Here is a 439,876-nt window from a genome sequence, read left to right on the forward strand (position 1 = left end):
CTATTATCCTGAGGTGAAAAATAAAAATTTTCAGAAGAAAACTCTGCAATATCACTTCCCTTGATAATGGTAATAGAATTGTTTTTTTCAATGGGTAATTGAAGATTAAATTCTGTCAGATTAAACTTCGACTGAGGAACAGGGCTATAGCTCTGCTGAGCAGATAATGGTTTTGAGAACAAAATAAATAACCCTGTTTTAAATAGAATTTTAAAATGAAATTTCATAACGGATCTATTACAGTTGATTGATTACTGCGAAATTATGCTATTTTGTTGTTACAATTTTTCTCGCCTCCGGATATTAATTTTTTTTTAATCACAGCCAAAAGATCATGACTCGATCATGTGGATAATAGCAATGTCAACCCATACATTATATGGATTGACACTTAGCTATCGCTATGTTTTATTAACCCGCGTACTTAGAAGCCCATTTTGCTTTATAGTCTGCACGGGCATTAATAAAGTCAATGTCTGTTCCCTGAGCAATGGCATCAAGGGGAAAGCGTAACGGACGTGAACCCTTCTCCATTTCTATCAATTCTAAAATACCATCTGCGATGGTTTGTGGATTCATATTGAACTCCTGCATTTTACCAAACAGGCCTGCTCCGATAGCATTGAACATTTCGCTTGCTACAGGATTATATTCTTCTGCAATTTCGGTACGGTCTGCATTATTGCCTTGTTTCACTCCAGAATTCATTTCAGTAGGATATACTCCCGGCTGGATAGTTACATTTTCGATGTTGAACTGTTTCAACTCATCCTGTAATGATTCTGTAATAGCCTCTACACTGAACTTGGAAGCAAGATAAGGTCCCATAAAAGGTAAGGAATGGGCGCTTGCTCCGGATGTCAGATTGATTATTAACCCGTTTTTAGCTAGTCGCATTGAAGGTAGAACAGCCTGATAGGTACGGATGACACCAAAAAAATTAACTTCAAAGAATTTTTTTATCTGATCTATTGAGTAGGCTTCTACCAAACCAAATCCTGCTAAGCCGGCATTATTTATCAAGACATCAATTTTTCCATATTTATTCAATGTATTTTTGAAGGCATGTTGAACAGAGGCATCATGGGTAACGTCTATATCTACCACTTCTACATTGGGAAGAGCAGAGAGTTCTTTTGCTGCAATATCATTTTTTCCATTGATTTCACGCATTCCGGCAATAACGGTATAGCCTGCTTTTGCAAGAGTAATTGTGGTTAGTTTTCCAAATCCAGTACTTGTTCCTGTGATGAATATTGTCTTTGTCATTGTTGTAAAATTTTAATTTATTTAACAAGACAAAGATGGAAGATTATCCTTTTATTTTTCATTGATATATGCTTGAAAAAAAAGCAGACAAATGTCAATGAAATTCTCAATAATTATTTTTTTAGATTATTTTTTCTTATTCTGGTAAGGGTTTCAGGAGTTACCCCAATATAAGAGGCAATCATATGCTGCGGAATCCTATTGACCAGCATAGGATACATCTGTAAAAAGTTCTGATACTTTTCTTCAGCCGAGAAACTGATATTGGCATGAATTCTATTCTGAGAAATCACGAAACTTTTTTGTAAAATTTTATTAACCAGATCATTTAATGCTGGAATTTCCCTGCAGAGCATATTAAAATCTTCCTGTTTTATCAAAATGATTTCTGAATCTTCAATAGCATCTATATTATATTTAGAGGGAGTTCCACCAAGTAAACTTTCACGGTCGCCAGTCCAGTAGTTCTCTGGAGAAAAATTCATAATATGTTCTTTACCATTCGTGTCAATAGAGAATGTTTTCAAAAATCCACGGCATACAAAGGCATTATATTTCCATATTTCTCCTTCGTGAAGTATATATTGTCTCTTTTTCAATTTTTTAAGGATACATACAGATTCAATAAGCATTAATTCTTCGTGGGATAAATGTATTTTGTCTGTAAGATAACTTTTGAATATCTCGAACATTCATAGTAATTTACTACAAATATATGAAAGGGTACTTATTAAATTTGAACCATTATGCATAAATTGATAAGAGCTCCTTTTTTGGAGCTCTTATGTTTTTAAATTTTATTCTTCAACATTTTTTAAGGACATTAAAAGATTGTATGCTCCTTTTGTAACAAGCTTTTTATTTGCAAGATCATTCTGTAAAATTTCTATAAATCCGTTTTCTGAATTTCCTACTTTAACTTCTTTCATCTCGAAAATATTTTTTCCTTTCATTTCAAAAATATAATTTTTGTTCTCAAATCTGACAACGGCATCATTAGGTAATACTGAACCATTGCTTGTATGTGCTTCTACGTCAGCATTCATATACATGCCTGGAATAAGCTCCTTGTCATAATGATCAAAATGGCAATGTACTTCAATGGTATTATCTGCAGAAATATTCTTGCTGATCAATATAATACTGGCGCTGTATTTCTTATCAGGAGCTGTATTGGTATATGTAATTACTTTCTGTCCAACTGATAGCTGGTCTATATCCTTTTCATAGACGTTCAAAGCTAAATGAATATCGGTAGGATTCACCAGTTCAAAAAGGACTTCAGTAGGGTTGACATACTTCCCAATATTGACATTAACAACGGATACAAAACCATTTATCGGAGAATAAATATTAATCGTTTTAGAAATGTTGTTGGGCGTTAAGGTGGAAGGATTGATGCCAATTAATCTAAGCTTTTGCTCCAAAGATTTTACCAATACATTTTGTGTTTGGTAATTGGATTTAGTTTGTTCATACACTTTATCACTGGTAGCTTTGCTTACATTCAGTTGTTTCTGTCTGTTATATTCGCTGTTGTTGTATGCATATTGTGCTTTGGCTACAAGGTAATCCTGTTGAATCTGGATGTATTGAGGATCTTCAATAACAGCAATTACCTGACCTTTTGAAACCTGCATCCCGGGAAGAAGTCTGGTATATTTTAGATATCCTCCTAAAGGAACACTTACTGAGATCTTATTTTGTGGGGGAACATCAATTTTCCCGTTAACTTTCAGTTTTGATGAAATATTTTGATTTCCAACACTGCCAACTTCAATCCCTGCATTTTTGTACTGTGCATCAGTGAGGGTAACCCTATTGTTTTCTGTTTTCGCCTTTCCTTCTTCTTTTTGTCCTTCTTCCTTCTTTCCTTTGCAAGAACTGAGGAGAAGAGCTGTACATATAATGAGAATTAATCTGTTCATAATTAATTATTTGATTTTGAATTAAATGTAAATGATGGCTTCAAAGCCAGAAAAGTATCTGCTAACTTCTGAACAAATGTTCTTTGGTCTTTAGTTTCCATTGGTATTGAATTTTGGATCGAACGAATTAATCTCAATAAGGCTATTATTTCTGTTCTTTAATGCTTCTATATATTGATTCTGAATATCGATAGCCTGATTGGTTAAGATTACCCATTGAAGATAATCGATATCTCCTCCTAAAAACTGTTTCTTAGCAGTGGAATTGATCGTTTGTACATGCTTCATCCCTGTATTTTGGTAATACTCAACGGCTTCATTGTATTTCTGAAATTCAATCAGAGCAGACTGATAATTGACCTCAAAATTTTTCAGATTATATTCATATTCAGCGGTAGCAACGGCCTGATTGGCTTCAGATGCTTTTATCTTAGCTTTCTGACCACTATTAAAAATAGGAATCCCAACTCCAACAATAACAGACTGAAAGCGTGGTGTGCTGTTGTATTCCTTATTATCAGCTCCCGTTCCTTTCATTCCCATAATGTTATAGCCCAAAGAAAGACTTGGAAGTAGTTTGCTCTTTTCAACCTCGGTTTCAGCAATAGAAATATCTTTTCTCTGCTTTAAATATTGAAGATAAGGATGTTCGTTAACGGGAACTCCGTTTAACGAGGTTTGCTGAAGCAAATTATTATCTTCAACATTTGCAGTATAAGCTGTTTCAGTATTCAACAATAATTGGAACTGAAGTTGAGAAATTTCTAAATCTCTTTCCAGCTGATTTAACTGAATAGCAATTTGTCCACGCTGATTTTCTGCAGTGGTTTTTTCTAAAATATTACTTTCCCCAACCTTAAAACGAAGATGAGCCTTATTAAGAAATTCTGCGTATAATGCATCATTTTCCTGAAGCAGGCTTTTCTTCTGTTGAAGATAGACCAGATTATAATATACCTGGGCAACACTCTTACGAAGTTGTGCCTCTTTAACATCAACATTTAGTAAACTGTTTTTCCAAACTTCAGTCAAAAGATTTTTATGAGCTGAATAAACTTTCGGAAAATCTACTGATTGAGAAATCCCGGCTCTTATATCTGTGTAGAAACTGTTGATTTGTCCAACTTCTGCAGTAAGATTGGTTGCTGGAATAAGCGCATTCGATTTGATAAGAATTTTATTATAATCAGCTCTCAATTTTTCGTTTTTCATGGACAAATTGTTTTCAAGCGCAATATCTGTTGCTTCTTTTAAAGATATGATTGATTGTGCTTTTGCATTAAAAAGTCCTAGAAATAGACATACAGCAATGATTTCTTTACCCGGCTTTCTTTTGAAGGTAAATTTTCTTTTTTCCACCATTATATAGAGAATTGGTAATACAAAAAGAGTAAGGAACGTCGCCACGATGAGTCCTCCAATAACTACTGTGGCCAAAGGTTTTTGTACTTCAGCACCCTCTCCGGTACTTAAAGCCATAGGTAAGAAACCTAACGATGCTACAAAAGCAGTCATCAAAACAGGTCTTAGACGGACTTTCGTTCCTTCAAGAACGACATCACGTAAATTGGTTATTCCTTCTTTTTTGAGTCGGTTAAATTCCGATATCAAAACGATTCCGTTTAATACTGCAACTCCAAATAATGCAATGAATCCAATTCCTGCAGAGATACTGAAAGGCATTCCTCTTAGAGCAAGCGCAAAAACTCCACCGATAGCCGAAAGTGGGATTGCTGTGTAGATTAAAAAGGCCTGTTTCATAGAGTTAAAAGCAAAATATAATAGAATAAGAATTAGAGTTAAAGCAACCGGAACGGCAATAAATAATCTTGATTTTGCTTCCTGTAGATTTTCAAAAGCACCACCATATGTCACATAATAGCCAGGAGGAAGTTTCATCTGTGTTTCAACTTTATTCTGTAGTTCCTGAACCATAGTCTGTACATCTCTTCCTCTGACATTGAACCCAACGATAATTCTGCGCTGTGAATCTTCTCTTTGGATTTGATTAGGTCCTTCAATGATATTGACATCTGCAATTGAACTCAAAGGAATCTGCTGCCCATTAGGTGCTGATACCAATAAATTCTGAACATCCTCAAGATTTTGTCTTTTATCTCCCGATAATCTAACAACGAGATCAAAGCGTTTCTCACCTTCGTAAACAGTTCCGCCAACAGCTCCTGCAAAGGCAGAATTCACGATATTATTTACCGTTTTAATATTCAGACCATATTGAGCAATCGTTGCTCTGTTAAATTTAATGACGATCTGAGGCATTCCGGTAACTGCTTCCACATAAACACCGCTGCTTCCTTGAACTGAACCTACAATTTTCCCTAATTGGGCTGCATATTTTGCCAATGTATCCAAATCTTCTCCGAAAATTTTGCAGACAACATCTTGCCTTGCTCCCGAAATAAGTTCGTTAAAACGCATAGCAACGGGATACTGAAAACTAAATGTCACCCCTGGAACAGCTTCTAATTCCTTTGCCATTTTTTCTTCTAATTCTTCATAAGTATTTGCAGATTTCCATTCTTTTCTGTCTTTAAGAATAATCATCATATCTGTAGCATCAATGGGCATAGGATCGGTAGGAACTTCACTGCTTCCTGTTTTTCCCACGACTTTTTCAACTTCAGGAAATTTCTCCAGTATAATTTTGGAACCTTTTGAAACGGCATCAATAGATGTATTCACATTGCTTCCGGGTAAAACACGGGTTTCCACTGCAAAATCACCTTCCGGTAAAGAAGGAATAAATACACCTCCTAATGTTGACAAAATGAAAATAGCGACAACAAACATGGTAACAACTGAAGTAAGAATAACTTTTGGAATTCCAAGAACTTTCTCCAAGAGATCTTTGTAGGACTTTTCCAACCTTGCCATAATCCTGTCAGAGAAATTTTCCTTTACCTGAACTTTTTTACTTAAAAATAAAGCAGTCATCATAGGAACATAGGTTAATGATAAAACAAATGCACCTGCCAATGCAAAAGCCACCGTTTGAGCCATTGGAGTAAACATTTTCCCTTCAATCCCTTTTAAAGCAAAAATCGGGAGATAAACAATTAAGATAATGGCTTCACCGAATATGGCTGCGTTTCTCATTCTTGCTGATGTACCCAGCACTTCATCATCCATCTGTTTTTGAGATAGAATATTGATACCCGAATACACTTTTGAATGTCGTATCCTGTGCATAACGGCTTCCACAATAATGACAGCTCCATCGACAATTAATCCAAAGTCTAAGGCTCCCAAGCTCATAAGGTTTCCGCTGACCCCAAATGTATTCATCAAAATCACTGCAATCAGCATTGATAATGGAATAACAGAAGCTACAATAAGTCCTGCCCGCATACTTCCTAAGAAGAATACCAGTACAAATACTACAATTAATGCACCTTCAATAAGATTTTTAGTAACTGTACTGATGGAATTATCTACCATTTTGGTACGGTCCAAAAATGCATCTATGACAACACCTTCAGGAAGGTTTTTTTGAATTTGATCAATTTTTTCCTTAATATTTTTGATAACTTCGTTGCTGTTGGCTCCTTTCAGCATCATTACAACTGCACCGGAAACCTGCTGTTCTCCATTGTAGGTCATCGCTCCATATCGGGTAGCACTTCCCACTCTTACCTGAGCAATGTCACGAATAAGCAAGGGAATACCATTGTCAAGATTTTTAACGACAATATTCTGTATATCTTCCTGAGTTCCCACAAGACCTTCACTCCGAATAAACAAAGCGGTTGGTCCTTTCTCGATATAAGCACCTCCTGTATTCTGGTTATTATTTTCTATAGCAGTAAATACATCACTGATAGAGATATTATTAGCTTTCAATCTTGCCGGATCAACAGCAATCTCGTATTGTTTCAAAAGACCTCCGAAACTGCTTACTTCAGCAACGCCCTTAACGCCAATAAGCTGACGGCGTACAATCCAGTCCTGAATCGTACGGAGTTCCATCGCATTATATTTGCCTTCGTATCCTTTCTTAGGACGAACAGTATACTGATAGATCTCTCCCAAGCCTGTAGTAACTGGAGCTAAAGTTGGCGTACCAAATTCTTTGGGTATTTGGTTTTGTACCTGCTGTAGTCTTTCAGAAACCTGTTGTCTTGCCCAGTAGATGTCTGTATTATCATCAAAAACTATTGTTACTACTGATAATCCGAATCTGGAAAAACTTCGAAGTGATTTTAATCCGGGAATATTATTATTGACCTGTTCAATGGGAAATGTAATTAATCGCTCTACATCCGGAGCTCCAAGAGAAGGTGCAACAGTAATTATCTGCACCTGATTATCTGTAATATCGGGAACTGCATCTATGGGGAGTTTTTTCACTTCATACACCCCATAACCTATTAAGGCTATGATAAAAAGCCCGATAATGAGTTTGTTCTTAATAGAAAACTCAATTATTTTATTAAGCATATTTTATTTGTTAAGCATTAAACATCCGTATCGACATAAGCCGAACGTGTAATGGCTCAAAAGAAAACTTCTTCTGAGAATGTAAAATGATTAACAAGAACGTGGGGGTTGCCAAATGCCTTTGAGGTGGGCAGAAGGTATAAAAGAATTTGTATAATATAGAGGTTTCTCTTTAATCTCAGCAATAGTCTTTAAAAAAGAAAATGTATTGATTTGAAAATTGAACACAGCAATATGAGGAGCATGAGCATCAATACTTTTAAAAGGTAGATTCTTATGATTGTGTTTTGCTGAGTTGTAATGAGAGTTGTTATAAGAATAATGTTCTTTCAAAAATCCGATAAAAGAGCTGGCTTCATCATCATGTTCTTCCTGATGCAATAAAAAATGTTCTATAAGTTCCGGGAGCTTCAAGAGTTGTTCACCTATGCTACTGGTAGATAGGAAAATGATAAGAAAGAATATGGATAAAGCTCTTTTCACTTACACAAAGTTAAGAAAAGAAATAAACTTGATGAATTTTTTATGAAAGTTCATAATTAATTTTTTTTAATAAGAAACTTGAAGAAACTTATCAGTAAGCGATGAACAAAGATTTTAAAGATTCCTAAAATAAATATTATCCGATTACAAACGACTACAAATGGATTTAAATAGTTTATAACCGACTGTGTATAGGAATCATCGCAATCTTTGCAACAGAGATTTGAGAAAGCAGTGAACGTCTCTTATCTGAATTTATTAATCTTTAAAATATAAAAGTTATGTCACTAAGAAACAAAGTAACATTAATTGGTTACACAGGAAAAGAAGTTGAAATGGTAAACTTCGACAACGGAAACGTAAAAGCAAGTGTATCCTTAGCCACCAGTGATCATTACACGAATGCTAAAGGAGAAAAGGTAGAAGAAACACAATGGCACAATTTGATTGCCTTTGGGAAAACAGCAGAAATCTTTGAAAAGTATGTTACCAAAGGAAAAGAAATCGCTGTTGAAGGAAAGCTTACCTACAGATCTTATGATGATAAGGATGGGGTGAAGCGGTATATCACGGAAATTCGTGTAGATGAAATCCTGTTGCTGGGAGGAAAATAATTCTAAAAAACACAAATGATGAAAGTAAAAGTTTTTAAAATCAGGCTGCCTGAAGAATTTCTCTACAAAGACCAGAAAATGCTGGATGATTTTCTGGAAGGTAATGAGATTATGAAAGTAGAAACAGCCTTTGTGAGTGAAGAAAAATACTGGTCTGTAATATTGTATTTTGAAGATTTAAAACTGACAAAAAATACAGTAAAAGAACCAAAGGCAGTAAAATATTCTGCAGAAAATGATCTTTTGAATACAGATGAAGAAAAAATTCTGGATGCTCTGAAACTCTGGAGATCAGAAAAAGCCAGAGAACAAAATCTACCCACATATTTCATCGCGAGTAATAAAGAACTGATATCTGTTGCTAAGTATAAACCTGCTAAGAAAGAAGAGTTGCTTGAAATCAAAGGGTTCGGAAAGCATAAGATTGAAAATTATGGTGAAGAGATCCTTGAAATCCTGGAAAGCGTATGATTTTTTGGAATAATTGATAGTATTAAAGGAAAAGCTGAGGGAAGTCTTTCTTCAGCTTTTTTATACTATGTAAAATTCCTTTCAATTCCTTACTTTTGCATTTATCAAAATGACATACAACAAATGAAGCCAAGTTTAGCAAAAGGGACGAGAGATTTTACGGCACAGGAAGTTTCAAGAAGAAAATATATCATCAATATTTTACAGAATAATTTTGAATTATTCGGTTTTCAGCCTTTGGAAACACCAAGTTTTGAAAATCTTTCTACATTGACAGGAAAATACGGAGAAGAAGGTGACCGCTTGATTTTTAAAATTTTAAATTCAAGTATCAATGAGGCAAAAGAAGAGAAAAAGAATCAGATGCTTCATGACTTTCAAAAAGCATTAGAAAAGCCATTCAGTGCAGAAAGTCTTACCGATAAGGCCCTTCGTTATGACCTTACTGTACCTTTTGCAAGATTTGTAGCGATGAATCATGGTAAACTGACGTTTCCGTTCAAACGTTCTCAGATCCAGCCGGTTTGGAGAGCAGACAGACCTCAGAAAGGAAGATTCAGAGAATTTTATCAGTGTGATGCTGATGTGGTAGGAAGTGAAAGCTTATTACAGGAAGTGGAGCTGGTTCAGCTGTATCTGAAGTCTTTTGCTGATCTGCGAGTTCCTGTAACCATTCATATGAACAACAGAAAGATTCTTTCCGGATTGGCAGAATATGCAGGAATCACAGATAAACTGATTGATTTTACTGTAGCATTGGATAAACTGGATAAAATTGGGAAAGAGGGAGTTGTAAAAGAACTCTTGGAAAGAGAAATTTCTCAGGAATCTATCGATAAACTGGATTTCTTATTCAGCCAGTCAGACGATGCGCTGGAAAATCTTCTTCAGCTGAAAGAAAAATTTGCAGGAAATGAAATCGGTCTGAAAGGAGTAGAAGAACTTGAATTTGTTCTTACACAATCCCTGAACCTGGGTGTGGATATTCAAAACCTTGTCTTCAATATTACTTTGGCAAGAGGTCTGGACTATTACACCGGTGCGATCTTCGAAGTGAAAGCAGATGAAGTTGCTATGGGATCCATCGGAGGAGGAGGTAGATATGATAACCTGACTGAAGTTTTTGGAGTGAAAAACATTCCGGGAATCGGAATTTCATTCGGATTAGACAGAATTTATCTGGTCATGGAAGAATTGAATCTTTTCCCTGAAGAAGCATCCGCCAAAATTGAATATCTCTTTGCCAACTTTGGAGGTGAAGGAATCACTGATGCCTTGAAGCTGATTATGAAGCTAAGATCCAAAGGAATTTCAGCTGAATTATATCCTGAAAATGCAAAGATCAACAAGCAGTTTACCTACGCTGAAAAGAAAGGTATAAAGAATCTTGTTTTCCTGGGTGAAGAAGAAATTAAAAATAATACCGTTACTTTTAAAGATCTTGAAGCTGGAGAACAAAAAACTGTTTCTTTAGAGGAGTTTTTAGGAGAATAATTTTTAATATTTAAAAAACAGAACAACTGCAAAATTACTTTTGTGGTTGTTTTTTTTTGATGGATGTTGAGAATTTAAATACTTTTGAATAAAAAAGGAATGACTAATAATTGTGCATTGTGTAATACAGAACTAACATCCATGGATACTCTTCTGGGAGCGAATACGCTTTCGGATGGTAATGTTTTATGCAATAAATGTTTGAATAAAGTGAGCGATATCAATGAAGAATTGCTTTACAATCTTAATAAATTCAGCATTAAGGATATCAATAAAATGATGAGTGCAGAAAAAGCTGAAGAAATTCAGGCAGTTACAGTGGCAGCACAGAACCTTCCTGCAGCCATAAATTCCGGATCTCATCAAATCTCAAAAGAGGTTTATAAGCGAAGACATCAGAAAATAAAGAATGAGCTGGAAATGCTTCATGCTAATCTGTCCATGTTTACCAAAGGAGAAATCAAAGAGCTTCCTTATCTGATTTCAGAAGATGAACAGATCACAGCAATTACCGATGCTCAGTTTGTCAATACATTGGATGCCGGAGTGTTGGTGGCAACACCCAAAAGGATGATTTCTGTATCAAAAGGAATGTTTGGTGCCGCAAAGATTAATATTTACCCTAATGAAAACATACAGTCGGTGAGCTTTGTAACCCATCCGAGATCTCCTATTATTAAACTGCATCTGGAAGAAAGAATAGTGGAGTTTGAATGCTATATGGATAAGGAAGACGCAGAGAAGTTCTATGGTACCATAAAAAATATTTACAACAATTCTCGGGAAGAGTTTCCAAAACAAATCGGTACAGCAGGTAAAAGTACTTCGGTTTCATCAGAAGAAGTTTTTAATCAGCTTGAAAAATTAGGAAAGCTGAGAGAGAACGGAATTTTAACCGATGCGGAATTTGCAGAGCAAAAAAAGAAATTATTGGAGCAATTAAAATAAAACCTTTAACACCAAATTATGAAGGATAAAGTATCTTCAAAAATTGTAGAAAGCTGGCTGAAAGGATGGTGCCTGTCAAGAGAAGTGCCTTTTCCTGTACCCTATAAATCCGGATTTCATGTGATTGTAGGAGATGAAAAACAGAAAGAACGTTTTGTATTTCCTGAGCTTAATGATAATTTTTTCCAGCTTGCCGAATCCATTGATGAACCGTGGATTTATCTGAAAGTATCCACTTATCCCGACCAGTTTATAGAGAAAATTCCTGAAAGATGGCAACTGCAGTCACAGGGATATATGATGACCTGCTTTCATCCTATGAAATTTCCGGAAACCAGCCTTTCAGAAGGGTATCATCTTGAGTTTTCTGAATATAATACAACCTTTGTGATCAGAATTGTAGCTGAAAATGGCGAACAGGCTTCCATAGGCAGGGTCTCGCTTATAGATGACTGTGCTATTTATGACAGGATCATTACCGAAAAAAATCATCAAAGGAAAGGACTTGCCCGTTTTTTATTGAAGGAATTGGAGAAAATCGCTTTGTCCAAAGGATTTTCAAATAATCTCTTAGTAGCCACGGAAGAAGGAAAACTATTGTATGAAACCTTAGGCTGGAAGTTGTACAGTCTGCATACTTCCATTGTGATACCCTCAGAAGACTAAATGTTTTTATTGAATTACATTTTTTTGTTAATAAACAGTAAATTAGACCTATAACCTAATGCTATGAGTGAAAAATCAAGACTTAACGAAATAAGAGAAGAACTTAAAAATCTCGATATCAGTCCTACCATATTTGCCCGGAAAGAAATTCATGAATTGCCGGATATTCTTTCACCAGAGGAAAGAATTGTCTATCTCGTAGAAGGTAGAAACAAACTGAACAACCATCATATTATTTTAGTAGCTACCGACAGACGGTTGATTTTTGTAGATAAGGAATTCATGTACGGATTGAAAGTAGAAGACTTTTCTTATAGTAAAATAAGCTCCATCCAATATGAAAAGGAATTCTTACTCGCCTCTATAGATATTCAGGTTAGTGATGATGTTGTAGAGATTGATGGAGTAGGAAAGTATCATGCTGAGCTGTTTTGTGAAAAAGTAAGAGATTTCATGTCACATCCGGAAACACATTTTGAGAGCAAAGCTGAACCTAGTGTTTTAGATCAGCTGGAACAATTGGGAAGATTAAAAGAAGCAGGGGTTTTAAGCGAAGAAGAATTTCTTGAACAAAAGAAAAAATTGATGGAAAAACTGCAATAAAAATGTGGAAAGTTTTTAATAATAATTGGTATAACTCTGTATTGGTTTCGGCTCTTGTAGCTTTCTTCTGCTTTTTTGGACTTTCTCTATTTAATAGGTATACATTGTATATCTGCTGTTTTCTTCCTTTTATTTTTTTTCTGATAACTTTGGTTCAGGGGATTATCAGGATTGTAAAGAAAGATTATTTGAAAGGAATTTTGCAGATTGTTTCTACAGGAGCATTGGCAGCAGTTACTTTTAGTTACTTCACCTTTGCATTGACGTTTTATCCTTATGATTTTTTTGCGGAAGGATTAAAAATTCCGGAAAATATTAAATTTGAAAAACCCTTGAAACTTAATGATGAAAAAGACAAGATAAGTACTTATCAGAAGGACTTTATTCTTTACGACTATTTTCAGCCGGGGATGTATAAATATGATCTGTTTCTACATAAGATTGAAAAAGGGAAGGTATATCTGAAAATATTTGAAATTACTAAAAATCAGATCCTTTCTGAGGGGAACATAAAAAAGAATAGCCAGATTGAAGTAGAAAATAAAACAGGTGAATTAAAAAGATTTGAATTAAAAGATCACTTTACAATTTACGAAGGCGACTGGGGACAGTTTTATGGAGGTAGAATTGAGGTGTGGTTTAAGCCGGATAATAAACCTGAAAGAAAATTAATCACAAAAAACTATATTATTCAGGGCTGGATGAGATAGATGATTTAAAGAATTAAACAATGGAAAATTACTTAGAAATTAATAAAAAATCATGGAACGCTAAAGTAGAACCTCATCTGAAATCGGATTTCTACTTTGTAGATGAATTTTTAAAGGGAAGAACTTCCCTGAACTCAATAGAATTGGATCTTCTTGGAGATATAAAAGGAAAAACCATTCTGCATTTGCAGTGTCATTTCGGACAGGATTCTATCTCCCTGTCCAGAATGGGAGCTGAGGTTACGGGAATAGACCTTTCCGACAAAGCGATTGATGCAGCCAGAGAGCTTGCAAAGCAATGTGGTATGGATACAAAGTTTATCTGTTCAGATGTATATGACTTGCCAAATGTTCTTGATCAGAAATTTGATATCGTTTATACAAGTTACGGTACTATTGGTTGGCTTCCAGATCTTGAAAAATGGGCTGGAATTATCAATCATTTTTTAAAACCGGAAGGGCAATTCATTATGGCAGAATTTCATCCTGTTGTCTGGATGTTTGATGATGACTTTACAAATGTAGCTTACAATTATTTCAATGAGAAGCCGATTGTAGAAACTTATGAAGGTACTTATGCAGATCAGTCTGCTCCCATTATACAGGAATATGTGATGTGGAATCACTCGTTAGCAGAAGTTCTTGATAATTTGATACAAAAAAATTTACAACTGAATGTTTTCCGGGAGTTTAACTGGTCGCCATATCCTTGTTTCAGACACGTAGAAGAATTTGAAAGAGGAAAATGGAGAATTCCACAGTTTGGAAATAAAATACCTCTGGTATTTGCACTGGCAGCACAGAAAAGATAAAAGAATCAAAGACTACTCAGATTGATAAGTCTATTCTGTATCATTTCAATTTATAAACGGTTATATAAAATAAAAAGTCATCGCAATTACTATTACGATGACTTTTTCCTATATATGAATGTTAAAAAAAACTGCTCTGTGTCGGTTAGCTTAGGGAATCCTCAGCTTTTGTTTTTACTTCGTCCACTTTATTCTGAACCTGGGAAGCAACATCATTCGCTTTGCTTTTAAGGTCATTTCCCCACTTATTAAGATTGTCTTTTGCAGTATTGATTTTATCTTTTACAGCTTGTTGATCTTCAGGGCTAGAATTCTTATATTTCCAATAAGCTAATGCACCTAATCCTAGTAAAGCTAATAAACCTTTTGTCTTGTTTCCCATGATTTCTATTTTTTTATGTATTAATATTAAAATTTGTTGTTATGAATAATGTAAAATACGTGCCAAAAAAATAACTGGACTTATAAAAAAATGTTAAATTTAAGAAAAGACTTCAATTTTTTCACCATCAAAACTGGCAAAAACCATAGTGGGATACGAGTCCTGATGATAGATATTTCCCTCTTTATCAATAGCAATGGCACCTGCAAACCCATCGATGGTTTTAAGTTCATCAAACGTTTTGGTAAAGGCCTGTTCAAGGCTCATACCATCACTAACTCTGGTTACAATTTTTGCAGCAGTAGCATTGCTTACAATGTCTTCACCTACACCGGTACAGCTTACTGCACAAAAAGCATTGGCATAATTTCCGGCCACAGTGGCAGAGTCTGAAATTCTTCCGGGAATTTCAAAACCTTTCCCTCCGGTAGACGTGGCAACAGCCAGTTTTCCTTCGTGATCTATCGCTACACATCCTACAGTTCCTTTCCCTCCATTGGCTAGTTTGGCTTCATATTCTTTTCTTCTTTGAGGAATTTCTGTAGAAAAATTTTCAAAACCATTTTCCGTAGCATAGAGTTTAGCGCCATTTCCTCCTAAAACTCTGTCATCTTCATTGATGAGGTCTTTAGCAACAAAAATAGGGTTCTGCACATTTTGAATATTAATCACACCGCTTAGTCTCTGAGTATTTCCATTCATAATGGCAGCACTCATACGGATAACACCATCGCTCTGGATTTGAGAACCGATTCCTGCATTGTATAGCGGATCATCTTCTAATAAAGAAACGGCATAGGCAACGGTATCAAAAGCCGAGTGAGTTTTAAGGTAGTCGAATGCCTTTTGAACAATTGCTTTTAAAGAATTCTGTTTTGCTGTTTTTACTTCGTGGCTTTGGTCGCTTTCCGAGAAAAAGCCTCCGTGGATGATGATTTTCATAGAATAAGAGTTGATGAATATTTTTACGAAGGTAATTTATTAATAAAAGATAAAAGATAAAAGATAAAAGATAAAAGATAAAAGATAAAAGATAAAAGATAAAAGATAAAAGATAAAAGATAAAAGATAAAGTTGGTAAACAACTATTATAAATCTGGATATCAACATCAATAGAGGTGGGCTTTAGCCCGCCTTACAATAAACAGATTAAATCCATTGGCTTTAGCCAAACTTAAAATATGAATATTAAATAAAAAACGGAACCGAGGTCCCGTTTGTATAGCTGTATTTATTGTTTTATTTATCCTGTGGTATCGGATTAAATTGAGAGTTTTCAATAGTCAATTTCTTTGTTGTAAGATCATAGTGATCGTTCATAGACATCACATGTACCGTTAAGTTATCAATAGAGATCGGTTCTCCCAGATTGATATTCGTAAGATTGGTGTCTTTGATAAATCTTCCGTCTACCAGAATTACAAGACCTGAACCTACAGCAGTCATCACGTCATTATGAATAAAAAGTCCTGTATCTTCACCCAATCCGATTCCCAGGGTTCTTGGATTGTTGACCACCGCCTGGAAGAGACGCCCGATTCTTCCCCGCTGTACAAAATGCGTATCAATTATGACATTATCAATCAGTCCCAGCCCTTGAGTGGTTTTGATTTCGCCTTTCAATAAAGCTTCAGAGCTGCTTCCCTGATAGATCATATTTTCAGAAGCTGCAGCGGCACCTGCAGAAGTTCCTGAATAGATAAAATCCTGTTCCTGATATTTTAATAAAACCGTATCATGAAATCTTGTTCCTCCAAGAATAGAGGTCAGTCTCAGCTGATCTCCTCCGGTGAACATCATTACATCGGCGGCGTTTGCCCTTGCTACCATAGCATCAGAATTGGCTTCCTCACGGTTGTGGATATCCAGAACATTCACATTTTTTGCTCCCAGGAATTCAAATGCTTTTTTATATTCAAAACCAACGATCTGGGGAATTTGAGAAGCAGTGGTAACGATTTCAATGACAGAATTTTCCTTTAGTTTTGATTCGTTGATGATCTTTCGTAAGATCCCACGTTCAAAAAAATTAAGATTCTTTTCGATATTCTGATCATAATCGGTTTCAGCAAAACTTCCTTTGTTTACAGCGCCTCCGATAACTATTAATTTTCCAACAGGTTTCATCATGGTACAAAATTAAAAAATAATTCACATTCTTTGGCTAATTTCATGCCATCTTTACTTGATTTTTAATGTTTTAGGAATGTTAATTAAAATTAATTTTTTTTTGACGAATCTTTAAATGTGGTATAGTTTCGTTTAGGGTTTTACATTATCTTTGGTTTTGAAAGGAGTTATTGTTAACTGTTAAAATGCCAATAGACTATGAAAATCGAAAAGATTCAGGCACTAAGAGGTCCTAACATCTGGAGTATCAGAAGAAAGAAGCTGATACAGATGAGGTTAGACTTAGAAGAAATGGAGAATTATCCTACCAATAAAATTGAAGGATTCCGGGAAAGGATTGAAAAATTACTTCCCTCATTAATTACACACCGATGCTCGGAAGGAGTGGAAGGAGGCTTTTTCCATAGAGTGGAAACGGGAACCTGGATGGGACACGTCATTGAGCATATTGCTTTGGAAATACAAACCCTGGCAGGAATGGATGTAGGGTTTGGAAGAACCCGTGAAACAAAAACTCCTGGAGTATATAACGTAGTATTTAATTATATTGAAGAAAATGCAGGAATTTATGCTGCAGAAGAATCTGTAAAAATCGCAGCGGCTCTGGTTGAAGGCAGAGAATATGATTTGCATGCATGTATTCATAAATTAAAAGAAATCAGGGAGCGTGTCCGTCTTGGGCCTTCTACCGGAAGTATTGTGGAAGAAGCTGCTTCCAGAAGGATCCCATGGATAAGGTTGGGAACCAACTCATTGGTACAGCTTGGCTATGGTGTGAACCAACAAAGATTTCAGGCTACCATCACCGGAAAAACAAGTTCTATTGCTGTAGATATTGCCTGTAATAAAGAACTGACGAAAAGAATGCTTCACGATGCAGCGATTCCGGTACCGATTGGAGATCTGACAGTTGATGAAGAAGGATTAAATGCCGTGATCAGAAAAATCGGGTATCCTATTGTTATCAAACCTTTGGATGGAAACCATGGAAAAGGTTCTTCTATTAATGTCAACGATTGGGATGCGGCTAAGATCGGCCTCGAGCATGCTCAGAAATATTCAAGAAAAGTAATTGTTGAGAAATACATCACGGGATATGATTTCCGTATCCTGGTGATCAACAATAAAATGGTGGCTGCTGCCAGAAGAGTTCCTGCTCATGTTGTAGGAGATGGAGAAATGAACCTTCAGCAGCTTATAGAGAAAGAAAATAAAGACCCAAGAAGAGGCTATGGCCATGAAAATGTGCTTACCGAAATTGAAGTAGATAAAGACACTTTAGAATTACTTGATAAACTTCAATATACTTTGGAGACGATTCCTCAAAGAGGAGAAGTGGTTTATCTGAAATCAACAGCCAATCTTTCTACCGGTGGGACTTCCATTGATGTAACAGATATGGTACATCCGGAAAATATCACAATGGCAGAAAGAATTTCCAAAATTATCGGATTGGATGTCTGCGGGATTGATGTGATGGCAGAAAACCTTACACAGCCTTTAAAGGAAAGTGGAGGAGCTATTATTGAAGTCAACGCTGCGCCTGGATTCAGAATGCATCTTGCACCAAGTGAAGGACTGCCAAGAAACGTAGCAGCGCCGGTAGTTGATATGCTGTATCCACCGGGAAAGCCTTTTACCATTCCGATTATTGCAGTAACAGGAACCAATGGAAAAACAACCACAACAAGACTTATTTCTCATATTGTAAAAAGTAATGGTTACCGGGTAGGATTTACGACATCAGATGGAATTTATATTCAAAATACCATGCTGTCAAAAGGAGATACAACCGGACCACTTTCCGCAGAGTTTATCTTAAAAGATCCTACCGTAGAATTTGCAGTTCTGGAAACAGCAAGAGGTGGAATTTTACGTTCCGGACTTGGTTTTTCACAATGTGATATCGGAGTTTTAACCAATATTGAGGAAGATCACCTGGGAATGAATGACATTCACAGTTTAAAGGATCTTACCAAAGTAAAACGTGTGGTACTGGATAGTGTGAAAAAGAGCGGCTGGAGTGTTTTGAATGCCGACAATGATTATTCCATGAAGATTGTGAGTGATCTCGATTCTAATGTGGCTATTTTCAGTATGGATGAAAACAATCCTCATATCGTAAAATTTGCCAAAGAAGGAAAAATCACCTGCGTGTATGAAGAAGGTTTTGTCACCATCAAAAAAGGAGACTGGAAAATCAGAATAGGAAAAGCCAAAGACTTCCCGATTACGATGGAAGGAAAGGCCAGATTTATGATCGAAAACGTGCTGGCAGCCAGCTTGGCAAGTTATCTTTACGGATTTGGAATCGAGGATATTTCGAACTCTTTGAGAACCTTTATTCCAAGTGCTCAGCTGACACCGGGAAGACTGAATGTTTTTAAATTCAAAAACTTTAAGGTGTTGATTGACTTTGCTCACAACCCTTCCGGATACGAAGCGATTGAAGATTATCTGAAAAATGTAGAATCTACCAAGAAAATCGGTATTATTTCCGGTGTCGGAGACCGAAGGGATAATGATATCAGAGAGTGCGGAAAAATTGCCGGAAGAATGTTCGATTATATTATTATCCGAAATGAAAAGCATCTTCGCGGAAGAACGGAAGAGGAAATCAACGGATTGATTATTGACGGCATTAATTCTGCTGGCAGAGACGTAAGCTATGAGATCATTCCTAAAGAAATTGAAGCATTGAAACATGCTATCGGAATGGCAGAAGAAGGAACATTTATCACAGCTTTAAGTGATGTTATTTCCAATGCCATCGATCTGGTTCAGGAATACCAGGCCAAGGAATTGCTGGAAGACGATAAAAACTTATAAATACATCCTTATAAAACTTATAAAAATTGCAATACGGAATAAAAAACGTATTGCAATTTTTATTTTTGCTGTGCTGTATCTGTTTTATCTCAGGAAATACGCACAATTAAATTCTTTTATTACGGTTTCCCGTAGGGTTACCAATATATTCTGTCCTTATATTTACGGAGTTTGTATAAACTAAAAGTACAAGAAGTTTTTTTAATGCCTTCCCTTTTGGGAAGGTTTTTGTTTTTTTATGACTGTAGTCGTATTTCCGAATTGTAGTGCATATTATATTTGAATGCTTGAAAATTTCACATGAAAAAAAAGCCACACATTTCCTCCCGGTGATCCGGGAGGTTTTTCTTTGTATTCGCTGCAGACAAAGTATGGCGGCTTATTTTGGCAGAGTGATTCGGGTAGTGTTTAAAGGTTTAAGATAAGCGATCTTTTTCTCAGCTACCATTTTTTCGAACAGTTTGTTTCTTTCAGGAATGGATAAATTAATTATTTTATCCAGTTCATTGATATCTGAACCGTTCCAACCTCCATTCTTCTTATGATCTTCCCTTATTTTCTCTATTATTTTAGCTTCTATTTCTTCCATGTTTTCCATGGTTCAAATATACTACTTAATAAACATTTGATAAACTAAAACAATCCATCCGAGTCCACATGTCCAGGTAATAAATCCAATCAGCTTCAATTGCCAGTCCGGGCTTTGAAATAGCAGGCAATCTTTAATAAAATCTTTCATCTTTCTAAGATACTTTGATTGAACGTTTTTTGTTTACGGAAATCCGTAACGATTATTTTTTTATGTTAAATCTCTTATTGGAGAATAATATTTATATTTGGTTTCTAACTAAAATCAAAACCATGAAAAATTTAAAAAAAATCTCCAAGGAGAAATTAAGAAGTATTACAGGAAATGGAGGGTGTCCTCCAGGCTGGCATGATTGCCCGCTTCCATGGAATGAAAAAGTGTGCATTCCACATGATAATGAAATGGCATGTCCCGATTTATAAAATGGTCCCTCGCTAAGAGGGATTTTTTGTTCTTATATTTTAAAGTTTAGACATCGTCGCCCAGAATCTATAGACTTCTTGCAGAAATCTACTGTTTTCTAAATAATTTTTATCAGCTTTCCCCGGTTTTCAGGCGTCCTGCTGCTCAATTTAAAATAGGGTGTTTTTCCCTCACTATTTTGGGAGTTACAGGTTTAATTTTGTTCAAAATAAATAAAATGAAATCCATGAGAACAATCAATTACATCGTTATACATTGTACAGCAACACAGTCAGATGTTAAAATAGAAAGCATTAAAAGGTATTGGAAGGAAAGCCTGAAATGGAAAAATCCAGGGTATCACTATATGATAAAAGCGGATGGAGAAATAGTGAACACTTTGCCCATCGGTCAGGTATCCAATGGAGTTGCAGGCTGGAATTCTCAAATTATCAATATATCATACATTGGAGGTATTGATAAAAGCGGTAATCCAGAAGATACAAGAACGGAAGAGCAAAAAAAATCTATTATCAAACTGTTAAGAGAATTAAAATCAACATTTCCTAAAGCTAAAATTCAAGGACATAAAGATTTTCCCAATGTTCATAAAGCTTGTCCTAGTTTTGATGCTAAGAAAGAGTATTCAGGGTTATCATAAGCCGAAGTACTGTAAGGCGAATTTTAAATAGCATTACGGGAAACTTAATGTACAAACAATTAAAAACCAGTCCTTACGGTTTCCCGTAGTGTATCCCTGCACCATATCCGTATATTTACCATGTTTGTGAAAACACAGCGTACATGTCAATTTTTTTATCCTCCTTCTTGGGGGATTTTTTTATGATGGGAGAGGTCTTCAGGAATAAAAAATAAAACCTCCGGAATTTCGGAGGTTTGTTTCTATAAGTTTTCCCAGGTTTTCTTTATACTCTGCATTTTTTTAAGATAAAAATACAAAGGAATAAGTTCTAATCTGAGGGTAAAGCTAATTGATGGGTACATAAACGGAATAATGGCCATCATAATAAGGCAAACAGCAATCCCGATAATGGCATCTGCTATGGCAGCCTGTGGTGCCCATTTTTGTTCAAACCAAAGTCCGTAGGCTACAATCCCTTTAAATAAAAACAAGACACAGATCAAAAGTCCGGTCATTGAATAGGGATGATTGGCATTCATTCCGTATAATGATAAAGAGACATGAGTCATCAGAGAGCCTGCCATCAAAAAAATAGCAGCCAGTGCGCCTCCGATTAAAAAGATCCACAAGAAAACTTTAATCCAGGTGGGTAATAAATTTCTTCTTCGTGTTAAAGTGTGGTTTTCAAATTCTGCAAAAGCGGTTTGCTTTTCTTCCATGGAGTATTAGTTTTATAAGGTTTTTATCCGAAAAAAGCATTGGAACTACCGATCCAGATGGCATCTTTTTTATTGAAATCTACATTTACCATGGCGGCTTTTGTCATTCTTCCAAGATTTTCCAATAGGATAGGACGTTCGTCATTTTCCCGCCAAATATACAACAAACGGATCTCTGCTTTTGAAAAATCTCCGTTGATATCTTCAAAAATGGGTTCATAGTACACTTTTCTCTGCAAAATATAATTTTCCTTATCCTGAATAGCCTCTGTAATTTCCTTTGTAGGGTTTAAATTAACACCGCTTCCCGCGAATGAAAATAAAGGCTTTAATACAAAATCATCCAGGTTTTCATGTTCCGGGAATTCGTGCAGGAAATAACTCGTTGGAACAAACTGATGCTTCAGTAAAGGCAAAAGGAACTTTGATATTTTAAAGAACCAATTCGGGTGAGTGATCCATTTGACATCCACTTCCTCGCGGAAATCAAATTCTGTAGTAAGATCAGGAATATTATCCAGTTCGTCAAATATCACACGGTTGTAGATTCTTTTGATTTCAGTTAGCTTACCATTATTTTCATAGTATAGCTTTCGTCCTTCTTTCTTTACTTTCGTCAGACATACGGTCTTGATGCCTATTAATTTTTCTGTCAGAGCAAAATCAATAGCCGTTTTCTGTCTTTCCGGAAAAATTTCGAGCAAGATGACATTTTCAGGATTTTCATCTCCTACAATCAGTTCTTTTAAATAGTTTTTAAAAGTTTCATGCGGCATAGGATTTCTGATCTCTGCAAGAAAAGGATAAACTTCACAATAGGTTTCCTCATATACTTTCTGAAAAGCATACAAAGAAGGAAATGCCTGAAGTTCTATCAGCTGAGGTTCTATTACTCCGTCTTTACTTTTACAGACTCCAAAATCTATGGTAAAAAAATGGGGTTGATTGGTATCATTGGGAACTCTACAGTTTTCAGGAATGGCTTTTTGAAGAAGTTCTGCCGGCATTGCCTTAATCTGGCTGATGATACTCTCGCTGGCGTCTATAAGCTTATTCTCAAATTCTTTAGTCAAAAAAATAGGACTTTCTGAAACTCTGAACGTAGGTTCTGTTCCTCCTTTTTCTGCCAGGATACTTTTGAGCTGATTGTATTTTTCCTCCGAAAACTCCTGATTGTACTGTTTTCTGTATTTTGGAATCATATTTTTTTTCTTTTGTGGTGTTAAAAAAACCGGACGTTTATGCCCGATTTGATTTTACCACAAAAGGCACAAAAGTTTTAGAATATAAAAGTTTACAATACACTTTTATAAAATACCTATTTAATTGGAAAATCTTTGATTTTCAAGAAAGCATACGTGTTCTTCTCAACAGCTTTTATGATTGTAATACCCAAATTCCTTTTGTGTCTTTTGTGACTTTTGTGGTTTGTATTGATTAAGCCAAAGATTCAGCTTTTTTCAAAATGTTTTTTTTTGCAAACTGAAGGAATCGCGGAAGAATCTGATGTCTGGTCAGAATGATTTTATCTTCATCGTCTATTCTGTCCATGGTTTCAAGATATTTTTCCATTCCGAAGCTTTCAATCATGGCTTCTTTGTTCTTTTCATCCTTTAAGTTTTCGATCAGAGATTCAGGATTGGCTTCCGGGTGAAACTGTGTCCCGAATATTTCCTCCGAAAAACGAACAGCCATTACCGCTCTTTCAAGATTGATATGAGGTCGGAATTTTTCAATCGCCATAATCGTCATTCCCAGTTCTTCGAAACGAGCATGATCCGGTTCAATAAACTGGTAGGCTCTGGAATCTACCGCATAAAAAGGATCCTGAAGATTTTTGAACAAGAATTCTTCTTTACCTTCCTCTGTTTTATGAACAGGCATTACTCCAAAAGAATAAGACTTTCTTTTGCAGATATTTCCCAGATTCCAGTGAATACTTGCCAGTTGGAATGAATGACAGATCAGGAAAAGGTACTTTTTATCTTCATGGTGTTTATTATGCTCAAAAACAGAGTCCAAAAAATTTGCAAACCGGTCTTCCCAGGCAAAACCTTCACGATGTGGGTTTCCCGGACCGCCTGAAGAAATGAAAATATCAAAATCTCCGATCTCCGGCATTTCATCTTTAAACCTCACGTCAAATGTCCTGATCACCACATTTTCTTCAGAGTTCTGCTGAAATGAATCAGAAATTTCTTTAATGTTTCTGAAACCTTGATTTACATGATTGTTGTTCATGTCCAGCAGAGCAATTCGAATATCTTTCATTACATCATATTTTTTGCAAAGTTACCAAAATATTATGAAGCAGGTTCACCATGGGTGATGCCATATTCCGTTTCAGAGATCATATAATCAACCACTTTCGTCAGATCGCCTGTTTCCTTAAAGATCTGAAGCTGCCGGTCTGCGCCGGTTCCGTTTTCAAGAATTTTCCAGGCATATTCCACTTCGTGGCGGCATCCCAGATCGTCTACCACATCATCAATAAACTCTAAAAGTTCTTTCAATAAATGAGGATAAGGAACGGATTCCTCTTTCCCAAAATCGATGAGGTGGGCTTCTATACCGCTTTTGGAGGCCCGCCATTTATTTTCGTTCAGCAATAGTCTTCTGTAGCTTCTGAAACTCAGGTTTTGCTGGTGAAGTTTATAGATTTTGGCAACGAGACTCTGCATGATGGCAGCAAGACATACCGTTTCATCAATTCTTAACGGCATGTCACAGATTCTGAATTCGATTGTTGGATAAAACGGATGTACCCTTAAATCCCACCAGATTTTCTTGGCATTGTCGATGGTTCCTGTTTTTACCAGAAGATCGACATAGCTGTCGAATTCCGCCAGAGAGTTAAAGTAACTCGGAATACCGGTTCTTGGGAATTTTACGAAAATTTCCTGTCTGTACGATTTAAAACCTGTATATCTTCCGATCCAGAAAGGTGAATTGGTAGAAAGGGCATACACGTGAGGCAGGAAATACCTCATTACATTCTGAATTCTTACACCTTCTTCACGGTTGGGAATTCCAATATGAACATGCAGTCCGAAAATAAGATTTTCACGGGCTACATCTCCCATATCATCAATGATTTTAATATATCTTTCTCCCTGAGTGATATTGTTGTCAGACCAATGAGAGAATGGGTGAGTGCCACCTCCGGAAACACGAAGTCCCTGTTCATGGGCGATATTGATGAGGTGACGCCTCAAATTCGTTAATTCTGTTCTGGCTTCCTGGATATTCTGGCAGATTCCTGTTTCCATTTCAATCATGGATTCGTGCATTTCGTGCTTTAAGTTCTCACTTAAAACCGCTTTGCCGCCTTCAATGATTTTTGAAACGTGAGAAACCAGATCTCTGCTTTCAACATCAATGATCTGATATTCTTCTTCAATTCCAATAGTAAACTGATGATGCATTTATTTTGTGTTTTTTAATTCTTTTTCAATGTTATTTTATGGAATCTTTCACAAATGTTCCCCAGGCAATGTTAGGTTTCCCCGGAACATATTCTTTAGCTTTTTCAATAGCCAGTTTGGCAGCGTGCTCTATAATCCATGCAAAGTTTTCTTCTCCTACAGAATTGCGGTCTGCGTCAGGAGCAGGATTACAGAAGTCGATAGCATAAGGAATACCGTCTCTTACTGCAAATTCCACGGTGTTGAAATCATATCCCAACGCTTGATTCATTTTAATGGTATAATCATGAATGGTTTTCAATAGCTTTTCAAGTTCTTCACCTTGTGTCTGATGAGTGGTGGCATATCTCAGATGAGGTGCATTTCTAGGCTCATAAGGCATAATGTGGACATATTTTTGGCCCAGACAATACACTCTGTAATAATCATCAAAGATAATTTCCTCCTGTACCATCATCACGAGCTGTTCCGTTTCACCCAGTTTGTTCCAGAGATCATCCGGATTTTCTACTCTGTACACGTTTTTCCAGCCGCCACCGTCGTGAGGTTTCATGTATGCCGGAAACCCTACATAATTGAAGATATATTCCCAGTCATGAGGGAATTTCAGGTTTCTGAATGAAGTTTCTGAAGTATTATCCGGCCTTTCGTGCGATGGAAGCAAAACTGTTTTAGGAAGTGGAATTCCCAGTTTAGACATCAGTGCATTGTTGAAAAACTTCTCATCAGCACTCCACCAGAACGGATTATTGATTACATAAGTACCGTTAAGGGCTGCATTTTTTAAATAAGCTCTGTAAAAGGGAACGTCCTGTGAAATTCTGTCGATAATCACCGCATAACCATAATCTGCACCCTGTTCCAATTTATCAATCGTAACGGGTTCAGCGATGATATCTCCACCTCCCATTTCATTTACTTTGTCTATAAATGCCCAGGGAAATGTGTCTTCCATACCGAAAAGAATTCCTACTTTTTTTGTCATAATTTTTGTTTTTAAGGTGGGTGTATATTTTTTCTATTTGTCTTTTTATTGCTTTAAGAGAAAAAGGCTCCTATAAAAGTTGGGAAGACCATTCTCCACAACGGCCAGTCGTGGCCAATCCATTTTCTTTCATCATACCAGAAGTCTATCCCTTTTATTCTCAGTATTTCAGCCATTTCAATATTTTTATCCTTGCAGATATCCTGATCGGAAGTACTGAGGACAATATGCATATGTTTGTATTTCCAGGCTTCATCATTTCTTACAAATTCTCTTGGACAGTTAAAGTATACCAGATCATCAGAATAGCCATCCATAAAATTCCTTATGCTGAAAGCTCCCGAAAGACAAAACAGGTGAGAAACCACATCCGGAAATCTGAAAGCGAAATTAGCAGCATGATATCCTCCGAAACTAGCACCTGCCACAGCAACACGATGGGTCTTGTGAAGTTTTTGAATATAAGGAACAAATTCCTTGATCAGAAACTGTACATACCGTTCGTAGTTTCTTATTCTTTGCTGAGGAGATATGTTGTCATCGTAAAAACTCCAGCTGTCGATGGTCTGTACATTGTAAAGTTTTACTTTTCCCTGTTCTATAAACCAGTTGATACTTCCGTTGAGATGAAAATCATGATTCTGGGTATATTGTCCCTGGGAAGTTGGAAACATGATGATAGGGTGGCCGTAATGTCCGGTCACTTCTACCTTGAGGCTTGTTCCCAAAATATTTGAATAATACTCTGTATGTTCTATATGAGGCATTTTTCCTTATTTGGTTTTATCTTTTCTAAATTACATTTTAGTAGGGAATCTTGGTACAGATTGTATATTATGAATTCAATAACATTTTGAATATCAATGTCTCGGTTCATTGTTAAGAACTTAATTTATTGCTTTTCGGTGGCAGAATGTTCAGCATATCCGCATGAATCATTTCAGCAGCAGAATCCAGTCTGTCCTGTACAACGGAGGCGTCTCCGGATCTATATACAATTCCTACATGATAATCTATGGGAAGAAATTTGACAACTTCTTCGCATTCAAAATTGGTGTAGTTGGGTTCTTTATCTTTAATCAGTGCCACAATTAAGCCTGAATAATAGCCTGTAGGAGGAGAAACACTGTAATCGTGCCCTCTCAGAAGAGCATCTTCAATTTTCGCCCATTCTCTCCAGATATTGATCCCGCTTGAGGCTTCAACCAGGTCCGGAATATGAGCCCCGCCAACTCTTGATGAAGTTTCAAGGAAATACCATTTTCCATCTTCTTTTCCACGGATAAATTCTGTGTGGGTGGCTCCGTTGATCAGTCCGAAATTGGATAATACTTTCGCATTTATTTCCTCCAGTGCTTTGAATTCTTCAGAATATCTTCCTAAAGTTTTGGACCGGAATACTCCACCCTCATGCGAAACCTGCATAGGAGGAGCAAGGTATTTTGAAGCAGAAGTGAATACTATTTTTTTGTTGAAAGTAAGGCTGTCTACATGGTAAACGTCTCCTGGTTTAAAGCTTTCCAGTAAAAAAAGATGACGTTCTTCTCCCAGAGTATCCAGTGCTTCAAGAAGCTGTTCTTTGGAGGTTATTTTCTTGATTCCTGATGCTGATGCTTCTGAACGTGGTTTTAGTACCCATGGAGCAGAAACGCGGTCTGTAAATTCATCCACTTCATGATCATTGAAAACAGCGGTGAATTCAGGGACGCTGATTCCGGAATCTTTTGCTTTTTGGCGCATCGCCAGTTTATCTCTGAAATAGCGGTGGGTAGTCTGTCCCATTCCGGGAATCCGGAAGGTCTCTCTGATTAATGCTGCCTTTTCAACATCATAATCATCCAAAGCCACTACAGCATCTACTTTTCTGGTTTTCATCAGGTGGGAAAATCCCTGAATCAAATGTTCCAGATTCCATACGGAAGGCTTTACCTCAGGCATATAGAATGCCTCATCAATAGCATGCCAGGGCCAGTTTTTTTCTTTGAGGTTTTCGGAGGTTACCAGGATGATTTTATTGCCGATCTTCTTCATTTCGTCCATAAAATCGTAGCCTTTGTAATAGCACGAAATACACACAATAGTTTTCTTCTCCATATAATGTTTTTTAAGATTTAGTGGATTTTCAAAAATAAAAGCATTTATTTATTATTTTATTAATAGTAAAAAATGAAATATCATGAGTTTTTGAAAATCCACTAATCAATTATACAGAGTTTTTTTGTAAAAAACTAATTTTTAGTGATAATTTTCAATTAAATTCACCAGGAGTTGAACCCCAAAACCGGTAGCTGCTTTTTCTTTAGCATAGCCTACACTTCCAAAGGCTACTCCGGCAATGTCCAGATGAGCCCATTTAGGGTGATTTTCAATGAATTGTTCCAGGAATTTAGCCGCAATAATACAGTCTCCTACAGGTTTCAGAGAGATGTTTTTCATATCGGCTACATCAGACTTAATATCGTCTTTCCAGACATCCCATAGAGGCAGATTCCATACCCTCTGATTGGTCTGATCTCCCGTTTTGATCAGATTATTTTTCAGTTCTTCATTATTGGAGAACATGGCAGCACAGGTGTCACCGAACATTCTTACCGAGCTTCCCGTTAACGTCGCCAGGTCAATCAGGAAATCTGTTTTATAGTTCCTGGAAAGATAAGATAAACCGTCTGCAAGAATCAGTCTGCCTTCCGCATCCGTGTCAAGAACTTCAATGGTTTTTCCGTTGTAAGCAGTGATCACATCACTTGGAAGGAGAGCCTTTTCTGAAACAGCATTATCAGTAATAGGAAGAACAGCAACAATGTTTACCGGAAGCTGCATTTCAGCGGCATAGATCAACGTTCCCAAAACAGCGGTCGCTCCACCCATATCAGATTTCATATAATGCAGGTTTGCAGAGCTTTTTATTGATATTCCTCCGGTGTCAAATAAAATACATTTTCCTACCAGTCCGAAAGTTTTGGCGTTTTTAACGGTAGTTTTATATTCTAAAATAGTGAAAGCAGCATCGTAAGCACTTCCTTGGTTCACAGAAAGATAAGCGCCCAATCCAAGTTCTTCACATTTTTTTCTGTTGAAAGCAGTGTATTTTAAGTCATATTTTTTAGCCAGATTTTTAAGGTAGGCACTTAAGATATCCGGTTTTTTCAGATTGGCTGGTTTGTTAAGCCAGTCCTGGCAGGCAGTCTGTCCGTTGACCAAAGCTTCAGCTTTCTGACTGATATGGTCTAGTTTTTTCTGGCTTAAATTTTCAAAATGCAACTCAAATTTTGCATTCCAGAACACATGTTTTTTATCAAAAGGATAGTTATACGTTCCCATCAAAAGTCCTTTTACAAATTCTTCGAACTGTTTTTCGTTCATGAAATCGGCAAGAGCCAACGTAGGAACTGCCTGCAGTTTTTCTTTCTGTGTCTGTGAAAACTTAGCTGCTACCTGCTGAATTTCGAAATTTTGTAAAGTAGATTTCCCTAATCCAATGAAATAAGTAATTCCTTCTTCATGAGCATTGACAAAAACTTCATGTTTCTTTCCTGTAAAAAAAGTGGAAATGTTTTTATTGAAATTTTTACTGGTTTTTGTCCATTCTTCCTCGGTAAACAGGTGGAGAACCTGAGTGTAATTTTTGTTTTTTTTATTGATTAGTTTCATAAATAGAGGTTATATTTTCTAAATTCATAAAGATTGCTGTCTTCATTGGGTTCTGTCTGAAATTTTCTACAGCCATTTTAGATTTAGTTTTTTATGCTTTGTTGTTGTGGTTTTACTTCAACCGGATTTTCTGTATTATCATAGAAGAGCCATTCTATAGCCCTTGGAAACTCCTGTGACCAGTAAAATTCATTGTGAGTGCCTTCAGGATTGATATTGGTTTTAAATTCAAAATCAAAAAGTTTTTTCTCTTCCCATCGCTTCAGATATTCTTCAAAAATATGAATTCTTTTGACCATTTTAGAGCCTTCCTGACCTCCGCCGTAGAGATAAATTTTGGTTTTAAACGGAACTCTGAAATTCATCATCGGAAAGTTATTATTCGGTTCTACCCAAAGAGAAGGTGAGAAAATCAATAGTTTGGAATACACTTCAGGATAAAGAAATCCACTGTATATGCTAATAAGTGCGCCCAATGAACTGCCCCCGATTCCGGTATTGTCACGGTCTTTTTTGGTTCTGTAATTTTCGTCCACAAAAGGTTTTAAAGTGTCTGCAATGAAGCGGATGTATTTTTTTCCTTCAGAACCGTTCGCTACATGATCATTATCAAAAATATATTCTTTGATTCTTTCCTCACTGCCATGTTCTATCGCAATGATGATAAGATCACCACGTCCGTATTCTGCAAGAATAGACAGTTTTTTATCAATCTCCCAGTTTCCGAAGCCGCTTCCTTCATTGAATAAGTTTTGTGCATCCTGAAGATATAAAACAGGATACCGTTTATCTGTGTTGTGATAGTCGTAGGGAAGCAGTGCCCAAACCTTACGGTAACGGTCAAGCTGCGGAATGTAAAAATTTTCGGAAATAACTTCTGCTATAGGATAATATTCTTCTTTGAACGGTCCCCAGTTCAATCTCCATTTTTCTACAGAATCTGAAGTTTTACCAGCATTCTTTTTGATTTTCCGGTTGGGCGTGATATTTCCATACTGATCCAGTTCTACATTCTCCCATCCGCCTTTTGTAAATTTATATTCAATATCCTCAGGAAGTACCTGATCTTCGATTTCTATACAATAATTGGAAGCATCAAGTTGTTGAAGCTGGAAATTATAATCTTTAGGGTTCCATGTATTGAAATTTCCGGTAATAAATACCGGTCTGTCGTCTTTTTCTTCTGTATAAAGTTCAAACCTCATCGTTGTGTTTAATAAAATATTGATGTTAAATGTATAAAAAAAGATTGTTTTGAAATCATAAAAATGTGCGGTAAAAAATGATATATTTGATAGATAGACAAAACACGGAATGATGTTGACAATTATTTGATGAATAATTCATCGCTATTGTCAGTATTTTTCGTAGTTTCAGGGAAAATATAAATATAAACTGATCTTGATGAATTCTGTTAAGACCTACACGCTTTTCACCGATCATGATGTGTACCTTTTCAAAGAAGGCAGACATTATAAGCTGTATGGTAAATTTGGAGCACATTCTGCAGAAAAAGAGGGCGTAAAGGGCGTATATTTTTCCGTTTGGGCACCCAATGCAAGGAAAGTTTCCGTGATCGGAAATTTTAACAACTGGAATCACAAAGATCATATTTTGTTTCCGAGATGGGATGAATCAGGAATTTGGGAAGGGTTTATTGAAGGATTAACCTGGGGAACACTATACAAATATGCTATTGAAACCCAAGGGGGCGAAATTCTGGAAAAAAGTGATCCTTATGCGGTAAGCTGGGAACAGAATATTCAGGCCGCTTCTCTGGTTTCCACCACCTGGTACGAATGGAATGATCAGAAGTGGATGGATAGCCGCTGGGAAAAAAACAGACTGGAAGCTCCGCTATCGGTATATGAACTGCATTTGGGTTCCTGGGTAAGAGAAGAAGATCAGCCCCAACGTTTTTTAAACTACAGAGATATTGCTAAAAAACTGGTCCCTTATATCAAAGAAATGGGGTTTACCCATGTGGAATTCATGCCCGTGATGGAATATCCTTACGAACCGAGCTGGGGATATCAGATTACCGGTTTTTATGCAGCAACTTCACGCTTTGGTTCACCACAGGATCTAATGTTTCTTATTGATGAACTTCACAATAATGACATAGGCGTTATTCTGGATTGGGTTCCGTCCCATTTTCCGGGAGATGCCAATGGGCTTCACCGTTTTGATGGATCCTATCTGTATGAGCACGAAGATCCGAGAAAAGGCTTTCATCCGGATTGGAAATCGCATATTTTCAATTACGGAAGAAATGAAGTGAAGTCCTTTCTGATCTCAAATGCCATGTTCTGGCTGGATCGTTATCATGCAGACGGATTGCGTGTGGATGCGGTCACCTCAATGCTTCATCTTGATTATTCACGAAACGAAGGCGAGTGGGAACCTAATATCTACGGTGATAATGTAAATCTGGAAGCGAAAGCCTTTCTGCAGGAATTCAATACGGCTGTTTATAAAGAATTTGGGAATACTATCATGACCATAGCAGAAGAAAGTTCAGATTTTCCTATGCTTACAAAGCCTGTACATGACGGTGGTGTTGGATTTGGAATGAAGTGGATGATGGGATGGATGCATGATACGCTGGATTACTTCAAAGAAGATTTTGTTAACCGCAAATTCCATCATCATAAACTGACCTTTGCTTCCATGTATATGTATAATGAAAATTATATGATGCCTTTGTCACATGATGAAGTGGTACACGGAAAAGCAAGCCTTATTTATAAAATGAAAGGAGACGAATGGCAGAAATTTGCCAATCTCCGTACCTTATATGTATATATGTATACCCATCCAGGAGCCAAACTGCTTTTTATGGGTGATGAATTCGGGCAGACCAGTGAATGGAATTTTACCCGAAGTCTCGACTGGCATTTGCTGAAATATCCTGTTCACAAAGGAATGCAGGAGATGGTAAAAGAACTGAATCACCTCTATAGATCGGAAACCGCTTTTTACGAAAATCAGTTTGACAAACATGGTTTTGAGTGGGTAGAAGCGGATGATCTTGAAAACTCAGTATATGTATATCTCAGAAAAGGAAAAAGAAAAGATGATGTCCTGATGGTGGTTTTAAACCTCGCACCAAAAGTATTGGATTATAAAATCGGGATTTCTGCAGGAACCCATTGGGAAGTTGTTTTAAATTCTGATGATGAAAAATACAGTGGAAGTGGAGTAGAACCCGAAATTCTGGAAGAGAAGTATGAAGAATGGAGAAATTATCCAAAAACAATGACCGTGAAATTGCCGCCATTGGCTGGAATTGTTTTACGTCAGAAGAAAGATAAAAAATATAAATTACATAGAATTAAACACAAGAGATAAAGAATGGTTGTTTATCATTTAAGTACAGAATGTTATCCTGTCGCAAAAGTAGGGGGCCTGGCAGATGTGGTGGGAGCATTACCAAAGTATCAGAATAAAATAAAAGGAATAGAAGCTAAGGTCGTGATGCCATGGTACAATAAACCCTTTATTCACGATCACGAATTTGAAATTGTTTTTGATGGATTTATTCATCAGGGAACGAATATGCTGCAGGTTCAGGTGTTGAAAGAAAAGAGCAATGTGTTGGGATTTGAACTGTATATGGTAAGGATTCCGGGATTATTGGACAGGGAAAACCCTTATGGATACCAGGATGAAAACTTCCAGTTTCTGGCATTCCAGCATGGCGTTTTGCATTGGCTTTCTGCGATGAAAATCCGCCCTGATGTACTTCATTGTCATGATTATCACACCGGATTGGTTCCTTTTATGATAGAAAACTGCCATGAATTTGAATTCTTAAAAGGAGTAAAAACAATAGGAACGATTCATAATGGCGAATATCAGGGCATGATGAGCTGGACAATGGCACAATATATGCCTTCTTTTGACCATTACAAATGGGGACTGATGGATTGGAACGGATTCATGAATCCTCTGGCGAGTATGATTAAATGTGCCGATGCTTTTACTACTGTTTCCGAAGGTTATCTTGAAGAACTTTTCATCAGCTTCCGCGGACTGGAAAGTCTGGTTCGTCAGGAATTCGGAAAAGCATACGGAATTATCAATGGTATTGATACTGAAGTCTGGAATCCTGAAACTGATCCGATGCTGGATTTTAATTTTAACAGCAAAAATGCAGTAGCTCAAAAGAAGAAAAATAAAGAAAAGCTTTGCAAAGAATATGGATTAAAACCTGAGCTTCCTTTATTTGCTTTTATCGGAAGATTTGCTACGGAAAAAGGTGCAGACCTGCTGCCTGATGTGGTGTGGCGAAGCATTAAGCAGAGCTATGGTGCTTTAAATATTATGATTCTTGGATCAGGAAATACCTATATTGAAAATAAACTGAAAGAGTACGACTATACCTACACCAATTTCGCATTGGATCTTGGATATAAAGAACATCTTTCCCATAAGATCTATGCTTCAGCAGATTTTCTTTTGATGCCTTCAAGGGTAGAGCCCTGCGGATTGAATCAGATGTATTCCATGAGATACGGAACCGTTCCTGTGGTAAGATATACCGGAGGTCTCAGGGATACCGTAGAAGATATTTCAACAGGGGGAGCAGGACTTAATTTTACGTATCCCGGTGTAGATGATGTTGTACATGCGATGAACAGGGCGATGGCGATTTATAATCAAAAAGGCGTCATGGATGATCTTATTCATGCCAACATGAATTTTGACTTTGCATGGGAGAAATCTGCAGAAAAATACATAGCTTTATATAATAGCTGATTGAATGTAATATGAAAACAAAGAATGCTTTAATGTAGCAGTAAACACTAAGAACAGAACAGTAAACTTAATAAAATAAAACGCAAGATATTTATGAATCGAAATGTAATCTCTATTGTTTTAGGAGGAGGCAGAGGAACAAGATTATTCCCGTTAACGTATACCAGATCAAAACCGGCTGTTCCTATTGCAGGAAAATACAGGCTGGTAGATATTCCTATCTCAAACTGTCTGAACTCAGGATTGAATAAAATCCTGGTGTTAACGCAGTTTAATTCTGCTTCCCTCAATTCACATATTAAAAATTCTTATCACTTTGACATCTTCAGCAAAGGCTTTGTTGATATTCTGGCAGCCGAGCAGAATGTGGAAAATGACAGCTGGTATCAGGGAACAGCAGATGCCGTACGCCAGTCGATGAAACATCTTGAAAAATATGATTATGATTATATCCTTATTCTTTCAGGCGATCAGCTCTATCAGATGGATTTCAGGGAAATGCTGGATTTCCATATTGAAAACGGGGGAGACCTTACCATTGCTACCATTCCTGTCAATGCAAAAGATGCCACAGGTTTCGGGATCTTAAAATCTGATGATGAAGGAAATATCACTTCTTTCTATGAAAAACCGGATTTTGATACGCTGTCAGGCCTGAAGTCTGAAGTTTCAGAAGAAAATAAACACACCGGAAAAGAGTTTCTGGCTTCCATGGGAATTTATATTTTCACCAAGAACATCCTTAAAAAGATGTTTGATGAAGGCGCAGGAGATGATTTCGGAAAAGATATCATTCCGAGTTCTATCGGAAAGTACAAGACACTAAGCTATCAGTATGAAGGCTATTGGACGGATATCGGAACCATAGAATCTTTCTACGAAGCAAATCTCGACCTTTGTCTGGATCTGCCACAGTTTAACCTTTTCTCTTCCTCACCGATCTATACCAGAGCCAGAATGCTTCCGCCTTCAAAAATCAACGGTTCCTATGTAAGTAAAGCTGTTTTTGGAGATGGATGCATCATTATGGCAGATAAAATTGAAAATTCCGTGATCGGAAACAGGACCAGAATTGATAAAGGAAGTACCATTGTGAATTCCTACGTCATGGGAGCTGATTTCTACCAAAATACTACTGAAATTGTCATCAATGACAGAGGTGGACGTCCTAATATGGGAATCGGAAAATACTGCTACATAGAAAAAGCAATTCTTGATAAAAACTGTTACATTGGTGACAATGTGAAAATCATCGGCGGAAAACATATTCCGGATGGTGATTATGGAACCTATTCTGTTCAGGATGGGATTGTGGTAGTGAAGAAAGGAGCGGTGATTGCTCCGGGAACACATATTGGGTAAGAATTCTTAATATGAAAATACAGGTATAAATTTGTCTTATAAAATCATACACCTTATAATAAAGTATATGGAAAAAAGAAACCTAACCAGGTTTCTTTTTTTTGTTTATCATGATTTTATTTAGAAAATAAGGTCAATGAATATTCCAGGTCTGGATCTTTGTGTTCTTTTAATGATTGTAAGAAAAATTGGGTGTTCACCGTATGATCAGGAATTACCCCCTTACAGTTAGCAACATTCTCCTTATCATCACTGTTGAAGAATATTTCCGTTCTGGGAATAGAAATAGTGGATTTGGTATGAGGAAGTCTGTACGTAAGAAACCATGCTGCAGTCGTAAAATTGCTGCAGGAACCCGTTTCCTTTCCTACAATTGCGCCTCTTTTTTCACTTTGAAATAGAGAAGCAAAATAGGTGGCTGCAGAAAAAGTACGGTTATTGATCAATAAAACAATTTTTCCGTCAAAAAATGCGCCGTCTCTGGGATAGCTTTTTATATACGTATTATCCAGTCTTGAGTTTCCAAAATAATAATCTCCTTTTTCTGCTTTATCGAACCGCTGTCTCATGAAATTATTCTGGTCGGCAATATCCTTATCAGAATAATAACGGTTGGTCTGGGGATCTACCAGATGATCGTTGTAATTGATGTCAACAACTTTAGTTCCGTATTTGTATTCATTATTGAATGTTTTATCATTAGCAATGAAAGAATACAGTAAGGGAACATTACTGATGGCTCCTCCCGGGTTGTTGCGGATATCCAGAATAAGGTTTTTAATTTTCAGATCTTTTATTTCCTGGAAATATTTCTTTAACCTTTCATAAAAAAAACTTTCATCATAAGAAAATGATTTCACAGATAAATAGTAAGTGTCAGAATCAATTGTATAACCATAAATTCCAGCGTTTTCTGAAATCAGATCAACAGGCAATACAGAATGCCTGCTTTCATAATAGAATCTGGGATATTTAATACCTTTCACTTTCATGGTTTTCTGTTCCCCACTAGATGTTTTGTATCGTAATGAGAAATCATTCGTACGATTTTTTAAAATAAAAGGAATATAAAAAGACACATCTATATCTTCCACTTTGATATTTCCGTCTGCGGCTTTAGGAACGGCCTGTAAAAGTTCTTTAGAGCTTATACCATTAATCTCCATAATCTCACTGCCTACTTCAATAGCGTAAGGATTGGATCCGTTTACAAATAGCTGCCCATTCTGTACATAAATCTGCAAAGGAAAAAAATGTAGGGAGCTTAAAATATTTTCAAAATAATTGGAATCTGCACTGAAGGAACTGTGTCCGTCCCCAATGATTCTAGTAGGATTGTTCATAAGCAGGCTGATATAGCTTGGATCTTTTTTAACAATATTACGGAGAGAATCTATTTTTTTTGCAATGATTTCCTTGCTGTGGAATCTGTAAGGATTGGGATGCTGTTTCTGAATGATATCAACTGCAATATCGAAGTCTTTCAGGTATCCATCCTGTGGGATTTCAGAAATTGAGTATTGGGAAAATACAATTGATGATAACAAAACCAATGGAAATGTACATAACTTCTTCATAAAAATAAAATTAAGTTGTTCCAAAAAACAATATGCATACCATATATACCACAGATTATTTGATATTAATCATTAAATCAATATTTTTTAATGCATTATTTTTTTTTCAAAACAATCTGTATATTGTTCACTCTTTTTATTTGTATTATTTTTGTGCGATGCGTATTTTTAAAATCTTAGCGGTAATCATTATTCTTTTGGGGGGAGCTTATGCTGCGTCCATGTATTATTTTGTGGATGAAAGTAAAAACTTTACGATTGAAAAAGAGATCGATTATCCCGTGGATAAGGTTTTTTCCCAGTTTAATAATCTTCAGAATTTTACGAGATGGAATAACTTTTTTACCAGCTCACCATCCATAGATATTGATTATTATACACCGTATGAAGGACAGGGAAGTGCCATTAGCTATGTAGATCCTAAAAATGATACCGATGGAGAAATGTTCATCAGGTATGAAAACCTCAATAAAACATTGAAATATCAGCTTTTTGAGGATGAAAATGAAAATCCGACATTGGTTGACGTTAAATTCAAACCGGTTTCCGCTGAAAAAACAAAGATTACCTGGTATGTTCATACCCCGAAGCTGTCTGTCTGGAAAAGAGTGGAAAACTTCTGGACTGAAGACCGTTTTGCGGAAAATATCAATAAAAGTATGGTAAATCTTAAAAACTCTTTAGGAAATAAAGTGGAAAAAGATAACCAGATGGCAGCCATCAAATATGACAGTTTAATGGTGGAGAATGAAGAAGATAAACTGTTATTGGGAATCAATGTAAGTACCTCAAACAAAAAAGATGCGCTGTACAAAAATATCGTGATGAATTATAACAAAGTCTATAATTTCGTAACGATGGACCTTGGGAAAAGAGATGATGAATTCGGATATCCGGTCTTGATTACGGACGCCGATAATTACAAAGACAAGGAGGTTTCTTATTTCCTCGGAATTCCACTTTCTAAAAAGATTGGAGTTTCTGACAATAATTTCAATTTTAGGTCTGTAAATCCGTCTCAAAATTACGTAATGTACTACAAAGGGAACTACGAGGGACGAATTCGGGCAATTCAGCAGCTTATTCAGAAAGCCAAAAAAGACGAGATGCGCTTCGGAGATATCCGTCAGACCTTTATTGAACGTCCGATGGAAGGTCAGGAGGTGAACGTTAAGCTCTCATTATCAGTATATAAGTAATTTTTTTTTATTTTATTTTTTCTTAAGTTTTTTTAACGGTTTCAGACTGTTCTAACTCGGTTTTTTTTATTAAATTTGAAGATTAATTCTACAAATAAATTTTAATAAATAGATAAACTGTAATAATGGACAGATTTTCATTCCTAAACGCAGCTCATTCTCAGTTAATTGAGGATTTATACCAACAGTACTTAAAATTCCCGGACTCTTTAGAACCATCATGGAAAGCTTTCTTTCAAGGCTTCGATTTTGCTTTGGAGAACTACGGAGATGACGATAACACCCAGTTTATTCAGGCTTCAGCCAACGCTGCCCCGGCAGTTCAACAACAGATTTCTCAGGCAGTATCCAACGGAGAAGTTCCTGAGCATATCAAGAAAGAATTTAAAGTAGTAAACCTTATCGAGGCTTACAGAACAAGAGGACACCTTTTTACAAAGACTAACCCGGTTAGAGAAAGAAGACATTATACCCCTACTTTAGACATCGAAAATTTCGGTCTTTCTAAAGAAGATTTAAATACAAAATTCAACTGTGCTGTTGAAACAGGAATGAAAGAACCTGCTACTTTGGCAGATTTGATCAAGCACCTTGAAAGCATCTACTGTGATTCTATCGGAGTAGAATATATGCACATCAACAATGTTGAAGAAAAAGATTTCATCAAAAGATGGCTTCAGGTAAACGAAAACCACCCAAGTCTTTCTGCGAACGAAAAAACAGAAATCTTATTAAAATTAAACCAGGCGGTTGCTTTTGAAAACTACCTTCACACAAAATTTGTAGGACAAAAAAGATTCTCATTAGAAGGTGGTGAAACATTAATCCCTGCTTTGGATCAATTGATCTCAAGATCTTCTCAGCTAGGAGTAGATGAAGTAGTACTAGGGATGGCTCACAGAGGTAGACTGAATGTTTTGACTAACATTTTCGGAAAATCTTACAAGCAGATCTTCTCAGAATTTGAAGGAAAAGAATTTGAAGAAGATGTATTCTCTGGTGACGTTAAATATCACTTAGGATCTTCTAAAAAGATCAAAACAGCTTCCGGAGAAGAAGTTTGTATCAACCTTACACCAAACCCGTCTCACCTTGAAACGGTTGCTGCTTTGGTAGAAGGTATCTGCCGTGCAAAAGTAGACGACAAATACAAAGATTATTCTAAAGTATTGCCAATCATCATCCACGGTGACGGTGCTATTGCCGGACAGGGTATCGCTTATGAAGTGGCTCAGATGATGACTCTGGAAGGATACAGAACAGGAGGTACAGTTCATATCGTTGTGAATAACCAGGTTTCGTTTACAACGAACTATATGGATGCAAGATCTTCAACATACTGTACAGACATTGCTAAAGTTACAGAATCTCCTGTAATGCACGTCAATGCTGACGATGCTGAAGCAGTTGTTCACGCTATCCACTTTGCGGCTGACTTCAGAGCAAAATTCGGAAAAGACGTTTATATCGACCTTTTAGGTTACAGAAAATATGGTCACAACGAAGGGGATGAGCCAAGATTCACCCAGCCTAACCTTTATAAGACTATTTCAAAACACCCGAACCCAAGAGAAATTTATAAAGATAAATTGCTTAAAGACAGCGTTACTTCAAACGACGTAATTGCTAAAATGGAAACAGAATTCAAAGCTCTTCTGGATAAAGATTTTGATGCTTCTAAAGAGATTGAGAAAAACGTAATGGATGTGTTCATGGCTGAAGATTGGGTAAACTATCCAATTGGTAAGAGAGGAGCAGTTCAGTTACCGGTAGATACAAAATATGACCTGGCGAAGCTGAAAGAATTGGCGCTTAAGATGTCAACACTTCCGGCAGACAAAAAGTTCATCAATAAAATTACAAGACTTTTCGATAACCGTATCAAAGCGATTGAAGGAAACTCATTAGACTGGGCACTAGGAGAGTGGTTAGCTTATGCAACGCTTCTTGTGGAAGGTCATAATGTAAGAATTTCCGGAGAAGATGTGGAAAGAGGAACATTCTCTCACAGACATGCTGTGGTAAAAACTGAAGATACAGAAGAAGAATACATCCCGTTAAGACATGTTTCTGAAAACAGATTTGATGTATTCAACTCTCACCTTTCAGAATATGGTGTTCTAGGTTTCGATTACGGATATGCAATGGCGTCTCCAAATACATTAACCATCTGGGAAGCTCAGTTCGGAGATTTCGTGAACGGTGCTCAGATTATTGTTGACCAGTATTTAGCTGCTGCAGAAGAAAAATGGAAAATTCAGGACGGATTGGTAATGTTATTGCCTCACGGTTCGGAAGGACAAGGAGCAGAGCACTCTTCAGCAAGATTGGAGAGATTCCTTACTCTTTGTGCTAACGAAAACATGGTAGTAGCCAATATTACTTCTCCTGCCAACTACTTCCACTTATTGAGAAGACAGTTGAAATGGGCGTTCAGAAAGCCATTGATCGTAATGAGCCCTAAATCTTTATTGAGACACCCTAAAGTGGTTTCTCCGCTTGAAGATTTCGCAACAGGTTCATTCCAGCCAATCTTGGACGATCCTACAGCAGATCCTAAAAAAGTAGAAAAAGTAGTTCTTTGTTCAGGTAAACTGTACTTTGAATTACTGGCGAAGAAAGAAGAACTGAACTGTGAAAACATTGCTTTAGTAAGATTTGAGCAGTTATATCCGCTTCAGACAGATGCTATCGAAGCCATCTTCAACAAATATGAAAACAGAAAACAACTCGTGTGGGCTCAGGAAGAACCTGAAAATATGGGGGCTTGGTCTTATATCCTGAGAAACTTCAGAGATACAGGAATCCAGGTAGTAGCTCCGGTACCAAGCGGTGCACCAGCTCCAGGTAGCCACAAAATGTTTGAGAAAAACCAAAATGCAGTGATCAACAGAGTTTTCGACAGAGATGATGCTCCTGCAAAAAGACCCGTTACAGCTTAATTTAAATAATAATCAATTAAAAAATAAAAAATACTCGATATGTCAGTTTTAGAAATGAAAGTTCCTTCACCGGGCGAATCAATTACAGAAGTTGAAATTGCAACTTGGCTTGTAAAAGATGGTGATTATGTAGAAAAAGATCAACCTATCGCCGAAGTGGATTCAGATAAAGCAACTCTTGAATTGCCTGCAGAACAAAGTGGTGTGATCACTTTGAAGGCAGAAGAAGGTGATGTAGTACAAGTAGGTCAGGTAGTTTGTTTAATTGATATGGATGCTGCAAGACCAGAAGGTGCTGCACCTGCTGCTGAAGCTCCAAAACAGGAAGAAGCTCCGAAAGCTACTGAGCCTGCTAAACAAGAAGCTCCAAAACCAGCTGCTCCGGTAGCTGCTCCACAAACTTATGCAACAGGAGCTCCATCTCCGGCTGCTAAGAAAATCCTTGACGAGAAAGGAATGGATGCTGCTCAGGTTTCAGGAACAGGAAGAGATGGAAGAATCACTAAAACTGATGCTGAATTAGCGGCAGTTCCTGCATTAGGAGGAAGCCCTATGACTGCTACAGGTGCAAGAACTACCACTACCACTAAACTTTCAGTTTTAAGAAGAAAAATCGCTCAGAGATTGGTTTCTGTGAAGAACGAAACAGCAATGCTGACGACTTTCAACGAAGTGGATATGTCTGAAATCTTCAGATTAAGAAAGCAATATAAAGAAGAATTTGCTCAAAAACACGGAGTAGGACTTGGTTTCATGTCTTTCTTTACAAAAGCAGTAACAAGAGCACTACAAATGTATCCGGATGTAAACGCATCTATCGACGGAGACTTCAAAGTAAACTATGATTTCTGCGATATTTCAATTGCCGTTTCAGGTCCTAAAGGATTAATGGTTCCGGTATTGAGAAATGCTGAAAATATGTCTTTTGCAGGTGTTGAAGCCAACATTAAAGATCTTGCTACTAAAGTAAGAGACGGTAAAATTACGGTTGACGAAATGACTGGTGGTACTTTCACCATTACAAACGGAGGTACTTTCGGATCTATGATGTCTACACCAATCATCAACCCTCCACAATCTGCAATCTTGGGAATGCACAACATTATCCAGAGACCAGTAGCGGTGGACGGACAGGTAGTAATCAGACCAATGATGTACGTTGCCATGTCTTATGACCACAGAATTATCGACGGTAAAGAGTCTGTAGGATTCCTTGTAGCGGTAAAAGAAGGTATCGACAATCCTGTTGAAATTCTAATGGGAGGTGACGAAAGAAAAGGCCTTGGATTATAGTTTTTGATAAAATTATAACATAATATATGATCTCGCCTTAAAAAAGGCGAGATTTTTGTATTTATTAAGAAAATACTACAATGATGTTTTCAAAAATGACTTCTAATATCAAAGTTTCAGTAATACCTGAATATGATAGTAAAAACAGTTATCCTTCCGAAAACCGTTACGTTTTTAAATACAATATCACGATAGAAAATGACGGAAGCTTTCCTATCAAAGTATTGAAAAGAAAATGGTTGATCTTCGATGTCGGATTCGGATACACAGAAATTATAGGCGACGGAGTGATTGGATTGACTCCCGAGATAGGAACCAATGAAAATTTTGCTTATTTTTCCAATGTAATGCTTCGTTCCGGAGTAGGAAATATGAGCGGAAAATACCTGGTTAAAAACATGGAGACACAGGAAACTTTTGAGATTGATATTCCAAAATTCAATCTGTTGTCTGAAGTGTTGAGTAATTAATAACAGATGTTCTGTACCAAGTACAGGTTTTTACAAAGGAACCCGGGTTCTGTTTGTTTGTAAGATGACTAAAGCTTTTTAATTTTTGCTTTCATATACTCATTTACTTCATCATTACTGGTGAGGAAGAGCTTTTCAAATGCCAGTAAAGATATTTTAGCACAAACTTCTGCATCAGCTCCTGCTCTGTGATGGGTAAAATCAATTTGATGATATTCTGCTAATGGCTTAAGCCCGTATTTCGGAAGGTAGTTCCATGATTTCTTGGCAAGCTGAATACTGCACAGATAGTTCAATTTTGGGGTAAACATTCCGTAGTGCTCCAGACATCCTCTTAAAACAGAAGCATCAAATCCCGCATTGTGAGCAATCATAAGACTGCCATACATCATATCCTGAGCTTCATACCATATTTCATCGAAGGTAGGGGCATCTTTTACATCTTCCGGCTGAATTCCGTGTACAGCAATATTGAATTTACTGAAATAAGGAAAACTCGGAGGTTTGATCAGCCAGGTCTTTGTTTCTACAATTTTAGAATCCTGTACCACACAAATTCCCATCTCACAAGCGGAACTTTTCTCATGAGTGGCCGTTTCAAAATCTATTGCACAGAAATCCATTGTTTTTTATTATAAGTTGTTGGTTGTTATTCAGTTGCTGGTTCTATAGTTTAGAGTTTAATGTTCAGGGTTTAAAGTTTAAGGTTTAAGGTTTTGAATTTAAGATTAATTGAAGTTATAAATTTTTACCCTAATGAATCCTTAGTTCATGATAAGTAAAGAAAGTTGTAGTTTTCCGTAATCCCTATTACCTGCAACATATTACCTTTCATCTGCCACCCAAAAAATGTTTAAAAATCAGCCATTTCGATTGGTAAAACTGACTCTTCTGATGTTTCTGGCGAAGTTTCCATGTTCCGGGAAGCTGGGCATAAAATCCAAAATGGGCTCTTACTACAGCCCACAGATGGGGGAAACCTTGCTTTAAACCGAAATAAATTCCGGCAATTCCATCCAGACATAATCTGAAAAATATCAGGAAGATCAAGCGGGGGAAAGGAAGATTTTTAAACATCATAGAAAGATTATTTCTGATGTTTAAATACGTTTTCTGTGCACTCTGCTTGTTGAGCGTTCCACCTCCTACATGATAAACTTTGGATTTCCCGGTGTAATAAATCTTTTTTCCTGAATTGATAAGCCTCCAGCAAAGGTCAATCTCCTCCTGGTGAGCAAAAAATCTTGCATCAAAACCATTCTGTTCCCAGAAATCTTTTGAACGGATGAAAAAGCAGCATCCTGATGCCCAGAAAATCTCCGTTTCGTCATTATATTGGCCTTTATCTTCTTCCAGATCATCAAAAACCCTTCCCCTGCAATAAGGATATCCAAGATTATCTATCAAGCCCCCGGCAGCACCTGCAAACTCGAAATAACTTTTTTTATGATAAGATAAAATTTTAGGCTGTACCGCTGAAATAGAAGGATTTTTTTCCAACAGTTCCAATACAGGTTCTGTCCAGTTCTCAGTAACTTCTACATCGGAGTTCAGAAGACAGTAATATTCATTGGGAATGGATTTCAATCCTTCATTATACCCCCCTGCAAACCCATAGTTCTGATCATTTTGAATAATATGTACGGTGGGAAAATTCCTTTGTAAAAACGCAATGGAATCATCCGTAGAAAGATTGTCTATCACATAGATATCCGCACTCTGAGAAAATTGTACCACACCCGGAAGAAATTTCTCAAGCCAATTTCTGCCATTCCAGTTTAAGATGGCAATTGCCAGTTTTTTCTGCATGTCAATCTATTTTTTTTCAGAATCAAAATTCTTAATGGAATCCTGATATTTCCATTTTCTGTGTGACCAAAGATAGTTGTCAGGATATTTGTGCAAAGTGTTTTCCAATAATTTATGAAATTTTCTCACAACTTCATTTTCTGTAAACTTTTCACCATCCGGATATATTCTGTGATAATTAACCTGATAATAACCGCGTTTTACCTTTTTCATTTCACAATAGATGAAAACAAGATCCATCCTTGTGGCAAGCCTGTCATAGCCTATAAAAGCTGGAGTACGCTGGTTCAAAAATTCCAGTCCGTAAGTGACATGAGCGTGGTGAGGCGTTTGATCAGCTACAAACATATACGCTGAATCTCCGTTATTTTTAGATCTGAAAATATTCAGAATAACTTCATTGGCTTCCAGTGCTTCATTTCCAAATTTGTTTCGGACTTTCTTCATCTGATTCTCCCAAAAATCACTGTTTACCTTTCTGTAAACGGGATGGCAGTGCGCCTGAGGAATAATTCTTGCCAGTGCATTGATCCATTCCCAATTGAAAACGTGCCCTGCCAGAAGAATAATATTTTTACCTTCTTCTTTAGCTTCGTGAAATAAATGCTGATTGATATGCTGCATCCTCACCCGGGATTCTGTTTCCGAAATGCTGAAAGATTTGATGGTTTCTACCAGATAATCTGAAAAATTAAGGTAGAATTTTTTTCTGATGTCTTTAATCTCTTCCTCAGATTTATCAGGGAAAGAGTTTTTAAGGTTTTGCGTAATAACCTCTTTTCTGTATCCTACAATATAATAATTCAGGAAGAAGATGACGTCCGAAAAAACATATAATATTTTCAGCGGAAGCTTGGAGATCAGATATAATATTTTGATTAGAAAATTCATAAAACACGCAAATTTAGTGATAATAAAATTATGGTTCTATTTTTGCAGAAGGATATATATTATTTTTTTTACTTTTATATTATGAAGAAATTGATAATATTCGCTTTCCTGGGTTTAAGTACTTTTGCTTTTTCGCAGGATGTAAAGAATTCGACTGATAAAGGAAAACAAAAAGCAGCTCTTATAGTTCCTGCAGAGCAGGCTAAATTAGAGGCTCAGAAAAAGGCAGCTGAAGAAAAGGCTAAGCTTCCTAAACCTTATGATCCAAAAGCTGATGCTCAGGCAGATATTAATAAATTAGTAGCCCAGGCTAAGAAAGAAGGCAAAAATATAATGATCCAGGCGGGTGGAAACTGGTGTATCTGGTGTCTTCGTTTTAATAATTTCGTACAAACTACTCCTGAACTGAAGGAATTAGCAGATAAAAACTATGTATATTACCATCTGAACTATTCTCCTGACAATAAGAATGAAAAAGTTTTTGCTCAATATATCAATATTAAGGAACAACAGTTTTATCCTTTCTTTATCATATTAGATAAGGACGGCAAAAAGCTTCATGTTCAGCAAAGTGAAGTTTTAGAATCAGGAAAAGGCTATAGCAGAGAAAAAGTAAAAGAATTCCTGGAAAAAGGAAAGATTCTTTAAAAAGAAACCCGTTCGTCAGGAACGGGTTTTTGTTTTTTTTATATTAAGAAGCAGCACAGAATTCCATGCGTATTGCACCTCTTCCATTAGCATCATAGCAAGCTGCGGCGCCTGAATACTGAATACACGAAGTACAAGAACTGATATATACCATACTTCCATCCGAGCAAGATGAAGCACATGATACTCCTCCTGTTAGTTTACTTAATTTCTCTCTTGATAATTTTTTCAAATTTTTCATGGTTATTGATTTTAGTTTTAGGCCGTAAATATATTGTTTTTTTAATTAAAATCCCTTTTCAGGGAGAAATTATAATAATTTTTTAATCCAGTTCAACTTTTTCTCAGAATAGGGAGGATATTTGATATTCGGTTCACCCCATGTTGCTTTTTCAAGAACTGCTTTTTGGTGAGAGAAGGTTTCAAAACCATACTTTCCGTGATAATTTCCTATTCCTGAGTTTCCAACACCTCCAAACGGAAGATTATCATTGCTTAAATGCATCACGGTATCATTGATACATCCTCCTCCAAAAGAAAGCTTTCGGGTAAATTGATCTTTCTCTTCAGCATTTTGGGTGAAAAGATAGGCGGCCAGAGGTTTTTCGAGTTCTACAATGGAGTTGAGTGCTGCATTGTAATTTTGAAAACTGATAACCGGCAGGAGAGGTCCAAAAATTTCCTCCTGCATGATGTCGTCATTCCAGTCTATATGATTCAGAATTGTGGGCTCGATATAGCGTTTTTCTTCATCACAATAACCTCCGGAATAGACTTTTTCTTTATCAATAAGACGTACCAGGCGTTGAAAATTCCTTAGATTAATAATTTTTGTATACTGTTCAGAATCCTGACCATATTTGAATTCTTTAATATATTTCCTGAGCATTTCCAGAAACTGTTCCTGAATGGTTTCTTCCACCAGGAGATAATCGGGAGCTACACAAGTTTGCCCTGCATTGAGGAATTTCCCCCAGACAATTCTTTTAGCTGCCATTTCGAGATGGGCATTTTTCGTGACAATAGCCGGAGATTTCCCGCCGAGTTCAAGGGTTACCGGAGTAAGGTGCTCTGCAGCTGCTTTGTACACAATCTTTCCGACTTTTGTACTTCCGGTAAAGAATATTTTATCAAACCTTAGTTTTAAAAGCGCGGTTGTCTCCTCAATACCTCCTTCATACACATACAGATATTCAGGCGGAAAGTTTTCATTGATGATGGCTGACATTGCTTTCATGGTATTTTCCGCAATTTCACTGGGCTTCAGAATGCAGCAGTTTCCGGCAGCTATTGCCGCAATAATGGGAGAAAGTGATAGTTGATAAGGATAATTCCAGGCTCCGATCACCAGAATACAGCCCAATGGCTCTGAGTAAATTCTGCTGTTTCCCAGCTGATTAACAAGGTTGGTACTTACTTTTTTAGGCCTGGACAGAGATTTTAGGTTCTTGAGATAATAATTAATATCATTCAGAATAAAAGATAATTCCGTAGTGAAAGTATCAAATTTTGATTTTCCAAAATCCTTGTTAATAGCTTCATACAGCATATTTTCATTGGAAATAATAAGGTTTTTAAGCTTTTCAAGATACATTTTCCGAAAAGCAATGCTTTTGGTTTGCTGTGTTTTGAAAAAATCTCTTTGCTTCAGTAGAATGCTCTCAACTTCCATTGGTGACTTTTATAATATTAAACGTTCTTATTTTCAGGATCGCATGGATGGGAAATTTATTAATAATAATTAAATATTGATTTAAATAAAATCATTTTATATTATTTTTTAATTAATTTAATCATAAATATTGTGAAATTCATTGTTTGGTGATAAAAATGTTGTAGTTTTATTTGTATAAATTTTGCGGATGAGAAAATTGTTCTATTTATTTCCCTTATTCTTTTGTTATTTCAGTTACGCACAATGTACAAGCTGCGGCGTTCAAAACCCTACAGATCCCAACTATCATTTTCCGGATAATACTACGGTTTGTTTTACTTCGGATATGACATTTAATAATCCGACATTCGGAACAAACGCTAAAATCTGCATTGCTTCCGGTGTTACCCTGCAGTTTCAGAATAATATCAGTGGAGTAATTAATGCTCCGTTGAGTTTTGAAGTGCATGGAACGCTTAATTTTAATCAGACATTGACAGCTGTTGCCGATCTTGATGTACACGTTTATAATACCGGAAATATAACGGTTGGAGGAGGCAATGGTAACCTTACGATGGACGGGCAGGTGAATAACATTATTAATGAAGGACTTATTGAACTTGGCGTTTTACAGTTAGGTGATAACACCAATAATACTATTGATAATTATGGGAATCTGAATATCAACGGAAACCTTAATATGAGCAGTTCTGCAACTACTTTGTTCAGAAATGAAGGAGGCGGACTGATATTGCTCAGTGGAAATTATGGAAATAGTGAACAGAGTGTCTATGTGAATTGTGGAACTATTATTTCTCAGAGCGGATTTAATATTAATGGCGGTAAAATTATTAACACAGGATTTTTTACCGTTGGGGGAGATATTAATTTGTCCGGAAGCAGCAGCGAAATTTACAATTTTGGACTTTTTACCTCCACGGGAAATATGAGTAATGCCCCTGCTGATGCTGTTATTTATAATGAAGGCGAAATGGCGCTGAACCAATATCAAGGGGGGAATGCTGCCATTCAGGGACCTGCTTCCTCTACAAAAAAAGGATATATCGTTTTGCAAAATCCTATTCAGGTGGGAAATGTCGTGATTGGTCCTAATCTCGATTTCCGAAGAACTACTGGCGTATCTGATCCGGGCACGGTTTTCATGAACAGTAATCCAAGTTTTCTGACGAATGTTACCTATGATTGTGCTTCTACCAACAGCTGTAGTGCACCTTTAATCATTAATCCCGGATTTTGTCCTGCCATTAATGGAGATTTGCCCCCAATGGCGGTAGATGACACCTATACTATTGTTGCAGGAGGATCTTCTGCAGGAATCGTTCTGGATAACGACTTTGAAACCTACGGCGGAGCACAGGCAACCCTGTCCAATGTTGTTTTATCTCAGATATCAACATCAAATCCCAATATTTCATTGAATACAAATGACGGACATATTCTGGCAGCTCCGGGAACTCCTCCAGGAACATATACTTTAGTCTATCAGATCTGCCAGACCGCTTCTCCGTCAAATTGTGATACGGCAACGGTAACTGTTACGATTCAGGGGAATGTACCTTGTTATAAACCTGCAGTGACAGCAGGAACCGTACTTGCTCCGGATTTTGGAATTACTTCATTAAGCAGAGCAGATAAAGGAGGAAGTAACTGGCCGGGAGTAAGAACAGGAGCGTGGGCTGTACTGGAATCAAAGAATAAAGGTTTTGTTCTTAACAGGCTTACCGATGCTCAGGTTGCAGCCATCCCACAGGCAGACCTTAAAGAAGGAATGATCGTTTACAATACGACACAAAATTGTCTGCAGGTTAATATTGACGGAACTGCCACAGGCTGGAAATGTTTCAATACCCAAACCTGCCCGGATTAACAAAAAACTGAATCGTTATGAAAAAAATAGCCTTAATCATTATAATAACAGCTTCCGGAATCTTTAATGCCCAGGTTGCTTTAGGAAAAACGACATTAGAATCAGCTTCATCATCTGTTGAGTTTGGAAATGAAAACCGCGGTATTGTTCTTCCTTGGGTAATAGATACTTCCGGTATTCAAAATGTGGTGAATGGCACATTAATATTTGATACTTCAGATATGAAAGTGAAAGTCTATCAGAATAATGTTTGGAAAGACCTTTCCGTGGATGCTGCAGGCGTTGCTGATACGAGTCTGCAGGATAGTCTGGCAGATCAGCCTGATGCAAAGGTTTCTATAGGAACACCATCATCTGTTTCCGGAATTCTGGTGCTCGAAGACAATAATAAAGCTATGATTTTACCGAAAGTAGCTTCTCCCCATCTCAATATTATTTCTCCTGCCGCGGGTATGATGGTTTATGATACCCAGAAAAAGCAATTGGCAGTTTTCAACGGAACAGTCTGGTCTTTTTGGGGAGAATAATTCTACATGATATTTCTTACCGCAATTTTTACAGGATGATACAACAGCAATCCAATTGCCGTAACAAGTGCCAGCCAGAATAATCCCGTGAAAATTTCCATATTGGAAAGGAGGATAGACTGAGCGTTTATTTTAGCTTTAAAAGCACCTGCTGTCATGGATAAAGAATCATTCACTGACAGTTTCGAAATATTAGCTCCGAAAATTTGACTCCATTGATTGTAAAAAACAGGATTGGTATCTGTAAAATTAGCACTGAGGGTATCAGCATGTTTTAATGTTAAAAAAAGCATCAGGTTTTGCATCAATGCATATCCGATAGCGGTTGTCCAGAAACGGGTTGTCGTTCCTAACGCTGTAGCATTGGATACATATTCTTCCGGAGTTCCTGAAATCAGAAAGAAAACAAGGGGGGTAAATAATAATCCCTGTGCAACTCCCTGCAGAAATAATGGCGGACAGATGGTAGAAAGGGTAGTATCGGGATAAAAAGTATACGTAAACCATGCACAGTCAATGGCCAGTAAAAGAAATCCTGTAAAGAAAACAATCCTTGAGGAAATTCCGCGAACCAGGCAGATTCCTGATAATAGTATTCCCAAAAGAGTTCCTGCCACATTCCAGTACTGAATGTTCACAATATAATCCCAGGGCCATTTCCACACGGTAGCCATGATGCTGTAGACATTATTCAACCCGGAACGGATCAGATAAAAAATAAAAAACAGAATCATTCCTGCAATCACATTTTTGGAGCTGAAGACTTCAAAATGGAACAACGGTCTCTTGGAATTTCTTTGTTTCAACATAAATAATCCTCCTGAAAGAAGAAATATAAACAGGCACATAATAATGGTATCAGACTCAAACCACATGAGTCTTTTGCCATAAATAATAGCATAACCGCCAGCCTGGAGACATACCCAAAGCAAAAACCAGCTGGTAATATCCAATTGGTACAAAGGTTTTTTAGGAAAGAATCTGTTTCTGTTGAATAAAGCAATACCAATAATCAGGACAAATACATGGAAGTACACCATCATCAGAATCATATGCTGAAAATCGTAATCTTCAATACTTGATTTCAACAGGGAAGTGGTAATCGTTCCTCCGGTCAGCATGATCGTATACATGAAGAGATATGCTAAAACTTTGGCATGTTTTGTTTTTAATTCAGCAATAATTAAAGGCAGAAAAATAGCGCCTTCCAGCAACCCGAAAATTCCTTCTAAAAACCTGATCACCAATATGACATGATAATCATGGGTGACTGATAAAACGTAAAGAATGATTACGGAAATGGAAGCCATCAGCAGTACATAATATTTGACGCTGAAATAGGCCATAAACCGCTGTAAAACTAAAAGGGTAACCACAAATGTCCCGTACATCAAAATCATTAAATACTGGATGTCATCTGAATCTACATCCATAAAAGAAGATGTGAAGGCGCTGTTCGAATGTAAAAGCGACAACAACATCAGGTGGGGAAACAATGCCAGTATAAGAAGAGGCAGTTTCAGCCATTGTGGTACCCATTTATGATAAACTGTATTGTGTTGCATAATTTGTAAGCATTAAGCTTAGAAAAGGATATGGTAAATGAACAAATCGTCATTGAACCGGATTTAAAAATGCGAAAAGACAAAGAGCAAAGGTGTAAATAAGTAAAAGGTAAAATGGCAAATATGCATAAGAAAAAATTGGCAGATTCGCTATTTTGCAGTTTGCCTTTTCGCTAAAAAAATAATTTAATTGTAAAATCTGAGATAAGTTGATCGGAAGTTAATTTTGCACTCTAAAACTCTAAAACTCTAAAACTCTAAAACTCTAAAACTCTAAAACTCTAAAACTCTAAAACCCTCCCACACTCAAACTCATATCTTCTTCGCACTCACCAGAACATTCATTCCGGAAAGCAGTTTTTCGTTGTCTTTATTGTTTTCCAGAATAATTTTCACAGGAAATCTCTGTTCAATTTTCACAAAATTTCCCGTTGCATTATCAGGTTTTACCAGGGAAAACTGAGAACCTGACGCTGGAGAAACGGAAAGAATTTTTCCTTTAAACTCAACATCGGGATAAGCATCTGCCGTAATGATTACTTCTTTGCTCTGATCAATCTGTCCAAGCTGTGTTTCTTTATAATTGGCAATGATCCATTTTTCTTTGCTCACGATTTGTACCAAAGCCTGTCCTTCTTTAATCAACTGTCCTTCCTGAATGGTTTTTTTTCCAACCCACCCGTCATAAGGAGCTGTAATTACAGTATAAGAAAGGTACAGTTTAGCATTATTAAGACTTGCAGAACTCTGCTGGATCTGGCTTTTTACCGGAGCAACTTTGGTTTGTTGTTCGTTCGCTCCGGCTTTTACTGCGTTTTTCTGCTGTTCCAATGCTAAAAGATTGGCTTTTGATTGTTCATAAGAAGCTTTTACATTTTCAAATTCCTGCTCTGTAGCTGCATCTTCTGACAACAGGTTTTTATATCTTTTAAAATCCTGTTCCGTTCTCCAGATATCAATTTTTGCAGAAGCAATTTTAGCATCAATGATCTTGGTGTCGCTTTCTTTGGTACTCACCCCGCTTTCAATGGTACTGATGGTTGCCGTATTGGCATGAAGATTCGCTTCAGCCATGTGTACCTGGTTCACAAACTCTCTGTTGTCGATGACAATTAAAGTGTCGCCTTTATGTACAAACTGATTTTCGTTAAACCGTATCGTTTTGATGAAACCCGATACCTTACTGGATACAGGCGTGATATATTGCTCGATCTGCGCATCATTCGTCGTCACATTTTTTCTCGAAAAAAGATAAAAGCTTACCATTCCCGTGATTCCGCTGATGATCAGGATCCAGGCCAGTAAAGTAATGGACTTGTTGATTCTTTTTTCCTTTTGTGTCAATTGTTTCTGTGCCATAGTTTTTATAAGTTCCCAATAGTATATTGGAGTTGGTAGTATTTAAGTTGTCGGTTGATTTTTACGGAAATAAGATTAGATTCAGCTTCCAGATACGTGTTGTCTGCATCTATCAGTTCAGTGATAAGACTTAGTTTATTGGCATATTTAGTTCTTACAATACGGTAATTTTCCTTAGCCTGATTAATCGCTTCTTCAGCAATTTTTACCTTCTGGTCTGTCTCTTCAAACTTTTTATAGGCTTCGTAAACATTGTGTCTTACATTTTCCTCGTTTTCTTCAATCTGCAGTTTGGCAAGATCAATATTTTCCCTTGCTTCCTGCATTCTGTACTTATTTTTGTACAGATTCTCGATAGGATAGGTAAGGTTTACCCCCACCATTCCCAGGCGATATGCATAGGGTTCAGGAGGAAAGAACATCATATTCGGATATTTTAAAAAATATTCTCCTCCAGCTGTAATTTTGGGTAAATAATTCGCTTTGGTAATCTTTTGATCCAGTTCTTTCAGAGAAAGATTCTTATGGGTGATTTCAACAGACTCATTTTTGCTTAAAGCTGTTTCTGTCAGTTCATCAACATAAGGAATGGCAGCATTATCCGAAATAAGATCTTCTGTATTGACATGCATTTCCTGACTTTCAGGAAGAGAAAGGATAGTCTTCAGTTTGTGTTCAGCAATCTGAATATCATTATCCAGTTCCGTCCAGCTCATTTTATGGTTTGACAGCTGTAGTGAGGTTCTTAAGACTTCATTGACCGTTACAACGCCATTAGCTTTCAACGCTTTTACCTGTTTGATGTTGACAGAATCTTCCTTCATTTTATCATTAATAAGACTCTGTTGCTCTTTTAAATGATGAATCTGTAGAAAAGCAGTAATGATGGCCATTTTAAGCTGTCTTTCGTCCAGATGGGTTTTTAAAGCTGAAATTTCAGTATCTATCGCCGCTTTTTTCTCTGTATTTTTAATTTTTCCTCCCATGTATACCGGAATGGAAGCGGATAATGTAAAATCATACATTCCATTAATCACATCGTACTTGGTCGCTTTATTAAATACGCCATTCTGATGCTGAAACAGGTTGGTGACCTGATTGTAGCTTGTATGAAATTCAATGTCCGGAAGTTTTTCCATTTTGAGATCTTTCTCTTTGGTAACGGACATTTCCTGTTTCAGATGACTGATCTGTATGTTTTTATTGTTTTTCAGACCAATTTCTACAGCTTGTTGTAAGCCGAGATGCTGGTAATCGATCATCTGTGAATGTAAAAAGTTGCTCAATAATAAGCACAACGCAATGCACATATACCGGCATGCGTTCAATATGATATTCATAAATTAATTAAAGGATTTTTGCTAAAATGATTTTGATGCAGCAAAGTTACGATGAGAAGCTACAGACCCTATTTGTGAAAACAGAAAAAGATTTGCTCATTTACGCCAATTTAGAAATTCTTCTTACCTTTATGGGATGAACAACAGCCATTTTAAAGAAGTAGAAGAAGATGATACCGAATTTTACATTTATCACGTCCTTACCGGAAATGTAACCACAGAGATTCATTATCACAGTTCTGCACAGTTAGTCTATGCAGAAGGCGGTATTGTACATGTTTTTACAGATCAGAAACACTGGTATCTTCCTGCCAGATGTTTTATGTGGATTCCGGCCGGAACTCCTCACTATATTTTTTCTACCAGTCCGAAGGTTGATTTATATAACTTTTATTTTAAGAAAGAAGAGAATGAAAGTGGCTTTTTTGATGAAATCAACATTTATTCCGTTAATAATTTACTGCGGGAGATGATTTTGTATACTAAAGAATGGGATGGGAAAATCACAAAAAATGATACCTCTAAATACTTTTTCCTCAAAGCACTTAAAGGCGTTTTGCAGGAGAAAAAACACAAACACCTTGCCTTTCCCATACAGCATCCGTTTCCCAAAGATGAAACTTTACTGAAGATTGCAAGATATATCCATGCTAACCTTGAGAAGCCTCTTACAATCGAATCTACGGCAAAAGAATTCGGAATGAGTACAAGAACCCTTTCCAGGAAATTTAAAGAGATTCTGGGCATGAATTACATTCGTTTTCTACGGGCGTTGAGAATTACCCGCTCGCTTGAGCTGATGCTGGAAGGAAAATATAATATGTACGAAATTGCCATGATGGTAGGATACAACAGCTTGTCGTCTTTCAGTAATATTTTCAAAAAGGTAATTGGTATTGCCCCTACGGAGTATCAGCATAAACTGAGAGGGGATAAGTAGTGAGTGGGAGGGTTTGAGTGTTTGAGATTTGGGTTACGGGGTGCGTGTTACGAGGTAACGGGGTTTATAGTGCGGGATAAACTTTCTTGCCTGTTCCTACGTATAAGGTTGTTAAAAAGCTAATTTAACGAGTAATAGCAGTTAAGCTTTCCTATATTCCCCTTCCCTGAAGGGGTGGATTTTTGCAAAGCAAAAAGACGGGGTAGTTCATACCAATCTTACTTCAACGTCACCCTATACAAAAGAAAAACCACTTCAATAAATTGAAGTGGTCTGTATTTTGAGAAATTCTCAGTGGCTTATTAAGCTTCTTCAGTTTTAGCTTCTTCTTTTTTAGGAGCTGCTTCCACTGGAGCATCAGATACGATATCAAACTCGTAGTTGTACTCAACATTTCTGTGAAGTCTGATAAGAGCTGCGAATTTACCAGTTCTTTTGATCGTGTTACCAGGAATCTTGATGTATTTTTTCTCTACAGAAACACCAGCTTTTTCTAAAGCAGCAGATAGGTCAGCATTGTTGATAGATCCGAATAATTTGTCACCAGCACCTACTTTTGCAGGGATCGTGATAGAAGTTTTCTTCAATTGCTCAACTACAGCGTTAGCAGCAGCGATTAATTTAGCTTCTTCTTCTTTTCTAGCTTCTAATGTAGCTTCTAAAGCAGCTTTGTTTTTAGGTGTAGCTAAAAGAGCAATTCCTTGAGGAATTAAGAAGTTTCTAGCATAACCTGGCTTAACGTTTACTGTATCAAACTCAAGTCCTAAGTTTTCTACGTCTTTTTTTAGGATAATTTCCATTGTTGTTGTCCTTTTTAAGATTTTAGTTTATATCTAAAATCAAGTTAGAATTAATGATGTATTCAGCAACAAAAGAAGAGGAATACCTCTTCTTTTATTTATTTTTTGTCTTATTTCAATAAGTCAGCTACGTATGGTAGTAAAGCAAGGTGTCTTGCTCTTTTGATAGCAGCAGAAACTTTTCTTTGGTATTTTAAAGAAGTTCCAGTGTATCTTCTTGGTAAAATTTTACCTTGCTCGTTTACAAATTGTAATAAGAAATCAGCATCTTTGTAATCAACGTGCTTAATTCCGTATTTTTTGAATCTACAATATTTCTTTTCAGATTTTGTATTGATATCAAGTGGAGTAAGGAATTTTACTTCTGATTCTCCTCCTGCTGAGGCTTGTTTAGCCATTTCATCTATTGCCATGTCTTGTCTTTTTTAAAAAATAGGGTTAATAATTAAGCTTTAGCTGCTTTTACTTTAGCTCTTCTTGTTACAGCGTACTCTACAGCGTGCTTGTCAAGTTTTGTAGTAAGGTAACGGATTACTCTTTCGTCACGCTTAAATGCTAATTCTAAATCAGCAACTACAGTACCTTCTCCTTTAAATTCGATTAAAGTATAGAACCCATTCTTTTTCAATTGAATTGGGTAAGCTAATTTTTTTAATCCCCAGTTTTCTTTAGCAACGATTTCGCAGTTCTTTTCTTTGATTAGATCTACATACTTGTTCACTGCTTCCTCTACCTGTGCCTCAGATAGAACGGGAGTTAAAATGAAAACAGTTTCGTAATTGTTCATAATGTTAAAAAATTTGTTAATTATTTCGAGGTGCAAAAGTAGAAAATATATTTCTTATATGCAAGAGGATTGGTGAAATAGTTAGCGTTTCCTGAGAATGTCTATTCATCTTTTTATAGATTTCTGGATTCGGTTTCATCTTTGGATCTGATCTCCGTCAGAAAATTCACCTTCAAAACATCATACAAAGAATGTCTGCTTACAAGGATAGAGGCAATAGAAGAGACCATTCCGGCAAGCATCAGATGGAATATCAGGGAGTGTCTGTCCGTCATTTCCAGTACAATAATGGCGGAAGTAAACGGAGCTCTCGTAATGCCGGTAAGAAAAGCTACCATTCCGCCCAGAATTACCACATTGGTTTCGTTGGGTGTTAAATGAATAGCTCCAGAAATAACAGAGCCTATACTTGCTCCCGCAGTAAGAGCCGGAGCAAAAATTCCGCCGGCACCTCCTGAAGTAAAGGAAAGCGCAGGGCCCAGCATTCTGAGAATGGGAACATACCAGTCTTCATGTTTATCTTTAGTAAAAAGAACACGCTCCATAATTTCTTTTCCCGATCCCAGAACTTCTCTGTTGATGAAATAAGCGATGGAAGCAATAATTAAAGCACAAATGATCAGAAAGATTACATTGGCTTTATCTGTCTTCAGTTTTTTCTTCTTCCAGCTATTGATTGTAAGCATGATAACGGATAACTGACTCGCCAGAATGCCGGCAGTAGCTGCAACCAGTACAATCGGAAACATAACCATTAAAGAAACATCATTGGTTTTCGGATATCCCAGATATAAATAAGATCCTGCCAATGTTTGAGCGGTAAGGCCTGCAATAATTACTGCCGTAAACAAAGCCGTTTTAAAGTAATTGATATGGGTTTTTGACAACTCTTCAACCGCAAAAACAATTCCTCCAAGCGGAGTGTTGAATGCTGCTGCCAGTCCGGCTGCCGCTCCTGTCATAATCATGTTTTTCTTTGAAATTTTCGGCCACCATTCGGGAAGGTATTCATTCACTTTTCTGAAAACGGAACCCGCAATCTGAATAGTAGGACCTTCACGTCCTACCGCACCTCCTCCGATTACGAGGATCACGGAAGAAAGTATTTTGAAAAAAATAATTTTAATACTTAACAGATTTCGAATCTTTCTATGTTCTTTTGGGTTGGCCAGTTCTACAGCTGCCATCACCTGTGGAATACCACTTCCTTTGGCATTGGGCGCAAATTCTTTCACCAACCACCATGATAATACAAATCCTATAGGAGCAATAATGAAAATCATCCATGCATGCCAGTCGAAAATAAAATTCATGAGATGTTCACCCCATGCAAATACCTGTGCATACATCACAGCGAAAAACCCTGTAATTACAGATCCAATCCAAAAAGGAATAGCCTGAAGCAGATTGTGTTTCAGTTGTTCATTCCGTATATTATCGAAGGAATTTTTGAGAGATCTTTTTATGAGGGCGAAAATTTTCAGCATCTGCAGATTTTGAGGGATGAAATTACGGTAAAATCTGGAAATTATATTTCATTTAAAAACTTTGAGATGATTTCGGCACTTTCAACCGTAAGAATATCAGGAATACCAAAGCTTAAAATACTGTTTCTCACTTCAAGTTTAAAATTTTCATTGGGAAAACTTTTGATAATTTCTTTTCTCTTTTGAGTTAAAAAATTCATGGTTTTATATTGATCATTTCCTACTACATAAAAATCTTTAAACTCACGGTCTTTAAAATTAATATTGAAACTGCTGAAAATTCCTGCAACCTTATCCATTAATTTCTTTTTATTGAGGGAAATATATCCAAAGTTTTCATCTAATTCTTTTAATCCCCAAAGTTGAATGGTATCATATTTACGTCCTAAACGTGCACCTCGGGAAGTCATGCCAACTTTACTGACAATAAAAAGATAGAAAGTACTTTTTTGGTTTTTGTCTTTTACTAAATAACAGATTTGCGGGATAAATAACGGATACATATCATGAGAGCTGAATCGTTCATAAGGAGATTCTTTATTATCAATCACTGAAATATCATATGACTCAGAAAGGAGATCAAAAACCTCAGTAATTAATTTTTCATCTTCCTCTGTGAAATCAAAAAATCGTGTAATGTCATATTTTCTGTAATCCGGATCCATTTTCGCAAATAATATTTGTTTAAAAATAATGCTAATCAATCTAATTTCCAAAAAAGTTAGCACAGTATATAAATATTTTAAATAATTATTGATTTGATTTTTAATTGTTGTTTTTGTTGAATATTTGATATTTATTTAATAGGATAATTAGTCTTTTGGAGTATTGTTAAGCTTGGTAATGAAAAAACAAAAAAAGCCCCCGATTTAATCGAAGGCTTTCATTTTATATGATCAACAATAAGCAAAATTACTTATTACTGATTATTTATTACTTATATTTCTGTGTTCAGATCCCAGTTTTCAAGGTAGTCGTGAACGTGCTTCAGCATCATTCCTCCTAGGGAACCGTCTACCACTCTGTGATCATAAGAGTGAGACATGAACATTAAGTTTCTGATCGCGATTACATCTCCATCAGCGGTTTCAAGAACTGCAGGCTTCTTAACGATCGCTCCGATGGCTAAAATAGCTACCTGAGGCTGAGGAATGATAGGTGTTCCCATAAGGTTTCCGAAACTTCCTACGTTAGAAATTGTATACGTTGCCCCTTGAGTATCTTCTGGTCTCAATTTCTTGTTTCTTGCTCTGTAAGCCAGGTCATTGATTGCCTTTGCAAGACCTGAAAGAGATAACTGATCAGCATTTTTGATCACAGGAACAATAAGGTTTCCGTCCGGAAGGGCAGTAGCCATACCGATGTTGATATTTTTCTTTTTGATGATGTTTTCACCATTTACAGAAACATTGATCATTGGGAAATCCTGGATGGCTTTCACTACCGCTTTTACGAAAATAGGCATGAAAGTCAGTTTTTCACCTTCACGTTTTTCGAATACAGCTTTGTTTTTATTTCTCCATTTTACAACGTTGGTAACGTCTGTTTCAATGAAAGAAGTAACGTGTGGAGCAATTTGCTTTGCTTTTACCATGTTTTCAGCGATGATCTTTCTCATTCTGTCCATTGGAATGATCTCATCACCTGCACTTACCGGAATGGTAGCTGCAGGAGCAGATACTGCCGGCTGTGGAGTAGATGCTGCTGGTGCCGGAGCCGCCTGCTGAGCTGGCTTGCTTCCTCTGTTAGCAACATACGCTAATATATCTTCTTTGGTAATTCTTCCTTCTAAACCGCTTCCTTTGATAGTTTTCAGTTCAGTTTCAGAAATGTTTTCCTGTTGTGCGATAGATTTTACGAGTGGAGACAGATAAAGATCTCCTGAGAATTCTACGTTTGAAGCAGCCACTGTTTGTAAAGGCTCTTCAATCGCTTTTAAAGTTTCAGCATCCGGAGTAGCCGCCGGAGTTTCAGTTTTTACTTCTTCTGAAGCTGTGCCTTCTCCTTCAATTTCTAAAATAGCAATGGCTTCACCTACTTTTGCAACTTCATCTTTTTGCTTTAAAATTTTTACAATTTTCCCCGAAACTGGTGTCGGTACGTCTGAATCTACTTTATCTGTTGCAATTTCTACTACGGAGTCATCCTCCTTTACATTATCACCTTCATTGAATAACCAAGTGATAATTGTCGCTTCCATAACCCCTTCTCCCATGGATGGAAGCAATAATTTGTATTCTGCCATTTTTGATTTTTAGATTTTGACAAATATATAAAAAAAATCGGTTTTTTTAAGAAATATATAATCTTAGCTAAATTCGATATAAATATTTTCGCCTACATTCAGTCCAAACAGGCTTTTAGCACCGTTTTTCTTGCTTCCTTTGTAGATGGTAAGCTCCAATAACTGACTATCATTGAAGATAGCAGCAGACTGCCCGTGGAATTCGGTCTCCCTTTTCCAGTCTGAAACCACCTCTGTGTGACTTGAAAATATTCGTGAAAGGCTTAAATTTCTGAATTTTATCGTAAAACTGCTATAGCCTTTACTGATGTTTTCAAAAAAATCTTTATTGATATTTGATATTATATTTCCGAAATTGTCAATATAAGTCACTTCACCAATAATCATTCCTTCCGATTCATTATAAACCGCTCGTGGAAACATGAGTTGTTTTGCAGTGTTTATTTTTCTTCCTATAACTTCAGGAAGTCCGCCATTGGCAAGATGCACTGCTGCAGGAACAAAAATGTCTGTAGAAGTGAAGTTGATAACGTCATCAAAACGATTGTTGAGCGTAAGCTCGTAGATCGCTTCCGGTTTAATATCAAAAAATATGAGGCTTAAAAGGCCGTTATCTGCCGCCAGGAAGTAAGATCCGTCAGCTTTATAAATAAGATTCTTTCTCGATTTGTTGTAAAAACTGTCTACGGAAAGAATGTGGATGCTTCCTTTGGGAAAATATTTATAAGCATTTCTTACAATATACGATGTTTGTATAAGGTTGAATGCCTGGATTTCGTGGGTGATATCAATAATATTAACCTCAGGGTTTAGAGACAGAATTTTGCCTTTCACAGCGGCAACTCTGTAATCTAAATTTCCGAAATCCGAAGTAAGGGTAATAATTGACATGAGCAATTTATAGAATAGTGTAGTATTGCAAAGTTATTTAAAATAAAAAGAAAGCCCGAAAGATTGTTGAAAAGAATTTGATATAAATTTGAAAAAAAGCTTTAATTTTAAAATCTAAAAATAAAAATACTGCATGTTTGAATTAACATATGATTTGGAAGATATCGATGCGAAAATCTTCTATGGAGTTAATAACCAATATTTCAACTTAATAAAATCAAGCTTTCCAACCATTAAAATTACAGGAAGAGATCATTTTATCTTTGCCATGGGAAATCAGGAAGCTTTAGACATACTGAAACAAAAACTGGACGATATTGTCAGTTTTATCTCCAAAAACAATTCAATAGGGCTGAAAGATGTTGAAAATATATTGAATATTAAAGACGAAAATGAGAAGCAACTGGTATTCGATCAGGATATCATTGTAAAAGGAGTTAACGGAAAAGTAATTAAAGCTAAGACGACCAATCTTAAAAAGCTGGTCAAAGAGACGGAGAAAAAGGACATGGTTTTTGCCATTGGGCCTGCAGGTACCGGAAAAACTTATACCAGCGTTGCATTGGCGGCAAGAGCTTTGAGAGATAAAGAGGTGAAAAGAATTATCCTTACAAGACCGGCTGTAGAAGCAGGAGAAAGTCTTGGATTCCTTCCTGGTGACCTTAAAGAAAAGCTGGATCCGTATTTACAGCCTTTATACGATGCGCTTCGTGATATGATTCCGCATGAGAAACTGGAAGGTTTCATGGAGAAGAAAGTGATTGAAGTAGCACCATTGGCTTTCATGAGAGGACGTACTTTGGATGATGCTTTTGTGATTCTGGATGAAGCACAGAATACCACTCATGCACAGATGAAAATGTTCCTTACCAGAATGGGGATGAATGCTAAGTTCATTATCACAGGAGATCCGAGTCAGATTGACCTTCCTAAGAACCAACAATCCGGACTGAAAGAGGCTATGAGAATTTTAAATGGAGTAAAAGAAATCGGATTTGTACATCTTACAGAAGAAGACGTAGTAAGGCACCCGGTTGTAAGAAAGATTATCCTTGCCTATAACGACGAAGAGAAAAGACTAAGAAACGATTAGTGAAAATGAGTAAAAGTTTCTGTTAACCTTTTATTAACTTTAAAATAGTTAGTTAAAATTTGTTAATTTGAAAAAAATAGTTAGTTTTGCAGACCTTAAATGTAAAAACTAACTAAACATGAAAAAACTTTTACTTGTTGCAGCAGTCGCTGCTATGGGAATTTGTGCCAACGCACAGGAATTTCGATTTGGTCCAAAAGCTGGTTTCGCAATGTCTACTATTAAACTAGACGATAAGCAAGATGATCTTGACGGAAGAAAAATGTCTCCTAAATATACCTTCTATATTGGTGGAATGGCTGAGTATAAATTCAATGATAACTTTGCTGTTCAGGGAGAGGTTTTGTATTCACCACTTGGAGCCAAGGAGAAAATTGATGGAGTAAACGCCGGAGGAATGTATTTTGGTGAATCAACTAAAGTAACTTTTGGAACTCTTTTGGTTCCTGTTTCTGCGAAATACTTTATTACAGAAGGTTTCTCTGTAGCTGCAGGTCTTAACGTTGGAATTATCCTTACTGCCAAACAAAAGACTGTAATTGGTTCAGATTTCCTTGATGTAGAAATGGAAGGAGATACCGGTGATGTAGATATTAAAAAAGATATCAAGTCTTTAAATCTTGCCCCTTTCTTAGGTGTTGAATATATGCTGGAAAACGGACTTTTCTTTGATGCAAGATACAGCTTGGGAGTATCCAACCTATCCAATGACAACAGCGGAGGTACTGTAAAGAATAGCTTTGCTCAGGTAGGTGTAGGCTTTAAATTCGGAGGAAACTAATTCTGAAAAATTTACTTTCAAATGATAATAAAAGCAGGACAAAATTTGTCCTGCTTTTCTGTTATAAGGCAATTTTATTCTAATGATGAAAATAATTAGTATTTTTGCAGGGTAAAATTTAAACTTAAAAAAATGAAAAAACTACTATTACTAGGTGCTTTTGCACTTTTAGGAGGTGCTGCTCAGGCACAGGAAGGTTTTAAATTGGGTGGACATATTGGTGTTCCTGTATCTGACGCAAGTGATGTATCTTCGTTTACATTAGGAGTGGATGCAGCTTATATGTGGAATATTGCTAAAGGTTTCGACCTTGGGGTAACAACAGGATATTCTCATTTCTTTGGAAAAGATAACTTTGATGATTTCGGATTTGTTCCTGTAGCTGTTTCCGGGAAATATAAATTTAAAGGCGCTCCAGTTTTTGTAGGATTAGACCTTGGATATGGTATTTCTACAAAGGATGGGGTAGATGGAGGTTTCTATGCACAGCCTAAATTTGGATATCAGATGTCTAAAGGAGAGTTGTATATCGGATATCAGTCTATCAGTAACAGACGTGATTATGGTTGGTACAAACATAATTGGAACGTAGGAGCTGTAAACTTAGGATTTAATTTCTTTTTGAAATAAGAAAAAGCAATCGCATATGAGAACTCCGGCCGAAGGCCGGAGTTTTTTCATTACTTATATATAAATGTACAGAGTGTTGATCATAAATTTTTAATGGAGTGGATCTATAACGATCAGAAATACGTGAAAATAGTCTTAAATAATAAACAATTGTTTAAATTTTAAGAGTTAATAACTTTAAAATTAGTAATTTAGGTTAATTAATTTTAGCATTTTTCCAGAATTGATGGAGTTTTACAAAAAATGGTAAAATTTAAAAAGTTAAATATATTTGTGTCTTGTTGAAAAAAAGTGATTTTTTTATTCATAATATTGTGAAAAACTTAATAAGTCCTCTTAACTAGGATTTATTTTTATAAAACTCCAAATTTTAACAATGATATTAATCACATTAACAAATTTTAATATTAGTGGGGACCACTGTAAATTTGCCCTCAGAAAGTATTAAAATTTTTTACAATGAAAAAAATATTATTAGCGGGTGCTGTTGCACTTTTCGGTTTATCAAACGCTCAGATTGCTAAAGGAACTACATATTTATCAGGATCTGTTGGTTATTCTCAAGTAGAAACAAACAACGGTAACCTTAAAACTGAAAACTTCAACGTATTACCTACAGTTGGATATTTCGTTAACACTAACTTAGCAATCGGATTAGGTGTAGGATACCAAACTGAAAAAACTACAGCTACTACGACTACTACAATCGGAAACGCTACAACTGTAAGCGAAAATGTAGTTAAGCAACCAGCTTTCGTTGTTGCTCCATTCGTAAGAAAATACTGGACTTTGTCTGACAAGTTGTATATCTTCGGACAATTAGCAGTTCCAATGCAGTTCGGAAAAACTGAAACTGAAACTAGCTCTGTAACTACAGCTGGAAATACTACAATTTCTAACTCTACTTCTACTGAAGCTAAATACACTCAAATCGGTGTTACTGTTAAGCCAGGTTTAGATTATTTCTTAAACAAAAACTGGTCTATCGAAGCTACTATCGGTGAATTCGGTTATAACAACTACAAGCCAAAAGATGGTGATGCTACAAACAACTACAACTTCGGATTGAATTTATCTTCTGTAACTTTCGGAGTTAAATATGTATTTGCAAAATAATAAACAAAGCATATAGCAAGAAAGCCCTGAGAAACCCTTAGGGCTTTTTTTCTATACAAAACTAATATAATAATCATGAAAAAAATCGTATTGATGGGCGCTGTGGCGCTTTTTGGTTTATCAAATGCACAGATTGCAAAAGGAACTTCTTACCTTTCAGGTCAGGTAGGATATTATCACAGTGAAAAGGACGAATTCAATACTAAAAGAAAGGATGACGTGATCAGAATCCTTCCTACGGCAGGGTATTTCGTTACTACTAACCTGGCTGTGGGACTTGGCGTAGGCTATAAAAGCGCTGTTACAAAATATAAATTGGGCAACCCTGCCATAAGTAATGTATTTGAAGTTAAATATACAGATAATGCTTTTGTGGTAGCACCATTCGTGAGAAAATACTGGACTTTATCTGATAAATTATACATCTTCGGGCAGTTACAGGTTCCATTGGAGTTTGGTAAGGAAAAAATGAATGCAAACAGTAATATTAACGATGTGGACCCTTTGCTTACAGCTGCCTTGAACAGAGAAAATAACTATACCAATATTGGAGTGAATATCAAGCCGGGTCTGGATTATTTCGTGACTAAAAACTGGTCAATTGAAGCTACAATTGGAGAATTCGGATACAATACTTACAAAAGAGATATTGACGGGGCAAAAAGAACGGATGATTACAAATTTGGGATCAGTTTAAGTTCCGTGACTTTTGGAGTTAAATATGTATTTGCAAAATAAAAAATAAAATAGATATATTAGTCCTAAGATAGCTATCTTAGGGCTTCTTTATTTTAAAACTATTTTAATCATGAAAAAAATCTTATTAGCATCTGCAATTGCTTTATTTGCAGGATTGAATGCGCAAACTACATTCGGAATAAAGGCAGGTTATGCCTTATCAACATTAAATTCTGATGCGAACAGTGTCGATTTTGGCGGGATTGGAGCAAGTCTTGAATCTAAATCCGGTTTTTATATCGGTGGTTTGGTTGAGCATAAATTGAACAGTAAATTTGCGTTACAGGGAGAAGTGGAATACGCTAACCTTGGAGGTAAAGCAGTGGTAAAGGTTTCCGGAGTTACTGTAACGGAAAAACTGCATTTTAACAGAATTGTTATTCCTGTATCCGTAAGATATTATGCAACTCCCGAACTGGGGCTTTATGCCGGCCCATATGTAAGTTTCAGAACCAATACAAAAGCTAAAATTGAAGTGAGCGGAGCTCAGTCGAATCCAGCTGCTATCAACGAAGGTGAAAAATATCTTGAAAACTATTTTGATAATGGACTGAAATCGACAGAATTCGGTTTGTTCCTTGGTGCTGATTATAATGTATATAAAGGACTATTTGTAGATGCCCGTTACAGTTTTGGTCTTACCAATATGATCAAAAATCCTGTAGATGGAGAAAAACTAAAGATGAATTTCTTCCAGTTAGGAGTAGGATACAAGTTTAAATAAACAGATTGTAGTACAAAAACAAAAAACTCTCAGAATTTCTGAGAGTTTTTTTATAAATGATTTTGTCTTTCTTATTTTCCAAACATTCCACCCATTCCAGGCATGTTTGGCATTTTGCTCATCATCTGCATCATTTGCTTTCCTTGAGGTCCCTGCATCATCTTCATCATTTTACCCATCTGATCGAACTGTTTCATCAATTGATTCACGTCTTCGATTTTTCTTCCGGCACCTTTAGCAATTCTACCTTTTCTCTGTGTATTGATAATAGAAGGTCTTCTTCTTTCTTCAGGAGTCATAGAGTAAATAATAGCTTCAATATGCTTAAACGCATCATCACTGATTTCTACGTCTTTAATCGCTTTTCCAACTCCAGGAATCATTCCCATCAAATCCTTCATGTTACCCATCTTCTTGATTTGATTGATCTGCTTAAGGAAATCATCAAAACCAAACTCGTTTTTAGCAATTTTTTTGTGAAGTTTTTTAGCTTCCTCTTCGTCAAACTGCTCCTGAGCTCTTTCTACTAAGGAAACAACGTCTCCCATTCCCAGGATTCTGTCTGCCATCCTTTCCGGGTAGAAAAGATCTAAAGCTTCCATTTTTTCTCCTGTAGAGATAAATTTGATTGGTTTTTCAACAACAGAACGGATCGTCAGTGCAGCACCCCCTCTTGTATCACCATCCAATTTCGTTAAAACAACCCCGTCAAAGTTCAAAGCATCATTGAATGCTTTTGCTGTATTCACAGCATCCTGACCTGTCATTGAGTCAACAACAAATAGGGTTTCATTTGGTTTAATGAAATAATGTACGGATTTGATCTCGTTCATCATCTGCTCATCAATCGCTAAACGACCAGCTGTATCCACGATTACTACATCATGGTTGTTGGCCTTTGCAAAATTGATCGCGTTTTCAGCAATGGTAGACGGATTAGTAGCACCTTCTTCAGTGTAAACAGGAACATTAATTTGTCCTCCCAATACTTTCAGCTGGTCAATCGCTGCAGGACGGTAAACGTCACACGCTACCAATAAAGGTTTTTTATTTCTTTTTGTCTGTAAATAATTAGCAAGTTTTCCTGAGAAAGTAGTCTTACCAGATCCCTGAAGACCTGCAATAAGAATTACAGAGGGTTTTCCTGAAAGATTAATTCCTTCCTGAGAACCTCCCATAAGGTCTACCAATTCATCATGAACAATTTTCGTCATCAACTGTCCCGGAGTAAGGGAAGTAAGAACGTTTTCTCCTAATGCTTTATCCTGAACTCTCTTTGTAAGATCTTTCGCAACTTTATAGTTAACGTCGGCATCCACCAATGCTCTACGGATCTCCTTTACGGTTTCCGCCACATTGATTTCAGTAATTTTTCCTCTTCCGGAAATATTGTGTAATGCCTTGTCTAATTTATCCTGTAAACTATTAAACATATTTATTGTAAATTATAGGTTTGCAAAAATAAGGAATTTTTAGCATATCCAAAGTGTTTGATCACGTAATATTATATATATACGTAATATTATTATAGACAAGAAAAATGATAAATATCAAATCATAGTATAATCCGATAGAAAAAGTCTATTTTTGCGATCAATTAAAATATAGAATGAAAATCAATCCCAATATTCTTGTTGTCATTTTATTCTTTCTGACTTTCCTGGTGCATTTTTCCCTTTGGAAATTTGTTTTTCACCTGGATGAAATTATGATCATTAAATTTTACCTTTTTCTAAGCGTCATGTTTATGATGATGATCACCCTTATTATCTTAATCAATAGAGTAGCGCCGGAATTTTTAGGATTGTCTGTTATTGGTTTGATCCTTTTAAAATTCGGTTTGATGTACTTAATCAGAAAAAAACTGAACTTTGAAGTGATTCCCGGCTATAAATTTCATTTTATTATGCCCTATTTTGTCCTGACAGCCCTGCTTACATACTATGCCATCAAGCTGATTAATCATGATAAAAAACAGTAAAATAATTTATTGAAACTAGAAAAAATATCATATTTTTGCACAACGAAAAAAACCTATCAATGTTTAAGAAATTCGCAGTTTTATTCTACAGTATTTTTGTATTAAACTTAGTGTCTGCACAGCACGGTGAGGCTACTGCTGGCGCAGCTCCTGCTCAAGAGCTTTCAGAGAAAGACAAAGTAAGCAAAGAAAACAAAGAGTTCATCGATCATCACTTATTAGATGCACATGATTTCACATTGATGGTTGATAAAGATGGTCACCACATCGGTTTCCCTCTTCCTGTTATTATCTATGATAACGGTTTCCACTCTTTCATGAGTAACAAAGAAGGGTTCATGCATGGAGAGCCTACTGAAGTAGACGGTTCTTTTTATGTATTGCACCATGAAAAAATCTACAAGACTGATGCAGCTGGAACTTTAACACTTGGTGAAGACGGTCATCCAACTAACGTGAAGCCTCTAGATCTTTCTATTACAAAAAGTGTATTGATTATTTTATTAGTGTCAATCTTTATGTTTGTATTATTTGTTGGAATGGCTAAATCTTATAAGAAGTCAGCGATCCCAACAGGTGCAGCAAGATTCTTAGAGCCACTGATCATCTTTGTAAGAGACGAAGTTGCTATTCCTAACATCGGACATAAGTATAAGAGATTCATGGGGTATTTATTAACAGTATTCTTCTTTATCCTTTTCCTTAACGTTCTTGGATTAATGCCTTTCGGAATTAATGTTACAGGTAATATCACTATGACATTCTTCCTGGCTATCCTTACGTATTTGATTACAACATTCTCAGCGAACAAAGATTACTGGAAACACATCTTCTGGATGCCAGGAGTACCGGTTCCAATGAAACTGATCATGCTTCCTATCGAATTATTAGGAACAATCACTAAACCATTCGCATTGATGATCCGACTTTTTGCCAACATGACTGCAGGACACATCGTAGTAATGAGTTTGATCGGATTGATCTATGTATTCAAGAATTTCATCGCAGGTGTTGCATTCCCATTCTTAACATTAGTAATTTATTTACTGGAAGTATTGGTAGCATTCCTACAGGCTTATATCTTTACAATGTTATCAGCACTGTTTATTGGAATGGCAGTAGAAGAGCACGAGCACGAACATCATGCAGCTCACTAATTGAAATTATAAATTAAAGTAAAACAAATTTTTTAAAATTATATATTATGGAAATCCCTAAAATTGTAGGTGCTGGTATCGTAGTACTAGGTGTAGGTATCGGTCTTGGTAAAATCGGAGCTGCTGCTCTTGAAGCTATCGCTAGACAACCTGAGCAATCTGGAAAAATCCAAACAGCTATGCTTATCGCAGCTGCACTTGTAGAAGGTGTTGCGTTTGCTGCTCTATTCGCAGTAAACTAATTAAACTCAAACCATTATCTGTGACGGTTGGTTACAGGTAATGGTTCTTTAAAAAAAGTAATAATTATTTATACATTTATATAATGGAATTAATTCATCAGTTTTCATCAGGGTTATTTATTATCCAGTCTGTAATTTTTCTAGCATTATTATTTTTGTTAGGTAAATTCGCTTGGAAACCTATTTTAACGTCTATCAATGACAGAGAAACATCTATTGTTGACGCTCTTAATCAAGCTAAATTAGCTAGAAAAGAAATGGAAACTTTAAAAGAGGATAACGAAAGAATCATTCGTGAAGCTAAAATCGAAAGAGATGCGATCCTTAAAGAAGCCAGAGAAATTAAAGACAGAATCGTAGGAGAAGCTAAGGATGCTGCTAAAGCTGAAGGAGACAAAATGATCGAAGCTGCTAAACAGACTATCAACGCTGAGAAAAATGCTGCAATGGCAGACATCAAAACTCAGATTGGTACTTTATCTGTAAACATTGCTGAGTCTATCTTGAAGCAAAAGCTGGACAACAGCGAAGCTCAAAACGAATTAGTTCAAAATTATTTAAACAAATCAAACCTTAACTAAGAATGCTTACATCTAAAGTAGCTAAAAGATACGCACAAGGTTTACTTGACTTCACCAACGAAGCAGGGCAAACGGCTACTGTATTTTCTGAAATGAAAGATGTAGTAAAGGTAATGACTGAATCTAAAGATTTAAACAAGTTTTTCCTTACTCCTTACATCGATTCTAAAAAGAAAATAGAAGTAGCAAACGAAATTTTCAAAGGTTTATCTGTTTCTTCTCAAAACCTGATCAGATTGGTTATTAAGCACGGACGTGAAAACCAATTGAAAAATATCGCTCAGGAATTCATCAATAAAGTTGAAGACCTTAGCGGTGTACAGAGAGTAACACTTACAACAGCAACTCCGCTTTCAAAAGAAAACCTTGACCAGATTTTAAGATCTACCAATCTTGTAAATGCTGATTCAAACTTTGATCTGAAAGTAAATGTGAAGCCTGAAATTCTTGGAGGATATGTTCTGAGAGTAGGTGACCAGCAGGTAGATGCGTCTGTGAAGACAAAATTGAACCAAGTTAAAAAAGATTTCCAATTAAATTAAGAAAAACAACCATACAATGGCAGAAATAAATCCGGCAGAAGTATCTGCGATCTTAAAACAGCAATTGGCCAACTTCGATACTCAATCAAACGTTGAGGAAGTAGGTACAGTTTTAACCATCGGTGATGGTATTGCTCGTGTATACGGGTTAGAAAACGTACAATACGGAGAGTTGGTGAAATTTTCTAGTGATGTAGAAGGTATTGTACTTAACCTTGAAGAAGACAACGTGGGTGTTGCTCTACTTGGTGAAAGTAAATTAGTAAAAGAAGGTGATACAGTAAGAAGAACAAACAGAATCTCTTCTATCAAAGTAGGAGAAGGTATGTTAGGAAGAGTAGTAGATACTCTTGGTAACCCAATCGATGGTAAAGGTCCTATTACTGGGGATTTATATGAAATGCCATTGGAAAGAAAGGCTCCTGGAGTTATCTTCAGACAGCCGGTAACTGAGCCTTTACAGTCTGGTATCGTGGCAATTGATGCGATGATCCCTGTAGGAAGAGGTCAGAGAGAGCTTATCATTGGTGACAGACAAACAGGTAAAACTACTGTTGCTATCGATACGATCATCAACCAAAAAGAATTCTTTGATGCTGGTAAACCAGTATATTGTATATATGTTGCTATTGGTCAGAAAGCTTCTACTGTAGCACAAATCGTTAAAACGCTTTCTGATAAAGGAGCTTTAGCTTATACGGTAATCGTTGCAGCTAACGCATCAGATCCGGTTCCAATGCAGGTATATTCTGCAATGGCAGGAGCTTCTATCGGTGAGTTCTTCAGAGACACTGGTAGACCAGCGCTTATCGTTTATGATGATTTATCTAAACAAGCTGTTGCTTACCGTGAGCTTTCTCTACTATTGAGAAGACCACCGGGCCGTGAAGCTTATCCTGGAGACGTTTTCTACCTTCACTCAAGACTATTGGAAAGAGCTGCAAAAGTAATCGCTGATGACGAAATTGCTAAGCAAATGAACGATTTGCCAGAGTCTCTTAAGCCAATCGTAAAAGGTGGTGGTTCATTAACAGCCCTTCCGATTATCGAAACTCAGGCTGGTGACGTTTCTGCATATATCCCTACAAACGTAATCTCTATTACTGACGGACAGATCTTCCTGGAGTCTGATCTATTCAACTCAGGGGTTCGTCCTGCAATCAACGTAGGTATCTCTGTATCAAGGGTAGGAGGTAACGCTCAGATCAAATCAATGAAAAAAGTATCTGGTACATTGAAGCTTGACCAGGCTCAATATAAAGAATTGGAAGCGTTTGCTAAATTCGGTTCTGACCTTGATGCTTCTACTTTAGCAGTTATCTCTAAAGGAGAAAGAAACGTAGAAATCCTTAAGCAGCCGGTAAATGCACCACTTCCTGTAGAAAGTCAGGTAGCGATCGTATACGCTGGAACAGAAAACTTAATGAGAAACGTTCCATTGAACAAGATTAAAGAATTCCAACACGAATATATCGAGTTCCTTAAGTCTAAGCACCCTGATACAATGGCTGCTATTAAGTCTGGAAAAATCGATAACGATATTACAGGTGTTCTTAAGCAGGCAGCTAACGATTTAGCTTCTAAATACAACTAAAAAATTCAATGTTTAAGGTTTGAAATATAGTGTTTTAAACCTTAAACTTTAGACCTTAAACTTTGAACCCAAATTAATGGCAAACTTAAAAGAAATACGAGGCAGAATTACGTCAATTTCATCTACGATGCAGATTACACGTGCTATGAAGATGGTTTCCGCAGCGAAACTTAAAAAAGCACAGGACGCAATCGTAATGTTAAGACCTTATTCTGAAAAATTACAGGAGCTTATCCAGAATGTGAATTCTAGCTCTGATCCTGATCAGATTTCTGTATATGCTCAGAAAAGAGAGGTTAAAAGAGTATTATTCATCGCTGTTACTTCAAACAGAGGTCTTGCGGGAGCTTTTAACTCTTCTATCGTAAAAGAGCTTAACCTTCAGTTTCAGAACAACGCCCAGTACGAGGTTGAAGTTCTTCCTGTAGGTAAAAAAGTATATGATGCTGTAAGAAAAAGCCGTACGGTATATACTAACGGAAGTACTGTATATGATAATCTGAACTTTGATGCTGTTGCTCATATCACTGAAGGAGTAATGACAAGCTTCAAAGAAGGTAAATTTGACGAAGTTTATGTTATCTATAACAAATTCGTGAATGCTGCTACTCAGGAAGTAACTACAGAACAGCTTCTTCCAATCTCAATGCCAGAAAATACTGAGCCACAGGTTGAAACAGATTATATCTTTGAACCTAACAGAGCTGAAATCCTGGATAACTTGATTCCAAAGTCTATCAAAACTCAGGTTTTCAAAGCTATCTTAGATTCAGTAGCATCTGAGCACGGAGCGAGAATGACTGCAATGCACAAAGCAACAGACAACGCTCAGGCTTTAAAGAATGATCTTGTGATCTTCTATAACAAAGCAAGACAGGCTGCAATTACCAACGAAATCCTGGAAATTGTTTCCGGAGCAGAAGCTTTGAAAAATTCATAAAGAATTATTTTATTATACAAATAAAAGCACCGAAATTTTCGGTGCTTTTTTGTTTTTATAAGGTTAAAACTACTGTTTAGTGCTCAAAAATCTTTGTTTTTATAAAAAATGAACACGTAGCAAGATTATTTTTTTTATTTAAAATTAGCCCTATTATATCAAGCCTTATTTTTGTAAGAAAATTTCTTCATCGAAATAATCAATCCCGGATTCAGGCAGGTTATTTTTATTTTACATATCTTTGTACTTAATAAAATTTATACAACCTCTAAATGGACTCGGACATAGTCAGGCTTTTGCTGGCCTTATTTCTTGTTTTACTAAATGGCTTCTTCGTAGCCGCAGAATTTTCAATTGTTAAAGTTCGTTATTCACAAATTCAGTTAAAAGCTGCAGAAGGAAACTCTATGGCTAAACAGGCAGAGCATATCATCAAACATCTTGATGAATATCTTTCCGCTACACAATTAGGAATTACATTGGCATCCCTTGCCCTTGGTTGGGTAGGAGAAAGCGCCCTGCATCATATTGTTGAAAATATTTTCACGTCTTTGAGTATTAATTTGACTCAGACAACCATTACCACTATTTCGGTAGTGACAAGTTTTGTATTGATTACCATCATGCACATTGTATTTGGTGAGCTTATTCCAAAATCAATCGCCATCAGAAAATCTGAATCAACGACAATGGCAACAGCAGTTCCGTTGAGAGTTTTCTATACGATTTTTAAACCGTTTATCTGGTTGATGAACTCCATGTCAAATGGTTTCTTAAGACTGGTAAAAATTCACCCTGCTTCTGAGCAGGAAATTCACTCTACCGAAGAACTTCAGCTTTTGGTAAAACAAAGTGCAGACAGTGGTGAGATTGAAGAAGAAAACTACGAGATCATTAAAAATGCATTTGATTTTACAGATCACTCTGCCAAGCAGATCATGGTTCCAAGACAGAATATTACATCCATAGATTTTGAAGAAGATATTAATGATATTATCAACAAAATAATGGATAGCGGTTACTCGCGTATTCCTGTTTATATTGATTCTATTGATAATGTGATCGGTATTTTCTACACAAAGGAAATCATAAGAGAATTTGTGAAGAGAAAAGGAGATCTGGATCATGAAGATCTTAAAGACTTAATGCGTGATGCCTTCTTCGTGGTGGAAAGCAAAAAAGTTTCAGACTTACTGAAGACTTTCCAGCTTAAAAAACAACATATCGCCATTGTTATTGACGAATTTGGAGGAACTGAAGGTATTATTACATTAGAAGATATTCTTGAAGAACTTGTAGGAGAAATTCAGGATGAAGAAGATGATGAAGAAAAAATCGTTGATAAAATAGCGGAGAATACCTATTGGGTACAGGCTACACAGCCTTTGGACGAAATCAACGAATTCCTTCCTAAAAAACTTCCTCTTTCCGAAGAAAGTGAGTACAACTCACTCGCAGGATTCATTCTTTATGAGCTGGAAGAAATCCCTGAAGAAAACCAGGAGTTTGATCTTGAAGATTATCACTTCAAAATTCTTAAAATGAATAACAAAAGTGTAGAACTTGTGGAACTGGTTTATCAGGAACCTAATGCTATAGATAATCTGGCAGACAAAATAGGTGAAGTTTAAAAGAATGAAAATGAATTTTTATAACAGCATAAAAGATTACGAAAATCCGAAACGTCAGTACGAAGAAGAAGTTCTCGTTTTAGATGATACGGATGAAGTGTATAAACTGGTACTGCATAACGATGATATTCATACTTTTGATTATGTCATAGACTGTCTGATCGAAATATGCAAGCATACCCTGGAACAGGCTGAGCAATGTACCATTCTGGTTCATTACAAAGGCAAATGTACCGTAAAAACCGGCTCAATGGATGTTTTGAAGCCTATGCATGAAAAACTTATTTCGCGTGAATTAACAAGCGAAATCGTATAAAATAAAATCCGGCAAATGAATTGTCGGATTTTTTTATTAAATCAAGAGAGTACATTTGAGTAATAACAATAAATCATAAAGACTGACAGCTTTCCTGAAAATATTTTGATATTTAAATGCTTTAATCTTTTAATTTCTCAATACACTTACATTGTCATATTTTATCTAAAATAGTATATTTGTACCAACTATAAAGAAACAAAAAAACAATGCTTGTAATAGGAATTGCCGGTGGTACAGGATCCGGCAAAACTACAGTTGTTGATAAGATACTTCAGCAGCTTGATATTGAGGGAATGAATATCCTCTCTCAGGATAATTATTATCACGACAACCAGGGTCTTACATTGACGGAAAGAGAAGCCCTGAACTATGACCATCCGAAATCTATAGACTTTGACTTACTGATAAAACATGTAAAAGCTTTAAAAAATAATGAGTCTATTGAACAGCCGATTTATAGCTTTGTCACGCATTCCCGAACAGGAGATCATGTCACTGTAGAACCTAAAAACGTATTGGTAGTAGAAGGAATTCTTGTTTTAACCAACAAAGAATTGCTGAAAGAATTTGATCTGAAAGTATTTGTTCATGCAGATTCTGACGAAAGACTGATCAGGAGGATCAGAAGAGATACTCAGGAAAGAGGAAGAGATCTGAGCGAGGTATTACACCGTTATCAGACCACATTGAAACCAATGCACCAGGAATTCATCGAGCCTTCTAAAAATGATGCGGATCTTATTATCCCCAATATGAAGCAGAATTCCGTAGCGATTGATTTTTTAACTACCGTTATTAAAAATTCGTTGAAAAAACATTAAAAAAATGGAAGAAAACAACCTTATCAAAGACATTCAGCCGAAATCTGAAACATTTAAACTTATACAGAAATATGTTTTGAATAAGTATACCATTACGATCTGTCTGTTTTTGGTATGGATGATTTTTTTCGATAAAACCTCATTTCTTGTTATTAATGAACTGAATGGTGAGATTCATAAATATGAAGATCAGCTGGATTATTATAAAAAAGAATACGAGAAAAATGATGCTTTTTATAAAAAACTGATGAATAACAAGTCAGAAAAAGAAAAGTACGCAAGAGAAAATTATTTTATGAAAAAACCGAATGAAGAGATCTTTATTCTGGTAGTAGACAGCACAAAAGTGGCTAAAAAGTAATAAAAGTTGAATAGAATGACGTTAATGATGAAATGAATTTTTAACATTAAAAATTCACTTGCGAAGCAGAATTCACCATTGACCATTCACAAATAAAAAAACTAATGTCAAATACAGATATACTTTCAAACTGGGAAAATCTAGTCAAAAAACAGCTTAAAACAGAGGATATCTACCCTGTTTTAGAGAAACAGAATCTGGAAGGAATAGAGGTGAAGCCTTTTTATACAGAGGTTCAGAAACCTTTGGTCAACCTGCCAAGAGTTGAAGAAAGCACCCATCTGGTAGCTAGATACCATGAAAGTCTGGAAGAAGAAGTATTTGCATTCATCCTTGATCAGAATGTAGAAAATCTTGATCAGAAAACTCTTTTTGTGAATAATAAAGATCTTGCAGGGCATATCAGTCCTAAAGAAGAAGATCAGTATTTTTCATTGATTGATGTCTTTAATGAAAAAGAAGGAAGTATTGATGATCAGCTGGTAAAAGAATTGCTGTCAAAAGATTTTAAAAGAAATATTTGTGTAGATATCTCACTCCATCAGAATGCCGGAGCTGCTATTTACCAACAGCTTGGAATTGCCCTTGCAAAAGCTAAGGAATTGGTGGAAGCTTATGGCGCTGAAATTTTAAACAAACTGATCTTCAGAATTGCAGTAGGAGGAAGTTATTTCTTTGAAATGGCCAAATTGAGAGCTTTTAAAATCGTTTTTAACCAACTTTCCAAAGAATACGGACTGGACGAAGTTCCTTACATCTTTGCCGAGACTTCACTGCGAAATAAAGCGATTGCTGACAACGAAAATAACCTGATCCGTTCTACACTGGAGCTTGCTTCTGCCATGATTGGTGGGGCAGATGCTGTTTTCTCCAACAATTATCTTGTTGACAGAATTACCGATAACTCAGAAGAGATCTCTTTCAAACAACAGATTGTGCTGGCTTACGAAAGTATCATCAACGTATTTGAAGATGCTTCTAACGGAAGTTATTATGTTGAAGATATCACCCGTCAGTTTGCAGAAAAAGTATGGGCTTTATTTGTTGAAATAGAAGAAGCAGGAGGATATCTTGAGCTGTTGAAGCAGGGAGTTATTCAGAAAAAAATCTGTGATCATGCTATAGAAGAACAGCAATGGATTGAAGAAGGGAAAATAAAGCTTATCGGAGTGAATTTGTACCCTAAATTAGACATTAAAAAGTCTATTGCAGATCTTTACAACGAAAAAGAAATAAAAGCCGTCCGTTGGGCGGAAATGTTTGAATAATATTTTTAACCACAGATTATACAGATTTTCACAGATGATTATTCATAATATTCTGTGAATTTTTTTTATCAAAAGTTTAAATATGAACAATTATATTAAGATTAAAACCAGTTAAGGTTGAAATATAATTTCTATTTGAATTTTGGTTAAATTAAGAAACTATAGTGCTATCTCACTAATATTGTACTTTTGATACAAATACAATGTAATGAAAGAAAGTGAGATAAGTTTTTACATCAGAAAATCTATATTTTCTGTTTACAACGAACTAGGTCCAGGTCTTTTGGAGAAAGCTTATGAAAAAGTCTTAGCTTATGAACTGGAAAATAATGGTTTAAGAGTACAGACCCAAGTTTCAATGAATATTAAATTTAAAGATGTATTTATTGATTCAAGTTTTATAGCAGATATAATTGTTGAAGACAAAGTAATCATAGAAGTTAAGGCAGTTACTGAAATATTAAATATCCACCATCAGCAATTATTAACATATTTAAAACTAACAAATTTGAAATTAGGGATTTTAGTTAACTTTAATACCGACTATATTGATAAAAGCATTTTTAGAAAGATAAATGGAAAGTTAGACTAAAAAATAAAGAATAATCATCTTCGAAAGTTTATGAAAACTGTAGGATACTTTAATTTAACCACAGATTACATGGATTTCCTCAGATGATTGTACATAATTTATTTGGAATCCTTTAAAATATATAACATAATCATCTGTGTAAATCTGCGAAAATCTGTGGTTAAATTACTAAACAAAGAAGTTCAAAACTATATCAATGCAAATCTGAATACAGATTTACATACATTACTGCTTAAAAAATCTCCGTTTCCGGAGGTTTCTATGCATGAAATTGTACAACAGATCAAAGGAAAACAGGTAGCAGAAAGAAAATTTCCGTTTCTCTTAAAAGAAGGTATTCTTTTCCCGCCTCAGCTTAATCTTGAACAGTCTTCATCTGAAAAAACGGCGCTATATAAATCAGGATTTCTAAAGGGAAATAAATTCATTGATCTGACAAGCGGTTTTGGTATTGATGCCTTTTATCTGTCTCAAAATTTTGATAATATCACTTTAATAGAGCAGAATACTGAGCTTTTAAATATTGTTGAAAATAACTGGGGGATTTTAGGTCGCAAAGCGAAATTTATCAATCTTAAGCTTGAAGATTTTCTGAATGAAAATACCGAACACTTTGATGTCATTTATCTTGATCCGGCCAGAAGGGATGAGCAAAAAAATAAAGTTTTTCTTCTGGAAGATCTGTCTCCTGATATTCTTGAGATTCAGGAAAAATTATGTTCTATATCCGATCTTGTGGTGATAAAGCTTTCTCCGCTTATTGATCTTAAGTATCTTGTTTCGGTATTGCCGGGTATTTCAAGGATTGATATTATCGCTCTGAAAAATGATGTGAAAGAAGTTGTCGTATTTCTTTCCAACGAAAATACGGATAAGATCATCTGTAATTGTGTGAACCTTGAAAGCAATGAATCTGTCTTTAGCTTTACATTTGGGGAAGAAGAAACTGCGCAATCCGAATATTCGGAACCTGAAAGATACATTTACATTCCCAATCATTCTATTTTGAAGGCTGGAGTCTTTAATCTGATCTCTCAGAAATTCGGATTAAAAAAACTTCATCCCAACAGCCATCTTTACACTTCCAGCGAAAGAATTGGAAGCTTCCCCGGAAGAATTTTAGAAATGGAATCTGTTGATTCTAAAAGTATTAAAAAGAAAGGACAGTTCAATATTATTACAAAAAATTATCCTCTGAAACCTGAAGAAATCAAAAAGAAATATGGTTTAAAAGACGGAGGAGACCAGTATCTTATTTTTACCCAATCCAAAAAAGGGAAAATAATATTAAAATCAGTATAAAAATGTTGCCGAAAAAAGCAGGATTTCTTACTTTTGGGCAATCAAAAATTGAAGCATGAAATCGTTTGCTGTTTGGAGATCAAATAAGTTAAAATAGTGCGGTTTCATTTTACCTTTTAAAAAAAATAATTTTACATATGAAAAAATTAGTTATATGTTTAGCGATTGCAACGGTAGCGGTAAGCTGTAAGAAAGTTCCACAAGGAGGAAACAGAGGTACTTTGAAACTTGAAGAAGGAGTAGAAAGATATTCTGACGACCCTCAGGGAGAAGCTCACGGACATGAAGCGGGAGCTGCAGAACATAAAGAAGAGGCTCATGCAAAACCAGAAGAAGCTGCTGCTCCAAAAGCAGACAGTACTGCGGCTGCAAAACCTGCTGAAGCTGATAAAGCACCAAAAGCTGAACACTAATTAGAAGTACAAAATATATAAGTGCCCTGTTTCTGCAGGGCATTTTTTTATTAAAAAAGAGGGCTATAAGGTTCATTAGCATAAGGTTGGGAAAATCCTTCCTTTTTGTTTGTCCCTGCCGGGCATTTTTTTTAATTTTAACAAAATAAATTTTTACAATGCAAGAGACATTAAATTACATTAACGAAAACAAACAGCGTTTCGTGGATGAATTATTTGAGTTATTGAGAATTCCTTCTATTTCTGCAGATCCGGCGTATAAAGATGACGTTTTGAAATGTGCAGATGTAGTGGCGGCACACCTTAAAAATGCAGGCGCTGATAATGTGGAAGTTTGCAGCACAAAAGGATATCCAATTGTTTTCGGGGAGAAAATTTTAGATAAAAGCTTACCTACAGTTTTGGTATACGGACACTATGATGTTCAACCGGCAGATCCGTTGGAATTATGGACGAAGCCACCTTTTGAGCCTTATATTGAAAAAACTGAATTACATCCTGAAGGAGCTATCTTCGCAAGAGGTTCTGCTGATGATAAAGGACAGTTCTTTATGCATTTGAAAGCTTTTGAAGCAATGATGAAAACCAATGCTCTTCCTTGCAATGTTAAATTTATCTTAGAAGGAGAAGAAGAGGTAGGATCTGTAAGCTTAGGAGACTGGGTAAACGAGAATAAGGAGAAATTAGCCTGCGATTGTATCTTAATTTCTGATACACATATCTACAGCAACGAACAACCTACTGTAACAACTGGTTTAAGAGGTTTAAGCTATGTAGAAGTAGAAGTGGAAGGTCCAAACAGAGACCTGCATTCAGGGCTTTATGGTGGAGCGGTTCCGAACCCTATTCACGTACTTTCAAGAATGATCGCTAATCTGATTGATGAAAACGGTCATATCACCATTGATGGATTCTACGACAATGTTGAAACTGTTTCAGATGCTGAAAGAGCTGATATGAACAAATTGAAAGACAACCCGGAAGAATTCAAGAAATCAATCGGATTAGGTAATATCGAAGGTGAAAAGGGATATACAACTTTAGAAAGAACTTCTATCCGTCCTACTTTAGACTGCAACGGAATCTGGGGTGGTTATACGGGAGAAGGAGCAAAAACAGTAATTCCTTCAAAAGCTTTTGCTAAAATTTCAATGCGTCTGGTTCCTTATCAGACTCCTCAGGAAATTACAGAGAAGTTCACGAAATATTTCGAAAAGATTGCTCCGGATACGGTAAAAGTTAAAGTTACTCCTCACCACGGAGGTATGCCTTATGTTTTACCAACGGATACCAAAGAATTTGCAGCCGCAAAACAAGCGATGGAATCAGCATTCGGAAAAGAAGTTCTTCCATACAGAGGAGGAGGAAGTATTCCGATTACAGCCATGTTTGAGCAGGTTTTAGGAGCTAAGTCTGTATTGATGGGCTTCGGATTGGATTCTGATGCGATCCACTCTCCAAACGAGCATTATGGATTATTCAATTTCTATAAAGGGATTGAAAGTATTCCGTTATTCTTTGAGAATTATTCAAAATAATTGATCAATATTACGATATCATAAGGTATTTCTGGAAAGAAATACCTTATTTTTTTGCTTTATATTATTCTGTTATCAACTGCCGGCAAAGCCTTTTTAAGAATTTTAAAAATTAAATTCACTGAAAATAAAAGGGTTAATTTTTATTTGCAATAAGTTATTTCACTATTCATTGAAAGTTTATATTTTTAATACAAAACTTGATTTACTATGAAAAAATACTACTCAATTGCATTTTTACTATCGTCACTAAGTATTTTCGCCCAACAGGCCATATCTTTTGAGCCTATTGAAGGGTTCAACGTTGGAGATATCAATGGACAGGCAGGCTGGATCAGTACTCCCACAGGAGGTGTACCGGAAAATGTTACCCATCAAAGCATCAGTTCAGATAAAGCCAGTGATGGCAGCCGTTCCCTGAGAATTGTTAAAGAAAGTACGTATGGAACGCAGGCAGAGCCAATCATCGGAGGTTTTTATAATCTGTCCGTTCCCCTTGCGTATAATAATTTTTCTGTATCATTCGATATCAATATGTCACAGCTCAACGGTTCTGATTTTGGTTTTCAGGCTGTAAACAATATGGATGATCAGTTTGTCGTAAGACTGGATTTCGGAAAAACCGGGTCGGTAAAGATCCTGGATCTCTTGTCCGGCCTACAAAATCTTATTTCCGCACCCTCAGCCTGGTTGCCGAATACCTGGTATCGGTTAAAAGTCGTAGGAAGTGCCACAGATGTCAGATACTACCTTAATGATGTACTGATCTATACGGGTACAGCAGCAAGTTCCTTGAATATAAACCAGCTTCGTTTTGTTCATAATAATTCGCTGGGATCAGCTTATATTGATCATATTAAAATTAATAGCGAGCTGGGAACAATGGGTGTTCAGGATTCCAGTGCAAATGCTGCAAAAATATCTCTTTATCCTAATCCTGCAACTGATTTTATCCATATTAATGCTGCTGCCAAAGTAAAAAGTATAGAACTTTATGACGAAACAGGTAAGCTGATAAAGACTGAAATAAATCATAATACAATAGAGGTAAAAGGCTTAGCCACAGGAGTGTATATGGTTAATATAAAAACTGAAGAAAGAAATTTTACTGAAAAAGTACTCATTAAATAAATATTTTCCTGTCAGTGGAAACATATGCTCTTTTAGGTGCTTTAATGTATTTATGGATGATTTTTCGGAATTGTTATTTATTCTTAGATTTAATATCTTTATTAATTTTGATTAAAAATATTATGTTAATTTGTTAATATGTGTAAAATATTCATATGTTTTGCTTTTTAGATTTAAAACGTATATATTTGCTTGGAACTAAAAAAATATCATGAAGAAACTTTACATTTTCGCAATTTCGTTGATCTCAATCTCATCTTTTGCTCAACAAACTATTTCTTTTGAAGCCAGTGAAGGATATACTGCAGGAAACATTAACGGGCAGCAGGGCTGGGTTACTACCAATGATGGAGGATTACCACCGGTATACCTGACAAGCCAACTGGTATCAGCTGAAATGGCAAGCCAGGGGTCAAACAGTTTTAAAATAACTACAGACGCACCTTACGGGCCACAGCAGAGCCCTGTAATGGGAGGTTTCTATACCTTCACTACACCATTAACATACAATAGCTTTACCCAATCATTTGATGTAAGACTTACCCAGAAAAGCACATCAAGCTCAGATTTCGTTTTTAGAACAGTAAATACCGTAGGAACAGGAGGAATTGTTACTTATATTGATTTTTCTTATGATGGAAGCATTCTGATTGCAACAGCAGGTTCAAATAATTTAGTCAATACCAATCAAACATGGAATGCCAATACATGGTACAGGGTAAAAATAGTTTCTACGGCTACAGGAATCCAATATTACCTGAATGATGCTCTGATCTACACAGGACAGCCGTTCAGTAATAATAATATTAACAGAATGGATTTTGTACACGATAACTATGGAGGTTCTGCCTATATCGATAATATCAAAATCAATAATGAAGGAGCCTTGTCTACCAAAGACGCCGTTAAAAATGACGTAAAACTATCTATTTATCCAAATCCGGCTACTGATGTGATAAAAATCACAACGCCTAACAAAATCAAACATGTTGAAGCATATGATATGTCCGGAAAGAAAGTGGATGTAACGTTAAACGGAGATCAGGTAAATGTTAGAAACCTGTCTTCCGGAGCTTATTTACTGAATATAGAAACAGAAGGAAGAAACTTCACAGAGAAGTTCATCAAAAAATAATTACTGATAAATCTTAGGATCAGCAAAACGCTCCAATTGGAGCGTTTTTGTTATTTTAGAGAATTAAAAATTTTAATCATATGTCAGATAATAAAACAGCTTATATAACAGGAGGAACCAAAGGAATAGGTTTCGGGATTGCGAAAATTTTACTTGAAAATGGCATTTCTGTAGCATTTTCAGGAAGAAAAAGAGAAGATGTAATGAAGGCGGAAGAAGAACTTAAGCAATATTCAGAAAATGTTTTGGGGATTGTTTCTGATGTAAGAAGCCTGGAAAGCGAGCAGGAAGCTGTAAAATATACCGTTGAAAAATTCGGAAGACTGGATTATATCATTGCGAATGCTGGATTGGGCATTTTTAAGCCTGTAGATGAGTTGACGGCAGAGGAGTGGAACGATATGATAGAAACGAATCTTACGGGCGTTTTTTATACCTTAAAAGCCTCTGTGGAAGAACTCAAAAAGACAGAAGGGTACTATATTACCATTTCCAGTCTCGCAGGAGCAAATTTCTTTGAAAATGGTACAGGATACAACGCTTCAAAATTCGGAGTGGTAGGTTTCACACAGGCCGCCATGATTGATTTAAGAAAATACAACATTAAATCTACGGTGATTATGCCGGGATCTGTAGCCACTCATTTTAACGGAAATATTCCGTCTGAAAAGGACAGTTGGAAGATCCAGCCTGAAGATATGGGGAATCTTATATTGGATATTTTAAAGATGAATCCAAGAGTTTTGCCAAGTAAAATAGAGTTTAGGGCAACAAAACCAGCTAAGTAACTACATCTAATGTATTGAATAATAATTTAATAAGTATTATGCATGCATAATATATTTTTTATTTATATTAGCAAAAATTAATTCAAACAAAATCTCTGCATAAACTGTCATGATTTTATGCGTCAAAAGGGAAAAAATAAAATAAACACATGAAACCTTAAGGTTACATATGACCAATAAAAAATTAAGAACAACATATGAAAATATTAGTTTGTATTAGTAGTGTTCCGGATACTACTTCCAAAATTAACTTTACAGCAGACAAATCTGCTTTCGACAAAAACGGAATTCAGTGGGTAATTAATCCTCTAGACGAATTTGCGTTGACAAAAGCGGTTAAACTTCAGGAATCTCAGGGAGCAACAGTAACAGTAATCAACGTAGGGGATGCTGCTACAGAACCTGTAATCAGAAAAGCTTTGGCAATTGGTGCTAACGATGCAGTAAGAGTAAATCTTGATCCAAAAGACAGCTATTCTACAGCAAAAGAAATTGCAGCTGTAGCTCAAAACGGAGGATATGATCTTATCCTTTGCGGAAAAGAATCTATCGATTATAACGGAGGTTCTGTTCCTGGAATGGTCGCTCAGTTATTAAATCAACCTTTCGTAAATGCTTCAGTAGGATTAGACGTTAACGGAAGCGAAGCTACTGCAGTAAGAGAAATTGAAGGAGGAAAAGAAACTATTTCTGTAAAATTACCGGCAATTATTGCAGGTCAGAAAGGATTGGTAGATGAGAAAGATCTTATCATCCCGAATATGAGAGGAATTATGTCTGCAAGAACAAAACCTTTGCAGGTGGTAGAACCTTCTTCTTCAGAAGTAAAAGTTCAGGGAGTATCTTATGACAGCGTTCCGCCAAGAGCTGCTGTGAAAATGGTTTCTCCTGATAATCTTGATGAATTGGTAAGATTACTTCACGAAGAAGCTAAAGTAATTTAATAAGAATCAAGTAAAAAGTAAAAAGATTCAGGATAAAATTGATGTTACCAGACATAATCTGAATTTCATCACTATTCAGAATTGGATAACCTTGAATCCTGGACGTTAAACCTTAAACAAATTAGAAATGGCAGTATTCGTATACGCAGAAAATATAAACGGAGTTTACAAAAAAGCAGCTTTTGAAGCAGTTTCTTATGCTAAAGCTATCGCTGATAAAGCAGGAGATACCGTTACCGCAATCTCTGTAAACCCAACAGATTCTTCAGATTTATTATACAAATATGGAGCATCAAATGTAATCAATATCAAAGACGAAGGTCTTAAAAATTTCTCAGCAAAAGCATTTGCTCAGGCTGTAAGTGAAGTAGCAGACGGAAATATCATCGTTTTCCCTCACACTACTGATGCTTCTTCTATTGCTCCTATGCTTGCGGTAATGAAGAACTATTCTTTAATTACTAATGCATTGGAAGCACCTGAAAGCCTTTCTCCTTTCCAGGTAAAAAGAAGAGCATTCTCCGGAAAAGGTTTCATGCATGCAAAAGCAGAAGGAAACGGAGTAATTGTTACTGTTTCTCAAAACGCTTTCGGTGTTAAAGAAAACGCAGTATCAGGTTCAGAAGAAGTGAAAAACTTATCTGTTGCCAATGAAGATACTAAGGTGATTTCTCACGAGCAGAGTTCAGGTAAATTAGACCTTAAAGAAGCTGAAGTTGTTGTTTCTGCTGGTAGAGGGATGAAAGGACCTGAAAACTGGGGAATGATCGAAGATCTGGCAAACGTTTTAGGAGCAGCTACAGCATGTTCTAAACCAGTTTCTGATATCGGATGGAGACCTCACACAGAACACGTAGGACAAACAGGTAAAGCAATTTCTCCGAATCTTTACATTGCTGTAGGGATTTCAGGAGCTATTCAGCACCTTGCCGGAGTTAACTCTTCAAAAACTATCGTAGTAATCAACAGTGATCCTGAAGCACCGTTCTTCAAGTCTGCTGACTACGGAGTAGTAGGAGATGCTTTCCAGATTATTCCTGCACTAACAGAGAAAATTAAAGCAATTAAAGGATAAGAAAGTGAATTGTGAATAGTCAATTCGCTTCGCTCGTCAATTTTTTAATTAAATAATTCACTTGCGTAGCAAAATTTACTATTGACGTTTGACAATCACCAACAATACAGATAAAAGCTCGGCTTTCCGGGCTTTTATTTTTGCGTAAAAAAGTGAAAACACAATAAAAAATTAATCTATATTTGTGCTATGGATTATAAGCAGCTAATTATTCGCGGAATATCGTACAGCCAGACCCAGTCGGGGGCGTACGCATTGTTACTGGAACATGAAGAAACACACATAAAATTACCTGTTGTTATAGGAAATTTCGAAGCCCAGTCTATCTCTCTTGGACTGGAAAAAGATATTCATCCACCGCGTCCTCTTACTCATGATTTATTTACAAAATTTATAGTTTCTGCCAATTATGAGCTGATTTCTGTCATCATCTATCAGATTGTAGACGGAGTTTTCTTCTCCAATATCAACTTTAAAAATAAAGTAACAGAAGAAGAACTGATCCTTGATGCCAGAACTTCCGATGCTGTTGCCATGGCCGTAAGATTTGACGCGCCTATATTTACAACACAGCAGGTTTTAAATGAAGCCGGAATTTTACTGGAACTGGAAGATGTTTCAAAAGAAGATCAATCTTTCTCAGAAACTGTACAGACAGAAGATAACTTAAAATCTCTTTCTATGGAAGAGCTTCAGAAATTATTAGATGAAGCCGTTAAAGAAGAAGACTATGATACCGCCCTTGAAATCCAGGAAGAAATCAAGAGGAGGAAAAAGAAAATTGACTAAAGAGATACTTTTTATATAAACTATGAATTTAAAATTACGACTGACCATCCTCAGTTTTCTCCAGTTTTTCGTTTGGGGAGCCTGGCTGATTACGATGGCAAACTTCTGGTTTGGTACAAAACATTGGGAAGGAACTCAGTTTGGAGCTGTGTTCGGAACAATGGGAATTGCTTCCATCTTTATGCCAACCATTACTGGAATTATCGCTGACCGCTGGGTAAATGCGGAGCGCATATTTTCAGTATTACATATTCTTTATGGGGTTATTCTTTTTATACTGCCTCATTCTGCAGATCCGAATTCCTTCTTTTCGGTAATGCTCGTGGCCATGTGTTTCTACATGCCTACCATCGCATTGGCCAATTCAATTTCTTATACAATCCTGAAAAATAATAATCTGGATGTGGTGAAAGACTTCCCACCCATTCGTGTATGGGGAACTATTGGTTTTATTGTAGCCATGTGGATTACCAATCTTAGTGGAAATAAAGCAACAGAAGGTCAGTTCTATATTGGAGGTGTTGTAGCAATTTTCTTAGGAATTTATGCCCTTACACTTCCAAAATGCCCCCCACAAAAACTTATTGACAAAAATTCGCCGTTATCCGAGCAATTAGGCTTAAATGCATTTAAGCTTTTTGGAAACTATAAAATGGCATTATTCTTTATGTTTTCAATGCTTTTGGGAGCTGCACTTCAACTTACCAATGCCTATGGTGACGTATTTTTAAGTGAATTTGCCAATTTCCCTAAATATGCAGACTCATTCGTGGTACAGAGATCTACCATCATTATGTCAATTTCCCAGGTTTCAGAAACCCTCTTTATTTTGGCAATTCCTTTTTTCCTGAAGAAATTCGGAATTAAAAAAGTAATGCTGATGTCTATGCTGGCTTGGGTTTTAAGATTCGGATTCTTTGCGTATGGAGTGCCGGACGGATTCGGACTTTCGTTAATCATTCTTTCATGTATCGTGTATGGTATGGCTTTCGATTTCTTTAATATCTCAGGATCGCTTTTCGTAGAAACAACTACCGACAAAAAAATACGTTCTTCAGCTCAGGGATTATTCATGATGATGACGAACGGTTTTGGAGCAGTTTTCGGAAGTTATGCCGCAGGATGGGCTATTGATAAGTTCTTTACTCATAAGTTTTCAACAGCTTCAGATTTGTCTGCTTATCTGGAAACAACACCTGATAATCCTACTTTCCTGAGCATTTTAAAGAACAGCTTCAACGCAGCTGTTAATACAGATGGAACACTTTCCTCTGTCGTAATGGTAAAAGACTGGCAGCAGATATGGCTTTCTTTCGCAATCTATGCATTAATACTGGCAGTTTTCTTTGCTTTACTATTTAAGCATAAACATAACCCGGAAGATGTATCCTCAGTGAAACATTAATTGAAACTTATTTTTATTAAGATATTAAATTGCATTTTTGAAAAAAGATGCAATTTTTTTATATTCAAATATACTTTTATCAAATATTGCTTCGCTGAATAAAAATATAGACTTCAGATCGATTATAAATACGGAATGTTGATTTTTAATTTGACAACAAATTTTACTTTTATTTAAATAATAATTAAAAATACCGACTCTTTTTTATGTCTAACAAGTGTTCGGGTACGGAATTTCTATTTTTAAAACACACTCTTTAAAAGTGTGTTTTTTTTTGTATTTTGGCACTTTAGTAAATATGAAAAATATTCAGTTATTAGGATTACTATTAGTAATTGTAGGCAGCTTTTTACCCTTGGTACACGTGCCTGTCATCGGGAACTGGAACTATTGGAAGCTTGATCATTATCTGGCTATTGCATGCTGGATCTTTTCCGCTTGTGCCGTTTTTGGAATTGTAAATAACAGTGCTAAAATCGTTAGATTTTTTGGCATTCTGCTTATTCTATTATTCGGATTTACCTTAGTGGCTGTAAAAATGCAATCGCTTCAATACTTTAGCTTTTTACCATTCAAATCCTGGCAGGAAACTTTTGCAGGAATCGTTAAGCTGAAATGGGGTTGGGCGGTTGAGTTTTTAGGTGCTTTTCTCATGGTTTTTGCCGGAGGAAATAAAAAAGTTAACAACAGAACACAAATATAGATATGAACTTCTTAAAAATATTTTCAGCAGGTATTTTGTTGACCGCAGCAACACAGATTCACGCTCAGACAACAGAACAGAAAAAACCGGATAATCCGCCTAAATGTGCGAATATAAAAGAAGGGAAGTTTACAAGACCCAATTACCCTGAAGCAATATGGTATATGACCATTAAAGATAATATTCAAACTGAATATTTCAATAATGGAAAAGACTATATCAAATCGACATTGGTTTTTGTGGACGACTGCAATTATAAGGCAATCGTGATGGAGAAATCCGATAAAAATGATCCCGCACAGATAGGAGATGTCTTCAATAATAAAATAGTAGCCACTCAGGATAATCTTCTGAAAGTGAATACCAAAATTGAAGGGACTCAGTTTGATCTGGTATACGTAAAAGTAAAATAAATTCTAACTATAAAAATGGAATCTTTATTCCGTTTCAGCTAAATAAAAATTATATACATGAAAGAAGTATTCATTGTTTCCGCAGTAAGAACACCTATGGGGAGTTTTATGGGAAGCTTATCAACAGTTCCGGCTACAAAACTGGGAGCAACTGCCGTAAAAGGAGCATTAGATAAAATTGGTTTAGATCCTAATCATGTTCAGGAAATCTATATGGGAAATGTTCTTCAGGCAGGAGAAGGCCAGGCGCCGGCTCGTCAGGTTGCTTTAGGAGCAGGTCTTTCAATCAATACACCTTCTACTACAGTAAATAAAGTTTGTGCTTCAGGAATGAAGGCTGTAACAATGGCAGCTCAGGCGATCAAAGCTGGTGATGCTGACGTAATTGTTGCCGGAGGTATGGAGAATATGTCTTTAGTTCCTCATTATTACAATGCAAGAGTGGCTACAAAATTAGGCGATATCAAAATGCTTGACGGAATGGTACTTGACGGTCTTACAGACGTATACAACAAAGTACATATGGGAGTATGCGCAGAAAAATGTGCGGTAGACTATAATATTACAAGAGAAGATCAGGATAACTTCGCTGTAGAATCTTACAAAAGGTCTGCAAAAGCCTGGAGCGAAGGTAAATTCAACGAAGAAATTGTACCGGTTTCTATTCCTCAGAGAAAAGGTGAACCTGTCATCTTTGCTGAAGATGAAGAATACAAAGCAGTAAACTTTGACAGAATTTCAACACTTCCAACGGTATTCAAAAAAGAAGAAGGAACAGTAACTGCAGCAAACGCATCTACTTTGAATGACGGTGCTTCTGCATTAATCCTTGTTTCCAAAGAAAAAATGGAAGAGCTTGGACTGAAACCTCTTGCAAAAATCGTTTCTTACGCTGATGCAGCACACGAGCCTGAAAACTTTACAACAGCTCCGGCAAAAGCGTTACCAATCGCTCTTAAAAAAGCAGAATTAGAAGTTTCAGATATCGATTTCTTCGAATTCAATGAAGCGTTTTCAGTAGTAGGATTAGCTAACAACAAAATCTTAGGATTAGATGCTGCGAAAGTAAACGTAAACGGAGGTGCTGTAGCATTAGGACACCCACTGGGAAGTTCAGGTTCAAGAATCATCGTTACATTAATCAACGTATTGAAGCAAAATAATGCGAAATACGGAGCTGCTGCGATCTGTAATGGTGGTGGTGGTGCTTCTGCAATTGTAATTGAAAACTTATAATTGACACATACAAACACATGTTGTGTTTAGGATATAAAAATCGGGGTCTTTGTACCCCGATTTTTTTGTTACAGAATAGAATGATACTACCTTTCAATCATCATTCAGACTCATCAATACATCATTTACCAATATAGACGGAGGTGTTTCAGACCTTATAAAGTATACAGTAAGATTAAAACTTTGCTGAATGATTTCAATGCCTTACAATTATTATTTTCAAAATAATAGTAAAAACCGTAGAATATTCCGTAGTTTTTCTATTTTTGTGCTACTAATATATATTTGAAATGTCTGAAACTGAGAATCGACAGCCTAAAAACATAAAGAATAATCCGAAAATTATGAAAGCCTGGGCTGTATATGACTGGGCAAATTCTGTTTATTCCCTGGTGATTACCTCTACCATTTTTCCCATTTATTACTCTATCCTTACTACCGCTTATGAGAAAAAAGAATATGTGGCGGAAACAAAAACATGGATTGATGTTCCGGTAAGGCATATGATCAAAATTTTCGGCGAAGAATATCAGCCGGATGCTGTATACGGATATTCCCTTACCATATCATTCTTTGTTGTGGTATTACTGTCCCCATTTTTGTCTTCATTAGCGGATACCATTGGAAACAAAAAATCTTTCCTGCAGTTTTTCTGTTATCTTGGTGCAACATCCTGTATGGGATTGGCCATGTTTACAGGAATGCATAACGTATTTTTAGGACTTTTATTCAGTATTACAGCCAGTGTAGGTTTCTGGGGAAGTTTAGTTTTTTATAACTCTTTCCTTCCGGATATTGCCACACCAGACAGGCAGGATGCACTTTCTGCAAGAGGATATGTATATGGATATATTGGTTCTGTAGTTTTAGTGGTCATCTGTTTGGTATTGATTCAGGTTTTTGCCAAAGGAGCAGCCCAGCAGCTATTGTTCACAAGAATCAGTTTCCTTTTAACAGGAGCATGGTGGTTCGGGTTTTCTCAATATACCTTCAAACATCTTCCACAATTTGGGGATGTGAAAGATAAACTTCCTAAAGATTTAGTACTCCTGAACTATAAGAATATCTTCAAAAAACATGAGGAGCAGGGTGGCTTCTTTGAAGTATTTAAAGATAATCTGAGCTTCTATAAAGATATTGCAAAAGAAAGTTTTCACGAACTGTTTAAAGTGGGAGGCGAGCTTTTCAAAGATAGAAATCTGAAATTCTTCCTTTCAAGTTTCTTCTTCTACAGTGTAGGGATGCAGACGATTTTCCTGATGGCTACATTATTTGGAAAAAGTGAAATTAATCTTGCTCAGGATAAGCTGATCGGAACTCTTTTGGTGATTCAGATTGAAGCGATTATCGGAGCCGTTATTTTCTCAAGATTATCCAAAAGAATCGGTAACAAAAATGTTATTTCAATTGCGATCATCCTATGGATTGTAGCTTGTCTTTGGGCTTATTTCCTGAATAAAGAAAATCCTACAGTAGAATACCAGTTTTATGGAGTTGCTGCAGTAGTAGGGTTGGTAATGGGTGGTCTTCAGGCGATGTCGAGATCCACCTACTCAAAACTTCTTCCTGAGAACTCAATGGAGAATACAACCTATTTCAGCTTCTATGATGTGTTGGAGAAAATTGCTATTATCATCGGAACATTTATCTTTGCAACATTGATTGAACATTTCAATAATATGCGTATTGCAGCATTGTCCATGACTATATTCTTCGCTGCAGGATTGGTTTTAATCAGATTCCTGAAGGTTAAAATGAGAAAAGACAGAGAAACATTATAAAATTAAAAGACGTTATTTTTAACGTCTTTTTTTATTATGGTAATTCATTGAATTTTATCTATGAAATTATATTTATTTACCATATTTTTTTCGTATTTTTAATAGAAGAACTGAAGAAAGTAAAATAGAAGACAATTCGGCCTGAGTTTTGCTTATATTCAGCGGAATAATTTTTAACTTTGCAAAAAGATTTATTGTCAATATGACCAACCCTTTATTTTATGCAAAAATAATCCTGTTTGGAGAATATGGAATGATTGAAGATTCCCAGGGGCTTGTAGTACCTTACAGCTTCTATAAAGGAACTTTGAAATTTTCTGATCTGAGTTCTGAATTTGAACTAAATTCCAACAGACATCTGCAGAAATATTCTGAATTTCTTACAGCACTTGACCTTTCCGACGACTTTAAGTTGGATATCGAGAGCTTCAAAAATGATATTTCAAACGGACTTTTCTTTGATTCCAATATTCCTCAGGGATATGGAGTAGGAAGTTCCGGGGCTTTGGTAGCTGCTATTTTTGAAAAATATTCAGTCAGCAAACTAAATCCTGAAAACATTTCAAAAGATAATCTTAAAAAATTAAAAGCTGTTTTCGGTGAAATGGAAAGCTATTTCCATGGAAAAAGTTCAGGAATGGATCCACTGATCTGTTATATGAATCTGCCCATTCTTATCGAAAATAAAGAAAATTTAGACAGGGTAGCTATTCCGGAAGGTGAAGAAGGAAAAGGAGCTATTTTCCTGATAGATTCCGGAATGACTGGTGAAACAGGACCTATGATCCAGATTTTCTTCGAAAAAATGAAAACAGAAGGTTTCCGAAAAACCCTGAAAGAAGAGTTCATCCGTTATAACAACGCATGTATCGAATCTTTCCTTAAAAAAGACATGAATCCATTCTTCAGAAATCTTAAAAAGCTTTCTCACTGGGCTTATGAACATTTCCGTCCTATGATTCCTGAAAGTATTTTTAACATCTGGAAAAAAGGTCTGGATTCTAACGCTTATTATCTGAAACTGTGCGGTAGCGGTGGAGGCGGCTATATCTTAGGATTTACCAAAGACTATGCAAAAGCAGAAAAAATGCTTGATGGCTTCCAAAAAGAAGTGATTTACAGATTTTAAACAGATTGGAATGAATTCTGAAAAAGAACCTTTCCAATCTAAAAATTATCTCTCAAAATCTCTATTCTACAGATTTTCACAATTTGTGGGCTTTCTTCTCGGAGCACGCTTTTTTGTAGCCGCTCTGTTAACGTTTGCTCTCTATGTTTCTACTTTTTTCCTGTTCAATCAGGATGAATCTTTCAGAAAATTTGTCTTTGATTTTAAAGTTCACGGTATTATTTTTTGTACAGTCCTTACGATTCTGGCAGGTGGTATCATCAACCAATTCTACGATCTGGAGAAAGATCATGTAGTAAAACCCTTCAGAACACGAGTTCAGAGCTTCATCAAACAGAAATATTTTCTCTATGCCTATCTGGCGCTCAGTGCTATTTCTTTAGGGGTAGCCTGGATGATTTCTCACAATGTATTTGTATTTTTTGTGGTCTATCAGTTCTTTATGTGGTTTTACAGCCATAAGCTGAGCAGAATACTGATCCTGAACAATCTTACTTTTGTCAGTCTCACTTTATATCCGTTCTTTGGAATGATGGTATATTACGAAACCTTTTCCAAAAAGGTTTTCCTGATGGCTGTCTTTCTGTTTCTTATCCTGCTCTGTATTGATATTGTGAAAGATACTCTTACCAGAAGTGTAGATAAAGCATTTGGATACACCACGATTCCCAATTATTTTAAAAGCAGAAATACAAAAATTATTCTGACTTCTTTACTGATCGTTACCATGGCAGTTTCAATGAATATTATTACAAAAACCGGCATCACCGGATTCATGGCTTATTATTTTGCCGGAGGGCTTTTTGTTATGATCATATGCATTTATCTCCTTTTAAACGCTTCCCGAAGAAGTAACTTCTTTACATTGAATATATTACGATTCTGGGTTTTCGTTGGAATCATCGCAATGCTTTTAAATGGAATAGAGCATAAATTGTAAAAAAATTCTTTAAATAAACTGAGGTTATTATTACCTTTGCATAACTAAATTTAATAAATAGGAATGCCCATTTTTAATGATACTAAAATTGCATTTGCAGACAAGTCTGATGCACAATTGAGAAAGGCTTACTGGATGTTTAAAATGATTGAACAGCCCGCTCTTACAAGCCTTGGAACATCTGTTCTGAATTTCACAGTACACAACAACTTCCCTTTCGTAACCGGAATTGTAAAAAATACTTTATTTGCGCAGTTCTGTGGTGGTGAAACCCGTGAAGAAAGTATGAAAGTAGTGAAACAGCTGTTCAAAAGAGGAGTTGGAAGTATTTTCGATTACTCCATTGAAGGGAAAGAAGATGAGGAAACCTTTGACGCCGTTTGCAAAGAAATTAAGGATATTGTAAGATTTTCAGTAGGAAATCCGGCGATTCCTTTTATTGTATTTAAACCTACTGCTTTCGGAAGAATTGATCTGTATGAAGCTGTTGGAAAAGGAGCAGAGCTTACTACCAGCCAGAAAGAAGAATGGGAAAGAGTCGTAAAAAGATTTGATGAAGTATGCAGTCTTTGCCATGAACATGATAAAAAAGTAATGGTAGATGCTGAAGAAACCTGGATGCAGGATGCAGCAGACCATCTTTGCGAAGAGATGATGGAGAAATATAACCAGCAGAAACCTATCGTTTGGAATACCATCCAGATGTACAGAACCGGAAGACTGGAGTATATGGAAGCTAATCTTCAGAGAGCAAGAGAGAAAAATTACTTCATTGGCTACAAGATCGTACGTGGCGCGTATATGGAAAAAGAAAGAGCCAGAGCAGCAGAAAAAGGGTATGCAGATCCGATTCAGCCAACCAAAGAAGCTTCAGATAAAAACTATAATGCAGGAATAGACTTCGTGATGGATCATCTGGATAAGGTTTCAGCATTCTTTGGAACCCATAATGAAATCTCTTCTGAGCTGATTATGGATAAAATGAAAGCAAAATCTCTGGAAAACGGCAATCCGCACGTCTATTTTGGGCAGCTTTACGGGATGAGTGATAATATCACCTTCTATTTGTCTGATAAAGGCTATAATGTGGCTAAATATCTTCCATACGGACCTGTAAAGGATGTTGTGCCTTATCTGACGAGAAGAGCCCAGGAAAATACCTCTGTAGCCGGACAAACCGGAAGAGAACTTGGACTGATTAAAAAAGAATTGGAAAGAAGAAAGAAATAAAAATATTGTCCACAATATATATCGGGCCTGCAGTTTTGCAGGTCTTTTTTATTGGAATTAAAAGGCGCAGATGAAACAGTAAATTAATGATAATGAATACAATAATAAGATGTATTGGTTATAGTGTAAAATAATTCGATTTTTATTGCTGATTTGATTTAAAATAGTTATATTTGATAAAGCCATAAAAAAACATAAAACAATATCTCATTTACCAGTACACTTCTGTCCTATGACAGTAACTCTCCAATACACTAATCACTCTTATTAAAACTAAAATTATAAAAATATAATAGGGGTCAGCCGATCATAAAAGATAAAAATCCTGCCAGCTGATATCCGTTAAAATTTTTTACAATAAAATAAAGCAATAGCTTTAGTTTTCTTCTTCAAATATTTTTTAACCTGATCATTTTCTTGATCAGGTTTTTTTAAGGTTCAAAACTTTCGAATTTTCCGTTTTCGTAGAACAGAACAATACGTTTTATCTTACTTTGTTGATTACCAAATAGTTGACCTAAAATATGATCGCCCGAATTTTCTAATCGCTGAGAATCCGATATTTTTTCCGGAGCTTTATCGTGGGACGGTATAAACGATTCTCCAGGACTTGATATTGGAGCTTCCGCTTCCGTTTCATTACTTCCAAATTCATCATCATCATTCATCATGGTGAAAAGATCGGGTAGTGGAGTTGTCTTTATTTTTTCCTCTTCGGTATGCTCTTCGTTAATTTCTGATTCCGGCAGTTGAGATTTCAGCATCTCACCTTCACCGGTTACCAGCCAGTCCCAAAGAAGTTCCGGGAAACGGGATTTTATTTTTATGATAAATTCAAGAGACGGTTTGTTTCTTCCTGATGTGATATGAGAAATAGACGAACGCTGTACATCAATCTCATCTGCAAACTCAGAAGGAGTAAGACGAGAATACTCTATAATTTTGGAAATTCTTTCATTTAAACTCATAAAAATAAGTCATTAATTATTTTACAAATGTAATATATATAATTTACAAATGCAAAATACAAATGTAAATAATTTGAAATTTCTTTTGTATACATTTGTAACAAGGTTTTAATTGTTTTAAAATCAAATCATTATATATAAATTACAATTGTATTTACTTATCATATGAATTTACCATTGGCGCTATAGACAGATAGTTTCGATCTGGTAAAAGACTAGTATTCTTAAAAAAAAACTGGTTTAAAAATGTAAATTAAGCCCATCGATCGAGCTATTTTGTTCATTAAATATCTTTAAAAACAGAATATACATTATTAAACCACTTAAATCGTTTCCGGAAATAAAATTATCAATAAATACCTTATAGAACGCATATAAAAGCACTTTTTAAAGAGTTACATTGGTAAATTACTGATGTAAATACACCATTTTAAGCCCATATCTGGCCAAATTGAAGGGAAAATACTGCTCCTGTTAAACAGCTCATTCTATCAAAGATTAAAACTCCTGATAAAAAGTATTATTTAAGTAATTTTCAGAGATCCATTAGATTTTTCTTTGATTTTACATATGTATACACCCCTCAACAACCTGGTTTTCCACAATTTCTATGTTTAGTAAAATAACCCTCAAATAGCAAAAACACCCTATTTTTACACTTAAAGTACTGTTATAAATATAATTGAATTAAACCTCATAAAGTACTGACTTTTAATATTTTAAATATTTGCTATTAAATTATTCGCAATCCACAATTTTATCCACAGACAAATTGTCCTGCAGTGTTGTTTAATAATGTTACAAGTGTTAACTTGTTTTTATAACTCTCAATTTGGATAATTTAAACCTTGTAAACAATTTTTAAAACAGATGTCAAATGTAAATTTGTTGATTTTACAGATATTTACAAATGTTAACTTAAGATTTTGGCTAAAAATGGCTAAATTTGATTCTTGTAAACTATTCCTACAATGAATTTTGAACAGATCTATTCTCAAAACCCCGATTTCTCAAATCGCTATATTTCCCCTGAAAAATTATTTTCTTATCTACAGGCCAATCTCAGCGATTATATTCAGGAGATCGGAACATCCTATTTAGATAAACCTATTTATCAGTTAAGCATCGGAACCGGAAACATTCAGGTATTGGCCTGGTCGCAAATGCACGGAAATGAATCCAATGCGACCCATGCTATGCTTGACCTGTTGGTAAGTCTTGATAAAGCTCCCGAAATGAAAAAAGATTTATTCAGTAAGATAAAGCTTGATTTTATATTCATGCTGAATCCGGACGGATCTGAACGATGGACCAGATTAAATGCAGCCGATATTGACCTGAACAGAGATTTTCATAACGAAGCAAGTAAAGAGATTAAATTCCTGAAGAAAGCAGCTGCTTCCAAAAAATACGATTATGCTTTAAACCTTCATGAGCAGAGAACCATTTTTACTACCGATGGAATTCATCCTGCTACGCTTTCCTTTTTGGCACCTTCTGAAAATGTAGAACGGACGGTTACCGAAAACAGAAAAAAATGTATGGCAGTCATTGGAAGTGTATACAACCATTTAAAAGAAATGATTCCCAACCAGATCGGAAGATATTCTGATGAATTTTATCCGACTTCTACCGGAGATAACTTTATCAAAGCAGGGATGCCAACCATCTTATTTGAAGGCGGACACTTTGTAGAAGATTATACCCGGAAAGGAACCAGAAAATACTATACAATTGCTCTTTATTATGCATTAAAAGCAATCAGTGAACTGAACTCTGATACTACAGGCTGGGAAACTTATCTTGAAATTCCCGAGAACCAGGAAACGCATTATGATGTTATTTACAGAAATGTAAAGCTGAATACAGAACACGAATGTATACTGGATATTGCCGTTCAGTACAGAGAGTTTAAAGAAGGAGGGAAAAATGAAATCTCATTTATTCCTTTTGTAATGGAAGTAGGCGATGTGAAACAAAAGAAAGGCTGGCTGGAAATAGACTGTACCGGAAAGAAATTTATTTCTGCAACTAAATATCCGAAACTGGATGCTGTGGTAGAATTTAAAATTGAAGATTAAAACAATGATATAAAGATAATCTCTATTACTAATTAATTTATAAGGATTATTATGATGAAAAATTTTCTGACCTTAATTTTATGGATAAGTATGGGATTGCCTTTGATGGCACAAAATCAATCTGCCATTCCCTATAAAGCAAATGATAGTGTAATGGTGACCGTAGTCCTCCGCCACATGCAGGAAAATCCTGTGGACTCAATCCAGGCAAGAGTGATGAAGCAAAAATTTTATCAGAAGCTCAGTAAAAGTCACACCCGTATTGTATCCTGGAATGTTGTGATGGGAATAGGGCAGATTATTACTTTAAGATTTAAACCTGAATACACAAGAGAAGTGAATCAGGTTTTTGAAAGCGGAGCTTGGGGGGGATTCAAGACAGAGTTTTATCCATCGTATGATTTTCTACCTGTTTATCCGGTAATGTTAGAAAAAGAAAAGAAACTGAGTAAATAACAGGATCAGTTAATATCATCTATAAAAAATTCGGCAGGCCTTTAGGCCTGCAGAATCTGTATTTTATATCTGATTTCAGAATTTGAGCTAGTAAAATAAAATTCATATTCAATAGAAATGGGCTTTAGCCCATTGAATGTCAAACAATATTCATCTGGCTTTAGCCAAAACCTAATTTTATAAATTTTATTCAATAATTAAAGTTTACTTAACCACTTTAATTCCATTCGCTACAAATCTGATCTCTTCTTTAGGTTCAGTAATAGCATCAATTTCAGATTGCGGCTGTTTAGCGTCTTCTGCATAATGTTTCTGCTCATTTACAGAAATTACTTTTCTTTCTGCATTGCCATCCAATACTACATTTTTTCCTTTTAATGCTGTAGGTACGAAGAAAGCGTAGTCTTTCATTTTTACAAAAAACTTAGAATTATCTTCTGTCTGGATCGTAAGCCAGCAACCTTTTTTGTCACATACATCGGTTACTTTTCCTTTAATGGATACATTCTCAATTTTTTTGTTGTCTTTTTTAAGTTGCTTATTCAATTTATCTACAGTGATCGCTTTGGATTCAGCAGATGAAGTTACCTGACTTCCATACGTATCTCCTACCAAAGCTTTCCCTTCCGGCGGTCCTGATTGAGCAAATGCTAATGAAGAACCCGCTAAAGCGGCAGCAAATAATAAAACTTTAAATTTCATGTTTAATATTTTTCTCAAAAATACTAATTAAAATTGAATCATAAAGGAATAAAAAATGACAAAAAACAAGTCTTTTGGTGAATTTTCAACAAAATTGAAAATCAAAGACAGATTTGATTATATTTGACCCCTATACTTGACTATGCAAAAAAAACTGAAACTATGGGATGCCATCATGCTTGTGATGGGATCTATGATCGGAAGCGGGATCTTTATTGTAAGTGCTGACATGATGCGAAACCTGGGGTCAGGATACTGGCTCATTGTGGTGTGGGTGATCACAGGAATAATGACAGTAGCCGCAGCGATAAGCTATGGAGAACTGTCCGCACTGTTTCCGAAAGCCGGAGGACAATATACTTATCTGAAAGAGATCTTTGGTAAAAGAATGGGTTTCCTTTACGGATGGGGATTGTTTACCGTAATACAAACCGGAACAATTGCTGCCGTGGCCATGGCGTTTGGGAAATTTACAGCGTATCTGATTCCTTCATTAAACGATGCTGCCCCTATTTTCCAGAGTGGAGAATTTAAAATTACATGGATACAGATTCTAGCCATTGCTGTCATTATTTTACTTACCTATATCAATACCAGAGGAGTGGAAAGCGGTAAAATTCTTCAGAATATCTTTACCGGGTCCAAAATTATTGCATTATTAGGGTTGATTGCTGCCGGTTTTATATTGGTAGACATTTCTCATTTAGCAGAAAACTTCAGCTGGGGAACAGATTCTTTCAATAATCTTAAAAAAGATCTGAGTGGTAATTTCCTTAAAGAAGGTTGGGAACCCATCGGAGGAATGACTCTTTTAGGTGGAATTGCTGCTGCAATGGTAGGTTCTGTCTTCAGTTCCGTTGCGTGGGAAAGTGTAACATTTGTTTCCGGGGAGATTGAAAATCCTAAAAAAAATGTAGTAAAATCAATGATTTACGGTACTTCTGCTGTAATGATCCTTTATATCGCGGTGAACTATGTCTACTTAAATGCATTGGACAGAGACGGGATTGCATTTGCAGCCAACGACAGGGTAGCGGTAGCCGCATCCCAGAATATTTTCGGAAGTGCGGGAACGATCATCATTGCTTTATTGGTTATGATTTCAACGTTCGGTTGTAATAACGGATTGATTCTGGCCGGAGCAAGAGTTTTCCAGACGATGGCAAAAGACGGAATGTTCTTTAAATCGGCAGAAAAAAATAATAAAAATGAAGTTCCTGAAAATGCCTTATGGATGCAGGGAATCTGGGCATCAATTCTATGCCTGAGCGGGCAGTACGGAAATTTATTGGATATGATCTCTTTCGTGATCGTTCTGTTTTATATGATTACGGTTTTTGGGGTTATTTATTTAAGAATGAAACAGCCGGAACTGGAAAGACCATATAAGACATGGCTTTATCCCATAACCCCTGTTATTTACCTTGTTATCGGAACTTGTTTCTGTATCCTGTTGCTTATTTACAAACAGCAGTATACATGGCCTGGTTTTGTTCTGGTATTGCTGGGACTTCCTGTGTACTATTTTATCAACAGAAAAAAAGCAAATGCTTAAAATAAAACAAAAATATAATAGATTAAAGGGCTTTCAATTCAGTTTGAAGGCCTTTATTTTTGAATAAAATTTGAAGTATAGTCATCATTATTTGTCGAAAATGTGTAATTTGGTATTTCGTTTTTAAAACAGGACCATGAAGTAAAAACAATAAGCTATGGATACACCAAATTACAGAATGCCTTTCGTACCGTCTACTTTAATGACCGAAGGCGGAAGTATCGATACCTGCGATATGGGCGAAAGTATTGCCCACAATATTATGCTGCTGATCACCACAAAAAAAGGGGAGAACAGATATGATGAAAACTATGGAAACGATGTCTGGAACCTTGAATTCGATAATGGAGTTACAAGTGCCATCTGGGAAAGCGTTTTTATCAAAAGCTTAAGAAGACAGATTCAGGAATATGAACCAAGAATCGTAAACCCGCAGATTGACGCTCACATACAATTCGTAGAGCACAGTTACGATACTAAAGAACACACCGAAATTAAAAAGAAAGTAAGAATTGCCATCAATGCAAAAATGGAAGAAACAGGAGAACGTTTTAGTTTTTCCACAGAATTGTTTCTAAGCCCGATGTCTATTGATTAATATTTTTAACAGCGAAAGAAAATTATGAATTTAGATCAGAATATTTATTCCAAAGAATCTGTAAAAGCAAGAATGCTGCAGAATGCAACAAAGGTTTGGGGATTGAGAAGTCCACAGTCTTTAGATCCTTTTGTAAAACTGTTGATAGATGCATTCAGTACAGAAGTTTTCAAAGCGAATAATGAAATACAGACGGTCAATGCCCGTATATTGGAAAAACTGGCAAAGCTTCTTACACCGTCCATCTATACCCATCCTATTCCGGCTCATTCCGTAGCTTTTACACAGCCTTATGAGTCTTCAGAGATTTTATTGGAGCACACGGAATTTTTCTTCCGTAAACAGATGACTTCCACGGTAAAATCAGAATCAGATAAGCAGCTGAACATTCCTTTTACTCCGGTGGGAAATGTAAGAATCAATAAAGTTCACACTTCCATCATGTTTGTAGGAAATACCTGCTACAGTATTGATGACCGATTTAATAAAATTCCTATTGCAAGATTTCAGGGAAAACCTGAAGATTACAGAAAAATCACAATAGGCGTAGATGTAAGCAAATATGTAAGTGAAAACTTTCCGAAATATCTAAGCATATTCTGCTCTAATCCTGCTTTTGAGCATCTGGATTTCGTTTACAAATTATTGCCTTATATCACAGTATCAAGTAATGGAAATCCTCTGTTTGTAAGAGAAGGATTAAGCTATCTTACAGAAAGTCAGAATGATGGTTATGAGCAGATGTTCAAAGAACAATCCATCAGAAATAAGGTGATTGAGGATATTAAAAGTATCTACCGCCATAAATTTATTGAAGTAACAGGAATTGCTCAAAGTCTTTTCTCAGAACCTGGACAGCTTCCGCAGAACCTTGATTTCCTGACTGGAAAAGAAGAAATCTCCAAATTCCTGGATAATAAAAGTTATCTGTGGCTTACGTTTGAGTTTCCACCACAGTTTTCAGCAGAAATTTTAGATAATTTCTCATTTGTACTGAATGCTTTTCCTATCTACAACAGAGGTTGGAAAAAAACAGAATACAGCCTTGATATCATGGGAAATAATATTCCTTTGGTAACCGACGAAGGCGAACATTTCCTTTATGTAGATGAGGTACAGGATGGTGACGGAAGAAAATATACAGAAATTCCTTTCACCCCTGCTGATGATCTTAAAAAAGGGTTGTATACTGTAAGAAAAGGAGGAATGGAACGATTCACCAGCAGAAATGCAGTCGATATGATTGCCAATGTTCTGGAACTGACCAGAGACGAAATTGCTGCATTTTCCCTTTTGAACAGAGATAATGTAAAAGGTGTCTTAAGTGAAATGTCTGACAAAATGAAATCCATGGTGCAGAAAGTAAACAATGCCAAAAGGAATATCAGACAGGAACTGAATTATGTGATCATGGAACCGGTAGAAAAAACAGATCATACTTACGCTTCTTTCTGGGTGACGCATTGTACGCTTGCCAATCATATGCGTCCGGGAACAGAACTTTCCAATCAGTTGAAATCTCAGACTGTGGTATTGCTTACCGAAACATTAGGCGGAGCTGAAGAACAAAAAGGGACAGACAGTATTCAGGCTTATAAATATGCACTGACGACCAGAGATAAAATTATTTCTTTGGAAGACGTTAAAAACTATTGCCGCATGATTCTGAAAGATGAGGTAAGAGAAGTAAGGGTAAGAAGAGGAACGATGATCAGCAACAAACCTAAAGAAGGATTTGTAAGAACTGTTGAAGTAGAAATTGTTCCACAGAACTATTCTTTCTACGGAAGGGCCTATTGGGAAAATATGGCCAATATTATCAGAAACCAGATCATCGCTAAGGCCATCGACGGAATTGAATATATTGTAAGAATTACCAATGAAGATGTTGACTTCCAGGATATGTAATTCTTAAAAAATAAATCAGTTTAAAATATAAAATGCCGTATCAATTGCGGCATTTTTGAATGATATCAATCGGAACGGGCTATTATCCTGAGCGTAGTCGAGGGAGCCCGTTTTTTTATTAATGAGCTTTTCCATTGGCTTCAGCCAAAACTTATAAAATCTATCCGGAAAAATTCAATAACATCGGGTTTAGTACATTAACAAAACCTAAGAATTTTTTATGAAACTTTTATCCCTTTTATATTCAAAAAAAGTCTATAAAATTTCGTATTTTTGCACGTTGTGATTTTCAGGCAAAGTCACTCCAAATTATGAGTAAATCAACAGAATATATAGAAGTTTACGGAGCACGTGAACACAACTTAAAAAATATTAATGTAAAAATTCCACGTAATGAATTGGTCGTGATTACCGGCCTTTCGGGAAGTGGAAAATCGTCGTTGGCTTTTGATACTATTTTTGCAGAAGGCCAGCGTCGTTATATCGAAACATTCTCTGCCTATGCACGCCAATTTCTGGGCGGATTGGAGCGTCCTGACGTAGATAAAATTGAAGGACTTTCTCCGGTTATTGCTATCGAGCAGAAAACAACCAATAAAAATCCGCGTTCTACGGTAGGAACAGTTACTGAGCTGTATGATTTCCTGCGTCTTTTGTATGCAAGAGTTTCGGATGCTTACTCTTTGTCCACAGGGCAGAAATTGGTGAGCTATACCGAAGATCAGATCCTTGAAACCATCAAAGAAAATTATAAAAAAGAGAAAATCATGCTTTTGGCGCCAGTGGTGCGTTCCAGAAAAGGACATTATCATGAGCTCTTTGTTCAGATGGCTAAAAAAGGCTACGGACAGGCAAGAATTGATGGTGAGCTGCAGGATATTGAGTATGATTTAAAACTTGACCGTTATAAAACCCACGACATCGATATCGTTATCGACCGTTGGATTATCGGGGAGAATGCTTCAGAAGGAAGAATGGAGAAATCATTGCGTACAGCAATGGAAATGGGAGAAGGCATTATCGGAATTCAGAAACTGGGAAGTACGGATATCGAATACTTTTCCAAAAACCTGATGGATGCGGAAACCGGACATTCTCTGGCACTGCCGGAACCGAATACTTTCTCATTCAACTCTCCAAAAGGAAGCTGCCCGAATTGTAAAGGTCTGGGAACCATTAAAAAGATCAATACTGATTACTTTATAGATAATCCTAAACTGTCAATCAATCAGGGAGGATTATTGCCATTGGAAGATATTAAATCGAACAAATGGATTCTGTCACAGATTAAAAATATCCTTGAAATCTTCGGATTGGGATTAACAACACCTTTGCAGGATATTCCTGAAGAGGCATTGGATTATATCTATAACGGATGTCACAAAGAATTCAATAAAGACCTGAAATACGCAGGGATTACCAAGAAAATAAAAATTGGTTTCGATGGTTTGATTGCTTTCATGGAAGAAATTATCGATGAAAGAGAATCTTATGAAGCCATTTTACTGGAAAGACATTTCACCACAGAAGAAACCTGCCCGGAATGTCATGGAACCCGTCTTCAGCCTTCAAGTTTAAGTTTTAAAATTGATGGAAAAAATATCGCTGAGGTTAATGGTTTAAGCTTAGCAGATTTAAAAGACTGGTTAGTTGACGTTAAAGATAAATTTTCAGAAAAAAATAAAATCATTGCTCACGAGATCTTAAAAGAAATTGAAACCAGACTTCAGTTCCTGCTGGATGTAGGGTTGGATTATTTAAGTCTGAGCAGGAGTTCAAAAACCCTTTCTGGAGGAGAATCACAGAGAATTCGTCTGGCAACACAGATCGGTTCTCAACTGGTCAATGTATTGTATATCCTCGATGAGCCAAGTATCGGGCTTCACCAGAGAGATAACGAAAGACTGATCCATTCCCTGAAAAACCTGAGAGACATCGGAAATTCTGTATTGGTGGTAGAACACGATAAAGACATGATTCTTGAAGCCGATGAGGTGCTGGATATTGGTCCGAGAGCAGGAAAATTCGGTGGAGAAATTCTTTGGCAGGGGAAACCAAAAGATTTATTGAAAGCCGATACCATCACTGCTCAATACATCAATGGAAAAAGAAAAATTGCAATTCCTGAAGAAAGAAGAGCAGGAAGCGGTAAAAATATTGTTTTAAAAGGAGCTACAGGGAACAATCTTAAAAATGTAACCCTGGATATTCCTCTTGGAAAACTGGTTGTAGTAACCGGAATTTCAGGAAGTGGAAAATCTTCGTTGATTAACGGAACATTGTATCCGATCCTTAACAAGCATTTCTACAGAGCGGTTCAGGAACCGTTACCCTACAAAAAGATTGAAGGGTTAGAAAATATTGATAAAATTGTAGACGTAGATCAGACTCCAATCGGAAGAACGCCACGTTCGAATCCTGCAACGTATACCGGAATGTTTACTGATATCAGAAACCTTTTTGCAGAGCTGCCGGAAAGTAAAATCCGTGGGTACAAGCCTGGAAGATTCTCTTTCAACGTAAAAGGCGGAAGATGCGAAACCTGTCAGGGCGGAGGATTGAAAGTGATCGAAATGAACTTCCTTCCGGATGTATACGTGCACTGTGAAACCTGTAATGGAAAACGTTTCAACAGAGAAACCCTGGAAGTTCGTTACAAAGGAAAATCAATCTCTGACGTATTGGACATGACAATTGATGAAGCGGTAGATTTCTTCCAGCCAATTCCTAAGATTTTTGCGAAAGTGAAAACATTACAGGATGTAGGTTTGGGATATATTACCCTTGGACAGCAATCAACGACCCTTTCTGGAGGTGAGGCGCAACGTATCAAGTTAGCTACTGAATTGGCGAAAAGACAAACCGGAAACACCCTTTATATCCTTGATGAACCAACAACAGGACTTCATTTTGAAGATGTGAAAATCCTTATGGATGCCATCAACCAACTGGTAGAACTTGGAAACTCATTCATCATCATCGAACATAATATGGATGTCATCAAATTAGCAGACCATATTATTGACGTTGGACCGGAAGGAGGAAAGCATGGCGGACAGATCGTAGCACAGGGAACTCCTGAGGAAATTGTGAAGTCCAAGAAGAGCTTGACAGGGAAGTTTTTGAAGAGGGAATTAGAATAGAATTATAGAAATATATTACGGAAAACCACAATGAAAATTGTGGTTTTTTTATTTACTTTTGGGAAAAACGATAATACATGAGCTTTAAACTTTTAGCGATTAGGCCATTAGATGGTTATAATTCTCATTTTATTAAGAATTTAATTCCAAATCAAATTTATAAATTTTATAATGATTATAAATTTAAAACAGATGTTGATAAAAATGTAATAGAAATTACATATACTCCCACTGTCCCTCAAAATTTATATAATAAAAATAACTTACAAATCAATATTTCTGCTATCGTAGGAAAAAATGGTAGTGGAAAAAGTGCCTTAATGGAACTTATATATGTTGCTTTTTATAAGATTGGAAGGTTAATTAAAATTCTTGATGCAAAAGAAACAGAAAATGTAAAAACAATCCAGGAAGATTTACAAAATTTTGATAATTATTGTAGTAGTATTAAACATTCTATACAATATAAAGATGATATAACATTAAAGAACACTCTGATAAATTTTAATAAATTAATAAATAATTCTATTGATAAGCCTAAAATTAAAAATTATGATCTACATACGGACGATTTAGGAATTGAAATGTATTTCATTGTAGATGAAGAAATCTTCAGATTGACAATTAAGGCAAAAAAAATAGAATTATTTTCTTTTTCCCAAGGTAACATCAAGATTAGTAGCAAAAATACTTTCAAAGAAAACTCTAAAAGCATTTTTTATAATCTTGTTATTAATTTTTCTATTTATGGATTAAATTCTGAAGATTGTGGAAATTGGATTGAAAAGATATTTCATAAAAATGATTCTTATCAAACACCTATTGTTCTTAATCCTTATAGAGCAAAAGGAATAATCGATATTAATTCAGAAAATTATTTAGTTAAGCAAAGGTTATTATCAACAATGTTTAGTAAAGATATTACTGAACGAAACACGATAAATGGTAAGAAAATAAGGAAGATTAAAATAGCATATTTTAATAAGTATGAAGATAATATGTACAATGAAAATGTTTTTAAGCATTTATATAAAAAATTTTTTGCAAATGATAAAGATATAAAAGATATAAAAATTAAAAAAGGAGCTTTATATCAACAAACAGTAAATTATATTATCAATAAATTATGTTCTATAATTGAAAAATACCAAACCTATGAAGGATTTGCTAATTTAGATTTTTATAATAATAGACAGCTAAGTAGGTTTGTTAATTTACTTTATAACGATAGAAGCCATATAACTTTAAAAATAAGACAAGCATTAAATTTTTATAATTACCAGAATTATATAGATGAAAATTCAGAGGATTTAAGTGATTTAGAAGTTGAATATGATTTTGAAACAATTTTTACTAAAATAAATTCACAAAAAAAACTTCAAAAAAATGAATTTATAGATATAATTGAATTTCTGCCTCCTTCATTTTTTAATTTAGAAATTTATTTTGACGATGAAAATGAAAATAATAATTTCAGTAATTTAAGTTCTGGAGAAAAACAGAAAATCTATAGTTTAAATTCTATACTTTATCATCTAAGAAATTTGTTATCAGTAAACTTTAATTTTAAAAGTAATAAACTAATTAAATATCATAATTTTAATATTATTTTAGATGAAATAGAACTTTACTATCATCCGGAACAACAAAAATCGTACATTAAAGATTTACTAGAATATATTAATAGAATTGATTTTAAAAATATTTATAAAGATTGTATTCCTAAAATTAATATATTATTTATAACCCATTCTCCTTTTATTCTATCAGATATCCCTAAACAAAATGTTCTATTTTTAGATAATGGCCAACCCCAAAATTATAAAAGTGACAATACATTTGCTGAAAATATTCATGAGATGCTAACCGATGGATTTTTTATGGGCAATACCAAAGGAGAATTTGCAATTTCTAAAATAAATGAATTTTTAGCTGATTATAACAGTTATTTATATTCTACAGAAAGTAGCTTTGAAAAAGTAAGAGAAAAATTTATTGAAAATAAAGATAACTATATATTGTTAATCAAGATGATTGGAGAAGAATATATTAGAAAAATTTTAGAAAACCAATTAGAGGAACTAAATATCTATTTCAAAATTTCTCCATCAAAAAATGATTTAAAAAATCAAGAAATTTTGTTATTAGAACAACTGAACTTAATAAGAAAACAAATAAATGAATAAGATAAATTATTTGTACAATAATGATAAAGATAAAATAAAATTTTGTAATGATTTTTACAATATAATTCTGAATGAAACAAAATTTGACGTAGATGTTCTGAATGAAGAAATAAAGAAAATAGATAATGCATGGGATTATAAAAAACTTCTTACTTCTGGATTCTCAGATTTAGTAGATTTTGCAAAGAAAACTGAATCACAAAATATAGACATGCTAAATGCAAATTTTAGATCGAAAAATTCAAAGGGTAAATATCATTATTTCTACACAAATGTACAGAGAAGTATTGCTGACTTTTTGATTAGCTATAAATTACCTATAAGAACTTGTCCATATTGTAATATTGATTTTATTAACCCCTTTAATGTTTTTGTTGAGTACAAAAATGTTGAGGAGTTTATTGAAAATGCAACTTGTGAGGAATGGCAGGAATTATTATCGGAGTCTAAAGGAGAATTAGTTTATAATGAAATAAAAAAAGAGAAGTTTAGCTCACTAAAAGAAATAAATGGAATTTCAGGAATCGGTATGAAGACTTTGACAAAAATTAACATTTTGAATATTAATAATGTAAAAATGTTTAGAGATCATTTTACTTTAGATCATTTTATTCCAAAAGGTAAGTTCCCATTTTTATCAGTTTCAATATATAATCTTATTCCTTCTTGCTATTCTTGTAATTCAAAATTTAAAGGACAAAAAAACTTTGAATTATCAGATTTTATGAAATCCATTGCTCCTTCTTCTGAGACTTTTTGTATAAATGATTATCTACGTTTTCAACTAAACTTTGATACTAAGAGTGATAGATTCAAGGAAAAGTTAAAAAATATAGAACAGATTGAAGATTTGGAAGTTAAACTTAGAAATTTAAAATCGAACAAAGATATTGATAAGTATTTAGATATGTTCAAGTTGAAAGGTAGATATGATTTTCATAAAAGTATTGCTTATGATTTGATTGACAAAAGGAAAAGATATCCTGAAAAACAAATAGAAGGAATTATAAAATTATTTAGAGATAATAAAATAATCGTACATAAAAATGATATCAAAAAAGACATTTTTGGTATAGAAATTTTTGAGTCTACAAATGCTCCGTTTGAAAAATATAAAAAGGACATTGCATCACAAATTGGAATAATTTAATTCCAATATTAAATTTTTAATTATTTTTAAAATTTATTACCCTGATAATCAAATAATTAAATTTTAATGTTAACTCAATGTTAACCTAATGTAAAATTAATATGAATTATTTTTAATAACTTTGGTTAAGAGATACAAAAATAGGTTAGTATAATATTTAAAACCAGTTAGTTATGAAAAATAGAATTCAAATAGTAATGGCTTCACTTTTCGTTTGCGGATTTGCTGCTGTTTTGAACAGTGCTAAAGCTCAAACTACAGATCATAATACCATTCAGGAAATTCAACTGAGCAGAAGTGAAACATTTAACGATATCAGAAATAAATTAGAAGCCAATTTTGACCTTACCAACCCTGATTACAAGCAGGGAACCGTAAACTCAGTGGTGAAATTTGATATTGCCAAAAACGGGAAAATTGTAAATGTTCACTCCAGTGGAGACTGTAAAACCGTAAGCAAAGAAATTGAAACCGTATTAAGTGATCTTGATTACAAGGTAGACCGCAAAAAACTAACTGATAATATGGTTGCCTATACTTACGTAATGCCTGTGACAGTAGAGATCCACAGCAGATAGTATTCATAGCATATTATTCAATCATGTGTGAATAATGAAAACTTATCAGATTAAATTGTAATAAACAATAAACCGTAAAGTTTTAGTTTTGGGCTACCATAAAATTAAAACGATATGAAAAATTTAAAAAAGCTGACAAAATCAGATTTGAAGTCAGTGTACGGAGGAGCACCTGTAAAATACTGTACATTTTGCGAATGGGCAAATAAAGTAATTTGCAGTGATATTCCAATTGTTCAGTGTCCGTAAAAAAAACAAGCCGCTTTTGTAAGCGGCTTTCTGTTATTTTGTACTTTCAACAAATTCTGTTAATCTTGCTTTAAGATCTTTAGAATTCCCTATTTTATCAAAAGTAACATTATCTATTCTCCATCCTTTATCTGTATGGTTCAGATGTACTGTATCCATCCAGGTTTCTTTAGGTGAACCCATATCATATTCAAAGGATACCAATGCTTCAGCAGTTTTATCCTTTATCTTGACAGATTTAATTGTATAACTTGTGAACCCTTCATACAAACTGGAGAAAATAGCTCCTTCAAAAATTAATGGCTTTTCATCAGGATGATCACTCTTTTTTACCCTTTCAATATCTGCTTTTGAGGTATTTATAGCATTGTCTAAAACTTTTTTTAAATCCTGGGAAAACAAACTGTCCGGAATCGGTTCGTTGTAAATTGCTTCATTAGATTTGCCGTATTGCGTGTACAGTTCATTTACTTTTTCAGTAATGGCTGACTCTGGAGACATGGCAGGCTGAGGTTTGTCTTTTTTGCAGGATACAAAAAACAGGAATATTCCTAAACAGAGAAGTAATTTTTTCATTGGTTTTATTTTGTGGTATGTATCAGAATTCCAGGCTCAAAATGTATACCAAAATCTGTCCATAAAATATTTTTTACGAATCGCAAAAATCGATACATTTGAGTAGATAAAAAAAATTGTGGATCCTATTCTTAACGTTGCTGTCCGTTCCCTCTGCGTTTACCTTTTCATGGTAATTGCCATCCGTTTATTTGGTAAAAACCAGCTTTCTCAGCTCAATGCAGGGGATGTCGTATTACTATTACTCATTTCAAATGCTGTACAGAATGCAATGGTAGGCCCCGATACCTCTCTCCAGGGCGGAATTATTGCGGCATTGGTTTTGTTTGTTGCTAATTTTATTTTGAAAAGAATTATGTTTTCCAGCCGTTCCTTTCAGACTTTTATGGAAGATGAACCGGTTATTCTGATCAGAGATGGAGTAGCAGATCAGGCCGCTTTAAACCGGGTAAAGATCACAGAAAGCGAATTGGAAGAAGCGATAAGAGAACATGGAATTGAAAATATAGATAATGTAAAACTTTCTGTGTTGGAAGTGGATGGAAATATCAGTGTGGTTTCTCAGGACGAGAAGAGTAAACAGACCCATTATTCAAGAATTAAAAGAAAAATTAAAAGAAAATACCATTAAATACGATGAATTACGAATTAAGAGAAATGCTTCCCAGCGACGAAGCCAGGGTCCTTGAAATTTTCCGCCAGGGAATAGACGGTGGGATTTCCACTTTTGAAACAGAAGTTCCCACTGCTGAAGCCTGGAGCATGGGCTATTTTAACGACTGCCGCTGGGTGCTGGAAAATGAAAAAAATGAAGTAGTAGGATGGTGTGCCTTAAAACCGGTCAGCAAAAGAGAATGCTATAAAGGAGTTGCAGAGGTAAGCATTTATTTTGATAACGAATATCAGGGAAAGGGTTTGGGTTCCGTATTGCTTAAAAAACTGATTTTGGATAGTGAGGATCACGGATTCTGGACATTACAGACCAATATCTTCTCCGAAAATGAAACGTCTATCAAATTTCATCAGAAAAACGGTTTCAGAATCGTAGGTATCCGTAAAAAAATCGGAAAACTCAATGATGAGTGGAAAGACGTCGTTCTGATGGAAAAAAGAAGTGAAGCCATGTAAAGAATTATAAATGATGAATGATGAATGATGAATGATGAATGATGAATTTGTTTGATAGGCACATTAATCTCCAACACAAAATTCACTATTGACTTGCGAAGCAAAATTGACCATTGGCAATAAAAGTCAATATATTCCAACCTTAAACTTTAAACCTTAAACCTTAAACCTTGAACCTTGAACTTTGAACTATTTTGGCATTCCCCTTGTTATATTAATAAGTGAAAAAGTAGAAATAATGAAAAATTTGATTAAAGTTACAGGAGTCCTTGTTGTACTGTTTATGCTGTCATCATGCGTAGTTCATGACAATGGAGCCCGAGGAAATACAATCCCTCCGGGACAGGCTAAGAAAGTGTTTGGAGGAAGTGCAAAAGACTATGCCCCGGGACAGGTGAAAAAGAGAAGTGGCTACTAATAAACATATAAAATAAAAATATGAGCCGTAAGTTTTAACATACATTAGCTTAATTTTAATTTCTTTTGGCATTAACATTGATATATTTCGCTATCGAAATTGAAAAAGTGAAAATAATGAAAAGTATGTTGAAAATTGCTGGGGTAGCAGTAGTCGTATTAATGCTGTCTTCTTGTGTGGTACATGAGCATCATGGAAGAAGAATGCCACCCGGGCATGCTAAAAAGTATTATGGCGGAAGTGCAAGGTACTATGCACCCGGCCAGGTAAAGAAAGTGTATATTTATGACGATCGTGGTCATCATCACAAAGGCCGCGGTCATGGACATCACAGATAAAAAAAGAAAAGCACTGAATTTTTCAGTGCTTTTTTTATGACTCATTATAATCTCGATTTTTTCGGATTAAGGAAAGTATTAAAGACCATCACTTCCTGTCCGAACTTTTTCTCAATTCTTTCCGAAATATTTAAAAGCTCACTTTTAATGAAATCTTCACGTAATTCTTCATTATCAAAAATTAACAGGAGATTATAATTTTTACCTTCCTCGATAAAGTCACTGTGTACCTCAGAAAGAATATATTTGTTGACATCCATCAGGTTTTCAGTCATTAAAACCAGTGTTTCATCAATATAATTTTCCCATTCTTCCAGGTTATCTTTCGTACAGTGGAAAGTTATACTTAATACGCTCATATTTTTATGAATTTTTAAGATTTTTTTGGATAAATTCTGCTGCAAAAATCGGCATTTTTTTCGTAAATTAGCCCGTTAATAAAAATTGGAAATAAATAATTTTCAGACTTACAGCTAAGAGTTTGAATATCATTACAATAAAATTTGTTTATGCAAAAAGAAGGAGAAAGACTGATTCCTATCAACATTGTTGATGAAATGAAGTCGTCTTATATCGATTATTCGATGTCCGTTATCGTTTCAAGAGCGCTGCCGGATGTAAGAGACGGCTTGAAACCCGTTCATAGAAGAGTACTTTATGGTATGTATGGATTAGGGGTTTTTTCTAATAGAAAATATTTAAAATCTGCGAGAATTGTTGGGGACGTTTTGGGTAAATATCACCCGCACGGTGACTCTTCTGTATATGATGCGATGGTGAGAATGGCTCAGGAATGGAGCTTGCGTTATCCTCAGGTAGACGGGCAGGGTAACTTCGGTTCCATGGATGGCGACCCGCCGGCAGCAATGCGTTATACCGAAGCAAGATTGAAAAAAATCTCTGATGAGGTTCTTTCTGACCTTGACAAAGAAACCGTTGATTTCCAGAATAACTTCGACGACAGTTTGCAGGAACCCACCGTAATGCCTACCAAAATCCCGAATCTTTTGGTCAACGGAGCTTCAGGTATTGCTGTAGGTATGGCAACCAATATGGCGCCACACAACCTTTCTGAATCTGTAGATGCTATCTGTGCTTATATCGATAATAAAGAAATTACGATTGATGAGCTGATGCAGCATATTATTGCGCCGGATTTCCCTACAGGTGGTATCATCTATGGATATGACGGAGTAAGGGATGCTTTCCATACAGGTAGAGGTAGAGTTGTTTTAAGAGCTAAAGTGAACTTTGATGAAATCGGAAACAGAAACGCGATTATCGTTACTGAAATCCCTTATCAGGTAAACAAAGCGGAAATGATTGCCAGAACCGCAGAGCTTGTTAAAGACGAAAAAATACCTGGTATCCACGAGATCAGAGACGAATCGGATAGAAAAGGACTTCGTGTTGTATATGAATTGAAAAACGATGCAATTCCGAATGTAGTTCTAAACCTATTATATAAATATACAGCACTTCAGACTTCTTTCAGTGTAAACAATATTGCATTGGTACACGGAAGACCGGAGCAGCTGAACCTTAAAGATATCATTCATCACTTTGTAGAGCACAGACATGAGGTCATCGTAAGAAGAACTCAGTATGAGCTTAAAAAAGCAAAGGAAAGAGCACACATCCTTGAAGGATTCATGAAAGTGATTGGAACTCAGGATGCATTAGACAGAGCGATTTCTATTATCCGTCACAGTGCCAACCCTCAGGCGGCGAAAGAAGGCTTGATCGAGGCTTTTGAGCTTTCAGACATTCAGGCTCAGGCAATTCTTGATCTTAGATTAGCTCGTCTGACAGGAATGGAGCTTGATAAGATCCGTGATGAATACGATGCAATCATGAAAGAAATTGCAAATTTGGAAGACATCTTAGCTAACGAGCCGAGAAGATTCCAGATCATCAAGGAAGAATTAATCGAAATCAAAGAAAAATACGGAGACGAAAGAAGAACTGAAATTGATTATTCAGGAGGAGAAATGTCTATTGAAGATATTATCCCTAATGAATCTGTAGTTCTTACGATCTCTCACGCAGGATACATCAAGAGAACTTCGCTTTCAGAATATAAAATTCAAAGTAGAGGTGGTGTAGGAAACAAAGCAGCAACAACCAGGGATTCCGACTTCCTTGAATATATCGTTTCTGCAACCAACCACCAGTACATGTTGTTCTTTACGGAAAAAGGAAGATGTTACTGGCTGAGAGTATTTGAAATTCCTGAAGGCTCTAAAACAGCAAAAGGAAGAGCAGTACAAAACCTTATCAACATTGAACCGGATGATAAGATTAAAGCTTATATCAGAACGAACAACCTTAAGGATTCTGAATATGTAAATCAGATGAGTGTTGTGATGGTAACTAAAAACGGGACCATCAAGAAAACATCATTGGAAGCGTATTCAAGACCAAGAGTAAATGGGGTAAATGCTATCGAAATTAGAGATAATGACCAGTTATTAGGAGCTTACCTTACCAACGGAGAATCTCAGATCATGATCGCTACTAAAAATGGTAAATGTATTCGTTTCCCTGAAGAGAAAGTAAGAGAAGTAGGTAGAGGATCTATCGGGGTAAGAGGGATCTTGCTTGAAGATGGTGACGAAGCTATTGGTATGATTGTTGTGAACGATGTAGAGAACGAAACAGTACTTGTGGTATCTGAAAAAGGATACGGAAAGAGAACTGCAGTAGAAGACTACCGAATTACCAACAGAGGAGGAAAAGGAGTTATCACCCTGAATATCACTGAAAAAACAGGAAATCTTATCGCTATTCAGAATGTAACAGACGAAGACGGATTGATGATTATCAACAAATCTGGTGTTGCGATCAGAATGGGAATGGATGAAATGAGAGTTATGGGTAGAAATACGCAGGGAGTGAAACTGATCAACCTTAAGAAAAATGACGAAATTGCAGCCATTGCAAAAGTAGAAATGGATAAAGATGTAGAAGAAGATGCTGAAGAACTTGAAGAAACAGAAGAAGGAGTGGTAGGATCACTATTTGATAACCAGGAAAATGACAATGTAACACCTCAGGCTGAAAATGAAAACTCAGCAGAGGAAAATGAGAATTCTGATTCTGAAGAATAAATTGTACAATATAAATATAAAATAGTTATTATGAAGAAACTAATTTTAGGAATGGCTATCGTAGCGTCTGCTTTTGCTTTTGGGCAGAAAAAAGATGCCGCTGCTTTAAATGCTCAGCTTCAGGAAGCAAATAAGGTTGCTATGGATGCATATAATGGAAAAAATTATGCTGCAGCAGCACCAAAGTTTATAGAAGTTTATGATCTATTGAAGGCTAACGGACAGGATAATAAAATATATATGTATTATGCCGGATTGAGTCATGCATTAGCTAACAACAGTGATCAGTCCATCAAAATATTTACAGATCTTATAAATTCCGGATTTACAGGAGTAGAAACTACTTATACTGCCAAAGAAAAAAAATCAGGACAGGTGGTTAATCTTGATAAAGCGACTTGGGAGCTTATGAAAAAGAACTCAGATTATACTGATTTTAAAACAGAACAGACAAAAAGTATAGAATCTGATTTATATGAAACTCTTGCTTCCTTACTTCTGAATGCAAAAAGCGCTGAGGCTCTTCCTGTTATTGAGAAAGGATTAGCAAAGTTTCCTAATAATGCTAAGCTGAAAGAAGCTCAAACTACCGCATATCTTCAGTCAGGAAACACAGATAAATTCGTTTCCGGATTGAAAGAGCAGTTGGCTAAAAATCCTAATGATGCCACAAACTGGTATAACCTTGGAGTAATGCAGGCTAAAAATCCAGCTACTGTTAATGATGCTCTGGAAGCTTTCAAAAAAGCAATTGAGCTGAAGCCGGATTTCTCTGATGCCTACCAGAACCTTGTGTATACAACCATCGGGGATGATGCTAAAGTAGTTACGGATATCAATGCTTTAAGAAAAGATAAGCCGGATGAAGCATCTAAATTGATTGATGCGAGAAGAGAGAGATTCAACAAGGCATTGCCGTTTGCAGAAGGATGGTATAAAGCTAGTCCAAAAAGCCTTGATGCAGTTACTACGTTAAAAGAAATTTACATTGTAACTAAAAACATGGATAAAGTTAAAGAAATGAAAGCTAAAGAAGCTGAACTTACAGCTGCTGGAGCAAAATAATCATTTTTTACAATAACAGATATGAAAACCGGAACAGAAATGTTCCGGTTTTTTTATTGTAAACAAAAAGTGCTGACGAGCCTCTTATCCGGATTTTATCTTTTATGTAAGAGTTTTTTTTGGGGGGGATTTTGAGTGAAATTCTATAAACCTAACAGGTTTTAAAAACCTGTTAGGTTTAATTTGTTACCGGTCCTCCTATGCAGTTTCTGTCGAAAATTCTTCATACCGGATTCATGCATTCAGAATTTCTGTTTTTTATAGAGATGAACCTTAAATTTCAACCTGAGAATTTCTCTGTAATTCCGTATCTTTGAGAAAAATTTTTCTAAGATGATCGAGTGGAAAACCGCCAAGGAATACGAAGATATTACCTATAAAAAATCTAACGGAGTAGCAAGAATTGCTTTCAACAGACCTGAGGTGCGTAATGCTTTCAGACCTAAAACAACTTCAGAATTATACGATGCTTTTTATGATGCCTATGAAGATCCTTCAATAGGGGTTGTATTACTTTCAGGAGAAGGGCCAAGTCCTAAAGACGGTGGCTGGGCATTCTGCAGCGGAGGGGATCAAAAAGCCAGAGGACACCAGGGGTATGTAGGAGAAGATGGAAGACACCGTTTGAACATCCTTGAAGTTCAGCGTCTGATCCGTTTCATGCCGAAAGTAGTAATCGCCGTGGTTCCGGGATGGGCAGTTGGTGGAGGACACTCACTTCACGTAGTATGTGACCTTACTTTGGCAAGTGAAGAACATGCTATTTTCAAGCAGACAGATGCTGATGTTACCAGTTTTGATGGTGGTTATGGTTCGGCTTACCTTGCTAAAATGGTAGGACAGAAAAAAGCCCGTGAAATTTTCTTTTTAGGAAGAAATTATTCTGCTCAGGAAGCTTTCGAAATGGGAATGGTCAATAAAGTAGTTCCTCATGCAGAATTAGAAGACACTGCTTACGAATGGGCACAGGAAATATTAGCCAAATCTCCAACTTCTATCAGAATGCTGAAATTTGCCATGAACCTTACAGACGACGGTATGGTAGGACAGCAGGTTTTTGCGGGAGAAGCTACCCGTCTTGCTTATATGACAGAAGAGGCTCAGGAAGGAAGAAATGCCTTTCTTGAAAAAAGAAAGCCCAACTTCGGAGAAGATCAATGGATATCATAACATGAGTGATGAGTAATAAGTAATGAGCAATATTTTTCATTACTTATTACCCATTACCTATTACTTATAAATTTATGACACATTGGATAAAAGCCGCAAGGCTAAGAACTTTACCGCTTTCCCTAAGCGGAATAATTATGGGGGCTTTCATTGCAAAATGGAGACTTTACGGAGAGGGAGGAATCTGGGACTGGAAAATCCTTGCGCTCGCTCTTTTGGTTACGCTTTTATACCAGATTTTATCAAATTATGCGAATGATTATGGGGATGGAGTAAAAGGAACCGATGCCAAAAGAATCAATGAAGCAGAAGCAAGAGCTGTAGCATCAGGCAAAATTACTGCAAAACAAATGAAGAATGCAGTAATCCTTTTCGCAGCATTATCTTTCATTGCTACCATTGCTTTGCTATATGTAGCCTTCATTCCAAATTATATGAATGAATTCTATATCTTCATAGGATTGGGAGTAGCATGCATTCTTGCTGCAATTGGATATACAGTAGGAAAAAAACCTTACGGATACATGGGATTGGGAGATATTTTCGTGTTTATCTTCTTTGGACTGGTTTCTGTATGTGGAAGCTATTTCTTATTCACAAAAACTTTCAGCTGGGATATATTGTTACCCGGAACTGCAGTTGGAATGATGAGTATGGCTGTTCTTAACCTGAACAATATGAGAGATATCGAAAGTGATAGACTATCTGGGAAAAACAGCTTTGCACTGAGAATCGGATTCAAAAATGCGATGATCTATGAAATGGTTCTGTTGCAGCTGCCATTATTGCTTATTCTTGTATTTTTAGGAATGAATGGATTTATGCAACAGCAAAACTATTATGTCTTCATCGTAATGATTCTGTTGTTTCCACTATCAAAACTAAGAAGAAAGATATTATCTGTAAAAGAACCGAAAGAATTAGATCAATATTTGAAGCAGGTAGGGATCATGACTTTTGTAATGGCGATTCTTACAGCTGCCGGACTTAATTTATTTAACTAATCCAAAATAGTATATCATGAGTTCTAATGTCTATGTTGAAGCTCAAATGCTTATCAGAAAACCGGTTGAAGATGTTTTTGAAGCATTCATCAATCCTGAAAAAACTACGAATTTCTGGTTTACCAAATCCACCGGAAAATTGGAAGAAGGTAAGACCGTTACCTGGGAATGGGAAATGTACGGAGTAAAAAACGTAGTGAAAGTTCACGAGATCATTCCCAATCAGCTGATCAGAACAGAGTGGGGAGAGCCTTCAACCAACGTAGACTATGAATTCAAAACCATGGAAAAAGGAACTCTTGTTATCATTAAAAGCTATGGATTCAGCCAAACGGGTGAAGATCTGCTTAAAGTAATTAATGACAATACAGGAGGTTTTACCACAGTTTTAGATGGATGTAAAGCTTATCTGGAACATGGGATTAATTTAAGATTGATTGAGGATAAATTCCCATCGAAATAACAAATTAAAGAAAACACAGATGGCACGAATACTTTCACAAACGTCACTAATCTCATGTGCTCTTTGTGAAATTATTTGAGTCATTTGTGTTTAATAATAATTGAAATTAAATTTAAAATGAAAATACAATTCCTAGGGCAAAATTGTTTCCTGTTCACGTACAAGGACAAAACAATTCTGAGCGACCCTTTTTACAACTACAAAAAAGCAGAATCAGGTTTTGATATCGCTGCTCAAAAAATCGACTACATTCTGTTGACTCATGCACATGGTGATCATATCGCCGATGTAGCAGAAGTATTACAGCATCATCCGGATGCTACCATCATTGGAGTTCCTGAAGTATGCGGTTATTTCCAGCAGGCTAAAAATAAAGACGATGTGAACTTAGGAGGATCGGCAAAAATCGACGATCTTAAAATTTCTATGGTTCCGGCTCACCACACAAGTTCTTTCCCGGATGGAAGCTATGGAGGCGTTCCTGTAGGGTATATCTTCAGACTTCCTGAAGGTAAGAACATCTATTTGGCAGGTGATACAGGAGTAATGGCTGATATGGAGCTGTTCCCGAGACTATACGGAAACATCGATCTTTCTATTCTTCCCATCGGAAGCCACTACACCATGTGTCCTAGAAAAGCTTCTTTTGCAGCAGCAGAGCTATTAAAAACACCGAAAGTAATCGGATGCCACTTTGATACTTTCCCTGCAATCGAAATCAATCATGAAAGTGCACTACAACATTTTGCTGATAAAAATGTAGAACTTATTTTACCAAAATTAGGAGAGACGTTCGAATTTTAATCAATAACTGAACCGGAGGTAATCTGAAAATTAGAAAAATGAAAATGATGCGTAAGGTATTAAAAACAAAAAAAGATAATTATCAAATTACCTCTCTTCTTACTTTAAAACAAAAAAAAATGGCAAGCTACCTAAATCACACCGCTACGACCGATTACCTTTGCTGCGTTCCCACCCTGGAGGATTCTCAGGAGCTGGTTGTTTAGGACTTGCCGTTGCAAAGGTAGGAATATTTTATAAACTTCAAAACTTTATCAAAGAAAATTAGTTGAAAAAATGCAGTGGTAAAGCTAAACGCCTGACATTTAGAGGGAAAAATTTTCAACTTTTTTTTAAAAATTTAAATATGACGAAAAGTCCATCAACACTAGGAATTATACTTTTTATCGCTACAATGATTGTTTTCTTTGTAGTATATACTTTTTTCTCAGGAATCAATTATTTTGATATCTCTTTGAAAGCCAATGCTTTTGTTTTACCTCTTTTATATGCCGGAGCTGCATTCTGGTCTGTAAAATCGTTTTGGAACAACCATAGAGTCGTAAAATTCAAAGAAGCTTTTAAAAGAGCGTTCGTTCCGATGTTCATCGGAGGAATTCTTTCCATCTTCAGTATTTATGCATTTTTAACCTTCGTTGATCCTGCCGCAAAAAGCCTTTTGAACTATCAATATGTTCAGAGACAAAAATCAGAACTGGATACAGAATACACTTCTGCAAGAAAAATTCTCAAGCATCAGAAGGATATTGATGAGCTGGATCAGAAATACAAAGAAAGATTGCAAAGCTTCACTCCTGAAGCGGTTAAAGGAAAAGATATGCTTACGGCAAGTCATTTTTCAGGATATTTTGCAGCAATTCTTATATTTTACGTAGTTTTGTCGGTGTTTTTCGGAGCGTTTTTCAGAACAAGAACGATACATCAACCCGAAGAAACCAATCAAGCCTAATTTTTATTAAAATTAAATGAATTTATCTATAGTTATTCCGTTACTGAACGAAGAAGATTCTCTGGAAGAGCTTTTTTCAAGAATCGATAAAGTATGCACAACCAGCAATTTATCTTATGAGATCTGGTTCGTAGACGATGGAAGTACGGATTTGTCGTGGAGTATTATTGAGAATATGAAAGTTCAGTATCCTCAGATCCACGCTATTAAATTTTCCAGAAATTATGGAAAATCACAGGCGCTTCATGCCGCTTTTGAAAGAACAAACGGAGATGTCGTCATCACAATGGATGCCGATTTACAGGATTTCCCGGAAGAAATTCCGGAATTGTATAATATGGTGATTCATGATAATTATGATATCGTTTCCGGTTGGAAAAAGAAGCGTTTTGATAATGTGATGACGAAAAATATTCCGTCAAAATTATTCAATGCAGCGGCCAGAAAAGTTTCAGGAGTTTATCTTCATGATTTCAACTGTGGCTTGAAAGCCTACAAAAAACAGGTGGTAAAATCGGTTGATGTGTATGGAGATATGCACCGTTATATTCCGGTATTGGCTGCCAATGCTGGATTCAGAAGAATTACTGAAAAAGAAGTACAGCACCAGGCAAGACCTTACGGAACTTCAAAATTCGGAACTGAGAGATTTATCAGAGGATTTCTGGATTTGATAACGCTTTGGTTTGTAAGTCGTTTCGGAGGAAGACCAATGCATTTCTTCGGAGCTGTGGGTACTTTAATGTTTATTGTTGGTTTTCTTTCAGCACTTTGGTTAGGAATTTCTAAACTGATTGATGTAGCAAGAGGAATCTACGGACATTTGATTACTAATAATCCATGGTTCTTTATCGCATTAACCATGATGATTATGGGAAGCTTGCTGTTTGTGGCAGGATTCTTAGGAGAAATGATCATAAGAACCAACCGTGAGCATAAGAATTATAATATTGATGAAGTGATATAATGGAAGAAAAGCTGCCGAAAATTTATTCTAAGAAAGCCATTTTAGGATTTTCTATTTTTCTTTCCGCACTTTTCGGAGGTGTTTTGTTATACCAGAATTTAATAGAGGTCAACAAAAAGAAAGAAGCATACACCGTACTGTTAATTTCGGTTCTTTTAACAATTATCACAGGAGTTATTGTCAATATTCCGGAAGAGCCTAAAAGTTCACTTGCTTATATTTGCGGCCTTGGAGGGGGAAGTTTGCTCTCCTATTATTTTATGCCGAAATATTTTCCAGATGAAGAAAAGTATCCGAAAAAAGCAATATGGAAACCCTTAATTATTGGGGCCGCGATTGTTGCAATTCTTTTGACTTTAATCATTTATGGTGCTTCAGTTGAAAATAGTTAAACATAGAAAAGCTGTAATAGGTCATCAATTCTTACAGATTTAAGAATAAATATAACGAAAAGCACTCTGTCAGCAGGGTGCTTTTTGTAATTTTATAAAAACTTTTAATCTCAATGTTTCAATTCAAATCGATCCTTTTTTATTTTCTTTTATTCCTGATAATTTCCTGTTCATCCAACAAACTCTCTGGTTCGTGGGAGTTTATCGATATTTATGATGGTGAAATCAGTCAGACAGATACACTGAAAACCAAAACAAATAATTCCAGATACGGAACAGGAATTCTGACCTTTTATCAGGATAAAACTTTCAATTCAATGGGGAACAATGGAACTTACCAGATAGAAAATAAACTGTTGAAAATGAAGTATAATGACGATGAAAATATAACCCCGATGAAAATTTCCAATGTAAGTAAAAATTATCTTCTTTTATTTTCAATGGCGGGAAGTCCTAAAACATGGTTTTATAAAAAAGTAAAAGAAATTGATAATAAGAAATAGCCTCTCCTGAAAAGTAAAAAATTGAAAATTATCAGGTATTTTATTGTCAAAAGACAAAGATTTTTAGAAATTTTAATCCTATTTTTGTTCAAAATAATATTGAAAGTCCTGTGAGAGACCTGAAAAGAGCTTTCAGAGATTTTCAGTAAAGATCGTCACGATTATAATATAGAATATTTAAAATTAAATATGAAAAAAGTTGTATACACATTGATGCTGGTGGCAGTCGTTTCCTGTGGAAAAGTTTCTCCAAAAGGGAATATTGAAAAGAAAGATGTGGATGTTTCGGAATTCGTTAACCTTGATCTGGAAGGTAAATTCCGTGTATTTTATGCCAGAGGTCCGAAAAATTTTGTAGAAATAGAAACCTATCCGAATGTAGCGAGCAATCTGGATGTGGATGTAAAAGATAAAACCCTTTTTATTAAAGAAAAAAGAGGGACAAAAGGGGTAGATTTTTACAATGTAACGATTTATTCCAAATATAATCTGGAAAAAGTTGCTGTTTCTGATTCTGTGGAAGTGAATATCTCAAGTGAAATCAAAACAGACAATTTCAGGCTTACTATGAAAAATAATGCAAGCTTCATGGGATCTGTGAATACCAGAAGAGCAGAAGTGGAAATGCATAACAGAAGCCGTGCTAATTTTCTTGGATTGTCAAAAGAAGCTGTTATAAAAATCTCAGATACAGCAAGTTTAATTGCGCCTTACTGGAAAATTACCAATCTGAATATTGATTCTAAAAACGGAAATTACGCAGAAGTAAATGTAAAAGATTCTTTAAAAGGGCATATTCAGAATACTGCAAAATTTATTTATTACAACGATCCGATCAGAGCGTTCAAAATTGATAAAACGACGAAAGTCGAAAACAAAAAGCTGGATTAAAAAACAGCATAATTTAAACTAGAAACTAGGAACTTTACAAACTATAAAAGAACAACATATAAATATGAATACACTAGAAAAAGCGAAACTTTGGTTAAGTGATACCTTCGATAAGGAAACGAGAGATGCTGTACAATTACTGATTGACAGCAATTCCCCTGATCTGGAAGATTCTTTCTACAGAGAACTGGAATTCGGTACAGGAGGTATGCGTGGAATAATGGGAGTAGGAACCAACCGCTTGAATAAATATACATTAGGGCAGGCTACTCAGGGATTGGCCAATTATATGCTTCAGCAGTTCAAAGGAGAAGAGATTAAAGTGGCTATCGCTTATGATGTTCGTAACAACTCAAAAGAATTCGGGAAACTGGTAGCAGATGTTTTGACAGCTAACGGAATTAAAGTTTTACTTTTCAAAGATCACAGACCGACTCCGGAATTGTCATTCACGGTACGTGATAAAAAATGTAACGGAGGAATTGTTTTAACAGCTTCTCACAACCCGCCGGAATACAACGGTTATAAAGTTTACTGGAATGACGGTGCACAGATTGTTCCACCTAATGATGAAGCGATTATCAATGAAGTGTATTCTGTGAAATTTGAAGAAATTAAATTCAACGGAAATGATGATCTGATCGAATGGATCGGAGAGGAGCAGGACGATGTGTATATCGATGCCTGTATTGAAAACTCTACGTATCAGAATGTTGGAAAAGAAAATTTAAATATTGTTTTCACCTCTATCCACGGAACAACGTATACTACAATCCCGAAAGCTTTAGAAAAAGCAGGATTCAAAAAAGTAGATCTTGTAAGAGAACAGATGATCCCAAGCGGAAATTTCCCTACCGTAGATTCTCCAAACCCGGAGGAACCTGCAGCTTTGGAAATGGCAATGGATCTGGCAAGAATTACCAATGCAGACATCGTGATCGGAACAGATCCGGATGGAGACAGACTAGGAATTGCAGTAAGAAACCTTGATGGTGAAATGCAATTATTGAACGGTAACCAAACCAATACAATTCTTACGTATTACATTCTGAATGAGTGGAGAAAACAAGGGAAAATTACCGGAAAAGAGTTCATAGGTTCTACCATCGTAACTTCAGATATCTTCTTTGATATTGCACAGAAATTCGGAGTAGAATGTAAAGTAGGTCTTACCGGATTCAAATGGATCGGAAAAATGATCCGTGAAGCAGAAGGAACACAGAAATTTGTGTGTGGTGGTGAGGAGAGTTTCGGATTCATGACCGGAGATTTTGTACGTGATAAAGACTCTTGCGGAAGTATCCTTGTAGCTTGTGAAATTGCTGCATGGTGTAAAGCCAACGGAAAAACTATGTACCAATACATGATTGAAATCTACGAAGATCTTGGAATGTATTATGAAGGATTGATCAATATCGTTAGAAAAGGAAAAGAAGGCGCTGAAGAAATTCAGAATATGATGAAAGATTTCCGTGAAAATCCTCCAAAGGAACTGGCTGGTTCATTAGTAGAAGAAGTGAAAGACTTTAAGGAACAGACAAGTCTTACCATTTCTACCAATGAGAAAAAAGTAATGAATGATATTCCGAAGTCTAACGTTTTGATCTATTACACACAGGATGGAACAAAAGTATGCGTAAGACCTTCAGGAACAGAACCTAAAATCAAGTTCTATGTTTCAGTGAAGGATTCCATTACTTCAGAAGCTGATTTCAGAGACAAATTAAAATCATTGGAAGCTAAAATTGGAGCCGTTAAAACAGATTTGAAACTGGATTAATGCGCTGAAATACAGCAGATGATAAAAAGAATTATAGCAATATGCATACTCTCTGCAGCTGTAGTTTCCTGTAAAAAGGAAACTGCAGTTTCAGAAGTAAAACCGGTAAACGATTCGATTGCCAAAACTGAATCCAAAGAAGATCAGTACAAACCCATAGACACCGCCTGTTCATCCGCTAACAAAACGGAGGATTATATCACGTCTCTTCAATGGTATCGTACCAAAATCGAAAAAGAGATGGCAGCTAACAGTCCGGAACAGAATGACAGAGTATACGAAGATTATTTAAAAATAAGAGGGAAGTATACAGGATGTCTGATGAATCTTCATACTGATGTTTTGGATAAATATGTAAATTATTATAATTCCGAGAAGGATCAGTACAATTTTCCGGATAACGTTAAAAAAATAGCCTCAGAACTGAAAAAAGCTGGTCTTGAATTCAGAGAAGTAGGAGAAGGAATGACTGAAATATGGACCATTCCGGGATATTATTCCTCTCTTTTTAAGAATAAAGTGACTCCGGATTATGAAGCTTATATTTCACAAACGGATAAAGAGAGTGAAACCAATTATGCAGCAGATGCAGGATTGATAATCAGCTGGGAACAATTAGGAAACAGATTGATTTTCTGGGAGAATTTCATGAATAAATATCCTGAAAGCAAGCTGATAAAGACTGTAAAACAAGACTATAACTACTATTTGTCCGATTATCTTTTAGGAATGGATAATACACCCACCTATGAAAGAGAACAGGACAAAGGAACCGGAAAACTAAACGATGAAAACAGAGCGGAATTCAACAGGATGATTAAAAAATATCCGAATTCCAATACGGCAAAAAAAGCAAAAGAAGTAATGATCCTTTTTGATGCACAAACACCCGTAGATCAAATAGATGAGAGAATCAATGGAGAACGATAATATAAATTTAAAATAAGAAAAAGTGAAAGTTTCAAAATTAGCAGCGAACCTGATCGGTTCTGAAATTGTAAAAATTGGTAACGAAGTAAATGATTTAAAAGCAAAAGGAGCGGAAATTGCCAATCTTACTATTGGTGATCTGAATTCTAATATCTATCCTATTCCGGCATTGCTGAAGGAAGAGATTCAGAAAGCATATCAGAATAATCTGACGAACTATCCGCCTGCCAACGGACTTTTATCTTTAAGAAAAGAAGTTTCAAAAGACCTTAAAAAAAGATGGAATCTTGACTATTCTCCTGAGGATATCCTGATTACTGCAGGATCAAGACCTTTGATCTATGCCGTATACAAAACCATCGTAGATGAAGGAGATAAAGTAGTGTATCCTACACCATCTTGGAACAACAATCACTATGCTTACCTTACTTCAGCCAACGCCGTAGAAGTGAAAACAAAACCTGAAACCAATTTCCTTCCGACTGCTGATGATTTAAGACCTCATTTGGATGGAGCGGTGTTATTAGCTTTGTGTTCTCCATTGAACCCTACGGGAACCATGTTTACAAAAGAACAGCTTTCAGAAATCTGTGAACTGGTCATTGCTGAAAACAAAAAAAGAGGAGCAGACGAAAAACCGTTATACTTAATGTATGACCAGATCTACTCTTGCCTTACATTCGGTGCTGAGCACGTAGATCCGGTTTCTCTTTTCCCTGAAATGAAAGACTACACCATCTATATCGACGGTATTTCAAAATGCCTTGCAGCAACAGGAGTACGTGTTGGATGGGGATTCGGACCAGCTCATATCCTTGATAAAATGAAGGCACTTCTTACTCACGTTGGAGCATGGGCACCAAAACCAGAGCAGGAAGCAACGGCTAAATTCTATGAAAATTCAGAGAATGTAGATACTTTCGTGAATGATTTTAAAGCTAAACTTGAAAACAGCTTAAAAGTACTTCATAACGGAGTTCAGGAGTTAAAAGGAAAAGGACTTTCTGTTGACAGTATTGAACCAATGGGAGCTCTTTATCTTACTATTAAATTAGATTATATCGGGAAAACAAAACCAGACGGAACTGTACTTGAAAACTCTTCAGACCTGGTATTCTACTTAATCAATGAAGCAGGAGTGGCTTTAGTACCATTCTCAGCTTTCGGAGAAGAAAAATCTGAACCGTGGTTCCGTGCTTCTGTAGGAGGATTGGCTGTAGACGAGATCAAAGTAATGCTTCCAAAACTGGAAAGTGCTTTGAACAAATTAAAGTAATCTTTACATAAAATATAAATGCTTCGGCTCTGCCCGGCATGACATCGTTAAAATATATCTTTTAGTATTAGCAATGTCACGCTGAGCGGAGTCGAAGCGTTTTACACACCCTATAAAACCATGAAACTTCCTTGGAAATCCTTTTTTGAAACAAAATACGTGTTTTTTCAACACGGATGATGTTAAAAAGTTTTGGGTTCGGACTTTTCTATTCTTTTCTTTATATTTCCTGGATGTATTGAATTATTTTTCTGATCAAATATTTGCATTGAAACTGCGTTTATTAATCAAAAAATTAAATAAATATTAAAAGTTAAATAATCTCTTTGTACGACACATAACAAGGAATTATCTTTGAGACTTTTACACACCTGAATATAATAAAGTCGAAAATTACACGATGAAAAAACTGAGATTTCTACTCTTACCAGTTTCAATACTGGTATGCTCACAAGAGGTTGATACCTTGAAGGTAAATGAGCTTCCCAAGGAACTTGAATTACCAAAAGTACAAACCTACACCTTAAAAGACGGATCTGTCCGCACCTATCCCAAACCTAAATTATTGGATTTTGTAACCAAATTACCCCGAAACTTTATCAACACCAATAAAGATTTCGTAGCCAAAGATCATGCTTATTATCTGGGAGGTGCTGTTGCCGCTACGCTGATTCTTCTGCCATTTGATCAGAAACTGATTGACAACTCAAGAGAGCTTGCAGAACAATGGGGAATGGATAAGGACAATAACTACCACAAAGTAGGAGGCGTTTTTAAAATCCCTAAAGATGTAGGATCTGCACTGTACCTGATAGGAAATGGTTCCACATTAGTATTGCTAGGAATTGGTTTCGGTACCTATGGATTGATTAAAAATGATTACAGAGCACAGGCTACAGCGAGCGGTTTGATGGAAAGTTTAATTCTTTCCGGAGTTTTCACCCAGACCCTTAAGAGAATTACCGGAAGAGAAAGCCCGTTTATTGCCGAAGAATACGGACACAAAGGAGGCGCATGGAATCCGTTTCCAAGTTTCTCCGCATTCAGTAAGAACACCTCAAATTACGATGCCATGCCGTCGGGGCATTTAACTACGTTCATGGCTGGAATCACAGTCATTGCAGATAACTATCCGGATGCCAAATGGATCAAGCCTGTAGGATATACACTGGCAGGAGCATTATGCTTTCAAATGATGCAGAGTAAAGTTCACTGGGCTTCAGACTACCCGCTAGCCCTATTAATGGGATATTTTATAGGAAAAACCATCTCAAAAAGCAGATATACTTCATCAGAAGGAACTATAGGGAAGACAAAATATAATCTCAACTTCACGGCATCCCGCCAATGGGAATACAATATGGTAGGCGTAAAACTCTCTTTTTAAACTCTGAAATCTCTGTTTTGTAGATGAAATAAGATACTTTTCACTACATTTGATCTCAGGATAAAAGGTTGATCCGGACTTTTATGAATGCCGGAATGAAACCTCCTGATTTAAAAAGAATTACTTAATATTGTATTGAATGAAAATAATCGCTGTCATCCCTGCCCGTTATGAAGCAAGCCGTTTTCCAGGGAAACTAATGCAGATTTTAGGAGAAAAAACCGTGATTACTACAACCTATCAGAATGTAGTGGAAACCGGACTGTTTGATGAAGTATTTGTCGCCACAGACTCTGAAATTATTCTTGATGAAATCGTAAAAAACGGAGGAAAAGCCGTAATGACAGGACAACACGAGACCGGAAGCGACCGTATTGCTGAAGCAGTACAGAATATAGACTGTGATATCGTCATTAATGTTCAGGGCGATGAACCTTTCCTTAAGTTAGAACCTTTACGTCAGCTGATTGAAGTTTTTAAACATGACGACCAGCAGGAAATATCTTTAGCTTCCTTGAAAATACAACTGAATGAAAAAGAAGAAATTGAAAATCCGAATAACGTAAAAGTGATTACTGATAACAATGGTTTTGCCTTGTATTTCAGCCGTTCTGTAATTCCTTTTCACAGAGAAGTTTCTTATGATGTAAGTTATTTTAAACATATTGGCGTTTATGCCTTCAGAAAAGAAGCGCTGTTGCAGTTTTCAAAGCTGGCTATGAAACCATTGGAAATATCAGAAAAGATTGAATGTATCCGCTATCTTGAATATGGAATGAAAATCAAAATGATAGAAACCAATTTCGTGGGAGTAGGCATTGATACTCCGGAAGATCTTGAAAAAGCACGAAAGTTAATTTAAAATCAGAAGAACCGGCAAAACAAATTGGCCTTTTAGATTTGTCGTGTTTTTGCAATTTTACATAAATCCCCCTATATTTGAATTTATAAATAAAATTAATGAAGAAGTTATTATTAGTATTTGGACTGATATTTTCGCATGTGATATTCGGACAGACTGCAAAGGAAATTATTGACAAAAACATTGAATTATCCGGAGGGTTAACCAATTGGAAATTATTAAACTCAGTATTGCTTCAGGGAAAAGTAATTCTGGGAATTAAAGATGAATATCCGATAAGAATTTTTCAACAGCGTCCAAATCTTACTAAAACATTGATTACGACAGGAGGAAAAGAAAGTGCTATTGAAGGTTTTGACGGTTCCAAAGGGTATGCAATGAATTATGCGGCCAACAAGCTTCAGGAATACCCTGAATATGTGCCGGAAAGCTTTGATAATGACTTCATTGATTGGGAAAATAAAGGTTTTGATGCCAAATACCTTGGAAAAGAAAAAGTAGGAGAGATCTACTGCCATAAGGTAGAGCTTACCAAAAATGTCAATAAGAATATGTATTATTTTGATACAAAAACGTATATGCTGATCAAAGAAGTGAAAAAAGATGAAACGCTGATCTATTCTGATTTTAAAAAAGTTGGAAACCTGATCATGCCTTTCAGAATTGAATCTTCAAGTGCTAAAAAAGACGGAGATTATGTGATGTTATTAAACAAGGTAGACATCAATAAAGTTTTCCCGGCTAATATTTTTAAATTTTAATTCAATGGCAGTTCGCTGCACAAAATTATAAGAAATGAAAAAGATTTTTTTACTGCTGCTTTCTTTCATGGCATTTCTGCAAAGCTGCACCAACCAGAAAAGTGAAATTTCTAAAGCTAAAACCACAGAACTTATGGGAAAAACAATATATGACTTCAAAGTAGAAAGTCTTGATGGCAAAGAAATCAATTTTGCAGATTTTAAAGGAAAGAAAATCCTGATTGTCAATACCGCTTCAGAATGTGGATTTACCCCACAATACGCGGATCTCGAAAAGGTATACGAACAATATAAAGATAAATTGGTAGTGGTAGGTTTCCCTGCAAACAACTTCGGTGGACAGGAACCTGGAACCAATACTGAAATTGGTGCTTTCTGCCAGAAAAATTATGGGGTAACATTCCCGATGGCAGCTAAAGTTTCTGTAAAAGGTGATGATACAGCTCCTATCTTTAAATACCTAACTGAACAGGAATTGAACGGAGTAAAGAATACAAGCATCCTTTGGAACTTCACCAAATTCCTGGTAGACGAAAACGGAAAACTGATCGACTCTTTCGTAAGTACTACAAAGCCTACTGATCAGGCGATCACAAAGTATCTGAAATAAAGATAAAAAACTATATTTTTACAAGTGGGTGTTTTACATCCACTTTTTTATTTTAAAATTGGTAATTATATACAATTTTACATTAATCCTACTATCTTATTTATGATGACTCTGTCATTCTGAATGTAACGCAGTGAAATGAAGAATCCAGACTTTCCATAAGATTCTTCCTTCGTCAGAATGGCAATGGCATAAAATTGCATATAGTCCTTTTAAATTGCAATATATTTTATGAAAAAAGTAATTTTTACCCTTTGTATCCTGGCTTCTTTTATGTTAGGCTTCGCTTTTAAGGCTGTTACAGAAAACAAACCCGAAGAAATGAAAAGAGTTACCGGTATTGGTGGAATTTTTTTTAAATGTAAAGACCCCAAGAAAATGAGAGAATGGTATGAAAATCATCTAGGGCTCAATACCAATGAATATGGAGCTGTATTTGAGTGGTTCCAAGGTGCTGATAACTCTAAAAAAGGATTCAGCCAGTGGAGTCCTTTCGGTGAAAAAACGAAGTATTTCCTACCGTCCGAGAAAGACTTCATGATCAATTACAGAGTTGATAATCTTGAAAAACTGGTGGAACAACTAAAGAAGGAAAATGTAACCATTGTAGATAAGATTGAGACTTATGAATATGGAAAATTTGTCCACATCATGGATATTGAAGGCAATAAAATAGAGCTTTGGGAGCCTAATGACATTGAATATGAAAAATTAGGACAGAAAATGGGCAGCAAAACAACAAAATAGGTAATAGATGATAGGTAATAGGTAGCAGCGCTTTGGGCTTGGGGTTTTAATGAAATTAATAAGGAAGTTTCACCCTTTAACACGAAACATATTACCCCGCATCTTGCATCCCGAACCCGTATCTCAATCAATCATTCATTAGTCTTCTCCGCAAAACAGAAAATATTCCCCAGTTTGATACTGGAGTAGCCATTACTTTTTATTTTTGAAGAATTAATCATCGCCTTTGCTAAAATATCTGTTGGCAGAGGTTTTTGACTTTCTAACAGCCCAAGTTTATTGGCAAATTTAATAATGCGGCTTCCCAATACTTCTCCGGTTCTCTCAGAATCTTTTCGCTCAAGCATTCCCGGTTTAAAAATAGTGATTTTATTGAAATGCAGTTGTTTTACAGCTTCTTCCAGTTCCCCCTTCATTTTGGAATAGAAAATTTTAGACTGTGGATTGGCTCCGTATGCTGATACCAGAATATAATCTTCCACCTCATTTTCTTTTGCGGCTTTTGCAAATTCATACTGATAATCAAAATCGACTTTCTTCTGGGCTTCTTTGCTTCCGGCATCTTTTAAAGTAGTTCCCAGACACGAAAATGCCACATCCCCTTTCACCATCTCTTTCCATTCCTCCGGTTTTTCAAAATTCACCACATGAACTTTCAGCTTATCATTCTGGATATCGACAGGTTTTCTGACAAAAATATCCACTTCATCAAACTCTTTGTCATTCAATAACTGATTGACAAGATCTTTTCCTGTGGCACCTGTAGCACCTATTACCAGAGCTTTCATAATAATTGCGATTTTGTGAGATTATTTCTTTCTTAAATTTACTAAATTTGATTCAAAGATTAAAGAATTAATTTAATCATTACCCCATTACTCATCACTCATTACTCATATTGAATATGGATGCCAACGATATTTTAGACTATTGCCTTGCCAAAAAAGGAGTTACGGAAAGTTTTCCGTTTGATAATGAAACACTTGTACTAAAAGTAGATACCAAAATGTTTTTACTGATGGGACTTGAAAGACAGCCATTAGCAATTAATGTAAAAACCGATCCTGAATGGAGTGCAGAACTTCGTGAGCAATATCCTCAGATCACGGGCGCTTATCATATGAACAAAACCCACTGGAATTCCGTAGCAGTAGATGGCCTGAAAAGAGATCTGATTTTTAAGCTTATTGACCAATCCTATGACCTGGTTTTTAAATCTCTGACAAAAAAAGCTCAGAATGAAGTCAATTCTTTATAGTAAATAAAATAAATTTGAGGTACGGAATTTGTTATCTATTACCGGTGAAATAACATATTTAACGTTAATAAAATAAATAACAAATGAGAAATAACCTTTTATTATTCGCTGCAGCTGGAACATTGATGCTGTCAGGCTGCACCAAGCCGGTAAATAAGAACACTACCGAAAAAAGCACTTCTGCTGTATCAGCCTCTGAAAAATCTCCCGAAACTCTTAAATTAGAATTTTCAGGAACAGACGCATTTACCATTAAAAATGCCCGACTGAAAGTGAGTTTATATGGAATGGACGAAAAACTGGCTGATGCTCCAGCTACTTTAATTACAGAACAGGAATATGAACAGAAATCAATACCTTTCACCATCAATCTGCCAATACCTGAAGATGCTGAAAGCAAGATCAATCCAAAACCCGCAGGTCCTGCAAAATACTATGTAACGATAAGCTGGGATTCGGATGGAAATGGAAAAGCGGATGAAAAAGGAGACATCTTCATTGATTATGACAAGCAGTTCCCGAATGTGAAACTGAACAATGAAACCCAGAAAATCTACTTAAAAGTATTGAAATAATCATAAAGGCTATTCGGTGAGAATAGCCTTGCTTTTTAATAAATCTTTATATTCTAATGCTTTCTTTTCAATCAGATGCCAGGAAGCATATCCAAACAGAATAGATAGCGGTAATGAAAGTATAAATAACATCGCTGTATCCAGTTTAAAGAAATACATCAGCGTCTGCTGTATAGGGAAAGAATAAATATAAATACCGTAAGAAGTATCTCCAATAGTTTCTCCAACTTTATTAAGATATCGGGTAGAGCTTTTCCCAAGAAGAATAACCAACAGAGGTAGGGTAATGTAGCAGGTATACTGATTAATATTTAAATAAACACTGGCAATAAGAACAGCGAAAGACAGTATAATAAGAATGTTTTCTGTTCTTTTATTGGTATTCAGATAAGTCATGATCATTCCTCCAACGAAAAAGCACATCAGATTATAAAAGTGATTACTTCCCAGTTCCATTTTCATGAATAGTCCATGAAGGAAATAGGGATGAAAAAGACTTAAGAGATAACTTGATATAAATAGAAGAATGATGACCGTTTTCACAAATGTCTTTTTCCTGATAAAGAAAAGTAGTGAAACCATGACATACATACTGAATTCATAACATATAGTCCACAAACTTCCATTGATACTATGTTTATAAGGATTGCTTTCGAAAACACCGTCGATACCTTTCTGACGGAAAAATAAAGTAATATTTTGAGGAATATATGTGTATACAGATTTGTTCTGTAAATAAGGAACAGAACTTTCATAGACTGCAGGTGCTAATAAAACAGTAAGAAAAAGTACCACTAAGAGTGCCGGAAAAAGTCGTAAAAGTCTTTTCCAGTAAAAATCGGGAAGACTTTTGCAACGAAGCAGACTTTTAAAAATCAGATATCCGGAGATAATAAAAAAACCATGAACTCCCAGATAAGAAAATTCCATCTGGCCGCTGGTAAGCTGTGACAGTAGATCACCATGAGCAGCTCCTGAAAGAGCATAGGAATGGGAAATGACAACAAAGCTTGCAAAAACAAGCCTTAGAAAGTCAAAATTATTACTCCTTGAATTCATATATTTGTGTTAATCTTTTATCCTCATCCAGTCTTTCAATCAACTTGTCAAGACCTTCAAATTTGATTTCATCATGAAGAAAATCCCTGAAACTTACCGTAATCTTTTCTTCATAAATATCATCATCAAAATCAAGGATATAAACTTCCACAGTTAGTTTTTCACCGTTTACCGTAGGATTGGTTCCCACGCTCAGCATTCCTTTATACTGGTTGCCTTTTACAAATACTTCTACAATATAAGCTCCTTTTTTAGGTAAAAGCTTGATAGATTCCGTATCAATATTAGCTGTTGGATATCCGATAGTTCTTCCAATCTTTTTTCCATGAACTACAGTTCCTGAAACAGAGTAGAAGTATCCCAGCATTTCGTTGGCCTCTTTAACATTTCCTGCTAAAAGCGCATTACGCACTTTCGTGGAACTGATATTATTTTCATGAATATTAATCGCTTCCATCTGTTCTACCTCAAAATCAAGTTCTTTTGATAATTTCTGAAGAAGCTCAAAATTTCCGCTTTTATTTTTTCCGAAAGAATGATCGTATCCTATAATAAGATATTTTACATTCAGTTTATCAACTAAAATCTGACGTACGAATTCTTCTCCGGTCAGATTTCTGAATTCTTCATCAAACTCTTTCAGGAACAAATTATCAATGCCATATTTCTCCACCAGCTGTTTCTTTTCTTCCAGTGTATTCAGGAGTTTTAAATCTTCATTAGGATTAAAAACAAATCTTGGATGCGGCCAGAAAGTAAGGATTGCTGTTTCCAGATTATTTTCTGTACCTATTTTAGTCAGTTCATCGATAATACTCTTGTGCCCTAGATGTACCCCGTCAAACATTCCTAAAGACAATGCTAATGGCTTCTGTGAGGAGTAATCTGTAAAATTCTTGAAAACTTTCAAAACGGAAAAATTTTGATTGCAAATATAAAACCTTTATTTTTAATGTAGCGGAGGGAACCTGAAAATTTGAAAATGAAAAATTTTGAAAATATTCTGCAATATTTAATACTATAATAACAAGAAATTGATGAATTGCAAATTTGCTGTTAAATATAATGATAAATATTGAATTTTACCTAGTAAATGACAAACTCATTCATCTCTTCAAAAGCATGATAAAAATCTTTTTTTTACCAATTGCGGGTTTATGAAGAATCACTATATTTGCACCAAGAAAAAATTTAGCAATGGCAAACCAAATTAAAGGTAAAATTTCTCAAATTATTGGTCCGGTAATCGACGTTGTCTTCACAGATGTGGAAGCTGTTCCAGCAATCTATGACGCGTTAGAAATTACAAAAGAAAACGGTGAAAAAGTAGTTTTAGAGGTAGAACAACATATTGGCGAAGATACAGTAAGATGTATCGCAATGGACGCTACTGACGGTCTTAAAAGAGGGCAGGACGTAATTGGATACGGAAATCCTATTATGATGCCTATCGGAGAGGCGGTAAACGGAAGACTATTCAACGTTGTTGGTGATGCTATCGATGGACTTCAAGATATTTCTAAGGATGGTGGTCTTCCAATTCACAGACCAGCTCCAAAATTTGATCAATTATCAACTTCAGCAGAAGTTTTATTTACAGGTATTAAAGTAATCGACCTAGTTGAGCCTTACGCAAAAGGAGGTAAAATTGGATTGTTCGGTGGAGCCGGTGTAGGTAAAACAGTATTGATCCAGGAGTTGATTAACAATATTGCAAAAGGACACGGAGGTCTTTCTGTATTCGCCGGAGTAGGTGAAAGAACGAGAGAAGGAAATGACCTTTTGAGAGAGATGTTGGAATCAGGTATTATCAAGTATGGTGATGATTTCATGCACTCTATGGAAAACGGAGGTTGGGATCTTTCTAAAGTAGACTTAGAAGCTATGAAAGATTCAAAAGCTGCATTCGTTTTCGGACAGATGAACGAGCCGCCAGGTGCAAGAGCGAGAGTAGCACTTTCTGGTCTTACATTGGCTGAGTACTACAGAGACGGTGGAGAAAGCGGACAAGGTAGAGATGTACTTTTCTTCGTGGACAACATCTTCCGTTTTACACAGGCTGGTTCTGAGGTATCTGCACTTCTTGGTCGTATGCCATCAGCAGTAGGTTACCAACCAACGCTAGCTTCTGAAATGGGTGCGATGCAGGAAAGAATTACTTCAACTAAAAATGGTTCAATTACTTCAGTACAGGCGGTATACGTACCTGCGGATGACTTAACTGACCCGGCTCCTGCAACTACGTTTGCTCACTTGGATGCAACTACAGTACTTGACAGAAAGATTGCTTCATTAGGTATCTATCCAGCGGTAGATCCACTAGCGTCTACTTCAAGAATCCTTGCTCCGGAAGTTATCGGTCACGATCACTACAACTGTGCTCAAAGAGTAAAAGAAATTCTTCAAAGATATAAAGCACTTCAGGATATCATTGCAATCCTTGGTATGGAAGAACTTTCTGAAGAAGATAAAGCTGTTGTATACCGTGCAAGAAAAGTTCAGAGATTCTTATCTCAGCCTTTCCACGTAGCAGAGCAGTTTACGGGTATCCCAGGATCATTGGTAGACATCAAAGATACAATCAAAGGATTCAACATGATTATGGATGGTGAATTAGATCACTTACCAGAAGCAGCTTTCAACTTGAAAGGAACCATCGAAGAAGCTATCGAAGCAGGACAAAAAATGTTAGCTGAAAACGCATAAATTATTAACAATTTGAGATTTGAAATTTGAAATTCGATGAGTAATTTCAAATTTCAAACATCAAATTTCAAATTTGTTTCTATGAATATAAAAATTTTAACACCAGAATACGTAGTTTTTGAAGGAGAAGTAGACTCAGTATTATTGCCTGGAAAAAATGGTGAATTTCACATCATGAAAAACCACGCAGGAATTGTTTCTTCTTTAATCGGTGGTGATGTAAAGCTTTTTGCTAATTCTATTGATGAGGCTTATGCTAAAAACTTCACTAAAGAAACTGGAAAAGACTCTGTTTTTGCTTATGCTATCAAAAGCGGTGTTGTAGAATTTAATCATAATAAAGGAATTATCCTTTGTGAATAATTAAATGAAAAGCTAAATATATTTTCAAGAAAGTGTAACTTTGTGTTACACTTTTTTTTATTGATGTAAAAGTCTGATGGTATGAAGAAAGGCATAATCATATTCTTTACAGTTCTGGGTGTTTTCCTCCATGCCCAGAATATTAAAACCAAGAGAGGAATTATTAATCTTGACGGTATTCCGGTAGCTAAGCTCTCCAACAAATCCAGCGAATATACTTTTATGGATTTAAAAGAGACTCCGCTCTATACGATAAAATTTATTGATAAAAGCATCGTTGATTCCGTTCGTGACAGCTATATCAGTGTCAACAGAGTCTACAACAGGGATAAAACTATCGAAATTGATTATTCATCACCTTCTGCATTTTCCGGAGAAGAAAAATCGGCTGTCTTTACTTCAGTTAAAGATCTTAAAATCATTGATAACAAAGGAATCAATGTCAAAAATCTCGATGAGCTTTTCTCCAATGTACCCAAGAGAAAACTGGATACCAAGACGAAAGATGCATATGCCATCCGAAAGAAAATTGATAAAATGAATATTGAGGTCAATAAAGTAGGAGAGATCCTTAGTAATGGCGTTCCTGTAGGGTATTTTACCAATCTGCCGGTAAGTTTTGGTTCGGAAGATACCATTATGGACAAAACACCTATTGATATTGAAATCTATGATGCTAAAAGTAAACTTATCGGAAGATATATCACCACAACAAAACAGCTGAAAACAGCGGGTGGAAAGTCTTTTACAATCTATAGGGAAATGTCGGGCAGAGCTTCTATCCTGAAGTTTCCGACTTACAAAGCACTTGCAGAACGCATGGCCATTATGGATCCCAATTTTATCAAAATACAGGAAAAAGTAAACGTAGGTACTGTTTCAAAAGAGACCCCTAATTAATGTAATACAGATTTTATCAATAGGAACGGGCTTTAGCCCGTTTTTTTATTATGGATCAAATTCATCCGGCTTTAGCCAAAACTCTAAACCACCCCGTCAAAAATTCTTTGAATGTTTTGCCACCCCTCCGGAGGAGGGGAATATTTTGCCGGTTTATATATGGCAGTTAGAGATTTGGATTTGATTCCTTCGGTATGAAAAATAGAAGATTTTATTCTCTTAAATCAAAATCTGCGTAATCTGCAAAATCAGCGAGAGGTTATCATTCAATCGAAACAGGTTTTATTCATACAGAAAATTAACAATTCATAGAAAATTGTGTCTTTTTAAAAAATCCCTGAGAAAAAAGTGAAAATTTTTATAAACTTAAAATCACCCCATTTTCCTTCAATTGCTGTATCGGTTTTGAGAACCAGAATAACTCAAAATCATCGAAATTTTCTTCAAATTGATTCTTAAGTTGTTGAACTGTAGGTTTTTTAGAATTTTCAATAGCATTTTCTTCCAATACATTCATTAGCCATTTTGCCTTTTCCTGTTCCAGCTCCACCTTCACAATATTGGTTTTTAAGTGGAATGTAAGCAACGTATACGTACCAGAATATTTCTTTTTATTTTTTACGCGATTCTCAGCGATTACATTTTTGGTTAAAAAGACAACTTTTGAATTTGCTTTCATACTGAACTGTTCATCTTCCAAAAGGCAGTCATGAATATAATCCGGGTGAATGGTAGTTCTTGGAATTTTAAAATCAAACCATTCCTGAAGCGGCAGTTCGAAATTGACACCATGCATATAATTAAACAGAGATTTTTTTAATCCGAAGCTGAACTTATTGTGATCGATTCCGGTTTTATCTTTAAAGTCAATATCATTATTGGCAAACAAAATTTCCTGCTTTATCGGAACCACTCCAAAATCTTCAGGGTTGATTCCTACAGGTGAATGGGCTGTCATGGCAAACTGATGCCAGAAACCACTTTGAAGAATTCCCATCTCAAACATCTGCCGAATCATTTCCAGAGAATCTACTGTTTCCTGAACGGTTTGGGTAGGGTAGCCATACATCAGATAAGCATGAACCATAATTCCGGCTTCTGTAAAGTTTCTTGTTACATTCGCTACCTGATCTACAGAAACTCCTTTATCAATTAATTTCAGCAATCGGTCACTGGCCACTTCCAGGCCACCGGAAACGGCAACACATCCCGAAAGTTTCAGAAGATAGCAGAGATCACGGGTGAAGCTTTTTTCAAAACGGATATTGGTCCACCATGTAACCACAAGATTTCTTCTGAGAATTTCCAGAGCAACCTCCCTCATTAAGGCAGGTGGTGCTGCTTCATCTACAAAATGGAATCCTGTTTCGCCGGTTGTACGGATTAATTCTTCAATACGGTCTACCAGAATTTTAGCAGAAATAGGTTCGTAGATTTTAATATAGTCTAAAGAAATATCACAGAATGTACATTTTCCCCAGTAGCATCCGTGTGCCATCGTCAGTTTGTTCCATCGTCCATCACTCCATAAACTGTGCATCGGATTGGCAATTTCGATAACGGAAATATACTGATCAAGTTTTAAATCTGTATAATCAGGAGTTCCTATTTCAGACTGTTTGAAGTCGTGTCTTTTAGAATTGTTCTTGTAGACAACTTCTTTATTTTCGAGAAGAAAAGTTCTTTTAAACTCTCCGTCTTCAGATACAGTTTCTAAATTCTGGTAAAGAAGTTCCAGAGGAAGTTCACCATCATCTAAAGTAATAAAATCAAAAAACTCGAATACCCTCTGATCTTTGACTTCCCTTAATTCCGTATTGGGAAATCCTCCTCCCATAGCAATTTTAATGTGAGGATAATGCTTTTTGATCCATTGGGCACATTTGAATCCGGAATATAGATTACCAGGAAACGGGATGGAAAAACAAACAAGCTTTGGCTGAACAGTTTCAATTTTTTCCTGAAGAATTTTTAAAGTGAACTCATCTATAAATGTAGGTTCACCAGATAGTTTAGAATATAATTCATCGAAAGAATTAGCACTTTTTCCAAGGCGTTCCGCATATCTGCTGAAGCCAAAATCAGCATCAATATTTTCTACAATATAGTCGGAAATATCTTCCAGGTACAAAGTTGCCAGATGTTTGGCTTTATCCTGAAGTCCCATATTTCCAAAAGCAAATTCCATATCATCCAGCTGGTTGAAACGGGAAGCTTCGGGAAGAAAGTTCATGCTGCAGATCTGCCTTGCCAATGTAGGAGTTTTATCCTGTAAAAAAGTAATGACCTGATCTATCGTTTTTAAATATTCTTCTCTTAAGGCATAAATTCTCTGGGAATTTTCAGAGGTATCCTGAAGGTCAATTTCTTTACTGAAAATCTTCTGAATTCCATCCTTTGAAAATAATTCCAAAATAACATCGATCCCCAAATCTACCTGATAGCTTGAAATATTCTTGGTATTTAAAAACCCTTTTATATAAGCTGTTGCAGGATAAGGAGTATTAAGTTGGGTAAAAGGCGGAGTAATAAGAAGCAGGTCTTTCAACAGAAATTTTTTGCAAAGTTATTCTAAAGTTTTTTTAGAAAAAAATTTTTTCTCCTGATTATAAACAGTGAAGAAAAGTCTTTAGAGATATTGCATTTTATTACTATTCGATTTTCTTGATTCTTCTTATTGCCAATTCATAAAAACAATAAATTATTTTAGAACAAATTAGAAGGTTTATTAAACAAAGCATCCGGCGAATAGCTGTCAATAAATGTCAAAAAAGCATCTTCTTCAAAATATCCGTCTTCATCCAGAATTTCAGCTTTCAGCAATCCGATTTCACCTGGTTTTTCAAGGCTTATATTTTCGATAAACTTTCCGGTTTTCCCTGTTATTTCATTATGAAAACTGATTAAGTATCTGGAATAAATATTTCCTTCAGCTACAGTGTAATGTCCGTTTTCTGCAATAAGAGAAGTCATAATGCTTCCTCCGATATAGGTTTCATTATCATTCCCCGAAGCCCCAAACAATACTTTTGAGGTAACATTTCCGGAGCAATATAATGACCCGTTGACGATAATATTTTCAGCTTGTATATTACCTGTAACAATGAGAACAATATAATCTTCCACAAACAGTTTTTTGGATAGCTGAAGATCACCTTCTATAAGAATTATTTTGTATCCTTCATCTTCAGTGGTAATTAATTCAAGAGAAATGCTGTCTTCATTTTCTATAAGAACAATTTCAGGGGCATTATCCTCATTGTTGATATACAGAGAAGCATCTTTGATCTTTTCTGCTGTTTCATCATCCAGCATTTCGAGAAATTCAGCCAGGCTTTCCTCGTCTAAATAGCTTTCATTGAAAAAATTGTTTTCCAGGGCTTCATGAACAATGCTATATAGATCTTCTGATTTTTCTTTGAGCTGTTTGTATAATTGGTCTTTGGTAAGTTTTTGCAATTCTTTCATCGGTTTTTAAAAGTATATACATGGATCTATTCAGTGGGGGAAACACCTGTTAATAGACCAATGCAATATAATCAGATAAATTTGGTTATGCCATAAAGTGATGTATTTATTTTTTCAAATATTTTTCTTATAGATGATTTCTTAAGTTCAGAAATTATATTCCTTTCACTGCAAATCTGTTTTTTTGAGACTTCCTTTACGATAAATGAATGCTGATATAAAAGAGATCAGGTGGAATTAATTATATGATGATACTTTATATCGGCATATTAATCTGTTTTAAATATGTCCTATTTTCTTTTGATCTCCGATTACATTAAGAGTAACTCCGAAAAGAATTAAAGTAATCCCGATGAGCAGATTGGGTGTAAATTTTTCGTGAAACATCAAAACACTGATCAATACAGCAACTACAGGTTCCAAAGCTCCTAAAATGGCAACAGGAGTAGATCCGATATATTTGATAGCAAATACAAGACATAAGCTGGAAATAACTGTAGTCAGAAATGCGAAAATAAGGAAGTTAATAAAAACTGCTGTTGAAGGAATAGCAAAAGATTCATTGGCCATCAAAGCTTTGGTCATAAAGAACATGGAGGTGAAAAGCATAGAATAAAACGTAAGCTTAAATCCTGAAACCTTTATATTTGATTTGTTGACGATCACCATATATAAAGCATAGAATAGTGAGCTGAGCATTACGATTCCCAATCCTGCAAAATTGATTTCCAGTCCATTTCCCTTCAAACACAAAACGATTACTCCAGCGAAAGCAAGAAGTAAAGATGCTCCTGATAGCCTGGTCAATCTCTCTTTGTAAAAGAAAAGCATGATGAGTGCTACAATAATCGGGTAAATAAATAAAACGGTAGAGGCAATTCCCGGCGTGAGGAAATCATAGCCTAAAAACAGAAACTCTGAAGAAAGAGCATAGCAAATTCCAAGGATGGCCAGAATTAAGGCCTCTTTTTTATTGATTTTAAAACTCTCTTTGGAATACAGCAGATATCCTCCCACCATTAAAGCTGAAAAGAAAAATCTGTAAAACAGCGTAATATCCATTGAAAAGTGCGCCCGCTTCACAGGCAGAATAAAAATAGGAATCAGACCATAGGAAACGGCTGATAAAATTCCCAGTGTGTAACCTCTAAGTTTCATGTGCTTTATAGTTATTAAACAAAAAAACCACTGAATCAATCAGTGGCTTTCTTTTATTTTTAAGATATTAAATCGGTTTAAAACTTAATCCTTGTTCCTGCAGTAATTTTTGTTCCTGCTCTTTGTAGTAGCCACCTACTAATTTATCATGAATTGCTTCAAACGCTGCCAGAGTTTCATTGATCTCTGCATCGGTATGAGAAGCGGTAGGAATAAGCCTTAAAAGAATCATTCCCTTCGGAATGACCGGATATACCACCACAGAGGTGAAGATACCGTAATTTTCTCTTAAATCTTTTACCAATAGAGTAGCCTCTACAGGAGTTCCCTGCATCATTACCGGAGTTACACAAGTATTGGTGTCTCCAATATTGAATCCTCTTTCGGTAAGACCATTCTGTAATTTGTAAACATTCTCCCAAAGTTTAGCTTTGATCTCAGGTCTTGATCTCAATAGCTCCAGTCTTTTTAATCCTCCGATTACCATTGGCATCGTAAGAGATTTTGCAAAGATTTGTGATCTTAAGTTGAATTTCAGATATCTGATTATTTCTTTGTCACCCGCAAGGAATGCTCCGAAACCTGCCATAGATTTAGCAAAAGTAGAGAAGTATACATCAATCTGATCGTTACAGTCCTGCTCTTCACCTACACCTGCCCCTGTTGTTCCAAGTGTTCCGAAACCATGAGCATCATCTACTAAAAGTCTGAACTGGTATTTAGATTTAAGATCGCAGATCTCTTTAATTTTTCCCTGTTGTCCTCTCATCCCGAAAACACCTTCCGTAATCACAAGAATACCTCCTCCTGTTTCTTCAGCTACCTTGGTTGCTCTCTGAAGGTTTTTCTCAAGACTTGCCATATCATTGTGCTTGTAGGTAAATCTTTTACCGGAATGAAGTCTTACTCCATCCACGATGCAGGCATGAGAATCCATATCATAAACAATAACATCATTTCTGCTTACCAAAGCATCAATGGTAGAAACCATTCCCTGATAACCGAAATTCAATAGATAAGCTGATTCTTTTTTTACGAAGTCCGCCAATTCTCTTTCCAGCTGAAGGTGCTGATCTGTTTCTCCAGACATTGCTCTTGCTCCCATTGGATAGAACATTCCGTATTCTGCAGCCGCTTTTGCATCCGCTTCTATTACTTCAGGATGATTACACAATCCTAAATAATCATTGGCACTCCAGAAAATTACTTCTCTCCCCTGAAACTGCATTCTAGGGCCGATAGGTCCCTCTAATCTCGGGAAAATAAAATAGCCTTCACCATAATCTGCAAATTGTCCAAGTGGTCCTGGATTTTCTTTTATTCTTTCAAAAATATCCAACATTGTATCGTAATTTTTAAGTAAAAAAGCCTTTTTTGTCTGAACACGCAAAAGGCTTTATTTGTATCGTGATTTTATTCGTTCTTATTTGATAAACTCCGTTTTGAAAACTTCGTCGTAATTGTGAACACAGTTGTTGACAAATCCCTGTTCGGCCATCCATTTATCACTATATACTTTTGTGATATATCGGGAACCGTGGTCAGGATATATTAAAACAACTATATCATTTTCTGTAAGCTCATGAGACTGGGCATACTGCATCAATCCCTGGGTTACAGCTCCGGTAGTATAACCTCCCATAATAGCTTCTTTCAAAGCGATTTCACGGGTTCTGTACGCGGACATTTCATCATTTACTCTTACAAACTCATCTACTTTGTCAAAAAGCAGGGCAGAAGGGATCAGGTTTTTACCCATTCCTTCAATCTGATAAGGATGTACATCTTCTTTGTGGATTTCTCCTGTCTCGTGATAACTTTTCAGGATAGAACCATCTGCGTCTACTCCGATAATCTTGATATCCGGATTTTTTTCTTTCAGAAACTTCGCAGAACCCGACAGCGTGCCACCCGTTCCGGTGCAGGCAAAAAGGTGAGTAATCTTACCTTCTGTCTGTTCCCAGATCTCGGGACCTGTTGTCTGATAATGTGCATCAATATTAAGCTCATTAAAATATTGATTGATGTAAATAGAATTAGGAGTTTCCTGAGCGATTCTTTTAGCTACTTCATAATATGATCTCGGATCATCTGCCGGTACATTGGCCGGGCATATATACACCGTGGCTCCCAATGCTTTCAGATAAGCAATTTTTTCAGGTTTTGTTTTATCACTTACTGCAAGAATACATTTATATCCCTTAATGATACACACCATCGCAATAGAAAACCCGGTATTACCGGAAGTAGTTTCTACAACTACAGAATCTTCCTTTAAAAGGCCTTTTTTCTCTGCGTTTTCTATAATATGAAGTGCGATTCGGTCTTTGGTGGAATGTCCAGGATTATATGATTCTAACTTGGCGTAAACGGTTGCTGGAATATCTTTTGTAACAGTATTTAGCTTCACCATCGGAGTGTGTCCTATCAGGCCAAGAATATTATCGTAAACATTACTCATTATTTGTTATTTTCAATAAAAATCTGACTGCAAAAATACAAAAAAATAAATAATTACTAAACTTTTGTTTGATTTCTAGGGCATAGTTTGTAAAAAAATATTTTAGTATTTTCAGTTTTGACACGAGTATAATCGCAAATACTACGCCAAAATTTTTAAATTTTGTTAAAACCCGCATAAAATAAGATAAAAGCCTTATTTTCGCATAATTGATTTAATACTATGAAAAATTGGACTTTTAGGCAATGGAACACCGTTTCAGGATGGGTGATTTTCGTTATTGCTTTCTTCACGTACTTGTCCACCATAGAACCCAATTTCAGTTTCTGGGATTGTGGCGAGTACATTTCTTCTGCAGTAAAACTTGAAGTAACGCATGCTCCCGGAGCTGCTTTATTCCAGATAGTGGGTGCCGTGGCAGCCATTTTTGCATTAGGGAAAGGCGAAAACTATTCTATCGTGATCAACGCGATGTCTGCATTGTTCAGTGCGCTGACTATTTTATTTTTGTTTTGGACGATCACCCATTTTGTGAGAAGACTTTTAAACAAAGATTTTGAAGAAATTACAAAACATCAGGAAATTTCTATTTTATTTGCAGGAGCAGTAGGAGCACTTTGCTTTACGTTCTCAGATACATTCTGGTTTTCGGCAGTAGAAGGAGAGGTTTACTCTATGGCTTCAATGTTTATCGCGCTTTTGGTCTGGTTAATCACCAAATGGGAGAATGAATATCAGGCGGGAGACAGTGAAAGATGGATTATTCTTATTTTCTTCGTTTTAGGACTTTCTGTGGGAGTACACATGATGTGTATGCTTGCAATTCCTGCAGTATGTCTGGTATACTATGCAAGAAATTACAAGTTTACCTGGAAAAACTTTATCTGGGCAAACCTTATTACATTAGGGATTTTGATTATTGTTTTCAAAATTATCTTCCCTTTAATTATGACCATGTTCGGAAGACTTGAGATTTTCTTCGTGAATGGTCTTGGACTTCCTTTCCACTCCGGAACCATTGCAGCGTTTATTTTAATGGTAGCGATTTGCTATTTCTTAATCAAATATGCAAGAAAAGCAAAAAGAAACATTTATCAGACAGCTGCATTATCTGTAGTTTTCATGATGATCGGATTCTCCTGCTGGATGGTTATTCCTATAAGAGCGAATGCTAATCCGCCGATGAACCTTAATGATCCGGATACAGCAATTGGTATGCTGGATTATTATAACAGAGAGCAGTATGGTGACTGGCCAACGATTTACGGACAAAACTACACGGCTTTCCTTGATGCTAACGGAATTGAGAAAAACGAAGACGGAAGTTTTAAGACACAGAAAACCGGAGAAATTTACGAAAAAGACGAAAAAACCGGAACTTACAGAAAAACCGGAGACCGTTTCAATTATGTATTCAACAAGTCTCAGGTAAGCTTAATGCCAAGAATGTTTAATGAGGACAAGGATGTAATGGCGAACTATATTTCTATGTATGGTGCTCCTGATTTTACATTCAACTATGCGAATGAAGATGTGGCAGACAATCCGCAGGCTAAGCAGATTTTTGATGAACTGAGAGCTAAATATGAAGACAAATCCATTACTGCTTCAGATTATCTGAAAGTAAAACCTTATAACCTGATCAATGTTCAGAAGCCTTCATTCCTTCAGAATATGGATTATTTTATCACTTTCCAGAACGGATATTACTTTGTAAGATACCTGATGTGGAACTTCGTAGGAAGACAGAATGATCTTGAAGGAAACATGGAAAGCACAAAAGGAAACTGGATTTCCGGTATTCCTTTTATTGATAATGCTACGGTGGGAAATCAGGATAAAATGCCTGCTAAATTCAAGAATGAAAGTACGGTAAAATTCTTCTTTCTTCCATTAATTTTAGGTTTAATCGGATTCTTTTTCCAATTGAACAGAGACTTCGGAAGATTCTATGCCCTGTTATCTTTATTTATTCTAACAAGTGTAGGGATTATCTTCTACACTGGCGTAAAACCTTTTGAACCGAGAGAAAGAGATTATGCAATGGTAGGTTCATTCTATGCATTTGCGATCTGGATCGGATTGGGGGCAGGAGCCATCCTATGGTTCTTACAGTCTAAAATAAAATCAAACGGAGCTAACATTGCTTTAGGAGTGGTTTTATTAGGAGTACCTTTCATGATGGGCTTCCAGAACTATAATGTTCATGACAGAAGCAACAGATATACAGCATATGATTATGCGTATTCAGTGTTAAAATCATTACCGAAAAACGATATCCTTTTCGTGTACGGAGATAATGATACTTACCCGGTTTGGGCGATCCAGGAGACAGAGCAGTTCAGAGATGATGTGAAGGTAGTGAACTTTACTCTTGCTTCAACTCCATGGAATCTGGATCAGGTAAAAAGAAGAACGTATAATGCGATGGGAATCCCTAGCCAATTGACACACGAAGATTACAGAGATGGGGTAAATGATCAGATCTATATGATGAAGAAGGAAGATTGGGAAGGTGTTTTCTCTATGCTGAAAGAGCAGGGAGCTCCGGAAACAGAATTCCAGTCGTTCAGAAAATATCTTACTCAGGATTCTTTAACGTTGAAACAAGCAATTGAATTCATTAAGTTCAAATCTCCTGAAAAAGATGAGTTATTAAAAATGTATTTTGGAGAAGAGAAATTTGAAAAATACAATATCCTTCCGGTAAACAAATTTATCCTTCCTGTGAATAAAGAAAATGCTTTAAAAGCAGGAATCATCAACAAAGAAGATCTTCCAAACGTAGCCAATCAGATCATGATTACTTACAAAGGAAACACGCTTTATAAGAACAACCTGATTTTGATGGATCTTTTAGCGAACTTCGACTGGAAGCGTCCGATCAACTTCTCATCAGGAGGTATTTACGACAGTGAGAATATTTTCTATCTTAACGATTATCTTCAGTTTGATGGATTCAGTTACAGATTAATTCCTATCCAGACACCTCCGAGCGCTGATGGAGATATGGGAAGAGTGGATGCCAATTCTCTTTATAATGTAGTGAAAAACTTCAGATGGGGGAACTTTAAGAATTTAAATGCTCACTTTGATGAAACAGCTACTTCCAATATCATCAGCTACAGAATGTCAGCAAGCAGAGCGGCTTCAGCCCTGGCATTAAGTGGACAGAAAGCTAAAGCATTAGAAATTCTGGATCTTGCAGCGAAAGAAATTCCGGCAGAGAAATATAATGATCCTCGTTCTTTAAGTTCAATTGTTTCAGGATATATTATCGCTGGTCAGGAGCAGAAAGGTCTTCAGATTGCTGAGGTACTTAAGAAAGGAATCTTCGAAGAGTATGATTATTATTTAAGTCTTTCCAAAGCGGATCAAAGCTACCTGAGAAGACAAATGAGAACAAAACCTATGGAATACTCTCTTGTGGTTTCTGCAGTAACAGATGCTTACACCAAGATTGGACAGAAAGAAAAAGCATATGCTTATCTGGTAAAATCCATAGAGCCGATTGACAAGAAGTTCAATGTATTTATCAAAGATCTTCAGGAAATGGGAAGAGATAAGGCGATGAAAGAGTCTGAAAATGTTCAGCAGATCACGCCATTCTATCAGTACTTATTTGATGTCATGGAACCTTATGATTCTACGTATTCAAAAGAAAAGGAAAGTCAGATTACCAACGCGATTATTAAAGCGACAAAATAAAAATACTTTAAAACGGAACTTCGGTTCCGTTTTTTTATTATTGGCAATCCTGAATATTAAGGTTATATTTGTGAAAGTAAAAATACATAATGTCCGAAACACAAAATAGCAAATTCCCAATCTATGCCGTCATTGCTACGGTTCTTTTTAAGCTTCTATTTTTATTAACGCACTACATTCAGGAAGATGCATTTATCACCTGGAGGGTTGCCCAGAATCTGTTGGATTATGGAGTCATTGGCTTCAATGGAGACACCAAGATTTCTGCCTCCACCACACATCTGTATGTATTTGTATCCTATATTTTCAATCTAGTTTTTGGAAAAGAAAACTTTATTGAACCTCTTTTGATTTTTAATTCTCTACTGTTTACCATAGGAACGTTATGGCTGTCTCATCTGGTTTTAAAAAATCCATGGCATAAAGCCATCTTTATATTTCTGATCGGGATTTTGCCGCCCTCCATTAAAATTTCAATCCTTGGAATGGAATACGGAATATTGTTTTTTCTGGAGATGGCATTGCTGTATTACGGTTTCCATAAAGGGAAAAAATGGGTTGTAACACTCCTTCCTGTATTAATTATGTTTACGAGAATTGATACAGTAATCTTCCTCGGAATTGTATTTCTTGTAGATCTATTCTGGAACAGAAAAATCAGATGGAATTATATTTTTGGCGGAGCGCTGGGAGTCTTAGCTACGGTGGCTTTCAACTGGTTCTACTTTGGCGAACTGGTGAACAATACCATTACTGCAAAAAAACTGCTGTACAGTGAAAATTTTACCATCCAGCAGCATATTGGGTATTTCTTTAAAAGTTTCGGAAACTTCTGGGGAATGCTGAAAGTTCCGGGAGATTTCAATCCTATGACGATTGTAGTATTGATTTTTGAATTGCTTTGCTTTATTTATCTGATCAGACAAAGGGAAAAAAGAAACTACTTTTTGTGGATGATTTTTCTTTTCGGATGGGCAAAACAAATCATTTTCATTTCTCAGAAAAGTTTATTCGACTGGTATTACTGGGTGCCGCAACTTTTACTTTTTGTTCCTGTTCTTATTTTTGTACTGGAACAGAAAGAGAAGAGAAACCTATGGTTGTCATTGCTTGTGATATTCTATATCTTCCCAATGCTTGTCTTCCAGACAGTTCACTGTATTGCAACAGGAAACGGAGAATGGAACTACCGCAGAACAATTGGTACCTTTTTAAATCAATATGAAAAAGACAAAAACCAGTGGATCTTATTGGAACCTGCAGGTTATGTTCCTTATTTTTCAGGATTAAAAACAATCGATGAGGTTGGATTGGTTGATAAACAGATTCAGGAAGAAATTAAAAAAGACAAGGTGAATTACTGGATCAACACGGTAAAAAACAGAAAACCGAAATATCTTCTTTCTTATCAGAATTTATACGAAGAAAAGAATGCCAATTCAGAATACTATAAAACTCATTATAGACTTTTAAAAGAGTTCAGAGTTAAAGATCATCTGAAAAGTGACAACAAAATTTTAGAAAAAATTTACCACCTGAAACCTTCCGGTACAGACTATAATTTGTACATTAGGGTTGATTAAAAGATTGAAATATTAGAGTGAAACAGTTTAAAATAACTCTTTCACTCTAGTACTCTCAAACCCTCAAACTCAAAACAAACCTAATACCTGAAAAAAATGAAATACTGTGCTTTTCTCCGTGGCGTCAACGTAAAAGGAACCAATATGAAAATGGCGGATGTATGCCAGGTTTTTAAAGATGCAGGGATGAAAGAAGTGAGTTCAATACTGGCTTCCGGAAATATTGTTTTTTCTTCAGATAAAAATGCGACAGAATTAAAAACCATTCTGGAAAAAGCGATGTCGGAACATTTTTCTTATGAAGCCTTTTTGTTTGTAAAATCTCAGGAAGAAACAGAAGTTTTCTGGAACAGTATTCCTTTTGAAAAAAAAGACGAACTTCATATTTATGGTTTTGTCGGAATTCCGGGAGTGGAAAAGGTTTTAATGGAAGAGTTTCAGAAAGCAGGTCAGGTCGAAAATGAAAAGGCTGCAATCGTTAATGATATATTTTACTGGCAGGTTCCGAAAGGAAATACCTTAGATTCAACTTTCGGAAAAGTGCTGGGTAAAAAAAGACTAAAAGATCAGTTTACCAGCAGAAATGTGAATACGTTTGAGAAGATTCTGAAGAAATTCTAAATATATTATTGCAGATGCTTCGACAGGCTCAGCATGACACCGTTATAAATTAACTTTTACTGTAGCATTAACCCGATGCTTTTTGGATAATTGGATAAATCATTAGCTATTATATTTTTCATGTTAATATAACAGATAGTATTAGAGCTGTCATGCTGAGCCTGTCGAAGCATCTATCACTTTAATAATTTTAGATTCAATAGGAACGGGCTTTAGCCCGTTTGTCAATAAAAGCAAAAGTCATTGGCTTCAGCCAAAACCTATCTTTGTAGCTATGTAAAGTTTCCCACAGATTTCTCAGATTTACACAGATTTTATCTTTGGAAAAGTGCAGGGGAGGAAAAGTCTAAAAGATCAGTTTACCAGCAGAAATGTGAATACGTTTGAGAAGATTCTGAAAAAGATGAATTGAAATACACGAATCACCTTCGAATATAGTTTGTCCAATTATATCATAACATTTATTGGAAATTCAATAGGAACGGGCTTTAGCCCGTTTGTCAATAAAAGCAAAAGTCATTGGCTTCAGCCAAAACCTATCTTTGTATCTATGTAAAGTTTCCCACAGATTTCTCAGATTTACACAGATTTTATCTTTGGAAAAGTGCTGAAAAAAAAAGTCTAAAGATCAGTTTACCAGCAGGAATGTGAATACGTTTGAGAAGGTTTTGAAAAAGATGAATTGAAATACACGAATCACCTTCGAATATAGTTTGCCCAATTATATCATAACATTTATTGGAAATTCAATAGGAACGGGCTTTAGCCCGTTTGTCAATAAAAGCAAAAGTCATTGGCTTCAGCCAAAACCTATCTTTGTAGCTATGTAAAGTTTCCCACAGATTTCTCAGATTTACACAGATTTTATCTTTGGAAAAGTGCTGAAAAAAAAAGTCTAAAGATCAGTTTACCAGCAGGAGTGTGAATATGTTTGAGAAGGTTTTGAAGAAACTCTAATATATTATTGCAGATGCTTCGACAGGCTCAGCATGACACCGTTATACATTAACTTTTAATGTGACATAAACCCGATGTTTTTTGGATAAATCATCAGCTATTATATTTTTCATGTTAATATAAAACATAGTATTAGAGCTCTCATGCTGAGCTTGTCGAAGCATCTACCACTTTAAGAATCATAGATTCAGAAGTCTTTTGATTACTAAACTGATTATTATAATTTTCACGTCAATATAACAGCTAGTATTAGCGTTGTCTTGCTGAGCCAGTCGAAGCATCTATCAATAAATAATCGGAAATCCAAAAGCCAAAAACTATTGCAGCCATAGCCTGTTAAAGCCTTCAAATAATTTCCATTTATGAAACTTTCTCAGTATTTTTACTGAACTTTTTAATTACAACAAAAATGATTCAGTATTTAGATAATATTTCGCACAAAGATTCAAAAAACTTTTTCCTTATTGCCGGACCTTGTATTATTGAAGGGGAAGATATGGCATTAAGAATCGCTGAAAAAGTAATCAGCATTACCGATAAATACAATATTCCTTATATTTTCAAAGGAAGCTTCAAAAAGGCTAACAGAAGCCGTGTAGATTCTTTCACAACCATTGGTGAAGAGAAATCTCTTGAAATCCTTAGAAAAGTAGGAGAGACCTTCAATATTCCTACCACAACCGATATTCATGAAAATGAGCATGCGGCATTAGCAGCACAATATGTAGATGTTTTACAGATTCCTGCATTCCTTGTACGTCAGACCGATCTACTGGTGGCTGCAGCCCAAACAGGAAAATGTGTGACTTTGAAAAAAGGGCAGTTCCTTTCTCCGGAAGCGATGAAGTTTGCCGTTCAGAAAATTACAGATTCCAATAACGAGAAAGTAGCGATTATTGAAAGAGGAAATTCTTTCGGATATACAGATCTGATCGTAGATTACAGAGGAATTCCTACCATGAGAGAATACGCTCCAGTGATTTTGGATGTTACACACTCTTTACAACAGCCTAACCAAAGTTCAGGCGTTACAGGAGGAAGACCAGATCTTATTGAAACCGTTGCCAAAGCAGGAATTGCCGTAGGAGCAGACGGAATTTTCATCGAAACGCATCCTACACCGGAAACGGCATTATCTGATGGTGCCAACATGTTAAGATTAGATTTATTAGAAGATTTGTTACAAAAATTGACAAGAATTAGAGAATCGATTTTGTAATTGTTAAAAAAACATTAATTTTAGAAATTCTAAAACATTTCTTTTGAAAAAACTAGTTTTACCGCTAAGCCTTATGGTCCCTGTACTGTTTTTCTCCCAACAAAGGAAAAAAGATACAGCGACTACTAAAGTAACCGATATAGAGGAAGTTGTCTTCCAGAAAAAAGCAACAGGAAGAACCAATGACCTTACCAACGTAAGAATTTCAGCGAAGGAAGCGAAATCAGTAGCTTCTATTAATGGAGGAATTGAAGGATTGCTTAAAACACTACCTTCTGTAAACTCCAACACCGAGCTGTCTTCACAATATATGGTTCGTGGTGGAAACTATGATGAAAACCTGATTTACATTAATGATATTGAGATTTACAGACCTTTCCTGATCAGAAACTCTCAACAGGAAGGGATGAGTATCATTAACCCGGATATGGTTTCCGCAGTGAATTTCTCTGCAGGAGGATTTGAAGCCAAATATGGTGATAAAATGTCTTCTGCTTTAAATATTTATTACCGTGAGCCTGAAAAATTTGAAGTTTCAGGGGAGGCAAGTTTAATCGGAGGCAGGCTTACAACAGGTCTGGCTTCCAAAAATAAAAAATTTACAGCCTTATTTTCAGGAAGATACAGGAATACCAATCTTGTTCTTAATACCTTAAAAGAGGATACGGATTTTAACCCGACGTATTGGGATTTTCAGTCTTATCTGAACTATCATGTCAGTGATAAATTCACGATGTCATTCATCGGATATTATTCCAAGAATGATTATGAAATGATCCCAAGGGCAAAAAGTGTTACATTCGGAAGCCTTCAGCAGCCTATCACAGTAAATATTGGCTATGGAGGACAGGAAAATGACCAGTATAAAAACATGATGGGTACATTTTCCATGAATTATAAGCCTGCAGACAAATGGAAGCTTACCCTGGATGCCTTTGCTTATCAGAACAGAGAAAGAGAGTATTATACCATACAGTCAGCCTACGAGCTTCAGACTTTTGATCCTGTTACGCAGCAACCTGTAACGTCTTTCGATGTTGGAGGGCAGATAGAACATGCCAGAAATGACTTGTTTGTAAGAACATATGGGACGCAGTTCAGAGCAAAATTCTCACCCAATGTTAATACAGACTTTGAGGTTGGATTTAAATATGAAAAAGAAAATCTGAAAGATCTTACCAACGAATGGAAACTGGTTGATTCTGCAGGATACAGCCTTCCAAGACCGGAAATTATTGATCCGAGAACCGGAACTACAGGAGATCTTAAGCTTGCTTATTATATTGCCGGGCAAAATAATATCGAACCAACAAGACTTTCAGCATACGCACAATATTCACAGAAGTTTTATTGGGGAGCCAGTAAAGTATTCGTGAATGCGGGAGTACGTGTAGCGAACTGGAGTTTTAATAAAGAAACAATATTTTCTCCAAGAGCACAGTTTGCGATCAAACCGGATTGGGACAGCGATATGTTGTTCAAAATTTCAGGGGGAATCTACTATCAGGCTCCTTTCTATAAAGAAATCAAGGATTTGGATGGTAATTTTAACTCTAATATAAAATCGCAGCGCTCTATCCAGGTCATTCTTGCCAATGATTATGAGTTCCAGATGTACGACAGACCATTCAAGCTTACTACGGAACTTTATTATAAAAAGTTGGATAACCTGATCCCGTATTATATGGATAATGTAAGAATCCGTTACTCAGGGCAGAATAATTCCAAAGGATATGCGTATGGTATTGATACCAGATTATTCGGGGAATTTGTTCCAGGTGTAGATTCTTGGCTATCTGCGAGTTATGCCAGAGTGTATGAAAATATTGATGGCAGAGGAGATATTCCAAGACCTACAGATCAGAGGTTGAGGTTTGCCATGTTCTATCAGGATTATATGCCAAGCTTTCCGAGTATGCGTGTGAACCTTACCTTAGTGTATGCTATGGGATTGCCTACGGGAGCTCCTGTAATGTTTAACAGCAACGGACAACCAGATTTTGGTTCAGCTTATAATTATCAGCAGACGCTGCCTTCTTATAAAAGAGTAGACTTAGGATTAACAAAGGTCTTTATTGATCCGAAAGAAAAAAATAAGAGATCCGGTTTCTGGGGTAATTTTGAGGAACTGACGTTAGGTGTTCAGGTTTTCAATGCATTTAATATCAATAATACGGTTGCCAACCAATGGATCACAGACTATAACAGCAATTATATGTATCCTGTTCCGGTACGTCTTACAGGACGTTTCTTTAATGTGAAACTGGAATTCAAACTATAGTTATAATTAAAAATAAAATAGCAGAAAGCTTCCGAGAATCCGGAGGCTTTTTGTTTACCCGAATTTTATAACAACATTACCAAATTCTATAACAACGGTTTCAGATATATTTTTAACTTTGTCTTACCAATGAAAAAGATTCTTGCCATAGTGTTTTCTATTTTCTACTTCGGGTTTTCTTCCGGAGCAGCTTTTAGCATTCATTATTGTATGAAAGAATTTGTTTCTGTAAGCCAGAAAGCGGATGATATCTGTGCTAAATGCGGTGTTAAGGAAAAAAAAGGATGCTGCAAAACGGAGATCAAAATCGTAAAAGTAGACGATTCACAGAAATCAGATTATCTGAATGTGGATTTCTTAAATGCAGTTTCAGAAATTCCGGTGAAACATCAGTTCACTGTTATTGACAAATCGTTTTCTGCAACCAAATTTACTCAAATTCAGATTAATGCGCCGCCTGAATTCCGGCCGGTGCCGATCTACATCAATCATTGTAATTTTAGAATTTAGAATCTGTCAGTCGTTTCCGGTATAAACATGTACTGGTATGGAACGACATGTTCTGACGCATTTACCGATGCGTGATCCATTATTCTTTATTAAAAATTAATTCTAAAATTTAAAACAATGAAAAAATATATCATCACAGCAGCCCTATCTTTATTCTCAATCGTGTCATTATCTGCACAATCTAAAAAGGATGCGCAGGTTTCTAAACTGTATCAGAATTATATTGCTATCAAGTCAGCATTAGCTTCGGATGATGCGGATAAAACTTCAAAAGCCGCAACAGAATTTATCAAGACAGCTTCAGCCATTGATTATAAAGTAGTTTCTGAGGGAAATCTTAATGTTTTAAGAAAAGACGCTTCTGTAATTTCTGATTCCCGAACTATTGCAGCACAAAGGGAAACTTTTTTCAATCTTTCGGATAATATGATCGCCTTGACCAAACAATTCAAACTTTCTGAAAAACCAGTCTACGTTCAATATTGCCCAATGGCAGACGGAAGCTGGCTAAGCGATGAAAAACAAATCGCTAACCCATACTATGGGAAGTCTATGCTTTCTTGCGGAAGTGTAAAGTCAGAAATTAAATAATTGCTGTATTATCCTTTAAAACAATAAGTTGTATGGTTTTAGGTTATCTTTAACTTTAAGCTGTACAACTTGTAAAAAGTTCGAAATATTATGAAAAAGCTTGTAATGTTTCTGATGCTGTTATTCTCTGTTTTTACTTTTGCACAAACTACAAAAACGTATTATACTTGTCCGATGCATCCGGAAGTAGTGTCTTCAAAACCTGGAGACTGTCCCAAATGCGGAATGACCCTGGTAAAAAAGACCGTTATCATAAAACCCAAAGTAGTTGCAAAACCGGAAACGAAACCTGTCCCTAAAACAGAGTCGAAAACAAAACCCACAGAAACTAAAATAAATAAAGTTAGTAAAGCAAAAGTTGCTGAGAAAACTAAGATTATAAAATCTTCTGTTAAGCCAGAGATAAAAAAGGTATTGCCGGTAAAAAATAAGGCTTTAACTCAAGCTCAAACTACCTATACCTGCACTATGCATCCGGAAATAGTTTCGGACAAGCCGGGAAAATGTCCTAAATGTGGAATGGAGCTGGTAGAAAAAGAAGCTCAGTCCCATACACAGGCTGAAAATCCTAAAGAAGAAAAATCTATTTTAAAACGTAATTCAGAAAATGGAAAGATTACTTTTGGAGGAAAAACGGTTCGTTATGATCTCTATGTAAAAGATACTATCGTCAATTTTACAGGAAAAAACAGAAGAGCAATTGCAATCAATGGTAAACTTCAGGCTCCGACTTTATATTTTACTGAAGGAGATACTGCAGAGATCTACCTGCACAATATGCTTAAAGAAAATACGGGGCTGCACTGGCACGGAGTGATCCTTCCCAATGAGCATGACGGTGTTCCTTATCTTACGACCAAGCCTGTAAAACCGGGCGAGACGCATTTATATAAATTCAGAATCTCGCAAAATGGAACGTACTGGTACCATTCTCATGAAGCCCTTCAGGAACAGATTGGGATGAACGGTATTCTGGTTTTCAAAAAAAGAGAAGGTGAGCCGAAAACAACATACAATGCCGAAATTCCGGTATTACTTGGAGATTGGAGTGATGATGATCCGATGCAGATTGCAAGAAGACTTCATATGGCCAATACAGACTGGTATGCGGTAAAGAAAAATGCAGTACAAAGTTACTGGGAAGCCATTAAGTCCGGGAATTTAGGAACAAAAGCCCTGAATGAATGGAAAAGAATGGAAGCCATGGATGTAAGTGATGTTTATTACGATAAATTCTTAATCAATGGTACACCAAGTTCAGATTATTCTAATGTAAAAGCTGGTGATAAAGTAAGACTAAGAGTTGCCAATGGAGGTTCATCTACCTATTTCTGGCTGAATTATGGCGGAGGAAAGATAAAAGTAGTGGGAAATGACGGGAATGATGTTGTACCGATAGAAGTTGATCGTTTAATTGTCGGGGTGTCGGAAACCTATGACATTGAAGTGACCATTCCCGAGAATAAAAGCTTTGAGTTCAGGGCGACTTCTGAAGACAGGATAGGGCACGCTTCTCTCTGGCTGGGTTCAGGTGAAAAGGTTGAAGCGCCCAATCTTCCAAGATTAATGCTTTTTGAAGGAATGAAAATGATGAATGGTATGATGGAAATGAGCGGAAATATGAAGCCGATGAATATGACGATGGGAAATCAAATGATGGATATGAATGAAGTGATGTATCCGGAATTGTCTGAAAATCAAAGGAAAACTACAGCGAAGCATATCAATGAAATGATGGGTGTGAAGACGAAAGATGATAAGAAAGAAGATCATTCTCAACACTCAGGAATGGAGATGAAAGAAGAGAAAACAATCAAAAGACTGTCTTACAATATTTTGAAATCTCCTGAGAAAACCATTCTTCCCACAGACAGTATTCGTGAAATGAAATTTACGCTTGAGGGGAATATGAATCATTATCTGTGGACACTGGATAATAAAACGGTTACAGAAACAGATAAAATTCTGATCAAAAAAGGAGAGGTACTTAGAATCAAGATGTATAATAATTCTATGATGCGTCACCCGATGCACCTTCATGGTCACGATTTCAGATTAATTAATTCAAAAGGAGAGTATTCTCCATTGAAAAACGTTGTGGATATCATGCCGATGGAAACCGTAACGATAGAATTTGCTGCGAATCAGGATGGCGACTGGTTTTTCCACTGTCATATTCTATATCATATGATGGCTGGAATGGGAAGAATCTTCAGTTATGAAAACTCAAAACCCAATCCTCAGCTTCCGAACAGAAAACTGGCCTGGAAAAACTTTATACAGGATAATAAAATGACCAGTTCCATGGCAATGCTGGATGTTGCAAGTAATAAGATCCACGCAGAAACAATGACGATGTTCGGACCAAGATGGGCCAATCTGAATGAGTTTCATTCCAATTGGAATTTTGATCATTTTGAAGGAAGTGCAAAAGTAGGTCGTTTCTTAGGGAAATTTCAATGGGCATTACCTTATGCAGGAATCAGGGTTCAGAAAAATCATGAGATCATGGAAAGACAGATGGCAGAAGATCTGGGAATAGAATTTCATGGGAAAAAGACCTGGTTCGGACAGCAGAAGGCTTCGAAAAATAGATTTGCATTCATTGTTGGTATGCAGTATGTATTGCCAATGCTGATTACTGCTGACGCAAGTGTTGATCAAAACGGAAAAGTGTTATTGGAACTTAGCCGAGAAGATATACCGCTTTCCAGAAGGCTGAGAGGAAATTTCAGTGTCAATTCAGATGGTGAGTTCTCAACAGGATTGAGATATATCGTTCAGAAATGGCTGTCTCTTTCAGGAAATTATGATAATGAAATGGGCTGGGGTGCAGGTGTTACTTTAACTTATTAAATACAACTAAATTATATTCAAAAAAGCTGTCTCATTGAGGCAGCTTTTTTTGATCAGATACATGTCATAGGGAAACTTTTTATGGACGCAAAGAATAGAGTATTCTAATGCATAGTTTTAGGAGGCAAAGAGCTGCGACTTTGTCGCTGATGAAGCTATAAGTTATACATTTGCTTAGAAAGAATCAATGAAATTGATTCTGGCTTTGCTCTCTTAAAATACTACAGATTAAAAATGAAACCTTTGCGTTTTAAATACTACCCTGCAAAGTGTCTTTACTTCTACTTACTTATTACTTTTACATTTATTTATAAGTAATGATCAATAATTACTTTACAGGCTTTGGAAACTTCTTTGTCAAAGTAAGCTTTGCCATCTTCCAAGTCATAATTTTGATATGTACATTTAGATGCAAACTCCTTTGCTAAAGTTATTTTCCTTAGGAAACTTACTGGATTCACCAATCTATTATTCTTTTTAGTAAGTCTTTTAAGAGTAATAAAATAAATTGAGTTAATTGGTTTTTAACTAGCTTTTCAATTTTTTCTTTTTCTTTTACATTCATAATAGTAATTTTTATTATTAATTATTCAAATGTAAGTTGTTGCTATTATGGTGTTGTTAAGTATAAATTTTTTACAATTTAAAAGGTTCAACACCATTTGATAGGTGATTACAAATATTATGAGTTTATGTAAAAAACAAAAGCCACCTCATTTTCACGAGATGGCTTTATGTAATTGATGCCAATGCTTTTATTTAGAAGCTCCTGCTGCTTTTTCAGTCTTTGCTGGTGTATAAGTAACTTTTGAAATATCAACCGTCATTTCCTTCAGACGTTTTGCCACATTTTCAGGCATTTCTTTCTGATATCTTCCTCCGATTACTTCAGCAAGGAATTTTTCGATTTCAGCATACATCGCCATATTATTCACAGGTTTACGGAATCCATGGCCCTCATCATCAGCAAGAATGTAGTTTACCTTTTTTCCTTTATCACGAAGAGCGATGACAATCTGATCTGCTTCAGCCTGCTTTACTCTTGGATCATTAGCTCCCTGAACAATCAGTAAAGGTTTGTTGATTTTATCTACACTGAATAGGGGACTTGCATCATGCATACGTTTTTTACCTTCTTCCGTTTTTGGATCACCTACCATCCCATAAAGGAAAGCACGGGCAGCTTCCCAGTAAGCAGGAACTGAATCCAGTAACGTAAATAAGTTACTTGGTCCTACGATATCTACTCCTGCAGCATATACATCCGGAGTGAAAGCCAGACCTGCCAGTGTTGCATAGCCACCGTAACTTCCTCCCATGATGACTACTTTATTTTTATCTGCAATTCCCTGATCGATCAGATATTTTACGCCCCAGGTAATATCATCCTGCATCAGTTTTCCCCACTGAAGATCTCCACCATTCTGAAACTTTTTACCATAACCGCCACTTGCTCTGAAGTTAGGCTGAAGCACGGCATACCCTCTGTTAGCTAAAAACTGTACGGTAGAGTTATATCCCCAATAATCTCTTGGACCTTTCGGGCCTCCATGAACCAAAACAACAACAGGAACATTCTTGCCAGATGAACCTACAGGTAAAGTCAGGTAAGCCGGAATTTCAAGTCCGTCACTGCTTTTATAGCTGATAGGAGTCATTGCTGCCAGATATTTTTCAACTTTTTTCAGTTCTGTTCTTGGCGTATACTGGAATATCAGCTGTTTTGTCTTTGCATCGAAGAAATAGGCTTCTGAAGCATATTTATCACCTCCTACAGAAACCAGAAACTTAGAGTAATCATTGGTAGAACTTGCAAAACCAACCTCTCTTCCAGGGAATTTACTTTGCAGGAATTTGTAGTTAGCTTCCCAGGCTTTATCTTTCCAGTAATATTCTGTTTTATCTCCGGTATAAGAAGTGTAGATCATTTTTCTTGTATTTCTGTCTAGGAACAGTCCTCCAAAATCTACTTTATCTTTAGGATCACTTTCTATTTTTGTAATCTGTTTTGTTTTCGGATCCATCAGGAATAGTGCAGATTTATCAAGATCTCCTTTATTGGTTACCAGATAAAACTTAGAATTGTCTTCGTTCCAGTTGGAGATATAAGCACTTTCTGTAACCAGTGTTTCGTAAATAGGAGTCAGTTTATCACCTTCTTTATAAAAAAACTGTGTCGTTCCCTTATCATCCGTTTTTGAAAGAACTCTTAATTTTTCATCCCAGTCAAAGTCGTAGCTTGTGATACGGTCTGTATTTTCGTAAATCTTTTTCAGTTCTCCTGTAGAAATTTTCACCGAATACAGATCGTGCCATGCTTTATCGCGGTTATTCAATCCAATCATCAGCAAATCAGGATCTTTTCTGCTTGCCATGTAGATACTGGCAGTTACGTCTTTAAGCGGTGTAATATTCCTTGATTCCGGAACTCCTTTTGTTACTTTTGCCATAGGATCTACTGCAAAAATATTCATGTTTTCATCACCGTTATTATCTTTTACATACAGAATATATTTTCCGTCTTCTGTCCAGAAATATCCATTCAACGGGCGTTTGCTGTTTGTTAAAGGACGTGCTTTTTCAAAAGGTTCATCAATTTTTTTTACCCAGATATTCATAATCCCTTCATATTCTTTTGTAAAGGAAATCCATTTCCCATCGGGACTCAGCTGTCCTCCCGCAATTTCCGGGTTACCAAAGAATAAAGCTCTGTCCAGTACCGGGACTTCCTGTGCTCGTGCTGTATGTACTCCTATGAGCAAGAGCAATACATAAAAGATTTTTTTCATGTTTTTAAGTTTTAGTTGTTATTAATTAATTGTTGATGATTTTTAAATTTTTATCAATTCTTATAATAATGAACTACATTTCCAGTTCAATGATTTTTTTTGCCATTTTCTGATTCATACTTTCCGGTAGTAAACCCATCAGAAAATTCCGGAGTGAATTTCCTTTTTCCCATTGAGAAACCTTTCCGATGGTACGGCTTGTATTAACTATATAATCAACCTTTTTCCTTCTGGTACTTTGAAACTTTTTGAAAATAGTATTGAAATCCTGATGACTTTCCAGCAATTTCCCAATGATATAAGCGTCTTCAATGGCCTGGCAGGCACCTTGTCCCATATTGGGAGTTGTGGCGTGAGCAGCATCACCAATCAGGCATAGATTTTCAGAATACCATTTGGGAATAGGAGCGAGGTCGGAAATTGTATTACAAATAATATCTTCGTTTGCTGTAGCTTCAATAAGTTGTAAGACCAAAGGATCAAAATCATTAAAAATCTCTGCAATTTCAAGATATCTCCCGAAGCTTTTTTCATTGATACAGGCATACCAGTATACTTTTCTATCAGAAATTTTTACAAAACCGAAACGTTTTCCTTTGCCCCACATTTCAAAAGCTTCCTGATGATGTTTTTCCGGAAGATCAAAATCTACCAGTCCACGCCAGCATTTCTGCCCGGAGTTTCTTATGATACCCATTTTCAGGATCTGATTACGGATAGGAGATTTTATGCCATCTGCTCCAAAAACGATGGCACTTTCAATCTGGTGTCCATTGTCAAAATCTAGAATATAATTTTCTTCTTTTCTTATTTTTTGTAAAGAATGGTCGAGCTGTATTGAATCTGGGTTTAAATTTTCTGCCAGAATTTTCTGCAGTTCAGCCCGGTGAATGGCAACATTACAGGAATTATACTGCTTTTCCAATTCCAGAATTTCTGTTTTGGAGATGGTCTGCAAAGACTCATTGGCGATAACGATTCTATGGATCTTATTACCTGCATTTTCAATCTTTTCTTTTAATCCCAAACGGTCAAAAACCTGCATGGCATTGACGGCCATCATAATTCCGGCTCCTACGGGTTTTATTTCGGGAGCAGATTCATAGATCGTAAAATCATACTGATGCTGTTTCAGTACATTTCCGAGGGTAAGTCCTCCGATTCCGGCTCCGATGATTGAAATAGTGTTCATGGATATTGTTTTTTGCAGATTATCACAACGTTGCGAAAGATTCTGTTTGATTACTCTATAACGTTAAAATATAACTCTCCGATACTTTTTTAAAACCATATTTACTGAAAAAATTGTGAGCGCCATGGTTGTTGACTCCGCTTTCCAATAAAATAAAACTGATATTCCAGTTTTTAGATTCATGAATGGCTTTCTCCAAAAGGGTACTTCCCAGGGACTGACCTCTTACAGATTGATCCAGGAGCATATCCTCCAGAATGGCGTATTTTTTAAAAGGACTGTTGATGACGTTGAAAACCATCATACCGACAATTTCACCACCTTCATTTTCTGCGATCAGAATATTCAGTTTGGAATTCCCGTCAGAATTAAAATCGGTGATCAGCTGTTCTGTCAGGATCAGTTCAAGATCAGGATTCCAATGGTGAGAGTCTATGGCTCTGCCGGACATCATTTCGCCATGAGAAATATAAGAATCTGTTTTATGGGTAATAAAAAAGTCTACGAGGTCTTTTACTCGGCTTTTATCGGTAAGCCATTGGGTAGTATATTTCATGAAGTGTGATGGTTTTTATTTTAAATTTTTCAGTTCTTGCAGCAATGTATTCTGCTTGTTGATAAATTGATTGAGACTATCTGTTTTCAGAGGGTGAGCCTTTTGATATTTTTCAATTTCAGGAAGTGTTTTTCTGATTTTGAATACAAGGTATTGATCATGAAGTGTGGTCCTGTTTGCTTTTATTTTGGCAATGAGGTCTTTGATCATCTGTGTTTTTATATTATATTTTTCAGCGCTTGCTTTTATCTCTTTTTCAATTTACTTCTTTGTAACAGAATCGGTTACCGAATTTGATAGTGCCGTTGCATCATTATAATATGTTTCCGATTTACCGATAATATCATCATATTCCGAAATGGAGGTTTCAGCTTCCTTTTGAATATTGTCTATTCTCGTATCAAGATCCTGTAAAGCTTTGTCATTTTTTATCAGTTCCTGATAGATTTCATGAACAAGGTTTCCCTCACGTGAGGAGTATCTGGTGTTTTTCTTAATAGCTCCTGAAACTGAAGATTCAGCATTGTCAACTGCATTTTCTACTACAGGTGCCTGCTTCGATTTGTTTTCGCTGCAGGAAATTAGAGATAAAGCCAGAATAGAAGCGAAAAGTATTTTTTTCATAGTATGTTTTGTTTTGGTTGAAAATCAACTTCATATCCAAAGCAACTAAAATTAATCATTTCAATGCTAATACAGGTGATCAAAGGATATGATTTTAATTAGTTGAACAAACCTTGAAAAATGTTACATGAATAAAAAAACGGAGCCTGAAACCAGACTCCGCCTATAAAATTTTTTACGCTAAAATTATTTACCCAGGTAAGATTTAAGGATCTTGCTTCTGGTATTGTGTTTTAGTCTCTTAATTGCTTTTTCTTTGATCTGACGAACTCTCTCTCTTGTAAGATCGAAAGTTTCACCAATTTCCTCTAAAGTCATTGGGTGTTTTCCGTTCAGTCCGAAGTACAATCTTACCAGATCAGCCTCTCTTGGCGTCAAAGTATTCAATGCTCTTTCAATCTCAATTTGTAGAGATTCCAGCATCAGATCTTTATCAGGACTTGGAGATTCTCCTGAACGTAATACATCATAAAGATTAGAATCTTCACCTTCTACCAAAGGCGCATCCATAGACAGGTGTCTTCCGGAGTTTTTCATAGATTCTTTGATATCTTCCTCGCTCATGTCAAGAACTTCAGCCAATTCTTCCGGAGAAGGTGGTCTTTCATTTTCCTGCTCAAGGTGAGCGTATGCTTTATTGATTTTGTTGATCGATCCAATTTTGTTCAACGGTAATCTTACAATTCTTGACTGTTCAGCCAATGCCTGTAAGATTGATTGACGGATCCACCATACTGCATAAGAGATAAATTTGAAACCTCTAGTTTCATCGTACCTTTTTGCCGCTTTCATTAATCCTAAGTTACCTTCATTGATCAAATCGGGTAAAGAAAGACCTTGATTTTGGTATTGTTTAGATACGGATACTACGAAACGAAGGTTGGCTTTGATTAATTTCTCAAGTGCGGCTCTGTCGCCTGCACGTATTCTTTGTGCCAATTCTACTTCCTCGTCCGCAGTGATCAGTTCCACTTTACCAATTTCCTGCAAATACTTGTCTAATGAAGCAGTTTCCCTGTTGGTAACCTGCTTAGTGATTTTTAATTGTCTCATTTATTTTATCCTCAAAAAAGAGTTACTATAATATATACGTATGAAAAGGTAAAAAGGTTACACAAGGTGTAATATTTTTTGTACAATGCATAGTGCAGAAGGTATTAGTGTCATTTTAAATAAATTTAATTATCTGATAATGAGTAGTTTGTTATTTTTCTTGATGGCGGGATAAAATTTAAATTAATAATGAAGACACCACTTAGAATCCTGTAATTTCCTTAAACCTTAAACCTTAAACCTTAAACCTTAAACCTTAAACTTTAAACAAAAAAAACGAAACCGAAGTCCCGTCTTTATATCTAAGATTACTATTGTAGGCTATTATAGTTAATGAACCCGCAACTCGCAACTCGTAACTAGAAAAGCTCGTTTAATACTTTTGCCAGTCTCAATCCACCGTATAGAAGCTGTCTTTCCATTGTTTCATTAAACTTGTACTGATAGTCGTAAGCTAATTTAGAATCGTTTGGAGTCTGTGCATAGATTTTGTTGGCGATTTTATGAGAATCATACAACCAGTCTTCCAGGGTTCCGGATTGGATCTGTGCCACTTCTTCTTTAGATTTGATATCCAGAAGTTTAGAATATTCAGTGTAGCTGTATTTTTGAGAATCTACTAATTTTCCATCCCAAACAGAGTGTAAATTGGTTTTTTCCCCGAAATAGGTAACATTGATTTTGTTTCCACCTAAGTCTTCAGCTCTTCCTACGTGTAGAGGCTGAGCAAGATCTCCCATAATGTGGATAAGGAAGATTAAAGCAATTTTTCTGTCTTTTTCGGAAGTGTTTTTGTCTTTGATCTGACTTGACAATGTGTTTACCTGAGTATAAAGGCTTGGTCCTGCCTGTGCTTTTAAATTTTGTTCAAATGCTTTAAAATCAGTCATCGGATCAATGTTTACATAATGCCATGATGAAGCCTGCTTCCATGCACCTGTGGTATCCGATTTGATAAAATCCGGCCAGTTTGCCCAGTAAGCGAGACGTTCTTTTCCCATGATCTTTTTAATCTCTCTTCTTGCTTTGCGGGAAAGGTGGTTTTGTGCAATGTCTGCAATCACTCTGTGTCCCGTTAATCCCCACGCATAAGAATAAAGTGAAGAGGCCATGAATGCTAAAATCAGAATTTTAGAATAAATACTTTTCATTTTAAATAACAATTTTCAGTCTGCAAAGATACGGCCCGCTTTCGGAATGAGCATGCTTTATCCTGAATTTATTCCATATCATGATGTTAATAAAATTTAATTTAAATAAAAGAAGCAATTACAGTAGGTTTGACGGCTTGAATTTTTCCGGTAACAAAGGGACAAGAGAGAACAGTACGGATTACAATTTAAAATCTGAATCACAACTTTAAACCTTAAACTTTAAACTATAAATGAAAACCCTTTAATCGATTGATTCTGAATAGTTAATTTTAAATTTAAAAAAGCAAATAAACAGGCTATTTACCGTATTTTCACGGAATTTGTAGAAAAATATTCCTATTAGTGTCAATAAATTACTACTTTTAGGATAAAATTGTTGTAAAAATATTTTTTCAAACTTATGAGATATATTATCTTTACAAGTCATAATCAGAGGAAACACTATGTATGAGAATAATATTGTAGATATGCATTACAATAAGCTGCAGACAGACTTTAAGGCTGAAGCTGTGGCTGTAAACCTCTTGAAATACCATCGTGCGGTAAGCAATATATTCATTGAGCGTGTAGGCGTGAACGACAGGGCTTACCTGAAGGATATAAAAAGTATTTCAAGCAGTTATTTAGGATTTGACGAGGAAGTTTTTACTATAGAGAGTTACAGAGAAGGTATTTACGACTATCTTCCGGAAGGATTATTTCATCCGCCGTCTCTGGGAGCTTCCAGAAAGAATGTTGATACTGTGGTAAGGGAAATCCGTAAACAGAAAAGGGTAGAGGATGATGCCCGTAAGTTTTTCCGACCTTTTGAGCTGGAAGTATTTTTTACGGAAATCAGTGCTTTGCTTAAAGAATCAGAATTTGATATCACCAGCAGTACAGATTCTTTGCTGGAAACAGTAAGTGAGCTTTGGCCCATGATCAAAATGCTGGACAAGCAGAGTGCCTATATTTTTATGCATATTTTACCATTTTTCCACCAGATCAGAGGAGACAAAAGATGGTTTGAAAGATGTATGACTGCTTTTCTGCAGGTACCGGTACAAGTAAGTTTTTCACCTAATATTATTGACGGAATTGAGAAAAATGATGATTCCATGTTATTGGGAAATTCAAGATTGGGAGTCACCTATATTCCAAGCGGACCTCATATGGACGGGCAGCGAAACTGGGTGGTGAACATTGGCCCTATTCCTTATGGGGATATGAAGAAGTATATTCCGGGAAGTCCGTTCAGAAATGTGCTTCAGTCACTGTATGACTATTTTCTTCCTGTAACAGTGGATGTGGAAGAGAATTTTGTCACAGAAAAAGAGGAATATTCATTCAGTCTTGAAGACGATGGAAGAAATGCCAGCCGCCTTGGATACTCTACATTCCTCTAAATTATTTTATTATATTTACAACTACCAACAAAGTATAAATTCGAAAAGAAACAAATGGAAATTTCTTCAGTAAAAGGTATTTTTTTAAGGTATATCTTAATGCCTTTAATCGCAATTATTATGATGGTTATACTCGGTGTAATCAGGAGAAATAAACCTGCGATCAAAATTAAAGTTATTATTATATATGTACTCCTTTGCAGCTTATGTCTGGCTATCCCGGGCGTTTTTGGATTTGCAGGAAATCTTTTTAATCCGTACTGGTATCTTATTGCACAGGTGATCTACCTTATTTTGGGGATTATTCATGTGAATCTGCTGCATAAATATTTCAAAAAGCATATTGATTCTCTGGCAATGAGTATTTTGTTTGAATCTATCCTTTCATTGACGTGTATTGCTTTGGGCGGATATCTTTTCACCCTGATCTTCAACTGGATGAGCAAAGGCACAGGATACGCTGTGATGGCGGCAACAAGTATGGTGATCTTTGTGGTTCCGATGGTATTTTATTACTGCTATATCCAGTTTATCAGCATTCCTTTTGATATTTATAAAACATGGAGATATTCACCAGAGCAGAAGCTGCCAGATTTTGAAGGGGCAGATTTTGACAGATTAATGGTCCTGAATGTTGAACTGAGCAAAAAATTAGAGGATACCAACCGTTTCAGAATTAAAGCGAAAACGCTTCCTACAGGGATTACTTTCGGAGATTGGTTCTATAGAGTAGTAGATGATTACAACCACAAAAATCCAGGTTCCATTATTCATCTTTCTGACGAAGGAAATGAACCTTACTACTGGATCTTCTACACTAAAAAATCGTTTTTCAGCTTTAGAAAATATATAGATTTCGACCACGACATTACGACAAACAACATTTCTGAAAATGAAGTGGTAATTTGTAAGAGAGTTATTCAGCATGAAGAGGAGGGAGTCACAAGAAAATCATAAACACAAAAAATTAAAAAGTATTAAACATGATACAGCCTATTAAACATTTTGCCATCAATTGGGTGGATGGGATGAAAGTTTCCCAGAGACACCTTAATGATCAGGATAATTTCTTAATTGATACCATCAGAGATTCCAATTCCCTTGGAATTACTACATATAACTACGGGCTTCTACCTATTTCCAATGAGTTTACAGACCGTACCATTTTTGATGTTCACAACACGGCAACCAATGATGTACAGTTGGTCATCAAGCGTTGCAGCGCTGTGACAATGGCAGGATACCGTATTGAACTGACAGACCGAAGAATCAGCGTGAAATCATTGGCGAAATCAATGAACGAAGAGCAGGCAGATGGTGAATATTATATTCTGATCTCTGTAAATCCTTTTGATAAAGTTCCTTTTGGAGATATTGATCCTGAGGAAATTCCGCCACGCCACCCGAGTGCACAGCCGAATCACCATATTGAACTGCTTCCTGTAACGTCTTTAAACAGCAGCTATTCCGGAGGAAATTATCTTATCATCGGTAAGGTAGATTTAAAAGGAAATATTGCTCAGGTGGACTCCAACTTTATTCCACCTTGTACTTCTGTACAGAGTCATCCGGCTTTGGTAGACTATTACAGCAGCTATGCGAAATCTATCGGAAATCTTCAGCAGTATGCTTTTAAAATCATTCAGAAAGCATCCCATAAAAATCAGAATACCGCATTGGCACAAAACGTTAAGTTCTTGTGTACTACCATGGTGAATACTTTTGGAGATATGTATTTCCAGTTCAGAAATATTACACCTTGGCAGCCGCCTGTATTTTTAATTGAGTCTTTTGCAAGACTGGCGCTTCATTTATACAATTCAACCCAGCTGCTTGTTCCTGCAGAATTGGAGGAAATGCTGAACTACAGTTTGGAATGGAGTGAAATTGCCCCTCATACTTTACTAAACCAGCTTTCTATTGTAGCAGAAACCAATTACGACCACCATAATTGCGGTGAACCATTGCTTTATATTCAACAGATGTTGAGAAGCCTTGAAATTATCTTCTCTAAACTGAGCGAGCTGGATTATATCGGTCAGAGAAAAGAAAATATTATCGTTAATGAGCAGGAAGTTTCCACAAACACAAACCCAAAAAGAGGTTGGAGTGTTTTAGATTAAAATCATTGAGTAAAAATAGAGTCCCGGATGAAAATTCGGGATTTTTTATAGGTCTATTTAGCAAAAATTAAAAGTACATTTGTTGTAAGGATTGATAAAATGAATTTAGAGGTTATAAGACAGGAAACTCCGGGATGTTCGGATAAGATATTTTTAAACAGTGCAGGGGCTTCATTAATGCCTAAATCGGTTGTGGAGACTACCATTAAGTTTTTATATGAAGAACAGGAATTGGGAGGATATGCAGCGGCGGTGCAAAACCCTGATATCATCAATCAGTTTTATGAAGAGACGGCAAAATTGATTAATACAAAACCTTCCCATATTGCATTTGTAAGCAGTTCTACAGATGGATATGCAAAAGCTTTATCCAGTATTGATTTTAAAGAAGGAGATTGTATCATTACCACCAATGATGATTATATCTCTAATCAGATTGCGTTTATTTCGTTGCAGAAAAGATATCGTATTGAAATCATCAGAGTGGCCAATCTTCCTGACCATGAATTGGATCTTGAAGATTTTGAAAATCTGATCAAAAAACATAACCCTAAATTAATTGCTGTTACTCACATTCCTACCAATTCCGGTTTAATTCAGAATGTAGAAGGAGTGGGGAAGTTATGTAAACAGTATGATGTTCTGTATCTTGTAGATGCCTGTCAGTCAGTAGGGCAGATCGTGGTGGATGTAAAAAAAATCCATTGTGATTTTCTGACGGCAACCGGTAGGAAATTTATGCGAGGGCCCAGAGGAACCGGATTTTTATACGTTTCAGATAAAGTATTAAACCAGAAAATGTATCCTCTGTTTTTAGATAGCTGTGGTGCTCAATGGACATCATTTGATGATTTTCAGCTCAATGATACTGCTAAAAGATTTGAACTTTTTGAAAGACCTTATGCTGCTTTAGCTGGATTTGCAGAGGCTTTACGCTATGCCAATGCGATTGGAATGGATCAAATAGAGAATTACAACCGGAAATTGACCGATACTTTAAGAATTAATCTGCAGAATAATGGTTTCAGAATTCTGGATAAAGGAAACAGATTAAGCAGTATTGTGACTTTTTGCCAGGCAGATGGAAAGGTTGAAAAGATTCATAAAGCTTTGAGTGATCATAACGTGTTTTTTAAGGAAAACCGCAGACAGGATGCCTTAATAGATTTTACCTCTAAAAATGTAGATCATGCAATCCGTTTGTCCCCTCATTACTTCAATACAATGGAAGAAATTGAAAAAATATCACAACTTTTAGAAAATATACAACATTAAAATGATGGTTTTAAATTTGAAGAGCCCTGGCATTCGCCAGGGCTCTTCAAATTTATTTTTTATTCAGAAGATCAAGGGTGTGTTCTACGTGTCCGCCTCCTTTCCATTCATCGTGTCCGGGAATGATCAAGGTCGCTTGTGAATATTTGTTTTTAAGTTTTGTCATGGTTTGTGGCCATTGGGCAACGTTGGCTTCTCCCGTGTAGCCAAGATCAACGGCTGCTTTGCTCTTGACAAGACATCCTCCGTCAAGTATTTTATATTTCGGAAACCAAACCACTACATTATCAGCAGTATGTCCTTCCCCAAGAAAGTCAACTATAAATTCCTCTCCACCAATACGATATGGCTTTCCTGTTTTAATAAGCTCAGTAGAAGTTGCTTTTCCATCTTTCTTCAAAAGCTCGTTGGTTTTCGCTGTAGCGTAGGTTTTGATCCCTTTCTTATTATAAAAGCTTAAATCTCCGGCTCTGTCTTCATGCGAATGAGTGGCAAATACGGCAATAACTGGAAGATTATGTCTTTTCTGAATAGTATCTAAAAGGCTTTGATACTGTGTTTTCTGCCACGGAACATCGAATAAGACAACTCCTTTTTTGGTCACCAGATAAACGGCATTGGTAGAATATTCTTTCCCTCCGAATACTCCGAAAGTTTTATAAATATAAAAATTGGGTTGAATCTGTGGTTCAATAACAAAATCTCTTACCTGAGTGGTTTGAGCCGTTGCCAATGGACTTAGCAACATCGAAATAATAAAAAACGGAATGCTTTTTTTCATAATTTTTAAGTAATAATTATAGGTTGGGTATTTGTCGGAAAGACAAAGCCTGTAGAAAGTTTTGCAAACCTAGGTAAAAATAAATTTTCGGCTCTTTTAAAAATAGAGTTTAACCGTTTTTTAACGATTTCAGGTAAAATTACTTCCGCATATTATAATGTTATAGCAACATATTAATTGGAATTTCAAGTCCTGATTTTACTGTATTCATGGAGACTAATGTTCTGAAATGTTTGATATTATCATTCCCATAAAATATTCTGCGGGTAAGCTGTTCATAATCTTTCATAGAAGAAACAACAATGATCAGTACAAAATCCGATTCTCCCGTTACGTAGTAACATTGCTGAACTTCCGGAGCAGAAGTAAATAGTCTTTGTGCTTGATCTATCAGGTCAATTTTATCTCTTTCAAGAAAAACTTCTACAATAAGAGTAACAGAATGTTTTACTTTCTCCGTATCAATCACAGAAACATCTGCTTTGACGATTCCCGTTTCCCGCATTCTTTTGATTCGTCTCTGTACTGCAGCAGCAGATAGCCCTATATGTTCTCCAATATCTCTTTGTGGAGTAAGATTATTCTTTTGCAGGATTTCAAGGATTTGCAGGTCAAATTGATCAAGTTCATTCATTTTTTCAAAATTAAAGAGTTTTATGAAACAAAATTGCAAATTTATACTCAAATTTCGTGAAAAATCAAGTCATATTTGATGCAATTTTGCATTTCAAATAGAATTTATCATTATGAATGTACTAAAAGGTTTTTGTTTGGCAGTACTAGCTGCTTTATTTTGGGGTGTTTCCGGGACATTTGCACAATTTCTTTTTCAACAGCGGGGTATTAATATTGAATGGCTTATTACCATACGTTTACTCATTTCGGGGATATGCCTTTTGCTGTATGCAAAACTTGCAGATAAAACAGAGCTTTTTGAGATCTGGAAAAATAAAAAAGACGCTATACAACTTGTTGTTTTCAGCATTACAGGAATGCTGGCAGTTCAATATACTTACTTTGCAGCTATAAAATATTCTAATGCTGCTACTGCAACTGTTCTGCAGTATGCAGGACCTGTTATCATTGCTGTATATCTTGCTTTTAAAAATAAAAGAGTTCCTGTTCTGGTTGAAATAGCAGCGATTGTTTTAGCGGTTTTAGGAACTTTTCTACTGGTAACTCATGGAGATACATCCAGTCTTTCTGTCTCGGGAATAGCTTTGTTCTTTGGTCTGGCTTCAGCTGTTGCATTGGCTGTTTATACATTACAGCCGGTGAAACTTTTATCAAAATACAAATCTTCTCTCATCATTGGATGGGGAATGTTTTGTGCGGGCATCGTATTCAGTTTTGTAAAAGCTCCATGGGATATTCAGGGAGTATGGGACATGCAGACATTTGGGTATACGGCATTTATTGTACTATTCGGGACATTGATCGCTTTTTATTTTTATTTGTCGGCTGTTCAGATAATTGGAGGTCAGAAAACAAGTCTTCTTGCGTCTATGGAACCTCTTTCTGCCACAATTTTAGCGGTGCTTTGGCTTAAAGTTTCTTACTCTTTAATCGATTGGATTGGAAGTATATTTATTATTTCAACTATTTTTCTGTTGAGCATAAAACCTAAGAAAGTCAAAATAATACAGGAAAGAGCAGACTGATTTAAATTATTTTAAATTGAAAAATATTAGCTTTGAGTTTTTATAGTGCTTTTGGTAAAATGACAAACCTAACAGGTTTTTAAAACCTGTTAGGTTTAGCATAAGTAAAGTTTCGCTGTAAGCTGAAAATCAGAATGATTCATCTTAACTATACTTTTCGCCTTAAATTTCTTAATGGTTGAAATTCTTGAAAAGTCTGAATTTTTTAATGAAAGCCTGTAAGGTTTATTTTTTCAGTTGTAATGGTTTATTTCTTAACGAGTATTTTCTCAGCAGCCTTTTTGCTTAAAATTTCTGTTTTTCCCTCAATCTCTATCGTCATGGATTTATCAAAACTTTCTATTTTTACAATTTTTACCTTGGTGTTGAGCAGCAATTTCCTGTCATTCAGATAGGTAAGGAAAGCATCGTCGGAAAGGGTAACAGAGGCAAAGGTGACAGTCTCTCCCGGTTCACAACTGCTTAATTTTTGCAGATCCTGAGCGATAATATTACCATCTTTATCAGGGATAGGTTCTCCATGAGGATCGAATTTAGGATGATCCAGAATTTCGTCCATTTTATCAAAGAAGATTTGAGAATGCACATGCTCAAGCTGTTCTGCAATCTCATGAACGTTTTCCCAGCCAAAATTCATTTTCTTAACCAGGAACATCTCGGTAAGCCGGTGTTTGCGAACAACAAGGGCAGCTTCACGTCTTCCGCTTTCTGTAACGATTAAGGGTTTGTAGGTTTCATAAATGACCCACTTTTTTTCCGCAAATTTCTTCATCATGTTATTGACACTCGGCATTTTTACATTTAAAAATTTGCTGAGCTCATTAATCGTAACCTTTCCTTCATTGTCAACTAAATGAAACAAAGCTTTCAGGTAATTCTCTTCTGTTAGGGTTGTTTTCAAAATGTTAGATGATTTTCAGTACAAATCTAACAAAATAAAATGAAAAGTTGACTCTTGGTATTTTAACTTTTTTTACTTTTACTCTATGAAATTTTCATTCAAAAACGATTATTCTGAAGGCTGTCATCCTAATATTTTACAGGCACTTTCACAGCATAATCTTGTACAGCAGGCTGGCTATGGAGAAGATGAGTATTCATTAAAAGCGAAAGCATTAATTAAAGAAAAAATCAACAACCCGGATTCGGAAGTCTTTTTGGTTTCAGGTGGAACCCAGGCTAACTTAATTGTTATTTCTGCAATTCTAAAACCTTATCAGTGTGTTATTTCTGCTGCTCCCGGGCATATCCTGAATAATGAAACGGGAGCTATTGAAGCTACAGGCCATAAAATATTGAGCATTGAAACGGCAGATGGAAAAATAAAGGCTTCGGATATTGTTCCAATTTTAGAGGGACACAGTAATGTGCCACATCAGGTAATGCCCAAATTGGTTTATATTTCCAATTCTACAGAGCTGGGAACAATCTACCAGGCAAAAGAACTAGAAGAACTTTCCGCATTTTGTAAGGAAAATAAATTATACCTCTTTATGGATGGGGCAAGACTTGGGCATGGGCTGACAGCGGAGATCAGTGATTTGACCCTGGAAAAAGTAGCTGCTCTTACCGATATTTTCTATCTTGGAGGAACTAAAAACGGAGCTTTGATAGGAGAAGCAATCGTAATAAATAATCCTGTGCTACAGGAAGATTTTGCTTTTAATATCAAACAAAAAGGAGCGTTACTGGCAAAAGGAAGACTGTTGGGAATTCAGTTTATGGAATTGATGAAAGACAATCTGTATTTTGATCTGGCACAACATGCCAATCAGCAGGCGATGAAAATTAAAAAGGCTTTGCAGGAAAAAGGAACTGTTTTTCTTTCCGATACCTATACCAACCAGATTTTTCCTATTCTAAGCAATGATCTTATTGAGGTATTGTCTGAAAATTTTGAATTCTATGTCTGGAAAAAATTAGATGAAAATTTTTCAGCCATTCGTCTTATTACTTCATGGAGTACAGGAGATGAAGCTGTGAACCGTTTTATTGAAATGATTGAACAGAATTAGCATAAAATGAAAGCTGTCTCAAAAGTGTCATTCTGAACGAAATAAAATGTAGTGAAGAATCTCATGTAGTTGTTTGTCATAGAGATTCTTCCTTCGTCAGAATGACAAAAATCCACTAGTGGACTTTTGAGACAGCTTTTTTGTTTTATAACAAATTATTTTTTCAAAGCTTCACTTACGATCTTACAGTCTGCAGGAGTTAGCTTCTGCCCGTCTTTATAGCTGATTTTTTTCTCGTCGGCATATTTGGTTTGTCCGTCTTCTTCTTTATGATCACCGATACCTTCCGTTAAAACATTATCCTTTTGAAGGAAGTAGATGTCTCTTTTGCTCTTTTTACCTTCAGAGCTGAATTCATAAGTTAGTTTCAGGGTATCTCCGGATTTGAAACCCGTTATATCTCCTTTTGAACTGTCTTTTTCGCTGTTTTTATAAGATAATTTTCCGGTGATTGTTCCTAAATTGTCATCAATAGAAGCAAAAACACTGTCTTTCCCTGTAGTCCCGATATAACAGAACGATTTTGGCCCAAGAGTATCTATTACAGGTTCTTCCACAGCAATGGTATCTGCTTCCACTTTGGGAGCCGGTGCTTCAGTTTTCTTATTACAATTGATTAAAAAAGCTGATACAGCGCCCAATAAGATTAATTTTTTCATATCCTTAATTGTTAAAAATCAAATTTCTATTCTGCTAAAATAATAATAGTATTTGTATATTAAAAATAGGATATGAAGAGATAATGATTTTTTGGTGAAAATTAATATTTCATAAAATGGATTTAAGGAAAAATATTAATTAAAGAAATACATTGGAATTACCAATACTTACCGTACGAATTAACAGGTCGCTCCTCCGGAGCTATAATTTTAAAACAAATCCGTCCTATTAACAGTTAGCTCCTATTGGAGCTGAATTGTTCCCATTGGGATATACTATTAATAGAAAAAGTGAAGTTTCCGTAATAATAAAGCTCCAGAGGAGCGATCTGTTAATTATACTTTATCTAATTGGACAACAATGTTTAAAATATTGCTCATAATGAAATACTATTTTAATGCTCTTAAAAATATCTAAAGTTTTTAGGCACGAAAAATGATTTACTTTTTAAAATTTATTGTAATGAAAAAGATTGCTCAGGTGCTGAGTTTAGGATTATTTATTTTAGGTATATATTTTGTACCGGGACAGGCTCCTCAGAATTATATTTATACATCCTCAGGAGATCTGCATGGAATTGAAAAGATGATAACCCGCAAAGATATTGGCGGAGTACAGATTGTTTATAACTGGAAGGCTTTGGAAATATCAAAAGATGTATATGATTTTTCTGTTATTGAGAAAGATCTGACTTATCTGACGAGCCTTAACAAAAAACTATTTATTCAGCTTCAGGACAGATTTTTTGAACCACAGGCAAAATATATTCCTGAGTATGTGTTGAAAGATCAGGAATATACAGGAGGATTGGTTCCTCAGTATGATAACCCGGGCGAAAATAAACCTGTTGGAAATGGTTGGGCTACCCAGCAATGGAATCCTGCGGTCCGAATGAGATTTCAGAAACTGATAGGAGAGCTGGCAAAGCAATTTGACGGAAAAATCCAGGGTATTAATCTTCCGGAAACAGCAATAGATATTGATATGAAAAAAGACAAAACAGGCTTTAGCTGCGACCGTTATTTTCAGGCTGAATTGGAAAATTTACAATTTGCAAGATCTGCTTTCCACCAGTCTTACGTATTGCAATATGTCAATTTCTTTCCGTGTGAATGGGAAAATGATCACCAATATATGTCCAGACTCTTCGATTTTGCTTATAAAAATAAGATCGGATTGGGTGGACCTGATATTGTTCCGGATAAAAAGGCACAAATGAAAAATTCTTACCCTTTTTTTAATCAGTACAAAGGAAAGCTTTCTCTGGTTGCCATGGCCGTTCAGGAGCCGACGCTGACTTATAAAAACCCGAAAACGAAGAAACCTTTTACCAAAGAAGAATTTACAGCATATGCTGAAAACTATCTTGGCGTTAACATTATTTTCTGGAGTGTGGAATCTCCCTGGTTGAGAGATCCCAACTAATAATTCACCTTTATACTTTTAATAAACCTCTAAAGCCTCTTGCGGCGTAATAAGAATCTGCACCGTTGTGATATGTAAATACGGTATTGTATCGTCTGTCACAGAAAATTGCGCCTCCCAGTTCACGGATCTGTGGTGGTGTTTTGATCCAGCTTGAAGTCTTCTGGTCAAATTTTCCCAATTCCTGAAGTTGGCGATATTCTTCCTCTGTCAAAAGTTCAATGCCCATTTCAGAAGCGGTATCAATGACATTGCTTTCCGGTTTGTTGGCTTTTCTGGCCTCCCAGGCAGGATAATCATAGCATAAGCTTCGGCGTTTTGGACTTTCGGAGGAGCAGTCAACAAAAGAATATTCGTCTGTTTTTTTATTATAATCTACCACGTCAGGTTCACCTTCTGTAGTTTCCATTTCGTATAAAGACCGGATCTTTTCGGGATGGGCTTCCAGTTTTTGCTGGATTTTTTCCCATTTCAGATCTTTATGACGGTTCATGTTTTTTTCAAAACGGGCTTTTAGTGTTTTCAAAAGCTCGTTGATTTGTTCCTGGGTTAGTTTATTTTTCATGTCAAATTTTGTTTTGTTGTATTGTTGGATATCGCAAAGGCGCAGGTTTTGTTAATAAGGGAGTGTTTAAGACGCAAAGATTTTATCTTCGATAAAATTTTTACTTTTAAGCTTACAGCGAAGCTCACCTTAATATTCTTAACAACTTAATACAATCTTAATGTTTCAAAAATAAAGGTTTTAAAGACTTTTGATATTAAAATTATTAATCAGTAATCGAAATTTTTCTTTCTGCAGGTCTGAAATACCAGGAAATAAGAACCAGTACCAATAATAATACTGCCGGAAAAGTTCGTCCTGCTGTGTCACCAACGATAAGATGGGAAATTACAGCGCCTGACATGACAAAGAAAAATCCTGCATAGGCCCATTCCTTTAAAAGCAGACGCTTAGGAATTAAGATGGCAATAACGCCCAGAATTTTCCATACTCCTATGATGGTCATCAGATAAGAAGGATAGCCGAGATTGGTAAAATTGGCCAGTTCATCTTTGTTTTTCATCAGTTGGACAATGGCCGTTGAAACCATTCCCAAAGCCATCCAAAGGGTGAATATCCAATAGATGATTTTTGTTCTTTTTTGTGATGGTTGTGGTGTGTTCATGATTGTTTTTTTATATGATTAGTCGTTTAATCCTATTCCGTCCATGATTTGTGGAATGCATTTTTCAATGCGCGCTTCACGGGTTTTGGACTGTTTGGCAGAAGAAAAGTGGAGTAGATAAGCTCTTTGCCTTCCGGGAGTTAATGCTTTAAAGGCTTCCTGTAATGCAGGATCTTGATTCAGCTTCTCCTGAAACTCTTCAGCCATTTCAAACTCTTTTGTTTTCTTCATTTCCACTTTAGCACCTGATTCTTCTATTTCAACGGCTTGAAACATATAAGAACGAAGAACTTCTTCCAGATCATTAATCTGCGCTACTTCGGTAAAACGAATCTGTCTTGCTGCCTGTACATTTTTAGACTGCTGAATAAGGATATTGTCAGGATCTTTCATCAAAGCTCCCTTAAAGAAGAGAAGCGCACAATATTCTTTAAAACCATGGATCAGGAAAATATTTTTCCCTTCATAGGTATAACAGGGACAGCCCCATTTTAAATCTTCTACAAGCTCAGTGCTAAGGGCAATAGCTCTTAATTTTTCAAATTCTTCCTGCCATTGTCCGGCATTTTCGAAGAAAAAATTAACTTTTGGATTCATTGTGTGGTATGTTTGAGGGTTATTTAGGTCAGAGGGTTTGAGAGTATTAGAGTGTGAGAGTTTTGGGTTTCGGGATGCGAGGTTATTTATGTCGGAGGGTTTGAGCGTATTAGAGTGGGAGAGTTTCGGGTTACGGGATGCGAGTTATTCAGGGTAGTTTATAAACCTCGCACCCCGCACCTCGAAACCCGTACCCCGTATTTTTGATTTAAATATTTCCTATAACCTATTATCTGCTACCTGCTACCTAATATCTCCTGCAAACGATTATGCGCCATATTAATACCCTGTGCAAAAGGCATTTTCAGGTGCTGATCTCTGAAGTCTACAGATTTATAAATGGTTTGGATCGTGATTTTGCTGGTGGTATCCGTTAATTTTTCAAATTCTAAAAATTCCATCTGAGCCGGAAAAGGAGTGTTTTCCATCTGGAAAGTTCTTATAATTTTCTCATTCTGAACAATGTCATGAATCGTTCCATTGGCACTGAAAACCACATCGCCCTGAGGATTTGAGGTTTCAAAGCGGTAACTTCCATGTTGTTTGTTTTCGAATTGGGTTACTTTCGTTCCCATCCATTGTTCAAACAGTTCAGCTTCTGTATACGCTTTGAAAAGAAGTTCTACAGGAAGATCAAATTCTCTGATGATGAAGATTTCCTGTTTTCCGTCTTCTGCCTGGATTTTTGTTTTTAGTTCCATATTTTGGGTTTTTCTTGAGTTTGAGGGTTTGAGGGTTGGAGAGTTTGAGGGTTCGGGATGCGAGATCCGGATTATTTTGTGTTAAAGTAGGAGAGTTCAAGGTTTAAGGCTTAAAGTTTAATGCTGTTATCCTTTCACTGCTCATTGACGATTCACTTGCAAAGCAAAATTCACTATTGATATTGATGTTCACAATTTAAACTTTGACATCCATTGTCTCTCATCTATTCGTCTTTCATCTTTTATCTCATATTATTTCTTACTCATGTTTTGGAAGGCCTTCATCACACTTTCCAGCTTGTTGAATTTCTCGTCCCACATGTTGCGGAAGGGATCTATAAAATCGGCTATTTCTTTCATTTTATTGGGATTTAGGTGATAGATAATTTCTCTGCCGTTTTGTTCAGATCGCAGCAGTTCACATTCTGTAAGGATCTGGAGATGTTTTGAAACAGTGGGTCTTGCCGTATCAAAATTGGAGGCAATGGCTCCTGCTGTCATCGACTGTGTCGCTACCAATATCAATATAGATCGTCTTGTAGGATCTGCTATCGCCTGAAATACATCTCTTCTTAAGTTCATTGTGTAGTTATTTGACTACAAATATATGTGTAGTTATTTAGCTACGCAAATATTTTGTAATAAATTTTTGATTATAATGAAAAAAGCTCAACAATATAAGGAAATACATTGTTGAGCTTTGAATTTTTATAGGAGAATGGGGAAGTATGCTTAAGATCTTACTTCCAGGTCTTCAACGATATTTATGGCTTCCTGCAGATAGAGGTCTTTTTGCAGATTTTTAATCCATACCTCCGATTTAATTTTGAAGGCGGCATCATTTTTCTCTCTTTCAATATCCTTTGGATACATGGTAAATGTAAGACCGCTTTCTAATGTTTTTAATCCTTTGAATTTATCATCCTGAGCTTTTCTCTGCTTCATCAGGTCGCTGTATTTTTGAATGCTCAAAGGCACTGTTTTTTCCTTACCCAGATTTTCTTTCCATTGGGCGTATTCAAGTAAGAGTTTATAATTATCGTTTTTAGCAATTCTCTCTGCACTTACTTTCTGTACAGCCTGAATATTGAAAGAGTTTTGTCTGTTGAAGCTTGTTCCCGGTATTTTATCCCAGGCTAATGCATAGTCATCATATTTTTCACCAATGTCTGCGTAAGAGAAGATATCTTTCATCTGAATATCTGAGCTTACTCCTTTTCTCTGGGTAGACTCTCCGGTGATTCTGTAATATTTCTGAATGGTTAGTTTTATGGAACCAAAATCTTCCTCAGTACTTAAAAACCTGTTCAAATCTACAAATACCTGTACCGTTCCTTTTCCATACGAAACAGGAGAGCCCATGATAACTGCTCTTCCGTAATCCTGCATCACACCAGCTAAGATTTCTGCCGCAGAAGCAGACAATTCATTCTGCAGAATCACCAGTGGACCGTTCCAGATGGGAGCTTCATTTTTATTTTTTAAAGTGGTAATCTTTCCGTTTCCGTCTTTCACCTGCACATAAGGGCCAGCCTCCATGAAAAGCCCCATAATATCACCAACTTCCGTTAAAGAACCTCCAGAGTTGCCTCTAAGATCCAACACAATTCCCTGGATATTTTGTTCTTTAAGTTTGATGATTTCTTTTTTAATATCGTCAGAAGCATTTCTCCCGTCTTTATCTTCAAAATCAGCATTGAACTTAGGTAAATTAATAAGTCCGTATTTTTTATCAGATGTGTTGATAATAATACTTTTAGCAAAGGTATCTTCAATCGATATTTCTTCACGGATGATGGTGACATCCTGAATCGTTCCGTCTTTTTTCTGTACGGTTAAAGTGATTGGAGTTCCTTTTTCACCTCTGATTAATTTGATGGCTTCGCTGGAAAGCATATCCACAACGTTTACAGGATCAGTATCGGGAGTAGATTTTATTTTTAAGACCTTATCACCTTCAGTCAGCTGCTTGGTCTTCCATGCCGGAGCTCCAATGGATAATGTACCGATATAGAGGTTTCCTTTCTTCTCCTGGATCACGGCGCCTATCCCAATGATCTTTCCTTTGAAATCCATATCAAAATCTTTCTTTCCCTGCGGCGAATAATAATTGGTATGCGGATCGAAAATATGAGTATACGCATTGATGTATACGGTAAACCAATCCATTTTTTGCCTTTTCCTGAATCTGATAAATTTTTCTTCCAGAAGATCTTTAACATTTTCTGTCGCTTTTTTTATCTTTTCATCCTGGCTCAGCACTTCAGGCTTACTGTTGTTTTCTTTATTGTTAGAATCTTCTTTCTTCTTTTCTTCGCTTTTCCTGTTTATTGATTCTATCTCCTGCAGAATATTGTATTTCACATATTTCCTCCATTCGTTGTACTGCTGCTGTTTATTGACAGGTGCATTTTTCAGTTTAGGCTCCAAAGTCAGTATTTCATCCTCTTCCAGATTGATAGGTTTACTGAAGATATCCTTCGTCATTTTATCAATTTCATCAATCCTTTGATACAATTTATCGACTGTCAGTTTATAAAAAGTTAAATCTCCGGTGTTCAGATAATCATCCAGTTTGGTTTCATATTTACGAAACTCATCCATATCAGATTGCAGGAAATAGGTTTTTGTAGGATCTATTGATTCAAAATACTGCTTATACACTTCCTTTGAATATGCATCATTAATAGGTTTGGGGCTGTAATGCAGATAAGACAAAATATTCTTTGTATTGACCATAATGATCTGCATCTTTTCTTCTTCATTAAGGGGAGGACGGAAACCGAACACGAAAAATGTAAGCGGAAGAAGAAGTAATAAACGAACGGATCTAAAATTTTTCAACATATCTCTGATTGTGCTTTTAATTGAAAACTATGCTTGTTTTATTGCTTTTAATTGATGTATTTTCAATTTAATGATTGAAAATAGTATCAAATAAGAGTTTTCAATATGCTTTTATAAAATCATGTGAATGTATGAAAAATATTGATAATAAGTAGTTGTGGAGTGGGATTTTAAGATAAGTTTAAGGTTTGAATTTTAAGGAGGCTAAGGATGGACAAGTGAACTTGCCTGACGAAGCGGATGATAGTTTCTCGCAGATTTTGGAGATTACGCAGATCTTTTTAGAATTATAATCTGCGATATCTGCTTGATCTGCGGGAGATTATTTTTTTGAACCATTAAGGAGGACTTAAGGCTTTAAGTAAAGTTAAGATTCAAATAAATTTGAATGAAGGATTGTATTTCAAGAATGTCTTTAAATATTCTCTTAATATTCTTAATTACTTATCTATTCTTAATGGTTCAAGTTCTTTATTTTAATTTTGATTTTTTAACGCAAAGTTTTCAAATAAAGGCTTTTATACTTTAAGGTGGCTAAGGATGGGCAAGTGAACTTGCCTGACGAAGCGGATGATAGTTTCTCGCAGATTTTGGAGATTACGCAGATCTTTTTTAGAATTATAATCTGCGATATCTGCTTGATCTGCGGGAGATTATTTTTTTGAACCATTAAGGAGGACTTAAGGCTTTAAGTAAAGTTAAGCTTCAAATAAATTTGAATGAAGCGTTGTGCTTTAGAATATCTTTAGATATTCCCTTAATATTCTTAATTACTTATCTATTTTTAATGGTTCAAATAAAAGATTTTATACTTTAAGGTGACGAAGGATGACAGTTTCTCGCTGATTTTGGAGATTACGCAGATCTTTTTTAGAGTTATAATCTGTGAGATCTGTTTGATCTGCGGGAGATTTTAAATTGTTTATTTTATAAAAATACCAATATATTTTCCATTGTATTCTACAACAGAAGTGTTAATGTTTTTTTTGATACAAAAATCCTGATAAGCAGAATTGTCACCAATATCATCACTAATAAAGACTGCACCAGGCTTCAGTCTTTTGTAAATCTGATGGTAAGCCCACATTCTTCCGTGGTAACTTTTATCAGAATCATAGTGGAAAACATCAAAAGAGGAAACTTTTTTAAAAATTTTAGGTAATGATTCTCTGTCCGCAAAACGGAATAGCTGCCAATACTTTTTAAGGTTTTCAGGAATAACATATCCCACATACTGATCTCCATCCTGAGCAAGATAAGGCATATCTGAGCTATAGAGTGTACCATTTCTTTGTTGAAGCGAAAGTAATATGGCCAGAGAAGACCATCCATAAGCCACACCTGTTTCCAGAACGTTTTGTGCTTTGGTAAATTCGCAGGCGTAATAAATGAGCTCCAGAGCGCCAGGTCCACCCATTGTAATAGGACATTCTTTTTCTTTTAAGCTGGCCTTTTCCAGGATATCAGCATAGGTAGATCTGAAATGATCTGTATTCATCGAGAAAAGTCTGGAAACGGCTTCTTCTTGGGAAACTGCTATGGAGGCAGCCCAGGCATTTGTTTTTGCTTTTCCTTTGAACGGACTTCTTCTGCTTACCGTATTTTTAATGATTTTTCTGCCCAGTTCAGGATAAAGAGCAGGTCTTTTAAGATAAGCTACAAATGTTTTGAGAACTGTTGACATTTCATTGATTGTATTAAAGTTACAAGACAAATGTATCCTATTCAAAACCATATTGCATTGAGGCAATATTAATTTTAAGACTAAATCTGTTTACGATTTTTTAATACACAGATTCCGGTAATCAATCAGTGAAATATCTTACTTTGATGTAAGGATTATGTTTTAAAGCATTCATTTGCTTTGTTTTAAAGCTAATGATAGTTAGTGAACCTGCCGGGAGAGTCGCTTGCAGATTTTGATGATTAAGCAGATGTTTATACGATAACTTGGGGGATCTGTTTGATTTGCAGAAGAAAATATTGTTTGATTTTCGCCTGTTTAAAGGAGAAAACGTTTCTTTAAATTGGAGGAAGAGTTTTTGTTTTTTGCTTTACAAAAATGTCTATCCAAAAATATATGGAGTACAGTCATAAAAACGGTAATTCTATTCTGCTTTTTCACTGGGGTAGGTACTTTGTTTTTTTGTTAACACACTAAAAAGTGTGTTGTTTGATGGTTGCAAATGTATAAAATAATTGTATAAACAGAAAGAAAAATGAGATGAAATTATTCTGCTCATTTTTAGTGTTCTATGGCTGTGGAAAGCTATACTCAGGAAATTGCCTTATCTTTGAGGTTTCTATGCCTTCCGGTATTAATCAATAGTATTCGAAAATGAAATTTTTATTAGACCTTTTATTCCGTGTTGTTCAGCTTTTTACAGAACCTTATTTCTTAGTATTTCTTGCAGTAGTTATCATTGCTCTGCTCAAAAGAAAAAACAAACGCAAAAATCTGAGAATAGGGATTGGCTTTTTTGCCGTGTTAATGATCATTTTTATAGGAAATGGCTTTCTGGGAAAACTGACTTCCGGGTATCTGCAGAAAAATTATGTGAGTACAATGGTGAGTAAAAATAAAGCTCCTCAAAATCCCGTTATTGTTGTATTGGGTGGTGGCGTTGTAGATTTTGAACACACAGAAAAGCTGCATACCCTGTCTTATTCCAGAATGGTAACGGCTTATCAGCTGTATCATGAATATAAGACCAATAATCTGCCTTGTAAAATCCTGATTTCCGGAAAAGGTAGAGGCCACAAAAGTGAAGCAGAATTATTCAGTGAAAATTTTAGAAAGATGGGAGTATCAGATGCTGATATCATTAAAGAAGATAAAAGCATGAATACCTATGAAAATGCAAAATACTCCAGCAAGATCTTACAGCAGATGGCTCCGTCTGATGTATACCTGGTTACTTCCGGTTTTCATATGAAAAGGTCTATGGATTTGTTTCAGACATTTGGATTAAACCCAGTTCCACAAGCTTCAGATATTATAGATACTGAAATTACTGTATTTCCTAACAGTTATAATGCAGCATTTACTTTTGTGATGCTCAAAGAAGTGTTGGGAATATGGCAGGTGCAGCTGTATAATAGTTTAGGATTGAATGGATAGTTATTTAAAACTATGATATACAAACCGGACACTTAAGTTAGTTTAAGTGTCTGGTTTTGGTTTAAATAGCTTTGTTTTTTATTTTGTTTTCTTAATAGAAATTACCGTCTGCAAAACCACAGAAGCAATAATAAACACCAATCCTATATAAAACGAAAGATTCACTTCTTTGCTTTCTCCGAAAAATAAGAACGCCATAATAATAGCATAAACGGGTTCCAGATTGTATGTTAAGTTGACGGTAAATGCCGGAATTTTCTTCAAAACCTCTGCAAACATCACATATAAGCCAACGGTACAAAAAAGTGATAAAACGCCCAAATAGACCGTGTTTTTTAAGTCAGGAACTATGCTATCTGACTGAAAATAGAGGAGATATACGGGCAAAAACGCTCCCCAGCATAAAGTACCGGCAATCATCTGATAATAGTTGATAACCTTGGTATCAAAATGACTCACCAGCCGTTTGTTATAAATTGTATACAAAGCCCCGAATGCCGATGAAAAGACACCTAATATAATCCCAAGCTGATAGGAAGTATCAAAATGAAATATTAAGCTGATTCCTACAATGGTCAGCGTACTCAGAAGTAATTCAGAAAGCTTGAATTTCTCTTTATCAAGAACAGGTTTGAATACGGCTGTGAAAAAACTTGTCAGGCAGTAGCATACCACACCAATGGATATATTGGCATATTTTATACTGGCATAAAAAAGAAGCCAGTGTAACGTAAGCAGTAAGCCGGCTTTTGAAATCTGAATTTTTCCCCGGAAAGGAATATCCGTTGGGATTTTCAAGAGCCTTACAATAAAGAACAAAATAATAGAGGAGAAGAGGAGTCTGTACCAGACCAGCAAACCTTCGTTAAGAGTGATCAATTTCCCGAATACACCTGTAAATCCGGCCAGAATTACGGCCAGATGTAATAATAAATATGATTTTTTCATTAGAGAATGAACTGTAAAATTGGAATTAATATTTTTGTTAGAATGTGAAGCACGAAAAACCCGGTCGTTAATACGTTAACGACATGAGTACGCTTCAAATTAAATTGAAAATATTAAGGTGCCGGAGGAGGCAGACAGTTCGAGCGGTTCATATTGATCTGTTGAATGTCAAATATAGGGAAAAATATTTTGAGAGTCTACATAAAAAATACATTGAACTTGTGTCCATCCGGATCTGCAAATACAAAACCGTAGTAGTTTTCTCCAAAGCTCTCAGGTTCTGAAACAATGGTTCCTCCGGCATTTTTTACTTCTTCAGCCCATTCATCGACCTGGTTTTTACTTTCTGCAGAAAGGGTGAATATAATTTCGTTGGAACTTTGCGGATCTCCAAATTTCATGCTTTTAAGGTTGTTTTCTATGACATTTTTTAAGAAAAAGTGAACAATCAATTCATTTCCAGCCAGAAAAAAACTTACCAGCTCATTGGAACTGTGTGGATTATTGGGTCTGAATCCCAGCTCAGTATAGAATTTCTGTGTACGTTCAAGGTCGGTTACGGCCAGATTGGCCCAGATCATTTTAGGTTTCATATTATTTTATTTTTTGGTCAGGATAAAGGTATTCTGTTTTTAGAGAAGAAAAACTGCCATGTGACAAGATTTTGTATTTCCTTTGATTAATTTAACATAATATAAAGGGGCAAATTATGATTAAAGATCGAGAGGCCGCAAGAGACCCTTGTCAAGGTTCTGAACCTTGACAAGGGTTAAGAAGAAACATCTTTTTTCTGACCATGAATTGCCGTACGGTCAATATTTTTTCAAAGATTGGGCCTTCACGCGTTTAAAGAAAACTCAGAGGATTATGAAGAACTGGATGGACTTGTAGAGGAATATGAAGTAAAAAAAAATCGTACAAGGCAAAGAGATGGATTTTATCTGTATATTTTATTCTTATGGATATCCTGATCATTTTGGATCGTTTTATGACCCAGGAATATTTCTTAGAAACTGTTACAGAGTAATTGGCCGGGAAAATTGCAGAATAAGAGATTCTCAGGCGGTTAATGACTCTATTTCTGGATTATAATAAAAGTCCTATAATTTATATTATGTTAAATTGTATATTGTTTGAGTTTCAAAAATTCACAGAACATGTTAGATTTCATTATTTTACACTTTTGATTATTACATCAGATTTTCAAGTATAATAAACTCTATCTCAGGTTTTAATCTCTTCTGCAATTGCTTTTCCTAAATCCGGAAGTTTGTTAATGCCACAATTGATCTCTTACTCTTACAGTCTACAAAATAAAATGCCGGATTAAGGAATCTTTACATTAAGCCTTAATCCGACATTTTTGAAAGCTGTTGTAAGCAGCTTTTTTATTTATTTAATTTTTCTAATTCGGGTAACTCTCTTTTATATTTTTCAGCGTCCCAAACTAAATCCCAATTTTTAACATAATCAGAGATTGGACCTAAGCCAACTTCTGTTCTTCTTTTATCTACATTGTCAGGATCAGTTAAAGGTAAAACATAGTAAGTATTATTGCTTTGATTGATTCCTATCTGACTGCCGTAGATTTGTTTTCTGCCTTCCCGGATTTCTATTCTGTCAATTAACAAAGCTAAAGAACCCGGACTTGCATTTCCTTTTGTTACCGCTTCTTTCATCATCGGCAGATATTTTTTCTGCGTTTCAAGATCTGAATGCTGAATGACAAGAAATAATGCGCTATTGGCTTGTGCACCAACTTTGTCTTTACCCACCCAGCCTTTTTCATCTAATATTTTTTTTATTTTTAGTAAGTTAATGGAGTCTTTCTGATTGGTGATTTTCCAAAGTTCATTCATTTCTTTAGAATTTGGACCGAATTTTTTCTGAGTGTCATTCATTTGCATTCTGTATTTTTGGTCTTCCTCAAGAATTGCCAATAATTCAGCCTGCAGGGGTTTGTCATAATTTGCTTCTATGGCCGCTATTTTTTTCTCTAACTTTTCAACGGTTTTCCCCCACTCTTTTTTTGGATGTAAATTTTCGAGATCAGTGTCAGATTTTAGGTGCTTCAGATTGGTCCAGCCTTTTTCTATGGATAAGTTCAGCCATTTAAATGCTTGATTTGTATTTCCTGCCAAGGATGATGAGCATGCGCCATTATATAAGTGACTTGGATTTTCGCTTTCGATTTTAAAAGCCTTATTATATAAATCTGCAGACATTTTATAATCTTTTGTTTCATATAATTTATTTGCTTCACTTATTAATTTTGAATATTCCTGAGCATTAATGCTTGTGAATAAAAATAATAACAACAAAGCATAAATAGTGTTTCTCATTTTTTCTGTATTTAATTCTTAAATTTTTGATGGTTACGTTTTGTTTTCAGGCTCAGCTTAATTGATATAATTTTTACAAAGCCATTTATGCTACGAATATAAAGTTTATTTTGATGACTGGATTGTTAAGAGATCATAAAAAAAATTCATCCTAAGTTTTGGATGAATTGATGAATCTTTTTTTTAGATAAAATTTTAGCATGTTTTAAATTGAAACGTGATCTTAAAAAATGCTTTTACATAAATCTCTTACCTGTTAAACGGATATTCATTAATCCAATGAAAACTCCTCTTGTTTAATGGATAATCTTCCTTTTTCTTTCTTATTGCTTTTATCTTTAAAGAATCACGACCCTTATTTCCTGTAAAAATGATACTATCTTTTTGAATATTGTAATGAAGATAAGCATACAGGTCTTGTTGATCCACTTTGCGAAGCATAAGTGTCTTATTTTCAGTATCTACAATGCTCTTAAACGCTTTAGTACTGTCATTGTTCAATATTACTTTTGTCCGGCTTGGAGAATTTATCAATATTTTTTTCCAGCCAATGGAATCGTTGCATGGTATTTCCTGGTTGTTTATGATAAATTGATCCACAATATACGCGCCCTCCATCGGAGCGGCCGGAGGTGTATAGAATAGTGCTGATGAAGAGCTCAATATGAAAAAAGCTATTACAAGCCATTTGAATCCAATAACTGTAATACTCTTCCACTTTTTGTTGAATGTTCTTCTTTGAAGACGTAATTGCGATGGCTGATGCAAGATAAAAAAACGATATAAAGCCATTGCATCACCGCTTACAATGAAGAGACAAAGTAATACAATATGACTGGAAAATATTTTAACCGGCACATCATAAAAAAAATTCAACAGAGCAACATTAATCATCACTGTCATGGAAAAAAGCGCACCAAAAGTTTTGGTTCTCCTGAAAAGAAGCAAAAGTCCACCCATAACTTCCAACAATCCGGAAACAAATGTATACCCATCGGAAGATCCCATCATAGTCCATACCATACCCATTGGCGACATATCTCCCACTTTTTCTTCCAGTCTGCCAATTGAGTTAGGAGGAAACTGTCCATCATGTAGTTTTGCAAAACCGTACGAAAGCATTATCATAGCTACATAGTAACGTGTTACTACTACTGTAAACCAATGAAGATCTTTAAATGTCCGCTGTTTTTTATCTGCGAGAAGTATACCGAATGCAGCCACTACTGCTAAGCCAATATTGACAAGCACTACCCAATAATCTAATGTAGTATCGCCGCTGCCAGTCATTGTAATATATTCTACCTGCGTTTGCTGAAAAATATTTTTACACAACCACAAGACTCCACTCTTATGTATTCCTTCTAAAGGTGAAAACTGAGAAGTAAAGATAAAAAGATACCCATAAGAAATAACAAACAAATGCAGGAAACGTAGTACAGCATTATATTTTCTTTGATTGGGAGAACTAATCGGTTTTGTATCCATATTAACAATTTTTATTTAAGATAAGAAAGACAGCATTTGATCGTATACATTATGGGATCGTTTTTGGTATATTTTGGATGAAATTTAAAAGCTCTATTATTTATTCTCTGTATCAAAGCCAAGCTTCTTTCTAAATTCAAGCATTAGTTTGTAACTTTCTTCAATTGGAACTTCCTTCTTTGATATTTTATTAATATCCATACCTTGTTCCGTCCATAAGTAAGGGAAAAAGCTAAATACTTGGTCACCTTTAAGTTTTAATACATCTTTTTTCCAATTTTCCCATCTGTATTCTTTATAAAATTCATCCAGATTTTTATTAAAGCAAAAATTCAGAAATTCGGTGTAAGTAAGGTCAAGAGGTTCATATTTCAAATTATCGGGTGCCAAATAATACACTTTTCCTAAATCGTTTCCAAGTCCACCACCATTAAGCATGAAAATACCACCTATTACATCGTCAGCAATTAATAGATATGGAATTGGCTGTCCATAATCCTCAAATGTTTTTCCTCTATTCCATTCCGGCAATGATCTGCTTACCTTATCACTGCCTGAGCCAAGAATTCTTATCCAGCCATTATCAATCAAAAGTCCTCCTGTCATGTATACAATTGAACCCATTGGAGATCTGGTTGTAACTTGGGTTTTATATAAGGCATCTTTTGCTTTGTTGCTATCCACGGGTAATATTTCCACTTTATTTTTTGCGGTGTCTATCCATTCTTTTACAAGAATCCAACCTGGATCTTTATCGTTTATTAATTCATCAATAGAGCGCATTTTTGTTTGTCCGTAAGTTGTTAATGAGAATAAGGCTGATATAATAATTGTCAAACATCTTATCATGCTGTATAGTTTTGTAAAATGATAATTGATTGTATACATTTTTCTGTCATTATTTTACCTCAATTTTATGATAAGCAATCCATCGCTTGAGATTCCCCACCATTCTTTTTAAATGATCTTCATTCAGGAAAATATTGGTCCAATATTCAAATCTGTCGCACTGAACACTTATATAATAGTTCATAATGGCCAGACATGCGTAAGGTAAAAACTGTTTCTCTTCATGACTAATTTTAGTGACAGTTTCATAGCCTCTTATGAAATGATCTGCTTTTGCCTCATACTCTTCTTGGTGCAAATGGGTTGTAAATAACTGAAATAGAAAGTAAGAGATATCAAAACATAAATAACCGTTTCCGCAAAAATCAAAGTCAAAGAATGTGATTTCTTCTTCGTTATCAATATGTAAATTATCAAACCAGACGTCTAAATGAACTGTTCCATATCTCATTTTCTGTTGGTCTACATTGTCCAATTTTATCGTTAAAAAATCGGAAAGGTTTTCTAAAAATTCAATTTCGGTCGTGTTTTTACTATAGAATTTTTTTGTCTTTGCAACAGGGTTCTTGAGCAGGTTTTGAGCATTGTAAGACATTCTCTTCAGTTCGACATTTTCTGTTGATTGTTGAACTTTAGCTAATGCTTTTCCAATCAGAAAGCTTGTTTCGGGTGAAAATTTTGCTGTCTTTATACCTTTAGCATATGAAAATAAAACACCAAATCTTATTCCTTCCGGAGCTTCAATTTCCTGGATAAACTTGTTTGATTGATCTGCTATGGGAAAAGCAACTTGTCGGTCTGCCACTTTCAGATGAGTAAGAAGTCTTAATTCTTCGTGAATTTCTAATTCAGTTCGCCAGTGATGGGTATACACTCTAAAAACGTATTTGTTTTCGCCATCATGAACGATGTATAAATGGTTCATTGCAAGCCGAAAGATGCTGCATTCCGTTTTGTCGGTGAGTCCATATTTTTCTTGAATAAGTAGACCAAGTCTATCAGGTGAAAGCGTGCTGTTGATTGTCGGAAACTTCTCTGTCATTTAATTCTCGTTCGTAGCTGGTTATATAGTTTGTGCAATTTCGTTAACATTTTTCGATTTTACAAGTAAAAAGCTCCAAAGTACAATGACTTTGGAGCTAAATTTAAATAGCTAACCTTTCGGCTGTTCTACTATTGCTTGGTGATTTTATGGAAAAAAGTATCACCTTTAAAGATATAGTCTCCTGAAGGATATTCAGTAAGATCGATGGTATTTTTCCCTTTTCTAAACAATATATTTTTAATGAGGTTACCGTTATTATCATATAAATAAACATTTTCGTCTACTGAGGATTCCACGTTGATCACTCCTGTCGTTGGATTAGGATACGCGGAAGTTTTCGTTTTTGGAGAAACTTCTCTTGTTGACAGAAAACAGCCGGAAATATAGGAATCTCCAATAATATTAAACCCTTTGTTGATCAGTTGGGCTCTCGCCAGCATCGCTTGCGGAGTAGAATAAACCAAACCTGTTGCATCTATAGTTCCGGACGTTATTGTGGAGTTCGCCCAGGTCGGATTATTATTCAGAGCGATGAGAAAATTGCTGTAATTCGTACATGATAAGCCGACATTTTTTAATCCAAAATAGATTGAATTCCCGCTGAAGTTCTGAAGCTTCATATTCCATGAAGAAATATCCTGGTCAAAATGTGAAGTACCTGCAAACATATTAAATCCGGCGAAATAATCAATCTTACTTACATCCCAGTTTCCAATGGGCTGATTGAATGATACTGCATTTTCAAACATGTGCTCAAAATCTGTCACTTTACCTGTATTCCAGTTATCAAGTGGCTGATTAAATGTTGCTGCGTTATAGAATGTATAGCGGAAATTAGTCGCATTTTCTGTATTCCATGAATTTAACGGCTGGTTGAAAGCTGTGGCATCTGCAAACATAGAGGAGAAATCAGTTCCGGACATCGTATTCCAGGCAGAAATATCCTGATTGAAAGAAGTGGCAGAGGAAAACATGCTGCTGAAATTGGTTACTTTTGAGGTATCCCAGTTTCCGATATTCTGATTAAACAGCGTTGCCCCGCTGAACATACCGCTCATGTCCGTAATATGGAATGGATTCCAGTAAGAAAATGAAGTATGGCCTGTTAAAGATGAACAGTTAAGGAACATTTGTGATAAACTGGTTACCTGTGTTAAATCAGGAGTATCTGCAGCTGTTATGTTAAGATTGGGACAGTTGGCGAATGCTCTGTCGAATTGCTGAAGCCATGTCGTATTTCCCCACTGGCTGAGTTCTATGAGTTCCTGATTTCCACCCGTAGGCATGATTTCGGTATTGGCCCTGAACCCATAAAATGATCCGTTACCGCTGAATACTTTTAATTCGTAAGTGGCCTGCAGAGGATCCGGATGGAATGATGGCCCAAAATAGATGAGTAGAGGTTCATTGCTGCTAGAGGTTACATAATCAAACATCCCGTTATGCTCAGGATATCCTACTTCTTCCCAGTGAATGGTGTAATCGGTTCCTGTGCCGCCGAACCTTATAGAATGATCGATAATGCCGTTTGCATTGGGTTTCCAGATGGTCGTAAATTCATTCTGCGCATAGGAAATGCAAAATAAAAGGAGAAAAATGATTATTAGTTGTTTTTTACACATAATTTAAAAAGGTATTTTAAGGTTAAAATTGGGTTGGCTAAGACAATTAATTTCCCGGGATTCTTTATCTTATCTCTAATGCAAAGGTACTGGCGCACAGCGACAAAACTCGTCGTATTAAAATTTTTTCCTTCTTTTTCCTTCTTTTTTTTTAATTTTTTCTGATTGATTTTTTATATGAATACACCGGATAAAAGCGAACAGAAATAGTTTGCATTCGACGGCTGATTTTGTATAAATAATCCCCCCAAAAAAAATCTGCAGCTATTAATTAATAATAACTGCAGACATGTGATTGATTTATATTGTTTTTTCCACGCCGGCGAAAATACTAATGCCGGAAAGCGAATGATAAATTGTAACCGAGGATTCTATAGGATATTAATTTCATATCGAATTGATCCCTTTATTTTTCATTATTTTTCAGACATTTTAAGTTGATCAGCTTCTTCTTTCCATTTTTTTGCCTGAACGTCATCTCCAACTTTTTGATACAAACGGGCCAGAGTATCGACATTATAATAGTTTTTATTTTTCCTTACAGATTCTTGTGCCCATACAATCGCTTTTTCCAAAGAAGATTTTGTATTTACATTTTCAGAAAAATACCATGCTGCTTTGGAAAGGTCTTCATCGCTGACTGTAGAATATTCTTTATAAGCTTCAAGCATTAATGCTTCGAAAGTCGCAATATCTTTTTGTGACAGAGCGTTATAAGCCTTACATTTCAATAATTCCTTTTGCGCTTCTTCTTTACTTAAAAACTTGCTGGCTTCAGCCAGAGAGCTATCATCAGTAAATTTATTTGGATCATGTTGAAAACGATAGAAAAGAGTGTTTGTTTTAATTTTTTTATCTATAGTATTATACTCTTCTTCCGAAATAGCTTTTAGGATAATTGATTTTTTTTCCTGGAAAAAATTATACAGTTGAGATGCTGTACCAATGATATTTGATGTTAATAATTGAACATCAGCTTTATCTATCTGAGTTTTAGAATTGAAATACCTTTCAAAAACCTTAACTGCAAAATCTTGATCCGACCTAACAGTTAAATTTATCAGATTTTTCAAAAAGTCCGGGTTATTTTCTCCTTTCTCAAATTTCTCTTTGAGTGTCGAAAGATTTTTATTAGGATCCTGTGCATTCTTTCCGACTTGAATAAAACTATTTTCATCGTGTGAGCCTGAATCTCTGTATATTTCTTTACCTGTACTATCAATAAACAGGTATGTTGGATAAGAACCGATCTTATATTTTTTTGCCAGTTCAATTCCCTCTCCTTTTTCCATATCAATTTTTACATTAATAAAATTATCATTATAATAATTTCCTACATTGGAAGATGGAAAAACATTTTTTGCCATTAATTTACATGGTGCACACCATGAAGTGTAGGCATCAATAAAGATAAGTTTATTTTCTTTCTTAGCTTTAGCTTTAGCCAAAGAAAGGCTGGTTTCTTCAAATTTAATTCCCTGAGCATAAAAACATGCTCCAAAAATGATTAACGATAAGATGATTAACTTTTTCATACTTTTTTTATTTAGAATTTTTATTTTTTTTGTAATAATTCACTCCGCATTCCAGGAATTTTTTGAAATCCTCTTTAGACATATATCCTGAAACAGGAGCGTTGATGACTTTTCCGTCCGGAGTGATTAAAGCATAGTGAGGTTGAGAGTTATTATTGAAGTTCACCTGCTGGAATAAACTCCATCTGTCTCCAATTGTATTTACTTTTTTGATTTGTCCGTCTCCAAGGTCGATTTTGGTTTTCTGATCCTCAGGAAGTTCTTCTTTGTCGTCTACATAGAGAGAAGCCAGTACTACATCGTTCTGAAGAATCGATAAGATATCCGGATCGCTCCATACAAATTCCTCCATTTTTCTACAGTTTTCACACCCGTATCCAGTGAAGTCGACCAGGATGGGTTTGTCTTCTTTTTTGGCCCTTTCTACTGCTTTGAAGTAGTCGTGTTCCGGATGCATTCCTAAAATCCCGTCTTTTTCATTATGGAAATAGCTTACGTTCATTGGAGGTAAAATTCCACTTAATAACTGAAGTTTCGGACGGTCAGATGGGATTAACCCCTGAACCAGATAGATCACGAAACCAATTCCCAATACCCCTAATATTTTTCTGGTGACAGAGATTTTAGGCTTTTCATCATCATGAGGGAATCTGATCAATCCTAATAAATAGATGGCTAATCCTAAGGCGATAATAATCCAGATCGCAATGAAAAGTTCTCTTTTTAAGAAGAATGTTTTGGATACAAGGTCTGCTTTAGACAAGAATTTCAATGCTAATGCCAGTTCTACAAACCCTAAAACAACTTTTACCGTATTCATCCATCCTCCTGATTTCGGAAGACTTTGTAATGCCTGCGGGAATAAGGCCAGCAATCCAAAAATAATCGCCCACGCCATTCCGAACCCTGCCAATGCAAAAGTCAACAGCATCGGAACATTGGATGAACCTGTTACCGCACTTCCCAGTAAACTTCCTAAAATAGGTCCTGTACATGAGAAAGAAACAATCACCAGGGTCAATGCCATGAAGAAAATACCGATAATTCCTCCTGCCTCTTCTGCTTTGGAAGATTTGTTGGCGATAGAACTTGGTAAAGTAATATCATAGTACCCGAAGAAACTTCCGGCAAAGAAGACGAATATGATAAAGAACGCAATGTTCAGCCATACACTGGTAGAAATCTGGTTGAAGATATTTCCGGCAATTCCATCAATAATATGGAAAGGAATACTTAGTAAAACAAAGATCAGAAGAATGAAAAACCCATAAATAAGAGCATTTCTTTTCCCTTTGCCTTTGTCTTTACTTCCTTTGGTAAAGAATGAAACGGTAAGTGGAATCATCGGGAAAACGCAAGGTGTAAGCAAAGCAATTAATCCTCCGATAAATCCTAAGAATAGATACGTCCAGTAGTTTTCATCTACTTTGGCAGAGGCAGTACCACAATCTGTCAATGGTTTTTTGATATCAATGCTTTCAATTTTCAGCTGCTTAGGATCCAGTTTTGACGTTTTCGTGATCGAAGTTTCTGTTTTTGCAGGCCTTTTAGTAATGATCTCCGTTGTTTTTACAGAATCTTTTACAGGGCCAGTTTTTTGCTCCGTTACAGTATTTTCTGTTGCTCCCTTTGGTGTAACTTTTTGATTGAATTCCAAAGTATTGGGAGCCAGACAAACTTTGTCGTCACAGGTCTGATACTTAATCTCAGAAGTGACGTCTGCGGGTTTTGTCGGATCTTTTAATTTAAATTTCTGCTTAAATCCGACAGAATTGGAGTAATAAAGGATTTTTCCCCCAAACGCTTCAGAAAACTCTTCATGCTTTTTACCTACTTCGGTAAATTTTCCGATCAACTCAATATTCTTTCCTGTTACTTTATAATCCGTTGGAATTCCGGTATCTTTCGGTAGATCTTTAGAGTAAATGTGCCATCCGTCATCCATGGTAGCATTCAACACTGCTTCGTATTGATTATTCCCCAGGTCATTGATGGTGAATTTAAACTTTACAGGATTTTTTATCTGTGCATTAATTCCTATTGTTAAAAATAGCAGAATTAATAAAAAACAATTTCTAAATTTCATTTCAAGACTTATTTTTGATTAATTACAATACAAACTTAAATACACTTTATCAGTAAAATTGTTAATCGATATTTAACTAGTGTTAACTAGTGTTAACCACTGTAAATCAAAGGGCAAATAAATTGTACATTTGTGATACAAAAACATGTTGACAAACTTTCTTACTCTAACCTTAATTGCAGAATAAAAAGTGAAAAAAAAATTTAGAAAAGTATTTTTAATTGTTTCAATTACAGCCACCTCTATTTTGGTTTTCCAACTATACTGGGTCTATAATTCATATAAAACAACAGAAGAAAATGTAAAAAACAATATTGAGAATATATTGAAGAAAAGTATTGACATTTATGAATTAAAGCAATTTGATACATTGCCGGTAATAAAAGATGATGATTCTTTTCTATATTATGTTACGAAAAAATATCCTGTTCGGGGAAGTAAGAAGAATTTTTCAATTATGCAGGATATACAAATACCCGAAAATCAATTAGATAATGTGAAGAAAATTTTGTCTCAACTTATTTCATCAAATAAATCAATTGATTTAAAGGATTTAAAAAAGATATTGAAACAAGAGTTGGCTAAAAACAATATTCCTCTCGATTTTGATCTTACTTTTAGCAATAATCAAACACCCCTGAAAGAAACTTACTATGTACCCGTTCCATTTTCCAAAAAAGATTTGTTTATTAAAATTCGAGTTAAAAATTTAGATGGGTATCTGTTTAAACACAACTTAATTCCTTTATTAATTTCAATGGCTCTTATTGTTTTATCTGGGGGAAGCCTTTATTTTATGGCTCTTACTATAAAAAGACAATCTAAACTGGATGATGTTAAAAACGACTTTATCAACAATATGACCCATGAGCTCCGGACTCCGATATGCGTACTAAAATCATCAAATGAGGCCTTGTTAAACTTTAATGCAATTAATGATGTGGACAAGGCAAAAAAATACCTTACTCTCAATAATGATATTCTGAACAAGCTTGATCAAAATGTAGACAGGATACTGGATATTGTGAAATACAGTGATCGTTCAAGTTCTGCCAACCTTGTTGAAGTTCACTTAAATGATTTAATTCTAACCATTGTCAATAGATTTACTATTAACGAAGACATCAAAATAAAATATATCAATACACTAAAAGAGGACAGTTTTTACACTGATCCCTATATTATCCATACGGTACTTTCTAATTTGTTGGATAACGCGGTAAAATATGCAGGTACTACGGAAGATATTCTTTTGGAAGTTTCTCCAGATAAAAATGGAATTCAATTTTTAGTTGAGGATTACGGTAAAGGTATTAATTCCGAATACCTTCCTTATATATTTGATAAATTTTTCAGGGTTCCTACAGGAGATCTTCATGATGTAAAAGGTTATGGATTGGGTTTGAATTTTGTAAAGGAGCTTGTGAATACATTAAATGGAGAAATTACCGTTAAAAGCAAATTAAATTTGGGAACCACTTTTATTATAAAATTTCCACATATATGAATACAATAAAAGTTTTATTAGTAGAAGACGAAGCTATGTTAGCAATGATCATCAAAGAAACTTTAGAAATGAATGGTTTCGAAATAGACATTGCAGGCGACGGTGTAGAAGGCTGGACAAAATTTAAAAATAGACAGCCCGATATTTGTGTAGTGGATGTTATGATGCCCCGAAAGGATGGTTATTCTTTGGTTGAAGATATCAGGAAAATAGATGATCTGGTTCCTATTATTTTTTTAACAGCTAAATCACAAACTGCTGATGTTATAAAGGGATTGGAAATTGGGGCAGATGATTATATGAAAAAACCCTTTGGGATGGAAGAGCTTATGTTAAGAATAAAAAAATTAATAAGAAGATGTTCGGTAAATCAAGGGGAAACTAATACAGCCAACTTAGTGGATAACACAATTGGTAAGTTTCATTTTGATTTTAAAAAACTTGAAATTGTCCTGGGAAACATTACAATTGATTTATCCCAGAGAGAAGCCGAATTATTACATCTGCTGCTTATTAACAAAAATCAGGTACTGGAACGTAAAACAGCCTTGCTTAAACTATGGGGTGATGATAATATTTTTGCGGCACGAAGCATGGATGTCTATATAACACGACTGCGTAAATACCTGGCTCTTGATCCGACAGTAGAAATATTAAATATCAGAGGGGTTGGCTTCAAGTTAATTGACTGATACGATTTTCAAACTATTGGTCTCATTTTGCCTGAGCAATAATTGAGCTGTTCGCCAAAAAAATAAAGGGCGACCTTTCATATGCATATCTCTTGATGATCTTAAAAATAAAAACCGCCCTGAAAAGAGCGGTCTGTTTTTTACATGTAATGCTTGCTGACTAGCAAGTTGATCCGCACTCAAGTAATTTGATGTGGATTACCCCATTCACAACACATTGTGTCTGGCATAAAGCGTTAGTTACAACAGTGCTTACACCGCCAACTACTCCACCTACTGTAGATCCTACGCCAGTAACTACACCACCAACGATAGTACCTACACCGCCTACTACTCCACCTACTACGCCTCCTAGTCCACCTAGAAGACCACCGATTGGATCTAGTAATCCGTTACCTGAAATAGCTTTTAATTCGTTTCTGTCCAATTTTTTTAAGTTTTTCATAACTATAATTTTATATGATTATTACATCACGAATATATGAATAATAAGTTCATTATTACAAATTATTTTCAATAAATTAATTATATGTTTTTATTATTTAATATTTCATTAATATGATTGTGTTTTAATAAAAATATTGTTTTCACTTATATGTGATTGATTTTCTAAAAGTTAAAAATAATAACTCAATTTGTGGAATTTAGAGTTATTATTTTTGCATTAAATACTCTTTATTGATGTTTATTTTTCAATATTAATAGAAGCTGTGTCATTGAACCTGTAAATAAGCTTTTGGTAAGGAAAAACTGATCATTTGAAACACTCCCGTGGAGTCATTTTCAGGAAAATGGAAAAAAGAAAGCTAAAATTTGTGTTCTTCCGGTAGTAAAAATCTTTCTGTTTATTGATAACGGGATCAAATTTTGTATTTTTGCTGACATACTTATATCAATGTCAGTTTTTTCAAATAATATACGCTTTTTAAGAGCCAGGAGAAAGCTCTCCCAACAGAATGTAGCCGATGAACTCATGATTTCAAGAGTCCGGTACTCAAAATATGAAAACGGAATTTCTGAACCACCAATCGAGCTGCTGGTGAAAATTTCAAAATATTTCCACGTAAGTATTGACCTTATGCTGTCTGTAGATATTGAGAAGCACCCGATAGATGAAATGCTAAAGCTTCCCGATAACAGAATTGTTCTTCCGGTTGCGGTGGATAATCATGGAAATGATACGATAGAAATTATTCCTCAGAAAGCTTCAATGGGGTATCTGGAAGGTTATAGTGATATAGACTATATCGAAAGTCTTCAGCGTATTGCTCTTCCTTTTCTTACCAATGGAAAATACAGAGCGTTTCCTGCAGATGGAGATTCTATGCCTCCGTTCAGGAACGGATCGTATATTGTTGGAAAATATGTAGAAGGAATCAATGAACTGAAGCAAGGTAAAACCTATGTTTTTGTGACCTTAAATGATGGAATTACCTACAAGCGTTTTAAAGAAAGAAAAGAAAATGCCATCTGTGTAAGTGCTGACAATTCATTTTATGAGCCTTATGATATTCCTTTTGAAGAAGTAGTGGAAATCTGGCAGTATGCTTCAGGAATTTTCCCAGAAGATTTTGAACCAGGCGATTATGAAAGCTACAATTTTAAAGAGATGTTCCGTGAACTGAGACAGGATATCCGGGATCTTGATAAAAAGGTTTCAGGCCGACGCCGTAAACAATCTTAATATTTACAATAGTTATTAATATACTCCCGGTTTTTACTCCGGGAGTTTATTATAGATGAACTTCTCTTATTATAAATGATCCGATAGCTCAACCCACACGGGAGCATGATCACTACTTTTTTCCCAACTCCGTACATGACTGTCTACTCCACCGGAAGCCAGTCTAGGCTGAAGATATGGGCTTAATAGAATATGATCTAATCTCATTCCTGCATTGCGGTCGTACGCTTTATACAAATAATCCCAGAAGGTATAGACTTTTTCGTCCGGATAGAGACTTCGTATAGAATCAAGCCATCCTTTTTTCTGAAGATCTTTAAATGCTTTTCTCACTTCCGTTCTGTATAGTGCATCATTTTCCCAACGTTCAGGTTTATATACATCCATAGGTTCGGGAATGATATTAAAATCACCGATAATGATGGCAGGGAGTTCCATTTTGATGAGCTGGTTGGTTCGTCTCTTAAAACGTTTAATCCAGGATAATTTATAATCAAATTTAGGTCCGGGATAAGGATTTCCATTGGGAAGATACAGGCAGCAGATGACCATTTGATCAATAATAGCCTCTATATAACGGCTTTGAACATCGTCTGTGTCACCCGGTAAAGCTCTTTGCACCTCGGTGATTTCTCTGTTTTTTGCCAGTATAGCTACTCCGTTCCAGCTTTTCTGCCCTTTCCATATCGCCTGATATCCAGCTTTATTGATTTCCTGTACAGGGAAACGTTCCTGTGGAGCCTTTAGCTCCTGAAGGCAGACGATGTCTGGTGAAGCTTCCTTCAGCCATTTGAGTAAAACAGGAAGCCTGCCGTTGATTCCGTTCACGTTATACGTTGCTATTTTCATGATGAAGCTTTTTAAAAAATCAATTCTTTTTAATTACGACAATAATTATTCCATCATAAATATCTATTATCTGATGTTTTGTGGAATAATAATCTTAAAAAAATAAGTTTTGATGAATAATCTCTGGGTTGAGAGATAAAAGTTCAATATATTTGTGATAAAGATGTAGCTCATTAATAATAAACCTCGATGAAAAGATATCAGACCTTTTTATTAGCATTACTTTTTCCCGTTACCCTATATAGCCAACAGAGTCTTACTGCTGATGAACTATTTGCTAAAGCCCGTACCACTGCTTTCGAACAGAAAGATTATGTTACATCTATTGCTCTGGCAAAAGAAGCATTGGAAAAAGCTCCCAATTATACTGATATTTCTGTTTTTTTGGGAAGATTATATACCTGGAACAAAGATCTGGCTGCAGCAAGAGCTGTGTTTGAAGATCTCGGAAAAAGAGAGGTTCAGGATGAAGATTATTTCCTGGCGTATGCTTCCTTGGAATACTGGAATGATCAGAATATCAAGGCTATCGAAATTATAGATAAGGGACTTTCTTATCATTCTAAATCTGAACCATTATTACTCCTGAAAGCAAAAGTATATTTTGGAATGGACAATTATGAGGAAGCTGATAAAGCGGTAACTACTCTATTAAGTATTAATCCAAAAAATACAGAAGCAAGGGCTCTTGCAGTAAGAATCAAGGATCTGTCTTCTAAAAATGCTATTGGAATTATTTACAACTATTCCCATTTTGACAAGCAGTTTGATGATGACTGGCATATTGTAGGGGTAAGTTATAAGAGAATTACGCCTATTGGTTCTGTGATTCTTCGTGGTAACTATGCGAACAAATTTGCACAAGGCGGTACACAAATTGAGTTGGAAGCATATCCAAGACTTTCCAAAATGTTCTACCTTTATGTAGGCGGAGGATATTCTGATGATGTAGGTCTGTTTCCGAAATACCGTACCGGAGTTTCCCTGAATGCCAATCTTCCTCATAGTTTTGAGGCAGAACTGGGATACCGTCAGCTTTATTTCAGCAACAACATCTGGATGTATACTGCAGCTGTAGGAAAATACTACAAAAATTTCTGGTTCAATCTCCGTACTTACATAACGCCTGACAGCAAAAACATCTCCCATTCTTATACAGGAACGGTGCGTTATTATACTAAAGGAGCTCAGGACTATTTTGCTTTTCAGATCGGAACCGGGATAAGCCCGGAAGAATACCGAAATAACCTTCTGGAAAATGAGACCTTTAAGCTTAAAACCTTTAAAGTAGGTGCTGAGTATAATTTCTCTTACCGCTCCGTCAATCTTTTTTCTGTAGGAACCATGTATTACAACCAGGAATTCCGTCCGGGGGAGAAAGGAAATCAGTTTGATATTACTTTAAGCTATACCCGAAAGTTTTAAAACTTTGATTTTGTTTTTTTCTTAAAGTTGACCATGACCGAATCCGGCATTAGTTTTTTCGTGGAATAAAACTGAGCATTCATGCTTTTATACTGATTGAACCTTCCGTTGATTTTACTCATGGCCGCGGCATCATTGGAACTATCTTCCTCCATGTCTTTAAGGGTGAAAAGCTGTCCGTCGTGAATGTAATACTTCTCAGATACAAAATCTATAAGCTGGTTTTTACTCTGCATCATCGGAATTCCGGCCTTGCTGACTTCAGAATCTGCGGAGAAGCCTCTTCCCACCCACGTTACTGTAGATGGGGTAGTGATTTTATAATTATTTCTGTAGTAGGCTAAAATAGAAGGTGCAATATCAAAATGACTTACTGTTTTATGAAAACGTTTTGATTCTTTTAATAAGGGTGAATAGATCAATAAGGGCACGTGGAATCTGTCAATTTTAGATTCTAAAGTAATTTCAGGCATACTGTGATCTCCTGTAATGACAAAAATAGTGTTTTTGAAATCCGGGCGTTTGCTGTAATTTTCAAAGAAACCTTTCATGGCATCATCAGCGTTCAATACGGAGATGAGCTGATTTTTGTGCGCGGCTGCCCATTTTTTCTGTTCTTTGGTTAAAATCCCTGAGTTAAGCCTTTGGTTGTACAACTTTTCATAATAATCCTTATTGTTGATTAAAAAAGGATTATGGGTTGAAAGTGTAAGTATCATATTGAAATAGGGTTGATTCTGTGGTTTCTGCTGCTGCTGCATTTTACTTAAAACAGCCTGATCTTCATAACCCCAGCTCTCCCCGTTGTTGGCAGGAAGCTTACGGTAAGGACTGCTGAATGAGGCTTCGTCTACGATATGATCTACCCCGCTATATTCCAGGAATTCGCGGTAGCGGTCAAATGATACATGACCTCCGTAATAAAATCCTGTTTCAAATCCGTTTGCTTTAAGGATATTATAAAGATTGAAATTCTCCGGTGTTTTTTCTATTTCAAGGAAGCCGTTTTTTCCGAAAGGAAGAGACCCCGTCAATGATGGTAATGCTCCGAATGTTCTTCCTGCTGAGCTTAAACTGTTTTCCCAATACAACCCTTTACTGGATAAGGAATCAAGATAAGGGGTGAAGTTGCCGATATATCCTTTCGGGGATGTATACGCATGTCCGAAGCCTTCCATAACAAGAAAAACAAGATTGGGGACTTTCTCAGACCTGTTGAAGTAAGATCCCAGAAAGTCTGGTGTGTTTTCTTTTCTCCAGAACGGAAAGTTTTTATCGATCATTTCCGCATTGGTAGTAAAATTTTCATTATTACTCAGCAATTCAGTAAGTTCCGGATGGTCGCTGATGAAATTTTCTTCGTTGGATTTAAAGAAATATGCCCATTTACTTTTTGCCGCATTTTGATTAAACTCACTTTCGGAATTCAAAACCTTTGCTCCTACTAAACTGGAAGGAATAAAGAATGCTGCTAACCCGAAAATCAATAGTATCATTCCTGGATAGATTGATTTTAACGCTGTTTTACCGGCAATCCATAAAGGAACAAGAGAAGCCGCTATTAAAATTCCCAGTAATGCAAAGTTTTTGAAGTTGAGCATTCCGCTTGCCTGCAAAATCTGTTTCATCTCTTCTTTGCTGTAGTATAAAAGATCTGCCCCCAATACGTTACGGCTTTCAGAAAAATACAGGAATAAGATATACTGTGTAACGGCTACAACAACCAGGGTTAGCACTCCAAGGATTCTTGCCCAGCCTTCTTTGATAAAATTAATAATCAGATATAGAATTCCGACACAGAAAGTCAGCTGCAGTGCAAATAAGATATTTTCAAAGAAAAGACGGCCAATAATGGCTGATGTTTCAAATTTTGGAAAGGTATATTTGTACCATAGAGATTCTGCGGTTACTCCTATTAAAAATAATGCAAAGAAAACCAACGCCAGCATTCCCCATTTTTTGAGTCCTGCCTGAAGAATAGCATATATTCTTTCTTTCAGCGGTAAATGCTGTGTGCTTTGGTTGAAACCTTGTCTTGTCATTTCGCCCCAGCCATGAGATTTTTTGAAATAATCTATAAATCCGTTAACGCCTGCTTTTACCACTATGGGATGAAAATAAAAAGGTTCGGAAAAAGCCGTGAAAATCAATCTAAAGAAGTCTTTTCTTTTGGTATAAACCTGATGGCTTACGAGATCCACCAGTATCGCATAGATGGAATATAAAAATCCCATTGAAATCACAAGGGCGAACAGAACGATAAAGAACGGCCAGTTGATAATTCCGAGCAATAAAAAGATGATAAAGATAATGTATCCAGAAAATTCGATGAGCGGACCGAGAAATTCAAAGAAGAACCAATAAGGAAGACTTACCATCCCTAGTTTTTTATACTTCGGATTGAACATCATTTTTCTGTGTTTCCAAAGGGTTTCCATGGTGCCGCGCATCCATCTGTTTCGCTGTTTTCTAAGAATATCTTTGGATTCGGGAACTTCTGTCCAGCATAGAGGATCCGGAATAGTAAGTACTTCGTAAGGCTCATTTTTTTCCTCCATGTACTTTCTCATTCTTACCACCAGCTCCATGTCCTCTCCCACTGTGTTTTTATCATAACCGCCGCAGGCCAGTACAATTTTCCGGTCAAAGACTCCAAAAGCACCGGAGATCAAAATCAGTCCTGATGCTCTGGACCATGCCATACGTCCAAGTACAAAAGCCCGGATATATTCCAATGCCTGTGTTCTTCCCAGCAGGGTTTTCGGCATATTGACACTTACCACTTTTCCGTTTTCAATGACGCAATTGTTGGCCAGACGAATCACTCCACCGCAGGCAATGAACTTTTTGTCGGTCTGTTCCAGCATTGGTTTTGCGAGTTTTAAAATCGAATCCTGCTCGAGAATACAGTCAACATCAATGCAGACCAGGTATTCACCGGAAGAAATATTAACGCCGACATTTAAAGCATCGGCTTTTCCTCCGTTTTCTTTATCAACTACAATCAGTTTTTTGAAGGCCGGATTTTTACTTTTATACACTCCTCTTACCGCATTGGTTTCTATTTTTCCCTGAATAAAATAAGCTACAGACTCAAGTTCGTAAGCTTCGATCAGCTTTTGAATGGAATCATCCTTACTTCCGTCATTTACAATAATAATTTCAAGATTATGATAGTAAAGAGATAACAGGGAACGTACATTTTCCACAATGGTCATTCCTTCATTATACGCCGGAGCAATAACACTGAATACCGGAGCATTGGGGTTGGCCGCAATGATGCTGTAGTCTGTAAATGTATTTTCTTTTTTATAACGCAATACAGCGCCAAGCGCATAGATTCCTATCCAGCCATAGATAAGGGTTACTGCTGTTCCGTAAACCAAAAACAGCCAAATAACAACTTCATAGATGATGTGTGAGAATTCTAACATACTTTTTCCTGTAATGCGTATTTAATAATTTGAATGAGTTCTTCTGAGGAGGTTTCTTTTTGAGATATTTCTGCCAGGTATTCCTGTTGCTCCAAAGCGCACAAAGCTTCTGCGGCATTCACCTTTATCCCTGAATCAATATTGTTCAATAATTGATTTTTCAGAAAATCTGTACTGTATTGGTCTTTCGATTTTTTCATGACTTTCAGAATCTCTTTCTGTATTTCAACCGGCTGATCGGAATATGTTTCCATAAGATGAGCAATGGTGGAAGAATTTTCCAGTGATAATAAAGTTTGTACTGCCTGTATTCTTACATCAACAGATGGATGATCCAGTAGGCCGGTTACTGTAGGATAGAGTGATAATATCTGAAATTTTCTTAAAAGTTTAAGGGTAAAAATAACTACGGACTCATTAGGACTTTCCATCCAGCTTTTAATACTTTCATCAGAATTCTCGGGAATATGCGTTATCGAAATAAGCAGGCGGAGCTGCTGCCATTCTGATATTTTGGAGGAAATGCTGTTCAGGAAATGAAGACCTTCGAATCCTTTAAAGTTAACCATTGCATATTGCGCCTCCTGATACACCTGAGCTGAAGGATGGCTTAAAAATGTAGAAATCTTTGGCAATGCTTCTTCCACGTGCATCGCAGTAAGTTCCTGTATTCCTCCTGCAATGATATGTTCTTTTTTTTGATTGAGTTTTTTCAGTGCTTCTTCCTGAAGACCATATTCCCGGAATAAGTCTTTAAGTTTATTTTGCGCTGCTCCGGAAAATTTTTTCTCGGATTCTGCCAGTTTCTGAAGGAATAAATTTCTGAATGAAGGACTACCGGAAGATGCTGAAAAGTTAGTGTCTGCAGGCATTTCCTCTTCACCATATACAATCACTTCTGAGATTTTTTTATTGATCACTTCAGACCATCTGAAGGCCTGAACCGATTCTCTGTACTGATAAAAGCTGTAAATCAGTACAACGATGATCAGTAAGAGTACTAAGGATAGCATTCCCAGAAAAACAAGAAAAAGAAAATGCACAGAAGTGGTGAGAAACATGGTTGCAGTTTATTTTGAAGAAAATCTTTTTATTCTTAATATCAATTCGTTGGGACTGAATGGTTTCACAATAAAATCGGCAGCTCCGAGGTCAAAAGCATTCAGTACTACTTCTTCCTGCCCCATACTGGAAAGCATGATCACCGGTGTCTGCTTGCCCATGGTTTTAATGGCTGAAAGTATTTCAATTCCGGAGGCAAACGGCATCATAATATCTGTGATCGCCAGATCTACATCTCTGGTTTTAAGAGTTTCGATAGCGTCTTTTCCGTTTCGGGTAAGGATCACTTCATGTCCTTCTTTTAATAATTTGTGTTCAATCGTTTTTAGAATCAGTTCGTCGTCTTCGGCGATTAGAATCAGCATAATTTTAGTTTTTTTATTGTATTAGATTTTTAATTAATTGTAATCCTGTTGTTATCTCTCGGATAATTTCTTCTTCCATGGAGATAAAATCCATGTCAGGATCTGCTTTATTTTCCCAGTTGGCAGTACGTTCAGTAAGTCTTACCAATCCTGCTGTTCCTGCAGTTCCTTTAAGCTTGTGAAGAATGAGTTTCAGATTGGCACTGTCTTTTTCTGCTGTGCTTTTTTTGATATTCTCTTCAGCCTGAGTAAGCTGATCTACTACAAGATTTAGGAATATTTTTCTGAAATCCTCATCATCATCGCCTATCTGTTCATTCAGGATATTTATATCGAGGTAATTTTCCTGATGGGAAGAATCTTCAGCAGGGCTATTATTTTCGTTAATGATATACTTTTTAAGCATTTCCAGCAGATCTGCCTGTCTTAAAGGTTTGGGCAGGAAATCATTCATCCCGGAATCCAGGCACTTTTCTTTCTCTCCCAGCACATTACCTGCCGTTACCCCGATAATCGGGACATTGGAATATTCCGGGAGTGAGCGGATTTGTTTGGTTGCTTCAATACCATCCATTACCGGCATCTGAACATCCATTAAAATGATATTGAACATTTTTTCTTTACACTGCAAAACCGCCTGAAGTCCATCCGTAGCTTCTGTAAGCTCTGCATCCGGAACCAATGAACGCATCATTTTATGGTTTAGAACCATATTGACCGGGTTGTCATCTACCAGTAAAACCTGCGGAGCATGCATCAGTATGGAGCTTTCTGTCTCCGGTTGTGAAATGCTGATGATCTCTTTCTCCGTATTTTTTACCGCTCGTCTCAATGTTTTATAGAGTTCTTCAGACTTGATAGGCTTCAGCAGGAAGAATGAATTGTTTTCCTGACGGAAAGAATTGATCACATCATGTTCCTCGGAAGACGTGTGGAGAATAATCAAAGGAGAGGATTCATTTTGTTTGCTGAACAATTCCTTGATTTTTTCTATCGTTTCCAGCCCGGAAATAATAGGCATATGGTAGTCCATCAGAATGACATCAAAACGCTCTCCTGCAAGCAATATCTGAAGAGCTTCCATTCCATTGGCTGCAAGCTTTGAATCTATATTTTTATAAGCAAGCATATGCTGAATAATAATCCTGTTGGCTTCATTATCATCAACAATAAGGACCTTGTTTATTTTCAGATCTTCGTCTTCATGACGATCAGATAGTTCATAAGGAACTTCGATATCAAAATAGAAAACAGATCCTTTTTGAAGTTCGCTTACTAACGAGAGGCTGCTTCCCATATATTTCAGAATATTATTGGAAATGGTTAATCCCAGACCTGTTCCACCATATTTTTTGCTGATGGAACTGTTTTCCTGGGTAAAGGCATTGAAAATATGCTGTTGTTTTTCTTTAGGGATACCAATTCCGGTATCTCTTACCGAAAATCTCAATTTGATATTCTTGCTGTCCAGATTCAGCTTTTCTACTTTAAGTTCTATTTCTCCCTGTTCTGTAAATTTCACAGCATTTCCAAGGAGGTTGACCAAAATCTGTTTCAATCTTGATTCATCCAGCCAGATGGTTTCCGGAAGTCCCTGTTCTATATTCAACAGTAATTCGATATTTTTTTTCTGCGACTGGTAAAGGATTACATTGATCACCTGGCTTACCATGTCATAAATATTAGACTTCTCAATGATAAGGTCCATTTTTCCGGATTCTACCTTCGAGAAATCAAGAATATCGTTGATGATATTCAATAGATTCTCTCCTGATTCATTGATATAATGGAGGTATTGAGTCTGTATATCATTCAATGGCGTTTTTAAAAGAAGGTCGGAGAAACCGATAACGCCATTCAGCGGAGTCCGGATTTCATGGCTCATGTTGGCTAAGAATTCAGACTTTGCTTTGCTGGCAATATCTGCCATTTTTTTTGCATTTTTCAGTTCTCTATTGATTTTTACGGAGGGTGTAATATTCTGCGCAGAAACAATAATTCCTCCTATAACATTATTGGAAAGATACCATGGTGTCACCTCTACGCTGTAATGCTGAATGATTCCCTTACCCGGCACTTCTATGGCCATGTCTTCGTTTTTATAGGCCTTTCCTGCCAGTGCATCCTGATAGATTTTTAATCTCTCATCCGGTACATTGGGCGATATTTTAAACATGTTCTCTCCAATAAGTCTGATGTCATTCATCTGAAACTCATCTTTCCAGCTTCTGCTTACGGAAACATAATTGAGATCTTTATCAAACATGGCTACTGTAGAAGGGACGTATTTTACAAAAGACTGCAGCATAGCTTCTTTTCTGGCCAGTTCAAGGTAGATATTTTTGAAGGTATCAATATTCTGAATGATTCCGTAGACTCTGGTACATACTCCGTCTTCAAATTCCGGTATACCTTTTACCCTTACCCAGATCATCACCCCGTCATTTTGTATAAGTTGTAATTCTTCATCGTAGGGAACGCCTTCTTTTATAGCCTTTTCGAATAAGGATTCCAGCTTTTCACGGCTTTTTTCACTGTAAAAACCCAGTGCATTTTCAAAATCAGGCTGGAAATTTTTATCTATTTTATGGATTTCCCGGGTAGACTGCGACCAAAAAACCGTGTTGTTTTTCAGGTTAACCTCCCATCCTCCTACCTGAGCAACGGCACTTGTCTGCTCCAGCATTTTTTTGGTATGAACAAGATCTTTTTCCAAACTTACTCTTTCCGTAACATTCAGTGCTGTACTCACCACATAGGGTTTTCCTTCTTTATTGATCTCCACAAGATTGTGGTACATCCAGATCATTTCTTCACCTCCTTTTGCTTTCAGGATCATAGTCCCGAAATCTTCATGGTTTTTATTAATTCTTTCGAGATATTGCTCGAGAAGAGGCCAGTTCTTTTTAGGAACAAGATCTTTTAAATTCAACCGTTCTACCTCTTCAGCAGAATATTGAAGGGTTTCTCTTCCTTTTTCGTTGACCGCAATGATATTTCCTTCCATATCATGCATGCTCATCAAGCCTATAGCGTTTTCAAAGAAGCTTCTGAAGCGGCGTTCAGAGCTTTCCAGTTTAAGCTTTTCTTCAATACGTTGGGTGATATTAATTCCAAAACAAAAAATCTCTGAGTGATTCTGATTGAGCTTTAAATACCATTCAATAATGATCGTTTGGCTATCCTCTATTTTTGTTGAAGTCGTAAATGTAACTTCTTCATCTGTATTGGGAAGGTTTTTGGAAAGTAACTTGAGTTGAGAATTATGATTCCCTATCAGATCCAGGAAATTCTTGCCAAGAATCTGACCTTTATCCATTTGAAAGGTGTTTTCAAAAGCCGGATTACTCTCTTTCAGTAAAAAGTCTTTATCCAGAACACAGATCAGGTTATTGGAAATGGTAAAAGTTTGTTGAAAATACTCAGCCTGGATATTTTTCCTTTTGCCCGTCAGAATTTTTGTGATCGCGTCTCCTATTTTTTTCAGAGCAGATATCTGGTCTTTTGTGATGGTTTTAGGTTTATAATCGATAACACAAATGGTTCCTAATGCGAATCCTTCATCATCAATCAAAGGTACTCCTGCATAAAACCGGATTCCACCAGCAAGAATAAGTGGATTATCAGAAGATCTTTCATCTGATAAAGTATCATTAATGACTACAACGTCCCCACTTGCAATAGAATACTGGCATAAAGTACTTTTCCTGTCTACAAAATCCAGGGCCATCCCCACGCAACTCTGAATGGTTTGGGTTTCGCTTTCCATCATGGCAATAAGCGCTGCAGGGCAGTCTGTCACCAGACATGCTGTTTCTGCAAAAATGTCTAACTGGGGATCTTTTTCAAGGTTTAAAAGATCAAAATACTCCAGTTTCTTCATTCTCCCTTCTTCATTCGCAGGAATTGGATACTTCTTCATATACTATATCAACAATTAGAGACTTTTCTTTTTTGATTATTAAAAAATGATAATCAAGGCATTAAAGTTTATATTTTAAATATTTTTAAGTGCTTTAAATTATTATTTTAATAAGTAAACCAAATTACGAAATTATTTCGTATTCCGTTACAGGAAATTTGATAATAAAGCTATATGTGTGTTTATTTAAAATTAACGGGAAAAAGTTTTAAATAAAAAAAGAAGTAATATCTATTATGAAGATAAAAATACCTTGTCTGATAATAAGATGCTTAGTGAATGAAATCTGCTGTATAATACATCTTAAATATGAATATTTTTAAAGGCTGATGATTAAGTATTAAAAAAAGTCCATTCCCGGAAAATTCGGAAATGGACTCACCACTTATCATCATCCAAATCACAACTAAACTATGAACAGGGAAGCAATAGCCTGTGCATCGCTGCCACTTAAAATTTCATCATACGCTGCAGAACCTGCCGCAGCACCAAATAAAGTTGCTGTGTTGTAGCCTGCCTGATTGGTATTGTCTTCTCCGGCATACACAGGATTGGTGGCTGAAGGCATACTTCCGCCGTTCGCAAGCTCAATCCACCCTTTGTTGGCTCTCATTCTTCTTACCTGTGACGCATGTCTTGCTTCAACGGAATGAATCTGTAATGCTGCCTGAAGCACCACTTTATTGGACATCACATTTCCTGCCTGTCCTTTATAAGCCCTTACTCCGGTATCTTCAAAGGCCTGAGCAAGGATAAGAAACTGGTTATAATCTGTAAAAGGCATGAAATTTCCTCCGGCTGTAAAATCAAACGTAGGCTTATTTCCGGGAGTTGTTCCTAAAGAAGTCAGCGTGCTTTTCAGGAAACTTACGTGGGCGGATTCATGTTTTGAAATCTGCATGAAAACGGTTCTGTCTGCATTAGGGATTAATCCTGGTGTGGACAATCCTATGCTGTAATACTCATTTTCCAGGTATTCCAGTACCAATGCCAGTTGTAAAGCATCTGTTAGTGTACTTTTTAAAGCCATACCTGTTAATGCCGTTTTGGGAGCTTCTGCTTTGGCTGGAGTAGCCATCATTGCTCCTAATCCAAGAGGTACAGCTGCTGTAGCTGCTTTTTTTCCGAATAAAGAAATATTCGTCATGGTTTCCAGTCTTGAAGCTTCTGAAGTGAAAAATTTATCATCAGAAAGCTTGTCCAGTAATCTAAGAATATTCATAATGTGAGTTTTTAAGGTGAATGATTAGTTGATCCCTCTTTCTTTCCAGGTAAAAGGGGTTTTGATGAATGCTCCGGCAGCCATTACAATGTCTTTCGGCTCTTTGGCGAGATCAAGTCCATTGGCATCTATCACATCATCTCCCGAGAAATCTGCAGATCCGGGATTGATTAAATTTCTGATGGCAGAGGCATGTCTGGCTTCCACAGAAACTATTTTGCCGGCAATCACAAGATAGGCAGAATTGGAAATATATTTTCCCGCTCCATTATAAGCTGCAACACCGGTATCTTCCAATGCTTTTGCGGTAGCCAATACTGAATTTCTGTCATTAAAATTCACATTCGGATATTGGAATTCAAGTTTAGGGAGTACATGATCTGTAGCACCACTAATCGCAACTTTGAAAAAATCTCTGTGAATCACCTCGTGATGGTAGAGATCTGTAAAAACCTCTTTTTCAATACTGGAAATTCCCGTATAAAAATTGTTGACTACTTTGGTATAAAAATCGGCTTCAAGCTGTTCCAGAGCATAGGCATAATTGAGTACGCCTACATCTCCTGTTCCAAGATCATACTTGGATTCTTCTATGATCTGAAAGTCATCATCGTCATTACATCCGATGATGGTAAGACCTGCGATGGCCAGTCCCACTCCACTTAATTTTAAAAAGTTTCTTCTGCTGGTATCAAGGGTGGCACCTTGATTAGAAACCTGAATTGATTTTTTCATACTATTAATTTTTCTAGTGTTAGATATAAAAGAAAGAAAAACAGCATAGTGAATATGCTGTCTGAAATCTTAGAATTTATTATGGCATCAATACCGTATCTATTACATGAATCACTCCGTTAGATTGGTTCACATCAGCAATTGTTACTTTGGCGCTGTTTCCTTTTGCATCTTTAATGTAAAGGTCTTTTCCTTTGGTCCAGAAAGTAAGATCCTCTCCCTGTACAGTTTTCATCATACTTTTTCCGTTCCCTGCTTTTACAGCGGCCCAAATTTCTTTAGCACTGTATCTTCCGGGAAGAACATGATAGGTTAAGATAGAAGTAAGTGTGGCTTTGTTTTCAGGTTTTACAAGATTTTCTACCGTTCCTTTTGGAAGTTTTGCAAAGGCAGCATCTGTAGGTGCCAATACGGTAAAAGGTCCTGCCCCCTGTAATGTTTCTACCAGACCGGCAGCTTTTACGGCAGCTACAAGGGTTTTATGATCCCTGGAGTTGACCGCATTTTCAATAATGTTCTTGGAAGGATACATAGGAGCTCCTCCTACCATTACTGTTTTTTCTTTCATCGTTTGTGCAGTTACCTTCCCGCTGAAAGCAAATGATAAAACTACCATTGCTAAAACTGTGATTCTTGACTGTGTGTTCATTACGTTGATTTTTAGTTAATTATATTGAATGTGTTTTTAAAATCATTTACGAGACTGGTTTTGTTTTAGATTGAAAAAAAACAAAATAAATTATAACTATCTGATTTTTAGTGGATTATTTTTCGTGGATAATAGAATTAACTTCTGAAATACTATTTAAAAATTGAATATTTTTCAATAATTCTCAGGAAAACATGTATGAAATAAAATATGTATTGGATTTTGTTGACTATATGTTTTATTTTATTACATTTGAGCAGAAAAATAAATATTATTAAAACAACCTATTCTGAAGAAGAACTTATCGTTTTATTAAAAGAAAAAAACGAAAACGGTTTTCATTATCTGTATGACCACTACTCCGGTGCGTTGTATGGAATCATTCTTCGAATCGTTCAGTCTAAAGAATATACCGAAGAAGTTATTCAGGATGTTTTTGTTAAAATATGGAACTCCATTCATCAGTATGACTCCTCCAAAGGGCGGTTTTATACATGGATGATCAATATTGCCCGTAATACGGCTATCGACTATCTAAAGTCTAAAGGATTCCAGAATGAGCTTAAAAACCAATCACTTCCCGATTTCGTATATAATACTGCAGAACTTTCAACTACCAATAATTCTTCCGATTATATCGGATTTAATAACGTGCTGGAAGATCTGGAAGCAGACAAGCAGGAACTTATAAACCTTGCTTATTATCAGGGATATACCCAGCATGAAATATCCGAAAAACTGAAGATACCGCTGGGAACGGTAAAAACGAAAATGCGGAATGCACTGATGAAATTAAAAGATTTGCTAAAAGATTATCAATAAATTGAACACTAAAGAATACATATCATCCGGAATTATAGAATCTTATATTCTTGGTCATGCTTCTCCCGAGGAAGCAGGGATTTTGGAGTGTGTGATGAAGAATAATGCTGAAGTGAAAGCGGCTTTTGAAGAAGCACAGAAAACTTTGGAACAACTTGCTACAGCTCAGGCTGTAACACCTCCAGGTGATTTGAAATCTAAGATCTGGAATAAAATTCAGCAGGAACAGGTGGTTGAAGAAATAACTCCTGCTCTTTCACCAGATATTCCTGTAGTAGGAAGACAGGCAGAAAATAATACAGACAGAAAGGAGATTCAGAGAAGCACTCCCTGGAAAACCTATGCTATAGCAGCTTCGGTACTATTTCTGGTAAGTGTTGGCGGAAACGTATTCTGGATGAATACGCAATCTGCCAATCAGGAGAAAATGGCATTGATGATGGCAGACAAGAAGAATCAGGATCAGGCTATGGAGAAAATGAATCTTAAGATTGATATGTTTTCTAATCCTGATATGCAGATGGTAATGCTGAAGGGCGTAGAAAAACATACAGAAGCCAAAGCCATGGTTTTCTGGGATAAAAAAACAAAAGAAGTCTATCTGAATGCAGAAAAACTTCCTAAAGCACCTGAAGGTATGCAATACCAGCTTTGGGCGATAGAAGACGGGAAACCGGTAAATGCCGGAATGTACACCGAAGATAAAGACAGCAAAATTGCTCTGGCCAGCATACCGGAAGCTCAGGCTTTTGCTATTACGCTTGAAAAAGAAGGTGGAAGCAGCGTTCCAACTATGGAAAATATGTTTGTAATGGGTGAAATATAAGTTTCACCCATTTCATTTTGTTTAATTGGTCTTTCTGTAATTATAAATCTCAAGCCCGTTGAGAACAATGGCAAACCCTATCAGATAAAAGAATTCGGTTTGTACTTCATGTAATCAGCTACCTTTCAATACAATAAGTCTTACTACTTTAATAAAATGAGTTACAGGAGTAAGGTTAGACATTTTCCGGGCCCAGTCCGGCATACTTTCGGTATTCGTAAAAAACCACTCATCAGCATAAATACAATCATAAAGAAATAGGCAATAAACATGGTTTGCAGCTGCGTATCAGCAAAGGTGGATATGAGCAGTCCCAACCCGAGTAAAGCAATAAGATAAATTGCGGCAAAAACATAAAGGGTATAATTTAATCAAATATTTTAATCATTTGATTAAATTGTATATAATGCTATTTAATTTGCTGATAAATAACATGTTGTATGTTTTAGTGTAAAGCGTTTCATATGTTTTGAGAACAGAATTTTGGAAAATTTTACCGTTTCATAACTTCCATAAAAAAAACATAGAAACTGAAGATTATCCTCTGTTTCTATGATTGATACATATGATTTTGACGTATGATCTAATGAGTGACTACTCCGATTCTTGCTTTCAAAGGAATGTTGTAGGTATTCAGGCAAGGTGTCTGTCCATGGAAGTCAAAATCAATACTGACTTCAGGTCTGAAAATCAGGCAGTGGGTAGATCCACCAAAATGGAAGGTCCCTATAGGATCTCCTTTTTTAACATGATCTCCTTCTTTTACTGTAATTTCACAGCTGGATACTTCAGCCATTCCAACAGCGACAAAACACATCAATCCTATTTTATCATTATCTGACTGGATAAAAATCAATGCACGTGCAGCCAGTTCTGTGATATATCCCTGAGAATCATTGGGGCCGGAAGGATCATAACCTTCAATAGGAGCTTCAGCGTAATAGGTTCCCGGAACATTCTCAATGGCTACAATGGTACCATCTACCGGACTGTTCCATCGATGATAGGTTTTAGCACAAAGAAATGCCTGATAGACTGTGCTGTTATCACCAAATTTCTGAGCCAGTTCATGATGGTTCATAATATCCAGTAAGGAATAAGGCTGCCCTTTCATCCAGAATTTATCTTTCATCTGGGCATTGGTAACACAATTATAAGGAGCCGATTCGCAGGCGTTAACAATCACTGACGGATCTTTGTCTTCTTGACTTACTTCTCTCACTCCCGGATTAAATTGACGGGTAAAAAAATCGTCCCAGCTTTTGAATCCAAAATAAGGTTCATGAGGTTGGCATTGATAATTGTAAATGAAATTCTGCAAAGGATCTTCAGGATTATTCCCTTTTCCTCTTAAAGGATCCATGGCGGCAATGGCTTCCAGGGCTTGTGGTGAAAACCAGCCTAAAGGATTGGTGTAATCCGGCTGTGGCTGGTTTACCGGACCATTCACCAAAACATATTGTGATGCCGGAGATTCCAGAAAAGTCTTCCATTCTGCTAAAATAACGCTTAGTTTTTGATTCACTTCGGGATGAAGAAACGTTAAATATCCTGCCTGTGTTCCCATTGCCCAGTCTACAATCGCATTGATGGGAAATCCTACAAGTCCTATATTATCTTCTATAACACTGTAGCAAGGCGCTTCCTGTAAAACCTGATTGATAATAAGGAGCATGGTTTCGAAGTTTTTAACAGGTTCATTGTATCCTTGCGGGATCTCATCATACATGCTGGTAAAGCTCATATATAAAACAGGATCATTGTAGATAGCGTCCCTGAGATCAGCAACGGCCGGATTCATTGGAAGTCTGCTGTTTTGAGCCTGTTTTACTTTTTTTTCCAGCCAGGTGTTGAGGAACTTTCTGTCTGAGGGCAGCCATTTCCCCACTCTGTATTTTACATGGTTCATAGTACGGTTTTTAAGTTTTTTTTAAATTGATGGTACTATAAAGTTACTTCAATCGGCAGAATACCACAATAGTATTTCTACTTAATGTGAAATAAGTAAAAACACCTACTATGTAATTTTGATGAAAGTTTATTTCTATGCACAAAAAAAACAAGGCGGACACAATCAATCCGCCTCGTATCTCCCAAATAATTAAATATGAAAAAATATGAATGTCTATACCAGACAGGCCTTCAGCATCAGATCATGAAGGTCTGTATTTTTAATAAACGGCTGTAAAAGCTCGTTTCCAGGACCATAAGCCGCTACTTCCACATAATCTCCGGAATGATCCATGCTGATCCACCCCACAGAATTCCTGCTTTTCTGAATTTCTGAATATAATTTAAAAGGCAGTTTCTTATAATTATAAAGTCCTTCTTCTTTTTCAAGTCCGTTGTAAAAACTCAAAATATGTTTTGCTTCATCATCGTTCAGTGTGATTTTATTGCCTTCATAAATCCAGTCTTTAATATCTTTTACCGAATCATCTTTGTGAATCTTGTTCAGAATATATTCGTTGGTGTATTTGTATTCTGAAATGCTGTTAAAATTCTTGGTAGCATCGGATCCATAAATGGTTCCCGGATTGGCGTTTCCATGGTCTGTTGTGATAATCACCAGAGTATTTCCATCTTTTTCCGCAAAATCCATGACTGTTTTTACAGCTTCATCAAACGCCAGCTGATCATGGATAAGAGCAGCAACATCATTGGCATGGGCAGACCAGTCTACTTTTCCGGCTTCTACCTGAAGGACAAAACCTTCTGGATGATCTTTCATCTGGTGGATGGCAGTATTGGCCATTTCGGCAAGAGTTGGTGTATTTTTATACTCAGTAAGATGCGTTCTGTCAATGGTATACGGTAATGCTCCTGTACTGAAGATCCCTAATAGTTTTTCTCCTTTTTTGATTTCTTTCAGATCGCTTTGTGTTTTCAGAATCCTATATCCTTTTTTGCTGTAAACGGAATAGAGATCTTTTTTGTCTTCTCTTTTTGAAGGGTTGAAAAACTCGTCTCCGCCTCCTAAGAGCACATCGAATTCCAGCGCTGCATACATTTCTGCAATTTGAGGTTCTGCATTTCTTTGGGAAGAATTTATACAGAATCCGGCAGGAGTTGCATGAGTAATGGTTACTGTAGTCACACAACCGGCTTTCTTTCCTGCTTTTTTATATTTCTGCCATATGGGAAGATGCTTTTCTCCATTGGGTCCTATATTCAGGGTTCCGTTTTTAACTCTTATTCCTCCTCCAAAAGCTGAACTGGCGGCAGCAGAATCTGTTACGATAGAACTTGCAGAAGCGGTGTCCATTAAAGCTCGGGTTACCTTTTTATCATGATACAGATTAAGCCAGTTACTTCCTTTTCCTAACATGTTCCGTGAATACAAATCTGCCATTGAAAGTGTTCCCAGACTCATCCCGTCACTTACCATAAAGATGATATTCTTCGCTTTTCCTTTCTGGTGCAGTTCGGTATTTTTCCCGAAGCTCCATAGATCAGATGGTGATAAGGTCAATAACCCTGAAAGTAGTGCAGATCCTTTTAGAAATTTTCTTCTGTCCATATTGTTTTTGAAATAATGCTGTAAGTTATCGTATTTAATTCTTTATCGAAACAATGTTGCATTAATTAAAGGTTAATTTTAAATATTCTTCGGAAACGGATCTTCAAAACTTTGTTTTTTATCAAACAGTTCTTTTTCTCTTTCATTAATAAGACAGTGTTGGAGATCTGATAACATTTGTTCTTTATCCAGATTCTGTCCGATAAACACCAATTCATTAATTCTGTCGCCCCAGTTTTTATCCCATCTGCTTTCTATGAACTGTTGGTTTTCTACAAATGAAGAATACTGAACCCTGTAATTCATGGGCATACTACTCCACCAAACGCCTGCTTTTTCAAGCCTGAATGAACCTCCTGCCTGAGAAAAATTCAAGGCATCGTTGGGCCTTGAGGCTAACCAGAATAATCCTTTAGCTCTGATGGCTCCTTCAGGATAATGATGATTCAGATATTCCCAAAGTCTCATAGGATGAAAAGGCTTTTTATCTCTGAAAACCAATGAGCTTATGCCATATTCTTCAGTTTCCGGGGTGTGATGATCAGATTGTAATTCTTTTTGCCAGCCGGCGGATGACTGCGCCTTATCAAAATCAAAAAGCTGTGTATTTAAAATCTTTTGAGGATCAATTTTTCCGAACTCTGTATGTAAAAGTGCCGCATCGGGGTTCAGTTTCCTGATCGCAGCTTTTAAAAAGCCTAATGTTTCTGCATCTATAAGATCTGTTTTGTTTAAAATAATCACGTTGGCAAATTCAATCTGGTCGGTCAGAAGATTGACAATCGTTCTGTAATCGCCTTCCATATCGGTAAGATCACGATCCAGCAACATTTCATTGGATCCGAAATCATTCATGAAATTGAAACAATCTACCACCGTTACCATTGTATCAACATAGCTGAAACGAGATAAATCTATGCCGCTCTCTTCATCAATATAAGTAAAGGTTTGTGCAACAGGAATAGGCTCACTGATTCCCGTACTTTCGATAAGGAGATAATCAAAACGGTTTTCATTTGCCAAACGTTCTACTTCTACCATAAGATCTTCACGAAGTGTACAACAGATGCAGCCGTTACTCATTTCTACCAGTTTTTCTTCAGTTCTTGAAAGGGTATTTTGATTTTCAACAAGGCGTGCATCAATATTAATTTCGCTCATATCATTCACGATGACTGCTACTTTTAATCCTTGTTTGTTGTGAAGAATATGATTCAGTAGTGTCGTTTTTCCAGCTCCCAGAAAGCCGCTGAGTACCGTTACAGGAAGTTTTTTAGTCATGATTTTAATGTTTATGATTTTTAAAATTGATGATATGCCCTGCAATTAAACCTGCTGCTCCCATATAGATCAAAGGAATATGGATTTCAAACAGAAAATCTGTCAATATTGAGATGGAAATGAGGGCTATAGATCCCCAGAATAAAAACTTCAGCCATCGGTTTTCCATTTTCTTCGTTATTCTGAACACCACAACGGCTCCAATGCAAAGAAAAGCCAGATCAATATAAGGGTTATGGGATATTCCCAGAGGAACAATTAATAATAACGGAAAGACAATACAATGAATCAGGCATAAAACAGCAGCGGAGATTCCTACAGCATCAAGAATTTTTGATTTCATAATAGTATGGATTAATTTTCTTATCGTAACTTTGTTGCAAAAGTAGAGATAAAAAATTAAATAACGCAACTTTGTTGCATTAAAATATGAAACAGGTCAGAAATACGCACGCCAAAACGGAAATTTTAAACCTTATCAATGGTTCAGATGTAGCCCTAACCCATTCAGATATTCAGAAGAAACTGGGAGATCTGTGCAATAGAGTAACTATTTACAGGGTGTTGGAAAGGCTTGAAAACGAAGGCGCTATACACAAGATCGTCAATATTGACGGGGTGGTGAATTTTGCTAAGTGCAGTGGAAAATGCTCACATGAACAGCATTTTCACAATCATGTTCATTTTAACTGTAAGGAATGTCATTCTGTGACGTGCATTGAAAACGCTATCCCGGAAATCAGCTTACCGGAACATTTTATTGCACAGGAATATAATTTTATCATCAGCGGGATATGCCCGAAATGTGCTGATGCTTAAAAAGTAAAAAGGCAGAAAAGCGAATATGCTGATCTGCCTTTTGTTTTTATTGAAATATAAATTCTGTTATAGAGAAGAAATATAGACTTCTATTTTGGTACCATCATAATTGAAGGTTCCGTCAGAATTCTTTTTGCCCAATACCCATTTCATATCCACAGGTACTGTCCATGCTGATCCTAATGAAAATCCGTTGACAGATCTGATTTCATTTCCGTTTCCTGTCGTAATTGCTGAATGAAAGAATGTTTTATCAATAAGCCTGTAAAAACCAATGGCTTTTCCTGCAGGAATAGGTGTGTATCCGTCCCATTTTTCTCCAGCCGGATAATTGAATAAAGTTAACCATTTTTGTCCTGCAGATTCTGCAAGCTGAGTAGGACTTATCCTGGCACCACGCATATACAATGCATAAGCAACCACATCATGACATACTCCACTGTTGTATTTCGAAATATTCTCTTCTCCTGAGAGAATGGAATGAGCAACGGGTGCCCTTTCAGATAGGGATAACTGAGCCTTCCTGGCTCCTTCTGGTGTTATAAATGACATATTGTAATATTTTGTTTGGTGAAGTAAAGATACAGCTTTAAAATTTAATCATTTTTGAAGGAAAATATGATGGAGTTTTTTAAGGAAATGTTTTAAGTTTCGGCTAAAGCCTTTGGCATGATGATTAATAAATTAGGAGGGCTAAAGCCCACCTCTATTGATGTAAAAACTATCTGAAAATTAATAATTGTAAATATTCAATAGGAACGGGCTTTAGCCCGTTTTAATAATGTGCATAAAATCCTATGGCTTCAGCCAAAACTTAGTATCTTTTAAGTTCCCGCTGAAGCCCACTTGTATTGATAAAAATGATTAGAATTTTTTAACAATAAAACATACATTCATAGCTGAAAAGTTTTCCCTCTTTGAATGTAAAAATAAAAACCCCTGCATCTCCATTTTGAATATAATATTCGTGAGGAGAAGCAATCCAGCGTGTTGAGAGCAGATCTCCGAAACGGGTAACAAAATCCTTTTCATTATAATGGGAATCCATGCGTTCATTGCCGAGAATCACAGCTCCTTCGTTATTAAAAGACATTTTGTAAATACTTCCGGAAACTTTTCCTTTATATTCTTCAAAGGCTACAATAATATCAGGTGTTCTGTAAAAATATTGAGGTTCCCAGCCACATTCAGGAGTATTGGGAATGTCTTTTACCTTCTGCATTTCCAGCTGTTTCACCTGTGTCTCTGTAATTTTTCCGTCAAAAAGTTGGGTTTCTTTCCATGTGAAATGCATATTTAACCCTTTCAGCTTTTTCTCATAGATTTCAGTTTGGGGCTTTTTCGCCAATTGATCTGCCAGAAGAAGTTCAAAATCGATATCTACTTTTGGGTTTTCTATCCCTGAATAAGATTCTTTCCAATAGCGTAATGCTTGTTTAAGATTTTTATCTTCCAGCCATGCGATTTCGCGCAATCTTCCAACCTGAGTCAGTTCTTTTTCCTTGTTCTTTCCTTTTGCAGCCAGATAATCCTTCAGAATTTGGTCGTAGGTAAGTTCTGTTCCCAGGTATTTCATCTGGATATATTCTGGATCCTCGTGGAAATGGTCGCCAATATATACCCATCCATCCTGATATAAAGGAACATAATCAATACAAATCAGTTCATTTAGAGCCGCTTTTCGTGTTGCTGTACTTTCTGTTGTTGGTCCCTTTCGTACACGCAATTCTGATCCCTGTACATAAAAATGGGGACATTGATATCCCTCTTTTCCTCTATAGAAATACTGTAGGGGTTCACCTGCTGATTTTTTCCCACGCATAGACTTTTGGAGTGGCTGGCGGTCTATAAAACCAATATCTCCGTTGCTTACCTGTACTTTGTATTGGGTTTGGGTAGAATCCAGGAGGTAAACCGGTGCTTCGGTAGAAAAGATTCCCAAAACGTCTTTATTTTTTCCATTTTCACGATAAAGGTGACCCCATTCGGAGGTATAGACCGGGCGTGCTCCGGCACTCTGAGCCTGGATATTGCAGAAGCAGCATTGAATGATTCCGGCTGCCAATAGTATCTTATTCAACATATTGTAATTGGTATCTGTAAAATTTCTGATATTTTTTACAGATAGTTTCATAATGGTTTCTATGGTTATTCTTTCAAAAATAATGAAAAATCAGAGTTTGTCCTAAAGTTATTGTTATTCAGAATGGGTATAAATTCCATCCTATTCATCTGTTTCCATTGGGTAGCGTAAATAAAAATACTATTTTTATCGCCCAAAAAAGTAAAGACTACATATGCCGACTGATGCTTCTCTTAAGCTGATTCCAATGACAACTTTCGTGCTGGAGTATTATTCACACGAAGGATATGCCGATCTTCAGATTCTGAATCTGATGAATAATTATGCCAATTTCTTAAAGAAGCGTTTGACTCTTGGAATGTTTGTTCCTGTAGACCGTAAAGGAAATATCTTAAAAGAGCCTAAAAATTATACCGCATGGAAATCTTTGGATCATAATGATGGAAAAAGAACGGATATTGTGGGTTTTGAAGAATATGCGGAATATCAGAAGGCCGAGCAGAACTGTATGTTTGAAGGATTTAAAGTAGATTATAATGGATACTCAAAAGTGAGAATCATTGCCTCTTATGACCCTTCTATTGAATTGTCTTTTAATAAAAATGACCTGCTTCCTTCAGGATTCAATGATGTAGAATCACTGACCGTATTTGATGATATCTTTTTAACATCCAGTGCATTAAAAGCAATTGGGATAAAGCGGTAAAACCTTATCCTATAATGAAAAACCTTTATCAGATCTGATAAAGGTTTTTTGTTTGTTCTCTTTTATCGTACACATTCTCCGGAATGGCAGTGATAGCCTGAAGGACAAAGTCCGTTGATACAAGGACCTGCAGCATCAGGATAGCACCTTTCATCTGCACGGCAATGAGAGTGAGGTGGACATAGAGAAAGCAGATTGCCAAGACAAACGCCCACTGGAAGAGGAAGATTCAATTCTATACCGATTGCCCCCATCACGTTTTTCAATGCTTTTCTGTTTAATTTTTTCATGGTTTTTGTTTTTAAGTGTTATTGATTTTTAGTATACTTTCGAGCTCTTTTATAAAATCCTTCTGTGCTGTGTTGATGCGTTGCTGTGCTTCTGCGGAATCAAACCATATCCATTGATCTACTTCCGGAACTTCTATTATTTTACCTGATTTAGGCGGCCATTCCAATGAAAAAGTATTGCTGCAAAGGTCGGAAGTATCAAGATCAGTTTCCAAAGCCCATGCATAAACAGTTTTTCCTCCTTTTTGTGTAACGGGTGATAATTCGATGAAGCTCCCTTCTATTGTTTTTCCCGTTTCTTCTTTAAATTCTGTCAGTGCACGCTCCAATGGATCTTCGTCAGGAAGAATCTCGCCTTTAGGAATAGACCATGCTCCAAGATTTTTATTCCTCCAGAACGGCCCGCCGGGATGAACCAAAAAATAATACAGATTGCCTTTTTCTTTTTTAAAAAGCAAAATACCTGCACTTGTTTTCATAGGATTAAAGGTTTGATTATTAAAGATATAAAAAATACTTAATCAGATAATCAATAAGATAAACCTTTCTTTTTAAACTCAGAAGGAGACATTTCCTTATACACCTTGAACATTTTATGGAAGTGGCTGGCATCATTGAAACCCAGCCTGTCGGCAATTTCACTTATATTATAATGGCTTTGCAGTAAAAGCTTTTCAGCAGTCTTCAGCTTATGCTGTATGACATGCTGTTGTATGGAGAATCCCGTCTTTTTTTTGATGTAAATGCTGATATAATTCGGAGACAGCATAAATTCTTTGGCCAGGTTCTCAATTTTCATTTTATCAGCATCCAACGCATTGACATTGATATAATATAAGATCCTCTCAATTTTGCTTACATTTTGTGCAATCCTGCTTTTTGCAGCAGTATTTTGCATTGTATTCCGGATCAGAATCGTAATAATACTGGAAAAGAGGTCTGTAGTTATCTCTTTATTATAAGTGTTTTTATGACTGAACTCATACAGAAGAATCCGGGCAAGCTGTAAAAGATGCTCCCTATCTGTTTTACTCTTAATTGCTGATTCGTACACAAAGGAATGATCTTCCATCAGGAGCTGTACAGCCTTTTTAAGTTCATTCTTTTTGTTGGGCAGTAAATTTTCCCAGATATACTGCTCTGTGAATTTTATATAAATGAATTTCGTTTTGTTTTTAATTGAAAATTCATGGCCATCACTTGGTCTGAGTAGGAATACATCCCCCTTTTTATACGGGAAAGTAATGCTGTTAAGATGATGAAATCCTTTTCCGCTTTCTATGATAATCAGTTCGTAAAAATTATGATTGTGATATTCAACATCCCAGCTTTCTTTTTCAATACTGAAAACATTGAAAGAGTTGAAATTAACGATTCGTTTCATAATGGAATGGATTTTTACAAATTTACCATTAATTTTTACAATATATACCAATGAATTATTGATGAATTTTGCCTTATCAATACATTCAAAATGAAATATATAAAACAATCAGTACTGCTGCTTGCCTCGACAATTGTTCTCATGTCCTTTTCTGATCATGAAAGGGCTACAACAGAAAAAGAGCAGCAGCATGAAAAACAGATCCGAACAAAAAAATACTGGCCGAATGGAGCTCAATTGGTTATTTCCGTTTCTATGCAGTTTGAAACCGGTGGACAGCCGGAAGGCGCTGAAAGTCCTTTCAGTGGAACTCCTCTACCTAAAGGGCAGCCAGATCTTCCTGCAGAAAGCTGGTATCGCTACGGAGGAAATGAAGGAATTTACCGCATGTTGGATTTATGGAAAAAATACAATATCAAAGTAACCTCGCATGTGGTGGGAACTGCTGCTGAAAGATATCCTGAAGTTGCCAGAGCTATTGCCAACGGTGGTCATGAAATTGCAGCTCATGGTTTTACCTGGGATAACCAATGGAATAAGAACTATGCTGACGAATTGAATTTTGTAAAACATGGGGTAGATGTCGTTGAAAAGATTACCGGGCAGAAAGCTGTTGGTTATAACGCCAATTGGCTGAGAAGAAGCCCGAATACCCTTAAAGTATTACAGGATCTGGGCTTTTTATATCATATCGATGACTTAAGCCATGATGAACCTTTCATGACCAAAGTAAAAGGAAAAAACTTTGTTGTTATTCCTTATACGCTTCGTAACAATGATATTGTTAATATTGAAGGAAAACACTGGAGTCCTGATCAGTTTTTAGCACAGCTGAAATTTGAGTTTGACCGTTTGTATGAAGAAGGTGCATCAAAAAGAAGAATGATGAGCATCAGTTTCCATGACAGAATCGGAGGAACACCTGCAATGGTTCATGCCATGGAAGAATTTATTAAATACACCAAAGAAAAACAAGGTGTCGTCTTTATGAGAAAAGATGATATCGCCAAAATGGTGATGAATGATGCTGATACTCCGGTTGATAACAGCGAAGAAAAGTTTAATAAGTAAGGAAGCTGGATGCAGGAAGTTATCGAAGTCTGTAAAGTAGTTTTATGACTTGTATAACTTCTATCTTCCATCTTCGCTCTTCCATCCTAAAAATACCTCTATGAATAATACAAAAACAGCCTATTTTTTCCTGCGTGTATCGATGGGAATCAACCTTTTGGGACATGGATTGGTCCGCCTCGTGAAATTGCAAGACTTCGCCTCAGGAATGATGAAAGGTTTTGAAACAAGCTGGCTTCCACAGCCATTGGTCCATCTTTTTGGTGTTACACTCCCCTTTTTAGAATTTCTCATCGGGTTATTGCTGATGATTGGTTTTAAAACCCGTATTACTGCTATAGCTGGAGCTTCTCTGATTATCCTGTTGCTTTTTGGAAGCAGTACCGTTGAAAACTGGGAAGCAATGGGCATTCAGATGATCTATGCAGGATTGTTCTACATTTTGATCAGCAGAATTGATGACAATGGTCTGGCTTTGGACAGAAAATGATAAAGAACAAAGAAAACGATTAAGACCGGGATATAAAAGGTTACAGAGAGAATAAGAAGAAGGATATTATTCAAATTTTGTCAGCTTTTCTTTCCCGGTTTTTTACGTGATCTGAGATTATGTTACAACTTCCATAGATTTTGCTACTCTATTTTTATAATTATGCCCCAATTTTGCATCATCAATAATAGTTGTTGAGTATATTCAATTTATTTTCAATGCAATACATAACCCTTAAAATAAAAAAACGATGCAAACTATATTAGGAGCCAATGGGCAGATTGGTGAAGAACTGGCAAGAGAGCTTAAGAGAAACTATACCTCAGATATCCGTATTGTCAGCAGAAATGCTAAAAAAGTAAATGATACTGACACTGTTTTTTCTGCAGATTTATCAGACAGAGAAAAAGCAATTGAAGCTGTGAAAGGAAGTGAAATTGCTTACTTCACCCTTGGACTTCCTATGGATACCGGTTTATGGGAAAAACAGTTTTTGACCATCATGAAAAATGTTATTGAAGCCTGTAAAATCAATGGTACCAAGCTGGTGTTTTTTGATAACACCTATATGTATCCTCAAAACAATCATGTTTTAACAGAACAAACCCCATTTGCTCCTGTAGGACGAAAAGGAATGATAAGAAAACAGATGGCCGAAATGCTTTTAAAAGAGATGAAAGCCGGAACAATACAAGCTGTAATCTGCAGGGCTCCGGAATTTTATGGCCCTGGAAAAACGCAGAGTATTACGAATAGTCTTATTTTCAATGCAATTAAGGAGAATAAAAAGCTGAAAGTACCTTTAAGAGATGATCAACTGCGAAGTCTGATCTGGACTCCTGATGCAAGCCGCGCCACTGCTTTAATAGGAAATACTCCGGATGCCTATGGACAGACGTGGCATCTACCCGTGGATGATCATAAATTAACTTATAAAGAATTCATTGCCTTAGCTTCTCAGATTTATGGCAAAGAGTTCAGGTATTCTGTTATTCCAAAACTGGCTTTTACCATAGGTTCTTTATTCAACAAAAATGCAAAAGAATTACAGGAACTGCTTCCAAGATACCAATATAATAACCTCTTTGATGATTCAAAATTCAGGAAAAGATTTCCGGAATTTCCAGTAACGACCTACAGAGAGGGAATTGAACAGATAAAAAAAGAACAGCAAACGACAAAATAATCCCTTAAAATAAGTACCTTAGAAACACCAATACCACCACCGAAGGACAAAATATTCCCATCCTCCGGAGGGGTGGCAAAAATTCAAAGAATTTTTGACGGGGTGGTAAAAAAGAAATAAAATGAAAGCTCCCGAAAAAGTAAAATCCATCACTGCATTACACAACTTCCTGAACTTGAAAAGACCTTCCAATCCTTTGATCAGTGTGTTTGATTTTAATGAAGTGAATGTTGATCCGGAAACTATTCTGAGTGCTGTAACCACAGATTTCTATGTAGTTTCGATAAAAAAAGACTGTGCTGGAAGATGCAAATATGGACAGCATTATTATGATTTTGAGGATGGAATTATGTATTTCATTGCTCCTAATCAGGTACTTCAGTTTGAAGATATTTTACTTTCTGAGGTGAGAGGAAATGTACTCGTTATTCACCCTGATTTTCTGCAGGGATATCCGCTAGCATCTGCTATAAAGGATTATGGCTATTTCTCTTATTCTGCCAATGAAGCCCTGTATCTTTCTGAGAAAGAAGAAAAATCGGTAACGGACATCATGGATAATATCAGCAGAGAGATTGAATCCAATATGGATGGTTTTACTCAGGATTTGTTGGTTTCCAATATTGATTTACTCTTAAAATACTGTGACAGGTTCTACAAACGTCAGTTTTTAACCCGGAAAAAAGTGAATCATGATCTTTTAACCCAGCTTGAAACGTTGCTCGATGATTATTTTAAAATTGAAAAACTACTGGTCAATGGGATTCCTACAGTACAGTTTGTGGCTGCGCAGATGAATATAAGTCCCAATTATCTGAGTGATATGCTGAGAGTTCATACGGGACAGACAACCCAGCAGCATATTCAGAACAGAGTGATTGAAAAAGCAAAAGAAATGTTGTCTACCACTACAATGTCTGTTTCGGAGATTGCCTACAATTTAGGATTTGAATATCCTCAGTCTTTTCATCGCTTATTTAAAAATCAGACTGCTGTTTCTCCTTTAGATTTCAGGAAGTCTTTTAATTGATACTATCATGAGTAAACTTTATCATAATTAAGACATAAGAATATTTCAACTTTGCTCAATGGGAGATTTTCAGAAAGCGGGAAGTATTATTCATTTTTCTCGCAGATGATACAGATTACGCAGATTTTTTATTAAGATCTGCATAATCTGCAAAATCAGCGTGAGATAAAAAACAAAGTATGCTGTATTCAATTTTATCGGAGATAAAATCCTTGTGTTCTTATAACAGTTTTTTTTATTTCATTTTGCGTCTTTGCGTACCCAAAACCTCCAGAGAACTATAAAGTTAAAAAGTATTTAAAAATAAAAAACGCAAAGTTTTAATGGTTTCAGATTTTTACTAAAAATGAGTAATGATAATGTCCGTAAACTGTATCATTAATTTTTCCCTATGATCCCTCAAAATAAAGTAAAACATTAAAATCTTTGCGCTTATTTTTCTTTAAATTTTATACTTGTCTTACGATAAAATTGATTTTATTATCGTAATAAGGCTCATGGCAATAACCACCATTCCTACCACCACGAACATTTTCTTTGTTGGAAGTTTTGCCGTAAGCATCGCAGAAAACGGAGCGGTAAAAACACCACCCAGCAAAAGCCCCAACACAATATTCCAGTGATGAATACCAATGGTAAAGATGAAGGTAATGGCACTCGTAATAGTCAGTAAAAACTTAGCAACAGTAGAGCTTCCCACTACATAACGGGGAATTCTTCCCTCTTTAATCAATGTTCCGGTTACCAATGGTCCCCAACCACCTCCTGCAAAAGAATCAATAAAGCCGCCAACCAAACCTAATACTCTTAGATTTGTTCTTCGTTTGGCTTTTCCTTGCCCGGATTCTTTATCTTTGAATGCATTTTTAAGGATATTGATCCCAAGATACAGCGTGTAGCAGGCAATAATAGGTTTTACAATATGGGCATAATGTTCACCATAATGAGACAGAGTTAAAGCACCGATAATAGAACCTACGATAGCCAATGGGAATAAAACCCATACCATTTTTTTATTGACATTTCCCAGTTTATAATGGCTGAAACTTCCGGCCGCAGTGGTAAATGATTCAGCAGAATGAATACTTGCGCTTACAACGGGAGGTGGAACATTCAGCAGTAAAAGAATGGTGGTACATATTACGCCATATCCCATTCCCATGGAGCCGGCAACAATCTCTGCCATAAATCCTGCAAACAGCATCCAGTAAAAAATATGACCATCTTTATTCAGAAAATACTGAATATTACTGGAAAGATTGAACTGATACACTACAAGTCCAAATAACCCAAAAAGGAGCAAAACTCCAATAATAGCAAGGTAGATATTGGCTTTTCTCTGAGCTGTTTTTGTTATATTGATCAGTTTTTCAATTTCCCTATCCGGTTTTGCAGCAACTTTTCCGTCAGACAGATATTCTGTAGTAATTTTGTTGAGTTCTTTAACCTTATAATTGAAATCTCCGGTGAGCTGATTGCGAATATTCTGCATATTATCCAATAAATGATTCATTTCATCAGGAATCACTTCTGTAAAGGTTTCCCTTAATCTTTTAGCAATGGTCGGGGACTTTCCATTGGTGGAAATGGCAATTTTGAGACTTCCCTTTTTAACAATGGAACCCAAATAAAAATCACATAGATCCGGCTTGTCGGCAATATTGACCAGTACATTTTTTTCCTGGGCTTTTTCTCTGATTTCCCCTGCCAGTTCAATATCATTTACCGCAATAATGGCCAGATCAGCATCATTAAAATCATGATCGGCATAGGCTCTTTCGTGCATTATAATATTGGAAAACTGAGTTTGTAAGGTTCTGACTTCGGGGATAATCTCTTTGGCTACCAGTTTGATAGGTGTTTCCGGTGAATTACCCAGTACAGATTCCAGTTTTTCCAAAGCAACCTTACCACCACCGATGATCAGCAGTGACAGGTTTTCAAGTTTTAAAAATATGGGATATAATGAATTGCTCATCCTGATTACAGTTTTAAATCATAAGTAAAAGCGAGGTAGTAGAGTCCTCCGATTTCAGGACCTGCTGCATACTGGAAATATCGGCGGTTCAGCAGATTGGTGGCTCCAATTTTAATATTCGCACGAATTTCAGGAAGTTTCCATGTAGCCTGGGCATCAATCGTATAGTAAGCAGGAATTGCTCCGGATGCTAAAGGACTTTCCCACATAAAGCCACTCTGCCATCTTGCCACAAGGGTAAACCCTATGTTTTTAACAATTTCTCTGTTTCCAACACTTACATTCACCATCCATTTTGGGGTGTTGAAGGCTGTAATAAATAAGTCTGAGTTATTATTGGAAGCAAGGTCATTATAAGAAACATTGGTATTCACATTATAATTTCCTGTGATATTATAACGAATTCCTAAAGACGTTCCATAGCTTTTGTACGTATTGTTGCTGTTGGTATAAACTCTATAACGATCCTGTTTGCTTCTATCAAGCATAGCAAGAACAGCGGTATTGCTTCCTACCTGGCTGTTTTTTGGAACTGCCACTTCTACCTGACCAAGGAATCCTTCATAAATGTTATAATAAAAATCCCAGTCCAGCACAAGTTTATTATTGAAAAAAGTGGACTTATACCCTACTTCAAATGAATTGATTTTTTCCGGCTGTAATTTCTGCAGATTGGCTACAGTTAAAAGCTGTTTGTTATCCTGAGCCGCCTGAGCCTGGGTTTTCCCTGCATCTACATCTGCATTCACTGCTGAGGTGAATTTATCAATGGAAGCCAATGTGTAAGAATTTTCCAGATAGCCTAATCCGTCATTCACTTTTGAAAGTCCGCCTACTCTTCTTACATTTCCGTTGTTCACAAAGGAAAGGGCTTCAAACAGAGAAGGAAAACGATATCCGTTCTGGAAAGAAGCTCTGAAATTATGCTCTTTCACCGGAGAATAGACAACACTGATTCTCGGATTCAGTTTTGCTTCAAATTCAGGGTTTCTGTCGATACGTAAAGCCGCATTGATTTTTAATTTATCATCAAAGAAAAGCTTGGTAATCTGTGCAAATGCGCCATATTTCTGATAAATAACATCTTTTCCAAAAGTACCGTTGGCTAAAGGAATATTTCTTTCATTGACAGGACGGTTAAAATCAACAAAATTGTTTCCATCCGGAGTAATGCTGTACAAACGGTAATCTACACCCGCAAGAAGGTTGAATATCTTTACAAATCTGCTGAAATCGTAGGTAAGTTCACCCTGATAAAAGCGGGATTTCTGTTCCAGTTTTGCTCCTCCCGTTGCCGGAGCTCCTGCTACACCTCCATTGGCCGAATCCCAGTTGTTGATTCCGATGATGGTATTTTTTAATTGCTCAAAGGCTGCCGTTCCCGGTACAACTCTGTTTTTATCTGCTTCCTGGCGCGCTAAGGTGAAGGCATCATTAAGATTAACCCCTGAATTAAGACTATTCTGTAGAGTCGTTTGAAAAATATTTTTCCAGTTCGTATTGGAAAGGTTGGTCAGATCAAGATTATCTGCCAAAGGTTTCAGATTATAAGAATCTCCCGTATTTTCTATGGATACATAAGCTCTGAAGGTCAGTTCTTTTCCTGTGAGTTCTACTTTATGGTTCTGAACCGTAGCATTCTGCAGACGGATTTTATTTCCTCTCTGGAAAGTTCCGTCCAGTAAGCCATAACGATACACGTAAGAGGTTCTCCACTGATCTCCGAAACGGTAGTACAATCCCGCATCGAACTTGATATTTTTCACATCCGGACTTACCAGATCTTTTTCCAGATATCCTGTCCTTGAAACATTGAAAGTGGTTGGTTTTCCATTGTAGTCTACTTTTACAGCAACACGATTATTTCTTTCGTCACCATATTTATTCCAAAGGTCTTCCGCCGGATTATTGGCCAGAGAAAAATTAGGATTGGCGGTGACCAATGATCCCGGATTCTGATCAGTAAGATTGTTCGAAATCCAGTCGGTTCCGCTGAAATATGAGGCATTGACTTTAACAGCAAAGTTTTTATTAATCACCTTTGCAAAACGGATGGCACTTTCTCCCAGAGAACTTATTTTATGGTTAACATTGTCTACATGATTCACTCCACCACGGAAATAAACGCTTATTCCTTCGGAAGTAAACGGATCTTTGGTCTGTAAACTTGCCAGTCCGTTGATGGCATTCATTCCGTATAATGCAGAAGCGGCTCCAGGCGTAACTTCCATAGATTGAATATCCAGTTCTGTAGGCCCAATGGCATTTCCCAACGGTACTCCCAATGTTGCCGACTGTACATCTACTCCGTCTACCAGCTGCATAAAACGGAAATTATTAGGCGAATTGAATCCTCTTGAATTAGGAATTTTCAACGTAAGACTGGAGGTTAAAAGCTGTAATCCCTTTACATTTTCCAATGTTTCATAGAAGGATGCTGCCGGACTTTCTCTGATGGTTTTAATATCAATTTTTTCAATGGCAATGGGTGATCTTAATATTTTTTCCGGAACTCTGGAGGCTGAAATTACTACATCGTCAATGATGGTGTTCTGAGGGTTTAAGCCTATCGTTATTTTGTTGGAAGGTGAAAGTATTTCAACAGTTTGACTCGTGAAACCATCTTTCTGAACAACCACTCTGAAGGGAATCGTAACTCTTGTTCTGATTTTGAAGTTACCCAACTGATCTGTGAATGCGTTATCCTGTGTATTTTCGATCTGTACTTTTACGGAGTCAAGACCTTTTCGTGTATCTGTATTTTTGATGCTTCCGCTAAGCTCTATAAGCTGCTGCTGTGCTTCTGCGAAGTTAAAGAATAGAAATGTGAATGCAATAATACCTGCTTTTGGTAGAAAATTTCCCTGTTTTTTGTTTTTCATTTTGCTTCATTTTTTAGGTTGAGAATGAAGCTGTCTGAACTTTTTACTTCTATGATGAAAGTCTTTATCTTGTTTAATATTACAAATGAGAGGCTTAGAATTCCCCTGCTTTGGAGGGGTGGCGAAAATTCAAAGAATTTTTGACGGGGTGGTTTAAGCCATTAATAGTATTGCTGAGATTGCTTCACCTTCGGTTCGCAATGACAGTCTCGTAAAGTTTCATAATAATTCAAAAACTTCAAACAGCTTTGTTTGTATTGTTATTTTGAGAATCAACAACACATACACATTCGTCCGCCTGAATGAAGAGGTTGAGTTTTTTTGTTTTTTTTCAGATCATAATGAAAATTAGCCATATAATTAATTTAAGGTATGTAAATAACGGTATGAAAAATCACCAAATGTTTCTTCTGCAAGTCTTTTCTGTACATAAATTCCGAAAAGCTCATCCAGCGTGGTCAGAATTTCTTCTTCACCAATGTTTTCTTTAAATTTTGTATTCAGTCGCATTCCTAAGCGGTCTCCCCCAATGTGAAGATTATATTTCCCATAAGCTGTACCCACAAATCCGATTTCAGCATTGGGAGATCTTCCGCAGCCATTAGGACAGCCGGTCATACGGATGGTAATATCTTCTTCCAATAGACCATATTTTTCAAGGATAGGTTCTATTTTTGTGACTAAAGAAGGCAAATAACGCTGTGCTTCTGCCAAAGCCAATGAACAAGTGTTCAGGGCAACACACGCAACAGAATTTTTACGTAAGGCGCTTGCTCCGTGGGTATAATCCGAAATTCCGTGTTCTTTTAAAATATTTTCAATTTCAGGCTTATCTTTTTCGTCAATATCTGCCAGAATAAGATTCTGATTACAGGTAAAACGGAAATTGGCTTTTCCAGTTTGTGCGATTTTTAGTAATCCTGATTTTAAAGGATATTCTGCGGTGTTAAGAATTCTTCCGTGCTCTACAAATACGGTATAAAACCATTTTCCTTCATGATTCTGAATCCAGCCATAGCGGTCTTTTCGTTGTTCAAATTTGAATTCTCTTGCAGGTTCAAAACTGAATCCTGTTCTTTTTTCTACTTCAGATCTATACTGGTCGATACCCAATTTATCAATTGTATATTTTAATCTTGATAATTTTCGGTCGCTTCTGTTTCCGAAGTCTCTTTGTACTGTGATGATTTCGTAGACCGCTTTCAATACTTTTTCTTCCGTATCTACAAATCCAAGAATGGATGCAAGACGTGCGTAAGTGGCTTCATTTCCGTGTGTTGCTCCTAATCCTCCTCCGGCAGCGATATTGTAACCTACAATTTTATCATTTTCGATAATGGCGATTAAAGCAATATCATTGATGAATACATCTACATCATTATTGGGCGGAACTGCAATTCCAATTTTCAGTTTTCTCGGAAGATATCTGTCCTGATACAAAGGATCTTCTTCCGCTTTTCGATCAACCAGAAGTTCATCATCAATCCAGATGTCATAATAAGATTTAGTTTTAGGAAGACACATTTCGCTGATTTTTCCTGCCAGTTCGTAGGCTTCCTGCTGTAAAGGTGATTCCGAAGGATTGGCAGTACAGGTTACATTTCTGTTGACATCTCCACAAGCTGCAATCGAATCCAGATGCTGCAGATTAAAGCTCTGAATGGTTGGTCTTAAATGAGATTTTAAAATACCATGAAGTTGAATGGTTTGCCTTGTGGTTACTTTTATGGTTCCTGTGGAATGATCTTCTGCTGTTTCATTCAACCCTACCCATTGTTCCGGAGTTAAAAAACCACCGGGAAGTCTTAATCTGATCATATAAGAATACAGCCACTCCAGTTTTTTGGAGACACGTTCTTCTCTTCTGTCTCTGTCGTCCTGTTGGTACATTCCGTGGAATTTGATGACAGTCTGGTCATCTTCTCTGATGGCTCCGGTGAAGTTATCTGCAAGGCTTTCCTTTAAAGTTCCTCTGAGTCCGTTACTTCCGGTTTTAATTTTTTCTACCGGTGAAAGGTTCTCTTTATTGTTGTTCATAATTGTTTCCTTTAATTTTTACGGGTACTTCTTTTTAATACACATCTTTAGCATATCTGCCGCTCAGTTCCATTTCTTCCAGGTAAACTGCAGCATCTTCTTTACTGCGTTTTCCTTCATTTTGGATGATACTGAGAAGCGTTTGTTCTACGTCGTAGGCCATGGGTTCTTTCGCTCCGCATACGTACACTGATGCACCACCTTCCAGCCAGTAAAAAACTTCCTGAGCATTTTGTTCCAGTCTGTGCTGAACATACACTTTCTCTGCGGTGTCTCTTGAAAAAGCAAGGTCTAAATGCGTTAAGCTGCCTGTTTTAAGAAAATCCTGAAGCTCTGCCTGATAAAGAAAATCGGATACAAAGTTTCTGTCCCCGAAAAACAGCCAGTTTCTTCCTTCCGCTCCTGTGGCATCACGTTCCCAAAGAAATGATCTGAAAGGCGCAATCCCCGTTCCCGGACCAATCATGATGATATCTTTATCTGCTTCAGGCAATTTGAAATGTCCTGCCTCCTGAATATAAAATTCCACCTCTTCTCCTTCTTTGAATTCACTCAGGAAACCACTGCATAATCCGTTGTGTTTCTGATGATCAATAAAGAATTCTGATTTGGCTACAGTAATATGAATTTCAGTATCACCATGCGCTTCCACAGAGGAAGAAATCGAATACAAACGTGGAGCTTGCGCTGTCAGTATCTGAATGATTTCTTCAAATTCATCAGCATTTTTTACCGGGTAAATCCTAAGCAGATCAAGAAGGCTTAATCTGACTTCCGGGATGGAATGTCCCGTTATCTTAGCATATTGAGCAACCACAGATTTAAGCAGATAACTGATGTTAAGATGCTTGTGCAGGAGTTCTTCTACAGAATCCGTAATTTTTGTTGTTTCTACCTGCTTCTTAGGATCAATTCCTGTTAAAGTAATGATTTCATGAACTACTTCTTTTGAATTGAATGGGATCACTCCCAAAGCCGAACCAGGCTGATACGCAAGGGAATCTTCCGTTTCAATTTCAATATGATAGGTTTCTTTTTCAGACGTAATATCATTCAGATTGATGATGGCTGAAACTTTTCCCCGAAATTTCTTTCTTCCGGTAGAAACTTTTGGAACTGAAACATTTTTTGTACTCTGACCAGCATTTTTATGAACTGTTTCAAATACATGTTCTATCCAATGGGAAGCTTCCTGCTCGTAATCAATATCACATTTTTTTAATGGAATAACACGTTGAGCACCCAATATTTCAAAACGTGAATCCACATCTTCTCCGGTTTGGCAGAATAAAGGATAACTGCTGTCTCCCAACGCCAATACTCCATATTTTAATCCGCTGAGATTAATTTCATTTTCATGAATATAATCGTAGAACTTTTTGGCAAGCGCTGGCGGTTCACCTTCTCCCTGGGTGCTGATGACTACAAAGAAAAACTCTTCTTTCTCCAAATCTTTAGGTTTGTATTGGGAAAGGTCGGCCAGTTTTACCTGAAGTCCTTTTTTCTTCACGATACCTGCAAGGGCTGTAGCGAGTTTTTTGCTGTTTCCGGTTTCCGTACCGTAAGCCAGGGTTATTTTTTTTACAGCATTCTGAACAATAGTATTCGTTTCCTGTGGTGGCAATACGGCTGTGAGTGATGATCCTCCGGCAATACCTGCAAGATATCCGCTTGCCCAGATGGCTTCGTCTCTGGAGAGGTCTCCGGAGATTTGTTTTAATACGTTTAATTTAGTTTCAGACAGCATATTCAAAGAAATTTTGAGTGGTAGGGATGAGACTTCCGTTTTCCACTGATTTAAAATAAAGACCTTCCTGCTCGGCATTTTCCAACCATGAAAATTTTTCATGGAGGTTTACAATTTTACCCACTACCACCAATGAAGGTGAAGCAAAGTTTTTATCACCAAATTTTTCATTAAAATCATCAAATGATGACGTGTACACCTTTTGGAAAGGCGTTGTTGCCTGTTCAATGACTGCAATTTTTTTATCACCTGAAATCTGTAGTTCTTTCAGTTTTTCCACAAGAGGAGTAAGATTTCCTTTAGACATGTAGAAAACAAGAGTATCAGTGGTTAAAGCAAGCTCTTTCCAGTATTCTTCGCTCACGATTTCCGATTTATAATACGTCAGAAAACGAACGGATGTAGAATATCCTCTCGCTGTTAAAGGCATCCCTGCAAAAGCCGCAGCTCCTAAAGCCGCTGTAATTCCCGGAATGATTTCGTAAGGAATATGATTTTGTTTTAAAGCCTGCAGTTCATCCAGAATATTGGAGAATATAGAAACGTCTCCTCCTTTCAATCTTACAATAGTTTTATTCTGAAGGGCATATTCCACCATCAAAGTATTGATATGAGACTGAGGAGTGGAAGCATTTTTGCTGCATTCTTTGCCTACATAGATGATTTCTGTGTTTTCATTAACGTAGGTTTCCAGAATTTCCGGACTTACAAGGCGGTCACATAAAATGACGTCTGCTTCTGCGATAGCTTTTACTGCTTTTACAGTGATCAGTTCAGGGTTGCCGGGCCCTGCACCGATAAGGAAGACCTTTGGTGATTTTATATTTGTTTTCATTGAAGTAGGTGTTAATTAAGGATTTAGAAGAGTCCTTCTACAGAGAGATACCTTTCTCCTGTATCGTAATTGATGGTAAGGATTTTAGCGTTAGGTTGTATTTCAGGTAAATGTTTGGCGATGGCTGCTAAAGCGGCTCCTGTAGAAACTCCTACAAAAAGGCCTTCTTTTTTAGCAGCGTTAAGAGCATATTCATAAGCTTCTTCTTTGCCTACTGTGATCACTCCGTCTAAAAGGGTAATATCCAGAATGGAAGGTACAAAGCCTGCTCCTAATCCCTGTAACGGGTGTGGTGCCGGGCTTCCTCCGCTTAATACAGGAGATAATTCCGGTTCTACAGCAATAACTTTTACGTTAGGATATTTTTCTTTTACCGTTTTTGCGATTCCGGTGATGTGACCTCCGGTTCCTACTCCTGTAATGATATAGTCCAGTCCGTCCGGGAAGTCTTTTAGAATTTCCTGAGCAGTGGTTTCTATATGTACTTGTACATTGGCAGGATTGTCAAATTGTCTTGGAATCCATGAATTGGGTGTTTCTTCAGCCAGTTCATTAGCTTTTTCAATAGCCCCTTTCATTCCTTTTTCTCTTGGAGTAAGCACGAATTCTGCTCCATAAGCTTCCATAATTTTACGGCGTTCTATACTCATGCTTTCCGGCATGACAAGAATGAGTTTGTATCCTTTTACGGCAGCTACCAAAGCGAGTCCTATTCCCGTATTTCCGCTGGTAGGCTCTATGATAACGCTGTCTTTATTTAATAATCCTTTGGCTTCTGCATCTTCAATCATGGCCAGGCCAATTCTGTCTTTAATGCTTCCTCCAGGGTTGCTTTTTTCAAGTTTGATCCAGATTTCGTGATCTGAACTGAAGAGTTTATTAATTTTCACGACGGGTGTATTTCCTATCGTTTCTAATGCATTCTGAAATTTCATATCAATGTACTTTTTATTTTTGTTTTTTCTTAAATCACAAAGGTTAATGATTCCGGTAATGAACTGTTATCCTTTATTTTTATTTCGCTTTTGTGGTAGACCAGAGAATTGGCAGGAACATCCTGTGTTACCCAGACATTTCCTCCGATAATACTTTCTCTGCCTATTGTTGTTTCACCTCCCAGAATGGTTGCTCCCGAGTAGATAATCACATCATCTTCTATATTGGGATGCCTTTTCTGATGGGCTTTTTCTTTGGAAACATTCAATGCACCAAGGGTTACTCCCTGATAAATTTTGACATTATTCCCGATAATGGTTGTTTCTCCGATCACAATTCCTGTTCCGTGGTCAATGAAAAAAGACTTTCCAATGGTCGCTCCCGGATGGATATCAATTCCTGTTTTACTGTGGGCATATTCTGAAATGACACGGGGTAAAATTTTCACTTCCTGAGTCCAGAGCTGGTGCGAAATACGGTAGACATATGTGGCAAAAAAGCCCGGATATGCCAGATATACTTCTTCCAGAGAGTCCGCAGCAGGATCAAATTCCAAAATAGATTTTGCATCCAGCACCAACTGATTGTATAATTCCGGTAACGCTTCAAAAAACTGACTGACCTGTTCTTCAGTAAGGGTTTTATCGCCTGTTACCGTATGAATAAGGACTGAAAGTGTTTCCTGCAGTGCTTCAAAATTTCTTTTCAGCTGATCTTCAGTATTGTCATTCTGAGGAAGGAAGAGTGTTTCATACAAATCCTTCACCCACTTTTTGGTCTTTATTTTATCAAAGAATCCATGAATGCTGTTTTGCTTGGTCTGATGAATTCTTTCTATTAATTGATCGGAAATTGCCATTTTTTCTATTGGATTATACAGGCTGCTACCGTTGAATTGGACGTTTCATCTACCAAAATGGCAGAGCCCGTTGTTTTGTTATGGGTAAAGCTGTCATAGACCAAAGGCTGTGCCGTTCGTAGGGTAACTTTCACAATTTCATTCAGTTTAATTTCACCATCTGCCTGTTCTCTGATAAGGGTATTGACATTGATCTTATAGTCGATCTCTTTTACCACAGCTTTTACAAGTCTGCTGTTCTGCTGCAGAAGGTATTTATTCCCCGGCTGCAAAGGTTTCTGATCAAGCCAGCATAAAAGAATTTCAAGATCTTTTTCAACGGTGGGAACATGTTCTTCCGTAACAAAAATATCTCCTCTGCTGATATCTACATCATGAGCAAGATGGATAACGGCTGGCTGACCTTCAAAGGCTTCTTCTTTTTCAATACCATTGATCTCAATTTTTGTTATTTCTGTAGTCAGATCTGCAGGAAGTATGTGGATTTTGTCTCCTTTGTTGAACTTTCCGCTTAATATTTGTCCGGCATATCCTCTGTAATCGTGAAGTTCTTCAGTCTGAGGACGAATCACGTACTGAACCTGAAAACGGCTTCCATTATTTTTTTCTTCATTAATCGTTACTTCTTCAAGGTATTCCAGAAGGGAATTTCCTTCATACCATTCTGTTCTCGAAGATGTTGAAACAATATTATCTCCTTTTAATGCTGAAATGGGGAAATAGCTGACGTCATTTAAACCCAGATTTTCTGCAATTTTTGTATATTCTGATTTTATATTTTCAAAAACTTCTTCGGAATAATCTACCATATCCATTTTATTGATGGCTACAGCAACCTTTTTCAACTGTAATAAAGAAGCGATGATGGAATGCCTTCTGGTCTGCTCAATCACACCTTTTCGGGCATCAATCAGAATAACCATCAGATCAGAGTTGGAAGCTCCGGTGATCATATTACGCGTATATTGTACATGCCCGGGAGCATCTGCGATGATAAATTTCCTTTTTGCAGTTGAAAAATAGCGGTAAGCAACATCAATGGTGATTCCCTGCTCTCTTTCTGCACGCAGACCATCCGTTAAAAGGGCAAGGTCTACTCCGTCTTCATTTTTGTTTTTAGAATGTTTTTCAAGGACTTCCAACTGGTCCTGTAAAATACTTTTGCTATCGTAAAGCAGTCTTCCGATAAGGGTACTTTTACCGTCATCTACGCTTCCTGCTGTTATAAATCTTAATATATCCATCCGAATTTTAATTATAAATAATGAGTAATTGGTAATGAGTAATGTTCTGTCGTTAAGAAGTAAAGGTGTTTATCCTATTACTTATTATTCATCGCTGATTGCTTATCTAAAAATAGCCTCCTTTTTTTCTGTCCTCCATGGCGGCTTCTGTTACCCTGTCATCAATTCTGGTTTCCCCACGTTCTGAAATTCTGGTGGCTACAATTTCTTCTATGACAGCATCTATTGTTACAGCATTAGATTCTACAGCTGCAGTGCAGGTCATATCTCCTACGGTACGGTAACGGATTTTCCTGGTAGTGATGATATCTTCAGGTTCTAAGACAACATGGGAAGAGTTGGCAAGCCATTGTCCGTTGAAGTCGATCACTTCTCTTTCATGCGAAAAATAGATGGAAGGAAGTGCAATTTTTTCTCTTCGGATATAATTCCAGATGTCAAGCTCTGTCCAGTTACTGATGGGGAAAACTCTTACATTTTCTCCTTTGTGAATCTTTCCGTTGAAAATATTCCAAAGCTCAGGACGCTGAAGTTTAGGATCCCATTGCCCGAATTCATCACGAACGGAGAAGATTCTTTCTTTTGCTCTTGCTTTTTCTTCATCTCTTCTGGCTCCTCCCATGCAGGCATCGAATTCAAATTCTTCAATGGTATCAAGTAGTGTGTAGGTTTGCAGCCAGTTTCTGCTCGGGAATTTACCTTTAGCCTCGGTCAGTTTTTTACTCTTTATCGTATCTTCCACTTTTCTGACTACCAGATTCACGTCTAGCTGTTCTACCAGCTGATCACGGAAATCCAATACCTCCTGAAAGTTGTGTCCGGTGTCTACATGGACAAACGTAAATGGGATTTTTCCATGAAAGAAAGCTTTTCTCGCCAGATGAGCCAGTACAATACTGTCTTTTCCGCCGCTGAATAATAAAGCCGGACGTTCAAACTGACCTGCTACTTCTCTTAGTATGTAAATAGATTCTGCTTCCAGCTGATCTAAATAGTTTAACTGATGTATTGACATTTTTTTCTTTTTTTATTGATGAATATGCAGACCGCATTCTTTTTTGTTGGCATCTTCCCACCACCAACGGCCTGCTCTGAAATCTTCTCCTTCTTTGATCGCTCTTGTACAGGGCTCACATCCTATGCTTACAAATCCTTTTTTATGAAGGTGATTGTAAGGTAAGTGATGATCCTTTACATAGGTTGTCACCTGTTCTGTCGTCCAGTGAAGGATGGGATGAAATTTGATGATCTTGTTATCCGGATCCCATTCCAGCTGAGGCATATTCTGTCTGTTGGGAGAATGTTCGGATCTCAGACCTGTAATCCATACTTCATAGCCTTCCAGTGCTTTTCTTAAAGGATGAACCTTTCGAATCGTACAGCATGCTTTCCTCTTTTCTACGGATTGATAGAATGAATCAGGACCGTTTTCTGTGACAAACTCTCTCAGCTCTTCCGTATCCGGATAATAGGCTTTGATGTTCTTTTTAAAGAAAGCCTTGGTGGAAGTCCAGGTTTCATAAGTCTGTTCAAAAAGTCTTCCCGTATCCAGGGTGAATATTTCAATATTTAAATCCTTTATCAGATGAGTGATGACCTGATCTTCGTAACTGAAACTGGTTGAAAAGATCACTTTACCCGGGAATCTTTCAGTCAGTATTTGCAGTGCATTGGTTTGAAAAGATGCTTCATTAGCCTCTTTCACAAGTTTTTCTAATTCATTTTCCAGACTGTTATTCATTTTGAATTGAGATTTAAGTCTTGCAAATATATATAAAATTCTATAACTCCTATCAAAATAGTAGAATTTAAATAAAAAAAATTTTAATCTTTAGTAATAAACTTAGTCAGAGTAGCTTCCATCATGCTAGTTCTGGTCTTTTCACGAACGATCATTAATTCTTTTCTCAGATAGCAGACTGCTTCGTCTACACAATCGTCACACGCTTCGTAAAAATTTAAAGAAACACATGGGGTAAGCGCAATAGGACCATCGAAAATACGGTAAATATCTGCTAATGAGACCTCATCAGGTGATTTTAAAAGATAATACCCTCCTACTTTACCCTGTTTGCTGTTAACGAGTTTGGCTCTTTTAAGTTCGAGAAGAATCTGTTCCAGAAATTTCTTGGGAATATTTTCGTCCTGTGCAATAACGGAAGTTGGCAGAAAGCCCTGGTTATAATTCCTTGCTAATCTGACCATTGCTTTAAGCGCATATTTGCAACGTTTCGACATCATAATTCCTGCAAGTTATGATAAATTATCTGATAAATGAAATGTTTTTATAGCGGAAGACTTTGTATTTTAACCACAAAATTCACAAAAGATAAAAAACACTTAAGTTGATTTTAAGTTACACATGGACTGCTGAAAAGTTCACTTAAGTTTTAAAATTTTGATTTTTATTGATACCCAGACTCTGTGTCAATTTTCTAAGATCTGTGGTGGAAAAATATAATTTTACCACAAAATTCACAAAAGATAAAAACACTTAAGTTGATTTTAAGTTACAAATGGACTGCTGAAAAGTTAACTTAAGTTTAAAAATCGAAGATTTTTATAATACACAAACATCTGTGGGAAAAGCTAACCACCCCGTCAAAAATTCTTTGAATTTTTGCCACCCCTCCACAAGAGGGGAATTCTAAGCCCTCCGTTTGTAATATGAACCACAAGTTTACTCTTTCTCTAAAACAAAATAAGCCAGTTCTCTATCTTCTCGTGCAAGATTTTCAACTCTACTGAAACCGCTTTTCAGAAGTACTTTTTGAGAACCGATATTATCAAGATCGGTTACCGCAACGATATCCTTTTTAGGATGTAATGAATAGCAATAATCAACAAGTGCTTTACAGACTTCGGTTCCGAGACCTTTTCCCCAATAATTTTCTCCTAAGGTATACCCTATTTCTATCTGTTCCGGATTGTCCAGAAATACTCTGGCAAGGCACATTCCCACAAAATCATCATCTTGGGTACTGAATATTCCCCATCTGCTGAATGGACCTGCTTCATAATCTGCCAACGCTTTGTCAAACATTTCCTTGTACTCTTCAGGAGTTTTGTAAGGCAGATACCGGGTTACATTCTCATTTTCAAAAAGAGTAGAGAATAAAGAAAATTCTTCAGGCGTAAATTCACGAATAATGATCGTGTGATTTTTATATTTCATAGAAATGAATAAAATGTAAATGTTTAATTCACGAATAAAATTAGGTAAATAAATCTGAAATTATAACTGAATACCCATTTAATATAAAAAAAATGGGCTTAAAATTAAACCCATCATTGTTGAAAATTTGAAAAAATAATACATCCACTATAGGATTTTCTCAAATCAACCCTGTCAATGACATAATAAATTGTCATACAAGATGTTTCTTTAGGAATGTGAAATAAAAAAAGATGAGCTCAATGAGCCCATCTTAATCCTCTACCATCTCAAAAAAAGAGACAGTTGAAATAAAACCATTTACTAACGATTATATTGTAGCAATATACCGTTGGATCCTATTTTTTAATGAATTTCTGAGAAGATTTCCCTAAAGAAGTTTCAATATCAATTAAATAAGTTCCGCTTAGGAAGTTTTTAACATCAACCTTATCACCACTAACTTTAGCATTCATTTTTCTTCCAAACATATCATAAACAGAAATTGATTTAATTTCCCCTTTTGTTTTAATAGTCAATACATCAGAAACCGGATTTGGATAGATGGAAGTTTCTGAGTTGGTTGTATCAACGTCTGCAGTGGAGAATGATAATGCACAAGGTGTTGTAATACTGCCATTTGGTTGAGTATTATATGCAAACTCAGTGACAGAATAATTTGAACCATTGGTCCCAACGCTCACTTTGAAATAGCCGTTAATATCGTAGCCTTCGAATTGGTTTCTAAAACCAACATAGGCTGTTTTACCAGACCAGGTAGTATAGGTAGGAGTATACACATCCAGTTGTCCGGGAGTCCAAGTTGGATACCCTATATTATTTGCATTTGTTATAGTGGTACAGGCTGGAATTAAAGAGATATTCCGTGTTCCCGTTTGGCAAACTAATCCTTTCCAATAAGTTTCCAATTTTAATTGATTGGCTCCATAGTACCAGGCGCCATACCCTGCATCATCACTAAGCTCCGGGTTAATGATAAAATATTTCCAAGTTGCCCCTGAGTTGGTGGTTACTGTTGTTGGTGTTGGGTTGGCATAACTTTCCAGAGGATTTCCTTTAACTATTTTATAAGGATCTTTATAAGAAAAAGTTAAGGCCAAAGCTGTAGTTGATCCTAATGATGTTGTGCCTCCTGTTATAGCCGGATTCAGAAATGTAATTGATGAATTTAAGACCTGACTTTTAGAATGACTGGTTGCAGCACCATTGATGGTAAGTGTAGCTGTAGTAGGGCTTGTAACTACTATACTTGCAGTTAATCCTGCTGGCAATGAAGAAGTGAAATGGGTTCCTGAAGTAAGAGTTGTTCCATTTGGCAGGGCAAATGTTGCTCCGTTTAGCGTAATCTTTGATGCAGGGGCAGATGATACTGTTCCATCTAATGACACGGCTCCATTATTGTTTAAATTCTCTGTAAATGTACTGTTGCTAAGGGCTAGCCTAGGTGGAGTATTAGCAACTCCGGTTGCAGCTAAGTTGGCAGGCTGCCATAAATTCATTCGCGAAGGATGGTTTAATGCCGCCAGCATTCTGTTAACCTGTCCGTTGGTAAACATTTTATAACAGCCGGAAGAGCCATTGTATCCCATATAGTTTTCAACGTTTACTTTTTGTCCAAGACAATTGTTACCAGAGTTACATCCCAATCCGGAAGAAGTATTTTCCACAGGGGTGTCTGCAACTCCATCACCATCATTACCAGGGTTTGAAGTTGAACAAAGAACATTGAAAGTATGCTGAAGATTGAGCCAATGCCCAAATTCGTGCGTGAATGTATCAGAAAATTCGTTTGAAGCTACTGTTCCTGCGGCATCAAATATATAACGCCCATTATACACAACTCTGGCCGTATTTACTGAAGTCATGTATGAATCCGGATACCAGGCAACTCCTGATTGATATAAATCTTTATTAGCATATAAGTCATTTTGGATATATACATTCATATACTTTGTATTATCCCATGCATCGGTACCAATTTCTGTATCATATCCGCCTCCATTGCCATATCCGCCCTTGAAGGGGTGAAATACCACTCCGCTTGTTGCTTTTCCGGTTGGATCAATTTTAGCTAATCGGAATTCAATACTTAGTGCTCCTCTGATAGATTGGAAATCAGGATCTACAGTATTTGAATCAGTGTTGATTCCGTTGAAATTTAGATTGATTTGTTCCAGTAAGTTGACTACTTTTTGGTAATTTACTTTTACATTACTCTGAGATTCTCCATACACATGGAAAACAACGGGGATAATGTAGGTTGGATTATTGATAGACTTATCCACTGAATTTTTGTTTGATCTCATTTTTTTCATGAAATCTTGAGTGTATCTTTCAAATTTTTCATATTCAGCCTTTGATTCAGGATGCAGTTTAAAATGTTGTTTCATCATTTCATCTGCTTTACACTCATGAGGTCTTTTTTCTTGCGCAAAACCTATTATTGGAAATAGGGAAACAAGTAGTAGTAATTTAAATTTTTTCATAAATTTTGGATTTGGTTGTTAATAAATTATTTGGGTTTAATTTTGTGTGTAATGTGATGTTTTTTTAATTAAATCTTTCAGGGTTGAATATCTTTATCTCAACCGTTGGCTTTTCGTCATTGGCAAGTTCTGAAACTGTTTTTCCAAAAATAGGTCCTAAGCTTAATCCCATCATTCCGCCGCCGCCTGCGATAATGAGGTTTTTCAGTTGGGAAGACTGTCCTAAGTAGGGAAGTCCATCCGGTGCACAAGGTCTGTATCCGAACCAGATTTCAGATTCTTTTGGAGGTTCAACCTTGAAATCGGGTAAGTATTTGGGGATGGATTGGATGATTCCTTCTACCCTTTTCATATTAATTTTATCCTGATGGGAAGCCAGCTCCATCGTTCCGCCGAAACGGATCTGTCCGTTCATTGGGGTCACTGCTACTCTGGCTTCAAGTAATAAAGCGGCATGCTCTAATGTATTGAGAGGATTTTCCGGTTGGTGCATCAACGAATACCCTTTCCCGGGCATTAATTGAATTTTAATACCTGCTTTTTGGGCAAGCTCAGGTAAAAATGAACCTCCTGTCATGATAAATTGGTCGGCAGTAAATTCCTTACGATTGGCAATGACTGTTTTAATCGTATTTCCAAAAGTTTTAAAGCCTGTTACCTGATGATGAGTATGGAAAATGACTCCGCTATTTTTAAGATAAGAGATCATTTGTTTCATCAGTTTCACGGGATTCATATGGCCGTCGCATTTATAATTGACCCCTCCAATGACATCCAATTGAACATTAGGTTCGAGTTCCTGAATTTCTTTCTTATCCAGAATATCAACAGGTAACCCCATATTGATGGCTTTGTAAGCCAGTTCGGTTTCCTCTTCTGCTACTTTCTCTGTTTTATAGAGCATTAAAATACCATTCTGGTTCAGCTCAAAATCAAATTCGTCTTTTCCTGCAATTTCATTATAAAGTCTGCTGCTTGCCAGGTTGAGATCCCGGATGGCTGACGCAGAGTAATCAACATGTTTCTGGTTGGAATGTTTCAAAAACTTCAATCCCCAGGAAAACAGCCTGGAATTGAGTGAAGGCCTTACATAAAACGGACTTTTACTGTCAAACATCCAGCGTATTCCCTGGGCAACTACTCCCGGTGCGGCCAATGGGGTAAAATGACTGGGTACAATCATTCCTGCATTTCCATAGGAACAGTTGTTGGTAAGGTCATTCTGTTCAAGAATTTCCACCTGCCATCCTTTTTGTAAAAGGTAATACGCTGAGCTTAATCCTGCTATTCCTGCACCGATAATCAGTGCTTTTCCTTTATTCTGTGTCATATGCCTGTTTACATTACCTGAAATCCCTGCCAATAAGGATCTTCATCATCAATAATAATATGATTATAGCCGGTAATTCTTGCCCAGCCTTCTACTGACGGAATAATGGCTGGTCTCCCATCTAAAGTAGCAGTCTCTTCAATTCTCCCGATAAACTGTGAACCAATATAGCTTTCATGAATAAATTCCTCTCTTTCCTTCAGTTTTCCCTTAGCATACCATTGAGCCATTCTTGCCGAAGTTCCTGTACCGCATGGTGAACGGTCTAAAGCATTTTCACCCACCAATACTGCATTTCTTCCGCTGGCTTTAGGATCTGTAGGTTTCCCCGTCCACTGAATGTGGCTTAATCCTGTAATATGTTCAATTTCCGGATGGATGAATTCATATTTTTCATTGAGTAATTTTCTGATAATCTTTCCATAGTGGATGAGCTGACTGGCCGTAAAATCAGAGATATCTCTGAAGTTTTCCTGAGGATCTATAATAGCATAAAAGTTTCCGCCATAAGCGACATCAGCCCTTATTAAGCCAAGATCCGGACATTCAACTTCAAGGTTTTCAGCGTAGAGGAAAGATTTTATATTCGTCAGCTTTACAGATTTTACTTTTTTTCCTTCCTGTACGTAATCAATAAGGATAAGTCCTGCAGGGGTTTCAAGGCGTAATCTTCCCGGAATTTTAGGTACAACAAGTCCTTCTTCAATGGCAATGGTAACCGTTCCGATTGTTCCGTGTCCGCACATGGGAAGACATCCGCTGGTTTCAATATATAAAACTCCGATATCATTATTTTCATCTGCAGGAGGATACAGCATACTTCCGCTCATCATATCATGACCACGGGGTTCAAACATCAATCCTTTTCTTATCCAGTCGTATTCTTTCATGAAATGAAGTCGGCGTTCCATCATAGAATTCCCTTTTAAAATAGGAGCACCACCTGCAACAAGACGGACAGGACATCCACAGGTGTGAGAATCTATACAAAAAAATGTTCTGTTCATGTGGTCTGTAATTTTAATGATTCTGAATTCATTACTCCATCCACCATTCTGCTGATTTGTAATGGATTATCATTTTTAAGTTCATCAGGTAAAAATTCATCCGGCCAGTTCTGAAAAGAAACAGGACGAACAAAACGTTTAACAGCATCCGGTCCTACAGAGGTAAAGCGGGAATCGGTAGTGGAAGGAAAAGGACCACCATGCTGCATGGCATACACCACTTCTACTCCTGTAGGCATTCCATTGAATAGCAGCCTTCCGCATTTATCTTTGAGAATATGGATTAGCATACTATTATCCCGTACATCGTCATGGGTAGCGGCAATAGTAATGGTTAATTGTCCTTTTAACCGTTGGGCAATCTTGATGAGTTCTTCATTAGTTTCACACGCTACAACAATACCAAAGGGTCCAAAGACTTCTTCACTCAATATAGGATTATTCATGAAGGTATGGGCATTGGTTTTTATCACTGAAGCGATTCCCTGATCATTTTCTGCGACTGTATTTGATGAAGCTATCATTTCAACATCTGTCTGCTCTGTTGCAGTATTTTTGTTTTTTTCAAAACTTTCCAATATCCCTTTGTGAAGCATTGCAGCGGGAGCCACGTTTTGAATTTCCTCTTTTAATGCATGGATAAAACGATCAAGCGGTTTCCCTTTCAAAGCAATAAACACTCCCGGATTGGTGCAAAACTGGCCGACTCCTAATGTTAAAGAAGCAATATATTCTTTGGCTAATGTTTCTGCTTTGTTTTCAAGCAAGTTTTGAAATGCAAATACAGGATTGCTACTTCCCATTTCTGCAAAAACCGGAATAGGATTTTCACGGTTGTTGGCAATATCAAACAGAACCTTTCCACCCTGGAAAGAACCGGTAAAAGCAACTGCCCTGATGTCTTTATGCTGAGTGAGATAAGCTCCGATTTCATAGGAAGTTCCGGTGATATGGCTAAAAACTCCTTCAGGCCATCCAAAGGCTTTAACAACCGCACTTATAGCAGCAGCCATCATTTGTGAAGTCTGAGGATGTGCCGGATGCGCTTTTATAATGACAGGGCAGCCTGCACCGATAGCACTGGCAGTATCGCCTCCTGCAGTAGAAAATGCAAAAGGAAAATTACTGGCTCCGAAAATGACAACAGGTCCGATGCCTACATTATATTTTCTAAGATCACCTTTTTGTTTTTCAGGCTGGGCGAGATCAATTCTGGCTTCTGTGTATATCCCGGAAGCAACAGCTTTTGCATAGCTTCTCCATTGTCCTACAGTTCTGGCTTTTTCACCAATAAGTCTGGCTAATGGCAATGAAGTTTCGGTATGAGTAACAGCCAAAAGGTCTTCCCCCAAAGCTTCAATCTGATCAGCGACAGCATTCATAAATTCTGCCCGTTCAGTGACGGTCGTGCTTTTAAGAAACTGAAAGGCGTCAGCAGCCCTCTGGATTCTTTGATCAATATTTTGTGTTGATGTTTCTTCCATCATAGCTGTATTTCTGGAATTAATAGTGCCGGACGATTCGCTCTGCCTTCTTCAATAATTTTTTGAATTCTTTCAGCTTCTTTTCCCTGAAGTTCAAGACGTGGAGCTCTGACATGAGGATTGCTTATTCCTTCTGCTGTTGCAGCCAGTTTAATATATTGGATAAGTTTAGGGTGAATATCCAGCTCCAGCAATGGCATAAACCATCTGTAAATTGCTACAGCTTTATCATATTCATTGGCTTTCACATGGTTGTACATCGCCATGGTTTCATTAGGAAATGCATCTACAAGACCTGCCACAAGACCGTCTGCTCCAAGCATCAGGGTTTCCAGACAAATAGTATCTACTCCTCCAAGAATTTTAATTCTTTTTCCAAAACGGTTGATCATTCTGGTTACGTTCGCCAGATCTCTTGTTGATTCTTTTACCGCCTGGATGGTCGGATATTCAATAAGCTCCTCAAACATTTCAAGAGAAACGTATATTCCATAATCTACAGGGTTGTTATAAATAAGGATAGGAAGATCTGTAGCGGAAGCCACTGCTTTAAAGTACTCAACAACTTCGTGGTTATCAGCTTTGTAACGCATTGGTGGAAGAAGCATCAGGCCGTCTGCACCAAATTCTTTGGCTTTTTGAGCGAAGTTGACGGCATTTCTGGTCGTATTTTCAGAAAGATTGAGAATGACAGGAATTCTACCCTGTGTTATCTTTTTGGCATATTTCAGCAGTTCAAATTTTTCCTCTGTTTCCAAAGCACTGGCCTCTCCCAATGTTCCTGCAAGGATAATCCCGTGAACTCCTGCTTTAATCTGGGCTTCTGTATTGATGGCAAACATGTCAAAGTCTATCTCCCCTTCTTTTGTAAAAGGCGTCAATACAGCGGGATAAATACCTTCCCAGTTTAGTTTTGTACTCATATCAAATAATATTTATTCAAAACTAGGTGAATTTTAAAACGGTAAATGTTAATATTTTAATAGGTTCTCACCGTATTTTAACATGTAGCTGTTTATTGCTCTATAGTAGCCTCTTTGTAGTGCTTCAGGTATTCTTTAGGAGAATATTTCATGATGGATTTAAAAACGCGGTTAAAATTGGTAAGGCTATTGAATCCACTGTTGAAGGCAACAGAAGAAATACTGTACATATTGCTGGCTGTCAATAGTCTGCAGGCCCGCTGTACCCGAAGTTCATTGAGGTATTCGATATACGTGATGCGGGTACGTTTTTTAAAAGACCTGCAAAAAGCCTGAGGCGTCATACAGGCTTCTTTGGCAATGAGATTAAGGGTTAGTTTATGTTGGGTAAAATTTTTCTTGATAAAATTCTGTGCATCTATAATTCTTTGGTCTGTATCAGAAATAGGATCAGGCAGATTCTTTTCTGAAGATAACGGAATATGCAAATGCCTGTTTTGCATAAGATGGTTTAAAATCCTTATAAAATCTATAATCTGATCTACTCCTTTTGTTTTTTGCAGTGCAGCAATATCTTCTGCGATACTTTTTTTTAGTTTGGAAGCCACCTGGAACCCTACTTCTGAATGATTGATGAAATTTTTTAATTCCTCAAATTCCGGTAAGCCGAAAAATGCAGCGATCTTTTTATGAGGATCAAAGAAGATAGAGATGGCATGAACCTTCTGCTTTTCATTTTTCTCAAAACTGCCCCTGAAAACATGGGATTGATTGGCTCCGAGATAGAAAATATCACCTGCCTCGAAATTAAAGAGATTCTGTTCTATGGCCAATGTTCCATGCCCTCGAAGAATCCACATGATCTGTGTTTCTGTATGACGATGGAAATATGGATAGAAATTAGGCATAATATCTTCCTGAATGCGGATACTTTTGTTGGTATCGGCCGGAACAGAAAACTGGAGACTCTTCATCATAATATGAATGTTTTACCGGGTTATCAGATTAGCATGGTTAAAATATTGCTGAAGTTAAGCAAAATATGAACATTGACTATCAGATTAAAATCCAAATTTTACATATTCTTATTTTTAATGAATAAAGTACTATAAATAGTACAAAATCGTAACTTTAAACTTTTAAAATAAAAAGTATTCATAATATATGTTTTCAGCACAAACTTATCAAGACAGAAGGTCAGTATTACAAAGAAGTGTGTCTAACGGAATCTTATTATTTCTGGGAAATATAGAGAATCCTGTAAACTTTGAACACAATCCTTATTATTTCCGCCAGGACAGTACCTATTTATACTATTTCGGAATCCAGGAACCCCGTATTGCAGCGATTATTGATATTGATGAGAATAAGACCATTGTTTTCGGAGATGAACTAAGTATCGATGATATTGTATGGATGGGCAGACAGGAAACCTTGAAAGAAAAAAGCCTGAAGTCCGGAGTGCATGAAACTTTACCGTATGCTGAGCTTTCTCAATATATTATAAAAGCAAAAGCTTCAGGAAGAAAAGTCCATTATCTCCCACCTTATCAGTCTTCCAATAAAATTGTACTGGGAGATCTTCTTGGGATTAAAATTGCAGAACTGCAGCCCTCTGTGGAAATGATTAAAGCTATTGTAAAACAGCGTTCGATCAAAGAACCTCAGGAAATTGTACAGATTGAACAGGCTGTGAATGTGTCCAATGAAATGCATTTACTTGCCATGCGCGCAGCGAAGCCGGGAATGAAAGAATATGAAATTGCCAACGCGATCCAGTATCTTGCAGCCAACAAAGAATGTCAGATGTCTTATCCTCCTATTGTGACGATCAACGGAGGAATTCTGCATAACCATTATCGTCTTAATACCATGAAAGAAGGCGATCTTTTCCTGAATGATTCCGGAGCAGAAACCGCAATGGGATATGCGGGTGATCTTACCAGAACCTTTCCTGTAGGGAAGACTTTTACCACGAAGCAAAAGGAAATGTACGAAGTGGTTCTGAATGCTTTTAATCAAGCTCAAAACCTTCTGAAACCGGGAATCCGATTTAAAGATATTCACCTCAAAGCAGCACAGCATCTGGTAGAAGGACTTATCGATCTTGGATTGATGAAAGGTAACCCTGAAGATGCGGTAAAAAATCATGCTCATACCCTATTTTTTCAGTGCGGACTCGGGCATATGATGGGATTGGATGTACACGATATGGAAGACCTTGGAGAACAGTATATTGGCTATACTGAAGAAGAACCGAAAGACACCAAAACATTCGGATTGAAATCTTTACGTTTAGGGAAAGCTTTAGAGTCTGGTTTTGTAGTAACAGTTGAGCCTGGTATTTATATGATTCCGGAACTGATTGACATTTGGCAGGCTGAAAATAAAAACGCAGACTTTATTAATTATGATAAAGTAAATGAATACCGGAATTTCGGAGGAATCCGTGTGGAAGATGATTTCCTGATCACAGACAACGGGTACAGACTTCTGGGTAACGGATTGATCAAAACCGTTGAAGAAATTGAAAATTACAGAGCTGAACATTGAGCTTAATTCAAATAGAACTATGAAGAATATAAAAAAACTAACAGCTATTGCATTGTATTTCCTGTGCCTGTCACCATTGGCGGCACAGAAGACACAATGGACTCCGGATGGCAACGCTTATTATTCATTTACTAAAAAAGGGATTGAAATTGTTGATATACTGCATCCCGGAAAAGATCAGCTCCTTTTAAGCAGCAGCGAGCTGGTTCCTGCCGGAAGTTCTGAAGCCTTACAAGTACAAAGTTTTCAGGTATCTCCTGATGATAAAAGTTTATTGCTTTTTGCCAATACAAAAAAAGTATGGAGAGATAATACCCGTGGAGATTACTGGATTTACGACAAAAATACCAAAAAGCTTACCCAACTGGGAAAAGGGTTACCTGCTTCCTCACTGATGTTTGCAAAGTATTCTCCGGATGGCAAAAAAGTCGCTTATGTATCCAAGCATAATATTTATGTTGAAGATCTTGCCAGCAATCAGCAGACTAAAATCACTACAGATGGTACAGACGGAATGATCAACGGAACTTTCGACTGGGTATATGAAGAGGAATTCGGAACTCAGGATGGTTTCAGATGGTCTGCCGACGGTAATAAAATTGCTTACTGGAAGCTGGATGCCCGTGGTACGAAAAACTTTCTGATGATCAATAATACGGATAGTCTGTATTCTTTTACCGTTCCGGTAGAATATCCAAAGGTGGGAGAAAATCCGTCAGGATGCAGTATCTGGTTTTATGATCTGGCCTCCAAATCTTCAAAGAAAGCTGATATTGCAGGAGATGAAATGCAAAACTATATCCCAAGAATGGAATGGGTGCTGGATTCTAAATCCGTTATTCTTCAGCAACTGAACAGAAAGCAGAATCAAAGTAAAATTATCGTAGCAGATGCCAATTCCGGAAGCAGTAAGGCGATTCATACAGAAACCGATGCGGCATGGATTGACATAAAAACCCGATGGAATGACAACGATCCAAAAGGCTGGGACTGGATTGATAATGGAAAAGAATTTTTATGGCTTTCTGAAAAAGACGGATGGAGACATATTTATAAAATAGATATGAATGGTAAAGAAACATTAATTACGAAAGACGCTTTCGATGTAATTAAACCGGAATTCTTTGATGTTAAGAACAAGCAGATTTACTTTTTAGCTTCCCCAAATAATGCCACTCAGAAATACCTGTACAAGGTAAGTATGAAGGGAGGAAAAGCCCAAAAAGTAACCCCTGAATCCTTTACTGGCTCTAATACTTATACCATATCGCCTAATGGAAAAATTGCCATGTTTACGAATACCAGTGTCAATTCACTCTCAACAGGCTCTGTGGTATCGCTTCCGGAACATAAAGAACTGGTTGCAGCCAACAGGTCCGTAAAAGCAGATCCCGCAAAATCTAAAGCTGAATTTTTCCAGATTACCACACAGGATGGTATTACATTAGATGGCTGGGTAGTAAAGCCTAAAAATTTTGATCCTGATAAAAAATACCCGGTCGTTTTCTACGTATATGGAGAACCTGCGCTGCAAACCGTAACTGATGATTTTTATACCGGCTGGAATTGGTTATATGCCGGAGATATGGCTGAAGACGGTTATTTATATGTTTCTCTTGAAAACCGGGGAACACCTTCTCCCAGAGGAAGCGAGTGGAGAAAGTCTGTCTATCGTAAAATAGGGCAGATGAATATCCGTGATCAGGCGATGGGTGCGAAAGCTTTATTTGCAAAATGGCCTTATATCGATACTTCAAGAGTTGCCGTATGGGGCTGGAGCGGTGGAGGTTCTTCTACCCTGAACCTTTTGGGACAGTATCCTGACATTTATCAGACCGGAATTGCCATTGCACCGGTTGCCAATCAGTTATTCTATGACAATATCTATCAGGAACGTTATATGGGACTTCCGCAGGAAAACAGAGAAGATTTTGTGAAAGGTTCTCCGCTGGCTTATGCTAAAAACCTGAAAGGTAATCTTCTGTTGGTTCATGGAACAGGTGATGACAATGTACATTACCAAAATACAGAAGTTTACATTAACGAACTGGTAAAATACAACAAACAGTTTCAGCTGATGTCTTATCCTAACCGTAGCCACGCTATTAATGAAGGTGAAGGAACATCCCTGCATCTTACAACTATGTTTACCAGGTATTTAAAAGAACACTGCCCTCCGGGAGCAAAATAAATAATGAAAGTCTCACAATGATGTGGGACTTTTTTATTTTTTAAATGATTAAGAACCGTGTTCAGCATTACACAAAAATTCCCCGGATTGCTCCAGGGAAAAATAAGTGTCAAAACCTATAATTTTTTTATAGTGGTGTGGAATGATGTTATATAAAAAACAACAATGGATATGCCAAATTACTCACTATTTTATGAGATGTGACTTTTTGTGGTATCTTTTGTTTGCTCAAGGTAGTTCCATTTCCTTAAGATTATTAGTAAATTTGAGTAAATAATTTCTCATCATTATGAAACTGCCTCTTTCCTATTATTCCAATCAGGATGTTCTTTTTCTGGCTCAGGACCTTTTGGGAAAAATACTTTATACAGAAATCAATGGTGAAACAACGGCAGGTATCATTGTAGAAACAGAAGCCTATTTTGGAGTAAAGGATAAAGCATCCCATGCTTATGGAGGCAGACGGACAGACCGTACAGAAACTTTATACAGCCACGGTGGTGTATCCTATGTGTATTTATGCTATGGGATTCATCATCTTTTCAATGTGGTGACTTCTGTGGAAAATGACCCTCATGCCGTTCTGGTGAGAGCGGTAGAACCTTTAATAGGTAAAGAAATTATGGAGCTCAGAAGGAATATGCCGGCCTCTAAACCAGCCATTTCTGCAGGGCCGGGATCAGCGGCCAAAGCCCTGGGCATCGACCGTTCATTGAACCGAAAAGATCTTTCCGGACATGAAATCTGGATTGAAGATCAAGGTATTTCATATACTCCGGATGAAATCGCTGCAGGTCCCCGTATAGGTGTTGCTTATGCACAGGAAGATGCGCTTCTTCCCTGGCGTTTTTTTGTGAAAGGAAATAAATATGTGAGCAAACCCAATGCGCTATAAATATAAATTTCAATAGTATCCTATTCTATTGAAAGTGTAGAACGTTTCATCTTCTCTAAAATACAGTCCATCTCTTTTTTTTGCCGGATCACTTAGTTTATATCATTGACAACGAATTGATAAAGGTAACTTTGTAAAGTGAAAACAAATGAATTCTATTGAATAGATTTCATTTTCAATATCATTAAAACATATAGTATGAACTGGATTGCATTAATTATCGCAGGAATTTTTGAAATCGGATGGCCTTTAGGGCTTAAACTTTCTCAACAGCCAGAAAATAATAAATGGAGCTGGATCATGTTTTCAATTCTGTGCATGACCGTTAGCGGTGGATTTCTCTGGTTTGCTCAAAAAACCATCCCTATAGGAACGGCATATGCTGTTTGGACAGGAATTGGTGCAGTGGGAACTTTATTGGTGGGGATTCTCTTTTTCCAGGATTCAGCCAGTATTTTAAGATTGCTCTCGGCTTTGTTGATTGTAGTGGGAATCGTTGGTCTTAAATTATTTTAATGATCAGCATTATTTTCTGTCGTGTAACTTTATTGAGTAATTTTTGCTAATGGAATATTAAATCTTTTTAATATTTCATTATTTAGTGATTTAATAAATACAATTTAGTATATTTACACCTGGATAAGACATAATAATAAATGCCCTCATAATCAGTAACCTGTCTCTATGAGATATTTTTACATGGTTATAACAAGATTCTAAGACACAAATGCTTCTATCTTTTTCAACTAAAAAGAGTGGTACAATAACTTACCACTCTTTTATATTATCTTAAAACGATCCGTCGTCTTAATTCTGGGTCAGATTTTTCTTAATGAAATCTTCCAGTTCTTTGCCATGAAGGTTTTTAGCTACAATAGTTCCCTGCCCGTCTATAATAACATTAAAAGGCAGTTCATCTACTTCATAAAGCTTTGCTAGAGGGCTTTTCCAGAATTTTAAATCACTGATCTGTATCCAGTTGATCTGAAATCTGTCAATCGCTTTCTGCCAGCTTTCCTTATTCTTGTCTAAAGAAACACCCACTATTTCAAACTGATTATTCTTTATCTGTTCAGAATAAGTATCATACATCGTTTTCAGTTGTGGCTGTTCTTCTACACATGGAGCGCACCAGGTTGCCCAGAAATCAATCAGAACCAGCTTCCCTTTCAATGCAGAAAGAGAAAATGAAGTTCCATCTGCCCTGGCCATTGTAATTTCAGGAGCTTTCTTCCCTACTTCTATTTTGTTTTGAGCGGTAATATATCCTGAAAACAGGATAAAAAATAGCAGTTTAAAACCGTTCTTTATATTAATCATTGGTAGGGTAATCTTTATCAAGCCAGTCTGTTTTAATATTTTTCGGAAGATTTAAAAGCTTTGCATTTTTGAAGCCCATTTCCATCAGCAAAGCAAATGCAGGACGAATATTGGGGCACTTTACAAAAGGACAGCATCCGCAGTAGATCACAATTTCTCTGTTCTTCGGAATATTTTTAAGATAGTTCCTCAGCTTTTCCAGATTCTCAGGTTCATGCGTCGGTCCAATATCTACAGAACCTTTCACAATAGCTTCAGGCCCTACTGAAATAATCACCAGATCTTTTGTCTTATTTTTTTCAATTCTGGAAGCCAGTAACGCAGGATCCATCAGCTGGCTGTCTTTCCATGGATCTTGTTTTTGCTGTGCCTGACTGAAAATGGAACAGACAAAGCATGCAATGATAAACACATATTTCATTCTTCTATTTTTCACAAAGATAAGTTGAAAAGTTCGGAGTTCAGGGTTGGATTAATCAAATAAAGCTTATTAAAATTTTTAAATTTAAACCGTGTAATGAATAATTTTATACATTTATGTGATATATTGTTGAATATAAACACTTACCAATGGAAGAAAAATTCCAGCCAGATGCCATCATCATCGGAACAGGATTGGCAGGGCTTACTGCTGCCATGGAAATAACCAATGCCGGAAAAAAAGTACTGCTTTTGGATCAGGAAACAGAACAGAATATGGGTGGACAGGCATTCTGGTCATTCGGAGGATTATTTCTGATCAATTCACCCCAGCAAAGAAGAATGGGCATCAAAGATTCTTATGAGCTGGCTTTACAGGACTGGAAAGGAACTGCTGGTTTTGACCGTCCGGAAGATTATTGGCCCCGCCAATGGGCAGAAGCTTACCTGAAATTTGCTGCAGGTGAAAAATACAAATACATTTCCAAACTGGGAATCAAGCTGATGTTTATGGTAGGCTGGGCAGAACGTGGTGATGGTTCCGCAACAGGTCACGGAAATTCCGTACCCCGCTTTCATGTGAGCTGGGGAACAGGAACTGGCGTGATAAAACCTTTTGTAGAAAAAGCTTATAAAGCTCAGGAAAAAGGACTGCTTCAGGTGAAATTCAGACATCGGGTAACTGAAATTATTACAGAAAACGGTAAAATAAAAGGTCTTAAAGGTGATGTTCTGGAAAATGATACTCAGGAAAGAGGTGTTGCAACCAACAGAAATATAATCTCTTCCTTTGAATATACAGCCCCGAATATCATCATCGCTTCCGGAGGAATTGGCGCCAATCATGAATTGGTAAGAAAGAACTGGCCGGAAAGATTGGGAAAAGCTCCTGAAAACATGGTTTGTGGTGTTCCTGCTTACGTTGATGGCAAAATGATAGGCATTGCAGAAAATACAGGCGCTCATATCATCAATCCGGACAGAATGTGGCACTACACCGAAGGCTTACAAAACTGGAATCCAATCTGGCCCAACCACGGAATCCGCATATTGCCCGGGCCATCATCGCTATGGTTTGATGCTAAAGGTGAACGTCTCCCCGCTCCTTTTCTTCCGGGATTTGATACCTTGGGGACTTTACAGTATATCCAGAAAACAGGGTTTTCCTATTCATGGTTTATTCTTACCCAGAAAATTATCAAAAAGGAATTTGCGCTTTCAGGCTCGGAACAGAATCCGGATATTACGAATAAAGATTATGGGCTTTTTCTGAAAAGGATTTTTGGTAAAAAAGCACCCGGACCTGTAGAGGCTTTTAAAGCGCACGGAAAAGACTTTATTGTATCAGATAACCTGGAAGATCTGGTTAAAAGAATGAATGAACTGGCAGGAAATACCCTGTTGAAATATGAAAACATAAAATCTCAGATTGAAGCCAGAGACCGTGAATTAGACAATAAGTTTTCAAAAGACACTCAGGTTAATTACATCCGGAATACCCGAAATTATTTAGGGGATAAATTGGGACGTGTTGCTGCTCCGCATAAGATCTTAGATCCTGAAAACGGGCCTTTGATTGCTGTACGTCTTAATATTTTAACCCGAAAAACATTGGGTGGAATAAAAACCAATCTGAATGGTCAGGTGCTGAGAGAGGATGACAGTATTATTGAAGGACTCTATGCTGCAGGAGAAGCGGCGGGCTTTGGCGGTGGCGGAATGCATGGCTACAGAGCTCTGGAAGGAACATTTTTGGGAGGTTGTATCTTCTCAGGAATGAAAGCCGGACAATATATTGCCGGACTTTAAAATTGAATAAAAGTATTAATTATGAGTAGCTATTTCGATCATAAAGTCATCTGGATTACAGGAGCATCCTCAGGCATTGGCGAAGCTTTGGTAAAAGAACTTACCAAAAACAGTAACGCCAAAATTATCCTTTCCTCCAGAAAAGAAGAACAGCTTCATTCCGTTGCTGAGAAAGCTGGTTTGAGTAAAGACCGATATGCGGTGATTCCTTTAGATCTTAAAAATTATAAAGAAATGCCCTCCATTGCAGCAAAAGCATTGGAACAATTCGGAAAGATTGATATTCTGATTAATAATGCCGGATTATCACAACGGTCATTAGCCATGGAAACCGATATTGAAGTTGATAAACAGCTTATCGATATTGATTATATCGGAACAGTAGCACTTACTAAAGCTGTTGTGCCTTATATGATTGAAAATAAAGGAGGACAGATCGCGGTTGTGTCCAGTTTAATGGGAATTTTCGGTGCTCCTATGCGAAGCGGATATGCCGGTGCAAAACATGCTTTACATGGTTTTTTTGATGCCTTGAGGGCAGAATTATTCACCCAGAAAATTAAGATTACGATCATTTGTCCGGGTTTTATACAGACTGATATTTCTATTAATGCAGTCACCGGAGATGGTTCATTACAGGGTACCATGGATGATGCCACAAAGAATGGAATGCCTGTTGATATTTTTGCCAAAAAGATGCTTTCTGCCATTGAAAAACAGAAAAGACAAAAAGCGATAGGCGGTAAAGAAGTTATGGCAGTTTATCTGAAGAGATTCTTTCCCAATGTATTAGCCAAAATAATCCGTAAAGCAAAAGTCGTATAATGAAAAGAGGTTGTTTCAAAAGTCAAACAATTGGCTTTTGTCATTGACTACGTCGAATCTTCGATTTCTGACGAAGGAAGAATCTTATTGATGAACAACTATATGAGATTCTTCACTGCATTGATGAACTACGTTCGCAAACTTTCAGTCTGTGTTCAGAATGACACTTTTGAAACAACCTCTTTTATATCAGAAGGTTTTTACCAGGCCAATTCCCACAATTTTATTCTGATAGAAAGGCATGACCATGGTGGATGAAAGCGATGTTTTCACTTTATTTTTTCCCCGTAATAAATTATCAATTTTTGGAAACAGCCAATAGGCCAGTTCTGTAGAAAGAATTCCGAATCCGGCTCCTGCTATGACATCTCCCAGCCAATGCTTATCATTCAGCATTCTGTATACTCCGGTGAAAACAGCGAACGGATATCCGGAGATACTGAGCCAGAAATTGGTGTCTTTATATTCCCGGAACATAAATTGTGCGGAAGAAAATGCGGTGGCAGAATGCCCTGAAGGAAAAGACAACGTATTGGAACCGTCCGGTCTTTCTTCTTTGACCAGATATTTTAAAGGCATGGTAAAGGCAGCCGCAATCAGTTGTGACGAAGCGTAAATAATGGTGCGGTCTCTCAGATTATGTTTTCCTTTTATCCCCATTGCATTAAGCCCATAAACCATTACTGCCGGAGCATACTGGGTATAATTATCCAGTTGTATCTGTTTAGGCTGATGTTCGTTGATTTCAACCTTAGTGGATAGATTAAGCTGCTTCAGATTCTTGATGGAAAGACCTGCTACTCCATAGGTAATAAATGCAGCAGGAATGATCAGACTTTTATAATTCAGGGTGTTTTTTTGAACTTCCTTCGTGCTCATGCTATCCTGTACAGGTTCTTGCACACGTATCGTGTCATTGGTATTCTGAGCATTGATCCGGCTTGCCACTGAGCTTAAAATCATTGCATACACCAGCGCTTTTTGAAACTGTTTTTTCATTTTAAATCACATTAAAATTATCCGATTCTGTATTAAAATTTATAGCTGTATCCCAAACGAATCACCTGGGTTTCGTAGTAATCATTGCTGGTATAAGCAAATCCGTTACCTTGTACAGACTTCTTGATCACCATTGTATTGAGCAGATCCGAAGCATTGAAAAAAAGTTCCCCCTTCCCTTTCTGAATCGCTTTTTTTACGCCTGCATCCATTGAGAATCTTGATTGTATTCTTCCCTGAGGAATAATATCCGGGGCCAGATATACCAAGGTAAACTGCATATCCAGCCCTTTGGAGAAATGAAAAACATTGTTCATCTTAACATTTCCTGAGATAGCGGTTTGCTGATCTGCAGAGAATGTATTAGGTTGAGGATACAGATTCTGTACAGTAAATGCATCAATCTGATTACGGTAGATATTTCCGTTGACATTCAGGGAATAAATATCCGATACTTTTTGGTTCCAAATTGTTTCAAGACCTGTATTATAGCTCTTTCCTGCATTTTGGAAGATGGCATAAATAAGGGTGCTGCCCGGAACAATACTGGAAATTCTGGTGATCGTTCCATTGGCAAAACGGTGGTATAATGCAGAATATAAATATCCGCTATTCCAATTGTGCTTATATCCAAGTTCAATAGAGTTCGTAAACTGAGGACGTAATGCCGGATTTCCTACCTTAATGATCTCTGCATCATCATATTTTGGAAAAATCCTGATATCCACTTCATTAGGACGGTCTACTCTTCTGTTGTAGAAAACAGAGAACTTATTACGGTCATCAAGCTTATACGCCAGCCTGAAATTCGGGAATGGCTGGGTGTAATTGTATCCGTCACTTTTATACGTAGGATGGTTAGGATTTACATCATACTGAATTTTCACATATTCTAGTCTGAGTCCCAATTCTGCTTCCCATTTTTCATTTTCAAAAACATAATTTCCATACACTGCTGGAATAAATTCCTTATAATCTGCTTTTCCACCGGCAGAAACATCCAACACAGAGTTAGTGCCCGGAATAAAATTCATATTGGTAGGAATGCTTCTGTTTCTCAGCTTAATTCCTGTTTCTATTCGTCCATATTTCAAGGGTTTTACATAATCTACATTGAAATCGTATACCTGTTCATCCGATAAGAGTTTAAAAGCATCAGTTCCGGTAGAAGCTGGCAGATAATTATCATAGAAGTATTTTTCATCCTCTCTATGGAACGTATAGTTGAATCCCACATTCAGCACATGTCCGGCTTCTTTGAATCTATGCTGATAAGAAGCTGTTCCCATCACGGTTGTTTTCAGTTCATCCTCCAGAAACTGCCATAAACGCAAACGCTGAGACAGATCTCCATTGAAAAACGGCTGATCTCCCCGGTCAATGATTTTTTCACTTCCATACATTCCTGAAATGGTTAGGGTATTCTGAGGATCACTATTCCAGTCTATTCCGGCTTTGGTGGTAAAGAAATTGGTATTTCTGTTTCTTTTCAGCTGGGAATTAATAATTGTTCCGTCATCATAAGTACGGGTTACAAATTCATTCTTGTTAAGGGTTTCTGTATAAAGATTATCTGCCTGTAAGAATATATTGACTTTGTTTTTTCTGTAATTAACAGACAATGAGGGATTAATCTTTGGAGTGAGTGTATACTGCGGTCTTATCGTGGGAAGATTTTCCTTTCTCACCCAAAGTGAGCCTAAACCTGTGGTGAATCCTGCTTTTCCGTTCCATCCGTTTTGCTTATTTTTTTTCATGATGATATTGATGATACCAGCATTTCCATTCGCATCATATTTTGAGGAAGGATTGTTGATGATCTCAATTTTATCAATGGCAGAAGCAGGGATATTATCCAATCCGGTCTGGCTTCCAAAACCAGTGAGAGCAGTCTGTTTCCCATCAATCAGTACAGTAACCTTATCATTTCCTCTCAATTGTACTTTACCATCCTGAACCGTAATTCCGGGAAGATTCTGCATACTTTGCAATACGGATCCACCACTTTGGCTGATATTTTCGGCTACAGAATAGGTTTTCTTATCCAGACGGCTGTCTATTTCATTCTTTTTGGAAGCGGTGATGGTAATCGCCTCTATTTTGTTTTCTGTTTCCTGCTGCGCAATCAGTTCAATGGTAGGAATTTCCAGAAACTCGGAAAGACTTCCTATAAAAACAGGTTGTATCTGTGTACGATATCCTGCAAGTGAGGTTTCCAGAAGATAGTGGTCTGGTTTTATTCCTGTAAGAGAAAACCTTCCTTCTTCATTGGTAATTGTTCCGGCTGTAAAAGTGCTGTCTTTTTCTTTTTTTAAAATAATATGAGCATAAGGCAATGCCGTTTTGTCTATACCCGTGATCCTTCCTGAAGCTGTCACAGAAGCTGTCTGTGCAGAAACAAGAGAAGAAACCATCATGCAGGCCGGAAAAAATAACAGGGCTGTTTTATTCATTCTTCTGGTTTTTATTTTCTTTAAAAATCGTTTTCGTTATAACAGGTGTTGAATTATTCTTTTTGAAGGGGTAATTCCCGGTTGTGTTTTCTTTGTGAAATGATGATCATCAATACCATCAGAGCAAGGGAAATCAGAGAAGCGTTCAGGGTTCCCAGATCCAGTCCTCCTTTCGCTAAAGGCTTGGTTAAAAGATCTCCGAAAGTAGCCCCAAATGGTCTGGTGAAAACAAAAGCAATCCAGAACAGCAACACATGATTGATCTTTGTGGCATAATGAAGTATTATCACAACGAGGATAATCAGTCCGGTAATCAAAGCTCCGGTCATATATCCGAGCCCTAAATTATCACTCAGAAAATCTCCAAAAGCAGTTCCCAGGCTGTTGGAAAATAAAATGGCAGTCCAGTAATACAGTTCTTTATTCTTTTCAAAAATGGGATACACTTCAAGGTTACCGTACTTTTTATACCATAAAAACAAAGAAAGTAAAAGGCCGGAAAGTAAAATTAGACTACCAGCCAGATATCCGGTTTTCAGTGTTCTGTCGATGCAGTCAGAGATTTCCGTTCCTAAGGTGGTTGTTCCTATAATCACCATCCAATAGACAGCTGGTATATATTTTTTCACACCAAGCTGTACAGATAAAATGATGAAAAAGAACACCAGAGTAACCAGAATACCTACTACATAGCCCAGGTTAAGCGTCATAGAAATAAAATCACCCAAAGTCTCTCCTAATGTGGTAGCAACAATTTTCATCATCCAGAAAAGAAGGGTTACGGATGCAACTTTGTTTACAGTTTTCATTTTCTAAATACAATTTATACCTCAGTATGTTTTCAATACAAAGGTGCAAACCGATTTAGAAGAAATTTAGAATTACGGGAAACCGCGATTTTTTTAACTATAATTTAACGGAGAAAATATGGTGTTGATTCTCAAACCTGTAACTGATGGTCCAATGATGAAACCTGCAAATTTCCTGAATGATAGACAAGCCCAGTCCGCTTCCGCTGTTATCCGTTGAAAGTTTTGAAAATCTTTTGAATAAGAAGTCCGTATTCAGTTTCTCAGTCCCTGAATTGGAAATTTCAAAAACAGAATGGGTAAGCTGTATAGAAATGCTGCCTCCGACAGCCGTATGACGAATGGCATTAATGATAAGATTATTGATTAATATTTCTGTCAGAATATTATTTCCGATTACCTGTACTCCATTTGAAATATGTTCTGTAACTGAAATATTTTTTTGCTCAAAATGTTCTCTGAGAATATCAATGCTTTGATGAAGCAAATGATCAAAATAAATAGCTTCCGAACTGTCGAACTGATTATTATCAATTTTAGCAAGCAGCAAAAGGTTTTTATTGATGCGGGAACTTCTTGTGAGCGCTCTGTTCATATCCTCTGCAATGCTGTATTGCTTTTCGGTAAGGTTTTGATCCTGAAGCAGAAGATCCAGTTTGTTTTTAATAATAGCGAGCGGAGTCTGCAATTCGTGGGAAGCATTTTCTGTGAATTCTTTCTGGGTTTTATAGGTAGACACATTACGCTCTATAAGTTTATACAGAGATTGATTGAGTTCTTCAAACTCCGCAGTATCAGAAGCCGGAAATTCTATCGTATTCTGACTGTTAAGGTTGAAACTCTTCAACTGATCCAATGTGCCTCTGAACGGTTTCCAGATAGATGAGGAAAGCCTTCTGTTTAGATATAACAGCCCAACCACAATCATCACAAAAAAGAAGATAGTAATAATGGCAATAACGGCTATGGTTTCATGAGATTCCTCAATATTGGTCTCTATGGTAAAAAGATAAGGTTTGCCATGAATGTAAATTACTTTTTTAAGACATCTGTAACGCTCTTTTTTCTGTTCCGAAATAAAAGGCAGATGCCTTTCGTATGTATAAACACTGTCCCGCTTTACCTGGCTGGTAGAAATTCTTTCAATATTGGTTTCGGGCTGGATATGATTCCATAATGCAAGGCTTTTGTTAAGCATTTCTTCTGAAAGCTGCAGCTGATTGAATTCATAAGCCGTTTTTTCTACAATAATCTGGTTGTGCTCATCCAGCTCATTTTTCCAGATCGTATCCACCACAAAATAATACACAGGAATACTGATCATCAGTACAATAAGTACGTAGATCAAAAAGGGTTTGGTAGTTTTGGTGAGTAGAGGCTTCACAATAATGATGAATTATAAATTATGAGTTATGATTTATTTTTTGTTGTAATGATGATGCTTCGGATTATTTTTTATATTTCTGTGGCTTCATTATTGATGATTCCATATTCTGTGGATAATAAATAATCTGTCTGAAACAAAAGCTCAATCCAGTAAAGAGATTCATCACATTCTTTTTTAGCAACAGCCAGTTTATGAATAAAATCTGCTTTACTTTCAGCATTTTGTGATTCTCTTACTAAGGCTCCTACTGCTGTTCCGCTTCTTAAGAGCTGTTTACTCAGAACATATTCATTCTTAGCAGCTGTAAGATATTTGTAAAGATTAATAATCCTTATTGCAAAACTAAAACTTTTATCTTTCAGGACATTTTTCTTTTCACTCATAATAATTCATCATTTATAACTCATCATTCATCATTCATAATTACTCTAGCTTTCCCACTTATACCCCGTTCCGTACACTGTTTTAAGATAATGCCCGCATCCAGCATCATAGAGCTTTTTCTTAAGATTTTTTACATGAGCATAAACAAAATCATGATTGTCCAGCATATCTGCAAAATCTCCGGAAAGATGTTCTGCCAGGGTACTTTTGGAGATGACTTTATTTTTGTTGCCGATAAAATAAATGAGGAGATCAAATTCTTTCTTGGTCAGAGAAATAAGTTCATCATTTACTGTAACAGTTTTTGCCAATAAATCGATCTGAAGTTCATGCTGTTTTACCACATTAGAACTGCTGAACTGCTTCCGCCGGATAATAGAATAAACCCTTGCCATAAGCTCAGAAAGATGAAAAGGTTTGGTCAGATAATCGTCTGCACCCAGTTTTAGTCCTTCAATTTTATCATCAAGGGCATTTTTTGCAGAAATAATAATCACTCCGTCCTGCTTCTGTTGCTTTTTTAATGCTTCCAGAATGGTAAGGCCATTTCCGTCCGGCAGCATAATATCCAGTAAAATACAGTCATAATCAAATGCTTCTATTTTACTCATAGCGTCACCGAACGTTCTGGCAGATTCGCAGAGATAATTTTCTCCGGACAGATATTCGGAAATACTTTGTACAAGTTCGGCTTCGTCTTCAATGATAAGAATTTTCATGCGATAAATCTATCATTAAATTTAGAAGAAATTTTGAATTTAAACCATTTAAAGAATGAAAAATGAAAATATGTTATTCCTTTGGAATCTGTGCCTTCTCATAAATCAGTCCTTCATTTTTCAATTCCTTCCAGAATTCGGCCGGAATCTTGGTATTAAGAGCCCGCAGGTTGTCTTTCACTTGTCCAGGCTGGCTGGCTCCCGGAATAATGGAAGCAAATTCATCTGCGGCCAGTACAAAATGCAGCGCGGCATCAATAAGGCTTATATTATACTTTTCAGCAATGGAAGTCATTCTGGCTCTCTTTTCATGCATTCTCTTCGGAATCACATCTTTATAATTATAACGTTCTCTTCCTGCTACATATCCTGAATTATATCCGGCTCCCGAAACCAGTTTCACCCCTGCTTTTCTAACTGCAGGAAGAAGACGGTCCACAGCATCTTCATGTTCCAGAATAGAATATTGTGTGGCCGAAAGACAGATATCCGGATCAGCAGATTCAATACAGTCTAAAATAGGTTCTATTTTATTAACACCCATTCCCCATGCTTTTATAACTCCCTGACTGCGAAGTTCAGAAAGAATTTTAAAAGCTCCGTTTCTTGCCTGTTTCAGAAAATAAGGATAACGGTCTCCTACCTGATCTTCAGAAAGATCATGGACATAAACAATATCAATATGACTCAATCCGGTTCTTTGAAGGCTGTCTTCAATAGATTTCTGTACGGCGTCGGCTGTATAATCATGCAAGAAGTCGTAATGAAGAGGTTTTTTCCACATAGTTGGAGGAACATCAGATTCAGAAACCTGATGAAAAAGTCTTCCTACTTTGGTTGAAAAAATAAAATCATCCCTGTCTTTATCTTTAAGAAAATGTCCAAATCTTCTTTCACTTTTGGTCAATCCATACCATGGAGACGTATCATAATACCGGATTCCGGTTTCCCAGGCTGTCTGTAGAATCTGATGAGCCTGTTCATCTGTAATATTTTCAAAAGCTGTTCCTATTGCTACACCTCCTATTCCCAGTTGGTGTTTTTCTGTTAAAATGTGTGATTTCATAGATGAATATTTAAAGTGTTGGATAAGCAGTAAAGTACAAACATCGTGCTGGCACCGAATGAAACGTTAAAAAGAAAATACCTGTTGAAACCCGAAATTCTTAATGAGAGCTGATATTAAGGCTGTTTCGGTAATTTATATATTATGTTAAATATTTGTTTTGTACCTCCTTTGGTCTTGTTATTGAATGAAATTCAGTACACCATTTGAAATAATCACATACTATGAAAAAGCACATTCTAATCGTAGGAGGAGGATTTGCGGGTATAAACCTTATCAAGTCTCTAAAGAATGATAAAAGGTTCAGAATAACGCTGGTTGATAAAAATAATTATCATTTTTTCCCTCCGCTTATCTATCAGGTAGCTACTTCGTTTATAGAAGCTTCCAATATCAGCTATCCTTTCAGAAAACTGTTTTCAAACAATAAAAATGTGAAATTTCACATGGGAAGTCTGGTGAGAGTATATCCGGAAAATAAGACGATAGAAACAGATACCGGAAATCTCAGCTATGATTATCTGGTGCTGGCATTGGGCACTGAGTCTAATTTTTTCGGAATGGAAAACGTGAAAAAATGCGCTCTACCTATGAAAAATATCGAAGAAGCCCTGTATCTCAGAAACCATATTCTGCTCACGCTGGAAGAAGCTGCAAGAAATAAAAATATTAAAGAAGCCGAAAAACTTCAGAATATTGTTATTGCAGGTGGTGGACCCACCGGAGTAGAACTGGCAGGAATGCTGGCAGAAATGGGAAAATATATTGCTCAGAAAGAATATCCGGAAATCAAGCTGGGCCTTTCCAATCTTTATCTTATTGATGCCTTGCCTACTTTACTTTCGCCCATGAGCCAGCTGGCTCAGAAAACGGCTTATGATAAGTTGAAAGAATTAGGGGTGAAAATTCTTCTCAATGTTTCTGTAAAGGATTATACGGATAATAAAGTCATCTTAAGTGACGGAAGCTCTATCGAAACCGAAACCCTGATCTGGACTTCAGGAGTCATTGGAAAAGAAATCCCCGGATTACCGGAAGAAACCATTGGAAAAGGCAGACGAATATTGGTAGATGATTATAATAAAGCAGAAGGAACAAGCAATATTTATGCATTAGGAGACATATGTCTGATGCTTTCCGAAGAAAAATATCCTAAAGGACATCCTCAACTTGCTCAGGTCGCCATTCAGCAGAGTAAAAACCTCGCTGCCAATTTTAAACGGATAGAAGACGGAAAAGTCCTAGAGCAATTCCGGTATAATGACAAAGGAAGTATGGCCATTATATCCAAATTCAACGCGGTTGTAGATCTTCCGAAAAATTCCTTTAACGGTTTTATAGCATGGCTTACCTGGCTTTTCATCCACATCATTCCGCTGGTAGGGTTTAAAAATAAACTTCAGCTGGCGATGGACTGGTTCCGGTTGTTTATCACCAATAATCCATCTATCCGGCTGATCCTGTTTCCGAAAAGAAATACAGAAAACGGATCATGATAAAAAAATAAGAACACTTAAATTCATCATATTATGAAAAATCAAAGAAGACCTCCATTTTTTGGAGAAACAGTCGTCATCACAGGTGCTTCAAGCGGAATTGGTAAGGCTACGGCAGAAGCTTTTGCAGAACAGGGAGCTGATCTTGTGCTGGCAGCAAGAGGAGAAGAAGCGCTTACAGAAACCGCTGAATTATGCAGAAAACTGGGAGCGACAGTGCTTGCCGTCCCTACCGATACTTCTGTTGCAGAAGATGTTCAGAACCTTGTAAAAGAAGCCCTTGAATTCACCGGAAAAATTGATTATTGGGTCAATAATGCGGGAGTGCTTGCATTTGGTAAATTTGAAGAAATTCCGGTTGATGTCAGTGATCAGATTGTTAAAACAAACCTTTTGGGATATATGCATTCGGCACATGCGGTACTTCCTGTTTTTAAAAAACAGAAAAAAGGAGTACTCCTGAATAATATTTCTATCGGAGGATGGATGCCCGCACCTTATGGAACAGCCTATACTGCTTCAAAATTTGGAGTCCGAGGAATGGTAGAAACATTGCAGGGAGAGGTTTCAGACTTTCCTGATATCCATATCTGCGCACTTTACCCCGGTTTTCAGAAATCTTCAGGAATAGACCATGCTGCTAATTATTCAGGAATAAAACTCAGTACACCTCCTCCAGCGTTTGATCCTCGTAAACTGGCAGCTTCAATTGTAAAAACAGCCAAAAATCCAATGGAAGCTTCTTATCCCGACTGGTCAGCAGTAGTTTTTAAGAACTTATATGAAATGTTTCCCGGAATAATACGTTATGCATCTTCCGCTGGGATAAGAATGCTAATGAAAAAAGCCCATAAAGATGAAAATACGGGAGGAAATGTACAGAACCCTTCAAGTGGAAATATGAGAATTGACGGAAAAACATTATTTTCTATTCCAAAGAAACCATTAATCCTGGCAGGCGCAGGACTCCTTGGAGCACTGGCCGTTGGATTGATTTTTTCAGGAAAATCTAAAGAAATAAGATAAGACTGATAGAAATAAACAGTCATCGATATATTTTGAAAAAGTCTCTTTACTATATTTTTTGTGATATATTTCATAAATTTACGGTGCTGTATCAATCTGATGATAGTGTAAAATATTTCGACGGTGAAAATTCACAACAAAAAAAAATACCTTAGTTTCCTTAAATTTAAAAGAGATTTCCAAAAATACGGACTTGAAAAAGCACGCAGTTATGAACTTATTCTGCACTGGCTGAACAACAGACTGAGCCGAAATCAGTTTCTTGTTCTTTCCGGAATTCTGGTAGGCTGCACAGCCGGCCTTGCGGGAGTTATCCTGAAAACCCTGGTGCATAATATTCATTATTTTATTACGAATAAAGTTCATTTTGAATATCAGATTTTATTCTATATCGTTTTTCCATTTTTGGGAATCGTTCTGACAACGATGATTGTTCTTACCTTGTTTAAAGGTCAGGATCGTAAAGGGATTGGGGCTATTTTATACGAAATTGCTCAGAACTCCAGTATTGTGGCCTCCGTTAAAATGTATTCTCAGGTGATACAAAGTGCTGTTACCGTAGGATTGGGAGGCTCGGCAGGATTGGAAAGCCCTATTGCGGTTACCGGAGCTGCTATTGGTTCCAATTATGCACAAACCTACAGACTGAGCTATAAAGAACGTACTTTATTGCTGGCTGCTGGTGCTACTGCCGGGATTGCGTCTGCTTTCAATGCTCCTATTGCCGGGATTATGTTTGCCTTTGAAATTCTTTTAACCGGAGTGGTTTTCACAGACTTTATTCCTTTGGTGGTTGCAGCAGTTTGCGGAAGTCTTTTGTCGAGGATTTTGCTTCAGGAAGATGTTCTTTTCAGATTTTACACCAGAGATCCGTTCAACTATAAAAATGTTCCGTATTATCTTATTTTGGGAATTGTTACAGGGTTATATGCCCGTTATTTTGTGATTATTTCTCAAAAAGTAGAGCATTTTATAAAAGGGCTTCAGCTCTCTAAAATGCGTAAAGCCATGTTTGGAGGCGCTGTACTTTCCCTGTTATGTGTTCTTTTTCCACCGTTGTTTGGGGAAGGATATGAAACGGTAAAAGCTTTTACCAACGGAAATACCTACTCTATTATTGAAAACAGTTTTTTTAGGTATTTTGAGATCGGAGACTGGACCATTATTATATTTTTAGTTCTGGTATTGCTTTTAAAAGCATTTGCCACCTCATTTACGATCTTTAGCGGCGGAAACGGCGGAAACTTTGCTCCTTCTCTTTTTGCCGGAGGAACTTTGGGCTATTTGTTTGCACTGGTTTGCCAGCATATTGGTTTTACAGATGTTCCGGTGACGAATCTTGTGCTGGTTGGAATGGCAGGTGCCATGAGCGGTGTACTCTATGCTCCTCTTACCGCTATATTTCTGATCGCAGAATCAAGTTTCGGATATGATTTGTTTATCCCTCTGATGATTGCCTCCATCATATCTTACCTTATTGCCAAATGGTTCTCCCCGATTTCACCGGAATTAAAATCATTAGCAGATGAAGGAAAAATTTTCACAAATAAGCATGATAAAAACCTTCTTTTTGCCTTAAGAACAGAAGATTTTATTGACAAATATTCCCAGACCATTAATGAAAATGCATCCGTTACAGAACTGTTTGAAATGGTAAAGAACGGAGATAAAAATATTTTCGCCGTTGTGGATGAAAACAGAAAACTGAGAGGAGTTCTTACATTAGATGATATAAGACCATATCTTTTTAACAAAGAAACGGAAACCTCGCAGACGGTTGCTCAGATCATGAAAGCTCCACCAGCTGTTCTGCACCGCGAAAATAAACCACTGGATATCCTTCAGACCTTTGATGATACAGGAGTATGGAATTTACCTGTAGTAAGTGACCATAATGATTTTATCGGTTTTATTTCAAAATCTTCCATATTAATGAGCTACAGACAGCTTTTGAAGGAATATTCCGATTAATATTCAAAGTAGAATATCACAACTGAAGAACTCCATTCCCCTCCTCCGGAGGGGTGGCGAAAATTCAAAGAATTTTTGACGGGGTGGTTAGCCTTGTCACATCATAAAAAATCCGTTCAGCAATGAACGGATTTCATATTAGTCGATAATGAAAGTTGAAAAAATTAGTTGCTTGCGTTATTCAGCAGCTCAATATCCTCCTGATCCAAAATAAGTTTTGGCGCATTGAAGACTGTTTCAAGCTGTGAGGCACTGGTAGCGCTTACAATAGGTGCTGTAATTAAAGGATTGGATAATAACCATGCTAAAGAAACCGTTCCTTGTGTAGTATTATGCTTTGCACTTACCTGATCCAGTGCTTTTAGAACTTCAAGTCCTTTAGGGTTTAAATACTTTCTTACTCCTTCACCTCTTGCACTTTTTGCCAGATCTGCTTCATCACGGTATTTACCTGTTAAGAAACCTGCCGCCAGTGACCAATAAGGAAAAACACTTAGGTCAAACTGTTCTGCCAGAGGAGCATAATTTTGCTCAAAGCCTTCTCTTTCCATTAAATTATAATGAGGCTGTAATGCAACATATTTGGGAAGGTTATTCTTTTCGGCTGCTTCAAATGATGCTTTCAAACGTTCCGGAGATAAGTTGGAAGCCGCAATATAACGTACTTTTCCAGCCTTAATGATCTCATCATAAGCGGAAAGTGTTTCTTCTACCGGAGTGGTATTGTCATCAAAATGAGTATAATAAAGATCAATATGATCCGTCTGAAGCCTTTGCAGAGACTCATCTACAGATTTTAAAATATGCTTTTTGCTGATATCATAGCCGTGTTCTTTTGTTTCTGAACCTACTTTGGTTGCCAAAACAATGTCATTACGGTTCGCTCTGCTTTTCATCCATTTTCCGATGATCTTTTCAGACTGTCCGCCTTTACCGTTCACCCACCATGAATAAGTATCTGCAGTATCTATAAAATTGAATCCGGCTTCAGTAAAGCGGTCCAGTATCTCAAAAGACTGTTTCTCGTCCAGTGTCCATCCAAAAACATTTCCTCCGAAATTGATTGGCGCAATCGATAAATCGGTGTTTTTGATTTTTCTTTTTTCCATAAAAATAATTTACTAAGTGACCTCTAAGGTAAGGAATATTAAGCCTGGGGAATATTCAAAATAGCCATTCTGCCTATAGTTATTATAAATGGGAATGCTGATGTTTCCTCAGTTTTTTTGATTATTTAATTTTGTTGGAAAATCGCAAAGGCGCAAATAAATTAAAGACTAACTGTTTTTAAGACGCAAGGATTTTATCTCTGATAAAATTGAATGCTGTTTATTTTATGTCTCTCGCAAAAAATTTGTAAAATCTCTTAAGATATCACTTTCTGAAAATCTTACATTGAATGAAGCCGAAATGTTTCTGCTCCTTAAAAGAATATATATGGTAATAAAACCTTGCGTTCTTGCATCTTTCTAACAAAAAAGAGATATACTCTATAATATTAAACGCAAAGTTGATAAGAAAATATAATTATTTTTAAGGAAGCAAAAGAAGCGACTTTGTCGTTGAAGAAGCTTTGTGCATATGCATACGCTTAGAGAAGATCAATTTTATTGATCATTCTTTGCTCCCTTTTTTATCAGTTGAAATTATGTTCCTTTGCGTTTAAAATTATCAGGTAGACAAAGGCGCAGATAAATTAAAAGCTAACTGTTTTAAGACGCAAGGATTTTATCTTCGATAAAATTGAATGCTGTTTATTTTATTTCTCTCACAAATACCAAAAATTAAACAGATAACAATAAAGAGATTTGTATCATCTTCTCATTAATCTGCGGGAAATACTTATAAAATATCTCTTGCTGAAAATCTTTGATTTTCTTGCGCTTTAATACACAATAATTTTATAAATCTTAGCGCCATTGCGTTTTCCAACAAAAACAACTAAAAAAAATAAAAACAGCCCATGTTAAAGCTGTTTTTATTATCTATCAATTAAAAATACGGTTATTTTTCAACCTGCGGAATCTCAATAGCAATAAGCTGAAGTTTATATTCCTGTAATTGAAGATGGATGGTTGATAAACCGTTGCTGAAGAATGATGATGCTGTAAAAAGCTCATGATAATATGCTATCCCTTCAAGAACATTTTTCCTGAAAGCATTCCATTTTTTTGTCTGCGAATGGGTAATCTGTACAGTGCATTCGGTGATTTCCTTCCTCAGGTAATCCACATACATTTTCAATTCGTTGATGAACATATTCGGGCGTTGATTATCTGAAAGAATATTATTGTTTCCGTAGATGTGTTGTACCATTTCTGAAAGAGAAACTTCCTTATCAAAGAAGGCAATATTCGGACCTGGACATATCACCACGCCTTGCTTTTCACCTTTAATTTCAAGGTTCTGTTCCATGTATGCTGCATTCACAAGTCCTACACAAAGGCAGGCTTTGTCTGTAATTTCGGATTTTCTTTTATTGAATTCCTTTTCGGTCAAGGTTTGCTTGTTTTCGAACAATTCTTTCAGTTTGATATCCTGATACTTTCTGGAAGCGGTACAGGTTCCTTCCGGAGAAAATTCTTTGCTGAGTGCGAGAAGTTTTTTAGGACAAGAACTTCCATATTTCCCTTTTGCTTCTTTTTCAAACTTCAATACTTCGTTAGATGTCCCTTTTACGGTATTGAAAGGCACTCCCAATGGCGAAATATTACTCAGATAGAAATCCTGCTCTTTGGATTGTACAAGTAGATTTCTGGTTTCTGTATCTACCGATGTCGCTTCGGGTACGAGTAAAAATGGGGAGCCCCATCCTACGCTGTCTACGCTATAATTAGCCAATAAAAACTCATGTTCTTCAGAAGTTCCTACTCCACCCTGAACAGTGATTTTCATTTCTAAAGGTTCGGAAACGACATATCTTCCTTTTTGTTCCAAAGCAGCCATCATTAAGGCATGAGCAGATTGTATTAGATCGTTTTTTTTCTGTTTGAATTCTTCCATGATAGGTCCAAGAAGTATTCCTTCAGTAGCAAAAGCATGACCACCGCAGTTCAGTCCGGATTCTATTCTGTATTCTGAAACCCATAATCCTTTTTTTGCCAGAAAATTTCCCTGAATCATAGCCGAACGGAAATCGCTTACTTTGAGAATTATTTTCTTTTTGATATTTCCGTTTTCGTCGGGAAAAAAGTCGTCAAACTCTTCCATATAGCTGTACAAACGGGGATTCATCCCTGCAGAAAGAACCATTGACGATGATAGTTTACTTTTGGCAAACCCACGCAGTGAGGCATGCGCATCGTTATACATCACAGGAAGCTGTTCATTATTCTGATAATTGTCTTTATCTACTTTCGTCATGATATTGACATCAATGCTTCCCGGCTTTAAATTCGATTCAATGAAGTTTTTAATATTGGAACTCCAGTTCTCCTTTTGATGGATTAAATGTTGTAAGCTGTTTTTTAGATCTGAAGTATTCGGAAGCATGGCTATGAAATCCTTCAAAGCTTCCTTGTTTTTGCTGATTTCCTGTTTGAAAGATTCAAATTTTTCATTCACGATATCATCTACCATATCCAGGTAAGCGGTAACTCTTTTTGCTCTGTAATCTTCTGTTTTTGTTGAGATCCCGAAATAGTCAAGGTTGAACTTTTTGTTGTAAAAGTTCTTCATTTTTTCCAGGATTTCATCATCAATAATAGAGATGACGGAAGAAATTCCATACTGGGCGACACGAATCGGGCTGTCGATAGTGTAAGCCAGACCCATCACCGGAATATGGAAATTGTGCAAAGGTTTTTGTGTCATAAAGTTTTGATAAAGTTTTGATAAAGTTTTTTATTGTTCATCTAAAAATCCTTTACAACTATTCACTTCCTAAAAATATTATTTTAAAATGAATTATGCGTCAAATAGTATTTATCAATATGTAAAACATGTCAAATGTCATGTTTCTATTTTTGTTAACGCAAAGTAACAATGGTTCAGATGCTCATTTTGAGAAGGCAAAGAAGTGCGACTGTGTCGCTGAAGAAGCTTTATGATTATACATTTGCATAAATAAATCGATAAAATTGATTCTCCCTTTGCTCTCTTTACTTTATATACATAACTGTGATAACTTTACGTTTATTTTTTAGTCATATTAAATAAAAAAGACCATTCAAAAGAATGATCTTTTTTAATGATATAGAATTTATTTAATACTATTCAGCTTTGTTTTTAAGCATCATCAGAAGACTGTAAGCGCCTTTCTGTACAATTTTTTTATCCTTTAAAAAATCGGCTTTTAAAATCTCTGTAAACTGATCATCAGCGATTCCGGTCACTACAGGAATCATTTTGTAATTGGATTTTCCAAGATCTTCAAAAACATAATTTTTATTTTCAAAAGACACCACGGCTTCGTTTGGAAGTCCCATTGTATAACGGCTGCTGATATTCACTTCGGCATTCACGTACATTCCTTTTACAAATTCAGTGTTCACAGAAGATAATCTGGCAATTGCCGTTGCAGAACCTCCGTTTTCAATACTAGGAACTACGCTGACAATTTTTGCATTGGATTTCACGTCAGGATTCTGATTGTTGTACACCAAAATTTCCTGCCCTACTTTTACATCATTCACATCGTTTTCAAAAATCTTGAGTTCTAAAAGTAATCCAGCCGGATTGATCAATTCAAATAAAGTATCTGCCGGGTTGATATACTGTCCGTTATTCACCAAAATTTTGCTTACAAAACCTGTAAACGGAGCATAAATATTGATTTTACTTCTGATATTTCCGGTAGTCAGACCTTTGGCATTAATTCCGATGATTCTCAGTTTTTCCTCAAGCCCTTTTAAAGTAGCATTCAAAGTAGAATAATCTGCCTGAGCAGTCTGCATGGTTTTATCACTGCTGGCTTTGCTTGTATTCAAATCTTTCTGACGGTTGAAATTCAATCTTGCCGCTTCAAGCTGGGCTTTGGTCACCAGATAATCCTGCTGCAATTGTATAAATTGTGGATCTTCTACTACTGCAAGCACCTGCCCTTTGTTAAAATGACTACCATTAATAACATTGATTGATTTGATATGCCCACCCATAATGCTTGAAACTAAACTAATGTGGGAAGGTGCAATTTCTGCCTTTCCATTCAGTCTCACCAGCTTTTCCATATTCCTGTTCTGAATACTGGTTGTTGTTAATCCTACAGATTGAATCTGTTTTTCTGTAAGATGAACGGAGTTTTTGTCATTCTTAGAAAATTTAGTGTTTTCATAAACGGTTTTTTCCTCTTCTTTTTTTCCTGAACATGAAGATAAAGTAAGGATGAAAGCAAGGCTGTATATTGATATATTCTTGAAATGCATGATAGTATTATTTTGAAATTAAGAATTGAAGTTCAGCTCCGGTTTGATTAAGCTTTTCCAGCTGATCAATATAATCTGCTTTGGTTTTTACGGCCTGATTCACCAGGATTACCCAGTCCAGATAATCTATTTCTCCTACTTCCATCTGTTTCTGAGCGGTTTTTAGAATAATTTCAGACTTCGGAAGCTGTTTTTGTTCATAATTTTCGATGATCTGCTGTTGGTTCATATAATTAGCCAATTGTTGTTTCAATCTGTTTTTAAGCTCTATTTCTTTTCTCTGATACTGATTTTCAGAGATGGCAATTTTAGCCTGTGCTGCCTTTGCCATAGCTCTCTGTCCTTTGGTAAACAGCGGAATTCCTACGCCCACCTGAACTGAATTGAAACGATTGTTATTGATGTTTTTCATACTCTGATTGGTATATCCTATAAGCAGATCCGGAAGCAGTCTGCTTTTTTCAAGCTGTACTTCTGCCTCTCCCACTTTGATCTGTTGCTGCAGATATTGAAGTTCGGGATGCTGTTGTACCATTTCTTCTGAAATCTGAAGCCCCATTTTCATCGTAGGCTGGTCAGCAATCGGCTGATAAGATGTTGTAGATTGTAGTAATAATTGAAGCTGAAGTTTTGCAATATTCAGATCATTTTCAAGGGTATTCAACTGTACTTTGATCTGTTCTTTCTGAATTTCGGCGGTGGATTCCTCCAGAATATTGGCTTCTCCTTTTTTTAATCTTAATCCGGCTTTGTCTGCAAAATTATTGTAAAGCTGGCTGATGTATTCAAGCACTTTTTTCTTCTCCTGAAGCACCAGTATCCTGTAGAAAACGTCTGTTACTTCTTTGGTAAGCTGTGTTTTGGTAAGATTCTGATTGATGACGCTGGCAGACCATTCGGCATCCAGCATTTGTTTTCTTTTTGAATACACCGTTGGAAAACTGAACCTTTGAGAGATTCCAAATGAATTATCCTTTTCCTCGCCCTGAATCTGACCAAATCCTCCGGTAATTTCCGTTTGTGGAATATCCAGATAAGTGGCTTTCAGTTTTTCCTGGTAATCTGAGACTAATTTTGAATTTTTAAGAGTACCATTCTGCTGGTATGCTTTTTCCAAAGCCTGATCATAGGTAATATTTTCCTGAGCCTGATAAGTTCCGAAGGATATTAACAACAGGAAAACAGACAATTTTTTATAGCTGAGTTTTTTTGAGAATTTCATTTTATCTTTATTAATATGTTCAAACAGGACGTATAAAATGGGAAGGACAAACAAGGTTAAAAGAGTTGCAAGCATTAACCCTCCGATCACCACCGTTGCCAAAGGTCTCTGTACTTCTGCTCCTGCACCGTTGCTGATTGCCATGGGAAGGAACCCCAGAGAAGCCACAAAAGCCGTCATTAAGACCGGACGCAGTCTGATTTTTGTGCCTATGAGTACAATTCTGCTGGTGTTGGCTATTCCATTCTTTTTCAATCGGTTAAATTCTGATATCAAAACAATCCCATTAAGTACGGCAACTCCAAATAAGGCAATGAATCCTACCCCTGCGCTGATGCTGAAAGGCATTCCTCTCAGAGCCAGAAAATATACACCTCCTATCGCAGATAAAGGAATGGCGGTATAGATCAGTAGACTGTGTTTTACAGAACCAAAAGCAAAAAATAATAACAGGAAGATCATCACTAACGAAATAGGAACTGCGATTCCCAGTCTTGCTTTGGCTTCATTTAAATTTTCAAAAGCTCCTCCATAAGAAATTGTGTAGCCCGGTGATAATTTCAGGTTTTTATCTGCTTTTTGCTGAAGTTCTTCCACAATACTCTGGACATCTCTTCCTCTCACATTAAAACCTACAATAATCCTTCTTTTAGTATCTTCCCTCTGAATCTGGTTCGGACTGTTTTTAAGCTCTACTTTAGCCAATTGTGACAATGGAATCTGTTCTCCCGAAGAAGTAGGAACCAAAAGATTCTGAATGCTGGTAATATCTTTTTTATGCTCATTATCCATTCGGACAACGATATCAAACTTTTTCTCACCTTCATACAGTGCTCCTGCAGTTTGTCCGGCAAAAGCCATATTAATTACCCTGTTGATGTCCGCCACTGAAATATTGTATCGGGAAAGTTCCGAACGGTTATAATCAATTACAACCTGTGGAGCGCCTACTACCGGCTCGATGTATAAATCCTGTGCTCCTTTTACAGTGTTAATAATGCTTCCAATCTTTTTAGCGTACGTGGCAAGACTGTCCAGATCTTCACCGTAAATCTTGCATACTACATCTTGTCTTGCACCCGTCATAAGCTCATTGAAACGCATCTGTACCGGAAACTGGAAACTGGTGGTGAGGCCGGGAATAACGCTTAATGCTTTGCTCATTTTGTCAGAAAGTTCAGGAAATGTTGTTGCGGAAGTCCATTTCTTTTTAGGTTTTAAAACGACGATCATATCTCCGGAATCCATAGGCATAGGTTCTGTAGGAATTTCTGCACTCCCAATTTTCATGACTACTTTTTCTACTTCAGGAAACTGTGTTAAAAGAATATGCGCTGCCTGTGTGGTGGCTTTTTTGGTTTCATTGATATTACTTCCCTGAAGAATTCTCATTTCAACAGCAAAGTCGCCTTCCTCCAGAGATGGAATAAACTCTCCACCCATTCTGGAAAGGGTAAAAACAGCACCTGCAAACAGGATCAACACGCCAATGATGATCGTTTTTCTGAATTTAAGAGCTTTCATCAGTAATCGCTGATGTCCGGTTTCCACTTTACCCATGACGCGGTCCGAGATGTTCTCTTTTTCTTTTTTCTTTCTGCTTAATACCAGCGAACTCATCATTGGAATATAAGTCAGGGAAAGAATAAATGCTCCGATCAGGGCAAAGGCAACGGTCTGAGCCATAGGCTTGAACATCTTTCCTTCAATTCCCTGAAGGGTAAAAATCGGAAGATATACGATTAAGATAATGATCTGCCCGAAAACCGCACTGTTAACCATTTTGGTCGCAGAGCTGGAAACCTGATCATCCATTTCTCTCTTGCTGAGCATATTGTCTTTTCCAAAATGCTTTTTATGAGCAAGCTGATGCAACACGGCTTCCACAATAATAACAGCACCATCTACAATAAGACCGAAATCCAGCGCTCCAAGGCTCATCAGATTTCCTCCAACCCCGAAAATATTCATCATGATGATGGCGAAAAGCATGGCCAAAGGAATAACGGAAGCCACCAGTAATCCTGCTCTGAAATTTCCTAAGAATAAAACCAGAATGAAAACAACGATCAAAGCTCCTTCCATCAGGTTTGTTTTTACGGTACTGATGGTGTTATTTACCATTTTAGCACGATCAAGGAAAGGCTCAATTACTACTCCTTCCGGTAATGATTCCTGGATTTTTTCCAGTCTTTGTTTGATATTTCCAATCACTACATTGGCATTTTCTCCTTTCAGCATCAGAACAATTGCTCCGGAAACCTCTCCGGTGTCATTATAAGTCATCGCGCCATACCTTGTCGCATAACCGATCTTCACAGACGCTACATCTTTGATATGTACCGGAATACCTTCTTTCGTTTCCGCTACCTGAATGCTTCCGATATCTTCCGTACTTCCCAGAAGTCCTTCGCTGCGGATAAACAGAACGGTTTCTTTCTTTTCAATATATGCACCTCCGGTATTCTGGTTATTCTTTTCCAGCGCGGCAAAAACATCATTGATATTGATGTTGAACGCCTGTAATTTATTAGGATTAATGGCAATTTCATACTGTTTCAGCTTCCCTCCGAAACTGCTGACATCCGCCACACCTTTGGTTCCGAGAAGCTGCCTTCTGACCACCCAGTCCTGAATAGTCCTCAGTTCTGTTTCATCATATACATTTTCGTATCCTTTTTTGGCTCTTACCACATATTGGAAAATCTCTCCCAATCCTGTTGAAATAGGCCCTAATTCCGGCTTGCCGATTCCGGCTGGTATATTGTCCTGAACAAGCTGCAACCGTTCCTGAACCTGTTGACGAGCCCAATACACATCGGTCTTATCGTCAAAAACTACCGTCACTAATGAAAGTCCGAAACGGGAGAAACTTCTCAGCTCCGTTATTCCGCTGATATTGCTGGTAGCCTGTTCGATAGGAAATGTAACAAGGCGTTCTATATCTGCTGCACCATAAGAAGGAGCAGTGGTAATGATCTGAACCTGATTATTGGTGATGTCCGGCTGGGCATCAATGGGAAGTTTAGTGGTTTCATAGACTCCAAAAAGGATGAGAGCCACTGTAAACAGAGCAATGATGAGTTTATTCTTTACAGAAAACTCAATAATTTTATTTAACATGGAAAAACTATTAATTGATAATCCGGAATGCTTTATAAGAGCTGAAATTCTCCCAAAACATAAAGAATCAAAACAAACATTTGTAACTTCTCTGGTTAAGGGTTAAGCATCAATACAATGCATTACGGATTAATTGATATGTAACAAGAATTCACTGCTTTAGGTAAGAACATAAAGCATTAATTTTCAATGTGAAGTCAATTAAGAAAGCCGTGGAGGCTGGAAAATCTGAGAAAGGTATTGGTTGGAAAAATCTTTTTCCTTGTAGATACTGCTTTTCTTTGAAACAGTAATTTCCTTAGGTTTTTTTATTTCAAAGGAAAGTTCCGGAAGCTGGGCGTGTACGGTAAGTACGATAGGTGGATTGATAAACGGCAGTTTCTGATCGGTATCCCAGTCTGAATCCTGTTTGTGGTTATCATAATGCTCCATTACAAATTCTGAAAAGCTTCCATGGTATTCCATGAAATGTTCCACAAACATAGGCACTTTCAATACTTCCCCCGCATTGGTGGTAGCCAGCACATACATCATTGAACATAATATGGAGATCCATTTTAACATGAGTACAAATATAAGGCTTAAATTTTTCCTGAGTGGGCTTTAGTATTAATTTTTTGAGAATTTTAGCTTGTTTAAAAGTAGTTTAAATAAATAATACCCTTTCCTGAAAATGTTAGGATTACCAAACAAAAATCAAAGCCTTGACTTCAGTCTGCTCAGTGTCTCCTGTGAAATATTAAGATAGGAAGCTACCAGTTTATTGGAAAGCCTTCTTACCACCACAGGATTTTCATCCAGAAGCTGGCGGTATTTTTCAAGTGCATCCTGGACAAGGAATGACATCAGTCTTTTGGTATTATTTACATATGCAGTTTCCAGATATATTCTGTAAAATTTTTCCCACTGCGGGATAATATCCAAAAGATGATAAAAATCTTTATGGGTAATATAATATACTTCTGAATCCTCTACAGCTTCTATGAATTCCTCAGAGGGTTCAGAAGTAATAAAACTGGTAAGTGCCGTTGCAAACTGATTTTCAAAAGCAAAATATCGGGTAGAATCCTGTCCTTCTTCATTGATGAAAAATATACGGAGACAGCCATTTACAACAAAAAATGTTCTCTGGCTGTTTTGCCCGTTGGAAAGGAGCATTTCATTCTTTTTTAATTGGATAGGTCTGAAATAGGACAGAATTGTTTCCATTTCTGTATCCGTTACCGATATTCTATTGTTGATATATGACGTTAAAAGTTCCTGCATGTAAGCAAAAATAGTGATAAATGGCTTTGCTTACATCCTTTCATTTCCAATATCTACGGGTTTTCTGCCTGTCCGGCTTTCCAGTATGAGCAAATGTACATCCCATGTGGATCCCATTCCAGCGTTGTTTTAAAGTACGTACGAAGCTCACGTACAGTGGAATATTCTGCAGCGATGTAAACATATTCTTTCAACACTCCGGGCGGAAACTGAATAGATTTCACCGCTTCTGCAAGCTTGCTTCCCTGTTCAGGATGAGGATTGTGCAGCCATTCTACAGATAAATCTGCCGCAGAACACAGGATCAATTCGTCGTCTTTATCTGCTACTTCCAATAGTATTTTTGCTCTTACATAAGATGGAAATTGTTCTGCGATGGCACAAATCACAGGTAGTGCCGTTGCGTCTCCTGCCATCAGATAAAAATCAGCTTCAGGAATTAAAGGCTTTGTACTTTCTTTCATTCCTATTTCCAACGTATCTCCTGGTTTGGTCTTCAATGCCCATGCAGAAGCTGGTCCGTTGTCTCCATGAGCTATAAAATCAATGCTCAGTTCATTTTCTTCCAGATCAATTTTTCTGTTGGTATATGTTCTGATCAGAGCGAGGTTTTCTTCTCCGGTGGGGATAAAGATTTTATTATTAGAACCGGACTTAACATTAGCCAATAGTTCAGCCTGGTTTTCATCAATATCAAATATGACACGGATTAAATGCGGTGTAATAAAGAGTTTCTTTTTAACGGTAAATACAGAACGTATTTTTTTCGTTTCTTTTATTTGAGATATTAGGGAATGTTCCATTTTTATTTTTTGTTAAATAGTAAAATAATCATTGCAATCACACAGCTGATTCCTCCGAACAGGTATACCGCCTGATAATCGAACCAACCGGCAATGAGCCCGGCAATAGGACCTGCGAGCCCTAATGAAAGGTCAACAAATGCGACATAAGCTCCTAGCGCTGTTCCTCTCATCTGCGGCTTTACTTTTTGAATGGCAAGAACGCCCAAAGCCGGAAAAACCAATGAAAATCCTACCCCCGTTAATCCACATCCGATAATGGCCAATGTTTTGGATGCAGAGGTCCAGATCAGCATTTGTCCGGCCACTTCGATAATCAGAGAGATCAAGGCTATTGTAAAGCCTCCGTATTTATCCGGAAAAGAAGCAAAGAAAATTCTGGTCAGCACATAACAAGCCCCGAAGATCATAAAAGCCAGTGAAGCATCACCCCAATTTTTTTGAGAGAAAAATAAGGCAATAAAAGAGGCAATACATCCAAAAGCCATTGATGAAAAAGCAAGGCTCAGGCCCTGGCCCGATATGGCACCAATTACTTTGTAGAAAGGTGTTCTTATATGATCTTTATCCACAGGAATAGAAGGAAGTTTTGCTGTAGAAAGCCAGCTTACCAGCGGAAGTAAGGTAATAAAAAGAAAAGCAGGCAGAATACTGTACTCTTTACTTAACCAGATACTGATGGGAGCTCCGATGGCAATTCCCGCATACATGGCAATACCATTCCAGGTCATGACTTTCCCTGAGCTGGAAGGTCCTGCGAGACCGATTCCCCACGTTAATGCTCCGGTAACCAGAAAACTTTCGCCAACCCCATGAATAATTCTTGCCAATAAAAGAAAAGCAAGTGCCAGAATCGGTTGAGCCTGAAATAATACCGCCAGGACGTAAGCAATTCCTGCAATAACAGCCAGTATTACGCCGGACATTTTACTTTTCTTAGCACCGCTGGTATCTGTGATTTTTCCGGAATAAGCACGGGTTAAAAGTGTTGACAATGATTGCAGACCAATCACAAGTCCTATAATAATACTGTCAAAGCCCAACGTGCTCTGAACAAACCTGGGAAGTACTCCTAACGCAATTCCTATGGTAAGGTAAACCGCAAATACCGAAACGATAATAGGAGCTGTTGCCTGATAGAAATTAATAGTCTGTCCCTTTTCTAATGTTGTACTCATAAATTTTGTTTAAAATATTCGGGTACAAAGGTCTTTGTGTGACGGATACCAAGCTTTGACTTAGATCAAAAAAGGATGAACCGTTACTCTTTTGATGCAGGATTATGTTGTAAAGTATTGAGTTCCTGATATACTGTAGCTGTCCAGAAATCCAGTTCCCATTCTTTTTTACGAATAGATTCAAGAGAGAATGCTCCTCTATAGTAATTCCTGATCAGTTCTTTTCTTTGAAAATCTGCAAGTTCAAGCTCCAGTTGGAAATATGCTTTTTTCCATTCAACAGAGTCTGAATCTAAGCAGTTTCCGTTTGTTTGAAGAAGCTGTTCCTGTTCTTTTTTCAGCTTTTCAGTCATAATTTTCAGGGCGTTTTCAGTAGTAATGTTTGCCGGTTTAAAATCTTTTAGGAAAGAATTCGATTTTTTTAGCAGAAGCCTATTCAGATCTTTTTCTTCTTCCTTGTCCGGTGTGGAAGGTTTTATCAGTTTGATTAATCTTGGAAGCGTAAGCCCCTGAATTACCAATGTAAAAATGATCACTACAAATGAGATCAATAATATGGTATTTCTCTGTTCTATAGCAAACCCTGAATTATCCCGGAAAGGGAGTGCCAAAGCAGCGGCCAGAGAAACTACTCCACGCATTCCCGACCATGAGAGGATAATATATTCTTTTTTAGACTGGGTCAGAAAACGATTTCCCTTTTTAAGGGATGGCTGGTTGGAAAAAACAGGAAATAAAGCAAGTACAGCCAACCTTATCATGACGAGTATAATAAATAGGAGAAAGCCATATAGAATCAATAATGGTAATTCAGTGGAGGGTATATGTGAAATAATCGCAGGCAGCTGCATTCCCAGAATCAAAAAAATCAATCCGTTCAGAATAAAAATAATAACATCCCAGAAATGGCTCATCTGTATTCTACTGGCTGAGCTGAATAAGGAAAATGAATTCCACGATAGAAACATTCCCAATACCACAACTGCCAATACTCCCGAACATCCTAAATGTTCGGCAAAGCTATACGCTGCAAAAGGAAGCAGGATCACAGCAAAAGTTTCTGCACTGGAGTGGGTATTAAAATACTTATGCAATTTTAAAAATATAAAACCTATCAGAAATCCAATGAATATCCCTCCAATACTGATCCCCATAAATTGTATTCCCGCATTCCAGAAAGAAAATATACCGCTTGTAATAGCAATTACAGCACATTTATAGGCTATCAAAGCAGATGCGTCATTCAGAAGACTTTCTCCTTCAAGAATAGTGGTTAATTTTTGTGGTAACGGAAGATTCTTTGTAATACTTGTTGCTGCAACGGCATCAGGTGGTGAAATGATAGCACCCAATACAAAAGACAAAGGCCACGTAAATCCGGGAATGATGCTGTGAACAATCACGGCAATAATGGTGGTGGTCAGGAAAACCAGTCCTACTGCCAGCAGGGAAATTGTTGGAAATTCTTTTTTGAAATCCGGAATCGAAGTATTCCAGGCTGCATCAAATAATATGGGAGGAAGGACAACATAAAAAATCATTTCCGGGCTCATATCAATAGAGGGAACGATTCCGGTAAGACTTACTATAAGCCCTGCAACGACCAGTACTATAGGAAGAGCCAGCTTTATTCTGTCTTTTACGGAAATGATAATCATTAAAATGATGGATACCCATATGATCTTTTCAAGTTCTGCCATAGCGTGATAATATCCTGCGAAATTAAAATGCCGGAGCAGGCAGAACTATGATCTAGATCAAAAACGGCACATGGATTCAATCAAAATCCAGAAAACTATCAGTAAGCTGCTTCCATTGTATTTTTGCAACCCCCATCATTCCGTTTATAGCAGTAGCAATATTTCGGATGACATCCGGAAACTTCACGTTCCAGTTGGGTTTTTCCATTTCGTCTATATACGGCTGCTTTTAAATATTATCCTTACTTAGGAAAGCAAGGATAATGCTGAATATTAAGGAATTTACCAATTAGCTTTAGGCGGTCTTTTAGTTGTTGTCAATTATCTGCGAACCGCTTTACTATCAATTGTATTTTGTGATTCACCTTTTTGCATGCTATTCGCTTTTGAAGCTATTGGTGATATTTTTATTTGTGGGTTGAGTGCATTACTGGTGTTCATAAACTTTTCCAGATTAGGTTTACCAGTTTTTAAATTATTAGCTTCACTATTATTGGCCTGATGATTTTCACCTCCTATTGCTTTTTCTTTCTGGTTTGCAAAATCAGGCTGATCATTTGTTGTTTGTTTGTCTGTCAAAGCCTGGTTATTTCGCATTTTTCTCTTAGCCAGCAACTTACTTGAGTTCAGAACAAAAACAGGCTTACTATCTTCTGGTTTTAATTGCTCGCTTGCGCCAGATGTAGCAGGTATATCAGCAGTAGGTATAAAATTTGATTTTGATTCTTGAACACTGGTATCTTTAGGCTTTATATTATACTTTTGTATTGTAGAATCTAAAAATTCTCGATGTTTGTTGATAAAATCTTTGTTCATCCCATTTTCACCAATAAGTTCTCCCAAAAAACAATCTTCAGTTCTTGTTTTGTCTTCTTTAAAAACATTTATATTTTCAGCTGTATCATCTAAGAAAACGCTGAATACCTGATCATTCTCTTTTCGGATCTCATCTTCCATTTTACCTATCAATTTGTTCTTATCGATAGCCATCTGCTCCTTCTTAGTAGCACTAACTGTTAATATTGGAATATTCTCCAGATTTTTAAATCCATTTTGTTGATATAAATATTTTATAACTTTTGGATAGGCAGATGCTGTCAGTACATAAAAATCAACTCCCTTTGCTTTAAAGTCTCCCACCAATTCATCAAGCTCTTTACCCGCAAAAAATTCAAATGTGTTTTTAGATGCAGGGTGACTTTCTTTGTATTGTTCAAATGCTTTCTCAATGGCCTGCTTACCAAGCATTCCTATTTCCTCTGATTCATTAGTAAGCTGACCATAGATTTCCCAATTCATAGTGCTATCTATATAATTGCGAATAGCACTATGAACATGCCCATCAAATTGAGTGTAATCAAAATCAATAAATTCTTGTAATCTCATTATTTATTTTTTTTAAAAATTCTGTAATCTTTTGCAGAGGCCCTGAATACAATGGTAGAATGGCCTTTATTCTTGCAGTGTTAAGTCATTTTTTTTACCCAAACACATCTTCTCTCCTGACCCACTCTGCTTATTGCCTTTGCAAAAGCAGGAACAGCTGACAACGCTAAAATTTTATCAATGCTTCCCCAGCAACAGGGACCGGAATCATGCTCCAGATGTTTTCATCCCTTCTTAAAAAAGGAAAAATCAAAGCACTTTTAAAATAGTTACTTTTGTCAGATGATGTACTGAAAACGTTACAAATCTATAAAAACAGCCATGAGAACAAATAATGAAATTCGTAAACATTTAACTACAGAATGTAAATATATAACTGATGGTGCTGCAATAATTGTAGTGTCAGGAAAACGAATCCTACTGCCAGCAGGGAAATTGATGCAAACTCTTTTTTTGAAATCCGGAATAGAGGTATTTCAGGCTGCATCAAATAATATGGGAGGAAGGACAACATAAAAAATCATTTCCGGGCTCTTATCAATAGAGGGAACGATCCCGATAAGAATTGATATAAGCCCTGCAACGACCAGTAGTAATATTGGAAGAGCCAGCTTTATTTTGTCTTTTACGGAAATAATAATCATTAAAATGATGGATACCTATATAATCTTTTCACGTTCTGTCACAGCATGATAATGTCCTGCGAAATTAAAATGCCGGAGCAGACAGAACGATGATCGGGATCAAAAACGGCACATGGATTCAATCAAAATCCAGAAAACTATCAGTAAGCTGCTTCCACTGTATTTTTGCAATCCCCATCATTCCGCCTATAGCAGTAGCAAGATTTCTGATGACATCCGGAAACTTCGCGTTCCAGTTGGGTCTTTCATTTCGTCCGTATACCGCTGCTTTTAAATAAGCAATATTTCTGGATATCATAAAGGTTGAGCTGGCTGCAGAACTGTAAAAATGAGCAATGTGACGGTTTTTCTTATTTTGGGGATCTACTGATGGCCTGCAGGTGATCGATATACTTTCAGAAAAACTGTCCTGATAGAAGCAAATATCTGTTATTTCTACCCAATCGTACCCTTTAGCCTCAGGATCTCCCGGACCCGGAATATCAATGCGGATAAAATCTCCTTTTTGAGGTTCGCGATCCACAGGACTACCATCAAAATCATATAATTTAAATGCAGCGAAAGCTTTCCCGGTATAATTTTCCCAATTATTAACTGAAAAGAACCTTTCTTTTAACAGGTTAAACTTTTCCGGAATCAGGTCCTGATCAAATACTTTTCTGCTTTCCGTATCATGGAAGCCACCGAATTTTTGTGCAGGAACTCCTTTAAATATCTTTGGACTCATACGATAGGTTTTGATCCAAAGTAGTACAAAAAACTTTCAGAATTTTATGAGTAGAATCACAAAATAGTTAAACGTTTGTTTAATTATTGACTGTACAATTTGGTATTTCGATAATAATTCACTTTTTTAGATTTCTTTATTTTGCTTAAAAAACATGCGTACAATTCTTCAGATGGCGAATTATATTTATCAGGAGAGGTTTTTATATTGCTGATTTCGGAATCTTAAAGAAAACAGGGAAGATTTATGAAATAATTATTCGTAGGAAAAATCAATAATTTTAAAAAAAAATAAGCATATGGTGTTTTGCATAACATGATTTTTGTTTATATTTGTGAATCGAAATAATTTTTTTTCATCATTTGTGTTTTTTTAAGGTCTCCATCCGTGGAGACCTTTTTATTTTCAATAATATCATAATTGAATATTGACTATTGAAGTGGAAAAATGGCCAAAATGTGAAATATTTTCTTTTTTAATTCGGTTAATTGCTTTTCTTTAAAGGAATGTATGAAGTTTTATAATGTTAATAACTCTCCTTTTTTAATAATTTTAGTCTGCTTTTATACAAATTAAAAACCTATTGAATGGTTTTAATAAAATCAGTCGGCCTGAATTTCATCACAGAATAAAAACTTCTGGTATAAGCCTGAACACTCTTGTACCCTACTTCATAAGCTGTTTCTGAAACCGTAAGATTCCCGGAGCTTAAATATTCAAGACTTTTGATGATCCGAAGCATTTGCTGATATTTGCTTAGGGTGAGACCTGTTTCTTTTTTGAAAATACGTTCCAGAGTACGGAAAGATAGCAGGGCTTCATCACTGAGATCTTCCATTGTAATCTCCTGCCGGTAATGACTGTGGAGATGTTCTATGACCTTAGCAAGGCGTTTATCTTTAGGAAGACTGATATGAAGAGTCAGAGAATGTTCTACAAATCGTGGAAGTTCGTTGAACAATGCTTTCAGAAACAGGCTCTCATGATGATCCGGAGTCATCAGTTTAGACCATTTTTCTGCATATTTTATCATTTCCTTCAGTACAGGAGGAACAGAAAATACATTCACTTCGTGATAAAAAGGTTCTTGTGTACTGATCTCCGCAAACATAATCATCAGCTTGATCTTTTCAGAATGAGAATCGGTTTTATGGACGGCATTGGGAGGAATCCATACCGCATGATTCTGAGGAAGGAGATAGATTTTTTCTTCAATCGTAATATACTGGAAACCACTTTCCACGTACACGAGCTGTCCCTTCTGATGGTGATGCAGAACATTATCGTGCACCCAGTTTTCTTCAAACCATACAAAATAAGGCTTTTTAAGTTCATCTATTTTGATACTGTCGTTGGTGTTCATGTCGTTTCAGGTTAAAACTTTGGCAAAATTAAACAAAATTACTGTGTTAATTTTGTACAAAAGTTTTATTATGATGAAGAATGAAGTAAAAAAGAATGCTTCGTATGTTTTATTAATCATTAATGTTCTGGTAGTTGTCCTCATTTCCAGCAATCTCCGCTCACCGATTGTGGCGGTTGCTCCCGTTCTCGGAGAAGTACGGGATGCTTTGAAACTGGATAATTTTCAGGTGAGTTTACTTACTTCTATTCCGCTGTTTATGTTTGCCGCCTGTTCTGTATTGGTAAGCAGATTTTCCAATAAGTTCGGAATCAGCAAACTTCTGATATATTCTCTGATTATTTTAAGCTTCGGGCTATTTTTAAGGATCAGTGGTTCCCTGTGGCTTTTGTTTTTAGGCTCTCTATTTATTGGTTTAGGAATATGCATCGGAAATGTGGTTACTCCGGGATATGTTAAGAATAATTTTCCGAAGCAGATAGGTCTTATGACAGGAATTTTTGCTGTATCAATGAATCTTACGGCAGCTTTAGCTTCCGGGTTCAGTGTAAAAATTGGAGAACTGACAGGTTTTGGATGGAAAGGATCTCTGGGAATATGGCTGGTGATTGCTGCATTGGGTTTCCTTGTTTTATCATTGGAATTCATATTTAACAAAAGAAATCCGGCTCCACCTAAAACAGCACTCAGTACATCAGATTTTAATATGTTCAAATCTGCACAGGCATGGAATATCAGTATTTTTATGGGACTGCAGTCTTTATTTTATTATTGCCTGGTAGCATGGCTTCCCTCCTTTCTTGCTGACTTTCATATGCAGGGAGAAAGCTCCGGCTGGGTGTTCTTTGTGATTCAGATTACCATGATTCCTGTGACATTCTGTTGTCCGATTATTGCCAGTAAAATGAAAGACCAGAGACTTATGATCCTTTTCATATGTACTTTGATGTTTGGAAGTACCATGATGTTTGTCTTCCTGAAATCACAGTGGATTTATGTGAATGCAGTAATTATTGGTATCTCTAATGGATTGTCTTTCAGCTTGTCAATTCTTTTCTTTTCCACAAGAACGAAAAACAGTATCAATGCGGTTAAAATATCAGGAATGGCTCAGTCTGTGGGATATCTGATTGCTGCGTTCGGGCCACCGCTGTTTGGAAAACTACATGACTGGGATATTTCCTGGAACAGTTCATTCTATTTATTAAGCTGTGCTGTATTGCTGATGCTGTATTTTGGAATGAAAGCGGCAAGAAATAAGTTTGTTGAGGATTAGGATGGTCAAAGGTCAGGTCACACGTCTTTTATTGCTGGATGCTACCCATTCTTCTTTTTGGCATTTGGGGCAGCGTCCGGCATTACCTGCTTTTTTATGTTCAGTATACCCACAGAATATACAAGAGTAATGTCCCTCCTCGTGAAGGTGTTGCAGCGGATAATTTAATGAGCCTGGCATAATAGGAAGCCCGTATCTGACAGATTCATCTTCGAAAAAGAATACACTGATTTCTCCTGATATTTCTTCTATAGCCATTTCAACCTGCCCAAGCTGAGAAACCCCTTTGAGCCTCAACTCTGCAAAGAATTCGTCACTCCCAAGATTTTCTTTTTGAAAGTTTTTGATGGAGAATTCACCACTTTCTATCAGACAGATGGACTTTCCTTCCACCAGATTTTCAAATTTTTTACTTTTGCCGATAAAATACGTCACAATAGAATAAAGGAGAATAATAACAATAAAAACAATAAGGGATGAAATGATTCCGACATCCTTATTAAACATAGGATCTCCTGCTGCCGATCCCAGGCCAATAATGACGACCAGCTCAAAGATTGAGAGCTGTTTTACTCCTCTTTTTCCCAAAATTCTAAGCCCGATGATTATAGCCAGAAACATAATCATGGTACGAAGAATGATCTCTAAAAGAAAAGACCATTCTTCATGCCCCAATAATAATTCTTTCCAATCAAGATGTAAGAGAAAAACTGACAGCATACACATTATTTATCAGGGAATATTCAAAAAATAAGCCAGAACTCCTGCTATTTATTTCATAGATATTTCAGGCTTACCTCTTCACCGTCATCAAGTATAAAACATCTTTCCGCTAATCCGTTTTCAAGGATCTTTTTCTGAATAAATTTTCTGTCTTCCCTACAGTGGCTCAGGGCTTCCAGATGCGTTACCCAAACAGTGGCTTCCGGAGCAGATTCACATACTTTTATGATATCTTCACTGGTCATAATTATAGGATCTCCTACGGAAAAAGTTGCCGCTCCACCCGCTACAATGATGTGTTGTGGCTGATGTTTTTCAATTTCTGCAACAATTTCATCATACCAGATCGTGTCTCCTGCGATGTATACGGATTTATTGTCTTTTTTAAAGACAAAACCATTCACGATTCCCATTTTCTCTCCGATTTCCCCGGTTCCGTGCCGGCCTTTGGTTTTGGATATCTCAATAGTATTCCATTGAAGATGATCCTTCAGAACAATGATATTGGTGAAGCCTTGTTCTGCAATCTGTCCTGAAATAACATCGGAACAGATGAGCGGAATATTCTTGTCAAGGAGTTCAATGGCAGCATCATCCCAATGATCAGGATGAAGGTGGGTTACGGCAACGGCGTCTACTCTTTCTAACTTTTTATTTAATTCTTCTTTGTCAAAAGGCAGGTCTACGAGAGGATTGAGTAATTCGCTGTCTGTCATGGGCATTTTTCCCCTGAAACCTTTGTCACCGAGCATCGGATCTATCAGGATAGAAATTCCATCAATATTCAGTACTAATGTTGCATTGCGCCATAATTGTAATTTCATTTTGGGTATTTTTATTTAACAAATGTATTACCTAATAACAGCAAAACAATCGAAGGTTACCAAAAAGTTAACCACAAATATTCAACTGTGTTATGAATTTTGAAGAATTTAAAAACTGCGGATTAAGACGAAGCCTGGATATTCTTTCAGGGAAATGGAAACCATTGATTCTGCACAACCTTTTTGAAGATGACCAGGTCCGCTTTGCGGAACTTTGGCGTACTATGCCCCGTGTTTCTAAGAAAGTACTGTCAGAGCAATTGAAACAGTTGGAAGAAGATCATATTATTGAAAGGATTGAAGTTTACAATTTCCCACCGGAAGTGTATTATAAACTGACTGAAAAAGGCCGGAAGCTGGGCCCTATCCTTTTGGAATTGCATTCATGGGGAAATGAATTGGGATAAAATTATTTTTAAATATTTTATGTATTGTTGAAAATTACAGTATAATTTTAAGGATATAAAACTAATAACAATCTTTACAAATGAAACGAATCATTATTTTGATTTCCTGTGCATCAGGTGCATGGGTAACGGCACAGATAGCGCCTCCACCAACGATTCAAAGATCTAACACCATATCCCGCGGACTCACTGTCAATTCAAGAAAAGGGACATTAATTGAAAAGAAAATCACCAATTTAGGTAAGTTTAAAAATCTGAATATTCAAAAAATTGTAACGAAAGATGTTTCCGACAATTCTTCGGATACTCTTCTGGGAATCATGTATGAATATGAAACCTTTGATGAAATCTCAAAAAAGACACTCACCATTGATAAAAATGAATTTTGGAAAACTGATTCAGGCTCTTCAGACTGTAGAACAGAAAGAAAACGAAAAGGCTGGCCAGGAAACCAGATATAAGTTTGTAACGATGAGTAATATTGAATTCGGAAGTGTTTATCGTGAAAAACTTTCTTCATGGATTCATTATATAAAAATTCCTTCCAATCATTTTAATCAGAACTTACTGGAATTCAACAAAGATGAATTAAAAGAATTGATAACTATTTTGAAGAAAGCAGAACAGGAAATTTAAAAAATACAGACAGTGGCATTCAACATAAAAACCTTATAGGTTCTGGAAACCTATAAGGTATATTAAAAAAATTAAAAATAATTATTACCGGAACAGATCGTTTATTCTCTAAACTGATCCAGAACCTCCGTAATATTCTGATAGACAAAATCCAATTCTTCTGATGTAATACAATATGGAGGAACCAGATAGACTACATTTCCCAACGGCCTCATGATAATCCCTCTCTGTAAGAATTCATTGTAAAGCTTCTTCCCTATTTCATTGAAATAAGAAGTATCATTCCCGGTTTTAAAATCGAACGCTAAAATAGTTCCGATCTGACGTACCTTTTCTACATGAGGATGCAAAGCAAGTGCTTTCACAAACTCTGAATGCTGATGAGTGATGCGGTTGATATTCATTTGAGTTTCATTTGTCAATAGTAATTCCATACTGGCAAGAGCCGCTGTACAGGCTAAAGGATTGGCTGTAAACGAATGCCCGTGAAATAAGGTTTTATAACGGTCTTCAGAAAGGAAAGCCTCATAAATCTCATTGGAGCAGGTTGTAATTCCCATAGGCATCGTTCCTCCTGTCAATCCTTTTGAAAAACACATAATATCCGGCTTTTCCGTAAGATAATCTGCAGCGAAAAGCTTACCTGTTCTTCCAAATCCTGTAAAAACTTCATCCTGAATCATAAGAACGCCTTCTTCCCTACAGAATTTCATCAGCTGAGTAAGGTCTTCAGCTCTATACATCAACATTCCGGCAGCTCCCTGAACTAATGGCTCATAGATAAAACAAGCCACTTCATCAGCTAATTCTTTAATCAGTTTCTGCAGGCTTTCCAGATTTTCTGCATTGGGTGTATCTATAAAAACAACTTCAAACAGCATGCTTTCAAAAGGTCTTGTCCAGAAGCTTTTTCCGCTTACAGACATTGCTCCGAAAGTGTCTCCATGATAAGCATTTTTAAAAGCTAAAATCTTTGTCTTCTTTTTCTCTCGATTGTATGCATATTGAATACACATTTTCAAAGCAACTTCTACTGCGGTAGAACCATTATCCGAATAAAAGACCTTTTCCTGGCCAGCCGGAAGAAGTTTCAGTAAATTTTCTGAAAGCTGTACCGCAGGTTCATGGGTAAATCCGGCGAAAATCACCTGTTCCAGTGTATTCAACTGTTCAAAAACACGTTGTGCAATATAAGGATGAGAATGCCCATGTAACGTTACCCACCATGATGAAACAACATCCAGATATTTTTTTCCTTCGTTATCATACAGGTAAATTCCTTTTCCTTGTACAATGGGAATGGCATCATCAGCTGTTTTCATCTGCGTGTACGGATGCCAGTTGACCGCTTTATCTCTCTCCTGCAGGCTGATTTCTTTTATTATTGTATTCATATTTTGATGTAAAAAGTAATGAGTGATAAAGGTGGATTTAACAATAATTTAGTTGAATATGTTGGCGAAAATGTTGGATTAATCGCAAAGGCGCAAAGTTTTATCATAGATTGCGAATATTTTAAGGCGCAAGAAAATCAAAGATTTTCAGCAAAGAATGTGTTTAATTTTATCGGAGATAAAATCCTTGCGCCTTAAAATATTACTTACTACAAAAGATTTTGCGTCTTTGCGTTTTCCAACTTGTAGAGCAGTTTATAAAAATTCAAAAACCAATTTTATAATAAGCGCTATAATACCAATAATCCAACTCATCACTCATTATTTATCATTTATAATTCATAATTATCTAACAGCATGTTTCTTTTTTCATCATAGGTTTCAGTCCTAAAGTCTGAAGCATCTGCATATCTTCTGAAACTCCCGGATTAGGTGTTACCAATAAGGTTTCTCTTTCTCCTGTAAAAATGGAATTGGCACCTGCCATAAAGCACCACGCCTGCTCTGGTTCAGACATTTCAATACGTCCGGCACTTAATCTTACCATAGAAGACGGCATTACAATTCTGGCTGTAGCAATCATTCTTACCATTTCCCACGTGTCAACTTTTTCGTTATCTTCTAATGGTGTTCCTGCTACTCTCGCTAAGGCATTGATAGGAACGGATTCCGGATGTTTTGGCATTGTTGCCAACGTTAAAAGCATAGAAATTCTGTCTCTATGCGTTTCTCCAAGACCGATAATTCCTCCGGAACAAACGGTGATTCCTGCTTTTCTTACGTTATTGATGGTATTGATCCTATTGTCAAAAGTTCTGGTAGAGATGATCTCTTCATAATACTGTTCGGAAGTATCAAGATTATGATTGTAAGCATATAATCCAGCTTCTTGCAGTCTGATTGCCTGTTCTTCGGTAAGCATTCCCAGCGTGCAGCAAACTTCCAGACCAAGATCATTGACTCCTTTTACCATATCGATTACCCTGTCAAAATCACGGTTATTACGTACTTCACGCCATGCTGCTGCCATACAGAACCTTGAAGATCCCGAATCTTTTGCTTTTTGAGCGTGAGCAATTACAGTTTCTGTAGGTAACAAAGCCTGTACTTTTATATTGGTGTGATAACGGGCTGCCTGTCCGCAGTATGAACAATCCTCAGGACATCCGCCCGTTTTGATGGATAATAAAGTGGAAATCTGTACTTCAGAAGGATCATGCCATTCACGATGTACGGTGGCTGCCTTATAGATCAGTTCCATGAGTGGAAGGTGATAAATTTCCTCAATTTCTTCTTTCGTCCAATTGTTTCTCAATGTTGTTTTTGTATCCATTATCCTATTTTTGTTATTGTTAATTGCTTTGCAGCAAGTTGTATAGATTCCTTATCTGTGTTTTTGATTTCGGGAATCTTTATAATTTTTGTTTCTTTTTCGATAAAACTGCAGATCACTCTTTCTGTGTCTTCCGGAAAATCTCCGTTAAGAATTAAATATTCCAGCTGAATTTCTCTCTGTCGTAGCGCGATGATTGATAATAAACTATGATTAATACATCCTAAATAATTTCTGACGACCAATGCTGCCGGAAGGTTTAATTCCTCAATAAGATCGATCATGAAAGTGGTGTCTGAAATGGGTACCATAAGTCCTCCGGCTCCTTCTACAATCAGTGGATTTTCTGTAAAGGGTAATTGAAAATCATTCAGATTGATGGTAATATTTTCTTCTCTTGCAGACTGATGTGGTGATGCAGCCAGCTGTAAACGGTAAGTTTCCGGATGACAGACATTTGTATCAGTCCATGCTTCAATTTTATGACTGTCTGTATAATGAAGATCTCCGGATTGTATGGGTTTCCAGTATTCTGTTTTAAAATGCTGAACCAAAACAGCTGAGCATACTGTTTTTCCTATTTCGGTTCCTATTCCTGTTATAAATAATTTCATGTTTTTCGTGATGCGGGGTTCGGGATTCGTGAAAGTTTTAAATAAATTCTTTAATAATTCCTGTCAGTTTTATAATTTCTTCTTCAGTATTAAAGCTGTGAAGGCATATTCTTAAGCGTTCACTTCCTTCTTTTACTGTAGGGCTGTAGATGGCATAGGTTAAAAGTCCTTCTCCGGATAAAATGTTTTGTAATTCTTTCAGTTTTTGATTGTCAGGGATCACAATAGCCTGAACCGGACTGTTTTCTGCTGATGGAGTCTTTAATTTTCTGCTGCGAAAAACTTTGATGTTATTCTGAAGTTTTTCAGCCAGTTCATGGTTTTGATCTAAAAATTCATATCCTGTTTTGATACTCATCCACTGGAAATCCTGTGTTGATGTAGTATAAATAAATGGGCTTGCAAAATTGATCAGGTAAGATTTCACTGTTTCATTGCAAAGAATAGCTGCTCCATGAGCCCCAAGAGCTTTTCCATAGGTCACCACAGCTGCTAAAACATGGTTCTGTACCTTTAATTTTTCAATTAATCCATATCCAAAAACGCCGAATGCGTGAGCTTCATCTACAATCAAAGAGGCTTTATATGTACTGGCAATCGATGCTATTTCCTGAAGAGGAGCAAAATCTCCTTCCATGGAATAAAGACTTTCTATCGCGATATAACAATGTCCTTTCTGTCTTTTTAAAATATTTTCAAGATCTTCGATATCATTGTGTTTGAATTTAAGTTTTTTAGCATTGGATAGTTTGCAGCCATCATGTACTGAACGATGGATCTGCTCATCCACAATCACAGTATCATGGCGGTTGGGAATCGTAGAAAACAAAGCCAGATTTGCATTATATCCGGACGGAAAAAGCAATGCAGACTCAAACTGATGTTTTTGGGCAATATCCTTTTCCACAGAAACAGCCATATCACTGTTCCCGCTAATCAATCTTGAACCTGTACTTCCGGAAAGCAATTGAGGGCTATTGATAACCTTTTCCAGCAGTAAATGTTGAAGTTCTTTACTTTTTGCCAATCCCAGATAATCATTGGAATAAAAATCAATTCCATCTGATTGAAGTTTTAAACATCTTAACGTTCCCTCCTCTTTTCTTTGGTCAAGAGATTCCTGAAAATGAGGGCTATGGCTAAGCATAATTCAACTGTGCAACTTCCTGGGTAATGGCATTGATCCACTCTTCATGCAATTCCTTTTCTATGGTCAGAATTTGGTCTGCATGGTTTTTCCAGTCTGGTGAAAATTCATTAAGCTGATGAATCATTTCTTCCAGATGCCCTTCTTCTTCCAGAATAATAGATTTCACCATGATTTTAGAAGAAGCTTCAGTAAGCGCCTCCTGATAGACCGGATAAAGCTCATCTGCACGAACTTCAATCGCATACGTTACAAAAAGGTAAGCGGCATATTTAATATCTGTTTTGTCAAGATTGAAAGCCTTCTGAAGATAACGACAGGCTTTAATATCCAACGAATGAAGATATTGGCTTGTGGCGATAGGCGCCAGAAGTTCTGTGCTTTCGTAAGTTTTGCAGAGCTCAGGGTTTATTTTGCCAATTTGTTTTTTTAAATAATAAGCGTGGCGGTGTTCCTCAGCAGCATGTTTCAGCTGGATCTGAGAAACCAGAGTTGGATGTTCACATTTTGATATTTTTCTTGCACCGGCATTTTCCATAAAAGAAAGTGTGTTCAGCCATTTGGCGTGGGTACTTCCTTCCTGTACAATTTTTTTTAACAGATGATGAAATTCCATAGATTTTTATTTTGATGTCAAAAGTAGTATATTGCCGGATGGTTACATTGTGCCAGTTTTGATATTATGGATAGTCCGGTTAGAATTCCTTACGAAAGTTTTATTAAGATCGATAGAAAATCAGAAACTTCTATCTATCTGCAAATTGCCAATCAGCTGATCAATTCCATTCAGAGAGGGTTTCTGCCTTTCGGAACAAAACTTCCAGGAACAAGAACTTTCAGTGAAATACTGGAAATCCATAGAAATACAGCGGTTGCGGTATATGATGAACTCTCTGCACAAGGTTGGACCGAGAGTTTTCCCAACAAAGGAACGTTTGTCATTGGAAAAGATCAGGAAAAACCTGTTAAATTGAACGATTTTGAGCACAATAACCTTCAAAACTATCCTGTTTCCACTGGTTTTTCATTCAAAACATCCAATATTCTTGACAACCCTTTTGAGCATTCAAATTGTGAGTATGTCTTTAATGATGGGGTACCGGATATCCGTTTAACCCAAATCGGACAGCATTCCCGGTTTTACAGTTCTATTTTGAAACGTAAATCCAGCCAGAAAGCTTTTGGCCATTATAATCATGACGGGAGTGAATTTTTTAAAGAACATTTATCCCAATACCTGAATCTTTCCCGTGGACTTCCTATTTCCAAGAACAATCTGCTCATCACCCGAAGCACGGAAATGAGTATTTATATTGTTTCCGAAATTCTTCTTTCCGCAGGTGACACTGTATTGGTAGGAGCTTTAAGCTATTTTTCCGTCAATATGATCTTTATGAAAGCTGGAGTTGACATTGTTTCTATTCCCATTGATGAGGAAGGAATTATCGTTGAAAGTGTACGGGAAGCGTGTAAAAAGCAGAAAATACGGATGCTTTATCTGACACCTCATCACCACTATCCTACTACCGTTGCACTAAGTGCTCAAAGAAGATTTGAGTTATTAGAATTAGCAAATGAATACGGATTTATTATCCTGGAAGACGATTACGATTATGAATTTCACTACGATAAAAGTCCCATTCTTCCTTTAGCCAGTGCGGATACGAACGGAATGGTGATCTATATCGGCTCTTTCGGGAAGTCTTTAGCTCCAGGATTCAGAACAGGATTTATTGTTGCTCCTGAGAATCTGATGACAGAAATGCGTAAATATCTGGGAATTATTGACCGTCAGGGGGATATTCTGATGGAAAGAGCCCTTGGAGAAATGATTGCAGAAGGGGAAATCAACCGTTATCTGAAAAAGTCTTTAAAGGTATATCAGGAAAGACGTGATTATTTTGCTTTGCTGTTAGAAGAAAATCTTGGGGATTTTATTACTTTTCAAAGACCTTCCGGAGGGCTTGCTATATGGCTGGAATGGAATATTCCACTGAATCTGATGCAGCTGAGCCGGAACTGTGCAAAGGACAATCTTTTCATTCCTAAAACATTGTTATATCAGAATAAAGGGCTTACGGCTATGCGTTTAGGATTCGGAGATCTTAATTTTGATGAGATGAATAAAGGAATTGAAGTTTTTTCAAAAAATGTAAAGGGATTGATTGGGTGATTAAATCTCTCGCAGATTTAGGAGATTCTGCAGATTTTTCATAGATACCAATAAAGTTTGTGAAAAATTATATCATATTTTCTGCTGAAAATCTAATATGGTGCGAAGTCGAAATGTTCTTGCGTCTTAAAAATGCATGAATATTAAAAAACTTGCGCCTTTGCGATTTTCCAAAAAAAAGATTATTTAATTTTTTGAACGCAAAGACGCAAGTTAGATGATAACGTTTTGTTTTTAAGGCGCGAGGATTTTATCTGCGATAAAATTTGATACTTTATATTTTACTTTTGAAAGAAGAAAAAGCTATGTCAAAGGTCAAATGATTTGACTTTTGTCATTCTGACGAAGGAAGAATCTCAATAATATCTTTTATGAGATTCTTCACTACATTTCATTTCGCTCAGAATGACACTTTTGAAATAACCTCTTCTCTTTATTAATGATGAGAAGGAAAAACTACTTTGTTTTTCTTATGTTTTGGTTTCTTCTTTTTCTTATTCAAATAGATAATAAAACCGGTAATCGGGAGTGAAAGTGCGATAATAGCAGCCAGAAAATAAATAATTCTGGTGGTCAGCCCAAGGATGCTTCCGGTGTGAAGATCATAATTTCTTTCTCTTAATGCGGTTCCATATCCGATATTTTTGTTTTTATAAGATTGAGATTTTAAAATATCTCCTGAATATTGATCCAAATTAAAATGTTCATTTCTATATTGCCTTCCGTCATACGTCAGCTCAGCATAATAGGTCCCTTCTTCCGATCTTGGAAAATTCACAAGGGCTGATTTTTTGTCTTGCAATCCTTTTTCCATGGTATTTCCAATCAGATTGAGAATATTTTCTCGGTTTGAAAATTCTTCGGAAGGGATTTTACTTTTGGCTTTCTTTTCTGTGGGCGTATTTCCGTTAAGCGTGTTCTTTACCCATTTGTCTACATCTTCAAAGCTCCATATCAAAGCAGAATAAGAGATTAAAAGTAAAGGAATGATGGCATAGAATCCCAATACATTATGAGCATCATAGTTAATCCTTTTCCAATTGGCTGATGTTTTAATAAAGAACATACCTTTCAACATGGCCTTACTCATTTTTCGGGGATACCATATCACAAGCCCCGATAAAAGAATGACAGCAAATATCAATGTGGAATAACCGGTAATCACTTTTCCGATTTTTTCACCCAGCAGAAGTCTTCTGTGAAGATCCAGTACAATTTCAAAGAAATCCTTTTTGGCGTCTTCCACTTCCTGTACTTTTCCGGTGTAAGGATCTACATAAATTCGATAATAATAAAGATAAGTCCCCCAATATGTCCATGCTTCATCGTTCATTTTTAAGGTACGGAATATATATGTTCGTGAGGGATCAGAAGGCATGACTACCCTTTTGACTTTCAAATCTTTTGGAAGTGCTTTTTCTGCTTTTTCCGTAAGTTCAGCCAGGGAAAGTTTGTTTCTTCCGATGTTTTCAACGTAATATCTGTTGGGGTGAACAATATGTTTTAATTCTTCTTCAAAAGCCAGGATACATCCCGTAGCGGCCATAATAATAACTATAAGCCCGGACGTTAGTCCGAGCCATAGATGTAACTGATATGCAATTTTTCTAAACTTTAACTTCATTCTTAAAATTTAAAGCTTACCTCAGCAACAAAATTACGAGGCATCTGAGCGACTACCACTCCCTGTCCTGCAAAATATTGTACATTACCCAGATTGTTCATTTTAAATCCTAATCTGTATCTTTCTTTTTCAAGGGAGATAGAAGCATTGATCAAGGTGTAGGCAGGAAATATAAACTGTCCGGTTCTCACTTTATTTCCGGTAATCTGTTTTCCGACACGGTTTACCCCGAAACCAACTCCAAGTCCCTGTAGTCCTTTGATCGGAAGAATATAACTTATCCATGAATTGAATACATTCGCAGGACCTGCAGACTCAGGACGACGTCCTTCTACATCTGCATCTGCTTTTTCAAATCTGCTGTGGTTATAGGAATATCCGGCCATAATGTTTAATCCCTGAACAGGATTCATGATGGTTTCAATCTCAATTCCTTTACTTCTCTGTGTTCCATCCTGAACAACAATATTATATTCTTTTCCGTCACGGATTACGCCACTTCCTCTCTGGATATTATCCACAAGAATATCGTAGTATCCAACGGTGAAATTAATTTTATTTCTCCAAAGATTTCCTTTTAATCCTACTTCCCATTGATTAGCCATCTGAGGCTTCATTTCCCCGCTAATGTCCGGAAGCTGCTGCACAACAGGTGCTGTATAGCTGAAACCATTCATATAGTTACCATAAGCAGATAACTGATCTTTAAGGATCTGGTAAACGATTCCCACTTTTGGAGACCATGCAGTCTGGTTAAAATCACCCGTACGCTTGTTATCATTAAGGTTAAGCTGTCCTTTACTTTCATAATGATCCATACGTAAGCTTAAAAGCGTAATCAAACGGTCTGTAATATAAGTGACGTTTGAAATATAGGCTCCATAAAGGTTGGATGCAGAATTATTTCTCACCAAAGGTGTTTTACCTGCCACAATAGCAGCCTGAGTTGCAGTCTGAATTTTCTGAAGTGCCAGATCTCTGGATATGTTACCATAAACTCCGGTTACAGGTGCCACTACCGGCCCCGTAGGATTTGTCCCATCAATATAATCATATACTACAATCGGAGAATGATTATTGTTGATCGATTGATTTAAATAATCTAATCCGATCAACACTTTATTTTTAATTTTTCCGATATTAAATTCTCCGTTGAAGTTCTGCTGAACACTTGTAGAAGAAGCTTCCGAGTTCTGCCACTGTACGTTACGTTCCAGCAGAGCATCACTGGTTGTCCCTCTGATAAACTGATATTGATATAACCCTTCTGTTTTTCTGAAGTTTCTTGAAAGCAACGTTTGCGAAGTCCATTGATCCGAAATTTTGTAATTGGCCTCTGCTTTTACATTGATAGACGGAGCTTTTAAAGTCATATCATTGTTGGAGTAAGATCTTTTCCAGTCGAATCCAAGTTCATCTGGTGTATGAGCAACATAAGGTCTTGTTCTGGCCAGAAAAATAATCGGAGTGTTTGTTCCTTCATAATTATAGATCTGAGCTCCTAAGTTAAATTTCAACCTTTCATTAACCTGATAGCTTACAGTAGGTGCCACAAAGAATGATTTCCTGAATTCAGAATCTCTGAATCCGTTCTGATACTGATAAGCGGCATTCAAACGGAATAACATATTTCTGGATTCTGTGATCGGACCGTAAACATCAGCGGTTACACGGTTCAGATTATAGCTTCCCATCAGATAAGAAGCTTCACCCCCGAAATAATCTTTCGGTTTTTTGGTTACAGCGTTAATCAAACCTCCAAAAGAAGTTACAGCACCTCCGTACAATGTTCCTGAAGGTCCTTTGATCACTTCAAGACGCTCAAGATCGGCAGGATCTATTTCTCCGTTGGTGGTTGCAGGCACTCCATCTACCATCGATACTTTGGTAGGGAAACCTCTAAGGCTGTAGTAGAAACTTCCGTCTCCGGAACCTCTTCCCGGGCTACCTTGCATTTTTACCATACCCGGAACGTTTTTCAATACTTCCGAAATATCGTAAGTAAGCTGTTCCTTCATGATCTGCTGGTTGATGCTGGTGTAAGCCTGTGGATTTTCAAGCACTTTCAAAGGCATTTTAGCCACTGAAGTACTGTCTTTATCCAAAAATTTATTTCTGCTCACTGCGTATACCGTAATTCCTTCAATCACATTATTGTGTAAAGGAGCGTAGATCGCAGGAATTTCATAGACATCTTTCTGAATTTGGATGGGTTCCCTCATCAGTTCGATATCATTTAAAACCACCTGAAGGGTATATTCTCCAGGTGGCACATTTTCAAAGTAATATTCTCCTAAATTATTGGTTTTTGCCTGATAAGACGTGTTGACAAGTCTTAAAATAGCATTTTTTACCGGTGCTTTTTCAGACAGCATGATTTTGCCATGAATTCTGTCGCCCTGTTGTGCAGAAAGCGAATTTGAAGATAAAGCAAGACCAAGAAGTAATATAAGGGTTTTAGATGTTTTCATGCTGTAAGTTTTGTAACAGGGGATAGTTTATTTTACCGTTTTGTGATAATGGGAATGATTCTATACGTTCTGTGCGTACATATTGGGGGTTAATACGCAGTTTATTTTTAATGGTTTCGGTGATGATCTGAGGATCTATTTCCGGATTGTCATACAATACCACGATTTTTTTATCATTGGCATTCAGACAGACGAAAGTATTGCCCTGCATTTCATTTTTAAGAATAAATTCTACCTCATCCAGATTCAGACGTATTCCGAAAAGCTTCATGATACGCTTTATTCTTCCCGTAATATAATATATTCCGTTTTCACCTTTTCTGGCGGTATCTCCGGTATGCAGTACGGAAGGCTGCTCATACATAGCAAGATCTTCCAGTTTATTGGCATACCCTCCGAAAATACTGACATGAGAAAAAAGCAATTCGTCCGTTTCAGGATCAATTTTGAAGCTTCCTCTTTCTACCACATTTCCGATTGATGTTTCTTCTTCCAGCAATCCTTCTGTGGTTAGGTAAGCCATTCTGCCTCCTGCTTCCGTTTGTCCGTATTGTGCAAAAAAATCTTTCTTAAATTCGTGGCAATAAGAGAAAATCGTTTTTCTCAGCTCAGCGTTGATTACTCCTCCGGTATGGGTAAAATATCTCAGACTTGGAGAATCTTTTCTGAAGAATCCTATTCTGTTCAGGTTTTCATAAAGAAAAGGAACACCGCCCAAAGTACTGTAGCCGTACTCCTCCATTTCGTCCCAGAATGCTTTTTGCATAATGTCTTTATCTGTACACACGATTCTTCCGGCACGCATACAGTTGGTGGTAAAAATAGAGAATCCATACACAAAATTGATCGGAACGTTTAAAGGAACTACATCCGTTCCCTGAACCGGCATGTACTGAAGGATGCTCAATGCGTTCTGATAAAGGCTTTCATCAGATAATTTAACAAGTTTCGGAACACCAGTTGTTCCGGACGTACTCAAAAGGATTTTAATGTCAGGATGAATGGTAACTTCACTCTTATAATCATCCTTTGCGAAGATGTTGATGTTGTCTGAGAATGCTTTCAGAGTATATCCTTCAATGGCTTCTCTTTGCGGATCAAAGATGTATTTCGGACGGTATTCTGCCTCAATACGTTCTTTGAATTCCTCATGCAGTTTCTGCCCTAGTACCGCAATGGTATGTGCTGTTCCGTAAAAATTGAGCAGCACTTCAATACTGGACAGCTGATTGTCATTGTATAAAAAGAGCAGCCCTTTTTCTACCGGGTTTAAGCCTAAAGACCGGTACAGTGTTCCCACCGGTATTGTTGTACCGGTGGAAGCATCTGTAAACCTTAAGTTCTTATTAGCAATTACATTTTCTAAAATTTTCATATGCTTAGTTTTCTACGAATACATCGTATTTTTTCATTTTTTCGCGAATCTTTCCGACGGTTCCCATCTCCAGAATATCGTTAAAATCAAACTTGATCTGATAAAACTGCTCAAGTGCTTCTACGATAAGAAGATGAGACATAGAATCCCATTCCGGGATTTCCTGATACGTTAGTTTTTCATCTACCAATTCTTTCTTTATGGCGATGGCAGAGGCGATAATTTCATAAAATTCTTCTGTAGTGTTCATTTTAAATTTTTATAGTTTTCCATTTTCCATTTTTAAAAATCATGAGGAATAGCACAGCCAAAACTATTTCCGAAGAAACAATAGCAGTAAATATTCCTCTCAGTTCCCACTGAAACCTTACTCCTAAGAGATAAGCCAGAGGAAGCTGAATCACATAAAACATGACGAGGTACAACAACGTTACCTGTAATATGTTTCCGGCTGCATTCAAAGCACGGCTGATCACCATGGTGAATCCTAACAGCAGATACGCCATAGAGACCACATGGATGTATTGAACCGCATATCTGGCAACTTCCGGTTCTGTAGTGAAGAATTTCACAACATATTCTGCTGCAATCTGCCAGAATAAGGCTACAAGTACCAGATACGTCATGTTGATGGTTCCGGCTCTCCAGACTGTCTTTTCAGCACGTTCAGGTTCTCCGGCACCCAGATTCTGACCTGTAAGAACTCCGGCAGCATTTCCTATTCCCCAGGCAGGCATCGTTGCTACGGAAGCAATACGCTGGGCAATAATATATCCTGCAAGAGCTGTAGTTCCGAAAGTGGAGATAATCTTCACCATAATCAGCCAGCTGGATGTTGGAATGATATACTGAACCAATCCTCCAAATGCGAGTTTCAGAATCTTTTGCAGCAATTGAATATCAAGCTGTAAAGGAACTCTGATGCTGATGCTGGTTTTTCCTGTGGCGAATATGAACGCCTGATATAAAACGCCTAAAAGCCTTGATAAAACTGTAGCATACGCCAATCCCATCAATCCAAAAGCAGGAATAAATCCTAATCCGAAAACAAGGATCACTGCAAAAATGATATTGGAAATATGGCAGATCCAAAGTGATTTCATGGCAATATCGGCATCACCAGCCCCTCTGAAAAGTCCATTCACAGACAGACGGAGAATCACAAGCCCGATACTCAGGAAGACCAGTCTTGAGAAAGAAACGCCTTCGGTTACCGTACTGGCATTGATGCCCAGAAAATCAACAATTTCTGATGCGAAAAAGCAGGAAACCCCACCAATAAGCACTGCAAAAAACAGAGCCAGCAAGATGATGTATTGAGCTGTTCTGCCCATTCCTTCTTTATCTTTCTCGCCTGCTCTTCTTGCGGTAAGGGTTGCTGCTGCAATTCCCAAACCTACGGCAATGGCATAAGCAAAGTTGATGTAGTTATCTGTAATTCCCACAAGCCCCAGAACCTTGTCGCCTAATTTTGCGATAATCAATAGATTGACACTCACAAAAACAGATTCCATGACAAGTTCCATCACCATGGGAATGGCAAGACTAAAGATGGAACGGTTGATACTTCCGGAAGTCAGTTCAACTTTCTTTCCGGCTATGGCTCCATACGTAAAAACCGCTCCTTCTTTTAGGATATGCAGGAATTTCCTCATACTGCTGCTACTGAATTTTTATTGGCAATCTGATACAGTGGGTTAGGCAGCGCTCCGTCTTTTCTCGGAATAGCAAATGCCTTGTTTTCACTGTAACCGTTATTTTTCAGACGCAGACTGTTGATATAGAATCTTTTGAATGCCGGCACGTACAGGTCATACTTTTCATATCTTTCCTGAAGGTGGGTATTCTCAGCTTTATAATTTTCTACACAGTTGTGAACCAGTTCCCAGAATGTTTCTTCATTAAAGTTGGAATAGGTATGCAAAGCATTCGACAGATATCTGAAGAAGGCATCAAAAACTCCAAGCAAAATAAACAACGGAATATTTTCTTTATTGGAAGACTGGATCAAGCCGTCTGCAAGGTGTGCAGGAAGCTTTTCTCTGGCTTCTGTAGTAAGTACAATATCATCCACAAAGTCTTTGATGACGATTCTCTTCGGAACTCCGTTTTTCAGAACCACCATAATGTTTTCTCCGTGTGGTGTGACACATAATGAATGCGTGTAATAAATATGTAATAATGGGGTAAGATAAGCATCAAGATAGCTTTCAATCCATTCTTTGATACTCACATCTGCTTTTTCTGCGAGTGCCTGAACCAATGGAACTCCATTTTCGTCTACATAGAGTAAAGAAGCCATGGTTACCATTTGCTCATCTTCTTTCAGATAATTTTCAGCACTTTCTCTCCATAATGCGCCAAGGAATTCATTGTATTGATACGGTACGCTCGCAATAGCTCCATATTGTGGATGCAGATAGGTGATTGCTGCTTCTTCTCCTAAGAAAATAGTCTCTTTGTTCTCAAGGTAAGCATCATCTTTAATTAAGCCTTTTACCCAATCTGTAATGGCTGGAGCAATTTTCATCTGTTTAGGTGATAATCCTCTGATATTTCCCGTACTCAGAATAGAAACAGCCGTTTTCAGGTATCTTTTTTTAGGATGATCTACGTTGAATAAAGTACGGATACTCTGCTGCGGACTGTACGTATCACTACCCTCACCCAATTGGATTAAAAGTCCGGAAGCAATATCTCCGGCAAAATGAATCTGAAGCTTATGCTCCCACTGCCATGGATGTACAGGAATAAAATGATAGTCTTCAACAACTTTTCTTTTGTCTAACAACTGCTGCTGAAAATCATTGTATAAATCCTCTCCTATTTCTGAACGGTAAAACTCATCTCTATTAATGTGCTCCAAAGACTGGAATGATGATCTGCTTTTATGAGAAGCCAGCCAGATTACTTTTAAATTTTCATCAGCTTCAGGAGCAAATGTTTTCAGGTCGCGTGGAGAAAAACCTAATCGGCTTTTGTTCACAATTACCCACGGATGTCCCGTCATATTATGCTCTACTGTCTGATAATCCGCATCCGCAAGCTCTTTTGAAGACATTACTCCTCTTGATAAAATTAAAGCATCACAATACAAAGTATGCAGTAATTCTTCCGTGTATCTTGCAATGGTGTAAGGATCTAGGTCAAAAACAGTCTGCATTTCCAGGAAGAAAGCTGCTACATCTACAGAAGACAAATCTTCACCGTTTTCTGTTTTTGTAATACTGTCTTTATCAATATGCCAGTAATCCATCATTCTTTCCTGTCCGCGGAAGCTGTAGACAATATTTTCAACTCCGGTTTCAAGGGTAAAAACAGTATATCCGTTTTTATTTTCAAAGGTTACCACAGGTTTTAGAAGCTCTTCGTGCATCAGCTCTGCGATGGTTTTGGCCATTAAATTTCTGTTGGCCTGATTCCAGTTTTCCTGGCTTACTGTATTTTTTAAGTTGGTGTTCATTTTTTGATTAAATTTTGGCAGTTGGTAAATCAGCATATTTTTCTACATCAAAATCCTGGAAAGCAATTTTCTTTTCAATTTTATAATGCTCTCTTCCCAGAATATCATTGATGATGTAGGAATTACGGTACGCAGCCATTCCAAGATCTGTAGAAATATAGCTGTGAGTGTGTACTTCAGCATGAAGCACATAAATTTCCCCTCCGTTGTGGTCTATTGAATAATTTCTGTTAACATCAAACAATCCGCTGGAATCTCTCTTGATTCTATCCTGAATATTCTTTAAGAATGCAGGTTCGTGGTAACGGTATCCTGTTCCCAAAATCAGATAATCTGCTTCCTGATCATAAGGTACTTCCTGTTCCAGTTGGGTAAACTCAAGATTGATGAAATCCGGATTGCTGTTGTCTACTCTATTCAACTGGCTGTTAGGAATAATTTTAAGATTAGGATCCGCATTGTCGATATTCAGATCATAAATAAAATCGTAGATATCATTGATCAGATCATAATTGATTCCTTTAAACTGAGCTTGCTGCTTGCTTAAAATGGTTTTCCTTGCAGACTCACTTCTGTTGTAGAAATACTCTACATAATCAGGTGAAGTAAGCTCCAGCGTCAACTTAGAATATTCCATGGGGAAAAATCTGTCCGGACGGGAATACCATCCCAGTTGTGTCTCTTCATTTCTGTTTTGAAGAAGGTCATAAAAAACTTCTGCAGAACTCTGGCCAGAACCGATAATTGCTATTTTTTTACCACGAGACAAAAGCTCTTCTTTTCTGTACAGATAAGAACTGGTGTGAATAACACGGGAATCATCCTTCGGAATGAAAGAAGGAATATGAGGCTGTGTTCCTGTTCCTAAAATCAACCTTTCCGTTTTGAAAACCGTAGTTTCTTTGGTTTTGGTGTGAATCGTAGTTACATGATATAAACCTTCTTCATAAGTAATATCCACTACCTGAGTAGAGAAACGGCATTGTGGAAGCTGTTCAATCACCCATTGGCAGTAACGGTTGTATTCTTTTCTCGGAATGAAAAAATCTTCTCTGATAAAAAACTTATACAGTCTTCCGGTTTCTTTCAGATAATTCAAAAGACTTAAAGGATTCGTAGGATCAGCCATGGATACGCAGTCGCATAAAAATGGAGTCTGCAGGGTTACATGGTCAATCATCAGCCCCGGATGCCAGTCGAAACCATCTCTCTGGTCCAGGAAAAGGGTTTTCAGTTCCGAAATCGGATTGGATAATGCGGCAAGTCCCAGATTAAATGGGCCAATACCTATGCCTATTACATTGTATACGGCTTCGTTAGTCATTTTTTGTGATGTTTGTGGTGATTTGTACCTCCTTATTCTGTGGGAATTTTTCCCAGTACCATTCTCTGTAACAGAAGTTCAGATTGGCTTTTTTATGAGGCATTTCTATTACTTTATCTACTTTGAAGCCTACATGAGCTTTGTTCATCATAGACGCAAGAGAGTCTACAGACCCTTCGCCTACCATTTTTCCTACCTGTGGCTGTGCAAAAACATAGTCAACCATAGATTGAGTGGATGGAGATACAAATTTCTTTTTAGGATCAACAGGTGCAATGAACTGGTGCGTTCCGTAATCCGTAGGCAGCACGTCATAATAATCGCCTACAATATCTCTGCAAGCCCAATACACCTCAATATTACAAGAAGGTTCATCGTTTCCTGCGATGATATAACTGTGCGCTTCATCACTTGGAAGCATCAGTCTGTAGTACGTTTCCAGCTCATCAATAGGCCAGTTCATCTGCCAGATTTTTACGGCATGTTCACGGTTGAACCATTCATGAAGCATTTCAAGGTCGTTTTCAAGATCTATAGGACGCATACTCATCGTCACATCTTCTTTCTGGAAGTATCTTTTAAAGAAAACTTCTGTTCCCTGCGGATTGATTAGCTGATCCGAGAAGAAATGCTTGTGAAGAAGGTTCGGAACTTTAGCATAAGAAATTGAAGAAGCATTTACACCTCCGTCTACATCAGCAACCGCCGACTGAAGGTTTGATTTTACCACCCAATATCTTTGGTTCAAAGCATAATCCGTTAACGATGAAGGTTCAGTTTCATGAAGATTTTCAAACTCTCTGTACAGAATATGGATTAATCTTCTTTCTTTAACCAATCCTGTTTTACCTATTGAAGCAATCAGTGCACTCAGGTTGCTTACCAAAAGATGGTGAGAAATAATATCCAGAAGACGCTCATCTCTGATGAAAAGATCTTCAATTTCAGGATAATCTTTGATCAGAGACTCATATTTTTCTTTAAAACTGTCTTTGATTAAATAACCTTGTCCGTCTCTCACATAAATAGATTGAGGAAGCAATTGATTATCCAGCTGTACAAGCAGATTCTGCTGATGAACTTCAGGAGCCATGCCTAATTGATTGTACAATCTGTTTAAAGGAGAAAGCAATAGATTTACATACTTTTCAAACCAGATAATCGCTGCTTTTTCTGCATCTACACCTAATTGATTGGAAACATTTTTAAAGAAGTGCGTCGTAAAATTGAAACCATCTGTAGACTCATCCTGGCAAAGTCTTGCTAACAGAATGACTTTATCTTCATTGGAAAAAGGATTTTCACGAAGCAGTATATTCAGACTGTCCATATTCTTTCCTTCATAATGAACGCTTAACGTGGATGGTTCCAGTAATAATTTAAAATTCGGGAAATCTTGTTCAAATGAAGTTTTTTGATGCTGCCACCATATTGCGGAAGCATATCCTCTGTTGAGATCTTTTAAGCTGTTTGTTCTTACAGAGCCTGTCATTAAAACATGCAGAGAGAATTTCAACATCCAGCTGAAGTGCGGATTGTATACTGTTCTTATGGAAGATGTTGCATAAAAATCTTCTCCTAAAGGCCCGATGTGAATAATTTTCCCGGAACCCAGCATTTCAGGGTATTCTGCTGTTGATAAAAGATATTGTGCCTCCCATGGGTGGCATGGAACTATATAAAAATCATTGATGTTTTCAAAATCGTAGCTTTCCGGTAAAGAAGTCCATTTCTCGAAGATTTCTTTTGCTGAAATTCCTGGAAGTGACTTTTCCGTGATGCAGTCTTTATGAATCAGGAAATAATCCAGCTGAAATCCTTTCCCGAATTCAGGACCGTACAATAGCTGTTCTTCCTCAGAGAATCCCATTCTTGATTTGGTGAAAGGATGCAGATTGTGTCCTGCCGGAAGCATTTGCTCAGATTCAAGGAAAGAATACGTTAAAAGCTGATCATCCTGAAGACAAGCTTCTGTTGTCAGTTCCAGATTTCTTAAGCTGCTTTGAATTCTTTCCACAAAATTTCTGAAACCCGTTTCGTTGGTAGTCTCAGAAAGTTCTTTGTAAACCAGCTCAGTAAGCTTTTGATCATTCACTTCAAAAACTTCCTGATTTTGATGATCTACCGCCCACAAAACAGGTCCGTATTCATGAAAAAGAGTTTCGGAACGATAGGAAACCGGAGCAAATAAAAACAGTCCGCTTTTCTTCATTTCAAATCTCATAAACAATGAATAATCACTGTTTTGAAGTGCTTTTGCCGTGAGAAGATCATATTTTGGAACACCCTGATAGAATTTTCCGTTTCCCAGTTCTCTCAACATTCCGTTCAACAGAATTCTGAAAGTAATTTCTCTGGCTTTTTCTCCCGTTCTATTTTTCTGAATTAAAGTCTTTTCCATGATTTTTGATTGTGGTGAGAATTTGATGAATGTCTTCCGTAGTCGTAATCGGATTCAGGAACGTAAACTTCAGATAGAAGTTTCCATCCACTTTGGTACTTGCAACAAGGATTTCCCCGCTGTAGAACAGTTTCATCTTGATGTACTGATTCAGCGCATTCAGATCACTGATTTCCGGATTGATATATCTGAAAACAAGAACACTTAAGTCAGAATCAGAAAGAAGTTCAAAATCTGCATCTTCCGTAATCATTGCGGCTGCATCTTTGGTAAGATCAATCACCGTGTCTGTATATTCTGCCAACTGTTCTTTCCCCATCATTCTTATGGTAAACCAAAGTTTTAAAGCATCAAATCTTCGGGTACTTTGCGTAATGGATTTATTGATCTGTGCCGGAATTTCCTCTTCGTCCATTTCTTTCGGATTCAGATAATCGGCGTGATGTTTAAGAATCAACAGTTCTTTTTTATTTTTAACAATGAAAGCACTGCTGCTGATTGGCTGGAAGAATGATTTGTGGTAATCAATCGTTACAGAATCTGCTCTTTCAATGCCGTTGATAAGGTCACGGTATTTTTCGCTTAATAATAAAGCACAACCGTAAGCTGCATCTACGTGCATCCAGATATTATATTGCTCTGCAATATTCGCGATATCATCCAGTGGATCAATATTTCCAAAGTCTGTGGTTCCGGCGGTAGCAACAATTCCAATTGGAATATTTCCTAATTGTTCTTCTCTCTTGATGTATTTTTTCAAAAGAGAAATATCCATACGGAAACGGTCATCGGTAGGAACTTTAACAATACTTTTCTCACCCAGTCCCATAATGGACGCATTTTTCAGATTACTGAAGTGAGATTTATCTGAAACAAATATTCTGAAACGACTTGCCTCCGCCGGCAGACCATCCATTTTAATGTTGTGATTATATCTTTTCTGAGAAAAACAGTCACGCATCATGACCAATCCCATTAAATTACTCTGTGAGCCCCCCGCGGTGAAAACTCCGTCGCTTTCATTCGTATTATATCCAATCTGACCGGCAGTCCAATCGATCAGTTTTCTTTCCATAAAAGTTCCTCCGGCACTCTGATCATAAGTATCCTGTGAAGAATTGATGGCACTTACAAGAATTTCTCCTGCCAATGCCGGGATTACCACAGGACAGTTAAGGTGAGCTACATATTGTGGAAGATGAAAAGCTGTGGCATGTTTTACATAAATATCATCTACTTCTGCCAGAAGCTCATTATAATTGGAAAGTTTTTGATTAAGATCAATCTGTTGTACCATTCCTTTCATTGTTTTGGCTTCGATACCACTGAAAGGCTTGTTGTTTCTGTGAAGAAATTCCTGAACCAGGTCTAAAGTACTGTTGACAGCATTACGATAATGATCATAATTGTCAGGATGAAAAATATTCCCAAAATTCCCCGAAATGTGGGGTGAAGTTGTACTTGCGAGTTCTTCTAGGGATATTAAATTGTTGTTCATAAAAGTTTTGTAATGTGATTTTTTAAATCTGTGAGTTGTTGTGGTTTTTTTGATATACGATTATATATATCTGATAGTCAGGTTTTTAAATTTTTCATTTTTTATTATATTTTATTTGGTGATTACGTAATTATTACTAAATTTGAATCAGCTATTGTTATTTAGAATAATTAAAAACAAAGATAAAAATTATTACTTAACACCAAATTTTTTTTAATGAATTCTACAGAAATTTTAGATAAAGACTGTTTAACAGCGGTAAAACTGCTTCCTACGGTCATAGAAGTCACCTCTCAGGAAAGAAGAATGATAAAAGATGCGGCATTGCATCTTCAGAAAAAGTATGACAATTATGAAAACCGTGATTTTATAAAGCATGTCCATCAGCTGGCGTCTTATTTCTTACCGGAGAGAATTTTAAATATAGCGGCTGATTTTGCAAGTGACTTTTCAAAAAATCAGTATGGTGCCCTGATCTTTACAGGATTAATGGATATCGATCAGGAGGATATAGGCTCTACCCCTCCCAATTGGCAGGCGGCAGATTATTCAAAATTTAATTTATATGGTTTTGCATGTGCACTTATCCATGGGGCACTTCCTTCAAAACCTGTACAATATTATTCACAACGTAAGGGTGGCGGATTGATCCATGCCATTATTCCTGACGAAAAAATGAAAGAAACACAGACAGGATCAGGATCTTCAACCGATTTATATGTGCACACTGAAGATGCTTTCCTGAAACATCAGGCTGACTTTTTAAGCTTTATGTATATCAGAAATGAGGAACAGGTTCCTTCTACCCTTTATTCTATCCGTTCTCATGAGTCTATCGGGGACAATTACAGACCTCTTTTTGAGCCTATTTATAAAATTCCGAAAGATGCCAATCTGGAAACAGGAGAAAATGAAGAAGAGACATTAGATTCTGTATTGTATGGGAATTACAGCCTTCCGTTTATGAGGTTTGATGCTGCAGAACAACTTTTCAATTCCAGTATAAGACAATCAGAAGAAGCCCAAAGTACACTGCATGAGTTCTGGGAAGAAGCCAGACATTTGATTTATTCAGGATTCACACCTCAGGCAGGAGATGTTATTCTGGTTAATAATCATTTATGTGCTCATGGAAGATCAGCTTTCCGTGCGGGAGTAAGAAATATTGACGGAATAGAACATCCGTGTGAGAGAAGAATTATGCTTCGTATGATGAGTAAAGTGAGCCTTATTGATATGAGAGCACACACCCTTACAGAAGATCCGTTCTTTGTGATAGAGGAACATTTAGGTAAAAACTTTCAACATTTTTAAAATGCAGTTTTGTTAGCATTTTTGAACATCAATCAATTGAAATCCTTTTTGGGCATGGCTCAAAAAGGATTTTTTCTGGTTAATCCTTGTCAAGGTTTTAAACCTTGACAGGGATATAGGGGTATTAAGTTTCGGCTAAAGCCAATATTACACGAACAACAAAACTAAGCGGGCTAAAGCCCGCTTCTATTGATATAAAAACTAATCAATATTCAATAGGAGCGGGCTTTAGCCCGTTTAATAATTAAATATAAATTCAAAATGGCTTTAGCCGAAACTTAAAAAAGGGTTCATTGTTTAAAAAACCTGTCAAATAAAGACAATTGCTCCGATAATGATCTGCTCCAATATTCAGTAACATGTCCTCCCAAAGATTCAATGTAGAGATGCTGAATCTTCATTTCTGTGAGTTTTTTATGGAAATTACGGTTCATATTGATCATTTGGGTATCATCTGTACCACAGTCGAAAATATATTGCTGATTTGCTCCGGCCATCAGTTTTATTTTGCTCTCGGTAAGGAAATTAGGATTGATAGATTCCAATGGTCCCAGCACTTTATTCACCATGTATTTCTGATAGCCTTCTCCGAAAGAGTTAAAATCCAATGCTCCACAAGAACTGCCCACGATACCAAATGTCTTATTATAAGTAACTCCGATATTGGTGGCTCCGTAACCTCCCATACTCCATCCCAAAATACCGCGGAATTTTTTCTCTGCTTTCACTGGATAATTTTTATCGATAAATTCAACCAGTTCTTTTCCGATAAAGGTTTGATATTGAGAGTCTTTAACGATTGGACTGTCTACATACCATGAACTGTAATTCCCATCCGGAAGCACATAGATTGTTTTCAGTTCCTGCGCTTTTTTTACCAGATCCGGAATGTCCTGCTTAATAATTCTGTCCGGATTTCCACTGAAACCATGAAGGATATAAACAGATGGATAGGTGGTATTGGGTTGAATATTTGGGGTAATGATCACTGTTTTGATCTTCTTATTCATTTTCGGACTGAAAATTTCCTGATGAATGATTTTTTGCGCTGATAACTGAATACATGCCGTCAGTACAAATACAATGTTGATAAGCTTCTTCATGTTGAAAAATGTTTAATTAATGATGATCACAGGTTTCTTATTGTAAAACATATAGTGTACCAATGATTTTATGACAGCACAAAATTGCGTCAGAAAAAGAGAAAAAGCCTCAACATATGTTGAAGCTTTTGTCAATTTATCTTGTTTTTGAGATGATTAGATTAGTCAATAATTAATATCTCCAAAGCATTAACCCTGCCTGATAACCTGTTCCAAGCGTCCATATGAGAATATAATCCCCTTTTTTCAAACGCTTTACTTCTTTTTGATATTTATCTAAAGCTAAAAATGGACTGGAAGCTCCGGTATATCCCAGTTCTCTAGAATAAAAAGGAATTTTTTCCTCCGGCAGCTGAAAGTAATCCCGGATCATATTGATATTCTTTATCGAAAACTGTGAAAATAAAAACAAATCAATCTGTTCCAAGCTGATATGGTTCCGTTTTAAAAACGGTCTGATATTATCCACCGCAAAATTAACACTTCCCATTCCGTCAAAAATACGGTCCCATGTTGCCGGATCACCATGACGATGCTCCGACCTTCCTTTAGGCGGATACAGTACGGTATTGCAAAAGCTGCTGTCTGTATAATACAATACATCTATTAATCCTGAGGCAGAATCCCCATCATTTTCTACAATGAAGGCAAAAGCAGAATCTGAAAAACCAAAAGCTGTCGTAGGATTATCAGGATCTAATATCGTTGAAAATTTTTCAGCACAAACGACTAAAGCATTTGTTCCTGTGCCGGCTTCTTTTAAGTATTTTGATACCTGATCCAGTGCGATAAACCCTCCAATACAGTTGGCGTTAATATCATAACATATAGTATCAGGTTTTCCCTCCAATGCATGATGGATATGGATAGCATCACAAGGAATATGATGCTCGGGAGAGCTGCTCACAAAAATAATAATATCGATATCGAGAATAGAAAAATTACTTTCATGAAGAACTCCTCTTGCCGCTTCTATTCCCATGGAAAGTGAAGTTTCAAAAGAATTCTCCGGAACAATAAAACGGTCTTCCCTGCCTAAAGCATTCTGGATTTTTTGCATTGAAATTTCCTGGAGTTCAAAGCGCTCAATAACAGCATCATTATTTTCTACCAACTCAGGATGATAGAAATACGTGTGGTGTAGTTTCATGATTTGGGTTTATTTATTTATATCTCTTATTTGTGATATACTACAAAGTTAACATAATATTAATATATATCCCAGTAACATGAAATAAATCATTTAATAGCTGATGCTTAAAAGTATTTGAAAAATTTAATCAGTATTTATTTCCTTTTTGATCCGGCTTAATTGTGTAGGTGTTATTCCAAGATAAGAAGCAATGTGATGCTGTTTCAGTCTGTTATATAAAGACGGGGTTTCCAATAACTGTAAATATCGCTTTTTTGCAGTTTCGTATTTCAGGGAGACTTCCAATGGTTCTTTTTTCACTACCCAGTTTTTTTCCAGGTAACAGAGGTGAAAAAGAGCCAGGTCATGATGCTTTTCAAGTAATTCACGGTAGGCTTTGGCAGGGTATTGTATCACTGAGCAGTCTTCCAGTGCTATGATATTGAAATCACTCGGCTCATTTTTAATAATGGCTGCTGTGGAAGCTACAAAACTGTTTTCTTCAAAGAAGATTTTATAGATATTATTTCCGTCATCATCAACGGTATAATACCCTATCAGTCCCGACCGCAGAAAGTAATAATATCTGGCCATAGAACCGGATTCCAGCAGAAGATCATTTTTGCGGTAGTACTCTTCTGTACAGATATCCAGTAAATCTTTAATTGTTTCTTCGGATAAAGGATAATACTGATTAATCTGCTTTATAAATTCTGAATGGTTCATTATAGTATGTAGAAGGTATAAAGAATTGTATTACATAATCATCTGTGAAAATTTGTGCCATCTGTGGTTAAAAAGGTTTAATCCAGTATTTTTTTCATCATCAGATCCGTCTGTTCTTCTTCCCCCAGTCTGAAAATATGCTTATCAAACTCAACGAATCCATTCTTTTTGTAAAATTGTAAAGCTCTCAGGTTTCTTTCCCAAACTCCAAGCCATAAGTATGATTTACCAAGCTGCTTAGCAGTTTCCAGAGCTTGATTATAAAGAAGCTGCCCTACTTTTTTTCCATGATGACTTTTCTTTACATAGATTCTTTCAATTTCCAGACTGGTATCATCCTGAAGTTCTGTCTGTGCTTTTCCGGCATTGACTTTCAGGTAACCAACCGGATTGTCTTCTTCCCAGGCAATATAGAAAAATGAATCAGGATTATTGAGCTCAGATTTTATCTTTTCAGTATTGAAACTCTCTTCCAGATACTTTTTCATAGCCTCTTCAGTATTATCTTCTGCAAACGTTTCAGTGAAGGTTTGTATACCAATATTTTGAAGTATTTCGAGGTCTTTTTCGCTGGATGTATTGATAATGATCGATGACATAATAGGTATTTATTGTTCTAATTTATAAATAAGATTTCTTATTTCGGGTAAGGTTAGTTCTGTTTTTGTTTCTGATGTTATTATATTTTTTAAAATTTTGATGTGAGCCGTCTTTAAAGCATCTTCGCTGTTCACTTCCTGATCGGGGATCACTCCTATATGTTCCCAGTTCTTTTGAGTACTTAAAGCGGTTATTTTTCCTGCTGGAACAAGCAGTAAATATTGATTTTGAACCATAAAATGATCTACAGGATTAGCGGCACCCCCTGTTTTTTCACCAATTACTTCGGCAAGTTTATATTGCTGCAAAAAATAGGCTACAGCTTCTCCAGCCGAAAAAGTTTTTTTACTGGTAAGAATATAAATCTTTTTATGAAGATATTTCTGTCCGAGAACTTTGGGTTGAGTACTGTCTACAACCGTTTTCTGATTATGTCTGAAATAAGTGGTATAAAGATCTTTTTTCTGATCAAAAAAATAGCTTAAAAATAAAAGGAGCATCCCGTTTTCTCCTCCGCCGTTTTCTCTGAGATCAATAATCAGGGAATGGGTGTTGGCAACAAAATTCATAGTGGCAGCCAATGTTTTTTCACTGGCTTCAGGAGAGGCAAAGCCTTTATAATTAATGTATCCGATGTTACCCGGAAGCCGCTGTACTGTTTCAAATCCAAAATTTTCAAGACGGTTATGTTCATTGTTTAATTTTTCTTTTTCTTTTTCACTCAGCTGTTTTTCTGAGGTATAGTTTTCAATATATTTCACGAAAAAATGTTCATCTTTAATCGTTGTTCTCAACTTTTGGGTCAGAAGAGCCGCGAAATCTTTTTTATTGAGTTCATTAAAAGTTCCTTTTTTCATTTCACTCTGAAACAGAGAGTCTACTTTTTTATAAGTTTCTTTATCAATATAATGACTTTTAACTTTTTCGGTAATATCAATAAGGACCTCTGAAGTATCATTTCTCTGGGCATACGAGAACAAGGAAGTGGCAAGGAAAAGCCCGATACCTATTTTTTTCATTGAAATAAGAATTTAATATTTCAACAAATGTATTTCAATGAAATCTGTGTAAATTGTAAAAATGGAAACTCAGATAAATAACCAGATATTATTTTGTCTGGTATCTACATTCTCAAAGAATTTTCCCGGGCTTATTCTGGTGAGTTCTTTAAAATTTTTAATAAGATGAGACTGATCATAAAATAGGTTTTCATAGGACAGCTCTGTAAGATTCCTGGATTTTTTATTGGATATCAATACATTACGAAACCGTTGGATTTTTCTGAATTCTGACGCTGGTTTAGCCAGATACCGCTGGCAAATTTTGTTTACATATTGCCGTGTAATATTATTTTTTGCCGCAATTGCTTCAATGCTCATTTCGGTTTCAAAATCTTCCAACAGGGTATAAGCCAACGGTAGGTCTCTCTTTCGGAATTTTGATAGCCAGTAATTTTCCAGAATTTCAATCTGTATTGTCCTGTCCGACTCTTTCAAAACAGTATTCATAATGTCTATAAAGTCTGAAAGATGGATTTCCTGCTCCAGATCCTGACTTTTGTGGGCGGTAAAAAAATGATAAATCCCTAATGGTTTAAAGTAGACTGTAATTTCATTTACCGATTGACGGTAAAAAATTTCAGTAGGAACAGAGCATCTGAATACAAAATCAACCACAATATTCTCAGAAGAAGATCTGGTGATTTCTACCCATCCTTTATCCTGCGTCATAGCAACATCCTGACATGCTGATACAATAAAATAATTGTCTGGAAATGTAAGATATTTTATCGTTTTCTGACTGTCATCTTTTTCTATAAAATAATATCCTTCAATATAATCTTTCAAAACAGAATGCATCGGTTGATAAAAAGTAACTTTCATGGAGTGGTGAGTTGAAAGTAAAAATACAAATAGAAAACAAAATCCTGAAACTTTGTTCAGGATTTATATTTGTTTATGAAAATAATATTTTTTTGAAGGCTTCAGAAGCCAGATGCACCTGTACGCTCCAGTCGTCTGCAGCATCACTTCCCGCATCATCGGAGATGTATTTCAGGCATAGAAAAGGGATATTTTCCTGTTGAGCAATCAATGCGAGTGGATAGGCTTCCATATCTACAATATTATAATCGGTTTCAGAGTGGTTCATTTCAAAACTGTCGCCGCTTCCGCAAATTCCTTCTTTGAGGGTTTCCATTTTAAGACCGTATTCCAGCACTGGAGGTACTCCGGATAGTGGTGTTTCATACAATTGAAATCCTAATCCTCTTACATCCATATCTCTCTGGATGAATTTTGTACAGCATACCACTTCACCTTTGTGAAATCCTTTACTACCCGCAGAACCTAAATTCACGATCAGTTTGGGTTTTCTCGTATGAATTTCTTTGGTTAATTCAATCGCGGCATTTACTTTTCCGATGCCGGTAATTAATTTATTTTTATCGTCGAAAACAGTTCCTGCTTCAGAATCTAATGCGAAAACAAAAAGAGTATCGTCAATTGAATAATGCGTTTCGTTGTTAATTTTTATCATTGAGAAATCAGATTTATACAGCTGTTGACACTGTATGACAAAGATACGAGACTCTATTCAATTAAAAACCCCAAAATAAAACTATTTTGGGGTTCTCATATCTTAGATGCTGCATCCGTCTGCATCACAAGAAGCTCCGTTTTCACCGGAAAGATCCTTAAACGGGCTCATCGTTTCTTTGTACGTCTGCTGGAGTGCATTTTCAAATACTTCTGCAGGCTGCGCTCCGGAAACAGCATATTTACCATTCAAAACGAAGAAAGGAACTCCGGAAATCCCATTGTTTCTCGCCTCCTGAATATCCTGGTTGACTTCATCATCAAGTTGATCTGTTGTAACGGCCTGTCTTGCTTCTTCTTTATCAATTCCTAAGCTTTCGGCCAGAGCAACGAGAACTTCTGTATCTCCCACATTCTTACCGTCAATAAAATGGGCAATAAATAATGCTTCTTCCATTTCATTGGATTTGTTATGCTTTTTAGCTAAATGAAGCAATTTATGGGCACTGAAGGTATTGGTGATCAAAGTTTTGCCAAAATTAAAGTCAATTCCCGCTCCTTTTCCCATTTGGGTTACCTGTCCAAGCATTTGGGTAGCCTGAGCTTCAGGGAATCCTTTCTTTTCTCTGAAATATTGCAGGGTATCCTGAGTTTCCTTCGGATCTAAGCTTGGGTCCAATTGAAAACTCTTCCACTCTACTTCTACTTCATCTTTAAAAGGAAGTTTATTCAAAGCCTGTTCAAAATTATTTTTTCCGATATAACAAAACGGACACATCACGTCCGACCAGATTTCTATTTTCATTGTATTTAATTTTACATCAAGAAACTGTTTAAACTTATAAAAAAATATTCAATATCTATTAAAACCATTAAGAAGGATTTAAGAGATAAAGCATAGTTAAGATGAATTATTCTGATTTTTAAGCTTAAAACGAAGCTCATCTTAATACTCTCAAACGCTTAATTATAAATCTTAATGGTTTAAAAATAAAAGCTTAAACCAATTTCAAATTAATAGTACAAAGATAGTCTATTTTATTTAATGTAACAAAAATTATTACAGTTTAATTCTGACAGGTGGACAGTACCTGGCTACGCTTCTCTACGACCCCCTTTAGAATCATCATTGTAAAAGCAAGAAGTCCAAAAACAACACCTATCCATGGGATATACTCTACTCCTTTTGTAACGATTACCCATCCTCCGATTGTAGTTCCCACCGTTACTCCAAGATTTCCAAAAGATGTAGCAAGGCTGTTGGCAAACTCCAGAGATTCCGGAGCTGAAGAGATCATATAAGTGGATGCATTCAAAAAGCTTGGTGAATACAAAAATCCCCAGATTCCGATCACTGCCATTGTTGCCCATAAGTTTCCGTCAGAAAAATAGAGAAGAACAGGCACTACAATAGTTCCGGAAAGAAAAATAGCGGTGGTACCTGCGACATTTCTATTCAGCATTTTTCCGGCTACTCCATTGGCAAATACTCCGATAATTCCAAATAACAGAAGCATATAGCTTACCATTGATGTGTCCATTCCTTTGGCTTTGTTCAGATAATCTGCAAAATAACTGTACGTAGAAAACCATGCTGTAATCATGAAAAAATTAGTCAGCGTACTCAGTACAAATGGAGGCTGTTTCAATATTCTGATCTGATTCCCATAAGACTTTTTCTCTTTCACAGGCATTGGAGGAAGCATACAATAAATGACTACCAAAGCAATCAAACTCACCACAGTTTGTATCATAAATGAATATTCCCAGGTCCAAAGCCCGGCAATCCAGGTGGCAAAAGGTACTGTTGTTACCATGGCAATAGCTACTCCATTAAAAACGATTCCCATCAATTCATTCTTTTTCCGTTCATCTGCCTTGGATACCGCCACAGATAGTGCCGTCGCGATATACACCGGCTGAAGGAATGCGGGTAAAATTCTCACCAGCATCAGCAGCCAGAAAGGAGGCGAAAAAGACGATACAAATCCTGTAATCAGAAACATGAAAATCGCAGTAATCATTATCTTCTTACGGTCAAAACCTGAGGTAAGCAAGGTCATAAAAGGTCCTGTAAGCGCAATGATTAAAGCAAAAGCACTCAAGAGATATCCTGCTTTGTCTATACTGATTTTATAATGTTCTGCAATTTGCGGGAGAATTCCGATGACCCCAAATTCTGTTGTAATAACCGCTATAAATCCGAGACAACCAATGTATGCATATTTCTTCATAATCCTTTATTCCTCAGATTTTAAGTTTTGATGGGCAAAATCAGCCATTTCATTTACCGCTGACTGTACTTCTTCCAACAATTCTCCCATGTGCATAAATCCGTGAACCATATCTTTGTAGAGGCTTGTTTTAAGCTCAACTCCTGCATTTTTCATATTTTCAGAAAGCTGTTTCCCATCATCCAGCAAAGGGTCATGTTCTGCCAGAATGATTAAAGTGGGCGGTGTTTCTTTAAAATCTTTGATTAAAACAGGAATCGCCAGAGGGTTATCCTTCTCATCTTCCGGAAGATACCCTGCCCAGGCTTCTATGCCCCCTTGTTTATTAAGAACCGGGCCGTTTTCATACGTTTCCCAGGTCTTTGAATTCAATTGATTGTCTACTGCAGGGTAAATCAAGGCCTGAAATTTCAATTGTTTTCCGAGCTGAATAGAAACTGCCGTTGATAAAGCTGCTCCGGCACTGTCACCTATGATTCCAAGCTTATCAGGATCAATTCCTAAAGATTCTGCATTTTCAAATACCCATTTTACCCCATCAATACAATCATTAAAGCCTGCAGGAAAAGGATGTTCGGGAGCAAGACGGTAATCTATAAAAATAACGACTGATCCGGTTTTATTCGCCAGTTTACGGACAACCGCATCATGGGTTTCATAACCACCTGCAATAAACCATCCGCCATGAATATAAATAATAGCTGACGACTGTTGAATTTCTCTTCCCTTAGGACGATAAATTCTGATCGGAATCTGATGATTATTCTGTTGAATATCCAGCTCTTCAATCATGTTTACTGATTCTTTCTTCCCGCTAAGCTGAAGAGACATGGTTTCAAGAAATTTGCGTGCACCATCTAAAGAATCCTGAGGATTGAAAGGTTGTATGGTTTCTAAATGATTTAAAATCTGTGTTATCTTAGGTATTAATTGCATTATATTTTTAATTTAAATTATTGTTGTTTCTGCTGAGAACTTGAGCGCTATCGTTCTTCTATTGCAGTTATTTTCTGTTTTGATGGACAAAATTAAATCTCAAACCTTACATTTGCAGTGTATACAGCTAAATGTATGGTACTAACAAATTTGTAAGTAATGGGTAAGATTAAAGAAAATTCAACGAATAATATCAACAGACAATATATCCAGGGATGTGATCTGAGCTATGCTGTATGTAAAATCGGCGGACGATGGAAATTGATTATTTTAAATAAATTAAAGGACGGAAAACTACGTTTCAGTGAAATCAGAAACTCTATTTCAGGAATAACGGAAAGAATGCTAACTCTTCAGCTGAGAGAACTGGAGAGAGAAAGCCTGGTAAAAAGAACGGTCCATGCTGAAGTTCCGCCAAGAGTAGACTATGAACTTACGGATATTGCCAGAGAACTGATCCCCATTTGGAAAAAGCTTGATGAATGGGGCGGTAAACACAGAGAACTGATGCAGGCACAGGAAAATGCAGACGAATTATCATAAAAAACTTCGGGGGATTTTATCGCAGATAAAATCCCCCGAAGCCCAAAACAGGTTAAGTATAAAACAAAAATACTTTTCTCCCTACGCTTTATTCACTCTTTTACAAAACAGAACATGGGCAATCAAAGCCAATACGCCAAATACTGTTCCTACAAAGCACACACCGGTCCATTGGGCCTTTTGCCAGGCAATAGAGGCCAGCCAGGTTCCCAGTGATCCTCCGATGAAGTAAGATACCATATATACGGTATTCAGTCTGTTGACAGCATTGGATTTAATCAAAAAATAATTGGTCTGGTTCATAATGTGACTTGACTGTACTCCCAGATCCACGAAAATTACTCCTACAATCAAACCCCAATAGGTCTCTCCTGCAAAATAGGTAAAGCCCCAGCTTCCAATCACAATCAATAAAGAGTACAATATAATCCTGTTAATATCCAGATACTTTTGCAATTTTCCCACTTTCGCAGCGGCTAAAGCTCCTACGGCACCTGCCAACCCAAAGCTCCCCACTACAGAAGATCCTGCATTAAAAGGTGGTTTTTCCATATGAAAAACCAATGTGGTAAACAAAGCACACATCGATCCGAATGCCATTGCTCCACGGAATGATGCCAGCTGAAGAATCGGCTGTGTTTTGGCAAGTTGGGCTACAGAACGCATCAGCTCTCTATAAGTTCCTTTAAAATTAGGAGACAGCTCCGGAAGCATTTTATAGACAGCAAGCCAGACAAGGATCATCAGTCCTGCTGCAATTCCAAACATGGCTCTCCATCCCCAGACTTCTCCTACAATTCCACCCACAAAACGGGAAAGAAGAATTCCCAGTAATAATCCGGACATGACCAATCCTATGTTAGAAGATTTTTCTTTATCAGATGAAAGCTCTGCGGCAATAGGGACAAACAACTGCGGAATTACTGATGTAGCTCCAATCAGTAAACTGGCTGCATACAGCATCCACAACTGAGTGGCAAAAGTCATCCATAAAAGTGATCCGAAAACCAGGCACAAATCAATTAAAATTAATTTCTTGCGGAAAAACTTATCTCCCAAAGGAACAATCAGCAGCAATCCTAATGCATAGCCAATCTGTGTAAGGACAGAAATTTTACTCGCAGCACTTTCAGAAACCTGAAGTTCTTCAGAGATGAGTGCCAATAAAGGCTGATTATAATAATTGTTGGCGACTACAAGCCCGGAAATAACGGCCATAAGCCAGATGACCGTCCGGGAAATACCATGGGAAGAATTCTCCTGCATTGCGTATAAAGTTTTTTTGAATTGAAAGTTGCCCAACGGAAGGTACCGTCAGATTTTTAAGAGATCAAAGATAATCATTAAAAAAAGAAAATTTCCACTCTTATCTTTTACATCTTTATGAATGATTCGTAATGCTGCGATAAGTAGAATAATTTCAGCATTCTGACGCTGTGATTGTTTTTATTGATCATATATATCGATGAAAAACCTTTTGAATATTAGAAATATTGAGGAAATTTGCAGCATGAAAATCATTCCACTTAAAGAAGGTAATTTTTCGGCAAGCAAAACCAAAGACTTTACCCTTTTAACAGAAGAAAATTTTGATACCATCGGAGGAATCAAAATGTCTGTTCAACCGTTTCTTATCATTACGGAAAATGATTATATCCTTTTGGATGCCGGGATTGGCTGGAAAAATGAGTCCGGAACAACGGTGGTTTCAGAAATTCTTAAAAAGGAAAATATTCGTCCTGAACAGATCACCAAGTTATTACTCTCCCATCTCCATAAAGATCATATTGAAGGCGCTGTAAAGCTTACAGAAACTGGTTTCGAAGCTGCTTTTCCAAATGCTCAGATTTATATCCAGAAACGTGAACTGGATTTTGCCATGGAAAAGAAAGGAAATCCTTCTTTTGATTTTGATATGCTGGAAAAGTTGATTCAGCTCCCCAATATTATTTGGATGAATGAAGATCGGGGGCAGATCACAGATGAAATTTCCTATGAAGTGGTAGGTGGGCACACTCCTTTTATGCAGGTGTTCTGGATCAGAGAAAATGATGAAACGGCTTTCTACGGCGCTGATGATCTTCCGCAGGCTTCCTATTTAAAATACCATTTAGCCTATAAAAGCGATTACGATGGCAGGAAAGCTATGGAATTAAGGCTCAGATGGGAAAAAGAAGCGAGAGAGAACAACTGGAAAATTCTTTTATATCATGATTTGGATAAAGCCATAGTGGAAGTGTAAATACAGAAAAAATGGTTTAAATTTCATTAAACCATTTGTAGATATCGAATTCAGAAGGGATATTCAGCTTTTTTCTGATCCTGTTTTTCCTGTTCTGTATAGCTTTTGGAGTCACAAAAATACAGGTTGCTATTTCCTTGGTAGTCATATTGAGCTTAAGATAAATACAAAAGATCAGTTCAGAGTTTTTAAGCGAAGGCTGTATATCAGATAACTTTTTAAAAAAATCAGGATAAACCAATCTGAATTTATTCAAAAGACGAGGAGAATTTGCCTTAGCTAATGCCATTATTTCGTCTTGTACAAGAATCTTTTGGGTTAAATCCTCTAAGTTGGTTTCAGGGTTTCTATTTTTCATAATACTTTTTCATCTCTTATTTCAGATACCACATCTTTTGTGTATCTGTACAAAGTCTTTTTTTTACTGTTCAATTTGTGTTTTGCTGAATCAATACCGGGAACAAAATAATTTTTATGTATTCAAAATTCTACAAGTTTTAGTTAATATTACGTAACAAATTATGGTATATAACTCGATTTAATTGAATAATTCTGTTAAAAAATCACACATTTGAATTTCTTTCCATTTTTACATTGGCAAAGAAAGAAAAAATGATTAAAATTTTATTAAATACGTGTACCACATAGATACCACGTTATATTTTGAGTAAAATATCATAATTGCTTTTATCAGCTTGTTCCCTATTACTTGGGTCCTTATTTTGACAGGAAGTAAATGTACTGTGTAATTCCGTTAACTTTTTATGATCTCAATCAATGTTTTCAACCTGTTCATCGGAAAAAACTAAACATTTGTGGTATATGAATGGTACCACATCATAGGAGAAATAAATGAAATGGGTGTTCCTTTATCATTATAAAATTTTAAACATCAGCAGTCTCTAAAAGATTATTTAAAATTTTAGATGAAAATTAAATAACAACCATGATCCCTGAAAATTTACTTATCTCATTTGGAGCCGAAATAAAAAATTATAAAGCAGAAGATATTATTTTTCGTGAGGACGATTCTCCTATACATTATTACCAGATTGAAAAAGGGAAAATTAAACTCAATAATTATACGGAAAACGGGAAAGAGTTTATCCAAAATATATTATCAGACGGTCACAGCTTTGGAGAGTCGTTACTTTTCGTCAACAGACCTTATCCTATGAATGCTGTTGCAATGGAAGATTCGAGTATTTTTATAATGCCGGGACAGAATTTTCTGGAACTGCTTCAAAGTAACCCTGAAATTTCACTCAATGTCTATCAATGTCTTGCCGAAAGGATGTATTATAAATATATCATGCTTTATAACCTCTCATTTCAAAACCCCGTTTCCAAACTAAAACTTCTGATGGATTATCTGAAAAGCTACCATGATGATAAAAACCATTATTCTTTCCAGATTCCCCTTACCCGCCAACAGCTTGCTTCATTGACAGGATTGCGTGTGGAAACGGTTATAAGAACCATAAAACAAATGGAAAAAGATCAGATTTTGAAAATAGAACGCGGGAAGATTTATTATTAAAACGGAAAAGCCGGGTTAAGTCCGGCTTCTGCTTATATTTGATTAAAAATATGGTCTCTAATTCTTGTCCAACTCTTTCTGAAACTCTTCCAGATATTTCGAAAGGTGAATTCCATCTGCCAATCCGTGATGTGCTTCAACAGACACCGGAAGATATTTTCTTCCTTCACGGATATTGAATCGTCCAAAAGCAATTTTAGGAACCGATTCTGTAGTATTAAAATCTGTTGGATGCAATATCGCACTGAATGAATTCCAAGGAATAGTAGTATGTCTGACATGATCTTTCCCCAACCTTTCATTGCTAAGTCTCAACCCTGTACTTTCATGTACTCCTTTTATTTCTTCCTGCAGAGCTGCATTGAATGTTTCGAAATCTTCTGAGAAAGGAGTGAATGAAAAACCGAAAGTACCATCCGGTCTGCCAATTGTACTGCCGGCATGAACGGTGTCAAACAGTATCACCTGCCCATCAATAATTCTGAGCTTTAGCTCCTCCACTCTGTTGATCGCCACCATAGATTTGTGAAAATAATAGGCAAAAAAAGAATAGTCTTTTTCTTTTGCAATATCATATGCTTTTGTACAGTCTACCTCCGTTGTAAATCCAAAATAAGGGCTTGCCATGTTAGAAAAAAATTCAAAATGCTCTTTTCTGTTCCAGTTGTCTATATCTACAATCTTCATTAATTCTTATTTGCTGCAAATTTCTGAAAGTTTCTCCGGTTTTAAAAGTTTATGCTTAAAAAGATAATTAAAACTTAATTTTGTAATGGAGCTGTTTGGTCGGTATTTTGCTGCAAAACAGACGTATTTTATATACTTATCGATTTCCTTCAGATCACTCCTCTTCACTCAGGAGATTGAAAACATAACAATTTAATTAATAACAAAATAGAAATCAGGACAATGGAAAAAATCGGATTCATCGGATTAGGAAATATGGGTCATCCAATGGCAAAAAATATTGAAAAAGCAGGATTCCCTCTTTCGGTTTATAACAGATCCTCTGAAAAAGCCAAAGATTTTCAGGAAAAGTCTACAGTCTATACCGAAGTTAAAGACCTGGTACAAAACAGTGATATTATATTCACAATGTTAACTAATGACACTGCTGTAAAAGCAGTGTATGAAGAAATCATTTCTTTAAATATTCAGGGAAAGCTCTTTGTGGATATGAGTACCATTTCTCCAGAAACTTCTACAGAAACCGCTGCGGCTCTCAAAATAAAAGAAGCATCGTTTATTGATGCTCCTGTAGCCGGAAGTACCTTACCTGCAAAAGAAGGAACCCTGATTATTATGGCGGGAGGTGAAGAAAAAGACATCCACCGTGCGATGCCTTATCTTTTGAAAATAGGAAAATCTGTAAAACATTTGGGTGAAAACGGAAAAGGAATTGCAGGAAAACTATCGATCAATTATTTTCTGTCTACCATTTATCAGGGACTGGCAGAAACAGTTCTATTGGCAGGAAAATTAGGAATTGAACGATCAGATATGCTGGAAATCATCAATGAAAGTGCCAGCGGAAGCGGTGCTACCAAAGTAAAAACACCTATGCTTATTGCTAATGAGTACGCTCCGGCATTTGCCCTTGATCTGATGCTGAAAGATATTCTTCTCGCTAAAAATGCAGGCGCTGATTATCCTTTATCCGAATCTTTGATTCAAACCTATCAAAATGCGCATGACAAAGGTTTTGGTGAAGAGGATGTGATAGGAATCATCAATTATTTAAAAACTATAGAATAAATTTTTCGATTATGAATTATAAAGGAAAACATTGGTCTGCCAGAAAAGCCGATCATATTTACATTGTTAGTCTTGATAATCATTCCAATATTGTAGAGAGTTTAACAGACTTTATTCAAAACCAAAATATCCTGGCGGGAGAAGTTACCGGTATAGGAGCTGTGAGTGAAGCCACACTCCGGTTCTTTAATCCAACAACCAAAAAATATGTAGATAAGACTTTCAAAGAACAGATGGAAGTCACCAATATTTCCGGAAATGTGTCTGAAATAGAAGGAAAACTGACGCTTCACCTTCATATAACGCTGGGAAGAGAAGATTACACCGCTTTGGCAGGCCATCTTCTGGAGGCGAAAATTCAGGGAGCTGCGGAATTTATTTTCTACCCGTTGAATACAAGGGCTGTCAAAATCAAAAATGAGGAAATAGGAATCAATCTTTATGATTTTGAAAAATGAAGTTTCTGATGCGTTTGAAAATAGTAATTTTGATGAAATATTTATTGGATGTTTGAAGTGTTGCTTGCGCATATCGGAAATAAGGTTGATATCACGGACGAACAAAAAAATCAGGTTCAGTCTTATTTTATCCTTAGAAAACTTCGCCGAAAACAATATCTTCTTCAGGAAGGAGATGTCTGCAAATCGTTGTCTTTTGTAAGCAAGGGGCTGCTGAAGTCTTATTTTCTGGATGAAAAAGGAAATGAGCACATCAATATGTTTGCCTTTGAGGGCTGGTGGATCTCAGATTTCAACAGCTTTATCAATCAGGAAAAATCAGTACTCAATATTGATGCAATTGAAGAAACCGAAGTACTGACGATCACATTGGAAAACTACGAAAAAATGATGCTGGAGATCCCGGTGATGGATCGGTATTTCAGAATTTTATACCAAAACAGTCTCGTAACGAAAGATTACAGGCTCATTGTTTCCAATAGCTATACTGCTGAAGAAAAATATCTTCAACTGGCACAAAAGAATCCTGAAATGATCAAAAGAGTGCCACACAACCTTATTGCTTCTTATCTTGGTCTTGCTCCTGAAACCGTAAGCAGAATCCGTAAAAAAAATTCTCTGAATAATCCTTGATCCAGATCAACCCAAATGTATGATCCAGATCAAGGGGAGAAGCCTTCTGTCAGCCATAATTTTGTACAAGAAATTTTACAATACTTATGGAAAATATTGCATTGGTAGTAGGTGCTACCGGAATTACAGGAAGTAACCTTGCTGAGGAATTGATTGCACAAGGCTGGACAACATACGGATTATCCAGAAACCCGAACACCAATATCCCGGGACTTCGTCCCATTAAAGCAGACCTGTTGAATGAGCAGAACCTTGCAGAAGCATTAGAAGGGATCTCTCCCACTCATATTTACTTTACCACATGGATGCGCAATGACACCGAAGAAGAAAATATCCGGATCAACAGCCTATTGGTGAGAAATCTGTTAAATGTTTTATCCCCTAAAAAATCGGTTCAGCATGTGGCTTTGGTTACAGGGCTTAAACATTATCTGGGACCATTCGAAGCTTATGCTAAAGAAGGAGTTTTACCTGAAACACCTGTCAGAGAAGAACATCCAAGACTTCCCCTTCCCAACTTTTATTATGCACAGGAAGACGAAGTATACAAAGCTTCCGAAAGAGACGGCTTTACATGGAGTATTCACAGGCCTCACACCGTGGTTGGATATGCCGTAGGAAATCTTATGAATATCGGAACTACATTGGCTGTATATGCCAGCATCTGCAAAGAAACCGGAAGAAAGTTCATCTGGCCGGGCTCAGAAGCTCAATGGAACGGAGTTTCGGATGTAACTGATGCAAGAATACTGGCTAAGCAATTGGTTTGGGCATCATCTACAGAATCTGCAAAAAACCAGGCTTTTAATATTGCCAACGGAGATGTTTTCCGGTGGAAATGGCTTTGGAAAAGACTGGCAGACTGGTTCGGTGTAGAAGCTGAAGGTTTCAATGGAACGATAAGACCTCTTGAAAAAGAACTGGAAAACGATCACGAAATTTGGACAGCCATCGCAGAAAAATATAATCTCAAAGAAAGTAATCTTAACCGTCTGTCGTCTGCATGGCATACTGACCTGGATCTGGGGAGACCTCTGGAAGTGATGTGTGATATGTCTAAAAGCAGAAAACTGGGCTTTACAGCTTACACAAGTACAGAAGATTCTTTTACACAGGTATTTGAAAGATTGAGATCAGAAAATATGATCCCATAACAGTAAGAAAACGCAAAGAGGCAGGAAAATCATAAATGATTGATAGATTCTCGCAGATCCTGGAGATTACGCAGATGTTGTGATAAATCAACGATTCAGGATCACATTTTATCAGAGATAAAATCTTTGCGCCTTAGAACAGTCACATTGTAAAACCTTTCTTGCGTCTTTGCGTTTTTCCAACAAACAGCTTTAAAACAAATATTTCTTTAAATAAAAACCCTTTTCAAATCATAAAAAAACAGATTTATCGTTAGATTTGTAACCTTTACAATAAAACTAATAACTAACGTATGCTTAAAATTAAGACACTCCTTTTAATTTTTATCACCACTTCTTCTTTTAGCTTAGCTCAAAACTGTACTTGTGAAAGTAATTATCAGTGGGTGAAAAAAACTTTCGAGGAAAATGATGCCGGATATCAGTATATCATTGATAAAAAAGGTCTTCCCGCTTATCAGGCTCATAATGATGACTTTCTGAAAAGAATCAAAAATGCAAAATCCGATACAGAATGTTATCAGACAATATATGACTGGCTTAAATTCTTCAGATCCGGTCATTTTTCAGTTTCAAAAATAGAAAATAAAGCTATCGAGGCCCTCCCAGCAGTTAATGAAAATACCAAAACAGAATTGGTGAAAATAGATCTTGAAAAGTTCAAAAAAGAAGCTGCATCTAAAAAAGAATCAGATATTGAAGGAATCTGGGAAGTTGAACCCTATACAATAGGTATTAAAAAGTTTGGGGAAGTCTATAAAGGCTTTATCATACAGTCCGGAGCCGAAAACTGGAAACCTAATGAATTAAAACTGACTTTCAACGCCGATAAAACCAAAGGAACCTACTATCTGAGAAATAAAACCGGACAGGAAATTCACGATATGAGGCTTGTAGGGAAAAACTATCTTGAAATCAATGACTTTACCCTTAAAAGAGTTTCCCCGAAATTTGAAAAAGAAGAAGGAATTGAAACGTATTATGAGGCTATTATGGCACAAAAACCGTTCCTGAAGCAGCTTAATAAAACTACACTGCTTTTGAGAATCCCTTCATTTAATGGTGCTTTGAAAAAAGATATTGACAGCGTCATTATAGCCAATAAATCTAAAATTGAAAGTACAGAAAACCTAATTATTGATATCAGATATAATGGTGGTGGAAGTGATAACAGTTTTGCCAAAATTATTCCTTATCTCTACACAAACCCTATCCGAAGTGTAAGAACACAGCTTTATTCTACAAAACTGAATAACCAGAGAATGCTTGATTTCTATGACAACTATCAGAAATATGGTATGCAGGCAGATGAAAGAGAATATCTGAAGAAAGCTTATGACAAGCTCAGCAAGAACTTAGGTAAATTTGTAAGCCTTCAGGATGATGGAAAAATTGTAGGAATCACCAAAATGGATAAAATTTCACCATATCCAAAGAATGTAGGAATCATCATTAACAACGGAAACGGAAGTACTGCAGAAGAATTTTTACTGGCTGCCAAACAAAGTAAAAAAGTAAAGCTTTTCGGAACCACTACTGCCGGAGTTCTGGATATCTCCAATATGTATTTTGTAAATTCCCCTTGTAACGAGTTTAAACTGGGCTATGCACTCTCCAAAAGCTTTCGTATTCCTGATATGGCCATTGACGAAAAAGGTATTCAACCCGATTATTTCATCGACAAAACCATTCCGGATTATCAATGGATTGACTTCGTAAATGACGTGCTGAATGAAAAATAAACGATACAAGCTGTTTCAATTGGGAACAGCTTTTTTTATTCTTTACAATCCAATTGTAATCCTTCCTTTCATTATTTAACACTACAGAATATCAATAGAAATGGGCTTTTGCCCATTTATTCTTTAAAACATTCCATTGGCTTAAGCCAAAACCTATTATAAATAATCATTCCTACAATATGGAATACTTCATAAAATCTCATACCACAAAAATTAAAAAATAAACACTTTATTGTAAATTGGTTAAGTTTTTGAAGCTAATTCTATAAACCAGTTACACCATTGAAATTAATCACATTTACAAAAAAAGGCATTTACTGTCCCCAGGGAAAATTTTATATAGATCCCTGGAGACCCGTAGAGATGGCTGTTATCACCCATGGTCATGCTGATCATGCCCGCTGGGGAATGAAAAAATACCTTTGTCACCATTTTACCAAACCTATTCTGTACCAGAGAATTGGACCAGATATTGAATGCCAGAGCGTAGAATATGGAGAAGTGATTACCATCAATGGAGTAAAACTTTCACTTCACCCTGCCGGACATATCATTGGTTCAGCACAGATAAAGCTTGAGTATAAAGGCTACGTGGCTGTCATTTCAGGAGATTATAAAGTTCAGGATGATGGGCTAAGTACTCCTTTCGAACTGGTAAAATGCAATGAATTTGTGACAGAAAGCACCTTTGGGCTGCCTATTTATAACTGGCTGGAAGTTCCGGACTTAAATAAAAAACTCCAGAACTGGGTTCTGAAAAATAAAGAAAACAATAAAACTTCTGTATTCATCGGGTATTCATTAGGGAAAGCCCAGCGCATTATGAAAGCAGTAGAAGAATTAGGGAAAATATATGTTCATTATTCTATCGGAAAGCTTAATGAAGCCTTTGAAACAGTAGGAATTGAACTTCCTGAATATACCATTGCAGATTTCAGAGAACGCCCGAAAGAGATGGAACACGAAATTGTCATTGTACCACCTGCTTTGCTCGACAGTAATATTATTAAAAAGATTCCAGATCCGGCAACAGCAATATGTTCCGGCTGGATGCAGGTACGCGGTGCCAGAAGATGGCGGAGTGCTGATGCAGGATTTGCCATGAGTGATCATGCGGATTGGAAAGGATTATTACAAACGGTAAAAGCAACTGAAGCAGAACTGGTTCATGTTACCCACGGACAGACAGAAGTCTTTTCCAAATATCTGAATGAAACAGGAATTAAAGCAGATGTTGTAGAAACACTTTATGGAGAAGACGAAGAAGAATCTGAAAAAGAAATCTCACAAAATCCGGTATCATGAGACATTTTGCAGACCTTATCAACGCGTTGGAAACAACCAATAAAACCAATGCTAAAATTGATGCGATCATTGATTATCTCGAGCGTGCTCCTGATGAAGATAAAGTATGGTTTATCGCCTTATTTACCGGCAAAAGACCCAAGAGAAATGTCAATACCAATTACATGAAAGAATGGGCGCTGGAAATTACCAAACTTCCTTATTGGCTGTTTCAGGAATCCTACTCTTCGGTAGGCGATCTTGGAGAAACGTTGTCACTAATTCTTCCGCCTCCGGAGGAAAAAATAGAACGTTCATTATCAGAATGGATGAATGATATCGTAAGTCTGAAAGGCAAAACAGATGCAGAAAAAAAAGAATTTGTACTGCAGTCATGGAATGGGCTGGATTATACCGAACGTTTGATTTTCAATAAATTAATTGGCGGAAGCTTCCGGATTGGAGTTTCAGATAAAACATTAATCAATGCACTGACGAAATTTTCAGGACAGGAATCGAGTGCTTTAATGCATAGTTTAATGGGAAAATGGCTGCCGGATGAAGTTTCCTTCAAAGAACTTATTGATGCAGAAAATGTAAATCCTGACAATTCAAAACCTTATCCCTTCTGCCTAGCTTATCCTTTGGAAAAAGAAACCAAAGAACTTGGAAATCCTGATGAATGGCTGGTAGAATACAAATGGGACGGAATACGCGGGCAAATCATAAGAAGAAATGATGAGGTTTTCATCTGGTCAAGAGGTGAAGAACTCGTCACAGAACAATTTCCGGAAATTTCAGAAGCCGTACAAGCTATGAAAGGCAACTTTGTCCTGGATGGAGAAATACTTGCAGTGAACGATGGTAAGGTTCTAAATTTTAATGAATTACAGAAGAGATTAAACAGGAAAACTTTAACTAAAAAAATGCTCTCAGAAATTCCGATTGAAGTCTTCGTCTACGACTTACTGGAACTTGAAGATAACGACCTGAGAGAAAAACCCATCTCTGCAAGAAGAGCTTTACTGGAAGAATTATTACTGAATGAGAAGCCCGAACGTATCAGTATTTCCAAAAGTCTGGAATTTGAAAAATGGGAAGAACTGAATTCTCTTCGTGAAAATTCAAGAGACGTAAACAGCGAAGGACTGATGTTAAAACAAAAAAATTCACCTTACCATTCCGGAAGAAAAAAAGGCGACTGGTGGAAGTGGAAAATCAATCCTTTTACCATTGATGCCGTTCTGATCTACGCGCAAAAAGGAAGCGGAAGACGAAGTGCTTACTACACAGATTATAGTTTTGCCGTGAAAAACGGAGATAGTCTGGTGACCATTGCCAAAGCCTACTCAGGATTAACTGATAAAGAAATCATGGAGGTGAGCAGGTTTGTTACCAAAAATGCCATTGAGAAATTCGGTCCTGTAAGAACGGTAAAAGCAGAACTTGTTTTTGAAATTGCTTTTGAAGGCATAGGTTTCAGCAATCGTCATAAAAGTGGTGTAGCTCTCCGATTTCCGAGAATTGTAAGATGGCGGAAAGACAAAACCGTAGACGAAATTGACGATTTGGAAGAAATTAAAAAATTAATACAGTAATTATTTTAACGCAATGAACGCAAAAGTTTTTAAAATTATTTCTAATTTTTTCGTTCGCAAAGGCACTCCGTTCAGCTATGTAAGAATGCAAACTTTGCTAAGTGAAACGCCCTTGCGATCGAAAAATAAAATACTATCATACAAACTCTTAGCGTCCTTAGCGTTGGAATTTGGTTTAAAAAAATTAATGCAGTAATCATTTTAACGCAATGAACGCAAAAGTTTTTAAAATTATTTCTAATTTTTTCGTTCGCAAAGGCACTCCGTTCAGCTATGTAAAAATGCAAACTTTGCTAAGTGAAACGCCCTTACGATCGAAAAATAAAACACGATCATACAAAATCTTAGCGCCGGTTGCGTTGGAATTTGGTTTAAAAAAATTAATGCAGTAATCATTTTAACGCAATGAACGCAAAAGTTTTTAAAATTATTTCTAATATTTTCGTTCGTAAAGGCACTTCGTTCAGCTATGATAAAATGCAAACTTTGCTGAGTGAAACGCCCTTGCGATCGAAAAATAAATAATATCCTATAAAATCTTAGCGTCCTTAGCGTTGAAAAAGAAATAACACAATACTATTAACGCGATGACGCAATGATTTTTAAATTATTAATAATATTCTTTGTTCGCAAAGGCACTCCGTTCAGCTATGATAAAATGCAAACTTTGCTAAGTGAAACGTCCTTGCGATCGAAAAATAAATAATATCCTATAAAATCTTAGCATCTTAACGCTAAAAATTAAATAAAAATAGAATTGGCAAATTTCGAACATACCACCGGATTAAAGATCATTCAGCAATGGATGACTGATAAAGGTATTGCTCCTTTCAAATTTCAGCTGGAAACCTGGAAGAAATTTGGAAACGGATACAGCGGAATGGTCGTTGCTCCTACCGGTTTTGGAAAGACTTTTTCTGTTTTTTTAGCCTTAATTTCTGATTTCCTGAATCATCCCGAACAATACAAAAAAGGCTTGAAAATGGTGTGGATTACTCCTCTCCGCTCTCTGTCAAAAGATATTGCAAAAGCGATGCAGGAAGCCATTGATGAAATCGGGCTTGACTGGACTGTAGGTGTGAGAAACGGAGATACGGATCCGAAAGTAAGACAACAGCAGGTCAAAAAGATGCCTGAGATTCTTGTCGTAACCCCTGAAAGTCTTCATTTGCTCCTTGCGCAGAAAAATAATGAAAGGTTTTTCACCGATATGAAATGCGTAGCTGTGGATGAATGGCATGAATTACTGGGTTCAAAGCGCGGTGTCATGGTAGAACTTGGGATTTCTCAGCTTAAAAAATATGTTCCGAAGATCAAAATATGGGGAATCACCGCAACCATCGGAAATCTGGATGAAGCCATGGAAGTGCTTATTCCGTATGATATTAAAAAGACAAAAATTACAGCCAAAGAACATAAGAAAATAGATATTCTGCCGGTGTTCCCGAACGAAATTGAAATATTGCCATGGGCAGGACATCTTGGAAACAAACTGGCAGATAAAGTGGTTCCTATTATTCTGGAATCAAAATCTACCATTGTATTCACAAATACCAGAAGCCAGAGTGAAATGTGGTATCAGCTTTTACTGGAGGCTTACCCTGATTTTGCAGGCCAGATTGCGATCCATCACAGCTCCATTGATGCCCATCTGAGAATCTGGATTGAAGAAAATTTAAGTTCCGGAAAATTAAAAGCTGTAGTTTCAACATCATCTTTAGACCTTGGAATTGATTTTAAACCTGTAGACACTGTTATTCAGGTAGGATCAGCCAAAGGTGTTGCGCGCTTTCTTCAAAGAGCAGGCCGAAGCGGGCACTCCCCTTTTGAAACCTCTAAAATTTATTGTGTTCCGACCCATTCTCTGGAACTCATTGAAGTGGCAGCGCTAAAAGAAGCCGTAAAACAGAAAGTGGTTGAGCCCAGAGAACCACAGGTTCTGTGTTTTGATGTGCTGGTTCAGTTTCTGATGACATTGGCGGTTGGAGACGGATTTTATCCCGATGAACTGTATCAGAGAATTAAAAAAGTATATGCTTTTCAGGAAATGCTGGACGAAGAATGGAAAAGTATTCTGGAATTCCTTACGATTGGCGGCAGTGTATTAAAAAACTATGAAGAATACCACAAGATCGTCATTATGGAAGACGGTCTTTATAAAGTCACCTCACGAAAAATTGCTATGCTCCACCGGATGAATATGGGGGTCATTGTGAGTGATGCCATGTTGAAGGTAAAATTTATTTCCGGAGGCTATATCGGAATGATTGAAGAATATTTTATTTCAAAATTAAAAAAAGAAGAAAAATTTATTCTGGCGGGACGTACACTGGAGGTTGTCATTATTAAAGATATGACAGTGTATGTGAGAGCAGCTAAAGGAAAAGCCTTGGTTCCGAGTTATCTGGGAGGAAGGCTTCCTTTGAGTTCCAATCTGGGGCATTTTCTGAGAGAAAAATTATCACATGCCTTAAATCCTAAAGCTTCGGAAAAAGAGCTTAAATTTTTACACCCGCTTTTAATCAACCAGGAAAAAAACTCCCATATTCCCAAAGAAAATGAATTTCTGGTCGAAATGATCAAAAACCGTGAAGGATATCATTTGTTTATGTATCCTTTCGAAGGGCGTCTCGTCCATGAAGTAATGGCTGCCCTGATTGCTTATCGGATCTCAAAACTTGCGCCTATCTCCTTTTCCATGGCAATGAACGATCACGGATTTGAGCTATTTAGTGATAAAGAAATTCCTTTAAACGAAGACAACCTGCAGCAGATTTTAACCCGGGATCATCTGATGAATGATGTGATCGCAAGTATCAATTCTGCGGAAATGGCAAGGAGAAAATTTCGTGATATTGCAGTGATTTCCGGAATGGTGATTCAAAATTATGCAGGCCAGCAACGTTCTAACAAATCATTACAGAGTTCTGCCGGACTGATTTTTAAAGTATTGGAAGATCATGACCCCAATCATTTTTTAATAAAACAGGCATATACCGAAGTCTTCAATATGCAGCTTCAGGAACAACGGCTTGTAGAAGCTTTTAAAAGAATTGAAAAATCCAAAATTATTTTAAAACATTCCCGTTCTTTTACTCCGTTGAGTTTCCCCATTAAAGTAGACAGCTTAAGACAGACGCTTTCAAGTGAAGGACTGGATGCGAGAATTAAAAGAATGCTGAAACTGTCTGATATAAGTGATCTTTGATAATTAATTCAATTATTTTCTAGGATAAAAATGTGTTTTTGTAGGAACAAATAGGCCGATGAGTATTTGTTTATCGCAAAGACGCAAAAAATTTATCGTAATAACGTTTTAAGTTGCAAAGATTTTATCTCCGATAAAATTTAGTTACGTTAATTTGTTGAAAACGTTTCATTTCCCTATGCTTTAAACCAAAAATAAAGAGTAAAAATCTTGCGTCTTTGCAAAACTCCAACAATTATAAAATTAGATGAGTAGCTTTTATTTTAATCTTATTCATAGCCTAATATTCTATGTTAATTTTCTTGAAAAGTCTGGATAATCATCGTAACTTAGGGTATACCTTCCCGGAAGTTGAAATAAAATTTAAAAATGGAAAAATTGTTCTTAGTCCGTCACGGACAGTCACTCTGGAATCTGGAAAACAGATTTACAGGGTGGAAAGATATCGATATAACTGAAGCTGGTATTGAAGAAGCTAAAAAAGCAGGTATTGCGTTAAAAGGAGAAAGAATAGATATAGCATTCACCTCTGCCCTGATCAGAGCACAGCATACCCTCTCTGTCATTCTGGATGAAATAGGAAATCCGGATATTCCTGTCGTTAAAGATAAAGCACTCAATGAACGCTGTTACGGAAATCTGGAAGGATTAAATAAAGCAGATACCGCCTTGAAATATGGTGCAGAGCAGGTTCATATCTGGCGCAGGTCTTACGATGTGGTTCCTCCCGGAGGTGAAAGCCTTAAAGATACTTATAACAGAGTGATTCCTTATTTCGAAAGCGAAATAAAGCCCTTATTGAAGCAGGGCGAAAATGTATTGATTGTAGCCCATGGAAACAGCCTGCGTGCTTTAATTATGTATTTGGAACATCTTTCTCCTGAAGAGATTTTAGAAAGAGAAATTGCTACGGGGTTTCCACTGACTTATATTTTTGATGAGAAATTTCATGTAAGCCGGAAAGTTAGCTGATCCGGTTTAAATAATGTAACTTTGATCCTTCAATTTTCAATCTATCAAGTGTTTATAGCAACCAAAAATATTTCCATCCAAAATAAAACTTTCACTCTGACCAATCAGCGGGCAGCATTCTGGCAAAAAGAAAAAGCCTTGATTCTATCTGATCTGCATATTGGAAAAACCGCTCATTTCCGCAAAAATGGGATTGCACTGGCCAATCACATTATGAAAAGTGATCTGGAAAGATTATCCGCACTGATTGAATATTTTCAGCCTGAAAAATTTATTGTTGTTGGAGACTTGCTGCATGCCGGGGATAATTCTGATGTGGATGAATTCTGTATATGGAAAAACCGGTATCCAGATATACAATTTTATCTTATTGAAGGAAATCACGATCGTATTTCAAAAACTTTGGAGGAAAAATTATGCTTTAATCATAAGTCTGAATTTCTCGAAATAGAAGACATTACTTTTATCCATGATTTTGACAGCATACGATCCGGATTTCAGATTACCGGGCATATTCACCCTGGAATTGTACTGAATTCTGCAGTGAAAAATATCAGATTACCCTGTTTTGCCCTTAGCAGCAATCAATTATTATTACCCGCTTTCAGTGAGTTTACAGGACTGGATACAAAAAATCTGCCTAAGAAAAGTACATTTTTTGTGTTTACCGATTCTGAAATCTATGAAATTTAATGATCTAAAGGTGTTAACTCTGGTAGATTTTGTTGCTCAAAAATGAGTTTTACTAAAAAGTTGAAATTTTTTTACATGAAACCCTTGTCAAGGTTTTAAACCTTGACAAGGGTTGATAATTCCAATAAATATAGTAAATCTTAATTTTTCTTACTTAAACCAATACTATACATGGTTATCAAAACTGTAACCAGCAGGAATAAAGCACCTATCCATGGCGTACTTGCCAAACCTAAGGAAGAGGTAACAATCATTCCTCCCGCATAAGATCCGATCGCAATACCGATATTAAAAGCAGCAATATTGATCCCCGAAGCTACATCCTCAGTTCCCGGAAGTTCTTTTTCAGCAATCTGTACCACCAATAACTGAAGTCCGGGAACAGAAGCAAATGATAAAGCTCCTAACAGAAAAAGGGTAATGATGCTTAAAACAGGACTGCTTACCGTGAAATAAAACGCCAGCAATACCAATCCCTGTGCGGCAAACATCCATAGAAGAGCTTTCAGAGGATTTTTATTCGCTACTTTCCCACCAATAAGGTTTCCTAAAGCAATGGCAATTCCATAAACCAGAAGGATAAAAGTAACCGTAGATTCCTGAAACCCTGTAATTTTCTGCAAAATAGGCGACAGATACGTAAACACCACAAACGTACCTCCATATCCCATTGCAGTCATTAAAAAGGTAAAAATCAAACGTTTGTTTCCCAGTACTTTAAACTGACTTTTTAAAGATGCTGTTTTCCCGTTTTTCAGATTGTTGGGAACCAATAGTAAACTGGCAATTAACCCTATGATCCCAAGGATTGAAACGCCTATGAAAGTCGCTCTCCATCCGAAATGCTGTCCTATAAATGTTCCTAGTGGAACTCCTGTTACAATCGCCAGGGTAAGCCCGGCAAACATAATAGAAATAGCGGTGGCTCTTTTCTCCTCAGGAACCAGCGACGCTGCAATAGTAGAACCTATGGAAAAGTAAACCCCGTGGGCCAATCCCGTAAGTATTCTGGCCAGAACTAAAGTGATAAAACCGGGAGCTATAGATGCCAGCCCGTTCCCGATAACAAATAAAAGCATGATGGATACCAATAGCATCTTGCGTGGGATTTTCCCTGTTAATGCCGTTAATATCGGTGCTCCGATTGCCACTCCTATCGCATAGAGACTAACCAGCAGCCCTGCGGAAGGTATGGTAATTCCCAGGTCTGAGGCTACAGTAGGAAGAAGCCCTACAATAACAAATTCTGTAGTTCCTATTCCGAAAGCACTTATTGTTAATGCCCATAAAGCTGCAGGAAGACCTTTTTTAGCGGTCTGTGTTGCAGGATTGATCTGTATTTCTTTTTGAAAGTTCATTGTCTTGTATTTTGTTGATATTGACAAGGCAAAGTTCTGACGATTTTTTGTATTATAAAAATTATTTAAATTGTATTAATATATCAGAATAATGATAGTTTTTATTTTACATTTAAAATGTGTTCCTTTGTAAATAATCATCAGTTTTAATGAAGAAATCAGAAGCAACCCGTCTTACCATTCTCCAGAAAGCGTTCGAATTGATCTATGTGAAAGGTTTTCAGACTACAAGCATAGATGAAATTATTGCAACGACTCAGGTGACGAAAGGAGCTTTTTATTATCATTTTAAAACCAAGGATGAAATGGGGCTTGCTATTATTACAGATCTGATGAAACCCAATTTCAGGAAAATGTTCATTGACTCTCTTCAAAACAGTCAGAATCCTTTAGACAGTATTTATGATATCATGTACCATCTGCTGATTGAAAACGATTTTTTAAAAGTGGAATATGGCTGCCCTACTTCCAATTTCGTACAGCAAATGGCCCCCTGGCATCATGCTTTTACACACGCTTTGCATGAACTTTCAAAAGAATGGGAACAGGCCCTTGCACAAAGTATTGAGATAGGTAAAGAAGCAGGCATCATCAACAAAGAAGTAAATGCAAAAGAAGTAAGTGTTTTTGTTATTTCAGGCTATTGGGGAGTAAGAAATCTAGGCAAATTAGAAAACTCAAAAGAAGTGTATCTTATTTATTTAAAAGGACTTAAATCTTATTTCAAAACGCTTCAATAATTTTTTTTCAAAAAACATACTAATTAGTATGTTTTTATTTTACCTTTGCTGTGTTCAAAAAAATAAACGATGTATCAAACCCTTACTTTTTTACATTCACTCACACGATGGTTGGTTTTAATAAGCCTGATGTATGCAATTTACTGTTCTTTCGGAGGATATTTTTCCAACAGAAAATTTACAGAAGCAGATAATAAGGTAAGGCACTGGACTGCAACAATAGCTCATATTCAATTGGTCATAGGAATGATATTTTACTTCAAAAGCCCAATGATCCAATACTTCTGGAAAAATTTTATCGAAGCTAAAGACTCTTTGGAACATGTATTTTTCGGACTGATCCATATTTCGCTGATGATTACAGCCATTATTATCATCACGATCGGTTCTGCATTAGCCAAAAGAAAACCTTCGGATAAAGAACAATTCAAAACTATGGGGATCTGGTTTTCTATAGCACTGATCATAATTTTCATTGCCATTCCGTGGCCTTTTTCTCCTTTTGCAAACAGACCTTATTTCAGATAATTATGATAGATTTATTTAAAACAAAAATCGGCCGGTTGAGGATTCTGGCTATTTTGGAAGGAATTTCCTTACTGACTCTGATATTTATTGCAGTCCCTATGAAATACTGGATGGACAATCCTTTATGGGTAAGACTTATTGGCCCTGTTCACGGAACATTATTCCTGCTATTTCTGTTCAATACATTAAGTGTTGGAGTGGAACAAAACTGGAAATTTAAAGAAATAACCTGGAAAGTTATTTTGGCATGCTTTATTCCTTTCGGAACTTTTTATATTGACAAAAAAATTCTGAGCAAGCTATGAAAAGCATTTTTATATTTTGTGGAATAGCTCTCATTCTGTATGTAGTTTACAGAGTTTACCGATTCCAGACTTTAGATAATGGTTTGCCGGAACTCCTCAGAAAAGGAGCTGTTATTTTGGATGTAAGAACAGAAAAGGAATATGAAACAGGACATATAGAAGGTTCTGTGAATATTTCTTTAGGAACAATCAGAGAAAGGTATGTAGAATTAGACCCGAAAAAAACATACATCACAGTGTGTTCTCACGGACTCAGAAGTGTAAAAGCAGAGAATATCCTGAAAGAAAGAGGCTTTAAACATATTTATAACGGAGGTGCCTGGACCGACTTGCAGACTACTATCCATCGATAAAAGCAATGAATCTCTCCTGCAATTATTATAGAAGAGATTCAATTTTTTAAAGAGTATTATTGTTAAGCCAAATTACTTTTTGTTCTGATGAATGTTCCTGCCCAATGATATCCCTGTATAATTCAGGTCTTCGGGCCTTAATATAACGATATCCTCCTGCCTGAGTAAGTTTTTCAGGAGTAATAACTGCTGATTCAAAACTGTCTTCCCATGAGTGACATTCTGCAATCACATCTCCAAAAGGATCTATAATCATGGAACACCCGTTTTTAAGCTGGTCATCATCCATACCAACTGGGTTTGAAAAAACAATATACGCTCCGTTATCATAAGCTCTGGACGGAAGCCACTTCATCAGCCAGTCCCGGCCCTTCATTCCATTAAATTCCAGACGTAAAGACGTAGGATCTGCTACCCTATTTTCCCAAAGCTGTGGGTCTACAAACCCAGCTCCCGGCCTTGTGGATGGTGTACACATGGTGACGTGAGGCATAAAAATAATTTCTGCACCGAGAAGTCTGGTCGCTCTCACGTTTTCAATGATGTTGTTATCATAACAGATAAGAATTCCACACTTCCAACCCATAATATCAAATACACAGTACTCATTTCCGGGTGTAAGATTAGGATTAATAAAAGGATGTAATTTTCTGTATTTCGCCTTCAGTCCTGTTTTATCTACACAAACATAAGCCTTGAAGAGGTTATCATGTTCATCTTTCTCAAACAATCCGGCCAGTATGGTGATATTATATTGAGTAGCAATCTCCTGTAGTCTTTCAATACTCTCACCATCCGGAATAAGTTCTGCAATATCAAGAAGCTGTTCTCTGGAAAGCTTTCGGGCAAAAGTATAGCCTGTAATGGAGCATTCATGGAAGGCAATTACATGAGACCCTTTGGATGCTGCCTCACCAGCTAATTTTTCTATAACGGATAGGTTATAAACTTTATCACCGCTTTTGTTTTCAAATTGTGCTGTCGAAATTTTAATGTTCATAATTTTTTTAAGCAAAACTAGGCGATGTCGCTTCTTAAAAATTGTATAAAACCGCCATACCGGTTTACAGTTCAATAAAATTAACCGCCATTTTATTTTCTGTATGTAAATATTGTTTAGGAGTAAGCCCGATATTATTTTTAAATTCCCTGATCAGATGAGACTGGTCAGAATATCCCGCTTCGTAAGAAAGTGTGGTCATATTTTTATCATCAATCCCGTTATTCATAAGGCTTAAAAAATAATGAAGACGGATGATATTTCCATACTTTTTGGGAGATATTCCCATATGATAGTCAAACTTTCGTTCTAAATGACGCTCAGAATATCCGGTAAAATGCTGCAAATCTTTGGAGGATACAGTGCCTTTACTTTGAAGAAGATATTGCTGTGTCGCTGTTATTAAATGATGATCTGCACTCATTCTTTCGGATAAAAAACGCGTAAAAAAGATATTCAGATCATTGATTATAGCTAAAGGACTTTCTTTATTAAACAATTTCTCCTGAAACACTTCCAGCTTATTTTTCAAAACATCTTCCACGGAAATGATCTGATTGCGAATTTCTTTGGCAGAGGTTTTCAAAAGAATATTCAAAAAATAAGGTTGAAATATGATGGCCATAAGAGAAAATTTACCTTTTGAAAAGAAATCCCTGTAACCGTTTAATGTACCATAGAAAAAGGAAAATGGCATCTGGTCCTCAGAAATACCGGAATACAGATTCATGTCTCCGGATAGTATCAATCCGGAACTTCCATCCGTAAAGAGCCTTAAACTTTTTATATCCTCTTGGGAATTTTCCAAAAAGATATAATGTCTGATATAAGGAGCCAAGTGTTGTGGAGGTGAAATCTGCATCCATCAAATTTACAGAAAACTTATTGACAGAAAAAGACAATCTCAAATTTAAGACATGCAAAATCACTTATTTAATTCTCTCGCATATTTTGTCAATTACAAAGATATATACACAATCAACTGCGAAATCTGAGTGATCTGCGGGAGATAAAATTGATAAAATTCTTGAACTTTATGTGGAATTAACACTCATCCTTCTTCGTTGTGATTTCCAAAAACGAAAAGAAATTTATATAAGATACCACACTTTATCCTCTTTTGGTCAGGTATTTGAATCTTATACTACTTACCAATCACTAAAATATAAGAATATGTCAACAGAAAACCTTACCCACCTTGAAGCGATCAAAAAGATCAAAGAACTGTCAGAAAAAGCAAGAATATGTATGTTCTGTACAGAATTGGAAACGATTCCTGTCAATTCAAGACCTATGACTCTACAAGAAACTGATGACAGTGGAAATCTATGGTTTATCAGCAGCGGAACCAGCAACAAGAATTTTGAAATAAAAGAAGACCGGAGAGTACAGCTGTTTTTTATGAACAACAGCGATTCCCAGTATCTTTCAGTTTACGGAAAAGCTTCTGTTTATAAAGATAAAGCAACGATAGAAGATAAATGGTCTCCACTGGCTAAAGCATGGTTTGACGGAAAAGATGACCCCAATGTTACCATTATCCGTGTAGAACCTAAAGAAACTTATTATTGGGACACCAAAGCAGGGAAACTGGTCAGTCTCTTTAGCTTTGTCGCATCTGCAATCACAGGAAACAAAACCGATAATTCAGACGGTGTTGAGGGAAATGCAACGATTTAAAAAGTTCTGAATAAAAATAATTCTCTCGCAGATGCTGCAAATTAAGCAGATTTCTGTGTAATTTTCTGCGTAATCTGTATAATCTGCGAGAGATAAATCAGCAGCATTCAATTTTATCGGAGATAAACACAACGCATATATTTGTTCTGCGTCCTTGCGTTTTTCAATACTAAAAACGGCTCAAAAGTTTGAGCCGTTTATACAAGAATTAATGCGATAATCTAACCTTTCACATCTTCCATAGACGCTCCAAAATTAATATGAAGAACATTCCCGTTGGGAGTTACTAATGCAGGTACAGATTTTACACCCGCTTTTTCAGCCTCTTCAATTTTGCCTTTGTCATTACCTAAATGGATAATCTCAACATTTTCCGAACCTATAAGGCTAACAATATCATGTTCTGCACTGATACATACAGGGCATCCTGCATGATAAAAAATGGACTTTTTCATACGATTTTTACTAATTAATAAGGGTTTCAATAATATTTTTTAATTCTTCGGTTTCTTTTTCGTGTAAAGGTTTTAAAGGACTTCGTAAATTACCGCCATCTTCCCCCAGAATATTAAGACCGGATTTCACGGCTCTTGGCAATCCTTTGTTCACAATAAATTTTAAAAGATCAAACTGGTGATAGAAAATTGTTTTTGCTTTCTCAAGATCACCTTCCTCCACTGCATTATAAAGACTGATATTCAGTTCGGGAATGAGATTGGGAGCTGCGGTGCACCAGCCTCTCGCTCCCGCAGAAAATGCAGCCAGAGCCAAAGGATTGGAACCATTATAGAATGCAACCTCTTCACCAAGTTCTCTCCTTAGATAATGCATTCTCTGTATGTCTCCCGTACTTTCTTTGATCATCGTTACATTAGGAATTTCAAGAAGTCTTTTCAAGAGAGCCGGAGACATGTCTACTCCACTTGTTGCCGGATTATTGTACGCCATAATTGGAATGGAAATCTTACGGGCTACGGCATCATAATGCGCCACAATTTCATCATCCGTCAGCTTCCAGTAGCTCATCGGGATAATCATTACCGCATCTGCTCCAGCTTTTTCTGCGAACTGAGCATGGTGAATGGTTTTTTCTGTTGTAAGATTAGAAACCCCTACCAATGTCGGAATTCTGCCTTTTACCTGTTGTAAAGTAGCTTCCGTCACTTCTTCTTTTTCTTCGTCCGACAGATAAGGCATGACTCCTGTACTCCCCAATGGAGCGATACCATGGCTTCCGGAGGTGATGAGCCTTTCTACCAAATGTTTGAAAAGCGGAATATCTACTTTTTCGTTTTTATCAAAAGGCGTTATGGGATAGGCTATAATCCCTTTAAATGGTACATTTTTCATGTTCTTTGTTTAAAAGTTTAAGATTATTTTTAAACCATTAAGAGAGAATAAGTTGTTAAGAGTATTAAGGGTAGCTTCGCTTTAAAAAATCATATCCGATATCAAATACAACAGAAGAACGGTTTCCCTTAATGGTTTAAAATATTCAAATTAAAGGTCTCTTCCTTCTTCTTCTCTCAGGGCTACACCTAAGTTTTGCAGCTGAGGAGCATTTTCACAGGCGATGTATTTGGCAGGTTCGGTATCACTCAGATTCTGGTGTTTGTGCCAGGCCCAGGAAGGAATGTATACCGCATCACCAGCTTCCCAGTGTACTCTTTCATCTTCTACTTCTGTCCAGCCTTTTCCTTCGATTACAAATAATACCGTTTCATAAGTATGGCGGTGTCTGTTGGTTTGCTGTCCGGGAGTTAAGCCTCCTATCGTCATGCTTACATTCTTACTCGGAAGATCTACAAAGAAAACGGGATGCTTTCTTTCTGTTGAAAACTGACTGTGTTCTCCTGCGTTTTCTACATTTTTATGAATCAAATGGCTTGGTTTTACATACTTTGGTCTTGCAAAAGTTTCGTGGAAATCTTTAGAGCTGAATTGTTTCTTGTCCATGATTTTAAAATTATTATGGTTTTGTGCTTTATTGCATGACAAAATTATTTTATATTTGGACTGTTTAAATGATTCAGTTTTCACATAAATAGATAGTCCAGATGTTACGTCCTTGGAAATTGGAATTAGAAATTGATAAAAAGCTTGATAAAGCAGTTTATCTACAGATTGCGGATACTATTATCACTGATATCCGCTCAGGAAGATTAAAAGCGGGGGATGCCCTTCCAGGAAGCCGAAACCTTGCCCAAACGTTAAAAATCAACAGAAATACTGTTGTAGAAGCCTATCAGGTGTTGATCAATGAAGAATGGGTCATTTCAAAAGAAAGAAAAGGTATTTTTGTATCAGAAAAGCTCCCTGTCTTGCATGAAAAAAATGCAGATGCACTCCATGATTCTAAAAATCAGCAGGTCTTGCCTAATGGAATTTTAATTAATTTCGATGATGGCCATCCCGATAGTAAAATTGCCCCTGTAACAGAACTGGCAAGAGCCTACAGGCAAATTTTCAGCATCAAAGCCAAATGGCAGATGATGGGTTATGGAGATGAACATGGCGATTTGGAATTCAGAAAAATGATCTCTCAGATGCTTAATCATCAACGAGGAATGCATATTCATGAAAACGAAATTTCTATCACCCGAGGCAGTCAGATGGGAATGTTCCTTACGGCTCAGAGTCTTTTAAGTCCCGGTGACATAGTTATTGTAGAAGATCCCGGCTATGAGCCTGCATGGCAAGCGTTTCAGTATGCAGGAGCACAGCTTTTGTCAGTACCTTTAGATCATGAAGGAATTGATATTGAGGCTGTGGAAAAGCTTTTAAAACAACATCAGAATATAAAAGCATTATATAGTACTCCTCACAGACAATATCCTACAACAGTTACCCTAAGCCTGTCAAGAAGACTCAAACTGATTGAGTTGTCAAATCAATATAATATGACCATTATTGAAGATGATTATGATAATGAGTTTCACTTCGGATATCGTCCTATTCTCCCGATTTCAAGTTTTCCCGAACTGCACAATTACGTGTATATCGGAACATTAAGTAAAGTAGTAGCACCTGCCTTGAGAATTGGTTATCTGGCAACCAAAAACCAGGAACTCTTGAAAAAAATCGGTGATCTGAGAAAGATTATTGATGTACATGGAGATGTCATTATGGAACAGGCGGTCCTCCAGCTCATTAAAGAAGGTGCCATAAAAAAGCATATCAGAAAAGCAACTGTTCATTATAAGAACAAAAGAGACTTTGTTTTTGAATTGTTGAAGAAACACATGAAAGATATAGCCGATTTTACGCTGCCCGAAGGTGGTCTGGCGTTTTGGATTGTTCCTAAAGTACAATTGGATTGGGATGTGGTAACAACTTTATTACTGGAAAAAAACATTAAGATTATTCATCCCAAACAATACAGCCAAAATAATATAAATGGGTTCAGATTAAGCTATGGAGCGCTTTCCGAAGAACAGCTGGAACAGAGTATTCCTTTGATTGCTGAGATTTTTTCCAGATTTTGACAGCAGGTTATAATGAGAATATAATTCTTTATTCCTCGCAGATTTTACAGATTACGCAGATTTGTATGGTCAGTGTAATCTGTCAGATCTGAAAGATTTTTATGTGAAAAAACATTAAATGATTACGGAAAATTATTCTACCTCAAAGACAGCCTGAATTTCTACTGAAGAGCCTACAGGAATAGAAGAAGCTCCCAAAGTTGCTCTGGCATGTTTTCCTTTTTCCCCGAAGACTTCTACAGCCAGATCAGAAGCAACGTTCATCAGATCTGCATGTTTTGTATAATCATCTTTAGTATTAAAAATTCCCGTAAGCTGAACACATTGCTTTACTCTGCTCAAATCTCCTCCTACTGCTTCATTTAACACTGAAATTACGTTCAGCATGGTTACTTTTGTTGCGTCTTTTACCTGCTGTTCATTCACTTCTACTCCTAATTTCCCCGGATTGAAAATTTTACCGTCTTTTAAAGCAACCTGATTGATAAATACCAGATTTCCGGAACGGACAAACGGCTGATAATTTCCTGCCGGTTTTGGAACCTGTGGAAGTGTAATATTTTTCTGTTTTAATATTTCATTGAAATTCTGGTGATTTTCCGCAACCGCAACTGTTTTCTTTGGGTGAGTATCCTTTAACGCCAGTGCTATTTTTGCGAAATTCCTTCCCTGAAGTTCAGCAATATTCCGTTCTCCTTTGGTAGGTCTTTCCACATCTTTTAATGAGGCCATGCTGGTAACTCCCAAAACCGTATTTCCCTGTGGAATGGCTTTATTCAGCTCTTCTGTTCCACGAATTCCATTAGATACCAATACCATCCCGTGCACAGCAAGACTGTTCCAGAAGGCCTGAAGAGCAAGTTCCTTTCCTGCTCCGCTTCCCGCTGACATGAAAACCGTAGCAGGAACTCCTTCCAAAGCATGGTTGGTCCACAACGGAACGGTTTTCGATAAAAACTCACTCATTCCTGTACTGATATTCCCGAAGTAAACCGGTGAACCAAAAGCAATTCCATCATAAGAGGTTAATTCATCCACTGTGGCTACAGGAAGATTTTTCAGGGTTGGATTTTGTGAGGTCTTGACTAATTTGATATAAGGAACTGCATTATTTTCACTTTCCATTCCTTTGGCTATTTCTTTAGCCAGTTCGTAAGTTCCGCCATTATCGGAATGGATAAGAACCAATATTTTAGCCTTATTTTGTGCCATGATGTGGGTGTTATGAGATAATAAAATTAAAATAAAAAAAAGACATAGTTTTTTCATTCTGAATAAGATATAGATTATACTTTGAATTAATCATGTAGGTATTACATTGATCATACAAAATTACTACTGTCGTTCTTATTAAATTTGCCAAAATATACACACAAAACGACATATGAAAGATGGACTGATTGAAAAAAAACGGAAAGCCAGTTTGTAGATTCTATAGGAAAAGAATTGTGTGTGGTACTGAAAAAACTGGAAACATGATCATTATGAACACAGACATACCCGTGCCAGGCTTACATTTTTTGCAATTATGCAGACCAAGCCAAAAGTGAATAAAAGTCACGGCGTTTCATCATGAGGCATATCCACGGGTTTCGATTCGGGAGAGCCTTTTTCACGCAGCCAAATAGATAAAAGAACAAGGGAAGCAACCGCCAGAAATTCACTCTGCCAGTTCTGAAAGGATTCAAACCAGAACCTTGATTCTGAAATATATTGCAATGCTGTTACGGGCGGTTTATTTTTCATCATCTGCTCATCATTAAAATCCGTAAGACTTCCATAGAAATGCAAGGTAAAACTCACCAGAAACAGGACTGCAAATGCAAGTGATAAGGAATGTTGATAGAGTTTCAGCCAGATTCCTCCTTTTTTCACTGGCCATGGTGCTTTGGGATGTGCTGCAGGATCCCTGTCTACCTCTTCCTTTTCTGTCATAGATTTTGATTCGCTGGAACCTTTTTGCCTGAGAGAAATCGTTAATACCACGTAGATCATCATCTGAAGGAATTCGCTTTCCCAGTTTTCAAAAGTGGCCTGTATGAAATGTCCGCTGTGAATGTATTCACTGATTTTTAAAGCGGCCTGCCCGTTTTCAATCAATTCTTTGTTTTCCGTTTTCCAACCGGTAAAAAACTGTCCTGTAAGAAAGACAATCATCAGAGTAATCAGAACAATGCTTAAGCTGTTGCGATAAAAGAAACTGGGGCGTGACATTTTTTTGGTTTAAAGTTTAAAGTTCAAGGTTTAAGAATCACGTTTTTGATAAGGAAATACTTTTTGCAGGTTCTGCGTGGTTGGCCCTGTAAGGATTTTTCCGTTGATATTGAATCTCGAACCGTGGCATGGGCAGTCCCAGCTCAGTTCGGCACTATTCCATCGAACTTCACATCCCGCATGTGGACAGGTACTCCGAAGCAAATGTAAAGTCCCGTCAATTTCTTTGTAAAGTGCGTAAGATTCTGATTCGTAGCGGATCACTTTTGCTTCGCCTTCTCCAACTTCTGAAAAGGATTCAATTTTATCCCTGAAAATTTTATCTTTCACAAAATCAAATGCCACAGTGGCTGCTTCCTTCACAAAATCTGAGAATCCAGCGACAGGTTTGATTCTTGAAGGATTAAATAAGTCTCCATATTTACTTTTTCCGGTAATAATCAAATCATGCAATATCTGCGATGAAAGTGTCCCGAATATCATTCCGTTTCCTCTGAAGCCTGTCGCCACAAAAACTCTTTCCTGAGTTCCCGGTAGTTTTCCAATGTATGGAAGCCCGTCCACCGGTTCATAGTATTGGCTGGACCAGCTGTAGAATACCGTTTCCACATCAAAGTATTTTCTCACATAATTTTCAAGCCTAGAGAAGCATGCTCCCGTATCATCAGCGTGCCCTGTTTTATGGTCTTCACCGCCTGCAATTAAAAGATTTTCACCATCGATATTCTGAATACGGTAATAATGATAAGGTTCACAAAGATCATAGCCTAACTCCCAGGGATATTTATCATTTTTCAGGGTAAATGCCATCGCATAGCTTCTGTAAGGAGCATTGGTAAAGTGCAGAATATTGACTCCGGGAGGAATATGAGTGGCGTAAACAATATTTCGTGCCTTTATTTCTCCTTTTGAAGTTTTTAAAAGTACATGATCTTCCTGCTCATCATGACTTTCAGAAAGACAGTTTTCCTGAATGAAACCACCAAGACTTATAAAAGCTTCACAAAGTCCCTTTATATATTTAATGGGATGAAAATGCCCCTGTCCGGGAATACGTACTGCTTCTTTGAAGGGAACCGGAAAAGGAATTTCATTAACATAGCTCATTTCGTGGCCTACATTTTCAGCTCCTTCAACAATACTTTTCAACCGCTCTTCCTGGTTTTCATCCAATGCAAATAGGTATGCTGATTTTCTGGTGAAATCACAACTAATCTTGTATCTGTCAATATGATCTTCAATAATTTCAATAGCATCATTTCCTGCCTCTGCATAGAGTTTAGCCTTATCCAGACCAAAATCGCGGATGGCCTGCGTAAAGGTTGTATCAAAGAAATCATTTAAATGAGCCGTTGTACCACCTGTTGTTCCAAATCCAATGTTGGCAGCTTCCAGAATAATACATTTCTTTCCGGATTCCTGAAGTTTCAGAGCTGTTGAAACTCCTGTAATTCCGCCCCCTATTATGGCAACATCAAATAACGAATGGAGATCAGTTTCTGTAGAAAATTTTCTGACCTCTTCCTGCCATATACTTTTTCTTGCACCGTCTCTGTACATAACCAGATTTTTTTTTGTTAAACTTATCTGATACTCAGGGTATCACTTTCAGGCAGACCTGTTTTGCCGGCACTGGGCGGGTTATTCTTTTGGTCTCTTTTTCTGTTTTCATCTTCATCAATATTACATTTGCAAGAAGCAAAAGCAAATAAGCTGAGTACTCCTAAAATAAAAGCTGTTGTTTTCATATATAAAATATTTTAATCGATTACTCTTTACCCATTTACAATCAAACCACCGTTGGGATGCAGTACCTGTCCTGTCATTTGTGAGGCATCCGGACTTGCCAGAAAAAGAAAACTGAAAGCTATTTCCTCGGGCGTTGCATTTCTTTCCAGAGGTGGTTTGTCCGGATTTTCTTCTTTTTCATCAAAAGTCTCTTCAGTAAGTGGCGTAGCTACAGGTCCCGGAGCAACCGCATTAATGCGTATTCCTTTTGGCTTGGCCTGCAGTGCCAATGAGCGGGTGAAAGAAACAATAGCGCCTTTTGTAGCAGAATAATCAAGGAGCTCAGGATGTCCCTGATAAGCGGAAACGGAAGTGGTATTGATTACACAGCTTCCTTCTTTCAGATAAGGAAATACAACTTTCGTTAATAAAATCATTCCGACAATGTTGGAATCAAAGGTTTGTCTGATATTTTTCTCTTCAAGCTGCTCTATGCTTTCTGCCGGGAACTGGACGCCTGCATTATTGATAAGGATATCAATTTTTCCGAATGATGCATTAACTTCTCTCACTGTTTTTTCGCAAAATTCATAATCGTTGATATCTCCTTGAAAGATGATGCATTTTCTATTCAAATTTTCAATTTCTGTTTTTGTTTTTTCAGCATCATCATGGCTTGAATGATAAATAATGGCAATGTCTGCTCCTTCTAAAGCAAAGAGAAGTGCCACTGCCTTACCAATTCCGCTGTCGGCTCCGGTAATCAAAACAGATTTATGATCTAATTTTCCCATTCCACAATCTTTTATTCCTGTTCTGTAGGTTTCTGCATTTCTGCCATTCTATGAGCGGCCATACTATCACTTGTAAGATTGGTCATCGCTACGGATAGTTTATTTTTCAGGCCTGAAATTATTTTATCTTCATTGTTCATCAGAGCATTATAGCCATCAATTGCCACTTCTTCCGGAGAGGCCAGACTATCTTTATCTTCCAGTATTTTACTGCGGTTCATATCTGCTTTATTAAAAAAGTCGGTGTCTGTAGGTCCGGGTAAAAGTGCGGTTACTGTAATTCCGGAGTCTTTCAACTCTTCACGAATGGCCTCAGACCACGACAAAATAAATGCTTTGGTAGCATGATATACCGAATGCCATGGACCGGGAGCTTTACTGGCCACAGAAGCGAGATTAAGAATTTTTCCTGATCCTTTTGGAAGCCTGTCCTTAACAAAGAGCTTTGTAAGGATGAGAACCGAAATAATATTTAAATGAACAATATCTATTTCCCTGTGAATATCCGTATCCTGAAATTTCCCATACACTCCCTGTCCTGCGTCATTAACTAATATTTCAGGACTTATCGCATTCATTTTCAATTCAGAATAAAGAGAATAGGCTTCTTCTTCTAAAAACAAATTTTTAGAGATGCTAATGACATTTATGCCATAATTTTTAAGTTCGTCGGCTTTTTTTACCAGTTCTTCGTGATCTCTGGCCACAATTACAAGATCATAGCCATTCATGGCAAACTGTTTCGCGAGTTCATAACCAATACCACTGGTTGCACCTGTAATGAGTGCAAATTGATTTTTGCGTTCCATAGATTTTATTTTAAGATTAAAAGCCTGTTAAGCTCACTTTTAAAACAGCCCAAAATAAATTCTGTATAATATAACTGGGCGTTCAGAGCCTGTGTTTTGGGATGCAGTTCCAGCTTTTTAGTCAGAATAATCTCACCTTTATATGAAAATGAGAAATAGGCGAATATTTTATAGCCAGAATTGCGGATAGGCGTACAATAGCCCGTTGTGGCGATAGACCAGTCAGATTCATATAATTTGGCGACATTCAATGCCATTGTTTCTGCAATATTTTCGGAAACACAGTCACATTCTTCTGCTTCCCTTCTGTTGACGTTTAACAGTCTTACTTTTTCAGGTAAGGAATAAGCTGTCATTCCACCTTTATAAAACATTGAAGCATTCGGCATCTGTGAAAAAGCCAGCTGCAGACATCCTGACGTAACACTTTCTGCAATGGAAATGCTCTCATCAATGGTCATGAGTGACTGGCTTATATATTCAAGAAGATTTTGTTGAAAATCCATAAATAGTGTATTTGAATATTAGTTTGTATTTATTCTAAAAGCTTGTAAGCTTCCACGGGTCCAGAACGACCTTTACACATCCATCTTCTTTTTTATCAAAGATTTCATACCCTTTACTTACTTCCTCAAGGGATAAACGGTGTGTAATTACATCATCAAGGGTGATTTTTCCGGTTACCACATAATCCATGAGTTTGTCTATGATTGGATGAACATTACACTGTCCTGATTTAATGGTAATTCCCTTGTCAAAAATTTGTCCAAGTCTGAAATTATCATAATTGACAGGATAAACTCCTAAAACAGATACGGTACCACCTCGTCTTACGGCACTCATACATGCTTCCAGAACCTTAATAGAGCCTTTTTCGAAGTTTATTACTGCTTTTGCACGGTCTATAAAACTTCTTTCTGGTTCAAAGCCTACGGCTTCAATACAAAGATCGGCTCCACGGCCGTCTGTCATATCTCTGATCTGCTCTATAGCGCTGTCTGCATCCTCCCACAAAATGGTTTCGCATCCGGTAAGCATTTTAATACGATCCAATCTGTATTGAAGAGTATCAATTACAATAACCTTTTTGGCATTATGCAGAATAGCACTTTTGGCAGCCATTGTACCTACAGGACCAGCGCCAAAAACGGCAACGGTTTCTCCTCCCTTCAATTCTCCCCACATTACACCTGTATAGCCAGTGGGAAAAATATCTGTAAGAAATAAAACCTGTTCATCAGTAAGGTTTTCCGGAACTTTTCTTGGACCAAAATGCGCATACGGAACCCTTACATATTGTGCCTGTCCGCCATCATAACCTCCGTAAAGATCACTGTATCCGAATAATGCACCTCCTTTTTCTGTGAGAATTCCTCCTTCAGGACCGTAATGATCAGGATTGCTGTGCTCGCAGGCTGTGGGAAGATCATGCTGGCAGAAAAAACAGCTGCCACAAGCTATGGGAAAAGGTACTACTACCCTGTCACCTACTTTTAAATGACTGATATTTCTTCCGGTTTCTTCTACAATGCCCATAAATTCATGACCCATAACCATGGGTCTGGCCTGGGGAATTCCCCCGGAGTACATATGAAGGTCACTGCCACATATTGCTGTGGAGGTCACCTTCAGAATAATATCGCGTTCATCAAGAATTCTGGGATCTTCTACGGTATCACAGGTAATCTTACCTGGTGAGTGAAAAACTGCTGCTTTCATAATTTGAATATTTAAAGTGATTGGTGTGGTGTGAAGGATGTTTATGATTTAAGCGTTTCTTTCCATTTCAATATCCCAGACTCTATGTTTGGCTATGGCATTAATAAATTTATCGGTTGGTTTTCCGTCTTCCCAGGTAATAATTCCCGGATCGTCATGCCGTTTTGCTGATACATTGGAATTATGATAAAGGACCTGAGTATCTGTCCCGAAATAAATGGCTTTACAGTGTTTATATGCTTCGTTGATAAAATGCAGAACAAGGTGCTTATTTTCAGCAATCATCAGCTCACTTACGGAATCTGCACCGGAACAGATATAAAGGGCATCAAAGCACACACTTGAAGTATTGGTCAGCGTATGTTTCGGGGCCAGTTCTGCGCCATCATTGGTTCTTATATGAGCCAGACTTGGGGCAATCAATTCCACTTTTGCTCCTTCTGTTTCAAGTTGTGTTTTGAGATCATTGATTGCACCACCATCAGCTCCGTTGGCCAGAATAAATCCTATTTTTCGGCTTTTAATGGTGTCTTTCACCGTATGTCTCATACTTAATGCATCAGAAATTTTTGTTTTAGGTTCCCTTTCTTCACTTTGAAGTTCTACAATATTACTGTCCGCAGGTAAGCTCTGATTAGGCCAATCCAGTTTTTTAACTTCTACTCCTACTTTTTCTGCTACTCTCCAAGCCAGGATCATATCAATATATCCTAATTGTCCCACCATTCTCTCTCTGATCTCCGGACGTGTCACTTTAGACAATTCAAAAATCAAAGCATTCTGCAAGTGTAATTTTTCAGGTGTCGACTGGCTGTTATAAAATAGTTTAGCCTGTGAATAATGATCAACAAAACTTTTACTTCTTTCTCTTACTTTCTCTCCGGAAACTCTTTCCTGCTGGGAAGCAAATCCACCTTCAGACATCATGGCCTGGAAAGGACAGCCTCCTCCGATAGAATTAGGTTCATAGCTTGTTTTTCCTTTGACAATCTGCTGCCTCATATGGCCATCTCTCTGATTGTTATGAACCGTATTGATGGATCTGTTGATCGGTATTTCATGGAAGTTGGGTGATCCCAGTCTTGAAAGCTGAGTATCTGTATATGAAAATAATCTTCCCTGAAGCAAAGGATCATTGGTAAAATCAATTCCGGGGATGATGTGGCCAGGGTGGAAAGCAACCTGCTCGGTTTCTGCAAAGAAATTATCAGGGTTTCTGTTAAGCGTTAAAGTACCAACAATTTCTACGGGAACTTCTTCTTCGGGTACCAGTTTTGTTGGATCGAGAAGGTCAAAATCAAATTTGTGTTCATCTTCTTCAGGAATCAACTGTACTCCGAAATCCCATTCCGGATAATCACCGTTTTCAATGGCTTCCCAGAGATCTCTTTTATGAAAATCAGAATCTATTCCTGAAAGAATCTGAGCTTCATTCCATGCAACGGAATGCACTCCCAGTCTGGGCTTAAAATGGAATTTTACAAAATGAGACTTTCCTTCCTCATTGATAAATTTGAAAGAGTGTACCCCAAAGCCTTCCATCATTCTGAGACTTCTCGGAATGGCTCTGTCGCTCATTATCCACATAATCATGTGCATACTTTCGGGCATCAGTGAAATAAAGTCCCAAAAGGTGTCGTGGGCAGAAGCAGCCTGTGGAATTTCATTATCAGGTTCGGGTTTCACAGCATGTATCAGATCCGGGAATTTAATCGCATCCTGAATAAAAAACACAGGCATATTATTGGCAACAAGGTCATAGTTCCCTTCGTCAGTATAAAATTTTATTGCAAAACCTCTTACGTCTCTCGCCAGGTCTGTACTTCCTTTACTTCCGGCAACGGTAGAGAATCTTACAAAAACCGGAGTCTCTTTTCCCAGTTCTGTTAAAAATCTGGCTTTGGTATATCCTGCAAGACTTTTGTTAAGTTTAAAAACCCCGTGAGCGCCGGACCCTCGTGCATGAACTACTCTTTCAGGAATTCTCTCATGATCAAAATGGGTAATCTTTTCTCTCAGAATAAAATCTTCCAGCAATGAAGGGCCACGTTCTCCCGCTTTTAAGGAGTCCTGATTATTATTAATCTTAAGCCCCTGATTGGTAGTCAGTTTTTCATTTTTATTGGAAGTACTGTGTACATCCAGTTGTTCTGCTTTCTTGTTGTGTTCGTTGGTGTTCATATTCATAATCTTTTTGTGGTTGGTGTATTTTCTTTCAAAAGCAGTAAATCATGGGACACAGAAATTAATCTGTCTTATTTCCCAGAATTTCAAGAAGCCTGTTGATATACTCTTCTTCCTTCAGAACTTTATAATAAGCTGTTTTGGCATACAAAGTGAAGGATGGGGATTCAAATCTTATCTCTGCATCTCTATCTGTGGTTTCTGTTGTGTTTTTCGTATGAAACTCGCGGATATTAAGGATGTATTCTTCCAGATAAGTATCTATTACTCCTTTAAGAACTTCACAGGTAGCATTGTTTTTAATTTTTTCCAGAGACTTGATCAGAAAAGCTGTAACTCCGTAAGAATTGATAATAGGCGGAAATAAAGACTCATTCTCTATTGCATTATTTTTATCATTCAGACCGGAATGTTGCAAAGTGTCGTTTTCAAATGTCATATTCAAAAAATGGTATTAGTTATGGGAAGCTCTCAGATATTGTTCAAAATAATGGAGGTCATTTTTATCTTTGATGGATAAATAAAACATGATCTGTTCCGGTTCTTTTAAGCCTATACTGCCAAAACAATCGAAATGAGCAATTAACGCCTGTATATTTTCAATATCAATATCTTTCAGAATGATAAACAGCAGGAAGATATTTTCTTTGATCTCTTTAGCATAAATTGCAGCTCCATCTTCGAAACACGTCCCTGTGTGGGAGACTTTTACAAAATCTTTGTGTTTCAGTATTTTTATAATTTTCTGACAGTCCATATATTTTGATTTCATGATTAAAATAAGCCATATAGAACAAGCTACATGGCTTATTGCATAGTTTAGTCTTCTTGTTCTGCATCGAAATTGATGGATGTCTCCGCAATATCGGTAAGATACGAATCCGTATCTTCTTCTTCCTGAAGGGTTCTTTCAAGAAGATCTGCAGCCTTATCGTGCCCCATGGTTATGGCTAGCTGGGCCAGCCCGCCGTAAGTGGCAATTTCGTAATGTTCTACTTTCTGTGCGGCAATAATTAATGCTACATCTCTTGTTGCAGAACCATCTTCTGTGGATTTGATGACTTCTTCACCTTCTTCGATGATTCCTTTAATAGCCTTGCATTCTTTTTTTTCAGGTTTCTCGTCAATAAGCTGGAATACTTTTTCCAGTCGTTTAACGTGTTTTTGGGTCTGAAGATGATGATCTTCAAACGCATCCTTCAGTTCTTCCGTTGTTGCGGCTTCCTGCATCTTTTCCAGCGCTTCAAGAATGGCATTTTCTGCATAATAAATATCTTTAAGAGCACTTACAAAGAACTTATGCAGCGGAGAACTTTTCATTTCATCCTTGTTGACTGTATCTTTATCTGCCGTACCTTTCTTGGTAACAGGAACTGCAGTGTCTGTTTCTAATATTTTATTGGGCATAGTGTAAATGGTGTTTGTGATTAAAGGATTACCTCTTTATATAGATCTAAAGAGGCAATCCTGGAAAAAGAATTATGAATTACGTCTGCCACCGAATCCGGAACGACCTGAAGATCTTCCGCCTCCGTGGGATGCCTGTCCGCCCATTCTGGCGATTCTTGTACGCTCAGATTTACTCATCGCAGCAAATCCTCTTTTGGAACTGCCTGAACCGGAACTACGGCCCGAACTATTACTGTTACTGCTATTTCCTGATCTTGAATTAGAACCCCTTCTTCCTGAATTGGATTCAGAACTGGAAGATCTTACTCCCGATCTGGAACCTGAACCTGAATTGGAACGGTTACGGGAATTACTACTTGATCCTCCTCTACCGGAAGTACCACTTCCTGATGATGACCTGCCTCGTCCTCCTGAACCTGAATTTGACCTTCCACGAGAATTACCCCCAGAACTGCTTCCACGTGATCCTCCTCTGCCGGAAGTAAATCTTCCCTGGCTGTCTCTTTGCTGATTTCCGTTTCCACTTCTGGAACCGCCTCTTCCTCCGCTGCGGCCTCTCTGATCATCATCATCGTCGTAATCTTCGTCATCATCGTCATCATAATCATCGTCATCGTACTCATCATAGTCATCTTCATCATAATCATCATCGTCATCATATTCATCAAAATAATTTTCATATTCTGAAAAATCATCGTCGTAATCTTCATCTTGAGTGGCATCATTGAAACCATGATCATACCCTAATTGATATACTTCTTCAAGGTTTTCCGGCGAATGCGAACGTCCTCTTGAACTGTTGTTTCTTGAATTTCTAGTGTTCATAACTGAATTTTTTATATTATTATTTAGTGATAGGTATTGCAGTCCGTGACTAGTATGAGACGGCAACAGTTAGGTGTCGGTAATTTTAATGAATATAAAAAGCAAATGCTTTTTTGCGTGCCTTTTACTAAGGGCCTAAGAATTGTGTTGAAGAACTATAACAAATGTATGAAAGAATAATTCACTTATTTATGACCTGGGTCATGTTATTGAAATTAATATAGAATTTTACGATCTTTTAAAGTGAGCATTCCTTCCTTTTCCATTTTTTTCAGATTTCTGATCACTGTCTCTACACGCAGACCTGTAAGATTGGCGATCTGTTGGCGTGTAAAGGCAATATGGAAACAATGATGACAGTCTTCATCATGATAGCTTTTAAGATAATCCAATAAGCCTTTCAGCCTCTGCATCGGATTTTCTGATGCAAGGCTCTGCATCATTTTCAGTTTATAAAAAATTTCCTGTGAAAGGCAGGCATTCATTTCCAGTGAAAGATTCGGATTTTCCGTGATCATTTCAAAGAAATTATTTTTGGGAAGCCTTATAATCCGGGAATCTTCAAGGGATATAGCATTGATGGGATAATTCTGATGAAGGAAAAGCATGGCCTCTCCAAAGCTTTGTTTTTTGCCCAGAATATTATGAATGAATTCTTTTCCGTTTTCATTATAATTATTCAGTTTTACTTTTCCTTCAACAATTTGAAAATAATAAAGTGCATGATCCTCTTCTTTAAAAACAACTTCATGTTTCTTATAATTCCTTTCTTCTCCACCGAATGAATACAGAAGACTTTCTTCAATATTCATACAACTTATTGTTTTCATAACTTTAATATATTTTAAGTAAAGAAAAACGCAAATAATATACCTAAAATGTTTTTTTAGTATAAAATTTTACGGTTTTCAATTCTTAAAATTTTATCCCTTTCCATATGCTTAATGGTTCTTATTGCGGTTTCCACACAAAGGCCCGTCAGGCTTGCCATCTGCTGCCTCGTTAACGGAATCAAAAAAGAATACGGAGTCAGATCCTTTTGGAAGCTTTTAAGATAATCCATCAGTCCTTTCAGTCGTATAGAAGGATTTTGAGATGAGAGGCTCTGCATCATAATGAATTTATAATACAGGCGTTCTGAAAGAAAGCTGTTAACCTCCATGTACAATTCAGGATTTTGATTCAGCAAATTGAAAAATACAGATTTGTGAAGCCTCAGAACACTACATTCTGTAATGGCTTCAGCATTCATAGGGTAAGGTTTCTCTATAAACAGAATAGACTCCCCGCAGCTTTCCCCGTCTGATAATATATTCTGAATAAATTCTTTTCCTTCCTCATTATAATTGTTGAGTTTTATTTCTCCTTTAATAATCTGGTAATAATAGGTAGGAATATCTCCCTCACAGAATATTACTTCTGAAGGGCTATAGTGTCTCGTTTCTGCTCCTGCTGAAATCAAAATGTTTTCGTCGATAACCATAATAGTTGTTTTTGGCGTTGTTTTCTTCTTCCCCGCTTCTTAGTCTTAGTAAAAATATCACTGGTAATCGATCCTATGTTGCATGCAAAAACTACACCTTATTGTTTATTTTAAAAGTTAAAAAAAGTTAAAAATTTTAATAACTTTAAGTATTTTTACAGTTATTGATCAAATATCATTACTAAAAACGCAATTAAATTGCTTTTTTGATACCACATTTTTAAATTTGTGGTTTCAATAATATATCGGTATATAAAATAATAAAACCTGTTTTCACTTAATGAGAACAGGTTTTTCAAAGTAATTACAGAAAAAGTTGCTACTTTTTTGGTATTTTATTTTTAGGACTTCCTGCCGTATCTGTACGTTTTTTTGAGGAAAGCGTATCAGTTCGAACTGTATCGGAAGGGATTGGATTTATTGAAACAGAGTCCGTCCTGACGGTATCAGCTATGACTGTGTCTGTAGTAACATGGGTTTCTGTCCTCGATTCTTTTTTGCAGCTCAGGACAATAATTCCTATCAGCAAGGTTGACATCATAAATTTCATACTGTTCTATTTTGTGGTGATAGATCAAAGGTAGACTATTATGAAGTCGTTTTCTTATGACTTAAGTCATAATTCTTTATATTTAATTATTTCGCAAATTTCTTTGTTCCTGCTACACATAATATCACGCCCACTGTCACCCCCAGCATTCCCATACTCACCTGCTCATGAAGAAGCCAGGCCGCGAGTGCCAGCCCAAAGAAAGGCTGAAGCAGCTGCAGCTGCCCAACAGTTGCAATTCCTCCCTGTGCTAATCCCTTGTACCAGAATATAAAACCAATAAACATGCTGAACAGTGAAATGTAGGCCATTCCAAACCATCCCTTGAAGCTGACATTCTCAATATCCGCCGGAAAATAAATAAAAAATAAAGGAATCATAATTGGTAATGCCAATACCAAAGCCCAGGAAATCACCTGCCATCCGCCCAATGTTTTGGATAATTTAGCGCCTTCAGCATAGCCCATACCACATAAAATAACGGCAAGAAGCATCAGAATATCGCCAATAGGTGATGCCGATATTCCTTGTGAAACAGCATAGCCAATCACCAGAAGACTTCCCACAATCGAAAAAAACCAAAATATAGGATGAGGTCTTTCACCACCACGCATGACACCAAATACAGCAGTGGCCAACGGCAGCATTCCCAGAAATACAATAGAATGCGCTGAAGTAAGATATTGAAGCGCTAACGCAGAAAGAAGAGGAAACCCTACCACACAACCAAGAGAAACCAATAATAATGGAATCAGATCTTTTTTTACAGGACGTTTTTCTTTCCCCAGCCATAATACGATCAGTGCCAGGACTCCTGCAACAGCTGCACGAACAATCGTTACAAAAGTAGGACTCATTTCCATTACAGCTAATTTAGTGGCCGGCAAACCTCCGCTAAATAAGACTACGCCAATAAATCCATTGATCCAGCCACTTATATTTTCATCTTTTGATAGTTGTTTTGTCATCATTTTATTCAAAGTTTTTAATTGATGTTCAAAATTAAAAAGGATAATTAGATAAACACAGTATCAGTTTTGTATATTTGCATGAGCACAGTTTAACAATATGAGTAAAGAATTTTTATATACAGAAATTGCTGATGGAATTGCAGGACAGATCAGAAGTGGTATTCTAAAGACAGGAGACAAACTTCCTTCCGTGAGAATGCTATGCCAGGAACATCAGGTGAGCATGAATACGGCCAAGCGTGTTTTTCTTGAACTGGAATCCCAGTCTTTGGTAGAATCCAAACCGCAATCCGGTTATTTTGTAAGCCAGCTGCTCTCTGCCAAACTTCCTTTGCCTGAAGTAAGCCGCCCGTCATTGATCGCCAATAATGATGAACCGGACGAACTCATCAGTAAGGTATATGAAAATATGGGTAAAAAGGATCTTACCTTTTTCTCTATAGGAATTCCTTCCGGAGATCTTTTACCGCAGGCTAAACTGAAGAAAGAAATTGTAAACGCCACGAGGGAATTAAAAGATGGCGGTACCGAATATGAAGAACTTCAGGGAAATCTGAAATTAAGAAGAATGATTGCTGTACGTTCCTTGCAATGGGGAGGAAATCTGAGCGAAAATGACCTGATTACCACCAATGGCGGAATGAATGCTCTTTCTTTCTGTTTAATGGCTTTAGGAAAACCAGGAGATACCGTTGCTATTGAAAGTCCTTGTTATCCCGGAATTCTTCAGCTTGCCAATGGTTTGGGTTTAAAAGTGCTTGAACTTCCTACCCATCCCACTACCGGAATTGAAATTGAGGCTTTAAAAAAATTAATTCCAAAAATAGATTTGTGCTTGTTGATTCCCAATTTCAATTCACCTTTGGGAAGCTGTATGCCTGATGAAAATAAAAAAGAAATTGTAAAAATACTTTCTGAAAATAATATTCCATTGATAGAAGATGATGTATATGGGGACCTTTATTTTGGTTCCAGTCGTCCGAAATGCTGTAAATCTTTCGATAAGGACGGAAATGTACTCTATTGCAGCTCTATTTCAAAAACTTTGGCTCCCGGATATCGTGTAGGCTGGATTGCTCCGGGGAAATATAAAGACAAAATCATGAAACTTAAGCTTCTGCATTCTACGTCTTCTATTTCCATTGTAAATGAAGCTGTTGCCAACTTTCTGAAATCCGGAAAATATGAAAAACATCTTCAGCAGCTTCGCAGAACATTACAGTTCAATTATCAGAACTATGTACAGACCATTGCAGAATCTTTTCCTGAAGGCACAAAAACCAGTCGTCCGCAGGGAGGTTTGTCTTTATGGGTAGAATTTGATCAAAAGATCCGTACAACAGAATTATACGATCTGGCCATCAAACAGAATATCAGTATCGCTCCCGGAAGAATGTTTACCTTTCAGGAACAGTTTGAAAACTGCATGAGGCTCTGCATAGGGCTTCCATGGTCGGAAGATACACAGGCAAAACTGAGACAGGTCGGACAGCTTGCCAAAAAGATTTATTTAAAGTAAGGAAGATGGAGGCCTGAAGCTCCAGTGAATAATTCCAGCCTCCATCTCCCAGCCTTTTCTATTTATTATCCGGGATGAAATTTTTTCTTGCCAGCTCCTTTCTTACACGGCTCAGGCTCTCCGGAGTAATTCCAAGATAAGAAGCAATCATCCATTGCGGAACTCTCAGGAGTAAATCGGGATACATTTTGATGAATTTCATATACCTTTCTTCTGCAGTTTCTCCCAATAAAGAGTTGATCCTGTTTTGAAGGCTTCTGATATGTTTCTGAAGAAGAAAATCACTTCTCTCGATGCTGTTCGGAAATTGTTCTACCAGTTTGTTGAAGAAATCAGGATGAAGAAACAACACTTCAGAATCTTCCACTGCTTCTATATAATAAATGGATTTTTCATTGAAATAAAGGCTGCTTCGGTCAGAAATCAGCCAGCTTTCCGGAGCAAACTGGATAATATGTTCCTTTCCGTTTTTATCAATGGAATACATCTTTATCAGCCCTTTTTCTACAAAGAAAATATGTCGGCAGATCTCTCCATACTGAAGAAGAAACTGGTTTTTAGGAATTTTCTTTACTTCATAGTGCAGGCTGCACGTATTCACATTCTGAAGCGGAACATTTAAAACTTTGGCTAAGTAATTATTTATATTCTTCATGATATAATCTGGCTTAAAGAAATATCCTGGTGTGAAGCACTGTTAACAGGTTTTCCGTTCTCTATGACAATCAGTTGCGGACTTTCGTGTCTGATCTCAAAATCTGCTGCTATTTTGTTGGAAACAGGTCTGTGCGCCAATAAATCCAGATAGTATACATTGACCGGCTGGTCTGAATTTTCAATTTCTTTTTCAAAGTTTTTCAAAACTGTCCTGCTTATGAAACAGCTTGTAGAATGTTTGAATATTGCTATTTTATTCTGAAAAGAGTCTTCCATTGCTTTGGCAAGGTCTTCTTCAGATTCTATCTTTTTCCAGAATGTTTTTTGCTCAGGGCTTTCACTTTTTCCACCGAATATTTTATCAAAAAAACTCATACATTAAATTGTTTTAGATGGTGATCAAGATGTTTGAATTCTAAAAATGTCCAGTCTTTTTCAGTCATGCTTCCGAATAGTCTGTGGCGGTCCGGTAAATTGCTTTTTTCACAAGCCTCCCGGAATTCTTCCAGCGTTTTCAGCAGATTGGTTTTTGATGCATCAAAATCACACTCAAAATTAACGATTAGTTTTTGAAAAGTAGGCATGTTTCTCGGAATTCCATTATTGAAAACATACATTTCTATTTTAGTAAAAATCCCTATTGCCTCAAACATCACATTAATACGGGGAAGTTCAAACTTTCCCAAAGCCACCTGAAGAACTAAATCACAATGCTTTAGCATTTGACATACGTTCATTTTTCCCCATTTTGCAGGAGAGTTTTCAGTTAACAGGGAAATTCTGTCTTTGATTTCCCGATAATATATGGGATTATTGAGACTCTTTTTTACCAACCTTTTTCTATCTTCAGATTTTCAATGTGAGCAAAATGATGATTGCAATGCCAAACGTATAAAGCAAGGCTTTCTCTTAAATTATAATTCTTTTGATGCTCAGGATGATGGAAAGTTCTTCCAAACTGTTTATTCGTAAGGCTTTTAAGAAGAACTACCCATCTTTGGTGTGTTCCCTTCAACATTCTCATAGCCGGCTTTACAGGCATATGAAAACTGTCCTGAAGCTCCGCCCATTTCGCTTCGTCATAAGGCTTTATGATAGGGTTTTCTTCTGTCAGTGCCAGTTTGAAACGGATAAAACTGTTCATGTGACTGTCTGAAAGATGATTCACAAGCTGTCTTACCGTCCAGCCTCCTTCTCTGTAAGGGGTATCCAATTGATCGTCTGTAAAGTGTTCAATGAGATTCTTTAGCCGGCCGGGAAAGTCTTTGATTACTTTGATATAAGTATCCAATGTGATATCACAAATGTTTTCAGGCACTTCAAATGGTCCTATTGGAAACTTTTTTTTCTCTAAATCGCTCATTGTTCAGGTTTTAATTTTTAATTATTTGCCGATGGGTATTACTATTATTTATTAGAATAATTGACGAATATCAGCTTGCGCGAATTTATCAAAAATTCAAGAATATAAAGTGAATAAAGCATTAATTATACCGATAATGATTTTTGTGGTACCTATTTTTTCATTAAAAAAGGCTTCAATTATATAAACTGAAGCCTCTCTTAATTATAATAAAGTATTAATAACCGTGTAAATCAATACCTTCTGTTCTTTGCAGGGTTACTTTTCTACCCATTTTCTTCTGAATCACTCTGAAATGCTGCAATTCATCATCCGTCAGAATACTGATTGCAGTTCCTTTTTCATTAGCACGCCCTGTTCTACCAATACGGTGAATATAATCCAGCGGCGAGCGAGGCAACTCGTAATTGATAACACATGGCAGAGATTCAATATGGATTCCACGCCCAATTAAGTCTGTAGCCACCAAAATCTGAGCTCCGTTTACTTTAAATTCCTCCAGATTATTTCTTCTCGCTCCCTGTGACTTCTGGCTATGAATGGCCACCGCTTTTATTTTGTTCTTTTTAAGTTTCTCTACCAGATTATCCGCAGATCTTGTGGACGAAACAAAAATCAAAGCCTTTTCTACTTTCTTTTCTTTGATCAGATATCGTAAAAAAGGTCCTTTATTTTCCGGAGCAACATGATAGGCAAGCTGTTCGATATTATCAATTTCAACTTCTTCTTTTTTAATCTCAATAATCGTAGGATTGATAGAAAGACGTTCTTTCATTTCAGAAACCTTATCATTCAAGGTAGCTGAAAATAAAATGGTTTGCTTCGCTACAGGCATCATGGCAAAAAGTTTATTCATTTCTTCACCAAACCCCAGCTGAAACATTTTATCTGCTTCATCAATCACCAAATGTTTAATTCCTGAAATACTCAATGCATTATGATCAATTAAATCCAGCAAACGTCCCGGAGTGGCAATCAAAACTTCCACTCCAAACATTCCCTTCATCTGTGGATTGATAGAAACACCTCCGTACACTGCCATCGTACGGACTTCCCTCTTTAGATTTTCTGTGAATGCTCTGCAAACTTCATCAATCTGAATCGCTAATTCTCTGGTAGGAACCAATATTAAAACCTGAACATTACGATCTTTTTTAACTTCCGCATTCTGCAATTTTTCCAGAATCGGCATCACAAAACAAGCTGTTTTACCGGAACCTGTCTGTGCAATTCCCATCAGGTCTTTCCCTTGCAAAATGACAGGAACAGCCTGCTCTTGTATGGGGAATGGTTTTAAATACCCTAGTTTTTTGACAGAACGAATAATATTGTGTGATAATCCTAACGATTCAAATGACATAAAAATACTTATTTACTGCAAAGATACGCTATTGATATTTGGTGTAAGCCTCAAAATACGATAGGCAGCAGATAAACTTCAATTATTTAAAATTTTATGTCTTTCATTCATAAACATTGAAAATTTATGTTGCCGATTTGTCCGATAATTAAGGTTTGGACAAATTTTTGAAGATTAGTTTTGTAAATTTATCAAAAATTCGAGAAATCAAAATATGAAAAAAGCGTTAATAATAGTCGATGTACAGAATGATTTTTGTGAAGGCGGAGCACTTGCAGTCCCTGGAGCCAGCGAAATTATTCCATACATCAATCTCCTGATGGAAGAAAATGAATATGATCAGATAGTTCTTACCCAAGACTGGCATCCTGCAGGTCATAAAAGTTTTGCAAGCAGCAATGGAAGAAAGGTAGGAGAAAGTATTATTTTAAATGGTGTTCCACAATTTATGTGGCCTGATCACTGTATTCAGGGAACTTTTGGGGCAGAATTCCACAAAGATCTGAACAGAGACAAAGTAACCCACATTGTACAGAAAGGTAAAAATATTGAAATCGATAGCTACAGCGGTTTTCAGGATAACAACCACTTTATGAAAACCGGATTGGATGACTTCCTGAAATATCATGATATTCAGCTGGTAGAAATCGTAGGCCTGGCATTAGACTATTGTGTTAAATTTACAGCACAGGATGCAGTAGCCAACGGATATGTAACGTGCCTTCATTTCAACGGAACACGTGCAGTAAACGTAAAACCTGACAACGGCAGAGATGCCATCTATGAAATGATTGAAAAAGGAGTAACCGTATTGGGATAATTCTTTTTTAATGATGAACTATAAATGATGAGTTATGAATTTTAGAATTCACAACTTACTACAATAAAAAAAGCGCAGAATTATTTTCTGCGCTTTTTTATTTATTATCCTTTAAAATTGATATTTAAAAGAATGATATAAGTTTACAAACCTAAATCTGTCATTCATAATTCATAACTTATAATTCATCATTATTTTAAAGCATTTTAAGGTTGTTCACTTCCAGTTCTGTAAGGATTCTCCAGTGTCCTCTCTTGATATTCTTCTTCGTTAATCCTGCAAACATTACTCTGTCTAAAGATTCTACTTCGTATCCTAATCTTTGGAAAATTCTTCTGATCACACGGTTCCATCCGATGTGTATCTCAATTCCGATTTCATTCTTAGGTTTCCCTTCAATGTATGAAATCTGATCTACCACTGCTACTCCTTCATCAAGACGGATACCTTCCGCAATAAGACGTAAATCTTCACCAGTAAGCTTTTTATCCAATGTTACATGATAAATCTTCTTGGCATCAAAAGAGGGATGCGTCAGCTTTTTAGTCATGTGTCCGTCATTGGTCAGTAAGATAACTCCTGTTGTAGAACGATCCAGTCTTCCCACCGGGAAAAGTCTGTAAGGAGAAGCATTCGCTACAAGATCCATTACAGTTTTTCTTGCTTTATCGTCTTTTGTAGTAGAAATATAACCTTTTGGCTTATTCAAAAGTACATATACAGGTTTTTCAGGAGTAATGCTTTGTCCGTCAAAAACTACTCTGTCTGTTTTCTGTACCTGATATCCCATTTCAGTTACCACCTTTCCGTTGACTTCTACCAATCCCTGTGTAATCAGTTCATCAGCTTCTCTTCTGCTGCAGATTCCGGAATTAGCGATATACTTGTTAAGACGGATGCTGTCTTTATGAACGTCCTTTTCAATTTTATTCAGCCTTCTTTTCTGTACAAAAGATCTTGTCTTGTCATCATTTCTGTCTTCACCATTAGATGGTCTTCTTCCGTATTTCAGGCTGCCTCTTTCGTACTTATCTCTTGTATCGAAATTCTTTCCTCCTCTCTTCGGTTTTCCGAAAGATTTTTTCTCATAGCTCTCACTTTTGTTCGTGATATACGGTTTTCTTTCGGATTTTGATCCTGAATCATCGTTGGAATTTTCGAAACTGTCGGTATTTCTTTTAAAAGGTTTCTTTTCAAATCTTGAGTTGGATCCTTTATGTTCCGGGCCTTTCTTTCCTCCATCTTTAGAGAAAGGCTTTTTAAAAGGTTTTGATCCTGAAGAATTTCCAGATCTGGAAGCACGAGAATCATCAGAACTTTTCTTGGTTGAAATTCTTGGTCTCTTTGGTCTGTCTGAATTATTATTATCTCTGCTCATTCTAAAAATTTCTGCAAAGATAGTAATTTAGTTACGAGTTAAAAATTAAGAATCATAACTTTGCACTATAGTTTACATTTTAATTTTACATACAATAGAAGATGATAACAATATTAAACGATAATTTTTCACAGCTCAACGAGTTTCTTCACGAAAAAACTTTCAGTAAAATTTTCATACTTGTAGATGAAAACACGCATGAATACTGCCTCCCTATTCTTCTCGGAAATATGGAAACGGATCTTGGCTTTGAAATTTTAGAGATTGAAGCGGGAGAGGAAATGAAAAATATCCAGACGGCCAATCAGCTTTGGGAAATTCTTACAGAAATGCAGGCGGACAGAAAAGCGCTGGTTATCAACCTTGGCGGCGGAGTAATAACCGATATGGGCGGATTTGTGGCATCTACTTATAAAAGAGGAATACAGTTTATCAACATCCCTACTACCCTTCTATCGATGTGTGATGCTTCTATAGGCGGAAAGACCGGGATCGATCTGATGCACTATAAAAATATGGTGGGAACTTTTGCTTTCCCTGAGCAAATCTTTATTTTCCCAAAATTCTTAGAAACATTACCTTTTAAAGAATTAAGAAGCGGATTTGCTGAAATGCTGAAACATGGGTTAATTGCTGATAAAAATCATTGGGATCAGTTGACACAGATCCGTAAACTGGAAGTAGAAACTGTAATTCCACATATTCAGACTTCCATGAATATTAAACAGAATGTAGTAGATCAGGATTTCCACGAACAGAATATCAGAAAAACACTTAATTTCGGACATACCATAGGCCATGCGGTGGAAAGTTTATGTCTGCAGCAGGAAAATCCAATTCTTCATGGTGAGGCCGTTGCTATGGGAATGATTGCTGAAGCTCATCTGGCTTATCTTGAAAACTTAATTTCTCAAGAAGATTCAAAAATTATCATTGAAAACATTCAGAGATACTATCCATACCTTGATATCAGCGATTTTAAGGATGAAGATATTACCGCATTACTGCTGAATGATAAAAAGAATACAGACAGCAAAATCAATTTTTCTCTGCTTTCAGGAATAGGTTCCTGCAATTATGATCATCAGTGCAATCAGGAAAATATCCTTGAATCTCTGTCTTTCTATAGAAGATTGAATGATGCTTAACGTTTTTTTCAGAAAAAATCATTTGTTTCACCTTCTGTTTTTGACAAAATTGTCAATTTAGACAATGTCTAAACAAACATTTATTTGAAATCATAAAGCATTATTAATCAATGCTATATTTTAAAAATCACTTAAACACTAAGTGATTTTTTTATTGATTTTACTCATAAAAAATATTTTTGGCAAGCAATTTGAAAGATACTCTGCGTTCAACTGAAAATGCTGAACAGTAGTAAAATTTAAAATTAAGAAAGAGTAAAATTAAAAAAATTAAAGTTATGAAAAAGTTAATTTTAGGATTAGCGTTAACTGCAGGAACATTCGCATTCGCTCAACAGACAGGAAACACGTCTTCTAATCCGGTAACATTTGGGGTAAAAGGAGGTATGAACGTTTCTTCACTTTCAAAAGACAGTGGTCTTGATGATCAGAAATCTAAAATAGGATTCAACGCAGGTGTATTTGCCAACATTCCATTAGCAGCTTCATTCAGCGTTCAGCCAGAGGTTCAGTATTCACAATATGGTAATAAATCAGATTATACGTTAGCAGGAACAAAATATTCAGCTTCAACTAAATTGGATTATATTACAGTACCGGTAATGTTCCAGTACAACCTGATTCCAAATCTTTATGTGGAAGCAGGGCCAGAATTTGGTTTCATGGTAAGTGCTAAAAACAAATTCAAAAATGAATCAAACGGAGATTCAAGCACTACTGATAATTACAAAGACAATCTAAATACATTTAACTTTGGTATCGGTCTTGGAGCTGGATATTATTTCACTCCAAACTTAGGACTTACTGCAAGATATGTTGCAGGTTTAACAGATGTAGCGAAAAACAGACCTAGTGGATCTGATGCTACAAGAAACAACCTATTCCAGGTAGGATTAGCTTATAAATTTAAATAAGCTACACATTCACTAACAAATTTTATATTCAATAGAAAAGATCAGATTAATTCTTTAATCTGGTCTTTTTTTATGTTAAAATAATATGGAGTTGATAAATCACTATAAATACATCCCAAAGAGTTGATTTATCCATTCGTTAAAAACACATAAAGTCTTTATACAAGGGGATTTACGGCATATTGTTTGTTGCATAGCGAGCGTTAAACAACATAAAAAATAAAGCTAATCTATGAAAAAGATTTTTCTAGGCCTGGCACTTATCGCAGGTACTTTTACTTTTGCTCAAAGCACTTCCACTTCTGCTGAAGCTACTACTCCATCCACATCTTCTTCTAAAATCAAGTTCGGTTTGAAGGCGGGACTTAATGTTTCCAATCTTTCTAATATGAATATGAATTCAAAAGCAGGATTTTATGGTGGTGTTTTTTTGAATATTCCTGTCGCAAAGGATTTCTCTATTCAGCCGGAAGTATTATATAGTGCAGTGGGTGCTAAAGAAAAAGGAGGCAGCAATGCAAAACTTAATTTAGAATATCTTTCTGTACCGGTAATGTTCCAATATAAGGCACTTCCAAATTTATATGTAGAAGCAGGGCCTCAATTTAATTTTTTAATTGATGCAAGGTTAAAGAAAAGTGAATCTACGAGCGTTCTTAAAAATGGAACTCAATCTTTCGATTTTGGAATCGGATTGGGAGCAGGATATTATATTACCAAAAACATTGGGATCAATGTGAGATACACTGCCGGATTATCTGATATTGTAAAAACAAAATACCATTACGGATATGACAGAGAAGGTTCTGTGAGAAATGGTGTATTCCAGGTAGGAGTAAATTACAAATTCTAAAGCTTTATTAAGCTTTTTTCATTAAGTTTTTATAATTAAAGTGAAGCCGGATTAAATTTAATCCGGCTTTTTTAATACTATAGAAAAATTATTATTCAAAAAAACATATTACATAGTAGATTCACAGTACATTTTAACTTTGGCACGCCATTTGATTCTTAATGAAATGTTAAATAAAACTTAAAAACTATTAAAATATAAAACTTATGAAAAAGATTTTTTTAGGTCTTGCCCTTGTAGCAGGTACTTTTGCTTTCTCTCAGAAGACTTCAACTTCTACTGCTTCATCTTCTCCAGTTAGATTTGGTGTAAAAGCAGGTCTTAATATCTCTACTATTTCTAACAGTGATTTAAATTCAAAAGCTGGATTTTATGGTGGTGTGTTTGCCAACATTCCGGTAGCACAAGACTTCTCTGTACAACCTGAAGTGTTATACAGTGGTATGGGTGGTAAATATAAAGGTAACAGTGATGTAAAACTTAATACAGATTATATCGCAGTACCTGTAATGTTACAGTACAATCTGATTCCTAATCTATATGTAGAAGCAGGTCCTCAGTTTGGTTTCCTTATCAGTGCTAAAGGAAAGGGTAACGGTGCTTCTGTAGATGTTAAAGATAATTTGAAAACTTTTGATTTCGGAATTGGTCTTGGAGCCGGATATTATTTCACACAAAATATCGGAGTGAATCTGAGATATACTGCAGGGCTATCTGATGTTCCAAAGAACAATAACGGTGATGCTGCCAGAAACGGAGTATTCCAGATTGGTTTAGCTTACAAATTCTAAAACAAACTTTCTATTCAATACAAAGCCGGGTTTATTATAATCCGGCTTTTTTATTGGTCCTGATATTTTTGGCAAGAAATTTGCGTATTGAATAATTGATTGTACTCTATTCCGGAAATTTCGCACTTACGGTCTTGTTTTCAAAATGAGTATGCTTTGATTCAGTTGATATTCAATTGGATATCAAATTAATTCAACTATTACCATTACCTTTTAACGAGAATTATGTCAGGTGGGCTGGCATTAGAGTGCACAGACAGAATATTGAAAATATTTTGTTTATTCAAGATACATTTTGATTTCAATAGAAAAAGTCAGGTTTATTAGTTTAGGCCTGACTTTTTCGCTTATTGCATGACTTTTATCACTTTACCTTTTTATGGCAGGTATTTTGAAGCGAAGAAGAAAAATTAAACTTTAAATCATGAAAAAACTCTTTGCAGTACTCGCAATTACGGCTGGGCTTTCCGCCAGTGCGCAGGAAAAACAACAGCCGAAAGCCGCCTCTCCTGTTACTTTTGGTGTTAAAGCCGGTTTCAATGGGTCTACTTTCAGCAGAGGTGAAAGAAGTGATGTGGATAATAGCGAAAAAATAAAAGCAGGTTCACATATCGGAATATTTGCCAATATTCCTGTTGCTGAAAAATTCTGTATACAACCCGAACTTCTTTTCAGCCAGCTAGGCTCAAAAACAGAAGATCTCTTTATTCATGATTCCGGAGATTATTTTACGAAGCAGGAATATGAGTACAAAACTAATTTAAATTACCTTACTCTTCCTATTATGGTTCAATACAATATTCTTCCTCAATTGTATGTGGAAGCAGGACCTGAGTTTGGTTTACTTCTGGGAGGGAAAATAGAAGGAGACGGAAGAAATGAAATAAGATACGATAATACAACGACTGTTAATTCTGAGAGTTTCTCCGATAAAATTTCAATGAAGTTGTATCATAAATTCAATTTTGGAATTGGAATTGGCGCAGGATATTATTTTACTCAAAATTTTGGAGTGACTGCAAGATTTACAGCGGGTATAACAGGAATTTTCAAGAATGATTACGGTAGTAAAGTCAGAAATAATGCGCTTCAGCTTGGAGTAGCTTATCGCTTTAAATAGAGATATTTATTATTTTCAAAACTGGTGCCGGGCTTTAAGAGTCCGGTATTTTTTATTTCTATCTCCCAAAAGAGCCCGGAAGACTTATTAATTCTTGAAAAAACTAATTCCGGTTCAAATTTTTTCATTATTTCAATTATCAATAATAAAGCGCATTGAGCATTCAACTATTTTCACAAAACATTCATTTAACAATAAATTTATTCATCAAAAAGGGATAAATGATTTAAAATAAACTTTTCAAAAACCATCTTAAAAGCCCTTCAAACAGGCATTTTTCGACTTTGGCAAGCAATTTGCAAAATACAAGAAGTCTGATTGAGAGATATCCGACACACAAATAGTAAAATTAAAAAATAAAATTATGAAGAAGTTATTTTTAGGATTGGCATTAACTGCTGGTACACTAGCTTTCGCTCAAGAGACAGAAACAAAGACAGAAACAAAAACAGTAAATGCATCACCACTAAAAAAAGATGTACAACCCATTAGATTCGGAATCAAGGCCGGAGGAAACTCAGCTTATTTCAGCGAGCAAAAGTTTGGGATCAACACACAACAACTAGGTTTCCACGCAGGTGCATTCGTTAATATTCCACTTTCAAAACATTTCAGCTTACAGCCAGAGGTATTATATAACCAAATGGGAGCAAAAGATGTAATTTCATCTACAGAAACTGATAATGGAGTTACGAATGTAAAAACTAAAGAAGAAGGTAGAGTAAAGATGAACTATATTTCAGTTCCTTTAATGCTTCAGATGAGACCTACTGAGAAATTTTACGTTGAAGCTGGACCTGAATTCAGTTATTTCATCAACGGAAAAACTAAAGGAGAAACAAGTGTAGCAAGTACTACAGGAGGTGTTACTACAACTACTACAAGTTCTAATACTGAAGATATCGATAAAGATCAGATCAATAAATTCAATTTCGGATTGGGTCTTGGTTTAGGGTATGATATCACATCCAACATTGGTATCAGCGCAAGATATGTAAATAGCTTGACAAAAATTGATAAAAGCAGACCTGCTGCTGAAAATAACAACAGAGTATTTCAGTTAGGTCTTAACTACAAATTTTAATTAAGAACCAATTTTTTAACCGAAGTGCATTAACCTTGCACGCATAAAATAGCCGGAAGATTTTCTTCCGGCTATTTATATCAAAAGTTTTATTCAAATATTCTCGGATCATCACTGATTACCCCATCTATTCCCATTTCTTTTAATTCTTTTAATCTTTCTTTGGCATTCACAGTCCATGGGATTACTTTCATGCCTAATGAGTGGCATTCCTGTACTAATTGAGGCGTTACAAGATTCTGTTCCGGACTGTAAATCGTAGGAGTGAAACTCAGGAACTTCATATCTCCGGCTACTCCATTCATATGATCAGGATACATTCTGAACTTTTCTGCCGGAATACTTTTAAAATAAGCCTGCTGCTGGGCCAGCTTTTTGTCATCTACCTTTTCTACGAGTAAAGCAGTCATGATTTCAGGATATTCTTTATGAAGAATTTCCAGTGTTCTTGGATCAAAAGACTGAATGATCACTCTGTCCTGAATCTTTTTTTCAATAATGATCTTCATCATCAGATCTACAAATGCTTTCGGTTCAGGATGAAAAATATTATCAGAAAAAGGACGTGTTTTTGTTTCTATATTGTAAAAAGGTAGCGGTCTTTTTAATTCGCGTGCATAGGCCTCACAAGCATCAATGACATCTGAAAAAAGAGGTTTCTGAACCTTCATTTTCTTTTGATCAGGATAGTTATCCAGTTTTTTTAAACCTACATCAAATGTTTTGATCTTTGCGTAAGGCATTTCATATATTTTGTAATAAAAACCTGAATCTTTGGGAATATAAGTTCCATCCGGTTTTGTAACCAGTTCCGGTGAAAGAAAAGCATCATGGGAAAGAATCACTTTTTTGTCCTTCGTTATAGCCAGATCCATTTCAAGAGTTGTCACATTCATTTTAAGGGCATTCTTCATTGCCGGGATCGTATTTTCGGGGTAAAGAGATTTTCCTCCGCGGTGTGCCTGCTTGTCAAAAGACTGCGAAGAATACAATTGGGTAAATACCAGAAAAATACCCGTAAAAAGTGCGTTTTTCATATCCTGAAGTTTTAATCTGACAAAATTAAAACTCCTTTATATATTGAATACTACAGGAATATTAAGCTTTTGCTACATTTATACAACGAAATAGCCGGATTATAAACCCGGCTATTTATTTTTATGAATTCAATAAAGAGATTAATTGAATAAATCTACCTCTTCTCCTTTTCCAACAGGATATTCTTCTGTAAAGCATCCGAAACAGTGATTAGCTGATCCTAAAATGTCTTTCAGGTTGTCTATGCTTAAAAACTCTAAGGAATCTACCCCAAGATAGTTTTTAAGTTCTTCCGTAGTCATATTCGCTGAGATCAGATCATCTTTAGACGGAGTATCAATTCCCAGATAACAAGGCGCAATAATAGGTGGAGAAACACTTCTGAAGTGGATTTCTTTTACGCCTGCATCTTTTAAGATTTTAACCAGTCTTTTAGATGTTGTTCCCCGAACAATAGAATCGTCAATAATGACTACTCTCTTATCTTTCATCTCGGAAATGATCGGGTTCAGCTTAAGGTTCACTACCCTTTCTCTCATTTCCTGTGTAGGAACGATGAAACTTCTTCCGATATATCTGTTTTTGATCAAAACCGGGCGGAAAGGGATTCCTGAAGCTTTAGAGAAACCAATAGCAGCCGGAACTCCGGAATCCGGAACGCCAATCACCAGATCAGCTTCTACAGGAGCCTGTTCCCAGATTTTCTCACCGGATTTTTCTCTGATCTCGTATACATTGATGTTTTCTAAGGTAGAGTCAGGTCTTGCGAAATAAATATATTCGAAAGAACAGATTCTCTGCTTACCTTTCGCTTCATCCATCATATAAGAATGAAGTTTTCCAGGTTCGTTTTCATTGGTATAAATGATCTCACCAGGAAGAATATCACGCACATACTGCGCGCCTACAGCATCCAATGCTACAGATTCTGAAGCTACTACATAAGATTTCTCATCAATAGCTCCCAACACCAACGGACGGATACCGTTGAAGTCTCTGAATGCAAAGAATTTGTTTCTGGTCATCCCTACTACAGAATAAGCTCCTTCAATCTTTTCCATGGTTGCTTTAATCGCTCCACGAAGACCTAAATCAAGGTTTTTCTGGATCAGTCTCAGGATGACTTCAGAGTCGGAAGTCGCTCTGAAAACTACGCCTTCAGCTTCTAATTCTGCTTTTAATTCCTTGGCATTGGTAAGGTTACCGTTGTGTGCTATAGAAAGTATAATCTGGTCATATTCGTTTTTCGCGAAAAATGGCTGGAAATTATACTTCTTCTTATCTCCTGCAGTGGTATAACGGGTATGCCCAATTGCAGAATTTCCCATAAAAGTTTCAGGTTCCTGAATTTCTTTATAAACATCCAAAACCAGTCCTTCATCTTTCATGTTGGTGATTCTTCCATCCTTTAAAACGGAAATACCACAAGCCTCCTGACCTCTGTGCTGTAATGCAAAAAGACCAAACTGTGAAAGAGAGAAAGTATCCAGATCATTATCCGAATACATTCCGAAGATCCCACACTCTTCATTAGGAGCATCCAGTCTTTCTTCTTCCTGAGTTCTGAAAAGATTCCTTCCGTAAGTCTGGGTTTCAAACTGTTTTAAATATTCACTTTTATGAATGTCTAAACTTTTCATTTCTATTTTTTCTAAATTAAAAGATTAAAAAATTTAATGATTAAAAAAATTACAGCCTGTTTAATTTTTAAATGGTTTAATCTTTAAATAAATTAAATCTTATTTCTGTAAAAGATTTTTAAGACGGTTGTAGATTTCAACATAAGCCTCAGTAACTTCTCCCAAGTCTCTTCTGAATCTGTCTTTGTCTAATTTCTTCATGGTATCTTTATCCCAAAGTCTGCAGGTATCAGGAGAGATTTCGTCTGCTAAGATGATTTCTCCGTCTGAAGTTTTACCTAATTCGATTTTGAAATCTACCAGGATGATATTGATTTTGTCAAACAGGTCGATAAGGATATCATTGATATCTGAAGATAACTCATACATCTCGTCAAGCTCTTCGTAAGTAGCTGCTCCTAAGAAAACGGCATGGTGATCATTGATAAGTGGATCTCCCAATTCATCTTTTTTATAGCAGATATCGAAGATCGTTACCGGAGATTTAATTCCTTCTTCCACTCCTAATCTTTGTGCCATACTTCCTGCAGAGTAGTTTCTTACTACCATTTCCAAAGGAATGATAGAAACTTTTCTTACCAGCTGCTCTCTTTCGTCTAATTTTTGGATGAAATGAGTTTTGATCCCTTTTTCATTTAAATATTCAAAAATAAGAGTTGTGATCGCGTTGTTCATTTCCCCTTTAAGGTCTACCTGACCTCTTTTTTGAGCATTAAATGCTGTAGCATCGTCTTTGAAACGTACTACTACTTCATCAGGATTATCGGTTGCAAATACTTGTTTTGCTTTCCCCTCGTACAACATTTCTTTCTTTTGACTCATAATTTTACTTTCTAAATTGTAGTTAGATTTATTGATTTATTTTATTATTATTCCTGTTAAGACAGCCAGTCCAAAACTCAGCAGTGTACCAATTAATACATATTCTGTAAGCTTTCTCTGTTTTGCCTGTGCAAGGTCGCTGAATCTGAAAACAGATTTGGCAGCCACCATGAAACCTACGCCTTCCCAGTGATTCACCATGATAAAAGTGAAAACCAGCAGACGTTCTAAAATTCCGATATATTTTCCGGCACTTGATAAAGATTCGGTTTGAATAGTGTTTGGGCCATCCGGAGCAGGTGTCCAGGACGACAATAAGATTTTGATAAAAATAGAAGCAGGTGTTGTCAAAAACAGTGCCGCCATAATTACCTTTAAAAATTCCTGATTCTGTAAAAATCCAAAGCTGAATTCCTGGAAATAAAAAGAAACTCCGCCAATCACCAGAACATGCAGCAATTGATCTATGAAAAACCATCTTTTCTTAGTCTTTACATTTTGAAAACTAAGCTTGGCAGCATCAATAATAAAGTGAGTAATTCCCACCAGAACAGCCACCCACCAAAGTTGAAGATCCCAAAGAAAAACAAGACTTAAAATGGTGTGAATCAGAACATGAATGTATAAAAACTTACTTTTCAGTTTATAGTTTTCCTTATCTGCAACCCATGAATTTGGCTGAAGTATAAAATCTCCGAGTAGATGTGCCAATATGAGTTTGATGAAGATCATGCCTATAGTTCTGAGATTTTCTTTCTGAAATACTGATTGGTTTCCACGATGAGCTCATAGTTGGCTCGTTTCAGTCTCTGGCTTACCGAAGACTGTGAAATAGCAAATCTCTTAGCAAGATCTTCCTGTGTGATATCCTGATTCATGATCATTTCATGAATAATCTCTGCCGTAGCCATCGTCCAGTTATCAAAATCCTTGGACGACCATTTCAACAGGATATTAAGATCTCTGTCCACCGGATCACTGGAGGTTTTAATAGCAACCGTATGACCGTCGCTTTTAAGATCATTAAGCAGTCTTCCGGAATTAACGTAGGCTGTACCGTTAGATTCAGTGATCTTCTCAGAAGAGAAACTTTCCTCACCAATACCTATGGCCATTCTTACATCCAGATTTTCAACGCTTTTAATAAGAGATTTTATGGCTAGAAAACGCCAGAAAACGTCATCAATTTTGCACTTGAACTGAAACTCATCTCCCCTGTAGATTTCCCATGTGTGAGGAGCGCTTCCCCATTTTTCGAGAAGATGTTTAAGCCTGGTAATCCAAACTTCAGTGTCCGCATGCTGTGAATTTATAATATCACCGGTAATGACCGCTATCATACTGCAAATATAAGCATAATTACTTATATATAAAAAATATAAGCAGAAACACTTATAGATATTCATTATTAGCGAATCAGCTTATATCAATGATGCAGTAAACATAAGGTTTTTAGGGCGTTATATAAAACCATACAATAGCAAAAAAGCAAAAAAATGTTCAATCTTTTATTATGATGTCGACTTTAACTCTACTTTTTTATATTTTTTTTATAATAAGAAGCTGTTCCTGCTATCCGCTTATACTCCTCGCTCCATCGCTCTCCCACACTCAAACCCATACACGCTCAAACCCAACTGCGGGGTAACCGCTGCTATCAGGGCTAGGACAGTCATTGCGGGCAAGGCGAAACAATCTCTTGAATGATTTCTATACCATATAAAGTAAACCTAACAGGTTTTAAAAACCTGTTAGGTTTGGCTTGTCACAAAAATTATAGTATTTAAATTCGGTTTTATTTACTTTTTAATAAACTGATGCGCTTTCTCATCAAGCTTTAAGAAATATATTCCTGCAGGAATTCCCATCACCGGAATACTTTTCTTATTTCTAAACGGATCTTTCTCCGTATAAATCACTTTTCCGGAAAGATCTATAATCTGAGCCGTTTTTATGTAGGTAACTTCTCCATTCACATAGAGATTATCGTAAACAGGATTCGGATAAATGGTAAACTCTTTATTAACAGTGATCAAATCTGCTGTAGACAAGGTACCACCCAGGTTCTGGCAGTAATTGTCCGGATAAGAATCCCATTCACTGATAGTAAAAGTATTATTGGGTTGATTGATGGTGTTCTTTCTGTATAAAGATACATTTCCGTTGTTATTGGTTGTATATTTTACTCCGATAGCATCCACAGTCACCGTTTTATTATAAGCAAGTTCCACATAATTTCCTCCGGTAAAGGTGAGCGGATCAGAAGCCGTTACAAATCTTGCCTGGGCATTGGTGTAACACGATAAAGTAGATTTCGGATTCAGGATCACAAAGGTTTCATTATTCCCTACCTTACCTTCCAGTTCGTAGGTGTCTCCACTGTAAATAGCTCCTGAGGAATTATTTTTAAACTGGATATTAATCCTGTAATTATTTAAATTAACTTCATGCCCCGTTTTGTTAACAATTTCCAGAGCGTTATTCTTAATGGTATTGGCAGCATCATTGGTTCCGGAAATATATTTGGTAATCATAAGATCCGGAGCATATGAATCCGAAGCAATCGTTGAAGTTGTCACCGTATTGCTGAAAGGAGATTCAAGATATGCTTTATCAAAAGCTTTCACAGTAAAGCTATATGGAGTTGAAGGGCTCAGATGATCAATACTGATAGAAGTTCCCTTTGTAGTGGCCACAGGCGTTGCAGACCCATTCATATAAATCCTGTATCCTAAAATATCAGTATCAGGAGAAGCGGTCCAGTTCAGATTCACAAAATAGGCATTCTGCTGGGTTGAAACCAGTGATCCGGGAGCTGCAGGTGCAATATTATCAGGCGTTTCAGACCAGATCAGATCAATCCATTCAGGATGGTCAATGAATGGATTTCTGTTTTTTTGTATGGTATAGATCGTGTTATTTCTGTCAATTTCTCTTTGGGAAACAGGATCTGCTGCACTCCATTGTTTCAGCATAGCAATATAAGCAAGATCAACCGCTCTTTCTTCTGTTCCGTCTAATGGACATTGATCGGTAGCCGGGGTAAGATTAGCAGAAGTAGTATAAGCCGTATTGAATGAACCTAATTTCCCTTCATATCGTACTGCAAAATACAGTAATGACCTTGCAATATCCCCTTTGAATTCATTAACAGGCTCATACACCCTTCCTGTATAAGGGTAATTGGGAATAGCTGCATTGGATATTCTCGAAGTGTTGGAAAAAATATAATGGTTGGTATTATTTCCTATTCCATAAGGATAATTGCTCCTGCGCTGATTGATCCATCCATCAACAGGAATTATAAAATTCAGATCCGAATACATAGGATAATCACTGATGGAGGAGCTTGTACTGAATGTACTTTGCGGCATCATATGTTCTCTGTTATACCCCTGCCCTTCCATACCGACACCTGCTACCAGCTGATCCGCAGTATATTCATAAGAATCAGGTCCTGAAGGAATTTCAGAATAGATATCCAGCAGATATTGAGTATTGGAAGCATCATGGTCATAATACCTGTCCAGATCAGTCTGAGCATACAACACTTTAAGATCGTCATAATGCCAGTTGACCATCTTTTCTGAAATAATATCGTGAAGTTTTGATTTCAGGGCATACCCCGTCAATCCTGCCGTTCCATCATAATATCCGGCGGGAGCCTGGGCGGAAATATAAGAGGAAATTAATATAATAGGAAGTAGAATTTTTTTCATATCTAAAAAATTGGAGAACTAAAATAGTGAAATAAAAAACGGAAAAGACTGAATATTTTATTAAGAAAGTATTAATTATCTAAATATAAAATTTTGATAATTAAAGAGATTACCCTTTAAACATTATGAATGAAATAATTTATTTTAGCATTCCACCAATTTGGTTATCTTTGGGAACTAACTATTATTATATGAATACTGAGACTATTGACAACATCAAAATGATAGCGGAGACGGCTAGAGAATTTGCAGAAAAAAACATCAGACCGAATATTATGGAATGGGATGAAAGCCAGACATTTCCAAAAGACTTGTTCCACCAATTGGGTGAGATGGGTTTTATGGGAATTGTAGTTCCTGAACAATATGGAGGCTCTGGCTTAGGTTATCATGAATATGTTACTATTCTGGACGAAATTTCTCAGGTTGACCCTTCTATTGGTCTTTCTGTAGCAGCACATAACTCACTTTGCACCAACCATATTTATGAATTTGGAAATGAAGAACAAAGACACAAATGGCTTCCACAGCTGGCTTCCGGAAAAGTAATCGGAGCCTGGGGTCTTACTGAGCACAACACAGGTTCTGATTCAGGAGGTATGTCTACTACTGCTGTAAAAGATGGTGATGACTGGATCATCAACGGAGCTAAAAACTTTATCACTCATGCTATTTCAGGAGATATTGCCGTGGTAATGACAAGAACCGGAGAAATAGGTGCTAAGAACAACTCTACTGCTTTTGTTTTAGAAAAAGGAATGCCTGGCTTTACTTCCGGTAAAAAAGAAAATAAACTGGGAATGCGTGCTTCTGAAACAGCAGAATTAATTTTTGATAACGTACGTGTACCGGATTCTCATCGTTTAGGTGAAGTAGGCGAAGGTTTCAAGCAGGCTATGAAAGTTTTGGATGGTGGTAGAATCTCTATTGCTGCATTAAGCTTAGGGACTGCAAGAGGAGCTTACAAAGCTGCTTTGAAATATGCAAAAGAAAGACATCAGTTCGGAAAACCTATTGCAGATTTCCAGGCAATCAACTTTATGTTAGCTGATATGGCTACAGAAATTGATGCTGCTGAACTTCTTATTCAAAGAGCATCTACGCTTAAGAATGCAAAACAAAAAATGACCAAAGAAGGAGCTATGGCAAAATTATATGCTTCTGAAGCTTGTGTAAGAATCTCAAACAATGCGGTTCAGATCTTCGGAGGATATGGATATACAAAGGACTTCCCTGCTGAAAAGTTCTATAGAGACTCTAAGCTTTGTACTATCGGAGAAGGAACTTCTGAGATCCAGAGACTGGTCATCGGAAGAGATATCACGAAATAACATTTTAAAATCCCGATACAAATGATTAAACAGGCACTTTTAGGTGAATTTCTGCATGAGGCTGAAAACACCAGAAAAATTTTACAGGCAATCCCCGACAGCGCACTGGATTGGAAACCGTCCGAAAAAAACTGGACTACCGGCCAGCTTGCCTCTCATATTGCTGAAGTATACAATTGGTACGAATCTACTTTCAATAAGGATATTTTTGATATGGGTACGTATAGGTATGACAAAGGAGATATTTCCAAAGCGGAGAATATCCTTGCAAAATTTGAAGAAAATGTTGCCAACGCACAGAAAGTTCTTGAAAACTCGGACGAAAACACTTATTTCAATGAGTGGAAAATGGAAATGGACGGAAATGTACTTTTCCCTCCTATGCCAAAGGTTCAGGTAGTGAGAGCTTTTCTTTACAATCATTTGTACCATCACAGAGGTGAGCTGGTTGTTTACTTGAGATCAACCGGAAATAAAGTTCCCGGACTTTATGGCCCTACTGCTGATGACAAAATGTAATTCAAGATTGCATCAATATAGTAAGCTGTTTCATTTTGAGACGGCTTTTTTTATGGACAAAATGCGCATGAAGCAAGATTTAAAAAAAATAAATCAACAACAATATTTACACATTTTTCAATAATAGATCTATTACATTGTCTCTTTTTGGTAAATTAATAATCAAAACGCAGATATTTTATTTTTTTGAAATTAAAATCCGGTTCGAAAATTTTATTTTTCTTTTATTAATAAGCTTTTTCAATTATATTCAATGCAACGCATAATACATTATGGCTAAAGTCTAAATTTTCCTTAAAAAATTTTGTTTTTCATAATATATTTTTTATTAGCTTTGATATTCCACAATCAAATTTAATATTTAATATGAAAAAACAATTAACGCTGATTGGAATGCTCCTTATTTCGGGTATTTCTTTCGCACAGACGGACCGTCTTTGGTCTGAAGGCTCAAAAAGAACTTCATCAGAGATCTTTGAAAACAAAACCAGCATCAGCAATCCTAAGGTATACAACCTGGATATCAACGGATTGAAAAACATGTTGGCAAAAGCTCCCAAAAGGCTGGCTGCAGGCGAAAAATCTGAAATCATTATTTCTTTTCCAAATTCTGAAGGCAGAATGGAAAATTTTAAAGTGAGAGAGAATTCCAATTTTGCTCCTGAGCTGGCAGCAAAATATCCGGATATCAAATCCTATGTAGGACAAGGTCTGGATGATCCTAATTCCACAGTTTATTTCAGTGTTTCTCCACTAGGACTGTCTTCTATGGAAATTTATGGTGATAAATCGGCTGTTTTCATCGAGCCTTACACCAAAGATCTTTCTTCGTATGTTGTATACAGAAAATCTGATAAAAAAGACGATCTTAACAAGTTTGAATGTACGGTGGTAGATGCAGCACAGAAAGGAGTTTCCAATTCCGCTCTTGCAGCAAGACCTAATGCCGATGATGCCAAACTGAGAACATTCAGACTGGCATTATCCTGTACAGGAGAATACACCACTTACTTTGGAGGAACAAAAGCTCAGGCTTTAGCTGCTATGAATACTACAATGACTCGTGTAAACGGGGTTTTTGAAAAAGATTTCGCAGCAAGAATGGTCCTTATCGCCAACAATGATGCGGTTATCTACACCAATGCTTCTACAGACCCTTACTCCGCAGCTTCAGGAATGAGCAGCTGGAATTCTCAATTACAAAGTACATTAACTTCGGTAATCGGTGAAGCTAATTATGACATCGGTCACTTGTTCGGAGCTTCAGGAGGTGGAGGAAATGCTGGTTGTATCGGCTGTATCTGTACAAACGGATCAAAAGGAAGCGGATATACCTCTCCGGCAGATGCCATTCCTTCAGGAGATAATTTCGATATTGACTACGTGGCTCACGAAATGGGACACCAGTTCGGTGGAAATCACACATTCTCTATGAGCAATGAAGGAACAGGAGCCAATATGGAACCTGGATCAGGGTCAACCATCATGGGATATGCAGGAATTACCAGCCAGGATATCCAGCCGCATTCTGATGCGTTCTTCCATGCGATCAGTATTCAACAAATCACCAATAATATTAAAGCTAAAACCTGCTCAGTTAATACCAATACAGGAAATGCAATTCCTACAGCGAATGCAGGATTAGATTATACCATTCCAAAAGGAACTCCATTTGTTCTTACAGGAACAGGAACAGATGCTGACGGAGATTCTTTAACCTACATCTGGGAACAAATGGACAACGCTTCTTCTTCCCAAACAGGAGCAAGTTCTGCAGCAAGTGCTACAAAAACTTCAGGACCTAACTTCAGATCCTGGACTCCTACTACTGCACCTGTAAGATATTTCCCAAGAATGGCTTCTATCTTAACGGGAGCTACTACGACTGCAGGTTCTGAAATCACAGTAGAAGCACTTTCTTCAGTAGCCAGAACATTAAACTTCAGATTTACCGTTCGCGACAACAAAGCCGGAGGTTCCGGAAATAATTCTGACGATGCAGTAATCACAGTAAATTCAACAGCAGGACCATTCCTGGTAACTTCGCAAAACTCTGCAACGACTTATGCTGGAGGAAGTTCTCAAACCATTACGTGGGATGTAGCAGGAACTACAGCAAATAATGTAAATACTGCCAATGTAGATATCCTTTGGTCTACAGACAGCGGAAATACATGGACAACTCTGTTAGCAGGAACACCTAATGACGGTTCACAGGCGGTGACTATTCCTAATGCTACGACAACAACGGGAAGAATTATGGTAAAAGGATCAAACCACATTTTCTTTGATGTCAACAATGCCAACATCTCTGTCAATGCAGGTTCAGGAACTCCTGACACCGTTGCTCCTACAGCGCCTACCCTTGCTGCCTCAGGAACTACAGCTACAACCACTAACCTTTCATGGTCCGGAGCTACAGATAATGTTGGCGTTACCGGATACGATGTATATCAAGGGGCTTCATTAATTGGTTCTACAGCATCTACAACATACACAGTAACGGGACTTTCACCTGCAACTACGTATTCTTTCTCTGTGAAAGCAAAAGATGCAGCTGGAAATGCTTCGGTATCAAGTAATACAGTGAGTGTGACAACTCTTTCTGGAGGAACAGTTACGTATTGCTCTTCTTCGGCCTCAAATACAGCAGATGAAAGAATAGGAAATGTAACCTTCGGATCTATCAATAATACGTCTACAGGAACCGCAGGATATGAAAACTTCACTTCAGTTTCTACGAATGTTACAAGAGGAAGCGCTTACACAATTTCCATTACTCCGGTTTGGACTTCTACCAAATACAGTGAAGCTTACGCGGTTTATATTGATTACAACGGAGACGGAGACTTTACAGACAGCGGAGAACTGGCATGGACAAAAGCAGGCTCTACAACAAGTCCGGTTACAGGATCTATCACCATCCCGGCTACTGCTGCTGTTGGATCTACAAGAATGAGAGTAATGATGAAGTATAGCTCAATCCCTACTTCTTCATGTGAAGCCTTCACGTACGGACAGGTGGAAGATTATACCCTTAATATTGTTTCTTCCGGAAAAGGAGATCTTCATAATACAAAAGATCTGATCACTGATGTGAAGCTTTATCCAAACCCTGCAAGAGATATACTTTATATTTCCAATACTACTTCTGAAGATTATAAAATCTTCGATATGGGTGGAAAACTAATCGACTCAGGAAAACTACAAAGAGGATCTGTGAACGTAAGCAACCTTATCAAGGGCGCTTATATGATCCAAATTGGAGAATCTTCTAAGAGATTTGTTAAAAACTAATCCCTTTACAATTAAACGATGTGAAAAACCGTTCTGCATGGAACGGTTTTTCTTTTTTTTAAATTTTATACTCTATCACTTTTCCTTCTTTTCTTATGGAACAAAAAACAAGGATAAAGAATACATTTTCAGTGAGTTTTTTTACTATTTTTGCTGAAAATACATATGTAAGTGAAAAAACAATTATTGATAACGGGAATGCTCGCATTGTCAGGCATTTCTTTTGCACAGACCGATCGTTTATGGACTTCCAGCTCCATTAAAACATCCTCTCCCATTTTTGAAAATATGTCAGTTTTCAAAAATCCGCAGCTTTTTCATCTGAATATTACCGGATTAAAAAATGTATTAGCAAAGGCCTCAGAAAAATTAACCGAAAAATCTGAAGTCATTATTTCCTTTCCCAATTCAGCAGGGAAAATGGAAAACTTTAAAGTAACGGAAAATTCTAATTTTGAACCCGAACTTGCTGCAAAATACCCTGATATCAAGTCTTACATTGGTGAAGGTTTGGAAGAGCAAGCTTCAAAAGTCTATTTCAGCATTTCTTCTCTTGGGCTTTCTTCTATGGAAATTTATAGTGACAAATCTACTGTTTTTATACAACCCTACACTAAAGATCTTTCTACTTATATCATTTATAAAAAGTCTGACAGAAAAGATATTTTAAATAAATTTGAGTGTAAAGTTTTAGATGTAGCTCCAAAGGAAAGTCTGAAAACCAATACTAATAAAAATGCTGATGATTCTACATTAAGAACCTTCAGACTTGCCCTTTCATGTACCGGAGAATACGCTTCTTATTTTGGAGGAACAAAAGCTCAGGCATTAGCAGCCATGAATAACACAATGACCCGTGTAAATGCTATCTTTGAAAATGATTTTGCGGCGAAAATGGTCCTGATCGCTGATAATGATGCTATCATTTATACTGATGCTGCCACAGATCCTTATTCTCCATCCTCACAAATGAGAAACTGGAATCTGCAGCTGATGAATACATTAAGCTCTTCCATCGGAAATGATCATTTTGATGTGGGCCATCTTTTTGGCAGAGATGGCGGCGGCGGTAACGCAGGATGTATTGGATGTATTTGTGACAATAATATGGCTACTTACGAAGACCAGGGCATTACCTATCCCAGCAGCTACAAAGGAAGCGGATACACTTCGCCAGCAAACGGAATCCCTTCGGGAGACAGCTTTGATATCGATTTTGTAGCTCATGAAATGGGACATCAATTCGGAGGAAATCATACATGGTCATACGATACCCAATCCGGATTAAAGCCTGTGGAACCAGGCTCAGGATCTACTATCATGGGATATGCCGGTGTTACCAACTATGATGTTCAACAACATTCTGATCCATTTTTCCATGCGTTGAGTATTGAACAAATTACGAGTACGATCAAAATAAAGACCTGCCCTGTAAAATCTCCTACAGGAAATTCAATTCCTACCGCAGATGCAGGCCTTGATTATATTATTCCCAAAAGTACTCCATTCATGCTTACCGGATCTGGAACTGATGCAGATGGAGACCCTCTTACTTACATCTGGGAGCAGATGGATAAAGGAACATCTTCTGAAACGGGAGCTAATTCTGCGGCAAAAGACTCAAAAAACGCAGGACCAATATTCAGATCGTGGACGCCTTCAGGTTCTCCGACAAGGTATTTTCCGGCAATGTCTTCCATATTGGCAGGTGCTCTTAAAACCACAGGAACAGAAATAGATGTTGAAGCACTTCCTTCTGTAGCGAGAACCTTAAATTTCAGACTTACCGTCCGCGATAATAAAGCCGGAGGCGGAGGCAACAATTCCGATGATACAAAGCTGACTGTGAACCCAGCAGCAGGGCCATTTATGATTACCTCACAGAACACTGCGGTTTCTTATATAAAAGGAAGTTCACAAACGGTTACATGGGATGTAGCAGGAACCACAGCTAATGGGGTGAATACAGCTAATGTAGACATTCTATGGTCAACAGATAACGGCAGCACATGGAAAACAATTTTGACCGGAACACCTAATGACGGCTCAGAGAGTATTATAATTCCTGATACTTTAACCAATTCCGGAAGAATAATGGTCAAAGGAAGCAATCATATTTTCTTTGATATCAATAATGCCAATATTTCGGTAAAAAACTCAAATGACGATGCTCCTTCGTCATCCACAGAAATTAAACTGTATCCAAATCCTGTAAAAAGCATTCTTATCCTTACCAATACAAGTAATGAAGAATATAAAATCTACGACATGTCTGGCAGGCTTGTAAGTGGAGGAAATCTTGAAAGTGGAACCGTAAATGTAAATAAACTAACCAATGGAACTTACGTAATCCAGATCGCAGGATTTACAAAACAATTCATTAAAAAGTAGAAAAAATAAACCTGAAACAATAAGCTGCTCATCCGGGCAGCTTTTTTATTTCTTAAAATGCAAAATATTATAATAAATAGGTTTATAAATAAAATTAATTTCAAAATAATAATTTATTTTAGATAAAATAACTAGTATTTAAGTTTTTTAATTTAAATTTATCACACAACAATATTGTATTGTGCTGTTTACCCGGATCGTATTTAAGGGAGCTTCAAGCCGTTTTTTTAACGTCTGATGCCGTTGCTTCTTTTGAATTTATTTTGGTGTAAATTACTATTTCAGCAATTTGCTACGAAAAAAGTCTATTATTAAACAAATTCCAGCCTCAAAAATTTCTATTCTGGACCAGAGAATCATTAGTAATATTCATATCAGTATTTCATGTGAGATCTTTGCAAAAAATTGATGTTTCAAAAAAGGTACATTCCTCTAATACCTCTATAATTTTAAAATAATTTAAAATTTTTTATATGAAACATTTATTTAAGTACCTCTTTTTTTTAGCCATTACTTCATTCTCGGTTGCCTGTAGCTCTGACGATGATGAAGTAATAGACATCAATCCGGATGTGACCACTGTATTCTACAAAAATGCAGATGAACTGGCAGTAACCTATGATCCCGGTAATTCGGTAAGTCAAGCCATAAAAAATCAGGCTTATGACCTATACAAAAGGGGAAAATGGAGTGAGTTGGAATCACTTTTTAAGGCTAATAATTTAAATGGCGGATGGCCGCCTGCCAACGGAGGTTACAATATTGTTGATGATGTTCCTTTACAGGTTGGACAGAAATTCGACAGATACAGCGGAGCGGTTGGCAACTATACCGGCACCGGAGTTCCTACATTGGGAGGAAGTTTTACAAGCCCTATTATCAATGGTTATACTTATACTTTTACCCAAAGAGCATTAAATCAACCGGAAGACAAGTACGATTTTTACTATGAAATCGATGTTTTGAATAGTTCTATGCAGTTTAAAACCCAAACCGCAGACATCATTCCTTGGTTCAGCCAGGCAGGAAAAGGAAAACAAACCATGTGGAAAATCCCTATCGACATCAACACGGGTTATCAGAAAACATGGAATAAGCTGGCTGAAGAAGGCTATATAAAAGTAACCATTAAGAAAAGCCCCAGCGGAAAATACCCTAACTTAGCAGGCACAGTTATTCAGCCATAAAACAATCCAGATGTATTCAATATCAGAAAAAATAAGCATAACCGAAAAAGCTTCTGTTGAAAAAAACACCTTCATCAACGATGAAGCTCTTCCTTCAGCAATAACCACTTTCACCTGCTGTCATTGCGGAAACAAAAATACTATTGCAATAACACCTTATAAATCAGGATTTCCTATTCTACAACTGTACCATGAAGGTAAAATATTATCCAAAGATGAATTGTTAAAGCACAAAATTGCCAACGGAACCTCTCAAAGAATGTTGCATTTCGGAGAATTAACAGTTAATGAATTACCTACTTTATACTTTGGCACCGATTGTATTTCCTGTCATTCAAAATACATAGGCGTTTTCAGCTATGGGGAAAAACAGCCAGGATTGATGATATTGACCATCTCCGGAATCTGGAAATATGAATAATTGAAATCCTTTCTATATCCTATTAAAAGTCCACAAATTTCAGATTGTGGACTTTTTTCTTACTTTAGCGAAGAAACTAATAACATCAGCAATAACCAGGAAAACACGTTAATTCATGAAAAAGATTACTTTACTTCTTTTCATGCTGTTCTTCGGGTCAGCATATTCACAAAAAACACTTGCCCAATATCCTGATGGCCAGTTTCCTTATCAAGGAGGTTCCATCCAATTATTTTCAGATATGCAGGACTATTTCCTGAAAAGCGGCTCAAAACCATGTGATCAGAATGAGATGTATTTTGTAAGCCTAAAGATTGATGAGAATGGTAAACCTGCTTTAGTAAAGAAAAAGAGCGATGATCCTATTATAGAAAAGAACAAATGTGCTTTTACTCTTGCTGTCAAATCTTTAGGGAGCTTAAAAAACTGGCAGCCTGCAGAGCAAAACGGACACAAAGTTGCCGCTTATTTCGATTTTCTATTCCAACCCAAAGATTTTTTTGAAAATTACAAACCCGATTACGATATTGCTAAATCATATCAGTCTGCTGCCATGCCCGGTGGAATAAAAGCATTCAGAAAAGAGGTTCTTGAAAGCTTAAGTAATTATTTGGATTGGGAAACTTACAATCCAAAAGGAACATTTCTTATATCCTTTGCAATAGATGAAAATGGAGAGATCACCAATGTAGATATTGAACCGAAAGTAGAAAACAACAAAATTCTTCTTGAAGATGTAAAATTTGCTCTGAAAAAAATAAAAGGAAAGTGGACTCCGGCAAAAACTAATGGAACACCAGTAAAATCATGGTTTAGAATGCCTATTAACTTTAATTCACGGGAGTAAAATAAAAATATTAGGTAACCCGCGCTATTGGGTCTCGTATTTTACTCCTGTACATTTCACATTTTACAAATCCTTTTCTATCTTTGTGGGAAATAAAAAAATTCATGGATAAAATTGATAGTCTGAACCAAGTAGCAGAATTCCATACTACTTTCAAAGCCCCTATTTTAGATACCCCACAAATTCCTTCTCCGGAAAGATGCAATCTGAGAGTAGAACTTTTACAGGAAGAATTAAACGAACTGAAGCAGGCGATTGCTGACAATAATATTGTAGAAATTGCTGACGCATTGTGTGATCTTCAGTATGTTTTGAGTGGTGCGGTACTGGAATTCGGACTTGGCAACAAATTTGTAGAGCTATTCAACGAAGTTCAGCGCTCCAATATGTCGAAAGCATGTGATAATGAAGAGCAGGCAAAGGAAACTGTTGAATTTTACAAAGCGAAGGAAGTAGAATCTTTTTATGAAAAGTCTGGAGAAAAATTCAATGTTTACAGACAGGCGGATCATAAAGTACTGAAAAACAAATACTATTCTCCTGCTGATTTAAAATCAATTATCGAAAAATAAAATATGAAAAAATTTATTACCAATATTGTTGCCTTTTCAAGCTTGTTTTTAGCAGCACAACAGCTTACCGCACAAAAAGTTGTGGTAAACCGTGAAGTTGAAACCCAGAATGACGGCAAAATGCTTTTGGGAAACCAGTTGAAAGAGCAATTTTTAAAAGCTCCTTACGCAGATTGGTATGTGAAAGAACATGATGAATATGTTCTTGATCAAAAAGCAGTCAGTGAATTAAAAAAAGAGAAAATCGGAACCTATGATATTATTGTTTTCATGGGAACCTGGTGTGAAGACAGCCACAGAGATTTTCCAAGACTGATGAAAATATTGGAAGCTGTAAGTTATCCGGAAAGTAAATTGAATATTATTGCTGTTAACCGTAAGAAAGAATCTCCTGCCGGAGACGAAAGTCTTTACAATCTTCAGAAAGTCCCTACCATTATTCTTAAAAGATATGGAAAAGAAGTAGGTAGAATTATAGAAATGCCTACTACAGGATATATTGAAAGGGATTTGGTTCAAATTCTTAAAAAGAATGATTCATCTGTTATCAAAGAAATTTTTAAATAGATTTTGAGAAATTATAGAACAATATTATCTTTTGTAGCCGGTGCCGGTGCAATGGTGCTGCTGTTTTTGGGTCTGAAATCATGTCTGAACCTGGGAAATAAAACTGAAAAGTCAGATTATTATATTCTGACCAATCAGATTTCCAAGATGAATAAGATGGTGGTTATGGAGCAGAATACTTCCAGTATGCAGAAAACTAAAATGGGCTATGAAGTTTTTGGTAAGGAAATTTCCAGCAACAGTATTATTACTTATACCAAAACCAATGCACAGGTTTCGTATGATCTTAATAAAATGAAGATCGAAGTAGATTCCATCAATAAAAAGCTTATTATTACCGAGCTTCCTGATGCTGAGATCAGAATTACTCCAAGTGTTGAAATCCAATCTCTGGATGATTCTTTTATTAACAGGATCTCGGAAAAAGACATTAAAAATGTTACTGCTAAAGCGAAGGAAACGGCAGAAAAATCAATTGACCAGAATCAGTTGAGAACTGAAGGCCGTAAACAGCTCATGGAAAATCTGAATAATGTTTTTGTTCTGGCTAAGGCTTTAAATTATGAAATAGAAGATAAAACCGGAAAAATTGGTATTCTGGGACTTTAGGGACAAAATATTTCTGTTTGGCAAACCCTTTGAATGATATCATCCATATTGTTGACACTTAAAAATCAAAATCATGGATAGAAAAGGAAAAACCACTAAGAAAGAATCTGCCAATACCGCAGAAACCCAAAAGCAAAATCAGGATTTCCAGAATATTCCTGCAGCATCAAAAAAGACCAATCCGCCAGATATTGATAAAGAAGATGTGCAGAAGTCTTCCAAAAACAAATCAGGAAAAACAGATAACACAAAAAAGTAAAAGGGCGACAACGCTTAATTATAACGAAAAACGAAAAGTTCCGTCTCATACGAGGCGGAACTTTTCTTTCTAACTATCTAACTGAACTTTTGTTTCTATACAATGGTTGATTTTCCGATCTTGATATTTTCAAAATTGTAATATGACTTCTCGGAATATCTGATATGGTCGGCAATAAAGCTTCCCACTTCACTTGTTGAGTAATATTGTTTGGTATTAAGATCAATCGTGACATACTTGTTCTCAATAGCATGTTCTACAGATTGTCTTAATTTATCTGCTGCCGTTTTCAAATTAAGATGATCCAGCATCATAGCCACACTTAAAATAGAAGCAACAGGATTGGCAATTCCTTTTCCTTTCGCTTGTGGGTAAGACCCATGAATAGGCTCAAACAAAGCATTCTTCTCTCCTACTGAGGCAGATGGCAGCAAGCCGATAGAACCTCCGATCACACTTGCTTCATCCGAAATAATATCTCCAAACATGTTTTCCGTTACAATAACATCAAAATGCTTAGGATTAAGAATCAGCTGCATGGCTGCATTGTCTACAAACATATAATCAAGCTGTACATCCGGATATTCAGGTGCAATTTCCTGGCAGGTCTTTCTCCATAATCTTGAAGTATCCAGAACATTAGCTTTATCAATAAGGGTAAGTTTTTTCTTCCTTTTCTGAGCTTCCTGGAATGCCATATGCGCAATCGGAATAATATCTTCGCGACTGTATTTGCAGATGTCATAAGCGTAAGCACCTTCCGGATCTGTAAATTTTTCACCAAAATAGATTCCGCTTACCAGCTCTCTGAAGATCTGGATATCAGCTCCTTCAATAATTTCTCTTTTCAAAGGACTTTTATCAATAAGAGATGCATACGTTTTCAAAGGTCGGATATTGGCAAACAGTCCCAACTCTTTACGAAGTTTCAATAATCCCTGTTCCGGTCTCACTTTCGCTTCCGGATTATTATCAAAAACCGGATCTCCAATTGCCCCGAAAAGCACGGCATCAGATTCTTTACAGATTTTCAACGTTTCTTCGGGCAAAGGATTTCCTGTTTTAAAAATAGCTTCTGCACCGATTAATCCATAGTCAAAATGAAATTTACATTGAAACACTTCAGCGATAGCATCCAATATTTTAATGCTTTCACTGATAATTTCCGGGCCAATCCCATCTCCGGGAAGAACCGCGATTTTAAAATAATTGTCGCTCATTTGCTTTTTGTGTTTTTAATTCGAATTCTGTGATCGCCTGCTTTCTGCTGATTAAAAAATCAATATCGTCATAGCCATTCAGCAGGCATATTTTTTTATAAGAATCTAATTCAAAGGTTTCCGTGGTATCTTTAAAGCTGATCGACTGTAATTCCACATCAATAGCGATTTCATGATCAGGATTTTCATTGATTCCTTCCAGAATTTCTTTTAAAAATTCTTCAGAAACCTTTACAGGAAGAAGTCCGTTATTGAGAGCATTTCCTTTGAAGATGTCGGCGAAATAACTGGAAACAATTACTTTGAAACCATAATCGGTCAAAGACCAGGCTGCATGTTCACGGCTGCTTCCACAACCGAAGTTATTTCCTGCCACTAAAATTTCACCTTCGAATTTAGGATTGTTTAAAACAAAATCCGGATTCGGTTCTCCTGTATGAATATTGAACCTCCAGTCTCTGAACAGATTTTCTCCGAACCCTTTTCTGTCTATACTTTTCAGGAATCTAGCAGGAATAATCTGGTCTGTATCTATATTTTCTGCCGGCAATGGAACTGCGCGGGATTTTAAAACAACTAATTTTTGCATTTATTCTATATTGTTTAGACTTAGAACCACAAAAGGCACAAAAGTTTTCTTTTTTACTTTTCAATTTACTTAACTGAAGTTCACATAAGAATGAAAATCAAAGATTTTCAAAAAGCTTAAGTGTTCTTTTTCTACAAGCAAATGGAATCTTCTTCTTACTTAAGTGTTATCATCTTTTGTGTCTTTGCGGTTAAATTCTTTTTAGTTTACACTTTCAAAAGCTGAAATTTTACCTTCTATGGCTGCTTTTGCTGCGGTAAGCGGGCTGGCAAGAATAGTCCTTGAACCTTGTCCCTGTCTGCCTTCAAAATTTCTGTTGGAAGTGGAAACACAATATTCTCCTTCCGGAATTTTATCATCATTCATAGCCAGACATGCCGAACACCCCGGCTGACGGATCTGAAATCCTGCATCACTGAATATTTTATCCAATCCTTCCTCATAAATCTGTTTTACTACCTGTTGGGATCCGGGAACAATCAGTGCCTTTACAGCCTCAGATTTACTTTTTCCTTTGATATACTGTGCGGCAGAACGAAAATCTTCTATTCTTGCATTGGTACAGCTTCCTATGAAAACATAATTAACCTTAATACTATTTACCGCCTGTCCGGCTTCCAGTCCCATATATTTCAATGCCTTCTCTTCCGATTCATTTTGCGGTGCAGGAATCACTTCGCGGATTGAAATCCCCATTCCCGGATTGGTACCATATGTAATCATCGGGTAAATATCCGAAGCATCAAAGCTGAGTTCTTCATCAAAAATAGCTCCTTCATCTGTCTTCAAAGTTTTCCAATACGCTACTTTTTCATTCCACTCTTCTCCTTGAGGTGCAAACTTTCTTCCCTTCACGTATTCAAAAGTGGTTTCATCAGGAGCAATCATTCCTCCTCTGGCACCCATTTCAATACTCATATTGCAGACTGTCATTCTTCCTTCCATGGACATTTCTTCAAATACATTCCCTGCATATTCACAGAAATATCCTGTTCCTCCATCTGTTCCTATTTTTGAAATGATATAAAGAATTACATCTTTAGGCTGAACATTTTCATTAAGTGTACCATTAACGGTTATCCTCATTGATTTTGGCTTGTTCAGCAATAAACACTGGCTGGCAAATACCTGAGCCACCTGGCTGGTTCCAATCCCAAAAGCAATAGATCCAAATGCTCCGTGCGTAGAGGTATGGCTGTCGCCACAAACAATACTCATTCCCGGCTGCGTAATCCCCAGTTCCGGGGCGATGATATGAACAATTCCCTGATATGGGTGTCCTAACCCGAAAAGTTCAATATTGTTTTTCTTACAGTTTTCTGTAAGCTGTTCTACCTGATTTCTTGAAAGTTCATCTTTAATAGGCTGCTCCTGATGTAAAGTAGGTACGTTGTGATCCGCAGTAGCTACAATCTGTTCCGGTCTGAATATTTCCAGGTTTCTGGATTCAAGTTCCGCAAAAGCCTGAGGGCTGGTTACCTCATGAATAAGATGTTTGTCTATATAAATGATCTGAGGTCCGTCAGGAATGGTTTCTACCACGTGAGCGTCCCAAACTTTATCAAAAAGTGTCTTTTTACTGTTGTTCATTGTTTACTTTATCTTGATTTAAATCAAACCTATCCAATTTTTCTACTGAAAGAATCCATCATCAGGCTCAGATCATCATTTCCTATTTCTTTTTTAAGGTCAGCAATTTTCAAAAATTCCTGATACAGAAAATCAAGTTCATTTTTGGTCACTTCATAACCGATATGCTTGAAACGGTAAGCTAATGCTGAGCGTCCGCTTCTTGCTGTAAGAATAATGGAAGACGCATTCACTCCTACTTCTGCTGGATCAATGATCTCATACGTTTCCCTGTTTTTAATCACCCCATCCTGATGAATTCCTGAGCTGTGAGCAAAAGCATTAGCTCCTACGATGGCTTTGTTTGGTTGTACAGACATTCCCATCAGATCAGATACCATTGCGCTCATTTCATTCAGCATTCTGGAATTCACATCAGTATGCAGATTCAAATCTTTATGCTGTTTTAAAATCATGACGACTTCTTCCAACGCTGTATTTCCTGCTCTTTCTCCCAATCCGTTGATGGTACATTCAATCTGACGCGCTCCGTTGATCGCTCCGGCAATAGAATTGGCAGTCGCCAGTCCAAGATCATTATGACAATGGCATGAAAGCACTGCTTTTTCAATTCCTTTTACGTTTTCTTTAAGGTATTTTATTTTCTGACCATATTCTTCCGGTAAGCAATATCCTGTGGTATCGGGAATATTCAGAACCGTTGCCCCTGCTTTGATCACGGCTTCACAAACTCTTGCCAGATACTCATTATCTGTTCTTCCGGCATCTTCGGCATAAAATTCAACGTCTTCAACATATGTTTTCGCATATCTTACTGCATCAGCTGCTCTTTCAATAATATCTTCTCTTGTGGAGTTGAATTTGTATTTAATATGAGAATCTGAAGTTCCGATTCCTGTATGGATTCTTGGTTTCTTTGCCAACTTCAGCGCTTCTGCTGCTACATCAATATCTTTTTTGTTCGCTCTTGTGAGTCCGCATACCTTCGCATTTTTCACCAGTTTTGAAATTTCTGAAACCGATTCAAAATCTCCGGGGCTGGAAATTGGGAATCCTGCCTCGATAATATCAATCCCTAATTCATCAAGCCTTTCAGCAATTACCAGTTTTTGTTCCGTATTCAGTTTGCATCCCGGAACCTGTTCCCCATCTCTCAGTGTCGTATCAAATATTTCGATTTTTTCGGAATTCATAAGTGAAGTTTTTTACTTAATTTTGGCTCAAAACTACAGCTTGCGATATTTTTTTATTTTCACTTTTCCTGAAAATTACAATATTCAACAGCTCGAAAAACAAATGTATTTATTTATTAATCAATAATTTAATTCCTTAAAATTTACAATGGCAGAATTGCAGAAAGATTTTTTGTTTGTACTGGTAAAGTCATTGACGACCTCTGAAAAAAGACAGTTTAAGCTCTACGTAAACCGGCTCGGAATTAACGTGGATGCCAAATTTCTATTGTTATTTTCTGAGATGGACAAGATGAAAGAATATGACGAAAGTATTATTATTGAGAAAAAAATATCTACAAAACAACAGCTTTCTAACCTTAAAGCCCATCTTTACAAACAGATCCTGGTGAGTCTCCGGATGAACCCAAGTCATCAGAACTATAGAATCCAGCTTCGTGAACAGTTGGATTTTGCCAATATCCTGTATCAGAAAGGACTTTACAAGCAGGCTTTAAAAATACTGGACAAGACCAAACAAACAGCTTTGGAACTGGATGAAAAAAGTATTGCCTCAGAAATCATAGACCTTGAAAAAGTAATTGAGTCACAATTCATTACACGAAGTATTGAAGGCCGTGCCGAAGAGCTTATCAAGCAGTCTCAGGAGATCAGTAAACAAAACCGTTATACGACAAAATTATCCAACCTTTCGCTGAAATTATATAGCGAAATGCTCACCCATGGTTATGTAAAAAATGATGCAGACCGACAGGAAGTCATGGACGTTTTTAACTCCGAGATTAAAAACATCAACCCTGAAAAACTGAATTTCACCGAGAAATTATGGTATTATAAAGCCCATGTCTGGAAAAACCAGCTTTTGCAGGATTATAAATACACGTTGAAATATGCCTACCAATGGGTAGATCTTTTTCACAAGAAGCCTGAAATGATTTACAGTCATCCTGTCTGGTATATCAAAGGGAATACTTATCTGCTGAAAATTCTGTTTTTATATGGAAATATTGATATTCTGGAGGAACATTTTGAGAATTTCAATACAATGGTACATGCGGAGAATTTTGTTCAGAACGAAAACCTACAGTCCCTTATTTTCCTTACCCAATACAATACATTGATGAATATTCACTTTGTAAAAGGAGAATTCTTCACAGGAACCAAGCTTATTCCTGAAGTGGAATTAAAAATGGAAAAGCTGCGGGAAAGAATTGATGAGCACCATTTTATGATTCTCTACCTTAAAATGGCAGCCATGTTCTTCGGCAGTAAAATGTTTGAAAAATCCATTGAATATTCTATGAGGGTCATTGAATCCAAAGGAAATGTACAGGAAGACCTGTTGTTCCATACACGGATTCTGATCTTGATGGCAAAATATGAGTCTGGAAATGATGAAGATTATGATGAATTTATTACTTCTACTTTGAAGTTTGCCAGGAAAATGAAGAAACCGGAAGAATTCCATTTTGAAAGCATTCAGTTTTTTAAGAACCTGAATAATCAGGTACCGGATCAGAGACAGAAAGCATTTGAAAGTTTTGATAAAAAGCTGGAAGAATATTCCAATAATGAATATTACAGACGTTCATTATTCTATATTGATATTCATGGATGGATTAAATCTAAAGTCCGGAATGTAGATGTGATTGAGATTATCAAGCAGAAAGTAAAGTATAAAAGAAAGCATTAAATAAAAACACATAAAAAAGTGTTTTAAAATGACTTAACACTATTTATTTAATGTAAAATTAAACATTACAACTCATTCATTTCTTATAAAAATAATCTCTCGCAGATTGAGCTGATTTTGCAGATCAACATAAAAAATCTGCTTAATTTAATCTGCGAGAGAATAAATCATCTAAAATTGTAAAACGCAATATTTACAGCATGTATTAACAGGTCGCTCCTCTGGAGCTATCATTTTAAAACAAATTACGTACTATTAACCGTTAGCTCCTATTGGAGCTGAATTTAATCCCATCGGGATTTACTGTTAATAGAAAAAATGAAGTGCTCTCAAAATAAAGCTCCATAGGAGCGACCTGTTAATTATGCTTTGATTTAATCAGACAAAAATGATTTTATTTGTATAGGTTTTCTATAAAATTCAGTGCATTTTTATGACTGATTTTTTCAACCAGTTCAGAAGAAAAGCGCTTTTCAATCTCTGTATTGATCGCATTAAAAGCAGATGCATCATCATATCCTTCAAAGAAAAAAGGATGACGCGATTTATCCGGATGGTTTTTGCAAAAGAAAAAATCGGCTCCATAAGCAATTGCATCTTCTCCTCCTAAATCAAGACCATACTGAATATGTTCATATAAAATCTCAGGATTTTTCTCATCAACACAGTTACGGATAAAATTAAGTCCTATTAAACCCTTTCTTTTAATTACCTCTTTTGCCAGTTCATCAGGAAGGTTTCTTTTTTTGTCATGAACCTTTCTGTAGTTGGAATGACTGGCCAGAATAGGAATCTTATAGTTTCTCTGATCGATATAAGTAAGTATTCCGTAGGCAAGCTGATCACTGGTATGAGCGAGATCAATAGCAATGTTTTTTTCGGATACATAATCAAGAAGGACTTTTCCGTCATCTTTCAATCCAACATCAGAATTGTTTCCACCTCCAAAGCGGTTTTCAGTATGATGGGTTATTCCCAGATAAAAAACCCGTTGTGTTTTTCAATAATCGTTTCCAGATTTTTAAAACCGGTATCAAGGGTATCGTCTTCACTACAAAAGCCGGACGCATTTTCAATGGCAGCAATAATCCCTACTTTGTCCGAGTTTTCAGAATTTTTATAATTGTTACCATCAAATAAGAAAAAACTTTCATTTTGCAGGAAATCTGAAAAAATTTCACTCTGCTTTGCTCCATAAATTGTACTATGCTCTCCTGTTGCTGAATATATAGCCATCACCTGGAGCTTTACATTTCCTTCTTTTAAATACGGAAGCGAGCAGCCAAGTTCCTTGTCATCAATTAATGAACCCGGCTCCAGTAAATAGCATAATAAATCGCAGTGCAAATCAAAATTAATAGCATTCATACTTAGATGTAATTTGTTTATTTTTAAATGGTTACATAAATGATAAGATATTTAATATCTGTATTATTAAGAATAAAAAATTAAAGGTGTTTTTCTATGAAAAACGAAATATGGAATTCAGTGAGACTAAAACCATCTTCATCTTTTGCATTTTTAATATTAATTCTCATTCTAAATATGTGCTAATATAGTATTTTATCTAAAAATTCCGTATTTTTGCATCTTAAAATTTCTTAGTAAACAATGATAAAAATTACACTTCCAGACAATAGTGTCAAAGAATTCGAAGGGGCAGTGACTCCTCTAGATGTGGCAAAATCTATAAGCGAGGGATTGGCTAGAAACACCATTTCCGCAATTGTTAATGACAAACAAGTAGAAACGACCACACCTATAACCACGGATTCTACGGTACAGCTTTTGACCTGGAATGATGATCTTGGAAAGAAGGCTTTCTGGCACTCTTCTGCCCACCTTCTGGCGCAGGCAATCCTTGAGTTTTATCCTGATGCTAAGTTGACCATCGGTCCTGCTATCGAAAGCGGATTCTACTATGATGTAGATTTCGGGGATGAAAGCTTATCTGAAAAAGATTTTGAAAAAATTGAGAAAAAAATCTTAGAAAATGCGAAGAAAGGTTCTACCTTCTCTTTATATCCGGTTTCTAAAGACGAAGCTTTGAAGACGTATGCAGATAACCCTTACAAAGTTGAATTGATCTCTAATCTTAATGATGGAGAAATCACTTTTGTAACGCACGATAACTTCACAGATTTATGTCGTGGTGGTCACATCCCGAATACAGGAATCGTAAAAGCGGTTAAAATATTAAATGCAGCAGGAGCTTACTGGAGAGGTAATGAAAAGAACCCACAATTAACAAGAGTATATGGTATTTCTTTCCCTAAACAGAAAGATCTTACAGAATATCTTGAAAGATTGGAAGAAGCTAAAAGAAGAGACCACAGAAAATTAGGTAAAGAACTTGGAATTTTCGCGTTCTCTGAAAAAGTAGGTGCCGGTTTACCACTTTGGCTGCCAAAAGGTACTGCTTTAAGAAGAAAACTGGAGAATTTCCTTTCTGATGCTCAGAAAAAAGGAGGTTATGAATTTGTAATGTCTCCTCACATCGGGGCAAAAGAATTGTATGTAACTTCAGGACACTGGGATAAGTATGGGGAAGACAGTTTCCAGCCGATTAAAACTCCGAACGAAGGAGAAGAATTTTTGCTGAAGCCAATGAACTGTCCTCACCACTGTGAAATTTATAAAACTTCGCAATGGAGCTACAGAGATTTACCAAAAAGATATGCAGAATTCGGTACGGTATACAGATATGAGCAAAGTGGAGAGCTTCACGGTTTAACGAGAGTTCGTGGATTTACTCAGGATGATGCCCACCTTTTCTGTACTCCGGATCAGCTTTCTGAAGAGTTTGAAAAAGTAATTGATTTAACACTTTATGTGTTCAAATCTTTAGGTTTTGAAGATTTTGTCACTCAGGTTTCATTAAGAGATCCTGAAAACAAACAAAAATATATCGGTTCTGATGAAAACTGGGAGAAAGCAGAAAGCGCTATCATCAATGCAGCTCAAAAGAAAGGTTTAAAAACAGTTGTAGAATACGGAGAAGCAGCATTCTACGGTCCTAAGCTTGACTTCATGGTGAAAGATGCTTTAGGAAGAAAATGGCAGCTTGGAACTATCCAGGTAGACTATAACCTTCCGGAAAGATTTGATCTTCACTATATCGGAAATGATAATGAGAAGCACAGACCGGTAATGATCCACAGAGCACCATTCGGTTCTATGGAGCGTTTTATTGCTATTTTACTGGAAAACACTGCAGGTGATTTCCCATTATGGCTAAGCCCGGATCAGTTTATTATTCTACCAATCAGTGAAAAATATGTAGATTATTCAAAAAAAGTTTCACAATTTTTGGAAAATCACGATATTAGCGGTCAGATTGATGACAGAAACGAGAAGACTGGTAAAAAGATCCGTGATGCAGAATTGAATAAAATTCCTTTCATGCTTGTCGTAGGAGAAAACGAAGAGAAAGAAGGCACGATTTCTGTAAGAAGACGTGGAGAAGGAGATCTTGGAGTGATGAAGATGGAGGATTTCGTTGCTTACTTCAAAAAAGAAGCAGCCATATAAATTTAAAATTAAAAGATTGAAGGATTCAAATAATTAATTGGAATCTTTCAATTTTAAATATTTAAATCAATTAAATTAAGTAATTAACCAATAAAATTATAATACAATAGCACAAAGATTTAACAACAGGGGCCCACAGAGACGTCCGGTACAAGAGGACGCTCACTTGATCAACGATAAAATTCGTGTGAGAGAGCTTCGTTTAGTGGGCGATAACGTAGAGCCAGGAATTTACCCAATTGACAAAGCAAGACAAATTGCGGCGGAACAGGAATTGGATTTAGTAGTAATTTCTGACAAAGCAGAACCATTTATTGCAAGAGTATTGGAATACAAGAAATTCTTATACGAGCAAAAGAAAAAACAGAAGGAACTTAAAGCCAAGCAGGTAAAAGTGGTGGTAAAAGAGATCCGTTTCGGACCTCAGACTGATGATCACGATTACGAATTCAAAAAGAAGCATGCTGAAAAATTCCTTGAAGAAGGTTCTAAATTAAAAACCTACGTATTTTTTAAAGGACGTTCGATTATCTTTAAGGACCAGGGAGAAATTTTGCTTTTAAAACTTGCTCAGGAACTAGAGCACGTGGGTAAAGTAGACCAGCTTCCTAAGCTTGAAGGAAAAAGAATGATTATGATGATGAGTCCTAAAAAACCAGCAAAATAATTAAGTCATTATTTTATATAAAAAAACCTCAAAGTAATTTGAGGTTTTTTTATGTATTGATTTCACAATGTTTGACATCTTATTTGTGCTTTTGCCAATGTGGATTAAAAGTATACTTCACTTCAAAAAGTAACTTTATTTACTTTTTGAAATATTGTTTTTGGCTTTTTTGAAAATACTTACTTTAATGTCAGTATTTTACTCAAAAAAATTCATATTTTTGCGCCCAACTAATAACCCGAAAACTAAATTTATAATAGTCATGAGACATTTACTATTTCTAGCATTTTTTTCTGCGGGCTCATTCTATGGACAAAATGGGCAGGTAGATCTAAACTTTGGCAATAACGGAGTCCGTTATGATGCACCAAGTGGAGCCCCGAATATCCAGGTTACAACTGATGGCAAAGTTTTTTTGATGGTTAATAACCAAATAAAAAAACTAACGAATACCGGTACGTTAGATCCTACTTTTGGCACCATGGGTGTTTTTTCAAATCCTAACCCCTATAACAGTATATATCTCTACTCTAATGGAAAGTTATTAACGCAGGAAGCCAACAGCTTATATACTACCAGAGTAAAAAGATTAAATTCAGACGGCACTGTAGATACTGCTTTTGGTACATCAACGAATAATAGTGTTGACTTTAATAATTCAGGATGCTCTCCTTGTATAGAGAACCCACGTATTCACCTTTCTAACAGCAATAACACTAATTCTTTTTTTATTCTGGCAAGTGATGGTTATTATATGGGAGGCCGTGGTGTAGTGGTTTTAAAAAATGAAACGGGTACTTCAGGATTTTCGATTTCACCAGTCTATATTCCTGCAATAACAGGTAGTACAGGAGTTCATATGGGTACAGGTGCAGCAAAAATTCTTAAAGCGTCTGATGGAAGTTACTTTGTGGGAGGTGGCTTATATAAAATTAATAATAATTCAGGTGTCAGCCATAGACAGGGCTCAAAGGCATTTATCGCCAAGTACTCTTCTCAGGGCTCTCAAGATAACAATTTTAATTTTTATGCTTCTCAGGGTTCAGATAGTGGCAGCAATGCTGGTGTAGATTATCAGCTGGATACACAGGATAATGTTTATTTAATGGCTATGGATAATACCTATAACAGTGGCGCGTCATTGTACTACTACCGCATCTATAAAACAGATAAGTATGGAAATTTAGACTACTCTTTCGGCAATACTAATTTTACAGGGAATTTGGATGTTTCTGCCGCTTTTTCATCTGTAACCGCCTATAAAACTAATTTCCGAAAAATGTTTATACAGCCGGATGGCAAAATCTTATTGGTCGGGAACACCACCTATATCATAAATTCAACAACCACTCAGGATAAGGAAATACTACTAGCGCGTTTTAATACCGATGGAACATTAGATAGTACATTTGGAACCAATGGCTATGTTGTACATGATATTGATCCTACAGCTTTTGAAACTTTTGTAGATGCCGGAACTAATTCTGATATGACAGAAATCTATGTAAGTGCAAATCTTAGAAATTCAGCAACGAATTCATTTATTAAAACGGCTCTCGTGAAGTTTAAAAATAATTTCAACAATTTATCTACTAAAGAAAGTACTCCTACTCAAAATGATTTATTATTCTATCCTAATCCTGTAAAGGATATTCTAAAATTCAATACCGAAGGAAAAGTAACGATCTATGATACGAACGGGCAACTGATATTATCAAAAGATGATGTAGATGGAAAAAAAGGTATTGATGTTTCTGAGCTGATACATGGAAACTACCTTATTCAGGTAAAAAACAAAAAAGAAACGTATAATTCCAAGTTTATTAAAAACTGATAATCCAAAAGTAAGGATATTATCATCTTTGATATTTTCAGAATACAATTAAAAAGTTCTCTAAATTTTAGAGGACTTTTTCCGTTTTAAACAAAATCAGAATAGAAAACTTTCTACTCTGATTTTAATATTACACGAGTCAACCTATTTCAGGACTGGTTATTTTGTACGTTTTCATGGAAAAGTTCTACCCTTCAAAATCGCCACAATCATGCTCAGCAAAAAGAGGCAGGGCTTTTTTGGTTGTAAAATACTTCGACAATCTTTTGTTTTTTAGTTCCAGTTTTTTACCTTCCACGATAAGCTCATAAACAGGAGCTTTATCTATTTGAGTTAAAATATATGTTCTTTCCAGTGTTTTAAAGATCGTTTTATTTCCTTCAATAGTATAAGAAAAATCATCAATTTCAAAAGTATCTTTTTCATCACAGACGTTAGTCCAAATTATTTTTTCCTTTGTTATTGATAAACTTGCCAAATCGCATGAATAACAGTTACCCGAAAATTCTATCCCATATTTCTCGTACACCTCTGTACTTTTGTTGTTCAATACATCAATAGGAACCAATGTTGAAAAATCACCCGGAATCTCTGCTACTGCAGCCACATTCTTTACCGGATCAGGAGTTGAAATCTCTTTTGCTGTTATCTTTACAGAATCAACTTTACTCCCTTTTTTTTCTGTAGCCGGTGAGCACGAAGCTAATAAAGTAATCACAATTGAAAAGCTGGTTATTACGTTTTTCATTTTTTAAAATAGTTTAGAATATCTAATTTATCGTTTGGTAAAATTCTCCAAAATCCAGTACTCAATATATCCCTGTTTTCAGCCATTTATTCCCTATATCAGGCGGTTTTGTTGGCTTCTTGATCTGAATACTGATACATTTGCCCAAAAATATAGAAAATGAAAATACTTAATCAAATTTTTATATCATGTATGGTTGTTTTTGTGGGATGCAATCAACAGAATAAAACATCAGAAACTAAAACAGCAAAAACTGAAGTTAAGCAAAAAGTCGTTACATTGGCCGACTTCAAAAAAATCAAAGGGGTAGATAATGTACAGGAGGTACCGTTTCAATTATTTACCACGCTGGATTCTGTACAGTTTTTTGTAACGCCGAATAAAGAGGCTGCTCATCTGAAAATCGCTTATAATAAGCTGGATAATTATTACGGATTCGAAGAATTTGAGGACTTCTACTCTATTCATTACAGCATTAATAATAATATTTCGAACAGCATTGAAGCTTTTGTCTTGAAATCCGAATTCGCTCCGTCATTTACATTAACTTTAAATGGTGTGGATCTTTATGAGATCAGAAGCAGCACATTTAAACAATCTGATGATTTTAAGAATAAGTCTTTCAGTAAATACGGAACAATTGTTGAGATTTCAGAACAGGAATTTAAGGCCAACTCCAAAGCCAAAATCAATGAAACATTAGTGAAAAATCCGAATATGAAACTACAGGATAATAACTGGGTATACAAAGAAAATGGCAGAGAAGAAGTGATTACCCAGCATGAAAATATATCTACAGAAACCGGACCGCTAGCTAATGAATATGTAGGAAGATCACCTTACCTAAACCTGGAAGTTTTCAAAGAAAATTCTGATGAAGTTGCAGATTCTTACTATTCTTTTTACAATATAAAAAATGCAGTTTTGTTTGAATTGGGTACAGATGGTTATCCGCAAATTCTCCCAATCAAGAGCTGGGTTACCTGCATTTCATCCAATAATGATGTGGGCAGCAATTTTATTATCTCTAAATACTTTCCACAAACAAAGAAACAGGATAATCTTTTGTATGTGAATTTCACCAAATTCAAAATAGCAGATGAAAAGAAAGCATTCTGGACCGATAACGATACCTTTTATGCAGAAGTCTACCCTCTTAATTCAGCTTCTGGCAATGGTAAAAAGCAGAAAACGGCTTATATAAAAATCCAGTTGAAGGCTGATCTGTTTTAGTAAGAAAACTGAGAGCATTAGGACCTTAATGGAAATACACTTTACATGTAAAGGGATGAACTTGTGTAAACTTTTATATTTTGAAACATTAAGATCGTATTAAGATGTTGAGAATATTAAGATAAGCTTCGCTTTACGCTTAAAGATAAGAATGATTCATCTTAACTATACTTTATTTCTTAAGCTCTTCCTAATGGTTTTATTAGATAAAAATTTTAGCAATTTCAATAATAAAAACCCCTGAAATCAGCGAGTGTACAGGGAAATAAAGTCTAATATCTTTGCTGCAATTATTTAAAGAGATACAATGAAAAAATTAAGTTTGACCGTCCTTTTTTGTCTATTAAATCTTATGACTTTTGCACAATCGCTAAAAGTAGTTATTAAACAGGACGGAAAAGTGGTACAACCGGTAAATGACGTCTATGAACTGAAAAAATCGCCTTTCCTGTTTGAAATTACTTCTACCGATCTGGAAGGTTTTTTAGTGGGCGCTACGACAAATAAAGAGATCTATGGTGAAGCTTTGGGTGTTTTAAATACTGAAGTTCCATGGTTTCAGAATACAGGGATGGCGGAGGAACTTTATAACAAGGACAAAGAAATGTTTCTGATGGATTCCGCGCCTTCTTATTGGTATTATACGGATGCGAAAGATCACAGATTTGATAAAAATCCTAAAGGTAATGCAAAGCAATGGACTGCCACACGTACTATAACAAGGTTTTATGATATCATGGCAGACCAGCCTATCAATTTAAAAGATTTTGACGGCAGAGTTTTCATCCTGATGTATCAGCCTGAATATAACGACGAATATGATTTAACAGGAAAGAAAAACCTGTTTCAGGCTGCGTTGAAATTCAAAGATTAAAACAAACACACCGATTATTTGATTATATAAGAAAAAGGTCTGCTTTTACGATGTAAGCAGGCCTTTTTTGTAGATGAATATTTTATTCGATAATCAAACCGTATTCTATGGCTAACTTTATAGCTGAACTCAGGTTGGATGTCTGAAATTTTTCAATAAGATTCTTTCGATGGCTTTCTACGGTGTGCGGACTTATAAAAAGCTTTTCCGCCATTTGATTGGTGGTAAGTCCTTTTGCTGCTTCCCCCAGAATTTCCTTTTCCCTTCGGGTGAGTTTCGGAACCTGACTCAATCCGTCAGTCGATTTTTTCTCCAAAACAGATTTTGTCTGAGAGCATAAAAACCTGTTACCGCTGTATACAGCATTAATTCCTTCAATAATTTCGGAAACTGAAGCATTTTTTTGAATGTATCCTAAAGCCCCTTCAGCCAGAGTACTGTTAATTACAGGCAGTTCATTATGGACACTAAGGATAATAATCTGAAGGTCATTGTACTTTTTCTTTAAAGGCTTGATGAGTTCAATACTGTTGGTATCAACCAGATTGATATCAAGCAACAGAATATCAACTGCATGTTTGGCAAGACCTGCATTCATTTCCGGAACGTTTTTGAAACAATCAACAACATCTATTGTTTCGCTGTTTCCTAAAATATTTTTAAGTCCTTCCAATAGAAGCGGATGATCGTCTGTTATGGCTACTTTTATCATGTTTAATGAATAGGGATTTGAAGTTCTATACTGGTGCCAATATTTAATTCGGAGGTGATATTCATCGTTCCTTTTAAAAACTGGACCCTGAGTTCTATATTGTGAAAACCTGCCGTTTTTCTAACGTCTAAGTTGGTATGATCGAAACCTTGACCATTATCCTCTACTGTGAGATTCAATAGGTTTTCCTCTTCGCTTATCTGAACAATAATTTCGGAAGTATCGGCATGTTTTATGGCATTGTTGACCAATTCCTGAATAATCCTGTAAATAATCAATTGCTTTTCTTTCGATAAGGAATTGCTGTAATTGATAAACTCGGTATGGATTTCCAATGCATTGTTGGAAATTCGGGAAGCAAACTCCTGAATAGCAACTTCCAATCCGTATTTTGTTAATAAATCGGGCATTAAGTTATGTGCCACCCTTCTCAACTCTTCTACCGCCCCATCAATCTGTTGAATTGATTTTGAAATTCCTTCTTCAATATTTTCTGATTGCTGAGGATTTAAATAAGAAAGTTGATGCTTAGTTCCGGAAAGCAAACCTCCCAGTCCGTCGTGGAGATCACGGGCCAGACGGCCACGCTCCTGCTCCTGCCCTTCAAGCAATGCGGTAAGGGTAGAAATTTTGGAGTTCTGTTTCTCCTGTTCCAAGGCTAAAGCATGCAGTTCGTCTCTTCGCTTAATAGACTTTGCACGTTGTTTATAGGCATAAAGCAGTAACAAGATTAAAACGATAAAGAAAATAATAAAAAAGATGTAATAGGTATTGATCTTCTCTTTGAAGGCCAACAGCTTTTTGTAGTTACCAATATCATTATTTTTCTGTTGGGTTTCCAACTTTGCCAGACGGAGCTGCTGTTCTTTTTTTTCTGATTCAAGTTCTGAGAATTTCAGCCTTTCGCGCTGGTTTTCTTCCACCAGTTTTAAGTTGTTGTACACTTGTTCACGCTGCGCACGCAAAATATTAATCAACTTAATTTCCTGAGCTTTTTTATCACTTTCCAGCTGTAACTTGATGTACTTCTGCTCCTGTCGTTCTTTATCAAACTGAGATTCTAATCTTTTGGTAATATCCAGTTTTTCCTGATCATAAACGCTTTTATATTTATCTAAATACCCTTTATAGTACGTGAGCGCTTCTTTGTAATTGCCCTGTTCTTCACTGATTCTGGATAAAGATTCAAGGATAGACAATTCTATCATATGATTTCTCACCGGGCTTTTTCCAATTTCCATAGAAGCTTTCAGAAAGTAGGACTTGGCTAAATCATAATTTTTATCCTGCAATGCCAATTCTGCTAAAATCCCAAATGACGAAGCAATGTGAATAGCGTCACCAATTTCCAGACTCACCTTATTCGCCAACTGGGCATATTGCATTGCCTTATTGCTGTCAAACTCAGTATATAAATTCGCTAAATTGATGGCAGCATATGAAAGGCTGTTTCTGCTAAGCATCGCATCTTTATTTTTATTAAAAGTAGCAATAGCCTGTAAATAATACTGTTCTGTTTTATTCCTAAACACTGTATTGGATGGATCTTGTGTATATTTTTGTTCATATACGTACCCCATCCGCATGTAAGCATCAAAGATAAGATTGGGATCATTTTGTTTGGAAGCTAACAATAGAAATTGTTTGCTGTATTTTTCTTCCAGCTGATATTCATTCAGGTCAGCATAAATGGCAGATAATTCCTTGGCCGTATTACCCAATCTTCCATATAGTGTGGAAGTTGTTGGCGAGTTTTCATAATATTCAATCGCTTTTAAGTAGGCTGCAACAGCATCTGTTGTTTTATTATCCCTTGTAAGAATCCAGCCTTTTGCGTAGTAAAAGTAACCTTTTGCTTCATTGCTATTCGTTTTTAAGCTGTAGGCCTTTGCCATATCCAGGCTTTTTAAAGATTCAGCTGTTTTGTTATCAAGGCGATAATTCATCGCCTGAACGGCATATAAGATAGCAGCATATTTTCCATCGGTCTGTTTTGCGGCGATGGAAATGTTGGTATTTAAAATCTGGTAAGATTTAGATTTAAGATTATGGAAAAATAAAGCAGTAGCGTATTTAGGAGCAAGATTCAGCTGCTCTGCCGTATTGTTTGAAGCATGGCTGTATTCTCTTTCCAATCTGTTCAAAACCTCCTGTGCCTGAGTAAAAAACGGACAAACCAATAAAGTCAATATAAATAATACCCTGTATACCAAACCCTTATCTTTGTTAAGTTGCATTATAGTAAAGGACGTAAATATAAGTAAATAGCTTCTAATTCATTTTGAATCTGTATTATTGATTCCCAACATATTTTTATCAGTGCTGTTGTCTGATTTACTTTTTCATTATAAAATAAGTTTGGCCTCATACTTTTACAGCTTCTTCTTCACTCAATTCTAGTTTGTTATTGTTTTTACCCATGTTTTTAATGTTGTGTTAGCTCGAAATAAGGATTTATCATTGAATTGGGTGTGAAAAAGAAAGCTATAAAAGTGATCAATGAAAGATTTCAACCTTTGTATCTTCAGTAAATTGATGAGTCAAAGATAAAAATAGAGATAGTATAAAAACATCCCTGATAACAGGGGTTTTTACACCCCTCTCTTTTGAAGATATACAGCATCACATTTTCTTTTAAGGCCTATAGGTCTGGGCCTGCTCGAATAATATCATGTAAACATAAAATGCAGTTAAAACGACTCCAAGAAGTCCTGAAATAGTAAATAGAAGAAGATAATACTTACCATTCTTCTCCTTCTTTTGCAGAAAATTGATGATAAAAGTAATCAATGTGCACAAAAATCCGACTCCCAAAAATATAATGAAGACAGCAAGGAATAATGCTCTTTCAAGGTGTAAATCTGCAGATGAAAGCATAGTTTAATTTATATATCGTATTCATCATCAATAGTAGAGAGAATCTGAAAATATGGCAATCCCGATTATCAGCTATATTTGATAGTTAGAAGAGTTTTTCAGATGCTACGTAAAATTAATTTTTGAATTTTTGGCTGATGCCATTCATAATATAAAGATTTTCAATCTGTTTTTTTAAAAATATTATTTATATATTATTATTGTTTGTAAATTTTTAATTAATTATTATCTCAGATCAAGACATTGTGAAGATTTTCTATCTACATTTGTGAGTATAAAAATCAAATCCACTATTTATTAATTATTAAAAAAAGAAACAATGAGTACACTTACATTAAAGGACGGAACAGAAATTTATTACAAAGATTGGGGAAAAGGACAACCGGTTTTCTTTCACCATGGATGGCCATTATCGAGTGATGACTGGGACGCGCAAATGTTCTTCTTTTTAGAACAGGGCTACAGAGTAATTGCTCATGACAGAAGAGGACACGGAAGATCTGAACAGACGCCTTACGGGCATGATATGGATACCTATGCATCTGATGTGGCAGAAATTGTTGAAGCTTTGGGCTTAAAAGATGTGATCCATGTAGGACATTCTACAGGCGGTGGCGAAGTGATCCGATATGTAGCAAAACACGGTAACGGAAGAGTGGCAAAAGCCGTTCTGGTAAGTGCAGTGACACCTATTATGGTTCAGAATGAGAACAACCCGGATGGAGTTCCCATCTCTGTTTTTGATGATATCCGTAACAATACTGCAAAACACAGACAGCAATTCTTCATCGATATTACCTTCCCTTTTTATGGGTACAACAGAGAAGGAGCTAAAGTTTCAGAAGGAATCCAGAGAAACTGGTGGAGACAGGGAATGAACGGCTCTATCAAAGCACATTATGATTGTGTGAAAGCATTCTCTGAGACAGATTTTACGGAGGATCTTAAGAGTGTAGATGTTCCTGTATTGGTAATGCACGGTGAAGATGATCAGATTGTTCCTTTTGAAACAACAGGTAAGGTTGCCGCTACTCTTCTTAAAAACGGAAAACTGATTTCTTATCCTGGATTCCCTCACGGAATGCCGACAACAGAGGCTGAAACCATTAACAGAGATCTTCTGGAGTTTTTTAAATCCTAAATTTTTATAGATATCAGATCAATTCTGGTAAAAAATCATTGATAAAAGGCAGACCTGTTTGTAATGCAGGTTTGTCTTTTCATTTTTAGAATAGGTATTTCCCTGTTTATGCTTATTAAAAAAACTTTCACGGATCACTTTTTTTTCGTAATTTTGCAAACTATTATTCCTGATGTCTTTAGGAGTAGCCAAAACAGATATTGATAACAAAAACAATAAAAAAGCAAAACAATGCCAAAATTAAAAACGAAATCAGGTGCTAAGAAACGTTTTGCTCTTACTGGAACAGGTAAGATCAAAAGAAAAAACGCTTACAAAAGCCACATCTTAACTAAGAAAGAAACTAAGCAGAAGAGAAATCTTACGTCTACTTCTTACGTAGCTAAAGTGGATGAGAAAAGCGTTCAACGTCAATTAGCAATTAAGTAGTTTTTATAAATCTATATTCGGTTTATAAGAATTCAAACAAATTCACAATTTTAACCCTGAAACGGTGCCAACAAGAGCAATAACACTGCCGCCCTTTTCAAAAAAACAATTTAAATTATGCCAAGATCAGTAAATGCCGTAGCTTCAAGAGCTCGCAGAAAGAAAATTTTTAAGCACGCTAAAGGTTATTTCGGAAGAAGAAAGAACGTTTGGACTGTAGCTAAAAACGCGGTAGAAAAAGCAATGCAATATGCTTACCGTGGTAGAAAAGAGAAAAAGAGAAATTTCAGAGCACTTTGGATCACTCGTATCAACGCGGGAACCAGAGAGCACGGAATGTCTTACTCTCAATTTATGGGAGCTCTTAAAAAGAACAACATCGAACTTAACAGAAAAGTTTTAGCAGATTTAGCAATGAATCACCCTGAAGCTTTCAAAGCTGTTGTAGATCAAGTAAAATAATGTAGAATAGATTTTGTTATCAATATAAGTCCCGGGTTTTCCCGGGATTTTTTTGTTATATATTTTTTCATCTTTCAAGCTGTTAAAAATCCAGCTGATAGTCTTTCAAACCCTGTTGTAATTGTGATATCAGCAGTAAAACTTATTAGATAAAATTAATAAAACCTGAATTTATCATTGAATACAATTACTAAAAAAGAAAAATTTACCTAAATTTTATTTATTTGATGAATTTTAAACTATCGAAATAATAAATTTAATAAAAAGATATATTATTATTAATAAACCAAGCAAATAAGCACTATCACATTAAAAAAATAACAATAAATGCTGGTTTATTGCTATATTAGCAATCTCTAAAGAAAGTATCAAAAATGAAAAAAGTTGCAGCTTTTTTGCTCACTTCCATCGCACTGCAAAATATAAGTGCACAAAGTTTTATTCAAGCTTATAAGGACAGAGCAGATATGGTTACCCAAACCAATATTAGTACAAACCTTCAGGAATTTGCAGGTTTTGGAGTAAAAAAAACAGGTACAACAGCCAATAACAATGCTTTTGACTGGCTTAAAAACAAATACCTGTCTTACGGATATACAGCAACTAACATGTCCGAAGATTCTTTCACCTACGGAAGCAACACTTCGAAAAATTTAATTATTACCAAAACGGGAACAGTATACCCTAACAAATACGTTATTATCTGCGGACATTATGATACGATTGTAGGTCCTGGAGTAAGTGACAACGGAAGCGGAACATCCATTATTCTGGAAGCAGCAAGAATATTGAAAAATGTTCCCACAGAATACTCCATCAAGTTTATTCATTTTTCCGGGGAAGAACAAGGCCTTGTAGGAAGTAATCATTATGTAAATAATGTAGCTTATCAGAATGGCAGCCAGGTTCTGGATATAAAATTGGTTTTAAATATAGACCAGGTAGGCGGACTTATCGGAAATAATAACAATACGATTACCTGCGAACGAGATACCGGTGGCGTGTCTTCCAACAATGCAGCCTCTACTGCTGTAACACAGGAACTGATGAATTGTACTACCCTGTACTCTCCTCTTCAGACGAATCTTTCGTATGCCTACAGCTCTGATTATATGCCTTTTGAAGCGAAAGGATATACCATTACCGGATTCTATGAGTACCTGAGAAGTGAAAACGAACATACGGTAAGCGATACTTTTGCCAATCTGGACCCTGTCTATGTTTTTAATGTAGGAAAAGCCGCTGTAGGAGCTTTACAACACTTTGCCGTTGCCTCTACTTCCAGCAATCTTTTAAGCACTAAAGATACAGCACAACACTCAACAGAAGCCATCAGGGTTTATCCTAATCCGGCTAAAGATCTTGTGACGGTGGAATTTCAGGAAAAGGTAAAACAATTTAAAGTTGAAGTCAACGACATGTCTGGAAAGACTGTATTAACCCTTGAAAATCAGGAAAAAATAAATACTTCCGGATTAACAAACGGGGTTTATACCTTTACTATTACAACCGATAAAGGAAATACCACAAAAAAAATAATCATTAATAAATAATGTCAGGTGGAATATTCTGAAGCCGTTTTATATTCAGGAATATTCAGCATTACTTTCATACAATGAAAAAAATCGCTACTTTTTTATTGGCCTCTATTGCTTTTCAAAGTATTGGAGCTCAAAGTTTTATTCAGGCTTATCAGGACAGAGCGGATATGGTAAATCAAACCAATATCACAACCTACCTCCAGGAATTTGCTAATCTAGGAGTGAAAACCACAGGTTCAACGGCTAATGCCAATGCCCTGACATGGCTCAAAAACAAGTACCTTTCTTACGGATATACAGCCAGCCAGCTAGCAGAAGATCCTTTCACTGCAGGAAGTTATAATTCTAAAAACCTGGTCATTACCAAAACAGGCACACTGTATCCTAATAAATATGTAATCATCTGCGGACATTTCGATAGTATTACCGGCCTGGGAATCAATGATAACGGAAGTGGAACTTCTATTATTCTTGAAGCTGCAAGAATTCTGAAAGATGTTCCTACGGAATATTCTATAAAATTCATCCATTTTTCCGGGGAAGAGCAAGGACTTCTGGGAAGTAAACATTATGTAAACAATGTAGCGTATCAGAGTGGTGTTCGTGTTCTGGATATTAAACTTGTTTTTAATCTGGATCAGGTAGGCGGTGTGATGGGAAATAACAACAATACTGTTTACTGCGATGAAGATCAGGGCGGACTTTCAACAAACAATGCAGCTTCGGCTGCTGTAACTCAGGAACTGAGAAACTGTACAGCACTTTACTCTCCTCTTTTGACCGCTGTAGATCCGGCTGCTGATACGGACTACATTCCTTTTGAACAAAAAGGCGAAGTGATCACAGGTTTCTTTGAAAGAATAAGAAGTACCTATCCGCATACGGTGAATGATACTTTTGCCAATACAGATCCTGTATACATTTACAAGATAGGAAAAGCATCTGTGGGAGCACTACAGCATTTTGCCGTTGCTACGGGAACATTGGGAACACATGAAACTACTGTAAAAAATACGTTGGAAAGTGTAAAAATCTATCCAAATCCAGCAAAAGACGTCATCAATATTGAACTTCCGGACTCCGGAATTAAAAACTTCACTTTTGAAATCACTGATTTCCAGGGACGTTCTATTTTCAAGAGAAACAATGAAACAAAAATCAACGTTTCTTCACTTGAAAACGGAGCTTATATCGGAATTTTAAAAATTGGAGACCAAAAGGTTGTCAGAAAAGTGATGATTGAAAGATAATTCAATGTAAGAAACTATAAATAAAAACCTTTGAACTGTTTCAAAGGTTTTTATTTTTTCACACCCGATCCACATTACAGTATTTATAACACATCAGTGATAATTAATGTGACATTCATAATAAATATTCTTTTATTTTAAAATATTAAACACTCCATTGTGATTTATTTACTACATTCGTGTTACCAAAATAATATTATTTATATGAAAAAATTAACAACACTTTTATGCTCTGCATTGATGATGCAGAGTATTGCGGCTCAAACTTTTATTCAGGCTTACAAAGACAGAGCGGATTTGGTAACCCAAACCAATATTACCAACAATCTTCAGGAATTCAGTAATTTAGGAGTAAAAACTACAGGTTCAGTAGCAAATACGAATACTCTGAACTGGATCAAAAACAAATATCTTTCTTACGGCTATACTGCGAGCCAGATAGAAGAAAGTCCTTTTACCTTTGGAAGTACCAGCTCTAAAAATTTAATCATTACCAAAACCGGAACGTTGTATCCTAACAAGTATGTCATTATCTGCGGGCATTTCGACACCATTTATGGTCCGGGAGTAAATGATAACGGCAGCGGAACTTCTATTATCCTTGAAGCCGCAAGGATTCTGAAAAATGTTCCTACTGAATATTCTATAAAGTTCATCCATTTTTCAGGTGAAGAACAGGGATTAAAAGGAAGCAGCCATTATGTGAATAATGTAGTTTATCAGGGAGGTGTCCGCAAATTGGATATCAAACTGGTCTTCAATCTGGATCAGGTAGGCGGAGTGAAAGGAAACAACAATACAACGGTATATTGTGATGAAGATCAGGGAGGTGTTTCGAGTAACAATGCCGCTTCTGCAGCTGTCACTCAACAGCTGAGAAACTGTACAGCACTCTACTCTCCTCTTCTGACTGCTGTAGATCCGGCTGCTGATACAGATTATATTCCTTTTGAACAGAAAGGTGAAGTGATTACCGGATTTTTTGAAAGGATAAGAAGTACTTACCCTCACAGCTCTAAGGATACTTTCACTAATATGGATCCGGTCTATGTATACAAGATCGGGAAAGCTACTGTGGGAGCATTACAGCATTTTGCTACAGCTTCTACTACGATGAGCAAACCGGCCTCTAAAAATTTACTGGAAGCGGTAAAAATCTATCCTAATCCCGCCAATAATATCCTGAATATTGAATTACCGGATTCTAAGGAAACCAGCTTCAGTTTTGAAATCAGCAATTCCTTGGGAAGATCCTTATTGAAAGTCAATAATGAAAGAAAGGTTAATGTATCTGCTCTTCCAAATGGAGTGTATATTGGAGTGTTGAAAATGGGTGAAGAGACTCTGGTTAAGAATATTATGATTGAAAGATAGTATAGATTTCACTTAAAAAATACAGCCCTTTTCCATTATGAAAAGGGCTCATTTTTATAAAAAGGATTCAAATTAATAATTAAAATTAAGAGAAACCGTGTAATATCTTCCGTTTCCACGTACATATTCTGCATCACGAGCTGTATACATCGAAGTTGGCGTGAAATAAGAAGTGTTGAATACATTCTCTATTCCAAGTCCTATGGTCATCAGTTTATTAAGTTTATAGCTTCCCTGAACATTGAACAGGTTAAAGCTTTTCACAGGGCCTTCTCCCTCATCATATTTTCCGGATGCAGCAGGTTCAAACCTATCTCTCTTAAACGAGTACATGTGATAAACACCCAGTTGTAATTTCTGAGCCTTATCATTCCATTTAACAAAAGAATTCAACCTTGCGGGTGCAATTCTTAAACCGCTTAAATATTTTTCGTAGCTGTTGTCATTTCTCACATCCACTTTTCCTTCCTGATAGGTATAATTGGTTCCGATCGTTAATCCCTGTGTCGGATAGATATTTACTGCCAGTTCTACTCCGTTAATGTACTGAGGGGCACGAAGCGGATTCCAGAAACCATTTACAGAAACAAGATCTGCTCCCAACTTGGAGTAATTATAAAAATAACTGGCTGAAAAATCTACATACTGCCCGATCTTACTGTTGAAACCTATTTCATAATTATCAATAACCACAGGATCTGTATTAATTTCACTTAAGACATTGCTTTTCGCATCTCTCAGCACACGGCCCAAATCATAGATATTAAATCCTCTGGAATAAGAAGTAAATGGCTGGAAGAAATCAAATGCTACATAACTCACGCCTACATTATAAGACAGATTTGAATAGTTCAATCTTCCTCCTTCTACATTGAAAGGAACATCTTTGTTGGAAGGTAAAGTAGTATAATCAGGAACTTTTACCGACATTTTATCCCATCGAACGCCTGCCTTTACCGTCAGATCATCAGTAAGGAATAATTTTCCCTGTACGAAAGGTGCTGCAGCCAGCATATTCATTTCCGGAACCCACATTCTTCCGTCTACCAATGGCTGACTTGTTTTTTCATTTAACAGATCCAAACCATAGGTCAATGAACCTTTTAATCCCTTCTCTTTTCCAAATTCAGTATTAAAATCTGCTCTGAAACCGTATTTTTTCTCCAAAATGGCAGATTGCCCTCCTGTTTTCCATCTCGGTGCATTCCTGTAGTCATATATCGTATAAAAGTCCTGGAAGTACAGAGTTGTGTTAAGCGTTGTATTGTGGAAAATATTCTTATTGATATACTTAAGATATCCGTTGTGGTTATATCTTGTCCCTTCTTTCACTCCTTCTCTATCTCCTAATTTCCCGGTAGAAGGCTGTTCGCCGTATTTTCCTTGATCCAAAATATATTTGGAATCCTGCAAACTCGAATAGTAATTATACATCACTTCCAGTCTGTTGCTGTCATTCAAATCATATCCTATTTTCGCAAAGATATTATTGACAGCAGTTTCTCCCAATCCGTATCGTGGGTTCTGAACCAATCCTTCACCGTCTATTTTTACTCCGCTTTGAGTAAGTGTTCCATTCACAAGATAATCGAACTTTCCTACTTTTCCGAAGAAACTTTGTGAAACTCTGTATCCTGCGCCACCTTCTGATTTAAACATTTTGTTATTAAACAGATCATGGCTGGTAAATCCCAACACCGTTCTTCCTGAAAAAATTTTACAGGAAGTGCTTTTTTGGGTAATATAATTAATGATTCCTCCTTCTGCACCATTCCCATAAATGGAAGTCGCTCCTTTTACCACTTCAATTCTTTCCAAGACCGAGGGATCAATACTTCTGATTTCTCTGTCGTTATTACGTAACGGACTGGATTGTGGAATTCCGTCAATCATAATCAAAACATTTCTTCCTCTTAATGTTTGCCCTCTGTTGCTTACCAGATTATTCCCGAATGCCAATCCGGGAACTTTGTAAGCCAGGATATTACTAAGATCAGCAGAAATCAATGATTGCTCTGCAATTTCTTTTTTGTTGATGATATTGACGGTAGAAGCTGTTTTCTTTACAATTTCCGGAGATCTTGATGCGGTAACAATCACTTCATCAAGCCTGTTCTGTTCTAATGAATCTTTTTTCTGGGCAGCGACTTGAGGAAATGCCACAAGGCTTCCGATTAAGAAAATAGATTTATTCATACTTAGTGTTATTTAGAATAATTAAAAACAAAAGTACGGTTTTTAGCCGCCTTTGAATTTTGGGTGTTTTAACAGCCTTTCTCCGGATATAGTTTTAAATTAATTCAATAAATACATTTAAATAAAATAATCCAATAATAATATTTATATAGTTTATTTTATCAATATCAACTGATAATCGTCATGTATAAAAATGCCTTACAATATATTTGATTTTATGATTTTTTCTATGTTAATGAGAAAGATTGATGTATTAAAAGTTAAATGGTATGGCTTTTCTCATTGACTACGTCGAATTTTGCTCTCCGAAGTTTGGAGACTTTCTTACTCTATAGACACGAGCGAGACGCTCGCGCCAGCGGGGGGGGGAAATATAATTAATAGAAACTTATTTATAAACAACCCTTGCTATATTTGCAAAGGTTGTCGTTTATTCTACATCGGAAACCAAACCATATGGTAAGTTTATTTAATAAGCTCAAAGTCTGGAGACTTTGAGCAGCGGGTATTCTACTGGATAAAAATTTTTAGATATACAAAAAATAAAAGAGAACGATAGACAACATATCTTTGCTCTTCTGGATGTGTTCCTTAAACAAACTAAACTGCGAAGCATTATATAAAACAAACCCACTCAATGAGCGGGTTTTGTTTTTATTTATTTATGGAGTTATACTGTTCTTGTGTAATTACTTTTTTCTCTAACATTTTTTTTAACCAATCTTCTGCTTGTTGTTTTGAAGATTTATCCAATGAAGATATATTAATACTAGAGTAATTAGCATCTTTAAAAGGGATATCATATTTTTCACATAAAGCGGTAAAATAATAAAAATATCCTAAGTCACTATTATATTTTTCAGCCATTATTTTGGAATAATACATTAATGTATCTGTTCTATCTTCTTTATTTGAATCCATTAAAAAATAATATAATTCATCGTAAGCTAATGTATCTCCTTTCGTCTTTACAAGTTTAGTAATACTATCATAATTTGAGATATTACTCATAGTAATCACTTCATCTTGGCTTGCAGTCTTATCAAATATCTCCTTTTTTTTACAAGAATTTAATAAAATCATCAAGGTTAAAATAATTATTTTTTTCATAAATCATTAATTAAATATTCTATCCCATAAACTTCGTTGATCCATGCCTTGGGGTTTTGTATTACCTGGCTGTTGACTTGTTTGTTGTCCATTCTGAAAACTATTCCATTTTCCAAATTGTCCTGTCTGTCTTCCATGTTCACTTTTTGGAGTATTTGGAAGATATTCACCATTCCTATCCGTACTATAAGTCGATTGGGGTCCAACTTCAGTTCCTTTATTTGAAAAACCATCTCTTTCATCAGGAGCTATAATAGTAACTCCTTTCATTTCTTTGGATCCAGACATTTTTTCGGCTACAGATTCTGTAACATTTCCGTCTTTATCAATTGTTGCTCTACCTGTTCTGCAAGAATGTAATACAACTGTAAAGCCTTCTTTACTTTCAGAATTTTTCCATAAATCACTACTTTGATTAAGAATATTATTTAGCTTGCCTCCCGTATCAACTGTTCCTAATCCCGCTTTTTTCTGTTCTGACGTTACATTGTCATTATACATTGCAGAAGGATTTCCATGTGCAAAAACGTGTACTGTTTTTGTATTAGGATTATCCGCATACTGTCCATTATTTGCCGTTTTAATAATTGGCTGATTGGCTTTCGTATCTTTTACTAAAACTGCTTCAAGCCCTTCTAATTCTCTAGCATCAATAACTCTATTTTCAGAAAAATTATAATGAGATTGATAAGCATATTTTTCAGATAATGGATCTATATTAAAGAACCTTCCCACATCCGACATATAATTTCTCCACTTAAAACTGTACCAACCAGTCTCCTGTAATTCCTGTCCTTGGTACTTGTAGTTATATGCAGGATTTCCTGTTAATATATTATATCCCTCATGCTTCAATCCAAAAGGATAATAATTACTCTCTTCAATGATCTCTGTTCCGGCTCCATTTTTAGCATAACTTAATCTAACATTTCCAAGGTGGTCAGTATAATTGTAAACATACTTTCCAGTTTCAACATTAAAATATCCTTCTGCGGTTGGGAAAAACTTTAATATCGAATTGGTATACTGAAAACCATCCAGATAATCGGTTGTTTCTGTTCCAAAAACCTTTCTTACTTTCACTCCGTCTGCTCTGTAAATATAATCCGTTACTTTTGAGTTCTGGGTAATCTTTCGTGGTAAATTTAGATAATTATATTGGATGGAGGAAATTCCTTTATCCAATTGGGTCGTCATATTTCCGTTATCATCGTAGCCTATTTCATTTCCCCCTACAGGATATCCTAAACTGTTAAGATAGGCATCGGATACGTTGGTAAGTCTGTTTCCCGTGTAGCTGTAGATCAGATTATCGATCACCATGGCCTCAGTACTTCCCGGGAGAAGTCCCTGGGTTCTTACCAGATTCAGAATATTCCCGTTCACATCATAAGCAAAGAGTTCATTGTATTCTTTCCCGGAAGGGTTGGTGTCTTTTTGATAGAAACCGGCTGTAAGCCTGTTCAACGGGTCATAAACATATCCGTATCTTCTCACATTATCATTCGCTCCTGTAGAGGTTTTCCAATCAACTTCAGCGATATTGCCGTTGTATTTCGGTTTTACTTTTTGGTTCGGATAATTGGTATTGGGGACTTCCAGACCTTGTACTTCATTATATCTGATTTTATATCCAAACAGGTCATTTCCAAGATTGGCAGGATCGTTAATCTGGGTCAGCCACCCACGGATATTATATTGGTAATCTATCTGCTGAAGCGGAGAAGAAGCCGTAACTCCTCCCACTTTTTTATTCGTAACCTGGGAAATTTCATTATAGGTATTCTGAGCCAGGATTTCTTCAGCATTATTATCAATCTTATGTTTATGGGTAACCAAGCGGTTCTGACTGTCATAATCAAAGGTTTCTGTGATGACCCTTTCGGTATCCGTACTCAGTCTCTTATGCCTTGTTACAGTCTGTTTCGTGATTCCTGCAAAATCAAGTTTGGATTCTGTGCGGGTATAGCCTCCCAAATGATTCACAGAATGACTGCCAATAGCTCTTCCTTTCTGATCATAATAGGTATAATTCCTGGTCCAGTTGTCATCCTCAATATTCTTTACAAAACTCATTACAGGTAGTCCTTTGGTACTTCTTCCATCAGCTGTATGAGTGTCTGTCAATACTGGTTCTCCCTGAATTGTTGAAGGAAATGCCGGATTAAAACTGTAGGCAGGATAAGAGTCGTAATAATTAACCGACAAAATACTTTCAGGGGTAAAATAGACGGCGGTATAATAAATATTGATTCCATTCCTTACAAAACCTGTAGAATGGCGCGCATCATAAATAACCAAATCCTTGATCTGACCCTGTATTGTCGCCCTACTGTCATTTGAACTGAATATGCCTG

General features: G+C 36.6%; 401 protein-coding genes, 1 other RNA gene and 1 pseudogene (1 of these 403 only partly in view). 191 read left to right on the forward strand and 212 right to left on the reverse strand.

The window, feature by feature from the left end; all coding sequences use genetic code 11:
• From RAH34_RS06475 to RAH34_RS06500, 6 genes are all read right to left on the reverse strand, one after another.
• A protein-coding gene (locus tag RAH34_RS06475; protein WP_306595561.1) for a polysaccharide lyase family 7 protein crosses the window boundary here: on the reverse strand, positions 1-227 show its 5' portion. It extends 499 nt beyond the left edge of the window; only the first 227 of its 726 coding nucleotides appear in the window; it begins with the start codon at positions 225-227; its stop codon lies beyond the left edge, outside the window.
• A gap of 184 nt (positions 228-411) precedes the next feature.
• Entirely contained in the window at positions 412-1,269 is an 858-nt protein-coding gene (locus RAH34_RS06480; RefSeq protein WP_306595562.1) for an SDR family oxidoreductase, read from the reverse strand.
• A 113-nt stretch (positions 1,270-1,382) separates the two neighbouring features.
• On the reverse strand, positions 1,383-1,961 hold the full coding sequence (locus RAH34_RS06485) for a Crp/Fnr family transcriptional regulator (protein ID WP_306595563.1): 579 nt from the start codon (positions 1,959-1,961) through the stop codon (positions 1,383-1,385).
• 105 nt (positions 1,962-2,066) lie between these two features.
• Positions 2,067-3,197: an efflux RND transporter periplasmic adaptor subunit gene (locus tag RAH34_RS06490; protein WP_306595564.1), complete on the reverse strand. Its 1,131-nt coding sequence runs from the start codon at positions 3,195-3,197 to the stop codon at positions 2,067-2,069.
• A gap of 90 nt (positions 3,198-3,287) precedes the next feature.
• Positions 3,288-7,655, reverse strand: a complete 4,368-nt coding sequence (locus RAH34_RS06495) for a CusA/CzcA family heavy metal efflux RND transporter (RefSeq protein WP_306595565.1) — start codon at positions 7,653-7,655, stop codon at positions 3,288-3,290.
• Positions 7,656-7,745: 90 nt separating this feature from the next.
• Positions 7,746-8,138: a hypothetical protein gene (locus tag RAH34_RS06500; protein WP_306595566.1), complete on the reverse strand. Its 393-nt coding sequence runs from the start codon at positions 8,136-8,138 to the stop codon at positions 7,746-7,748.
• Positions 8,139-8,419: 281 nt separating this feature from the next.
• Here RAH34_RS06500 and RAH34_RS06505 point away from each other — a divergent pair, with 281 nt between their 5' ends.
• The 8 genes from RAH34_RS06505 (at position 8,420) to RAH34_RS06540 (ending at position 14,456) form a co-directional block, all read left to right on the forward strand.
• On the forward strand, positions 8,420-8,752 hold the full coding sequence (locus RAH34_RS06505) for a single-stranded DNA-binding protein (protein WP_062675086.1): 333 nt from the start codon (positions 8,420-8,422) through the stop codon (positions 8,750-8,752).
• Positions 8,753-8,767: 15 nt separating this feature from the next.
• On the forward strand, positions 8,768-9,223 hold the full coding sequence (locus tag RAH34_RS06510; RefSeq protein ID WP_228411999.1) for an HRDC domain-containing protein: 456 nt from the start codon (positions 8,768-8,770) through the stop codon (positions 9,221-9,223).
• Between the two features lie 123 nt (positions 9,224-9,346).
• Positions 9,347-10,717, forward strand: a complete 1,371-nt coding sequence (hisS, locus tag RAH34_RS06515) for a histidine--tRNA ligase (RefSeq protein WP_306595567.1) — start codon at positions 9,347-9,349, stop codon at positions 10,715-10,717.
• 99 nt (positions 10,718-10,816) lie between these two features.
• On the forward strand, positions 10,817-11,665 hold the full coding sequence (locus RAH34_RS06520) for a PH domain-containing protein (RefSeq protein WP_306595568.1): 849 nt from the start codon (positions 10,817-10,819) through the stop codon (positions 11,663-11,665).
• Positions 11,666-11,683: 18 nt separating this feature from the next.
• On the forward strand, positions 11,684-12,331 hold the full coding sequence (locus RAH34_RS06525; protein WP_306595569.1) for a GNAT family N-acetyltransferase: 648 nt from the start codon (positions 11,684-11,686) through the stop codon (positions 12,329-12,331).
• A 63-nt stretch (positions 12,332-12,394) separates the two neighbouring features.
• Positions 12,395-12,934 (forward strand): PH domain-containing protein, encoded by a 540-nt coding sequence (locus RAH34_RS06530; protein WP_306595570.1) that lies wholly within the window; start codon positions 12,395-12,397, stop codon positions 12,932-12,934.
• Positions 12,935-12,936: 2 nt separating this feature from the next.
• On the forward strand, positions 12,937-13,644 hold the full coding sequence (locus tag RAH34_RS06535; protein ID WP_306595571.1) for a hypothetical protein: 708 nt from the start codon (positions 12,937-12,939) through the stop codon (positions 13,642-13,644).
• A gap of 20 nt (positions 13,645-13,664) precedes the next feature.
• On the forward strand, positions 13,665-14,456 hold the full coding sequence (locus RAH34_RS06540; protein WP_306595572.1) for a bifunctional 2-polyprenyl-6-hydroxyphenol methylase/3-demethylubiquinol 3-O-methyltransferase UbiG: 792 nt from the start codon (positions 13,665-13,667) through the stop codon (positions 14,454-14,456).
• A gap of 145 nt (positions 14,457-14,601) precedes the next feature.
• Here RAH34_RS06540 and RAH34_RS06545 read toward each other — a convergent pair whose 3' ends face one another.
• From RAH34_RS06545 to RAH34_RS06555, 3 genes are all read right to left on the reverse strand, one after another.
• Positions 14,602-14,838 carry a YtxH domain-containing protein gene (locus tag RAH34_RS06545; RefSeq protein ID WP_034695510.1) on the reverse strand — a complete coding sequence of 79 codons (237 nt, stop codon included), beginning with the start codon at positions 14,836-14,838 and terminating at the stop codon, positions 14,602-14,604.
• Positions 14,839-14,937: 99 nt separating this feature from the next.
• Positions 14,938-15,780: an isoaspartyl peptidase/L-asparaginase gene (locus tag RAH34_RS06550; protein WP_306595573.1), complete on the reverse strand. Its 843-nt coding sequence runs from the start codon at positions 15,778-15,780 to the stop codon at positions 14,938-14,940.
• A gap of 297 nt (positions 15,781-16,077) precedes the next feature.
• Positions 16,078-16,965, reverse strand: a complete 888-nt coding sequence (locus RAH34_RS06555) for a cyanophycinase (RefSeq protein ID WP_114821373.1) — start codon at positions 16,963-16,965, stop codon at positions 16,078-16,080.
• 201 nt (positions 16,966-17,166) lie between these two features.
• On the opposite strand from RAH34_RS06555, the gene cphA reads away from it, so the two are divergent.
• Positions 17,167-19,797, forward strand: a complete 2,631-nt coding sequence (gene cphA / locus RAH34_RS06560; RefSeq protein WP_306595574.1) for a cyanophycin synthetase — start codon at positions 17,167-17,169, stop codon at positions 19,795-19,797.
• A 379-nt stretch (positions 19,798-20,176) separates the two neighbouring features.
• Here the strand turns inward: cphA and RAH34_RS06565 are convergent, their stop codons facing one another.
• On the reverse strand, positions 20,177-20,386 hold the full coding sequence (locus tag RAH34_RS06565; RefSeq protein ID WP_162800934.1) for a hypothetical protein: 210 nt from the start codon (positions 20,384-20,386) through the stop codon (positions 20,177-20,179).
• Between the two features lie 272 nt (positions 20,387-20,658).
• Between RAH34_RS06565 and RAH34_RS06570 the strand changes: the two genes are divergently transcribed.
• Positions 20,659-20,808: a hypothetical protein gene (locus tag RAH34_RS06570; RefSeq protein WP_162800935.1), complete on the forward strand. Its 150-nt coding sequence runs from the start codon at positions 20,659-20,661 to the stop codon at positions 20,806-20,808.
• Positions 20,809-21,035: 227 nt separating this feature from the next.
• Entirely contained in the window at positions 21,036-21,449 is a 414-nt protein-coding gene (locus RAH34_RS06575; RefSeq protein ID WP_306595575.1) for an N-acetylmuramoyl-L-alanine amidase, read from the forward strand.
• A gap of 242 nt (positions 21,450-21,691) precedes the next feature.
• Here RAH34_RS06575 and RAH34_RS06580 read toward each other — a convergent pair whose 3' ends face one another.
• The 9 genes from RAH34_RS06580 to RAH34_RS06620 all read right to left on the reverse strand — a co-directional run bounded on the left by RAH34_RS06580 (position 21,692) and on the right by RAH34_RS06620 (position 31,416).
• The gene (locus RAH34_RS06580) at positions 21,692-22,150 is read right to left on the reverse strand and encodes a hypothetical protein (RefSeq protein WP_306595576.1); all 459 of its coding nucleotides are present in this window, start codon (positions 22,148-22,150) and stop codon (positions 21,692-21,694) included.
• Positions 22,151-22,173: 23 nt separating this feature from the next.
• Positions 22,174-23,352, reverse strand: a complete 1,179-nt coding sequence (locus RAH34_RS06585; RefSeq protein ID WP_306595577.1) for a hypothetical protein — start codon at positions 23,350-23,352, stop codon at positions 22,174-22,176.
• A gap of 235 nt (positions 23,353-23,587) precedes the next feature.
• Positions 23,588-24,421, reverse strand: a complete 834-nt coding sequence (locus RAH34_RS06590; RefSeq protein ID WP_306595578.1) for a type 1 glutamine amidotransferase — start codon at positions 24,419-24,421, stop codon at positions 23,588-23,590.
• Positions 24,422-24,453: 32 nt separating this feature from the next.
• On the reverse strand, positions 24,454-25,575 hold the full coding sequence (locus RAH34_RS06595) for a carboxylate-amine ligase (protein ID WP_306595579.1): 1,122 nt from the start codon (positions 25,573-25,575) through the stop codon (positions 24,454-24,456).
• Positions 25,576-25,606: 31 nt separating this feature from the next.
• Positions 25,607-26,560 (reverse strand): RimK family alpha-L-glutamate ligase, encoded by a 954-nt coding sequence (locus tag RAH34_RS06600; RefSeq protein WP_079241894.1) that lies wholly within the window; start codon positions 26,558-26,560, stop codon positions 25,607-25,609.
• Positions 26,561-26,613: 53 nt separating this feature from the next.
• On the reverse strand, positions 26,614-27,327 hold the full coding sequence (locus RAH34_RS06605) for an alpha/beta hydrolase-fold protein (RefSeq protein WP_306595580.1): 714 nt from the start codon (positions 27,325-27,327) through the stop codon (positions 26,614-26,616).
• Positions 27,328-27,439: 112 nt separating this feature from the next.
• Complete coding sequence (locus RAH34_RS06610) at positions 27,440-28,654, reverse strand: acetyl-CoA carboxylase biotin carboxylase subunit family protein (RefSeq protein ID WP_306595581.1); 1,215 nt, start codon at positions 28,652-28,654, stop codon at positions 27,440-27,442.
• 141 nt (positions 28,655-28,795) lie between these two features.
• Complete coding sequence (locus RAH34_RS06615) at positions 28,796-30,211, reverse strand: M17 family metallopeptidase (RefSeq protein ID WP_306595582.1); 1,416 nt, start codon at positions 30,209-30,211, stop codon at positions 28,796-28,798.
• An 83-nt stretch (positions 30,212-30,294) separates the two neighbouring features.
• Positions 30,295-31,416 (reverse strand): alpha/beta hydrolase, encoded by a 1,122-nt coding sequence (locus RAH34_RS06620; protein ID WP_306595583.1) that lies wholly within the window; start codon positions 31,414-31,416, stop codon positions 30,295-30,297.
• Positions 31,417-31,615: 199 nt separating this feature from the next.
• Here RAH34_RS06620 and glgB point away from each other — a divergent pair, with 199 nt between their 5' ends.
• The 3 genes from glgB (at position 31,616) to RAH34_RS06635 (ending at position 36,334) form a co-directional block, all read left to right on the forward strand.
• Positions 31,616-33,562, forward strand: a complete 1,947-nt coding sequence (glgB, locus tag RAH34_RS06625) for a 1,4-alpha-glucan branching protein GlgB (RefSeq protein WP_306595584.1) — start codon at positions 31,616-31,618, stop codon at positions 33,560-33,562.
• Positions 33,563-33,565: 3 nt separating this feature from the next.
• On the forward strand, positions 33,566-34,972 hold the full coding sequence (locus tag RAH34_RS06630; protein WP_306595585.1) for a glycogen synthase: 1,407 nt from the start codon (positions 33,566-33,568) through the stop codon (positions 34,970-34,972).
• Positions 34,973-35,065: 93 nt separating this feature from the next.
• Complete coding sequence (locus RAH34_RS06635) at positions 35,066-36,334, forward strand: glucose-1-phosphate adenylyltransferase (protein WP_114821316.1); 1,269 nt, start codon at positions 35,066-35,068, stop codon at positions 36,332-36,334.
• A 116-nt stretch (positions 36,335-36,450) separates the two neighbouring features.
• Here RAH34_RS06635 and RAH34_RS06640 read toward each other — a convergent pair whose 3' ends face one another.
• Positions 36,451-37,911, reverse strand: coding sequence for a S41 family peptidase (locus RAH34_RS06640; protein ID WP_306595586.1), 1,461 nt, complete (start codon positions 37,909-37,911; stop codon positions 36,451-36,453).
• A gap of 158 nt (positions 37,912-38,069) precedes the next feature.
• On the opposite strand from RAH34_RS06640, the gene RAH34_RS06645 reads away from it, so the two are divergent.
• From RAH34_RS06645 to apaG, 4 genes are all read left to right on the forward strand, one after another.
• Positions 38,070-39,110: an SRPBCC domain-containing protein gene (locus RAH34_RS06645; protein ID WP_306595587.1), complete on the forward strand. Its 1,041-nt coding sequence runs from the start codon at positions 38,070-38,072 to the stop codon at positions 39,108-39,110.
• Between the two features lie 125 nt (positions 39,111-39,235).
• Positions 39,236-42,052: a 2-oxoglutarate dehydrogenase E1 component gene (locus RAH34_RS06650; RefSeq protein ID WP_114821319.1), complete on the forward strand. Its 2,817-nt coding sequence runs from the start codon at positions 39,236-39,238 to the stop codon at positions 42,050-42,052.
• Positions 42,053-42,091: 39 nt separating this feature from the next.
• Positions 42,092-43,345, forward strand: coding sequence for a 2-oxoglutarate dehydrogenase complex dihydrolipoyllysine-residue succinyltransferase (gene odhB, locus RAH34_RS06655; RefSeq protein WP_306595588.1), 1,254 nt, complete (start codon positions 42,092-42,094; stop codon positions 43,343-43,345).
• A gap of 95 nt (positions 43,346-43,440) precedes the next feature.
• Positions 43,441-43,815: a Co2+/Mg2+ efflux protein ApaG gene (gene apaG / locus RAH34_RS06660; protein ID WP_228412001.1), complete on the forward strand. Its 375-nt coding sequence runs from the start codon at positions 43,441-43,443 to the stop codon at positions 43,813-43,815.
• A 68-nt stretch (positions 43,816-43,883) separates the two neighbouring features.
• Here the strand turns inward: apaG and RAH34_RS06665 are convergent, their stop codons facing one another.
• The 3 genes from RAH34_RS06665 to RAH34_RS06675 form a co-directional block, all read right to left on the reverse strand.
• A complete protein-coding gene (locus RAH34_RS06665; RefSeq protein WP_114821321.1) occupies positions 43,884-44,438 on the reverse strand; it encodes a 3'-5' exonuclease in 555 nt (184 codons plus the stop codon).
• A 208-nt stretch (positions 44,439-44,646) separates the two neighbouring features.
• Entirely contained in the window at positions 44,647-45,624 is a 978-nt protein-coding gene (locus RAH34_RS06670) for a glycosyltransferase family 2 protein (RefSeq protein ID WP_114821322.1), read from the reverse strand.
• Between the two features lie 6 nt (positions 45,625-45,630).
• Positions 45,631-46,515 (reverse strand): lysophospholipid acyltransferase family protein, encoded by an 885-nt coding sequence (locus tag RAH34_RS06675; RefSeq protein WP_114821323.1) that lies wholly within the window; start codon positions 46,513-46,515, stop codon positions 45,631-45,633.
• 81 nt (positions 46,516-46,596) lie between these two features.
• Between RAH34_RS06675 and RAH34_RS06680 the strand changes: the two genes are divergently transcribed.
• Positions 46,597-47,163 (forward strand): thioredoxin family protein, encoded by a 567-nt coding sequence (locus tag RAH34_RS06680; RefSeq protein ID WP_114821324.1) that lies wholly within the window; start codon positions 46,597-46,599, stop codon positions 47,161-47,163.
• Positions 47,164-47,206: 43 nt separating this feature from the next.
• Here RAH34_RS06680 and RAH34_RS06685 read toward each other — a convergent pair whose 3' ends face one another.
• Both RAH34_RS06685 and RAH34_RS06690 read right to left on the reverse strand, forming a co-directional pair.
• Positions 47,207-47,404, reverse strand: coding sequence for a hypothetical protein (locus tag RAH34_RS06685; RefSeq protein WP_306595589.1), 198 nt, complete (start codon positions 47,402-47,404; stop codon positions 47,207-47,209).
• A 69-nt stretch (positions 47,405-47,473) separates the two neighbouring features.
• The gene (locus RAH34_RS06690) at positions 47,474-48,835 is read right to left on the reverse strand and encodes an aldehyde dehydrogenase (protein ID WP_306595590.1); all 1,362 of its coding nucleotides are present in this window, start codon (positions 48,833-48,835) and stop codon (positions 47,474-47,476) included.
• 190 nt (positions 48,836-49,025) lie between these two features.
• Here RAH34_RS06690 and RAH34_RS06695 point away from each other — a divergent pair, with 190 nt between their 5' ends.
• Both RAH34_RS06695 and RAH34_RS06700 read left to right on the forward strand, forming a co-directional pair.
• A complete protein-coding gene (locus tag RAH34_RS06695; RefSeq protein WP_306595591.1) occupies positions 49,026-50,705 on the forward strand; it encodes a hypothetical protein in 1,680 nt (559 codons plus the stop codon).
• 17 nt (positions 50,706-50,722) lie between these two features.
• Positions 50,723-51,232 (forward strand): hypothetical protein, encoded by a 510-nt coding sequence (locus RAH34_RS06700; RefSeq protein ID WP_114821327.1) that lies wholly within the window; start codon positions 50,723-50,725, stop codon positions 51,230-51,232.
• A 2-nt stretch (positions 51,233-51,234) separates the two neighbouring features.
• Here RAH34_RS06700 and RAH34_RS06705 read toward each other — a convergent pair whose 3' ends face one another.
• The 3 genes from RAH34_RS06705 to RAH34_RS06715 all read right to left on the reverse strand — a co-directional run bounded on the left by RAH34_RS06705 (position 51,235) and on the right by RAH34_RS06715 (position 55,418).
• A complete protein-coding gene (locus RAH34_RS06705; RefSeq protein WP_162800937.1) occupies positions 51,235-52,797 on the reverse strand; it encodes an MFS transporter in 1,563 nt (520 codons plus the stop codon).
• A gap of 312 nt (positions 52,798-53,109) precedes the next feature.
• Positions 53,110-54,156, reverse strand: coding sequence for an HlyD family secretion protein (locus RAH34_RS06710; RefSeq protein ID WP_306595592.1), 1,047 nt, complete (start codon positions 54,154-54,156; stop codon positions 53,110-53,112).
• A 5-nt stretch (positions 54,157-54,161) separates the two neighbouring features.
• Positions 54,162-55,418, reverse strand: coding sequence for a TolC family protein (locus RAH34_RS06715; RefSeq protein WP_306595593.1), 1,257 nt, complete (start codon positions 55,416-55,418; stop codon positions 54,162-54,164).
• Between the two features lie 214 nt (positions 55,419-55,632).
• Between RAH34_RS06715 and RAH34_RS06720 the strand changes: the two genes are divergently transcribed.
• Entirely contained in the window at positions 55,633-56,436 is an 804-nt protein-coding gene (locus RAH34_RS06720; protein WP_306595594.1) for an AraC family transcriptional regulator, read from the forward strand.
• A 302-nt stretch (positions 56,437-56,738) separates the two neighbouring features.
• Here RAH34_RS06720 and rplI read toward each other — a convergent pair whose 3' ends face one another.
• The 7 genes from rplI to RAH34_RS06755 form a co-directional block, all read right to left on the reverse strand.
• Positions 56,739-57,236 carry a 50S ribosomal protein L9 gene (gene rplI, locus RAH34_RS06725; protein ID WP_047429787.1) on the reverse strand — a complete coding sequence of 166 codons (498 nt, stop codon included), beginning with the start codon at positions 57,234-57,236 and terminating at the stop codon, positions 56,739-56,741.
• A gap of 110 nt (positions 57,237-57,346) precedes the next feature.
• A complete protein-coding gene (rpsR, locus tag RAH34_RS06730) occupies positions 57,347-57,649 on the reverse strand; it encodes a 30S ribosomal protein S18 (protein ID WP_002979091.1) in 303 nt (100 codons plus the stop codon).
• Between the two features lie 32 nt (positions 57,650-57,681).
• The gene (gene rpsF, locus RAH34_RS06735) at positions 57,682-58,023 is read right to left on the reverse strand and encodes a 30S ribosomal protein S6 (protein ID WP_034695444.1); all 342 of its coding nucleotides are present in this window, start codon (positions 58,021-58,023) and stop codon (positions 57,682-57,684) included.
• 113 nt (positions 58,024-58,136) lie between these two features.
• The gene (locus tag RAH34_RS06740) at positions 58,137-59,510 is read right to left on the reverse strand and encodes a chloride channel protein (protein ID WP_306595595.1); all 1,374 of its coding nucleotides are present in this window, start codon (positions 59,508-59,510) and stop codon (positions 58,137-58,139) included.
• 41 nt (positions 59,511-59,551) lie between these two features.
• Positions 59,552-60,175 carry a hypothetical protein gene (locus RAH34_RS06745; protein ID WP_114821333.1) on the reverse strand — a complete coding sequence of 208 codons (624 nt, stop codon included), beginning with the start codon at positions 60,173-60,175 and terminating at the stop codon, positions 59,552-59,554.
• Between the two features lie 272 nt (positions 60,176-60,447).
• Complete coding sequence (locus RAH34_RS06750) at positions 60,448-61,755, reverse strand: dihydrolipoamide acetyltransferase family protein (protein ID WP_306595596.1); 1,308 nt, start codon at positions 61,753-61,755, stop codon at positions 60,448-60,450.
• Positions 61,756-61,818: 63 nt separating this feature from the next.
• Positions 61,819-62,646, reverse strand: coding sequence for an S-adenosyl-l-methionine hydroxide adenosyltransferase family protein (locus RAH34_RS06755; RefSeq protein ID WP_114821335.1), 828 nt, complete (start codon positions 62,644-62,646; stop codon positions 61,819-61,821).
• A 133-nt stretch (positions 62,647-62,779) separates the two neighbouring features.
• On the opposite strand from RAH34_RS06755, the gene RAH34_RS06760 reads away from it, so the two are divergent.
• From RAH34_RS06760 to RAH34_RS06785, 6 genes are all read left to right on the forward strand, one after another.
• Positions 62,780-63,739, forward strand: coding sequence for a PhoH family protein (locus tag RAH34_RS06760; protein WP_002979097.1), 960 nt, complete (start codon positions 62,780-62,782; stop codon positions 63,737-63,739).
• 118 nt (positions 63,740-63,857) lie between these two features.
• Positions 63,858-64,520, forward strand: a complete 663-nt coding sequence (locus RAH34_RS06765; RefSeq protein ID WP_110010276.1) for a porin family protein — start codon at positions 63,858-63,860, stop codon at positions 64,518-64,520.
• A 132-nt stretch (positions 64,521-64,652) separates the two neighbouring features.
• Positions 64,653-65,150: a hypothetical protein gene (locus RAH34_RS06770; RefSeq protein ID WP_306595597.1), complete on the forward strand. Its 498-nt coding sequence runs from the start codon at positions 64,653-64,655 to the stop codon at positions 65,148-65,150.
• Between the two features lie 459 nt (positions 65,151-65,609).
• Positions 65,610-66,266 (forward strand): outer membrane protein, encoded by a 657-nt coding sequence (locus tag RAH34_RS06775; protein WP_114821338.1) that lies wholly within the window; start codon positions 65,610-65,612, stop codon positions 66,264-66,266.
• A gap of 75 nt (positions 66,267-66,341) precedes the next feature.
• Entirely contained in the window at positions 66,342-67,004 is a 663-nt protein-coding gene (locus tag RAH34_RS06780; protein WP_306595598.1) for an outer membrane beta-barrel protein, read from the forward strand.
• Positions 67,005-67,074: 70 nt separating this feature from the next.
• On the forward strand, positions 67,075-67,728 hold the full coding sequence (locus RAH34_RS06785) for a porin family protein (protein WP_306595599.1): 654 nt from the start codon (positions 67,075-67,077) through the stop codon (positions 67,726-67,728).
• Positions 67,729-67,799: 71 nt separating this feature from the next.
• Here RAH34_RS06785 and ffh read toward each other — a convergent pair whose 3' ends face one another.
• The gene (gene ffh / locus RAH34_RS06790) at positions 67,800-69,161 is read right to left on the reverse strand and encodes a signal recognition particle protein (RefSeq protein ID WP_306595600.1); all 1,362 of its coding nucleotides are present in this window, start codon (positions 69,159-69,161) and stop codon (positions 67,800-67,802) included.
• Between the two features lie 176 nt (positions 69,162-69,337).
• On the opposite strand from ffh, the gene RAH34_RS06795 reads away from it, so the two are divergent.
• The 30 genes from RAH34_RS06795 to RAH34_RS06940 all read left to right on the forward strand — a co-directional run bounded on the left by RAH34_RS06795 (position 69,338) and on the right by RAH34_RS06940 (position 97,709).
• Positions 69,338-69,709, forward strand: coding sequence for a hypothetical protein (locus RAH34_RS06795; protein ID WP_306595601.1), 372 nt, complete (start codon positions 69,338-69,340; stop codon positions 69,707-69,709).
• A 59-nt stretch (positions 69,710-69,768) separates the two neighbouring features.
• Complete coding sequence (gene atpB / locus RAH34_RS06800) at positions 69,769-70,866, forward strand: F0F1 ATP synthase subunit A (protein ID WP_114821342.1); 1,098 nt, start codon at positions 69,769-69,771, stop codon at positions 70,864-70,866.
• 47 nt (positions 70,867-70,913) lie between these two features.
• A complete protein-coding gene (atpE, locus tag RAH34_RS06805; protein WP_002979108.1) occupies positions 70,914-71,108 on the forward strand; it encodes an ATP synthase F0 subunit C in 195 nt (64 codons plus the stop codon).
• 83 nt (positions 71,109-71,191) lie between these two features.
• Positions 71,192-71,689, forward strand: a complete 498-nt coding sequence (locus tag RAH34_RS06810) for a F0F1 ATP synthase subunit B (protein WP_114821343.1) — start codon at positions 71,192-71,194, stop codon at positions 71,687-71,689.
• 2 nt (positions 71,690-71,691) lie between these two features.
• Complete coding sequence (gene atpH, locus RAH34_RS06815) at positions 71,692-72,231, forward strand: ATP synthase F1 subunit delta (protein ID WP_114821344.1); 540 nt, start codon at positions 71,692-71,694, stop codon at positions 72,229-72,231.
• A gap of 16 nt (positions 72,232-72,247) precedes the next feature.
• Positions 72,248-73,825 (forward strand): F0F1 ATP synthase subunit alpha, encoded by a 1,578-nt coding sequence (gene atpA, locus RAH34_RS06820; RefSeq protein ID WP_034695418.1) that lies wholly within the window; start codon positions 72,248-72,250, stop codon positions 73,823-73,825.
• A gap of 76 nt (positions 73,826-73,901) precedes the next feature.
• Positions 73,902-74,765 carry an ATP synthase F1 subunit gamma gene (atpG, locus tag RAH34_RS06825; RefSeq protein ID WP_062675004.1) on the forward strand — a complete coding sequence of 288 codons (864 nt, stop codon included), beginning with the start codon at positions 73,902-73,904 and terminating at the stop codon, positions 74,763-74,765.
• Positions 74,766-75,037: 272 nt separating this feature from the next.
• Positions 75,038-76,396: a hemolysin family protein gene (locus tag RAH34_RS06830; RefSeq protein ID WP_306595602.1), complete on the forward strand. Its 1,359-nt coding sequence runs from the start codon at positions 75,038-75,040 to the stop codon at positions 76,394-76,396.
• Between the two features lie 10 nt (positions 76,397-76,406).
• Positions 76,407-76,712 carry an ATP-dependent Clp protease adaptor ClpS gene (locus tag RAH34_RS06835; RefSeq protein WP_099049883.1) on the forward strand — a complete coding sequence of 102 codons (306 nt, stop codon included), beginning with the start codon at positions 76,407-76,409 and terminating at the stop codon, positions 76,710-76,712.
• 209 nt (positions 76,713-76,921) lie between these two features.
• On the forward strand, positions 76,922-77,536 hold the full coding sequence (udk, locus tag RAH34_RS06840; protein WP_034697618.1) for a uridine kinase: 615 nt from the start codon (positions 76,922-76,924) through the stop codon (positions 77,534-77,536).
• Positions 77,537-77,540: 4 nt separating this feature from the next.
• Positions 77,541-77,897, forward strand: a complete 357-nt coding sequence (locus tag RAH34_RS06845; RefSeq protein ID WP_034697620.1) for a septum formation initiator family protein — start codon at positions 77,541-77,543, stop codon at positions 77,895-77,897.
• A 104-nt stretch (positions 77,898-78,001) separates the two neighbouring features.
• Positions 78,002-79,165 (forward strand): methylmalonyl-CoA mutase family protein, encoded by a 1,164-nt coding sequence (locus RAH34_RS06850; protein WP_306595603.1) that lies wholly within the window; start codon positions 78,002-78,004, stop codon positions 79,163-79,165.
• 208 nt (positions 79,166-79,373) lie between these two features.
• Positions 79,374-79,757, forward strand: a complete 384-nt coding sequence (locus RAH34_RS06855) for a GxxExxY protein (protein ID WP_306595604.1) — start codon at positions 79,374-79,376, stop codon at positions 79,755-79,757.
• A 156-nt stretch (positions 79,758-79,913) separates the two neighbouring features.
• Complete coding sequence (locus RAH34_RS06860; RefSeq protein WP_306595605.1) at positions 79,914-81,059, forward strand: class I SAM-dependent methyltransferase; 1,146 nt, start codon at positions 79,914-79,916, stop codon at positions 81,057-81,059.
• A gap of 137 nt (positions 81,060-81,196) precedes the next feature.
• The gene (locus RAH34_RS06865; RefSeq protein ID WP_114821349.1) at positions 81,197-81,472 is read left to right on the forward strand and encodes a hypothetical protein; all 276 of its coding nucleotides are present in this window, start codon (positions 81,197-81,199) and stop codon (positions 81,470-81,472) included.
• Positions 81,473-81,630: 158 nt separating this feature from the next.
• Positions 81,631-83,010, forward strand: coding sequence for a dipeptidase (locus RAH34_RS06870; protein WP_114821350.1), 1,380 nt, complete (start codon positions 81,631-81,633; stop codon positions 83,008-83,010).
• A 210-nt stretch (positions 83,011-83,220) separates the two neighbouring features.
• Positions 83,221-84,141, forward strand: a complete 921-nt coding sequence (locus tag RAH34_RS06875; RefSeq protein WP_306595606.1) for a T9SS type A sorting domain-containing protein — start codon at positions 83,221-83,223, stop codon at positions 84,139-84,141.
• A gap of 211 nt (positions 84,142-84,352) precedes the next feature.
• The gene (locus RAH34_RS06880; RefSeq protein ID WP_114821352.1) at positions 84,353-85,276 is read left to right on the forward strand and encodes a T9SS type A sorting domain-containing protein; all 924 of its coding nucleotides are present in this window, start codon (positions 84,353-84,355) and stop codon (positions 85,274-85,276) included.
• A gap of 80 nt (positions 85,277-85,356) precedes the next feature.
• Positions 85,357-86,064, forward strand: coding sequence for an SDR family oxidoreductase (locus RAH34_RS06885; RefSeq protein ID WP_079241856.1), 708 nt, complete (start codon positions 85,357-85,359; stop codon positions 86,062-86,064).
• A 197-nt stretch (positions 86,065-86,261) separates the two neighbouring features.
• The gene (locus tag RAH34_RS06890) at positions 86,262-87,008 is read left to right on the forward strand and encodes an electron transfer flavoprotein subunit beta/FixA family protein (RefSeq protein ID WP_034697635.1); all 747 of its coding nucleotides are present in this window, start codon (positions 86,262-86,264) and stop codon (positions 87,006-87,008) included.
• Positions 87,009-87,135: 127 nt separating this feature from the next.
• Positions 87,136-88,083, forward strand: coding sequence for an electron transfer flavoprotein subunit alpha/FixB family protein (locus tag RAH34_RS06895; RefSeq protein WP_047429869.1), 948 nt, complete (start codon positions 87,136-87,138; stop codon positions 88,081-88,083).
• Between the two features lie 189 nt (positions 88,084-88,272).
• On the forward strand, positions 88,273-88,872 hold the full coding sequence (locus RAH34_RS06900) for a bifunctional nuclease family protein (protein WP_034697639.1): 600 nt from the start codon (positions 88,273-88,275) through the stop codon (positions 88,870-88,872).
• 22 nt (positions 88,873-88,894) lie between these two features.
• On the forward strand, positions 88,895-90,277 hold the full coding sequence (locus tag RAH34_RS06905) for a nucleoside permease (protein ID WP_114821353.1): 1,383 nt from the start codon (positions 88,895-88,897) through the stop codon (positions 90,275-90,277).
• Positions 90,278-90,575: 298 nt separating this feature from the next.
• Positions 90,576-90,980 carry a hypothetical protein gene (locus tag RAH34_RS06910; RefSeq protein ID WP_110010253.1) on the forward strand — a complete coding sequence of 135 codons (405 nt, stop codon included), beginning with the start codon at positions 90,576-90,578 and terminating at the stop codon, positions 90,978-90,980.
• 2 nt (positions 90,981-90,982) lie between these two features.
• The gene (locus RAH34_RS06915; RefSeq protein ID WP_306595607.1) at positions 90,983-91,393 is read left to right on the forward strand and encodes a hypothetical protein; all 411 of its coding nucleotides are present in this window, start codon (positions 90,983-90,985) and stop codon (positions 91,391-91,393) included.
• 57 nt (positions 91,394-91,450) lie between these two features.
• Positions 91,451-92,629 (forward strand): acetyl-CoA C-acyltransferase, encoded by a 1,179-nt coding sequence (locus tag RAH34_RS06920; protein ID WP_306595608.1) that lies wholly within the window; start codon positions 91,451-91,453, stop codon positions 92,627-92,629.
• Positions 92,630-92,919: 290 nt separating this feature from the next.
• Positions 92,920-94,410, forward strand: a complete 1,491-nt coding sequence (locus RAH34_RS06925) for an MFS transporter (RefSeq protein WP_114821355.1) — start codon at positions 92,920-92,922, stop codon at positions 94,408-94,410.
• Between the two features lie 202 nt (positions 94,411-94,612).
• The gene (locus RAH34_RS06930) at positions 94,613-95,539 is read left to right on the forward strand and encodes a mevalonate kinase (protein ID WP_306595609.1); all 927 of its coding nucleotides are present in this window, start codon (positions 94,613-94,615) and stop codon (positions 95,537-95,539) included.
• A 10-nt stretch (positions 95,540-95,549) separates the two neighbouring features.
• Complete coding sequence (locus tag RAH34_RS06935; protein WP_114821356.1) at positions 95,550-96,479, forward strand: UbiA family prenyltransferase; 930 nt, start codon at positions 95,550-95,552, stop codon at positions 96,477-96,479.
• A gap of 63 nt (positions 96,480-96,542) precedes the next feature.
• Positions 96,543-97,709 (forward strand): proline dehydrogenase family protein, encoded by a 1,167-nt coding sequence (locus RAH34_RS06940; RefSeq protein ID WP_062674965.1) that lies wholly within the window; start codon positions 96,543-96,545, stop codon positions 97,707-97,709.
• Positions 97,710-98,140: 431 nt separating this feature from the next.
• On the opposite strand, the gene RAH34_RS06945 is transcribed toward RAH34_RS06940, so the two are convergent.
• Positions 98,141-98,677 carry a helix-turn-helix transcriptional regulator gene (locus RAH34_RS06945; protein WP_306595610.1) on the reverse strand — a complete coding sequence of 179 codons (537 nt, stop codon included), beginning with the start codon at positions 98,675-98,677 and terminating at the stop codon, positions 98,141-98,143.
• Positions 98,678-99,648: 971 nt separating this feature from the next.
• On the opposite strand from RAH34_RS06945, the gene RAH34_RS06950 reads away from it, so the two are divergent.
• The gene (locus RAH34_RS06950) at positions 99,649-100,758 is read left to right on the forward strand and encodes a M14 family zinc carboxypeptidase (RefSeq protein ID WP_306595611.1); all 1,110 of its coding nucleotides are present in this window, start codon (positions 99,649-99,651) and stop codon (positions 100,756-100,758) included.
• Between the two features lie 51 nt (positions 100,759-100,809).
• Positions 100,810-101,214, forward strand: a complete 405-nt coding sequence (locus tag RAH34_RS06955) for a hypothetical protein (protein ID WP_306595612.1) — start codon at positions 100,810-100,812, stop codon at positions 101,212-101,214.
• A gap of 204 nt (positions 101,215-101,418) precedes the next feature.
• Here the strand turns inward: RAH34_RS06955 and RAH34_RS06960 are convergent, their stop codons facing one another.
• A complete protein-coding gene (locus RAH34_RS06960) occupies positions 101,419-101,916 on the reverse strand; it encodes a DUF4920 domain-containing protein (protein ID WP_114821359.1) in 498 nt (165 codons plus the stop codon).
• Between the two features lie 142 nt (positions 101,917-102,058).
• On the opposite strand from RAH34_RS06960, the gene RAH34_RS06965 reads away from it, so the two are divergent.
• From RAH34_RS06965 to RAH34_RS07000, 8 genes are all read left to right on the forward strand, one after another.
• Positions 102,059-103,471 carry an APC family permease gene (locus RAH34_RS06965; RefSeq protein WP_306595613.1) on the forward strand — a complete coding sequence of 471 codons (1,413 nt, stop codon included), beginning with the start codon at positions 102,059-102,061 and terminating at the stop codon, positions 103,469-103,471.
• A 157-nt stretch (positions 103,472-103,628) separates the two neighbouring features.
• Complete coding sequence (locus RAH34_RS06970; protein WP_002979175.1) at positions 103,629-104,069, forward strand: GPW/gp25 family protein; 441 nt, start codon at positions 103,629-103,631, stop codon at positions 104,067-104,069.
• A gap of 24 nt (positions 104,070-104,093) precedes the next feature.
• A complete protein-coding gene (locus RAH34_RS06975; protein ID WP_306595614.1) occupies positions 104,094-105,977 on the forward strand; it encodes a type VI secretion system baseplate subunit TssF in 1,884 nt (627 codons plus the stop codon).
• A 311-nt stretch (positions 105,978-106,288) separates the two neighbouring features.
• Positions 106,289-109,120, forward strand: coding sequence for an excinuclease ABC subunit UvrA (gene uvrA, locus RAH34_RS06980; RefSeq protein WP_306595615.1), 2,832 nt, complete (start codon positions 106,289-106,291; stop codon positions 109,118-109,120).
• Between the two features lie 77 nt (positions 109,121-109,197).
• A complete protein-coding gene (locus RAH34_RS06985; protein ID WP_306595616.1) occupies positions 109,198-111,306 on the forward strand; it encodes a hypothetical protein in 2,109 nt (702 codons plus the stop codon).
• Entirely contained in the window at positions 111,299-112,456 is a 1,158-nt protein-coding gene (locus RAH34_RS06990; protein ID WP_306595617.1) for a hypothetical protein, read from the forward strand. Before RAH34_RS06985 ends, RAH34_RS06990 begins: the two co-directional genes overlap by 8 nt.
• Positions 112,457-112,629: 173 nt before the next feature.
• Positions 112,630-113,034, forward strand: coding sequence for a hypothetical protein (locus RAH34_RS06995; RefSeq protein WP_306595618.1), 405 nt, complete (start codon positions 112,630-112,632; stop codon positions 113,032-113,034).
• 114 nt (positions 113,035-113,148) lie between these two features.
• Positions 113,149-113,283: a protein with bacteriocin-type signal sequence gene (locus RAH34_RS07000; protein WP_114821364.1), complete on the forward strand. Its 135-nt coding sequence runs from the start codon at positions 113,149-113,151 to the stop codon at positions 113,281-113,283.
• Positions 113,284-113,316: 33 nt separating this feature from the next.
• On the opposite strand, the gene RAH34_RS07005 is transcribed toward RAH34_RS07000, so the two are convergent.
• A complete protein-coding gene (locus RAH34_RS07005; RefSeq protein ID WP_306595619.1) occupies positions 113,317-113,859 on the reverse strand; it encodes a hypothetical protein in 543 nt (180 codons plus the stop codon).
• A 118-nt stretch (positions 113,860-113,977) separates the two neighbouring features.
• Here RAH34_RS07005 and RAH34_RS07010 point away from each other — a divergent pair, with 118 nt between their 5' ends.
• The 4 genes from RAH34_RS07010 (at position 113,978) to RAH34_RS07025 (ending at position 115,743) form a co-directional block, all read left to right on the forward strand.
• Entirely contained in the window at positions 113,978-114,490 is a 513-nt protein-coding gene (locus RAH34_RS07010) for a DUF421 domain-containing protein (RefSeq protein WP_114821366.1), read from the forward strand.
• A 5-nt stretch (positions 114,491-114,495) separates the two neighbouring features.
• The gene (locus RAH34_RS07015; protein WP_306595620.1) at positions 114,496-114,987 is read left to right on the forward strand and encodes a GNAT family N-acetyltransferase; all 492 of its coding nucleotides are present in this window, start codon (positions 114,496-114,498) and stop codon (positions 114,985-114,987) included.
• Positions 114,988-115,270: 283 nt separating this feature from the next.
• Positions 115,271-115,405: a quinol oxidase subunit 4 gene (locus tag RAH34_RS07020; protein ID WP_373427983.1), complete on the forward strand. Its 135-nt coding sequence runs from the start codon at positions 115,271-115,273 to the stop codon at positions 115,403-115,405.
• 125 nt (positions 115,406-115,530) lie between these two features.
• Positions 115,531-115,743: a hypothetical protein gene (locus tag RAH34_RS07025; RefSeq protein ID WP_228412003.1), complete on the forward strand. Its 213-nt coding sequence runs from the start codon at positions 115,531-115,533 to the stop codon at positions 115,741-115,743.
• A gap of 44 nt (positions 115,744-115,787) precedes the next feature.
• Here the strand turns inward: RAH34_RS07025 and RAH34_RS07030 are convergent, their stop codons facing one another.
• Positions 115,788-116,102 (reverse strand): DUF4286 family protein, encoded by a 315-nt coding sequence (locus RAH34_RS07030; RefSeq protein ID WP_034697690.1) that lies wholly within the window; start codon positions 116,100-116,102, stop codon positions 115,788-115,790.
• A 150-nt stretch (positions 116,103-116,252) separates the two neighbouring features.
• Here RAH34_RS07030 and gyrA point away from each other — a divergent pair, with 150 nt between their 5' ends.
• The 6 genes from gyrA (at position 116,253) to RAH34_RS07060 (ending at position 123,359) form a co-directional block, all read left to right on the forward strand.
• On the forward strand, positions 116,253-118,853 hold the full coding sequence (gyrA, locus tag RAH34_RS07035; RefSeq protein ID WP_114821369.1) for a DNA gyrase subunit A: 2,601 nt from the start codon (positions 116,253-116,255) through the stop codon (positions 118,851-118,853).
• Between the two features lie 30 nt (positions 118,854-118,883).
• Entirely contained in the window at positions 118,884-119,918 is a 1,035-nt protein-coding gene (locus RAH34_RS07040; RefSeq protein WP_306595622.1) for a M48 family metallopeptidase, read from the forward strand.
• 333 nt (positions 119,919-120,251) lie between these two features.
• A complete protein-coding gene (locus tag RAH34_RS07045; RefSeq protein WP_034697698.1) occupies positions 120,252-121,088 on the forward strand; it encodes a 1,4-dihydroxy-2-naphthoyl-CoA synthase in 837 nt (278 codons plus the stop codon).
• 74 nt (positions 121,089-121,162) lie between these two features.
• Entirely contained in the window at positions 121,163-122,092 is a 930-nt protein-coding gene (gene menA / locus RAH34_RS07050) for a 1,4-dihydroxy-2-naphthoate octaprenyltransferase (RefSeq protein WP_306595623.1), read from the forward strand.
• Positions 122,093-122,108: 16 nt separating this feature from the next.
• The gene (locus RAH34_RS07055; protein WP_306595624.1) at positions 122,109-122,555 is read left to right on the forward strand and encodes an SRPBCC family protein; all 447 of its coding nucleotides are present in this window, start codon (positions 122,109-122,111) and stop codon (positions 122,553-122,555) included.
• A 117-nt stretch (positions 122,556-122,672) separates the two neighbouring features.
• On the forward strand, positions 122,673-123,359 hold the full coding sequence (locus RAH34_RS07060; RefSeq protein WP_114822324.1) for a metal-dependent hydrolase: 687 nt from the start codon (positions 122,673-122,675) through the stop codon (positions 123,357-123,359).
• A gap of 117 nt (positions 123,360-123,476) precedes the next feature.
• Here RAH34_RS07060 and ffs read toward each other — a convergent pair.
• Positions 123,477-123,574: signal recognition particle sRNA small type (gene ffs, locus RAH34_RS07065), an RNA gene on the reverse strand.
• A 131-nt stretch (positions 123,575-123,705) separates the two neighbouring features.
• On the opposite strand from ffs, the gene RAH34_RS07070 reads away from it, so the two are divergent.
• From RAH34_RS07070 to RAH34_RS07125, 12 genes are all read left to right on the forward strand, one after another.
• Complete coding sequence (locus tag RAH34_RS07070; protein WP_114822325.1) at positions 123,706-124,308, forward strand: DUF4199 domain-containing protein; 603 nt, start codon at positions 123,706-123,708, stop codon at positions 124,306-124,308.
• A 16-nt stretch (positions 124,309-124,324) separates the two neighbouring features.
• Positions 124,325-125,275 (forward strand): glycosyltransferase family 2 protein, encoded by a 951-nt coding sequence (locus RAH34_RS07075; RefSeq protein ID WP_062674916.1) that lies wholly within the window; start codon positions 124,325-124,327, stop codon positions 125,273-125,275.
• Positions 125,275-125,667 carry a hypothetical protein gene (locus tag RAH34_RS07080; protein WP_306595625.1) on the forward strand — a complete coding sequence of 131 codons (393 nt, stop codon included), beginning with the start codon at positions 125,275-125,277 and terminating at the stop codon, positions 125,665-125,667. The genes RAH34_RS07075 and RAH34_RS07080 overlap by 1 nt, the downstream gene beginning before the upstream one ends.
• A 113-nt stretch (positions 125,668-125,780) precedes the next feature.
• Positions 125,781-126,170, forward strand: a complete 390-nt coding sequence (locus RAH34_RS07085) for a lipocalin family protein (protein ID WP_306595626.1) — start codon at positions 125,781-125,783, stop codon at positions 126,168-126,170.
• A gap of 189 nt (positions 126,171-126,359) precedes the next feature.
• The gene (locus RAH34_RS07090; protein WP_306595627.1) at positions 126,360-127,061 is read left to right on the forward strand and encodes a GIN domain-containing protein; all 702 of its coding nucleotides are present in this window, start codon (positions 126,360-126,362) and stop codon (positions 127,059-127,061) included.
• Between the two features lie 64 nt (positions 127,062-127,125).
• Positions 127,126-128,841: a phospho-sugar mutase gene (locus tag RAH34_RS07095; protein WP_114822328.1), complete on the forward strand. Its 1,716-nt coding sequence runs from the start codon at positions 127,126-127,128 to the stop codon at positions 128,839-128,841.
• Between the two features lie 18 nt (positions 128,842-128,859).
• Complete coding sequence (locus RAH34_RS07100; protein WP_306595628.1) at positions 128,860-129,771, forward strand: hypothetical protein; 912 nt, start codon at positions 128,860-128,862, stop codon at positions 129,769-129,771.
• Positions 129,772-129,793: 22 nt separating this feature from the next.
• Positions 129,794-131,047 carry a pyridoxal phosphate-dependent aminotransferase gene (locus RAH34_RS07105; RefSeq protein ID WP_306595629.1) on the forward strand — a complete coding sequence of 418 codons (1,254 nt, stop codon included), beginning with the start codon at positions 129,794-129,796 and terminating at the stop codon, positions 131,045-131,047.
• A 400-nt stretch (positions 131,048-131,447) separates the two neighbouring features.
• A complete protein-coding gene (locus RAH34_RS07110) occupies positions 131,448-132,434 on the forward strand; it encodes a phosphatase PAP2 family protein (RefSeq protein ID WP_306595630.1) in 987 nt (328 codons plus the stop codon).
• A gap of 139 nt (positions 132,435-132,573) precedes the next feature.
• Positions 132,574-133,296, forward strand: a complete 723-nt coding sequence (gene kdsB / locus RAH34_RS07115; RefSeq protein WP_306595631.1) for a 3-deoxy-manno-octulosonate cytidylyltransferase — start codon at positions 132,574-132,576, stop codon at positions 133,294-133,296.
• Between the two features lie 98 nt (positions 133,297-133,394).
• Positions 133,395-134,057, forward strand: coding sequence for a histidine kinase (locus RAH34_RS07120; protein WP_114822333.1), 663 nt, complete (start codon positions 133,395-133,397; stop codon positions 134,055-134,057).
• A gap of 34 nt (positions 134,058-134,091) precedes the next feature.
• On the forward strand, positions 134,092-134,667 hold the full coding sequence (locus tag RAH34_RS07125; RefSeq protein ID WP_306595632.1) for a glutathione peroxidase: 576 nt from the start codon (positions 134,092-134,094) through the stop codon (positions 134,665-134,667).
• Positions 134,668-134,744: 77 nt separating this feature from the next.
• Here RAH34_RS07125 and RAH34_RS07130 read toward each other — a convergent pair whose 3' ends face one another.
• Positions 134,745-134,870 (reverse strand): hypothetical protein, encoded by a 126-nt coding sequence (locus tag RAH34_RS07130; protein ID WP_306595633.1) that lies wholly within the window; start codon positions 134,868-134,870, stop codon positions 134,745-134,747.
• A 28-nt stretch (positions 134,871-134,898) separates the two neighbouring features.
• Here RAH34_RS07130 and RAH34_RS07135 point away from each other — a divergent pair, with 28 nt between their 5' ends.
• Positions 134,899-135,414, forward strand: a complete 516-nt coding sequence (locus tag RAH34_RS07135; RefSeq protein ID WP_306595634.1) for a VOC family protein — start codon at positions 134,899-134,901, stop codon at positions 135,412-135,414.
• A gap of 131 nt (positions 135,415-135,545) precedes the next feature.
• Here RAH34_RS07135 and RAH34_RS07140 read toward each other — a convergent pair whose 3' ends face one another.
• On the reverse strand, positions 135,546-136,202 hold the full coding sequence (locus RAH34_RS07140; protein ID WP_137904939.1) for an NAD(P)H-binding protein: 657 nt from the start codon (positions 136,200-136,202) through the stop codon (positions 135,546-135,548).
• A 116-nt stretch (positions 136,203-136,318) separates the two neighbouring features.
• Between RAH34_RS07140 and RAH34_RS07145 the strand changes: the two genes are divergently transcribed.
• Both RAH34_RS07145 and RAH34_RS07150 read left to right on the forward strand, forming a co-directional pair.
• Positions 136,319-136,672 (forward strand): MmcQ/YjbR family DNA-binding protein, encoded by a 354-nt coding sequence (locus tag RAH34_RS07145; RefSeq protein WP_306595635.1) that lies wholly within the window; start codon positions 136,319-136,321, stop codon positions 136,670-136,672.
• Between the two features lie 83 nt (positions 136,673-136,755).
• The gene (locus RAH34_RS07150; protein ID WP_306595636.1) at positions 136,756-137,247 is read left to right on the forward strand and encodes a hypothetical protein; all 492 of its coding nucleotides are present in this window, start codon (positions 136,756-136,758) and stop codon (positions 137,245-137,247) included.
• A 9-nt stretch (positions 137,248-137,256) separates the two neighbouring features.
• On the opposite strand, the gene RAH34_RS07155 is transcribed toward RAH34_RS07150, so the two are convergent.
• Together RAH34_RS07155 and RAH34_RS07160 are read right to left on the reverse strand one after the other, a co-directional pair.
• Positions 137,257-138,306 carry an acyltransferase gene (locus RAH34_RS07155; RefSeq protein ID WP_306595637.1) on the reverse strand — a complete coding sequence of 350 codons (1,050 nt, stop codon included), beginning with the start codon at positions 138,304-138,306 and terminating at the stop codon, positions 137,257-137,259.
• Positions 138,290-139,216, reverse strand: coding sequence for a bifunctional riboflavin kinase/FAD synthetase (locus RAH34_RS07160; protein ID WP_114822339.1), 927 nt, complete (start codon positions 139,214-139,216; stop codon positions 138,290-138,292). Before RAH34_RS07160 ends, RAH34_RS07155 begins: the two co-directional genes overlap by 17 nt.
• Before the next feature lie 287 nt (positions 139,217-139,503).
• On the opposite strand from RAH34_RS07160, the gene atpD reads away from it, so the two are divergent.
• The 3 genes from atpD (at position 139,504) to RAH34_RS07175 (ending at position 142,275) form a co-directional block, all read left to right on the forward strand.
• The gene (gene atpD / locus RAH34_RS07165; protein ID WP_062674887.1) at positions 139,504-141,012 is read left to right on the forward strand and encodes a F0F1 ATP synthase subunit beta; all 1,509 of its coding nucleotides are present in this window, start codon (positions 139,504-139,506) and stop codon (positions 141,010-141,012) included.
• Positions 141,013-141,093: 81 nt separating this feature from the next.
• Positions 141,094-141,375 carry a F0F1 ATP synthase subunit epsilon gene (locus tag RAH34_RS07170; RefSeq protein ID WP_034697749.1) on the forward strand — a complete coding sequence of 94 codons (282 nt, stop codon included), beginning with the start codon at positions 141,094-141,096 and terminating at the stop codon, positions 141,373-141,375.
• Positions 141,376-141,456: 81 nt separating this feature from the next.
• Positions 141,457-142,275, forward strand: a complete 819-nt coding sequence (locus RAH34_RS07175) for a hypothetical protein (protein WP_306595638.1) — start codon at positions 141,457-141,459, stop codon at positions 142,273-142,275.
• Positions 142,276-142,633: 358 nt separating this feature from the next.
• On the opposite strand, the gene RAH34_RS07180 is transcribed toward RAH34_RS07175, so the two are convergent.
• The 5 genes from RAH34_RS07180 to RAH34_RS07200 all read right to left on the reverse strand — a co-directional run bounded on the left by RAH34_RS07180 (position 142,634) and on the right by RAH34_RS07200 (position 149,362).
• A complete protein-coding gene (locus RAH34_RS07180; protein WP_306595639.1) occupies positions 142,634-144,823 on the reverse strand; it encodes a radical SAM protein in 2,190 nt (729 codons plus the stop codon).
• A 158-nt stretch (positions 144,824-144,981) separates the two neighbouring features.
• A complete protein-coding gene (locus tag RAH34_RS07185) occupies positions 144,982-145,743 on the reverse strand; it encodes a hypothetical protein (RefSeq protein WP_306595640.1) in 762 nt (253 codons plus the stop codon).
• Between the two features lie 279 nt (positions 145,744-146,022).
• Positions 146,023-146,901, reverse strand: coding sequence for a DMT family transporter (locus tag RAH34_RS07190; RefSeq protein ID WP_306595641.1), 879 nt, complete (start codon positions 146,899-146,901; stop codon positions 146,023-146,025).
• 67 nt (positions 146,902-146,968) lie between these two features.
• The gene (locus RAH34_RS07195) at positions 146,969-148,240 is read right to left on the reverse strand and encodes a pyridoxal phosphate-dependent aminotransferase family protein (protein WP_306595838.1); all 1,272 of its coding nucleotides are present in this window, start codon (positions 148,238-148,240) and stop codon (positions 146,969-146,971) included.
• A gap of 84 nt (positions 148,241-148,324) precedes the next feature.
• Positions 148,325-149,362 carry a PLP-dependent cysteine synthase family protein gene (locus RAH34_RS07200; protein WP_034697765.1) on the reverse strand — a complete coding sequence of 346 codons (1,038 nt, stop codon included), beginning with the start codon at positions 149,360-149,362 and terminating at the stop codon, positions 148,325-148,327.
• 222 nt (positions 149,363-149,584) lie between these two features.
• On the opposite strand from RAH34_RS07200, the gene RAH34_RS07205 reads away from it, so the two are divergent.
• The 8 genes from RAH34_RS07205 (at position 149,585) to RAH34_RS07240 (ending at position 163,688) form a co-directional block, all read left to right on the forward strand.
• The gene (locus RAH34_RS07205) at positions 149,585-153,070 is read left to right on the forward strand and encodes a DUF2723 domain-containing protein (RefSeq protein WP_306595642.1); all 3,486 of its coding nucleotides are present in this window, start codon (positions 149,585-149,587) and stop codon (positions 153,068-153,070) included.
• A gap of 89 nt (positions 153,071-153,159) precedes the next feature.
• On the forward strand, positions 153,160-154,653 hold the full coding sequence (locus RAH34_RS07210; RefSeq protein ID WP_306595643.1) for a hypothetical protein: 1,494 nt from the start codon (positions 153,160-153,162) through the stop codon (positions 154,651-154,653).
• Positions 154,654-154,749: 96 nt separating this feature from the next.
• Positions 154,750-155,274, forward strand: coding sequence for a DUF1697 domain-containing protein (locus RAH34_RS07215; RefSeq protein ID WP_306595644.1), 525 nt, complete (start codon positions 154,750-154,752; stop codon positions 155,272-155,274).
• Between the two features lie 1,366 nt (positions 155,275-156,640).
• Positions 156,641-157,450, forward strand: a complete 810-nt coding sequence (gene kdsA / locus RAH34_RS07220; RefSeq protein WP_034697782.1) for a 3-deoxy-8-phosphooctulonate synthase — start codon at positions 156,641-156,643, stop codon at positions 157,448-157,450.
• Between the two features lie 43 nt (positions 157,451-157,493).
• The gene (locus RAH34_RS07225) at positions 157,494-159,731 is read left to right on the forward strand and encodes a TonB-dependent siderophore receptor (RefSeq protein ID WP_306595645.1); all 2,238 of its coding nucleotides are present in this window, start codon (positions 157,494-157,496) and stop codon (positions 159,729-159,731) included.
• Positions 159,732-159,860: 129 nt separating this feature from the next.
• Complete coding sequence (locus RAH34_RS07230; RefSeq protein ID WP_306595646.1) at positions 159,861-160,241, forward strand: hypothetical protein; 381 nt, start codon at positions 159,861-159,863, stop codon at positions 160,239-160,241.
• A gap of 117 nt (positions 160,242-160,358) precedes the next feature.
• Positions 160,359-160,832 carry a DUF3347 domain-containing protein gene (locus RAH34_RS07235; protein ID WP_114822349.1) on the forward strand — a complete coding sequence of 158 codons (474 nt, stop codon included), beginning with the start codon at positions 160,359-160,361 and terminating at the stop codon, positions 160,830-160,832.
• Between the two features lie 90 nt (positions 160,833-160,922).
• Positions 160,923-163,688 (forward strand): multicopper oxidase domain-containing protein, encoded by a 2,766-nt coding sequence (locus RAH34_RS07240; protein WP_306595647.1) that lies wholly within the window; start codon positions 160,923-160,925, stop codon positions 163,686-163,688.
• Between the two features lie 755 nt (positions 163,689-164,443).
• On the opposite strand, the gene RAH34_RS07245 is transcribed toward RAH34_RS07240, so the two are convergent.
• The 7 genes from RAH34_RS07245 to RAH34_RS07275 all read right to left on the reverse strand — a co-directional run bounded on the left by RAH34_RS07245 (position 164,444) and on the right by RAH34_RS07275 (position 171,053).
• On the reverse strand, positions 164,444-166,477 hold the full coding sequence (locus RAH34_RS07245; RefSeq protein WP_306595648.1) for a S9 family peptidase: 2,034 nt from the start codon (positions 166,475-166,477) through the stop codon (positions 164,444-164,446).
• Positions 166,478-166,550: 73 nt separating this feature from the next.
• Positions 166,551-167,669: an FAD-dependent monooxygenase gene (locus RAH34_RS07250; protein ID WP_306595649.1), complete on the reverse strand. Its 1,119-nt coding sequence runs from the start codon at positions 167,667-167,669 to the stop codon at positions 166,551-166,553.
• Positions 167,670-167,724: 55 nt separating this feature from the next.
• Positions 167,725-168,225, reverse strand: a complete 501-nt coding sequence (locus RAH34_RS07255; protein WP_306595650.1) for a GNAT family N-acetyltransferase — start codon at positions 168,223-168,225, stop codon at positions 167,725-167,727.
• Between the two features lie 15 nt (positions 168,226-168,240).
• Entirely contained in the window at positions 168,241-168,435 is a 195-nt protein-coding gene (locus RAH34_RS07260) for a hypothetical protein (protein ID WP_306595651.1), read from the reverse strand.
• A 51-nt stretch (positions 168,436-168,486) separates the two neighbouring features.
• Positions 168,487-168,849, reverse strand: a complete 363-nt coding sequence (locus RAH34_RS07265) for a hypothetical protein (RefSeq protein ID WP_306595652.1) — start codon at positions 168,847-168,849, stop codon at positions 168,487-168,489.
• Positions 168,850-169,035: 186 nt separating this feature from the next.
• Complete coding sequence (locus RAH34_RS07270; RefSeq protein WP_002979276.1) at positions 169,036-169,902, reverse strand: RNA polymerase sigma factor RpoD/SigA; 867 nt, start codon at positions 169,900-169,902, stop codon at positions 169,036-169,038.
• Between the two features lie 359 nt (positions 169,903-170,261).
• Positions 170,262-171,053, reverse strand: coding sequence for a S1/P1 nuclease (locus RAH34_RS07275; RefSeq protein ID WP_110011560.1), 792 nt, complete (start codon positions 171,051-171,053; stop codon positions 170,262-170,264).
• A gap of 470 nt (positions 171,054-171,523) precedes the next feature.
• Here RAH34_RS07275 and RAH34_RS07280 point away from each other — a divergent pair, with 470 nt between their 5' ends.
• The 4 genes from RAH34_RS07280 (at position 171,524) to RAH34_RS07295 (ending at position 175,839) form a co-directional block, all read left to right on the forward strand.
• Entirely contained in the window at positions 171,524-172,441 is a 918-nt protein-coding gene (locus tag RAH34_RS07280) for a type VI secretion system baseplate subunit TssG (protein WP_306595653.1), read from the forward strand.
• 54 nt (positions 172,442-172,495) lie between these two features.
• Positions 172,496-173,398, forward strand: a complete 903-nt coding sequence (locus tag RAH34_RS07285; protein WP_306595654.1) for a TssN family type VI secretion system protein — start codon at positions 172,496-172,498, stop codon at positions 173,396-173,398.
• Positions 173,399-173,424: 26 nt separating this feature from the next.
• Entirely contained in the window at positions 173,425-174,564 is a 1,140-nt protein-coding gene (locus RAH34_RS07290) for a hypothetical protein (RefSeq protein ID WP_034697821.1), read from the forward strand.
• A 99-nt stretch (positions 174,565-174,663) separates the two neighbouring features.
• A complete protein-coding gene (locus tag RAH34_RS07295) occupies positions 174,664-175,839 on the forward strand; it encodes an aminotransferase class V-fold PLP-dependent enzyme (RefSeq protein WP_306595655.1) in 1,176 nt (391 codons plus the stop codon).
• A gap of 52 nt (positions 175,840-175,891) precedes the next feature.
• Here RAH34_RS07295 and blaIND read toward each other — a convergent pair whose 3' ends face one another.
• Entirely contained in the window at positions 175,892-176,620 is a 729-nt protein-coding gene (blaIND, locus tag RAH34_RS07300; protein WP_114822359.1) for an IND family subclass B1 metallo-beta-lactamase, read from the reverse strand.
• A gap of 160 nt (positions 176,621-176,780) precedes the next feature.
• Entirely contained in the window at positions 176,781-177,254 is a 474-nt protein-coding gene (locus tag RAH34_RS07305; protein ID WP_202840594.1) for an Lrp/AsnC family transcriptional regulator, read from the reverse strand.
• 136 nt (positions 177,255-177,390) lie between these two features.
• On the opposite strand from RAH34_RS07305, the gene RAH34_RS07310 reads away from it, so the two are divergent.
• A complete protein-coding gene (locus RAH34_RS07310; RefSeq protein WP_306595656.1) occupies positions 177,391-178,281 on the forward strand; it encodes a DMT family transporter in 891 nt (296 codons plus the stop codon).
• Between the two features lie 247 nt (positions 178,282-178,528).
• Here the strand turns inward: RAH34_RS07310 and RAH34_RS07315 are convergent, their stop codons facing one another.
• Positions 178,529-179,182, reverse strand: coding sequence for a metal-dependent transcriptional regulator (locus RAH34_RS07315; RefSeq protein ID WP_306595657.1), 654 nt, complete (start codon positions 179,180-179,182; stop codon positions 178,529-178,531).
• 85 nt (positions 179,183-179,267) lie between these two features.
• On the opposite strand from RAH34_RS07315, the gene RAH34_RS07320 reads away from it, so the two are divergent.
• Positions 179,268-180,296, forward strand: coding sequence for a low specificity L-threonine aldolase (locus tag RAH34_RS07320; RefSeq protein ID WP_306595658.1), 1,029 nt, complete (start codon positions 179,268-179,270; stop codon positions 180,294-180,296).
• A gap of 155 nt (positions 180,297-180,451) precedes the next feature.
• On the opposite strand, the gene RAH34_RS07325 is transcribed toward RAH34_RS07320, so the two are convergent.
• Positions 180,452-180,955 (reverse strand): hypothetical protein, encoded by a 504-nt coding sequence (locus tag RAH34_RS07325; protein ID WP_306595659.1) that lies wholly within the window; start codon positions 180,953-180,955, stop codon positions 180,452-180,454.
• 463 nt (positions 180,956-181,418) lie between these two features.
• On the opposite strand from RAH34_RS07325, the gene RAH34_RS07330 reads away from it, so the two are divergent.
• Positions 181,419-182,381 carry a hypothetical protein gene (locus RAH34_RS07330; RefSeq protein WP_306595660.1) on the forward strand — a complete coding sequence of 321 codons (963 nt, stop codon included), beginning with the start codon at positions 181,419-181,421 and terminating at the stop codon, positions 182,379-182,381.
• Between the two features lie 10 nt (positions 182,382-182,391).
• Here RAH34_RS07330 and RAH34_RS07335 read toward each other — a convergent pair whose 3' ends face one another.
• The 7 genes from RAH34_RS07335 to RAH34_RS07365 all read right to left on the reverse strand — a co-directional run bounded on the left by RAH34_RS07335 (position 182,392) and on the right by RAH34_RS07365 (position 189,379).
• A complete protein-coding gene (locus tag RAH34_RS07335; protein WP_306595661.1) occupies positions 182,392-182,946 on the reverse strand; it encodes a DUF4256 domain-containing protein in 555 nt (184 codons plus the stop codon).
• Positions 182,947-183,151: 205 nt separating this feature from the next.
• Positions 183,152-183,550, reverse strand: coding sequence for a DoxX family protein (locus tag RAH34_RS07340; RefSeq protein WP_306595662.1), 399 nt, complete (start codon positions 183,548-183,550; stop codon positions 183,152-183,154).
• Between the two features lie 18 nt (positions 183,551-183,568).
• Positions 183,569-184,147 (reverse strand): YdeI family protein, encoded by a 579-nt coding sequence (locus tag RAH34_RS07345; protein WP_306595663.1) that lies wholly within the window; start codon positions 184,145-184,147, stop codon positions 183,569-183,571.
• A 236-nt stretch (positions 184,148-184,383) separates the two neighbouring features.
• On the reverse strand, positions 184,384-184,848 hold the full coding sequence (locus tag RAH34_RS07350; RefSeq protein WP_306595664.1) for an SRPBCC domain-containing protein: 465 nt from the start codon (positions 184,846-184,848) through the stop codon (positions 184,384-184,386).
• 252 nt (positions 184,849-185,100) lie between these two features.
• Positions 185,101-185,430 (reverse strand): helix-turn-helix transcriptional regulator, encoded by a 330-nt coding sequence (locus RAH34_RS07355; protein WP_306595665.1) that lies wholly within the window; start codon positions 185,428-185,430, stop codon positions 185,101-185,103.
• Between the two features lie 150 nt (positions 185,431-185,580).
• The gene (locus RAH34_RS07360) at positions 185,581-187,695 is read right to left on the reverse strand and encodes a carboxy terminal-processing peptidase (protein ID WP_306595666.1); all 2,115 of its coding nucleotides are present in this window, start codon (positions 187,693-187,695) and stop codon (positions 185,581-185,583) included.
• Between the two features lie 922 nt (positions 187,696-188,617).
• Positions 188,618-189,379, reverse strand: a complete 762-nt coding sequence (locus tag RAH34_RS07365) for an O-methyltransferase (RefSeq protein WP_306595667.1) — start codon at positions 189,377-189,379, stop codon at positions 188,618-188,620.
• A 654-nt stretch (positions 189,380-190,033) separates the two neighbouring features.
• Here RAH34_RS07365 and RAH34_RS07370 point away from each other — a divergent pair.
• A complete protein-coding gene (locus RAH34_RS07370) occupies positions 190,034-190,816 on the forward strand; it encodes a YdcF family protein (RefSeq protein ID WP_306595668.1) in 783 nt (260 codons plus the stop codon).
• Positions 190,817-190,894: 78 nt separating this feature from the next.
• Here RAH34_RS07370 and RAH34_RS07375 read toward each other — a convergent pair whose 3' ends face one another.
• From RAH34_RS07375 to RAH34_RS07415, 9 genes are all read right to left on the reverse strand, one after another.
• On the reverse strand, positions 190,895-191,764 hold the full coding sequence (locus tag RAH34_RS07375) for a DMT family transporter (RefSeq protein WP_114822373.1): 870 nt from the start codon (positions 191,762-191,764) through the stop codon (positions 190,895-190,897).
• Positions 191,765-191,961: 197 nt separating this feature from the next.
• On the reverse strand, positions 191,962-192,357 hold the full coding sequence (locus RAH34_RS07380; RefSeq protein WP_306595669.1) for a VOC family protein: 396 nt from the start codon (positions 192,355-192,357) through the stop codon (positions 191,962-191,964).
• Positions 192,358-193,152: 795 nt separating this feature from the next.
• Complete coding sequence (locus RAH34_RS07385) at positions 193,153-194,106, reverse strand: DUF6624 domain-containing protein (protein WP_306595670.1); 954 nt, start codon at positions 194,104-194,106, stop codon at positions 193,153-193,155.
• A gap of 249 nt (positions 194,107-194,355) precedes the next feature.
• Positions 194,356-195,594, reverse strand: a complete 1,239-nt coding sequence (locus RAH34_RS07390) for a hypothetical protein (protein ID WP_306595671.1) — start codon at positions 195,592-195,594, stop codon at positions 194,356-194,358.
• A 96-nt stretch (positions 195,595-195,690) separates the two neighbouring features.
• Positions 195,691-196,482 carry a DUF2625 domain-containing protein gene (locus RAH34_RS07395; RefSeq protein WP_306595672.1) on the reverse strand — a complete coding sequence of 264 codons (792 nt, stop codon included), beginning with the start codon at positions 196,480-196,482 and terminating at the stop codon, positions 195,691-195,693.
• Positions 196,483-196,492: 10 nt separating this feature from the next.
• Complete coding sequence (locus RAH34_RS07400) at positions 196,493-197,368, reverse strand: phosphotransferase (protein WP_306595673.1); 876 nt, start codon at positions 197,366-197,368, stop codon at positions 196,493-196,495.
• A 248-nt stretch (positions 197,369-197,616) separates the two neighbouring features.
• On the reverse strand, positions 197,617-199,110 hold the full coding sequence (locus RAH34_RS07405; RefSeq protein ID WP_306595674.1) for a BspA family leucine-rich repeat surface protein: 1,494 nt from the start codon (positions 199,108-199,110) through the stop codon (positions 197,617-197,619).
• A gap of 416 nt (positions 199,111-199,526) precedes the next feature.
• On the reverse strand, positions 199,527-200,645 hold the full coding sequence (locus RAH34_RS07410; RefSeq protein WP_306595675.1) for a thioredoxin family protein: 1,119 nt from the start codon (positions 200,643-200,645) through the stop codon (positions 199,527-199,529).
• A 7-nt stretch (positions 200,646-200,652) separates the two neighbouring features.
• The gene (locus tag RAH34_RS07415) at positions 200,653-202,731 is read right to left on the reverse strand and encodes a cytochrome c biogenesis protein CcdA (protein ID WP_306595676.1); all 2,079 of its coding nucleotides are present in this window, start codon (positions 202,729-202,731) and stop codon (positions 200,653-200,655) included.
• Positions 202,732-202,921: 190 nt separating this feature from the next.
• Between RAH34_RS07415 and RAH34_RS07420 the strand changes: the two genes are divergently transcribed.
• Together RAH34_RS07420 and RAH34_RS07425 are read left to right on the forward strand one after the other, a co-directional pair.
• The gene (locus RAH34_RS07420) at positions 202,922-204,238 is read left to right on the forward strand and encodes a sensor histidine kinase KdpD (RefSeq protein WP_306595677.1); all 1,317 of its coding nucleotides are present in this window, start codon (positions 202,922-202,924) and stop codon (positions 204,236-204,238) included.
• Positions 204,235-204,930 carry a response regulator transcription factor gene (locus tag RAH34_RS07425; RefSeq protein ID WP_114820247.1) on the forward strand — a complete coding sequence of 232 codons (696 nt, stop codon included), beginning with the start codon at positions 204,235-204,237 and terminating at the stop codon, positions 204,928-204,930. Before RAH34_RS07420 ends, RAH34_RS07425 begins: the two co-directional genes overlap by 4 nt.
• Positions 204,931-205,090: 160 nt before the next feature.
• Here the strand turns inward: RAH34_RS07425 and RAH34_RS07430 are convergent, their stop codons facing one another.
• A complete protein-coding gene (locus RAH34_RS07430; RefSeq protein ID WP_164720325.1) occupies positions 205,091-205,357 on the reverse strand; it encodes a hypothetical protein in 267 nt (88 codons plus the stop codon).
• A 468-nt stretch (positions 205,358-205,825) separates the two neighbouring features.
• On the opposite strand from RAH34_RS07430, the gene RAH34_RS07435 reads away from it, so the two are divergent.
• Positions 205,826-206,614 carry a LexA family transcriptional regulator gene (locus tag RAH34_RS07435; protein ID WP_306595678.1) on the forward strand — a complete coding sequence of 263 codons (789 nt, stop codon included), beginning with the start codon at positions 205,826-205,828 and terminating at the stop codon, positions 206,612-206,614.
• A 69-nt stretch (positions 206,615-206,683) separates the two neighbouring features.
• Here the strand turns inward: RAH34_RS07435 and xth are convergent, their stop codons facing one another.
• The gene (gene xth, locus RAH34_RS07440; RefSeq protein WP_306595679.1) at positions 206,684-207,463 is read right to left on the reverse strand and encodes an exodeoxyribonuclease III; all 780 of its coding nucleotides are present in this window, start codon (positions 207,461-207,463) and stop codon (positions 206,684-206,686) included.
• Between the two features lie 189 nt (positions 207,464-207,652).
• Between xth and RAH34_RS07445 the strand changes: the two genes are divergently transcribed.
• Entirely contained in the window at positions 207,653-208,888 is a 1,236-nt protein-coding gene (locus RAH34_RS07445) for a YaiO family outer membrane beta-barrel protein (RefSeq protein WP_306595681.1), read from the forward strand.
• Here the strand turns inward: RAH34_RS07445 and RAH34_RS07450 are convergent.
• The 7 genes from RAH34_RS07450 to RAH34_RS07480 form a co-directional block, all read right to left on the reverse strand.
• Positions 208,885-212,322: a sulfatase-like hydrolase/transferase gene (locus RAH34_RS07450; RefSeq protein ID WP_306595682.1), complete on the reverse strand. Its 3,438-nt coding sequence runs from the start codon at positions 212,320-212,322 to the stop codon at positions 208,885-208,887. The two genes, RAH34_RS07445 and RAH34_RS07450, sit on opposite strands and share 4 nt — an antisense overlap.
• Positions 212,316-213,383: a HEAT repeat domain-containing protein gene (locus RAH34_RS07455; RefSeq protein WP_306595683.1), complete on the reverse strand. Its 1,068-nt coding sequence runs from the start codon at positions 213,381-213,383 to the stop codon at positions 212,316-212,318. The genes RAH34_RS07450 and RAH34_RS07455 overlap by 7 nt, the downstream gene beginning before the upstream one ends.
• Before the next feature lie 9 nt (positions 213,384-213,392).
• Positions 213,393-213,749, reverse strand: a complete 357-nt coding sequence (locus RAH34_RS07460) for a response regulator transcription factor (protein ID WP_114820240.1) — start codon at positions 213,747-213,749, stop codon at positions 213,393-213,395.
• 13 nt (positions 213,750-213,762) lie between these two features.
• Positions 213,763-217,671, reverse strand: a complete 3,909-nt coding sequence (locus tag RAH34_RS07465; RefSeq protein ID WP_306595684.1) for a response regulator — start codon at positions 217,669-217,671, stop codon at positions 213,763-213,765.
• Between the two features lie 406 nt (positions 217,672-218,077).
• Positions 218,078-218,893 (reverse strand): ferritin-like domain-containing protein, encoded by an 816-nt coding sequence (locus tag RAH34_RS07470; protein WP_306595685.1) that lies wholly within the window; start codon positions 218,891-218,893, stop codon positions 218,078-218,080.
• A 24-nt stretch (positions 218,894-218,917) separates the two neighbouring features.
• A complete protein-coding gene (locus RAH34_RS07475; protein ID WP_114820237.1) occupies positions 218,918-219,628 on the reverse strand; it encodes a ferritin-like domain-containing protein in 711 nt (236 codons plus the stop codon).
• Positions 219,629-219,707: 79 nt separating this feature from the next.
• Entirely contained in the window at positions 219,708-220,277 is a 570-nt protein-coding gene (locus RAH34_RS07480) for a fasciclin domain-containing protein (protein ID WP_306595686.1), read from the reverse strand.
• Between the two features lie 252 nt (positions 220,278-220,529).
• On the opposite strand from RAH34_RS07480, the gene RAH34_RS07485 reads away from it, so the two are divergent.
• Positions 220,530-221,099 carry an RNA polymerase sigma factor gene (locus RAH34_RS07485; protein WP_228411944.1) on the forward strand — a complete coding sequence of 190 codons (570 nt, stop codon included), beginning with the start codon at positions 220,530-220,532 and terminating at the stop codon, positions 221,097-221,099.
• A 1-nt stretch (position 221,100) separates the two neighbouring features.
• Positions 221,101-221,925, forward strand: a complete 825-nt coding sequence (locus RAH34_RS07490; RefSeq protein ID WP_306595687.1) for an anti-sigma factor — start codon at positions 221,101-221,103, stop codon at positions 221,923-221,925.
• A 21-nt stretch (positions 221,926-221,946) separates the two neighbouring features.
• On the opposite strand, the pseudogene RAH34_RS07495 reads toward RAH34_RS07490, so the two are convergent.
• From RAH34_RS07495 to RAH34_RS07515, 5 genes and pseudogenes are all read right to left on the reverse strand, one after another.
• A pseudogene (locus RAH34_RS07495) lies at positions 221,947-222,287 on the reverse strand (ABC transporter permease); the annotation flags it as partial.
• Positions 222,288-222,508: 221 nt separating this feature from the next.
• The gene (locus RAH34_RS07500) at positions 222,509-223,834 is read right to left on the reverse strand and encodes a phosphatidylserine decarboxylase family protein (RefSeq protein ID WP_306595688.1); all 1,326 of its coding nucleotides are present in this window, start codon (positions 223,832-223,834) and stop codon (positions 222,509-222,511) included.
• Positions 223,835-224,050: 216 nt separating this feature from the next.
• Entirely contained in the window at positions 224,051-225,445 is a 1,395-nt protein-coding gene (locus tag RAH34_RS07505; RefSeq protein WP_306595689.1) for an alkaline phosphatase, read from the reverse strand.
• A 78-nt stretch (positions 225,446-225,523) separates the two neighbouring features.
• Entirely contained in the window at positions 225,524-226,726 is a 1,203-nt protein-coding gene (locus RAH34_RS07510) for a GTP-binding protein (protein WP_306595690.1), read from the reverse strand.
• A 4-nt stretch (positions 226,727-226,730) separates the two neighbouring features.
• Complete coding sequence (locus tag RAH34_RS07515) at positions 226,731-227,069, reverse strand: MerC domain-containing protein (protein WP_306595691.1); 339 nt, start codon at positions 227,067-227,069, stop codon at positions 226,731-226,733.
• 86 nt (positions 227,070-227,155) lie between these two features.
• On the opposite strand from RAH34_RS07515, the gene RAH34_RS07520 reads away from it, so the two are divergent.
• Positions 227,156-227,545 carry a Fur family transcriptional regulator gene (locus RAH34_RS07520; RefSeq protein ID WP_114820230.1) on the forward strand — a complete coding sequence of 130 codons (390 nt, stop codon included), beginning with the start codon at positions 227,156-227,158 and terminating at the stop codon, positions 227,543-227,545.
• 66 nt (positions 227,546-227,611) lie between these two features.
• On the opposite strand, the gene RAH34_RS07525 is transcribed toward RAH34_RS07520, so the two are convergent.
• A complete protein-coding gene (locus RAH34_RS07525) occupies positions 227,612-228,097 on the reverse strand; it encodes a hypothetical protein (RefSeq protein ID WP_034697952.1) in 486 nt (161 codons plus the stop codon).
• Between the two features lie 322 nt (positions 228,098-228,419).
• Positions 228,420-229,679: a hypothetical protein gene (locus tag RAH34_RS07530; protein ID WP_306595692.1), complete on the reverse strand. Its 1,260-nt coding sequence runs from the start codon at positions 229,677-229,679 to the stop codon at positions 228,420-228,422.
• Between the two features lie 163 nt (positions 229,680-229,842).
• Here RAH34_RS07530 and RAH34_RS07535 point away from each other — a divergent pair, with 163 nt between their 5' ends.
• Positions 229,843-230,334 carry a hypothetical protein gene (locus tag RAH34_RS07535; RefSeq protein ID WP_306595693.1) on the forward strand — a complete coding sequence of 164 codons (492 nt, stop codon included), beginning with the start codon at positions 229,843-229,845 and terminating at the stop codon, positions 230,332-230,334.
• Positions 230,335-230,396: 62 nt separating this feature from the next.
• Here RAH34_RS07535 and RAH34_RS07540 read toward each other — a convergent pair whose 3' ends face one another.
• From RAH34_RS07540 to RAH34_RS07550, 3 genes are read right to left on the reverse strand one after another with little or no spacing between them, the layout of a single operon-like run.
• Positions 230,397-230,624 (reverse strand): hypothetical protein, encoded by a 228-nt coding sequence (locus tag RAH34_RS07540; protein WP_162800885.1) that lies wholly within the window; start codon positions 230,622-230,624, stop codon positions 230,397-230,399.
• Between the two features lie 11 nt (positions 230,625-230,635).
• Positions 230,636-231,103 carry an NUDIX domain-containing protein gene (locus RAH34_RS07545; protein ID WP_306595694.1) on the reverse strand — a complete coding sequence of 156 codons (468 nt, stop codon included), beginning with the start codon at positions 231,101-231,103 and terminating at the stop codon, positions 230,636-230,638.
• A 50-nt stretch (positions 231,104-231,153) separates the two neighbouring features.
• Positions 231,154-232,008, reverse strand: a complete 855-nt coding sequence (locus RAH34_RS07550; protein ID WP_306595695.1) for an AraC family transcriptional regulator — start codon at positions 232,006-232,008, stop codon at positions 231,154-231,156.
• Between the two features lie 90 nt (positions 232,009-232,098).
• On the opposite strand from RAH34_RS07550, the gene RAH34_RS07555 reads away from it, so the two are divergent.
• The 4 genes from RAH34_RS07555 to RAH34_RS07570 all read left to right on the forward strand — a co-directional run bounded on the left by RAH34_RS07555 (position 232,099) and on the right by RAH34_RS07570 (position 235,785).
• Positions 232,099-233,079, forward strand: a complete 981-nt coding sequence (locus RAH34_RS07555; RefSeq protein WP_306595696.1) for a polysaccharide deacetylase family protein — start codon at positions 232,099-232,101, stop codon at positions 233,077-233,079.
• Positions 233,080-233,179: 100 nt separating this feature from the next.
• Entirely contained in the window at positions 233,180-233,569 is a 390-nt protein-coding gene (locus RAH34_RS07560; RefSeq protein WP_306595697.1) for a DoxX family protein, read from the forward strand.
• Between the two features lie 250 nt (positions 233,570-233,819).
• Positions 233,820-234,755: an NAD-dependent epimerase/dehydratase family protein gene (locus tag RAH34_RS07565; protein WP_306595698.1), complete on the forward strand. Its 936-nt coding sequence runs from the start codon at positions 233,820-233,822 to the stop codon at positions 234,753-234,755.
• 121 nt (positions 234,756-234,876) lie between these two features.
• Positions 234,877-235,785: an AraC family transcriptional regulator gene (locus RAH34_RS07570; RefSeq protein WP_306595699.1), complete on the forward strand. Its 909-nt coding sequence runs from the start codon at positions 234,877-234,879 to the stop codon at positions 235,783-235,785.
• 460 nt (positions 235,786-236,245) lie between these two features.
• Here the strand turns inward: RAH34_RS07570 and RAH34_RS07575 are convergent, their stop codons facing one another.
• The 18 genes from RAH34_RS07575 to RAH34_RS07660 all read right to left on the reverse strand — a co-directional run bounded on the left by RAH34_RS07575 (position 236,246) and on the right by RAH34_RS07660 (position 259,685).
• Positions 236,246-237,763, reverse strand: a complete 1,518-nt coding sequence (locus RAH34_RS07575) for a TSUP family transporter (RefSeq protein ID WP_306595700.1) — start codon at positions 237,761-237,763, stop codon at positions 236,246-236,248.
• Between the two features lie 5 nt (positions 237,764-237,768).
• Positions 237,769-240,645, reverse strand: a complete 2,877-nt coding sequence (locus RAH34_RS07580) for a TonB-dependent receptor domain-containing protein (RefSeq protein ID WP_306595701.1) — start codon at positions 240,643-240,645, stop codon at positions 237,769-237,771.
• A gap of 360 nt (positions 240,646-241,005) precedes the next feature.
• Positions 241,006-242,682 (reverse strand): NADPH-dependent assimilatory sulfite reductase hemoprotein subunit, encoded by a 1,677-nt coding sequence (locus RAH34_RS07585; RefSeq protein WP_306595702.1) that lies wholly within the window; start codon positions 242,680-242,682, stop codon positions 241,006-241,008.
• A gap of 34 nt (positions 242,683-242,716) precedes the next feature.
• On the reverse strand, positions 242,717-244,429 hold the full coding sequence (locus tag RAH34_RS07590) for a sulfite reductase flavoprotein subunit alpha (protein ID WP_306595703.1): 1,713 nt from the start codon (positions 244,427-244,429) through the stop codon (positions 242,717-242,719).
• Positions 244,419-245,264: a uroporphyrinogen-III C-methyltransferase gene (gene cobA / locus RAH34_RS07595; protein WP_306595704.1), complete on the reverse strand. Its 846-nt coding sequence runs from the start codon at positions 245,262-245,264 to the stop codon at positions 244,419-244,421. Before cobA ends, RAH34_RS07590 begins: the two co-directional genes overlap by 11 nt.
• A 23-nt stretch (positions 245,265-245,287) precedes the next feature.
• Positions 245,288-246,199, reverse strand: a complete 912-nt coding sequence (gene cysK / locus RAH34_RS07600; protein ID WP_306595705.1) for a cysteine synthase A — start codon at positions 246,197-246,199, stop codon at positions 245,288-245,290.
• Positions 246,200-246,228: 29 nt separating this feature from the next.
• Positions 246,229-247,059 carry a serine O-acetyltransferase EpsC gene (gene epsC / locus RAH34_RS07605; RefSeq protein ID WP_306595706.1) on the reverse strand — a complete coding sequence of 277 codons (831 nt, stop codon included), beginning with the start codon at positions 247,057-247,059 and terminating at the stop codon, positions 246,229-246,231.
• A gap of 5 nt (positions 247,060-247,064) precedes the next feature.
• Positions 247,065-248,303, reverse strand: coding sequence for a sulfate adenylyltransferase subunit 1 (locus tag RAH34_RS07610; RefSeq protein WP_306595707.1), 1,239 nt, complete (start codon positions 248,301-248,303; stop codon positions 247,065-247,067).
• Between the two features lie 106 nt (positions 248,304-248,409).
• Positions 248,410-249,318 carry a sulfate adenylyltransferase subunit CysD gene (gene cysD / locus RAH34_RS07615; RefSeq protein WP_306595708.1) on the reverse strand — a complete coding sequence of 303 codons (909 nt, stop codon included), beginning with the start codon at positions 249,316-249,318 and terminating at the stop codon, positions 248,410-248,412.
• A 12-nt stretch (positions 249,319-249,330) separates the two neighbouring features.
• On the reverse strand, positions 249,331-250,044 hold the full coding sequence (locus RAH34_RS07620; protein ID WP_306595709.1) for a phosphoadenylyl-sulfate reductase: 714 nt from the start codon (positions 250,042-250,044) through the stop codon (positions 249,331-249,333).
• Positions 250,045-250,127: 83 nt separating this feature from the next.
• Positions 250,128-250,544 (reverse strand): Rrf2 family transcriptional regulator, encoded by a 417-nt coding sequence (locus tag RAH34_RS07625; RefSeq protein WP_114820212.1) that lies wholly within the window; start codon positions 250,542-250,544, stop codon positions 250,128-250,130.
• Positions 250,545-250,983: 439 nt separating this feature from the next.
• A complete protein-coding gene (locus RAH34_RS07630) occupies positions 250,984-251,478 on the reverse strand; it encodes a GNAT family N-acetyltransferase (protein ID WP_306595710.1) in 495 nt (164 codons plus the stop codon).
• Positions 251,479-251,816: 338 nt separating this feature from the next.
• Positions 251,817-253,964, reverse strand: a complete 2,148-nt coding sequence (locus tag RAH34_RS07635; RefSeq protein WP_306595711.1) for a zinc-dependent metalloprotease — start codon at positions 253,962-253,964, stop codon at positions 251,817-251,819.
• Positions 253,965-254,028: 64 nt separating this feature from the next.
• On the reverse strand, positions 254,029-255,294 hold the full coding sequence (locus RAH34_RS07640; RefSeq protein ID WP_306595712.1) for an FAD-binding oxidoreductase: 1,266 nt from the start codon (positions 255,292-255,294) through the stop codon (positions 254,029-254,031).
• Positions 255,295-255,302: 8 nt separating this feature from the next.
• Positions 255,303-256,301: a 4-hydroxyproline epimerase gene (locus RAH34_RS07645; protein WP_306595713.1), complete on the reverse strand. Its 999-nt coding sequence runs from the start codon at positions 256,299-256,301 to the stop codon at positions 255,303-255,305.
• Entirely contained in the window at positions 256,298-257,788 is a 1,491-nt protein-coding gene (locus tag RAH34_RS07650; RefSeq protein ID WP_306595714.1) for an aldehyde dehydrogenase (NADP(+)), read from the reverse strand. Before RAH34_RS07650 ends, RAH34_RS07645 begins: the two co-directional genes overlap by 4 nt.
• Positions 257,785-258,708, reverse strand: coding sequence for a dihydrodipicolinate synthase family protein (locus tag RAH34_RS07655; RefSeq protein ID WP_306595715.1), 924 nt, complete (start codon positions 258,706-258,708; stop codon positions 257,785-257,787). Before RAH34_RS07655 ends, RAH34_RS07650 begins: the two co-directional genes overlap by 4 nt.
• A 92-nt stretch (positions 258,709-258,800) precedes the next feature.
• A complete protein-coding gene (locus RAH34_RS07660) occupies positions 258,801-259,685 on the reverse strand; it encodes an AraC family transcriptional regulator (protein ID WP_306595716.1) in 885 nt (294 codons plus the stop codon).
• A gap of 187 nt (positions 259,686-259,872) precedes the next feature.
• Between RAH34_RS07660 and RAH34_RS07665 the strand changes: the two genes are divergently transcribed.
• The 4 genes from RAH34_RS07665 to RAH34_RS07680 all read left to right on the forward strand — a co-directional run bounded on the left by RAH34_RS07665 (position 259,873) and on the right by RAH34_RS07680 (position 264,863).
• Positions 259,873-261,261, forward strand: a complete 1,389-nt coding sequence (locus RAH34_RS07665; protein ID WP_306595717.1) for an aminopeptidase P family protein — start codon at positions 259,873-259,875, stop codon at positions 261,259-261,261.
• Positions 261,262-261,280: 19 nt separating this feature from the next.
• On the forward strand, positions 261,281-263,452 hold the full coding sequence (locus RAH34_RS07670) for a DPP IV N-terminal domain-containing protein (RefSeq protein ID WP_306595718.1): 2,172 nt from the start codon (positions 261,281-261,283) through the stop codon (positions 263,450-263,452).
• Between the two features lie 289 nt (positions 263,453-263,741).
• The gene (locus tag RAH34_RS07675; protein WP_306595719.1) at positions 263,742-264,347 is read left to right on the forward strand and encodes a DNA-3-methyladenine glycosylase; all 606 of its coding nucleotides are present in this window, start codon (positions 263,742-263,744) and stop codon (positions 264,345-264,347) included.
• Positions 264,348-264,545: 198 nt separating this feature from the next.
• On the forward strand, positions 264,546-264,863 hold the full coding sequence (locus tag RAH34_RS07680) for a multidrug efflux SMR transporter (protein ID WP_306595720.1): 318 nt from the start codon (positions 264,546-264,548) through the stop codon (positions 264,861-264,863).
• A 291-nt stretch (positions 264,864-265,154) separates the two neighbouring features.
• Here the strand turns inward: RAH34_RS07680 and RAH34_RS07685 are convergent, their stop codons facing one another.
• Together RAH34_RS07685 and RAH34_RS07690 are read right to left on the reverse strand one after the other, a co-directional pair.
• The gene (locus RAH34_RS07685; RefSeq protein WP_306595721.1) at positions 265,155-265,667 is read right to left on the reverse strand and encodes a TlpA disulfide reductase family protein; all 513 of its coding nucleotides are present in this window, start codon (positions 265,665-265,667) and stop codon (positions 265,155-265,157) included.
• Positions 265,660-266,103, reverse strand: coding sequence for a rhodanese-like domain-containing protein (locus tag RAH34_RS07690; RefSeq protein ID WP_306595722.1), 444 nt, complete (start codon positions 266,101-266,103; stop codon positions 265,660-265,662). Before RAH34_RS07690 ends, RAH34_RS07685 begins: the two co-directional genes overlap by 8 nt.
• Positions 266,104-266,237: 134 nt before the next feature.
• On the opposite strand from RAH34_RS07690, the gene RAH34_RS07695 reads away from it, so the two are divergent.
• Positions 266,238-267,896 carry an FAD-binding dehydrogenase gene (locus RAH34_RS07695; protein ID WP_306595723.1) on the forward strand — a complete coding sequence of 553 codons (1,659 nt, stop codon included), beginning with the start codon at positions 266,238-266,240 and terminating at the stop codon, positions 267,894-267,896.
• A 21-nt stretch (positions 267,897-267,917) separates the two neighbouring features.
• The gene (locus RAH34_RS07700) at positions 267,918-268,721 is read left to right on the forward strand and encodes an SDR family oxidoreductase (RefSeq protein ID WP_306595725.1); all 804 of its coding nucleotides are present in this window, start codon (positions 267,918-267,920) and stop codon (positions 268,719-268,721) included.
• 189 nt (positions 268,722-268,910) lie between these two features.
• Here RAH34_RS07700 and RAH34_RS07705 read toward each other — a convergent pair whose 3' ends face one another.
• The 7 genes from RAH34_RS07705 to RAH34_RS07735 form a co-directional block, all read right to left on the reverse strand.
• Complete coding sequence (locus RAH34_RS07705) at positions 268,911-269,720, reverse strand: phosphatase PAP2 family protein (protein ID WP_306595726.1); 810 nt, start codon at positions 269,718-269,720, stop codon at positions 268,911-268,913.
• A gap of 32 nt (positions 269,721-269,752) precedes the next feature.
• A complete protein-coding gene (locus RAH34_RS07710) occupies positions 269,753-272,173 on the reverse strand; it encodes a TonB-dependent receptor (RefSeq protein ID WP_306595727.1) in 2,421 nt (806 codons plus the stop codon).
• Positions 272,174-272,226: 53 nt separating this feature from the next.
• On the reverse strand, positions 272,227-272,982 hold the full coding sequence (locus RAH34_RS07715; protein ID WP_306595728.1) for a hypothetical protein: 756 nt from the start codon (positions 272,980-272,982) through the stop codon (positions 272,227-272,229).
• A gap of 97 nt (positions 272,983-273,079) precedes the next feature.
• Complete coding sequence (locus tag RAH34_RS07720; protein WP_306595729.1) at positions 273,080-274,330, reverse strand: HAMP domain-containing sensor histidine kinase; 1,251 nt, start codon at positions 274,328-274,330, stop codon at positions 273,080-273,082.
• A gap of 107 nt (positions 274,331-274,437) precedes the next feature.
• Positions 274,438-274,752, reverse strand: coding sequence for a four helix bundle protein (locus RAH34_RS07725; RefSeq protein ID WP_306595730.1), 315 nt, complete (start codon positions 274,750-274,752; stop codon positions 274,438-274,440).
• A gap of 45 nt (positions 274,753-274,797) precedes the next feature.
• On the reverse strand, positions 274,798-275,472 hold the full coding sequence (locus RAH34_RS07730; protein ID WP_306595731.1) for a response regulator transcription factor: 675 nt from the start codon (positions 275,470-275,472) through the stop codon (positions 274,798-274,800).
• Between the two features lie 73 nt (positions 275,473-275,545).
• Positions 275,546-276,538, reverse strand: a complete 993-nt coding sequence (locus RAH34_RS07735; protein ID WP_306595732.1) for an aldo/keto reductase — start codon at positions 276,536-276,538, stop codon at positions 275,546-275,548.
• Between the two features lie 224 nt (positions 276,539-276,762).
• Between RAH34_RS07735 and RAH34_RS07740 the strand changes: the two genes are divergently transcribed.
• From RAH34_RS07740 to RAH34_RS07750, 3 genes are all read left to right on the forward strand, one after another.
• Positions 276,763-278,034 carry an NAD(P)/FAD-dependent oxidoreductase gene (locus RAH34_RS07740; protein WP_306595733.1) on the forward strand — a complete coding sequence of 424 codons (1,272 nt, stop codon included), beginning with the start codon at positions 276,763-276,765 and terminating at the stop codon, positions 278,032-278,034.
• A gap of 33 nt (positions 278,035-278,067) precedes the next feature.
• The gene (locus RAH34_RS07745) at positions 278,068-279,060 is read left to right on the forward strand and encodes an SDR family oxidoreductase (protein WP_306595734.1); all 993 of its coding nucleotides are present in this window, start codon (positions 278,068-278,070) and stop codon (positions 279,058-279,060) included.
• A gap of 123 nt (positions 279,061-279,183) precedes the next feature.
• Positions 279,184-281,031, forward strand: coding sequence for a chloride channel protein (locus RAH34_RS07750; protein ID WP_114820189.1), 1,848 nt, complete (start codon positions 279,184-279,186; stop codon positions 281,029-281,031).
• A gap of 164 nt (positions 281,032-281,195) precedes the next feature.
• On the opposite strand, the gene RAH34_RS07755 is transcribed toward RAH34_RS07750, so the two are convergent.
• From RAH34_RS07755 to RAH34_RS07805, 11 genes are all read right to left on the reverse strand, one after another.
• Positions 281,196-282,140 (reverse strand): aldo/keto reductase, encoded by a 945-nt coding sequence (locus tag RAH34_RS07755; protein WP_306595735.1) that lies wholly within the window; start codon positions 282,138-282,140, stop codon positions 281,196-281,198.
• 895 nt (positions 282,141-283,035) lie between these two features.
• Positions 283,036-284,844 carry a hypothetical protein gene (locus tag RAH34_RS07760; RefSeq protein WP_306595736.1) on the reverse strand — a complete coding sequence of 603 codons (1,809 nt, stop codon included), beginning with the start codon at positions 284,842-284,844 and terminating at the stop codon, positions 283,036-283,038.
• A gap of 398 nt (positions 284,845-285,242) precedes the next feature.
• Complete coding sequence (locus tag RAH34_RS07765) at positions 285,243-286,394, reverse strand: efflux RND transporter periplasmic adaptor subunit (RefSeq protein ID WP_306595737.1); 1,152 nt, start codon at positions 286,392-286,394, stop codon at positions 285,243-285,245.
• Between the two features lie 7 nt (positions 286,395-286,401).
• Positions 286,402-290,739: a CusA/CzcA family heavy metal efflux RND transporter gene (locus RAH34_RS07770; protein WP_306595738.1), complete on the reverse strand. Its 4,338-nt coding sequence runs from the start codon at positions 290,737-290,739 to the stop codon at positions 286,402-286,404.
• A gap of 201 nt (positions 290,740-290,940) precedes the next feature.
• Entirely contained in the window at positions 290,941-291,303 is a 363-nt protein-coding gene (locus RAH34_RS07775; protein ID WP_162800883.1) for a hypothetical protein, read from the reverse strand.
• Positions 291,304-291,435: 132 nt separating this feature from the next.
• On the reverse strand, positions 291,436-292,005 hold the full coding sequence (locus RAH34_RS07780) for a Crp/Fnr family transcriptional regulator (RefSeq protein ID WP_114820183.1): 570 nt from the start codon (positions 292,003-292,005) through the stop codon (positions 291,436-291,438).
• Between the two features lie 53 nt (positions 292,006-292,058).
• Positions 292,059-292,808, reverse strand: coding sequence for a siderophore-interacting protein (locus RAH34_RS07785; RefSeq protein WP_306595739.1), 750 nt, complete (start codon positions 292,806-292,808; stop codon positions 292,059-292,061).
• Between the two features lie 2 nt (positions 292,809-292,810).
• The gene (locus tag RAH34_RS07790) at positions 292,811-293,986 is read right to left on the reverse strand and encodes an MFS transporter (protein ID WP_306595740.1); all 1,176 of its coding nucleotides are present in this window, start codon (positions 293,984-293,986) and stop codon (positions 292,811-292,813) included.
• Between the two features lie 83 nt (positions 293,987-294,069).
• The gene (locus RAH34_RS07795) at positions 294,070-295,686 is read right to left on the reverse strand and encodes a Na+/H+ antiporter (protein WP_306595741.1); all 1,617 of its coding nucleotides are present in this window, start codon (positions 295,684-295,686) and stop codon (positions 294,070-294,072) included.
• A 76-nt stretch (positions 295,687-295,762) separates the two neighbouring features.
• Positions 295,763-295,894 (reverse strand): hypothetical protein, encoded by a 132-nt coding sequence (locus RAH34_RS07800; RefSeq protein ID WP_306595742.1) that lies wholly within the window; start codon positions 295,892-295,894, stop codon positions 295,763-295,765.
• A gap of 113 nt (positions 295,895-296,007) precedes the next feature.
• Positions 296,008-297,072 (reverse strand): hypothetical protein, encoded by a 1,065-nt coding sequence (locus RAH34_RS07805; protein WP_306595743.1) that lies wholly within the window; start codon positions 297,070-297,072, stop codon positions 296,008-296,010.
• 321 nt (positions 297,073-297,393) lie between these two features.
• Between RAH34_RS07805 and RAH34_RS07810 the strand changes: the two genes are divergently transcribed.
• The gene (locus RAH34_RS07810; protein WP_306595744.1) at positions 297,394-297,588 is read left to right on the forward strand and encodes a hypothetical protein; all 195 of its coding nucleotides are present in this window, start codon (positions 297,394-297,396) and stop codon (positions 297,586-297,588) included.
• Between the two features lie 246 nt (positions 297,589-297,834).
• Here the strand turns inward: RAH34_RS07810 and RAH34_RS07815 are convergent, their stop codons facing one another.
• Both RAH34_RS07815 and RAH34_RS07820 read right to left on the reverse strand, forming a co-directional pair.
• Positions 297,835-298,443: a hypothetical protein gene (locus RAH34_RS07815; protein WP_114820178.1), complete on the reverse strand. Its 609-nt coding sequence runs from the start codon at positions 298,441-298,443 to the stop codon at positions 297,835-297,837.
• A gap of 580 nt (positions 298,444-299,023) precedes the next feature.
• Positions 299,024-299,806 carry an AraC family transcriptional regulator gene (locus RAH34_RS07820; RefSeq protein WP_306595745.1) on the reverse strand — a complete coding sequence of 261 codons (783 nt, stop codon included), beginning with the start codon at positions 299,804-299,806 and terminating at the stop codon, positions 299,024-299,026.
• A gap of 70 nt (positions 299,807-299,876) precedes the next feature.
• Here RAH34_RS07820 and RAH34_RS07825 point away from each other — a divergent pair, with 70 nt between their 5' ends.
• Positions 299,877-301,082 (forward strand): MFS transporter, encoded by a 1,206-nt coding sequence (locus tag RAH34_RS07825; RefSeq protein ID WP_306595746.1) that lies wholly within the window; start codon positions 299,877-299,879, stop codon positions 301,080-301,082.
• A gap of 12 nt (positions 301,083-301,094) precedes the next feature.
• Here RAH34_RS07825 and RAH34_RS07830 read toward each other — a convergent pair whose 3' ends face one another.
• Positions 301,095-301,802, reverse strand: coding sequence for a DUF421 domain-containing protein (locus RAH34_RS07830; protein WP_114820176.1), 708 nt, complete (start codon positions 301,800-301,802; stop codon positions 301,095-301,097).
• 56 nt (positions 301,803-301,858) lie between these two features.
• A complete protein-coding gene (locus RAH34_RS07835; protein WP_306595747.1) occupies positions 301,859-302,629 on the reverse strand; it encodes an MBL fold metallo-hydrolase in 771 nt (256 codons plus the stop codon).
• A 92-nt stretch (positions 302,630-302,721) separates the two neighbouring features.
• On the opposite strand from RAH34_RS07835, the gene RAH34_RS07840 reads away from it, so the two are divergent.
• The 3 genes from RAH34_RS07840 to RAH34_RS07850 all read left to right on the forward strand — a co-directional run bounded on the left by RAH34_RS07840 (position 302,722) and on the right by RAH34_RS07850 (position 303,672).
• Complete coding sequence (locus tag RAH34_RS07840) at positions 302,722-303,036, forward strand: helix-turn-helix domain-containing protein (protein WP_306595748.1); 315 nt, start codon at positions 302,722-302,724, stop codon at positions 303,034-303,036.
• A gap of 80 nt (positions 303,037-303,116) precedes the next feature.
• On the forward strand, positions 303,117-303,497 hold the full coding sequence (locus RAH34_RS07845) for a hypothetical protein (RefSeq protein ID WP_306595749.1): 381 nt from the start codon (positions 303,117-303,119) through the stop codon (positions 303,495-303,497).
• 10 nt (positions 303,498-303,507) lie between these two features.
• A complete protein-coding gene (locus tag RAH34_RS07850; RefSeq protein ID WP_306595750.1) occupies positions 303,508-303,672 on the forward strand; it encodes a hypothetical protein in 165 nt (54 codons plus the stop codon).
• 101 nt (positions 303,673-303,773) lie between these two features.
• Here RAH34_RS07850 and bioA read toward each other — a convergent pair whose 3' ends face one another.
• Positions 303,774-305,066, reverse strand: coding sequence for an adenosylmethionine--8-amino-7-oxononanoate transaminase (gene bioA, locus RAH34_RS07855; protein ID WP_306595751.1), 1,293 nt, complete (start codon positions 305,064-305,066; stop codon positions 303,774-303,776).
• An 18-nt stretch (positions 305,067-305,084) separates the two neighbouring features.
• Here bioA and RAH34_RS07860 point away from each other — a divergent pair, with 18 nt between their 5' ends.
• The gene (locus RAH34_RS07860) at positions 305,085-305,264 is read left to right on the forward strand and encodes a hypothetical protein (RefSeq protein WP_306595752.1); all 180 of its coding nucleotides are present in this window, start codon (positions 305,085-305,087) and stop codon (positions 305,262-305,264) included.
• A 151-nt stretch (positions 305,265-305,415) separates the two neighbouring features.
• Here the strand turns inward: RAH34_RS07860 and bioB are convergent, their stop codons facing one another.
• The 4 genes from bioB to RAH34_RS07880 are packed head-to-tail and all read right to left on the reverse strand — an operon-like array spanning position 305,416 to position 308,776.
• Positions 305,416-306,399 (reverse strand): biotin synthase BioB, encoded by a 984-nt coding sequence (gene bioB, locus RAH34_RS07865; protein ID WP_306595753.1) that lies wholly within the window; start codon positions 306,397-306,399, stop codon positions 305,416-305,418.
• Complete coding sequence (gene bioD / locus RAH34_RS07870) at positions 306,399-307,013, reverse strand: dethiobiotin synthase (protein WP_306595754.1); 615 nt, start codon at positions 307,011-307,013, stop codon at positions 306,399-306,401. Before bioD ends, bioB begins: the two co-directional genes overlap by 1 nt.
• Positions 307,014-307,050: 37 nt before the next feature.
• Positions 307,051-308,160, reverse strand: a complete 1,110-nt coding sequence (locus tag RAH34_RS07875; protein WP_306595755.1) for a pyridoxal phosphate-dependent aminotransferase family protein — start codon at positions 308,158-308,160, stop codon at positions 307,051-307,053.
• Positions 308,153-308,776: a hypothetical protein gene (locus tag RAH34_RS07880; RefSeq protein WP_306595756.1), complete on the reverse strand. Its 624-nt coding sequence runs from the start codon at positions 308,774-308,776 to the stop codon at positions 308,153-308,155. Before RAH34_RS07880 ends, RAH34_RS07875 begins: the two co-directional genes overlap by 8 nt.
• A gap of 66 nt (positions 308,777-308,842) precedes the next feature.
• Here RAH34_RS07880 and RAH34_RS07885 point away from each other — a divergent pair, with 66 nt between their 5' ends.
• Positions 308,843-310,333: a PLP-dependent aminotransferase family protein gene (locus RAH34_RS07885; RefSeq protein WP_306595757.1), complete on the forward strand. Its 1,491-nt coding sequence runs from the start codon at positions 308,843-308,845 to the stop codon at positions 310,331-310,333.
• A gap of 436 nt (positions 310,334-310,769) precedes the next feature.
• Here RAH34_RS07885 and RAH34_RS07890 read toward each other — a convergent pair whose 3' ends face one another.
• The 9 genes from RAH34_RS07890 to RAH34_RS07930 are packed head-to-tail and all read right to left on the reverse strand — an operon-like array spanning position 310,770 to position 324,489.
• Entirely contained in the window at positions 310,770-311,957 is a 1,188-nt protein-coding gene (locus RAH34_RS07890) for a PepSY domain-containing protein (protein ID WP_306595758.1), read from the reverse strand.
• Between the two features lie 2 nt (positions 311,958-311,959).
• Positions 311,960-314,428, reverse strand: coding sequence for a TonB-dependent receptor (locus RAH34_RS07895; RefSeq protein WP_306595759.1), 2,469 nt, complete (start codon positions 314,426-314,428; stop codon positions 311,960-311,962).
• Positions 314,415-315,803: an AMP-binding protein gene (locus RAH34_RS07900; protein ID WP_306595760.1), complete on the reverse strand. Its 1,389-nt coding sequence runs from the start codon at positions 315,801-315,803 to the stop codon at positions 314,415-314,417. The genes RAH34_RS07895 and RAH34_RS07900 overlap by 14 nt, the downstream gene beginning before the upstream one ends.
• Positions 315,804-315,807: 4 nt before the next feature.
• Positions 315,808-316,053, reverse strand: coding sequence for an acyl carrier protein (locus RAH34_RS07905; protein WP_002979498.1), 246 nt, complete (start codon positions 316,051-316,053; stop codon positions 315,808-315,810).
• Between the two features lies 1 nt (position 316,054).
• Positions 316,055-317,458, reverse strand: a complete 1,404-nt coding sequence (locus RAH34_RS07910) for an MATE family efflux transporter (protein WP_306595761.1) — start codon at positions 317,456-317,458, stop codon at positions 316,055-316,057.
• Positions 317,455-319,266 carry an IucA/IucC family siderophore biosynthesis protein gene (locus tag RAH34_RS07915; RefSeq protein ID WP_306595762.1) on the reverse strand — a complete coding sequence of 604 codons (1,812 nt, stop codon included), beginning with the start codon at positions 319,264-319,266 and terminating at the stop codon, positions 317,455-317,457. The genes RAH34_RS07910 and RAH34_RS07915 overlap by 4 nt, the downstream gene beginning before the upstream one ends.
• 7 nt (positions 319,267-319,273) lie before the next feature.
• Entirely contained in the window at positions 319,274-320,590 is a 1,317-nt protein-coding gene (locus tag RAH34_RS07920; protein WP_114820162.1) for a lysine N(6)-hydroxylase/L-ornithine N(5)-oxygenase family protein, read from the reverse strand.
• Positions 320,583-322,991 carry a GNAT family N-acetyltransferase gene (locus RAH34_RS07925; RefSeq protein WP_306595763.1) on the reverse strand — a complete coding sequence of 803 codons (2,409 nt, stop codon included), beginning with the start codon at positions 322,989-322,991 and terminating at the stop codon, positions 320,583-320,585. The genes RAH34_RS07920 and RAH34_RS07925 overlap by 8 nt, the downstream gene beginning before the upstream one ends.
• A complete protein-coding gene (locus RAH34_RS07930) occupies positions 322,963-324,489 on the reverse strand; it encodes an aspartate aminotransferase family protein (protein ID WP_047374830.1) in 1,527 nt (508 codons plus the stop codon). The genes RAH34_RS07925 and RAH34_RS07930 overlap by 29 nt, the downstream gene beginning before the upstream one ends.
• A 216-nt stretch (positions 324,490-324,705) precedes the next feature.
• Here RAH34_RS07930 and RAH34_RS07935 point away from each other — a divergent pair, with 216 nt between their 5' ends.
• Entirely contained in the window at positions 324,706-325,803 is a 1,098-nt protein-coding gene (locus tag RAH34_RS07935) for a taurine catabolism dioxygenase TauD (protein WP_306595764.1), read from the forward strand.
• Positions 325,804-326,093: 290 nt separating this feature from the next.
• On the opposite strand, the gene RAH34_RS07940 is transcribed toward RAH34_RS07935, so the two are convergent.
• From RAH34_RS07940 to RAH34_RS07985, 10 genes are all read right to left on the reverse strand, one after another.
• Complete coding sequence (locus tag RAH34_RS07940) at positions 326,094-326,906, reverse strand: alpha/beta hydrolase family protein (RefSeq protein WP_306595765.1); 813 nt, start codon at positions 326,904-326,906, stop codon at positions 326,094-326,096.
• Positions 326,907-327,078: 172 nt separating this feature from the next.
• Positions 327,079-328,056, reverse strand: coding sequence for a 3-oxoacyl-ACP synthase III family protein (locus RAH34_RS07945; protein ID WP_306595766.1), 978 nt, complete (start codon positions 328,054-328,056; stop codon positions 327,079-327,081).
• A gap of 126 nt (positions 328,057-328,182) precedes the next feature.
• A complete protein-coding gene (locus RAH34_RS07950; RefSeq protein ID WP_114820156.1) occupies positions 328,183-328,764 on the reverse strand; it encodes a Crp/Fnr family transcriptional regulator in 582 nt (193 codons plus the stop codon).
• Between the two features lie 77 nt (positions 328,765-328,841).
• On the reverse strand, positions 328,842-329,363 hold the full coding sequence (locus RAH34_RS07955) for a GNAT family N-acetyltransferase (RefSeq protein WP_306595767.1): 522 nt from the start codon (positions 329,361-329,363) through the stop codon (positions 328,842-328,844).
• Positions 329,364-329,372: 9 nt separating this feature from the next.
• A complete protein-coding gene (locus tag RAH34_RS07960) occupies positions 329,373-330,383 on the reverse strand; it encodes a S41 family peptidase (RefSeq protein ID WP_306595768.1) in 1,011 nt (336 codons plus the stop codon).
• A gap of 69 nt (positions 330,384-330,452) precedes the next feature.
• Positions 330,453-331,247, reverse strand: a complete 795-nt coding sequence (locus RAH34_RS07965) for a helix-turn-helix domain-containing protein (RefSeq protein ID WP_306595769.1) — start codon at positions 331,245-331,247, stop codon at positions 330,453-330,455.
• Positions 331,248-331,320: 73 nt separating this feature from the next.
• Positions 331,321-331,902: a nucleosidase gene (locus tag RAH34_RS07970; protein ID WP_306595770.1), complete on the reverse strand. Its 582-nt coding sequence runs from the start codon at positions 331,900-331,902 to the stop codon at positions 331,321-331,323.
• A gap of 102 nt (positions 331,903-332,004) precedes the next feature.
• Entirely contained in the window at positions 332,005-332,706 is a 702-nt protein-coding gene (locus tag RAH34_RS07975) for a DsbA family oxidoreductase (protein WP_306595771.1), read from the reverse strand.
• Between the two features lie 262 nt (positions 332,707-332,968).
• Positions 332,969-334,135, reverse strand: coding sequence for an MFS transporter (locus tag RAH34_RS07980; protein WP_306595772.1), 1,167 nt, complete (start codon positions 334,133-334,135; stop codon positions 332,969-332,971).
• Positions 334,136-334,141: 6 nt separating this feature from the next.
• On the reverse strand, positions 334,142-335,071 hold the full coding sequence (locus RAH34_RS07985; protein ID WP_306595773.1) for an alpha/beta hydrolase: 930 nt from the start codon (positions 335,069-335,071) through the stop codon (positions 334,142-334,144).
• 159 nt (positions 335,072-335,230) lie between these two features.
• On the opposite strand from RAH34_RS07985, the gene RAH34_RS07990 reads away from it, so the two are divergent.
• The gene (locus RAH34_RS07990) at positions 335,231-335,614 is read left to right on the forward strand and encodes a helix-turn-helix domain-containing protein (RefSeq protein ID WP_306595774.1); all 384 of its coding nucleotides are present in this window, start codon (positions 335,231-335,233) and stop codon (positions 335,612-335,614) included.
• Between the two features lie 81 nt (positions 335,615-335,695).
• Here RAH34_RS07990 and RAH34_RS07995 read toward each other — a convergent pair whose 3' ends face one another.
• The gene (locus RAH34_RS07995) at positions 335,696-336,880 is read right to left on the reverse strand and encodes an MFS transporter (protein ID WP_306595775.1); all 1,185 of its coding nucleotides are present in this window, start codon (positions 336,878-336,880) and stop codon (positions 335,696-335,698) included.
• Positions 336,881-337,124: 244 nt separating this feature from the next.
• Between RAH34_RS07995 and RAH34_RS08000 the strand changes: the two genes are divergently transcribed.
• Positions 337,125-337,856 (forward strand): MBL fold metallo-hydrolase, encoded by a 732-nt coding sequence (locus RAH34_RS08000; protein ID WP_114820254.1) that lies wholly within the window; start codon positions 337,125-337,127, stop codon positions 337,854-337,856.
• 16 nt (positions 337,857-337,872) lie between these two features.
• On the opposite strand, the gene RAH34_RS08005 is transcribed toward RAH34_RS08000, so the two are convergent.
• Positions 337,873-338,214, reverse strand: coding sequence for a hypothetical protein (locus RAH34_RS08005; protein ID WP_114820146.1), 342 nt, complete (start codon positions 338,212-338,214; stop codon positions 337,873-337,875).
• Between the two features lie 588 nt (positions 338,215-338,802).
• Here RAH34_RS08005 and RAH34_RS08010 point away from each other — a divergent pair.
• Positions 338,803-339,396, forward strand: coding sequence for a Crp/Fnr family transcriptional regulator (locus RAH34_RS08010; RefSeq protein ID WP_306595776.1), 594 nt, complete (start codon positions 338,803-338,805; stop codon positions 339,394-339,396).
• A gap of 57 nt (positions 339,397-339,453) precedes the next feature.
• On the opposite strand, the gene RAH34_RS08015 is transcribed toward RAH34_RS08010, so the two are convergent.
• Positions 339,454-340,083 carry a chloramphenicol acetyltransferase gene (locus RAH34_RS08015; RefSeq protein WP_306595777.1) on the reverse strand — a complete coding sequence of 210 codons (630 nt, stop codon included), beginning with the start codon at positions 340,081-340,083 and terminating at the stop codon, positions 339,454-339,456.
• Positions 340,084-340,305: 222 nt separating this feature from the next.
• On the opposite strand from RAH34_RS08015, the gene RAH34_RS08020 reads away from it, so the two are divergent.
• The 10 genes from RAH34_RS08020 (at position 340,306) to pdeM (ending at position 352,893) form a co-directional block, all read left to right on the forward strand.
• Positions 340,306-341,151: an NAD(P)-dependent oxidoreductase gene (locus RAH34_RS08020; RefSeq protein ID WP_306595778.1), complete on the forward strand. Its 846-nt coding sequence runs from the start codon at positions 340,306-340,308 to the stop codon at positions 341,149-341,151.
• 11 nt (positions 341,152-341,162) lie between these two features.
• Positions 341,163-341,609 carry a PPC domain-containing DNA-binding protein gene (locus tag RAH34_RS08025; RefSeq protein ID WP_306595779.1) on the forward strand — a complete coding sequence of 149 codons (447 nt, stop codon included), beginning with the start codon at positions 341,163-341,165 and terminating at the stop codon, positions 341,607-341,609.
• Between the two features lie 48 nt (positions 341,610-341,657).
• The gene (locus RAH34_RS08030) at positions 341,658-342,242 is read left to right on the forward strand and encodes a Crp/Fnr family transcriptional regulator (protein WP_306595780.1); all 585 of its coding nucleotides are present in this window, start codon (positions 341,658-341,660) and stop codon (positions 342,240-342,242) included.
• An 86-nt stretch (positions 342,243-342,328) separates the two neighbouring features.
• Positions 342,329-343,396 carry an SDR family oxidoreductase gene (locus RAH34_RS08035; RefSeq protein WP_306595781.1) on the forward strand — a complete coding sequence of 356 codons (1,068 nt, stop codon included), beginning with the start codon at positions 342,329-342,331 and terminating at the stop codon, positions 343,394-343,396.
• A gap of 386 nt (positions 343,397-343,782) precedes the next feature.
• Positions 343,783-345,138: a S41 family peptidase gene (locus RAH34_RS08040; protein WP_306595782.1), complete on the forward strand. Its 1,356-nt coding sequence runs from the start codon at positions 343,783-343,785 to the stop codon at positions 345,136-345,138.
• Positions 345,139-345,420: 282 nt separating this feature from the next.
• Complete coding sequence (locus RAH34_RS08045; RefSeq protein ID WP_306595783.1) at positions 345,421-346,443, forward strand: ligase-associated DNA damage response exonuclease; 1,023 nt, start codon at positions 345,421-345,423, stop codon at positions 346,441-346,443.
• Complete coding sequence (locus RAH34_RS08050) at positions 346,440-348,020, forward strand: ATP-dependent DNA ligase (protein ID WP_306595784.1); 1,581 nt, start codon at positions 346,440-346,442, stop codon at positions 348,018-348,020. The genes RAH34_RS08045 and RAH34_RS08050 overlap by 4 nt, the downstream gene beginning before the upstream one ends.
• A gap of 757 nt (positions 348,021-348,777) precedes the next feature.
• Positions 348,778-351,228: a ligase-associated DNA damage response DEXH box helicase gene (locus tag RAH34_RS08055; protein ID WP_306595785.1), complete on the forward strand. Its 2,451-nt coding sequence runs from the start codon at positions 348,778-348,780 to the stop codon at positions 351,226-351,228.
• Between the two features lie 369 nt (positions 351,229-351,597).
• Complete coding sequence (locus tag RAH34_RS08060) at positions 351,598-352,200, forward strand: 2,3-diphosphoglycerate-dependent phosphoglycerate mutase (protein WP_114820129.1); 603 nt, start codon at positions 351,598-351,600, stop codon at positions 352,198-352,200.
• A gap of 48 nt (positions 352,201-352,248) precedes the next feature.
• On the forward strand, positions 352,249-352,893 hold the full coding sequence (gene pdeM, locus RAH34_RS08065; RefSeq protein WP_306595786.1) for a ligase-associated DNA damage response endonuclease PdeM: 645 nt from the start codon (positions 352,249-352,251) through the stop codon (positions 352,891-352,893).
• A gap of 140 nt (positions 352,894-353,033) precedes the next feature.
• On the opposite strand, the gene RAH34_RS08070 is transcribed toward pdeM, so the two are convergent.
• On the reverse strand, positions 353,034-354,251 hold the full coding sequence (locus RAH34_RS08070) for an MFS transporter (RefSeq protein ID WP_306595787.1): 1,218 nt from the start codon (positions 354,249-354,251) through the stop codon (positions 353,034-353,036).
• Positions 354,252-354,400: 149 nt separating this feature from the next.
• Between RAH34_RS08070 and RAH34_RS08075 the strand changes: the two genes are divergently transcribed.
• From RAH34_RS08075 to RAH34_RS08090, 4 genes are all read left to right on the forward strand, one after another.
• The gene (locus tag RAH34_RS08075; protein WP_306595788.1) at positions 354,401-354,991 is read left to right on the forward strand and encodes a TetR/AcrR family transcriptional regulator; all 591 of its coding nucleotides are present in this window, start codon (positions 354,401-354,403) and stop codon (positions 354,989-354,991) included.
• Positions 354,992-355,060: 69 nt separating this feature from the next.
• The gene (locus tag RAH34_RS08080; protein ID WP_306595789.1) at positions 355,061-355,519 is read left to right on the forward strand and encodes a hypothetical protein; all 459 of its coding nucleotides are present in this window, start codon (positions 355,061-355,063) and stop codon (positions 355,517-355,519) included.
• A gap of 2 nt (positions 355,520-355,521) precedes the next feature.
• Positions 355,522-355,824, forward strand: coding sequence for a DUF3817 domain-containing protein (locus RAH34_RS08085; RefSeq protein WP_114820124.1), 303 nt, complete (start codon positions 355,522-355,524; stop codon positions 355,822-355,824).
• Positions 355,821-356,177 (forward strand): rhodanese-like domain-containing protein, encoded by a 357-nt coding sequence (locus tag RAH34_RS08090; protein ID WP_306595791.1) that lies wholly within the window; start codon positions 355,821-355,823, stop codon positions 356,175-356,177. Before RAH34_RS08085 ends, RAH34_RS08090 begins: the two co-directional genes overlap by 4 nt.
• Before the next feature lie 46 nt (positions 356,178-356,223).
• Here the strand turns inward: RAH34_RS08090 and RAH34_RS08095 are convergent, their stop codons facing one another.
• Together RAH34_RS08095 and RAH34_RS08100 are read right to left on the reverse strand one after the other, a co-directional pair.
• Positions 356,224-357,177: a nitrilase family protein gene (locus RAH34_RS08095; RefSeq protein WP_306595792.1), complete on the reverse strand. Its 954-nt coding sequence runs from the start codon at positions 357,175-357,177 to the stop codon at positions 356,224-356,226.
• 64 nt (positions 357,178-357,241) lie between these two features.
• Positions 357,242-358,039 carry an AraC family transcriptional regulator gene (locus RAH34_RS08100; protein ID WP_306595793.1) on the reverse strand — a complete coding sequence of 266 codons (798 nt, stop codon included), beginning with the start codon at positions 358,037-358,039 and terminating at the stop codon, positions 357,242-357,244.
• A gap of 311 nt (positions 358,040-358,350) precedes the next feature.
• On the opposite strand from RAH34_RS08100, the gene RAH34_RS08105 reads away from it, so the two are divergent.
• Positions 358,351-358,857, forward strand: coding sequence for a pyridoxamine 5'-phosphate oxidase family protein (locus RAH34_RS08105; RefSeq protein WP_114820120.1), 507 nt, complete (start codon positions 358,351-358,353; stop codon positions 358,855-358,857).
• Positions 358,858-359,078: 221 nt separating this feature from the next.
• Here RAH34_RS08105 and RAH34_RS08110 read toward each other — a convergent pair whose 3' ends face one another.
• From RAH34_RS08110 to RAH34_RS08120, 3 genes are all read right to left on the reverse strand, one after another.
• Complete coding sequence (locus RAH34_RS08110) at positions 359,079-359,312, reverse strand: thioredoxin family protein (protein WP_306595794.1); 234 nt, start codon at positions 359,310-359,312, stop codon at positions 359,079-359,081.
• A gap of 10 nt (positions 359,313-359,322) precedes the next feature.
• On the reverse strand, positions 359,323-360,207 hold the full coding sequence (locus RAH34_RS08115; RefSeq protein WP_306595795.1) for a dihydrodipicolinate synthase family protein: 885 nt from the start codon (positions 360,205-360,207) through the stop codon (positions 359,323-359,325).
• A 150-nt stretch (positions 360,208-360,357) separates the two neighbouring features.
• Entirely contained in the window at positions 360,358-360,813 is a 456-nt protein-coding gene (locus RAH34_RS08120) for a cupin domain-containing protein (RefSeq protein WP_306595796.1), read from the reverse strand.
• Between the two features lie 101 nt (positions 360,814-360,914).
• Between RAH34_RS08120 and RAH34_RS08125 the strand changes: the two genes are divergently transcribed.
• A complete protein-coding gene (locus tag RAH34_RS08125) occupies positions 360,915-362,342 on the forward strand; it encodes a PLP-dependent aminotransferase family protein (RefSeq protein ID WP_306595797.1) in 1,428 nt (475 codons plus the stop codon).
• 132 nt (positions 362,343-362,474) lie between these two features.
• On the opposite strand, the gene RAH34_RS08130 is transcribed toward RAH34_RS08125, so the two are convergent.
• From RAH34_RS08130 to RAH34_RS08205, 16 genes are all read right to left on the reverse strand, one after another.
• A complete protein-coding gene (locus RAH34_RS08130; RefSeq protein WP_373427982.1) occupies positions 362,475-363,611 on the reverse strand; it encodes an Atu1372/SO_1960 family protein in 1,137 nt (378 codons plus the stop codon).
• 288 nt (positions 363,612-363,899) lie between these two features.
• Entirely contained in the window at positions 363,900-364,556 is a 657-nt protein-coding gene (locus tag RAH34_RS08135; RefSeq protein WP_114820115.1) for a DUF6766 family protein, read from the reverse strand.
• Between the two features lie 30 nt (positions 364,557-364,586).
• Positions 364,587-366,116 carry an FAD-dependent oxidoreductase gene (locus tag RAH34_RS08140; protein ID WP_306595799.1) on the reverse strand — a complete coding sequence of 510 codons (1,530 nt, stop codon included), beginning with the start codon at positions 366,114-366,116 and terminating at the stop codon, positions 364,587-364,589.
• 23 nt (positions 366,117-366,139) lie between these two features.
• Positions 366,140-366,304 (reverse strand): hypothetical protein, encoded by a 165-nt coding sequence (locus RAH34_RS08145; RefSeq protein ID WP_162800882.1) that lies wholly within the window; start codon positions 366,302-366,304, stop codon positions 366,140-366,142.
• A 27-nt stretch (positions 366,305-366,331) separates the two neighbouring features.
• Positions 366,332-367,078: an SDR family oxidoreductase gene (locus RAH34_RS08150; protein ID WP_034698239.1), complete on the reverse strand. Its 747-nt coding sequence runs from the start codon at positions 367,076-367,078 to the stop codon at positions 366,332-366,334.
• An 11-nt stretch (positions 367,079-367,089) separates the two neighbouring features.
• Positions 367,090-367,887, reverse strand: coding sequence for an SDR family oxidoreductase (locus tag RAH34_RS08155; RefSeq protein ID WP_306595800.1), 798 nt, complete (start codon positions 367,885-367,887; stop codon positions 367,090-367,092).
• Positions 367,888-367,892: 5 nt separating this feature from the next.
• Positions 367,893-368,393: a CinA family protein gene (locus RAH34_RS08160; protein WP_114820111.1), complete on the reverse strand. Its 501-nt coding sequence runs from the start codon at positions 368,391-368,393 to the stop codon at positions 367,893-367,895.
• 34 nt (positions 368,394-368,427) lie between these two features.
• A complete protein-coding gene (locus RAH34_RS08165) occupies positions 368,428-369,606 on the reverse strand; it encodes a zinc-dependent alcohol dehydrogenase (RefSeq protein ID WP_306595801.1) in 1,179 nt (392 codons plus the stop codon).
• Between the two features lie 48 nt (positions 369,607-369,654).
• A complete protein-coding gene (locus tag RAH34_RS08170) occupies positions 369,655-371,793 on the reverse strand; it encodes a catalase (RefSeq protein WP_306595802.1) in 2,139 nt (712 codons plus the stop codon).
• 58 nt (positions 371,794-371,851) lie between these two features.
• Positions 371,852-372,229, reverse strand: coding sequence for a hypothetical protein (locus tag RAH34_RS08175; protein WP_306595803.1), 378 nt, complete (start codon positions 372,227-372,229; stop codon positions 371,852-371,854).
• Positions 372,230-372,244: 15 nt separating this feature from the next.
• Complete coding sequence (locus RAH34_RS08180; RefSeq protein ID WP_306595804.1) at positions 372,245-372,547, reverse strand: hypothetical protein; 303 nt, start codon at positions 372,545-372,547, stop codon at positions 372,245-372,247.
• A gap of 62 nt (positions 372,548-372,609) precedes the next feature.
• Positions 372,610-373,197, reverse strand: coding sequence for a ferritin-like domain-containing protein (locus tag RAH34_RS08185; protein WP_306595805.1), 588 nt, complete (start codon positions 373,195-373,197; stop codon positions 372,610-372,612).
• A 72-nt stretch (positions 373,198-373,269) separates the two neighbouring features.
• The gene (locus tag RAH34_RS08190; protein ID WP_306595806.1) at positions 373,270-374,025 is read right to left on the reverse strand and encodes a stress-induced protein; all 756 of its coding nucleotides are present in this window, start codon (positions 374,023-374,025) and stop codon (positions 373,270-373,272) included.
• Between the two features lie 215 nt (positions 374,026-374,240).
• Positions 374,241-374,855 (reverse strand): Crp/Fnr family transcriptional regulator, encoded by a 615-nt coding sequence (locus tag RAH34_RS08195; RefSeq protein WP_306595807.1) that lies wholly within the window; start codon positions 374,853-374,855, stop codon positions 374,241-374,243.
• Between the two features lie 56 nt (positions 374,856-374,911).
• Entirely contained in the window at positions 374,912-375,508 is a 597-nt protein-coding gene (locus RAH34_RS08200) for a Crp/Fnr family transcriptional regulator (RefSeq protein WP_114820104.1), read from the reverse strand.
• Positions 375,509-376,144: 636 nt separating this feature from the next.
• Positions 376,145-377,029 carry a DMT family transporter gene (locus tag RAH34_RS08205; protein ID WP_114820102.1) on the reverse strand — a complete coding sequence of 295 codons (885 nt, stop codon included), beginning with the start codon at positions 377,027-377,029 and terminating at the stop codon, positions 376,145-376,147.
• Between the two features lie 97 nt (positions 377,030-377,126).
• On the opposite strand from RAH34_RS08205, the gene RAH34_RS08210 reads away from it, so the two are divergent.
• A complete protein-coding gene (locus tag RAH34_RS08210; protein WP_306595808.1) occupies positions 377,127-378,548 on the forward strand; it encodes a PLP-dependent aminotransferase family protein in 1,422 nt (473 codons plus the stop codon).
• Between the two features lie 58 nt (positions 378,549-378,606).
• Here the strand turns inward: RAH34_RS08210 and RAH34_RS08215 are convergent, their stop codons facing one another.
• The 5 genes from RAH34_RS08215 to RAH34_RS08235 form a co-directional block, all read right to left on the reverse strand.
• Positions 378,607-379,203 carry a Crp/Fnr family transcriptional regulator gene (locus RAH34_RS08215; protein WP_034698263.1) on the reverse strand — a complete coding sequence of 199 codons (597 nt, stop codon included), beginning with the start codon at positions 379,201-379,203 and terminating at the stop codon, positions 378,607-378,609.
• On the reverse strand, positions 379,200-379,580 hold the full coding sequence (gene ytxJ, locus RAH34_RS08220) for a bacillithiol system redox-active protein YtxJ (protein ID WP_306595809.1): 381 nt from the start codon (positions 379,578-379,580) through the stop codon (positions 379,200-379,202). Before ytxJ ends, RAH34_RS08215 begins: the two co-directional genes overlap by 4 nt.
• Positions 379,577-380,038 (reverse strand): DUF1569 domain-containing protein, encoded by a 462-nt coding sequence (locus RAH34_RS08225; protein ID WP_228411934.1) that lies wholly within the window; start codon positions 380,036-380,038, stop codon positions 379,577-379,579. The genes ytxJ and RAH34_RS08225 overlap by 4 nt, the downstream gene beginning before the upstream one ends.
• Positions 380,032-380,568, reverse strand: a complete 537-nt coding sequence (locus tag RAH34_RS08230) for a YfiT family bacillithiol transferase (protein WP_306595810.1) — start codon at positions 380,566-380,568, stop codon at positions 380,032-380,034. Before RAH34_RS08230 ends, RAH34_RS08225 begins: the two co-directional genes overlap by 7 nt.
• 217 nt (positions 380,569-380,785) lie before the next feature.
• Positions 380,786-381,928 (reverse strand): DEAD/DEAH box helicase, encoded by a 1,143-nt coding sequence (locus RAH34_RS08235; RefSeq protein ID WP_306595811.1) that lies wholly within the window; start codon positions 381,926-381,928, stop codon positions 380,786-380,788.
• Between the two features lie 214 nt (positions 381,929-382,142).
• Here RAH34_RS08235 and pncA point away from each other — a divergent pair, with 214 nt between their 5' ends.
• Complete coding sequence (gene pncA / locus RAH34_RS08240; protein WP_114820096.1) at positions 382,143-382,748, forward strand: bifunctional nicotinamidase/pyrazinamidase; 606 nt, start codon at positions 382,143-382,145, stop codon at positions 382,746-382,748.
• A gap of 196 nt (positions 382,749-382,944) precedes the next feature.
• On the opposite strand, the gene RAH34_RS08245 is transcribed toward pncA, so the two are convergent.
• A complete protein-coding gene (locus RAH34_RS08245) occupies positions 382,945-384,126 on the reverse strand; it encodes a pseudouridine synthase (RefSeq protein ID WP_228411933.1) in 1,182 nt (393 codons plus the stop codon).
• A gap of 101 nt (positions 384,127-384,227) precedes the next feature.
• On the opposite strand from RAH34_RS08245, the gene aroB reads away from it, so the two are divergent.
• The 6 genes from aroB (at position 384,228) to RAH34_RS08275 (ending at position 390,036) form a co-directional block, all read left to right on the forward strand.
• Positions 384,228-385,274, forward strand: a complete 1,047-nt coding sequence (gene aroB, locus RAH34_RS08250) for a 3-dehydroquinate synthase (protein WP_306595812.1) — start codon at positions 384,228-384,230, stop codon at positions 385,272-385,274.
• A gap of 278 nt (positions 385,275-385,552) precedes the next feature.
• Positions 385,553-386,188 carry a porin family protein gene (locus tag RAH34_RS08255; protein WP_306595813.1) on the forward strand — a complete coding sequence of 212 codons (636 nt, stop codon included), beginning with the start codon at positions 385,553-385,555 and terminating at the stop codon, positions 386,186-386,188.
• A 232-nt stretch (positions 386,189-386,420) separates the two neighbouring features.
• The gene (locus RAH34_RS08260; RefSeq protein WP_306595814.1) at positions 386,421-387,041 is read left to right on the forward strand and encodes a porin family protein; all 621 of its coding nucleotides are present in this window, start codon (positions 386,421-386,423) and stop codon (positions 387,039-387,041) included.
• Positions 387,042-387,247: 206 nt separating this feature from the next.
• On the forward strand, positions 387,248-387,832 hold the full coding sequence (locus tag RAH34_RS08265) for a porin family protein (protein ID WP_114820092.1): 585 nt from the start codon (positions 387,248-387,250) through the stop codon (positions 387,830-387,832).
• A gap of 424 nt (positions 387,833-388,256) precedes the next feature.
• Positions 388,257-388,952 carry a porin family protein gene (locus tag RAH34_RS08270; RefSeq protein ID WP_306595815.1) on the forward strand — a complete coding sequence of 232 codons (696 nt, stop codon included), beginning with the start codon at positions 388,257-388,259 and terminating at the stop codon, positions 388,950-388,952.
• A 364-nt stretch (positions 388,953-389,316) separates the two neighbouring features.
• The gene (locus tag RAH34_RS08275; protein WP_114820090.1) at positions 389,317-390,036 is read left to right on the forward strand and encodes a porin family protein; all 720 of its coding nucleotides are present in this window, start codon (positions 389,317-389,319) and stop codon (positions 390,034-390,036) included.
• Between the two features lie 89 nt (positions 390,037-390,125).
• Here the strand turns inward: RAH34_RS08275 and RAH34_RS08280 are convergent, their stop codons facing one another.
• The 6 genes from RAH34_RS08280 to RAH34_RS08305 all read right to left on the reverse strand — a co-directional run bounded on the left by RAH34_RS08280 (position 390,126) and on the right by RAH34_RS08305 (position 397,255).
• Entirely contained in the window at positions 390,126-391,073 is a 948-nt protein-coding gene (locus tag RAH34_RS08280) for a glycerophosphodiester phosphodiesterase family protein (protein ID WP_114820089.1), read from the reverse strand.
• 141 nt (positions 391,074-391,214) lie between these two features.
• Positions 391,215-392,714 carry an amidophosphoribosyltransferase gene (gene purF / locus RAH34_RS08285; protein WP_034698287.1) on the reverse strand — a complete coding sequence of 500 codons (1,500 nt, stop codon included), beginning with the start codon at positions 392,712-392,714 and terminating at the stop codon, positions 391,215-391,217.
• A gap of 99 nt (positions 392,715-392,813) precedes the next feature.
• Complete coding sequence (gene purC / locus RAH34_RS08290; protein ID WP_047430685.1) at positions 392,814-393,536, reverse strand: phosphoribosylaminoimidazolesuccinocarboxamide synthase; 723 nt, start codon at positions 393,534-393,536, stop codon at positions 392,814-392,816.
• Between the two features lie 36 nt (positions 393,537-393,572).
• Positions 393,573-394,268 (reverse strand): DUF3307 domain-containing protein, encoded by a 696-nt coding sequence (locus tag RAH34_RS08295; protein WP_114820088.1) that lies wholly within the window; start codon positions 394,266-394,268, stop codon positions 393,573-393,575.
• A gap of 2 nt (positions 394,269-394,270) precedes the next feature.
• Entirely contained in the window at positions 394,271-394,876 is a 606-nt protein-coding gene (locus RAH34_RS08300) for a SatD family protein (protein WP_034698295.1), read from the reverse strand.
• Positions 394,877-395,335: 459 nt separating this feature from the next.
• On the reverse strand, positions 395,336-397,255 hold the full coding sequence (locus RAH34_RS08305) for an endonuclease (RefSeq protein ID WP_306595816.1): 1,920 nt from the start codon (positions 397,253-397,255) through the stop codon (positions 395,336-395,338).
• A gap of 191 nt (positions 397,256-397,446) precedes the next feature.
• On the opposite strand from RAH34_RS08305, the gene RAH34_RS08310 reads away from it, so the two are divergent.
• The 11 genes from RAH34_RS08310 (at position 397,447) to RAH34_RS08360 (ending at position 409,255) form a co-directional block, all read left to right on the forward strand.
• Entirely contained in the window at positions 397,447-398,586 is a 1,140-nt protein-coding gene (locus RAH34_RS08310) for an acyl-CoA dehydrogenase family protein (protein ID WP_306595817.1), read from the forward strand.
• Positions 398,587-398,607: 21 nt separating this feature from the next.
• Positions 398,608-399,105: a DinB family protein gene (locus RAH34_RS08315; RefSeq protein ID WP_114820086.1), complete on the forward strand. Its 498-nt coding sequence runs from the start codon at positions 398,608-398,610 to the stop codon at positions 399,103-399,105.
• Positions 399,106-399,471: 366 nt separating this feature from the next.
• Complete coding sequence (locus RAH34_RS08320) at positions 399,472-402,402, forward strand: reprolysin-like metallopeptidase (protein WP_306595818.1); 2,931 nt, start codon at positions 399,472-399,474, stop codon at positions 402,400-402,402.
• A 171-nt stretch (positions 402,403-402,573) separates the two neighbouring features.
• The gene (locus RAH34_RS08325; RefSeq protein ID WP_306595819.1) at positions 402,574-404,793 is read left to right on the forward strand and encodes a zinc-dependent metalloprotease; all 2,220 of its coding nucleotides are present in this window, start codon (positions 402,574-402,576) and stop codon (positions 404,791-404,793) included.
• Between the two features lie 473 nt (positions 404,794-405,266).
• A complete protein-coding gene (locus tag RAH34_RS08330; protein ID WP_114820083.1) occupies positions 405,267-405,980 on the forward strand; it encodes a glycohydrolase toxin TNT-related protein in 714 nt (237 codons plus the stop codon).
• Between the two features lie 10 nt (positions 405,981-405,990).
• Positions 405,991-406,401 carry a hypothetical protein gene (locus RAH34_RS08335; protein WP_306595820.1) on the forward strand — a complete coding sequence of 137 codons (411 nt, stop codon included), beginning with the start codon at positions 405,991-405,993 and terminating at the stop codon, positions 406,399-406,401.
• Positions 406,402-406,516: 115 nt separating this feature from the next.
• Complete coding sequence (locus RAH34_RS08340) at positions 406,517-407,248, forward strand: energy transducer TonB (protein ID WP_306595821.1); 732 nt, start codon at positions 406,517-406,519, stop codon at positions 407,246-407,248.
• A 104-nt stretch (positions 407,249-407,352) separates the two neighbouring features.
• Positions 407,353-407,820, forward strand: coding sequence for a nucleoside triphosphate pyrophosphohydrolase family protein (locus RAH34_RS08345; RefSeq protein ID WP_027372233.1), 468 nt, complete (start codon positions 407,353-407,355; stop codon positions 407,818-407,820).
• Between the two features lie 3 nt (positions 407,821-407,823).
• Positions 407,824-408,387 (forward strand): thioredoxin family protein, encoded by a 564-nt coding sequence (locus RAH34_RS08350; protein WP_306595822.1) that lies wholly within the window; start codon positions 407,824-407,826, stop codon positions 408,385-408,387.
• Positions 408,388-408,390: 3 nt separating this feature from the next.
• Entirely contained in the window at positions 408,391-408,996 is a 606-nt protein-coding gene (locus RAH34_RS08355; protein ID WP_114820080.1) for a DUF4230 domain-containing protein, read from the forward strand.
• A gap of 73 nt (positions 408,997-409,069) precedes the next feature.
• Complete coding sequence (locus RAH34_RS08360) at positions 409,070-409,255, forward strand: hypothetical protein (protein ID WP_114820079.1); 186 nt, start codon at positions 409,070-409,072, stop codon at positions 409,253-409,255.
• A 95-nt stretch (positions 409,256-409,350) separates the two neighbouring features.
• On the opposite strand, the gene leuB is transcribed toward RAH34_RS08360, so the two are convergent.
• The 4 genes from leuB to RAH34_RS08380 all read right to left on the reverse strand — a co-directional run bounded on the left by leuB (position 409,351) and on the right by RAH34_RS08380 (position 413,847).
• Complete coding sequence (gene leuB / locus RAH34_RS08365) at positions 409,351-410,475, reverse strand: 3-isopropylmalate dehydrogenase (RefSeq protein WP_306595823.1); 1,125 nt, start codon at positions 410,473-410,475, stop codon at positions 409,351-409,353.
• The gene (leuD, locus tag RAH34_RS08370; RefSeq protein ID WP_306595824.1) at positions 410,456-411,064 is read right to left on the reverse strand and encodes a 3-isopropylmalate dehydratase small subunit; all 609 of its coding nucleotides are present in this window, start codon (positions 411,062-411,064) and stop codon (positions 410,456-410,458) included. The genes leuB and leuD overlap by 20 nt, the downstream gene beginning before the upstream one ends.
• A gap of 201 nt (positions 411,065-411,265) precedes the next feature.
• Complete coding sequence (gene leuC / locus RAH34_RS08375) at positions 411,266-412,654, reverse strand: 3-isopropylmalate dehydratase large subunit (protein ID WP_114820076.1); 1,389 nt, start codon at positions 412,652-412,654, stop codon at positions 411,266-411,268.
• Positions 412,655-412,683: 29 nt separating this feature from the next.
• Positions 412,684-413,847 (reverse strand): 2-isopropylmalate synthase, encoded by a 1,164-nt coding sequence (locus tag RAH34_RS08380; RefSeq protein WP_114820075.1) that lies wholly within the window; start codon positions 413,845-413,847, stop codon positions 412,684-412,686.
• A 148-nt stretch (positions 413,848-413,995) separates the two neighbouring features.
• Here RAH34_RS08380 and RAH34_RS08385 point away from each other — a divergent pair, with 148 nt between their 5' ends.
• Positions 413,996-415,540, forward strand: coding sequence for a hypothetical protein (locus RAH34_RS08385; protein ID WP_114820074.1), 1,545 nt, complete (start codon positions 413,996-413,998; stop codon positions 415,538-415,540).
• A 394-nt stretch (positions 415,541-415,934) separates the two neighbouring features.
• Here RAH34_RS08385 and RAH34_RS08390 read toward each other — a convergent pair whose 3' ends face one another.
• Positions 415,935-416,519 (reverse strand): dipeptidase, encoded by a 585-nt coding sequence (locus tag RAH34_RS08390; RefSeq protein WP_306595839.1) that lies wholly within the window; start codon positions 416,517-416,519, stop codon positions 415,935-415,937.
• Positions 416,510-416,908 carry a hypothetical protein gene (locus RAH34_RS08395; protein ID WP_306595825.1) on the reverse strand — a complete coding sequence of 133 codons (399 nt, stop codon included), beginning with the start codon at positions 416,906-416,908 and terminating at the stop codon, positions 416,510-416,512. Before RAH34_RS08395 ends, RAH34_RS08390 begins: the two co-directional genes overlap by 10 nt.
• 243 nt (positions 416,909-417,151) lie before the next feature.
• Between RAH34_RS08395 and thrS the strand changes: the two genes are divergently transcribed.
• The 3 genes from thrS (at position 417,152) to RAH34_RS08410 (ending at position 421,572) form a co-directional block, all read left to right on the forward strand.
• Positions 417,152-419,071 (forward strand): threonine--tRNA ligase, encoded by a 1,920-nt coding sequence (gene thrS / locus RAH34_RS08400; protein WP_034694469.1) that lies wholly within the window; start codon positions 417,152-417,154, stop codon positions 419,069-419,071.
• Positions 419,072-419,237: 166 nt separating this feature from the next.
• Positions 419,238-419,738: a translation initiation factor IF-3 gene (gene infC / locus RAH34_RS08405; RefSeq protein ID WP_027372223.1), complete on the forward strand. Its 501-nt coding sequence runs from the start codon at positions 419,238-419,240 to the stop codon at positions 419,736-419,738.
• A 262-nt stretch (positions 419,739-420,000) separates the two neighbouring features.
• Positions 420,001-421,572, forward strand: coding sequence for a T9SS type A sorting domain-containing protein (locus tag RAH34_RS08410; RefSeq protein WP_306595826.1), 1,572 nt, complete (start codon positions 420,001-420,003; stop codon positions 421,570-421,572).
• A gap of 187 nt (positions 421,573-421,759) precedes the next feature.
• Here the strand turns inward: RAH34_RS08410 and RAH34_RS08415 are convergent, their stop codons facing one another.
• Positions 421,760-422,320, reverse strand: a complete 561-nt coding sequence (locus tag RAH34_RS08415; protein WP_306595827.1) for a hypothetical protein — start codon at positions 422,318-422,320, stop codon at positions 421,760-421,762.
• Positions 422,321-422,479: 159 nt separating this feature from the next.
• Between RAH34_RS08415 and RAH34_RS08420 the strand changes: the two genes are divergently transcribed.
• Together RAH34_RS08420 and RAH34_RS08425 are read left to right on the forward strand one after the other, a co-directional pair.
• Positions 422,480-423,553, forward strand: a complete 1,074-nt coding sequence (locus RAH34_RS08420; RefSeq protein WP_306595828.1) for a resolvase — start codon at positions 422,480-422,482, stop codon at positions 423,551-423,553.
• Positions 423,554-423,905: 352 nt separating this feature from the next.
• Positions 423,906-424,427 carry a hypothetical protein gene (locus RAH34_RS08425; RefSeq protein ID WP_306595829.1) on the forward strand — a complete coding sequence of 174 codons (522 nt, stop codon included), beginning with the start codon at positions 423,906-423,908 and terminating at the stop codon, positions 424,425-424,427.
• 82 nt (positions 424,428-424,509) lie between these two features.
• On the opposite strand, the gene RAH34_RS08430 is transcribed toward RAH34_RS08425, so the two are convergent.
• From RAH34_RS08430 to RAH34_RS08440, 3 genes are all read right to left on the reverse strand, one after another.
• Positions 424,510-425,139 (reverse strand): response regulator transcription factor, encoded by a 630-nt coding sequence (locus RAH34_RS08430; RefSeq protein WP_306595830.1) that lies wholly within the window; start codon positions 425,137-425,139, stop codon positions 424,510-424,512.
• Between the two features lie 2 nt (positions 425,140-425,141).
• Complete coding sequence (locus RAH34_RS08435; protein WP_306595831.1) at positions 425,142-427,376, reverse strand: sensor histidine kinase; 2,235 nt, start codon at positions 427,374-427,376, stop codon at positions 425,142-425,144.
• Positions 427,377-427,773: 397 nt separating this feature from the next.
• Positions 427,774-428,016, reverse strand: coding sequence for a hypothetical protein (locus RAH34_RS08440; RefSeq protein WP_114820067.1), 243 nt, complete (start codon positions 428,014-428,016; stop codon positions 427,774-427,776).
• A 319-nt stretch (positions 428,017-428,335) separates the two neighbouring features.
• Here RAH34_RS08440 and RAH34_RS08445 point away from each other — a divergent pair, with 319 nt between their 5' ends.
• The 6 genes from RAH34_RS08445 (at position 428,336) to RAH34_RS08470 (ending at position 434,213) form a co-directional block, all read left to right on the forward strand.
• Positions 428,336-429,157 (forward strand): alpha/beta fold hydrolase, encoded by an 822-nt coding sequence (locus RAH34_RS08445; protein WP_114820066.1) that lies wholly within the window; start codon positions 428,336-428,338, stop codon positions 429,155-429,157.
• A gap of 231 nt (positions 429,158-429,388) precedes the next feature.
• A complete protein-coding gene (gene rpmI / locus RAH34_RS08450) occupies positions 429,389-429,586 on the forward strand; it encodes a 50S ribosomal protein L35 (RefSeq protein WP_034694453.1) in 198 nt (65 codons plus the stop codon).
• Positions 429,587-429,703: 117 nt separating this feature from the next.
• Positions 429,704-430,048, forward strand: coding sequence for a 50S ribosomal protein L20 (rplT, locus tag RAH34_RS08455; RefSeq protein ID WP_002979659.1), 345 nt, complete (start codon positions 429,704-429,706; stop codon positions 430,046-430,048).
• 374 nt (positions 430,049-430,422) lie between these two features.
• Positions 430,423-431,601 carry a M28 family peptidase gene (locus RAH34_RS08460; RefSeq protein WP_306595832.1) on the forward strand — a complete coding sequence of 393 codons (1,179 nt, stop codon included), beginning with the start codon at positions 430,423-430,425 and terminating at the stop codon, positions 431,599-431,601.
• 62 nt (positions 431,602-431,663) lie between these two features.
• On the forward strand, positions 431,664-432,839 hold the full coding sequence (locus RAH34_RS08465) for a M28 family peptidase (protein ID WP_306595833.1): 1,176 nt from the start codon (positions 431,664-431,666) through the stop codon (positions 432,837-432,839).
• Between the two features lie 204 nt (positions 432,840-433,043).
• Positions 433,044-434,213 (forward strand): M20/M25/M40 family metallo-hydrolase, encoded by a 1,170-nt coding sequence (locus tag RAH34_RS08470; RefSeq protein WP_306595834.1) that lies wholly within the window; start codon positions 433,044-433,046, stop codon positions 434,211-434,213.
• Positions 434,214-434,285: 72 nt separating this feature from the next.
• Here the strand turns inward: RAH34_RS08470 and RAH34_RS08475 are convergent, their stop codons facing one another.
• The 3 genes from RAH34_RS08475 to RAH34_RS08485 all read right to left on the reverse strand — a co-directional run.
• Positions 434,286-436,409 carry a TonB-dependent receptor gene (locus tag RAH34_RS08475; RefSeq protein ID WP_306595835.1) on the reverse strand — a complete coding sequence of 708 codons (2,124 nt, stop codon included), beginning with the start codon at positions 436,407-436,409 and terminating at the stop codon, positions 434,286-434,288.
• A 654-nt stretch (positions 436,410-437,063) separates the two neighbouring features.
• Positions 437,064-437,519: a hypothetical protein gene (locus RAH34_RS08480; protein WP_306595836.1), complete on the reverse strand. Its 456-nt coding sequence runs from the start codon at positions 437,517-437,519 to the stop codon at positions 437,064-437,066.
• Positions 437,520-437,525: 6 nt separating this feature from the next.
• The coding region (locus RAH34_RS08485; protein ID WP_306595837.1) for an RHS repeat domain-containing protein at positions 437,526-439,876 on the reverse strand (2,351 nt) is incomplete at its 5' end.

The organism is Chryseobacterium sp. WLY505, assembly GCF_030846215.1.
Classification (GTDB): Bacteria; Bacteroidota; Bacteroidia; order Flavobacteriales; family Weeksellaceae; genus Chryseobacterium.

Coding starts and splice junctions, on each gene's coding strand:
- RAH34_RS07290 (WP_034697821.1), top strand. CDS start 173,425: ATGATACAGCCTATTAAACATTTTGCCATCAATTGGGTGGATGGGATG.
- kdsA (WP_034697782.1), top strand. CDS start 156,641: ATGATTCAGTATTTAGATAATATTTCGCACAAAGATTCAAAAAACTTT.
- RAH34_RS07455 (WP_306595683.1), bottom strand. CDS start 213,383: ATGTTTCTCACCACTTCTGTGCATTTTCTTTTTCTTGTTTTTCTGGGA.
- RAH34_RS08125 (WP_306595797.1), top strand. CDS start 360,915: ATGTTACGTCCTTGGAAATTGGAATTAGAAATTGATAAAAAGCTTGAT.
- RAH34_RS07425 (WP_114820247.1), top strand. CDS start 204,235: ATGAATACAATAAAAGTTTTATTAGTAGAAGACGAAGCTATGTTAGCA.
- RAH34_RS06900 (WP_034697639.1), top strand. CDS start 88,273: ATGGATTATAAGCAGCTAATTATTCGCGGAATATCGTACAGCCAGACC.
- RAH34_RS07895 (WP_306595759.1), bottom strand. CDS start 314,428: ATGAAAACATCTAAAACCCTTATATTACTTCTTGGTCTTGCTTTATCT.
- RAH34_RS08105 (WP_114820120.1), top strand. CDS start 358,351: ATGTCAACAGAAAACCTTACCCACCTTGAAGCGATCAAAAAGATCAAA.
- RAH34_RS07665 (WP_306595717.1), top strand. CDS start 259,873: ATGTTTTCAGCACAAACTTATCAAGACAGAAGGTCAGTATTACAAAGA.
- cysD (WP_306595708.1), bottom strand. CDS start 249,318: ATGTCAATACATCAGTTAAACTATTTAGATCAGCTGGAAGCAGAATCT.
- RAH34_RS07270 (WP_002979276.1), bottom strand. CDS start 169,902: ATGAGACAATTAAAAATCACTAAGCAGGTTACCAACAGGGAAACTGCT.
- RAH34_RS07255 (WP_306595650.1), bottom strand. CDS start 168,225: ATGAAATATACTACCCAATGGCTTACCGATAAAAGCCGAGTAAAAGAC.
- RAH34_RS07840 (WP_306595748.1), top strand. CDS start 302,722: ATGAATTTTGAAGAATTTAAAAACTGCGGATTAAGACGAAGCCTGGAT.
- RAH34_RS08245 (WP_228411933.1), bottom strand. CDS start 384,126: ATGAGCAGAGATAATAATAATTCAGACAGACCAAAGAGACCAAGAATT.
- RAH34_RS07905 (WP_002979498.1), bottom strand. CDS start 316,053: ATGAACACTACAGAAGAATTTTATGAAATTATCGCCTCTGCCATCGCC.
- rpsR (WP_002979091.1), bottom strand. CDS start 57,649: ATGGCAATAGATGAAATGGCTAAACAAGCCTCAGCAGGAGGAGAATCA.
- RAH34_RS07350 (WP_306595664.1), bottom strand. CDS start 184,848: ATGGAACTAAAAACAAAAATCCAGGCAGAAGACGGAAAACAGGAAATC.
- xth (WP_306595679.1), bottom strand. CDS start 207,463: ATGAAAATAGCAACGTATAACGTGAACGGAATCAACGGCAGGCTTCCT.
- RAH34_RS07355 (WP_306595665.1), bottom strand. CDS start 185,430: ATGAACTTAAGAAGAGATGTATTTCAGGCGATAGCAGATCCTACAAGA.
- RAH34_RS08060 (WP_114820129.1), top strand. CDS start 351,598: ATGGAAAAATTGTTCTTAGTCCGTCACGGACAGTCACTCTGGAATCTG.
- RAH34_RS06680 (WP_114821324.1), top strand. CDS start 46,597: ATGAAGAAATTGATAATATTCGCTTTCCTGGGTTTAAGTACTTTTGCT.
- RAH34_RS06485 (WP_306595563.1), bottom strand. CDS start 1,961: ATGTTCGAGATATTCAAAAGTTATCTTACAGACAAAATACATTTATCC.
- RAH34_RS07265 (WP_306595652.1), bottom strand. CDS start 168,849: ATGAAAAAAATACTTTTCGCTTCTATTCTGGCTTTATCTCTAATTTCC.
- RAH34_RS08320 (WP_306595818.1), top strand. CDS start 399,472: ATGAAAAAACAATTAACGCTGATTGGAATGCTCCTTATTTCGGGTATT.
- RAH34_RS07500 (WP_306595688.1), bottom strand. CDS start 223,834: ATGAACCATGTAAAATACAGAGTGGGGAAATGGCTGCCCTCAGACAGA.
- RAH34_RS07745 (WP_306595734.1), top strand. CDS start 278,068: ATGAAAAATCAAAGAAGACCTCCATTTTTTGGAGAAACAGTCGTCATC.
- uvrA (WP_306595615.1), top strand. CDS start 106,289: ATGAGTAAATCAACAGAATATATAGAAGTTTACGGAGCACGTGAACAC.
- RAH34_RS06685 (WP_306595589.1), bottom strand. CDS start 47,404: ATGAAAAATTTGAAAAAATTATCAAGAGAGAAATTAAGTAAACTAACA.
- RAH34_RS07370 (WP_306595668.1), top strand. CDS start 190,034: ATGAAATTTTTATTAGACCTTTTATTCCGTGTTGTTCAGCTTTTTACA.
- RAH34_RS06740 (WP_306595595.1), bottom strand. CDS start 59,510: ATGCTGAAAATTTTCGCCCTCATAAAAAGATCTCTCAAAAATTCCTTC.
- atpA (WP_034695418.1), top strand. CDS start 72,248: ATGGCAGAAATAAATCCGGCAGAAGTATCTGCGATCTTAAAACAGCAA.
- RAH34_RS08185 (WP_306595805.1), bottom strand. CDS start 373,197: ATGCCCAATAAAATATTAGAAACAGACACTGCAGTTCCTGTTACCAAG.
- leuC (WP_114820076.1), bottom strand. CDS start 412,654: ATGAACAACAGTAAAAAGACACTTTTTGATAAAGTTTGGGACGCTCAC.
- aroB (WP_306595812.1), top strand. CDS start 384,228: ATGATAACAATATTAAACGATAATTTTTCACAGCTCAACGAGTTTCTT.
- RAH34_RS07460 (WP_114820240.1), bottom strand. CDS start 213,749: ATGCTGATTCTAATCGCCGAAGACGACGAACTGATTCTAAAAACGATT.
- RAH34_RS07075 (WP_062674916.1), top strand. CDS start 124,325: ATGAATTTATCTATAGTTATTCCGTTACTGAACGAAGAAGATTCTCTG.
- RAH34_RS06510 (WP_228411999.1), top strand. CDS start 8,768: ATGATGAAAGTAAAAGTTTTTAAAATCAGGCTGCCTGAAGAATTTCTC.
- RAH34_RS07910 (WP_306595761.1), bottom strand. CDS start 317,458: ATGAGGAAATTCCTGCATATCCTAAAAGAAGGAGCGGTTTTTACGTAT.
- RAH34_RS07135 (WP_306595634.1), top strand. CDS start 134,899: ATGAAAAAAGTAATTTTTACCCTTTGTATCCTGGCTTCTTTTATGTTA.
- RAH34_RS08180 (WP_306595804.1), bottom strand. CDS start 372,547: ATGGACTGTCAGAAAATTATAAAAATACTGAAACACAAAGATTTTGTA.
- RAH34_RS07545 (WP_306595694.1), bottom strand. CDS start 231,103: ATGAAAACAAGTGCAGGTATTTTGCTTTTTAAAAAAGAAAAAGGCAAT.
- RAH34_RS08235 (WP_306595811.1), bottom strand. CDS start 381,928: ATGTCATTTGAATCGTTAGGATTATCACACAATATTATTCGTTCTGTC.
- RAH34_RS06960 (WP_114821359.1), bottom strand. CDS start 101,916: ATGAAATTTAAAGTTTTATTATTTGCTGCCGCTTTAGCGGGTTCTTCA.
- RAH34_RS07230 (WP_306595646.1), top strand. CDS start 159,861: ATGAAAAAGATTCTTGCCATAGTGTTTTCTATTTTCTACTTCGGGTTT.
- leuB (WP_306595823.1), bottom strand. CDS start 410,475: ATGAGCGACAATTATTTTAAAATCGCGGTTCTTCCCGGAGATGGGATT.
- RAH34_RS08210 (WP_306595808.1), top strand. CDS start 377,127: ATGAGTAAAGAATTTTTATATACAGAAATTGCTGATGGAATTGCAGGA.
- RAH34_RS07610 (WP_306595707.1), bottom strand. CDS start 248,303: ATGGATATATTAAGATTTATAACAGCAGGAAGCGTAGATGACGGTAAA.
- RAH34_RS07465 (WP_306595684.1), bottom strand. CDS start 217,671: ATGAAGAAGTATCCAATTCCTGCGAATGAAGAAGGGAGAATGAAGAAA.
- RAH34_RS08195 (WP_306595807.1), bottom strand. CDS start 374,855: ATGAAAACAATAAGTTGTATGAATATTGAAGAAAGTCTTCTGTATTCA.
- RAH34_RS07635 (WP_306595711.1), bottom strand. CDS start 253,964: ATGAAAAAATTTAAATTACTACTACTTGTTTCCCTATTTCCAATAATA.
- RAH34_RS07945 (WP_306595766.1), bottom strand. CDS start 328,056: ATGAAACTACACCACACGTATTTCTATCATCCTGAGTTGGTAGAAAAT.
- RAH34_RS08470 (WP_306595834.1), top strand. CDS start 433,044: ATGAAAAAATTAACAACACTTTTATGCTCTGCATTGATGATGCAGAGT.
- RAH34_RS08305 (WP_306595816.1), bottom strand. CDS start 397,255: ATGAAAAAAATTCTACTTCCTATTATATTAATTTCCTCTTATATTTCC.
- RAH34_RS07680 (WP_306595720.1), top strand. CDS start 264,546: ATGAACTGGATTGCATTAATTATCGCAGGAATTTTTGAAATCGGATGG.
- RAH34_RS06610 (WP_306595581.1), bottom strand. CDS start 28,654: ATGGAGAAGAAAACTATTGTGTGTATTTCGTGCTATTACAAAGGCTAC.
- RAH34_RS07245 (WP_306595648.1), bottom strand. CDS start 166,477: ATGAAAAAAATCTTTTATGTATTGCTCTTGCTCATAGGAGTACATACA.
- RAH34_RS07860 (WP_306595752.1), top strand. CDS start 305,085: ATGAGTGATAAAGGTGGATTTAACAATAATTTAGTTGAATATGTTGGC.
- RAH34_RS07345 (WP_306595663.1), bottom strand. CDS start 184,147: ATGAATCCAAAAGTTAATTTTTTCTTCGAAAATGCCGGACAATGGCAG.
- RAH34_RS08330 (WP_114820083.1), top strand. CDS start 405,267: ATGAAACATTTATTTAAGTACCTCTTTTTTTTAGCCATTACTTCATTC.
- RAH34_RS07020 (WP_373427983.1), top strand. CDS start 115,271: ATGCTGTCATCATGCGTAGTTCATGACAATGGAGCCCGAGGAAATACA.
- RAH34_RS08260 (WP_306595814.1), top strand. CDS start 386,421: ATGAAAAAGATTTTTCTAGGCCTGGCACTTATCGCAGGTACTTTTACT.
- RAH34_RS07985 (WP_306595773.1), bottom strand. CDS start 335,071: ATGCAATTAATACCTAAGATAACACAGATTTTAAATCATTTAGAAACC.
- rpmI (WP_034694453.1), top strand. CDS start 429,389: ATGCCAAAATTAAAAACGAAATCAGGTGCTAAGAAACGTTTTGCTCTT.
- RAH34_RS07335 (WP_306595661.1), bottom strand. CDS start 182,946: ATGAAAAATAAACTAACCCAGGAACAAATCAACGAGCTTTTGAAAACA.
- RAH34_RS06545 (WP_034695510.1), bottom strand. CDS start 14,838: ATGGGAAACAAGACAAAAGGTTTATTAGCTTTACTAGGATTAGGTGCA.
- RAH34_RS07145 (WP_306595635.1), top strand. CDS start 136,319: ATGGATGCCAACGATATTTTAGACTATTGCCTTGCCAAAAAAGGAGTT.
- RAH34_RS08465 (WP_306595833.1), top strand. CDS start 431,664: ATGAAAAAAATCGCTACTTTTTTATTGGCCTCTATTGCTTTTCAAAGT.
- RAH34_RS08020 (WP_306595778.1), top strand. CDS start 340,306: ATGGAAAAAATCGGATTCATCGGATTAGGAAATATGGGTCATCCAATG.
- RAH34_RS08440 (WP_114820067.1), bottom strand. CDS start 428,016: ATGCTTTCATCTGCAGATTTACACCTTGAAAGAGCATTATTCCTTGCT.
- cobA (WP_306595704.1), bottom strand. CDS start 245,264: ATGAAAACAAATATAAAATCACCAAAGGTCTTCCTTATCGGTGCAGGG.
- RAH34_RS07385 (WP_306595670.1), bottom strand. CDS start 194,106: ATGAGAAACACTATTTATGCTTTGTTGTTATTATTTTTATTCACAAGC.
- RAH34_RS08420 (WP_306595828.1), top strand. CDS start 422,480: ATGAAAATACTTAATCAAATTTTTATATCATGTATGGTTGTTTTTGTG.
- RAH34_RS07170 (WP_034697749.1), top strand. CDS start 141,094: ATGAATATAAAAATTTTAACACCAGAATACGTAGTTTTTGAAGGAGAA.
- RAH34_RS07880 (WP_306595756.1), bottom strand. CDS start 308,776: ATGGAATTTCATCATCTGTTAAAAAAAATTGTACAGGAAGGAAGTACC.
- RAH34_RS07760 (WP_306595736.1), bottom strand. CDS start 284,844: ATGACACAAAAACCTTTGCACAATTTCCATATTCCGGTGATGGGTCTG.
- RAH34_RS07830 (WP_114820176.1), bottom strand. CDS start 301,802: ATGCTGTCAGTTTTTCTCTTACATCTTGATTGGAAAGAATTATTATTG.
- RAH34_RS08080 (WP_306595789.1), top strand. CDS start 355,061: ATGTATCAAACCCTTACTTTTTTACATTCACTCACACGATGGTTGGTT.
- cphA (WP_306595574.1), top strand. CDS start 17,167: ATGAAAATCGAAAAGATTCAGGCACTAAGAGGTCCTAACATCTGGAGT.
- blaIND (WP_114822359.1), bottom strand. CDS start 176,620: ATGAAAAAAAGCATTCCGTTTTTTATTATTTCGATGTTGCTAAGTCCA.
- RAH34_RS06635 (WP_114821316.1), top strand. CDS start 35,066: ATGAATCGAAATGTAATCTCTATTGTTTTAGGAGGAGGCAGAGGAACA.
- RAH34_RS06495 (WP_306595565.1), bottom strand. CDS start 7,655: ATGCTTAATAAAATAATTGAGTTTTCTATTAAGAACAAACTCATTATC.
- RAH34_RS06995 (WP_306595618.1), top strand. CDS start 112,630: ATGAAAAATAGAATTCAAATAGTAATGGCTTCACTTTTCGTTTGCGGA.
- RAH34_RS07120 (WP_114822333.1), top strand. CDS start 133,395: ATGAAGAAGTTATTATTAGTATTTGGACTGATATTTTCGCATGTGATA.
- RAH34_RS08005 (WP_114820146.1), bottom strand. CDS start 338,214: ATGAAAAATAGAAACCCTGAAACCAACTTAGAGGATTTAACCCAAAAG.
- RAH34_RS07480 (WP_306595686.1), bottom strand. CDS start 220,277: ATGAACACACAGTCAAGAATCACAGTTTTAGCAATGGTAGTTTTATCA.
- RAH34_RS06970 (WP_002979175.1), top strand. CDS start 103,629: ATGGATACACCAAATTACAGAATGCCTTTCGTACCGTCTACTTTAATG.
- RAH34_RS07935 (WP_306595764.1), top strand. CDS start 324,706: ATGAATTCTACAGAAATTTTAGATAAAGACTGTTTAACAGCGGTAAAA.
- RAH34_RS06925 (WP_114821355.1), top strand. CDS start 92,920: ATGTCTGAAACTGAGAATCGACAGCCTAAAAACATAAAGAATAATCCG.
- kdsB (WP_306595631.1), top strand. CDS start 132,574: ATGAAAATAATCGCTGTCATCCCTGCCCGTTATGAAGCAAGCCGTTTT.
- RAH34_RS06675 (WP_114821323.1), bottom strand. CDS start 46,515: ATGAATTTTCTAATCAAAATATTATATCTGATCTCCAAGCTTCCGCTG.
- RAH34_RS07695 (WP_306595723.1), top strand. CDS start 266,238: ATGGAAGAAAAATTCCAGCCAGATGCCATCATCATCGGAACAGGATTG.
- RAH34_RS06940 (WP_062674965.1), top strand. CDS start 96,543: ATGCCCATTTTTAATGATACTAAAATTGCATTTGCAGACAAGTCTGAT.
- RAH34_RS07150 (WP_306595636.1), top strand. CDS start 136,756: ATGAGAAATAACCTTTTATTATTCGCTGCAGCTGGAACATTGATGCTG.
- RAH34_RS06975 (WP_306595614.1), top strand. CDS start 104,094: ATGAATTTAGATCAGAATATTTATTCCAAAGAATCTGTAAAAGCAAGA.
- RAH34_RS07295 (WP_306595655.1), top strand. CDS start 174,664: ATGAATTTAGAGGTTATAAGACAGGAAACTCCGGGATGTTCGGATAAG.
- RAH34_RS08415 (WP_306595827.1), bottom strand. CDS start 422,320: ATGAAAAACGTAATAACCAGCTTTTCAATTGTGATTACTTTATTAGCT.
- RAH34_RS06770 (WP_306595597.1), top strand. CDS start 64,653: ATGAAAAAACTACTATTACTAGGTGCTTTTGCACTTTTAGGAGGTGCT.
- RAH34_RS06565 (WP_162800934.1), bottom strand. CDS start 20,386: ATGGAAGAAATAGAAGCTAAAATAATAGAGAAAATAAGGGAAGATCAT.
- RAH34_RS06845 (WP_034697620.1), top strand. CDS start 77,541: ATGGAAGAAAACAACCTTATCAAAGACATTCAGCCGAAATCTGAAACA.
- RAH34_RS06765 (WP_110010276.1), top strand. CDS start 63,858: ATGAAAAAACTTTTACTTGTTGCAGCAGTCGCTGCTATGGGAATTTGT.
- RAH34_RS06950 (WP_306595611.1), top strand. CDS start 99,649: ATGAATTTTGAACAGATCTATTCTCAAAACCCCGATTTCTCAAATCGC.
- RAH34_RS08070 (WP_306595787.1), bottom strand. CDS start 354,251: ATGAACTTTCAAAAAGAAATACAGATCAATCCTGCAACACAGACCGCT.
- RAH34_RS06620 (WP_306595583.1), bottom strand. CDS start 31,416: ATGAGGTTTGAACTTTATACAGAAGAAAAAGACGACAGACCGGTATTT.
- RAH34_RS08480 (WP_306595836.1), bottom strand. CDS start 437,519: ATGAAAAAAATAATTATTTTAACCTTGATGATTTTATTAAATTCTTGT.
- RAH34_RS06535 (WP_306595571.1), top strand. CDS start 12,937: ATGTGGAAAGTTTTTAATAATAATTGGTATAACTCTGTATTGGTTTCG.
- RAH34_RS08270 (WP_306595815.1), top strand. CDS start 388,257: ATGAAAAAACTCTTTGCAGTACTCGCAATTACGGCTGGGCTTTCCGCC.
- RAH34_RS08310 (WP_306595817.1), top strand. CDS start 397,447: ATGAATACTGAGACTATTGACAACATCAAAATGATAGCGGAGACGGCT.
- rpsF (WP_034695444.1), bottom strand. CDS start 58,023: ATGAACAATTACGAAACTGTTTTCATTTTAACTCCCGTTCTATCTGAG.
- RAH34_RS07030 (WP_034697690.1), bottom strand. CDS start 116,102: ATGAGCGTATTAAGTATAACTTTCCACTGTACGAAAGATAACCTGGAA.
- RAH34_RS07835 (WP_306595747.1), bottom strand. CDS start 302,629: ATGAAATTACAATTATGGCGCAATGCAACATTAGTACTGAATATTGAT.
- RAH34_RS08025 (WP_306595779.1), top strand. CDS start 341,163: ATGAATTATAAAGGAAAACATTGGTCTGCCAGAAAAGCCGATCATATT.
- RAH34_RS07715 (WP_306595728.1), bottom strand. CDS start 272,982: ATGAAAACTGTAAACAAAGTTGCATCCGTAACCCTTCTTTTCTGGATG.
- RAH34_RS06865 (WP_114821349.1), top strand. CDS start 81,197: ATGAAAAAATTAGTTATATGTTTAGCGATTGCAACGGTAGCGGTAAGC.
- RAH34_RS08135 (WP_114820115.1), bottom strand. CDS start 364,556: ATGTCACGCCCCAGTTTCTTTTATCGCAACAGCTTAAGCATTGTTCTG.
- glgB (WP_306595584.1), top strand. CDS start 31,616: ATGAATTCTGTTAAGACCTACACGCTTTTCACCGATCATGATGTGTAC.
- RAH34_RS06880 (WP_114821352.1), top strand. CDS start 84,353: ATGAAGAAACTTTACATTTTCGCAATTTCGTTGATCTCAATCTCATCT.
- RAH34_RS08050 (WP_306595784.1), top strand. CDS start 346,440: ATGAGACATTTTGCAGACCTTATCAACGCGTTGGAAACAACCAATAAA.
- purF (WP_034698287.1), bottom strand. CDS start 392,714: ATGAAAAGTTTAGACATTCATAAAAGTGAATATTTAAAACAGTTTGAA.
- RAH34_RS07110 (WP_306595630.1), top strand. CDS start 131,448: ATGAAAAAACTGAGATTTCTACTCTTACCAGTTTCAATACTGGTATGC.
- odhB (WP_306595588.1), top strand. CDS start 42,092: ATGTCAGTTTTAGAAATGAAAGTTCCTTCACCGGGCGAATCAATTACA.
- RAH34_RS07920 (WP_114820162.1), bottom strand. CDS start 320,590: ATGACTAACGAAGCCGTATACAATGTAATAGGCATAGGTATTGGCCCA.
- RAH34_RS07070 (WP_114822325.1), top strand. CDS start 123,706: ATGACGAAAAGTCCATCAACACTAGGAATTATACTTTTTATCGCTACA.
- RAH34_RS08345 (WP_027372233.1), top strand. CDS start 407,353: ATGGATAAAATTGATAGTCTGAACCAAGTAGCAGAATTCCATACTACT.
- RAH34_RS08275 (WP_114820090.1), top strand. CDS start 389,317: ATGAAGAAGTTATTTTTAGGATTGGCATTAACTGCTGGTACACTAGCT.
- RAH34_RS07205 (WP_306595642.1), top strand. CDS start 149,585: ATGAAAAATTGGACTTTTAGGCAATGGAACACCGTTTCAGGATGGGTG.
- RAH34_RS07785 (WP_306595739.1), bottom strand. CDS start 292,808: ATGGAACATTCCCTAATATCTCAAATAAAAGAAACGAAAAAAATACGT.
- leuD (WP_306595824.1), bottom strand. CDS start 411,064: ATGCAAAAATTAGTTGTTTTAAAATCCCGCGCAGTTCCATTGCCGGCA.
- RAH34_RS07320 (WP_306595658.1), top strand. CDS start 179,268: ATGAAATTTTCATTCAAAAACGATTATTCTGAAGGCTGTCATCCTAAT.
- RAH34_RS06490 (WP_306595564.1), bottom strand. CDS start 3,197: ATGAACAGATTAATTCTCATTATATGTACAGCTCTTCTCCTCAGTTCT.
- RAH34_RS07285 (WP_306595654.1), top strand. CDS start 172,496: ATGGAAATTTCTTCAGTAAAAGGTATTTTTTTAAGGTATATCTTAATG.
- RAH34_RS07660 (WP_306595716.1), bottom strand. CDS start 259,685: ATGATGAAGAGTCTCCAGTTTTCTGTTCCGGCCGATACCAACAAAAGT.
- RAH34_RS06695 (WP_306595591.1), top strand. CDS start 49,026: ATGAGAAAATTGTTCTATTTATTTCCCTTATTCTTTTGTTATTTCAGT.
- RAH34_RS06965 (WP_306595613.1), top strand. CDS start 102,059: ATGCAAAAAAAACTGAAACTATGGGATGCCATCATGCTTGTGATGGGA.
- RAH34_RS07560 (WP_306595697.1), top strand. CDS start 233,180: ATGAATAATACAAAAACAGCCTATTTTTTCCTGCGTGTATCGATGGGA.
- RAH34_RS07780 (WP_114820183.1), bottom strand. CDS start 292,005: ATGCAGGAACTTTTAACGTCATATATCAACAATAGAATATCGGTAACG.
- RAH34_RS06750 (WP_306595596.1), bottom strand. CDS start 61,755: ATGGCAGAATACAAATTATTGCTTCCATCCATGGGAGAAGGGGTTATG.
- RAH34_RS07970 (WP_306595770.1), bottom strand. CDS start 331,902: ATGATAAAAATTAACAACGAAACGCATTATTCAATTGACGATACTCTT.
- RAH34_RS06985 (WP_306595616.1), top strand. CDS start 109,198: ATGAGCTTTAAACTTTTAGCGATTAGGCCATTAGATGGTTATAATTCT.
- RAH34_RS07990 (WP_306595774.1), top strand. CDS start 335,231: ATGGGTAAGATTAAAGAAAATTCAACGAATAATATCAACAGACAATAT.
- RAH34_RS08035 (WP_306595781.1), top strand. CDS start 342,329: ATGGAAAATATTGCATTGGTAGTAGGTGCTACCGGAATTACAGGAAGT.
- RAH34_RS08205 (WP_114820102.1), bottom strand. CDS start 377,029: ATGATGACAAAACAACTATCAAAAGATGAAAATATAAGTGGCTGGATC.
- RAH34_RS08315 (WP_114820086.1), top strand. CDS start 398,608: ATGATTAAACAGGCACTTTTAGGTGAATTTCTGCATGAGGCTGAAAAC.
- RAH34_RS07340 (WP_306595662.1), bottom strand. CDS start 183,550: ATGAACACACCACAACCATCACAAAAAAGAACAAAAATCATCTATTGG.
- RAH34_RS06645 (WP_306595587.1), top strand. CDS start 38,070: ATGCGTATTTTTAAAATCTTAGCGGTAATCATTATTCTTTTGGGGGGA.
- RAH34_RS07950 (WP_114820156.1), bottom strand. CDS start 328,764: ATGAACCATTCAGAATTTATAAAGCAGATTAATCAGTATTATCCTTTA.
- RAH34_RS07175 (WP_306595638.1), top strand. CDS start 141,457: ATGAAGAAAGGCATAATCATATTCTTTACAGTTCTGGGTGTTTTCCTC.
- RAH34_RS07250 (WP_306595649.1), bottom strand. CDS start 167,669: ATGAACACTATTTCAATCATCGGAGCCGGAATCGGAGGACTTACCCTC.
- RAH34_RS08385 (WP_114820074.1), top strand. CDS start 413,996: ATGGCAGAATTGCAGAAAGATTTTTTGTTTGTACTGGTAAAGTCATTG.
- RAH34_RS06930 (WP_306595609.1), top strand. CDS start 94,613: ATGACCAACCCTTTATTTTATGCAAAAATAATCCTGTTTGGAGAATAT.
- RAH34_RS08140 (WP_306595799.1), bottom strand. CDS start 366,116: ATGTACAGAGACGGTGCAAGAAAAAGTATATGGCAGGAAGAGGTCAGA.
- RAH34_RS07005 (WP_306595619.1), bottom strand. CDS start 113,859: ATGAAAAAATTACTTCTCTGTTTAGGAATATTCCTGTTTTTTGTATCC.
- RAH34_RS07705 (WP_306595726.1), bottom strand. CDS start 269,720: ATGAAAAAACAGTTTCAAAAAGCGCTGGTGTATGCAATGATTTTAAGC.
- RAH34_RS07570 (WP_306595699.1), top strand. CDS start 234,877: ATGAAAGCTCCCGAAAAAGTAAAATCCATCACTGCATTACACAACTTC.
- RAH34_RS07240 (WP_306595647.1), top strand. CDS start 160,923: ATGAAAAAGCTTGTAATGTTTCTGATGCTGTTATTCTCTGTTTTTACT.
- RAH34_RS08030 (WP_306595780.1), top strand. CDS start 341,658: ATGTTTGAAGTGTTGCTTGCGCATATCGGAAATAAGGTTGATATCACG.
- RAH34_RS07025 (WP_228412003.1), top strand. CDS start 115,531: ATGTTGAAAATTGCTGGGGTAGCAGTAGTCGTATTAATGCTGTCTTCT.
- RAH34_RS07795 (WP_306595741.1), bottom strand. CDS start 295,686: ATGGCAGAACTTGAAAAGATCATATGGGTATCCATCATTTTAATGATT.
- RAH34_RS07645 (WP_306595713.1), bottom strand. CDS start 256,301: ATGAACAGAACATTTTTTTGTATAGATTCTCACACCTGTGGATGTCCT.
- RAH34_RS07130 (WP_306595633.1), bottom strand. CDS start 134,870: ATGCAATTTTATGCCATTGCCATTCTGACGAAGGAAGAATCTTATGGA.
- RAH34_RS06775 (WP_114821338.1), top strand. CDS start 65,610: ATGAAAAAAATATTATTAGCGGGTGCTGTTGCACTTTTCGGTTTATCA.
- hisS (WP_306595567.1), top strand. CDS start 9,347: ATGAAGCCAAGTTTAGCAAAAGGGACGAGAGATTTTACGGCACAGGAA.
- RAH34_RS06550 (WP_306595573.1), bottom strand. CDS start 15,780: ATGAAAATCATCATCCACGGAGGCTTTTTCTCGGAAAGCGACCAAAGC.
- RAH34_RS06670 (WP_114821322.1), bottom strand. CDS start 45,624: ATGCAGAAAAAACTGGCAATTGCCATCTTAAACTGGAATGGCAGAAAT.
- ffh (WP_306595600.1), bottom strand. CDS start 69,161: ATGTTTAATAGTTTACAGGATAAATTAGACAAGGCATTACACAATATT.
- RAH34_RS06830 (WP_306595602.1), top strand. CDS start 75,038: ATGGACTCGGACATAGTCAGGCTTTTGCTGGCCTTATTTCTTGTTTTA.
- RAH34_RS07365 (WP_306595667.1), bottom strand. CDS start 189,379: ATGTCAACAGTTCTCAAAACATTTGTAGCTTATCTTAAAAGACCTGCT.
- RAH34_RS08335 (WP_306595820.1), top strand. CDS start 405,991: ATGTATTCAATATCAGAAAAAATAAGCATAACCGAAAAAGCTTCTGTT.
- RAH34_RS08130 (WP_373427982.1), bottom strand. CDS start 363,611: ATGAAAAAACTATGTCTTTTTTTTATTTTAATTTTATTATCTCATAAC.
- gyrA (WP_114821369.1), top strand. CDS start 116,253: ATGCAAAAAGAAGGAGAAAGACTGATTCCTATCAACATTGTTGATGAA.
- RAH34_RS08155 (WP_306595800.1), bottom strand. CDS start 367,887: ATGGAACGCAAAAATCAATTTGCACTCATTACAGGTGCAACCAGTGGT.
- RAH34_RS06810 (WP_114821343.1), top strand. CDS start 71,192: ATGGAATTAATTCATCAGTTTTCATCAGGGTTATTTATTATCCAGTCT.
- RAH34_RS08265 (WP_114820092.1), top strand. CDS start 387,248: ATGAAAAAGATTTTTTTAGGTCTTGCCCTTGTAGCAGGTACTTTTGCT.
- RAH34_RS07685 (WP_306595721.1), bottom strand. CDS start 265,667: ATGATTAATATAAAGAACGGTTTTAAACTGCTATTTTTTATCCTGTTT.
- RAH34_RS07450 (WP_306595682.1), bottom strand. CDS start 212,322: ATGTTAGAATTCTCACACATCATCTATGAAGTTGTTATTTGGCTGTTT.
- atpE (WP_002979108.1), top strand. CDS start 70,914: ATGGAAATCCCTAAAATTGTAGGTGCTGGTATCGTAGTACTAGGTGTA.
- RAH34_RS06945 (WP_306595610.1), bottom strand. CDS start 98,677: ATGAGTTTAAATGAAAGAATTTCCAAAATTATAGAGTATTCTCGTCTT.
- RAH34_RS07060 (WP_114822324.1), top strand. CDS start 122,673: ATGAAAATACAATTCCTAGGGCAAAATTGTTTCCTGTTCACGTACAAG.
- RAH34_RS06665 (WP_114821321.1), bottom strand. CDS start 44,438: ATGGATTTCTGTGCAATAGATTTTGAAACGGCCACTCATGAGAAAAGT.
- RAH34_RS06885 (WP_079241856.1), top strand. CDS start 85,357: ATGTCAGATAATAAAACAGCTTATATAACAGGAGGAACCAAAGGAATA.
- RAH34_RS07810 (WP_306595744.1), top strand. CDS start 297,394: ATGAGAACAAATAATGAAATTCGTAAACATTTAACTACAGAATGTAAA.
- RAH34_RS07510 (WP_306595690.1), bottom strand. CDS start 226,726: ATGACTAAAAAACTTCCTGTAACGGTACTCAGCGGCTTTCTGGGAGCT.
- RAH34_RS07965 (WP_306595769.1), bottom strand. CDS start 331,247: ATGAAAGTTACTTTTTATCAACCGATGCATTCTGTTTTGAAAGATTAT.
- RAH34_RS07325 (WP_306595659.1), bottom strand. CDS start 180,955: ATGAAAAAATTAATCTTATTGGGCGCTGTATCAGCTTTTTTAATCAAT.
- RAH34_RS07875 (WP_306595755.1), bottom strand. CDS start 308,160: ATGCTTAGCCATAGCCCTCATTTTCAGGAATCTCTTGACCAAAGAAAA.
- pncA (WP_114820096.1), top strand. CDS start 382,143: ATGAAAAAAGCGTTAATAATAGTCGATGTACAGAATGATTTTTGTGAA.
- RAH34_RS07305 (WP_202840594.1), bottom strand. CDS start 177,254: ATGAATGAACTTGATCAATTTGACCTGCAAATCCTTGAAATCCTGCAA.
- RAH34_RS07700 (WP_306595725.1), top strand. CDS start 267,918: ATGAGTAGCTATTTCGATCATAAAGTCATCTGGATTACAGGAGCATCC.
- RAH34_RS07775 (WP_162800883.1), bottom strand. CDS start 291,303: ATGTTAAAATGGATCTCCATATTATGTTCAATGATGTATGTGCTGGCT.
- RAH34_RS08170 (WP_306595802.1), bottom strand. CDS start 371,793: ATGAATATGAACACCAACGAACACAACAAGAAAGCAGAACAACTGGAT.
- RAH34_RS08120 (WP_306595796.1), bottom strand. CDS start 360,813: ATGGACAAGAAACAATTCAGCTCTAAAGATTTCCACGAAACTTTTGCA.
- RAH34_RS08165 (WP_306595801.1), bottom strand. CDS start 369,606: ATGAAAGCAGCAGTTTTTCACTCACCAGGTAAGATTACCTGTGATACC.
- RAH34_RS07445 (WP_306595681.1), top strand. CDS start 207,653: ATGAAAAGATATCAGACCTTTTTATTAGCATTACTTTTTCCCGTTACC.
- RAH34_RS08175 (WP_306595803.1), bottom strand. CDS start 372,229: ATGACATTTGAAAACGACACTTTGCAACATTCCGGTCTGAATGATAAA.
- RAH34_RS07515 (WP_306595691.1), bottom strand. CDS start 227,069: ATGAAATCAAAAATTCTTGATGCTGTAGGAATCTCCGCTGCTGTTTTA.
- RAH34_RS06720 (WP_306595594.1), top strand. CDS start 55,633: ATGAACAACAGCCATTTTAAAGAAGTAGAAGAAGATGATACCGAATTT.
- RAH34_RS07890 (WP_306595758.1), bottom strand. CDS start 311,957: ATGAAGTTAAAGTTTAGAAAAATTGCATATCAGTTACATCTATGGCTC.
- RAH34_RS07475 (WP_114820237.1), bottom strand. CDS start 219,628: ATGAAAAAATCAATTCAGGTTTCTAATCAAGGTGCCACCCTTGATACC.
- RAH34_RS08410 (WP_306595826.1), top strand. CDS start 420,001: ATGAGACATTTACTATTTCTAGCATTTTTTTCTGCGGGCTCATTCTAT.
- udk (WP_034697618.1), top strand. CDS start 76,922: ATGCTTGTAATAGGAATTGCCGGTGGTACAGGATCCGGCAAAACTACA.
- RAH34_RS07770 (WP_306595738.1), bottom strand. CDS start 290,739: ATGTTAAATAAAATTATTGAGTTTTCTGTAAAGAATAAACTCATCATT.
- RAH34_RS07045 (WP_034697698.1), top strand. CDS start 120,252: ATGATCGAGTGGAAAACCGCCAAGGAATACGAAGATATTACCTATAAA.
- bioA (WP_306595751.1), bottom strand. CDS start 305,066: ATGAATACAATAATAAAAGAAATCAGCCTGCAGGAGAGAGATAAAGCG.
- atpH (WP_114821344.1), top strand. CDS start 71,692: ATGCTTACATCTAAAGTAGCTAAAAGATACGCACAAGGTTTACTTGAC.
- RAH34_RS06600 (WP_079241894.1), bottom strand. CDS start 26,560: ATGACAAAAAAAGTAGGAATTCTTTTCGGTATGGAAGACACATTTCCC.
- RAH34_RS06555 (WP_114821373.1), bottom strand. CDS start 16,965: ATGAAACCTGTTGGAAAATTAATAGTTATCGGAGGCGCTGTAAACAAA.
- RAH34_RS07565 (WP_306595698.1), top strand. CDS start 233,820: ATGCAAACTATATTAGGAGCCAATGGGCAGATTGGTGAAGAACTGGCA.
- RAH34_RS08150 (WP_034698239.1), bottom strand. CDS start 367,078: ATGGGAAAATTAGATCATAAATCTGTTTTGATTACCGGAGCCGACAGC.
- RAH34_RS07280 (WP_306595653.1), top strand. CDS start 171,524: ATGCATTACAATAAGCTGCAGACAGACTTTAAGGCTGAAGCTGTGGCT.
- RAH34_RS08015 (WP_306595777.1), bottom strand. CDS start 340,083: ATGAAGATTGTAGATATAGACAACTGGAACAGAAAAGAGCATTTTGAA.
- RAH34_RS07590 (WP_306595703.1), bottom strand. CDS start 244,429: ATGCTGTCTGAAACTAAATTAAACGTATTAAAACAAATCTCCGGAGAC.
- RAH34_RS06530 (WP_306595570.1), top strand. CDS start 12,395: ATGAGTGAAAAATCAAGACTTAACGAAATAAGAGAAGAACTTAAAAAT.
- RAH34_RS07215 (WP_306595644.1), top strand. CDS start 154,750: ATGAAATACTGTGCTTTTCTCCGTGGCGTCAACGTAAAAGGAACCAAT.
- RAH34_RS06935 (WP_114821356.1), top strand. CDS start 95,550: ATGAATTCTGAAAAAGAACCTTTCCAATCTAAAAATTATCTCTCAAAA.
- RAH34_RS07975 (WP_306595771.1), bottom strand. CDS start 332,706: ATGAAAATAGAAATCTGGTCGGACGTGATGTGTCCGTTTTGTTATATC.
- RAH34_RS06505 (WP_062675086.1), top strand. CDS start 8,420: ATGTCACTAAGAAACAAAGTAACATTAATTGGTTACACAGGAAAAGAA.
- RAH34_RS07525 (WP_034697952.1), bottom strand. CDS start 228,097: ATGTCATTTATAACACCAGAAGGAGCCAGGAAGGCTCAGTTATCCCTA.
- RAH34_RS07140 (WP_137904939.1), bottom strand. CDS start 136,202: ATGAAAGCTCTGGTAATAGGTGCTACAGGTGCCACAGGAAAAGATCTT.
- RAH34_RS07625 (WP_114820212.1), bottom strand. CDS start 250,544: ATGATGTCGAAACGTTGCAAATATGCGCTTAAAGCAATGGTCAGATTA.
- RAH34_RS06780 (WP_306595598.1), top strand. CDS start 66,342: ATGAAAAAAATCGTATTGATGGGCGCTGTGGCGCTTTTTGGTTTATCA.
- RAH34_RS07655 (WP_306595715.1), bottom strand. CDS start 258,708: ATGAGTACAAAACTAAACTGGGAAGGTATTTATCCCGCTGTATTGACG.
- RAH34_RS06990 (WP_306595617.1), top strand. CDS start 111,299: ATGAATAAGATAAATTATTTGTACAATAATGATAAAGATAAAATAAAA.
- RAH34_RS07845 (WP_306595749.1), top strand. CDS start 303,117: ATGAAACGAATCATTATTTTGATTTCCTGTGCATCAGGTGCATGGGTA.
- RAH34_RS07080 (WP_306595625.1), top strand. CDS start 125,275: ATGGAAGAAAAGCTGCCGAAAATTTATTCTAAGAAAGCCATTTTAGGA.
- rplT (WP_002979659.1), top strand. CDS start 429,704: ATGCCAAGATCAGTAAATGCCGTAGCTTCAAGAGCTCGCAGAAAGAAA.
- RAH34_RS08100 (WP_306595793.1), bottom strand. CDS start 358,039: ATGCAGATTTCACCTCCACAACACTTGGCTCCTTATATCAGACATTAT.
- RAH34_RS06480 (WP_306595562.1), bottom strand. CDS start 1,269: ATGACAAAGACAATATTCATCACAGGAACAAGTACTGGATTTGGAAAA.
- RAH34_RS07090 (WP_306595627.1), top strand. CDS start 126,360: ATGAAAAAAGTTGTATACACATTGATGCTGGTGGCAGTCGTTTCCTGT.
- RAH34_RS07675 (WP_306595719.1), top strand. CDS start 263,742: ATGAAACTGCCTCTTTCCTATTATTCCAATCAGGATGTTCTTTTTCTG.
- RAH34_RS06745 (WP_114821333.1), bottom strand. CDS start 60,175: ATGGATCCGGATTACAGAAAATATGACATTACACGATTTTTTGATTTC.
- RAH34_RS07155 (WP_306595637.1), bottom strand. CDS start 138,306: ATGAATTCAAGGAGTAATAATTTTGACTTTCTAAGGCTTGTTTTTGCA.
- RAH34_RS06630 (WP_306595585.1), top strand. CDS start 33,566: ATGGTTGTTTATCATTTAAGTACAGAATGTTATCCTGTCGCAAAAGTA.
- RAH34_RS07650 (WP_306595714.1), bottom strand. CDS start 257,788: ATGATGGAAGAAACATCAACACAAAATATTGATCAAAGAATCCAGAGG.
- RAH34_RS07190 (WP_306595641.1), bottom strand. CDS start 146,901: ATGAAACTTAGAGGTTACACACTGGGAATTTTATCAGCCGTTTCCTAT.
- RAH34_RS07520 (WP_114820230.1), top strand. CDS start 227,156: ATGAAACAGGTCAGAAATACGCACGCCAAAACGGAAATTTTAAACCTT.
- RAH34_RS06835 (WP_099049883.1), top strand. CDS start 76,407: ATGAATTTTTATAACAGCATAAAAGATTACGAAAATCCGAAACGTCAG.
- RAH34_RS06955 (WP_306595612.1), top strand. CDS start 100,810: ATGATGAAAAATTTTCTGACCTTAATTTTATGGATAAGTATGGGATTG.
- RAH34_RS08445 (WP_114820066.1), top strand. CDS start 428,336: ATGAGTACACTTACATTAAAGGACGGAACAGAAATTTATTACAAAGAT.
- RAH34_RS06650 (WP_114821319.1), top strand. CDS start 39,236: ATGGACAGATTTTCATTCCTAAACGCAGCTCATTCTCAGTTAATTGAG.
- rplI (WP_047429787.1), bottom strand. CDS start 57,236: ATGGAAATTATCCTAAAAAAAGACGTAGAAAACTTAGGACTTGAGTTT.
- RAH34_RS07900 (WP_306595760.1), bottom strand. CDS start 315,803: ATGAAAATTTTAGAAAATGTAATTGCTAATAAGAACTTAAGGTTTACA.
- RAH34_RS08000 (WP_114820254.1), top strand. CDS start 337,125: ATGAAAATCATTCCACTTAAAGAAGGTAATTTTTCGGCAAGCAAAACC.
- RAH34_RS07185 (WP_306595640.1), bottom strand. CDS start 145,743: ATGAAAGAATTGCAAAAACTTACCAAAGACCAATTATACAAACAGCTC.
- RAH34_RS07360 (WP_306595666.1), bottom strand. CDS start 187,695: ATGTTGAAAAATTTTAGATCCGTTCGTTTATTACTTCTTCTTCCGCTT.
- RAH34_RS06690 (WP_306595590.1), bottom strand. CDS start 48,835: ATGGAAGTTGAGAGCATTCTACTGAAGCAAAGAGATTTTTTCAAAACA.
- RAH34_RS07815 (WP_114820178.1), bottom strand. CDS start 298,443: ATGAGTCCAAAGATATTTAAAGGAGTTCCTGCACAAAAATTCGGTGGC.
- RAH34_RS07755 (WP_306595735.1), bottom strand. CDS start 282,140: ATGGAAAAAAGAAAAATCAAAAACACCGATTTATCGATTGCGCCAATC.
- RAH34_RS07415 (WP_306595676.1), bottom strand. CDS start 202,731: ATGAAATTTAGAAATTGTTTTTTATTAATTCTGCTATTTTTAACAATA.
- RAH34_RS07850 (WP_306595750.1), top strand. CDS start 303,508: ATGAGTAATATTGAATTCGGAAGTGTTTATCGTGAAAAACTTTCTTCA.
- RAH34_RS06755 (WP_114821335.1), bottom strand. CDS start 62,646: ATGTCAATTATTACCCTTACTTCGGATTTCGGAAATTTAGATTACAGA.
- RAH34_RS07960 (WP_306595768.1), bottom strand. CDS start 330,383: ATGAAAAAAATAGGTATCGGGCTTTTCCTTGCCACTTCCTTGTTCTCG.
- RAH34_RS07530 (WP_306595692.1), bottom strand. CDS start 229,679: ATGAAACTATCTGTAAAAAATATCAGAAATTTTACAGATACCAATTAC.
- RAH34_RS07380 (WP_306595669.1), bottom strand. CDS start 192,357: ATGAAACCTAAAATGATCTGGGCCAATCTGGCCGTAACCGACCTTGAA.
- RAH34_RS07725 (WP_306595730.1), bottom strand. CDS start 274,752: ATGAGTGAAAAGAAAAATGTCCTGAAAGATAAAAGTTTTAGTTTTGCA.
- RAH34_RS07735 (WP_306595732.1), bottom strand. CDS start 276,538: ATGAAATCACACATTTTAACAGAAAAACACCAACTGGGAATAGGAGGT.
- RAH34_RS07825 (WP_306595746.1), top strand. CDS start 299,877: ATGATGAAGAATGAAGTAAAAAAGAATGCTTCGTATGTTTTATTAATC.
- RAH34_RS07550 (WP_306595695.1), bottom strand. CDS start 232,008: ATGAAACGAATCGTTAATTTCAACTCTTTCAATGTTTTCAGTATTGAA.
- apaG (WP_228412001.1), top strand. CDS start 43,441: ATGACTTCTAATATCAAAGTTTCAGTAATACCTGAATATGATAGTAAA.
- RAH34_RS07390 (WP_306595671.1), bottom strand. CDS start 195,594: ATGGATACAAAACCGATTAGTTCTCCCAATCAAAGAAAATATAATGCT.
- RAH34_RS07730 (WP_306595731.1), bottom strand. CDS start 275,472: ATGAAAATTCTTATCATTGAAGACGAAGCCGAACTTGTACAAAGTATT.
- RAH34_RS06525 (WP_306595569.1), top strand. CDS start 11,684: ATGAAGGATAAAGTATCTTCAAAAATTGTAGAAAGCTGGCTGAAAGGA.
- RAH34_RS06570 (WP_162800935.1), top strand. CDS start 20,659: ATGAAAAATTTAAAAAAAATCTCCAAGGAGAAATTAAGAAGTATTACA.
- RAH34_RS08085 (WP_114820124.1), top strand. CDS start 355,522: ATGATAGATTTATTTAAAACAAAAATCGGCCGGTTGAGGATTCTGGCT.
- RAH34_RS07790 (WP_306595740.1), bottom strand. CDS start 293,986: ATGAGTACAACATTAGAAAAGGGACAGACTATTAATTTCTATCAGGCA.
- RAH34_RS07820 (WP_306595745.1), bottom strand. CDS start 299,806: ATGAACACCAACGACAGTATCAAAATAGATGAACTTAAAAAGCCTTAT.
- RAH34_RS07235 (WP_114822349.1), top strand. CDS start 160,359: ATGAAAAAATATATCATCACAGCAGCCCTATCTTTATTCTCAATCGTG.
- RAH34_RS07055 (WP_306595624.1), top strand. CDS start 122,109: ATGAGTTCTAATGTCTATGTTGAAGCTCAAATGCTTATCAGAAAACCG.
- RAH34_RS07405 (WP_306595674.1), bottom strand. CDS start 199,110: ATGTGTAAAAAACAACTAATAATCATTTTTCTCCTTTTATTTTGCATT.
- RAH34_RS06575 (WP_306595575.1), top strand. CDS start 21,036: ATGAGAACAATCAATTACATCGTTATACATTGTACAGCAACACAGTCA.
- RAH34_RS08475 (WP_306595835.1), bottom strand. CDS start 436,409: ATGAATAAATCTATTTTCTTAATCGGAAGCCTTGTGGCATTTCCTCAA.
- RAH34_RS07620 (WP_306595709.1), bottom strand. CDS start 250,044: ATGAATAACAGTCTGGAAAATGAATTAGAAAAACTTGTGAAAGAGGCT.
- RAH34_RS08435 (WP_306595831.1), bottom strand. CDS start 427,376: ATGCAACTTAACAAAGATAAGGGTTTGGTATACAGGGTATTATTTATA.
- RAH34_RS07210 (WP_306595643.1), top strand. CDS start 153,160: ATGTCCGAAACACAAAATAGCAAATTCCCAATCTATGCCGTCATTGCT.
- RAH34_RS08295 (WP_114820088.1), bottom strand. CDS start 394,268: ATGATCTTCATCAAACTCATATTGGCACATCTACTCGGAGATTTTATA.
- RAH34_RS08425 (WP_306595829.1), top strand. CDS start 423,906: ATGACTTTTGCACAATCGCTAAAAGTAGTTATTAAACAGGACGGAAAA.
- RAH34_RS07800 (WP_306595742.1), bottom strand. CDS start 295,894: ATGGAAAAACCCAACTGGAACGTGAAGTTTCCGGATGTCATCCGAAAT.
- RAH34_RS07015 (WP_306595620.1), top strand. CDS start 114,496: ATGAATTACGAATTAAGAGAAATGCTTCCCAGCGACGAAGCCAGGGTC.
- RAH34_RS06700 (WP_114821327.1), top strand. CDS start 50,723: ATGAAAAAAATAGCCTTAATCATTATAATAACAGCTTCCGGAATCTTT.
- RAH34_RS06590 (WP_306595578.1), bottom strand. CDS start 24,421: ATGAAAGATATTCGAATTGCTCTGCTGGACATGAACAACAATCATGTA.
- RAH34_RS07410 (WP_306595675.1), bottom strand. CDS start 200,645: ATGAAAAAGTTAATCATCTTATCGTTAATCATTTTTGGAGCATGTTTT.
- cysK (WP_306595705.1), bottom strand. CDS start 246,199: ATGAAATTTCAGAATGCATTAGAAACGATAGGAAATACACCCGTCGTG.
- RAH34_RS06785 (WP_306595599.1), top strand. CDS start 67,075: ATGAAAAAAATCTTATTAGCATCTGCAATTGCTTTATTTGCAGGATTG.
- RAH34_RS08230 (WP_306595810.1), bottom strand. CDS start 380,568: ATGAGCGATTTAGAGAAAAAAAAGTTTCCAATAGGACCATTTGAAGTG.
- RAH34_RS07330 (WP_306595660.1), top strand. CDS start 181,419: ATGAAAAAGATTGCTCAGGTGCTGAGTTTAGGATTATTTATTTTAGGT.
- RAH34_RS07040 (WP_306595622.1), top strand. CDS start 118,884: ATGAAGAAACTAATTTTAGGAATGGCTATCGTAGCGTCTGCTTTTGCT.
- RAH34_RS08255 (WP_306595813.1), top strand. CDS start 385,553: ATGAAAAAGTTAATTTTAGGATTAGCGTTAACTGCAGGAACATTCGCA.
- RAH34_RS07915 (WP_306595762.1), bottom strand. CDS start 319,266: ATGAACACCAACTTAAAAAATACAGTAAGCCAGGAAAACTGGAATCAG.
- bioB (WP_306595753.1), bottom strand. CDS start 306,399: ATGGATACAAAAACAACATTGAGAAACAATTGGACGAAAGAAGAAATT.
- RAH34_RS06795 (WP_306595601.1), top strand. CDS start 69,338: ATGAAAATCAATCCCAATATTCTTGTTGTCATTTTATTCTTTCTGACT.
- RAH34_RS07710 (WP_306595727.1), bottom strand. CDS start 272,173: ATGAATAAAACAGCCCTGTTATTTTTTCCGGCCTGCATGATGGTTTCT.
- RAH34_RS07805 (WP_306595743.1), bottom strand. CDS start 297,072: ATGAGATTACAAGAATTTATTGATTTTGATTACACTCAATTTGATGGG.
- RAH34_RS08300 (WP_034698295.1), bottom strand. CDS start 394,876: ATGATAGCGGTCATTACCGGTGATATTATAAATTCACAGCATGCGGAC.
- RAH34_RS06715 (WP_306595593.1), bottom strand. CDS start 55,418: ATGATCGATTACCAGCATCTCGGCTTACAACAAGCTGTAGAAATTGGT.
- RAH34_RS07925 (WP_306595763.1), bottom strand. CDS start 322,991: ATGGAAAAGACTTTAATTCAGAAAAATAGAACGGGAGAAAAAGCCAGA.
- RAH34_RS07940 (WP_306595765.1), bottom strand. CDS start 326,906: ATGAAGAAGCTTATCAACATTGTATTTGTACTGACGGCATGTATTCAG.
- RAH34_RS08395 (WP_306595825.1), bottom strand. CDS start 416,908: ATGAATGCTATTAATTTTGATTTGCACTGCGATTTATTATGCTATTTA.
- RAH34_RS06905 (WP_114821353.1), top strand. CDS start 88,895: ATGAATTTAAAATTACGACTGACCATCCTCAGTTTTCTCCAGTTTTTC.
- RAH34_RS07555 (WP_306595696.1), top strand. CDS start 232,099: ATGAAATATATAAAACAATCAGTACTGCTGCTTGCCTCGACAATTGTT.
- atpG (WP_062675004.1), top strand. CDS start 73,902: ATGGCAAACTTAAAAGAAATACGAGGCAGAATTACGTCAATTTCATCT.
- RAH34_RS07435 (WP_306595678.1), top strand. CDS start 205,826: ATGTCAGTTTTTTCAAATAATATACGCTTTTTAAGAGCCAGGAGAAAG.
- RAH34_RS07580 (WP_306595701.1), bottom strand. CDS start 240,645: ATGAAAAACAAAAAACAGGGAAATTTTCTACCAAAAGCAGGTATTATT.
- RAH34_RS06870 (WP_114821350.1), top strand. CDS start 81,631: ATGCAAGAGACATTAAATTACATTAACGAAAACAAACAGCGTTTCGTG.
- RAH34_RS06910 (WP_110010253.1), top strand. CDS start 90,576: ATGAAAAATATTCAGTTATTAGGATTACTATTAGTAATTGTAGGCAGC.
- RAH34_RS07470 (WP_306595685.1), bottom strand. CDS start 218,893: ATGAATATTCTTAGATTACTGGACAAGCTTTCTGATGATAAATTTTTC.
- RAH34_RS06850 (WP_306595603.1), top strand. CDS start 78,002: ATGTCAAATACAGATATACTTTCAAACTGGGAAAATCTAGTCAAAAAA.
- RAH34_RS07885 (WP_306595757.1), top strand. CDS start 308,843: ATGGATAGTCCGGTTAGAATTCCTTACGAAAGTTTTATTAAGATCGAT.
- RAH34_RS06595 (WP_306595579.1), bottom strand. CDS start 25,575: ATGCATCATCAGTTTACTATTGGAATTGAAGAAGAATATCAGATCATT.
- RAH34_RS07930 (WP_047374830.1), bottom strand. CDS start 324,489: ATGAACAACAATTTAATATCCCTAGAAGAACTCGCAAGTACAACTTCA.
- RAH34_RS06890 (WP_034697635.1), top strand. CDS start 86,262: ATGAAAATATTAGTTTGTATTAGTAGTGTTCCGGATACTACTTCCAAA.
- RAH34_RS07995 (WP_306595775.1), bottom strand. CDS start 336,880: ATGCAGGAGAATTCTTCCCATGGTATTTCCCGGACGGTCATCTGGCTT.
- RAH34_RS07535 (WP_306595693.1), top strand. CDS start 229,843: ATGCCGACTGATGCTTCTCTTAAGCTGATTCCAATGACAACTTTCGTG.
- RAH34_RS07095 (WP_114822328.1), top strand. CDS start 127,126: ATGAATACACTAGAAAAAGCGAAACTTTGGTTAAGTGATACCTTCGAT.
- purC (WP_047430685.1), bottom strand. CDS start 393,536: ATGAGTCAAAAGAAAGAAATGTTGTACGAGGGGAAAGCAAAACAAGTA.
- RAH34_RS08430 (WP_306595830.1), bottom strand. CDS start 425,139: ATGATAAAAGTAGCCATAACAGACGATCATCCGCTTCTATTGGAAGGA.
- RAH34_RS07085 (WP_306595626.1), top strand. CDS start 125,781: ATGTTTCAATTCAAATCGATCCTTTTTTATTTTCTTTTATTCCTGATA.
- RAH34_RS06915 (WP_306595607.1), top strand. CDS start 90,983: ATGAACTTCTTAAAAATATTTTCAGCAGGTATTTTGTTGACCGCAGCA.
- RAH34_RS08090 (WP_306595791.1), top strand. CDS start 355,821: ATGAAAAGCATTTTTATATTTTGTGGAATAGCTCTCATTCTGTATGTA.
- RAH34_RS07765 (WP_306595737.1), bottom strand. CDS start 286,394: ATGCATTTCAAGAATATATCAATATACAGCCTTGCTTTCATCCTTACT.
- RAH34_RS08145 (WP_162800882.1), bottom strand. CDS start 366,304: ATGAAAACAACAGCTTTTATTTTAGGAGTACTCAGCTTATTTGCTTTT.
- ytxJ (WP_306595809.1), bottom strand. CDS start 379,580: ATGAGTTTTTTTGATAAAATATTCGGTGGAAAAAGTGAAAGCCCTGAG.
- RAH34_RS06855 (WP_306595604.1), top strand. CDS start 79,374: ATGAAAGAAAGTGAGATAAGTTTTTACATCAGAAAATCTATATTTTCT.
- RAH34_RS06585 (WP_306595577.1), bottom strand. CDS start 23,352: ATGATTCCAAAATACAGAAAACAGTACAATCAGGAGTTTTCGGAGGAA.
- RAH34_RS06605 (WP_306595580.1), bottom strand. CDS start 27,327: ATGCCTCATATAGAACATACAGAGTATTATTCAAATATTTTGGGAACA.
- RAH34_RS08350 (WP_306595822.1), top strand. CDS start 407,824: ATGAAAAAATTTATTACCAATATTGTTGCCTTTTCAAGCTTGTTTTTA.
- RAH34_RS07640 (WP_306595712.1), bottom strand. CDS start 255,294: ATGACACAGAATAAAGGAAAAGCACTGATTATCGGTGCAGGAATAGCA.
- RAH34_RS06580 (WP_306595576.1), bottom strand. CDS start 22,150: ATGGAAGAAAAGCAAACCGCTTTTGCAGAATTTGAAAACCACACTTTA.
- RAH34_RS07670 (WP_306595718.1), top strand. CDS start 261,281: ATGAAGAATATAAAAAAACTAACAGCTATTGCATTGTATTTCCTGTGC.
- RAH34_RS08075 (WP_306595788.1), top strand. CDS start 354,401: ATGAAGAAATCAGAAGCAACCCGTCTTACCATTCTCCAGAAAGCGTTC.
- RAH34_RS07955 (WP_306595767.1), bottom strand. CDS start 329,363: ATGTCATCGATCATTATCAATACATCCAGCGAAAAAGACCTCGAAATA.
- RAH34_RS08010 (WP_306595776.1), top strand. CDS start 338,803: ATGATCCCTGAAAATTTACTTATCTCATTTGGAGCCGAAATAAAAAAT.
- RAH34_RS07375 (WP_114822373.1), bottom strand. CDS start 191,764: ATGAAAAAATCATATTTATTATTACATCTGGCCGTAATTCTGGCCGGA.
- RAH34_RS06520 (WP_306595568.1), top strand. CDS start 10,817: ATGACTAATAATTGTGCATTGTGTAATACAGAACTAACATCCATGGAT.
- RAH34_RS08110 (WP_306595794.1), bottom strand. CDS start 359,312: ATGAAAAAGTCCATTTTTTATCATGCAGGATGCCCTGTATGTATCAGT.
- RAH34_RS07400 (WP_306595673.1), bottom strand. CDS start 197,368: ATGAACCATTTATACATCGTTCATGATGGCGAAAACAAATACGTTTTT.
- RAH34_RS06540 (WP_306595572.1), top strand. CDS start 13,665: ATGGAAAATTACTTAGAAATTAATAAAAAATCATGGAACGCTAAAGTA.
- RAH34_RS08160 (WP_114820111.1), bottom strand. CDS start 368,393: ATGGATTTTCAACAAAATCTTCTTGAATATATAAGCCAGTCACTCATG.
- menA (WP_306595623.1), top strand. CDS start 121,163: ATGACACATTGGATAAAAGCCGCAAGGCTAAGAACTTTACCGCTTTCC.
- thrS (WP_034694469.1), top strand. CDS start 417,152: ATGATAAAAATTACACTTCCAGACAATAGTGTCAAAGAATTCGAAGGG.
- RAH34_RS07575 (WP_306595700.1), bottom strand. CDS start 237,763: ATGAGCAATTCATTATATCCCATATTTTTAAAACTTGAAAACCTGTCA.
- RAH34_RS07540 (WP_162800885.1), bottom strand. CDS start 230,624: ATGAAAAAATTAAACAGAAAAGCATTGAAAAACGTGATGGGGGCAATC.
- bioD (WP_306595754.1), bottom strand. CDS start 307,013: ATGAAATTATTTATAACAGGAATAGGAACCGAAATAGGAAAAACAGTA.
- RAH34_RS06875 (WP_306595606.1), top strand. CDS start 83,221: ATGAAAAAATACTACTCAATTGCATTTTTACTATCGTCACTAAGTATT.
- RAH34_RS06760 (WP_002979097.1), top strand. CDS start 62,780: ATGTTTGAATTAACATATGATTTGGAAGATATCGATGCGAAAATCTTC.
- RAH34_RS07585 (WP_306595702.1), bottom strand. CDS start 242,682: ATGAACAACAATAAAGAGAACCTTTCACCGGTAGAAAAAATTAAAACC.
- RAH34_RS07125 (WP_306595632.1), top strand. CDS start 134,092: ATGAAAAAGATTTTTTTACTGCTGCTTTCTTTCATGGCATTTCTGCAA.
- RAH34_RS07275 (WP_110011560.1), bottom strand. CDS start 171,053: ATGAAAAGTATTTATTCTAAAATTCTGATTTTAGCATTCATGGCCTCT.
- RAH34_RS07395 (WP_306595672.1), bottom strand. CDS start 196,482: ATGTATACAATCAATTATCATTTTACAAAACTATACAGCATGATAAGA.
- RAH34_RS07100 (WP_306595628.1), top strand. CDS start 128,860: ATGATAAAAAGAATTATAGCAATATGCATACTCTCTGCAGCTGTAGTT.
- RAH34_RS08340 (WP_306595821.1), top strand. CDS start 406,517: ATGAAAAAGATTACTTTACTTCTTTTCATGCTGTTCTTCGGGTCAGCA.
- RAH34_RS07630 (WP_306595710.1), bottom strand. CDS start 251,478: ATGAAATATAAAAATCACACGATCATTATTCGTGAATTTACGCCTGAA.
- epsC (WP_306595706.1), bottom strand. CDS start 247,059: ATGGCAATTTCCGATCAATTAATAGAAAGAATTCATCAGACCAAGCAA.
- RAH34_RS08215 (WP_034698263.1), bottom strand. CDS start 379,203: ATGAAGAATATAAATAATTACTTAGCCAAAGTTTTAAATGTTCCGCTT.
- RAH34_RS06640 (WP_306595586.1), bottom strand. CDS start 37,911: ATGAAGAAGTTATGTACATTTCCATTGGTTTTGTTATCATCAATTGTA.
- RAH34_RS08190 (WP_306595806.1), bottom strand. CDS start 374,025: ATGAACACTAGAAATTCAAGAAACAACAGTTCAAGAGGACGTTCGCAT.
- RAH34_RS08460 (WP_306595832.1), top strand. CDS start 430,423: ATGAAAAAAGTTGCAGCTTTTTTGCTCACTTCCATCGCACTGCAAAAT.
- atpD (WP_062674887.1), top strand. CDS start 139,504: ATGGCAAACCAAATTAAAGGTAAAATTTCTCAAATTATTGGTCCGGTA.
- RAH34_RS08200 (WP_114820104.1), bottom strand. CDS start 375,508: ATGGTTATCGACGAAAACATTTTGATTTCAGCAGGAGCAGAAACGAGA.
- RAH34_RS08280 (WP_114820089.1), bottom strand. CDS start 391,073: ATGAAAAACGCACTTTTTACGGGTATTTTTCTGGTATTTACCCAATTG.
- RAH34_RS07000 (WP_114821364.1), top strand. CDS start 113,149: ATGAAAAATTTAAAAAAGCTGACAAAATCAGATTTGAAGTCAGTGTAC.
- RAH34_RS08380 (WP_114820075.1), bottom strand. CDS start 413,847: ATGAATTCCGAAAAAATCGAAATATTTGATACGACACTGAGAGATGGG.
- RAH34_RS06710 (WP_306595592.1), bottom strand. CDS start 54,156: ATGGCACAGAAACAATTGACACAAAAGGAAAAAAGAATCAACAAGTCC.
- RAH34_RS06615 (WP_306595582.1), bottom strand. CDS start 30,211: ATGAAACTAATCAATAAAAAAAACAAAAATTACACTCAGGTTCTCCAC.
- atpB (WP_114821342.1), top strand. CDS start 69,769: ATGTTTAAGAAATTCGCAGTTTTATTCTACAGTATTTTTGTATTAAAC.
- RAH34_RS07260 (WP_306595651.1), bottom strand. CDS start 168,435: ATGATCAAAGACCTCATTGCCAAAATAAAAGCAAACAGGACCACACTT.
- RAH34_RS06920 (WP_306595608.1), top strand. CDS start 91,451: ATGAAAGAAGTATTCATTGTTTCCGCAGTAAGAACACCTATGGGGAGT.
- RAH34_RS08115 (WP_306595795.1), bottom strand. CDS start 360,207: ATGAAAAATGTACCATTTAAAGGGATTATAGCCTATCCCATAACGCCT.
- RAH34_RS07505 (WP_306595689.1), bottom strand. CDS start 225,445: ATGGACAGAAGAAAATTTCTAAAAGGATCTGCACTACTTTCAGGGTTA.
- RAH34_RS08095 (WP_306595792.1), bottom strand. CDS start 357,177: ATGAACATTAAAATTTCGACAGCACAATTTGAAAACAAAAGCGGTGAT.
- RAH34_RS07740 (WP_306595733.1), top strand. CDS start 276,763: ATGAAAAAGCACATTCTAATCGTAGGAGGAGGATTTGCGGGTATAAAC.
- RAH34_RS07980 (WP_306595772.1), bottom strand. CDS start 334,135: ATGAAGAAATATGCATACATTGGTTGTCTCGGATTTATAGCGGTTATT.
- RAH34_RS06895 (WP_047429869.1), top strand. CDS start 87,136: ATGGCAGTATTCGTATACGCAGAAAATATAAACGGAGTTTACAAAAAA.
- RAH34_RS07200 (WP_034697765.1), bottom strand. CDS start 149,362: ATGAGTAATGTTTACGATAATATTCTTGGCCTGATAGGACACACTCCG.
- RAH34_RS08360 (WP_114820079.1), top strand. CDS start 409,070: ATGGATAGAAAAGGAAAAACCACTAAGAAAGAATCTGCCAATACCGCA.
- RAH34_RS06705 (WP_162800937.1), bottom strand. CDS start 52,797: ATGCAACACAATACAGTTTATCATAAATGGGTACCACAATGGCTGAAA.